This window comes from uncultured Shewanella sp. (assembly GCF_947501225.1).
Classification (GTDB): domain Bacteria; phylum Pseudomonadota; class Gammaproteobacteria; order Enterobacterales; family Shewanellaceae; genus Shewanella.
On the sequence record NZ_CANMUW010000003.1, the window covers coordinates 57,672 to 397,752 of the forward strand.

At 48.9% G+C, this 340,081-nt stretch carries 314 protein-coding genes and 2 tRNA genes (1 of these 316 running past the window's edge); 215 read left to right on the plus strand and 101 right to left on the minus strand.

The genetic code is table 11. From position 1 onward, the window contains the following. Positions 1–722 carry the 3' portion of a radical SAM protein gene (locus tag Q1B47_RS05765; protein WP_299790023.1) on the plus strand. Its footprint begins 160 nt before the window's first position, so 722 of the gene's 882 nt are visible here — the last part of the coding sequence; the start codon falls outside the window, past its left edge; its stop codon occupies positions 720–722. 4 nt (positions 723–726) lie between these two features. Here Q1B47_RS05765 and Q1B47_RS05770 read toward each other — a convergent pair whose 3' ends face one another. The 4 genes from Q1B47_RS05770 to Q1B47_RS05785 all read right to left on the minus strand — a co-directional run bounded on the left by Q1B47_RS05770 (position 727) and on the right by Q1B47_RS05785 (position 5,316). After that, positions 727–1,695, minus strand: a complete 969-nt coding sequence (locus Q1B47_RS05770) for a LysR family transcriptional regulator (RefSeq protein WP_299790026.1) — start codon at positions 1,693–1,695, stop codon at positions 727–729. Then, positions 1,692–2,633 carry a LysR family transcriptional regulator gene (locus Q1B47_RS05775; protein ID WP_299790029.1) on the minus strand — a complete coding sequence of 314 codons (942 nt, stop codon included), beginning with the start codon at positions 2,631–2,633 and terminating at the stop codon, positions 1,692–1,694. Before Q1B47_RS05775 ends, Q1B47_RS05770 begins: the two co-directional genes overlap by 4 nt. A 361-nt stretch (positions 2,634–2,994) precedes the next feature. Then, entirely contained in the window at positions 2,995–4,020 is a 1,026-nt protein-coding gene (locus tag Q1B47_RS05780) for an outer membrane beta-barrel protein (protein ID WP_299790032.1), read from the minus strand. A gap of 462 nt (positions 4,021–4,482) precedes the next feature. Next, the gene (locus Q1B47_RS05785) at positions 4,483–5,316 is read right to left on the minus strand and encodes a mechanosensitive ion channel family protein (protein WP_299790035.1); all 834 of its coding nucleotides are present in this window, start codon (positions 5,314–5,316) and stop codon (positions 4,483–4,485) included. 222 nt (positions 5,317–5,538) lie between these two features. Between Q1B47_RS05785 and Q1B47_RS05790 the strand changes: the two genes are divergently transcribed. Further along, positions 5,539–6,003 (plus strand): hypothetical protein, encoded by a 465-nt coding sequence (locus Q1B47_RS05790; protein WP_299790037.1) that lies wholly within the window; start codon positions 5,539–5,541, stop codon positions 6,001–6,003. 70 nt (positions 6,004–6,073) lie between these two features. Here the strand turns inward: Q1B47_RS05790 and Q1B47_RS05795 are convergent, their stop codons facing one another. Continuing rightward, on the minus strand, positions 6,074–6,295 hold the full coding sequence (locus Q1B47_RS05795) for a YdcH family protein (RefSeq protein ID WP_299790040.1): 222 nt from the start codon (positions 6,293–6,295) through the stop codon (positions 6,074–6,076). 421 nt (positions 6,296–6,716) lie between these two features. Here Q1B47_RS05795 and udp point away from each other — a divergent pair, with 421 nt between their 5' ends. Beyond that, positions 6,717–7,475 carry a uridine phosphorylase gene (udp, locus tag Q1B47_RS05800; RefSeq protein ID WP_299790043.1) on the plus strand — a complete coding sequence of 253 codons (759 nt, stop codon included), beginning with the start codon at positions 6,717–6,719 and terminating at the stop codon, positions 7,473–7,475. Between the two features lie 101 nt (positions 7,476–7,576). Here udp and Q1B47_RS05805 read toward each other — a convergent pair whose 3' ends face one another. Further along, entirely contained in the window at positions 7,577–8,329 is a 753-nt protein-coding gene (locus Q1B47_RS05805; protein ID WP_299790046.1) for an ion channel protein Tsx, read from the minus strand. A gap of 416 nt (positions 8,330–8,745) precedes the next feature. Here Q1B47_RS05805 and Q1B47_RS05810 point away from each other — a divergent pair, with 416 nt between their 5' ends. From Q1B47_RS05810 to Q1B47_RS05840, 7 genes are all read left to right on the plus strand, one after another. Beyond that, positions 8,746–9,207 carry an NfeD family protein gene (locus tag Q1B47_RS05810; protein WP_299790049.1) on the plus strand — a complete coding sequence of 154 codons (462 nt, stop codon included), beginning with the start codon at positions 8,746–8,748 and terminating at the stop codon, positions 9,205–9,207. Between the two features lie 90 nt (positions 9,208–9,297). Continuing rightward, a complete protein-coding gene (locus Q1B47_RS05815) occupies positions 9,298–10,260 on the plus strand; it encodes a slipin family protein (RefSeq protein ID WP_299790052.1) in 963 nt (320 codons plus the stop codon). Continuing rightward, positions 10,257–11,192, plus strand: a complete 936-nt coding sequence (locus Q1B47_RS05820) for a stomatin-like protein (RefSeq protein ID WP_299790055.1) — start codon at positions 10,257–10,259, stop codon at positions 11,190–11,192. Before Q1B47_RS05815 ends, Q1B47_RS05820 begins: the two co-directional genes overlap by 4 nt. A gap of 714 nt (positions 11,193–11,906) precedes the next feature. After that, positions 11,907–12,260 (plus strand): RidA family protein, encoded by a 354-nt coding sequence (locus tag Q1B47_RS05825; protein WP_299790058.1) that lies wholly within the window; start codon positions 11,907–11,909, stop codon positions 12,258–12,260. A gap of 121 nt (positions 12,261–12,381) precedes the next feature. Continuing rightward, complete coding sequence (gene uvrD, locus Q1B47_RS05830; protein WP_299790061.1) at positions 12,382–14,547, plus strand: DNA helicase II; 2,166 nt, start codon at positions 12,382–12,384, stop codon at positions 14,545–14,547. Positions 14,548–14,630: 83 nt separating this feature from the next. Next, positions 14,631–15,491, plus strand: a complete 861-nt coding sequence (gene ubiA, locus Q1B47_RS05835) for a 4-hydroxybenzoate octaprenyltransferase (protein ID WP_299790064.1) — start codon at positions 14,631–14,633, stop codon at positions 15,489–15,491. Positions 15,492–15,783: 292 nt separating this feature from the next. Continuing rightward, complete coding sequence (locus Q1B47_RS05840) at positions 15,784–16,902, plus strand: hypothetical protein (RefSeq protein ID WP_299790067.1); 1,119 nt, start codon at positions 15,784–15,786, stop codon at positions 16,900–16,902. A gap of 254 nt (positions 16,903–17,156) precedes the next feature. Here the strand turns inward: Q1B47_RS05840 and Q1B47_RS05845 are convergent, their stop codons facing one another. Further along, positions 17,157–17,735, minus strand: a complete 579-nt coding sequence (locus Q1B47_RS05845; RefSeq protein ID WP_299790070.1) for a nucleoside triphosphate pyrophosphohydrolase family protein — start codon at positions 17,733–17,735, stop codon at positions 17,157–17,159. A 445-nt stretch (positions 17,736–18,180) separates the two neighbouring features. Here Q1B47_RS05845 and nhaC point away from each other — a divergent pair, with 445 nt between their 5' ends. Continuing rightward, positions 18,181–19,695, plus strand: coding sequence for a Na+/H+ antiporter NhaC (nhaC, locus tag Q1B47_RS05850; RefSeq protein ID WP_299790073.1), 1,515 nt, complete (start codon positions 18,181–18,183; stop codon positions 19,693–19,695). Positions 19,696–19,743: 48 nt separating this feature from the next. Here nhaC and Q1B47_RS05855 read toward each other — a convergent pair whose 3' ends face one another. After that, positions 19,744–21,810: a S9 family peptidase gene (locus tag Q1B47_RS05855; protein ID WP_299790076.1), complete on the minus strand. Its 2,067-nt coding sequence runs from the start codon at positions 21,808–21,810 to the stop codon at positions 19,744–19,746. Positions 21,811–21,989: 179 nt separating this feature from the next. On the opposite strand from Q1B47_RS05855, the gene Q1B47_RS05860 reads away from it, so the two are divergent. Both Q1B47_RS05860 and Q1B47_RS05865 read left to right on the plus strand, forming a co-directional pair. Then, positions 21,990–22,505: a DUF2975 domain-containing protein gene (locus Q1B47_RS05860; RefSeq protein WP_299790079.1), complete on the plus strand. Its 516-nt coding sequence runs from the start codon at positions 21,990–21,992 to the stop codon at positions 22,503–22,505. Positions 22,506–22,538: 33 nt separating this feature from the next. Beyond that, positions 22,539–22,751 carry a helix-turn-helix transcriptional regulator gene (locus tag Q1B47_RS05865; protein WP_126506507.1) on the plus strand — a complete coding sequence of 71 codons (213 nt, stop codon included), beginning with the start codon at positions 22,539–22,541 and terminating at the stop codon, positions 22,749–22,751. A 133-nt stretch (positions 22,752–22,884) separates the two neighbouring features. Here Q1B47_RS05865 and Q1B47_RS05870 read toward each other — a convergent pair whose 3' ends face one another. From Q1B47_RS05870 to Q1B47_RS05880, 3 genes are read right to left on the minus strand one after another with little or no spacing between them, the layout of a single operon-like run. After that, positions 22,885–23,463, minus strand: a complete 579-nt coding sequence (locus Q1B47_RS05870; RefSeq protein WP_299790090.1) for a TlpA disulfide reductase family protein — start codon at positions 23,461–23,463, stop codon at positions 22,885–22,887. Beyond that, on the minus strand, positions 23,456–23,884 hold the full coding sequence (locus Q1B47_RS05875; protein WP_299790093.1) for a cytochrome c-type biogenesis protein: 429 nt from the start codon (positions 23,882–23,884) through the stop codon (positions 23,456–23,458). Before Q1B47_RS05875 ends, Q1B47_RS05870 begins: the two co-directional genes overlap by 8 nt. Further along, positions 23,881–25,851 carry a heme lyase CcmF/NrfE family subunit gene (locus tag Q1B47_RS05880; protein ID WP_299790096.1) on the minus strand — a complete coding sequence of 657 codons (1,971 nt, stop codon included), beginning with the start codon at positions 25,849–25,851 and terminating at the stop codon, positions 23,881–23,883. The genes Q1B47_RS05875 and Q1B47_RS05880 overlap by 4 nt, the downstream gene beginning before the upstream one ends. A gap of 547 nt (positions 25,852–26,398) precedes the next feature. On the opposite strand from Q1B47_RS05880, the gene Q1B47_RS05885 reads away from it, so the two are divergent. The 22 genes from Q1B47_RS05885 to Q1B47_RS05990 all read left to right on the plus strand — a co-directional run bounded on the left by Q1B47_RS05885 (position 26,399) and on the right by Q1B47_RS05990 (position 49,428). Then, positions 26,399–28,435: a cytochrome c3 family protein gene (locus Q1B47_RS05885; RefSeq protein ID WP_299790099.1), complete on the plus strand. Its 2,037-nt coding sequence runs from the start codon at positions 26,399–26,401 to the stop codon at positions 28,433–28,435. Between the two features lie 68 nt (positions 28,436–28,503). After that, positions 28,504–28,932: a rhodanese-like domain-containing protein gene (locus Q1B47_RS05890; protein ID WP_299790102.1), complete on the plus strand. Its 429-nt coding sequence runs from the start codon at positions 28,504–28,506 to the stop codon at positions 28,930–28,932. A 55-nt stretch (positions 28,933–28,987) separates the two neighbouring features. Beyond that, positions 28,988–29,791: an FKBP-type peptidyl-prolyl cis-trans isomerase gene (locus Q1B47_RS05895; protein ID WP_299790105.1), complete on the plus strand. Its 804-nt coding sequence runs from the start codon at positions 28,988–28,990 to the stop codon at positions 29,789–29,791. A 32-nt stretch (positions 29,792–29,823) separates the two neighbouring features. Further along, on the plus strand, positions 29,824–30,528 hold the full coding sequence (locus Q1B47_RS05900; protein ID WP_299790108.1) for a cytochrome C biosynthesis protein: 705 nt from the start codon (positions 29,824–29,826) through the stop codon (positions 30,526–30,528). 54 nt (positions 30,529–30,582) lie between these two features. After that, positions 30,583–31,287: a 4Fe-4S dicluster domain-containing protein gene (locus Q1B47_RS05905; protein WP_299790112.1), complete on the plus strand. Its 705-nt coding sequence runs from the start codon at positions 30,583–30,585 to the stop codon at positions 31,285–31,287. Between the two features lie 2 nt (positions 31,288–31,289). Then, the gene (gene nrfD, locus Q1B47_RS05910; RefSeq protein WP_299790115.1) at positions 31,290–32,237 is read left to right on the plus strand and encodes an NrfD/PsrC family molybdoenzyme membrane anchor subunit; all 948 of its coding nucleotides are present in this window, start codon (positions 31,290–31,292) and stop codon (positions 32,235–32,237) included. A gap of 327 nt (positions 32,238–32,564) precedes the next feature. Further along, a complete protein-coding gene (locus Q1B47_RS05915) occupies positions 32,565–33,053 on the plus strand; it encodes a nitrous oxide reductase accessory protein NosL (RefSeq protein ID WP_299790118.1) in 489 nt (162 codons plus the stop codon). Between the two features lie 14 nt (positions 33,054–33,067). Further along, complete coding sequence (nosD, locus tag Q1B47_RS05920) at positions 33,068–34,426, plus strand: nitrous oxide reductase family maturation protein NosD (RefSeq protein ID WP_299790121.1); 1,359 nt, start codon at positions 33,068–33,070, stop codon at positions 34,424–34,426. Beyond that, positions 34,426–35,349, plus strand: a complete 924-nt coding sequence (locus Q1B47_RS05925) for an ABC transporter ATP-binding protein (protein WP_299790124.1) — start codon at positions 34,426–34,428, stop codon at positions 35,347–35,349. The genes nosD (Q1B47_RS05920) and Q1B47_RS05925 overlap by 1 nt, the downstream gene beginning before the upstream one ends. After that, complete coding sequence (locus Q1B47_RS05930; protein ID WP_299790127.1) at positions 35,346–36,185, plus strand: ABC transporter permease subunit; 840 nt, start codon at positions 35,346–35,348, stop codon at positions 36,183–36,185. Before Q1B47_RS05925 ends, Q1B47_RS05930 begins: the two co-directional genes overlap by 4 nt. A gap of 200 nt (positions 36,186–36,385) precedes the next feature. Beyond that, a complete protein-coding gene (locus Q1B47_RS05935) occupies positions 36,386–37,666 on the plus strand; it encodes a winged helix-turn-helix domain-containing protein (protein WP_299790130.1) in 1,281 nt (426 codons plus the stop codon). Between the two features lie 584 nt (positions 37,667–38,250). After that, positions 38,251–40,281, plus strand: a complete 2,031-nt coding sequence (locus Q1B47_RS05940; protein WP_299790133.1) for a multiheme c-type cytochrome — start codon at positions 38,251–38,253, stop codon at positions 40,279–40,281. A gap of 77 nt (positions 40,282–40,358) precedes the next feature. After that, positions 40,359–40,787: a rhodanese-like domain-containing protein gene (locus Q1B47_RS05945; protein WP_299790136.1), complete on the plus strand. Its 429-nt coding sequence runs from the start codon at positions 40,359–40,361 to the stop codon at positions 40,785–40,787. A gap of 62 nt (positions 40,788–40,849) precedes the next feature. Then, positions 40,850–41,641, plus strand: coding sequence for an FKBP-type peptidyl-prolyl cis-trans isomerase (locus tag Q1B47_RS05950; protein WP_299790139.1), 792 nt, complete (start codon positions 40,850–40,852; stop codon positions 41,639–41,641). Between the two features lie 60 nt (positions 41,642–41,701). After that, positions 41,702–42,424, plus strand: a complete 723-nt coding sequence (locus Q1B47_RS05955; RefSeq protein WP_299790142.1) for a nitrite reductase — start codon at positions 41,702–41,704, stop codon at positions 42,422–42,424. A gap of 63 nt (positions 42,425–42,487) precedes the next feature. Beyond that, positions 42,488–43,198, plus strand: coding sequence for a 4Fe-4S dicluster domain-containing protein (locus tag Q1B47_RS05960; protein WP_299790145.1), 711 nt, complete (start codon positions 42,488–42,490; stop codon positions 43,196–43,198). Positions 43,199–43,200: 2 nt separating this feature from the next. Next, positions 43,201–44,148 (plus strand): NrfD/PsrC family molybdoenzyme membrane anchor subunit, encoded by a 948-nt coding sequence (gene nrfD, locus Q1B47_RS05965; RefSeq protein WP_299790148.1) that lies wholly within the window; start codon positions 43,201–43,203, stop codon positions 44,146–44,148. 174 nt (positions 44,149–44,322) lie between these two features. Next, complete coding sequence (locus Q1B47_RS05970) at positions 44,323–44,811, plus strand: nitrous oxide reductase accessory protein NosL (protein ID WP_299790151.1); 489 nt, start codon at positions 44,323–44,325, stop codon at positions 44,809–44,811. Between the two features lie 7 nt (positions 44,812–44,818). After that, on the plus strand, positions 44,819–46,108 hold the full coding sequence (gene nosD, locus Q1B47_RS05975; RefSeq protein ID WP_299790154.1) for a nitrous oxide reductase family maturation protein NosD: 1,290 nt from the start codon (positions 44,819–44,821) through the stop codon (positions 46,106–46,108). Positions 46,109–46,127: 19 nt separating this feature from the next. Beyond that, positions 46,128–47,030, plus strand: a complete 903-nt coding sequence (locus Q1B47_RS05980; protein WP_299790157.1) for an ABC transporter ATP-binding protein — start codon at positions 46,128–46,130, stop codon at positions 47,028–47,030. A gap of 1 nt (position 47,031) precedes the next feature. After that, positions 47,032–47,862 (plus strand): ABC transporter permease subunit, encoded by an 831-nt coding sequence (locus Q1B47_RS05985; protein ID WP_299790160.1) that lies wholly within the window; start codon positions 47,032–47,034, stop codon positions 47,860–47,862. Between the two features lie 282 nt (positions 47,863–48,144). Beyond that, positions 48,145–49,428 (plus strand): winged helix-turn-helix domain-containing protein, encoded by a 1,284-nt coding sequence (locus Q1B47_RS05990; protein ID WP_299790163.1) that lies wholly within the window; start codon positions 48,145–48,147, stop codon positions 49,426–49,428. A 121-nt stretch (positions 49,429–49,549) separates the two neighbouring features. Here the strand turns inward: Q1B47_RS05990 and fre are convergent, their stop codons facing one another. Beyond that, a complete protein-coding gene (gene fre / locus Q1B47_RS05995; RefSeq protein ID WP_299790167.1) occupies positions 49,550–50,260 on the minus strand; it encodes an NAD(P)H-flavin reductase in 711 nt (236 codons plus the stop codon). Between the two features lie 52 nt (positions 50,261–50,312). After that, a complete protein-coding gene (gene ubiD, locus Q1B47_RS06000) occupies positions 50,313–51,794 on the minus strand; it encodes a 4-hydroxy-3-polyprenylbenzoate decarboxylase (RefSeq protein WP_299790170.1) in 1,482 nt (493 codons plus the stop codon). Positions 51,795–51,987: 193 nt separating this feature from the next. Here ubiD and Q1B47_RS06005 point away from each other — a divergent pair, with 193 nt between their 5' ends. From Q1B47_RS06005 to Q1B47_RS06020, 4 genes are all read left to right on the plus strand, one after another. After that, a complete protein-coding gene (locus Q1B47_RS06005; RefSeq protein WP_299790172.1) occupies positions 51,988–52,515 on the plus strand; it encodes a hypothetical protein in 528 nt (175 codons plus the stop codon). Between the two features lie 414 nt (positions 52,516–52,929). Then, positions 52,930–53,187 (plus strand): hypothetical protein, encoded by a 258-nt coding sequence (locus Q1B47_RS06010; protein ID WP_299790175.1) that lies wholly within the window; start codon positions 52,930–52,932, stop codon positions 53,185–53,187. Positions 53,188–53,505: 318 nt separating this feature from the next. Next, positions 53,506–53,811: a hypothetical protein gene (locus Q1B47_RS06015; RefSeq protein WP_299790178.1), complete on the plus strand. Its 306-nt coding sequence runs from the start codon at positions 53,506–53,508 to the stop codon at positions 53,809–53,811. A gap of 228 nt (positions 53,812–54,039) precedes the next feature. Next, on the plus strand, positions 54,040–55,020 hold the full coding sequence (locus Q1B47_RS06020) for a chemotaxis protein (RefSeq protein WP_299790181.1): 981 nt from the start codon (positions 54,040–54,042) through the stop codon (positions 55,018–55,020). A gap of 39 nt (positions 55,021–55,059) precedes the next feature. Here the strand turns inward: Q1B47_RS06020 and Q1B47_RS06025 are convergent, their stop codons facing one another. After that, positions 55,060–55,641, minus strand: a complete 582-nt coding sequence (locus Q1B47_RS06025; protein WP_299790184.1) for a GNAT family protein — start codon at positions 55,639–55,641, stop codon at positions 55,060–55,062. Beyond that, positions 55,641–56,171 (minus strand): GNAT family N-acetyltransferase, encoded by a 531-nt coding sequence (locus Q1B47_RS06030; RefSeq protein ID WP_299790187.1) that lies wholly within the window; start codon positions 56,169–56,171, stop codon positions 55,641–55,643. Before Q1B47_RS06030 ends, Q1B47_RS06025 begins: the two co-directional genes overlap by 1 nt. 120 nt (positions 56,172–56,291) lie before the next feature. On the opposite strand from Q1B47_RS06030, the gene Q1B47_RS06035 reads away from it, so the two are divergent. Continuing rightward, a complete protein-coding gene (locus Q1B47_RS06035; RefSeq protein WP_299790190.1) occupies positions 56,292–57,785 on the plus strand; it encodes a PLP-dependent aminotransferase family protein in 1,494 nt (497 codons plus the stop codon). Positions 57,786–57,810: 25 nt separating this feature from the next. Further along, positions 57,811–58,035 carry a hypothetical protein gene (locus Q1B47_RS06040; protein ID WP_299790193.1) on the plus strand — a complete coding sequence of 75 codons (225 nt, stop codon included), beginning with the start codon at positions 57,811–57,813 and terminating at the stop codon, positions 58,033–58,035. Positions 58,036–58,067: 32 nt separating this feature from the next. Here the strand turns inward: Q1B47_RS06040 and Q1B47_RS06045 are convergent, their stop codons facing one another. After that, positions 58,068–58,568 carry a TlpA disulfide reductase family protein gene (locus tag Q1B47_RS06045; protein ID WP_299790196.1) on the minus strand — a complete coding sequence of 167 codons (501 nt, stop codon included), beginning with the start codon at positions 58,566–58,568 and terminating at the stop codon, positions 58,068–58,070. A gap of 364 nt (positions 58,569–58,932) precedes the next feature. On the opposite strand from Q1B47_RS06045, the gene Q1B47_RS06050 reads away from it, so the two are divergent. Both Q1B47_RS06050 and Q1B47_RS06055 read left to right on the plus strand, forming a co-directional pair. Continuing rightward, entirely contained in the window at positions 58,933–60,135 is a 1,203-nt protein-coding gene (locus Q1B47_RS06050) for an aromatic amino acid transport family protein (RefSeq protein ID WP_299790199.1), read from the plus strand. A gap of 180 nt (positions 60,136–60,315) precedes the next feature. Continuing rightward, positions 60,316–60,406, plus strand: a tRNA-Ser gene (locus Q1B47_RS06055). Between the two features lie 531 nt (positions 60,407–60,937). On the opposite strand, the gene Q1B47_RS06060 is transcribed toward Q1B47_RS06055, so the two are convergent. Both Q1B47_RS06060 and Q1B47_RS06065 read right to left on the minus strand, forming a co-directional pair. Further along, the gene (locus Q1B47_RS06060; protein WP_299790203.1) at positions 60,938–61,432 is read right to left on the minus strand and encodes an acyloxyacyl hydrolase; all 495 of its coding nucleotides are present in this window, start codon (positions 61,430–61,432) and stop codon (positions 60,938–60,940) included. A gap of 304 nt (positions 61,433–61,736) precedes the next feature. Further along, a complete protein-coding gene (locus tag Q1B47_RS06065; protein ID WP_299790206.1) occupies positions 61,737–62,213 on the minus strand; it encodes a DUF3859 domain-containing protein in 477 nt (158 codons plus the stop codon). Positions 62,214–62,333: 120 nt separating this feature from the next. Here Q1B47_RS06065 and Q1B47_RS06070 point away from each other — a divergent pair, with 120 nt between their 5' ends. Further along, the gene (locus Q1B47_RS06070) at positions 62,334–62,504 is read left to right on the plus strand and encodes a hypothetical protein (protein WP_299790208.1); all 171 of its coding nucleotides are present in this window, start codon (positions 62,334–62,336) and stop codon (positions 62,502–62,504) included. 129 nt (positions 62,505–62,633) lie between these two features. After that, on the plus strand, positions 62,634–63,575 hold the full coding sequence (locus tag Q1B47_RS06075; RefSeq protein WP_366873181.1) for a carbon-nitrogen hydrolase family protein: 942 nt from the start codon (positions 62,634–62,636) through the stop codon (positions 63,573–63,575). A gap of 35 nt (positions 63,576–63,610) precedes the next feature. Here the strand turns inward: Q1B47_RS06075 and Q1B47_RS06080 are convergent, their stop codons facing one another. The 8 genes from Q1B47_RS06080 to priA all read right to left on the minus strand — a co-directional run bounded on the left by Q1B47_RS06080 (position 63,611) and on the right by priA (position 74,104). Further along, a complete protein-coding gene (locus Q1B47_RS06080) occupies positions 63,611–64,414 on the minus strand; it encodes a helix-turn-helix transcriptional regulator (RefSeq protein ID WP_299790210.1) in 804 nt (267 codons plus the stop codon). Positions 64,415–64,470: 56 nt separating this feature from the next. Further along, positions 64,471–66,327, minus strand: coding sequence for a cytochrome c3 family protein (locus Q1B47_RS06085; protein ID WP_299790212.1), 1,857 nt, complete (start codon positions 66,325–66,327; stop codon positions 64,471–64,473). Positions 66,328–66,638: 311 nt separating this feature from the next. Continuing rightward, a complete protein-coding gene (locus Q1B47_RS06090; RefSeq protein ID WP_299790214.1) occupies positions 66,639–67,040 on the minus strand; it encodes a DUF971 domain-containing protein in 402 nt (133 codons plus the stop codon). Between the two features lie 104 nt (positions 67,041–67,144). Then, positions 67,145–68,470 carry an ATP-dependent protease ATPase subunit HslU gene (gene hslU / locus Q1B47_RS06095; RefSeq protein ID WP_299790217.1) on the minus strand — a complete coding sequence of 442 codons (1,326 nt, stop codon included), beginning with the start codon at positions 68,468–68,470 and terminating at the stop codon, positions 67,145–67,147. A 73-nt stretch (positions 68,471–68,543) separates the two neighbouring features. Beyond that, positions 68,544–69,068, minus strand: coding sequence for an ATP-dependent protease subunit HslV (gene hslV / locus Q1B47_RS06100; protein ID WP_299790220.1), 525 nt, complete (start codon positions 69,066–69,068; stop codon positions 68,544–68,546). Positions 69,069–69,331: 263 nt separating this feature from the next. Next, a complete protein-coding gene (locus tag Q1B47_RS06105) occupies positions 69,332–69,898 on the minus strand; it encodes an SPOR domain-containing protein (protein WP_299790223.1) in 567 nt (188 codons plus the stop codon). A gap of 96 nt (positions 69,899–69,994) precedes the next feature. Then, on the minus strand, positions 69,995–71,740 hold the full coding sequence (gene argS, locus Q1B47_RS06110) for an arginine--tRNA ligase (RefSeq protein ID WP_299790226.1): 1,746 nt from the start codon (positions 71,738–71,740) through the stop codon (positions 69,995–69,997). A gap of 168 nt (positions 71,741–71,908) precedes the next feature. Continuing rightward, positions 71,909–74,104 (minus strand): primosomal protein N', encoded by a 2,196-nt coding sequence (gene priA / locus Q1B47_RS06115; protein ID WP_299790975.1) that lies wholly within the window; start codon positions 74,102–74,104, stop codon positions 71,909–71,911. 87 nt (positions 74,105–74,191) lie between these two features. Between priA and Q1B47_RS06120 the strand changes: the two genes are divergently transcribed. The 36 genes from Q1B47_RS06120 (at position 74,192) to Q1B47_RS06295 (ending at position 118,916) form a co-directional block, all read left to right on the plus strand. Further along, positions 74,192–74,977, plus strand: coding sequence for a hypothetical protein (locus Q1B47_RS06120; protein WP_299790229.1), 786 nt, complete (start codon positions 74,192–74,194; stop codon positions 74,975–74,977). Positions 74,978–75,199: 222 nt separating this feature from the next. Further along, the gene (gene rpmE, locus Q1B47_RS06125) at positions 75,200–75,412 is read left to right on the plus strand and encodes a 50S ribosomal protein L31 (protein ID WP_299790232.1); all 213 of its coding nucleotides are present in this window, start codon (positions 75,200–75,202) and stop codon (positions 75,410–75,412) included. Positions 75,413–75,563: 151 nt separating this feature from the next. Continuing rightward, positions 75,564–76,424 carry a thermonuclease family protein gene (locus Q1B47_RS06130; RefSeq protein WP_299790235.1) on the plus strand — a complete coding sequence of 287 codons (861 nt, stop codon included), beginning with the start codon at positions 75,564–75,566 and terminating at the stop codon, positions 76,422–76,424. A 169-nt stretch (positions 76,425–76,593) separates the two neighbouring features. Next, positions 76,594–77,841, plus strand: a complete 1,248-nt coding sequence (locus tag Q1B47_RS06135; protein ID WP_299790237.1) for a malic enzyme-like NAD(P)-binding protein — start codon at positions 76,594–76,596, stop codon at positions 77,839–77,841. 347 nt (positions 77,842–78,188) lie between these two features. Continuing rightward, the gene (gene csrD, locus Q1B47_RS06140) at positions 78,189–80,099 is read left to right on the plus strand and encodes an RNase E specificity factor CsrD (protein ID WP_299790239.1); all 1,911 of its coding nucleotides are present in this window, start codon (positions 78,189–78,191) and stop codon (positions 80,097–80,099) included. A gap of 332 nt (positions 80,100–80,431) precedes the next feature. Further along, a complete protein-coding gene (locus Q1B47_RS06145) occupies positions 80,432–81,346 on the plus strand; it encodes an MSHA biogenesis protein MshI (protein ID WP_299790241.1) in 915 nt (304 codons plus the stop codon). After that, positions 81,343–81,954 carry a PilN domain-containing protein gene (locus tag Q1B47_RS06150; protein ID WP_299790243.1) on the plus strand — a complete coding sequence of 204 codons (612 nt, stop codon included), beginning with the start codon at positions 81,343–81,345 and terminating at the stop codon, positions 81,952–81,954. The genes Q1B47_RS06145 and Q1B47_RS06150 overlap by 4 nt, the downstream gene beginning before the upstream one ends. Next, on the plus strand, positions 81,951–82,601 hold the full coding sequence (gene pilO, locus Q1B47_RS06155; protein WP_299790245.1) for a type 4a pilus biogenesis protein PilO: 651 nt from the start codon (positions 81,951–81,953) through the stop codon (positions 82,599–82,601). Before Q1B47_RS06150 ends, pilO begins: the two co-directional genes overlap by 4 nt. Next, on the plus strand, positions 82,588–82,950 hold the full coding sequence (locus Q1B47_RS06160) for an MSHA biogenesis protein MshK (RefSeq protein WP_299790247.1): 363 nt from the start codon (positions 82,588–82,590) through the stop codon (positions 82,948–82,950). Before pilO ends, Q1B47_RS06160 begins: the two co-directional genes overlap by 14 nt. Beyond that, positions 82,947–84,632 carry a pilus (MSHA type) biogenesis protein MshL gene (mshL, locus tag Q1B47_RS06165; RefSeq protein WP_299790249.1) on the plus strand — a complete coding sequence of 562 codons (1,686 nt, stop codon included), beginning with the start codon at positions 82,947–82,949 and terminating at the stop codon, positions 84,630–84,632. Before Q1B47_RS06160 ends, mshL begins: the two co-directional genes overlap by 4 nt. 3 nt (positions 84,633–84,635) lie before the next feature. Continuing rightward, the gene (locus Q1B47_RS06170; protein ID WP_299790251.1) at positions 84,636–85,544 is read left to right on the plus strand and encodes an AAA family ATPase; all 909 of its coding nucleotides are present in this window, start codon (positions 84,636–84,638) and stop codon (positions 85,542–85,544) included. After that, entirely contained in the window at positions 85,541–86,770 is a 1,230-nt protein-coding gene (locus tag Q1B47_RS06175) for an MSHA biogenesis protein MshN (protein ID WP_299790253.1), read from the plus strand. Before Q1B47_RS06170 ends, Q1B47_RS06175 begins: the two co-directional genes overlap by 4 nt. Further along, positions 86,767–88,521, plus strand: coding sequence for a type II/IV secretion system protein (locus Q1B47_RS06180; protein WP_299790255.1), 1,755 nt, complete (start codon positions 86,767–86,769; stop codon positions 88,519–88,521). The genes Q1B47_RS06175 and Q1B47_RS06180 overlap by 4 nt, the downstream gene beginning before the upstream one ends. A gap of 98 nt (positions 88,522–88,619) precedes the next feature. Then, a complete protein-coding gene (locus Q1B47_RS06185; protein ID WP_299790257.1) occupies positions 88,620–89,840 on the plus strand; it encodes a type II secretion system F family protein in 1,221 nt (406 codons plus the stop codon). A gap of 2 nt (positions 89,841–89,842) precedes the next feature. Further along, entirely contained in the window at positions 89,843–90,349 is a 507-nt protein-coding gene (locus Q1B47_RS06190; RefSeq protein ID WP_299790259.1) for a hypothetical protein, read from the plus strand. Positions 90,350–90,450: 101 nt separating this feature from the next. Next, positions 90,451–91,053 (plus strand): type II secretion system protein, encoded by a 603-nt coding sequence (locus tag Q1B47_RS06195; protein ID WP_299790978.1) that lies wholly within the window; start codon positions 90,451–90,453, stop codon positions 91,051–91,053. A 108-nt stretch (positions 91,054–91,161) separates the two neighbouring features. Next, positions 91,162–91,683 (plus strand): type II secretion system protein, encoded by a 522-nt coding sequence (locus tag Q1B47_RS06200; RefSeq protein ID WP_299790261.1) that lies wholly within the window; start codon positions 91,162–91,164, stop codon positions 91,681–91,683. Between the two features lie 45 nt (positions 91,684–91,728). After that, on the plus strand, positions 91,729–92,214 hold the full coding sequence (locus tag Q1B47_RS06205; RefSeq protein WP_299790263.1) for a type II secretion system protein: 486 nt from the start codon (positions 91,729–91,731) through the stop codon (positions 92,212–92,214). 375 nt (positions 92,215–92,589) lie between these two features. Continuing rightward, positions 92,590–93,072: a type II secretion system protein gene (locus Q1B47_RS06210; RefSeq protein WP_299790265.1), complete on the plus strand. Its 483-nt coding sequence runs from the start codon at positions 92,590–92,592 to the stop codon at positions 93,070–93,072. After that, positions 93,062–93,643, plus strand: coding sequence for a prepilin-type N-terminal cleavage/methylation domain-containing protein (locus Q1B47_RS06215; RefSeq protein WP_299790267.1), 582 nt, complete (start codon positions 93,062–93,064; stop codon positions 93,641–93,643). Before Q1B47_RS06210 ends, Q1B47_RS06215 begins: the two co-directional genes overlap by 11 nt. Further along, the gene (locus tag Q1B47_RS06220) at positions 93,643–94,473 is read left to right on the plus strand and encodes a type II secretion system protein (RefSeq protein ID WP_299790269.1); all 831 of its coding nucleotides are present in this window, start codon (positions 93,643–93,645) and stop codon (positions 94,471–94,473) included. The genes Q1B47_RS06215 and Q1B47_RS06220 overlap by 1 nt, the downstream gene beginning before the upstream one ends. After that, positions 94,463–94,978, plus strand: a complete 516-nt coding sequence (locus Q1B47_RS06225; protein ID WP_299790271.1) for an MSHA biogenesis protein MshP — start codon at positions 94,463–94,465, stop codon at positions 94,976–94,978. Before Q1B47_RS06220 ends, Q1B47_RS06225 begins: the two co-directional genes overlap by 11 nt. A gap of 28 nt (positions 94,979–95,006) precedes the next feature. Next, positions 95,007–97,880, plus strand: coding sequence for a DUF6701 domain-containing protein (locus tag Q1B47_RS06230; protein ID WP_299790273.1), 2,874 nt, complete (start codon positions 95,007–95,009; stop codon positions 97,878–97,880). A gap of 651 nt (positions 97,881–98,531) precedes the next feature. Continuing rightward, the gene (locus Q1B47_RS06235) at positions 98,532–102,518 is read left to right on the plus strand and encodes a DUF6701 domain-containing protein (RefSeq protein ID WP_299790275.1); all 3,987 of its coding nucleotides are present in this window, start codon (positions 98,532–98,534) and stop codon (positions 102,516–102,518) included. Between the two features lie 236 nt (positions 102,519–102,754). Then, entirely contained in the window at positions 102,755–103,804 is a 1,050-nt protein-coding gene (locus tag Q1B47_RS06240; protein ID WP_126506432.1) for a rod shape-determining protein, read from the plus strand. Between the two features lie 138 nt (positions 103,805–103,942). Further along, the gene (mreC, locus tag Q1B47_RS06245) at positions 103,943–104,854 is read left to right on the plus strand and encodes a rod shape-determining protein MreC (RefSeq protein ID WP_299790281.1); all 912 of its coding nucleotides are present in this window, start codon (positions 103,943–103,945) and stop codon (positions 104,852–104,854) included. Continuing rightward, the gene (gene mreD, locus Q1B47_RS06250; protein WP_299790283.1) at positions 104,851–105,339 is read left to right on the plus strand and encodes a rod shape-determining protein MreD; all 489 of its coding nucleotides are present in this window, start codon (positions 104,851–104,853) and stop codon (positions 105,337–105,339) included. Before mreC ends, mreD begins: the two co-directional genes overlap by 4 nt. A gap of 2 nt (positions 105,340–105,341) precedes the next feature. Then, the gene (locus Q1B47_RS06255; RefSeq protein ID WP_299790286.1) at positions 105,342–105,938 is read left to right on the plus strand and encodes a Maf family protein; all 597 of its coding nucleotides are present in this window, start codon (positions 105,342–105,344) and stop codon (positions 105,936–105,938) included. Positions 105,939–105,994: 56 nt separating this feature from the next. After that, positions 105,995–107,497 (plus strand): ribonuclease G, encoded by a 1,503-nt coding sequence (gene rng / locus Q1B47_RS06260; protein ID WP_299790289.1) that lies wholly within the window; start codon positions 105,995–105,997, stop codon positions 107,495–107,497. Next, complete coding sequence (locus Q1B47_RS06265; protein WP_299790292.1) at positions 107,497–111,768, plus strand: YhdP family protein; 4,272 nt, start codon at positions 107,497–107,499, stop codon at positions 111,766–111,768. The genes rng and Q1B47_RS06265 overlap by 1 nt, the downstream gene beginning before the upstream one ends. Beyond that, positions 111,692–112,537 carry a carbon-nitrogen hydrolase family protein gene (locus tag Q1B47_RS06270; protein ID WP_299790295.1) on the plus strand — a complete coding sequence of 282 codons (846 nt, stop codon included), beginning with the start codon at positions 111,692–111,694 and terminating at the stop codon, positions 112,535–112,537. Before Q1B47_RS06265 ends, Q1B47_RS06270 begins: the two co-directional genes overlap by 77 nt. A gap of 83 nt (positions 112,538–112,620) precedes the next feature. Then, entirely contained in the window at positions 112,621–114,069 is a 1,449-nt protein-coding gene (gene tldD / locus Q1B47_RS06275) for a metalloprotease TldD (RefSeq protein WP_299790297.1), read from the plus strand. A 137-nt stretch (positions 114,070–114,206) separates the two neighbouring features. Next, positions 114,207–115,628, plus strand: a complete 1,422-nt coding sequence (locus Q1B47_RS06280) for a TolC family protein (RefSeq protein ID WP_299790300.1) — start codon at positions 114,207–114,209, stop codon at positions 115,626–115,628. After that, positions 115,618–116,589: a biotin/lipoyl-binding protein gene (locus Q1B47_RS06285; protein WP_299790303.1), complete on the plus strand. Its 972-nt coding sequence runs from the start codon at positions 115,618–115,620 to the stop codon at positions 116,587–116,589. The genes Q1B47_RS06280 and Q1B47_RS06285 overlap by 11 nt, the downstream gene beginning before the upstream one ends. Before the next feature lie 18 nt (positions 116,590–116,607). Further along, on the plus strand, positions 116,608–117,771 hold the full coding sequence (locus Q1B47_RS06290; protein ID WP_299790306.1) for an ABC transporter permease: 1,164 nt from the start codon (positions 116,608–116,610) through the stop codon (positions 117,769–117,771). Then, on the plus strand, positions 117,768–118,916 hold the full coding sequence (locus Q1B47_RS06295; protein ID WP_299790309.1) for an ABC transporter permease: 1,149 nt from the start codon (positions 117,768–117,770) through the stop codon (positions 118,914–118,916). Before Q1B47_RS06290 ends, Q1B47_RS06295 begins: the two co-directional genes overlap by 4 nt. Positions 118,917–119,157: 241 nt before the next feature. Here the strand turns inward: Q1B47_RS06295 and Q1B47_RS06300 are convergent, their stop codons facing one another. Next, entirely contained in the window at positions 119,158–121,725 is a 2,568-nt protein-coding gene (locus Q1B47_RS06300; RefSeq protein WP_299790312.1) for an Ig-like domain-containing protein, read from the minus strand. Positions 121,726–121,808: 83 nt separating this feature from the next. Further along, positions 121,809–122,348, minus strand: coding sequence for a ribosome biogenesis factor YjgA (yjgA, locus tag Q1B47_RS06305; protein ID WP_299790315.1), 540 nt, complete (start codon positions 122,346–122,348; stop codon positions 121,809–121,811). Between the two features lie 230 nt (positions 122,349–122,578). Here yjgA and pmbA point away from each other — a divergent pair, with 230 nt between their 5' ends. The 9 genes from pmbA (at position 122,579) to Q1B47_RS06350 (ending at position 130,511) form a co-directional block, all read left to right on the plus strand. After that, on the plus strand, positions 122,579–123,919 hold the full coding sequence (gene pmbA / locus Q1B47_RS06310) for a metalloprotease PmbA (RefSeq protein WP_299790318.1): 1,341 nt from the start codon (positions 122,579–122,581) through the stop codon (positions 123,917–123,919). Between the two features lie 152 nt (positions 123,920–124,071). Further along, positions 124,072–124,572: a type II secretion system protein gene (locus tag Q1B47_RS06315; RefSeq protein ID WP_299790321.1), complete on the plus strand. Its 501-nt coding sequence runs from the start codon at positions 124,072–124,074 to the stop codon at positions 124,570–124,572. Between the two features lie 241 nt (positions 124,573–124,813). After that, complete coding sequence (locus tag Q1B47_RS06320) at positions 124,814–125,158, plus strand: metalloregulator ArsR/SmtB family transcription factor (protein ID WP_299790324.1); 345 nt, start codon at positions 124,814–124,816, stop codon at positions 125,156–125,158. A gap of 153 nt (positions 125,159–125,311) precedes the next feature. Next, positions 125,312–126,358 (plus strand): ACR3 family arsenite efflux transporter, encoded by a 1,047-nt coding sequence (gene arsB / locus Q1B47_RS06325; protein ID WP_299790327.1) that lies wholly within the window; start codon positions 125,312–125,314, stop codon positions 126,356–126,358. Positions 126,359–126,454: 96 nt separating this feature from the next. After that, positions 126,455–127,465 (plus strand): ArsJ-associated glyceraldehyde-3-phosphate dehydrogenase, encoded by a 1,011-nt coding sequence (locus tag Q1B47_RS06330; RefSeq protein WP_299790329.1) that lies wholly within the window; start codon positions 126,455–126,457, stop codon positions 127,463–127,465. A gap of 225 nt (positions 127,466–127,690) precedes the next feature. Next, positions 127,691–128,917 carry an organoarsenical effux MFS transporter ArsJ gene (arsJ, locus tag Q1B47_RS06335; protein WP_299790332.1) on the plus strand — a complete coding sequence of 409 codons (1,227 nt, stop codon included), beginning with the start codon at positions 127,691–127,693 and terminating at the stop codon, positions 128,915–128,917. Positions 128,918–129,330: 413 nt separating this feature from the next. After that, positions 129,331–129,561, plus strand: coding sequence for a hypothetical protein (locus Q1B47_RS06340; RefSeq protein ID WP_299790335.1), 231 nt, complete (start codon positions 129,331–129,333; stop codon positions 129,559–129,561). A gap of 104 nt (positions 129,562–129,665) precedes the next feature. Beyond that, positions 129,666–130,148 carry a GNAT family N-acetyltransferase gene (locus tag Q1B47_RS06345; protein WP_299790338.1) on the plus strand — a complete coding sequence of 161 codons (483 nt, stop codon included), beginning with the start codon at positions 129,666–129,668 and terminating at the stop codon, positions 130,146–130,148. 240 nt (positions 130,149–130,388) lie between these two features. Continuing rightward, positions 130,389–130,511 (plus strand): hypothetical protein, encoded by a 123-nt coding sequence (locus Q1B47_RS06350; RefSeq protein WP_299790341.1) that lies wholly within the window; start codon positions 130,389–130,391, stop codon positions 130,509–130,511. Positions 130,512–130,725: 214 nt separating this feature from the next. Here the strand turns inward: Q1B47_RS06350 and Q1B47_RS06355 are convergent, their stop codons facing one another. Next, the gene (locus tag Q1B47_RS06355; protein ID WP_299790344.1) at positions 130,726–130,869 is read right to left on the minus strand and encodes a hypothetical protein; all 144 of its coding nucleotides are present in this window, start codon (positions 130,867–130,869) and stop codon (positions 130,726–130,728) included. 262 nt (positions 130,870–131,131) lie between these two features. On the opposite strand from Q1B47_RS06355, the gene Q1B47_RS06360 reads away from it, so the two are divergent. The 6 genes from Q1B47_RS06360 (at position 131,132) to Q1B47_RS06385 (ending at position 138,673) form a co-directional block, all read left to right on the plus strand. Further along, positions 131,132–132,517, plus strand: coding sequence for a sodium:alanine symporter family protein (locus Q1B47_RS06360; protein ID WP_299790347.1), 1,386 nt, complete (start codon positions 131,132–131,134; stop codon positions 132,515–132,517). Positions 132,518–133,250: 733 nt separating this feature from the next. Continuing rightward, complete coding sequence (locus Q1B47_RS06365) at positions 133,251–134,159, plus strand: hypothetical protein (RefSeq protein WP_299790350.1); 909 nt, start codon at positions 133,251–133,253, stop codon at positions 134,157–134,159. A 68-nt stretch (positions 134,160–134,227) separates the two neighbouring features. Continuing rightward, positions 134,228–135,406, plus strand: coding sequence for a DUF5692 family protein (locus Q1B47_RS06370; RefSeq protein ID WP_299790353.1), 1,179 nt, complete (start codon positions 134,228–134,230; stop codon positions 135,404–135,406). 133 nt (positions 135,407–135,539) lie between these two features. Then, positions 135,540–136,397: a hypothetical protein gene (locus Q1B47_RS06375; RefSeq protein WP_299790356.1), complete on the plus strand. Its 858-nt coding sequence runs from the start codon at positions 135,540–135,542 to the stop codon at positions 136,395–136,397. Positions 136,398–136,498: 101 nt separating this feature from the next. After that, positions 136,499–137,062: a chalcone isomerase family protein gene (locus Q1B47_RS06380; protein WP_299790359.1), complete on the plus strand. Its 564-nt coding sequence runs from the start codon at positions 136,499–136,501 to the stop codon at positions 137,060–137,062. 150 nt (positions 137,063–137,212) lie between these two features. Continuing rightward, positions 137,213–138,673 carry a methyl-accepting chemotaxis protein gene (locus Q1B47_RS06385; protein WP_299790363.1) on the plus strand — a complete coding sequence of 487 codons (1,461 nt, stop codon included), beginning with the start codon at positions 137,213–137,215 and terminating at the stop codon, positions 138,671–138,673. A gap of 66 nt (positions 138,674–138,739) precedes the next feature. On the opposite strand, the gene Q1B47_RS06390 is transcribed toward Q1B47_RS06385, so the two are convergent. Continuing rightward, entirely contained in the window at positions 138,740–139,834 is a 1,095-nt protein-coding gene (locus Q1B47_RS06390) for an AraC family transcriptional regulator (RefSeq protein WP_299790366.1), read from the minus strand. Positions 139,835–139,916: 82 nt separating this feature from the next. Between Q1B47_RS06390 and Q1B47_RS06395 the strand changes: the two genes are divergently transcribed. The 4 genes from Q1B47_RS06395 (at position 139,917) to Q1B47_RS06410 (ending at position 145,161) form a co-directional block, all read left to right on the plus strand. Continuing rightward, entirely contained in the window at positions 139,917–141,578 is a 1,662-nt protein-coding gene (locus Q1B47_RS06395; RefSeq protein ID WP_299790369.1) for an FAD-binding oxidoreductase, read from the plus strand. Further along, positions 141,575–143,236 (plus strand): glycerol-3-phosphate dehydrogenase/oxidase, encoded by a 1,662-nt coding sequence (locus Q1B47_RS06400; RefSeq protein WP_299790372.1) that lies wholly within the window; start codon positions 141,575–141,577, stop codon positions 143,234–143,236. The genes Q1B47_RS06395 and Q1B47_RS06400 overlap by 4 nt, the downstream gene beginning before the upstream one ends. Then, entirely contained in the window at positions 143,233–144,798 is a 1,566-nt protein-coding gene (locus Q1B47_RS06405; protein WP_299790375.1) for an FGGY-family carbohydrate kinase, read from the plus strand. The genes Q1B47_RS06400 and Q1B47_RS06405 overlap by 4 nt, the downstream gene beginning before the upstream one ends. Before the next feature lie 99 nt (positions 144,799–144,897). Continuing rightward, on the plus strand, positions 144,898–145,161 hold the full coding sequence (locus tag Q1B47_RS06410) for a hypothetical protein (RefSeq protein WP_299790379.1): 264 nt from the start codon (positions 144,898–144,900) through the stop codon (positions 145,159–145,161). An 88-nt stretch (positions 145,162–145,249) separates the two neighbouring features. Here the strand turns inward: Q1B47_RS06410 and Q1B47_RS06415 are convergent, their stop codons facing one another. Continuing rightward, a complete protein-coding gene (locus tag Q1B47_RS06415; protein WP_299790382.1) occupies positions 145,250–146,083 on the minus strand; it encodes a LysR family transcriptional regulator in 834 nt (277 codons plus the stop codon). A gap of 274 nt (positions 146,084–146,357) precedes the next feature. Between Q1B47_RS06415 and Q1B47_RS06420 the strand changes: the two genes are divergently transcribed. From Q1B47_RS06420 to Q1B47_RS06445, 6 genes are all read left to right on the plus strand, one after another. Beyond that, entirely contained in the window at positions 146,358–148,043 is a 1,686-nt protein-coding gene (locus Q1B47_RS06420; RefSeq protein ID WP_299790385.1) for an aromatic amino acid lyase, read from the plus strand. Positions 148,044–148,099: 56 nt separating this feature from the next. Then, positions 148,100–149,605 (plus strand): flavocytochrome c, encoded by a 1,506-nt coding sequence (locus Q1B47_RS06425; protein ID WP_299790388.1) that lies wholly within the window; start codon positions 148,100–148,102, stop codon positions 149,603–149,605. Then, positions 149,605–149,940, plus strand: coding sequence for a cytochrome c3 family protein (locus tag Q1B47_RS06430; RefSeq protein WP_299790391.1), 336 nt, complete (start codon positions 149,605–149,607; stop codon positions 149,938–149,940). Before Q1B47_RS06425 ends, Q1B47_RS06430 begins: the two co-directional genes overlap by 1 nt. A 14-nt stretch (positions 149,941–149,954) precedes the next feature. Continuing rightward, positions 149,955–151,061, plus strand: a complete 1,107-nt coding sequence (locus Q1B47_RS06435; protein WP_299790394.1) for a hypothetical protein — start codon at positions 149,955–149,957, stop codon at positions 151,059–151,061. Between the two features lie 352 nt (positions 151,062–151,413). Continuing rightward, positions 151,414–154,407: a PAS domain S-box protein gene (locus Q1B47_RS06440; RefSeq protein ID WP_299790397.1), complete on the plus strand. Its 2,994-nt coding sequence runs from the start codon at positions 151,414–151,416 to the stop codon at positions 154,405–154,407. Beyond that, a complete protein-coding gene (locus Q1B47_RS06445) occupies positions 154,404–155,396 on the plus strand; it encodes an HD domain-containing phosphohydrolase (protein ID WP_299790400.1) in 993 nt (330 codons plus the stop codon). Before Q1B47_RS06440 ends, Q1B47_RS06445 begins: the two co-directional genes overlap by 4 nt. A gap of 137 nt (positions 155,397–155,533) precedes the next feature. Here Q1B47_RS06445 and Q1B47_RS06450 read toward each other — a convergent pair whose 3' ends face one another. The 5 genes from Q1B47_RS06450 to Q1B47_RS06470 form a co-directional block, all read right to left on the minus strand. Beyond that, on the minus strand, positions 155,534–155,707 hold the full coding sequence (locus Q1B47_RS06450) for a hypothetical protein (RefSeq protein ID WP_299790403.1): 174 nt from the start codon (positions 155,705–155,707) through the stop codon (positions 155,534–155,536). 439 nt (positions 155,708–156,146) lie between these two features. After that, positions 156,147–156,839, minus strand: coding sequence for a TorF family putative porin (locus Q1B47_RS06455; protein WP_299790406.1), 693 nt, complete (start codon positions 156,837–156,839; stop codon positions 156,147–156,149). A 281-nt stretch (positions 156,840–157,120) separates the two neighbouring features. After that, positions 157,121–157,393, minus strand: coding sequence for an HU family DNA-binding protein (locus tag Q1B47_RS06460; protein ID WP_012140949.1), 273 nt, complete (start codon positions 157,391–157,393; stop codon positions 157,121–157,123). 258 nt (positions 157,394–157,651) lie between these two features. After that, on the minus strand, positions 157,652–158,449 hold the full coding sequence (locus tag Q1B47_RS06465) for a response regulator (protein WP_299790416.1): 798 nt from the start codon (positions 158,447–158,449) through the stop codon (positions 157,652–157,654). A 94-nt stretch (positions 158,450–158,543) separates the two neighbouring features. Next, positions 158,544–158,936: a hypothetical protein gene (locus Q1B47_RS06470; RefSeq protein WP_299790419.1), complete on the minus strand. Its 393-nt coding sequence runs from the start codon at positions 158,934–158,936 to the stop codon at positions 158,544–158,546. Between the two features lie 125 nt (positions 158,937–159,061). Here Q1B47_RS06470 and Q1B47_RS06475 point away from each other — a divergent pair, with 125 nt between their 5' ends. Next, positions 159,062–159,571: a DUF4240 domain-containing protein gene (locus Q1B47_RS06475; RefSeq protein ID WP_299790422.1), complete on the plus strand. Its 510-nt coding sequence runs from the start codon at positions 159,062–159,064 to the stop codon at positions 159,569–159,571. 77 nt (positions 159,572–159,648) lie between these two features. On the opposite strand, the gene Q1B47_RS06480 is transcribed toward Q1B47_RS06475, so the two are convergent. The 3 genes from Q1B47_RS06480 to Q1B47_RS06490 form a co-directional block, all read right to left on the minus strand. Further along, positions 159,649–159,960 (minus strand): hypothetical protein, encoded by a 312-nt coding sequence (locus tag Q1B47_RS06480; protein ID WP_299790425.1) that lies wholly within the window; start codon positions 159,958–159,960, stop codon positions 159,649–159,651. Between the two features lie 306 nt (positions 159,961–160,266). After that, complete coding sequence (locus Q1B47_RS06485) at positions 160,267–160,551, minus strand: hypothetical protein (RefSeq protein ID WP_299790429.1); 285 nt, start codon at positions 160,549–160,551, stop codon at positions 160,267–160,269. Positions 160,552–160,778: 227 nt separating this feature from the next. After that, positions 160,779–161,084, minus strand: a complete 306-nt coding sequence (locus Q1B47_RS06490) for a hypothetical protein (protein WP_299790432.1) — start codon at positions 161,082–161,084, stop codon at positions 160,779–160,781. Between the two features lie 379 nt (positions 161,085–161,463). Here Q1B47_RS06490 and Q1B47_RS06495 point away from each other — a divergent pair, with 379 nt between their 5' ends. Further along, a complete protein-coding gene (locus Q1B47_RS06495) occupies positions 161,464–161,988 on the plus strand; it encodes a DUF3016 domain-containing protein (RefSeq protein ID WP_299790435.1) in 525 nt (174 codons plus the stop codon). Between the two features lie 8 nt (positions 161,989–161,996). On the opposite strand, the gene Q1B47_RS06500 is transcribed toward Q1B47_RS06495, so the two are convergent. Both Q1B47_RS06500 and Q1B47_RS06505 read right to left on the minus strand, forming a co-directional pair. Continuing rightward, positions 161,997–163,739, minus strand: a complete 1,743-nt coding sequence (locus Q1B47_RS06500) for a GGDEF domain-containing protein (RefSeq protein ID WP_299790438.1) — start codon at positions 163,737–163,739, stop codon at positions 161,997–161,999. A gap of 83 nt (positions 163,740–163,822) precedes the next feature. Beyond that, complete coding sequence (locus tag Q1B47_RS06505; RefSeq protein WP_299790441.1) at positions 163,823–164,137, minus strand: prephenate dehydrogenase; 315 nt, start codon at positions 164,135–164,137, stop codon at positions 163,823–163,825. 56 nt (positions 164,138–164,193) lie between these two features. Between Q1B47_RS06505 and Q1B47_RS06510 the strand changes: the two genes are divergently transcribed. The 4 genes from Q1B47_RS06510 to Q1B47_RS06525 all read left to right on the plus strand — a co-directional run bounded on the left by Q1B47_RS06510 (position 164,194) and on the right by Q1B47_RS06525 (position 168,909). Then, positions 164,194–165,081 (plus strand): TraB/GumN family protein, encoded by an 888-nt coding sequence (locus tag Q1B47_RS06510; RefSeq protein WP_299790444.1) that lies wholly within the window; start codon positions 164,194–164,196, stop codon positions 165,079–165,081. Between the two features lie 144 nt (positions 165,082–165,225). Next, positions 165,226–165,855, plus strand: a complete 630-nt coding sequence (locus Q1B47_RS06515; RefSeq protein ID WP_299790447.1) for a chemoreceptor glutamine deamidase CheD — start codon at positions 165,226–165,228, stop codon at positions 165,853–165,855. Positions 165,856–166,102: 247 nt separating this feature from the next. Then, positions 166,103–166,936: a MaoC/PaaZ C-terminal domain-containing protein gene (locus Q1B47_RS06520; protein WP_299790981.1), complete on the plus strand. Its 834-nt coding sequence runs from the start codon at positions 166,103–166,105 to the stop codon at positions 166,934–166,936. 260 nt (positions 166,937–167,196) lie between these two features. Then, complete coding sequence (locus Q1B47_RS06525; protein ID WP_299790450.1) at positions 167,197–168,909, plus strand: formate--tetrahydrofolate ligase; 1,713 nt, start codon at positions 167,197–167,199, stop codon at positions 168,907–168,909. A 266-nt stretch (positions 168,910–169,175) separates the two neighbouring features. Here Q1B47_RS06525 and Q1B47_RS06530 read toward each other — a convergent pair whose 3' ends face one another. Continuing rightward, the gene (locus tag Q1B47_RS06530) at positions 169,176–170,807 is read right to left on the minus strand and encodes a mechanosensitive ion channel family protein (protein WP_299790453.1); all 1,632 of its coding nucleotides are present in this window, start codon (positions 170,805–170,807) and stop codon (positions 169,176–169,178) included. Between the two features lie 192 nt (positions 170,808–170,999). Here Q1B47_RS06530 and Q1B47_RS06535 point away from each other — a divergent pair, with 192 nt between their 5' ends. Further along, positions 171,000–171,335, plus strand: coding sequence for a hypothetical protein (locus Q1B47_RS06535; protein WP_299790456.1), 336 nt, complete (start codon positions 171,000–171,002; stop codon positions 171,333–171,335). Between the two features lie 181 nt (positions 171,336–171,516). Here the strand turns inward: Q1B47_RS06535 and Q1B47_RS06540 are convergent, their stop codons facing one another. Beyond that, complete coding sequence (locus Q1B47_RS06540; protein WP_299790458.1) at positions 171,517–171,642, minus strand: hypothetical protein; 126 nt, start codon at positions 171,640–171,642, stop codon at positions 171,517–171,519. A 278-nt stretch (positions 171,643–171,920) separates the two neighbouring features. On the opposite strand from Q1B47_RS06540, the gene Q1B47_RS06545 reads away from it, so the two are divergent. The 6 genes from Q1B47_RS06545 to rraB all read left to right on the plus strand — a co-directional run bounded on the left by Q1B47_RS06545 (position 171,921) and on the right by rraB (position 176,745). Continuing rightward, the gene (locus tag Q1B47_RS06545; RefSeq protein ID WP_299790460.1) at positions 171,921–172,235 is read left to right on the plus strand and encodes an ABC-type zinc uptake system zinc chaperone; all 315 of its coding nucleotides are present in this window, start codon (positions 171,921–171,923) and stop codon (positions 172,233–172,235) included. Positions 172,236–172,332: 97 nt separating this feature from the next. After that, positions 172,333–173,529 carry a hypothetical protein gene (locus Q1B47_RS06550; RefSeq protein ID WP_299790463.1) on the plus strand — a complete coding sequence of 399 codons (1,197 nt, stop codon included), beginning with the start codon at positions 172,333–172,335 and terminating at the stop codon, positions 173,527–173,529. After that, the gene (locus Q1B47_RS06555) at positions 173,513–174,427 is read left to right on the plus strand and encodes a zinc ABC transporter substrate-binding protein (RefSeq protein WP_299790466.1); all 915 of its coding nucleotides are present in this window, start codon (positions 173,513–173,515) and stop codon (positions 174,425–174,427) included. The genes Q1B47_RS06550 and Q1B47_RS06555 overlap by 17 nt, the downstream gene beginning before the upstream one ends. Positions 174,428–174,524: 97 nt before the next feature. Beyond that, complete coding sequence (locus tag Q1B47_RS06560; RefSeq protein ID WP_299790470.1) at positions 174,525–175,313, plus strand: metal ABC transporter permease; 789 nt, start codon at positions 174,525–174,527, stop codon at positions 175,311–175,313. 223 nt (positions 175,314–175,536) lie between these two features. Beyond that, a complete protein-coding gene (locus tag Q1B47_RS06565; RefSeq protein ID WP_299790473.1) occupies positions 175,537–176,259 on the plus strand; it encodes a 1-acylglycerol-3-phosphate O-acyltransferase in 723 nt (240 codons plus the stop codon). 78 nt (positions 176,260–176,337) lie between these two features. Beyond that, positions 176,338–176,745 carry a ribonuclease E inhibitor RraB gene (gene rraB, locus Q1B47_RS06570; protein WP_299790476.1) on the plus strand — a complete coding sequence of 136 codons (408 nt, stop codon included), beginning with the start codon at positions 176,338–176,340 and terminating at the stop codon, positions 176,743–176,745. A gap of 102 nt (positions 176,746–176,847) precedes the next feature. Here the strand turns inward: rraB and Q1B47_RS06575 are convergent, their stop codons facing one another. Continuing rightward, entirely contained in the window at positions 176,848–177,825 is a 978-nt protein-coding gene (locus tag Q1B47_RS06575; protein ID WP_299790478.1) for a sensor domain-containing diguanylate cyclase, read from the minus strand. 14 nt (positions 177,826–177,839) lie between these two features. Next, a complete protein-coding gene (locus Q1B47_RS06580; RefSeq protein WP_299790482.1) occupies positions 177,840–178,835 on the minus strand; it encodes a response regulator in 996 nt (331 codons plus the stop codon). A 409-nt stretch (positions 178,836–179,244) separates the two neighbouring features. Here Q1B47_RS06580 and Q1B47_RS06585 point away from each other — a divergent pair, with 409 nt between their 5' ends. Together Q1B47_RS06585 and Q1B47_RS06590 are read left to right on the plus strand one after the other, a co-directional pair. Further along, positions 179,245–180,108, plus strand: coding sequence for a crotonase/enoyl-CoA hydratase family protein (locus Q1B47_RS06585; RefSeq protein WP_299790485.1), 864 nt, complete (start codon positions 179,245–179,247; stop codon positions 180,106–180,108). Between the two features lie 180 nt (positions 180,109–180,288). Beyond that, on the plus strand, positions 180,289–180,786 hold the full coding sequence (locus Q1B47_RS06590; RefSeq protein ID WP_299790488.1) for a YqhA family protein: 498 nt from the start codon (positions 180,289–180,291) through the stop codon (positions 180,784–180,786). 184 nt (positions 180,787–180,970) lie between these two features. Here the strand turns inward: Q1B47_RS06590 and Q1B47_RS06595 are convergent, their stop codons facing one another. Then, complete coding sequence (locus Q1B47_RS06595) at positions 180,971–181,852, minus strand: DUF3530 family protein (RefSeq protein ID WP_299790491.1); 882 nt, start codon at positions 181,850–181,852, stop codon at positions 180,971–180,973. A 123-nt stretch (positions 181,853–181,975) separates the two neighbouring features. After that, positions 181,976–184,882 (minus strand): RNA polymerase-associated protein RapA, encoded by a 2,907-nt coding sequence (gene rapA, locus Q1B47_RS06600; protein ID WP_299790494.1) that lies wholly within the window; start codon positions 184,880–184,882, stop codon positions 181,976–181,978. 550 nt (positions 184,883–185,432) lie between these two features. Here rapA and Q1B47_RS06605 point away from each other — a divergent pair. From Q1B47_RS06605 to Q1B47_RS06615, 3 genes are all read left to right on the plus strand, one after another. Beyond that, the gene (locus Q1B47_RS06605; RefSeq protein ID WP_299790497.1) at positions 185,433–186,827 is read left to right on the plus strand and encodes a PhoH family protein; all 1,395 of its coding nucleotides are present in this window, start codon (positions 185,433–185,435) and stop codon (positions 186,825–186,827) included. A gap of 452 nt (positions 186,828–187,279) precedes the next feature. Then, a complete protein-coding gene (locus Q1B47_RS06610; RefSeq protein ID WP_299790500.1) occupies positions 187,280–190,975 on the plus strand; it encodes a response regulator in 3,696 nt (1,231 codons plus the stop codon). Between the two features lie 224 nt (positions 190,976–191,199). After that, entirely contained in the window at positions 191,200–193,608 is a 2,409-nt protein-coding gene (locus Q1B47_RS06615) for a zinc-dependent metalloprotease (protein ID WP_299790503.1), read from the plus strand. A gap of 281 nt (positions 193,609–193,889) precedes the next feature. Here Q1B47_RS06615 and Q1B47_RS06620 read toward each other — a convergent pair whose 3' ends face one another. Further along, positions 193,890–196,967 (minus strand): efflux RND transporter permease subunit, encoded by a 3,078-nt coding sequence (locus tag Q1B47_RS06620; protein WP_299790506.1) that lies wholly within the window; start codon positions 196,965–196,967, stop codon positions 193,890–193,892. Positions 196,968–197,049: 82 nt separating this feature from the next. Beyond that, entirely contained in the window at positions 197,050–198,129 is a 1,080-nt protein-coding gene (locus tag Q1B47_RS06625) for an efflux RND transporter periplasmic adaptor subunit (RefSeq protein WP_299790509.1), read from the minus strand. A 227-nt stretch (positions 198,130–198,356) separates the two neighbouring features. Here Q1B47_RS06625 and Q1B47_RS06630 point away from each other — a divergent pair, with 227 nt between their 5' ends. Next, positions 198,357–199,307 (plus strand): LysR family transcriptional regulator, encoded by a 951-nt coding sequence (locus Q1B47_RS06630; protein ID WP_299790512.1) that lies wholly within the window; start codon positions 198,357–198,359, stop codon positions 199,305–199,307. 19 nt (positions 199,308–199,326) lie between these two features. Here Q1B47_RS06630 and Q1B47_RS06635 read toward each other — a convergent pair whose 3' ends face one another. Beyond that, positions 199,327–199,872 (minus strand): helix-turn-helix domain-containing protein, encoded by a 546-nt coding sequence (locus tag Q1B47_RS06635; protein ID WP_299790515.1) that lies wholly within the window; start codon positions 199,870–199,872, stop codon positions 199,327–199,329. 266 nt (positions 199,873–200,138) lie between these two features. On the opposite strand from Q1B47_RS06635, the gene Q1B47_RS06640 reads away from it, so the two are divergent. From Q1B47_RS06640 to Q1B47_RS06650, 3 genes are all read left to right on the plus strand, one after another. Further along, positions 200,139–200,306: a hypothetical protein gene (locus Q1B47_RS06640; protein WP_299790518.1), complete on the plus strand. Its 168-nt coding sequence runs from the start codon at positions 200,139–200,141 to the stop codon at positions 200,304–200,306. Positions 200,307–200,531: 225 nt separating this feature from the next. Continuing rightward, positions 200,532–200,909, plus strand: a complete 378-nt coding sequence (locus Q1B47_RS06645) for a hypothetical protein (RefSeq protein WP_299790521.1) — start codon at positions 200,532–200,534, stop codon at positions 200,907–200,909. A gap of 192 nt (positions 200,910–201,101) precedes the next feature. Next, positions 201,102–201,392 carry a hypothetical protein gene (locus tag Q1B47_RS06650; protein ID WP_299790524.1) on the plus strand — a complete coding sequence of 97 codons (291 nt, stop codon included), beginning with the start codon at positions 201,102–201,104 and terminating at the stop codon, positions 201,390–201,392. 97 nt (positions 201,393–201,489) lie between these two features. Here Q1B47_RS06650 and Q1B47_RS06655 read toward each other — a convergent pair whose 3' ends face one another. The 5 genes from Q1B47_RS06655 to Q1B47_RS06675 all read right to left on the minus strand — a co-directional run bounded on the left by Q1B47_RS06655 (position 201,490) and on the right by Q1B47_RS06675 (position 205,442). After that, positions 201,490–201,855, minus strand: coding sequence for a DUF6677 family protein (locus tag Q1B47_RS06655; RefSeq protein WP_299790527.1), 366 nt, complete (start codon positions 201,853–201,855; stop codon positions 201,490–201,492). 60 nt (positions 201,856–201,915) lie between these two features. Then, positions 201,916–202,338 carry a hypothetical protein gene (locus Q1B47_RS06660; RefSeq protein WP_299790530.1) on the minus strand — a complete coding sequence of 141 codons (423 nt, stop codon included), beginning with the start codon at positions 202,336–202,338 and terminating at the stop codon, positions 201,916–201,918. Between the two features lie 214 nt (positions 202,339–202,552). Next, entirely contained in the window at positions 202,553–202,951 is a 399-nt protein-coding gene (locus Q1B47_RS06665) for a c-type cytochrome domain-containing protein (protein WP_299790532.1), read from the minus strand. A gap of 252 nt (positions 202,952–203,203) precedes the next feature. After that, positions 203,204–203,860, minus strand: a complete 657-nt coding sequence (locus tag Q1B47_RS06670; RefSeq protein WP_299790541.1) for a Qnr family pentapeptide repeat protein — start codon at positions 203,858–203,860, stop codon at positions 203,204–203,206. A 226-nt stretch (positions 203,861–204,086) separates the two neighbouring features. Next, entirely contained in the window at positions 204,087–205,442 is a 1,356-nt protein-coding gene (locus Q1B47_RS06675) for an MATE family efflux transporter (protein ID WP_299790544.1), read from the minus strand. 230 nt (positions 205,443–205,672) lie between these two features. Here Q1B47_RS06675 and Q1B47_RS06680 point away from each other — a divergent pair, with 230 nt between their 5' ends. The 4 genes from Q1B47_RS06680 to Q1B47_RS06695 all read left to right on the plus strand — a co-directional run bounded on the left by Q1B47_RS06680 (position 205,673) and on the right by Q1B47_RS06695 (position 210,952). Further along, entirely contained in the window at positions 205,673–205,963 is a 291-nt protein-coding gene (locus Q1B47_RS06680; protein WP_012140990.1) for a co-chaperone GroES, read from the plus strand. 83 nt (positions 205,964–206,046) lie between these two features. Continuing rightward, positions 206,047–207,699: a chaperonin GroEL gene (gene groL, locus Q1B47_RS06685; RefSeq protein ID WP_299790603.1), complete on the plus strand. Its 1,653-nt coding sequence runs from the start codon at positions 206,047–206,049 to the stop codon at positions 207,697–207,699. Between the two features lie 1,128 nt (positions 207,700–208,827). Further along, the gene (gene ltrA / locus Q1B47_RS06690) at positions 208,828–210,477 is read left to right on the plus strand and encodes a group II intron reverse transcriptase/maturase (protein ID WP_299790606.1); all 1,650 of its coding nucleotides are present in this window, start codon (positions 208,828–208,830) and stop codon (positions 210,475–210,477) included. Between the two features lie 148 nt (positions 210,478–210,625). After that, complete coding sequence (locus Q1B47_RS06695) at positions 210,626–210,952, plus strand: hypothetical protein (protein WP_299790609.1); 327 nt, start codon at positions 210,626–210,628, stop codon at positions 210,950–210,952. A 556-nt stretch (positions 210,953–211,508) separates the two neighbouring features. Here the strand turns inward: Q1B47_RS06695 and Q1B47_RS06700 are convergent. Together Q1B47_RS06700 and Q1B47_RS06705 are read right to left on the minus strand one after the other, a co-directional pair. Then, positions 211,509–213,068 (minus strand): hypothetical protein, encoded by a 1,560-nt coding sequence (locus Q1B47_RS06700; RefSeq protein ID WP_299790612.1) that lies wholly within the window; start codon positions 213,066–213,068, stop codon positions 211,509–211,511. A 97-nt stretch (positions 213,069–213,165) separates the two neighbouring features. Continuing rightward, positions 213,166–214,155, minus strand: coding sequence for a nuclease-related domain-containing protein (locus tag Q1B47_RS06705; RefSeq protein WP_299790615.1), 990 nt, complete (start codon positions 214,153–214,155; stop codon positions 213,166–213,168). 319 nt (positions 214,156–214,474) lie between these two features. On the opposite strand from Q1B47_RS06705, the gene Q1B47_RS06710 reads away from it, so the two are divergent. Together Q1B47_RS06710 and Q1B47_RS06715 are read left to right on the plus strand one after the other, a co-directional pair. Further along, a complete protein-coding gene (locus tag Q1B47_RS06710) occupies positions 214,475–215,503 on the plus strand; it encodes a lipid A deacylase LpxR family protein (protein WP_299790618.1) in 1,029 nt (342 codons plus the stop codon). Between the two features lie 327 nt (positions 215,504–215,830). Further along, entirely contained in the window at positions 215,831–216,235 is a 405-nt protein-coding gene (locus tag Q1B47_RS06715) for a hypothetical protein (protein WP_299790620.1), read from the plus strand. A 55-nt stretch (positions 216,236–216,290) separates the two neighbouring features. Here the strand turns inward: Q1B47_RS06715 and Q1B47_RS06720 are convergent, their stop codons facing one another. Continuing rightward, entirely contained in the window at positions 216,291–216,869 is a 579-nt protein-coding gene (locus Q1B47_RS06720; protein WP_299790622.1) for a TetR/AcrR family transcriptional regulator, read from the minus strand. A gap of 290 nt (positions 216,870–217,159) precedes the next feature. On the opposite strand from Q1B47_RS06720, the gene Q1B47_RS06725 reads away from it, so the two are divergent. The 4 genes from Q1B47_RS06725 (at position 217,160) to Q1B47_RS06740 (ending at position 221,056) form a co-directional block, all read left to right on the plus strand. Further along, the gene (locus Q1B47_RS06725; protein ID WP_299790624.1) at positions 217,160–217,876 is read left to right on the plus strand and encodes a DJ-1/PfpI family protein; all 717 of its coding nucleotides are present in this window, start codon (positions 217,160–217,162) and stop codon (positions 217,874–217,876) included. Positions 217,877–218,192: 316 nt separating this feature from the next. Then, a complete protein-coding gene (locus tag Q1B47_RS06730; protein ID WP_299790626.1) occupies positions 218,193–219,359 on the plus strand; it encodes a BamA/TamA family outer membrane protein in 1,167 nt (388 codons plus the stop codon). Then, entirely contained in the window at positions 219,359–220,117 is a 759-nt protein-coding gene (locus Q1B47_RS06735) for a hypothetical protein (RefSeq protein WP_299790628.1), read from the plus strand. Before Q1B47_RS06730 ends, Q1B47_RS06735 begins: the two co-directional genes overlap by 1 nt. A gap of 312 nt (positions 220,118–220,429) precedes the next feature. Further along, positions 220,430–221,056, plus strand: coding sequence for a CatB-related O-acetyltransferase (locus tag Q1B47_RS06740; protein WP_299790630.1), 627 nt, complete (start codon positions 220,430–220,432; stop codon positions 221,054–221,056). Positions 221,057–221,103: 47 nt separating this feature from the next. Here Q1B47_RS06740 and Q1B47_RS06745 read toward each other — a convergent pair whose 3' ends face one another. Both Q1B47_RS06745 and Q1B47_RS06750 read right to left on the minus strand, forming a co-directional pair. Further along, complete coding sequence (locus Q1B47_RS06745; RefSeq protein ID WP_299790632.1) at positions 221,104–221,802, minus strand: NAD(P)H-binding protein; 699 nt, start codon at positions 221,800–221,802, stop codon at positions 221,104–221,106. Positions 221,803–222,017: 215 nt separating this feature from the next. Further along, positions 222,018–222,269 (minus strand): DUF2999 family protein, encoded by a 252-nt coding sequence (locus tag Q1B47_RS06750; protein ID WP_299790634.1) that lies wholly within the window; start codon positions 222,267–222,269, stop codon positions 222,018–222,020. Between the two features lie 165 nt (positions 222,270–222,434). Here Q1B47_RS06750 and Q1B47_RS06755 point away from each other — a divergent pair, with 165 nt between their 5' ends. Beyond that, positions 222,435–222,848 carry a hypothetical protein gene (locus tag Q1B47_RS06755; protein ID WP_299790637.1) on the plus strand — a complete coding sequence of 138 codons (414 nt, stop codon included), beginning with the start codon at positions 222,435–222,437 and terminating at the stop codon, positions 222,846–222,848. Positions 222,849–222,924: 76 nt separating this feature from the next. Here Q1B47_RS06755 and Q1B47_RS06760 read toward each other — a convergent pair whose 3' ends face one another. The 3 genes from Q1B47_RS06760 to Q1B47_RS06770 form a co-directional block, all read right to left on the minus strand. Continuing rightward, entirely contained in the window at positions 222,925–223,479 is a 555-nt protein-coding gene (locus tag Q1B47_RS06760) for a DUF2799 domain-containing protein (protein ID WP_299790640.1), read from the minus strand. Between the two features lie 279 nt (positions 223,480–223,758). Then, entirely contained in the window at positions 223,759–224,130 is a 372-nt protein-coding gene (locus Q1B47_RS06765; protein WP_299790643.1) for a hypothetical protein, read from the minus strand. A 71-nt stretch (positions 224,131–224,201) separates the two neighbouring features. Further along, positions 224,202–225,215, minus strand: coding sequence for a substrate-binding domain-containing protein (locus tag Q1B47_RS06770; RefSeq protein ID WP_299790646.1), 1,014 nt, complete (start codon positions 225,213–225,215; stop codon positions 224,202–224,204). Between the two features lie 271 nt (positions 225,216–225,486). Here Q1B47_RS06770 and Q1B47_RS06775 point away from each other — a divergent pair, with 271 nt between their 5' ends. After that, positions 225,487–226,587: a cysteine synthase A gene (locus tag Q1B47_RS06775; protein WP_299790649.1), complete on the plus strand. Its 1,101-nt coding sequence runs from the start codon at positions 225,487–225,489 to the stop codon at positions 226,585–226,587. 31 nt (positions 226,588–226,618) lie between these two features. Here Q1B47_RS06775 and Q1B47_RS06780 read toward each other — a convergent pair whose 3' ends face one another. Further along, entirely contained in the window at positions 226,619–227,527 is a 909-nt protein-coding gene (locus Q1B47_RS06780; protein ID WP_299790652.1) for a LysR family transcriptional regulator, read from the minus strand. Positions 227,528–227,672: 145 nt separating this feature from the next. On the opposite strand from Q1B47_RS06780, the gene Q1B47_RS06785 reads away from it, so the two are divergent. Beyond that, on the plus strand, positions 227,673–228,203 hold the full coding sequence (locus Q1B47_RS06785; RefSeq protein ID WP_299790655.1) for a lactoylglutathione lyase family protein: 531 nt from the start codon (positions 227,673–227,675) through the stop codon (positions 228,201–228,203). A gap of 63 nt (positions 228,204–228,266) precedes the next feature. Here Q1B47_RS06785 and nhaD read toward each other — a convergent pair whose 3' ends face one another. Then, the gene (nhaD, locus tag Q1B47_RS06790; protein WP_299790658.1) at positions 228,267–229,745 is read right to left on the minus strand and encodes a sodium:proton antiporter NhaD; all 1,479 of its coding nucleotides are present in this window, start codon (positions 229,743–229,745) and stop codon (positions 228,267–228,269) included. A 326-nt stretch (positions 229,746–230,071) separates the two neighbouring features. Between nhaD and Q1B47_RS06795 the strand changes: the two genes are divergently transcribed. Then, a complete protein-coding gene (locus Q1B47_RS06795; protein ID WP_299790661.1) occupies positions 230,072–230,566 on the plus strand; it encodes a peptidylprolyl isomerase in 495 nt (164 codons plus the stop codon). Positions 230,567–230,664: 98 nt separating this feature from the next. On the opposite strand, the gene Q1B47_RS06800 is transcribed toward Q1B47_RS06795, so the two are convergent. Both Q1B47_RS06800 and Q1B47_RS06805 read right to left on the minus strand, forming a co-directional pair. Beyond that, positions 230,665–231,534, minus strand: coding sequence for a phospholipase A (locus Q1B47_RS06800; RefSeq protein WP_299790984.1), 870 nt, complete (start codon positions 231,532–231,534; stop codon positions 230,665–230,667). Between the two features lie 732 nt (positions 231,535–232,266). Then, entirely contained in the window at positions 232,267–233,166 is a 900-nt protein-coding gene (locus tag Q1B47_RS06805; RefSeq protein WP_299790664.1) for an EamA family transporter, read from the minus strand. A 165-nt stretch (positions 233,167–233,331) separates the two neighbouring features. On the opposite strand from Q1B47_RS06805, the gene Q1B47_RS06810 reads away from it, so the two are divergent. From Q1B47_RS06810 to Q1B47_RS06835, 6 genes are all read left to right on the plus strand, one after another. Next, positions 233,332–233,841, plus strand: coding sequence for a MarR family transcriptional regulator (locus Q1B47_RS06810; protein ID WP_299790666.1), 510 nt, complete (start codon positions 233,332–233,334; stop codon positions 233,839–233,841). A gap of 228 nt (positions 233,842–234,069) precedes the next feature. Beyond that, positions 234,070–235,134 carry an FUSC family protein gene (locus Q1B47_RS06815; RefSeq protein WP_299790669.1) on the plus strand — a complete coding sequence of 355 codons (1,065 nt, stop codon included), beginning with the start codon at positions 234,070–234,072 and terminating at the stop codon, positions 235,132–235,134. A 268-nt stretch (positions 235,135–235,402) separates the two neighbouring features. After that, a complete protein-coding gene (locus Q1B47_RS06820; RefSeq protein ID WP_299790672.1) occupies positions 235,403–235,864 on the plus strand; it encodes an Hsp20/alpha crystallin family protein in 462 nt (153 codons plus the stop codon). Positions 235,865–236,205: 341 nt separating this feature from the next. Then, complete coding sequence (locus Q1B47_RS06825; RefSeq protein WP_299790675.1) at positions 236,206–237,417, plus strand: NnrS family protein; 1,212 nt, start codon at positions 236,206–236,208, stop codon at positions 237,415–237,417. A gap of 195 nt (positions 237,418–237,612) precedes the next feature. Beyond that, positions 237,613–238,887 carry an ammonia-forming cytochrome c nitrite reductase subunit c552 gene (locus Q1B47_RS06830; protein ID WP_299790987.1) on the plus strand — a complete coding sequence of 425 codons (1,275 nt, stop codon included), beginning with the start codon at positions 237,613–237,615 and terminating at the stop codon, positions 238,885–238,887. Between the two features lie 343 nt (positions 238,888–239,230). Continuing rightward, positions 239,231–241,141, plus strand: a complete 1,911-nt coding sequence (locus Q1B47_RS06835; protein WP_299790678.1) for a methyl-accepting chemotaxis protein — start codon at positions 239,231–239,233, stop codon at positions 241,139–241,141. A 98-nt stretch (positions 241,142–241,239) separates the two neighbouring features. Here the strand turns inward: Q1B47_RS06835 and Q1B47_RS06840 are convergent, their stop codons facing one another. Then, positions 241,240–242,409 (minus strand): MFS transporter, encoded by a 1,170-nt coding sequence (locus tag Q1B47_RS06840; protein WP_299790681.1) that lies wholly within the window; start codon positions 242,407–242,409, stop codon positions 241,240–241,242. Positions 242,410–243,300: 891 nt separating this feature from the next. Between Q1B47_RS06840 and Q1B47_RS06845 the strand changes: the two genes are divergently transcribed. The 6 genes from Q1B47_RS06845 (at position 243,301) to Q1B47_RS06870 (ending at position 250,060) form a co-directional block, all read left to right on the plus strand. Further along, entirely contained in the window at positions 243,301–244,059 is a 759-nt protein-coding gene (locus Q1B47_RS06845; protein ID WP_299790684.1) for a response regulator transcription factor, read from the plus strand. 3 nt (positions 244,060–244,062) lie between these two features. Next, on the plus strand, positions 244,063–244,737 hold the full coding sequence (locus Q1B47_RS06850) for a response regulator transcription factor (RefSeq protein WP_299790687.1): 675 nt from the start codon (positions 244,063–244,065) through the stop codon (positions 244,735–244,737). Continuing rightward, a complete protein-coding gene (locus Q1B47_RS06855; protein ID WP_299790690.1) occupies positions 244,727–245,941 on the plus strand; it encodes a HAMP domain-containing sensor histidine kinase in 1,215 nt (404 codons plus the stop codon). The genes Q1B47_RS06850 and Q1B47_RS06855 overlap by 11 nt, the downstream gene beginning before the upstream one ends. Positions 245,942–246,420: 479 nt before the next feature. Further along, positions 246,421–247,167: an outer membrane protein OmpK gene (locus Q1B47_RS06860; RefSeq protein WP_299790693.1), complete on the plus strand. Its 747-nt coding sequence runs from the start codon at positions 246,421–246,423 to the stop codon at positions 247,165–247,167. A gap of 29 nt (positions 247,168–247,196) precedes the next feature. Next, entirely contained in the window at positions 247,197–248,951 is a 1,755-nt protein-coding gene (locus Q1B47_RS06865) for a flavocytochrome c (RefSeq protein WP_299790696.1), read from the plus strand. A gap of 98 nt (positions 248,952–249,049) precedes the next feature. Then, entirely contained in the window at positions 249,050–250,060 is a 1,011-nt protein-coding gene (locus Q1B47_RS06870; RefSeq protein WP_299790699.1) for an FAD:protein FMN transferase, read from the plus strand. 221 nt (positions 250,061–250,281) lie between these two features. Here Q1B47_RS06870 and Q1B47_RS06875 read toward each other — a convergent pair whose 3' ends face one another. Beyond that, a complete protein-coding gene (locus Q1B47_RS06875) occupies positions 250,282–250,545 on the minus strand; it encodes a hypothetical protein (RefSeq protein ID WP_299790702.1) in 264 nt (87 codons plus the stop codon). 280 nt (positions 250,546–250,825) lie between these two features. Between Q1B47_RS06875 and Q1B47_RS06880 the strand changes: the two genes are divergently transcribed. The 6 genes from Q1B47_RS06880 (at position 250,826) to Q1B47_RS06905 (ending at position 254,800) form a co-directional block, all read left to right on the plus strand. Further along, positions 250,826–251,056 (plus strand): hypothetical protein, encoded by a 231-nt coding sequence (locus Q1B47_RS06880; protein ID WP_299790705.1) that lies wholly within the window; start codon positions 250,826–250,828, stop codon positions 251,054–251,056. Positions 251,057–251,104: 48 nt separating this feature from the next. Further along, complete coding sequence (locus Q1B47_RS06885; RefSeq protein ID WP_299790708.1) at positions 251,105–251,944, plus strand: phosphate ABC transporter substrate-binding protein; 840 nt, start codon at positions 251,105–251,107, stop codon at positions 251,942–251,944. Between the two features lie 19 nt (positions 251,945–251,963). After that, entirely contained in the window at positions 251,964–252,842 is an 879-nt protein-coding gene (locus Q1B47_RS06890) for an ABC transporter permease subunit (protein ID WP_299790710.1), read from the plus strand. Continuing rightward, a complete protein-coding gene (locus Q1B47_RS06895) occupies positions 252,839–253,738 on the plus strand; it encodes an ABC transporter permease subunit (RefSeq protein WP_299790713.1) in 900 nt (299 codons plus the stop codon). Before Q1B47_RS06890 ends, Q1B47_RS06895 begins: the two co-directional genes overlap by 4 nt. Then, on the plus strand, positions 253,728–254,453 hold the full coding sequence (locus Q1B47_RS06900; protein WP_299790716.1) for a phosphate ABC transporter ATP-binding protein: 726 nt from the start codon (positions 253,728–253,730) through the stop codon (positions 254,451–254,453). The genes Q1B47_RS06895 and Q1B47_RS06900 overlap by 11 nt, the downstream gene beginning before the upstream one ends. 215 nt (positions 254,454–254,668) lie before the next feature. After that, complete coding sequence (locus tag Q1B47_RS06905; RefSeq protein ID WP_299790990.1) at positions 254,669–254,800, plus strand: alkyl sulfatase C-terminal domain-containing protein; 132 nt, start codon at positions 254,669–254,671, stop codon at positions 254,798–254,800. 81 nt (positions 254,801–254,881) lie between these two features. On the opposite strand, the gene Q1B47_RS06910 is transcribed toward Q1B47_RS06905, so the two are convergent. Next, entirely contained in the window at positions 254,882–255,889 is a 1,008-nt protein-coding gene (locus tag Q1B47_RS06910; RefSeq protein ID WP_299790719.1) for a class I SAM-dependent methyltransferase, read from the minus strand. A 186-nt stretch (positions 255,890–256,075) separates the two neighbouring features. Between Q1B47_RS06910 and Q1B47_RS06915 the strand changes: the two genes are divergently transcribed. Beyond that, positions 256,076–256,654, plus strand: coding sequence for a lipase (locus Q1B47_RS06915; RefSeq protein WP_299790722.1), 579 nt, complete (start codon positions 256,076–256,078; stop codon positions 256,652–256,654). A gap of 58 nt (positions 256,655–256,712) precedes the next feature. On the opposite strand, the gene rarD is transcribed toward Q1B47_RS06915, so the two are convergent. Beyond that, complete coding sequence (gene rarD / locus Q1B47_RS06920; RefSeq protein ID WP_299790725.1) at positions 256,713–257,636, minus strand: EamA family transporter RarD; 924 nt, start codon at positions 257,634–257,636, stop codon at positions 256,713–256,715. Positions 257,637–257,985: 349 nt separating this feature from the next. Here rarD and Q1B47_RS06925 point away from each other — a divergent pair, with 349 nt between their 5' ends. Both Q1B47_RS06925 and Q1B47_RS06930 read left to right on the plus strand, forming a co-directional pair. Beyond that, positions 257,986–259,536: a VCBS repeat-containing protein gene (locus Q1B47_RS06925; protein ID WP_299790729.1), complete on the plus strand. Its 1,551-nt coding sequence runs from the start codon at positions 257,986–257,988 to the stop codon at positions 259,534–259,536. Positions 259,537–259,799: 263 nt separating this feature from the next. Continuing rightward, positions 259,800–261,170, plus strand: a complete 1,371-nt coding sequence (locus Q1B47_RS06930; RefSeq protein ID WP_299790732.1) for a hypothetical protein — start codon at positions 259,800–259,802, stop codon at positions 261,168–261,170. Between the two features lie 63 nt (positions 261,171–261,233). On the opposite strand, the gene Q1B47_RS06935 is transcribed toward Q1B47_RS06930, so the two are convergent. Then, the gene (locus Q1B47_RS06935; RefSeq protein WP_299790735.1) at positions 261,234–262,199 is read right to left on the minus strand and encodes a helix-turn-helix transcriptional regulator; all 966 of its coding nucleotides are present in this window, start codon (positions 262,197–262,199) and stop codon (positions 261,234–261,236) included. 156 nt (positions 262,200–262,355) lie between these two features. Between Q1B47_RS06935 and Q1B47_RS06940 the strand changes: the two genes are divergently transcribed. Next, complete coding sequence (locus Q1B47_RS06940) at positions 262,356–263,162, plus strand: glycine zipper domain-containing protein (protein ID WP_299790738.1); 807 nt, start codon at positions 262,356–262,358, stop codon at positions 263,160–263,162. A gap of 64 nt (positions 263,163–263,226) precedes the next feature. Here Q1B47_RS06940 and Q1B47_RS06945 read toward each other — a convergent pair whose 3' ends face one another. Together Q1B47_RS06945 and Q1B47_RS06950 are read right to left on the minus strand one after the other, a co-directional pair. After that, on the minus strand, positions 263,227–264,492 hold the full coding sequence (locus Q1B47_RS06945) for a HAMP domain-containing sensor histidine kinase (protein WP_299790741.1): 1,266 nt from the start codon (positions 264,490–264,492) through the stop codon (positions 263,227–263,229). After that, on the minus strand, positions 264,492–265,178 hold the full coding sequence (locus tag Q1B47_RS06950) for a response regulator transcription factor (RefSeq protein ID WP_299790744.1): 687 nt from the start codon (positions 265,176–265,178) through the stop codon (positions 264,492–264,494). The genes Q1B47_RS06945 and Q1B47_RS06950 overlap by 1 nt, the downstream gene beginning before the upstream one ends. A gap of 126 nt (positions 265,179–265,304) precedes the next feature. On the opposite strand from Q1B47_RS06950, the gene Q1B47_RS06955 reads away from it, so the two are divergent. From Q1B47_RS06955 to Q1B47_RS06980, 6 genes are all read left to right on the plus strand, one after another. After that, a complete protein-coding gene (locus Q1B47_RS06955) occupies positions 265,305–266,348 on the plus strand; it encodes a glycosyltransferase family 2 protein (protein ID WP_299790747.1) in 1,044 nt (347 codons plus the stop codon). Next, the gene (locus tag Q1B47_RS06960; protein WP_299790750.1) at positions 266,345–267,739 is read left to right on the plus strand and encodes a glycosyltransferase family 39 protein; all 1,395 of its coding nucleotides are present in this window, start codon (positions 266,345–266,347) and stop codon (positions 267,737–267,739) included. The genes Q1B47_RS06955 and Q1B47_RS06960 overlap by 4 nt, the downstream gene beginning before the upstream one ends. Beyond that, entirely contained in the window at positions 267,727–268,155 is a 429-nt protein-coding gene (locus Q1B47_RS06965; RefSeq protein ID WP_299790753.1) for a GtrA family protein, read from the plus strand. Before Q1B47_RS06960 ends, Q1B47_RS06965 begins: the two co-directional genes overlap by 13 nt. Before the next feature lie 142 nt (positions 268,156–268,297). Then, complete coding sequence (locus Q1B47_RS06970) at positions 268,298–268,978, plus strand: OmpA family protein (protein ID WP_299790757.1); 681 nt, start codon at positions 268,298–268,300, stop codon at positions 268,976–268,978. A 587-nt stretch (positions 268,979–269,565) separates the two neighbouring features. Then, complete coding sequence (locus Q1B47_RS06975; RefSeq protein WP_299790760.1) at positions 269,566–269,904, plus strand: cytosolic protein; 339 nt, start codon at positions 269,566–269,568, stop codon at positions 269,902–269,904. A gap of 614 nt (positions 269,905–270,518) precedes the next feature. After that, on the plus strand, positions 270,519–271,310 hold the full coding sequence (locus tag Q1B47_RS06980) for a molybdate ABC transporter substrate-binding protein (protein ID WP_299790993.1): 792 nt from the start codon (positions 270,519–270,521) through the stop codon (positions 271,308–271,310). Positions 271,311–271,385: 75 nt separating this feature from the next. On the opposite strand, the gene mgtE is transcribed toward Q1B47_RS06980, so the two are convergent. The 12 genes from mgtE to Q1B47_RS07040 all read right to left on the minus strand — a co-directional run bounded on the left by mgtE (position 271,386) and on the right by Q1B47_RS07040 (position 280,892). Then, positions 271,386–272,750 carry a magnesium transporter gene (gene mgtE / locus Q1B47_RS06985; RefSeq protein WP_299790763.1) on the minus strand — a complete coding sequence of 455 codons (1,365 nt, stop codon included), beginning with the start codon at positions 272,748–272,750 and terminating at the stop codon, positions 271,386–271,388. Positions 272,751–272,861: 111 nt separating this feature from the next. Beyond that, positions 272,862–273,137 carry an HPr family phosphocarrier protein gene (locus Q1B47_RS06990; protein WP_299790766.1) on the minus strand — a complete coding sequence of 92 codons (276 nt, stop codon included), beginning with the start codon at positions 273,135–273,137 and terminating at the stop codon, positions 272,862–272,864. Beyond that, entirely contained in the window at positions 273,130–273,978 is an 849-nt protein-coding gene (gene rapZ / locus Q1B47_RS06995) for an RNase adapter RapZ (RefSeq protein ID WP_299790769.1), read from the minus strand. The genes Q1B47_RS06990 and rapZ overlap by 8 nt, the downstream gene beginning before the upstream one ends. Next, a complete protein-coding gene (gene ptsN, locus Q1B47_RS07000; protein ID WP_299790772.1) occupies positions 273,975–274,418 on the minus strand; it encodes a PTS IIA-like nitrogen regulatory protein PtsN in 444 nt (147 codons plus the stop codon). Before ptsN ends, rapZ begins: the two co-directional genes overlap by 4 nt. Positions 274,419–274,420: 2 nt before the next feature. Next, a complete protein-coding gene (gene hpf, locus Q1B47_RS07005) occupies positions 274,421–274,708 on the minus strand; it encodes a ribosome hibernation promoting factor (protein ID WP_299790775.1) in 288 nt (95 codons plus the stop codon). A 65-nt stretch (positions 274,709–274,773) separates the two neighbouring features. After that, the gene (locus Q1B47_RS07010) at positions 274,774–276,267 is read right to left on the minus strand and encodes an RNA polymerase factor sigma-54 (RefSeq protein WP_299790778.1); all 1,494 of its coding nucleotides are present in this window, start codon (positions 276,265–276,267) and stop codon (positions 274,774–274,776) included. A 141-nt stretch (positions 276,268–276,408) separates the two neighbouring features. Continuing rightward, the gene (lptB, locus tag Q1B47_RS07015) at positions 276,409–277,140 is read right to left on the minus strand and encodes an LPS export ABC transporter ATP-binding protein (RefSeq protein WP_299790781.1); all 732 of its coding nucleotides are present in this window, start codon (positions 277,138–277,140) and stop codon (positions 276,409–276,411) included. Then, positions 277,137–277,736, minus strand: a complete 600-nt coding sequence (gene lptA, locus Q1B47_RS07020; RefSeq protein ID WP_299790783.1) for a lipopolysaccharide transport periplasmic protein LptA — start codon at positions 277,734–277,736, stop codon at positions 277,137–277,139. Before lptA ends, lptB begins: the two co-directional genes overlap by 4 nt. Then, positions 277,723–278,280, minus strand: coding sequence for an LPS export ABC transporter periplasmic protein LptC (gene lptC / locus Q1B47_RS07025; RefSeq protein WP_299790786.1), 558 nt, complete (start codon positions 278,278–278,280; stop codon positions 277,723–277,725). Before lptC ends, lptA begins: the two co-directional genes overlap by 14 nt. Beyond that, complete coding sequence (gene kdsC, locus Q1B47_RS07030; RefSeq protein ID WP_299790790.1) at positions 278,277–278,828, minus strand: 3-deoxy-manno-octulosonate-8-phosphatase KdsC; 552 nt, start codon at positions 278,826–278,828, stop codon at positions 278,277–278,279. Before kdsC ends, lptC begins: the two co-directional genes overlap by 4 nt. A gap of 87 nt (positions 278,829–278,915) precedes the next feature. Next, complete coding sequence (locus Q1B47_RS07035; RefSeq protein ID WP_299790793.1) at positions 278,916–279,893, minus strand: KpsF/GutQ family sugar-phosphate isomerase; 978 nt, start codon at positions 279,891–279,893, stop codon at positions 278,916–278,918. A gap of 39 nt (positions 279,894–279,932) precedes the next feature. Further along, positions 279,933–280,892, minus strand: coding sequence for a calcium/sodium antiporter (locus Q1B47_RS07040; RefSeq protein ID WP_299790796.1), 960 nt, complete (start codon positions 280,890–280,892; stop codon positions 279,933–279,935). Between the two features lie 268 nt (positions 280,893–281,160). Here Q1B47_RS07040 and Q1B47_RS07045 point away from each other — a divergent pair, with 268 nt between their 5' ends. From Q1B47_RS07045 to Q1B47_RS07095, 11 genes are all read left to right on the plus strand, one after another. After that, a complete protein-coding gene (locus tag Q1B47_RS07045; protein ID WP_299790799.1) occupies positions 281,161–281,976 on the plus strand; it encodes an ATP-binding cassette domain-containing protein in 816 nt (271 codons plus the stop codon). A gap of 52 nt (positions 281,977–282,028) precedes the next feature. Next, the gene (gene mlaE / locus Q1B47_RS07050; protein ID WP_299790802.1) at positions 282,029–282,811 is read left to right on the plus strand and encodes a lipid asymmetry maintenance ABC transporter permease subunit MlaE; all 783 of its coding nucleotides are present in this window, start codon (positions 282,029–282,031) and stop codon (positions 282,809–282,811) included. A gap of 52 nt (positions 282,812–282,863) precedes the next feature. Continuing rightward, the gene (gene mlaD, locus Q1B47_RS07055) at positions 282,864–283,334 is read left to right on the plus strand and encodes an outer membrane lipid asymmetry maintenance protein MlaD (RefSeq protein ID WP_299790805.1); all 471 of its coding nucleotides are present in this window, start codon (positions 282,864–282,866) and stop codon (positions 283,332–283,334) included. Positions 283,335–283,343: 9 nt separating this feature from the next. After that, complete coding sequence (locus Q1B47_RS07060; protein WP_299790996.1) at positions 283,344–284,000, plus strand: phospholipid-binding protein MlaC; 657 nt, start codon at positions 283,344–283,346, stop codon at positions 283,998–284,000. Beyond that, positions 284,001–284,303, plus strand: coding sequence for an STAS domain-containing protein (locus Q1B47_RS07065; protein ID WP_299790808.1), 303 nt, complete (start codon positions 284,001–284,003; stop codon positions 284,301–284,303). It begins immediately after the preceding gene. A 4-nt stretch (positions 284,304–284,307) separates the two neighbouring features. Then, positions 284,308–284,559 (plus strand): BolA family protein, encoded by a 252-nt coding sequence (locus tag Q1B47_RS07070; RefSeq protein WP_299790811.1) that lies wholly within the window; start codon positions 284,308–284,310, stop codon positions 284,557–284,559. Between the two features lie 13 nt (positions 284,560–284,572). Further along, positions 284,573–285,832 (plus strand): UDP-N-acetylglucosamine 1-carboxyvinyltransferase, encoded by a 1,260-nt coding sequence (murA, locus tag Q1B47_RS07075; RefSeq protein WP_299790814.1) that lies wholly within the window; start codon positions 284,573–284,575, stop codon positions 285,830–285,832. A gap of 136 nt (positions 285,833–285,968) precedes the next feature. Continuing rightward, positions 285,969–287,360: a HAMP domain-containing sensor histidine kinase gene (locus Q1B47_RS07080; RefSeq protein ID WP_299790817.1), complete on the plus strand. Its 1,392-nt coding sequence runs from the start codon at positions 285,969–285,971 to the stop codon at positions 287,358–287,360. A 183-nt stretch (positions 287,361–287,543) separates the two neighbouring features. After that, positions 287,544–288,176, plus strand: a complete 633-nt coding sequence (locus Q1B47_RS07085; RefSeq protein ID WP_299790819.1) for a response regulator — start codon at positions 287,544–287,546, stop codon at positions 288,174–288,176. A 196-nt stretch (positions 288,177–288,372) separates the two neighbouring features. Beyond that, a complete protein-coding gene (locus Q1B47_RS07090; protein WP_299790821.1) occupies positions 288,373–290,043 on the plus strand; it encodes an Ig-like domain-containing protein in 1,671 nt (556 codons plus the stop codon). A gap of 266 nt (positions 290,044–290,309) precedes the next feature. Continuing rightward, complete coding sequence (locus Q1B47_RS07095) at positions 290,310–290,477, plus strand: hypothetical protein (protein ID WP_299790824.1); 168 nt, start codon at positions 290,310–290,312, stop codon at positions 290,475–290,477. Positions 290,478–290,607: 130 nt separating this feature from the next. On the opposite strand, the gene degS is transcribed toward Q1B47_RS07095, so the two are convergent. The 3 genes from degS to Q1B47_RS07110 form a co-directional block, all read right to left on the minus strand. Continuing rightward, complete coding sequence (degS, locus tag Q1B47_RS07100; RefSeq protein ID WP_299790827.1) at positions 290,608–291,693, minus strand: outer membrane-stress sensor serine endopeptidase DegS; 1,086 nt, start codon at positions 291,691–291,693, stop codon at positions 290,608–290,610. Between the two features lie 139 nt (positions 291,694–291,832). Continuing rightward, the gene (gene degQ / locus Q1B47_RS07105) at positions 291,833–293,185 is read right to left on the minus strand and encodes a Do family serine endopeptidase DegQ (protein ID WP_299790830.1); all 1,353 of its coding nucleotides are present in this window, start codon (positions 293,183–293,185) and stop codon (positions 291,833–291,835) included. A 137-nt stretch (positions 293,186–293,322) separates the two neighbouring features. Next, the gene (locus Q1B47_RS07110; RefSeq protein WP_299790833.1) at positions 293,323–293,697 is read right to left on the minus strand and encodes a DUF1043 family protein; all 375 of its coding nucleotides are present in this window, start codon (positions 293,695–293,697) and stop codon (positions 293,323–293,325) included. Between the two features lie 317 nt (positions 293,698–294,014). Here Q1B47_RS07110 and zapE point away from each other — a divergent pair, with 317 nt between their 5' ends. The 10 genes from zapE to Q1B47_RS07160 all read left to right on the plus strand — a co-directional run bounded on the left by zapE (position 294,015) and on the right by Q1B47_RS07160 (position 303,693). Continuing rightward, positions 294,015–295,121, plus strand: coding sequence for a cell division protein ZapE (gene zapE, locus Q1B47_RS07115; RefSeq protein ID WP_299790836.1), 1,107 nt, complete (start codon positions 294,015–294,017; stop codon positions 295,119–295,121). 378 nt (positions 295,122–295,499) lie between these two features. Further along, positions 295,500–295,931, plus strand: coding sequence for a 50S ribosomal protein L13 (gene rplM, locus Q1B47_RS07120; protein ID WP_012326805.1), 432 nt, complete (start codon positions 295,500–295,502; stop codon positions 295,929–295,931). A gap of 14 nt (positions 295,932–295,945) precedes the next feature. After that, the gene (gene rpsI, locus Q1B47_RS07125) at positions 295,946–296,338 is read left to right on the plus strand and encodes a 30S ribosomal protein S9 (RefSeq protein ID WP_076415846.1); all 393 of its coding nucleotides are present in this window, start codon (positions 295,946–295,948) and stop codon (positions 296,336–296,338) included. A gap of 162 nt (positions 296,339–296,500) precedes the next feature. Further along, entirely contained in the window at positions 296,501–296,689 is a 189-nt protein-coding gene (locus Q1B47_RS07130; RefSeq protein ID WP_126508167.1) for a DUF2065 domain-containing protein, read from the plus strand. A gap of 66 nt (positions 296,690–296,755) precedes the next feature. Beyond that, a complete protein-coding gene (locus Q1B47_RS07135; RefSeq protein ID WP_299790858.1) occupies positions 296,756–298,051 on the plus strand; it encodes an adenylosuccinate synthase in 1,296 nt (431 codons plus the stop codon). Between the two features lie 199 nt (positions 298,052–298,250). Further along, positions 298,251–298,910: a tetratricopeptide repeat protein gene (locus Q1B47_RS07140; protein WP_299790860.1), complete on the plus strand. Its 660-nt coding sequence runs from the start codon at positions 298,251–298,253 to the stop codon at positions 298,908–298,910. A gap of 64 nt (positions 298,911–298,974) precedes the next feature. Next, positions 298,975–301,458, plus strand: a complete 2,484-nt coding sequence (rnr, locus tag Q1B47_RS07145) for a ribonuclease R (RefSeq protein ID WP_299790863.1) — start codon at positions 298,975–298,977, stop codon at positions 301,456–301,458. A gap of 3 nt (positions 301,459–301,461) precedes the next feature. Continuing rightward, positions 301,462–302,202 carry a 23S rRNA (guanosine(2251)-2'-O)-methyltransferase RlmB gene (gene rlmB / locus Q1B47_RS07150; protein WP_299790866.1) on the plus strand — a complete coding sequence of 247 codons (741 nt, stop codon included), beginning with the start codon at positions 301,462–301,464 and terminating at the stop codon, positions 302,200–302,202. 784 nt (positions 302,203–302,986) lie between these two features. After that, positions 302,987–303,238, plus strand: a complete 252-nt coding sequence (locus Q1B47_RS07155; protein WP_299790869.1) for a hypothetical protein — start codon at positions 302,987–302,989, stop codon at positions 303,236–303,238. A gap of 107 nt (positions 303,239–303,345) precedes the next feature. Then, complete coding sequence (locus tag Q1B47_RS07160; protein ID WP_299790872.1) at positions 303,346–303,693, plus strand: hypothetical protein; 348 nt, start codon at positions 303,346–303,348, stop codon at positions 303,691–303,693. 579 nt (positions 303,694–304,272) lie between these two features. Here the strand turns inward: Q1B47_RS07160 and Q1B47_RS07165 are convergent. Beyond that, positions 304,273–305,034, minus strand: coding sequence for a YdiY family protein (locus Q1B47_RS07165; protein ID WP_299790999.1), 762 nt, complete (start codon positions 305,032–305,034; stop codon positions 304,273–304,275). Positions 305,035–305,262: 228 nt separating this feature from the next. Between Q1B47_RS07165 and rpsF the strand changes: the two genes are divergently transcribed. Genes rpsF through rplI form a run of 4 tightly spaced genes read left to right on the plus strand, consistent with a single transcriptional unit; the run spans position 305,263 to position 306,703 of the window. Next, positions 305,263–305,670, plus strand: a complete 408-nt coding sequence (rpsF, locus tag Q1B47_RS07170) for a 30S ribosomal protein S6 (RefSeq protein ID WP_126504669.1) — start codon at positions 305,263–305,265, stop codon at positions 305,668–305,670. Positions 305,671–305,678: 8 nt separating this feature from the next. Further along, entirely contained in the window at positions 305,679–305,984 is a 306-nt protein-coding gene (gene priB / locus Q1B47_RS07175) for a primosomal replication protein N (RefSeq protein ID WP_299790877.1), read from the plus strand. A gap of 11 nt (positions 305,985–305,995) precedes the next feature. Continuing rightward, on the plus strand, positions 305,996–306,223 hold the full coding sequence (gene rpsR / locus Q1B47_RS07180; protein ID WP_005497284.1) for a 30S ribosomal protein S18: 228 nt from the start codon (positions 305,996–305,998) through the stop codon (positions 306,221–306,223). 27 nt (positions 306,224–306,250) lie between these two features. Then, positions 306,251–306,703: a 50S ribosomal protein L9 gene (rplI, locus tag Q1B47_RS07185; protein ID WP_299790880.1), complete on the plus strand. Its 453-nt coding sequence runs from the start codon at positions 306,251–306,253 to the stop codon at positions 306,701–306,703. A 404-nt stretch (positions 306,704–307,107) separates the two neighbouring features. On the opposite strand, the gene Q1B47_RS07190 is transcribed toward rplI, so the two are convergent. After that, complete coding sequence (locus Q1B47_RS07190; protein WP_299790883.1) at positions 307,108–309,330, minus strand: S46 family peptidase; 2,223 nt, start codon at positions 309,328–309,330, stop codon at positions 307,108–307,110. 106 nt (positions 309,331–309,436) lie between these two features. Here Q1B47_RS07190 and dnaB point away from each other — a divergent pair, with 106 nt between their 5' ends. The 3 genes from dnaB to Q1B47_RS07205 all read left to right on the plus strand — a co-directional run bounded on the left by dnaB (position 309,437) and on the right by Q1B47_RS07205 (position 313,512). Beyond that, positions 309,437–310,843, plus strand: coding sequence for a replicative DNA helicase (gene dnaB / locus Q1B47_RS07195; protein WP_299790886.1), 1,407 nt, complete (start codon positions 309,437–309,439; stop codon positions 310,841–310,843). 185 nt (positions 310,844–311,028) lie between these two features. Then, a complete protein-coding gene (gene alr / locus Q1B47_RS07200; RefSeq protein ID WP_299790889.1) occupies positions 311,029–312,105 on the plus strand; it encodes an alanine racemase in 1,077 nt (358 codons plus the stop codon). A gap of 84 nt (positions 312,106–312,189) precedes the next feature. Next, entirely contained in the window at positions 312,190–313,512 is a 1,323-nt protein-coding gene (locus Q1B47_RS07205) for a hypothetical protein (RefSeq protein WP_299790892.1), read from the plus strand. 74 nt (positions 313,513–313,586) lie between these two features. Here Q1B47_RS07205 and Q1B47_RS07210 read toward each other — a convergent pair whose 3' ends face one another. Beyond that, a complete protein-coding gene (locus Q1B47_RS07210; protein WP_299790895.1) occupies positions 313,587–314,051 on the minus strand; it encodes a chemotaxis protein CheX in 465 nt (154 codons plus the stop codon). Between the two features lie 566 nt (positions 314,052–314,617). Here Q1B47_RS07210 and dusA point away from each other — a divergent pair. The 4 genes from dusA to Q1B47_RS07230 all read left to right on the plus strand — a co-directional run bounded on the left by dusA (position 314,618) and on the right by Q1B47_RS07230 (position 316,919). Continuing rightward, on the plus strand, positions 314,618–315,601 hold the full coding sequence (dusA, locus tag Q1B47_RS07215; RefSeq protein WP_299790897.1) for a tRNA dihydrouridine(20/20a) synthase DusA: 984 nt from the start codon (positions 314,618–314,620) through the stop codon (positions 315,599–315,601). A gap of 284 nt (positions 315,602–315,885) precedes the next feature. Next, positions 315,886–316,182, plus strand: coding sequence for a hypothetical protein (locus tag Q1B47_RS07220; protein ID WP_299790899.1), 297 nt, complete (start codon positions 315,886–315,888; stop codon positions 316,180–316,182). 144 nt (positions 316,183–316,326) lie between these two features. After that, entirely contained in the window at positions 316,327–316,545 is a 219-nt protein-coding gene (locus Q1B47_RS07225) for a PspC domain-containing protein (protein ID WP_299790902.1), read from the plus strand. A gap of 20 nt (positions 316,546–316,565) precedes the next feature. Further along, the gene (locus Q1B47_RS07230; protein WP_299790905.1) at positions 316,566–316,919 is read left to right on the plus strand and encodes a hypothetical protein; all 354 of its coding nucleotides are present in this window, start codon (positions 316,566–316,568) and stop codon (positions 316,917–316,919) included. An 81-nt stretch (positions 316,920–317,000) separates the two neighbouring features. Here Q1B47_RS07230 and Q1B47_RS07235 read toward each other — a convergent pair whose 3' ends face one another. After that, complete coding sequence (locus tag Q1B47_RS07235) at positions 317,001–317,741, minus strand: enoyl-CoA hydratase-related protein (RefSeq protein WP_299790908.1); 741 nt, start codon at positions 317,739–317,741, stop codon at positions 317,001–317,003. A 31-nt stretch (positions 317,742–317,772) separates the two neighbouring features. Between Q1B47_RS07235 and Q1B47_RS07240 the strand changes: the two genes are divergently transcribed. From Q1B47_RS07240 to Q1B47_RS07250, 3 genes are read left to right on the plus strand one after another with little or no spacing between them, the layout of a single operon-like run. Continuing rightward, on the plus strand, positions 317,773–318,249 hold the full coding sequence (locus tag Q1B47_RS07240; protein WP_299790911.1) for a copper chaperone PCu(A)C: 477 nt from the start codon (positions 317,773–317,775) through the stop codon (positions 318,247–318,249). A gap of 28 nt (positions 318,250–318,277) precedes the next feature. After that, complete coding sequence (locus Q1B47_RS07245) at positions 318,278–319,249, plus strand: DUF2333 family protein (RefSeq protein WP_299790914.1); 972 nt, start codon at positions 318,278–318,280, stop codon at positions 319,247–319,249. A 3-nt stretch (positions 319,250–319,252) separates the two neighbouring features. Then, the gene (locus Q1B47_RS07250; RefSeq protein ID WP_299790917.1) at positions 319,253–320,017 is read left to right on the plus strand and encodes a TIGR04219 family outer membrane beta-barrel protein; all 765 of its coding nucleotides are present in this window, start codon (positions 319,253–319,255) and stop codon (positions 320,015–320,017) included. A 109-nt stretch (positions 320,018–320,126) separates the two neighbouring features. Here the strand turns inward: Q1B47_RS07250 and tolC are convergent, their stop codons facing one another. After that, positions 320,127–321,452: an outer membrane channel protein TolC gene (gene tolC, locus Q1B47_RS07255; RefSeq protein WP_299790920.1), complete on the minus strand. Its 1,326-nt coding sequence runs from the start codon at positions 321,450–321,452 to the stop codon at positions 320,127–320,129. 312 nt (positions 321,453–321,764) lie between these two features. Between tolC and nudF the strand changes: the two genes are divergently transcribed. From nudF to parC, 7 genes are all read left to right on the plus strand, one after another. Beyond that, entirely contained in the window at positions 321,765–322,367 is a 603-nt protein-coding gene (gene nudF / locus Q1B47_RS07260; protein ID WP_299790923.1) for an ADP-ribose diphosphatase, read from the plus strand. 42 nt (positions 322,368–322,409) lie between these two features. Further along, positions 322,410–322,865, plus strand: a complete 456-nt coding sequence (locus Q1B47_RS07265) for a DUF1249 domain-containing protein (RefSeq protein ID WP_299790926.1) — start codon at positions 322,410–322,412, stop codon at positions 322,863–322,865. A 9-nt stretch (positions 322,866–322,874) separates the two neighbouring features. Then, positions 322,875–323,714, plus strand: coding sequence for a 3',5'-cyclic-AMP phosphodiesterase (gene cpdA, locus Q1B47_RS07270; RefSeq protein WP_299790929.1), 840 nt, complete (start codon positions 322,875–322,877; stop codon positions 323,712–323,714). Between the two features lie 242 nt (positions 323,715–323,956). Continuing rightward, the gene (locus tag Q1B47_RS07275; RefSeq protein ID WP_299790932.1) at positions 323,957–324,535 is read left to right on the plus strand and encodes a YqiA/YcfP family alpha/beta fold hydrolase; all 579 of its coding nucleotides are present in this window, start codon (positions 323,957–323,959) and stop codon (positions 324,533–324,535) included. A 48-nt stretch (positions 324,536–324,583) separates the two neighbouring features. Continuing rightward, positions 324,584–326,470 (plus strand): DNA topoisomerase IV subunit B, encoded by a 1,887-nt coding sequence (parE, locus tag Q1B47_RS07280; protein WP_299790935.1) that lies wholly within the window; start codon positions 324,584–324,586, stop codon positions 326,468–326,470. A gap of 146 nt (positions 326,471–326,616) precedes the next feature. Next, on the plus strand, positions 326,617–327,681 hold the full coding sequence (locus Q1B47_RS07285) for a PQQ-dependent sugar dehydrogenase (protein ID WP_299791002.1): 1,065 nt from the start codon (positions 326,617–326,619) through the stop codon (positions 327,679–327,681). Next, the gene (gene parC / locus Q1B47_RS07290) at positions 327,678–329,951 is read left to right on the plus strand and encodes a DNA topoisomerase IV subunit A (protein ID WP_299790939.1); all 2,274 of its coding nucleotides are present in this window, start codon (positions 327,678–327,680) and stop codon (positions 329,949–329,951) included. Before Q1B47_RS07285 ends, parC begins: the two co-directional genes overlap by 4 nt. A gap of 105 nt (positions 329,952–330,056) precedes the next feature. Here parC and Q1B47_RS07295 read toward each other — a convergent pair whose 3' ends face one another. Together Q1B47_RS07295 and Q1B47_RS07300 are read right to left on the minus strand one after the other, a co-directional pair. Then, positions 330,057–330,248, minus strand: coding sequence for a bacterioferritin-associated ferredoxin (locus tag Q1B47_RS07295; RefSeq protein ID WP_299790942.1), 192 nt, complete (start codon positions 330,246–330,248; stop codon positions 330,057–330,059). A 269-nt stretch (positions 330,249–330,517) separates the two neighbouring features. Further along, positions 330,518–331,444: a D-2-hydroxyacid dehydrogenase gene (locus tag Q1B47_RS07300; RefSeq protein ID WP_299790945.1), complete on the minus strand. Its 927-nt coding sequence runs from the start codon at positions 331,442–331,444 to the stop codon at positions 330,518–330,520. A 46-nt stretch (positions 331,445–331,490) separates the two neighbouring features. Here Q1B47_RS07300 and Q1B47_RS07305 point away from each other — a divergent pair, with 46 nt between their 5' ends. Continuing rightward, positions 331,491–331,823, plus strand: a complete 333-nt coding sequence (locus Q1B47_RS07305; protein ID WP_299790948.1) for a DUF3392 domain-containing protein — start codon at positions 331,491–331,493, stop codon at positions 331,821–331,823. Between the two features lie 146 nt (positions 331,824–331,969). On the opposite strand, the gene Q1B47_RS07310 is transcribed toward Q1B47_RS07305, so the two are convergent. The 5 genes from Q1B47_RS07310 to rsgA form a co-directional block, all read right to left on the minus strand. Further along, positions 331,970–332,665 (minus strand): glycerophosphodiester phosphodiesterase family protein, encoded by a 696-nt coding sequence (locus Q1B47_RS07310; RefSeq protein ID WP_299790951.1) that lies wholly within the window; start codon positions 332,663–332,665, stop codon positions 331,970–331,972. Between the two features lie 270 nt (positions 332,666–332,935). Next, a complete protein-coding gene (locus tag Q1B47_RS07315) occupies positions 332,936–336,136 on the minus strand; it encodes a mechanosensitive ion channel domain-containing protein (RefSeq protein WP_299790954.1) in 3,201 nt (1,066 codons plus the stop codon). Positions 336,137–336,309: 173 nt separating this feature from the next. After that, the gene (locus tag Q1B47_RS07320) at positions 336,310–337,194 is read right to left on the minus strand and encodes a DMT family transporter (RefSeq protein WP_299790957.1); all 885 of its coding nucleotides are present in this window, start codon (positions 337,192–337,194) and stop codon (positions 336,310–336,312) included. After that, entirely contained in the window at positions 337,194–338,057 is an 864-nt protein-coding gene (gene asd, locus Q1B47_RS07325) for an archaetidylserine decarboxylase (RefSeq protein ID WP_299790960.1), read from the minus strand. Before asd ends, Q1B47_RS07320 begins: the two co-directional genes overlap by 1 nt. Positions 338,058–338,092: 35 nt before the next feature. After that, positions 338,093–339,151 (minus strand): small ribosomal subunit biogenesis GTPase RsgA, encoded by a 1,059-nt coding sequence (gene rsgA / locus Q1B47_RS07330; protein ID WP_299790963.1) that lies wholly within the window; start codon positions 339,149–339,151, stop codon positions 338,093–338,095. Positions 339,152–339,264: 113 nt separating this feature from the next. On the opposite strand from rsgA, the gene orn reads away from it, so the two are divergent. Together orn and Q1B47_RS07340 are read left to right on the plus strand one after the other, a co-directional pair. Beyond that, positions 339,265–339,810: an oligoribonuclease gene (orn, locus tag Q1B47_RS07335; protein WP_299790966.1), complete on the plus strand. Its 546-nt coding sequence runs from the start codon at positions 339,265–339,267 to the stop codon at positions 339,808–339,810. Between the two features lie 195 nt (positions 339,811–340,005). Continuing rightward, a tRNA-Gly gene (locus Q1B47_RS07340) sits at positions 340,006–340,081 on the plus strand.

Below are 340,081 nucleotides of genomic sequence, written 5' to 3' on the forward strand. Positions count from 1 at the left end.
ATATTATGAGTGTTGCCAACAGTGGCCGCTCGGTTCATCGGATGTTTCTTGCCGATGGTGATGCGATGAGCCTCCCCTTCGACAGGCTCGAGGCTATCTGCTTGCTTATCCGTGAGCACCTGCCAGAAGTTACCCGCATCAGTAGTTATTGTCTGCCGAGAAATCTTAGAAATAAGAGTGCTGAGCAGTTGTCAAGGCTCAGAGAACTCGGATTATCCCTGCTCTACATCGGTTGCGAAAGTGGTGATGATGAGGTGCTGAAACGGATAGAAAAGGGTGAAACCTTCGAGTCGTCGCTCGCCGCGTTGAAAAAGATAAAAAGGGCAGGAATTAAATCTTCGGTGATGATCTTAAATGGGCTCGGTGGCACCGAACTGTCACAACAGCATGCCATCAACTCGGCTAAGTTAATGAATGCCGCTCAGCCCGAGTACCTCTCTACTCTGGTGGTCACACTGCCATTAGGGAGTGAGCGTATGGATGCCAGCTTCGACGGCCGGTTTCAGCTACCGGACCAACATGGCTTATTCGTCGAAATGCATACTCTCTTGACGCATCTGAAACTGAATAAAACGGTTTTTCGTTCGGATCATGCTTCAAACTATCTGGTTCTCAAAGGGAACTTAGGAAAAGACAAGCAGCGCCTGCTAGCCGAAGTGGAGCAGGCCATGACTCAGCCGCATTCAAGCGGCTTAAGGCTGGAGTGGCAGCGCGGGCTTTAATCTTTTATCGGGGCTTACTTTTTATCGGACCGGGCTTGATAAGTGTCCCTTCATCTTTGAGTGAACTTGTGATGCCAAGACAGTGCTCCTTGAACCACTGGATTAATGGATCTCTGTGCACTCGTGCGTGCCAATATAGCGTACTCTCTAAAGGGGGGAACGGATCAATAGAGACGCCGACGAGCTTTCCACGCCATTGAGGATACTCAAGTGCCCTCTGGGGGATAAAACCGACATGTTTTCCGGCCATGAGCCCATGTAACATCACCTCCATCGAGCTGGCGATAAAGCTTGTTTTTCGCTGTAGCTGCTGAGCTTGCACTAAGCGGTTAATCTCAACCTCCACTAAGTTTGAAGAGGAGTACTCAGCCGTTTCGTAGGAGAAGATTTGCGCTAAGGTCGGGTTCTCAATTTGGGCGAGTGGATGGCTTCTGGTGAAGGCCGCGCAATATTGATCTTCATTAAGGCGACGTCCATAGATGTTGGCGGGCGGAGATTCGGTGCCTCCGGCAGCTAGGTCGAGTTCACCGGACTCAAGCAGAGAGAACATATCTTTAGGTTTATCAATGAACTCCAGTTCAACATTTGGCGCTTCTTTGGTTATTTTATCTAGCATCTTAGGGATCATGAGTTGAGTCAGATCGTCCATAAAGGCGATGCGGATAACGCCATGGCTCTCAGAGGGTTCGAATGGCTCTTTCAAAATGAGCCGACTACTCATCTGTAACCATTCACGTAGATCGGGCAGTAGAGCCAGTGCTCTATCTGTGGCCTTGATACCCTGTCCATGCCTGATAAAAAGCGGATCGTCGAACAGGCTTCGCAGCTTCTTTAAGTTTTGACTCATGGCGGGTTGTGAGATATCGAGCCGTTCGGCGCTCTTTGACACGCTTTGCTCTTCGATCAATACCGCCAGGTTGAGCAGTAAATTGAGGTCGCAACCCTGGATTGTTTTCAGAACTGCTGGATTCAAAGGGAGTTCCTCGCCATTTTCAGTTGTGTTGCTATTATCTCTGCCAGCTCTTTTCTGAACCAGTGATGCAGCTCGGCGTTGTGAACATGTTCATTCCAGCATACTTTAAGCTCCAATTCGATTGGATCACCTAACCAATTAAAATCCCTTGCGTCGAACTCTGGTAATATGCTTGTCGAAAAGTGTGGGATCAAGGTGGCAGTATCTCTCGTTCGAAGAGCCTGTATCATAGTGCTTAGAGAGCCCGACGTGAGGGCGTAGGAGGCCTCTTCAGCATTAATCTTCTTCAGAGCGTTAATTACATGTATCTGATTATGCTCTTGATATTGATATCTGAGTAATTTTATTGAGCTGCTATCCAGCCCATTGGCCATCTGCTTATCTGCATCTTGGTGCAACGAGACAAGCTGCCATGATGCACTCGTTATGGTGTTACTACAAAGTGGCTTTGGCACCGTGTCATAAAAACCGATAACCAGATCAACCTGACCCCTTCGCAGAAGCTTAAATGCATCTCTTTGTTGTGAGATATATTCAATTTCCAGATGGGGAGCAACCTCTTGCATGCGTAATATCAGCGGAGTGATGCACATCTGTGCCATCACATCGTTCATAATAAAGCGTAATCTTCCCTGTGCCGTCTTAGGGTTAAACTCATCTCCCTCTAATAGTTCGACGGCTCGGTAAAGCAGTGGCTTCAACTCTTGCTCGATAGATAGTGCCTTATTGGTCAGCGTCATCCCGTTATGTCCCTTGACGAGCAGAGGGTCTTCAAATAGCAGCCTCAGACGTTTTAGCACCTGACTCATTGCCGATTGAGATAAGCCTAACGCTTTTGCCGCCTTGGTGACATGAGCCTCTTTTAACAATACGGATAGTGCGATCAACAGATTAAGATCGCAATCTTTGAGTTGGTCGAAGCTTTTTTTTGATGGCATAGTGCAGCTCAAGAGGCAGTTTGTCAGTAACTATCTGACTATAAACGAATTGGGTGGTTACATCTATAGAAGGATTGGTGGAAAAAAGGCCATCCTTGGCCTCAGGGGTCACAAACTTTGTTTTAATCAGGTAGTCCGATTAAGCAGATAAATGAGTGTTCCGTACTCCTTGCTTGAGCGCTTCCTTGTCTGAATCCTTTCTCCGCTCCATGACTAATTTTCCATGTCTTACTTTTCTGTGTCGACGATTCGATGTCACCTGCCCATTCCCTGAGCCTGCCGGGTCCTTAAAGTTGACATCTCATGCGCCGGCACTTGTAGGGCCATCCATAGCCCTACAAGTAACCACTTAAATTGGAGATTAAGAGGCAATCACTTGTGTTTCACTGGTAAGAGTGATGATCACTCGACGTTCCAAAGCCCGCTCCTTAAGAGAGTTGGCATGGGCGTTCTGCTCACCCGATGCTTGTTTCTCCAGTTTCTTCACTTCCAGGCCGTGAGAAACCAGATAATTTTCAACGTGCTGAACACGTGACTCTGATAATTTTTGGTTGTATGCAGAATCGCCTTGGTTGTCGGACTGCCCCTTTAGCATGATGACATCACTATCATTCTTATGGGAAATACGAATGACCTCATCCAGCTTCGCTTTTGCTGTCTGACTCAACTCTGAAGAGTCGAATCCAAATAATACGGCAACGCTGCTCTTCTCCACCTTAGTCTCATAAACAGGCTCAGGACAAGGAGCTGGCTTAGTCTCTTTGATAACAGCGGGGAGTATGACTGCCGTTTGGGTTGGTTTAACCCCAAAACGGTAAGTCAGTTGAATGCCAACAGTTTGTGCATCCATGTTTGCGGTATTCCATGCCGATTCATCGATATCGATAAAGCGGCGGTACTTAGCCGAAACCGCGAGTGAATCGGTAATGTTATAACCTATACCGACTCCCATATAGCCTGCGGTGTCGGTAGCACTGACATATTTATTGGCGCTCATTTGGTGGGCCAAGTGATATTGATAGGCGCCCGCTTCACCGGTAAGGAACCATTTTTCGTTGAGTGGTAACGTCCCTACCAGGCCAAGAGTGAAGCCATCTATATCTATCTCTTCACCGTGGGTAACACCTTCGCCATATCGCATATGAAGATCATCGTTAGTTCCCAGATCTTGCCAGCCAGCTTCGATAGCGAAGTATTTGTTAAGCTGGTAACCAATAACCGCATTCCAGGCAAAGTCGCTGTCATCACCCAGATTGCTTACAGAATCGACAGACTCGAAGTTGCTCTGGCCTGCACCCGCGCCTATGTACCAGGTGTTGTCTATGTCAGCTGCATTTGCGTATGAGAAACAGCTCATTAATGCGATGGCTAGAATAGATTTTTTCATTTTTTGTGCTCCCTAATGAAAATTTAAAAATCATTTATGTTTTTGATGGGGGCATTTTGAAGAGATTTTGATAATTGAGCGATAGAGCATCGCTTATAACGATTATTCGTTTGGCTTATGTTTTTCGGTGTTAATTGTATATATTAAGCTTAAATTAAGATTGAGAGTGAAGTAGGTTTGTAGATTAGAGCGAGTAGTTTCTCCCGGTGTGACAGTTGTCTAGGTAGCTAAGTTGTTTTTTTCAAAGGCTTAACTTCTATTCTTAACCACTTTTGACCTGTTTACGTTTTTGCCCTTAGTTCATGACCTATGCTATCGCTACCATAGAGGATATATATTTCATTTGTTTGGTGAATATTGCTGATTCATTGCAGGGGGGAAGGTTTAAGTGTGGCGGCTTCGTACGGCTATTACTCCTGAGCTCTTATTAACTGCTCAGGAGTAGTGTCATAGGTAAGCAGGCTATCTCTCTATATGGACCTCTCTCACAGGACAAGGGATCTCGATTCCTGCTGTGTGCAGCGCCTTATAAATGGCCAGATTTGTTTGGTATTTATTTTGATAATAGCTTCGGGTGGGGACCCAATAGCGAACACCAATCTCGATACCTACGTTGTTAAAGCCATTGATACCTATATGGGGTGGCTTGTCCTGACTCACATTTGGGCTATCTGCCAACACCTGATTCGCCAGCGTAACCACCTCCTCAGGATCCGATTGATAGTTAATATTAAACTTGGTCTCTACCAATTTATTGGCAAAGGAGTTATGTAGTATCTCTCCGACAATATGCTTGTTGGGGATACTGATCTTCTCCCCCTCTTCATTCGTCAGTACTGTCATGCCCAGATGGATATCCTGCACAACACCTGTAACCTCTTTAACAGTGATGGTATTGCCGATAATGAAAGGGCGGGTCACTATGATGGTTATGCCGGCGGCGTAGTTAGAGAGCATTCCCTGAATCGCGAGACCTGCTCCCAATGAGGCCGCACCGATGGCGGCGATCATAGGTGTGACACTGATCCCCAATTTCCCCAGAGCAATGATGGCGACCATGGCAATGATTAGGATGCGAACTAAGTTGCTGACAAAGTTGCTTAGGGTGATGTCGATATCATGTTTTTCAAACTGCCTTGTTACCAGTTTCGCGACCTTGGAGGCGAGCCACAGCCCGATAAGAAAGATCAGTAATGCACCGACCAGGCGAAAACTGTATTGAACAAGAAACTCGGTGATCAAGGTGTAGACATTTTGCAGTTGCTGCAGCTCTTGCGCGAGTTGATCTTCCTTCATGGTATCTACCTTTAAATAACATCACTTGAATAGTGAGTAGCTTACTGAATTTTAGTTACTTTGGTAGCAAAACTGTTGAATTTTCTGAGAAGATTTTTATGTTTATTTGTCGACGTCGATTCTGCGTGAAGAGGATCATGAATTATCCATATTTTTAATGTGGTTTTAAGCGGAGTAAGTTACTGTGCTGATTGAACTCAAGACCCAGCTAGGAATGAAAGCATGCGAACCCTGTTATTTGTTATCTGTACCTTGTTGACCAGCTTTGCTCAGGCATCATCTTATGTTGAGGGAGATCTGATCTCTCAAATACAACTTCAGGATCAGTTTGAAAATGAGATCACTGTTTCAGAAGGTACCCGGACACTGCTTTTTAGCCGCAACATGAAAGGCGGAGATATCATTAAGGAGGCGTTGGAAACGCTCACGGCAGAGCAGAAACAAGCTAACGATTCGCTGGTTTACGTCGCAGACATCAGTGGTATGCCCTCACTGATTGCTAAGTTTGTCGCTATTCCTCAAATGAAAGACCTTCCTTTTTCCATGGGGCTGGATAGAGAGGGAGAAACGACTCGCTTGTTGCCTTCTGCAAAGGATCAGGCAACCCTTATCACATTAGATCACCTTAAGGTGGTGAATGTGAGTACCTTCGACTCCAGTGCCGCACTCATAAAGGCCTTGAGGTAGAGGGAAACTATCTTGTCACATAAAAAATGGGCTTAATTGCCCATTTTTATATCTAGTATTGTTTTCGCAGTTAAATATGTTGTGGTGAATTCTTTAAAATCGTGTGTATCTCCTCCTTAAGGTGAAGCTTCTTTATCTTGAGCTCATGGATCTCATTGGTAAAGCCACTGGAGCTATGTTGCTCTAACTCCTTAATTTCATCATCCAAGGCATTGTGCTTATTAAATGTCTTTAGAAAGTGTGCATCTTCGCTTTTTAGTTTGGTGATGAGCGCTCTGTATTCCGGAAACATAGTTGCGATCTCCCTCCTTTTTTATTTTGTTTATCTCTAAAGTAGCGTGCTTTGAATCCATCAAATGTGATGGAGCTCAATAATTAATCATCTATGAAAAATATCTGCGAGATGTGGAGCCTGCAGTGAACAATTAACTCAGATAAGTCGGGGGGAAGATAAAGTTATACAGGTATAACTCCTTATTTTTCAAAGCCACCTATACTGGTACTGAGTCAATATCTGTATGTGTGAGTGATCAAGGCGTTTTTGAGCGGCGCAGTTTGTTAATGCAGATGAACTGTTTTAGTAACTGCATTACATCAAAACATTTACCTGCCGCCCAATAAAGTGTGATCCATCTAACCTTTTTGCCTTCGATACTAGGTTAAAGTCGCAAACAGAAGAATTTTTTTTATCAAAATTGAAAGGGGTTTTCATAATGTCAGATGTATTTCACTTGGGGTTGACCAAAGAGATGTTGGATGGGGCGAACCTGGCGATTGTGCCTGGTGATCCTGAGCGTGTTAAGCGAATTGCTGAGTTGATGGAAGGGGCTAAGTTCCTGGCCAGCCATCGTGAATATACAAGCTACCTTGCCTATATCGACGGTAAGCCTGTAGTTGTATGCTCTACCGGTATTGGCGGACCTTCTACCTCTATCGCGGTTGAAGAGCTGGCTCAACTGGGTGTCACTACCTTCCTGCGTGTCGGTACAACCGGCGCTATCCAGCCTCAAGTGAATGTGGGTGATGTTATTGTAACTCAGGCTTCTGTTCGTCTCGATGGTGCAAGCCTGCACTTCGCCCCTATGGAGTACCCGGCCGTTGCTAACTTCGAATGTACTACGGCTATGGTTGAAGCAACCCGTGAAGCTGGTCTGGAGCCACATATCGGTATCACAGCCTCTTCAGATACCTTCTACCCTGGTCAAGACCGTTACGATACCGTTTCCGGTCGTGTAACGCGCCAATACCGCGGCATGATGCAAGAGTGGCAGGATCTTGGTGTGCTTAACTACGAGATGGAATCTTCGACGCTATTTACCATGTGTGCATCGCAAGGTTGGCGCGCGGCATGTGTTGCGGGTGTGATTGTAAACCGTACACAGCAAGAGATCCCTGATGAAGCTACGATGAAGAAGACTGAAGTGAGCGCCGTATCTATCGTCGTCGCTGCAGCGAAGAAACTTCTGGCTTAACCCAAAAGATATCAGTTATTAAAAAGGCGCCTGAGGCGCCTTTTTTTGATCTGATTTGTCAATCAGGAAAACGGGATAAAACTATTTACCCATTAACTCGTTTAGAAGTGATACTTAGCGATAACCGAGTAGGTGTTTTGGTCTACCCCTTTCACACCGTATTTGTTTTTCCAGTAATCGTATTCGACACCGACAAGGAATTTGTTTTTCTTGTGGCTACCGAAGATAACTGCGCCCAGATCATATTTCAGCTGAGGGTTGAAGTGAAAGTTCTCTTCATAGCCCTGCTCATCGGCGGAGAATACCCAGTCAAAGAAACCATCGAATACTATGTTCGAATTGCCCACGGGAAAGTCCATTCTAAAGGCGGGAGTTAACTGCCAACCATCACTGATATTGCCGCTGCTGATGGCATGACGGCGATAGGTGTTCAGCTGAAAGTAGCTAAAGTAAGGGATAGCCAGGTCCATGCCCAGACCGTAGAGGAAGCTCTTGACCGGTCCTTCACCCTCTTCGAAAGTCATGGCCAGAGACAGATCCGTTACGGGACCGAAGCCGATCTCTTTGCCGGAAATTTTACCGGCACTGAAGCGAGTCGAGATCTCACCGTAGGTGGTGCTGTCACTGCTGACGTCGGAACCGTTGAAATAGATCAGATCCTGAAATGCAAACCAGTCACCGTATTTCCACCCGCCGGCTGTTTCGAAGGTGAAAGTGGTTTGTTTATCGGACGGTGCCAGGTCGTAATTTTCACCATAGAGTGCGGTCACGCTGGCATCCCACCAGTGAATCATATTGTCGGCCATCGCCTGTGGTGTGGCGAGAAGCGCGAGTAAAAGCCATTTCTTGTTCATCTCATTACCTTTTTATTAATGCGGCCAACGGGCCGCTATCTATTACACTCTTTGCAATCTATGTTGCATATATCGTTTCGGAGTAGGGTGGAGCTTAATTGAGCATCAGGCTCATAGGGCGGAGAATATATTCATAAAGCTACTATTATTCAAAGGGTTTGTTGCCGTTTTGAGATAAATTGGCAGAAATCCGGCTTAAATCGGTTATTTCGTTATTAACAGGGAGAAGTTCCTGAAGAGGGCGGTATCGAAAAAGTGACCAAACATTGAGAAATAGGCGTTTTCGAAAAGGTAATAACTATCTGCTTCGATTGAGTTTTATAATATACAGGAAACGATTTGTGACATATTATGTCGCAGAGGCGAGCAACAACTGATATAGTGGGTTGACGGATACTCACATTTCAGGGGGAAATATGGAGCTATCAAATCCCATCATTATCTGGGGTTGTATCGGAGTGGCATTGATGCTGGCGGAGATCATTATTCCGGGGGGAATCGTTATCTTGCTCGGTGCTGCCAGCCTTGTTGTCGCCTCCGCACTGGCTATCGGATTAGTCGAAGGAGTCGTGCAGAGTCTGACTCTCTGGTTCATCGTTTCTATCGTCCTGCTTTTAAGTTTCAGGCAGCTTACGCAAAAATTGGTTGGCGGAGACTCTCACGTGGATAATACCGATGAGCAATTGGATATCTACAATCAAATCGCCGTCGTTAAAGAGACCATAGGTCCTGCGCAACATCAGGGGCGGATAGAGTTTCAGGGGACCGAATGGTCGGCGCTCGGTGATGGTAGCGAAATTGCGGCAGGAACCCGCGTTCGTATCATCTGCCGGGATAATATTGCTCTGGTTGTTGAGCCCTGTATCGATCAAACCTGATTCACATCGTTTCATTAAGTAAATAAAAAGTAGCCTGGTTTTCAGTCAGGCTAAGTTAGTGCTGGTAAGTTTAAGTTAAGGAAGGAATCTATGTTTGTATTTACAATCTTTGTCCTGTTTGTCTTTTTTATTCTCTATAAGCTGTTATTAATCGTGCCTATGCGTGAGGTCAATGTGATCGAACGTTTAGGGAAATTTCGGGTCGTGTTGCAACCCGGGTTTCACTTCCTCATCCCCTTCTTCGACCGCGTGGCCTATAAACATGAGATCCGCGAGCAGGTATTAGATGTGCCGCCACAAAGCTGTATCTCGAAAGATAACACTCAGCTTGAGGTCGATGGCTTAGTCTATCTCAAGGTGATGGATGGCAAGCTGGCGAGTTACGGAATTGAAGATTACCGTCTCGCGGCGGTAAATCTGGCTCAAACGACGATGCGTTCCGAGATAGGTAAGCTGTCATTGAGTCAGACCTTTTCCGAGCGGGAGACACTCAATGAATCTATCGTTCGTGAGATCGATAAAGCCTCAGATCCCTGGGGAATTAAGGTACTGCGTTATGAGATAAAGAATATTACGCCGTCCCGGAAGGTGATACACACACTCGAGAAGCAGATGGAAGCCGAGCGGAGTAAGCGCGCGGAGATCACCTTAGCGAATGCAGAAAAGGCCGCGATGATTAACCTCTCAGAGGGTGAACGCCAGGAGGCGATCAACATCTCCGAAGGACAGAAGCAGAAGCGGATCAACGAGGCTAAAGGTACGGCACAGGAGATCAGTATTATCGCTAAGGCGAAAGCCGAGGGGATGGAGATGGTTTCTACCGCACTGGCACTCGATGGAGGTAATGAGGCGATGAATATGCAGCTTAAGGAGCAGTTTATCGGTCAGGTAGGAAAGATACTCAACGAAGCGGATGTGTCCGTCGTTCCTGCCGAGATGGCAAAGCTGGAGGGCTTCTTCGAAGGCATGGAGCAGGTGACTCATGCCGTGAGTAGCGGCTCTACAAGTTCAAACCCACTTAGTTCAAAGCAAGTGAAAGGAGGTCGCTCATGATCGCGGGAATTAATACAGATCTAATCGTACTAGGTATCTGGGGGCTTATCTTTGCCATATTTATTATTAAACTGTTTCAATCGATTCGTTTGGTACCGACTAAATCTGCCTATATCGTAGAACGTCTCGGTAAATACCACTCTACCCTGGATGCGGGCTTTCACGCCTTAGTGCCCTTTGTAGACAAGGTCTCGTATATTCACGACCTTAAAGAGGAGACTATCGATGTGCCTCCTCAGGAGTGCTTCTCCAGCGATGAGGTGAATGTTGAGGTCGATGGGGTTATCTATATCTCGGTCGTAGATCCGGTTAAGGCCAGCTATGGGGTTACAGATTATCGCTATGCAGCGATACAACTGGCTCAGACGACCACCCGCTCCGTGATAGGAACCCTGGATCTGGATCGTACCTTCGAAGAGCGTGACGTGATCAGTGCCAAGGTGGTAGAGGTGCTCGACCAGGCGGGTGCCATGTGGGGCATCCGCGTACATCGCTATGAGATTAAAAATATCACCCCACCGGAAACGGTGAAAAATGCCATGGAGATGCAGGTGAATGCAGAGCGTGAGCGCCGTGCATTGCTGGCGAAGAGTGAAGGTGATAAGCAGAGTAAGATCAACCGCTCCGAAGGGGTTAAAGCCGAGATGATTAATCTCTCCGAGGGTGAGATGCAAAAGCGCATCAACGAAGCCGAAGGTAAAGGCGAGGAGATCTTAACCATTGCCAAGGCCACCGCCGAGTCCATAGAGCGGATGGCTACCGTTATCGCGGCGCCCGGTGGTAAGAATGTGGTCCGTATGCAGCTCGGTGCGCAATACCTTAAGCAACTCGATGGCTTGAGCAGCGGCGGTAGCAGAGTGGTGCTACCGGGCAACATGATGGACTTCGCTCACTGGATGGACAGCATAGGTCTTGAAGAGAGTAAGTCCTAAGCTGGCACATAGGTTGAGAGCAGGCCAATCTATTTTAGTAATAGTATTAAACCTGGTATCTAAGGATAGTATTTAAGGATAGCTGGCCTGCTTACGAAATGGAGTTCATCGATGAAAATTAGCCAAACGCCCTTTCAGTATGGGTGGTACTGGGTAAGCCAGAACCTTTATTTTGCATTGTGTGCAATAGTCGGCGCGAGGCTTGTCAGCGGTGAAGCAACAAATATCCATGCAGTAAAAGTGGCTGTAGGAAGCGCTATTGGTATCTTCTGTTTTGAGCTCATCTCACTGGTTTACCTTAGGTTGCGGTGTCGCCCCTGGCGACATGAACTTGAGGTGGACTATGTTGGGGTAAAGTATCAGGCCAGTGGAAAGCGACGAGAACTGAGCTGGCAACAAATTACCAAAGTGAAAATGCCCAGGTTTACACACTTTCCGTTGAGGCACTTATGCTTCCATGGCGGTGACAATAACAAGATATCGTGTGATTTGCGGTGTTTCTCACCGGACGACAGAGAGAGAATTGTCGATAGGATTAAGCTATATCAACCCCACTGAGTATATTCAAGAAGGGATGGCGTATGCTGAGCAAGATCTTTATACAAAGTTCTTGCTTACTTCACTTTAGCGATTAAGCAAACTCACTCGCTTAAAACGCCGTTGGGCGTTACTATGCCTTCCATCGAATTCCCCCAAAAATGAATTGAGACAAGAATGACAATAGAACGTATTGAAACCGGTACGCGTATGAGCCGCATCGTAAAGCATAACGGCACCATCTACCTGTGCGGTCAGGTCTGTAAAGATGCCGAGCAGGGGATCACAGAGCAGACTCAAACCATGCTCGACAAGGTGGACGCCCTACTTGAACAGGCGGGTAGCGACAGAGAGCACATCTTATCGGCAACCATCTACGTCAAAGATATGTCCTACTTTGCCGAGATGAACGCGGTATGGGATGCCTGGGTATCCGATGGCCACGCTCCGGCGCGTGCCTGCGTCGCGGCTAAGATGGCAAGAGAAGCCCTGTTAGTTGAGATCTCTGTGGTGGCGGCTGAGAAAAGTTAAAGCAGATTTTAGATTCTGGAACCTAGCCCCTGGAACCTCGTACCTTGGTTCCAGGCTCTAGGATCTAGGATCTCATCCCCCGCACCTGCTATACTGCCTCCTCGATTTTTTGGAGGCAAGAATGGACGTATCTTCTTTACTAGACGGCCTGAATGATAAGCAGCGTGAAGCTGTAGCGGCACCGCAATCCAGCATGTTGGTTTTGGCGGGCGCCGGCAGTGGCAAGACTCGGGTGCTAACCCACAGAATTGCCTGGTTAATGCAGGTTGAACAGCAGAGTCCATATTCAATTTTAGCGGTGACTTTTACCAACAAAGCGGCCGCCGAAATGCGTGAACGTGTGGAAAAAGTCAGCGGCAGCAACATGGGACGCATGTGGATAGGCACCTTCCACGGCCTGGCTCATCGTCTGCTGCGAACCCACTACCAAGATGCTAACTTGCCTCAAACCTTTCAGATCATCGACTCTGATGACCAATTGCGCCTGATTAAGCGGATCCTCAAGAGTCTTAATCTCGACGAGAAGCAGTATCCCCCCCGTCAGGCTCAGGGATATATCAATGGTAAGAAAGATCAGGGGTTACGCCCTAAGCATATCGATGCCGGTGGTTTTCCTATCGAGCAAAATTTGCTGCAGATCTATCAGATCTATCAGGAGTCATGTGATCGGGCTGGCTTAGTCGATTTCGCCGAGCTCTTACTGCGTGCCCATGAACTCTGGCTCAATAAGCCGCATGTGCTGCAGCACTATCAGGAGAGGTTTAAAAATATTCTCGTCGACGAGTTTCAGGATACCAACGCCATTCAGTATGCCTGGATCCGTGTACTCGCCGGTGATAGTGCCAACGTGATGATAGTCGGTGATGATGATCAGTCCATCTATGGCTGGCGCGGGGCACAGGTAGAGAATCTGCATAAGTTCCTCGAAGACTTCCCTAAGGCTGAGACCATACGCCTGGAGCAAAACTATCGTTCGACGGGCCATATCCTCAAAGCCTCCAACGAGCTCATTGCCAACAACCCTGAACGTTTGGGCAAGAAGCTCTGGACCGAAGATAAAGATGGTGAGCAGATCTCTGTCTATTGTGCATTCAATGAGATGGATGAGGCACGATTCATCGTCGGCAGAATCAACGATTGGCACGATATGGGCGGAGATCTCAGTAGTTGTGCGATCCTCTACCGCTCTAATGCTCAGTCTCGGGTACTCGAAGAGGCTCTGTTGCATAAGGGGTTAGCGTATCGAATCTATGGTGGCCTGCGCTTCTTCGAGCGCCAGGAGATTAAAGATGCGATGAGTTATCTGCGTCTCATCAATAACAAAGACGATGATGCCGCGTTCGAGCGTGTGGTCAACACACCTACGCGCGGCATAGGTGGTAGAACGCTGGATATCCTGCGTTCAACGGCTCGTCAGCAGGAGCTAACCCTTTGGCAGACCTGCTTGCGTGCGCTAGAGGAGAAGTTACTGAGTGGCCGCGCCGCTAACGCGGTACGTGGCTTTATGGATCTTATCGTCGAGATGCAACAAGACACAGATGAGATGACACTGCACCGCGCTACAGATCATGTGATCAGGGAGTCGGGTCTCAAGGCGATGTATGAAGCGGAGAAGGGGGAGAAGGCTCGCTCACGTGTCGAAAACCTGGATGAACTGGTAACCGCCGCACGCACCTTCATCATGCCTGAAGACAGCGAGGATATGGGGGAACTCAGTGCCTTCCTGTCCCATGCCGCACTCGAGGCGGGAGAGGGGCAGGCCGATGCCTTTACCGATGCCGTTCAGCTGATGACACTGCATTCAGCCAAGGGGCTGGAGTTTCCAGTGGTATTTATGTCCGGTGTCGAAGAGGGGATCTTCCCGAGTCAGATGGCGATGGATGAGGGTGACAGACTCGATGAGGAGCGACGCCTGTGTTACGTGGGAATGACCCGCGCGATGGAGAAGCTCTATATTACCTACGCCGAAACCCGTCGGATCTACGGTCGGGAGAACTTTGCCAGACCTTCACGTTTTATCAAGGAGATCCCAACCGATCATGTCGAGGAGATCCGTCTTAAGACACAGGTGACGGCTCCCCAAAGGGCAACGACCTCATTCTCACAAAGCGCGGTCGCTAATGACTCAGGTTTTAAGATTGGTCAGGCTGTGATGCACCCTAAGTTTGGTGAGGGCAGGGTTACCGGTACCGAAGGCAGTGGTGCACAGGCCAGAGTACAGGTAAATTTTCTCGATGTCGGAAGTAAATGGCTGGTGGTTGCCTATGCCAGACTCGAGACCTGTTAGAAACCATTTGAATGCTGGTGAACGTCAGTCATAATGGAGTGATAATTGATTAAAGGCCAGAGCGGTATTAGGAGAGCCTCGAAATGAGTTTAAGGGATAAGTTAGACACTTATTTGCGTTTGGCCCGTATGGATCGCCCTATAGGCACGTTACTGCTGCTATGGCCATGTTTGATGGCCTTGTTGTTAGCCGCCGGTGGCATGCCGGATTTGAAGGTGTTGACCATCTTTATCTTCGGCGTGGTAGTGATGCGTGCATGTGGCTGTATTATCAATGATTATGCAGACCGCGACCTTGACGCGCATGTGGAGCGGACTAAGTCCAGACCGCTTGCCAGTGGAGAGGTAACAGTAAGGGAGGCGTTGATCCTCTTTACCGTTCTGGGGCTGTTTGCCTTCGGCCTGGTGCTGATGTTAAATCCGCTGGTGGTCAAGCTCTCCTTCGTCGGCATCATCTTGACCATCATCTACCCCTTCACCAAACGCTTTACTAACATGCCGCAGATGTTTCTCGGTGTCGTGTGGAGCTGGTCTATTCCCATGGCCTATGCAGCCCAAACAGGTGAGGTCCCGGCCGAAGCCTGGTGGCTGTTTGCTGCTAATTGGTGCTGGACGGTGGCCTACGACACCATGTATGCCATGGTGGACAGGGATGATGATCTCAAGGTCGGCATTAAGTCGACGGCTATCCTGTTTGGAAGATATGACAGGCAGATCATCGGTCTGTTTCAGTTAGCGGCGCTGGCTTGCTTCGTTACTGCGGGTTGGGCGGCGGATCGCGGCCTGGTCTATGGATTAGGTATCATCACCTTCGTCGGCTTCAGCATGTATCAACAGAAGCTGATCCATGAACGTGAGCGTGCCCCCTGTTTTAAGGCATTTCTCAATAATAACTGGGCCGGTTTAACCCTGTTTGTCGCCCTCGGTATTGATTACCTTATTTAATAATTTCATTTATTATTAGTTTGTTATTTAAATTTTTACCGCGATGGGCCCGTTTGTCTTTCTCCTCTGCCTCGATTGTGAACTCGCCTGTGTGAATTGAGAGAAGCCTGAAGGCAAGGCTTCTTTTTCTCACCTTCGGCTCATGTTATCCGTAATACTTTTATCTGTAACTGAACTCTTCAGTAAGTTAGCCTATACTTTGTTCGATATTTAATCTAAATCTGCTTGGGTAATCCGACAGAATCGGATATTGTATTGCAACATAAATACAACATTTCACAGGGAGCCTTTTATGAGGCAGGTCGTGAAGTTAAGATTGCTATTCTTTAGCGTCGCTATTATTTGTTACGCTTCAGGTTTTCAATTTTTACCAGAGACACTGAAGGTCTCAGACGGACAGTTGATATCCACCGCGTTTGCTGCCCTCTATTTTATCTTTCTGCCTCTGCTCTATTGGCTGTGCATCATTAAGCTGGGTGGGCAGAAGTTGTGGAAGTTACTGTTGATCTTCAGTCTTAGCTTGCTGATGGCGCGACTGAGTTTTCCCATCGAAATTGCCGAACACTTCGAGTTTATTCTCTGGTTAAGGTTCCCCATTATCGCAGTATTACTGGGGCTGGAGCTTTTTCTGATGGTGAGCATCATCAAAGCCTTGTGGCAGGCCCGAAGCTTGTCCGGTGATCCCAGAATCAACATTCTTAAACAGTTCGGACATGAGGATGAACGTAAGCGCTCATTGGCGTTAGCGCTGGCCATGGAGCCCGCAAGTTGGTTCTATGCCATCCCACGCTTCTCTCGTAACCATGCCCCCTCGATTGCACATATCAACTTGTTATCATCTTCGCGCTGGCATTGGCTACTGCTTACTGTCGCGACTGTGTTGCTGGCCGGTGGGAGTTATCTTGCCATTCAGCCCTGGAGTGAAATAACGGCGATAATAGTATCCAGCTTTGTCATCTACGGGCTGATACTCATTGCTGCCAATCATAGAGTTTCCAGACACTTCTCAGTTTACCGTCAGGAAGATCAGCTGATAATCAACAATGGTGTATGGGGATTCAGCGTCGTTAAATTCGAGGAGATCCAAAGGGTCATCGTCAGTCCGCCGCCATGTGAGAATCGTACCGGTGTCATTCACTTTGGTCAGGGGGAGAGCAGTAATATTCTACTCAAGTTTAATCGGCCTTTGACCTACTTCGGAGGACTGGGCTGGCTGTGTGAGGAGGTCAGAGCCATAGGCATGGTTGTCGATAAGCCTGAAACCTTAGCGGATCTCATTTTCGATATCTCCGATGAGAGAGACCTGATGATTAACAGACCCGAGTATAACCTTGCGAATATCGAGAGTATCAGGCGCGGTGTATCAGATGATAAGCAGGATAGTGAACTGGAGGTTAAGTTAACGTCCTGAGCTAGGAGCGCCGAGCTACGATCTACGAGCAGCGAGTTTTCAGGTTAGACGGTTAAGCCGGACGTTGTAGAAGTTAAGCTCTGATGTTTGCAAATTAGCGTACCGCAGGCAATAAGTACCGATGAAGAATTGGTTTTCAACTCAGTACCCAAACACGAGTATCGTAAAAAATGAAAACAAAAAAGCACTTTATTTGAAGTGCTTTTTTACGTTTTGATTAGCTGACTCAGGTAAATCAGAAATGAATGAACAACTTAAGCTTTCACTAGCTTAGCCAAGTCTGCTGGACGATAGTAAACCGATTTCAGAACCTTGCCCTGGCGCACCACTTTTCCTGCCATCTCTACATCCTTGGCGCACTTGGCGATGATTAAGTCACCCTTCTTACTGCCGACGATCTCGACGCCCTGTTTGGCATAGAACTCGATGGTTTCTGTTAACTCCTGCTCGTTGCGACACACCTTACTCATGTTGCTGGAGTGAACTTCATCCCAACAGGTTACAAAATCGATTTCGCGGTTCTTGGCGACATGCAACAGCAGATCGATGACGTAGCTTATCTCCACGCGATCACTCACCTTAGTTGCGCCAAGATGAACTAAGCGCCCCATCAGAACATAGACAGAATCGACAATGGCATCGGCCTGTTCGATTCGGCTGTCGGCTTCGGCCAGTTCGGTCAGCTCTTCGATAGCCAATGAGGTGTGCAGTGTGTCGGCCTTATCATCCAATGTGCTTTCATCTTCGCTGGGGAGATCGAAAGTCGAGCGAAACTGGAAGATGTCACGATAGAGATGATCGTAAAGTGGCTGAGTGAGTGCGGTGAGTTTCATTGAATATGCCTTGAAGTCTGAGCTTTCGATATCTGTTAATTTGAGTGGCGCAATTTTAAGTGACTCGACGTATAAATGAAAGGGGAAACCGAACAGGCGATTTGTTGGCCCCTCCTGCCCTCTATACCTGACGGTGACTGCCATAAAGAGGCAATTAACTCGTAGTTCAGTAAAAAAATTGTCTTATCTACTTAACTATCTTTGATGATTTCACCCTGTTTATCTGCATGTTTAGTCAATATTTTAGCCGTTGGATGCGTTTTTATTCTTTGGTGGCTTAAAACCGTGACAAGCTGTCGAAACGGAAATGTAACGAATATGGACGTTGTTGTTAATTTTGTGTAAACATGTGTTCAGCAAAAGGGAGAAAAACCACCCCAAGAGTGGCGCCCAGGGCATCAAGAATATGGCCCGTCCAGATAAAAACAATAATAAGGAATTCGTGATGACTTCATCCAATGAGTCTCAACAATCGCCATCCGATGTATCGGAAAAACCATCTCAACATAAAAGTGCGACTCTACTCGACGCGTTAACTCCCATTATGGCCCTGATTGTCATGTTAACGACGGCCGTGTATCTCTTCTCATCCGATAGCTCTTCGGGCGCTAACCAGATAGCCCTTATCATGGCGGCCTGCATCGCCCTGGTCATTGGTGCTAAGAATGGTTACAGCTGGAAAGAGATGGAGGCGGGGATAGTGCACAGCGTCTCTATGGCAACGGGCGCGTTACTGATCTTATTCTCGGTAGGTTCATTAATCGGAACCTGGATCTTAGCCGGAACTGTACCTACGATGATCTTCTACGGGATGAAGGTACTGAACCCCGAATACTTCTATGCTGCATCCTGCTTATTGTGCGCCGTGGTGGCGATCAGTATAGGGAGTTCATGGACTGTAGCGGGTACCTTAGGTATCGCCTTGATCGGTATTGCAGGGGCTATGGGGCTGAGTGTAGAAATTACTGCCGGCGCCATCATTAGTGGTGCCTACTTTGGCGATAAGATGTCACCCATGTCGGATACCACTAATCTGGCACCGGCTGTGGCGGGGACAGATCTGTTCAGCCATATCAGACACATGGTATGGACCACGACGCCGAGTATTCTCATCGCCCTGATAGGCTTCGTTATCCTGGGCTTTAGTTCACATGGCGCCTCAACAGCAACCGATCTCGAAGTGACCCTGAGTATTTTACAATCTCAATATCAGCCGGGAGTGCATCTGCTCCTGCCTCTGCTGGTGGTATTGGTTCTGGCCTATAAGAAGCTGCCGGCATTTCCCACCGTGATCTTGGGTACCTTTGCCGGAGCCGCCTGTGCTGCCGCTTTTCAGTATGACAATATTATTGAATTTGTCGGCGACGAGAGTTTAATGCCTGCAGTTGCGTTAATTAAAGGGATCTGGATTGCCATGTTCGACGGTTATACGGCGAATACCGGCGATAGTGTGCTCGATAGTCTACTCAGTCGTGGCGGCATGAGCAGCATGGTTAATACCGTATGGTTGATTCTCTGTGCCATGGCTTTTGGCGGTGTCATGGAGCGTACAGGACTGCTGAAACGCATTTTGCAGAGCATTCTGGGAGTGGTGACCTCGAGTGGTAGCCTAATCTTCACGACGCTCGCCAGCTGTATCGGAGCCAACTTGATCACCGGCGATCAGTTTATTGCCATCTTACTACCCGGTCGTATGCTCAAGGTGGAGTATACCAAGCGAGGCCTGGCTCCCGTTAACTTGAGTCGTGCCCTGGAAGATTCGGCGACAATTACCAGTCCTCTGGTTCCCTGGAATACCTGTGGTGCCTATATGGCCAGCACCTTAGGGGTGGCGACCATTGCCTATCTGCCTTATGCCTTCTTTAATCTGGTCTGCCCCTTGATCAGCGCAAGTTATGCCTACTTCAACTTCAAGATCGAGAAATTAGAGGAGAGTGAGGCGCAGGAGGTGGCTGCGTAAGAGAAGGTTCCCGGAACCTAAGGAGCTAGGTTCCGGGAACTTGCAAAATTACAGTCGGCTTACATCAACCTTCAGAGTATCCAGGTGGCTCGTGAGAGTGGGGGGCACCGCGTTATCGACCCGGCCGCCAAGATGTTCGCCGAAGAACTGCTCCATAGCCACAATGTAAGCTAATTTATTATCCCGCTTACGGAAGCCATGCCCCTCATCTTTTGCCAGAATGTATTCAACCGGTAGTTGGCGGTTATACATCACCTTAGCGATATTATCCGATTCAATTTGAGTCACTCTGGGGTCATTGGCCCCTTGGATTAACATCAGGGGAGCCTTAATGTTATCTACGAAATTGATGGGGGAGCGAGCCTTCATATCTACTCTGTCGCTATCGATCTCTGGATCGCCGACCGCACTGTAAAATTGTCCCAGATAGGGGCGGAAGTGAGGCGGGAATGATTCCAGTAATGTAATAAGACTCGATGGACCCACATAGGAGATCACTGCCTGATACAGATCGGGAGTGAAGGTCGCACCAGCAAGGGCCGCATAGCCACCATAAGATGCGCCCATGATCCCTAAGCGCTGTTTATCGGCTATCCCCTGCTCGATGAGATAATGCGCGCCGTCGGTCAGATCGTCCTGCATGCTGCCCGTGCCCCAGTTTTTGTTTCCTGCATTGAGGAAGTCTTTACCAAAGCCGGTCGACGCACGAAAGTTAGGCTGTAATACCGCATAGCCGCGGTTTGCCAATAGTTGGGCAATCGGATTGAAGTAGCCTGAGCTTAAGGTCCAATAGTCTCTGGCCCAGGGGCCTCCATGGGGAAGAATGACAGTCGGTAGGTTTTGTGTTTGACCCTTAGGTAGGGTCAAATAGGCCTGAATGGTCACGCCATCCCTGGCTTTATAGGAGATAGATTGACGCTTAGAGAGAAGTTCGGGGGCGATAATCGGGTTCTGTTTAAGCAGTAAAATCACTTCACCTGTTTTGGCTACATATTGATAGTCGCTGCCCATGTCGACATCGCTGGCCACATGTAGCTGCCATAGGCCTGTTTTTTCATTTCTGTCACTGATAGTGATCTCGACATCTCGTGCGAAGTGACGATTTATCTTTTGCCAATGCCTGGCAAAAGTGTCGGTAAGCGGGTAGGTACGCAGGCGCCCGCCGTAGTATGAAACGGCTAAGGGAGCACCTTCGTCGTTGAAGAGCACGTCATAGACATCTGATTCATCGAGAGGGTCTTTGTGTAGAGTGACAAGTTTCCCCGTTATCATATTCAGGCTTAAGAGCTCTAGTTTGTCTCTGCCATCAATATTGGCCCTGATATAGGCCAGCTGCTTGTCTTCATCGTAGCTGAGGATATCGATATCTTCACCAAACTCAGTTTTAATCAGGCTGGTCCACTCTCCATCTAGCCTGACATAGAGATCTGAGGTGTTATCAGGGTTGCTGCTTATGCCAATCACAGGTTCGCCCTGCTTATTCATTTCAACACCGGAGAAACCATAGGTGTTAGAAAAAATATTGCTTATCTGACTGGAAGTAATGTCGAGACGATAAAGGTCCATTTGCTGGCGGTTATCCTGATTAGACATCAAGACTAAGGTATCGGGATTATCTTTGGGCTGGGTTAACAGGTCATATCTCACCTCATCATCATTGGTTAGCGCCGTGATTTGAACCTGAGGTTTTATCTGATTACCTTGCAGGGTGAGGCGATATACCTGAGTGTTTTCATTGCCGCCGCTATCTTTCAGGTAGAAGATCTCATTGGCATCGGTCGACCAGCGGAAACTGTTTATCGGCTCTTTCGACTGAGTTATCGGATAGGCTTCGTCGAGGTTGGAACCGGCTGCCATAAGGTAGATATTTCTTGCTCCCTGATACTCTTTGAAAAAGGCCAACCATTTGCCGTCGCTGGAGGTCGTGAGCTGGCTGATATCTTGTTCGTTGAAGAAAGACTCAATCGGGATCAGGGGAACCTGTTGAACCTGTTGAACCTGTTGAACCTGTTCGTTCGCTCTGGCTGTAACTTGAGTCTGTGAGCAGCCGCTAAGCAATAAGCTACCGGCAATGGCTGGCCACAGAAGTGTGGGTAATATTTTCTTGGTGATCATAATGGCATCCTTTCTACGGCAACTCATAGCCGATGGGCTTAAAGTTATTTGGTTTCGAACTGGTAATTAGCTTATTGTATAAAATAATTATTGTAAAACGATAATTTGATATTATTTTACGAATAAATGTTTCTGTATGGTATAATCGCTGCAATTCATGGGATAGGAAAGCAGAAACAATGAATGTCAATATGCAGAAGCTGATGAAGATCAGTGGCTTTTTTAGATTATTGGTCTTGATCGCGACAGCAATCGTGATGATGTATCTGGGATACAGTTTCTTTGTCAATGGCGAGATTCGCTTTGGGACCAGCCACCTGTTTCATGAACTCTGGCAGGATGAGCGGGCGAGCAGAGGCGTGCTTTTAGGGATCCAATCCCCCCTGTTTATCATGTTATTCGTTGGAGTTTACTGGTTACAAAAATTGCTAAGTCACTATCAAAAAGGACAATTCTTCGGACATGAGGCGATGCGCTGTTATCTGTGGCTGGTGTGGATTAAGGTGTTCGACTTTGGATTGGAGATTGTTCAACATCTGGGGACGGGTTATTACCATAAACAATTTTTTGAACACACCAGCATAGAGCTGACAATCGACTTTGGTGATATCACTACGATTTTATTGATGCTATTAATCGTATACCTGCTTAAAGCGGCAAGAGAGCTTGAAGCCGAGAACAGAGAGTTTATCTAGGTCGTGGAAATTTAGGGCGTGGAAGTTTAAACCATGGAAATTATTGTAAATTTAGATGTCATGATGGCGGTTCGTAAGGTCAGCTCCAAGGAATTGGCCAAGGCGATTGGAATCACCGAGGCTAATCTCTCTTTGCTTAAACGCGGTAAGGTCAAGGGGGTTCGTTTCGAGACTTTGGCGAGTATCTGTGACTATCTGGAGTGCCAGCCCGGAGATATTCTGGAGTATCGAAAAGCTTCTGAGTGAGCAGAACTGCAGGATGCGACTAAATATCAATAAAAAGATCCGTCCGGTAAAAAATAGGGGAAACAAGCCGGACGGGAGCAATGAAATCTATATAACGCTTATATCGGGTAGATATCTCTGTTCTCTTCTCGCTCTAGCGTTTGGCGTACTTGGCGATAAGCTTCTCCAGATAGGGCTGCACATCTTCATCCCCCCAATCTAAATATCCCCGAAGAAAACCGATGAGATTGCCTGAGCCGTCGAATACATAGGTCGCAGGGACAACATCAGCCGGCATGACCTGATCGATATCCTTGTTGGGATCAAGCCAGGTCTTATAGTGGGCCAGTCCGTGACTGGCCAGGAAAGGTTTTACCTTTTCACTCTCCTCATCGATGGAGATCGGCAGAACCACCAGATCATTGTCGATATTGGTCTGACGAATATTCTCCATCTGCGGGATCTCTTTAATGCAGGGGGCGCACCAGGTGGCCCACAGGTTAACCATTACCACCTTGCCCTTGTACTGCTTGAGGTTTACCTTTCCGCCTTCGGTATCGGTAAAGGTGACATCCGGTACCTCTCTTGCCGATTGCATCTCAATGAAACGAGACATGATCATAGGCTTATTGATCGGCTCGCCGGTGCTGTAGACTTTATTGGACTTTGCATCGGCAGGCATGAATACAGAGGAGAAGGCCAGCAGGCAGGTTAGTATGAGTGTCTTATTCATAGGATTTACCATTATTTCTTTGATGTTTATGTTGCTCACGGATAAGCATTGTGGCGGTGGCAATAATAGTCAGTAGAAGAAAAATAGGGCCGAGCCAGAGAATAGCCGTTGCTGTGGAGAAACTGGGTTGATACTTAATCTTTTCCCCGTAACGCTGAACAAGGAATTCGATAATGGCCTGTTTAGATTCGCCCTGCTCTAACATAAGGAAAATTTGGGCCTTTAATTCATGTGCTATGGGAGCCTGTGAGTCAAAAAGATTCTGGTTTACCGACATGGGACAGCGCAGTTCATGGGAGATTTCAAAGCCAAGATCCCGGATCTGATCTTGGGTGTAGCTGTTTTTACCCGTCGAAGTGCCAGCGGCCACAGCGCTCATGCTCAGGCTGAGTAATAGCAACAAGATCATGGTACGCATCATGCGACTCCCTCTATTGTGACGGCAAGGGAGCCGCAACTCGAAGAGGCGCTATTTTGCACCCGTAAGCGATTGAAACAGCTGAGTGCAGCTATGGCGCCACCAAGCATCATCAATAGCCCGCCAATCCAGATCCAACAGGCAAGCGGCTTATAGCTGATACGGATGAGGTATTCTGTATCGCTGAGCTGTAGGCCACTGGATACATAAAGGTCTCTGAATAGGTTACGCATTATGCCGGCCTTGGACACCTCCATGGCATTGCTTTTGAAAGTCTGGCGCTGAGGCGTGATGTAGCCGATAAACTCATCATCGGCGTCTGTTACACGGATATTGGCCTGAATAGCGGTATAGCTCTTCTCATCTACCTTGATGGTATCTTCATACACGAAGGTGTAGCCGGCGACGACCTTGCCTTGTCCCGGGCCCATTCTCAGCAGCTCCTGCTGCTCGAAATTTGAAACCGATGTTGCACCAATTATGCTGATAGCGACTCCCAGGTGGGCGATGAACATCGCCGATTTTCTGACAACGCCTGCTACTCCCCTGTCACGTAAATGAAATACCAGATAGCTTAAGCAGATGAGCAACCAGGTAGCCGATGTGGTGCCAAGTAGTAGCCAGAGGTTAAACCCGGAGCCGGTCAGCATACTCAGGGCTTCGGCGATAGCGAGGGAGATGATAAAGAGTACGATCAAGGGGCGCAGTGCCGAGAACTTCTCTCTTTGCCATGAGATTAACGGTGCCGCTCCCATCAACAGCACGGCTATGAAAGTGAGGGGGATGAAGATGCTGTTAAAGTAGGGGGCTCCGACTGAGAGGGTGCCGATATCGAGCAGCTCAAACAGCAGTGGATAGAAGGTGCCGAGCAGTACAGATATGGCGGCGACCACTAGGACAATGTTTCCCAGTAATATCACACTATCTCTCGAGATCAGTGTGAAATTAAGCTCTGATTTGATCTGATTAGCTTTCAGCGCGAAAAGGGTTAAGGCACCACATACAAATACGCCGAGCAGGAACAGAATCGACATCCCTCGGGTGGGATCCGATGCGAAGGCATGCACCGACTGCACGATTCCGGAGCGCACAAGGAAAGTGCCCAGCAGGCTTAGAGAGAAGGCCAGCAGGCATAGGAGCAGAGTCGTCACCTTAAAACTGTCTCGCCTGTGGCTCAAGACCACAGAGTGCAGTAGTGCAGTTGCGACCAGCCAAGGAATGAAAGAGGCATTTTCAACCGGATCCCAGAACCACCAACCACCCCAGCCCAGTTCGTTATATGCCCACCATGAACCGAAGGCGTTACCCCCTGTCAGGAATACCCATGCCAGCAAAACCCAGGGGCGCAGGTAGCTTGCATGAGTGCGAGTTAGCCTGCCACCTAGCAGAGCCGCAATGGCGGCGGCGAAGGTCACAGTCAGACCCACATAGCCTAAAAACAGTAGTGGTGGGTGAAAGATTAATCCTATGTCCTGCAGTATGGGATTAAGGTCGCGCCCCTCTATCGGAAAGTTTGGCAGTAACCTGGCAAAAGGGTTGGAGGTAAACAGCATAAACAGGTTAAACCCGGCAATTACCGAGGCTAATATTGCGATCAACCGACCTGTAAATAAGCGATCCTGGTATTTGGAAGAGAAAACTATGGCGCAGCCCCAGATGGCGATGGCGACAACCCAAAACAGCATCGAGCCTTCGTGGCTTCCCCAGACTGCGGCGACCTTATAGAGCAGCGCCAGTTGTGTATTGGAGTGGTTGGCAACATAGGCAACGGAGAAGTCATCGGTAATAAACGAAACAAGCAGGCAAAAGATAGAGGCCGTTATTGTAAAAGTCATTAATCCGGTTATTGTTTTTACGTAGCTGAACAGATAATGGTTATTTGTCTTTATGGCTGCGAGAGGAATAACTGCAAGTAGTATGGCAGATATAGTACTGATAATTAGAAATATAAGTCCGAGTTCTGGGATCATCTTAATTAACTCTCTTTTCCCGATAGACTTTATGTATAGAATCTATCCTGTTAGCAAAAAATAATATTAGTTTCTCAACGTTGTTTTATGTTAATGAAATTAGTTCCCCAGAAATCGGTCAGCATATAAATCAGTGACAATAAACAGCTTAGGTATATAGCAGTCATACTAAATCTGCGTTAAGGGTAGGGTATATTAGTCATAGTTTTTGTGACCTCGTCAGCCTTTATTGAACTGAATAAGTCATCTCACCTTTTTTCACATCTGAGTGGGACTTTTTTAGATCCTTTTAGATCTCAAAGCTGGCTAAAATAGCTGAAAAACAGTGGGCCACTCTTGGTGTAGGTCGTTGTTTTTATGTTGTTTTCACGTTTTTTTTACTGTCTGTATTTTCCCGTGTCTCATTTCTTGCTGTCACTCGTATTTTTTGCCAAACAATTATGGAAAATAGCCTCAACTCAATTGTTTTAGTTGTTCGGCTAAACAAGTGAGCTGCTTAGTTGAGTGATTATAAAACGATGAAAACTAGGAGAGAGTAGGAGAGATGATGAAAAACTGGAAACTAAAAGCAGCCACAGGTTTGCTGTTTTGTTTCACCGTGTCGGCTAATGTTAATGCAGCTGGTGGTAAATATAACAGTGTACCTGAGATGGGTGAGTCGGCAAAAGCTGCAATTGCCAATTATCAAGGAACAGAAGAAACAAAAGGTGTTAAATCACTTCACGATTATGTTGTTCAAGAAAGTGAGTTGTTTGATTTTTTATTCCAAAACCACCCTATGTTTAAATATCACGAAGAGGGCAACCTCATAGGTGAATATCATATTAGTGACCGTGGTGAAGAGTATTTTGATACGGGCAACTCACCTAAATATAGTGAACGTGTAGGACGCCCGAGTGCGGTGCAATATCGTCTGGGGGCAAAATCGACTCTTGATTTTCCTAATAACTTTGTTGGTCCGGAGAAGTGTGGTGAGTGTCATGCGGTTCAGTATGAGAAGTGGCAGCGTTCCCGCCACGCTAACGTGGTTCGCTTCCCAAGTGAAATTACCGACAAAGAGGTGCCAAATGGTGATCTAAGCGCGCGCCTCTACGGTAGTGAAGCCGGGATGTTACCGGATGGAATTCAGCCAGATGATGTTTATGCAATTATTGGTACACCGCGTACTAAATACGGTCTACTCGATAACTACTTAGTGCGTGGCACTTACCATATACGTGATGGCTTGCTTTCTGAAGGCACGGGTAAGATGGTTGCCGGTGCTAATCAGTTCTCACGTGGTTGGGCCGAGTGGCTAACTCCTGAGATGGCTAAGAAGATCAACAAGGTCATCCCTGAGTTTCCAACAAAGATTGAAGATTTTGGTGGGTCAGGTTCTCACCAGTGGGGCATGAGCTCTTACGGTGCTAAGTACGAAAAGGAGATGCTGTTTCAACCTGGTAGCTCATATTGTGAAATGTGTCATACCTACAAGTTCGACTTCCAATCTAAGCAGGAGTTCTTCGACGCGCTAGGTGATAGCAAGAAGCTTCAGGAGCACACAATCTCCAAAGGTATCTCTTGTGAGGAGTGTCATGGCGCGGGTGGTCACCTCGATGGTGGCACCGGTGGTATGCAGTCTAACTGTGAACGTTGTCACCAGCGTTTCAACTTCGTCGATGAGTTAGCCGACACCGAGAAAGGCCAGGAGAAGATGGAATATGCCTTTGGTGTGAAGATGAAGTCTGCCTGTCCATCTTGTGGTACCGAAGGTTCACAGATGTTTGCTTCTGCTCACTATGAGAAGGGGATGCGTTGTACGACTTGTCACGATCCACATGAAGTTACCGATGGAAACTTCCTCTCTGGTTTCACTAAGCCAAAACTGAAGAAAGATTGTGTTGATTGTCACGAGGCGCAGGCGACTATCGCTGCGAACACTGATACTCACAGCAATCAAACCTGTCAGAGCTGTCACATGCCTGCCATGGGTAGCTGTGAAAACTTCACAGCGGTTCAGTTCCCTGATATGGCCGGTTTCGATGCTGTTCGTAAATCCCATATGTGGAAAATTGATGTTCATCCGGAGCGAAAGACACTTAACCCGCCTGAAGGTAAGCCACGCGACTCAGCTGTAAAAGGCTGGACTGTAGCTAAGAACGAAGAAGACCGTAACTATCTGGATCTTATGTGGTCATGTGCCCGTACTTCAGTATCTGATCATGACAACGTTGAGAATAAAGGCTGTCACAGCCCATTCCAGTCAGAGCTTGAAACTGGCATGCACTACGATGATCAGATGGAGATCTACGGTGAAGTGATGAAGTGGCAGACACCGGTTAAAGAGGTATATGCACAAGTTGAGCAAGCACTTGTTCGTATCGATCAGCTTCTTGAGGTCACTAAGCTACCAACAGAAGAGAAGACTCAGGTGTTGATGTTAGCTGAGAAGGCGCAAGAGACGGTCGATCTCATTAAGAAAGACGGTTCCTGGGGAGTACACGGTTTCCGTTACAGCCAGAAGCGTCTGGATGCAGCACTGACTTATGTTACGCAAGCTCAGAAGATACTGGATGGTAATGGTTACACAGCCAAAGCTAACTAATCACTGAGTTGTTACCCGCTTCGAGCATCTCTATGAATGAGATGTTCGAAGCAAATATGAGAATTATTATGAATAAAGTACTTGGAATAATATTTTTAACTCTCTTTTTAACTGCATTATCTCCAACCAGTTCTGCTGGAGGAGGTTCGGAAATGGCTCCAGCTAAATATCATGAGTTCCAATTAAACACCATCACCATGATGGAAGCTGAAACATTGGTCGGAAAGAAAGGTGTTTACTTTTTCGATGTCAACACATTGGAACTGTGGGCAGAAGGATATATTCCAGGCGCTGTCTATTTTAATGTTAGAGATTGGAAGAAATTACTGCCAGAAAATAAAGATGCAGAGATGATCTTTTATTGTGCAAATCGATTGTGCAATGCAAGTGAAATAGCGGCGAGAGCTGTAATGAAACTGGGCTATACCGGTGTTAGACAGATGCCCGATGGTATTTATGGTTGGAGGTTGTCTAATCGACAAACTGAGCGACCATAAAATTAGTTGTTACATCATCGAGTAAAGTTAACCCTTAATTAATATAGAGTGATTTATGAAAGTGTTTAAAAAAAGTATCCTTGCAATCTCATGTTTACCACTATTTTTATCTGTGCAATGTATAGCAGAGACTGAATTGTCAGCCGATAACAATAAAGAGTCATATAGTATCGGTGCATCTTTTGGTAATTATATTTCGAGTCAACTGTATAGTCAGACACAGTTAGGCGCAGAGGTCGATGTCGATATCGTCGTTGAAGGCCTGCTCGACGCATTGAAAGGGAAATCAAAGCTATCAGATGAGGATATTCTCTCTTATCTCAATATTAGAGTCGAGAAATTAAATGCGGCTAAGGAAGAGAAGGATAAAGACCTTGCACTTAAAAACTTAGTTGCCGGTGAGAAGTTTTTAGCCGATAACAAAAAAAGTGCCGATGTGAGAGTGACCGAGTCTGGTCTGCAGTATGAAATCATTAGTCAAGGTAGTGGCGCAATGCCACAAGCGAATGATGTCGTAACTGTTCACTATAAAGGTTACCTCATTGATGGAACCGAATTTGATAACTCTTACTCCCGTGATGAACCCAATCGCTTCTCACTTGTTACTGTGATTGAAGGTTGGCAAGAGGGCCTGCAACTGATGAAGGAGGGAGCCAAATATAAGTTTAATATCCCTTCAGAACTTGCTTATGGCGAGCGTCAGGTTGGGGTGATCTCACCCAACTCAGCTTTAGTATTTGAAGTTGAATTAGTCAAGGTTGAAGCGCCGGGTGAAAATTCTCATGGCATGGGGCTTTCTCTTTCAAGCATGGGCGGGATGGGCATGGGTGGCATGATGGGTGCCAATCCTCATAAATAAGCACCAAGTTCGCAGTTAAAGAGAAATCCATTATGACTATATTACTAATTAGCATTGTTATTATTTGTATATTGCTGCTGATGACATTGTTTGGTCATCATACATTATATGGAATTAAACATACTTCATTTTTTAGTAATGATAATGAGTTTGACTCTAATCGAATTAAGTGTAAGGGCTCTTGCTTCGTATTTGTAGTGTTATTAAATATTACTGTAGTCGTCAGTATTCTTATTACCTACTCCTATTTAGGACGTTACAAGGATATTGATTTTGCCAGAGCCGATACTAATGTCGATTATCTACTCGCTGCGGAAATAAATAGAGCGAGAAAGCAGGCTGATGAGTATCCGAACGATAAATCTATGCTCATGAGCTTAGCCAGAGTATCAATGGATGGAGGTTTATACCTTGAAGCTGTTGAGGCTTTAGATGAACTGCTGGAATATATGGGTGATGATGCCGAAGTTTTCGGATTAAAAGCGACGGCATTATATTATAAGAACAATCGTTCTATGACTGATGAGGTTAAATTGTTGACTGAAAGTGCGCTAGCTTTATATCAACATGAGTTCAATGCCAGAGTGTTGTTAGCTAACGATGCTTATATTAATCATGATTATCAAACAGCCATAAATCACTGGCAAAATTTGTTAAATAATACTAAGCAGTCATTTAATCGTAGTGCAATTGAGTTTGCGATTAATAATGCACAGAACAATTTAGTCGCTAGATAGTGATTCAAATTAATAAAAATATAGTTCGCCTGATGGTGAATATCGGAGGATGCTGTGAGTGAAAATTTAGAGAGGCGGAGGTTTCTTAAGTGCTTAGGAGCCAGCTCTTTGATTATTGCACCGCTAGGGTGTAGCTCTGTCAAAGAGGAGGGGGAGAGTAATAAACCCCACTACACTATGGTGTTCGACCAGAATAAGTGTACCGGATGCGGTGAGTGTAAGCTTGCCTGTACCACCGCCAATAATTTACCTGAAGGTAAATCCCGACTCCTGCTTGAGCAGCAGTCCGGTGGTGTTGCAGGTGAGAAGTGTCCCCATTGTGGAAAGCTTGAATGTGGTTGTGAACGTAAATACGTTCGGGTTTCTTGCCAGCAGTGTAAGAACGCTCCCTGTGTCACTGTGTGCCCAACGGGTGCCGCTCACCGGGATGAGAAAACTGGCATAGTGACCATGGATGCGGATAAATGTGCCGGTTGTAAATACTGTATCGGTGCTTGTCCATATGATGCTCGCTTTATCAACAAAGAGACAGATGTTGCTGATAACTGTGATTTCTGTTTGAACTCAAAACTGTCTATAGGTGAGCTGCCTGCCTGTGTTCAGGCTTGTCGCTATGACGCACTGATTTTTGGTGATCTCAATGATCCAAACTCCTATGTAAGCAAGCTGCTTCGAGTGAAAGATGCTGTTCGAATGAAGCCTGGTTTCGGAACTGAACCGAGCCTGCGCTACATACCCATAGTTAAGTTAGGAGTCTAATAATGGACGGTAGTATTGAATTTTCAATGGGGCTATCTCAAGGGATTGCCTGGCCGTGGCCGATTGCTGTTTACCTGTTTTTTGCCGGGATCTCGGGTGGTGCGCTCTCTGTTGCACTGTTTATCCGCTTCTATAAGCAGCAAACTGAAAATACGGCATTTCTCAAAGCGGCATCACTGATGTCTCTGGTTACCATATCTCTGGGTATGTTATGCCTGGTGTTAGATCTGACCAATCCGTTGTTTTTCTGGCGAATTCTTGTCTTTTATAATTTGAACTCCGTCATGTCTATCGGTGTGATTGCCCTGTCGGCTTATATACCCTTAGTTGCTCTGGTGACGCTGTTTGCACTGGAAGATGAGATCAGAACATTCCCGGCATTACGCTTCCTGTTACCTGTCATCGCTAAGTTACGGTCAATACGTGCACCGTCAGAGAAGCTGGTATTCCTGTTAGCCCTGTCTGTGTGCGCCTATACCGGCTTTTTGATTTCGGCGTTGATTCGATTCCCGATTATTAACACCTCAGTCTTACCTGCGCTTTTTGTCGCATCGGGTCTTTCTGCCGGTGCTGCAGCCGCAAAGATGTTGGCTGTTGGCCTGTTTAAAGAGGACCTTCACAGCGGTGATATGAAGATTTTGCATGGTATTGAGTGGCCGATTATGGCAGCCGAAATCCTGTTCATCTTTATGCTGGCCATGTCTTTGTTTACAGGTAATGCGGGTATGCAGAGCGCCTTTGCAGCTTTTCATACCGGTACCTGGGCGAGTGTGTTCTGGATAGGCATTGTCGGAATAGGTTTTGCCGCCCCACTGCTGTTGAACTTTGCAACGACTAAGGCATTTAGCCATTCGGCTAAGGCGCTATATATGTCCGGCATGTGTGCGGTTGTCGGCATGATGTGTCTGCGTCTGTTTATCATCTATGCCGGTCAAAATCATGGTATCTAGTGAGCAGTACATCTGAAGTTAGCATGTAGCTGCTGTCGGTGAGTCGTTCCCTTCCCGTGTATCTCCAGCATGGTTATACACAGGGGATGGGGCGAAAACAAAAACTGAACTACGGTGTTTTGTCGGTCAATATTAATTGAAATTGGTTGTGATAGTGAGTTTGCCATCGGTGTGCGTCCCCCTAAGCGCATGTTCCGATGTGGATAATCCCATTTTGCCTCAACTGTGATCGATTAAATAGGCTGGCTGTGAGTAAGCCGGCTCCTGTTAAATCGCCCCTGCAAGGTTGTAACAGGGGCATGGCCTGAAAGCACCTTTGGAGAAAGTATGAAAAAGTTAATCAGCTTAATGTTTCTTATCCCTGCGCTCTTCGCCTGTAGTCAGGGGGCAATAGATGCTCCACAAGCTGAGGCTAGAGCAATTGAAAAGCATGAACGATGTCATCTCTGCGGCATGATGATCACTAAATATCCGGGGCCTAAGGGGCAGGTTCATCTGAAGGGACAGTCGAAAGTGCCGAAGTTTTGCTCTACCCGCGATATGTTTAACTTCGCACTTCAAGCTGAAAACAGACGACAAATTTCTGCGTTATTTGTCCATGATATGGGAGCGACAGATTGGGACCATCCGGGTGATGAAGCCTTTGTCGATGCCAGAACAGCTTGGTATGTATATGGCACCAGTAAGAAAGCGGTCATGGGACCCGCTGTTGCCAGCTTTAAGACTCAGTCTCAGGCTGTGGAGTTTGCCCGCGAGTTCGGTGGTGCCGTTTTGCCGTTTGAGCAGGTCGATCTTGCACTGTTATCCGGCGAGTAGCAGTTAGCAGTGAGATGATGATTTTCTTGAAAAATGCTCTTTTGCGTCAAATGCTCAGACACAGGTGTCACTGTCATGGTTTCAAGTTCCTGTTTGCGCTTGTGAATCTATTCTTACTTGGGTTGATAGCACTTCTTTTCTCTTCGCTGAGTTTTGCCACGACCTATAGCGTCAGCGACTCCGGAGAACTTAAGGCTGGACTGGCTCAGTCCAGTGCGGGGGATTTAATCTTGCTGCGGGCGGGAGTCTATTCCGGCCAGTTTGAGATCCACCAAGGGATCACGTTAACGGGAGAGAGGGGCGCAGTCATCGATGCTATGGGCCAAGGCAGTGCCGTTACCATCTTTGCTTCAGATGTGACGGTTAATCATCTTGAGATCCAGAACTGGGGAGCAGATCTTTATGAGCGAAACTCCGGCATCCTGGTTCAGGACCATGCCCATAGAGTCAGGATTGAATCGAACCGCTTAACAGGTAGTGGTTTCGGTGTTTGTGCCGAAAACTCGGCTGATATTATCGTCTCTGACAACATCATCTCCGGCGATCCCGAACGTTTTAAGCTGGACAGAGGGGATGGTATCTATCTCAAGCGGGTCGAGTCGCCACTGATCAGAGGTAACAAGATCTTTCATGTCAGAGATGGCGTATATATAGAAGCCGGAAAGCATAGTCTGATATCTGATAATCACTTTTCCGAACAGCAATATGGTATTCACTATATGTATTCGAAACATGATGAGGCCTATGGCAATGAGGCGGTAGGCGTCGATGGTGGTTATGCCCTGATGAGCTCAGAAAATATCAAGCTTTACCGCAATCGTGTCAGAGGTGCCAGAGAGTTCGGAGTGTTACTCAACATGACTCACAACTCGATCGTATCCGGGAACCGGGTTTTTGAAGGCCATAATCCACAAGGAAAGGCCGCGCTCGGAAACGAAGCAAAGGGGATCTTTGTCTATGGCGCCTTAGATAATGAGATCAAACATAACCTTTTTTCAACCAGTGATATAGGTATCTATATGGCAATGGGGGGCGAGGGTAACCTTGTCTATGGTAACCAGTTTGTGAATAACAGAACTCAAGTTAAATATGTCGGAGAGCAGCTCCTGGAGTGGAGTCATAACAAGAGGGGAAACTTCTGGAGTAGTCAGCTGGGATGGGACAGCAATAAAGATGGTATTACCGACAAACCCTATCGGCCAAACGACAATTTAGACAAGCTTTTCTGGCTTTATCCCGAAGCCGGTTTCTTGATGAATAGTCCAGTGGTAGCCCTGCTTAGATGGGTTCAGAGTCAGTTCGAGTTCACATCGGCCGCAGGCATTGTCGATAGCTTCCCTCTGAGCTCTGCCGATATGGAGTCGCGCCTCTGATGAACAGATATATTCCGATAAAGCTGAATGATGTCAGCCTTAAATATGGTGACTTTACAGCCTTAGACAAGGTCTCTTTTGGGGTTAAACCTGGGCAGATGATGGCACTGCTAGGTCATAACGGTGCAGGAAAGTCCAGTATAATCAAACTTATATTGGGATTGGTTGCACCAAGCTCAGGCTCTGTAACCATCATGGGAGAGAGTGCGCAATCACCTCGCCATAAGCATAAAACCAATTTAGGTTATCTGCCCGAAGATGTGAGCTTTTACGACAAGTTGACCGGTAGGGAGGTGCTGAACTACTTTTCTGCTCTTAAGCGGGTACGCCCGGCTCGTGTAACCGAACTTATCGAAGAGTTCGGGCTGGGTTATGCTCAGGACAGACAGCTTAAGACCTATTCGAAAGGGATGAAACAACGCTTGGGCGTCGCGCAGGCCATACTGTCAGATCCTGAAATTCTGCTGCTCGATGAGCCCACCGTCGGACTCGATCCCCAGGCCTCTCAATTTCTATACGGAAAAATCAATCAGTTAAAACAGCAGGGATGTACGGTTGTGGTGAGCACTCACGAACTCTCCCTCGTCGAATCTCATATGGACACCGCCTTGATCATGTCTAAGGGGAGGCTGCTGGCCATGGGGCCGAGTTCAGAGATGAGTGCAAGGAGTTCCCTCAAGACCGGGATTGAATTTGGCGAATTGGCTGGGTTGGTCGAGCGTGATCACTACCTGAAACGTTTCTTTATCGATGGTCGGTTACAGGTCGCACCGGCTCAGAAGCAGCAGATGATTAAGTATTTAGTATCCCGGTGGCAGATCTTCGACTTCACCTTAACTGAACCCAAGCTCGAAGATATTTATCACGACCTGATGCAGCATCCAATTTTGAGTCAACTTGAGCAGTCAATAGAGTTTATATGAACAGACCAGCGTCCCCCGTATTGATCATCGCCGCTAAAGAGATCCGTGACAGCTCCCGAAATCATTGGTTTGGTTTCATGGCGGGTATCTTCCTGCTGCTCTCTTTGAGTGTAACCTTTGCCGGCAGTGCAGCAGGTGGCAGCCTCCACCTTCCAACGCTCGTCAGCTTGATGAGTAGCCTGTCGACCCTGTCGGTTTTTATCATCCCATTAGCGGCGATCTTACTCAGTTACGACAGTTTCGTCGGTGAAGATGAGTCCGGCACCTTGCTCCTGTTGCTCTCCTATCCTCTGAGCCGAACGCAGATCTTAGGTGGCAAACTACTCGGACATATGGCGGTGATGTTGTTGGCGACCAGCTTTTCATTTGGGCTGACGGCTATGCTGCTACTGCTGATTGGTGAGCAGTATCAAGTCGTCGGTTTAATCGGTGCATTTGCTCAGTTTCTGCTGAGCAGTAATTTGTTGGCGTTGATCTTTATTTTATTCAGTTACATCGTCAGCCTTAAATGCACAGAGAAAGCTAAGGCGGTAGGTTGTCTGCTGCTGGTATGGTTCCTGTTTGTACTCATCTATGATCTACTGTTACTGGCTATCCTGGTTTCAGACCTCTCCTTTGTAAATCAATATATTGTGAATGCTTTGATCGCTTTTAATCCGACAGATCTTTACCGGGCTATCAACTTGATGGCTGTCGAAGGTGGAGATGCCGGCGGGAGCCTTGCGGTGATAGCTCAGAGTGATTGGGGGGGATCGGGGATGTATCTGCTGATGTTGTTATGGATCGCGCTGTTAAGTTGGATCTCCCATAGAATTTTTCAGCGTAAACACCTATGAGTTTAGGCGTTTTTTACCCTTTCTTAACCCTGAATATCATTAAATCCTAAATATGTGAACATTACCTTCATACAGGAGAGGGAACACTCTAAATTATGAGCGAATTATCACATTCTCCTTTATTGCTTAATTGTAAAATTTAGAGTCTTGATAAAGTGATAAATCACGCAATAAACATAGAAAATTAGTAGGGGTAAATGGTGTTGAAAATCACTCCTTATCTGGAGTTAGATACAGAAGCCAATCATTTAATTGATCACGTGAATGGCAAGAATATCAGCCTGACTTTCTCAGAGTCTGCGGTGTTGAGTCGCCTGCTTACCTCTTCCAACTCTGTATGTTCTAAAGATGAGCTGCTCAGTGCCGGCTGGCCCGATCGTGTCGTTGCAACAACATCATTAACTCAGTGTATCAGTACCTTGCGTAAGAAGCTCGACCCCTATCGAGAGGTGCAACTGAAAACGGTTGCCCGCCGTGGCTATCAGTTGCATGTATCGACCCAGTCCCATGTGAAGATGTTGGCAGTGAATGATGCCGAGTCTATGCGCGCAGCCATTGTCAATGTTTCACTGATGGTCAAAGTTTCAGGTATTGTATTTGCGGTATTTTTGCTGTTACTCGCCTGGTACTTTAGTGATTATCACAAGGTGAGCCAGAACTTGTCTCGCTGGAGCAGCGATAAACAGGTTGAGCTTAAAATTGGCGGAGTAACCGGTGAGGCGCAACTACTCTATAAAGATAATGCGCCCCATCTACACCCATCTATGTGGGAAAAGCATCTCGACTCCGACGGTGATTACCTCACCTCCTATGGGGGATTCAATGCCTTTGTGGCCACCGATGGTACAAATTACTCGATGGCCATCTGTCCGGGCGATGATAAGCAGTGCTCAGGAAACGGGCTGATTAACATCACTTCGGTCGACTCCGAACCCGCCGGTTTAAATATGAAAGATTTTGCCGAGCTGTCTAAAAAGATGGAGCAGCGGATCCGCTACAATCGCATCATGCTGCCTGAGAGTGAAGAGGGCGTCGGAGCCTTGATTGAGCACCACTACCATGCAGATGTCTACTTTCCTGTGAAGGGGGAGTTGCTGATCAGATCCGATATCAGTATGTCCCTCATCTATGACTCGGACACTACGGGTGAGTTTCACTCCTCGACCTGTATTACCGACGAGGACTGCCTGACTACGCCGATTAAGTACAAGATTCGAGGAAAGTTTAAGCAATACAGTGAGACCATTGATGATCTGAGAGTCGATGCATTTCAGGTGAGCGTACAACAGAAAGACCTGATTAAACCCGAGCGACTCAATGCTTCGGCGGTTCCCTTCTATCGTGATCTGAGAAAGCGTGATATCAAGGATGAAGAGCTCTATTTCTTCCGCATATACCAGGATGATAAGACGGCGGTATGGATAACGCCCCTCTTTGGTCAGGTTACGGCCTGGTATAAATATGACAAGGTTGATATCTGATACCTATCGGTTAGTATCCACTTTTGTTGATGGGGCCCGTATTTATTACGGGCTTTTTTGTCTCTGTCTGCAGCGCCTTTATGGTCGCTGATAGCCTGTAACCGCTGCGTGTGTTAATCATCTTAATCTCCTTCCTAAGCCAATGAGCGGCAATGTATGACCTGATATCGGGGAGAGCATTAAAATGCCTTCCCGGCAGCGCTAAAGGCCGCTCCTCGCCCTTGGCTGACTCTCCCGTTAACGGTTTAATCTCCTGACACTGCTTAGATTCACTTCCGCTTCGGTTTTCTGTTTCATCACTTTTGACCCTGATCAGAACTAAAAGATCGGCTTTTATTTCTAAAATGATATTTTTTGAGATGTTTAAGTTGTTGAAAATTAGTGTAAATGTTGGTTTTACATCTGATTGAATCTGATGTTTTTTTTAGTGTGCTTTGCAGCAAATTTTTACTGTTTTTTATATGGAGAATAGCTGTTGCTCAGTTGTTTAGGTCAATCGGTGAACGGTTAGATTTCAAAAAAAGCATGTTTATAAGACATGCCAAAAACATGAAAAATAAAACAATGATAAGTAGGAGTGAATGATGAGACGATGGAAACACAAGGTAGCATTAAGTGTGCTGTTTTGTTTTGGTGCCATTGCCAATGCGAACGCTGCCGGGAAGTATGACAGCATACCTCAGATGGGAAAAACGGCTAAGGAGTCGATTGCAAATTACCAGGGAACAGAGAAGATCAATGGCGTGAAAACGCTGCATGACTATATTGTGCAAGAGGAGGAGTTGTTCGATTTCCTCTTCGAAAATCACCCGATGTTTAAGTATCAGGAGTCGGGCAACCTGGTCGGTGATTACCATATCAGTGACCGTGGTGAGGAGTATCTCGATACCGGTCACAGCCCTAAATACTCTAAGCGCGTAGGTACTCCGCGTGCTGTTCAGTATCGCTTAGGTGCTAAATCAATCCTTGATTACCCAAACAACTTCGTAGGTCCTGAGAAGTGTGCCGAATGTCATGCGACTCAGTATGAGAAGTGGCAGCGTTCACGTCATGCAAAGACAATTCGTTTCCCTGGCGAGCATCCAGAGGTCAACAACGACCTTGAACAGACCATGTACGGCACTAAAGACACCTCTATCCTGCCAGACGGTATTACCCCCGATGCTATCTATGCAACGGTAGGTACGCCTCGTACTAAGTATGGCTTCATCGATGCGTGGATGGTTCGTGGTACTTACCACATCGAAGGCGGTCTACTTAAAGATGGCACAGGTAAGATGGTTGCCGGTGCTAACCAGTTCTCCCGTGGCTGGGCCGAGTGGTTGACGCCTGAGATGGCGAAGAAGATCAACGATGTTATCCCTGATTTCCCGACAACACTTGAAGCCTTCGGTGCTTCAGGTTCACACCAGAAAGGGATGAGCTCTTACGGCGCTAAGTACCGTGAAGCCATGTTGTTCCAACCGGCAAGTTCTTACTGTGAAGTTTGCCATACCTTCAAGTTTGATTTCCAAAGCAAGCAGGAGTACTTCGATGCTCTGGGGGATCCGGAGAAGCTACGTAAGCATACCATCAGTAAAGGTATTGCCTGTGAAGAGTGTCATGGCGCAGGCGGTCACTTAGATGGTGGTACCGGCGGCATGCAGTCTAACTGCGAACGTTGTCACCAGCGCTTCCAGTACGACGATACCCTGGCCGATACGCCTCAGGCACAAGAGAAAGGGGAATACGCTTTCGGTGTGAAGATGAAGTCACTATGTCCATCTTGTGGTACCGAAGGTTCACAGATGTACAACTCTGAGCACTATGAAAACGGCATGCGCTGTACTACCTGTCACGATCCCCATGAAGTAACCGATGGCGATTGGAAGTCAGGTTTTACTAAGCCAAAGCTTAAGAAAGACTGTCAGGACTGTCACGAAGCTCAAACCTTAATCGCGAGCAATACAGATACTCATAGCGAGCAAACCTGTCAAAGCTGTCACATGCCTAACATGGGTAGCTGTGAGAACTTCAAGGCGATGCAGTTCCCTGATCAAGCTGGTTTCGACGCCGTTCGTAAGTCACACATGTGGAAGATCGATGTCGACCCAGAGCGCAAGACACTTAACCCGCCAGAAGGACAACCACGTACCGGTGGACCCGATGGCGTTAAAGGTTGGACTGTTGCTAAGAACGAAGAGGGTCGTAACTACTTGGATCTAATGTGGTCTTGTGCACGTACCGCTATCTCAGATCACGATGTGGTTGAGAACAAAGGTTGTCACAGCCAGTTCCAGTCAGAACTCGAAGTGGGGCTGCACTACGAAGACCAGAAAGAGATCTATGGTGAAGTGATGAAGTGGCAAACACCTGTTAAAGAGGTCTATGCCAAGGTTGAGCAGGCGCTTGAGCGTATCGACCAGCTACTCGAAGTCACTAAGCTGTCTGTTGAAGACAAGACTCAGGTTCTGATGCTTGCAGAGAAAGCGGAAGAGACTGTCAATCTGATTAAGAAAGATGGCTCTTGGGGTGTGCACGGGTTCCGTTATACCCAGAAGCGTCTCGATGCTGCGCTTACTTATGTAACACAGGCGCAAAATATCCTGGACGGAACGGGTTACGCGGCTAAATAAGGCCTGCTGACTCATTAGCAAAACCTATCCCGGTATCTCAGAGGTTTGAGGTACCGGGATAAACAAGAGAATTAATTATGAAGAAAGCACTGGGTCAAATTGTCGTTTCACTCACTTTACTGTTAAGTGCTGCAACATGTTATGCCGGAGGCGGTTCGGATATGGCACCGGCTCCCCACCATGATGTTCAGTTAAACCCGATCTCAATGATAGAAGCCGAAACATTGGTGGGTAAAGAGGGGGTCTACTTTTTTGATGTTAATACGCTTGAGCTATGGGCTGAAGGGTTTATTCCAGGTGCTATCTATTTCAACGTTAAAGACTGGAAAAAGCTACTTCCAGAGAACAAAGATACCGTGATGGTTTTTTACTGTGCCAACCGCTTGTGTAACGCCAGTGAAATAGCGGCAAGAGCCGTGATGAAGCTGGGCTATACCGGTGTACGACATATGTATGACGGAATATATGGGTGGCGCTTATCAAACCGGGTGACGGAAAAACCATAACAGATGGATCTGCAGTAAAAGCACAATATATAGATGTTTGATTAATTTAAGAGAAAATCGATATGAAAAAATTTACCAAAAGTTCCCTTGCTGTGATCACTGGTCTCTCTCTGTTTGTATCCGGTTATAGCATCGCCGCGGATGATACCGCCACCGATGTGCAAAAACAGTCATACAGCATAGGTGCTTCATTGGGTAAGTATGTTTCCAGTCAGATATATGGCCAAACACAGCTAGGTGCCGAGGTCGATGTCGACTTGGTGGTGAAAGGTGTAGTTGACGCGCTTACGGGACAGCAAAAATACACAGATGAAGAGATATTGACCTTTCTTAATCAGCGCGCCGAGCAGTTAAATGCAGCACGCGAGGCCGAAGAGGAGCGCATCGCACTTAAGAATATGACTGAGGGTAGTGCATACCTTGCCAATAACAAGAAGAGTGACACGGTGACGGTCACCGACTCCGGTCTGCAATACGAAGTCATTACCATGGGGGAGGGGCGTAAAGCGAATCCTGAAGATGTGGTAACGGTTCACTATAAAGGGCAGTTAATCGACGGTACCGAATTTGATAACTCCTATGAACGAGATGAGCCAAACCGTTTCGCCTTAATGAGTGTGATCGAAGGCTGGCAGGAGGGGATCACTCTCATGCCAGAGGGGTCAACATTTAAGTTCACCATCCCTTCTGAGCTTGCCTATGGCAAACAGCAGGTAGGCATCATCCCACCCAGTTCTACCTTAATTTTTGAAGTCGAGTTAGTCAAAGTCGAAGAGCCTGGCGAGAACTCTCACGGTATGGGACTGAGCGGAATGGGGATGGGAGGAATGATGGGGATGGGTAAGGCCCACTAACAATAACAGGATTTCAATAACAGAAATTCGGCACGTTTAATTCGTTTTCAGAGAGTCACTATGAATAGTCTTGCTATCGGTATCGGGGTCACACTTTGTGCTTTTATAGCGCTGATCTGGCGTCATCATCTCCGGTGTCTCAATCAAGGGGTCATTCATATTGCAGAGCAGCACACTGCATGCGATAGCGAAGTGGTTCCCCCCGCTTTAGCTCTCAAGATACCTCTGCTGCTATCCATAGTGCTCCTTTTTTCGAGCGTATCGCTTTACTCGCAACTGGGTCACTTCAGTGACTGGGATAAAGGGAGCGTAGATGAACATATTGATTACCTGATCACCGCAGATATCAATAGAAATGCAAAAACAGTTAATGAGCAACCAAACAATGAAATTGCATTATTAAATTTGGCTCAATCTTATGCCGATGGTGGGCTCTATTCAGATTCAGTGAAAACCTTCGATGAACTACTCCAGTTGACGGGCGATGATGCCGGCATTTTGGGCATGAAAGCCAATGCCATGTATTACCGCGACAACCGGGTGATGAGTCTGGATATCGATCTCGTTATTGCCAGGGCGCTGGCTATAGATACATACGAGTTTCAGTCCAGATTATTGCTGGCCACTCACGCATACCTGAATGGAAACTTCGAAGAAGCCATTAAGCAGTGGGAGTTACTACTCAAGAGTGATAGCCAAAACTTTAATAGGGACTCAATTAATAATGCAATTTTTAGAGCCGAGCAAAAAATAGCTAATCGTTCAGTGACTGCATCTGAGTAGAGTCACGTAAAACCGAATAAATATAAAACAGATCAGCAAAATAGCTGATAGATGGAGGATGCTGTGAGTGAAAATATAGAGAGACGGAGGTTCCTTAAATGCTTAGGGGCCAGCTCTTTGATAATAGCGCCCTTAGGGTGTAGTTCGGTCAAAGAGAAGGAGTCAGATGCAAACAAGCCCCATTATGCGATGGTGTTTGATCAAAATAAATGTACTGGCTGTGGTGAGTGTAAAGAGGCCTGTAATTTGGCTAACAACTTACCGGCTGGTAAGTCCAGATTGTTGTTGGAGCAGCATTCTGGAGGGCTGGAGGGACAGCCTTGTCCACACTGCGGTAAGACAACAGAGTGTGGGTGTGAACGTAAGTTCGTTCGTGTTTCCTGTCAGCAATGTAAAAACGCTCCATGTGTCACCGTATGCCCCACCGGGGCGGCTCACCGGGATGAGAAAACCGGTATCGTGACCATGGATGCGAGTAAGTGTGCCGGTTGTAAGTATTGCATCGGTGCTTGTCCTTACGATGCTCGTTTCATCAATAAAGAGACCGATGTTGCCGATAACTGTGATTTTTGTCTTAACAGCAAACTGGCGATTGGGGAACTGCCGGCCTGTGTTCAGAAGTGTCGCTATGACGCATTGATCTTTGGTGATATCAACGACCCGACATCCTACGTCAGTAAGTTGCTAAGGGTAAAAGACTCTGTGCGGATGAAGCCTGGATTTGGTACTGAACCAAGTCTTAGATACATACCTATTGTTAAGCTGGGGGTATAGAGATGGACGGTTCAATGGAATTCACTATGGGGCTATCCGATGGCATCGCCTGGCCCTGGCCAATTGCGGTATACCTGTTTTTTGCGGGGATATCCGGTGGTGCGATAGCTACAGCAATATTTATTCGTTTCTACAAAGGCCAGTCTGAGAATACGCCTTTCTATAAAGCGGCAGCACTTATTTCGTTTGTGACCATCTGCTTAGGAATGCTGTGTCTGGTTTTAGACCTGACCAATCCACTGTTTTTCTGGCGGATACTGGTTTACTACAACCTTAACTCTGTGATGTCTATCGGTGTTATTGCGCTGTCGGCGTATATCCCGCTGGTTGGCTTAATCATGTTGCTGGCTTTCGAAGAGGAGATCCGTGGTATCCCGGCATTGCGCGTGTTACTGCCGGTGATCGAGAAGCTAAAAGGCGTGCGTCGTCCATGTGAGATCGCTGTACTGATTCTGGCCATGGCTGTGTGTGCCTATACCGGTTTCCTTATCTCCGCGCTTATCCGTTTCCCTATCATTAATACCTCGGTATTGCCGGCGCTGTTTATCGCCTCGGGGATATCGGCGGGGGCGGCGTCTGCCAAAATGCTGGCTGTCTCAATGTTTAAGGAAGATCTACACAGCCAGGACATGAAGCTGCTTCACGGGGCTGAGTGGCCAATAATGGCAGCCGAAATCCTGTTTATCTTTATGATTGCTATGTCTCTGTTTACCGGTAATGCAGGTATGCAAAGTGCGTTTTCAGCTTTTCATATAGGTGACTGGGCTGGTGTGTTTTGGCTTGGGGTAGTAGGGATAGGCTTTTGTGGGCCATTACTACTTAACTTCGCAACGGGTAAGAGATTCAGCCATTCGGCTAAAGCATTCTACCTGTCGGGTGTTTGTGTTGTCAGTGGCATGATGTGCCTGCGATTATTCATCATCTATGCCGGACAGAACTTTGCGATTTAGCCAGTAACAGAAACTGTAATTGCTCCCTACTCCCGAAACGCCGCCCTGCAAGGTTTAATCGGGAGTCGGGTAAACAATTACTGCTATACCGACTCACACCTTATCGTTTTTCCCTGCAAGGTATCGATAAGGTGCTGAGTTCACCCCATCACTTCTTGTCGAGTTGGAAAATGTATGAAAAAACTTATCCTCATCTTGTTGGTTATGCCGGTTCTTTTTGCATGTGGCCGAGGTGATGCCGTTACTCAGTCTGTAGAGGCTCAAGCTATTCACGATCATGAACGTTGTCACCTGTGTGGCATGATGATAAAGAAATATCCGGGCCCCAAGGGCCAGTTACACCTGAAGGGACAAGAGATTGTGCCTAAGTTTTGCTCCACCAGAGATATGTTCAACTTTGCTCTGCAGGCTGAAAATCAGCGTCAAATCACCGCACTCATGGTCCATGATATGTCTGCAACCGAGTGGGCACACCCACAAGATAAGCACTTTATCGATGCGACTAAGGCCTGGTATGTATATGGGACCAGCAGAAAAGCAGTGATGGGGCCCGCCGTTGCCTCATTTGCCACCGAAGAGGGGGCGATTCAATTTGCCAAAGAGTTTGGCGGAGCCGTATTAGGCTATGAGCAGATAACCCTAGAGCTATTGGCCGGCGAGTAATTCAGCTATGACCCGCATCTGTATATTGGCAGCCATTTTTAGTTTTTCCGGTCTCACTCAGGCCGGAAGCATCACAGTGTTCGATGCCGATAGCCTTAGATTTGAGCTGGAGAATGCCAGGCCAGGCGATCACATCATACTCAAGCCGGGTCTATATGAAGGCCGTTTTGATATACACAGACCCGTCTCTGTTTCCAGCCGGGGTGATAGTGTCATCGATGCGCAGGGGGAGGGAAGTGCAATCACAGTTCACGCCTCCGGTGTAGAGGTTTCGGGTCTTACCATTCAAAACTGGGGAAATGATCAATACGAGCGCGACGCCGGCATCCTGGTGATGGCGGGGAGCGACGATGTCAGCATCAATAACAATACACTGACCGGTGATGGTTTCGGGATCAGAGCCGATGAGGTAAAACGAATCAAGATTAATGACAATGTTGTCACAGGCAATGCTTCACTCTTTAAACTCGATCGGGGCGATGGGATCCACCTGGACCATGTTGTCGAGGCTCAGGTGTGGGGGAATGTGATCTCTCAAGTCAGAGATGGTGTCTACATAGAATCTGGAAGTCACAGCAAGGTATCCGGTAATCGATTCTTCGATCAACAGTACGGCATCCACTACATGTATTCCAGCATGGATGAGGCATTTAATAATCAGAGTTACCGTGTGGATGGGGGGTATGCGCTGATGAGTTCCAAGCAGATCCATCTACACGACAATCAGGTCTGGGAAGCCATCGATTTTGGCATTCTGCTTAATATGAGCCGGGACTCACTCATCGAGGGTAACCGGGTCGAGCAGGTTACCAACCCTGCCGAGAATCCGGTTCAGGGTAAAGAGGGAAAGGGGATCTTCATCTATGGGGCCCGAGATAATAGGGTTGCAGGAAACCGCTTTGCTTATTGCGATATCGGTTTCTATATGGCCATGGGCGGTGAGGGCAATCAGGTATATGAAAATCAATTTATCGATAACTTCAGTCAGGTTAAATATGTAGGCGATAAGCTACTGGAGTGGAGTAAAGATGGCCGTGGAAACTACTGGAGCGGATACCTGGGGTGGGATCACAGCTCTGATGGTATTGGTAATAGCCCATATCGGCCGAACGATAATATCGACAGACTATTCTGGCTCTACCCGGAAGCCAATTTTTTAATGGGAAGCCCTATAGTGGTGGTGCTGAGGTGGGTACAGAGGCAGTTTGAGATCGGTGAGCCCAGCGGCATCATAGATAGCCACCCACTGCTTGATATCACTCCCCCACTCGATTTTGAATTTGGCGTTCCATATTGACACTTATTCAGGAGATAAGATGAATACAGCCGTTTCAGCCAGAAAAGTCAGCCACAGTTTCGGTACAGGTGTTGCGCTCGATGATGTGAGTTTCGAGATGAAACAGGGGCAAACGATGGCACTGCTCGGTCATAACGGTGCGGGTAAGTCGACCCTGATAAAGATCCTTCTCGGCTTGATCACTCCAGCAGGCGGAGAGATCGAGATCTTAGGGGTAAACATCAGGAAAAATCGCTGTCACTCGAATTTGAGAATTGGTTATCTCCCCGAAAATGTCAGCTTTTACGATAAGTTAACCGGCGAGGAAATTCTAACTTACTTCGCGGAATTGAAAGGAGTAGGGAAAAGCAGGGTCAGTGAATTGATTGAGGAGTTTGGCCTGGGATATGCGAAAGACAGGGCGCTGAAAACCTACTCTAAAGGGATGAAGCAGAGGTTAGGCTTTGCCCAGGCTATTCTCAGTGAGCCTGAGTTGCTGCTGCTCGATGAGCCTACCGTCGGGCTCGACCCCGTCGCCTCTCAATTTCTCTATGGCAAGATCGATGAACTCAAGCAGCTTGGATGTGCGGTTATTGTCTGTACCCATGAACTGTCACTCATCGAAAACAATATCGATACCGCTCTCATCTTAGGTCGGGGGCGTTGTCTGGCATCCGGAGCGATAGATGAACTCAGATATGAGAGCCGTTTAAAAACCAGATTAACTTCTCCTTCGCTTGCTGCGCTGGTTAACGATAGTGAACGATTGGCCTCACTCTACAGTGATGATGCCTTGTTGCTGGACAGGGAGAATAAACAAGACGTGGTTCAGTTTTTAACGTCTGAATATGGTCTGTTTGACTTTGCTCTTAAAGAGCCGGGATTAGCCGAGATCTACCACTTTCATATGGGGAGAACTGCTCAATTGGAGGCCGTTAGTTAATATGTATTTACACTCACCTGTTTTAGTTATCGCAAAAAAAGAGATCCGGGATAGCCTGAGAAATCGCTGGGTAGCCTTTGTTTCCCTAATTTTTTTGCTTCTCTCTCTTAGTGTCACGTTTGCCGGCAGTGCGGTTGTGGGTCAACTGGCTTTCCCCGAGCTGGATACCTTGATATCGAGTCTGTCTACAATCTCAGTATTTATCATTCCTTTAGCGGCGATGCTAGTCAGTTACGATGCCTTTGTTGGTGAGGACGAGTCCGGGACTTTGCTGCTATTGCTCTCCTATCCACTGTCCCGGTTTCAAATTCTAACGGGTAAGCTTATCGGGCATGGCGTGATAATGGCCGTCACTATCGGCTTTGCTTTTGGACTGACAGCACTGCTTCTGCTGATGTTCGGTGAAAACTATGATGTTGCCGTTACATTCGCTCAATTCAGCCAGTTTATTTTGACCAGCATATTACTCGCGTTAATTTTTATTCTGTTGGGTTATATTGTGAGCTTAAAGGCAACGGAAAAGGCTAAGGCGGTTGCGACGGTACTGTTTGTTTGGTTCCTGTTCGTGCTTATCTATGATCTTTTGCTTTTGACACTGCTGGTCGCCGATATCGCTTTTGTCGACCAGTACGTCATTAACCTCTTAATTGCATTGAACCCTACGGATCTCTACCGTGCAATAAATCTCATAGGTACCGATCTGCAGAGAGGGAGTCTGGTAATGTTCTCAGCATCAGAGTGGGGTAAAGCCGCGCTCGGTTTTGTGATGCTTTTGTGGGTTGCGGGTTTAATTTTTGTTGCTAACGCTGTCTTTAAACGTAGGCAGTTATAACAGTTATTCTTGTTAGATTAACAGGTGTAAAAAAGAGGGGGAGGGCTCTACAACCTTGGCTTTGGTAAAGGCCATCTTTTTAAGGGAGGAAAGGGGATTCAGCTTTGCTTTGTTGTCTTTATGTAAATAGTAAAATGCTATATATGTGAGCGTAAACACCCTGATATAGAACATCTGATTTGATTTTGGGTGACAATCACGTTTTTCATATGTTTTATTGAGTAAACTGTCAATAAGATCATTGCTAACTCATTGATGTTAATTGATTCATAGAGGTTCAAGGTGCTAAAAGTTACTCCTTATTTGGAGTTAGATGAAGAAGCTAAGCAATTAGTTGATCATGCTAATAATTTGACCGTTACATTGACTGTATCGGAATCTGCTGTCCTACATCTGTTGTTACTCTCTTCCGGCTCCCTATGTACTAAAGAAGACCTTCTCGCCGCAGGCTGGCCCGATCGTGTGGTTGCTGCAACTTCTCTGACCCAGTGTGTCAGTACGTTAAGAAAGAAGCTTGAACCTTATCCGGAAGTGATGCTGCGGACGATTGCCGGACGTGGTTACCAGTTAAATATCTCAACCCGATCCCATATCAAGATGCTTGCGGTAAACGATCCTGAATCGGTACGAGCCGCCATAGTAGATGTCTCTCTGCTGGTTAAGCTCAGTGGCATACTCATAGCACTGATGATTGGTCTGTCTGTTTGGTATTTCAGTGATTACCATGGAGTCGTAAAAGATGCGGCAAGCTGGAATGCGGATCAGTCAATAGAACTGAATGTCGGTGGCGTCAAGCAAGATGTTCAGTTGTTATATAAAGATAATGTCGCACATTTACACCCCTCCATGTGGCAGAAGCATTTAGCGCCTGAGGTGAACCACTTAACTAACCTGAATACTTTCAAAGGGTTCGCGCTTACCGATGGTAACTACTACTCTATGGCCGTGTGTCCCGAGGCCGATGCAATACGCTGCTCAGGTAAGGGATTGATCAACATTACAGCGATCGATCCGACCCCGGCGGGGTTAAACATGAAAAACTTTGCCGCTTTAACCAAAAAGATGGAGCAAAGAATCCGTTATAACAGAGTGATCATTCCAGAGACTGATGCAGGTACGGGCGGCTTTATTGAGCATCACTATCATGCCGATGTTTATTATCCTGTTCAGGGAAACATGTTGGTACGCTCCGATATCAGCCTGTCACTCATCTATGAGGGGAAAGACTCGGGTAAGTTCTATTCCGCGGCTTGTATTACAGATGAAGAGTGTGCAACGACACCGATAAAATACAAGATAAAGGGGAAATTTAAGCAGTACCAGAAGCAGATTAATGGCCTGGATGTCGATGTTTTTCATGTTAAGGTTGGCCAGAAAGAGCTGATAAAGCCAGACAAGGTTAGCTCGTCTGCAATGCATTTTTATCGTGAGATAAGAAAGCATGAGATAGTGGAAGAGGATCTCTACTTCTATCGGGTCTATAAAGATGTCGATACGGCAGTATGGATTGTACCTATTCTGGGAAATCTGGTTGCCTGGTATGAGTATGATAAGGTTAAGCTGTAAAGAAGGAAAAGCAGCTTCCAGGCTCTAGCAAGAGAAGACAAGCATAAAGTAGAAGGCAAGACACTGGTTGTTTTGCCTTCTATTTTTTAGCACCTAGCACCTAGCACCTAGCACCTAACACCTACTTTATAAACGCGAATGCATCGCCGTAGAGGTGATCTTCCTCCACTCCCATTGTACGGAACAACTCCCGCGCCGTACCCACCATATCGAAACGTCCGGCGATATAGATGTCATAGCCTTCGAGACTGTCAAAGTCAGATCTTATCTGATCCAAAAGATTTGCCTGTTTTCCCTTCCAGTCGTCATCGGCCTGCTCGACCACGGGAACAAAATGCATCCACGGATGCGCATCATGCCACTCCCGTGCGATAGTTTCATAATACATGGCATCCTGAGTTCGACAGCCCCAGTAGAATGTGGTTTTCACCTGCAGATCTAACGCTATCTGATGTTCAACGATACTCTTGATATAGGAGAAACCGGTACCGCCGGCGATCATGAGGCGTGGACGGTTACTTTCATGGCGCAGGTGTGCATCGCCCCCTGGCACCTCAATCTCAATTGAGCTGTTGTTTTCCAGGCACTCCTTGATACGGTCTACGACCTGCATCGGATAGCTTTCACTCACGGCTGCGCCGATATGAAGCTCAATATGCTCGGCATCGGGCGCCGAAGCAATTGAGAAAGGACGTTTGTCTTTTTCACCCATAACGACACAAAGGTATTGGCCAGCCTTAAAATCAAATCTTGTTTCAGGCTTCAAAATGATCTGATATACCGCATCATTAAACGGGGTAACTTGTTCTATCTTACAGCGAATCGTTTTCATCTAACGTCCTTTTAGCGCCCCTCTCTGGAGGCTTGTAATAACTGTTCAATCTTTACAGGGTTGGGGCTTCGTCTATCCCCAGGTCATCCCATATAGCATCGATTTTTTGTTTCACGGCTTCATCCATCACGATTGGGGTTCCCCATTCACGATCGGTTTCACCTTCCCACTTGTTAGTGGCATCCATCCCCATCTTGGAGCCCAGACCTGCAACAGGAGAAGCAAAGTCGAGATAATCGATAGGCGTGTTATCTATCATGACGGTATCGCGCTTGGGGTCCATACGCGTGGTGATGGCCCAGATAACATCGTTCCAGTCACGGCAGTTAACATCTTCGTCGACGATAATAATAAACTTGGTATACATAAACTGACGCAGGAATGACCAGGCTCCCATCATCACCCGCTTAGCGTGGCCCGGGTACTGTTTACGTATCGAGATCACCGCCATACGGTACGAGCAGCCTTCCGGCGGTAGGTAGAAGTCGATGATCTCAGGATACTGCTTACGCAGAATCGGCACGAAGACCTCATTCAATGCTACGCCTAACATCGCCGGCTCATCAGGTGGACGGCCGGTGTAGGTACTATGATAGATAGCGTCTTTTCTGTTAGTAATATGGGTCACGGTAAAGACGGGGAAAGAGTCGGTCTCGTTGTAGTAACCCGTGTGGTCACCATAGGGGCCCTCTTCGGCCATCTCGTCGGGATCGATATAACCCTCTAAGATGATCTCGCTGGTGGCAGGAACCTCCAGATCACAGCTCACGGCCTTACAGACATCGGTGCGCTCGCCACGCAAAAGCCCCGCGAAAGCATATTCACTCATGGAGTCGGGAACCGGGGTCACGGCGCCTAAGATGGTCACGGGATCGCTGCCCAGCGCGACGACGACCGGGTAACGTTCGCCGGGAAACTTCTCTTTAAAATCTTTAAAGTCGAGCGCGCCGCCACGGTGATCGAGCCAACGCATGATAAGTTTATTCTTACCGAGTAGTTGCTGACGGTAGATCCCCAAATTTTGTCGTTTCTGGCGTGGTCCCTTAGTGATGGTCAGTCCCCAGGTTACCAGAGGCGCCACATCACCCGGCCAGCAGTGCTGAATAGGCAGACTGGTTAGGTCGACATCTTCGCCGGTTTTTACCACCTCCTGACAAGGGGCATTTCGAACCGTTTTCGGCGGCATATTCAAGGCCTGCTTGAACATAGGGATTTTTGAAATTGCGTCTTTAAAGCCGCGTGGAGGCTCGGGCTCCTTCAGGAAGGCCAGCAGTTCCCCCACCTCTCTGAGCGCGAGCGGATCCTCTTTACCCAGTGCCATGGCGACGCGTTTGGGGGTGCCAAATAAGTTTGCCAATACCGGCATCTCGTTGCCAACCGGGTTTTCAAACAGCAGAGCCGGGCCCTTGGCGCGCAACACGCGATCGGCGATCTCTGTCATCTCGAGATGGGGATCGACCGGGTGGCTGATACGTTTTAGCTCACCATTCGCTTCCAGGTGGCTTATAAAACTGCGTAAATCCTTAAAACTCATGTGGAATTACTCGCTGCTATAAAAATGTGATATGGCGCGCACTATACCATTTTTAGTACACATGTTTAACTTTAATGAGGAGACAATAAATAGATAAGATAGAGGTAAATTACTTCTTGCTGTAAATAGGAGTAATATAGGGGATAGAGTCCAGTTTGACCCTGATGTTAAAGTCAATGTGGCGGGAGGCAAAATGAGCAGATATTCTGGTGTTGGTCAGGCAATTATCCTGTCTGGTTTGCTGTCTCTTTTCAGCCTGAATCTACAGGCCTCAGATCGCTTCAACTGGAGCAGTAATGTCTGGGTACAACCTAGCTGGAGTAGCAGTTGGGGTCATTACTATCCGGGCTATGACAGTGGTTGGCGCTGGGGTGTAGGAATTAGCACCGGCTCACCCTACTGGAACAACCATGGCATTTTTTGGAATAATAGTTGGAATAGCAGCTGGAACAGGCCCTATTGGAACAACCACTATCGTCCTTACTGGCGTAACAGCTGGAATTATCCATATCGCTATGAACGCCGGGAGTATAAGCGTCCCGAGCCTAAGGTCATAGCACCACCTCAGCGTGTGACCACCGATGTCCAATACGCATCTGGCCTGAAGAGCCTGCCCGCCAATGCCCGCGTCATTCAAAGAGATGGCCGTACCATCTATGAATGGCAGGGAGTCGAGTATCAGTTCGATTGGAGCAGTCAGACCTACCGAGAGTTGAAGTAGAACAGTATTAGAGGTTCGGTAGTGTTTACTCACACTTTTAATCTATATTTTAATTCAGATTAATATAACTTTTATTTAAATTTTAGCGTGTCGATATTCAATATGAATCTATAGGTGTTGATTAATATAAAGATTGAAAATAAGTTTATTTCATCTGTTATCTTTAAGTATTTCAGGTTTTTATAAGCTGTACACCTGTTTGGCTTTCAATGATTGGCGTTTTAAAATTTCATCTTGTTATCTGTTTTGTATTTGTATCCGGAAATTGTTTTTATTCATTTTGTGTTGTTAAATTGATGTTTGTGATTTATGTTTTAATCTCAGCTTTGGTAGTGTGTGTTTGTCAGCTTTTAATGATTTCTTTTTTATTGTCAGGACGACAGTTTAATTCATTTTAAGTTAAAGGGAGTTGTTATGACAGGGATGTTTAGAAAGCAAGCGGTTGATGCTAAAAAAAATAAGTTGCATGGTGATATATCACTTGCACAACCCCTCTCTATTTACTGCGTAGTGACTACATTGGTCATTGTAGTAGCAATAGTTTATATCTTTTTGTCCTTTTCTAATTATACTCGTAAGGAAACCGTCAGAGGTTATATTGTCCCTGACAAAGGTGTAATAAAAGCCTATGCAAACCGAAGCGGAAGTATTGAAAAAATTCATGTGAATTAGATCGTTGTCAGCTGCTTGGAGATTCTGTGGGATTGAACCTGGTGCAGTATGGGTTGTAAAGCTGTTTAAGTTAGGGAGAAGGTATGATTAAGTTATGCGTTGAATATCCACAGTTTACAGCATTTTTATTGGGTTCGATATTCGGAGCTTTATTAGTTTTTCTTGCATATTGGATTGGTTAAAAATTTTTACTAAATTCAGAGAGGGCATTAAATCAGTAACCATGAACTTTATGGACTCCCTCTTTGTTTTTGTAATTGATATATTTAAATGTTTTGTTACCTCATTGTCTTAATGGTTGTAAGTGTAGGTCTTGCCATGAAAGAGTTAAATAGAGTTGTAATTGCTATTGCTAAAAATGAAAAAGGAATAAGCTTGAAGTCACTTTCAAGAGAGACTGAGGTCGGGAGAGATAAGTTAAAAGCTATTGTTGAGGATAAAGAATTTTTTATAATGCTGCCAGATACCAATAGGTATGTAATAAATCGTTTTCATAAGAATTATAAAAGTGATAGTGATGTTGCTGATAAGATACTTTTAAAGTTAGCTCGTAAAAAAGATCGAATTAAAGCCTCTGTTTTCATCATCATATTGTCAGTGTTTATAGTATTGATATCTAGATGACTCTTTCCACTAAGATTGAGTCCGTGCCTGAAATATGGCTTGAAGTCAATTGTTCAATTAAGTTGATAAGGAGGGGAGATGCGAGTGCAGCTGATGCATGATATATAAATTCTAAGCATCTCACACTGAGTGTAACCAAGGGGGTGAGAACGGATAAAGCGGCATTTCTTTCCTATACTCATAATTGTCCCTCTATTTTCATGGCTGCTGTTTGCCCGAGTGCCTCTTATGAATGACATCAAAAAATCTGAGATCCTTACCGAGAGTGGAACTAACGAGCTGGAGATAATCGAGTTTCACCTGCATAAGTTGCTTCCCGATGGCGGCTATAAGGTTTGTCATTACGGGATTAATGTGGCTAAGGTGCGTGAGGTTATTTTGGTGCCCACCACCTCGGATTATCCTAATGCTCAACCACACATGGTAGGGGTGTTCTCACTGAGAGATATCCTGATCCCACTGGTGGATCTCGCCGGCTGGCTTGGGATCCCTACTCAAGATGATTTGAGCAATAAGGTCGTTATCGTCACCGACTTTAATAAGATGATTAATGGTTTTTTAATCGATAGTGTTCGCAGTATTCATCGGGTGTCATGGGAGCAGGTCGAGTCTCCCAGTCAGTTTTTAGAGGCCGGGGAGCATGACTGTGTCGTGGCCGTGGTCAGACGGGAGGGGCACCTGATCATGGTGTTGGATTTCGAGAAGATCATCGCAGATATCAACCCCGAGTTGAGTATGGACAAGTATGATGTGCTGCAGGATAAGAGCGTCATTATCAACGATACCATGCTGGCCAAACGCGAGGCTAAGACCATATTGGTCGTCGATGACTCTGCATTTATCCGTAAGATGATAGAAAACACGTTGAGATCGGCCGGGTATAATATTATTACTGCCAAAGATGGTGGCGATGCACTCGAGATGTTGCTGGAGTATGAGCGTTTGGCCGCTGATGAGGGGGCCCTGGTTAGTGACTTCGTCAGTGCCATCATTACCGATGTGGAGATGCCCCGTATGGATGGTATGCACCTGTTGAAACGCCTGCGTGATACCGGCGCCTATCGGGATATGCCTATCATAATGTTCTCATCTCTGATGAGTGAGGATAACCGCAGTAAGGCACTGCAACTCGGGGCGAACGACACCATCACAAAACCTGAGATCGGTCGCATGGTCGGCATGATGGATGGGTACGTGCTCGGTGATTGAGCCGTCAGGCTGCGGCCTTTTATCATTTTCACTACCTATTTATCTCGGTTCAGCTTGAGTGATATGGTCTTTTTTCAATAATGAAAACAGTGTCAAATCATGATACCTGCCTTTCCAATAGCTATGTTCCCGCAGCACTCCTTCGACTCTGAAACCGAGCTTGAGCAGTAGAGACTCGGAGGCCAGGTTTCCCATCATGGTATAGGCCTCGATACGATTAACTTTCGACGGACAAGCGTTTGAAAAGAGAAACCCGATAACGGAGGTTATCGCCTCCGTTGCGTAACCCTTTCCCCAATATGCCCGGCAGAACTCATAGCCTATGACGGCAACATGGCGCTCCGGCTCAAAACGATTGATGCCGCAGCCACCTATATAGTTCCCTATATTGCCCTCCGATGTTTTTTCGCGTACTGCCCACCTCAGCATCCTGTTGTCTAAGGTCTTCTTAGCGTCGCTCTCGATTAAATCCAATGCCTGCTTGATAGAATCGAACACCTCAAGATCATAATATTCGGTAACTTGTTTATCTGAAAACAGCTCGAACACGGCCTGAGCATCGTCTGTAGTGGTCTCATTCAGCAGCAGTCTTGCCGTGTTTAATGTCGGAAAGTCATTCATCAGGAATTGTCATTACTCTTCAGGAACATATGATATCGATTGACGGTAAATTCATCTTCCTGGTACTGCTTGTCGAAGGTCATCCCCAGCTTGATTAGCACATTGATCGATGCTCGGTTTTCGGCTACGGCATCACCGACTATCCGATCGAGATCCATCTCTCTTTTCGCATAATCGATGCATGCCATATTCGATTCCGTAGCGTAACCTTTGCCCCAGTGTTCCGGGTGAAAACGGTAACCTATGTCGACCGCGCCGATACGAGTCTCGTTCTTAAACCCGCAGAAACCTATTACCCTGCCGGTTTCCTTTAATACCACCGCCCAGCGACCATAGCCAAACTTGTCATACTCGACTAACCAGATATCACGGATGATCGTCATCGCATCTTGCAGGCTTTCACACATGCCGGCATCGCCCGTGTAACGGTTGACCTCCTCTGGAGTGTTAAAATGCAGTACGGCGGCGGCATCGTCGAGATTAAACTCCCGGATAATGAGACGCTCGCTCTCGGTAATTATTCTGCTCATCTTACTCCTTTTCTCCGACTGGTCTTTGTATTGGTTTTTACTTTAACTGGATAGAGAAAACCAAAACAGATACAGTTTGGATAGATAAAACCCAATACAGTTAGCAAGAGTGTTCACCTGATGGCCGAGTTCAAGTACCGCAAGATAGTAGACGAAGTGATTCGAGCCATTGAGCTCGGCGTCATCTCGGCTCAGGAGGGAGATAAACTGCATTCGGTGCGTGAATACGCCAAAATAAAAGGAGTGGGCGTCTCTACCGTTATTCAGGCTTATTATGAGCTTGAGAGGTTGGGGTGGATCTATGCCAAGCCTAAGCGAGGTTACTTTGTCAGCCCCAGAAAAGCCCTCGAGCAGCCCGATTATGGCCGTAGTGTCAATCGGGTTCATGCCGGGCAGACGTTGGCGACTGCGGTGCAGTACTCATTCAATGACCCCGATATTTTACCGCTTTCCTGTACCGCGCCCAGCACAGTTATCGACAATGAGTTGATACTGAATCGCCTGCACCGGCAGGTGTTAAAGTACCGTCCCTATAAATTGCTGATGCAGGATCCTATCGAAGGGATTGCAGAGTTGAGAGAGGAGATCTGTCGTCACCTGTTGCGAAGTGGTCAGGTGTTTTCAAAGCAACAGGTACTGGTAACAAATGGCCGACAGGAGGGGCTATTGTTAGCCTTGACTGCGGCGCGGGCGATAGGAAAAACCGTTGCGGTAGAGTCTCCGGTCTCTTTCTATTTTCAGGCCACTTTGAAGCAGTTCAATGCAGACGTGATAGAGGTGCCTATGCAGTCGAACTACGAGGATGAGCTCGCACTACTCTCCCAGGCACACCAAACTCAGCCATTCGATACCTATCTGGTCAACCCAAGTTTTGCCGATCCTACGGGGCGAGTGTTATCGGTAGCGGAGAAACTTGCGCTTATCGACTGGGCAGCGGCTCATGATGTTACCTTGGTCGAATATGATCGCGGCGAGCTCTATTTCGGTGGCGTACGCCCCCCTACTATTGCCAGTTTGCTGGGGGAGCAGGGGCGCTGTAAGGTGATCAGCATAGGGGATTTCTACGATACTATCTCGCCCTCCATCAGTTTAGGGTATCTCCTGTGTGTTAATACATTCGATGCTTGTCAGTTTGCTAAACAAACGGTGGCCGAGGAGCCGGGCATAGCACTTCAACATATGGTCTCAACACTACTCGGTTCGGGGGAGTATCACAAGTTACTCTTCAGGCTCAGAGAGCAGACTCGCAGCAACTATCAAAGGACTATGGGGTTACTAACAGCTGTGTTGGCAGACTCCATCTATATTAGCCGGCCCGATGGCGGTCCCTGCTTGTGGCTTAAGCTGCCAGATGGCCTCTCCAGTGAAGCTTTATGGACTAAGGTTATCGAATCCAAACTCTCTATCGCACCGGGGGCGATGTTTTCATTCAACCATAGCTATGATGACTATTTCAGGATCACCTATGCCTTGCCCTGGGATGAGCGGATGGAGTCAGGCATCACCCGCCTCGCAAAGGTCCTTCGAGATTTTATTAGAATTAATGCCAATCGGCATAAGTGCTTGTTAAGTGGAGGTTCAGCTGGCGATGATAGAGTGGGTCATATGAAGTGATTCCCTGACCTGTAGGAAAGTGCGAATGATAAAAAAATTGATCAGCAGCTCTGCTGTTTTAGTCGGCAGCCTTATTCTATTAACAAGCTCAGCTCTTGCATCTCCTCAAACGGCCGTAACCGCGCAGCTGATAAAGTCAGAAACCGAAGGTACGGTACTCATCTGTCAGTATAGAACCATGAAGCAGGTACATTTCAAGGTGCTATTTGCTAATCAGAGCTGCCCGACGGCGATACAGGTTGCCCATTAATCTTTTATGCTTCCATCTATCAGGAACGGGAGTTACCACCGAACCTGAGCTAAGGGATTGCCGTCTTCGGCTATGATAGCCTTGACGATGTTATTCTCACCATCGAGCAGGATGAAGCGCGGCACCCCGGCATTGGCAAATTTGGCATAGATGCTTCGGTCACTATCGGCGACTAATGGGAAGTTGAGCTGATATTCGTCGGCAAACTTATCCAGAGACGCTTTACTCTCTTCGCGGCCGATCCCTATGATATCTATGTTGGGGTCTACAATAAGATCCGATGCCTGCAGTGCCTTAATTGCCCTTTGAGAGTCGGGACACCAGGTCGCAAACAGGACCAGTAACTTGGCATTGTGTGACTCGGTGAGATCTATGCTATTTCCCTGAGAATCGGTGAAATCTTTAACCGGAACGGGTTGTCCGGCGCTGACATAGGTGAGGTATTCAACTTTCTCCGTTTTAGAAACAGAGCTTGCACAGCCTGAAATTGTTAGGGCCATTGTGAACATAAATACTGCTGTCAGCTGCTTCATCGGATATCCATTCGTTTAAAAGTAGGTAATATTAATCGGTATAAGCTATCAAAATTCTACTTTCATGTATAAACAATTGTTCACGGTTGACAGATCTGTGAGGAAAAACTAAGGTGGAGACTCTACATTCCCTCTCTGTTTCTTAACTTGTTGATTAACAGTGAATATCAAGGAAAATAACGTGCTGTTAACACTCGTCAATACTTACTACTATCTATAGCCACAATGGCGTAGATAGAGGCAATTTTTAATCCCCCCCTCATTTTTAGATCACACCATTGTGGCAATTCCATCTACTGTTCGGAAGTTGGCCATAATACTGCGCCTGTTCCGTATGCAATCTCTCTATTTTGGAACACCATAAATGAATAAAAGTAAAATATTCGGCAGCATGCTCATCATTGCTGGCACGACCATAGGGGCAGGTATGTTAGCCTTGCCTCTTGCCTCCTCGGGACTGGGTTTCGGTATGGCTAGCGTCATCATGTTTCTCATCTGGTCGCTTATGAGCTATACCGCCTTATTGATGATCGAAGTGCACCAGTTTGCTCCCGCCGATGCGACTCTGCACACGCTGGCGTATAAGCTGCTAGGCCGAAAAGGGCAGCTTCTTGCCAGCTTCTCGATGATGTTTCTGTTTTATGCACTGTGTGCGGCCTATATCGCCGGTGGTGGAGAGCAGATCCACAGCAAGCTCACGAGTTGGTTTGAACTCGATATCCCGATGCAGCTGGGAGCGATACTCTTCACTGCGTTAATCGGCACTGTGGTGGCAATTGGTACCCGCTCGGTCGACATGATTAACCGTAGCTTATTTTCACTGAAGCTAATTGCCTTAGTCGCTATGCTGTTCCTGCTGTTGCCTAACGTGTCTGTCGATAACTTAGTGGCGTTGCCGGTACATCAGGGGCTGGTTTTTGCCTCGCTCCCGGTGATTTTTACCTCCTTTGGTTTCCATGGCTCTATCCCCTCTATCGTGCGCTACTTAGGAAAGGATACTAAGGCATTGAGGTGGATCATTGTGGTGGGATCGGCGTTGCCTCTGATGGTCTATCTCTTATGGATGCTGGCCAGTCAGGGAGTGCTGACGCAGTCTGAGCTGATGGGAAGTCAAAGTCTGAATGGATTCATAGGTTCACTGAGCCGTTTACTGCAGGACCCTATGATTGCGAATACGGTATCGATCTTTGCCGATCTCGCACTGGCGACCTCATTTCTTGGGGTGAGTTTGGGTCTGTATGATTTTATTTCAGATCTGTTGAAGCGAAGTGCAAAGCCTGGCCACAGAGTTCAGGTGGCTCTGGTGACGTTTATGCCGCCACTGGGGTTTGCGATGTTTTATCCACAAGGGTTCATTGCTGCCTTAGGCTATGCGGCATTTGCGTTAGTGGTACTGGCAATATTCCTGCCTGTGGCTATGGTAGCGACACAGCGTCGGCAGGTCGGGCTGGGAGGCTACCGGGTTAAAGGGGGAGCACCTGGACTCGCCTTGGTGACCTTGGCCGGTATTTTAATCATGGCGGTGCAAGTGTTGCAGATGTTCGATGCTCTGCCGGCAGTGGCTTGATGCTCTGCCTGTGGTGAGCCGGTTTACTGACAGCTTGATAAAGTTATGCTGTTTTGCAGGGATTATTGACTGAAAAATAGCTGATTGAGTACTTATTTACGTTAACGGACTGTTTTTTAGTCATTTGGTTCATATTGGGCTTTACATTGAACTCAAGTATCCCTATTATCAGCGGCGTTCGGAGGGATGGCAGAGTGGTCGAATGCACCGGTCTTGAAAACCGGCATGGGTTTGTAGCCCATCTAGGGTTCAAATCCCTATCCCTCCGCCACATTTAGATGAAGGGCTACTCGAAAGAGTAGCCCTTTTTCGTATGCACAAAACTAAAGAATTGGGTTTGTAGCGTAAACTCAATATAAAGGGTTCAAATCCCTATCCCTCCGCCATATTTAGATGAAGCCCCAAGCAGCAATGCTTGGGGCTTTTTCGTATGTTCAATTCAGAACCCTAGGGTTCCTATTGTTTGAAGTCAGCTATCTATCCCTCCGCCATATTCAGATGAAGGGCTACTCGAAAGAGTAGCCCTTTTTCGTTTCAGGATATGAGTTTGAACCTAGGGTTCCTCCCTGCTTGTGATAGTAGAGAGTAAAGCCAGCTATCCCAGCACCATTCAGATGAAGCCCCAAGCACTTCTTATAACAAAGAGTGCTTGGGGCTTTTTCGTATATTCAATAAGAACCCCAGGGGTTCTGCTTGCTTGTGATAGTAGATAACCCTCCGCCCCGGTTTCTCATAGAGAGCCAGATGAAGCCCTTTGCTATTTGAAGAGGATTATCTCTCTGCTCTGAGCCCAGCCTGCCTTCTATGCCGGGGTTCTAAAAACTCCAGCCGTAAGACAGGACAACATTTTCAGAACCCGGGTTTTGTCACTAAACCCTGCGTTGGAGATATGTCCGACTTCGAGGGTCATAAACTGCTCTTTAGCTAGCTCATAGTTCAATATTGCCCGGGAATAGAACTCCAGGTTATAGCCTAAGTTTTCAGTCTTATTGACATAGCCTGATGAAAAACCGATGCCGAATGAGAGCTGCGGTGTGATCTCGAAGTACTTGGCTGCACCTATGGCGAAGTAACTGTGACTCTGTTCTCCGAGCATGACAATGACCGTGGGCTTTATGCCATAGAGTTGGCTGAGTTCATGGTGTTCATAGTTCAGCACCAGGCTGTGTAATCTAGCTGCGTCCAGAACTCCCCAGGTCGATATCCCGGCGCTTAGAGAAGGTTTCTCTGTTGCGTTGACATTGAGTGAGGTGAATAGGATAAACGTGATTGCGAAGTGTATTGCGTTGCGTAACATAATGGCTGGTTTACCTGAAATATTGAACTGATCATGGGGGCCTCCACGGCTTTAACCTGAAAGTAGCGTGATTTTTTGCAGAGAGGATTAAGCTGAATCGCTAAACCAATCGAGTCTAACTTGTTGAGTTTCGAGTTGGTGCCTTGGAGTCAGGGCATTGTTAAGGGCAGCAATGATAGCAGGAGTTTCACCGGGGCAATATAAGCCCGGATGAAACTGTCAGTCTCAATTAATGCAACCAATTCCCCCCGAGAGGGGAGTCAATCGTTGGGGGGGGACTGGGTTTAAGTTAATGGCTTAATGGTTAACAGCCTCTTCTTTTCCAAAATGATGCAATCTTTTCAGCGTCATCATCCATTCGTATACTCTTACCTGTGTGCTGCAAATGCTCGTCGTCGAGATACACCTTGAAGGTCTTTTCGGCAATGATTTTCCCCTTCAGTTCTAACGTCATGCGCCACTTGCCGACCTTGTTATGTTCGGGGGCCCAGATGGTATCACCCAGATAAAATTTCCAGTCATTCTCTTTGACATAGACCTCACCATCGAAGGGGGGCCTGACGGCACCGTTTTCATCCGGGATATCGGGGTGATAGATGCAATATCTGAGTTTTTGATTCTTAGCCTTCTTGATCTGTGTGATAAAACCAAACTCTACATCTACTTCGGCGGGAACGTGGACGGTGGACTTGATTAATCTTGGCAGATTATCACTCTGCTCGTTCCACTTGGTGAAAATTCCGCTATGGATAATTTTAACGTCAGGTTTGAGTTTGGACATAGTAATACCAATCAGTAAAAGCAGCCTAAGGGGCGATAGCATGCTAGTGTAGCAAAGTGGCGGCAGAACTACTTGAGCTAATGCCGGTCGGCATAAGTACCAAAAATAAGTGAGAGAGATATGACAAAGAAAACCGTTAAATTTGAGTATGAGAAAGAGACTAAAAACAGCGTGCGATATCAGGAGCTCCCCGAGCCGGGTCAGGCGCCTGTTATGGGGACCATCTATGTGCAAAAGTGGTTTGCTGGCAACAGTAAGATTTTAGAGGTAACCATAGAGAAGAAAGATTAATAAGGATCTACCTACCCGTACCTGATTCCACTATTTTGGCCATCTACTCCTGAAGTATTGCGTTATCTCTGTCTTCAACTAATTTTTAAAGAACACTTGTTGATTGATATTGCTCTATAAAGGGATGGAATGAAGATGCCTAAAGTTGCCATAGTTCAAGAGTCCCCCATATTGTTGGATCGTGATGCCACCATAGCCAAAGCGGTGGCATTGATTGAGGATGCGGCATCGGCTGGCGCCGAATTAGTAGTATTTCCCGAGGCTTATATCGCCGGTTACCCAGCCTGGATATGGCGCCTGCGTCCCGGCGGTGATTGGGGGATCAGTGAGGCCCTGCATGCCCGGCTGTTAGACAGCGCCGTGGATATCGAAGCCGGGGAACTAACCCCGCTTTGCAATGCCGCGCAGACGAATAAGGTTACGGTTATCTGCGGCATGAACGAACGTGACGGGCTGCAGAGTAGGGCGACCCTCTATAATACCGTAGTGATTATCAATAATGACGGCAGGCTGCTTAATCGCCATAGAAAGCTGATGCCGACCAACCCTGAGCGCATGGTGTGGGGATTCGGAGATGGCTCCAGTCTGAAAGTGGTTGAAACGTCACTCGGCAGGGTTTCGACACTGCTTTGCTGGGAAAACTATATGCCTCTGGCCAGGTATGCCATCTATTCCCAGGGGGTTGAAGTTTATGTGGCGCCTACCTATGACAGTGGTGATGGCTGGATAGGAACCATGCAGCATATTGCGAGGGAGGGGCGCTGCTGGGTCGTATGTAGCGGGGTCGCGCTTGAGCATAGCGATCTGCCCGATGATTTTCCCGAAAAAGAGCGGCTATACCCGGATAGTGGTGAATGGATCAACCCCGGTGACTCGCTTGTGGTCGCTCCTGGCGGTGAAATTGTTGCTGGCCCGATGCGAAGAGAGAAGGGAATACTATACGCCGAAGTCGATGCAGGGGCGGTAGCTACAGCGAAGAGGGCGCTCGATGTGGCGGGGCACTACTCCAGACCCGATATCTTTACTCTGGAGGTGAATACTCAAGTTCAGCACTCAATTAGGTTGAAATGATATGTTCCGGACCTACAGGCTATGAGGAGGCGCAGCTATAACAACCCGCTCTGATAAGCCTTGCTGACCAGATTTGTCCGATTTTTGGCTGTTAAAATTGCTCGTGCTCTGTCCAGATGATAGTTGACTCCGCGCTCGCTCATATAGAGCTGCTTGCCAACCTCTTCACTCGAACAGCCCTGAGCCACTAACGAAAGTATCTCCACACAGGTCGGGGATAGGACTCTGAAATTTGAGATGGGGTTGATGGTCTTAAATGCCAGGGCGTTGAAGGTTTCGGCGAATTCCCTGAGAAGCGTCTCCAGTTCACCCGATGCCCATGACATGTTAGCGATAACCTCTTCACGCCCCTTGGATGAGAAGAGGTTGCAGAAGCCTATCCAGCCTTTTTTATCTTTTACCGGGTGATAGAAGCTGATTCGGGTGTTGATGTTATATAGATTTAGTAGTTGTTCGAAACTCTTTTTTCGCCGTTCCGGCATGCTGTTTTGCGGCCATACATAGGGGTTATGCCGTTTCCTGATTGCGGGGCCGGACAGTTGGTACCCCTCATCGTTTCTGGCAAAACGATGTAGGAACTCCTCCCTGAATTTCAATATTTCAGGATCTGAGGCGACGGCGAAACGCATCTTCTTCAGATCGATCATCTTGGCAACGTGTAACTCTTCCGGACTATCGCCGGTATGAACATTTGCCTGTTCATCGGGAACGATGCAAACATTGGATAACTCATCAGGAATGATGCAGTAGTAGAATCGATCAATGCCGAAGGGTTGTAGTTTCTCCAGGAAGTTCTCGATGATCCTGTCACAGACCAGATCACTTTGTTGTGCAGACATATCAACTCCTCTTTTATCGAGAGGAAGGGGTTACCTTCCTCTGGTTGAGATATAACTTACTGAGTGTCTTCCTGTTTTTCTACATGGCAAGTCAAGCAGCTTTCAGGTTCTTTAAAGTTGGTTTGCTCACTGTAGTAATCATCCTTGGTAGAGTAGGCATCACCGTGTTTCGCTAAGGTTTTCGCATGACAGAAACCACAGGTCAGTAACTCCCCGTGACTATCTGGCGCGCCGTTATTTCCATGACATTCCGCACACTCCCAAGGGGCCATATCCTGAGTCACATGGCTGTTGGCGGCATTGTGACAGGTTGTACAGTCCGGTATTTTCCAACCGAAGTGAGACGGTGTTAACGGTGCTCTCGCCTGGCTGATATCCTTGATCCTGGTAGGATCGATCTCCGGAGCCTCGGCATCACAACCGGAAGTCGACTCCTGATTACCGTAACCATTGCCGAAGGCGGCGCCGATATAGTTGATATATTCGGGGCCATAGATGATCATGGCATCACCGGTCAGGTGTGGGTCGTTACCGCCAAACGGCAGGCCAAACTTCATATAACCACGCCCCTTAGGGTTATGGTTTTCATACTGCTCACCTTCACCATAGTGACGGGCACGATATCCTAAAATTCCGGGGATCTTCCCATAACAGGCTTTGCGGTACTCATCGCCGCCCATGTCGGTTCTGGCGGAGCACATTACCCACTGGTAGAGACCGTTTTGGGCCCCTGAGTCCATGTAGTTTTCCCACTCACCCGTGTGGTGAACGAAGCCGCAAGAGCCGTTGTTAGTATATCGTTCGTTAACAATGTTGCCCACATCGTCACGGCCGTTAAAGCTGATCGCCGTCGCAACATAGCCCTGAACATTTGAATTGGTACTCAAACGTGGCCAGTAGGACCACTCTATCTTCAGATCGGGGCGCTGTTCCACCAGAGATAACCAGGCATCAAACTCTGTAATCACTCCCTCTTTGTAGATGTCAGTCCTGAGGTTATGTGGAGTCACCTCGATATTCTTAAACACCGCACGCTGATTCGGTACTAAAACCTCGCCGGTTTCGGTGGTTTTGGCAGGTTTAAAGTCGATGACGATCTCCGGAATGATCACCTTGCCGCCGTTTTCGGCCAAGCGGTCCATCTCTTTCCGGTATTTTTTCTTACGAATCTCCATCTCACCAGGCTGCGCGGCAACCAGAACGATACTCATCTCGTTCTTAAGTGGGTGGTGATCCATGCGGAAATAGATCTCCTCCTCCTTGTAGTAATAGTGATCGGTTTCGTAACTGCCCTCTTTCTTCGCTTCCCAAATGCTCGGGCCTACCAGGTATTTCCACCCTTGTCCCTCTGTCTTGCCCAGATTATCCTGATCCACCGCCTCCGGCAGGCCGGTGATCCCTTCGATCGAGGTGATGAAGTGGGTCTTCAGGCTCTCATCCTTTTCGTACTGAACGTCCAGGTTGTATTTTTTAGCAGCCCAAAGCAGAAGGTCCATCACAGAGCCATGACCATCCTGAAACAGATCAGGGCGAATAGAGTCAATCTTCACGCCGGACATGTTGATGGCAGTTGGTGGCAGAATGTAATCAACCTTGAGCCCCAGCTTAGCTGCGTCTGCAACCATCTTCGATTCGAGTACGCCCTCTATCTCATTGCCACTTGAGTAGCTCTTTGATTTGCTCGCCTTACCTGCCTCAGGCTCTTCGAGGGGACTGAAGCCCTTTACGATGGCAAATTGAATCACCTTGTTGAGTTTCTGTTCATCTTCAGATGGGCCGCCAAATACATAGTCAGGCTTTACGATAGGTGGCTCAGGTGGAATTGGAGGCTCTGGAGTGGGGGAGTCATCGCTGCCACAGCCACCGAGGGCAAAACTGAGTGCTAACACCGCTATAATCGAGTTGCGTTTCATCATCTATTCCTTGTTGTTCTAATAAGCCCGATAAGAATAGGAGGTGTATCTGGTCGTCATCACTAGTAGAAATGACAGTGTCGAAACTCGCTGTGATTGAGATCCCTTTAGTGGCGTTTTTTCATCTCTTTTTTGCCATATGTGTATGGCGAGTTTGTAGGGGGGAGATGAAAGCTTTGAACCGGAGTAGGAACTGGTTATTGGTAAATAAAAAGAGAATTGGGTACGGAGGGATGGCTGTAGCCGGCTTTAGTTATAAGGCTCTGTATAGCTTCAGCAACAGAGCCTTATCAGTTCAGTCGTAGCCTTTACTACTTATAGTACTTCACCGCCATATCGATTAACGGCTCGCGGCTGGCCTTAGCCGCGCGCAACCTGGCGAGATAATTCTCCCACAAGCTGACCTGGTTAGTGGCTAGATCGTGCAGTACCTTCCATGAGAACAATCCGGTGTCATGACCATCGTCGAAGGTAATTTTTACAGCATAGTTACCTACAGGCGTCAGTGACTTGATGTTGACATTTTTCTTGTGGGTGACCAATACCGGATTACCATGTCCATGAACTTCGGCTGAGGGGGAGTAGACACGCAGCATCTCACAACTGAGTTGGTAAGTTTCCCCTGTATCGAAGGTGATCTCGAGTTGACGAGACTTACGCTTAAGCTTGAGGGCGGTAACCATAGGTGATTCAGAGTTTGCAGTAGCTGTCATAGTAAGTCTGCCAAAATTGATATGGGTGATGCAGAGCTGCGAGCAGCGAGCTTGGCTCGTGACTCGCAGCTGTCTCTACGATTTCTTAATACTTGAAACCATTATTATAGGATAAAGCGGCTTAGATCTTCGTCCTGAACCAGGTTATCCAGATGCTTGCCGACATATTCGGCATCGATCACGAAAGTGCTGCCAGACTTGTCAGACGCATCATATGACAGCTCCTCCATCAGACGCTCCATCACTGTATGGAGGCGACGGGCACCGATATTTTCGGTACGCTCGTTTACCTGCCATGCGGCTTGGGCGATGCTTTCGATGCCATCTTCGGTGAACTCAATTTTCACATCTTCGGTACCCATCATAGCGACGTGTTGCTCTGTCAGTGAAGCATGGGGCTCGGTTAAGATGCGCTTGAAGTCATCGGCAGTCAGCGCACTGAGTTCAACACGGATAGGCAGACGACCCTGTAATTCAGGGATGAGATCTGATGGCTTAGACATCTGGAAAGCCCCTGAGGCGATAAACAAGATGTGGTCAGTTTTGACCATGCCATGCTTGGTATTGACCGTACAGCCTTCGACTAAAGGCAGTAGATCACGCTGTACGCCCTCGCGGGATACATCGGGACCGGAAGACTCACCACGCTTACAGATCTTATCGATCTCATCTAAGAAGACGATACCGTGCTGTTCAACCAGTTCGATAGCCTGCTCTTTCAGATCATCCTGATTGACCAGTTTAGCGGCTTCCTCTTCAATCATAAGCTTGTAAGCTTCTTTGATTGGCATCTTACGGCGCTTGCTGTCGCCGGGGCCCATGTTTTGGAACATGCTCTGAAGTTGATTGGTCATCTCCTCCATGCCCGGAGGTGACATGATCTCTATGCCGACCTGAGGTGCCGCGATATCGATCTCAATCTCTTTATCGTCGAGCTGACCTTCACGAAGTTTTTTGCGGAAGATCTGGCGAGTCGATGAATCATCGGGCTTTTCGTTGTCCCAGTCCTCTTTAGGCTTAGGCAGAAGAGCATCGAGAATGCGCTCTTCAGCGGCTTCTTCGGCTCTGAATTTACACTTCTTCATCTGCTCTTCACGGGTCATCTTAATCGCAGAGTCGGTTAGATCGCGAATGATCTGTTCAACCTCTTTGCCCACATAGCCCACTTCGGTGAACTTAGTGGCTTCGACCTTGATAAACGGTGCCTTTGCCAGCTTAGCCAGGCGGCGGGCTATCTCCGTCTTACCTACACCTGTGGGGCCTATCATTAAGATATTCTTTGGGGTCACTTCCTGACGAAACTCGGCATCGAGCTGCATACGACGCCAGCGGTTACGCAGGGCGATAGCGACAGAACGTTTAGCATCATGTTGGCCGATAATGTGAGTGTCCAGCTCATGAACGATCTCACGTGGGGTCATTTCAGACATATTCTTTCCTCATGCATTAGCATCAGTATTGAAGGGGCGCCGCTGCCTGGAGTTCAAGTCAGGCGGCACTCGATCAGTAATTTAATTCTTCGATAGTTTTGAACTGGTTGGTGAACACGCAGATATCACCGGCAATAGTTAGTGACTTTTCAGCAATCTCTAACGCGCTCAGTTCAGTATTTTCGAGCAGGGCCGTGGCCGCCGCTTGGGCAAAGTTGCCCCCGGATCCGATGGCGATAAGTTCATTTTCCGGCTGTACGACATCTCCGTTACCGGTAATGATTAACGAACAGGTGTCGTCGGCAACGGCAAGTAGTGCTTCAAGCTTGCGCAGCACCTTGTCGCTACGCCAGTCTTTAGCCATCTCTACGGCGGCCTTCATCAGGTGTCCCTGATGCATCTCTAATTTTGCTTCGAATCGTTCGAATAGGGTAAAAGCATCGGCTGTGCCGCCTGCAAAACCAGCCAGAACCTTATTGTGATATAGGCGGCGAACTTTCCTGGCATTACCTTTCATCACTGTGTTACCCAGTGATACTTGGCCATCTCCAGCGATAACGACTTGGTTATTACGGCGAACTGATACGATTGTGGTCACGATGTTTCCTCTTCTCAAACTGCCGAGTCGATGCTCGTCAGTGGGTGATAGAAGATATATGGGGAGTCGTTAGTTAAATATCAAGGAGCAAGAGTGTAAAAGAGGGAAAACAACGTGTTTTTTTGTAGGCGGCTTATATGAGTAGAAAGTTACCTCAGGGAAGCGTAGCGTCAGTCAGGGCTTATACCCCTTCGTCGGCTACGCATTACAGCTACAGTGTTCTATATGACCCCAGAGAGTCAAAGTTACAGGGCCGCTTGGGCTTACCCCTCCCAATAGAGGATGATACAGCCATTGATACCGGCACCCTGTAAGATGTGACGGTGTTTTTCAGCCAGACGCTTACGATCGTAGGGGCCTAAGCTGACTTTATACCAGTCGCCCGTTGTGCCTTTTACCTTACGCACATTGGCGGATAACCCCTGAAAGGCGATAACGGCCTTCATCTCTTCCGCCTGGGATTGAGTTCTGAAAGAGCCGCACTGCATCTGATAAGGTCGGGTCGGTGCGGTTTTTTCAGGTATATCGACTTCGACTTTCTTATTTTCCAGCTCCTGCTGATAGGTCCACTCCTCTTTAGGCTTAGGAGGAAGAGCGTTAGGATCCTTTTTTACTACAGGCTTCTTTGGCTGCTCAACCACGACGGGGCTGACAGTTTCAGCGCTGTCATTGATGCTCCACAGGAAGTAACCAAACCCACCGAGCAGGCCGACAGTAATCAGCAGCAAGAGAACCGGAAAACGTCTGGGTGCAGGCGCTTTCTTGTTTCTTCGTGCTGTTTTACCTTTAGCTCTGGCCGGCTTTCTATTGGCGTAGTCGCGATTTGTCATTGAGTTGTAATACCGTTTTCTCTGATCTGTTTTTTAGCTTCAATGCCGGGATTCTGGTATGGCGTTCCCGGCACAGATTAGGCGATAAAAGTTAGATTACATGCGCTCCAGCGTTTCGATACCAAGCAGATCTAAGCCCTGCTTGAGTGTCTTCGCCGTAAGCTGAGACAGGAGTAAGCGGCTCTTCTTTTGCTCTTCTGATTCGGCCGCTAGTACAGGACAAGCCTCATAGAAGCTGGAGAATGCGCCAGCTAATTCAAACAGGTAGCCACATAGTGCGTGGGGCTGACCTTTAGCGATCATGCGAGAGAGGACTTCACCGAACTGAGCCAGCTTGTTGCCCAGCTCCTTCTCTTTATCGTGATCCAGCTGCATCGTTGCATCGCTGAGGTCGATGTCTGTGGCACGCTTGAAGATGCCAGCGACACGTGTGTAAGCATACAACAGGTATGGTGCCGTGTTGCCCTCGAAGCTCAGCATCTGCTCGAAGCTGAAGATGTAATCGCTGGCGCGGTTCTTAGACAGGTCGGCGTATTTAACCGAGCTGATACCCACCACTTTGGCGATCCTTTCCAGCTCCTCCTGATCCATATCCGGGTTCTTGCTACGTACCAGCTCGAGTGCACGGGTTTCGGCTTCGGTCAGCAGGTCGACTAACTTAACCACGCCACCGGAACGGGTTTTAAACGGACGGCCATCATCGCCGTTCATGGTGCCGAAGCCCATATGTTCCAGGCTCATATCCGGATTAATAAACTCGGCGGTTCGTGCAAGCTTAAATACCTGTTGGAAGTGAAGTGCCTGACGAAGATCGACAAAATAGAGTGCACGATCGGCTTTCAGCACATTTGAGCGATAACGCATCGCAGCAAGATCACTGGTGGCGTATAGGTAGCCACCGTCTGCTTTTTGGATGATGACGGGCAGAGGCTCACCATCTTTGGTTTTGAACTCATCCTGGAATACGACCTTGGCACCGTCACTCTCAGATAACAGGCCTTTGGCATCGAGGTCGTTAACGACTTGCTCAAGATCGTCGTTATAGGTACTTTCACCACGAACATCTTTACGTGTCAGGCTAACCCCTAAGCGCTCATAGACTTCATGGCAGTGGCTGAGTGAAATATCGTTGAATTCACGCCAGAGCTTGTTGCAGTACTCATCACCCGATTGTAGTGATACAACCAGCTTACGGGCGCGGGTAGCGAACTCTTCAGACTCATCGAAGCGAACTTTCGCCGCACGGTAGAAGGTTTCAAGATCAGATAGCTCCATCTGTGCCTGCTCACCATTTTGAGCGCGAAGCTCCTCCATGTAGGCCAGCAACATACCAAATTGAGTACCCCAGTCGCCCACGTGATTTTGGCGAATAACCTTGTGCCCCTGAAATTCGAGCGCACGTACCACACTGTCACCGATAATCGTTGAGCGCAGGTGGCCCACGTGCATCTCTTTGGCTAGGTTTGGTGAAGAGTAGTCGACAACTACGGTTTGTGGTTCTGGTAGCTGAACACCTAAACGGTCATCGTTCAATGCAGTCATTAACTGGGTCGTAAGGGCGTTTTCATCGATGAAAAAGTTAATAAAGCCGGGGCCGGCGATCTCAACTTTTGCCACCTGACTGTCTTGTGGCAGGGCATCGATGAGCTGCTGTGCGATCTCTCTCGGATTCTTACGGGCAACTTTAGTAAGCATCATCGCCAGGTTAGTTGCGAAATCACCGTGAGTCTTATCTTTAGTTCGGTCCACCTGAACGCGAGCTTCAAAATCAGTTGGGATAACACCCTGTTGTTTAAGGGCGTCTAGGGCTTGTATGAGTAAAGATTGAATATGTGATTTCATTGGCGTTAATTGGCACTTACTAATGATAAAAAGATTTAGGGATAACCGCACATTTTAGCCGCTAGTGGTGGTCAATTGCCATCCTCGAAATCACTTTTATGGCTTTTTTTTCCTAAAAGTGACAGATTCCCCCTCAACAGTTAAATAAAAAGCCTGGTTCGGAGTCGGTCAGAGCAGATCTTGCGGATCTCTGTCCAGACTCCAGCGGCAACGTTTGGCCAGTGGCAGAGCCTCTATCTGTGGCAAGGCGTGCTCGAAAGCGTGTTGTAGCTGATTGCGCGACTTGGTCTGGAAAATGAGGTGCCTGCGGTATTTTCCCGCTTTCTTATCCATAGGTGCAGGCATTGGACCAATCACTTCGCTCTCTTCGCCTTGTGGTAACAGCTCGGCTATCTGAGATAAAAAGTTATCGGCATCTATGGCTTGATGTGCTTCGGCGCGGATAAGCAGCATATGCCAGACCGGTGGCAGCAAGGCTTGTCTGCGCTCATCGAGCTGACCACGGGCAAACTCACCATAGCCTTTATGCATCAACTCACGTAAAACGGGGTTATCGGCTTGGTGAGTCTGCATCAGCACGGTCCCCGGTTTTCTGGCTCTTCCTGCCCGTCCCGATACCTGAGTATAGAGTTGGCCGAAGCGCTCCGGCGCCCTGAAATCGGCACTGAAAAGAGCTCCGTCGACATCTAATAGTCCTACCAGAGTAACATCGGGGAAATGGTGTCCCTTAGCCAGCATCTGTGTGCCGACGAGTATCTTATATTCGCCCTTATGGATGGCATTGAGATGTGTTTCCAGGGAGCCTTTTCTGCTGGTAGTATCGCGATCGATTCGAACCACAGGATATTTCGGGAACTCCTTTTCCAACACGCTTGCCAGCTGCTCTGTGCCCACTCCCTGCCCCATCAACATGGTGCTGCCACAGTTATGACACTGTCTTGGAATGGCATATTGGTTTCCGCAGTGATGACAACGGATCTCTCCCAGTGATTGATGCACGGTGAAGAAGGCGTCACAACGGTCGCACTCATGCAGGTGGCCACACTCGTGGCACAGCAGCGCCGGAGCGAAGCCCCGTCGGTTAAGAAATAACAGCACCTGGTTACCTGCATCGAGGTGGATACGCATCTCGTTGAGCAGCGCATGGGAAAGGCCGCTGTTGAGGGGCTGATTGCTGATATCAATTATCCCCTGACGTACTTTCTCAGCATTACCCGCTCTCTGGCCCAGTTGCAGATGTTTGTAACGGCCGCTGAGTGCATTTTGCAGGCTTTCGAGGGAGGGGGTTGCCGTTCCCAGCAGTACCGGAATATCTTCGAGGTGCCCACGCATCACCGCCAGATCCCGGGCATGATAGCCGACCCCCTCCTGCTGTTTAAAGCTGGAGTCATGCTCCTCGTCAAGGATGATGACTCCGGGGAAGGCCATCGGGGTAAACAGCGCCGAGCGTGTACCTATGATGATCGCCGCCTCTCCGGATTTCGCCTGCTGCCAGGCCGTCAGCCTCTGGTTGTCGGTTAAGCCTGAATGAATAACGGCAACCTGTACCTTGAAGCGGCTCTTGAAGCGGCTGATCGTTTGTGGTGTTAAACCTATCTCCGGAACCAAGATCAGCGCCTGCTTGCCGCGCTCGAGCACCGACTCAAGCAGGGCCAGGTAGACCTCGGTTTTCCCCGAGCCTGTTATACCTTCGAGTAGGGTACAGTGGTAGCTCGTTTGTTGGTTGAGTGTAGCGACGGCAATGGCCTGCTCAGGATTGAGTGTCAAAGGGGCTTCGCCTAGCTCGAGTCGCTTCCGCCAGGAGAGATCGATAGTGTTGATTCTCTCATCCCGGCCTATCCACTGTTTCTCTTCTAGCGCTTTCAGTGCCGACTTACTCAGGGCTAAGCTGTTAATCTCATCTTGAGTCAGCTCACCCTTAAGCAGTAGCTCCATCACTTTCTTCTGTGCGGGCGCTCGCTTCAAGGTGTCGAGTGACGCAGATTTACCGGACTGGGTCAGGTGCCAGAATGTAGTGGTTTCAGATGAAAGCTCTGCCCCCTTACGCAGGGCTACCGGAATAGCCTGGGACAACATCTGCCCTAAGCTGCAGAAGTAATACCTTGCGGCCCAAGCGGTTAGTTTATAAAGTGAATCAGGTAACAGAGGTTCGTCATCTAACAGAGATATAATAGATTTTATCTGCTGAGGTGCTAAGTTACAGGTATCGGAAATTCCCGTGACTAAACCGATTAATTGTTGGCGGCCGAAGGGGACTTTTACTCTCATCCCTTTTTGGGGAGGGAATGAAATTGAATCCGGTACTTTATAACTGAAGGCTTGCCGCATAGGCACAGGCAAGGCAACCTCGACAAACAAGGGCATAGGGAGACAAGATTTATCAATGGATAGTTGCAAGTGTACCCAGCCTGCCGGTCAAGGGCTAGCCTTATCTAAAAACGGAGAGATCTAATGACACGAATAATTCAAATAAGCTTGTTTTCATTTCTCTTGCTCTGTGCTCAGTTGTTGGGGAGTAGCCATGCTTACGCCCAAATTACCCATGTCAGTATTAATCAGCAGATGTTTGGCTTAGGTGATTACCCTAAGTTAAGGGTCAATATCGTCTCCGGATATGAAAATTTCGATAAGATGCAGTTTATTGTCCGCCAGAGTAGTGGCGATGAGCGTTTGATGGTTAAGCCTATCAATAACTTTATGTTGCTTCTGACCGGCGTCGACGATGTGCTCGATCCTTCGGCGAGATTAATCGTGAAAGAGTATCGGATCAATCAGTGGCAGCTGGTCAAAACTATCGCGCTGTTCAGTGATGAGCAGATTGCAAAGGGGTTTAGGGTTAAACCAGAGGCGAAGCGGCAACAGATTCAGCCCAAAACCGAGCTTAAAACAGAGCTGGCCGTTAGCGCTATTAAGAAACCGGCAAAGCCGGCTTCTGCCGCGTTACTGGCTGCAAAGACAGGTCAAGGGGCAACATCTGTCTCTCTTACCGAGGACGACTGCGTGCTCGACTACGACGGTAAGCAGACCCTGTGGCGAATAGGTAGCCAATATAGCAAGGAGTGGGAAGTTGGAACCTATGGCGCCATTCTTGCGATTTTCGAGGCTAATCCAAAGGCGTTTAATAAAGGTGAGATCGGTGGCCTGAGAGCCGATAGCGTATTGCTGTGCCCATCTCTGTCGTTGAGAGAAAAATACCGGGACAGCGTGGCGGCAAAAAGGATCTATGAGCAGTTATAGGCCGCATACACTCTTTTAGGCAGATAGTTTTACAGGGGGAAGCGGTTATCGAGATTAAGTTTTATTCTAAGGTTCTTTCAGGCTGAGGATTTGAGTTGTTTTTTCTCTTGTATCTGGCTCTCGCATCCTGTATTATCTCGCGCCTAAATATTTTATTAACTTCATGTGGTGTCCGACTTCGGGTTGGAAGAGCGACATGGCCTTCAATTAGAGGTAATCCCAATGAAACCAGGCGTTCATCCTGAATACGCAGAAATCACTGCAACTTGTACTTGTGGTAACGTAATTAAAGTAAACTCAACTGCAGGTAAAGATCTGCACTTGGACGTATGTGGTGCATGTCACCCATTCTACACTGGTACACAGAAAGTTGTTGATACCGGCGGACGTATCGACAAGTTCAACAAGCGCTTCGGTGCACTTGGTAAGAAATAACTTTTACTTTAAAAGTATTTCTACAATGAATATTGAAAAGGCGCCTTTATGGCGCCTTTTTGTTATGCTCGTTTTAAAGTTTATCCAAAGTAGATGCTTAGGCTCTGATATCAGTTGCACTAAATATCCGATCTGAAGAAAGGGAGGTCACATGAATACAGTTCAATTGCTCTCTTCTCTAAAATCACTGCTCGGTGTGTTCTTTCTGCTCCTCCCACTAAGCTTCTCATCTACGACTCAAGCAGCACAGACAGAGAAACCTCTGCGAGAGTTCAAAGTGCAAAATAACGGGAGCGCCCCCGCCCTGTGTGCCCCCACGCATTTTGATGAAGAGGTTGAACTTCAATATGTTAATGATGGCGATACGATAACCTTGAAAGATGGACGTCTGGTGCGTCTGATTGGTATCGACTCTCCGGAGATCGACTTTCAATACCCGGAGCTGTCACAGGCATATGCTGAAGAGGCGCGGCACTTTTTACGGCAATACCTCAAACCCGGTCAGCTCCTGAACCTCTCATTCGATAAGAGGAGACTGGACCCCTATGGCCGCACTCTGGCCTATGTTTATACTCGAAATGGAGAGCACCTACAGGAGGTTTTGTTGAGGCAGGGCTTCGCCAAGACTCGGGTGTACCAAAATGACTATTTTTGGCAATGTCTTAACCGGGTCGAGTTAATTGCCCGGGATAAAAAGTTGGGTCTATGGTCCCATCCGGATTATCGCGCCAGGACGGTTGAGGAGTTAGTACGTGAAGATCGTAACCGCTGGAGAGAGGTAAAGGGAGTTGTTACCGGTTATGAAAGAAAAGGCCAATATTTGTGGCTGATTTTGGATGAAAAGCTCTATGTCGGCATACCTAGAGCCGAATCTGGTAAATTTAGCAATATTTTAAACCTGGACTTGCTTGAAACCCCAGTAATTGTCCGTGGTTCGTTGTATTATTCCTACAAAAAATGGCAGTTGATCAGCAGCCATCCTTCACAGATAAGTTTACAAAATAGACCTTAGAGCAATAATCTCTAACTTCTTCTGAATTTTCCTAATCTTATGTTTAAAAAGTGTGTCATTTCGAGTATCTTAGCCCAACCAATCCCCTTCATCTTTTAATGCCCAAAGAGTCGGGAGATTGCAGACCTCTATGAAAAGTTAACTTGTCGCATTTTCAGGATTATAAAAAATGTCAGATCTTCGTCAACAAGCCCTCGATTATCATGAATTCCCAGTAGCAGGTAAAACCGCTGTTTGCCTGACAAAGCCAGCAGAAACGAGCATGGACCTGGCCCTTGCATATAGCCCAGGTGTCGCAGAGCCTGTTCGTGAAATCGCTGCAAATCCTGATGATGCTTATCGTTATACGGCGAAGGGAAATACGGTAGCCGTTATCTCAAATGGTACTGCAATTTTGGGGCTTGGTAACCTGGGACCATTAGCCTCTAAACCAGTTATGGAAGGCAAGGCATTACTCTTCAAGCACTTTGCTAACATTGATGCGACAGATATCGAAGTTAAACACCGCACCGCAGAGGAGTTTATCAATACGGTAGAGGCTATCGCCGATACGTTCGGTGGTATTAACCTGGAAGACATCAAAGCCCCTGAGTGCTTCGAAATTGAGAAGGCACTTATCGAACGTTGCAGTGTGCCGGTATTCCATGATGACCAGCACGGTACGGCTATTGTTACCGCAGCAGGTATGATCAATGCGCTTGAGATCCAGGGTAAAGAGATAGATAAGGCTATCTTTGTCTGTATGGGAGCCGGTGCCGCCGCGATCGCCTGTATGACAATGCTGGTTAAGTGTGGTGTGCAGCGTGAAAATGTCTACATGTTGGATCGTAAAGGCGTGATCCATACCCGTCGTGAAGATATCAACGAGTATAAGGCCCTGTTTGCCAACAATACCGATAAGCGCACTCTGCAGGAAGTGATTAAAGGCGCTGATGCTTTCTTAGGCCTGTCCGGACCGGATGTACTCACAGCCGAAGATGTTGCCTTGATGGCGGATAAGCCGGTTATTTTTGCCTGTTCAAATCCGGATCCTGAGATCAGACCTGAGATCGCTCACGATGCACGTAAAGATCTGATCATGGGAACGGGTCGCAGTGACTATCCTAATCAGGTAAATAACGTACTCTGTTTCCCGTTCATCTTCCGTGGTGCGCTGGATGTTCGTGCTTCGAAAATCAATGATGAGATGAAGATTGCAGCTGTAAATGCTATTGCGGCGCTCGCTAAAGAGGAGGTGCCCGCCTCAGTATTAGCGGCTTACCCGGATGTCAGCGAGTTGGCCTTCGGTCCTGATTATGTGATCCCTAAGCCGATGGACCCGCGTTTGCTATCTAATGTGGCTAAGGCTGTTGCTCAGGCGGCGATCGATTCGGGTGTGGCGGCAATCGATTCACTGCCCGACAACTACATGCTTTAATTTTACGCTTTGAGACCACAAGGGGCCTTTATGGCCCCTTTTGTTTTGTTGCCAAGATGTAAGTGGCTGATAATAAATCCGATTTTTGTGTTTTACCACTATTCTTCCCTGAACTTGTCCAGAGTCGTGTTCTACTTGATACACAATTATCGTTGTGAAGAGTGGAATTTGTTTGTATTGTGGGATTTTAGCTGTTAACTAAAACTTAACACTTAGGCCTTATACCAATCGGTATAAAGGTGTGGTCACTCAGCGAGAGTTGAGCACTTTCTTATACAGATTGGTATTTGACCGCTGAATCCAGATTTCTGAAATTAATAATAATAAATTCTGCGGGAAAGCGGATAATGAAATTAACACGACTTTTAACGAGAAGACTCACCGGCTTTTGGTTACTTTCACTCGCCGCCGTTGCCTTTCTGTTTCTGCTCACCGCCCTGGTGAGTTTTGCTCAACTGACCTATAAGTTCCAGCAGCAAAAAGTCTCAGAGCTGGAGTCCATGCTGGTTCATCACTATGAACATGATAGTGACAGCGAGCTATCCTCATGGCTTCCTTCAATTCTATCTGCCTATAACGCATCCGGGTTTGAACTGCGTGAGAGTGGCAGACTCGTCTACAATTTTCAAACGGACGATATTCAAAAGGGCCATGTGACCTATGAGAGCGTACTGATTAAGGAGCCTCAGTTGAAGCTGGTTATGACCCTTCCTCAGCCTTTTACTATGTACGATCTGAGTTGGTTTGAACTGCTTATTCTCTTCAGTGGGGTAGTCGCCGTTGCTGTGTTCGTGCGCTTTGGTCACAGGTGGCTTTCGACACAACTCGTGGGGATCGAAGATCTGGCGGCCCGAAGTAAGCTTATTTTGAACAATGAGTATGAGCAGGCTTTAGCCGAGAAGGGGCATGGTCAGCCAAGGATGATCAACCGTGCTCTGACCCATATGCTGCTTGAATTAGATGATGCCCAGAAGCAGAGGGCGAGATTCGACCAATTCATCCGCTCAAATACATTTCTCGATCCGGAAACCGGCATCGGCAATCGCTTATTTTTGAAGAACCGTTTAGACGCATTGAGCAACGATCGCGGCATGATGGCTCCCGGGGTGATGTTTCTGCTGGAGATGGAAGATCTCGACCTGTTACAGCAGGAGTTAGCCGACGAGTCGGTCGATGCCCTGCTGCTGCAGACCATCAATGATATTAATCAGATATTAGATACTCAGGCAAACAGTATCTTCGCTCGTCGTTCATACAATCAATTTGCTATCGTTGTCCCGCAGATATCTTTAAAAGATGCCGAAAAGTTAGCCGCAAAATTACTTAAGGTCTGCTTGAGCCAGGAGCTGCCGGATACGCAGAACAGTGATGATTTTTACCATATCGGTGTTGCTTACTTTAAGGTGGGTGAGAGTAAGGAGCAGCTGCTCGATGAGTCAGAGCGGGCGTTAAGGGCCGCTCAGTTTCAGGGGAGCAGTGGCTGGTTTATGTATGATAAGGGGGCTGTGGACGAAGAGTTCGCTAAAGGCTCGGTTCGCTGGCGTAGTTTTTTGGAGTATGCCCTGGTTAACCGGCGATTGGTGATCTTCTCACAGCCTGTGGTCGATAGTGACATGGAGACCCACCATTTCGAAATTTCGAGTCGGATACGTGATAATCAAAATAACCTGATAAGAGCAACGCTCTATATTCCTATGGCTATCAAGTGTGGACTCACCCCTCAGTTTGAGAGGCAGGTGATTGAAAACGTCCTGTTTGACCTTCTCAGTGATCGCAATGATACGACCACAAAGTATAGCGTTAACCTGAGCCTGGACACCCTATTGAGCCGAGCCTTTATCCGTTGGCTGAAAACCACCTTGCTCGAATACCGTCATCTGACCTCCAGACTGATATTCGAAGTTAATGAGGATATCGTCGTTCACCATAGGGAGCAGTTAGAAGATCGACTGGATATGATCAGAAAGATGGGGGCAAGCCTCTGTGTCGACCGGGTAGGGCAAGAGGTTGTGAGCACACAATATATCAAGGAGTGTCACTTCGATCTGATTAAGCTCCATCGCTCTATCGTTCGGCAGATCCATCTGAGACAGGAGAACCAGCTGTTTGTCCGTAGTCTTATCGGTGGGCTATATCGCAGTGATGTGCAGGTTTTTGCCGATGGTGTTGAGTCTTTCGAGGAGTGGCAAACCCTGAAAATCTTAGGTGTCAGTGCGGGGCAGGGAAGTATCTTCAGTGATCCTGTCGAAGAGGTGTAAGGCTTCTTCTCTCAAATACTGCATTATTTATGCGTTAACCGGATCGCTTTTTTGGTGCTGTTTTCGTTACTTTCAGGTTTATTGTATGTACATGGCTTGTAAGCTTGGGATAACAAGCCTACCTTAAATCTATGTCGCAGTTAATCTGCCTGTGTTTTTTCTATAAAATTATAAGATTAGTCGTTACAATGAGCGTAAGAAAATTGACGCTCGCCTGGTATGTTCTATACAAGGGGGGTTACTTGTGTAGGTAATTCGTTGCAGTTGTTCTGGTGCGATAGCTACCTGAAACACATTAGCTATACGGGTAAAGGGATAATAGGCATTCTTTGATGGGAACGAGTCTTTTTAATAGGTTGGCCTTCTGGCAGAGATCTAATTCAAAAATCAAACTAGGCGTCTACGTCTGCCCTGATAAGCTTGTGGTTTATCAGGCTGGTGATGATAACGTTACTCCTCAAGAACCAGAAAACAGCTGTGAATTTGCATTCGATGGCGTCGATTGGGGGAGAGCTTTTGCACTGATAGCAAAACAGTTTGAACCGGCTCAGATTCAGGTGACCCTATCCTCCTCCTTCTATCAGCTGTTGTTAGTCGATAAGCCCAACGTTGAAGCCGAAGAGATGATGCAGGCGCTTCAGTGGTCAATCAAAGATATGGTCACCCAGGCTGTTGCCGATATTCATTTTGACTACTTTGAGCCGCCGTTATCGGGAAGTGCCAAGTTGAATGTAGTCGTTGTGGAGAAGGCCGGTTTAGCGGCCTTAGTGTTAGCGGCGAAAGAGCATGATATGGAGGTCATTGGTATTAATATCGAAGAGATGGCAGTGACCAACCTCTTTATTGACGATCCACAGGCGAGGCTGGTACTGAGCCATCTTCCGGGACAGGAACTTCTGCTGACTGTTGTCAGACAGGGTGAACTATACATGCAGCGCCGGGTGAGAGGGTTTAATCAGCTTGATACCGTGAGTGCAGAGGAGCTGGCATTTGGGCTGGCCGATAACTTAAGCTTGGAGCTGCAACGTTCCATGGACTATTTTGAGAGCCAGTTGCGTCAGGCTCCGGTGGCATCGATTGAGTTGTTGATCAATGGTCAGTTGGAGAAACTCGCCGAATTGGTTAGTGCTAACTTCAATCAAAAGGTGAACACGATTGAGACTAGCTCTGCCGAGAAAAAGATGGCGGCGTTGGCTCTGTGCGAGCTTAACCGGGATAGCTCGTCTCAAAGAGGTATCGACTCATGACAATGAAGACCAGGGTTAACCTCTATTCGGATTCACTGTTTCCGCCTGAGCTCAGGCTATCATTTAAGAACCTTAGCAGGTTGCTGCTGCTTATCATTGCGCTGTTTACCATTGCATCCGGGGTGAGCTACACCCTGGTGAACGGCCTGGAAAGTGATAAGGCACAGCTGAATTCACAAAAGCACTCTTTAGATAACCAAAAGCAGGAGCTTGAAGCTGCATTGGCCAGTCGGGCACCGGACGCTTCACTTGTCGATAAGGTAGATCTTCTCTCGCAGCAGGTGGAACTGAAGCGCATGCTATTGGGAGAGCTCAGTCAGAGAGAGGAGCTGACCAGCCATGGTTATTCGCCGCTGATGAAAGATCTGGCTCGGGTCTCAAATAGTAATATTTGGCTTAGCCGAATTCAGGTCGATGAGAACAACTTTATTTTTGAAGGCTTTAGCTCAGCACCTCACAGCGTGCCGCTTTGGGTGGAGCGCCTGAAATTAACAGACACCCTCAAGGGGCATGCATTTGCTTCTATGACGATGAATCGTGGTGACAATCAGCCACTGGCATTTACCTTGACCAGCAAAGCGGGTGAGAGTGTGGAGAGTAGTCAATGAAGCAGAGATGGCAGGAACTGGGTGAGCGCTTTAATCTGCTGACTCAGCGGGAACGAGTCATGGTTGCAACCGCGGCAGTTGTCGTTATCGGCATGCTCTGCTATCTGCCGCTCGAGTCGTTGCTGTTAAAATACAGCTCTCTGTCTAAACAGATAAGTGTACTTAATGCGGAAAACAAGATCTCGCTGCAGCAGATCGAGCTTTACCAGCAACGTCTGGCTCAAGATCCCAACGATGAATACAATAACCGTCTTCAGGTTTTGCAGCAGCAGAGTACGGATCTCGATGAGCAGCTTTCGTTTCAGATGGTCGATATGATCCCGGCGGATCATATGCCAACGCTATTGAGTGAGTTGCTGGGCAAGGTTACAGGAATAAAGCTGCAGGAGTTTCAGTCTATTGCACCAACGCCATTACTGGCCCTGGAAGATGATAAGAAAACCAATCTATACAGTCATGGTATCCGTCTTACATTGCAGGGGGATTACTTCTCCCTGTTAAAATTTATCGAAGCTGTTGAAGATATGCCTAATAAGCTTTATTGGAAACGAATGGACTACAAGGTGGGGCAATATCCCACGGCCGATGTCGTCCTGGAGCTTTATACCTTAAGCATTAATAAGGATTTTATCAGTGTTGCAAATTAAGGCGAGTTCACACTTTTCAGTACTCAAGTCACTGCTGGTGTCACTGCTGGTCTTACTGACGAGCACTGTCCATGCTGAAACATTACGTGATCCGACGCGCCCCGGAAGAGGGGCTGCCATCGTCGACGCCGGTTCATCCGGGACCGGCAGTGCTTTGGTGCTCAATAGCATAGTCAAGGCCGAGTCGGCCTCCCATGCCGTGATCAATAATAAGATCTTTGTTGTTGGTGATCGGGTTCAGGGGGTGAAAATAGTTAGAATAGACACAGGTTCGGTGTCATTGGCCGACGGACGTAAATTGAAGATGTACCAAGCAATAACAGAGACAAAGGGAAATAAATTCAAATGAGAGCGATTCAAATAATTACGCCTCTGATAGCGCTTTTTTTGGTAGCCTGTCAAACCACCGACAGACCACATCCTGTGGAGTCCAAAGATGCTTTGTCTGATTCGCTGCAAACTGAGCAGAGTAGAGCCACGACTCCGCCGCCGGCCGTTATGCCGGATGCCATTCAAAAAGAGTTAGCGTCTCAAGAGCTGCTTAGTGGGATCTCTCCGGTATTGAGAACCGAGCGCCGCTTCGATGTATCGGCCAACGATGTCGATGCAAAAGTCTTTTTCCCAAGCCTGGTGCAGGGTTCGCCTCTGAGTGTGGCCGTACATCCGGCCGTCTCCGGGACCATCTCACTCTCACTCAAGGGAGTGACGCTCAGTGAGGCGCTTCGGGTCGTAGAGGATATCTATGGTTATGAAGTCAGCCGTGAAGGCCGGATCTTACGGGTTTTTCCATCGGGTATGCGCACCGAGACTTTTCCGCTGAACTACCTGTATATGGAGCGTCAGGGGCTGTCATTGACCTCAGTTAATTCGGGTCGTATCTCAGATAATAACAACTCAAATTCCAACAATAATAACAATAACAACAATAACAATAACTCTTCGAATAATGACTCCAATTCGAACGGTAACAACAGTAACGATACGACCAACGGCACCTTTATCCGCTCTAAGACAAAGACCGACTTCTGGGGAGAGTTAGAGAAGACGCTGATCTCCATCATAGGCAGCACAGGTGAAGGGCGTCAGGTAGTTGTGACTCCACAAGCCGGCTTAGTGACCGTTCGCGCTTACCCCAATGAACTAAGGCAGGTGCGTACCTTCCTGCAAACCGCCGAAACACACCTGCAACGTCAGGTGATCCTGGAAGCCAAAATATTGGAGGTGACCCTGTCAGATGGTTATCAGCAGGGGATCCACTGGGATAACGTTCTCGGTCATGTGGGTAATACCGATATAACCTTCGGCACCAGCAAGAATACCGAAGGAGTGGGTGATGCGATCAGCAATGCCATCGGTGGTGTGACATCGTTAAACATCAAGGGCTCTAACTTCAGCACCATGATAAACCTGCTCGATACCCAAGGTGATGTCGATGTGCTTTCAAGCCCAAGGGTAACTGCGTCTAACAACCAAAAAGCGGTGATTAAAGTCGGTAAAGATGAGTATTTCGTCACCGATGTGTCATCGACAACAGTTGCCGGTACCACTCCTGTCACGACACCCGAGGTCGAGCTTACCCCATTCTTCTCTGGTATCGCATTAGATGTCACCCCACAGATCGATGGTGAGGGTAGTATCCTGTTGCATATCCACCCATCGGTAATCGACATTAAGGAGCAGACTAAGGTCGTTAAGGTCTCGGAAAACTCGCTGGAGCTGCCGCTGGCTCAGAGTGATATCCGGGAATCAGACACAGTGATCAAGGCCAAAACCGGTGATGTGGTGGTGATAGGCGGTCTGATGAAGAGTGAGAATATCGAGGTAGAATCTAAGGTGCCACTGCTTGGCGATATTCCACTGGTTGGCGAGCTGTTTTCCAACAAGTCAAAGTCACTCAAGAAGACGGAGTTGGTTATCCTGCTTAAGCCGACCGTTGTCGGTGCAGATACCTGGAGAAAAGAGTTACAAAGATCCAAGGCATTGTTGGATCGTTGGTATCCGGAAGAAGATGAAAGCGGGCAAGGGCAGTAAATTTTGTATCTGCAACACTTCGGACTGGCGGAAACCCCGTTTTCGCTCACTCCTAACACAGAGTTTTTCTTTGGCTTAGCGCCTCATGTAGAGGCGCTACAGGTTCTTCAAACAGCACTGCAGACAGGCGAGGGGTTCATTAAAGTCACCGGCGAAGTCGGTACGGGCAAGACGCTCATCTGCAGAAAGCTTATCAATGAGCTCCCTAAGCGATTTCATTGTGCCTATCTGCCTAACCCCTATCTCTCTCCCGCCGAGCTCAGATGGGCGGTCGCCCTCGAGTTAGGGCTGAAGTACTCTGCCGATATCGATCAGATGCAGTTGACCGGGCTGATACAGCAGCAGCTGCTGGCGCTTTGTGCTCACGGCCACTCCATCGTCCTGGTCCTCGATGAGGCGCAGGCTCTGCCGGATGAGAGTCTGGAGGCCTTGCGTCTGTTTACTAACCTGGAGACCGAGAGTCGTAAGTTATTGCAGGTGGTACTGTTTGCGCAGCCTGAGCTAGATCAACGTTTGACTCAGCATAACTTTCGCCAGTTACGGCAAAGAATTACCTTCAGTTACTCGCTCAGGCCTTTGACTGTAGATGAAGCCGGCGCCTATGTGCAGCACCGACTGTCGGTCGCGGGGAGGGAAGGCAAGCCACTGTTTAGTCTCTCTGACACTCGCCTGCTGGCAAAGGCTTCTAAAGGAATCCCCAGATTGATCAATATTTTGGCTCATAAAGCACTGTTGCTGAGCTTCGGAGAGGGTGCCGATCGCGTCGAGTACCGACACGTGAAGGCGGCAATTATAGATACAGATGATACCAGGCTGGTCTTTCGTACCCGGTGGTTTTGGTTTATGGGATTTGGCGTGATATCTGTGATTGCTGGCGCGGCCATTCACCTTATGATTGGAGGCCTGGCATGAGTGTAATAAATACTATGCTGAAAGATCTGGATAAGCGTGCGCAGCCCCATGAGTTGGAGAATTTACATGTAGCACCTGTACAGTATCAAACAGCTCCTCCCTCCAGATTGCCTTGGTATTTACTGGCGGTCGTGACTCTGGCTCTGGTGGCCGTAGCCGTTTTCGGCTGGGAGCGGTTAACCACCAAGAACATAGATAAGGTAGAGAGTAGTCCTGTCGGAGCCTTAGAAACAGAGAGTATCGCTGCCGATAACGTCGCTGAGCAACCTTCTCTCCCGGTTGCGGTATCGGCAGGTGTTAATGATGGTAAGCCTGTGTCATCACAGGGCAAGGTTGAACATATTGCCTCAGATAATGGGCCCTTGGTTACAAAAAACGATAAACAGGCGCAGGCGGTTAAGGCTGCGGCTCCTGTCGAACCGGTTAAAACTGAGCCAGAGCTGAAAGCAACGCCTGAACTCACAACTGATGATGAGGCGCTTTCGGCCTCTGTTACCCCTGAGGGGGCAGTAGGGAGCGGTGGAAAAGCAGGTAACCCGGCACCGGCATCATCACAAGGCGTTAAGGCTAAAACAGTGGAGTCTGGCTCCGGCAACAGTGGCTCTATGGCCGTGACCGAGGTGAAGCTATCCGATGAGCAGTTGGCGCAGAAGAGATTCATTGTCGCGAGCGAGGCCGAGAGGAAAGGTCTGCTGGAGGACGCCATCGTCTATTACAGTGAGGCTCTGGTATTTAACCCGAAACTGCATCAGGCGAGGAAGCAACTTGCGGCACTCTACTATGGTAAAGGCAGGCTGGATCTTGCCATCGAGCTATTGAGGCAAGGCGTTGCACTATTCCCCGGCGAGTATGACTATCTGTTGTTGACTGCCCGGGTACAACAGGCATCGGGTGAAAAGCAGCAGGCGTTGACGACGCTTAGCCGGATCCCCGACAGCAGCTCACTGGTTAAACAGAAGTGGCTCGAACTCAGCACTCTGGCGCAGGAGTTAAAAGATTTTGTCTTAGCCGAGCGGGGTTACCGCCAGCTACTCTCTATGGAGACAAATCAGGCAAGATGGTGGATGGGTTTAGCTTATTCGCTGGATGCACAGGGTAAGTATGGTGCCGCTAAGGAAGCCTATAATCAGGCTATAGTGTACAAATCGGTGCCTCAAAAGGGATTGTCGGCTCAGGCAGCAGACTATATTGAAAACAGATTGGCGCAGTTAGGAGAGATCGAGTGAAACCAAAGTTAAAGATGCGTCTGGGTGATCTCCTCGTTCAGGAGCAGATCATCAGCGAGCCTCAATTAATGGAGGCTTTGAGCGAACAGAAAACTACCGGTAAGAAGCTTGGGCGTACACTGATCGATCTCAACAGTATCTCCGAAGAGCAGCTGCTCAGGTTCCTGTCTCAACAGCTGCATATTCCGTTTATCGATATCAGTAGGAGGCCTATTCCTCCTGAGGTCGTAAACCTGCTACCCGAAGTTCAGGCACGCCGTTTTCGTGCGCTGGTGGTGGAGGACAATGGCGACAGCGTATTGGTGGCCATGAGCGACCCGGCCGATCTTCAGGCGATGGATAATCTCGAGGTGCTGTTGACGCCTAAAAGGCTGGAGATAGCGGTTGTTACCGAGAGTCAGCTGCTGGATGCTTTCGATAACATCTACCGCAGAACAGATGAAATTGCTCAGATTGCGGGAAAACTTGAGGAGGAGTACGCCGCCGATGATCAGTTCGATCTCGCGAGTTTGACCGACAGTGACAGTGACAATGAGACCACAGTTGTAAAGTTACTGCAGTCGATATTCGAGGATGCGGTACAGATGCGTGCATCGGATATCCATATCGAACCCGGCGATAAAGTGCTGCGTATCAGACAGCGTATCGATGGCCAGCTACATGAAAACATACTACCGGAGGCGAGTATTGCAGCCGCCCTGGTGTTGAGACTGAAGTTGATGGCGGGTCTGGATATCTCTGAGAAACGTATGCCTCAGGATGGTCGATTTCATATGGAAGTGAAAGGCCATCAGATAGACGTGCGTATGTCGACCATGCCGATCTACCATGGTGAGTCCGTGGTGATGCGTCTGCTGGATCAATCGGCAGGCCTGTTGACGTTGAATGAAACCGGGATGCCGCCTGAGATCCTGGAGAGGGTGCGTAAACAGATCAAGCGTCCCCATGGCATGCTACTGGTAACCGGACCGACGGGTAGTGGTAAAACCACGACCCTCTATGGTGTCTTGAGTGAGCTCAATACCGCAGATCGTAAAATTATCACGGTCGAAGATCCGGTGGAGTACCAACTGCCGCGTATTAATCAGGTGCAGGTTAACCATAAGATAGGTTTAGACTTCTCCAATGTTCTCAGAACGACCCTGCGTCAGGACCCCGATATCATCATGGTCGGTGAGATGCGTGATCAGGAGACCGTAGAGATTGGACTTCGAGGTGCCTTGACCGGTCACTTCGTACTGTCGACCCTGCATACCAACGATGCGGTAACCAGCGCGCTGCGTCTGCTGGATATGGGAGCGGCGAGTTATCTGGTTGCCAGTGCCTTGAGGGTCATCATTGCCCAGCGTCTGGTGAGGCGGGTATGTCAAAACTGCGCCAGGGAGTATGAGCTGACCGCGCAGGATAGAGTATGGCTCAACAGCACCAGTCAACAGGATTTCTCCGGGGCCAGGTTCAGAATCGGCTCCGGTTGTCAAAGTTGTAACGGCAGCGGCTACAGGGGGCGTATCGGTGTGTTTGAGATCCTCGAACTCGATGAGGCGATGATCGATGCCATGCGCACGGGAAATCCACAGGACTTTGCCCGCGCCGCGTACCTGAGCCCTAACTTCACCCCACTGGCCGTGTCAGCCTTTAAGTATTTAGCCGATGGCATGACGACCATAGAGGAGGTGGCCAAGTTGATCGAGGATGTCAACGAGACCGAGTCTCCGCTATCGGCAGGTCAGCCTCAGGGAACCGAGTTGTAATACCAAGCTGTTTCAGCGCCGTTAAAGGCAAGCTGGATTTATGATTATTTAAGCTGTGAATGAGTGTAACAGAGACAAATTGAAGATGGGAAAAGCTAATGGCGACCTATAAATATCGTGGAAGGGATGCACAGGGGCAGCAGGTGACCGGCATGGTCGATGCTACCTCTGAGAGTGCGGCTGCCGATCAGCTGATGTCCCGCGCGGTGATCCCATTAGAGCTCAATGAGGCCAAGGAGAAGCGAGAGTTTTCTCTGGCCTCGCTGTTCAAGGGAAAAGTTTCACTCGATGAGTTGCAGATCTTCTCCAGGCAGATGTACTCACTCACCCGTTCGGGAATCCCCATCCTCAGGGCTATTGCCGGACTCTCGGAAACCACCCACTCACAGCGAATGCGCGATGCGTTGAATGATATCTCCGAGCAGCTCACCGCGGGCAGACCACTCTCATCGGCGATGAATCATCATCCCGATGTATTCGATGCCTTATTTGTCTCTATGGTTCACGTAGGTGAGAACACAGGTAAACTGGAAGATGCCTTTATTCAGCTTTCAATGTACATAGAACGTGAGCAGGAGACCCGCCGACGGATCAAGGCGGCGATGCGTTACCCCATCTTCGTACTGATTGCCATCGCTCTGGCCATGGTGATCCTCAACATAATGGTGATCCCTAAGTTTGCCGAGATGTTCTCCCGCTTCGGAGCCGATCTGCCCTGGGCGACCAAGGTGCTGATTGGTACCTCCAACTTTTTTGTTAACTATTGGCCCGGCATGCTGGTTGGCTTAGCCGCTACATTTATCGGTATCAGATATTGGCACAGCACCGAGAAAGGCGAGAAGCAGTGGGACAGCTGGAAGCTGCATATACCCGCAGTTGGCAGCATCATCGAGCGCTCGACCCTGTCACGTTATTGCCGAAGCTTCTCCATGATGCTGAGCGCAGGCGTGCCGATGACACAGGCACTCAGTCTGGTTGCCGATGCGGTCGATAACGCCTATATGCACGACAGAATCGTTAAGATGCGCCGCGGCATCGAGTCCGGTGACTCCATGCTCAGGGTATCGAATCAGAGCCAGCTGTTTACCCCATTGGTGCTGCAGATGGTTGCCGTGGGCGAAGAGACAGGGCAGATAGATCAGTTGCTCAACGACGCCGCCGATTTCTATGAAGGGGAGGTCGATTATGACCTGAAAAACCTCACCGCCAAGCTGGAACCTATCCTGATCGGATTTGTGGCAGGGATCGTGCTTATATTAGCACTGGGCATATATCTACCCATGTGGGATATGCTCAACGTCGTCAAAGGCGGGAGCTAGCTATGCAGAGTCAACAGCAGGCGGATGGCGAGCTGCTGCAGATGTTTGGCAAGGTGATTGCTATTGTTCTGCTACTCACATTGCTTGGCATATTGGGAGTTCGCTATTTTTCCTCTGTCGACAAGCTAGGTGCCCAGGGGCTAAGGGTCGATCACAACAAGATGCTTAATGTTCTGGCCATGGTCAAGGCGCAGTGGTTAGCAAAGGGGCGCCCCGCTGAGATGAGACTGGAGTGGGATGATTTAGCCTTTGATAGGCAAGAGTCTGTCGAACCGGCGGGTCAAACCCTGGTTAAGATGAGCTCCGGTGGTTGGCCTATTCCTGATACCGACGATCTGGCGGGTTGTAAGCAACTTTGGCGGCAGTTGTTGGGACGAGAGCCTGGTACGCAACAGGTTGTAACGGAACTAGGGTCTGGGGGAGATGTTTGTAGTTTTATTGCTAATAATTCAGATCGATTAAGTTATCAGCTATCCACGGGGCGCGTTATTTTTTTGACGAATGAGTAAATATAACAAATTCATGGGTTTCTAAAATTTGGCGAACTGTTAGAATTGTAAAATTAGATTTGGGGTGACATATGCGGGTGAATAATCAGATGCAGAATAGAATAAATCGTAAACAGCAAGGTTTCTCATTAATTGAGCTTGTGATCGTTATTGTGATCCTGGGCCTGTTAGCCGCGACTGCCATTCCGCGCTTTCTCAATGTCACTGATGATGCCGAAGATGCCAGCCTAGAAGGTGTTACCGGTGGTCTGGCCACGGCCGTAGGCTTCGTAAGAGCCCAGTGGGAAGTGGATGGACGTAGCAATAGCACAGTGATTTTGGACGGAACCAGTGTCTCCTTAGACACTCGTTTTGGTTACCCAACGGGTACTGGTCCGAATGGTACCGATGTCACAGCGATGAATGACAACCGTTGTCAGCAGGTATTTAACGCTGTGTTGCAGAGTGCTCCGCGAAATGTTCAATATACAGATGATGCCCGTAACCAACGTTATACCGTGAGAATGCTTGCTGGTGTAGGTGGAACGGCAACTGATTTAAATGGCCAGACTGTGACTGGTATCGATCTGTGCGTCTACCATCAGGTTGCTTCGTTGGCATTAGATCCTAATACAGGTATTCCTACTCCAACTCCTGATTTAAATGTGGGTAAGGGAATCACATACAACCCAGGTACAGGTACAGTTGTTAGTTTTACCAACTAATTGATTCCATGCTGCAAAGCAGCTGAAATGCTTTTTGAATTAAATCGTTATTTGAATTGAACAGTAGCAAGCATCGCTACTGAACTTGAAAACAGAAAGGTCAAGACTGTGAAAAAACAAAATGGTTTTACGCTAATCGAATTAGTGGTCGTTATTATCATCTTAGGTATCTTAGCCGTCACGGCAGCACCTAAATTTATCAACCTGCAGAGCGATGCTAGAGTTTCGACTTTGGAAGGCATGAAGGCTTCTCTTCAAGGTGCAAACTCACTGGTTTACTCAAAAGCGGCCATAGCCGGAGATGAGAAAAAAGCTAAAGGCGATTGGACTGGTGATAATGGAGTTGATATTGGAACTGGAACCAAGGCAAAAACTAATTATGGTTACCTACAGGGGTTACAGGCTGAATTAGAGAACGCGGTAGATGTGAAGTTTAACGTTGGTACTTCTGCCACTGACCCAACAATAAAGACAGACAACAATGCTGATTGGGTTATTTTTGTTGATTCTGGCGTTGCTACAATTTGGCAAACAGGTGCACCAGCGGCGTGTAAGTTAACTTACACAGAGTCAGCTAGTGAAGGTAAAACGCCTACGTTTTCAACTATGCCAACAGCTTCAAGCTGTTAATATTGTTATAATAATTTTATTTTAAATAGTTCTGGATATATGTAAATGAATAAGCAAAGCGGTTTTACCCTAATCGAATTAGTGGTCGTTATCATCATACTGGGTATTCTGGCAGTAACTGCCGCGCCTAAGTTTATCAACCTTCAAAGTGATGCCCGTGTATCTACACTTCAGGGAATGAAAGCGGCTATCCAAGGGGCTAACTCACTCTATTATTCGAAAGCAGCAATAGCCTCTGACGAGAAGAAAGACTCTGCAACAGTTGAAGGTGTGGGTGTTTCTTATGGTTATCTTCAGGCTACTAAAGCAAATATGCTTTTAGCGCTTGAGATCACTGAAAGTGAGTGGACAATTGTTGATACCACAACTCGAGTCGCTGGTACAGGTACTCCACCATCAACAACTACACCTGGTGTGATAACGATTTCACAGACCGATGCGCCCTCTACCTGTAAATTTACTTATACTGAAGCAAAGTCTGCTACAGACACTCCAAGTTTCTCAGAAATGCCTGACGCGGATAAGTGCTAAGTCTTACGACATCTAATTTAAAGGCCTGCCTAGCAGGCCTTTTTTGTATCTAAACATCTAAATTTTTTATTTATTTGCCATACTTATTAAGTTGTTGGACACTAGGGCTTAGTTCTGTTTCATATCATTTATGATTAGTTGAGCGTTCCCCGGTAATTGGGTGGTCGTCATCCCGGAATCGAGGAACGAGATATCCGGGATCCAGCTGCTCAAAAGAGCGGTGGATTCCGTACAAGTTCGTCCCTCACTTTACGGAATGACGAACTTATAGAAGCCTGAGTGACTTAAAACTTAAAACTTAAAACTTAAAACTTAAAACTTAAAACTTAAAACTTAAAACTTAAAACTTAAAACTAAGAGTTTCCCGGACACTGAATGCGAAGAGCCTTGCCACAACGCGGTTTTACCTTGGTAGAGCTGGTCACCACCATCATGTTGATTGCCATTCTCTCTGTGGTGGTCTTGCCGCGCCTGATGACCAGCTCCAGCTATAGTGCCTTTACCCTCCGGGACGAGTTTATATCTGAGCTGCGCAAGGCACAGCTGCTGGCGATGAATAATCAAGACTACTGCTATCGTATCTCCGTAGACACAACAGGTTATCAACTGCAGGGATATGATAATACGACCTGCACAGGGAGTGCTAAGCTGAGCGAAACCAAGCAGAAGTTTGAAGGGGGAGCCGCTCTTGAGTTAATCAGCGGCAGCAAGAAAAGTTTCAATGTTCGTTTCGACAGGCAAGGAGTGGTTACCACAAACGGCACCAGCACTGTCTGCAGCGGAAATTGCATCAAGGTGATCGCCGACGAGACCTTGACCATCAATATCGAGAGTCAGGGGTATATTCATGGCCGTTAACTCTAATAGGGCTCATAACCTGGGGCTCGTTGCAAAGGGCGGTGCGAAAGGCTTCACCCTGGTAGAGCTGGTGGTTGGCATGGTGGTGCTGAGTATCGCTCTGGTCATGTTGACCAGCATGCTGTTCCCTCAGGCCGATAGCGCCGCCGAGACCCTGCATCGGGTACGCTCCGCCGAGCTGGCTCACTCGGTGATGAATGAGATCTGGGGCAAGCGTTACGATCAAAACACCAACCCCAACGGTGGGGTTCCGGCCTGTGGCGCTGCAGCAAGACCCGATCTGGGGTTACCTGCTGGAGCAGCTTGTACCGCCCCGGGAAATCTTGGCCCCGATGGAGAGGCCAGAAACAATTATAACGATGTCGATGACTATGACGGGCTTAATCAGAATAGCCTGATGTTGAATGGTGGAGCCGGTGATACCTACGCCAGTCGCTACCCCAATTATCTGTTGGCGGTTACCGTGACCTATCCAGATACCTCAGATCTGAACCGTAAGCTGATAACGGTTACCGTGACGACCCCAAGTGGTGAGCGGATCGTCTACAATGCGGTAAGGAGTAACTACTGATGTCGGCGCCGAGACAGCCACGCAAGAGCGGAGGCTTTACCCTGGTAGAGATGGTGATGGTGATCATCATCTTAGGGGTGTTAGTGCTGGGGGTCAGCAGCTTCGTTATCATGGGTACCCGCATCTTTGTCGAGTCGACTTCGGTGGATCAGGTGCTCGGCCAGAGCCGCTTCGCCATCGAGCGTATGACTCGCGAAATACGAAATGCGGTGCCAAATAGCCTGCGAGTGAGCAATACAGCAACAGCTCAATGCATCGAATTTGTGCCGATCCAGAGTAGTGCCTCCTATATCACACTACCTATCGCCCCGGAGGTGGCTAGTAAGACCGGCATCATAAATACACCGGCACTGGGGATCAACACTGCCCATCGTATGCTGGTCTACCCTCTGACACCTGCCCACATCTTCTCGGCGTCACCCACAGCAACCGAAGGTAGGCTTTTAAGCATTAAGGAGTATGACGCGGCAACAAACACCGTGACGTTTGGTTCAACGACTCAGGAGTTGGCTATGCGCTTCAGCGAAGCATCTCCGAAGAATCGTTTCTTTATGATAAACGACGCCGTGAGCTACTGCTTCTTTACTAATGGGGATGTCAGACGTTATCAAGGCTATAGTATGTTTAATGCGACGCAGCCCACTCCTGGGGATATGGGCAATGGGGTGTTGATGGCTGAAGGTGTGGTTACCGGCACAGGCACTTGGCCGATCAACTATACTCCGGGCAGCTTGACTAATAACGCCGTGGTACAGTTAACGCCGAAATTTATGGTCAATGGTCAGGAGTTTCAATATCAGCACCAGGTGCAGGTGGTCAATGTCCCCTAGCTATTATAGAAGTAATCATAGAGCGAATAGAAAGACTCATAACGCTAACAGGCCATTTAGCGGCTTCGCTTGCAGTCAGACCAGGCAGCGTGGCAGCGCGCTGGTGATAGGTATCTTTGTCATCACTGTGATGTTCCTGATGTCGGCGGCGCTTATCAATGTACTGGAAGATGCCGATGAGCAGGTGAGTCTCGAGGTGTGGGGTACCCGTGCCCTGTTTGCCGCCAACTCAGGCGCCGATAGCGCCCTGGCTCAGCTGTTCCCGTTAACGGCCACCGATGCTAACGCTGCTTCTTGTACCAACGTGTCGGTAAGCTGGGCTCCGCCGAGCGTGCCGGGCTTTCATGGCTGCAGCGTTGCCTTGACCTGTGTGACCAGTACCGTGAGTGGTGTAAATAGTTACCGGATCACCAGTACGGCGACCTGCGAGACGGGAGATTGCGAAGGCGATGACAGCAGCTGCCTGCGTGTCAACCGCCGGGTGGAGGTGGAAGCCCGTGATTAGATGCTTTTTTACCAAGATACCTATATCAATGACTCTAGCTGTCATTGTTGCCCTGCTTGTCTTCATTTTTGTCTCACCAGTTAAGGCAACTGATTGGAGTCCGGTATTTATCGAGGGAGTTAACTCCCATCATGCTGAGGGGGAGATCGATTTCAGCAAGGGAGCCCATTTAGAGCATGCTCCTGCCGACGGGGTACTCCCCGCCCATGAGGTGGATGATGAGGACAAAAATGCCTGTTGGACATCAGGCGGTCGAAATGAGTGTACTGCCTCAGGAGTGCCATCCTCATTTCCCGATGACCGTCTCGACTTTAAACTCTGTGAGTCGAGCAGTAATGTGAGTGTCGGGCCCCCACCGATCAATAATGTACCACTCGATGTCCCGGCCGGAGAATATGCAGATATTTATTTAAGCGGGAAGAAGCGCATTCTCAGGTTCACCACTTCCGGTGGTATCTATAAGATTAAAAACTTAACCGCAACCAGCGGCACATTAGAGTTTGCACCAGGTCAGTATTGGATCGAAAGCTTAGTGATTAACAAGAATGTTAATGTGCTCTATCCCTCGAGCGGTAGTGTCAGTTGGTTTATTAAGAATGATTACAGCCACAAGAACAGCAGCTTAGCTTATAGTGCAGAACAACTTTTAATTCATAATTACGGCAACTTTCAACTTGAAGGCAATAACTATCTCAGAGCCTATGTGTTCGCAGAGAAAGATATCACCATAACCGGTAACTCATCGGTAGAGGGGGCAATTGCCGGAGGTGAAGATGTCGAACTTGACTCGAATAGCCGGGTAATTTTCAAAAATACCTCTCACAAAATTAATGTCACGCCAGACTGTGGAGTCGCGCCTCCTGCAACCAATCACTATCGTATCGAGTTTTCATCCGATGCCCTAAGCTGTACGGCTAAGACTGTTACCATCAAGTCATGCGCCAACGATGATTGTTCCAGCCTCTCAGCTATAGCATCCAGCGTCGAACTTATCAAAGATGGTGTGAAATATAGCGATCTCACCTTTACCGGTGAAACCGACAGTGAGATTTGGCATGGTGAAGGTGGGCTGACGACGATAGGGCTAGGCGGTACATCGCCTTCGGGACCATATCGCTGTTATATAGATGGCAACTTAGTCGACAACAGCGCCTGCTCACTGAGTTTTGCTGAGGCGGGTTTTATCGTCAGCATAGATAACTACCTCTCTAACAAGCCCCAGGAAAATATTGAGATCTCCGCGGTCAGAAAAAGTGATAACTCGCTTCAATGCGTTCCGGCATTTGCAGATACCACTAAGGTGGTTAACTTCTGGAGTGAATATATAAGCCCGGCGCCCGCTGCGATAGTCACAGCAAGTCCGGCATCGGTTAACGGCTCCAATATAGGCACAAGTGTCTTAAATTCCACGCCAATCTCGTTAACTTTCAACGGTGAGGGGAAAGCCGAGTTCGAGTTGAACTACCCTGATGCGGGTAAGATTGCCATTCATGCCAGATATACGGCCCCAACCGGTGAAGAGGATGAGGGCCTGATTATGGAGGGCTCAGACAGTACTGTGCGTTATCCAGTCGGGCTATGTATTAAACCGGAAACGGTATGCTCTGCAGGTGACGATACCTGTCCCAAGTTTAAGGTGGCCGGTGAAAGCTTCAACGTCTCAATACAGGCCATGGCATGGCAGCTGGACAGCGACACAGATTATTGCGATAACACGCCAACGCCAAACTATGTTCAGAGCGGTATCGCCCTTGGACATACTCTTAAACAACCTGTGAACGGCGCCTTAGGCGAGCTTGGCCTAAGCTCATACGACCATGTCGCTAAGGCAGATAGTCTGAACGGGTTTGAGCAGTCCATCGGTGAGGTGGGGGTATTTAGTTTAACCGCCACCCCGCCAAATGGTTATCTTGGGGAGAGCATCACTATCCCCACGGCGGAAAGTGAGCCTGTGGGTCGCTTCTATCCCAATGATTTTGAACTCTATGAAGAGAGCATGCTCGCGGCATGCGGCACCGGAGTGACAGCATTTACCTATATGGATGAGCCAACTCCATTAATGATGAAAATCAGGGCGAGGAATCTTGATGGGGTCACGACACGAAACTACTTCAAAGATGAGACCGTGGATTTCGCATCCGGCGCAGCACTGTTAGTCGCCGAAAACAGCAGTGAAGGCGTCGATCATCAAGCCCGCCTTACCGGATTGGCGGAGTTGAAATGGGAAAAAGACGATCAAGGCGTTCAGACCGTAGAGAGCGATATTCAATTCACCCGCTTGCTTGATAGTAACCTCGATGGCCCCTATGTCTCGATGGCGGTCGGTCTGCAGATGAGTGATAAAGATGGTGTGCTGATAGCCTCACCGGATATGAATGCGGGGACAACGGATGACTGCGCTATCTCAGATAGCTGTAACGCTAAACAGATATCTACCCAGCATTATCGGCACGGTCGTATCGTGTTGGAGAACGCCTATGGCCCCGAAACGGATACCATAAGAATGCCTGTGACGGCTCAGTATTGGGATGGCACCCGGTGGGTGGTCAATACCCTAGACAGCTGTACCGATATCGCTTCTGCGGCGCTTCCGGCAACGGATGTGACATATAACCCGGCACTGGTACCTCCTCAGTCGGTGACCCGGGTGGCAGGGACAAACACAGTGCCGGACAGCGACTTCTCAATGGGAAGGTTTGAGCTGCTGTGGCAATCTCTTGTCGCAACGCCCAATCGCTACCGTGGTCAGGTCACCGCGCCGCTTGTCGTGCCGGTTTGGTTACAGTGGTATTGGAATTATGATGGCGATCAACCTAACGAGCTGTATGACCCAAGGGCCAGCGCCTTCTTCGGCACTTACAGAGGCCATGATCGTGTCATCCAATGGCGAGAGGTTAATTAATTCCTCTATCTCTATGAGTTAGTTAGTATTAACAATCTCAACCCCGTTCAAATTCGGAGCGGCGACCACCGCAAAAAGTTAGCTTACTCAGCCAAATAACCCCTGTTTTTGTGATCCAGCTAACAAATTGAGTCTATGCTCGAACTTTAGTCTTACATTTGTGAACCTTAGGTAACGCGAGGTGATAATATTCGCCGAAATCTTATTCTCTCGGGGTTGTCACTGGTGTTCTGCTATCTGTCAGCAATTTATTCTGATTGCTTTACGCTATTCAGTCTGAGCTATTGTGCTGAACTCCTTAGCTACCTTCAGTTCCCCGGGCCATGAGGCTCTCTGTCGCCAAGCTTTCTGTTCTCTGGCTTACTTTTACCGTGAGCTTATAACCTTTCCACCCTTGTATCTAAGTCTGTAATGCCAAATTTTTATCTTAAAGAACCAAGTCTTATCAGCTGTTCTAAACGGATCTGTATCGCAATTTTTCTGTGTTTTTTTTGGTGTTCCGGCGTAGCGTATGCGGTGCCCCAATGTAAGGATATTTTTACCGATCCGCCTACCGGAGATCACTATCCATATGGGTTAACTCCCCCTGATGATATTGGTCCTGATTTAGGAAATTTAATTTGTAAAAAAAGAAGGGGACGACCTACATGCTTGCCTGAGTTTTATAATTTTTATTCTGGTGACTACAACTTCAGTTACGGTGAGTTTAAAGGTGGCAGCTATGTCAGCACTCATGGCACGACGACTCGCCTTTACTTCGATAATTTAACAATGAGCAATGCTTATTTAAATTGGGGTGGAAAAACTGAAGATCTGATCATCTATGTCAGGGGAAATTTATCGGTAGCAGGTCAGAACTACATCAATGGCATCGTTTACGTCGCCGGTTCGGTGAGTTTAACAGGCAATGCCAGAATAGATGGGGCTCTGGCCTCTGGCGGTAGTCTCAGCATTAATGGTAACGGCTACGTAGACTTCGATGAAGCTGCGGTAGACAATGCCGACTTTGGTGGCATGTGCAGTAACAAGCCTCTCCCGGTCGTTCCCGCCCAGTGCCCTGCAGAGCAGGCTAATGTTCCGGGGATAACCTATCGAACCTATGATGCGACCAGCTGGAAGCCGGGGGTAGAGACGAGCCCAGCTAATCACGAAGAGTTTAATAGTCTCATTGCTACGGTTAAAAACACCCAAGAGCAGCTGGGTGAGTCGATAGTTGCAAGAGTGGAAGGTGATGGAGCCAGTATTAACCCTCACTCCACTCAAGGGGACTATTATACCGGTATCTTCGAGGGCTATATCGATGTCCCTGAGAGCGGGAGGTATACTTTTGGCATAGATGGTGATGATGCCATCGAACTGCTTATAGATGATCAGGTCGTCGCAGGCTTCTATGGCCGACATCCTCAGTGTGGCTGGCCATGTGAGAGCGGAAAAATCTCACTGGAGCGGGGCACCCATAAGATTGAGGTGCGCTTTCATGAAGCAACCGGGGGAGAGGGTTATCACCTCTATTGGCAGAAACCATCATCATCGAGCCTGTCTAAGGTGCCAGAGAGCGCTTTCCTCACCTGTCCCTTCCCTCAGTTCGAATATGGGCGGGTGGCGTTGAGCGATACCGGCAGTACATCGATCATCTTCGATAACAGTTATGCCAGTCCACCGGTGATCATGGTGATGCCAACCATAGATGGCAGCGATGCGAACAGTGATGGTCCATCCACACTCAGGGTCTCATCGGTTTCGGGTAGCGGGGCGAGTATTGTGTTCGATAAACCGCAGGGCAATAAGACAGCTCCTAAGGCGATGCCTGAGTTCGATTACTTGGTGATGGAGCCGGGCTACCTTTTTCTTGAGAGGGGAAAGGCGCTGCAGGCGGGCAAGGTGTCGACCAGAAAGTATCAGGGAAAACGCTTCCCTGCCTCGGGAAGGGGCTATGAGGGGGTGACATTTGAACACAGTTTCGGTGCTAAACCTGCCATGCTGGGACAGATGCTGTCGAAAGTAAACAACCCCTTTATCACAACCGTGATAGATGATGTCGACGAGAGTGGTAGTGGGTTCAATATCGCAATCGAGGGCTCAGAGCAAAAAGGCTCAATTTACAGCGATGAAACCCTTGGCTATGTAGCAGGCCTGGGCTCCGGGGTGATGACCATAGATGGAGAGCAGAAAAAGTATGAATTTGGCTATGCTAAAAACAGCAATATCACCGGTAACCCGTCACAGCAGTGTAAATACACCAATGGACTGCAAAACAGCTATCCGAGTCTGCCCTATACCATAGCGAATAAGAACAGCCGTGAAGGTGGCGATGGTGGCTGGTTGAGACGCTGTCGATTCGACAAGTTTAATAACACCCTGAGCTTCGCCGTCGATGAGGATCAGCAATTCGATGATGAGCGTACTCATATGGCTGAAGATGTAGGGTATTTTGCCTTCGAAGCGCCACCTGAGCCTGCGACAACCAATCACTATCGTATAGAGTTTACCTCAGGTGCACATAGCTGTGTGGCGAAAGATGTTCTTATTCGTGCTTGTGCCGATAAAAATTGCACTACGGAAACTTCAGTTTTATCGAGTGTTGATTTGACTAAAGACGGTAGTAAATACAAAACGGTTAGCTTCACAGGACATACGGTCCCTCCTGCCAAGTTATGGCATGTGGACGGCGGAACCGTTGCCATCGGTCTGGGAGCGACTGCTCCTGAGGGAGCCGTTCGCTGCTTTATCGACGGTAAAGAGAAAACAGATCTCAGTGAGTGCAAGCTTACCTTCGCAGATACTGGTCTCTATTTCGATGTGCCCGATACTCAGTCCTGTAAAACCACCGCCGAGTTTGAGATCTATGCGGGCAGTAAAGATGCGGTGACTCAGGAGTGTAAACCACTTTTCGCAGGAGAGTCCCGCTCGATAGATTTCAGCATGGCCTACGATACTCCCAATAACGATGATGTGAATAACAGGGAATCACTTACCCTGAAGAGCCTGAACGCTAAACCAAGCTCAGTTGTGATCGAGGGGGGTGAGAGTAAGGTTCTCAGTGTGACATTCGATGCCGATGGTAAGGGCAGGTTATCGGCAACTTATCGAGAGGCCGGCAAGATAAAGCTGGAAGCTAATTTAACCTATAACTTTACCCCACCGGGTGCAGAAACCCAGGAGCTGGTGTTAACTCACTCCGATACATTTGTCGCCACGCCGGCGGGTTTTCATTTCTCTAATCCAGAGAAGAGTCAACGCTGCAACAGCGGTGACCCCCATGACAATAAGTGTCAGGTATTAGCCGCAGCGGGGGACAGCTTTAGCATGCAGGTTAAGGCGGTATGTTGGGATTCTGACGGCGACAAGGATTTCAGTAATAACAAGGCGTTGCAAAACTTTACTTATTCAGAACTACCGATTCACTCTGTGATAGAGCAACCCGCCGGGGGGGCGGCGGGTAAACTGGGCGTCGATAAGGTTAACTTCTCCCTGGGTAAAAATGACACTGTAAAACTAGAAGAAAATCAGACATGGAGTGAAGTCGGTACCATGAAGGTGGGACTCAGCGGTAACTTGACCTACCAGGGGGTGACTATTGCAGCGGATAACTCCAGCAGCGAAATCTTTGGCCGCTTTACCCCCGCTTATTTAGGTATTACGGGTAATAAGCCGACCATCAGCCATAGCTGTGGCAGTTTTACCTATATGGATCAGCCCTTCGGTTTCGTTGGTGGAGCTCAGCCATGGATTCAGGTAAAGGGCTATGCAAAGGATGGCGTGGACAGTGAGGGCAAGCCAGCTATACACGAAACCGTGAACTACCAGAAAGATGTATGGTGGCGGTATATGCATAAGAAGCTAGACGATCGTAACCAGTGGAGTCAGCGGGTCTATACATCAACTGCCGGCAGTATTATTGATAGCGGCGGGACTAAGAAGTCTGGTGTGGTTAAGTATTATAGCTCGCCAACTAACAGGGCCGTGTTGGAGGGGGCGCAGGTGCAATATGCCAGAGCGGTGACCCCGGTTGCGCCATTTAACGCCGACTTTAACTTAGTGCTGCACAAAGATGATGTGACCGATGAAGATGGTATCTGCTTTAAGAGCGGATCTTCCGGCGAGTGCTTAAGCTTTACCTTCGAAGATATCAATAGAGATGAAGACAGTCAGCCGTTTCAGTTAAGGTACGGCCGACTACAGTTGGATAACGGTTATAGTCCGCAGTCAGAAACTTTGCGTCTGCCGCTGCGGACCGAATATGTCAGTGCGGTAACTGCCGATGGCCCTAGCTGGGTAACCAACGGTGCTGATAGCTGTTCTGTGTATAATACGGTTACCTCGACGGATAGCACAGAGGCAGTGACAACTGGGATGAATATGGCTTCGCCAGCAGGTTTCCCGCCGATTACGGCCCATAGTGATTCAAAACTCATATTGCAAAGCGGAACTATCTTGCTGGGTGTTAAGCAGATCTACTTCACCGCTCCTGACGCACCCGGTGAAGTTAGACTCAAGCAACATGTCGAGCCTTGGCTCAAATGGTATTGGAACTTCGATGGCGACAAAGCTAACGCTCTCTACGATCCCAGAGCCTCGGCCTTCTTCGGCACCTATCGTGGCCATGACAAGGTGATCTACTGGCATGAAGTTAATTAGTTCCTAGATCCTAGATCCTAGATCTTAGAACTTAGAACCTAGGTTCTGGGATCACATATCTGCTTTTGGGGCGCGATTTCGTCAAACAGAGTGATTAAATCTCCCCTTTGGCATGATAATTAAAAAAAAACCGCTTCATTAGCAAATGTTAACCTCATCGCCCTTGTGTCATCAGGGTGTCATTGATAGAGTTACCTGATTTTCTTTTTCCGACTCCACAGAGACAGGCTGGTTACATGTTCAAGAAGCTGCGTGGCATTTTTTCTAACGATCTTTCGATCGATTTGGGTACGGCAAACACATTAATTTACGTGCGTGAAGAGGGGATCGTACTTAACGAACCTTCGGTTGTCGCAATTCGTGGCGAGCGGGGAAGTGGCGGACAGAAGTCCGTGGCAGCTGTCGGTACAGAAGCTAAGCAGATGTTGGGTCGTACTCCGGGCAATATCCAGGCTATCCGTCCGATGAAAGACGGCGTCATCGCCGACTTCTACGTGACTGAGAAGATGCTGCAGCACTTCATCAAGCAGGTGCATAACAACAGTGTGTTCCGACCAAGCCCAAGAGTATTGGTTTGTGTACCTGTAGGCGCTACTCAGGTAGAGCGTCGTGCAATTCGTGAATCGGCCATGGGCGCCGGTGCTCGCGAAGTTTACCTCATCGAAGAGCCGATGGCGGCCGCGATTGGTGCGGGTCTGCCAGTATCTGAGGCGACAGGCTCTATGGTTGTCGATATCGGTGGCGGTACTACCGAAGTGGCAATTATCTCACTCAACGGCGTGGTGTACTCATCTTCCGTTCGCATCGGTGGTGATAAGTTCGATGATGCGATCATCAACTATGTGCGCCGTAACTACGGCAGCCTGATTGGTGAAGCGACCGCCGAACGTATTAAACACACTATCGGTACCGCTTATCCGGGTGATGAAGTACTCGAGATCGAAGTACGCGGCCGTAACTTAGCCGAAGGTGTTCCTCGCAGCTTCACTCTTAACAGCAACGAGATCCTGGAAGCGCTGCAAGAGCCGTTATCGGGGATCGTCAGCGCCGTTATGGTGGCTCTGGAGCAATCTCCGCCTGAACTGGCGTCAGACATCTCAGAACGCGGTATGGTACTGACCGGTGGTGGTGCATTAATTCGTGATCTGGACCGTCTGTTGATGCAAGAGACGGGCATTCCTGTGATGGTTGCTGATGATCCATTAACCTGTGTTGCTCGTGGCGGCGGTAAGGCGCTGGAGATGATCGACATGCATGGTGGTGACCTCTTCTCCGAAGAAAACTAACTTTAGTATGAACAAGGCGGTGTTTAACCGCCTTGTTTTTTTCTGCTCCTCACTTTCGTTGCAGGTTGTAAATACCTGATATTATTTTATGACCCCTTGGAATGCTGAATAGTATTTCGAACCATTTTATAGTTTTTTATGAAGCCTATTTTTGCACGTGGTATCTCTAACCAATTCAGGCTGACACTGGCAATTATCTTGTCGGTGATCCTTATCGTGGCTAACAACCGACTCGATCCCGTACGTAAATCCGTCTCTTCTGTTCTGAGTCCTCTTCAATATGTGGCTAATGTTCCCGGTGCACTATTAGATTGGTCGGCTGAGAGTCTCGCGACCCGAAATATGCTGGCTAAGCAGAATAAGGAGCTGCTGAGGCAGCAGCTTCTTATGAGCGAGCGGCTACAGCGCTTCGAGCATCTCAGGCAGGAAAATGATCGCTTACGCGCACTGCTGGGATCTCCCGTTCATATGGACTCGAAGAAGGTGGTCGCCGAAGTGATGGAGGTGGCCAGTGATCCCTACCATCAATACGTGGTACTCAATCACGGCGCCATGAGTGGCGTGTATGTCGGTCAGCCGGTAGTCGATGCACAGGGCGTGGTAGGTCAGGTGGTACAGGTCAGCGAGTTAACCAGTAGGGTGCTGCTGATCTCCGATGCAACTCATGGGATTCCGGTGAGAGTCACCCGCAACGATGTGCGTCTGGTTGCCAAAGGGACGGGAGTCCTGGATGAACTCGAACTCAGTTATGTCTCTAAGAGTACCGATATCAGGGTCGGCGATCTCCTGGTCTCCTCCGGGCTTGGAAATCGCTTTCCCGAAGGTTACCCTGTTGCCCGTGTGATGAATGTGGTCAAAGATGACGGACAGAGCTATGCCAATGTGGTGGCTCAGCCGTTAGCCGCGCTCGACAGAATCCGTTATCTGTTGTTGATCTGGCCCGACGGATCGCTTCCCGATGAGCAGGATGAAAGTTTGAGTAAAGATGAGCTTTTGAACATTGAAAATGCCTCAGCATCAACAAAATCAACTTCTGAGGTGAGCCAATGAGTATGCATGTTGCTAACGGCCGCTGGGTAGTATGGCTGAGTTTTCTTGTTGCCATGCTATTTCAGATCATGCCATTGCCGGATCTGTTTGAGCCGTGGCGACCCGATTGGTTGCTGCTGGTCATCATCTATTGGGCCATGGCTCTGCCGCACAGATATAATATTTTGTCAGCATGGCTCTTAGGCGTGCTGCTCGACATCATGTTGGGAGCACATCTGGGGATTCGGGCTTTATCGATCTCTCTGGTGGTTTATGTTGTCGTGCTCCATTTTCAGCGCCTTAGGAACTTCCCTATGTGGCAGCAGGCGCTGATGATCTCCAGTCTGATCTGTTTACATCACCTGGTCGTTTTCTGGGTTCAGTTTGTTGTAGAAACGGCCACATTCGATGTGCGTCTGTTTTTGCCTGCTATCTCAAGCCTCATTATCTGGCCTTGGGTATTTTGGATCTTACGTCGTGTCAGGCGTCAATATAAGGTGAGATAAATATGAGTGTTTCAGCCAAATTGGTACTAGCTTCAGGCTCTCCGCGTCGTAAAGAGATACTGGCGCAACTCGGTTTTTCCGTTCCCGGATTCAGCTTCGATACCCTGTCTGCGGATATCGATGAAACGCACCAGTCTGGGGAATCGCCGCATCTGTTTGTCTCTCGCCTTGCGGTAGAGAAAGCCGAGGCCGGTTTAAGCCTGTGTGATAATCAGACAAGCCCGGTGGTATTAGGTTCTGATACTATAGTGGTATTGGATGAGCAGATATTGGGTAAGCCTGTAGATGAGGCCGATGCTCTGAGAATGTTAACAGAGTTGTCGGGACAGTCTCATAGTGTGATGACGGCGGTGGCCTTAACCGACGGTAAAACAACACTAACCCGTCTGGTTGAGACTAAAGTTAAGTTTTGTGAGATCGACGAACAGGATATCTTGGCCTATATCGCCACCGGCGAACCTATGGATAAGGCCGGAGCATATGGAATCCAGGCTCTGGGAGGCAGCTTTGTCGAACGTATCGAGGGCAGCTACTCGGCCGTTGTAGGCTTGCCGATGGTTGAGACCCGTGAGCTGCTCAAAGAGATGAAAATTTTATAAAGTTTTCCGGGCCCCGGAACCCGGAAACTGGAAATCTACTAAAAGTGAGTATAAATATGAGCCGCGTCGTCAGAAACAGAGTACAGCGAAAGATTGGTTCTGAGCTATTGATCAATGTAACGCCGACCGAAGCTCGCGTCGCCTTGGTAGAGCATGGTGTTTTGCAGGAAGTCCATATAGAAAGACGGATGAAACGGGGCTTAGTCGGTAATATCTATAAGGGGAAGGTGAGCAGAGTACTGCCCGGTATGCAGGCAGCATTTGTCGATATCGGTCTGGATAAGGCGGCATTTCTGCACGCCTCTGACATAGTACCCCATACCGAATGTGTCGCGGATGTTGAAAAAGGTAACTTTGTCGTTCGTGACATCAATGAGTTAGTTCGTCAGGGACAAGATATCATGGTGCAGGTGGTCAAAGATCCTCTGGGTACAAAAGGGGCACGCTTGACGACCGATATCACTCTTCCCTCTCGCTACCTGGTCTTTATGCCGGGTTCCAGCCATGTTGGTGTGTCTCAGCGCATCGAGTCTGAAGAGGTGCGTTCACGTCTTAAGAAGTTAACCGAGCCTTTCGTCGATGAGGATGGTGGCTTTATTATCCGTACCGCCGCAGAGAGCGCCGGCGAGCAGGAGTTGGTTCAGGATGCCGCATTCCTGCGTCGTGTCTGGGGAAAGGTGAGTGAGCGCCGTAAGCGCAGGGGTGTCTCCCTGCTATATCAGGATCTGGCGCTACCGGTCCGTATCGTGCGTGACTTTGTCGGCACTGAACTGGATCAGATCCAGGTGGATTCGAATCAGACATTCGAGGAGCTACAGGCCTTCTCCGAAGAGTTTATGCCTGAGATCGCCGATAAGATAGAGCACTACAACGGCCCGGTTCCCATCTTCGATCTCTATGACGTTGAGAATGAAGTTCAACGTGCGCTGGGTCGTAAGGTGGAGCTTAAGTCCGGTGGCTACCTCATCATAGACCAAACAGAAGCGATGACGACGGTCGATATCAACACAGGTGCATTCGTTGGTCACAGAAACCTCGAAGAGACCATCTTCAATACCAATCTGGAGGCGACACACGCCATCGCCCGCCAACTCAGGTTGCGCAACCTGGGCGGCATCATCATCATCGACTTCATCGATATGCTGAAATCCGAACACCAGAAGCGTGTGCTTGCCAGCCTTGAGCTCGCGCTCGCTGCCGACAGGGTTAAGACCAATATCAGTGGCTTCTCCGGCCTGGGCTTAGTTGAGATGACCCGTAAAAGAACCCGTGAAAGTTTAGAGCACGTTTTATGTGGAGAGTGTCCGGCCTGCTATGGCACCGGCAGCCTGAAAACCGTTGAAACCGTTTCTTATGAAATTTTCAGAGAGATCATCCGATTAGATCGTAGTTACGATGCCGATGAGTTCCTGGTCTACTGCTCGCCCGGTGTCTTTAACAGCCTTACGGGCGAGGAGGGGCATCTGGTTGCTGAGTTGGGTGTGTATATAGGAAAACGGGTCCGTTTTCAGAATGAACCTATGTATGCGCAAAACAAGTTCGATGTGGTAATAATGTAGTGCCTCGTCAATTCTGTCCCCGCAAGTTCAGCCGTTACTGCTGGCAAACATTAGCCGTTATCTTGGTGCTGTTTGCCCTGGCGGTGAGCCTGTTTCGGGGACTTCTGCCCCAGCTCACCGAGGTGAGACAGGATCTGGTTAACTATATCGAAGATGAGTATCAGGTCCAGGTTAGCGTAGGAGAGCTCAACGCCGAGTGGCAGGCCTTCGGTCCGGCCCTGACGGTGAAGGAGTTAGTCCTGCCGCCTCAGGAGCGTCTGCCTTTTACCCTGGTTATTCGTGGTGTCCATGTCAAACTCGACTTCTGGGAGAGCTTGATGACGACCAGTCCCCAGATTGAGAATGTCATTTTCGAGGGTGTTGAGGTCGGGCTCGATCTCGATAAGCTCAATCAGGTGGAGAGCCGGACTAACTCGGCCGAAATCGATACCGACTGGCTCTATAGCCTGCTTTTGGAGCAGTTAGAGCACTTTTCGATATCAGAAGGCAGCTTGCAGCTACTCAGCAAGCATCATGACTTCAGCCCTATCTATGTCAAAGATCTGCGGTGGCAAAACAGCAGTGGTAAGCATCAGGGGCAGGGAAAACTCTATCTCGATGAGAAAGCCTCCGAGGTCGAACAGTTATCACTGTCGCTGCAGGTTAACGGCAGCGGCTTCAGGCCCGATAATCTTACGGGACAGATCTACCTGGCTGCCAGTTCGCTGGATCTCGGTGAGTGGGCCTCCAGACAAAAGAACCCATACGATAACAAGAGTAAGTTACCCCTCGAAGGTGTGGTCAACCTGCAAGCCTGGTTGAGCCTCAGCGAGCGTAGCATCGAGTCGGGCCTGATACAGTTCGAGCCGAGCTGGCTGGAATGGCAGTTGAGCGGCCAGGAGCAGCATTTTGAGATCAAGGGGGGTCAGCTGGAGTGGCTACCCACCGAAAGTGGCTGGCAGCTAAGCAGCCGAAATCTTGAATTTGAAACTAATGAGCGGCCATGGCCTGAGCTTAATTTTATTGCAGAACAAAGAGGCTCACGCCTGTCAGCGTATCTGAACAGGCTGGATACGAGTAGCCTGTTACCTCTGTTGCCACTGGTGCCGGCAGTCGATCTACATCTGCTGAAGACCTGGCAGTCGGTAGCTCCCCAAGGTTATCTGGATAATATTAAACTCTCTGTGGATGATGAACGCCAGCCTCAACTCTCTGTCGATGTTGCTCAGTTACAATGGCAAAGGTTTGACGGGATCCCGGGGAGCTCGCCATTGGATCTGAAGGTCGCCTGGTATGATGACGCCCTCTACTTCAGTGCACCTCAGCAGGACTATACCTTAGACTTTGGCGCGGCTTTCAAGGCGCCGATAACCTTAAGCGGTGCGGCTTTCGATGCTAAGTTTAATACCGAAACTAGTGAGCTGACACTTCCTCACCTTAAGTTGGCTAATAAGGATATTGGTCTGGACGCCTCCATGAAGATGGGCTTTGCAGGTAACACTCATCTTGCGCTGCTTGCGGATGTGAAGATAAGTGATGTCGCCAATGCGGGTAACTATTTCCCGCTACAGGGAATGGATGCCGAATTGGTCGAATACCTTGAGGCTGGGCTCGTCGCGGGTAATACCCAGGATGCCAGAGTCGTTTGGCACGGCTTCTTAAACCGATATCCATACAAAGATCACTCGGGGATCTTTCAGGCGGCCTTCACCCTAAGTGATGCCGAATTTGAATTTCAGCCGGATTGGCCCCCGGTGAGATCGCTGGAGCTATCAGCCCTGTTTGAGAACGCGGCCATGTACCTCACTATCGACAATGGCGATCTTTTGGATGTCGTGGTCGATGGGGCCAGAATAAATATTCCCGAGTTGGGCGCTCGCTCGCTTTTGGAGATCGATGCCGAACTTGCTACCAAAGGCGCTGCGGCTACCGAGGTTATTCAGGCCTCGCCATTGGCCGATTCTGTCGGTTCGACCCTTGAGGTGGTTCAGATTCAGGGAGATGTCACCGCCTCACTGGATCTTTCAATTCCTCTCTACGATGGAGAGGAGGAGCAGATCCGTGGCCGGGTCAATTTCGATCAGACACCGGTATATATCAGTGAGCCCGGAGTTCAGCTCGATGGCGTGACCGGTCAGGTGAGTTTCGTCAACGAGGTAGTGAAGGGCAAAGATATCAAGGCCTTGCTTTATCAGCAGCCGGTCTCATTGAGTTTCGATACCGAGCAGGTGCGTGATAACTATGGTCTGAACCTGGATCTTAATGGCGTCTGGCAACTCGACGCTCTTCCGCCCGAGCTTGATAATCCATTGATGGAGTTCTACTCCGGCGAGGTGAGCTGGGATGGTGCCATGACGCTTATTTTCGACCAGACCGGCTACCGTATTCAGGCCCAGGTTAACAGCGATCTACTTGGCACCGAATTGATGCTTCCCGCGCCTTTCACTAAGGCTGCCGGTGAGAAGAGAAGGCTGTCGGCCGAGTTGATCGGTGATAATAAGCAGTCGTCGCTCGGGATAAAACTGGGTAAGCAGATGGAGTTTTGGGGCGGGTTCGATATCGAATCGGGTGATCAGTTACATCATTTCGATCTCCTTCTGGGCAGGCTGTTTAAGCCGGGAGATCAGCTGAAAAGAGATAATGGGCACCTGCAGCTCGATATTGCGCAAACAGAGTTCTCTCCCTGGCTACCCGTTATCACCAGCTTTATCGCATCCGGGGAGACTGGGGGCGAAACTGAAGCAGGGGCTGGTGTCGAGAGTGATTCACAGCTAGAGGGCGAGCAGGCCAGAGGCTTCTTTCCTCCTCTTGTCAGTATCGATGCGCAGATCGCCGATCTGAATCTTATGGGCCAACAGCTGTCTGAATTGACCATTGCTGCAAAACCTAATGAGCAGGCATGGCGGTTTGAGGCTATGTCGAACGAGTTTGATGGCAGGATTGACTTTTATCCGGACTGGTCGACTCAGGGGCTGAAGATGGTTGCGAGTAAGTTTTATATCGCACCCAGCTTGAAAGAGGAGTCTCAGGCCGACTTTAAATCAGATACCGTGCTCAATAACCTGCCGCCACTTGCACTGGATGTGGATGATTTTCGTCTCTATGGCAAGCCGTTGGGTCACCTGGTACTGCAGGGAACGCCTCAGGAGGGTCACTACCAGATACAGACTCTCTCACTCACGACACCCGATGTGAAGCTCAGTGGCACTGGCGCATGGAAAAACAGCGCAGGGGAGAATCTTACCGAGTTTAATGTGAAGTTAGAGGCAACAAAATTTGATGCTATATCTTCGATTCTCGATATGGATCCCGGGCTTAAGGATGCTCCGGTTGAGCTGGACGCCACTATCTCCTGGCAGGGAGCACCCTATGCCTTCTCACTGGAGTCGCTCAACGGCAACATTAATTTCGAGCTGGGTAAGGGGCATCTGTCAGAGGTGAGTGACAAAGGAGCCAGAATCTTCTCGCTGTTCAGCTTGGACTCCCTGCTCAGAAAGTTATCTCTGGACTTCTCAGATGTCTTTGGTAAAGGGCTCTACTTTAACTCCTTCACCGGCACCCTGAAGATAGATAACGGCGTCATCAAGACCCGCGATACCGAGATGGATGCCGTCGCGGGAAATATGAAGGTCAGGGGCTATACAGACTTAGTCACCGAGAGCCTGAACTACGATATCCGTTTCGTGCCGCAACTGGCTTCCAGTGTACCGACCGTGGTATTGCTCACCACAGGCGGTTGGACACTGGGCATAGGCGCATTCGCCCTGACTAAAGTGCTTGAGCCCGTTATCGAGGTGATCACCGAGCTCAGATTCAGATTAACCGGAACCATGTCCGAGCCTAAGTTAGAAGAGCTGGAGCGTAAGAGTAAAGAGATAGAGATCCCCGAGTCTGCACTGCCCCGCAAAGGTGAGGAGCAGGCCGATAAACAGCCGGCAGATTCTAGCCCGGTTAAACAGCAGGGAGTCGAGACGCCCGAATCAGAGATTCGCAAGCCGGAACCTGAGCAACCCCTTAATGAGGGCCAGCAAGAGGGGGAAGAAGAGAAGCAGCAGTCTGGCGCTCCGGTAAAGATGACCGAATCGGGAGTTGAAATTCTTGCACCAAGAGTGATTGAGGTGCCAGACTTTAAGGAGGCTCAAGCGCCATTTCCTCCTGCGAGCAATGAAGGCAGAGAAGATAAAAGCGAGAGTCGAATAGAGAGGGAAGCCATAGATGCAGATCAGTCTGTTACAGTGCCAAAGCAGTCGAGACGTAGCGCAAAACCTACAGTTTATCGAGTCGCAGCTTGACCTTCTGCCCAGAGTGGCGGGAGAGGAGCAGCTGGTTGTGTTGCCCGAATGCTGTTTGCTGTTTGGTGGCCACGAGAGCCAGCAGGGTGAGTATCTGCTTAACTGTGGCTCAGAAGAGAGCCCCCTTAAATCGGCGATGTCAGATCTGGCAAAAAAGTTTAATGTCTACCTTGTCGCCGGGACCATCCCGGTTCTGGCGGAGGATAAAAGGGTTTATAGCCGTACTTATCTGTTTGACAGTGCAGGTAAAGTTTTAGGTAATTACGATAAGCTTCACCTGTTCGATGTCGATGTTTCCGATGGCACCAAAGAGTATCGCGAGAGTGATACCTTCTGTCCCGGTGATAAAATTAGTGTAATTGACACCCCCTTTGGTAAGTTAGGTCTAGCGATATGTTACGATCTGCGGTTTCCTGACCTGTTCAGGGCGATGAGGGAAGCCGGTGCCGAGCTGATCGCACTGCCTGCGGCCTTTACTAAGGTAACCGGAGCCGCACACTGGCAACCCTTGATTCAGGCCAGGGCGATAGAGACACAATGTTTCATTCTTGCTGCGGCTCAATGGGGGCAGCATAACCGCGGCAGCCGGGAGACCTGGGGACAGAGCATGATCGTAGACCCCTGGGGAAGGGTTATGGCTGAGAAGATGTCAGGCTGTGGCTGGGTTCAGGCGACGCTGGACAGGAGTGAACTGGAGCTGATCCGGCAACAGATGCCGGTATCGGAACATAATCGCTTTGCTCCGCCGCAGTTACAAAAAATTAGATAAGAGTCTGGGTTCTTGTTTCCCGGGCTCTTCTTACAGAGATTAAGCGTGATTAAGCTCAAGTGAGCAAAAAGAGAGAACTATTAATGCCATTTTTAACTCAAGTAGAAGCAAGCTTACTGCAAGATGGACAGTCACTGAATGATCTACAGGGCTACCTCAACTCCATTCATCAGCACAATGTCGATTTTTCAGATCTCTACTTTCAGGGAAGCCGCCATGAGTCTTGGGTATTAGAAGATGGCATAGTAAAAGAGGGCAGTTTCCATATCGAACGTGGGGTGGGTGTGCGTGCGATTACCGGTGAGAAGACCGGATTTGCCTATGCCGATGAGATCACGCCTGCGGCGCTCAAAGCCTCGGCAGAAGCCGCCCGCAGTATTGCCGTTGCCGGTAAAAATAAAACCGTGCAGGCATGGAAGAAGCAGGAGGTGAAAGCCCTCTACCAGAGTGCCGATCCGATTGCTGCCATGGAAGAGGTGAAAAAAATAGCCCTCTTGAAACAGGCCGATGCATATATCCGTAGTCTCGATGACCGTATCATTCAAGTCGTGGTCAGCCTTTCAGGCGTACACGAAGAGATATTAGTTGCCGCCAGCGATGGCACTCTTGCCGCCGATATTCGCCCTCTGGTGCGATTCAACTGTAGTGTGATTTTAGAGGAGGAGGGTAAACGTGAGCGTGGCGCCAGTGGCGGCGGTGGGCGTCATGGTTATGATGTGTTGATGAGTAATGATGATGCGGGCCTGCCTGCCTGCTTCTCCTTCGCCCGTGAGGCGGTTCGTCAGGCATCGGTAAACCTTAATGCCATCGATGCCCCGGCCGGGCAGATGCCTGTCGTTCTCGGTGCGGGTTGGCCCGGTGTCTTGCTTCATGAAGCTGTCGGTCATGGGCTGGAGGGAGACTTTAACCGCAAGGGAAGCAGTGCATTCAGCGGTATGGTAGGCCAGCAGGTCGCTTCTGAGCTGGTCACCGTGGTCGATGATGGCACCATAGCGAATCGTCGCGGTTCTCTGAGTATCGATGATGAAGGTGTCGCAACCCAGAAAACGGTTCTGATTGAAGACGGGATCTTAAAGGGCTATATGCAGGATAAACTCAATGCCCGCCTGATGGGGGGATCATCGACAGGTAACGGACGCCGCGAATCCTATGCGCATCTGCCTATGCCGAGAATGACCAACACTTATATGGAGGCGGGTGACAGCGATCCTCAGGAGATGATCAAGTCGGTAGAGAAGGGGATCTACGCACCTAACTTCGGTGGTGGCCAGGTCGATATCACCTCGGGTAAGTTTGTCTTCTCAGCTTCAGAAGCCTATCTGATCGAGAAGGGTGAGATCACCCGGGCAATCAAGGGGGCTACCCTGATAGGCAACGGCCCCGAGGCTATGGGGCAGATCTCCATGGTGGGTAACGATCTCGAACTGGATAAAGGTGTCGGCGTCTGTGGTAAGGATGGCCAGAGTGTGCCTGTCGGAGTGGGCCAGCCATCATTGAAACTCGACAGTCTGACAGTGGGTGGAACCGCTTAATTTCTCTCGTGATCTAATAAAGTAGGTGCCCGGATTTAGCTTTTAGGATCTGGCTCCTACTCTTGCCGGTTAAAAAATGTTAGCATTCGCCAAGGAATTTAGAGTAAACACTCTAGGTCGAATGCAGAGGAAAGGGGATGAAGTTTTCACATATAGCCTTATTGTCGCTGGCGGCACTAGGGCCTTTCACGGCTGGGGCGAAAGAGATGGGGTTCTCTCAAGCCTGGCAACAGCTGCTGACGGTAAGCGATAAGCTGCAGGCCGGTGCCCAGGAGGTTAATCGCGCCGAGGCCGAGCATGAAGCCGGAAAAGATCTCTATCTTCCCTCAATCAGCCTCAACGGCAGCTATACCCGACTAGAGAAACCGATAGAGTTGGATCTTAAGGATCTTAATCCACTCGCCTCTATGGATCCCGCTACGCTGCCACCGTCAATCGGTGGTGCTCTTGCCGGTATTCCAGGATCCATGTTTGTCACTCAGTTTACCGAACAGGATATCTTCCGCTCCAGCCTGCAGGCCATGTGGCCCATCTATACGGGAGGCAAGATCACTGCGGCTCAGGCGATCCATGCCGCTCACGTGATAGAGAAAGAGCAGCAGTTACAACTCTCTACCAGAGAGCTCTTCACTCAGTTGGTGGATCGCTACTATGGCGTCGCCGTGACTCAAGCGCTCGTGACAACCCGTGGTGAACTGGTCTCCTCCCTCGAGAAGCATGCCAGTCATGCGCTTAAACTCGAAGAGCAGGGACAGATAGCGAAGGTCGAACGGCTCAATGCGCAGGTTGCATTGGAAAATGCCCGGGTTAATTACACCAGTGCTCAGCGTCAGGCCGAGATGGCGGTTATCGCCCTGTCACGTATGTTGCACGAGCAGGAGGTCGATACCAGCTCCACCCTCTTCATGCTCACCGACGCGCCCTCACTGCCACAGCTGAGCCGGTTAACTATGGTTCAGCATCCGGCCCTAAAGCTGCTTGAGGCCAAGGAGGAGCAGGCCAACGGATTGATCGATCTGGAGAAAGGTAAGTATCACCCCACGGTATTCCTCTATGGTAATTACACCCTATATGAAGACGACAGCCTGTTTTCTAAGATGGAGCCCGACTGGATGCTTGGCGTGGGAGTGAAAGTGCCCCTGTTGAGCCGTGACGGACGCAGCGGTAAGGTGCAGGCGGCTAAGAGTGCGCTGCTACAGGCCAGATATACCAAGGCTCAGACACGCCAGGACCTCAGTCTGCTGCTGGATCAGAGTTATCGTCAGCTGCTCCAGGCACAGGAGGAGGTGCAGTCACTGGAGACATCTATTGCACTGGCACAGGAAAATAAGCGTTTAAGGGATCTGGCTTTTCGTCAGGGACTTTCGACCTCGATCGATAAGGTTGATGCTGAGTTAAAGCTTACTGCGGTCGAAACACAGCAGCTAGGTGCTAAATATCGTTATATTCAGGCATATGCCAGACTCATGGCCATCAGCGGTCAATTGGAAGAATTTTTAGGTCGCAGCGTCGGTCACAGGGCCAAAGTTGCGATGCAGGAGAGTAACAATGCAGGCTAATCGTATTATTGGGGTCGTGGCACTTATTGGTCTGGTCGGTGCATTAGGCTACGGCTTAAAACTGGCCTATACACCTCAGGATGAACGCATACAGGGGCAGGTTGAGGCGAGAGAGTACAACATCTCCTCCAAGGTGCCGGGTCGGGTCGAACAGGTGTTAGTGCGTCGTGGTGATAGAGTCGAAGCCGGCGATCTCCTGTTTGCTATCGATAGCCCCGAGCTGAATGCCAAACTGATGCAGGCAGAGGGGGGCAGAGATGCGGCCCAGGCGATGCAGCTGGAAGCCGACACAGGTGCGCGAAAGCAGCAGGTGATGGCGTCCAGAGAGCAGTGGCTGAAGGCGCAGGCGGCGGCCACGCTGGCCAAGACCACCTATGACAGAGTCGAGGTTCTGTTTGTCGAGGGGGTACTGGCAAGGCAGAAACGCGATGAGGCGTTCACTCAATGGCAGGCCGCCAAGTATACCGAGCAGGCCGCCCTGGCCATGTATGAGATGGCGGCAGAAGGGGCCCGTGAAGAGACAAAGGCTGCCGCCGCCGGTAACGCCCGCATGGCGGAAGGTGCGGTAAATGAGGTGAGTGCGATACTGGCGGACAGCCAGATGCGTGCGCCCAAGTCCGGTGAGATCAGCGAAGTACTACTGCAGCCCGGTGAACTTGCCCCGAGTGGATTCCCTGTGGTGAGTGTCATCGATATGGATGATGCCTGGGCCGTGTTTCAGGTACGTGAAGATCAGTTGAAAGACTTCAAGATGGGTCAGAAGCACCTCATCTTCATTCCGGCTCTGGGGGGAGAATATGAGTTCTCGGTGACCCATATCAGCGTGATGGGAGAGTTCGCCACCTGGCGGGCCACCGAGAGCGGCCATGACTTCGATATGCGTACCTTCGAGATGGAGCTTCGGCCCGTTAACACGATTCCCGATCTCAGAGTCGGCATGACAGCCTTGATGGCGCAATAACTCAAAGTGCAAACTTCAATGAAGAGCCTGATAGGGCGTGAACTGAAGGCGCTATGGAACGATCCATGGCAGTTCGCGCTCGTTACCTATATCCCTATTCTGGGTATCATCTCCCTGTGGTGGCTGTTCAGTGCGGGTATGCCAAGACAGCTGCCGGTGGCGATCGTGGATCATGATCAGAGCCAGGTAAGCCGCATGCTGACCAGGCGCATTCAGGCGAATCCTGCGGCAAAGACGATAGGTTATCAGGATATCGCCGGCGCGAAGCGGGCGATGACAGAAGGTGAGGTATATGCCCTGGTGGTGCTGCCACACCGTTTGAACCGGGATCTGCTCACCGGTCATAGCCCGACCATAGAGATACGCTATAACAGCCAGTTCCTCTTGGTGGGTAAACTGCTTTCGAGTCAGATCCAGCTCAGCCTCTCCGATGGCCTGCTGCATGCAGCAAACAGGAAGCAGCTGGCCCTTGGTGTACCTAAGGCGCAGGCTGAGATCAACCTTCGTCCGGTGACAAGCCAGACGACAGCACTGTATAACTCCAACAGCAACTACATAGGCTTCTTGGTGCCGCCTGTACTGCTTGCGCTGGGACAACTGCTGGCCATGTTGGTATTTGCCAACAGCCTTAATCGTGAGTTACGACTCAATACCATGAGTGAGTGGTTCACTCTCGGCACCCGGCGTGTGCTGTTTGCCAAGATGCTTGTATACACCCCCTTGATCGTACTGCAGGGACGCTTCATTCTCGCCGTCCTGTATCAGTTCCTGAATCTTCCTCTGGCGGGGGATTTCGGCTTGTTGCTGGTGGCTCAGGTAGCCATGTTATTGGCCGTCTGGTTGCTGGTGCTGGTGATCTTCTTCCTGCTGCAGGATTGCGCCAGGGTGATAAGTTTCTGCACCGCACTCTTCGCACCGGCTTTTCCCTTTATGGGGATCACCTTTCCCACCCTGGATATGCCGATTCTGGCACAACTTTGGCGCAAGCTGATGCCTTCGAGTCACTATATCGATACCCATGTCGGCGTGGTCAGCTATGGACAGGGTTGGGATACGCTAGCCGATCAATTGATTAACTATTGGGGATTTCTGTTTCTTATCCCTGTGATTGTCTTCCTGGCGACCGGAGTCAAGCGTGCACATATGGCGGACAAATCCCTGTCACCGGAGGCCACCAGATGACGTTTTGGCAATTTTTATTGGCGGATCTGCGCGCTATTGTCACCGATAAGGCTATCGCCATCACCCTGTTCGGCGGTGTGCTCTTCTACTCTGTGCTCTATCCTCTTCCCTACCTGAACCAGGTACCTACCGAGCAGAAGCTGGTGGTCATCGATCATGACGGCTCCTCCCTGAGCCGCCGTCTGATAAGACATGCAGATGCCAGCCCCAAAATTACCGTGACCGGCCAGGTGAGCAGTATCGACATGGCTCAGGGCTGGATTGAGTCCGGCAGGGCCAACGGCTTACTGGTGATCCCCCATGGTTTCAGGAAAGATCTTATGCTGGGACGAGGGGCGACCTTAAGCTATGGCGGCGATGCCAACTACTTCCTCATCTATTCCGCCGTGGTAGAGGGCTTGGTATCCGTTGGTCTGGATGCGGGAAAATATGTACAGCTCGTGAGCCTGCTCGCCCATGGACAGCATGCCAAGGCCGCAGAACGCAGCTTGAACGCGGTGAAGCTCAACAGTGTGCCCGCCTTCAACCCGAGCCTGGGGTATACCCCCTATGTGGTGCCTGGAGTACTGCTTTTGGTACTCCACCAGACTCTCTTGATAGGCACCGGCATATTGGGGGCCGGACAGTGGCAAAATCAGGGCTACTGGCGCAGGGTCTCCCCCTTGATGCTGATTTGCGGACGCATCAGTGTATTCTGCTTAATCTATGCCCTGTTCACCAGCTTGTATGTGGGGCACTGCTATTACTGGTATGGGGTCAGCGTACAGGCGACTCTGGGGCAGGTGGCGCTGTTTTTGCTCCCATTTTTGCTGTCGACCGCCGTTACCGGCATAGCGTTCAGCTGCCTGTTCACCAGACGGGATCTCCCGACTCAGGTACTGCTGCTGGTCTCCATGCCGATCCTGTTTCTGTCAGGTTTTGTATGGCCAGTGGAGTTGATCCCCGAGCCTCTTATCTGGATCTCTACTATCATTCCGGCGATCCCGGCGATTACTGGTATGCTGCAGCTCAACCAGATGGGTGCCTCGTGGCCAAGTATCATGCCGCTGTGGCTGCACCTGTGGGGGCTGTTTGCACTCTTCTTTATGCTGGCCCTCTATGGGGTCAATAAGCGGCTCAAGCGGGAACCGAACGGCGAGTCGTAAGCTGCGAGCTACGAGCCGAGAGGTGTAGGAGCGGCTTTAGCCGCGAAGCTTCGAGAAGCGGATAGTGATAAGCCGTAAGTAAAAGCCATTAATCCGATCGCTCCAGACACAAGAAAGCCCACTCAGGTTAACAGCCTGAGTGGGCTTTTTAGTGGAGCTTGCTCCCGGACATCTTGTTTCTCGATTCTGGGGTGACTCGGTTAAAGCCGGTGGTCGTTAATCACCAGCTTACAGCCATATCTTAAGTTCCCGATAGGGTGATGCTTAAGCCTGCACCCGATTTCACGTTCTTAGGTGTTGTCAGGTTAATGCTGACGTTGCTTAGTTTTGCAGGCTCTCCCGTGCTGGCGGGATCGATATCGTTAGTGATGATAAAGCCTGTAGTGGTGCCGCCGCGGCGAGTCGTGTTGGCGACCTCAAACGCATCGAATATAAGTTCTCCGGCAGAGGCTTCGACCGCTACCTGAGTGTTGGCTGGCATGATCTGGTAGGCACTGTCATAGAACTGCACCGTAAAGCTCGATGACTGTCCCGGTGCTATCGCCGTCAACGGCACAATAGGCGCCGTCTCCAGGCCGAAATCATCGCGGATCAGGTTGTTGCCCTGCCAGATGGTGAAGCCTGCAGTCGAGCCGGACATGGTCATCACCAACGCCTTGCGGATATAGGTATTAGCTTCGCAACCAACCAGTGTCGACTGACATTGAGGGCCGTTGAACTTGCCATCTGCACTCTGGTACTCGCCATTGCTTTCGATGTTGAAGTACTTCTCACCGGGTGTATAGGAGAAGCTCTCGTCATCGTCGCGGAAGGCATCGCCGAGGTCGCTGAAACCGCTCGGCAGGTAGGCTTCGATATCCATACCGTTGCCTGAGCAGAGAACGGCCACACCGTCACTGTTTAAACATGCCTTGTCTACGACAGGTTTACCATCGGCATCTACAGTGACATCTTTATCATCGAAGATGTTGTTACCGTTAGTATCGAAGAAGGTTTCGTGTCCCAGCGCATAGGCCAGAACAGTGATGCGGTGATCCGGTACTCTGGGGTTTGCCGATGTCCACTCGACGCTACAGCTGCCGTTAACGGTCAGACAGCTGGGAGCTATCTGGCCGCCCTCGCTGGTGAAGTTGATGGTGGTGTCATCGGGCGCCGGGTTACCGAAGCTGTCTGAGGCGAAGGCGGTAAGGGTTACCTTCTCACCGTTAAAATCACCGGCTTCCGGATTAAACATGGTGGTCGAGATACTGAAGCCAAGCTGTTGCGGCAGGCCGGTGTTGACCGTGAGCTGCTCCGATTGGCTGGTGATGGTCTCACCTGTGTCGCCATCGGTAGCCGAGGCGAGTACACGGACCGGTGTTGGCATGGTGCCGGCCAGCACGCGAACGCTGGCAACACCCTGTGAGTTGGTCAGGCTCTCTGCAGTAGCTGCGCCGTTGGAGAAGCTTAAGCCGCCCACGACAGTGTCCAGAGCGAACTTAACCGTCTGTTGCGCCGCAGGCTGGCCGTTGGCACCGGTGACCTTAAAGGTGACCAGAGATGACTCCGTGCTGCCGGTGCCTCCAGCGCCCTTGATACGGATATTCTTTGGCTCGGCCGAGACGAAGCTCAGACTCGCCAGAGTTTGACGCTCAAGGGTGAAGGGCAGGCTTGCCGTGAGGGTTTGATTGCCCGCCTGAGTCGTCGCAACTATCTGGTCGTCACGTTCACTGTTGCCGCTACAGCTTGTGTCCTGGAAGGTCGAGCTCGCACTGCCTGACAGTGTGGTGACCGGCGTATCCAGGCTGGCATTATTGCCGCTGACACAATCAGAGCTGAAGCTGATGGATGAGGGGGTCTGTACCCGGGTAATGGTGCCATCGTCGGCCGCACTGACCAGGGTTGCGGTTATGCCGAAGCTGCCGCCGGCGCTGATGCGATATTTGCCATCGACGGGGATGAGTGTGCTGCCCAGCTCATTTTCGATAAACTCTTCATTACCATCTGCATCGGCAGTAAAGTGCCCCAGTTTGAGTACGCCGTCGTCGCCGATCGCATTGGCCGGCAGCACCTCATAGAGGCTGGTGTTCTGATATGTTTGCCCCTGGTAGCTTAAAGATACATTCAGGCTGGCCGCACCCAGTTCACTCTCCGATGGGGTGTAACTAACCTGCGCTATCCCCTGCTCGTTGGTGAGCGCCGTATTCGGGTTAAGTGTTGAACTTCCCGCGCTGAAGGTGACAATCTGCTGAGCTATCCCCTGGCTCGAACCGTCCAGGAACTGTGCCTGAAGCTGTACCGTCTCATCGACCTTAAACTGAGTGACTGTAGCCGCACCGATAATGATGCTGGCGCTGATCTTTGGCGTATCTTCATCGGGAGTACCGTTGTCGATAAACTCATAGTTACGACTGACAGCGAGGATATTGTTCTCTGCCGCCTTGGTATCAAATTGTGCCGTGAGTGTTCCGGCGCCCGGTGAGGCCTGAGCATTGCTGAGGATCACTTCGGCAACGCCCTGACTGTCAGTCAGTTTAGTTGCAGGAGTAAGCTCACCTAAGGTTGCACTGAAACTGATTAAACCACCGTTACTGTTACTCCCGCCCTGAGTAAGTTTGGCGACCGCACAGATACTGGCGTTGCTGGCAAAACTCAAGTCGTTGGTTGCTTCGGCGCACTTGCCGTCGACAACCGTTTTATAGCTCAGTGAGAGGGCGTATTCGCCGGTATTCTCTCCGCCGCTATCATCGGAGGCGCCATTACATCCACCCAGTGAGGCCAGAGCCAGGAGTGAAAGGGGCAGAGCAAAAGCAGTTTTCATCAGTCGCATAAGCAACATCCTTGTGACACAAAAACAAAAAAGGAAGTACAGATAGAATCTGTTTTATTGAGTAACATTACCCGGGAAGTGAGTTATTCTGATATCTCACTTCGCAAGTACTTTACTAATTCTATTGAAGATTTAGAAGCTTCATCGGGTTTCTTAGCCAGCTCTTTCTTAGACTGACGGATAAGTTGGCGTAACTTCTGTCTCTCTAGCTGAGGGTGCTTCTCAATCAGTGCCTGAACCGCACTATCGCCTTCATTGAGTAACTGCTCTTTCAGTTTTTCGGCAACATTTTGCTTAGCGCTTTCGTTGCTGTTCTGATTCAAAACATTCTTGATATCCAGTTGCAGTGCTTCGATATCGACATTACGCATCAGTTTGCCGATAAACTGTAACTGACGACGATAGGCTTCTGTGTTTATCTTTATCGTCTTAGTTTTCATTACATTATCAAATAAAAGCTCATCCAGATCTAACTTCTTAATTTGGCTTTTACTTAATGCAACCAGCTTGATACCAAGCTCCTGGTATACCGCTATTTCACGTTTTATATCAGCCCTGCTGACATAATCTTCATCGTGGTCAAAGGGTTGTTTAAAGTGTTCTGAGTCGCCGACTATTTTCATTTAACAAAATCTCTTACATAAACTGAGTTAATAATACCATTTCAAGAGAAAATCGCCTATCTCTTCCTATCTGTGGCCAGAAGGAGAGGAGATTATTGCTCCCGGTCGAGTGAGCTTCACCTTATTCATCTATAGCACTTAATGTCAGCCAGGCTTTGTCAGTTATTTAATGTGATTGGGAATCGGGTTTGTTATGCTTAAGGTAATCGAGACAACAAAAGAGCAGATTTGTGACTACACCTAGCACTGACACCGAGTTAAATTCATTAAAAGACGCCGTATCTGTAGCCCTTGAGTATGCGAAAGAGTTAGGAACATCGGCAGCTGAGGTTGCCATCAGTAAACAACAAGGCTTATCGGTCTCCACCCGACTCAAAGAGGTGGAAACGGTTGAGTTTAATAAAGACGGTGCGCTAGGTATTACCCTGTTTCGTGATGGTTGTAAGGGCAGCTCCTCAACTTCCGATCTGAGCCCGGATGCCATTAAGCTGGCGGTAAAGGCCGCCGACGATATTGCTAAGTTCACCTCATCGGATCCCAATAACGGGTTGGCCGATGCCGACCTGATGGCGACCGAGTTTCCGGATCTGGAACTATACCATCCTGAAGATATCTCAGCCGATCACCTGACCGAGTTAGCGGCCCGCTCCGAAGAGGCGGCGTTGAATGTCGACAGCAGAATCACAAACTCAGATGGTGCCAGTGCCAATGCACATACCGGACTTAAGGTTTACGGTAATAGTCATGGCTTCCTTCATGGTTACTCCAGCTCCCGTTACAGTCTGAGCTGTGTGGTTATCGGTGAGACCGACGGCAATATGCAACGGGACTATGATTACACCATTTCAAGAAAGTTTGGCGATCTGTTATCGCCTGAAGAGGTTGGAATAAAGGCTTCCGAGAAGACCCTGAGCCGTCTGGGCAGCAGAAAAATTGCCACCACTGAGCTCCCCGTATTGTTGGCACCGGAGATCGCCACCGGTTTGATCAGTCATCTTGTTGGTGCTATCAGTGGCAGCAGCCTATACAGAAAGTCGAGTTTCCTGCTCGACGCCATCGATACTCAGGTGTTTCCGGATTGGTTCAGTATCGAGGAGCAGCCTCACCTGAAAGCGGGGCTCGCCAGCGCACTCTATGACAGTGAAGGGGTTGCGACCCGGGACAGACATATTATCGATAAGGGTATCTTGTCGAGTTACCTGTTAACCAGTTATTCGGCCCGAAAGTTAGGCCTTAAGAATACCGGTCATGCGGGCGGTATCTATAACTGGACTCTGTCACATACGGGGCAGACGTTTGACGAGCTGGTCAAAGAGATGGGAACCGGCCTGATTGTGACTGAGGTGATGGGCCAAGGCGTGAATGCGGTTACCGGTGATTACTCTCGCGGTGCTGCCGGTTTCTACGTCGAAAATGGCGTCATTCTCTATCCTGTCGAGGAGATCACCATAGCCGGTAACCTTAAAGGTATGTACCGTAACATTGTCGGCGTGAGTAAAGATAGGGATCTGCGCTCATCGATTCGTACGGGTGGAATTTTATTGAGTGATATGAAGATCGCCGGTAATTAATCGATCTTAACTATCTCCGGGAGGCAGGACTCTTCGAGCCGAGGGCGCTTCACGACATGGTACTTGATATCCTCTATCCATCAGGTGGGAGCCTCGCTTGAGAGAGATGAGGACCGAAATGGTCCTCAGTCTGGTTTATGTAAGGAGTCAATATGAACAGGTATTCGGGTTTTACCCTTATAGAGCTGGTGGTGGTTATCATCATCCTGGGCATACTCGCGGTGACTGCGGCGCCTAAGTTTATTAACTTACAGAATGATGCGCGTATTTCGACGTTGCAGGGGATGAAAGCCGCAGTGGCCTCCGAAGTGCTGCTGACTCATTCCAAGGCCTTGATACAGGGGATAGAGCAGGGAAGTGAAGTCGACCTCGATCTGGGTAACGTGACGGTAAAAAGTGTCTATGGTTACCCCAAGGCCGAGTTCAGCTCTACCTGGTCGAAGTTGCTCGAAAGCGAGTTTGGTGAGGCCGGTTATGTTGACCCCGCAGAGTATGACTGGATCTGGCGTAATCGAACCAGCGGCAGCAACATTGGCCTCTATTTTATGCCCAGAGGCTACTCTAACGATAATCAAAATTGCTGGGTAAGGTACCAGCAGCCGACTGAAGTGGGCGGCGAATACCAGTTAACCATAGAGACCAGTGGTTGCTAGCTCTCCTAACCAACAGTCGCTTAAGCCTGTCTCTCTTCCCCCTTTCTGAGAGTCACTTTCTGTTATAACCCGACCTTTTAAAATTCTGATTAGAAATCCACAATCTTAACTTGAATATATGGATGAGCACATATATGCTTATCCGTATGTCCATGTCTCTTCGTGAGATAGTTTCCCCTGGGATACTTGTCAGAGTTTTGTCTCTGGTATTAGTTTTCCGGTATTAGTTTTGAGATTTATTATGACCGCATTAGATCTATTTAAAGCACTGAGCGATGAAACCCGCTTGCGTAGCCTGCTTCTTATCCAGGCAGAGGAGGAACTCTGCGTCTGTGAGTTGATGCAGGCACTTGAGGAGAGTCAGCCAAAAATTTCCCGGCATCTGGCTCAACTGAGAAAGTTTGGCCTGCTCACCGACAGGCGCCAGGGGCAGTGGGTCTTCTATCGTTTGAACCCGGCACTCCCGACATGGATCAACCGGGTCATCGACGAAACCTGTTCGGCTAATCGAGCCTTGATAGAGCAGGAACTGTCACGACTTAACAAGATGGGTGACAGGCCCGAGCGAGTGAAGAGCTGCTGTTAGCGATAATAGCTGTGAGCTACGAGGTGTAGGAGCGGCTTTAGCCGCGAAGCTTCCTGAAGCAGATAGCGATGAGCCGTAAGCAATATATAAGAACCTGCTGACAAGGGTGTCGCGAGATTAGATACAAGATTAAAAGATAGAGAGAAAAGAATTATGGGGCTGTTTGAGCGTTATCTGAGTGTTTGGGTTGGACTGGCCATTGTCCTTGGGGTGATCTTAGGTAACCTTTGGCCGGATCTGTTCGCCCTGGTTGCCGCGGTTGAATACGCGCACGTTAACTTAGTCATAGCCGTGCTTATCTGGGTGATGATCTACCCTATGATGGTGCAGATAGACTTTGCCGCCGTCAAGGATGTGAGAAAAAGCCCTAAGGGGCTGGTATTGACGCTGGTGGTTAACTGGTTAATTAAACCCTTTACCATGGCAATGTTGGGCTGGTTGTTTTTCAAGGTGCTGTTTGTCGAGTGGGTCGATCCGCAGACGGCGACGGAATATATCGCGGGTATGATCCTGCTCGGTGTCGCCCCCTGTACCGCTATGGTGTTTGTCTGGAGTCAGCTCACTAAGGGCGATCCTAATTACACTCTGGTTCAGGTCTCGGTTAATGACCTTATCATGGTGGTGGCCTTCGCTCCTATTTGTGCCTTCCTGCTCGGAGTCAGCGATATTCAGGTGCCCTGGGAGACCCTGCTCTCGTCGGTATTTCTCTATGTGGTTCTGCCGCTGGTGGCCGGTGTGTTGACGCGACGAAAGCTGGAGTCCGATGGTGACCCGGCGTCCCTTGCCCGGTTTGTGGGGAACCTGAAGCCCTGGTCTATCGTCGGCTTGCTGGCGACTGTCGTCCTGCTGTTTGGATTTCAGGCGGGAACCATACTCGAACAGCCACAAAACATCATGCTGATCGCCATTCCTCTGCTCATTCAGACCTATGGCATATTTTTCATCGCTTACTATGCGGCCAAAAAACTGAAACTGTCTCATAAGGTGGCGGCTCCGGCTTGCATGATCGCCACCTCGAACTTTTTCGAGCTCGCGGTGGCAGTCGCTATCTCACTGTTTGGACTACACTCAGGGGCAGCACTGGCTACCGTTGTCGGGGTATTGGTAGAGGTGCCTGTGATGCTGTCACTGGTGGCATTTGTTAATCGGCATAAAACGCAATTTGAAGATGATACCGGTGAACATCCTGCGGTGTCATAAGTAGAGGCTCCAAGGTTGGCTAGTCTGCTCGATAAGGGCTTGGCTTAAAAGATCACATCACGCTCTGGAAGTGATGATAAATTTGAAGGGTTTAATATGAGTATCAAGATAGGTATCAATGGGTTTGGCCGTATGGGGCGCTTAGCACTTCGAGCCGCCTGGGAATGGGATGATGTTGAGTTTGTGCAGATCAATGACCCGGCAGGAGATGCCGCAACGCTTGCACATCTGCTGACATTCGACTCGGTCCATGGTCGCTGGAACCACGAGGCAACTGCCGAGGGAAGCGATATCCTTATTGATGATAAACGCATCGCCACGACCCAGGATTCGCATATCGGCGATACCGACTGGTCGGGATGCGATCTGGTTATCGAAGCGTCCGGCGTCATGAAGAGCAAGGCGCTGCTCCAGGCTTACCTCGATCAGGGGGTTAAGCGGGTGGTGGTGACCGCTCCTGTTAAGGAGGAGGGAGTGTTGAACGTGGTGATGGGGGTAAATCATCACCTCTATGACAAGGAGCTCCATCCTATTGTGACGGCGGCGTCCTGCACCACCAACTGTCTGGCACCTGTGGTTAAGGTGATACATGAAACTATCGGTATCAAGCATGGTTCTATGACCACTATCCATGACATTACCAATACTCAGACGATTCTCGACGCGCCCCATAAAGACCTGCGTCGAGCACGGGCATGTGGCCTGAGCCTTATTCCAACGACTACCGGGTCGGCGACCGCCATCACCCATATCTTCCCTAAGCTTAAGGGCAAGCTAAACGGCCATGCGGTGCGGGTACCACTGGCGAATGCGTCGATAACCGATTGTGTATTCGAGTTGGAGCATGCTACCACGGAGGAGGAGATAAACTCGCTGCTTAAGCGAGCCGCCGAGGGCGAGCTGAAAGGGATCCTGGGTTACGAGGAGCGCCCTCTGGTTTCGGTGGATTATAAGACAGATCCAAGATCCAGCATCATAGATGCTCCATCGACCATGGTAGTTAACGGCACTCAGGTTAAGCTCTATGTCTGGTATGACAATGAGTGGGGATACGCCAACCGCACCGCGGAACTTGCTCGTATGGTCGGGCTGTCGGATAAAAGCTAAGAAGCTATAAGCCGTAAGTTTTAAGCTGTAAGCTCAAGATAGGGCAAAGATAGCCTCGAGCTACGGGTCACGAGTTAAGGCGAAGATTATTATAAGAATCGATTCGTCGATTGTAGTTCTGCGCATTTAATATTTTGCTCGAAGCTCGAAGCTCGAAGCTCGAAGCTCGAAGCTCGAAGCTCGAAGCTCGAGGCCAGGCTCTCGAAACTCATTATCAGGATATCTATGTTAGCCAGTATCAAGGCGTTGCCGGAGCAGGTCAGACAATACCTTATCGTGACCGGTAACTATTGGGTGTTTACCCTCACCGACGGTGCGCTGCGCATGCTGGTGGTGTTGCACTTTCATCAGCTCGGTTATTCGCCGCTTGCGATCGCCATGTTGTTTCTCTTCTATGAGATCTTCGGTGTGGTCACTAATCTGGTCGGCGGCTACCTTGGGGCGCGGCTCGGGCTGAATCGCACCATGAATCTGGGTCTTGGCATGCAGGTGATCGCCCTGGCTATGCTGCTTGTGCCCACCACTATGTTGACCATTGCCTGGGTCATGGCCGCACAGGGCCTGTCCGGTATAGCCAAAGATCTCAACAAGATGAGCGCCAAGAGCTCTATCAAGTTGCTGGTGGCCGATGGTGAGCAGGAGAAGCTCTACGTATGGGTGGCAAGGCTCACCGGCTCCAAGAATGCCCTCAAGGGCGCGGGCTTTTTCCTGGGGGGGGCACTACTGTCTCTGTTTGGTTTTACAGGCGCCATCGGGAGCATGGCCGGCATCCTTATTCTGGTCTGGCTCTTTAGCATGGTGAAACTTAAGAAAGATCTGGGCAAAGCCAAGAGCAAACCTAAGTTCAGCGAGATCTTCTCCAAGAGCCGTAGCATCAATATTCTATCTGCAGCCAGACTGTTTCTGTTTGCGGCCAGAGATGTCTGGTTTGTGGTGGCCTTGCCGGTATATCTGGCCAGCCAATTCGGCTGGGATCACTACTATGTGGGCGGTTTTCTTGCCCTTTGGGTGATCGCCTATGGCTGGATCCAGACGCTGGCCCCCCGAATTACCGGCGCTCGTAGCGCTAAGGTACCCGATGGTCGTTCGGCGCTGCTCTGGGCCAGCCTGTTAACCGCTATCCCGGCAGCGATCGCGCTGTTTATGAGTGTTTCACCCTCGCCCCAGTTAGTCCTGATGTCGGGTTTACTGCTCTTCGGCGCCCTGTTTGCGATCAACTCCTCCCTGCACAGTTACCTGATTGTCAGTTATGCCAGCGACGATGGCGTGTCGCTCGATGTGGGTTTCTACTACATGGCCAACGCCATGGGGCGCCTGCTGGGCACTGTGTTATCGGGCTGGGTCTATCAGGTAGCGGGGCTGGAGGCCTGTTTGTGGATCTCATCGGCTTTCCTGGCCATGACCGCGGTGATTAGTGTTTACTTACCCAAGAGGGGGGCGGTCTTGGAATGAAGGCCGACTACATTTTCTATGTTGAGTGTTGGTATTGGGAAATGTGTTTGAAACTTGTATTTTCATAGTCATCTATCGCCTCCCCGGCGTGGGATGTGCAGATACTTCTTTGAGGCGCCGTGAACACTTCCGTGTGGGCTCTACCAAAACATCCCTGTTTTGGAAGCTCAAAGCTGCATCTACACCTGATAATTTTAAAGAAGGTTATCTCTTCGATTAATAAAACTTATTTTCTTCAGACAAAATGGTCATTGCTTCACTTAAAGTGTACTGATAACTTATTAAAATAGTTGAGATTATAATTTCTTTGGATTGTGTGGGTTCACCGTCCGGGTAGTGCTTCTTGGAGTGGTTAAATATTCCGACTTTATTAGGTGTAAAGTGTCTAAAGCCAAAATTTTGAAGAGGTGAAGATGAAACCGTTAGGGCTTAAAGAAACAGTATATGGAATTTTAGTCGCGCTATTTCTTGGTCTGTTATTAATTTTTCCTGACACTGAAATTGTTAGCGAAATGGAAGAACTATTTTCTATTAAGCTAACCTCTACATTTGTTGAAATTACTTATGTTTTTCTTCTTTTACTTATATGCAAATATCTATTTAAAAAATTGGATAAGAGAAAAACTAAAGAAAGTGATGGGTAATAGTATTGCCTGAGAGGTTTTGCCATTTAACAAGACTCTTAATCAAGATTCACTATTGCTGTTAGAGTGGGCTTCAGGGGTAATATCGAGCATAAGGTGGTTGGATGATTGTGATCAGGAAGGCGGTTGAGGGGGATGCTCAGGCTATTTATGACTTGAGAAGCCGGGCTATCCTCGAAGCGTGCTCGGGATATTATAGTGCGGAGCAACTATCGCTTTGGACCCAAGGTGGCGTGTCTGAGAGTTTGATTAAGGATATCGTAAACTCTTTTTATGTGTCCGAGAGTGATGGGCAAGTTATCGGCAGTGGCAAGCTGACGATTGAAACCGGGATGCTGGACGCGATCTTCGTCGAGCCTCAATTTTTCGGCAAGGGCGCCGCCAGATTGATGCTTGCCTTCCTCGAAGAGCTGGCTACGGTGCATGGTCTTACTTCAATAAAACTCGAGTCTACCCTGAATGCTGCTCCATTCTACCGCCGATGCGGATTTGTAGGTGATGAGATATCCACCTATCACTCACCGAGAGGCATCAGCTTAAAATGTGTGCCCATGCAAAAGTCACTGGAAAAGAGAGCTCGGCTATGAGTGTGAACCAATGCTTAATCGGCTATAGATTATTCAAGTCTAGGGACTGTCTTGTTTAGGTTTATCTGGTCTATGAGCTTCATGGGGCGGGGTGTCGTATGGTGTTAAAATATTATTGTGAAGCGATAGTGTTGTAAGGTGATGCTGTTGAAAAAATAGTATCGCAGGAAGATCGACAAGGTGTCAGGGTTTTACCTGATTGGCCCGGTTAAGGCACCCAAGGATTCACAGGAGCAAGATATGAGTAAAGGTAAAAATATCCGTAAAGAAGGCAAGAAACAGCCACAGAAAACGGCCAAAGAAAAGCGCATGGCAAAACGTGTGAAAAAGAGTTCCCCTGGCCTGTTGGATAACGTTAAGTAATCCTCTTTCCTGTGTCTCGATATTCGCTAATCTCCTAGTGAGGAGCTAGCGAAGGGGCTCTGTTGCTGCCAGCTAACACTGACCATGGAAACATGGCAAAGCTAGAAAATTGAGTAGGGCTAACCTGGGGTTAGCCCTAGTGTAATATGTTGCACTCTCTCCAAATCAATCCTCCTAAGCTAAAGCAATAGACTTCACTTTCTCAAAAATTGAGTTAACCGTTACGCCAAAACGCCAATCTAAGAGTAAAAAACTCAAGTGTTTGCACATTCAGGTCGTTTATTGACATCTGACCCATAGGGGATATGGGAAATGTCATGATGATGTCGGGAACATCATTGACCTGCCACCGTGACATTTGTGCATCCCTACACGGCACGCAGGCTATAAGTACTAATGGACCTGAGACCTCCAAGATATGTACAAATCCCCATACAAAGTACGAGCCCCTCAATAACTTGTGAATCAGCCACAACCATTTGCTACAAAAAGTGGCTGAGAAATACTACTGCTTTCATTTTGTACACTTTTCGTTGTACTCTGGGATGCAATCAACAAATTCCGGGCATTAGATCACGGAATGAATATAACAATAATGATAATGCGTCGGTGAGGTTTGAATGGAAGGAATAACTGAATTTGTAAGTATGATCAATGGCTTTGTCTGGGGTACTCCTATGCTGGTCATGATCCTGGGGGTGGGCCTGTTCCTCTCGGTTGGCTTGAAACTGATGCCAATTTTGAAGTTGGGAACCGGCTTTAAGCTGCTCTGGTCGGGCAGGATCCCCGATAAAGATAAGACTAAGGAGGGGGAGATCAGCCCCTTTAACGCCCTGATGACTTCGCTCTCGGCCACTATCGGTACCGGTAATATTGCCGGTGTGGCAACGGCGATCTTTATTGGTGGACCGGGGGCGCTGTTTTGGATGTGGTGTACGGCGCTGGTTGGCATGGCAACAAAGTTTGCCGAGGCCGTGTTGGCGGTGAAGTATCGTGAAGTCGATGATAATGGCGACCATATCGGTGGTCCCATGTACTATATCAAGAATGGCCTCGGCAGTAAGTGGGCCTGGCTGGGTACCGCGTTTGCGCTGTTTGGATCCTTTGCCGGTTTCGGTATCGGTAATACGGTGCAGTCGAACTCGGTTGCCGATGCCCTGAGCAGTAACTTCGGTGTACCGAGCTGGGTAACGGGTGTGGTGCTGATGGTGCTGGTGGGGGCGGTGCTGGTCGGCGGTATCAAGCGTATCGCCGATGTGGCCGGTAAGCTGGTTCCTCTGATGACGCTGTTCTATATCACTGCCGGCCTGGCCGTGTTGGTTGTCAATGCCGCAGCGATTCCCGATGCCATTGCTATGATAGTGCATAGCGCATTTAACCCGGTTGCGGCACAGGGCGGTTTCGCCGGTGCTGCGGTTTGGGCAGCTATCCGCTTCGGTGTGGCGCGTGGCGTGTTCTCAAACGAAGCGGGCCTGGGGAGTGCACCGATCGCTCACGCCTCTGCACAGACCAATAACCCGGTAGCTCAAGGTCTGGTTGCCATGTTGGGTACCTTCATCGATACCCTGATTGTCTGTAGCATCACAGGTCTGGCGATTATTGTATCCGGTGCCTGGACATCGGGCGAGAACGGCGCCGCGTTGACTTCGTTTGCTTTTTCGACCGCGCTGCCGGTGGGTAATTATATCGTCGCCCTGGCCTTGTCGGTGTTTGCCTTCACGACTATTCTGGGCTGGAGCGTCTACAGCGAAAAGTGCGTCCAGTATCTGTTTGGTGTTAAAGCCGTTAAGCCTTTCAGAGTTCTATGGATACTGGTAGTACCGCTGGGTGCCGTGAGTTCACTGGACTTCATCTGGTTACTGGCCGATACCCTGAACGCCATGATGGCGATCCCTAATCTTATCGCCCTTGCGCTGCTTAGCCCTGTGGTATTCAGTCTGACCCGCGAATACTTCATCAAGAAGCGAGAGGATGAAGCCAAGGCTAAGGCGAATGTCGAGATCTAGTGGCTAATTGTCAGCAGCTCCTATAGAGAGTAAAAGCGCCGCAAGGCGCTTTTTTTATGCCTCCTCTGGTGAGTAAACAAGTTATCAGGCACTCCCTTTGTTGGCAAAATGTAAAATTCACTACCCTTTCTACTCATTTTCCTCTACCGGAGGGTAGGCATATCCGGTCATGGGTTAAGGATAGGGTGCCAGGTTTGTAAGATAACCCTTGCATGTAAGCAGGCTGAAGAGAAAGATGAGCTCTGGTGGTGGCTGTATACTCATAACTTCCCCGAGATCTTTGTCTTATGGCATTGCTGAAATGGTTATTTTCTTTTATATCAATATGATGTCTATTTGCTTGCCGATGGAACACTCATTTCAAGCGGGTAATTCAGGATGTTATAAGCTGTTCCCCATCACCTCCTTCCTTATTTAATTGCAACTAGCGTACCACTTAATCGTCTTTTTTATCGGCAATCTGCGATTTACTAAATCTTGATATCTCCATCACATTCGCGTTTGAAATCACACCTGCGGATAACTGAAACGCAACATTTAAATGATCTAGATCAAAACTATCGCCTAACTTCGGATCTAGAGTAAAGACTCTAATTTAGAGTAAATGCTCTAAGTTAGAGTTAAAACTCTAACATGGTTTAAGGGTTTGTTTAAAAAGATATTTTAACTGAATGTTTGCGCTGCTGATGGGTAAACGTTCTGAATCGATGGATAACATGTACCTGGAGGCATTATGGACATTCCTGTCTGGCAATATGTCGTTTCGATGACTGGATATATTGTGTTTTTGCTCGTTTTGGTGGAAGGCATGCGCCGCGCACCAAGAATTACGGCGGCATTTTGGCTGCTGTCCCTTTTTACTGCGCCTCTATGGGCAGACAATCTCGATGGTTGGTTCCGCTGGGCTAAGACGGTCAGCGTACTTATCCCAACTGCAATTATCGTCGGTGGTGCCAGAATCGCCTGGCTTTATCATGACAACCCCAATAAATTCCTCGCTTTCTTCCGAGGTGACTGGGTATTGAAGGTGCTCTATGCGGTACTGTTTATCAATATCGCAGAAGCGACGGCGAAAGATTTTGCCACTGCAAACTACTTCAATGCTATCTGTGGTGTCATCTTATGTATCACCATTCCGTTCCCGCGTTATAAGAATGGTAAGCGTCTGTACTGGGTGATTGGCCGAGATAAGCCAAATGACCTGCTGTTCTACTCTACTGCGGCATGGAACTTCCTCTATACCACATGGAACCTGGCATTCGTGTTTGGCGAGAACCCAGGCTATTTCGCCAGCTCATTCTGTATCCTGATTGCTGCAGAGCTTTATCCAATCATCAAGGGGCGCCCCGAGCTTTACATCATAGCTCGAGTCTACACTCTGGCATTCCACATTCTGGTGCGGGCCAACGGCGATATCTTCACTCCGGTTATGGACTCCTCTAGTTGGGCCAGCGACGCGGTGGTTTACTACTGGGGTGCAATTAACCTGGCTATGCATATTCCATTCGTTATCTGGTACTTCAAGTCTAAGAAGGACAGTGAAACCAATGAACCTCCATTTGGAGAGAAGTCTCCACCACCACTCGTCTCAGATTATTCAGACACCAAGTTGAATGACCAGAGCAAATTAACCACAGCCTGATCGAAAGGTCACATCGGATACCTAATGGGTAGGTATCCGATACCACATCCACAGAGAGAGTAGTTGATATGAAACTCAGGGCGAGAAGGATCTATACCGCGATGTTGGCGTTATTGATGATGTGTTGGGGGTCAGTTGCCATGGCCGAACCCACGCAGATTCAAGATGGCGGTGTCGATAAGCTTCAGGGCGAGGTATGGCAAGGTACCCGCGATGGTAAACCCGGCGAAGGTAGTCTGTTTTACCGATTGGAGTTCAACGCAGATAACAATGTTGAGGTAACCAAGCAGTCCGGTGGCTTTAACAAGACAGAGACTCAGAAATGGAGCCTCCATGGCGACTCGGTCATTATCGAGAGCCTTAATGGCGCCGAGATCACCGACTTCGATGGTGCTTCCATTAAATTTGTCGACAGCGAGGAGATGCGTTTTTCTCTCGATGGCGATGGCTTCAATATCCACAAGTGGTACAAGTACCGTGCATTCGCTCATGTACTGTTTGTACTCATCGCCTTGATGGCACTGAACGAGCTCTGTCGCCACTTCAAGTGGAGTAACTATATCTTATGGTTCGCTCTGCCGATTGTCTTGATTCCACTGTGGTCCAGCTATGAGATCTCTTACTGGTTCAAGTGGGTCAAACTCTACTCTGTTGTGGGTGCGGCGGCCCTGTTTACCCTGATACGTTTCACTAAGGTTGGGGATATGAAGTGGGCCAAATTTGGTGCCGCAGCCTTCCTTGCTATCAATATCTCCGAAGCGGTGATGCAAGATTTCAGTATGGGGAACCTGGCTAATATTCTTAACGCTATCGGTGGCGTGCTCTCGATTATCACTCTGTCCGGCTGGGCAATGATCCACGCCGATAAGAGTAAACAGAAAGATATGATCTGGCCTGCGATGACCACCTTCTGGATTATCGCCTATGACGTCTGGAACATCGTCTTCGTTTATCTGAACTTCCCGGGATCTGCGACCGCTCAGATGATGGTTCTGATCGCGGCAACCCTACCTTCACTCTTTATTAAGAAAGGTACCTGGTTACAGGCACGTGCATTTACCCTGGCGGGTTCATTTATGTACTACTTCAGTTGTCCGTTTATGTACGAGAGCAACGTAGTGCCTATGCCACGTAACGACGAGCTGATGTTAGCGGCAGGTGCAGCCAGCTTCATCATAAACAGTGTCTATGCCTACATCTTCTTCAGCAAGAAATTCAGACAGCGCCAGGTGGTAGCCAGCGCATAAAGGTTAACCACAGTGCCATCGGCAGACCAACCGATGGCACACAGAGGGGCAACCCTCACAGTAAACCCGTTTGGACGATACAAAGTAATTATTAATAATTTATCAAAAATATTATAAATATGATGGAGTTACTATGAAAAAGCGTATTCTTAGCATTGCTATTCTTGCTTCAATGACATCTGGTTTAACCTATGCAGCCGATGACGCCGATATCGATATGTCTAACCCAACCGACGTATACACCTCTATCGGTGCTTCATACGGTAGTGAAGGTGCCAACATCAAAGGGCAGTTGATGCTGTCTGAAAAGACTGCAAATTCAGGGCAGAAGAGTGGCGTAATTTTCGAAGCCAAGAACATCTTAAACGAAGGGGATAAGACGCCTAAGTTTACCGGTATGGTACAGCACCCGGAATATGGCATGGTGCCAACCTTCAACGATGAAACCAGCAAGCGTTCATATCGTCTTCGTTACGGTACCATCAATACCACTAATGGTACCGGCTGGTCTATCGATGCGATTCTGGCGGACCACCCTTTCTACGGCAGCATGGCTGTAGTACAAGCCGGTCCCGTGATGACTATTCCGGTAACCGATAACTTCTATATCTGGCCAATCCTGTATGCCGGTGCCGTTGTTGTCGAAGATAACATGTCACAAATTCTTCCACCTGATATGGCGGGTGCTACGGCGGTATCGAGCAGTGGTATCGACGCTCCTTCACTAATTCTTACCGGTATGGTTTATGCGCGTTATGCCTTCAGCGATCACTGGTGGACTCTGGTGAGTGCCTCATACACTGAGGAGATGCAGGGTAAGTCATGGAGTGATGACATCATGGATGGTGGTTTACAGATGGCGAGTTTCTCCGGAGAGATCTCGGTGGCCTACCAGATGAACAAGCGCCAAAACGTACGTGTTAACTATAAAACTGATAACAGCGACAGCACAGATGATAGCTACTGGATTGAGTATAACCACGCGTTCTAAATACTCATCGCTCAGTTTTGATACTGCCGATGCATTGCCTGCATCCATGCATTGGCAGTTATATCTATTGTTAATTATCAATACTTTATCAGGAGTCTTACATGATTAAACGTGCACTCGTACTCGGTACTATGTTTTTTGCCTGCGGCAATGCAGTGGCAGGCAGCGAGATCTCCGGCGTAAACCTGCCCGACAGCATCACCCTGCAGGAAAAGGTACTTAGCCTTAACGGTGCTGGCGTTCGCAGCAAGTTTTTTATCGACCTGTATGTGGGGTCGCTGTTTACAGTAGGTCAGGTAGATCAGGCCTCTAAGGTGATCGACAGCGATCAACCGGCGGCTATTCGCCTGAATATTACCTCAGGCATTATCACATCGGAGAAGATGACCGAGGCCATGAATGAGGGCTTCGATCGTGCAACCGGTGGCGATCCCGCGCCTATTGAGGCGAGCATCAAGGAGTTTATCGCGACCTTTGCCGAGCCCATCAAGGAGGGAGATCAATTTACCCTGTTGAGTGTCCCCGGTGAAGGGATCATAAGCTACAAGAATGGCAAGCAGTTATCGGTGACCCGAGGTGAAACCTTCCGTAAGGCCGTGATGGCAATCTGGTTAGGTAAGAACCCGACAGACGAAGACCTTAAAGAGGATATGCTGGAAGGTTAAGTTATTGAGAGGCCACCTTGTTCAGGGTTGAAAAGGTGTTTCATGGCGATGGGGAGTTCTGTGTCCCCACCTGCCCATCAGCCATGAAAATCTCTTAATAACAAAGTTTTGTATGCTCCTCACGGGGCACCCCCCGCAGGAGATGATGATATGACGCCACTGGCAATCTGGCGGGCGATGTTTATGCCCCAACTCCATCAATGGCGGCCGGAGCAGCTACGCTTCGTCGACACCTTGATGTTCTTTACCTTGCTCTCTCTCTTCACCGGCTTCTATAGTCTCTTCAAGTGGCTGCAACACGATCACACGCTGCTCATCTATACCTCATCTCTTCTTATCGGTGCCGAGCTGTTAGCCGGGGCGATAGTGCGTTTTGCCCGTATGCCGGTTCTGGCCCTCAATGTCGGATTTTTAGGCATGGTTGTGCATGCGCTGAATATGATCTATCAGGGGGGAGGCGTACTGAGCTCGACTCAGAGCCTGTGGATCCCGGTATTGATCATCTCTTTTTTCCTGACTGCCAACCTCTTGATGGCTACGCTCTGGAGCCTTGCCGTTATCCTTATCTCATCCTGGATGGTGGCTACTGCACTCAATGGCATACCTATGCCGCAGATGGTGTTTTCCTCCTCGGCGCTGGCAGCCGAGACCTGGTCTGGATTAATCGTCCCCCTGCTGGTGATTGTCGTCGCTCAGGGCTTCACCGCAAAGCAGCGCAACAGGGCGATGAACGCCGCGGAGAAGGCACAGTCTGACACCTTAGCCACGGCGGAAAAGGCCAAGCAGGGAGAGCGGCAGTTATCCGAGGTGTTAGACAGGGCGGGGGATAATGCCGGACAACTCTCAGTGGTGGCTAATGAGCTCGAGAGTCAGTCGTTGGATCTGCATCAACAGGTCAATAACCTTAATCAAAATTGTGAATCTCAGGCCAGTGCGGCAGAACAGATGAGCCAGCAGCTTCTGAGAATGACATCGGACATGGAGCAGTCTGAGCGTTTCGTGACAGAGATGCGAGCGCGCAGCGAGGTGATAAACCGCCAGGCTCAGAGTAGCGCCGAATCTCTGGCGGCGTCGACCAATGCGATAGATAAGATTCTGGTAAGCAATGAAAAAATCATGTCGGTAGCAGGCTTGATCACCTCGGTGGCAGAGCAGACCAACCTGCTGGCGCTCAATGCGGCTATTGAAGCGGCCAGGGCCGGGGAGCATGGACGAGGATTTGCGGTTGTCGCCGAACAGGTGCGTGAGCTGTCGGCTAAGAGTAATGCCTCGGCGATTGAGATACGTGCCCTGCTGGATCTCAGCAAGCAGGAGGTCAACCACGGACAGGTGGTGATACAGGCGACAGCTACCGAGTTGTCCGGCATCATAGAGAAGGTGGGCGAGACGGTCACGGATGTCAATCAGCTGGCCGATACCATGGTGCATCAGGTGCAGGCGGTCCAGGAGTTGAACTCGGCCAGCACCGAGGTAGCAAACAGTGTGGTGCAGACCAACCAGGTATCCGAGTCGGTCGCGACTCAGGGCAAGCAGCTGACGCTGCAGGTAGATACTCTGAAATCCCTTGCCGAGGATCTCAGGCTGGCAATGCTTTCCAATAGCGCGGCATAGGTGGAATAGAGGTAGCTGATTTACTTAATCCCACAGTGTAAAGTGAGGAGCGAATATGTCCGGAATCTAAGGTTTGCTAGTGGCTGCGGACTCCGTATACTCGCTCCTCGCTTCCGGGATCTTTGCTAGTCCTCCCTTTCGGGTTAGCCCCGGCGTGTGACCTGTCCAGAGTTTGTAGGCGCGAAAGAATACCCTGGCATCGTTGAAGCCCAGTTGCACTGCGATCTCTTCCATGGACAGTTCGCTGCAGGTGAGCCAATAATCCGCCATCTCATGGCGGATCTGATCTAATAATGCCTGATAACTGCTGCCCTGTTTGATTAAGTGTCTCTGCAGGCTCCTGCCTGCCATATGCAGATGGGCGCCGACCTGTTCCCGCTGTATTTTCCCCTGAGGCAGGAGTTGACGTATCACCCTGGCAGCCTTCAGTTGCAACTTATCGGCATCACCGATATGAGTCAGCCTCAAGCCGGCACTGATCTTAAGCTGCTGCAGTCGCTGCAAGTTGCCTGAGGGCAGAGGACGGCTCAACAGTGCCTTGTCTATTATGATGGCGTTATCACTCTGGCCGAACTGCACCGGGCAACCGAAGAGCTGCTCATACTGTTTCACTTCGGCCGATGATGGCTTATCTCTTTGCAGTTGAAGGGCCCTTGGTTTTGCCTGATTGTCCTGGAGCAGGAAGCGGGCGAAGTTGACCCAGGAGGCGAGCACATTATCTATGAGGTGGGGGATCACCAACGGGTGGCTGTATTGGCAGTGCCAGATCATCCTGATGCCATCATGATGTTCCCGTATTTCGGTGACGCCCATGTCTCCGACCAACTTCTCCAATGGCATAGCCTCTTTCAGCGCCTGTGATAGATCCGTCGAGTGCAGGCCTATCTGGCCTAAGATGTAGAAGCGATCCGGTTGAATAAAACGTGCACTGTAGAGGCCAAACAGAGGATGTTTCGAATGCCCGATAAGGTAATGGAGCAGATGTTGAAACTGCTCGCCACTGAGTCTGCCATCGACTCTGTATAGATCCGCCAGCTCGATGTCGGCATGTTCTAATGCACAGGATACGTCAATCTTACAATGGCGGCCCGCCTGTAAAAACTGCTGTACCGGTGGAATAGAGGTCGTTCCCAACGACTGCCTATTCTGATTCTTTATCATACAGGTTGTCCATATTTGTCACTGACAAGGCGTGGTGACATTGTAGGATAAACTAATATTGATGCAAGTGGATCGGTGAAACATGGACAAGTCACAGCAAGATAATAGAAATTGGAATGGTTGGGGCGACAGAGAGAAACGAATGGCACTCTCAGAAGATGGTGCGGCATTTATCAGCGAAAAGCTGGGAAAGGTTAAGCCACTGGGCGTGTCGACACTGGCGCGGGTGCTCGCCAAGGTGCCCGACTCCAGGCTCAATGACAGTGAGCTATATTCGACCGATGCCGAGATACGGCTACGCCACGCCCGGGGGCAGAGCCTTCCCGATTGGCTGGCCATGAAGAGTGGTGAATTTGGTGTCTTTCCCGATGCCGTAGCGTTTCCGACATCCGGCGAAGATATCCGTATCTTGATGGTGGAGGCGAAAGCAAATGGCTGGCAACTTATTCCCTACGGTGGCGGAACATCTGTTGTTGGCCATATTACGCCATGTCCGTCAGATAAACCCGTTGTTACCGTCTCTTTGACTAAGATGAACCGACTCCTCGAGCTGGACAGGGTCGATCAGATAGCCACCTTCGGCGCCGGGGTCAAGGGGCCCTTCCTCGAGGCTCAGCTGCAGGCTCATGGCTATACTCTGGGCCACTTTCCTCAATCCTTCGAGTTGTCGACACTGGGTGGTTGGGTGGTCACGCGCTCCAGCGGTCAGCAATCCCTGGGTTATGGTCGTATCGAGAACCTGTTTGCGGGAGGGGTGATAGAAACCTTCAATGGTACTGTGGATATCCCGACACTGCCGGCGTCATCGGCGGGACCGGACTGGCGTCAGATGGTACTCGGTTCCGAGGGGCATCTGGGGATCCTGACCGAAGCAAAGGTGAGGGTTTCCCGCGTCGCCGAAGAGGAGTTTTTTGGTGTCGCCTTTATGCCGGACTGGCAGAGTGGAATCGACTGTGCCCGGGAGATCATTCAGCAAAAGCTGCCGCTATCGATGCTTAGGGTCAGCAACGGTGAGGAGACCCATACCCAGCTGTTTCTTTCGGCGACTCAGACTCAGCGAAGTTGGCTGGATCGCCTGCTCTCACTCAAGGGAGTAGGTAAAGGGAAGTGCATGCTGGTTTACGGCGTCACCGGAGACAGGGAGGCCAACAGGCAGAGCTATAAACGACTCAAAAAGGTGTTACGTCGCTTCAGGGGCGTTAACACCGGGCAGCGCCTGGGGAAGAAGTGGGCTCACAAGCGGTTTACCTTCCCCTACCTGAGGGAGACGCTGTGGCAGATGGGTTATGCGATAGATACCCTTGAGACCGCGACTAACTGGTCTAATATCGAGCCGCTGACAGAGAAGATAGAGCAGAGTCTGCGAGATGGATTAATCGAGTTTGACTCTAAGGTGCATGTATTTTCGCACCTGTCTCATCTTTATGGCGACGGTGCCAGCATCTACACCACATACCTCTTTCCCGTCGCAGATAGTTATGATGAAACCTACCGTCGCTGGCAGAAACTTAAGTCTGCGACATCTGAGATGATCGTGGAAAATAACGGTACCATCAGTCATCAGCATGGCGTCGGCAGCGATCATGCTCCCTATCTCAGCAAAGAGAAAGGCGAGCATGTGATGGCGTCGCTACAGAGCTGTTTCGATTACTTTGATCCGGATAAACAGTTGAACCCGGGGAAGTTATTTAAATCCGGACAGAGCGACGATGAAGCGGTTATCGCAACAGAGAAAGCGCAATGAATACCCTGAGTCAGGCGTCAGCTCTTGCTCGTCATAGGATCGCCGCTGAGCAGGTCTGCGAGTACGATCTTGTGGTGGTCGGTGGCGGGATCACCGGGGCGGGAATATTTCATCTGGCCGCGAGTCAGGGGCTGAAGGTGTTGCTTGTAGAGCAAAAAGATTTTGCCTGGGGTACATCGAGCCGCTCATCTAAGATGGTCCATGGCGGCTTACGTTATCTGGCTGCAGGTCAGTGGCGCATGACGCGGGATACGGCCAGACAGAGGGAGGCGCTGCTTGCCGAGCTGCCGGGGCTGGTCGAATTGATGCCCTATATGATGCTGCACCGGCAAGGTGATTTCCCTTCGGCGGCGCTGTTCAAGCGGGTACTGTCACTCTACGATAAACTCGCCGGATGTGATTACCAAAAGCCTCTCACGCTCGAGAAAGCTAAGACCTGGTTGACGGAGCTCTCATTTGATGGGGTCACAGGAGTGAATCTGTTTGCCGATGGGGTCACCGATGATGCTCGGTTGGTGCTGCGTCTGTTACAAGATGGCGTGCTTGCAGGGGGCGAGGCGCTTAATTACGCCAAAGTCACCGGACTTATCGAATCAGAGAGTGAGATCTCCGGGATCGAACTCGAGCTGGACGGGCGAAAGCATCAGGTAGATGCGAGATGTGTCATCAATGCAACCGGAAGCTGGGCATCACAGCTTCACCCACTTGAGAAAGGGCTGCTAAGGCCCTTGAGGGGGAGCCATCTGGTGCTGCCTTTCGAGCGACTTCCTGTTTCTGCTTGCATCACCTTTTTCCACCCCACAGATAAGCGGCCTGTCTATATCTACCCGTGGCAGGGATGCACAGTGATCGGCACGACCGATCTGGATCATGATAATGGGATCGAGACTGAGCCGGGAATATCCCAGGGTGAGGTGGATTATCTGCTGCAGCTTGCCCGGCACTATTTCCCGGATAAGGGCCTGGACGAACAGGATGTGATAAGTTGCTGGAGTGGCATCAGACCGATATTGAGTTCATCGGCAGAGACCGAGCCTTCCAAGGAGTCCCGAGAACATCTCATCTGGTCGAAGCCCGGCCTTATCTCGGTCACAGGGGGCAAGTTGACCGGTTTTCATAAGATGGCTGAGGAGGTGCTCGAGAGCATCAAGGCTCAGTTTCCAGCCATGATGAAGCAGATAAAACAGGCTGAGTTTAGTCGGCCAGCTAAGGGCTATGCCGATAAACGCCTCAGCGGCTATTTTGGTCATTTTGCGCCCCGTATCTCTGATATGGAAAACAGTTGCGAGATCGGCTTTAGTCGGTGCCAGTGGCGGGAGCTGGAGTGGTCGCTGACCCATGAGAGCGTGGTTCACCTAGACGATCTCCTGCTGCGACGTACCCGTTTGGGCTTATTGTTGGGAGATGGCATTATCAGGTATCGGGAGCGGCTTCTCGACCTGTGCCGCCAATCTCTGAACTGGTCTGAGTCGATGGCTGAGCAGGAGTGGTTGAGATATGTGCAGATTTTTTCGAAATACTACTCTCTGCCAAACCCAGACAGGCCGGCCAGTGCCTACAGCCAGTCGAGTGCCTACAGCCAGTCAAGAGCCGACAGCCAATCGACTACCGGCAGCATACAAAATACCGACGGATTATTAAGTACAGACAGTCTATGATAAATGAAAAAAATAGCGACTACCTACTGGCTATCGATAACGGCACTCAGAGTGTCCGGGCGTTGATCTTCGATCTACAGGGTCAGCTGGTGGCCAAGTCTCAGGTGAAGCTCATCCCCTATCTGTCACCCGAGTCAGGTTGGTGTGAGCAAAGTGGCGAATATTACTGGGATAAGTTGTGCCAGGCCTGCCAGTCACTCTGGGCTCAAGGTATCGATAGGACAAGAATCAAAGGGATGTCTGTGACCACGCAGCGCGGCACCATGCTGCCACTGGACAGCGACGGCAATCCGTTGCATGACGCCATATTATGGTTAGATCAGCGTAAAGCCGAGCCCGAAAAGAGTCTGGGAGGTTTCTGGGATCCGCTGTTTAAGGTGATGGGGCTCGAGGAAACCATCAACACCTTCCGCAGTCGGGCTCAGCCTAACTGGCTCTATCAGGCCCGGCGGGATGTGTGGGACAAAACCTATAAATTTACCTTCCTCTCGGGCTTTTTTCACCACAGGCTGACCGGCGAGTGGGTCGATTCATCGGGCTCTCAGGTGGGCTACCTCCCATTCGATTACAGAAAACACAGATGGGCGAAAAAGTGGGACTGGAAGTGGCGGGCACTGAATGTGAGAGAAGATCAGCTGCTGCCTCTGGTCGATCCCGGCGATCGGATAGGTGAGATCACGGCTCAGGCAAGCGCACTGACCGGGATCCCCGAGGGATTGCCTGTGATAGCCGCCGCAGCTGATAAAGCATGTGAGGTTCTGGGCTCCGGCGGTCAGCACCCGGATGTGGGCTGCCTGAGCTTCGGTACTACCGCAACCATCAATGTCACCATGGAACGTTATGTCGAGGCGGTGCGCTTTCTTCCTCCCTATCCGTCGGCCATTGCCGGTTCCTACTGCAGCGAAGTGATGTTGTACCGGGGCTTCTGGATGGTGAGCTGGTTCAAGGAGCAGTTTGCTCATATCGAGAAGGCAAGGGCGGATGAGGCGGGGATTGAGGCCGAAGCCCTGTTCGATGAGCTGGTCAATACTGTCCCCCCCGGTTCCATGGGCTTGATGCTTCAGCCCTACTGGGGCCCCGGTGTGAAGCAACCCGGTCCGGAAGCGAAAGGTGCCGTGATAGGTTTCGGCGATATTCATACCCGGGCGCACCTGTATCGTGCCATTCTGGAGGGGTTGGCATTCGGCCTGAAGGAGGGACTTGAGGCGATCGAAAAACGCAGTGGCTGCAAGATAAAGGAGCTTAGAGTCTCCGGCGGTGGGGCCCAGAGTGATGCGGCCATGCAGATCGCCGCCGATATATTCGGCTTAACTACGGTAAGGGCTCATACGGTCGAGACCTCAGGGCTGGGCGCCGCCATCGATGCCGCGGTCGGGCTGGGGTTATACCAAGATTTCGACAGCGCAATTAAGGCCATGGTGCATAAGGGCAAACGCTTCGAGCCCGATGATGAGCATTATAAGATGTATCAGCGGCTCTATAGGGAGGTCTATCTCAACATCTATAAGAAGCTGCAGCCTCTTTACTCTAAGATCAGGGATATTACGGGTTACCCTGAATAAGCCCGGTCGAAAGTTCGGGCTATATTTATTGTAGGTCTGTTAGGTTATCTTGGGTAAATCTAAGGGATAAATGGAAGTGAAAAATTGAAACTCCCGGATATGAAATATAGCTTTTGCTCCTTCGGCTTGTTGATAGGGGCTATCGTCTCCGTTTTGGTGACACTAATTATTCTTGTCTGGGAGTGGGTCGAGAACCCGGGCGGTATCTTCCGCGATCAAAATGGTACCAATTGGAGTTTTGTTTTTGATACGGCTTCGAGCTGGTTTGTGCCCACATTTCTCTATACCGCGCTCATTGTCGCACTGCTCTATCTTGTGCTCTATACCATGCAGTGGATTAAGCAAGTGAGGCATAAGCAATAAGTGTTACTTATTGATAAGGTAGAACAATTTTTATCTGTCATGCAGTTTTTAACTGCACTCTACCTGTACGGTAAAGTGCAATAAATCTCTACGACATGATCCGGTTGACGATATCGCACTCGTCCAGCTCGGCGGCTTTATCCCTGTTTATGTATACCGCGATCGGGCCGTCGACAGTTCCTGAAGTCGGGCCCTCACATTTTTCCAAATTTTCATTTTTCAATATCATCTGCTCGGGGAGCAGGCCGATCCCTATGCCTCTCTGGATAAGCTTTGAGGAAAAATCAGGGGTGTCTATGATCATTATCTGCTTATAATCTGCGCCCTCTGGCATGCACTGGCTCAGATCGTGCCAATGGTTCCAGATATCTGAATGCACGAAGGTGGGTATGGGGGGAGTGAACTCTGTGTTTGTTTTCTTTGCCCAGTAAAACTTAAGGTTATCTAACTCGACTGCGTATTCGAAGACAGGGTGGTCGTTGAATATGCCTTCGGTTATCACGACATCGACCTCGCCTGAATCCATCCAATTTTTAATGGTTGTCAACTCTCCGGTACTGATCTGCATGAAGAACTCGGAGAGGAACTCTTTAGTTAACTTAGGTTCGAGGTATTTTTCATAAAGTCTCGGCTGAGTGGCTATCTTAATTAAGGCCTTTCCCTTGATCCTTTTTATGCCTAACTCAATATTTTCAAATGACTTTATTGCCTTCTCCACTTCGCCGTACAGGACCGCGCCTTTCTTGGTGAGGTGGACGCCATGCTTGTCACGCTCGAACAGCTTGATCCCGATCTCTTTTTCCAGTGCGATGATTTTCGAGCTTACGCTGGGCTGAGAAACCTGCATAAATTCAGCGGCCTTAGAGAAAGATGAATACTTCGCGGCGTAATAGAAATAGTGGATTTTCGTGTTCTTTAGCATCTGATTGTATTTCTTATGTCATTGTTTTGTTAAAAGCGTGAGTTCCATCAAAATACCAATGGAATCATCAATTGGCTTGAAATAGTGATTATGACTCGAACAGCCAGCTATTATGCTGACCAGCTTCATACTTCTGCCACCTCATCAGGTATAAGAAAAACTTATACGTCGGCATACCTGACTTTCATCACATAAACTTACCCTTGCTACAAATATTATTCCCGCCAGAAATAACGGGAAGTAAAAATAGGGTTAGATGATGATAAAGAGTAAATTGATTACACGCACATTACCTGTACTGATTGGCGCAGTACTCACGGCTCCGGCAAGCTATGCCGAGACATTTACCTTGGATGGTAAGAGTCTGACTGTTGAGACTCTGAGGGAGGCAGCACAGCCCGGGAACGATGTTCGAATATCTAAAGCCGGCTGGAGTCGTATTAAGAAATCATATGACATATCTATCGATGCCACTAAACATGGCAAAACGGTTTATGGACTTAACGTAAACTTCGGTGAACTCAAGGATCAACAGATAGTTAACGGTGACGTCACTAAAGAGCCGATGAGAAGCGCATCTATCGCTTTCAATGAACGTCAAATGCGTATTCAGGCGGCTGGCGTTGGTCCATTCCTGCCTAACGATATCGTTAAGATGTCGATGATTATCCGTTTGAACCAGATGGCTGCCGGGCTTACAGGCATGACAACCGATGCAGCCGATGCATTTTTAAAGTTGGTGAATAACGATGCTAACCCGCTAATCCCCAGCCGTGGCTCTATGGGATTAAACGATTTAGCCTGGCCGACCCATATTGGCCTGGCACTCATGGGGGAGTGGGACATTAACTATAAGGGAAAGCGAAGAGACTCGAAGGAGGTCTTGAAAGCCCTTGGGATGAAGAAGTTTCGTCCTTTCGGCCTGGATGGGATCTCTATCCTGTCGAATGCTAACGTATCTATGGCCATCTTGGTCGACGCGATGCAAAAGGCCGATAAGATTATTAACTATTCACCTTACCTGATAGCAGCGGGTCTTGAGACACTCAATGGTAATGTCAGCCCATTCCTGTGGCACTCTGTCGAGGGAAAGGGAATGCCTAAGGGGCATGAGGCCGCTGAGGCGATACTGTTATCGTTGAAGGGCTCTTACCTGTGGGAGATGAATGAGCAGCGCGGGTTACAGGATGCACTATCATTTCGTAGCGCTCACTGGACACTGGCGACAGCATTGAATGAGATGGATCGTCTTAAGCAGCTGGTCAATATTCAAATTAACCATACGTCAGATAACCCTCTGGTGACGATTGCCGGTAAGAGTGACCTTTGGTATTCAGATACCCCGGTTGTTAAGCATTATGCTGTCGATCCCAGTGGGACAAGTCGTGATTACATCAACTCCAACTCAGCTTTTGACTTCACTCAGATAGCCTTGCAGACAGAAAGTACCATAAAGGCGGTGGCGCACCTGTTACATGGCTCCGGATGGCGAATCATGCAGGTCGATGATTCTCGTCGTACCCACATGAGTAAGTATCTTTCAGCCAAGTCTAATGTGACTAATGGTGTCCATGGTGACGGTTTCGCTAACATAGGTCAGCCTATGGTAGGCCTCTATGCCGAAGCCATGTCCCTTACGAACAATGTAACGCTATACGGCATGCCCACTTCAGGTGGTATCGAGGAGATGTACAGCAATGTCAACCTGACTGCGGACCGCTTACGTCAGATGGCAAACGTGGGCGCTGAGATCCTCTCTTTTGAAACCTTGCATATGACTCAGGGGGCTCAGATGCGAAGAGATGAGCAGGGGTATGAGCTTGGAGAGGGGACCGAGCGTCTGCTTAAAGCTTACCGCAAAGTTGTTCCGTTTGTAGATAAAGACAGAGCCTACACCAAAGATATCAACAACGGCGTCCAGTTCATCAAGAACGTTCAGCTGGAATCACTATACGAGTAATCGTGCTTTAGCCCCCTCAACTTCATTGAGGGGGATTTTCCCAAGAGAAAAAGATAATGAAACGTAGAGACTTATTAAAGGCTGCGGCGATTTTGCCTGTGGCAACGTTAGGCACGGTGCATGCCTCCGGCACCGATAAAAAAGAGAAGGTGTTATTCGATCAAGAGTACGACCTGATAATCGTTGGTAGTGGCTTCGCAGGATTATCGGCCGCCTATTCGGCCAATAAAGCCGGACTGAAGAAGATCTTAATCCTGGAGAAGATGGTTGCCTACGGCGGCGCATCAGCTATCTGTGGTGGCATCGTCTGTATGCCGGGTACCAGGTTGCAGGAGAAGCATGGCATTGAAGATTCGCCTGAGCTGTTGGTGAAAGACATGGTTAAAGTTGGCCGTGGCTTCAATCACCCGGAGTTGGCAATGACTATGGCAACTCAGGCCAGCACTGCTTACGACATGATGATGGAGTGTGGTGTCGAGTTTAAAGATAAGCTGCTTCGCCTGGGTAGCCACAGCGCACCAAGGGGGCACATACCATCGAACGCATCGGGTGGCGGAATTGTTGTACCTATGCATAAGTATCTGCTTGAGAAAGGCATTCAGTTCCAGAACCGCACAAACGTGTCGGCGATCATCAATGACGGCAGCAGCGTCAGCGGTGTTGCAGTTCAAACGAACTTCGACTCTAAGACCGGAAGGTTTGATAAAGAGTTAAGCTACAGATCACGCCACGGCGTAGTGGTCGCATCCGGTGGCTGGGGCAGCGATAAACAGTTCGTCAAGACTACTATGCCGGTTTATGCAGGCTTAAGATCTACCGCTCAGTCGGGGGCCACGGCTGACATGATAAAGTCGTTACTGGCAGCCGGGTCGCTACCGGTCATGTTAGACATGTACCAGTTAGGGCCATGGGGGTCACCGGATGAGCGTCCGGCTGGTCCCGGGTCTTTCTTCTCAGATTATGCCTTCAGTGAAGGGATCGCCGTAGACCCTAAGACGGGTAGGCGTTTTGTGAATGAGCTTGCATCTCGTCGTACCCGTTCCGAAGCCGAATTGGTTGTGATGCAGAAAGGCACCAAAGAAACACCAAACTACCCATTTACCTTCTGCAGCGAAGAGACAACCAAACATGCAGAAGGGTTTAAAGCTGCCTATCGCGACGGTGCGGTGAAGAAGTCTGACTCAATAGCCGAGCTTGCGGAGCGCCATGGCGTTGACGAAGCAACGTTGACCCAGACTATTGCAGATTGGAACAAGATCGTAGACGGCGCGCCAGATCCATTCAACAAACCACTGGATGTAAGAACCGAGCTCAAGGCGCCGTTCTATTCATTTCGCTTGTCTCCCGTATTGCATTACTGCATGGGTGGTGTCGCGATCACTCCGGATGCAGAGGTCATCGATGCTACGACATGTGAGCCGATCAGGGGCTTATTCGCTGCGGGCGAGATTGCCGGCGGTGTTCACGGTATGGATCGACTGGGCGGCTGTTCATCAATTGATGGATTAGTGTTTGGACAGATCGCAGGTCGTACTGCGGCAAAATATAAGGCGAATGCATAATGAGAACTTTTCTGGTCGCAGCCACGGTTACGCTGCTGTTGTCATTCAGCGCTACAGCTGCCAACAAGATGAAACCTCACCACGAGGATGCGTTAGATTGCCGCACCTGCCACACAACCAAAGGCAAGTTTCAGCGCCCCGAGGCTGAAACCTGTATTGAATGTCATGGTGGGATGAGTGAGATCCCGACACAGCCAAACCGCTGGGATAAAAAACCTCATGGGTCACACCACTACGAAGATCTGCTTGAGTGTACGGCCTGTCACTCCGAGCACAAAGCCTCGGAAGCGATCTGCACTGAATGCCATGTGGTTGAATTTACAAATTTAAAATAAAAACAGGTAATACAATGAGAAAACTTACTGCGATTGCTGCGTCTCTGCTGGCAGCACTCGCAGTCCCTGCGGGGGCTGCGGAAATAAATGAAAACCTCAACATTGGCGGTTCTGTACGTGTTAATTACAGCTATATCGACTACAGCGAATCATCAAAAGATAAGTTGGGCGATATTGCGTTCGACACGCTGTCGCTGACGGCAAGCGGAAGTAGCGGTAACTGGGGCTTCGCCTCGGAATACCGACTCAACAAGAGTAATGACTATATCATCCTGGGTTACGCAACTTATGAGATGTCGACGGAGTTGCAGATTCAGGCTGGTATCACTCATGTGCCATTCGGTAATCACGGTTATATCTCTAACTCCTGGTGGATGGGCTTACCCTATTACCTTGGTTTTGAAGATGACCGGGATGTCGGCGTAAAAGCTGTCTATAAGAGTGGTGGAATGCAGACGGACGTCGCTTTCTTCAAGAGCCCCGAATATGGTGCGAGTAACAATGCCCGTTATGCTGCAGACCTCTATACGGGGACAATCAACGGAACTGAATATAACAATGAAGAAACTAATCAGTTCAACCTACGCCACACCCAGACCTTCGGCGCGGTTACGATCGGGGCTTCGGGGCAGTATGGTCAGATATATAACAGCGGGACTGGCAATACAGGCGACCGCTTTGCTCTTGCTGCTCACTTAGATGGAACTTTTGGTGGTTGGAATATCCAGGCACAGGCGATGCATTATGAGTTTGACGCAGCAGATTCTGCCGATGAGAACAAGATTGGTGTCTCTGTCGTCGGTTGGCAGTATGAAGTCGCATCGAAAGGGCAGATCTATAATTTTAACCTGGCAAAAACCATAGCTACAGATTGGGGAAGCGTTAAGGTCTATAACGACTTTGGGGTACTCACTCCCGATGTTGAAGATGACTCTTACGATAATAGTTTCCAGAACGTCACGGGCATGGCTATCGCGGCCGGGCCTACTTATACCATGGTTGATCTCATTGCGGGTAAGAACATGACCTTCTCGACCGCGAACAACGATCATATCGGTCTGCCTGAGGTCGGTGATGATTGGGATTACCGGGTTAATATTAACTTCGGTTACTACTTTTAAATCTGCTTAACTGCTTCTTGAATCGAGCCTCGTCTGAAATCTCCTTCATCTCTCTCAGACGGGGCTGGAAAATAAAGTGAATTTAAGAATTCTAAAAAACCGCTTTAACCATCCCACCAGATAAACCTAAATCGTTCAGATACTCACCTAATTGTAAAACCGTTTAATGGCTTCATTACCCGTACCATAAACAATCAAAGGGAGAACTCCTGTCAACTTTCAGAAATAACCTATAATAATAGTCGGGTATTATTTTGCGGAACGATACACCACTTTCCGCGTAGCCTCTTTCATTGGAACTCCTTAAGGGAGCTTTAAAAAGTGATTTGCGGCAAAGGTATCGGAGCTGAGTATGGGGTATGAACCACAACAAAGTACCGCTGTCGGCGGCATTACAATTAATCCATCCGGCATCATTCAATCTTTTGATGCGGTAGCTGAAAGTATATTTGGTTATTCAGCCGGTGAAGTTGTTGGTCGAAATGTCTCCATGCTGATGCCTGAACCCTATCACTCGATGCATGATGCATATCTGTCTCGTTATCAATGTGAAGGTGACGCACATATCATCGGCAAGGGGCGCGAACTGCCTGGTTTACGAAAGGATGGAACAAGTTTTCCACTCTGGCTGGCGGTGAATCAGGTGCAACTAGGTGAAGCAAGAGTATTTATTGGGTCGGTTCTGGATTTAAGCGCGCAGAAGGAGGCTAAGCGTTCGCTGGATCGCAGCGAGGAGCTGAATAGGGCCATATTTGAAACCGCGGTGAATCCTATTATTACTATTGATTCTAATGGACTGATTCAATCATTCAATTCGGCAGCTGAACGTCTTTTAGGCTACTCCGCGACTGAGGTTATTGATCGCAATGTCAAGATATTGATGCCAGACCCCTATCACTCTGAACATGATAGTTATCTGAATCGTTATGTTAATGGCGGAACGCCTCGTATCATCGGCTCGGGTCGCGAGGTGATTGCTCAATGTAAGGACGGCACTCTTGTTCCCATACATTTGTCAGTCGGCGAGATGGAGTTAAGCGATGGCAAAATGTTTGTCGGCATAATGACGGATCTCTCCAAACAGAAAGCTGTCGAGAAAGAGCTTGTTCAGCATCGTGAACATCTGGAAAAGTTGGTAGCTATGGCCACTGCCGAAGTTAAGGCGATAGTTCAAACCGCCGCAAGTGGTGTCATCACAATTGATGAGCTAGGTATAGTGCATGAATTTAATCCCTCTGCAACCGAGTTATTTGGTTGGAAGAGGGAGGATGTAGTTGGTCGCAATGTCTCTATGTTGATGGGTGAACCGATGAGTTCTGAGCACGATAACTACTTAAGTCAATATATTAAGAGCGGTGAGACTCATGTGATTGGCCGTGGTCGGGAGGTGATAGCGAAGCGTAAAGATAATAGTACCTTCCCGGCTTTTTTATCGGTAGGCCACAGGGATTTGGGAGAAGGCCATCACCTTTTTGTGGCATTTATCAGTGATATTACTCGGCAAAAAAAGATTGAGGGGGATTTACAACTGGCTAAGGAGTCTGCCGAATCTGGTACTCGTGCCAAATCGGCATTCCTTGCCAATATGAGTCATGAAATAAGAACGCCGATGAATTCCATAATAGGTTTTGCTGAGGTAGTGCTTCAGGCTCCGGAATTGACTGCTGAGACTGCGGGCCATGTTGAGACCATAGTGACATCCTCTAAAGCGTTATTGGGATTGATTAACGATATTTTGGATATCTCAAAGCTGGAGAGCGGTAAGTTCACTCTCGATACCGTCTGTTTTCATTTACCCAATGCTCTTGCAATTGCAATGAGAATATTGGAGCAGAAGGCGGTGGAAAAGGGATTAGAGTTAAAAACTGAATACGATGCAAAGTTGCCAACTCATTTTGTGGGAGACCCCTCCAGGCTACAGCAGGTAATGTTGAACCTGGTAGGTAATGCCATCAAGTTTACGGATAAGGGGGAGGTGAAGATTTGTGTATTACCGGGCGAGGAAGCAGGACAGTTGCATTTTAATATCAGCGATACTGGTATCGGCATGAGCCCGGAACAGCTGGATAAAGTATTTGACTCATTTGTTCAGGCCGATAGCTCCACCAGTCGTCGATTTGGTGGTACTGGGTTGGGCACCACCATTTCAAAACAGATAGTAGAGCTGATGGGGGGGGAGTTATGGGCAGAGAGTGAGGCCGGGAAGGGATCGAGCTTCCACTTTACCGCTCATATGCCTGAATCGACCAGCATGGATGCTTGTCTCTATGAAGAGCTTTCCAGGGTTGAAGATGACTATGTTTCTCCACGCTTGTTTCGCATCCTTTTGGCCGAAGATATCACTGAAAACGCCACGCTTGTTATGTTGCGGTTCAAGCAGCAGGGACACGATGTATTTTGGGCAAAGAATGGTTATGAGGTTGTCGAAGCGTTTAGGCAAGGTTCATATGACTTGATTTTAATGGATGTGATGATGCCTGAAATGGATGGTCTGGAGGCTTGTCGTAGGATACGCAGGCTTGAGAAACCCACAGGTAATCATATTCCAATTTTAGCGTTAACTGCCAGTGTGATGCGTGAGGACCACCAAAAATGTTTGAAAGCCGGTATGGATAGTGTCGAAGCAAAGCCTATTGATTTTAATAGTCTGTTTGCTGCAATAGAACAGCATGTTACCAGTGGTATAGGTACTGAGAATACGAGTCGAAAAATTAGTCCAAACCATCGGGATGAGTTTGATCTTTCTCCCGTACAGCAAGTAGCGGATATTTCGAAAGCGATGGAGGTTTGGCGGGATCCTATTGTTTATGCCAAGGCATTGCTCTCTTTTTCTCATGAGCATGCAGGTGATGCCGTATTAGTTGAGGATTTATTGAGGGGGGCTACAGATGACTTTGAACGAGCCAGAAAGTTAACTCATGCATTGAAAGGGGTGGCTGGGAACTTGATGTTGGATCGGGTTGCGCTGTTAGCTGTCGATGTCAATGCAGCCTTGAAAGCCGGTGTGAAAAATGAACTCCCCCAAATGATTGGTGAGTTAAAAAGCTCACTTGCTAAAGCCGTTGCAGCAATCGACACACTAGAGTTGCCTGAGGTTGAAGCCTTGCCAACGAAGGAGTTCGATGCCGCAGTTGTAAGTGGCTTGGCAGATGAGCTCCTTCTCGCCTTGGACAAGTTAAACCCTGATGATGTTGAGCCTGTGCTGACCCGACTTACAGAGTATGTTGGGGGAGCCGATTTGGTCCCACTTCACCGTGAAGTTGATGACTTTGACTTTGATGCGGCGAAAGATATTGCAAATGTCCTAATTGAAAAATGGGGCTTGAAACAGGGAGAAAACAGATGAAGAAAAAAATACTTCTTGTTGATGATGAACCTAATAACCTCAATGTATTGAAGCAGGTATTGAAGGATCAATATCAGCTTATTTTTGCCACAAATGGAGATAAAACACTCGAGGTGGCGGTTAAACATGAACCCGATCTGATTTTACTGGATATTATGATGCCGGGTATGAATGGTTATGAAGTGTGTGAGAGATTAAAGGCCTACCCGGCTACAGATAAGATTCCGGTCATTTTTGTTACCGCTATGAATGAAGTGGAAGATGAGGCAAAAGGTTTTGATGTTGGTGCCGTAGATTACATTCAAAAACCGATATCAGCCCCAATTGTGTTGAGGCGGGTGCAGACTCACCTTTCACTGGTGCGAGTTAATGAGCTGGAAGAAAATCAGAAGGCCGCAATATTCATGCTCGGTGAGGCGGGGCACTATAATGATACCGATACCGGTGTACATATATGGCGAATGTCGGCTTATGCCAAAGTTATTGCGGAGGCTGCCGGGTGGAGTAGTGAGCTTGCTGGGCGCCTTGAATTGAGCGCGTCGATGCATGACACCGGTAAGATTGGTATACCCGATACAATTTTGAAGGCACCGCGCAAACTGACTGCTGATGAATGGGAGGTAATGAAGAGCCACACTGAAATAGGTAACCGTATTCTGGGCATGAGTCATAATCCTATTTTTAGTATGGCCGCAGAGATAGCCCTGTATCATCATGAAAAGTGGGATGGTAGTGGTTATCCGATGGGGCTTGCAGGAGAGTCTATCCCTGAGAGTGCCAGAATCGTTGCCATTGCCGATGTTTTCGATGCATTAACTATGAACCGCCCCTACAAAGAGGCATGGTCGATTGAGGATTCCATTGCAGAGATCAGAAGTGGTTCCGGAAGCCATTTTGAGCCCAGACTGGTTGAATTCTTTTGTGGTGCTATTGAGGAGATAATTAGAATAAAAGAAAGATGGGATAAACAGGAGGTAAAAGGGAAGTAGTATCTAGTTTATAGCCAGTAAAACTGAGTCATAATCTTAACCTACTTGCCAATAGGAGAGTGTTTTAAGCCGATTTGGCGGGTAAGCAATTATACTCGAATCCAGGGGGAGAATCCTGGATTCAAGTAGATAGGGGATTAGTAAAAATCTCCGCCAATGGCTCGCTGAAGTGCGGCTTCTGCCAGTCGCTCTTCCAAGCGTTTTTTTACTTCACGTCTGTGTTTTAGATCATCGGCAGCCCGTTTATTTTTTGGGGCTGTCATCGCTTCTATCTCTGCATCGTTGGGCACAAGGTCAATAATCTGAGCCATAACCAACTCCTCTCTTGTGAAATACTTATGGCATTTTAATAGTTGCCATCGATTAGAAAATGACACCTTCAGGGTGTCAGAAAGTTAAGGTAAAGAGCAAAAACAAGCGCTATAACCTAAGACGTTAACTCGGATGAGTCGGAAACATTAGTAAGCGCTGATGAGAAAGATATCAGGCTCTTATGAGGAAAAGTGAGATCGATTTAACATTATCTATTGATGAGTTAAAAAGCCACTTTTTGCCTTTTTAATAATCAGGCTGGGTAAAATAAACTTTAATATCAGTTGTTTGCAGTCTGTGGTTAGATGCGTTATCGCTATTTTAGTGATAACACATCTAGCTTGAGATCACAAATTGAAACTCTGCTATTTTCTTAAGGCATAATTTCCAATCAGGGTTATTCGCTGTGCCAAACGGGAGTTAACACTCTCTCAGAAGCTAGAGTCCGAAACTATAGCTGTATCCCAGGATCACTTTAGGATCGTCCTGCTCCAGATCCGTATCGCTCACCATAAATGAGACTGTGCCAAGGTCGGTATCTTTATTGAGAGAGAGTGAGTAGTCGGTATAGCTGTCGACATCAAACCAGGCGGTACTCACGTCGCCGGATGAGTAGCCGTAATGTAGATCTAAGCTCAATGTGTCCGAGAAAGGGAGGGAGAAGCCAGCCTGGATATAGGAGAGATCTTTCTCATCCAGTGGATCTGCGGCTACATCACTCCCGGCATTGACTATCTTTGAGTAACTGACCGAAAACCACTTCCAACTTAATGCAGCCGTAATCTCACCAAAGTCGACACTGGAGTCGCTGTCGGGGTAGGCGTAATAGAGATAACTGATATCGTAGCCAAACTCTTCACCAACAGATCCTGAGTAACCTGCATAGAAATCAATTTCATAGCTGGTTGTATCACCAAAGTCTACATTCGAGCCCCATGTGCCAAGGTAGAGTCCGCTATCATGCTCATAATCTATGCCGGCCTGAACGGCGACGGCATCCTGGGTCTGGGTGACCCCTCTCCATAGGTAGTTAGAACTGGCGCCAATATTCCCCGTAACGCTGGCGTTAGCGCAAAAGGCCATTAAAAAAGCCGAGGCCATGATAGAGCTAGAGCTGAGTGCTTGTTTCATATTCATTCCCTTTCATTAATGAGCGAGTGTATCTTTATAGTTATTACTGCCAGAGAAAGGGCTGCTAATCTTGTGCCACAGTTAGTTTTGATTAATATCAATTGGTTACGGTGTTGTATTCTATAGCGGCGGGGGAGAGTGACTATTAATGGAGCAGAAAATGCACTCCAGTAGTGCAAGGTGTGATGATGCCGAGGTACCACCTGAGTCCTGATTCGATATGCGGATACAAAAAAACCTCCTTAAGGAGGTTTTTATTTATAAGCAATGAAAAAGCGTGATTAGTTAACGCTGTCTTTCAGAGTCTTACCGGCTTTAAATTTTGGAACAGTAGCTGCCGGGATTTGGATCTCTTTACCCGTTTGAGGGTTGCGGCCAGTACGTGCAGCACGATTAGAAGTTTCGAAAGAACCAAAACCAACGATTGAGATCTTATCACCATTTTTCATCGCTTCGGTGACAGTCTCTTCAAAAGATTTCAGTGCGCGTGCAGCTTCTGCTTTAGTCAGTTCCGCATTCTCAGCTATTTTTGCAACAAGTTCAGTCTTATTCATTTGAATAGTCTCTTCTTTCCGTAGATTTAATTATACCAATCACATTAATTACTTAGTAATCGCTGGACCTAACATGCCATAAGCCATGGCATATTAAAAGTGCTTTAGCGCTCAGAATTGCCCTTTGAGGACAATATTTGTCTAAAAATGGATCAATTTCACCTGTCGGCTTAATGAACAGGCTTGCTATCGGGCTCCTTGGCTGTCTGCATCGCGGTTAAGGTGCCGGATCTTTCTCCATAAATTGATATTTAAAGCTTATTCATCGAGTAGTTGGTAGAGGAGCTGCTTAACGAGCTGAGGCTCGAAGGGCTTATCACAGAGGGCATTGACACCGGCCAGGGAAACATTGCTGAGATGGGTGTCATTAGCCTCCGATGAGACCATAAGGATAGGGATATGAGACTGTTGGCTGTCATTACGAATAAACTGGGTCAGCGCTAAGCCATCGACGCTGGGCATATTGTAATCGGTGATCACCAGATCAAACATATTTTGCTTCATAATTTCTATGGCTTGCTCACCGTCCGTGGCCTCGGTGATCAGCTGCAGCCCTAAATTTGAGATCGTACGTCTGATGATATTTCTTGCCATCTTACTGTCATCGACAACCAGAACTCTCAAGTTATGTACATCGAAGTGGGCAAGATCGAGTTCATCTTGACTCAGAAGGTCTATGGTCGCATTGAGAGCCTTGCCTAAGTGTTCAGAAGAGAAGGGCTTGGGAAGAATGGAGACCACACCGGATTGTCTGAATACCTCAAGTTGTTCCCGGCGGCATTCACTGGAGACCAACATGAATTGAATATCGCGGTATTCATCGGCCTGTTTTAACTGCTTGAGCAGGTCCAGTGCAGTTCCATCGTCGAAATGCATGGCACTGGCCACCAGATCGGGCTGGTGGCGAGCTATGATCTCCATAGCTTCGCTGATGCTTTTAGCCGCTTGTATGTTGCAGATCCCTTCGTGGGTCAGTCTGCTGGAGATAATTTTTCTCTGTGTATCGGAAGGCTCTACAAGCAGGATTGAAAGTTCACCGGGTGATAGTGTGTGCATTGGATCAGTTCTTATTATTAGTATGTGCGGCTAAATTACCCTAAGGACAACATCTTAGCAACACGCTACCCGGCTGATTAGGCGGTGTTTTTCCCTAATGAGTCTCATCGTTACGCAGGTATGCGTTTGTCTTTTTAGAGAAGGCGACCCAAAACTGAAACCCTAGCAGAGTGACGCCGAGCAGGGCGATGAGTGGTACCGGGATCTCCTGGTTATTGATAACCACTTTCACATCGTCAGGCGTTACCTGATAGGCGATGATGGCGGTGCCTGCAAGCGCTGCGAGCCCCAGAGTCTGAATGAACAGATAGACTTTGAATGCGATGCCGGCCCAGCTGGTCCGCATGGCTAAACCTACGAGAACCGGGATAACCCCTAACGAAAAGAGATCGACGGACTGTGTGCTTACCGCTCGGTAAATCGCTACTATAGCTAATATGGAGTAGAGGAACATGATGATAAAGAGGGCAGGGCTTGGTCTTTTCATTGGAGGTCTCTTGGGTAGCGCATTAGTAGAGTTAATGAGCGGCGAGTGTAAAAAAATCAGAGTTAAGAGTCAAAATCAAAGTGATATAGATTAGAATGGCGGGAGGAAAACAGAGTGAGATTTTTATGACCGAAACAGAATTTTGGCAGCTGGTAACGAGAACGACGCCGGATCAAGACCAGATTAGCTTAGCCGATAATTTAAAGAGTAAACTTGAAGCGCTGAGTGACGATCAGCTTGTGGAATTTGATAAGTTCTTTGGACAACAGATGCGTCGGTCATACTCATGGTCGGTATGGGGAGCTGCTTATATTATTACCGGCTGTGATTCAGAGTATGCCTTTGCTGAGTTTCGCTGTTTTCTTATCTCATTGGGTAAAGAGTGGTACGACAAAGTCGTACTCAACCCGGATGACCTGGGCCAACTTACGCAGTGGCCGGAAAAGGATGGCTATGCTTATCCGTTTTTGGATGAGTACGACCTGATAGCCGGACAGATTTTTGAAGAGAGGACTGATGGGGAGTTGCCTTTCGTTCCTTCGGGGATGGCGACACCTCAGGGTAAGAAGTTCTCGACAAAGAAGAAACACCTAAAGGCGAACTACCCGCAGTTGAGCGAGGCATTTCCGTTTTAATCTCTTAGCTGGTCTCAGATAGAAAAAGCGAGGAGAGCCTCGCTTTTTTTCTGTCGGTAACCGAGGCGGCGCTGCGATCATTCGTAACAGACTTCGGCATTACTGTCATAATGCAGGCCGTTGTCATCACAGGTCTTGTCCATAAACAGTTCTTCGGCCGTCGATAGTTTCAGCTCGAACTCATCTTGTTGGCTCTCAATCAAAGCGTTTTCAGACTCACTCTGGTGAGTGGCTAAAATTTCGAAGTGTTGATTCACCGCAGCCTTTTCAGATGGCGTTAACTCATCGGCTTTGACCTGCCCGATAACAGCGGTTGCGATGAGTAAGCCGGCAATGAGGGCGACCTTTCCTGAAAATGCTACCTTGGTTTGAGTGATTGAGTGGCTCATAAATAATCTCCGGATCTGCAGTTGTGACCATAAAGGAACCGTTGGCTCTTAACCCTATCTCTTTCGGCAGATATGGATAAGAGGTGTCATCCTGGTGTATTAGTCTCGATTAATTAATGCGTATCCTATCCGGTAAAAGATGTACCGGAGCTGAATGAAAAGTGCACAGTAAAAATTCGGCGACTCGAGGGGGGGGATAACTGTTGCCGGAGTCAGCGACGAGCCTTTGTAGGAGTGGCTTTAGCCGCGAATGGTGCTTTGCTAAAAAGAGAGAGGCTTTTTAGCCTCTCAACTCGAATGGTATCTTTACTGCGCTACACAGACTTCATCGCCCGTATTCAGGTCGATCATGTATTCGCTGCAGATAGGCTGTAACAGATCGAGATCTTCGCTGTTCAGCTGTTTTTCGACAGCCTCCAGTTGCCTGTCGGCGCTCATATCTTCGGTCATAGCCTCATATTGCGAAAGTAGCTCATGGGCCGTTGTTGTGCTCTCGTCGATACTGATGAGTTCGCTTGCATTAGCATTGACACCTATGAATGTTAAGCTGAACAAGCTGATAAGTAAGGTGTTTTTAATGCTAGATGTCATAGTGTCGCTCCTATACACAAGTTGTGGGGTCTCGAAATATTGGAGTGGGATATTAGCACGGGAAACTTGAACATCGGCTGAATTGGCAGTGAGGATAACGCCTGCTCCCCCCTTCGCAATTGCAATACTGAGGGCTGGCTGGTCGATGAGCTGGTGGCATCGGTTATCGAAGGGGGGGGGGAAATAGCTTCAGCGCTACCTTGTCCAGTGAGCCATTTGGGTCACAACTACTCGTTGTTCATCGTTTCACACTGAAATCCCTGACGGCTCGAGTCGAAACGGCATCGCAATCCACACTCCCAGGGGGCTTGATCATACTGTGCCGACTTTTCTAACGAATAGCTTCGACAGGAGGGGTAATCATCAAAATCATCGACCTTCTTATATCTGCCCGAGTTATAGCCATTGGTATAGACAAATGAAGACCAGGTCTCCGGCTCACTCCTCGTTTCAGAGCGGTTGATCAGATACAGGGTTACCCCCAGGGTAATGAAAAGCGTAATGACGAAGATAACGGGCTGAGCATTTTTCATTGATGAGTGAACCCACTGGAGAGAGAGTCGGTATTTTATACTTAAATCATTGACTAATGCGAGCCTCAAGGCGATCTCCTGCATGGAACTGCTTGCGATTGAGTAAGTGGCCTCCTTAACAGTTCCCATGCAACCGGGTCAGATATTTACCGATACAGTTTTTACCAACTATGATGTAATTGATTGTCGATTGTAACGGTCTTATTTAGATAATGTACTATACAACTGGCTAGCCATTAATTTCTTTGCATTAAGCATATATACAGGTTAGGTTCTGTACATTAATTGTTCGCCAGTCCAGATACCTTCTCTATGTCGATATCTTTTTAATAGTGGCTGCTTGGTAATCAATATCAGCGTTTAGCCTCAGGAGGCCCATATGAAGTTAACCTATTTACTATTTGCGGGAGTTTTAACTTCCGGCGCGGTTGTTGCTGCAGACGAAGCTGTTGAAAATCCGACGACAGAACAGGGAGTGGTTAAAATTCAATGGCAAGATCCTAAGAGCTTTCGCGATGTGAAAGCGGTGAGCGATATTCAATCCCGCTATGAACAGAGAACGTTTGAGGCTCTGACTAAGAACCTCAACAAAGCGGCGGGTAAGACCCTGAAGCCGGATCAGAAACTTGAGATGCTGGTGACTGATCTCGATCTTGCCGGTGATGTCAGACCTACATTTGGTGCTACCATGAATGATATTCGGCTGATCGAAGAGATATATCCCCCCCGTATCACCTTCAGCTATAAGGTGTTGGAGGGAGATAAGGTGATTATGGCCGGGGACGAGAAGTTGACCGATATGGGCTTCATGCAGAGCGTCGGACGCATGAACGACAAGCCCTACAGATATGAATCAAAGCTATTGGCCGATTGGTTGAACAAAACGGTTGCTCCTAAGCTCTGATTGACCTTTTAAGCGACTCTGTCGTCTGAATCTTTAAACAGGCTAAATGAGCTTTTCGCTTGTTTAGCCTGTTTTTTTGCCCTGGCACTATAGGTGGATAGTTGATGTTCGGTGCATTGTGATGTCACCGATGGTGGCAGCACTCCGACGCATAAGCCGATCAGTTCATGTTCGCAAGCCTCTCCTTTACGATCTTCTCCCCCCATCTTCTGAGCCTGCCAATGAATGTCGGAATAGAAGAGTCTTCTTCTTTTTGAAAAGTTGACCAGAACCTGACGACAAAGAATCTCTATGCTCTCCCCGGTACTGATGATAACGAAGTCATCGCCGCCCACATGGCCGATAAAATTATCGTTATCATGATGTTGCTCCAACAAGTCTGCCACCTCCTGGATCACTTCATCACCGCGACAAAAGCCGTAGATATCGTTATAAGGCTTAAAGTTGTTGAGATCGAAATAGGCGAGATAAAAGGGCTTGCTTTGTAGCCTTAGGCGCTTTATCTCCTCCTGGATCGGAATATTTCCCGGCAGCCCGGTCAACGGGTTTGCGTGACGAGCCATTTTAATTCTCTGCTCTGTGAGTTGTTGCAGTAACTCTTTGGTGTGGCCTATTCCCAGGAGTTCGTTGTTTCGCATCACGATGAACTGCTGAGACATGACATGGTTGGCATCAGAAGTCAGTGACTGGCTGACTTGGGACAGTGGTGTGGTCGCGTCGACTGTGAGTACCTGTGGGTCCATTATCTCTGCGGCACTTCTGTTTTCATGCAGAGCCCGGCCATAGGGGGTTATAAACAACTCCATCAACTGAGTACGGTTGATGAGACCAAGTGGGGAATTACCCTTAATGACGGCGACAGCCTGTAGATCCGGTTGAGAGCTGAACATCTCGATAAGGGTTTTAAGCTTAGTATCCTGGCTGGTGGTGATTGCGCTATGGGTGAGACTCTCTGCAGTTTCGGTATAGCGTAGCTGTCTTCTCACCGGCTCTTGCGGAATATGAGCCTTCAGTTCCTGGTTGGGCTGTTCTGCAGGCCGACCTAGGAGGTAACCCTGACAATAGATGATGCCTAACTGTTTGAGTATGGCCAACTCTGAATCGGTTTCAATGCCTTCGGCTATGACCTTACAGGAGAGGTTCTGGCAGAGCTCTATGATTGAGCGGACGAACTCCTGTTTCACCGGCGATTGATCTATCCGGTGAATGAAGTGGCGATCGATCTTGACATAATCCGGTGCCAGTTCTGACCAGAGTCTGAGTCCGGAGTAACCTGTGCCAAGATCATCGATAGCGGTAAGAAAACCCTGGCTTCGATAGTAGCTGAGACAAGATTTAAGCAGGTCGATATCATCGGCCGGATACTGTTCGGAAAGTTCAATCACGACCTGAGAAGGTGACAGCCCCAACTCCTGAACTAAACTAAGCGTTATCCCTTTGGCATGATTGGGTTCGAGCAATACCTTAGGTGAGATATTGATGAACAGCTTTCCACCGAGGCGTTTTTCCTTGAAATGTGTGATGGAGGTGTTTCGGCATAAGCTTTCCAGCTCACTGAGGCGTCCTTCATAGGATGCAGTCTTAAACAGCGGAACCGGCGAGAAAAGAGGGCTGTGTTGAGGCCCCCTACTCAAGGCTTCATAACCATGTAGGCTATGGTTATTGATATTAAAAATGGGTTGAAAGAGAGCATTTATCTGCTTTCTGTCAATGACCTTACCGAGTTCTTTTCCTAGATCTATCGCCGACATCTTTATCACCTTTCTCTATATTGAGAAGAGCTTACGATGTTAAAGTGACGCCTGGATGACAGAGTGGCCGATGGCAGATATTTTTACTCTTTGGTCTGCTCTTTGAAAGCTTGCAGGGTTTGCAGTAATACCCCAAGCTTACGGACAAATTTCTCTAAGGCTGCGGGCAGGGACTCCGCATCGGTTGGCATCTTATCGAGTTCATCCGCCAGTTCCTGAACATAAGGGCGGAAGCGATTGCTGCTGGTGCTGAAACCCTCTTCATGGGTGAAGATAGTATTGAACTTACCATGGCCGGCTTTTTTTAATTCATCCAGCTTGGCATCGGCATCGATCGATTTACGATAGGCTGTTTGTAAATTTTCTCTTAGTTGTTCAATAACACGTGTGTGTGGCATAACAGCCTCTCATTTACATAAATATTTAATTGTCGGGATTATAAGGGGCGAAGTAGATGGCAACAAGTCAAGTTAAACGATTAGTTGTAATGATATGGGCGTTTGTGTCTATGGGCCTTGCGAGTGTCCAGGCTGCACCATTGGACACCCCTCCTTTTTATAAAATTGAATATAAAGGGAAAGTCTCATACCTGCTTGGTTCTATACATGTAGGTAAGGCAGACTTTTATCCTATGGCGGCTCAGATTGAGTCAATCTTTGACTCTGCCGCTTCCCTGGCCGTCGAAGCCGATGCTGCCAGCGAAGATATCCCCTCTCTCATCAGAAAATATGGCATAGGCCAGGCACCTATCGATGCCGAAACTCAGGCCATTCTTGATGGTTACTGCAAGAAAAGGCTTAACGAGTGCGCCGCGTTGCGGGGGTATGCGCCTTGGCTACAGTCGATGCAACTGGGTATGGCCAGGTTTGAAGCCTTGGGTTACAGCGCGGTATATGGTGTCGAGCAGGTGTTGATCTCAAAAAACAGAGGCAGGCCCTTGCTGGAACTGGAAAGTACCGAATTTCAGTTTCGCCTCATGGCTTCCTTCGACAGCGATACTCAATGGAGTATGGTTAAAGAGGCGATAGAGGGACCCGATGAGGATATGCATGGACTGATAAGTTCGTGGCGAACCGGAGATGAACAGCACCTTGCCGAGCTGATGGAGGGGCAGATGTCAGATGGTGACGATACAGAGTTATTGGAGAAGATACTGTGGCAAAGAAATGTAGACATGGCACAGAGGATCCGGGAGTTGATGCTCGACCCAGATACGCCTCAGCCTATGTTCATCGCGGTAGGAGCCGGACATGTTGTTGGTGAGAGAAGCATGGTGCTTGAGATGCAAAAACATGGTGCCAGGACGACAAACTGCTGGAAGCATCAGTGCAGCCCGAGATAAGTGAACTTTCGTAAAGCTTGCACAGCTGTAAATAACGGGCAGCTTGACGCGGTGCTGACTATACTCTGAAAGCTGGCCTGTTTGTGTAAACTCCGTTTTTGGGTTCAGCAGTTGTTCCAACCCGTTCTACAGCAGGGAGGCTGAATGCAAACTGTCGCACTAACTCCGCCACGAACCGGCTTCGAGGGGATCCCCAGAAATTGGGACGATAGACACAGAAAGGTGATCGCCAGAGTCGATCCCGGTGCCTTCTATATTACCTCCCAGGATGAATATATCTTTACCCGTTTGGGGTCCTGTGTCGCAGCTTGCATCTGGGATCCACTGTTGGGAATTGGTGGGCTAAATCATTTTCTTCTTCCCGAGAGAGAGCTGCATGAAGATTGGCACCAGTTAACCAGTTACTCCTGTCGTTACGGTAACTTAGCTATGGAGCAGTTGATCAACGGCATCCTGGCTGCCGGAGGGCAGCGTCACCGCTTAAAGGCTAAAGTTTTTGGTGGTGCCCAGATGACGAAGGGCTCGGTGCTGAATGTCGGTCAGTCTAATATTGAGTTTGTGAAAAACTATCTGGCGCTTGAGGAGATAGTGATAGAGAAAGAGGATCTAGGCGGCCCCTGGCCAAGGAAAGTCCTCTTTCATCCCAATAGCGGTAAAGTACTATTGAAGCGTATGTCTCCGGAGCGAATCACTCAGATGATGCAGGAGGAGAAGGTCTATCTCAAAGGGATTGTCTCTGAGCAGGAGGACAATCAGGTCGAACTATTCGATTAGCAGCCTGGCTCAGCTAGCCAGGTTCGTGGCCTGATACCCTAAGCCGAGTAACTAAGTTGTTTCGTTTCTTGTTCCATACTTTTTGCACATCTGTTAGCGATTGATTATCAGGGCCCCTTTGTTGGTTACAACTAAGGACAAACTCGCTCGCTTTGGGTATAATCGCGCGCTTGATATCGATTTGGTGGTTTGAAATTTGAAAGGTTCGGTAGGCGTGGAAAAAGATTATTCGATTGAATTAAAGGCGATGCCTTCGCTGTTCTCCTTGTATCGCAAGATCTTCTTTGGTCGTAAGCCGGGTTGGAATGAGCAGGCCTTACCTAAGATCCGGGTCAGTAGTGGCAATATCGCTTTATCAAGAGATAAAGTTGAGCAATACGCCTCTGTCTGTGGTTTCGATTTCGATGGTAAAACACTCCCCCTGACCTATCTCTATGTGATGGCATTTCGCCTGCACGCGGTGATTTTCACCCACCAGGCTATCACCTTCCCTCTGTTGGGGATGATACATCTGAGAAATAGCATCACCCGTCACCGAAGCGTAGGTGTCGATGAGAAGTTCGATATAGAGTGTGAATTAACCGGCAGCCAGGTGACTGATTCCGGGCTGGAGTTCGATCTGGTCTCCCGGGCTTTCGTCGATGGCCAGTTGGTATGGGAGTCACTGTCGACCTACCTTTATCGTATTGAAAGTGCCTCGCGACGTGTTCGTCCGCCAAAGGGTAATGGAATGGCGTGGGATACACCGCAAGTGTGGTCTCTGTCCGATGATCTCGGCCGCCGTTATGCTAAAGCGTCCGGCGACTATAACCTGATTCACCTGCATCCGCTGCTCTCTAAGCGTTTTGGTTTCGATAGAGTGCTTGCTCATGGAATGTGGTCTAAAGCCCGTTGCATAGCCCAGATGATGCCGCAAATTGGCGATCGCCCCTGTACAGTGGATGTCGCATTTAAGTTGCCGCTCTTCATGCCTGCGGATGTGAGCTTTGCCTCTGAAGATGGTGAGGAGAGTCTCGTGTTTGAGTTGAGAGACTCCCGCGGTCGTCGCCCGCACCTATCCGGTGAGCTTAGATTTATATAGCTCTGAGCATCTTACTCAGTTTTCCATTCGATTGAATAGTAAAAGGCGCTCGATACGCCTTTTACTTTTTATCTATATCGCTGAAACAAGTCGTTAACGGCTAAGACCATGTTTTTTGATTTAGATTCATAAAAGCTTAAATAAGTCTGACATTTGATGGTTAACTATTTAGCTCACGTCGTAGATCCCCTATATTCGGGGCGCACATTTTATTCCACCTGAATCTATCCTACATATTATTAAAAAAGGGGAACATTAGAATGCTGACCGATATTGAGATCTCACGTCAAAGTAAGCATCGCCCTATCAGCCAAATCGCAGAGAAATTTGGCATTGCCCCATCTGAACTCTCTCCTTTTGGAGACACTAAGGCCAAAGTTAACCTCTCCATCCTTGATCGAGTAGAAGATAATCTGGATGGGAAGCTAGTGGTCGTCACTGCCGTGACGCCAACTCCCTTCGGTGAAGGGAAAACCGTTACCAGCATTGGGTTGACCCAAGGGTTAAATGCCATCGGTAAGAAAACCTGTGCCTGTATTCGCCAACCCAGCATGGGGCCGGTATTTGGTATCAAGGGAGGGGCAGCCGGTGGTGGTTACTCTCAGGTTGTCCCGATGGAGGAGCTCAACCTGCACCTTACCGGTGATATTCATGCCGTGAGCAGTGCTCACAATCTTGCTGCTGCCGCTATCGATGCCAGATTATTTCATGAGTCCCGAATGACGGCCGATGAGTTCCGGGAACAGTCCGGACAAGATCCCCTTGATATCGATCCGCAGCAGATCCTGTGGCGCAGGGTAGTCGACCATAATGAGCGCAGCCTGAGAAATATAACTGTAGGGTTGGGAGCTAATAACGGCCCCGTTCACGACTCGGGTTTTGATATCACCGCCGCGTCTGAATTGATGGCAATCTTGGCTTTGAGCCTGGATTTGAAAGATATGCGCAAGCGTATCGGCCAGTTAGTGCTGGCACTGGACACCCGGGGAAGCGCTATCACTGCGGAGCAGCTGGGTGTTGCCGGGGCGATGACGGTTATCATGACCGATGCAATAGAGCCAACCCTGATGCAGACATTAACCGGAGACCCCTGCCTCATCCACGCCGGCCCCTTCGCCAATATCGCCCATGGGAACTCATCGATTATCGCCGACAGGATAGCCTTAAAGCTTGCCGACTTCGTGGTGACTGAGGGTGGGTTTGGTTCCGACATGGGGTTTGAGAAGTTCTGTAACATCAAGGCTCGGGTATCGGGCAAAGCCCCCGATGCTGCCGTTGTGGTCGTGACGTTGAAGGCGCTGAAAGCCAACTCCGGAATCGATTCTCAAAGGGATATCAACCAGCCCGATATGACACGCCTTCAAGCCGGTTTTGCCAATCTTAAGTGGCATATCGATAATGTGAGCCAGTATGGAGCGCCTGTCGTTGTAGCGATAAATCGTTTTCCTACCGATACCGATGAGGAGCTGGCATGGCTTAAGGCGCAGGTAGCGCAAACACAGGCCTTTGGCTGTGAGGTGTGTGATGGATTCGCGCAGGGGGCGAAAGGCGCAGAGGCGCTCGCTAGAACCGTTGTTACTGCAACGGAGCAGGAGTCAGACTTCAGCTTTCTCTATCGGCTCGACTCGGATATTGAGTCGAAACTGCTCACTATCGCCGAGGCGGGTTACGGTGCCAAGGGGGTAAGCTTGTCAAACGATGCCAGACGTCAGCTGCAGGAGATTAAATCCATGGGGTTAGATAAGCTGGCGTTGTGCGTGGCCAAGACGCCGCTATCGATAAGTCATGAGCCCAAAGTTAAGGGGGTTCCAACAGGGTTTGAGCTTCCTGTCACCCAACTGAAAGTCAATGCCGGAGCGGGCTTTATCACAGCCTTAGTCGGTAAGGTGATGACAATGCCGGGGCTGGGTATTAAGCCGGGATATCTGAATGTGGATATCAATGAGGACGACGAGATAGTCGGGTTGGCGTAACTTTAAGCCTGAAAGGGCTGAGACGACGGCCTTTGGCCTATCGCTTTGCGGACGGTGAAACCTATTCGACGAGCTAGGCTCAAAAAGGGAAAACAAGGCGACAAATCATTGAAGCCCTGTTTTCCTGTTAGCCAGAAATACCTGTGTTATATCGATTGATATTAGTCAGCTCGTAGTGAGCATCGTCTTAGCTTGTACAGTCAGCTCTGCTGGCGCCGGTTAGGGCGTGCCCGTCAATTAGCTCACTTGGTGAGCGTCTTGCTGTTTCACTCTGATTGATAAATATGCACATCCCGCTGCGGGAATGGAATACTGATATTTTCCTCATCGAAACGCATCTTAACGGTGCGGGTCACATCCCAATATACATCCCAATAATCTTCGGGTCTGGCCCAAGGGCGCACAACGAAATCTACCGAAGACTCACCTAAGGTATGCAACTTGACGATGGGCTCAGGGTTTTTTAGTACCTTAGGGTGTTCCTGTAATATGGCATTCATGACGCGTTCGGCTTTCTCTATGTCATCGCTATAGCCTATGCCAAAAGTCATATCCACACGTCTTTGATGTTCAACTGTGATGTTGTTGATGGTATCACCCCAGATCTTATTATTCGGGATGATCAATCTCTGGTTATCCAGGGTCTTAATGGTGGTTGATACTAAGCTCATATGACTGACCTTACCCGTCACTCCGGCGGCATTGATCAGATCGCCGACATCATAGGGGCGATAGATAAGAATCATCATGCCCGATGCGAAGTTTGATAGCGTGTCCTGAAGTGCAAAACCGATAATCACACCGGCAACACCGAAACCAGCTAACAGCGGGCCGAGCTCAATTCCTAACTGAGAGAGGGCTATGAGAACACCTAAGGTGAATACGGCCTTACCCGATAGCGAGATAAAGAACTCCTGCAACAGAAGGCTGAACTGTAACTTGGAGTTGCTGACCGTTTTCTTAACGATTTTCTGAGCCAGTTTGCCGGCCAGATTGGCAATAAACAGAATTAAGACGAAGATAAAAAGTTTAAATATGACTCCGGGTCCGTTATCTATGGCTTGGGTCTTAGCCGCGCTGAACCATTGCTCTATCAGGCTAGAGGCGACATCAATATTCAGTACATCCTGAGTGATATCCCCTGAGGTACTGAACAGGGTCTGTTTCAATTCGGCGGTATCCTGACCTACAGCGTCAAGCAGACTTATTGCAACGGCCAGGCTGGAGCTGCTCTGCGCCAGTCTTTCGTTGAGTTGAGTGACGAGCAGAGTCTGCTCTGAGGTGACATCGCTGCCGGCAAGGCTGGCCTCATCCACAGCATTTTGTAGCTTCTCCTGGGTGTATTGAACCAGGCTATTGAGCTCATCGGCGCGTTTAACCAATGTTTGGCTGAGGAGTTCGGCCTGATCTCCTGTATCGATTGTTAACTTTTTTGCCCACTCCAGGGTGTCGAGTTTGGCTTCCAGTTGCTCGTCACGCTCTCTCTCGGTGAGTGAGAGCTGCATCATGATCATGGCATCACTATCTTTACCGAGTTTACTCTTTAGCTGCTTGATCTCGTTGGCGTAATAGCTATCCACCTGGTTGATGAAATCCAGGTGCTCTTTGACCAGTGGACGCAACAGCTCGATATTAAGCGGTGTCTCATCCATCAACTCCTTGAGTTTAAGGTGGAGCTGCTGGGCATTCTTTTTAATCCGGTATTCGGTGAAGCTGGTTAGCTCCCCTTTCGTCTGCTTGAGGCGCTGGACATCTTGAGTGATCGAATTCTGCAGTGAGGAGAGTTCACCGAACTCAGCGGGGGCTTCTATCGAACTTTCTACCTTGGTTTCTGCATGAGAAGGCATGCCACTTAGCCCAACTATTGTGAGCAACACCAGAGAGAGTATGCGATACATAGGTCAATTCCTTTTACTTTGGTCGGTGCCTATAATATTACTTTGGTAAGGTTACTGTAAATTGAGAAAGCTGATTTTCATTATTCGGTATTTTAATGAATGGTGATAACGGCGGGCAGGAAACCGTATTTTTGACTCAGATTCTGTTAGACTCACGCATCGAAATTTTTGTAAGACGTAGAGGCTCAACACGTGTTGTGTACCCACTGTAGTCAGTCTTTTGGTGTAAACCAGGTTCTGAACCAAAGAGGCAAAGGCTTAAACTCGCAGATCCAGTGCCCACACTGTGAGGCTTGGTTAGGCAAGAGTCCAACTCTATCCCGCTTAAAAATATTGGGTTTTTATATCGGTGTTGCCGCCTTGGTCTACGGCTACTTCACGCCCGAGCTTCGCAACATTACTACAGCGGTCGCGATATTTTCGGCCATGATCTTGCTCGTCAGCCATATGATGGATCACCTGAAGGTCACCCAGGCACCCGAGCAACCCCAGATCGATGATAGCGAGCATAGACGCAAGTATCGCTAGGGGAGCGTTTATTGTCAGTGCTATTGTTTAACTGGCGAGACAGCGAAAGGGGCAATGGTTGGGGCACTTGATGAAAGGATTGCTTAAGCAGGCAGCTTTTTACTCGCTGTCGATCGCGGGAACATAGGCATTCCCGCAGTCATCTGAATAATCGGGTCATAGAGATAAGCCGGGTGTTGAATTAATCGATCACCTGAACCTGTGCTTCTAAGGCTGTTTCGACATAGTAGATCCCACCGCCAACAGCAATGAAAAAGATTGCGGTCCAAAGGATCATTTTAAAGTTTTCACGAAAGAATTCTAGCATGGTCGTATACTCCCCCGGTGGGTATAATTTCGAACAATAAAATTAATGTATCTGATGCAATATTAGTCTGTACAGCTTAAGTCAGTATTAATTATTTGGCGAAATTTATCGATCGGGATCACCCTGGGGGGAAGTGTGACTTACGGTTTCTTACATTTATTGTATCAATCGTTGCCATTTATAGCCGAATCGTAACTTGACTTAACCTTCTGTTTGCATAAACTTGACCGCGATTTGTTGGTATTAGTTTTTCAAAACACTATCTATGGTGCCTTTTTATGGTGAAAAGTAGCGTAAGACGAGGAGTTGCAATTTGGCTGTCTGCCATATTGATCTGCCTGTCGTTTGCCGCTTCTGCCCATAGTGTTGAGCATATCGATGATGGAGCACAGGGACACTGTACTCTCTGTTTTCATCAGCATCAGTTAAACAAGTTACTGCCAACTCATCAGTTTCAGCTTCCCGTCTCACTTCCTGTCTATGAGGTCGTTAACTATCGAGCTCGTGTGCATCACGCGGTTCACGTTAATCGTTTTCGTAGCCGAGCTCCTCCAATTTCAGCGCAAGATCGAATTCACACCATAGAAGTTTAACGTCTCAGATAATCATTTTATTGATTATGAAGCGTGTTTGATTTTGTCCACCTGCCCTAAAAAAGGGTGGGGGTTAAGCTGTATTTTGGAGAAATATATGACTGTTTTAAATAATCGCATCACTTGTGTAGCCGCCGCGTGCGCCCTGTTTTCGACCTCTGCTTTTGCACAGGACCCATCACTGACTAATCCGGCTATCAGTGCGGTACTCGATGGCTATTACCAAAACACCGAACGCCCTATGGCGGAGCGTGTAGAAGGCTTCGGTTTAGGGCACACCGAGTTGGCGATGAGTGCCAATATCGATGATATGTTTTATGGCAAGTTGACCGCCGTGGTAGAGATGCACGACGGGGAAACTGAATTGGGGCTCGAGGAAGCCTTCATCCAAACCCTGGCCATGCCGGGAGGCTTCTCTGTTCGTGCGGGTCGCTTCCTTTCTGATGTGGGTTACCTCAACAACCAGCATGTACATACCGATGCATTCTCAGATCGCCCCGCTGCCTACCGTGCCTTCCTTGGCAGCCACTATTTTGATGATGGTGTTCGTCTTACTTACGTCGCGCCGACGGATATCTATTGGGCGATGGGTATCGAAGCCTTTAAGGGTGATAGCATGCGCGCGGCGGATGAACACGGAGAGCGTGAGTTCGAAGAGTTGGGTATCTACACGGCCTATACCAAGTTTGGTGGAGATATCGGTGCCAATGGTTCCTGGCAGGCGGGGCTTAGTTATATGCGCAACGAAAATGGCCGCCTGACCGCCGATGAGCATGAGGAGCATGATGAGCACGAAGAGGCCGGTGGTGACGACCATGGTCATGAACACAGCCACAGTGCTAACTACACGGGAGAGAATACCTATATTGCCGACTTCGTCTATAAATGGGCACCAAATGGTAACTATAAATATCAGCACCTTACAGTCAGTGGTGAATACTTTAAGGTGACTGACTTTGCTCCGGCGCTTCATGCAGATGAACATGAGAGTGAACATAGTGTCGATGATCAACAGGGTTGGTACCTCAGCGGTGTATACCAGTTCTCTCCTAAATGGTCTGCGGGGCTGCGTTATGGCGAAGTGGATACTCAGGAGATGCATGGCGATCACTTCGACAGTCAGAAACTGAAAGAGAGCGAGATAAGTCTGGCCTGGCATCATAGTCACTTCTCTACCGTGCGTCTGCAGTATACTAATCAGAAGGGAACAAATTTCGATGGTATAGAAGATGACAACGTCATCACTCTGCAATATGTCATGACTCTGGGGGCTCACGGTGCGCATCAATTCTAATCTGACTAAAATAGCCGCGCTCGCCTTGATGGCGAGCTACTCCTGCGTCGCAAATGCCGGGCTGAATATTTTTGCCTGTGAGCCTGAATATGCCGCCCTCGCTAAAGAGTTAGCGCCGGATGCTAAGATCTATTCTGCGACGACGGCTATGCAAGATCCACATCAGGTGCAAGCCAGGCCCAGCCTTATCGCCAAGATGCGCCAGGCAGACCTGTCGGTCTGTGCCGGTGCCGATCTCGAGGTGGGTTGGCTACCTATGTTGCAGATGAAGTCAGCTAATGCCAGGGTGCGATCGACCGACCGAGGGCTATTCTTTGCCGCGGATCAGGTGGAGACATTAGATCAGCTTGAGTCTGTCGATCGAAGCATGGGAGATGTTCATGCTCAGGGTAACCCGCATCTGCACTTCTCCCCACAGAAGGTGCTGAAGGTTGCTGAGGCCTTAACGGATAAGCTGGTGCAGCTGGACCCTGATTCTAGTGCCGACTATCGAAAGGCGTTGGGTGACTTCAGTAAGAGGTGGGAAGATGCGATTCCTGTCTGGGAAGCGAAGGCTGCACCCTTACAAGGCAAGAATGTGATCGCCTATCACTCAAGTTTTCGATATCTGTTCGACTGGATAGGGATAGAGCAGGTTGCCGATCTGGAGCCTAAACCCGGGCTGCCGCCGAGCAGCAGCCATCTGGCCAGCTTGCTGAAACGCACCGAAGCCGGTGACGTTATGGCGATTATCGTCGCATCTTATCAGGATGAGCGTGGTGCGAACTGGTTAGGCGACAGAGCGAACCTGCCGGTTCAGGTCTTACCTATGTCGGTGGGGGGGAATGAGCAGAGCCAGGATCTGTTTAGCCTCTATGACAGCGTGTTAGATCTGTTGTTAGGGCTAAGTAGCAAGTAAACGGACTTGCCTGCTCATCTTATCGACGCCTTGGCAGTTACCGCCAGGCGTCGGTATCTCTCTTATATGAGTTACTTCAATCAAAGAGTTCCACTATATGTTTGATCTCGATCTGCTCTCGATTCTATTACCGGCATTTGCAGCCGGTATATTGGTTTTATCTACCCATGTTGTCCTTGGGCGGCAGGTACTGAAGCGTGGCATCATATTTATCGATCTGGCTATCGCACAGGTTGCGGCGCTGGGGGCGATTGTCGCCCACCTTAATCACGATATTGAACATATCCCGTTTTCACATGTCTGGATGCCGGCGCTCTTTGCCCTTGCCGGTGCGGCTTTTATTGCCTGGTTGTCTAAGCGGATGGCTGATGAACTCGAAGCGATAATCGGCTGCTTCTATGTGCTCGCCGCTGTTGCAGCTATGCTGATGTTGTCTAACGACCCACATGGTGCCGAGATGCTTAAGCAGTTGATGTCTGGTCAGATCCTCTGGGTTAACTGGTCTCAACTGATACTTCCCGCTTCCGTCTCGGCATTAGTGTTGGCAGCGATATACTTAAGGCCGCAACTGCTCGATGGCAGTGGCTTCTATATCATGTTTGCCCTGGTTATCACCCTGTCTGTCGAACTGGTCGGGGTTTATCTTGTGTTCAGTACCCTTATACTACCAGCGCTGGCGGTTAATAAGTTTAAGGCTGAGCACAGTTTAGTGGTCGCCTATTTGGTCGGTTTAATCGGATATATCCTGGGGTTAGTACTATCGGCTAGCTTCGATCTGCCTAGTGGCGCCGCAATTGTTGCGACATTGGCAGTGAGTGCAATCCTGTTCAGGGGGCTGTTAGCTCTGCTGAAAACAGGACGTGGCGAGGGGGCGGTGAGCGCTTAATTAAGTTCGCGCCGTTAAAACCTGGTTAAGCTTGAGCTTATATACTTCCGCTGTGTTTAATCTGTATTAAAGTTAATTCTTCAATGGTGGGATAGGCTTACCGATTAATTCTCGGAATACTCGGTTATAAAACTGTTGGTCTCAGTCTACAAATGTAAACAATATATTGAGTCGCAACACCTTGCTGGCTATACTGTCACCACTGATATCAAGGGAGTTAGTTGTGCTTTTAATCCTCAGATCGTTGATTTTAGCAGTCATGTTACTGCTATCATTTGTTTTTGGTGGCCTTTTCTGTTTGTTGAGACCGCGCCATCGCGACAATGTACACATGTTCGCTAAAATATTTTCCTTTGCTGCCCCTGTATTAGGTATCAAGGTTATTGTACGTAAGCCGGAGGTGGAGTCCGCCGAGCCTTGCGTCTTTCTTGCTAATCACCAAAATAATTTCGATATGTTTACTCATACTGCGGCTGTACCGAAAGGAACGGTAAGTCTGGGTAAGAAGAGTTTAGCTTGGGTGCCTTTCTTCGGTCAGATCTATTGGCTATCCGGTAATATTTTGATCGACAGAAAGAATCGCAGCAGAGCCTTCGAGACTATGGCTCAAGCGGCTAAGAAGATTAAAGAGAAGTACTTGTCTATCTGGATCTTTCCTGAAGGTACACGCTCTCGCGGCAAAGGCTTACTGCCATTTAAGTCGGGGGCCTTTCATACCGCAATCGAAGCCGGTGTGTCCATGGTACCTGTGCTGGCCTCTAATCAAGGACATATCAAACTCAATCGTTGGAATAACGGCGTAGTGATCATCGAGATGATGGAGCCTATCGAGACCAAAGGGTTAGCTAAGTCTCAGGTGAAAGAGCTTTCAACGAGAATCCACTCGATGATGTCAACCAGATTGGCACAACTCAATCTGGAAGCCTCGGCCTTAATGGCTAAGTAGTCCGACAGGGATAAGTGTACCTCGCATTTTCGATTGTGTTGAGTATAATCACACCAGAATTTTTATTGGGAGTTATCCATGTCAATTGATCGTTTACTTAAGGCTCAGAAACAGGAAAACCAGGAGATAGTCAACGCTATTCTGGATGATGGTTCTAAGCCTGATGCTGAGTACACTATCGAGCACCATTTCTCATCGAGCAGCTTCGATCGTCTGGAGAAGGCTGCGGTCGATGCCTTCAAAGCCGGCTTTGAGGTCAATGATGCCGAAGAGATGGAGTTGGAAGATGGAAGTGTTATCTACTGTTTCGATGCCATCGCCCACCATAAGCTTGATGTAGAGATGCTGGATAAAGCGTGTGAAGCCCTCCTCGTATTGGCCGCTAAGCAGAAGGTGGATTACGATGGCTGGGGAACCTACTTCATCGATGAAAACGGTGAAGAGTATATTGATGATGAAGAGTTTGAAGAGAAACCACATCATTGATAGATAGCGAAGCCGAATACATATAGTATAAAAATGCCCATCTTAGATGGGCATTTTTTTTGAAGAGTGTTATTTCGAAGCCGCAGGTTATACCTGCTGGTATCATGTTTCGCTACCCGTTTCCACGTCGTAGATGGTGCAGTTATTTCGGCCCGACTGCTTGGCGGTATACAAGGCCTGATCGGCGCATGCCAACCATTGACCGCTGTTTTCCAGCTGATCATTAATATCGCTGATCCCCATGCTCACGGTTACCTTTATCGGCTTGCCTTCGAAGATAAGCTCTGACTTTTCAATTTTTTCCCTTAATCGGTTTGCAAAATGAAGGGCATCTTCGGCGCAGGTGTTAGCCAGCACCACAGAGAACTCCTCGCCACCGTATCTTCCTGCGCAATCTGTTTCACGCAGAGATTGTTTCAGCAGGTGAGAAATATGTTGAATCACCTTATCACCCGCCAGATGACCGAAGTTATCGTTGATCTTCTTAAAGTGATCGATATCGAACATGACCAGGCTGGTTTTATCGCCGTAACGTGTGTGTCGGTCGAACTCTCTCTGCATACAGAGCTGCCAGTGACGTCGGTTATGCAGCTGAGTTAAGCCGTCGGTCTGGCTCAGATGTTCTAAGCGCTCGTTGGCGGCTTTCAGCTGCAGCTTATTGATGGCGACATCGCTTACGTCATAGATGATCAGGCTGATGTGGGTGATCTGCCCGGTCAGTGAAGAGAGCGGAAGCAGGGTGACATTCTGATACATGAAGTCGGCCCTGCCCGTGATGGGACGGTAGTTTTTAAACTTAAACACATAGGGACGTTGCTCCCAGCTGATAAAGGCCCGGTTCTTTAACAGGAAAACCGACTCCATCTTCTGCTTAAGCCAGGTGGCAGGCAGGTAGTCAAACTGTTCGAAAAGGTTGCAGCCCTTAATGGAGTTAGGGGAGACACCACTGTGGTTCTCCATAAAGCCGTTCCAAAGCTGAATATCATAATTTCTATCTAATACCACTAAGCCGACTTCGATGGTTTGAACCATATCGATCAACCAGTGAAGTTCGTTCATTGCGCTTTGGTCATATGACATATGAGTGGTCCAACTTATTCAAACAGGTAACCGAGCTTAAAATTAAGCGTCGGTAATGAGTCTTCGGTGAATAACAACAGAAGATCGCACTGAATATCATGATCTTCGATGCGGTAGTTAATCTCCATTGCCAGAGTTCGAGACCACTTTTCAGAGTTATCGTGGATGAGGTCATTGACTGTGCAGTGGCGTCCCAGTACCACAGGATGACTCTGACTGAACTTCATATGAAGCTGTTCAGATATACCATTGAGAAAGGCGCCAATAAGCACATTACCGGTATCGATCATCACCTCAACTTCGGTATTTCTGTCTTCCGGGTTCGCCAGCCCCATCAACTTCGCCATATCTTTAAAGGATGAGTCATGAAATAACAGCAGGGCCTCACCCGCAACCCCTGCGCCGATAAAGCCCTGACACAGTGCCGATACCGTACTGCGCTCCTCAGTGGCCTTGAGAGTCATGGTGAGTTCACTGACCTCGAGCACATTCACATTTGGAATAGGCAGGAGCACAAATACATCGAGGAGCTTGGCAAGCAGATCTGCCGCACGCCCCATGGCGACATTGGCCACCTCCTGGCAGGCGTCTCTGAGATCGACCTTGATCATAGGTGATTCTATCGCCTCTTCGCCCAGAGCTATGGTGAGAATGCCATACTCCTGCAGTATGTTACTTATAGCGTCGGCGCTGACCGGTTTTTGGATAAAGTCCAGTGCTCCCAATGCCTTCACCCGTTCATGGGCCTTTATTTGAATATCGCCTGATACTACTATGACCAGTGCCGGTAGATCTTCCTGCTGTATGGTCTGTAGTACCTCGTAACCATCCATCACCGGCATGTTGAGGTCGAGAAATACCACCTCTCCCTTACCGGCGCGAATCGCTTCGATACCTTCGGCTCCGTTATTAGCAAAGGTTATTTCGACATCCCACTCTTTAGGGAGTGTTCTTGCCATCTGCTTTCTGGCGAGTGCGGAGTCATCACATATGAGTACAGGGATCGGCATTATTCTTCTAACATCCTATTTTGCTCATATATTCAAGATAACACTTATTATTGAACTCGGTCGTTCAAATGATGAATTATGCTGCAGTAATTGTTTTATTTTATTGAGACACAACTCGTCTCGAACTTATGCAATGGGCTGAGTTCGGCTAGGGTAGTGCTATCTATTATCGCTCAAGCCAGCAAAAATCCTGAGTAGATCTCTATGAGGCCTTGAATTTACCGGATTTTATCGGCCTACGATGAGTATATAGAGGCATTGTCTATCACTGTTAGCCCAAATAGTAAATCAAGGTGTCATTTTTTTGACTGAGGTCAAATTTTTCCCTGTATGTTATCGCTATTAGTTAAATATTCCAAATATGTTAACCTGTTGTTCTGGACAGACCAGTTAGGCTTGAGAGGATGAGATGGCAGGCAAGTATATTAAGTTAGATGTAGATGATGCAGGCGTGGCTCGGGTGGTAATAGATAGGCCGGAGAAATACAACGCACTTAACTTCACTATGTTCAAAGAGTTAGATAACGTTATTCGAGAGTTGAGAAAGGATCTCCGGGTTAAGGTGGTGATCTTATCGGGTGCGGCAGGCAATTTCAGTTCCGGCCTGGATGTTAAGAGTGTCGTCGAGTCACCGATTCAACCGATAAAGCTACTTTTCAAGTGGTTACCCGGAAATGCTAATCTGGCTCAAAGAGTCTCCTTTGGTTGGCGAAACCTACCTATCCCTGTGATAGCCGTTTTAGAGGGCTGCTGTTTTGGCGGTGGGATGCAGATAGCACTCGGTGCCGATATTCGTATCGCCGGTGAGGACGCCAGAATATCTATTATGGAGGCTAAGTGGGGCCTGGTACCGGATATGGCCGGCTTAGTGTCACTCAGAGAGCTGGTTGGAAAAGATCAGGCCATGCTGTTAACCATGACGGCTAAAATATTGTCGGCTCAGGAGTCTCTGGACAGAGGCTTAGTCACAGAGGTGAGTGACTCTCCCATGCAAAGAGCTTTGAGCCTCGCCTCTGAGTTAGCCAACACATCACCCGATGCCAATGCGGCGATTAAGATGAGCATTAATCGCAGCTGGGGCGCCAGTATCCGGAGCCTGCTGTCCCGTGAGTCACTCAGTCAGATAAGATTGCTTTTGGGAAGAAACCGGATCATTGCGGCAAAGAGACAGAGCCAAAAAGCCAAGGCAAAAAGCGGTAACCGGGCAACGGGTGAGCATGTTGGTAATATCGACTATAAACATGAGTATAAACAACGACAAGCCTGGTGGTAGAGCAGAGTAAAGGCCTAAATAGTGCGTTAAAAGCAGATCCCATACGGATTCGCCCCTCCTATAATAACGGGGCCTCTCTTGATGTGAATTCGATCACACTCTGTTGAGGCGAGTGTGGTTTTGTCGGCAGGAGACTCTAGAATCCGTCTCCAATTTCCCTTTAGATATTTGGACTTACGGATGAGAAACATCTTTGAGCGTATTTTGTGGAGCAGCAGACTCTCCGTCATGCTGGGTGTGCTGGCATGTATCGTTGCTGCATTTGTGATCTTCGTTATGGGGGTCAAAGATGTGATTCATATGTTGGATCTGATCTGGAGTTACCTGTTGAGCGGTAGCCATGATGTGCGCAATGATCTGGTTATGGTTGTGGTAGAGATCCTGGACACCTTCCTGCTGGGAGCGGTGCTGCTCATCTTTGCATTTGGCCTGTATGAGCTCTTCATCAGTAATCTGGAGGCCGCCGAAGAGAGTGAAGCAAGCGGCAAGATACTGATTATCAGTAGTATCGATTCACTCAAGAGTAAGCTGGGTAAGGTGATCCTGATGATGTTGATCATCAAGGTGTTCTCCTATTTCAGCGAGATGAAGCCAACTTCGATGCTGGAGTTGCTCTATATGGGGGTCATAGTGGTGCTGGTTGCGCTTGCTCTGATGCTGACCAAAGATAAGAAGTAGTCGGCTCTGGTACTGGTGCTACTAAGGCCCGCTATTCGTGGGGATTTGAGTATCCAGTCTCCAGAGTATGCCTTGTTGATTCGTTGCGCGAAGCTTTCAATCAGTGCCGGGCAGGTTTCCCCGGATGGTCTCTTGAGGTTTTGATTGAGTGAGCTCAGTTGCTGGCTGATTTTGTTCGATGGCTTTAAGGGTATGCCTTGTTAATTCGTTGCGCGAAACCTTCAATCAGTTCCAGGCAGACTTGCCATGCGGTCTCTTGATTTAAGTTTAGGGACATCAGTTGCTGGCTGTATCGGTAGGGGGAGTTATGGGGGGACAGCTCTCGCCTTCTCTCCACCGTATTCAGTGAGGCTCTGTGACCATCTCTTGATTGTATATCCAGTACCGGCAGATCCAGCTCGGCAAGTAGCTTAGGCAGGGCCTGGTTCTCATCTATTTGACGCATATATGGATTGATGATGACTAAGATATCAGGCTTAGGCAGCTTATTCTTACTGAGCAGGGAGATGGTCAATCCGGCCCCCTGAGCCGTGGTGATGAGGATGCGCTTGCCCGGAAATGGCTTGCCTATGGCGTCGAGTTGATCCATAGATTGAACGACAAACAACTCCTGCTTTTCACGAATTTTTTTCCAGGTTTCATCACTGAACTGTTGGGTGGGCTCGCTACTCTTTTGGATCTCTTTTCCCTCTCCTGCCTTGGCAACCTCTTCGGGGCTGGTCGCGAAATTCGGGGTTACCACGCTGTTTGGCGGTGTTATAGAGATGGTTGCCCAGCCGGTGTGTGTCAGGTTCCGTCTCAGAAATGCCTGCAGGCCGGCCGAATCAGCATCCATCCCCGTATTGGCAAACATGATGGCCGCTCCTAACTTCTTCTTACCAATCCATGGTCGAATAAGCACTTCAGATTTTTGTTCACCCACATCGATAGCGATAACTTCATCGCTGGGGAGATAATCATACTTAGAGACTTTTTCAGCGGTTTCGGCCCATGCAAGCCAAGGTTGAGCGGAAACTACGAAAGAGATAAGTATAAAGCGAAAGGAAAACAGGCGGATAAGACTCATAGAGACCGAACTGAATGTTAATCTTGAATAGGGCAAGTATAACAGGTTGGAAAAGAAGGTCCTAGAATTCGGGGTAAGGATACCAGGTCCTAGATTCTAGAACCTAGGACCTGGTACCTGAGCTTACGCGTGGCTTACAAGGACTAAACGAATGGCATCCAGCTGTAGCTGACAGCCGTCGAGGTATCCGTTGAGCTCATTCATCTGCTCGCGTATATGCTCCAGCTCCTCATCACGGATATTCGGATTCACCGCCTTCAGTGCTTCGAGACGCTCAAGCTCGAGAGTGAGCTGGGATGTCATCTTGGCTCTGGCGCTCTCGGCTAAGAGGTTAAGCTCACTCTCGGCAAACTCTTCAGCCTTGGCAAACAGCGGATGCAGTATGCTCTGCGAAGCGTTGACTAACTTACTGGCGATATGACGATTGACCGCACTCAGCTGCTTGTTGAAGCTATCATAGCTGACATTGTCAGACAGGTTATTCCCGTTTTTATCCAGCAAGATACGTACCGGCGTTGGTGGCAGGTAGCGGTATAACTGACTGGATTTAGGCGCCGAAGCATCTGCCATATAGATCAGCTCGAGGAAGATGGTGCCAGCTGGTAGTGCCTTGTTCTTGAGCACTGCCACACTCGTGGTACCGGTCTCCGATGAGGTGATCAGGTCTAAACCTGTCTGTACTATCGGGTGCTCCTGGGTGATGAGCGCAATATCGTCCCGCGATAGTGCCATCTCCCTGTCGAAGGTGACCGTGATGCCATCTTCGGGAAGTCCAGGATAGGTCGGGTACATCATATGTTCGCTCGGGCGCAGGACGATGGCATTTTCGCCGCTGTCTTCCTGCTCCACACCGATAACATCCCACAGGCGTATGACAGAGCCGATAAGCTGGGTATCTTCATCACGCTCAGCTAAGCTTTGTACCAGCTTATTAGCACGCTCGCCGCCATGAGAGTTGATCTCAAGCAGTTTATCCCTGCCTTGCTCCATCACCACTTTCAGCTCTTTGTATCGAGTCTGGGTGTGGTTGAGTAACTCGGTGAGAGAGTCATCATCCTGATTAATCAGTACATCCAACAGGGGCTCTGAAAACTCATTGAACAGAATATGCCCGCTGGGACAGGTCTGCTCAAATGCGTTGAGTCCTTTGTGGTACCACTGCATCAGGCACTCTTGGGCAGTTTTCTCGAGATATGGGACGTGGATCTCGACATCACTGTTCTGCCCGATACGATCCAGACGACCGATACGCTGTTCGAGCAGATCCGGGTTCAGCGGCAGATCGAACAGAACCAGCTGGCTGGCAAACTGGAAGTTACGTCCCTCTGAGCCGATCTCAGAGCAGATCAATGCCTGAGCTCCACCCGTCTCCTGTGCGAAGTAAGCCCCCGCTTTATCACGCTCAATGATAGACATACCTTCGTGGAATACGGTCGCCTGAATACCTTCACGGGTACGTAGCGCCTCTTCGAGACTGAGGGCGGTCTCTGCCTGGCTGGCAATGATCAGGACTTTCTTTCTGCGGTTCTCTTTAAGGAAGCCGATGAGCCAGTCGACTCTCGGATCAAACTTCCACCAACTGGCGCTGCTGCTGTCGAAGTCCTGATAGATTTTTTCCGGGCTCAATGCCTGCCTTACTTTTCCCTGGGTATCCAGGTGGCCATTCATCATGGCACCCACGCGTGCGGCTGTGACATATTGAGATGGCATCGCCTGCGGGTAGGCGTTGAAGATACGGGTCGGGAAGCCTTTAACCGATGCCCGGCTGTTGCGGTACAGCACACGGCCGGTGCCGTGTCTGTCCAGTAACTCCTGCAGCAGCTCGCTACGGGCTTCCTGTTGAAGATCGGGATCGATATCCGTCGCCTGAATCACATTGATGCTGGGAGTGATATCCTTTTCGGACAGCAGCTCTGTCAGGCTGTTGATGGCATCATCGGGCAGTTTATTTCCGCTGGCCAGCGCATCGGCAGCACTGGCGACATCCTTATAGCTGCTCTCCTCCTTAAGGAAAGCCTCATAATCATAGAATCTGTCCGGATCCAGCAGGCGTAGACGGGCAAAGTGACTCTGATGACCCAGCTGATCCGGGGTTGCGGTCAACAGGAGCACACCCGGGACAACTTCACTGAGTGCCTCTACGACGCGGTAAGCGCGGCTGGGGGCATCTTCGGTCCACTCAAGGTGATGAGCTTCATCGACAACCATCAGATCCCAATCGGCATCTAAGGCTTGCTCTAATCGTTTCTTCTTACGCAGCAACTCCAGTGAACAGATCACCAGTTGTTCCGTGTAGAAAGGGTTGTCGTTATCGGCATACGCCTCGACACATCTGTCTTCATCGAAGACAGAAAACTTGAGGTTGAAACGACGAAGCATTTCGACCAGCCATTGGTGGCGCAATGTATCGGGGACTATGACCAGGATACGTTCGGCGCGTCCGGTCAGCAGTTGCTGGTGAATGATCAGACCGGCTTCGATGGTCTTACCCAGCCCCACCTCATCGGCAAGCAATACCCGGGGAGCGAAACGTTGGCCAACTTCATGGGCGATCCATTGTTGGTGAGGGATCAGACCGACTCTGGGACCCTGTAAACCCAGTAGATCTGAGGTTGCTAATTTGTGGCGTAATAGCTGGCACTGATAGCGAACGCCGAAACGTTCCATTCGATCTATCTGTCCGGCAAAGAGTCTATCCTGAGGCTTGTTGAAACGAATGTTATGGTTAAGCAGCGTCTCTCTCAGGCTCGTTTGTTCACCGGTTTCGTTGTGGGTGCCATGGTAGATCATGAGGTTGTTTTTCTCTTCCACCTCACTGACGGTCAGGCTCCAGCCTTCGTGGCTCTCTACTTTGTCGCCCGGGTTAAAAATAACACGGGTCAGGGGAGCATCGGTGCGTGAAAACAATCTGTTCTCATCAGTTGCCGGAAACATCAGGGTGACCATGCGGCCTTCCATTGCTACTACTGTACCTAAACCAAGTTCAGATTCGGTATCACTTATCCAGCGTTGACCTAAGGAAAAGGGCATTACTTATTTCTCATCTACAGGGTGAATCTCGAAGGGCGCGTATTTTTACCCAAACTCCCCTAAAGTGCAAGGCTCGCAGCTTAGGTTCTCTCATCGAATCCGGGCACCTTTTTCACGCTGATGCAGCTCATATCCCGGCAGGCTCTTTTTGGTTGAGAAAGCTAAGATAAAGCGAGTCGTGCATGCTCCCGCAGGGCGAGGGGAGATGCTGAAGTAAGTGTAGCAACTTTTTTGTACTTATTGTTTGATTTAACGCCTTCAATGGGTGGGGCATCCCGCCATCTGCTGCCGATTCCGGTCATGAATGTAACTCGTTTGGCGAGAATTATTGAGCCGAAAAACAGCTAATATCCGGGTATAACCAATTCGATCTCAATTATAGAAAGTTCTAAGTAAGTGATTGATGCGTTACTGTATTGGTGTCAGTATGGATTCAGGTGGTAGCAATTTTTATTGCTTCATTGACTGACAGTTTATAAATATCCCGGCCTATAAAAAGGAGCAGTAGCAAAGATCTCAGCATCAGACCGATAGAAATTTTGGAGGCGCCATGGAACAAGACGACAAAAAGTTGTTTGTACTGGATACCAATGTATTACTGCATGAACCCTTAGCTATCTATTCATTTAAAGAGCATGATGTAGTGGTCCCGATGACAGTTCTGGAAGAACTGGATCAGATTAAAGACAGAAAACGAGATGTAAGCAGAGATGCCCGGGTGGCTATCAGAGCCCTCGAGGATATTCTTGGCGATAAAACGACCCCCGAGGAGATAGTCCAGGGCGTAAAACTCCCCCGGCGAGAAGATCATGGAGATGTCAGCGGGACACTCGCTATCTTCCCCGATCATCAACTCGAGCAGACCGAGTCAACGCTTCCCCTGAACAATAACGATAACCGTATTATCAACACGGCGTTACACCTGCAAAAACTTCATCACCCCCGCACTGTCGTTCTGGTAACGAAAGATATCAATATGCGCCTGAAAGCCAAAGGGGCGGGTATCATATTGGTTGAAGATTATCGTACCGATCAGCTGATCGATGATATTCGCTTCCTGACTAAGGGGTTTCATCAGTTCAGTGGCGACTTTTGGCAGAGAAAGGAGCACGTCTCTACCGAAACCCATGGCCGGCATACCTACCATACGGTGCCGGTTGCCGAGGTGGGAGAGGAGAACTTCTATAGTAACCAGTACCTTATAGATGAAGACTCAAACTTCTGTGGCCGGGTCATTGAGCGTGATGACACAAACTTAAGGTTGATGGATCTCGGCAGAGACAGGCTGTTGAGCCTCGATGCCTGGGGGATCCGGCCTAAGAACATCTATCAGGGAATGGCGCTACAGGCGCTGTTGGATCCCGAGATCGATCTGGTGATCCTTACGGGCCCGGCGGGTTGCGGTAAGACACTGTTGGCGATGGCCGCGGCGCTGGAGCTGGTGGTGGAGCGGGGAATGTATGAAAAGGTTATCGTCACCCGTAATACCCCGGAGATTGCCGAGTCCATAGGCTTCCTGCCGGGCACAGAGGAGGAGAAGATGGCTCCCTGGCTGGCGGCGATCACCGACACTCTGGAGGTGCTGCACAAGAACGATGTTAACCCCAGTGGCAGCATGAACTACATCATGGATAAGGCGAATATTCAGTTTAAATCCATCAACTTCATGCGGGGGCGTTCGATTCAGAACTCGGTGGTCCTGCTCGATGAGTGTCAAAACCTGACCGCCTCCCAGATCAAAACCATGATCACCCGTATGGGAGAGGGCACTAAGCTCATCTGTAGCGGTAACCTGGCTCAGATCGATACCAACTACCTCTCCGCAGTCACATCGGGATTGACCTATATCGTCGAGCGGTTTAAAGACTTCGAAGGCAGCGCCAATGTCTACCTCAATGGTGTGGTGCGCTCTCGTCTGGCCGAGTTTGCCGAGGAGAATCTGTAGTACTGAGTGACAACTTTTACTCTGGAGTTGCTCAATCTGTCGTAACTTCAATGAGGCCCGGTATCATCCGGGCCTCATCGCTATTCTGTACCGCTGTTTTCTGGCTACAGATATTGAGCTAAACCTCACCAGAAAGCAGGAGACGTCAGGAAAAGTTTATAAATCAAAGCGCTGGGTGATGAGTGCTCGAAAGAGCTGCGGAGCGGCAGCCAATAACAATTGTTAATCAGGATGTTGAACACTTAGATCTCATGTCGTTAAAACTCTAAACACCTCTGTATCAAACTGTATGCACAGGTTTGATTAAAAGTAGTTTATCTCACGTTAGTCAACTTTTTATACTAAGATAATGTATTCCTATCAGCTATCTTCCTGATACTATACCGTTAATGAATTCATATAGCCTTGGCAGGGAGACGCCGGGGAGATATCGCGTTATTCAAGGGTCACGAATGAAACCGACTGAGCAGGATCTGCAACTAAAGTCGCCGATACAGAAAAACTATAATCGTGCTGTTTTCTATACCTATATTGGTGTCATCATCATGGCGCTGATCACCGCATGGTTTTTCTTCGAGCGACAGAAAACCCATCTTATGGAGCAAAGAGAGGAGCAGGTTGAACGTCACGTACTTCAAATAGATCTGCTGCTCGAGTCCAGCATACGCGCGGTGAAGAGTCTGAGAAACGTGGCTGTGGATCATCTGCGCCTGGGCGAGCTGGTGCGTACCGACAGACTGCCTCAGTATGAAAAATTCAACGAGAGTGGCCAGTTTTTCACTCTGGAACCCAGCTATGCCAAGACAGGCGAGCCCTTTACCAACATGGGGCGGATAACGGGTACCGGTTCCCTTAACGGTCGCAGCGACAAGTTCTATCAAGAGCTGGAGATGCTGTTCGAGCTGTCACTCTCCTTCCCGGTTGCAACAGAGGCGGCGCCTAAGGCCTCCTCTATCTACTACATCTCTAAGCGCCGCATCATGTCCTATTACCCCTGGCCGTCTGATGAGCAGCGGTTCAGGGAGGAGTTACTCAATAAGAATCAGTTCCAGCTGGCGACCCCGGCGATGAACCCCCAGCGCAGCGTGTTCTGGAGTCCGGCCTATGTCGATCCGACCGATAAGGGGCTGCTGACGACTCTGGGTGTGCCCATCTATCTGCAAGATGAGTTTATCGGCTCTATTAACCTGGATATGACGTTGGCGTCGCTGTCGAAACAGATACGCCTCTACTTTAAGATGCCGGGCACGGTAATCCTGCTGGATCAGAACAACAATATTCTCTCCCATAATGGCAGCGATGCGACCAATATCAGCCGGGTGTTTCATATCAGCCAGAAGATCCCGTCCGAACTGCACTCGATTCCGGAATCTGAGCTGTTCGATGCCCATGAGGGGATAATCCGTAACGGTTACTACATCCACTCGGTGGCATTGCAAAACGCTCCATGGCGCTTGCTCTACCTGCAGGATGAAGACGATCTCTTCATGGACTCCTGGGAGAAGTTAGAGCTGACCTTTATCCTGGTGGTGCTGGCACTGTCGGTACTGGTGACCATAGTTCACTGGCAGACCCGCCGCTCCTTCGTCAACCCGGCCTCGCGTCTGTTGACCCATCTCGAAGGTTGCTCTCAGGAGCCGAGAAAACCGCCGGAGACCATCACACCCGGCTGGGAGCCCTGGTTCCAGCTGGTGAGTCGTATTTTCGAGGAGAATCAGCAGTACACCAGACACCTGGCGGAGCAGAATCGTCGTCTGGATAAGCTGGTTGCACGCCGCACCGAGCGCCTCAAAGAGACCACGGAGCGTCGTGAGCGGGAATACGCCCTGCTTCGTTCCCTGCTCGACTCCATCCCCGAAGCGATTGTCTTCAAAGACAGGGAGGGGAAATACTTAGGGTGTAACAAGTCCGCCGAGCGTATGCTGGGCTACACCGAGAGTGAGATGATAGGTCAGGAGAGCATCAGGCTCACCACAGATGAGCAATCGGTGAGGATCAAGAAGGAGGATGAGCGGGTCCTGTCTGAAAGGACACCGCTGCGCTATCAGGAGAAGGTGGAGCTGGCAGGTAAGCCGGTGCTGCTCGATACCCTCAAGCTGCCTTTCTATAATCGTCGTGGTGAACTGCTGGGTCTGATTGCCGTGTGGCGTGACGTGACCCGTGAATATGAATCCGCCGAACAGCTCAGGCTATCTGAGGAGCGTTACCATCTGGCGATGGATGCGGTAGAGGATGGCCTGTGGGATTGGTATCTGGATTCAGAGCAGATCATCTGTAATCCGGCCTACTACTCCATGCTGGGCTACAAGAGCAACGAGTTCCCGGCGCTGGTTTCAACTCTGGATGAGCTGATCCATCCCGACGATCGTATTCGTGTCGAGGAGTACCGTGAACAGTATCTGGCGGATCCCATCGGCGCCTACGATATCGAGTTCAGAATGCGCGGCAAGAGTGGCCAGTATCACTGGGTGCTCTCCAGGGGCCGGGTGGTCGAATTTACCGTAGACAGTCAGCCTAAACGTATGGTGGGAACCCATAAAGATATTACCCGCCATAAGAGCAACGAAGTGGCCATGCTCGAAGCCAAGCAGGACGCCGAATCGGCTAACCTCTATAAGAGTGAATTTTTGGCGAACATGAGCCATGAAATCCGTACGCCGATGAATGCGATTATCGGCATGCTGCAGCTCGCTCAGCGTACTTCACTGACGCCGCAGCAGGAGGACTACCTGGATAAGGCGGGGTTCTCGGCTCAGTCTTTGTTGCGGATCATCAACGATATCCTCGACTTCTCAAAAATTGAAGCGGGTAAGTTAGAGCTGGAGAGAGTCTCGTTTCCGCTGGATAAGGTGCTGGATCATGCACTCGATCTCAACGCCCTGAAGGCGCAGGAGAAGGGTGTCGAACTGCTTCTCTACGCCCCTGTTACTGCCGGACTGATCCTGGAGGGCGATCCTCTGCGTCTGGGTCAGGTCTTGATCAACATGCTCTCTAACGCGGTTAAGTTTACTCAAAGTGGTGAGATTGAACTTGGTTGTGAAGATGTGGGCGAACGCGACCATAGAATTACCCTCAAGTTCTGGGTTCGTGATACCGGCATAGGGATCAGCAAAGAGCAGCAGGCCAGCCTGTTCGATGCCTTTGCACAGGCCGATGGCTCGACCACCAGAAAGTATGGTGGCACGGGGCTGGGGCTCTCTATCAGTAAACACCTGGTCTCTATGATGGGGGGCAAGATGCAGGTTCAAAGTGAGATGGGGGTCGGTAGTACCTTCAGCTTCACCATCAGCTTCGAGATCGCCGAAGAGGCCGAGGTTAAGCCAATGATCGTACCTGAGAAGTTGGGCAGCCTTAAGACTCTGGTGGTGGACGATAACCCGACCGCACTGCAGATCTACTCTTCGGTGATGCAGGACTTCCACTTCGATGTGGATACGGCTGCCAGTGGCTCAGAGGCGATCTACAAGCTTGGAAAGTCTTCGGTTGACCTGTTACTGCTCGACTGGATGATGCCGGAGATGGACGGTATTGCGGTGATCGAGGAGCTGGATCGTATGGTCGCCGACGGCAGACTGGATAAGCGCCCGGTTATCATCATGATGACGGCTTATGCGGCCGAACCGCTGCAAAAAGATGTCGAGAAATCCAATATCTTCGCCATGCTGCAGAAACCGTTTAAGGCATCGGCGTTATTCGATGAGATCATCTCGGCCTTCGCCGATGAGCCTAAACTCAACCCGGTACAGGAGTTGACCGAAGAGAAGGTAGAGCAGGAAGCGGGTAAGGTGCTGCTGGTGGAGGATAACTTCATCAACCAGCAGGTTGCGACCGAGCTGCTTAAGAGTGCAGGTTATGAGGTGGATGTGGCCGAGAATGGTCAGATCGCTATCGATATGATCGAACAGAAGCAGTTCGATGCCGTGCTGATGGATATTCAGATGCCGGTGATGGATGGACTGACGGCCACCAAAGAGCTGCGTAAACGTTATAGCACCGCAGAGTTGCCTATTATCGCGATGACGGCACACGCCATGTCCGGTGACAGAGAGAAGAGTCTGTCTGCCGGAATGAATGCGCACATCACCAAGCCCATAGTACTTAATGAGTTATTTGACACCTTAAGTCATTGGATTAACAAGAAAGAGTGATTAATCGATTCGTATCCGAAAAGGAAAATTCTTGCCCGAATCGAGTGATTTATCCGCCGATGGAGATAGTGTTATCTCCATCGGCGGTAGTCATTGAATTATTTGCACTTGAGACTCTCTCTTGAGCAGTTTAAGCTCGTTTTACTCGTGAACATTTCATCGATGCAGCCAACAACAAAAACCAATAAGTGATTACGCTGCAGTCCCCCTTTCAAGGAGAGCAAATGAAGCCCTATAACATCGCCCTGGCGGTAGCACTGATCTCTATCCCGGCCGCCAACGTAATAGCCGCGCCGACAAATACCGCCACCATCATAAAGAAGAGTCAGCCAGCCAAAGGTTTCATCAATCTCTTTTACTCAAAAAGTGATGGTGAGTTGTATCTCGAAGCCAACAAGCTCAATCAACCCTTTCTGCTGCTGACCAGCCTACCCCATGGTGTGGGGTCTAACGATATCGGCCTGGATCGTGGTCAGTTAGGTTACACGCGTATGGTGCAGTTTGAGCGTCAGGGCCCCTACCTTCTTCTTAAGCAACTTAATACGAACTACCGGGCGGGTACTGACAGCAGTGCCGAACTCAGGGCGGTGAAAGAGGCATTTGCAGAGTCGGTGCTGTGGCGTGGCAAGGTGATCGACGGTAAGCGGGATCTGGTATCGATCAATGAGTTGGTGGTAAGCGATCTCCACGGAATCGCCTCGACGCTGGAACGGGCAAAGCAGGGGAGTTACCGACTGGACAAGACGCGCTCGGTCATCCTGCCTGAAGGGGTCAAGTCCTTCGAGCGTAACAGCGATGTCGATGTGTTGCTCTCATTTAACAGCGAAAAACCCGGTGACTATGTCTCACAGGTGACACCCGATGGTAAACATATGTCGGTGCGTCTGCGTTACTCATTTATTGCGCTGCCCGAAGAGGGCTATAACGCCCGCGATTACCACCCCATGAGTGGTTACCTCTCGGATCAATATTTAGATTATGGCACCCGGGTTGATCAGGATATTAAACGGCGCCACCTTCTGCGTCACAGGCTGCAGAAGGTGACACCGGGAGCAGCGCCCAGTGAAGTGGTTAAACCTATCACCTACTACCTGGATCCCGGTGTGCCGGAGCCGATACGCAGTGCGCTGTTGGAAGGTGCCTCCTGGTGGGAAGAGGCATTTACCCAGGCCGGGTTTATCGATGGATTCAAAGTTGAACTGCTGCCTGAGGATGCCGATCCTCAGGATATCCGCTATAACGTGATTCAGTGGGTACACAGGGCCACCCGAGGCTGGTCCTACGGTTCGGCGGTGACCGATCCCAGAACCGGTGAGATCATCAAGGGGCATGTGACCCTGGGGAGTCAGAGAGTCAGGCAAGATCACCTTATCGCCCGTGGTCTGACCGCGGGATGGGAAAACAGGGCACAGGCCGCTGAAGCGGCCAAGGCACTCTCTCTGGCCCGGATCCGCCAGCTGGCGGCCCACGAGGTGGGGCATACGCTCGGATTCGATCATAATTTTGCTGCCTCGGGTAACGGTAACGCCTCGGTGATGGATTACCCCCATCCCCGGGTAACCCTAAAGGGCGATAAGATCGACATCTCTGCGCCCTATGGCACCGGACTAGGCGCCTGGGATAAATTTATGGTCGAGTATGGCTATGGTGAATATGGTGACGAGCTTCAGCAGTCTACCCGGCTCTCAGAGCTCATCAGCAAGGTACAGCTGGACGGCCTGCGTTATATCGGTGAGGCCGATTCACGGGCCCGGGGAGCAAGCCATGCCTACGCGAGCCTATGGGACAACGGCAGCGATCCCGTCGCCGAACTTATTCGACTCGGTAAGGTGCGAACCCGGGCGATCGAGGATTTCTCAAGCCGGGCACTTTTGGATAAGCAGCCGATGGGGGAGCTCAGTGACGCCTTCGTGCCGGTCTATCTGTTGACCCGCTATCAGATCACGGCCGCGGCTAAGTTTATCGGCGGTACCGATTACAGCTATAACACAGGTATCGATGGTGAGTCCTGGCACTACCTCGCCCCACAGCTACAGAAGACGGCGCTTGATGCGCTGCTGCAAACACTCAAGCCATCGGCGCTGACGATATCCCAGCAACTGCAGGAAGCCCTGGTACCTAAGTCCGGTAACTATAGTCGCAGCCGCGAGAGTTTCGATTCAGCTCTGGGCGTGGTGAGCGACCCACTGGGGATGGCCGAAGTGTTGAGCCGCCATACCGTAGAGCAGCTTCTGACACCCGAGCGGTTAAACCGGGTCAATCAGGCTTACCTGAACGACAGGGAGGAGCAGCTCTCGGTTCCCGCTATCGTGGACAAGCTGCTTGGCAGCACCCTGTACGCGGATATTCCAACAGGGAGTCAGCTGGGAGTCTGGATGCGCGTCAACAGTGTCATCATAGATGAGCTGTTAACTGCATACCATGATGAGCGGACTCGCCCCGAGGTGAAGGCACAACTTGCAGAACGATTGCGCTATACCCTTAAGCAACTTAAACGCAAAGTTAAACGTGCCAGCGCCTATGAGGCGGCACACTTTGCCTGGCTAGCCGATGGGGTGGAGAGAGGGATTAAAGATGTGAAAATCAGGCTGATCCCTAAGCCACTTAAGATGCCACCGGGCTCGCCGATCTAACTATTTTTTCCGGCCTCGCAATTTCATGGGGCCGATCCCCATGTCATGATTAGCTGGTGGGGTGGAAAGCGGGGTAAAGATGTGGAAGTGAAGCTGATCTCTATGCCTGATAGAGCCACTTAAGATGCCACCGGGCTCGCCTATCTAACAGCTCTCTCAGCCAGTGGTGAAATGAAAAATCCCGACCCGCGTGAGCGGATCGGGAGTGCCGGGAAGCAATTTTTTATCAATGTATCAAGCTATCAATTCATTAAGCTTTTTTCTCAATTAATCAGACCGCATTAACCTCCTCTACGTGGATAGGGAATTCTGAATGCCAGGGTGTAGGTCACCGGCAGTACGATAAGGGTCAATACCGAAGCAAAGCCCAGGCCGAAGATGATGGTGATCGCCATGGAGCCGAAGAAGGCATCGCTCAGTAGCGGTAACATACCCAGCATGGTTGTGATAGCCGCCATCAACACGGGGCGCACACGGCTGACCGATGAGTCGATGACCGCAAGGTAAGCCTCCTTGCCCTGACTCAGCTCCAGGTTTATCTGATCCACCAGTACTATGCCATTTTTGATGATCATACCGGTCAGACTCAGCAGACCCAGCAGCGCCATAAAGCTGAAGGGGGCATCGAACAGCAGTAGCCCGGATACCACACCTATGAGTGACAGTGGTACGGTGAACCAGATAACCAGAGGCTGGCGTACCGAGTTAAACAGCAGCACGGTGATGAGGAACATGGCCAGATAACCCATAGGAATTGAGCTGAATACCGACACCTGCGCCTCGCCGGCGGTTTCAAACTCTCCGCCCCACTCGAGCTCATAACCACTGGGAAGCTCGATGGCTTCGATGTCGGCCCTGATCTTTCTAAATACCGAGTCGGCCGTCTCGTCGGTGCCGTTAATCGGGTCGGCATAGACTGCCAGCATACGTTTCCTGTCACGGCGCATGATGAGCGGATTTTCCCACTCGGTGCTGAACTCGGAAACCACTTGAGTCGCCGGTACGAACAGATTGTTTTCGCTGCTCCAGACCTGCAGCTTCCACAGGCTGTCCGCATCTAAACGCTCTTCGGCCGGAGCCCGGGCTATGATAGGCAACAGGTGGCTGTTTTCACGGTAGACCCCCACCTGCTTGCCACTGAAGTTAACCAGCAGGGAGTTATCGAGATCTTGCTTGCTGATCCCGGTCTCACGTGCCTGAGCCAGAGCGAGTTGCGGACGGATCAGGGTCACCTGATTGCGCCAGCTATGTCTCACGCCTACGGCTGTCGGCTCTGCATCTAATATTGCTTCTGCCTGGGTCGCCAGCTGACGCAGCACCTTTGGATCTTCACCATAGAAGCGCGCCTCTATCTTAGCGGCCGGGCTCGGACCATTCTCCATATATTTGAAGCGATACTCAGCTTCCGGATACTTGAGGCTTAGCTCCCGCTCAAGGGTACGCATATATTGATTCAAGGTGGTGAGATCTGTCATCTCGATCAACAGCTGGCCGTAAGCGTTATAGCCCTTCTCCGGTGCATATGAGAGCACAAATCGCTGCGCCCCCTGGCCAGTCACGCTGGTGAGATTGACCAGACCGATATCATGCACCTCCTGCTGCTGCATCAGGTCCTTCCCGATTCGTCCGAGCAGGTGCTCGGTTGCCTTGATGTCGGTACCCTCAGGCATCCATACATCGACAAAGAACATCGGCGTGTTCGAGGCCGGGAAGAAGACATTTTTCACGTGTCCGAATCCCATCACCGAGGAGATCAGCGCGGCGACAACGATAAGTATGGTGATGGCGCGAAAACGCATCGCCAGATTGAGCACGCCTCGGTACAGGTTGAATATCCAACCCTTGTATGGGTCATCATCTTCATCACTGCTGACTTCGCCGTCTTTGAACATCAGGTGACAGAAGAAGGGGGTCAGGGTCATGGCGGTGATCCAGCTGATAAACAGTGAGATCAGCAGCACCTGGAACAGGGATACACAGAACTCGCCGGTTGCCGTATCAGACAGGCCGATCGGTGCAAAGGCTAGAATGGCGATGACTGTGGCGCCCAGCAGTGGCCACTGAGTCTGGGACACCACCTCTTTGGCGGTTTCCAGCCTGGACTGGCCGCGTTTTATGCCGATAAGGATCCCTTCGGTCACCACGATGGCGTTATCCACCAACATACCCAGGGCTATGATCAGCGCCCCCAGTGAGATGATCTGCAGCTCGATATTGAGCACATTCATCATGATAAAGGTACCCAATATGGTCAGCAGCAGTACCAGCCCCATCAGCAGGCCCGCCCGCACTCCCATAAATATCAGCAGTACGCCGATCACGATGGCGATAGATTCGGCCAGATTGACCAGAAAGCCCGAGACAGTTTGGTCAACCATCTTACTCTGGTCGTAGACCTTAACGAGCTCCAGACCAATAGGACGCTGATCGTCAAGCTCGGCAAGCCTCTGGTTAATGGCTGCACCCACATCGACCACGTTCACGCCGCCGGAAAATGCGATACCTACCGATAACGCCGCCTCGCCATTGCCGTGATAGATCTCTGTTGGGGTTTCATCGTTATCTTTATAGATCTCGGCGATATCGCCAAGGTAGATAAGCTTAGTGCTGCCGGGGGCGCTGATAAGCAGGCGCTCCATCTGCTTAACCTGGTTAAATTCGCCGGTTGGGTGAATACGGATACGGTTATCGCCGACCCGGATGCTGCCCGCATTGGAGACGACGTTCTGGCTGTTGATCAGGCTATAGATATAGTCCTGATCCAGGCCTAAGGCGTTGAGCTTCTGCTGTGATATTTCGACAACCACCTGCTCGGTAATTTTACCGGCTATGTTGACCTTTTTAACCCCATCGACCAGTACCAGTTCACGCCTGAGGAAGTCGGCATAGTTCTGCAGTTCCCGGTTTGAGTAACCATCACCTGTGATGTTAAGCAAGATGCCGTAGACATCACCGAAATCGTCGATAACGCTGGGTGTCATCACCCCCGGTGGCAGCTCACCTGTCTTGTCACTGACCTTACGGCGAAGCTCATCCCATACCTGGGGCAGCTCTGTGGCATCGTAATGGTCCTCTACCTCAACCTCTATCTGAGACAGGCCGGCACTGTTGACCGAGGTGATATGTTTGACGGCATCGAGCTGCTGAATCGCATCTTCCAGCGCAAGGGTGACCTCCTCCTCTACCTGTTCGGGTGAGGCGCCGGGATATGCGGTGACTACGAGTGCCTGTTTGAGCGTGAACTCGGGGAATTCGAGCTGACCCAGGCCAAGAAAAGAGATACTGCCCCCAACGAGCAGTAGCAGGGCAAACATCCAGCTGACAACTTTATGTTCGATTGAGTATTGAGCGAAATTCACAGGTTAAATCCTTGCAGGCGAAAGCGGTTAATTAATTAATACCGATTGGTATAAGAGCGGCTGGAGGCAATACCGGAAGGTATTACACCCCACGTTGCCAGCGAAGTGGTTTAACGTGTTGTTCGGCCGACAGGTACTGCACGCCGGCAACCACGAATTGATCGCCCAAGCTTAGCCCTTGTAGAATTTCGACCCCCTCAGTGGTTACACGGCCCAGGGTGACGATTTGAGGCATCACCTTGCCGGTCTCGCTGTGGTAGAGCCAGACGATATTCTCACCATCGAGATCTCGCTTCATCACGGCACTGGCCGGAACCACAGTTTTGCTTGGCTCATTGCCTGAAGAGAGGTCCAGTGTCAGCTCAGCACTCATACCCGGAAGTACGTTAAACTGTGTGGGTCTTGGCAGTGTATATACCACTTCATAGCTCTGAGTGCCTGGAGTGACCTGGGTTGCGTACTCTTTCAGGCTGACCGTGTAGCTGAACTCCGGCTGAGTGCTGAAACGAACCTGAGGTTGAAACTTTGCATCCGGATTAAAGGTGATGGCGCGGCTGGCCATAGATTCAGGAACCTGAATGACGACATCGATATTACGGTCTCTCTGTAAGACTAAGACAGATTGATTGGCCTGAACCATCTGGAAGTTATCCATGGAGATCTTTGCGACTGTGCCGTCATAGGGGGCTGTCAAACGGGTGTAGCTTAACTGGTCGCGGGCGTTGGCAAGGGCTGCGGTGGCAGACTTTAGCTGGGCCTTGGCCAGATCATAATCGGCTTGAGAGATCAGTTCGCGGCGCAGGAGTTCTCCCTTACGTTTATAGTCGGCAGTTGCCAGTTCATGATCGGCTTCGCGGTTAAGCAGGGTGTTACGGGCATCTCTGTCATCTAAGCGGGCTAAAGTCGCGCCTTTTTTCACCTGCTGTCCCTCGACCAGAGTAAAGTCAATGAGCTGGCCGGGTACCCTAAAGGCCAGATCGGCCTGTTTCGTGGCGGCAATTTTCGCCGGAAACGCCCGGATAGAAGCGGCATTAACATCTGTAACCTCTAACAACTTCACCGGTCTTATCGGTTGCGGGGCAACTTCAGTAGACTCTGCGCTGCAGCCGGCCAAAATGGCCGTGGTCATTAGAAAGATGAGTGTTTTCGATAGATGCTTCATAGAGCGGGTTTCCATATTTGCGACAAACTGTATCAATTGCCGCTAAGATAGCAGTATCTAATATTGAATAAAATGGGAATGTTTGGAACCATCGGTTCCAAAAAATGAAACTATTTATTCTTGATTGTCGAATAGACTCTGTGCATGATAACTCTGGGTAAAGGGTTCCCGCTTAGATTATTAATCTGGTGAGAAGCACTAGAGTGGTTGTTGAGTGAGAGTGAGTTATGAAAACCGAAGATATTTCCCTGTTTCATCGCATCGTTGAAACTGGCAGCCTGGTGGACGCGGCAGACCTGCTGAACCTCCCCAAATCGACAGTGAGTCGCCGCCTGCAAACCTTAGAAGACGATCTGAAGGTGAAGCTCTTTCATCGTCAGAGTCGCTCCATGACATTAACCGCTTCGGGAAGCCACTTCTACGATAAGACTCAGTCTATTCTCGGGGATCTCGAACAGACCATAGTGGAGCTCACCGATACCGAGGCCGAGGTTGGCGGGCACCTGCGTATCCTTATCTTCCCAGTGCCCCAGCTACCGGATATTGTTACCGGTATCTTCGAATTTATGGATCACAACCCGGATCTCACCGTCGAGCTGATTGTCAGCACCGAGCCTCAGGATATGATCCGTAATAAGATCGATCTTGCCTTCATGGTTGAGGACTCCTTCAACGAAAATGAGATGGTGGCAAGGGAGATGCTCAGTGAGGTGCTCTATTTTGTTGCCAGTCCTGAGTATCTGGCCAAGGCGGGTACTCCAAGGCTCCCGGAAGAGCTTGCGAATCATAACTCAATCCTGTTCCGTTACCCTAACGGGCGTATCTTCAATGATGTACCGTTCGGCAACGACAGGACTATAGGGGTGAAGGGGAACTTGTGCCTCAACAGCATAGAGCTCTGTTTGCAGGCGACCTTAAGCGGAAGGGGAATCGCCTTTCTGCCTATTGAGCTGACCCATGAGTATATAGAGCGGGGCGAGCTCAACATACTGTTTGAAGATGTTGAGCCCTATATCGGCAAGTGTTATCTGGTCTACCCCTCCAGACGCTTTATCAGCTTAGCGAGCCAGCGATTCATCGATCATATGATGGCAGCCCTCGAGCGGTGTAACTCAGGTAGAGGCTGTGCCCGGGAGGAGAGATTGAAGGGATCCATCAAGTCCTGGCACTCATCATAAGTATTAGGGCATGCGCTGGTTATTTTTGCATAAATACTACCACTACGGCATGAACCGGTTTAAGGCTGGGGTTGCCGTATCTGTGGGGCAGGTGACCCTTAAAGTAGGTGAGGTTGCCCGCCTCTATCTCAAACATCTCCCCCTGAACCTCTAAAGTGGCGGTCCCTTCCAGACAGAGGAAGAGTTCATGGCTGCCCTCTGGGTGTGGCACGCCCTTGGTGTTGCAGCCGGGCATCATGATCACATCATTGATCTGCAGATTTTGGGTGCTGATGGGACTGGTGCGGGTGCTGATAAACTTGCCGTCATGCTGGTGGGAGACCGGCATATCTTTTCTTTCCACCTTAGTGACATGTACAGATTGTCTGCGGGTTATCAAGTCATCCACCGTCACCCCCAATGCCTGAGCGACCTTCATCACCACGTTGATGCTGGGGTTACTGTTCGCGCCCTCCATATTGGCCAGGGTAGCCCGGGGGATCCCGGCCATCTCGGCCAGCTCTATCTGAGTCAGCTTATGCTGGGCGCGAAGACGCTTGATACCTTCGTTGATCGGATTGGACATGGTGATTCCTTGTGTTCAGGTGCTAGGTGCTGTTCCAGGTTTTAAGTTTTATCCTCGAACCTCACAACTCGACCTCGTGACTAATATCTCGCAACTTGCGACCCATAGCCAAGATATCAACATCATCTCGAGCATAATTCTAATATTAAAACATATTTCTGATAATTTATCATTTTCACTCCGTCAGGGCTTGTGTCACGTTATTCTGCGATGATATTTTAGCGCCAACTTTTATATATCATCATTTCATATTTCGGAGTTATACCATGAACGTAGATCAGCATTTGAAAGTAGCACAGTGGCACATCGAGCAGGCTCGTCTGCACGCAACAAGTGACCACGCTTGTGGCTGCCCGGCTAACGCTCACGATCAAAAAGCGATCGATGCCGTTGAAGCGGGTCTGATTCAAGAAGAGAAGACCTGCGATCTGTAAGTCTATGCTCCCTGCCGAACGCTTTTCGGCAAGTTGAAATAACAAGACGCCTCACTCTCTGCAGTGAGGCGTTTTTTTATCTCTGATGGCTGCTACTGCATGAGCATCATCAGATATCGGCAATATATATTGCCATGGCTGCAACTAATTACGCTTGTGTGGGTCTAGAGTTATACCGGTTGGCATTAAGCCGCTAAATGAGTTGTAAGGACTGAGAGCTCCACTTTGATTCAACGTATCGTGCAAGTCGTGTTATTGATAACTTTAATTGGGCAGAGCCTTCTCTCTCCTGCTTTGGCGACCCACGACCTGATGCACTCATTGTCCCCAGTGGTGGAAGAGGCGCAACCTATTTCATTTGGCACCTCTTCAGATGCAGTAGGCAGTTCAACCCCTTCAAATATCAGCGTCTTTAACTGCGCCGATGCCTGTACCATGTTAGCGAGCGGGCACTGTGTCAGCCATTGTGTGTCCATGACGGGCATTTTTATCGAGCCCTCTTTAACAAAATATCGCCCCACCAGGAGCCCGCAAAATAGTGCCGCGCTCTGGTCTGCCCAAACGACAGATCCCTTGCCGATTAATCGCCCCCCAATAGCTTAACGCCAATCCAACTCGAGGTTAGTCACTGTTTTATAAGCGTTAAAAAAACAGTGTTCCCTCTCGAGCTGTATACCTGACTATCATAAAGGTATGTATCAATTTGCATAATATTTGATTCATTTGTTCACTGATGATGTAATTTAATTTAAGCTATATGTTAATCATTTGTGGTCAAAAAGATTGGAGTTCTATATGAAGATGTTAACCAGCGTGACCTTATCTGCCCTGCTCATGTTTGCTTCACAGCCTGCCATGGCCGAGAAACCCGATTTCTCGAAGACGAATGCGGCCAAGGCAAGTTATGATTTTTCTCAAAACAGGTCTGCGACCGGCAACCAATTGCAACCCGGATCGACGCAACATGATTTCTCTAAGACCCTGGCGGCGACAGCGGAGTATGATTTCTCTGTGAACCAGCCCGCCACCGAGACTGAGCCTAAGCCATCGACACAGCACGACTTCTCTAAAACAGCGGCACTGTGAGAGCAGAGCTAGCCGCTAACTATTTATGCATGGTCGAAATTAAGAGGTAGCGGTGATCGATTGAGCCCTATCGATAAACCCGTAACAGATGAAGCAGTCAGGAGTCATGAATTCCTGACTGCTTTTTTTCTATCCCATGACCCAGGCGATAGGAGTCTATCACTCCGACAAACCAGGCGATGAAAAACACAGAGGTGGCGAGGTTGATCATACTCGCCTGAGCAGGGTCGGGGGCTTGGGTGATCAGCCCATAGATGACGTTGAGATCCGGAGCGAGTTCACCACTGAGTATCCTGTCCGTTATCTGATGCGCCCGCTCCACGGCCCGGTCGAGCAGATACAGCAAGCCCCCAAGCATAGTCACTGAGAGCAGTGTGCCCCTGGTGTACTGTTTCAGATAGAAGTGCCCGCCGCCGGGGCAGACAAAGGCCGAGATGAGTGCGGCCTTAACGGCTTTGTTCATGCGTAATACTCTTGTTTATAAGCTAAAAGCTGTAAGTTTGAAGTGGCTCCTGAAGGCAGATCATTCAAGATCGATACGGCGGATGGCCTTTGATAACAGGGCTACTCTTTCAATAAGCTGCTCTTTGGCTTTATCGTTACGATTGGCGTCGAGTTGACTCTGCACCCCGGACAGCTCCTGGACTAACCATCCCCGGATCATCACATAGTAACGTGAGTCTGTACCATAGCGGGTAATGATCTCCAGTGACTCCGGCTCGGCGGGTGAGGTGATGGCTGCGGAAAGCGCCTTTACCATGACACCTATCCTGTACTCTTCACTCTTTTGCTCTTCACTCAGAGATGTGCTCTTCGATGTGGTGAAGACAGGCTCCTGAGCCGACAGATAGGAGGTAATTGAGACTGCGGCAAGGGTCTGTAACGGCAGCAGGCAGGCGATGGGTAATAAAAAAGCGGTAACTGTTTTGGCTGAGGCTCTGATCATGAGTCGGGTCCTCTTTTAGTGGGAAGATCATCAACAGAGAAATAATGTAACTCAGGCACAGCGCCGCTGACAAGTTCCCATAGAATGTCGTGGTGACCACGAATATAGTTAATGTGGCCACTGATAAGCTGCCCGGGCGTGAAACAGTAACCCCGGGAGGTTAAACCGGCGGCACTCAAGCCTAAACTATTAACCGATGCTCCCCGGGAGCTGGCTAGTTGTTCTTCGCACCTTCGTCTATCCAGCGCTTTATCGTCGCTATCTCATCGCTGCTCAGGGGCTCACCCTCTCCCTGAGGGAATTTATCATCATGGTGAGGCGGCATCTGAATCTTGGTATCCACCTTATGATCTATCACCAGATACAGGGTGCTGGATGCGGCGCTTCCGGGGACGACAATAGCGCCCAACCTGGTGCCCTGCATGACCTGGGCATAACTGGTAAGGTTCAGTTCGGTTAGCTGCGCTCCCTCACCGGAACCCGAGTGACAACTGACACATGAGGCCTGCAGAATAGGCATTACCTGATCATTAAAGCTGACGGCGCGTTCGCAACCGGCTAACAGCACTGGCAGGATAAGTGCGGACAGGATATAGCCTTTGTGAATAGACATTTTCGCCTCCTTCATACCAACTCCGTAAAATCACATACTGCTGTTGTGATGAACCTATCTATCAGTATAGTTGGCGATATCTGTATTATCTGTCGGGGTTTAACAATTGTCCCTAATATAGGGCAAATGAGAAATCGAGTGGCAAGAGAAGGTTACATATCAGGTGGGAGAACCGAGGGGCTAGGGGAGAAGGGTTTACCTCTCTTTTCTTAGTGCTTACTTTTTATCGCTCAAGGCTGTTTACGACTCCTTTTAATCCGGCGTCACGATAAGGCCCAGCGGGCTGAGCAGTTGCTCCTGCTGCCACTGGTTTATCATTACCCCTTCGAGTTTAACGTTGCGGGGATCCAGCCCCTCGAGCTCAACCCGGCACAGGTTACAACCTTCGAGTTCGAACGTGCCCCACTGTGAGGGGGAAAACTCGCCGCCACTGAGATCTGAGCCCTTCATCGAGGCGCCGATAAGCGTTGCACCTAGCCAGCGGTTATCAAACAGCTCACACTTCTCCAGTAGTGCACTCTCGAGGTTGGCATAGGCCAGATTACAGCCGGTGATGTAGGCGGAGCAGAAGAAGGTCTTGTGAGTGATATGGTTGGCAAAGCTGGCACGGGCAAAATCGGCCCCCTGCAGGTTGCATTCCCTGAGTTCGATACCGAAGCATTTGGCACCGGTGAACAGCGCCATGCTCAGGTTGCATTGCCTGAAGCTGGCGTTAGTGAGCGTGGCGTAATCGAAGCGGCAGCCATCGCTGTCGCCCTGTTCGATAAATTTGCAGTCGATGAAGCTGGCGTCGGTGAGATCGGCGCGGCTGAAGTCACAGCGGTAAAATAGACAACGTTCAAAAATCGCATCCTGCAGCTCATCTTCACGAAAGTTGCTGTCGATGAATGTTTGTTCTGTGGCCTGCATCTTTTGTCCTACTCAGTTATGAGCCGCTGAGGGCTCTATGTTTTTCTCTTTACGAGCGGCTATACCAGCCGCTGATGGCTCTTTATTAAAACCGCAGAAGGCTGTTGTCTCTACTCTTTACCAGTCGCTGATGGCTCTGCGCTGAAGGCTCTCTATTAAAACCGCTGAGGGCTCTTTATTTGCGTGCCGCTGAGGGCTCTTTATTTGCGTGCCGCTGATGGCTCTTCTAATCAAGGTGATGAGGGTGCTTTTCGGGTTCCGAGACCTTAGTCGCCAGAATATAGCAGGCGATTCCCATGAGGGTGTTGGTTATCGGCAGGGCCAGAAGCAGGCCCTCCACCCCATTGAGATAGGAGCCCAGTGCGGCTAACGGCAGCATGATGAGGAAGAGTCGACACACATTGAGGATCAGCGAATACATGGGTCTGTGATAGGCGTTGAGTGAGGTCGCCATCAAGATGACGATACCCAGCGGACCGTAGGCGGCCGGCAACATCAGGATATAGAAGGTCAACCACTCTATCACCTGGGCATCGTTACTGAAAAGCTGTGCGATGGGCTCGGCAAAAAACCATAAAGGCAGGTATAGCAAGGTTTGAAACACAAGCACAAATCTTAGCGATAGTAATAGTGCTTCACGGGCGCGCTCGGTCTGTCCGGCTCCCAGGTTTTGAGCGATAAAGGGGACCAGGCTCGACGAAAGCGCCATCACGACGATCAACAGGACCGACTCCAATCTGGTACCGGCACCGAAGGCGGCAACCGCACCATGGTCGATGCGCGCCAGCATGGCCATGATCATGGCGTTTGCCAGCGGGTTAAGCAGGTTCATCAGGGCTGCGGGTTGAGCGATATGGGCCAGCTGTTTCCAGTTGCACCTGAGTCGCTGCATATTCAGCGGGGCAAACTCCACCAGATGGCGCTTAAATATCAACAGGTGGCTCGACAGCGACAGCGCCACGACCCAGGAGATCACGCTGGCAATGGCTGCCCCCTGTATCTCTAACCGCGGAAAGGGACCGATGCCGAATATCAACAGAGGATCTAAGATCAGGTTTATCACCGCCGCCAGCATCATTATCTGCGCCGGTGAGTGAGTATCACCGGTGGCGCGAAGCCCCTGATTACCGACCATAAGTAACACCAGCAGAGGGACCCCCAGATACCAGATCAACATGTAGTCGCGGATCAGCGGTAAGCTGGCTTCGTTGGCACCGAGCAGGGTGAACAGCGGGCCGATACAGAGGCTGCCAATCAGGGAGATAAAGGCGATTAAACCGAATGTGAGCAGCAGAGTGTCATGGAGAAACACCTTAGCCTTCGGCGCCTGTCCGCTGCCGATAAGTCGGCCCAGATTGGTGGATACACCCGCACCTATGCCGATGGCGATGCTGGTTATTACTAAGGTCACCGGGAAGGTAAAACTGATCGCAGCCAGAGACTCAGTGCCTAACTGACTGATGAAAAAAGTGTCGACGAGGCTGAACCCCAGAATGGTTAAGATACCAATCAGGTTTGGGAGGCTCATATTTAGCAGTACACGACCAATTGGCTGTGTAAGCAGCCCGTGTCTGTCTCTCATGGGGAAGTCTTGCCTAGTCAACTGAAGGAGGGCAATTCTATCAGGATTGAGTCTGCATTTATAAACCGGAGTTAAAAAAAATGAGATTTTTTTTGTAAAGGCCTTGGATCTGAATTAGATGACCCCCATATATCGAACATCAAGCGGTAATAATTTCAGCGTAAATTGTTGTCGAACTTATTAAAATGCCAACCTTTGTTGGGCTAAAAAATCATTAGGAGCATCCATAGATGAATATTCGTCCATTACATGACCGCGTAATCGTTAAGCGTTCAGAAGTTGAATCTAAGTCAGCTGGTGGCATCGTGCTTACAGGTAGTGCAGCCGAGCAATCATCACGCGGTGAAGTGCTTGCTGTAGGCAATGGCCGAATTCTTGAAAATGGCAGCGTGCAGCCATTGGACGTTAAAGTGGGTGATATCGTTATCTTCAACGAAGGTTACGGCGTAAAGAAAGAAAAAATTGATGGTGAAGAGGTTCTGATCCTTTCAGAATCTGACCTAATGGCTGTAGTGAGCTAAATCACTTCGTTCAGATATTTTCCAATTCCTGTGACTCTCTATGAGTCGCAGGTGATTAAAAAGAATTTAAAGGGTAAATAAAGATGGCAGCTAAAGAAGTATTATTTGGTAATGACGCACGTGTAAAAATGCTCTCGGGCGTAAACATTCTTGCTAATGCAGTTAAAGTAACGCTTGGCCCTAAGGGTCGTAACGTGGTTCTGGACAAGAGCTTCGGTGCCCCGCTTATCACTAAAGATGGTGTTTCAGTAGCGAAAGAGATCGAACTTGAAGAGAAGTTCGAAAACATGGGCGCGCAGATGGTGAAAGAAGTTGCTTCTAAAGCCAACGACGCAGCCGGTGACGGTACCACTACCGCTACCGTACTTGCACAGGCGATCGTAACCGAAGGCCTTAAAGCCGTTGCCGCCGGCATGAACCCGATGGATCTTAAGCGTGGTATCGATAAGGCGGTTGTTGCAGCCGTTGCCGAGCTTAAGAACCTGTCTCAGGAGTGCAGCGACACTAAGGCTATCGCTCAGGTTGGTACCATCTCGGCTAACTCAGACGAGACTATCGGTGAAATCATCGCAACAGCGATGGAGCGTGTAGGTAAAGAGGGTGTGATCACCGTTGAGGAAGGTCAGGCGCTAGAGAACGAGCTGGACGTGGTTGAAGGTATGCAGTTCGACCGTGGTTACCTCTCTCCATACTTCATCAACAAGCCGGAAACCGGCAGTGTTGAGCTGGAAACGCCATACATCCTGCTTGTCGACAAGAAAGTATCTAACATCCGTGAACTACTGCCTATCCTTGAAGGTCTGGCTAAGACAGGTAAGCCGCTGCTTATCGTTGCAGAAGACGTAGAAGGCGAAGCACTGGCGACACTGGTTGTGAACAACATGCGCGGTATCGTTAAAGTGGCAGCCGTTAAGGCACCTGGTTTCGGTGACCGTCGTAAGGCGATGCTGCAGGATATCGCTATCCTGACCGGTGGTACAGTTATCGCCGAAGAGATTGGCCTTGAGCTTGAAAAAGCGACCCTGGAAGACCTGGGTACGGCTAAGCGCGTCGTTATCACTAAAGATGACACCACTATCATCGACGGTACCGGTGAGCAGGAGCAGATCTCTGCACGTGTTGCTCAGATCAAGATCCAGGCTGAAGAGTCTACCTCAGATTACGACAAAGAGAAGCTTCAAGAGCGTATGGCTAAGCTGGCCGGCGGTGTTGCAGTGATCAAAGTCGGTGCAGCTACCGAAGTTGAGATGAAAGAGAAGAAGGCTCGCGTAGAAGATGCACTACACGCGACCCGCGCCGCTGTTGAAGAGGGTGTGGTTGCCGGTGGTGGTGTTGCCCTGGTACGCGTTGCCAGCAAGATTGGTGAAGTTGAAGTAATCAACGAAGACCAGAAGCACGGTGTGACAATCGCACTGCGCGCCATGGAAGCACCACTGCGTCAAATCGCGACCAACGCCGGTGAAGAGGGTTCAGTTGTTGCTAACAACGTGAAGAACGGCTCAGGTAACTACGGCTACAACGCGGGTAACGACACTTACGGTGACATGCTTGAGATGGGTATCCTTGACCCGACTAAGGTAACCCGTAGCGCGCTACAGTTTGCCTCATCGATTGCCGGTCTGATGATCACCACCGAAGCTATGGTTGGTGAGATCCCACAAGAAGCGGCCGGTGCCCCTGATATGGGTGGCATGGGTGGTATGGGTGGTATGGGCGGTATGGGCGGCATGATGTAGTGCGACGAGAGTCGTGTAGGTCACTAACCTAGCAGGCTACACCGTAAGCAAGTACTAACAAGTGCTTGCTTCCATACCTGCAAAATTAGTAGTCGACACCGGTAATCGGTATGCATAAACCGATTGCCGGAATCTTCCTTGAAGATGTCGCGCAATTGTGTTTATATACAATTGGTTAAAGAAAAACGGCGACGCAAGTCTGCCGGCAAAACGTAATAGACAACTACAAACTTTAGTCGATCAGTTATGCGATCGGGAAAAAGAAGGGCGATTTGTATCTGCCCGCAAGGCGTCCCGCCCCCCTCGTAGTGTGTCTTCCCAATGAAAAACAATTCAATGAATACTCTAGCGGGTCTAATTAACCTGCCTGCGTACCTATGATTGTTTTGTTCGATTACCAGTTTCATGTGTCAATTGACTACTGGAGTGATCTTCCGGTGTCAGCTGTTGAAGTTATTGTCTCAGCTTGTTCCATTAAACAAGTGAGTGAGACCTAACATACGACTGTTAGTAGCCTAGGGATAGTGCGATGTTGGTAACGACATGGTGCGAAGCTTCCTGACAATGTACCTCTGCGTGAGCAGTGCTTTACTCGTGAGAGTGGGTATAGCTCGTTAACAATAAACGAGTTGAGGGCTAGGCTGGGCAATAAGGTTAATGTAAGTAAACTGCTGTTAAACACCGTCAACCGCAAAGAGCGAAAGATTGTTGATACGCTCTAACCAAAAGGTATGCGGCTGGTTATTCCTTTTACATCTGGGAATACGTCGTCACAAGGCCGTCGGTGGATAGGCAGAACCTAAGTTGCTCATGTAACTTCAATGGAACTCGGTAAGCCCGATTATTTGCCATTTTATTTTATAGGAGTGGCAGGCAAACCGTAAGGCGAGCTGTTAAATAAGTGGGTATAGGAGGTTAGAAAAAGCGAATGCCAAATTGTAATGATTTGGATAGAGGTGAAATGCCTTAACCGGAAACGGTGCCCACTTCTAACTGGTCTTTAATCGTGTGAAAGACGTGTAAAGCTGTCTTATAAACTGATCCTAATGGGAATAAAATAACTCTTCCCATTAGGGGAGGGTTGTATTTTTTTTCTGTTAGATCAATTAATAACAGGAGAAAAGCAAGGTGAGTACAGCATTAGTTGTACCTGCGTTCTCCCACCCAGCGAGCAGCTGGCACACCATTGATTGGTATGCCGCTGAACGTCAGGTGCGGGAGCTACAAGTACGGATCGCGAAGGCGACTAAGCAACAACAATGGCGCAAGGTTAAGGCTTTGCAACGTATGTTGGTGCGCTCGTTTGCTGGCAAAGTAATGGCGGTCAAACGAGTAACTGAGAACCGTGGCAAAAGGACGCCCGGTGTCGATGGGGAGTTATGGAGTACACCTGAAACTAAGTGGCAGGCTGTATTTCGATTGAAACGGCAAGGCTATAAGCCACGACCGTTAAGGCGGATTTTTATCCCAAAGGCTAACGGTAAACGTCGGCCTCTAGGAATTCCAACCATGCTCGACAGGGCTATGCAGGCGTTATACCTGCTAGCTTTGGAGCCTGTGTCGGAAACAACCGCCGATCGAAATAGCTACGGATTTCGTCCGATGCGTTCAACCCACGACGCGATTGAGCAGTGTTTTGTCAATCTGAGTCGTAAAAGCTCTTCGGAGTGGGTGCTTGAGGGCGATATCAAAGGGTGCTTCGATAACATCAGCCATGACTGGTTACTTGCCAATATTCCTTTGGATAAACAAGTGCTCAGACGATGGTTGAAAGCAGGTTTTATGGAGTCCGGTAAGTTAAACCCAACGGATGCGGGTACACCTCAAGGAGGAATTATTTCTCCTGTATTGGCCAATATGGCGCTTGATGGTTTGGAAGCGGTGCTTGAATCCCACTTTGGGAAGAAGAACACCAAAGCCAGCTACAGGACTAAGGTCAATTATGTGCGCTATGCGGATGACTTTATTATCACTGGTATCTCGAAAGAGCTGCTGGTTAATGAAGTTAAACCTGTAGTAGAGGCCTTTATGGCTGAACGCGGGTTGACGCTATCGCCAGAGAAAACGGTGTTGACGCATATTGACGAAGGGTTTGATTTCCTGGGGCAAAATATACGTAAATACAATGGCAAATTGCTGATAAAGCCGAGCCGTAAGAACTTGCGTAACATGCTTCAGAAGGTTCGCGATATTGTTAAAAGTAATAAGACGGTAAAGGCGGCAACGCTGATAAGCCTGCTTAATCCTGTCCTTCGGGGATGGGCCAACTACCATAGCCACATTGTGGCGAAGGAGACTTTTAACTATGTGGATTATCGGGTTTGGAAACTACTCTGGCAGTGGTGCCGCAGACGACATCAAAATCGTCAGAAACGCTGGATTAAAGCTAAATACTTTAAAACAGCGGGGCCACGAAATTGGGTGTTTTCAGGTATGACAGTCGATGGTTTTAATAAACGACTGGTATACATCAGTGACACTGCGATAAAGCGACACACTAAGATTAAAGGAGAAGCGAACCCTTATGACTTGGCATTTGAGGAATACTTCGAGAAGCGCTTAGAGCGGGCTTGGCGTGACTCAATGCAAGGTCAACGGAGATTGCTGATCCTTTGGTTCAGACAACAGAAATGTTGTCCTATTTGCCGCCATAAGATCACCAAAGAAACAGGATGGAATGTTCATCATATTGTGGAAAGGGTGAAAGGTGGCAGCGATGAAATGGATAATTTAGTATTGTTGCACCCCAATTGTCACAGGCAATTGCATGCGAAGTAAAAAAAAAAATTCACATTGTGTTTATTTACTTCTGTTATGTTTAATTTCTTTGTGCTAAAATTAGATTTACTAAATTTGTGCGTAATTTGCGTGCGCAGACTTGCTATGGTATTATCCTTGTTGTCAAAACTAACAAGGATACCTACTCATGGCTTTAGATTTTTCTAATTTATTGTTACACATTAAGAAGTTGAACGACTCGGGTGAGTTTGGATTTTTCCAAGATGAGGATATACGCCAAATGCCGTTGTTACTAGATGCTGGTTTTATAACAGCGCAACGCAATGGACATGATCATGGTGAAATATACTCCAAGGTTAGAATCACACTCAAAGGAATGGAATATCTAGAAAATCAGAAATCAATTTCTACGGCAACAGTAACAGCTACAGAAGTATTGAAAACCTGGAACGAGTTGGGTGTTCTAACTTTTCTAGGAATTTTGGTAAGTATAGGTATTTTTATTCTAAGCTAGAAAGTCGCTGGTCTGTACTCAGGTACTGACTTATAAAGGCTTGAGCCGTATGCGGGGAAACTCGCACGTACGGTTCTTAGGGGAGGGGGAGCTAGTAATAGCTTCTCCTTACCCGACATTTTACTGGTTTAAATCGGTGATTACTGCGTTGCTGTTCGCTCGTGTAGGCGTACTACACGTCGCTCACAGCGCCTTGTACTAACACGATTTATCCTGCGTAAAATACGTTTGTTGGTCTATAGCCTAACAGCTAAAGCCAAATTTCTTGTAAAAGAATAAGTAAAGCTCTGACATCTAGCGATGTCGGAGCTTTTTTCTTTAAGGCGAGCGAGTGCTCTGCGTTACTTCACCACTCTGATTGGTTGAGAGCAGAAAGCTAAACGTCGTGGCAAGAAGCCTTGCTCTAAAGCGATTTTTCCTGCGTTAGATGGTTATGTTGGTCTGAAGCTTAGAAGCCTAAAGCCAAACTTCTTGAAAAGGAATGATAAAAGCCCCGATACCTAACGGTATCGGGGCTTTTTGTGGTTATCGCTTATGTGTACTCTTAGCCAATGTTTTAGAATAAAACTTTCTGTCCTGAGTAATCTTCTAATTGGTTCATATAGATATTTAGTTTTCTTAATACATAGTCTGCTATCTCACCAGGTACATCTTTATCAGTATAATGAAACTCAAGACAAATTTGCTTCCCTTCAGTTTCGATAAAAATATCGGGTCTAACAGATTTAATCCAAGGGTGTGGTTGCTCTGAAACAGCATTCATATCTAAACAGTCATTGATGCAGTCTGAAATGGCTTTGTTTAGATGGGAATCTGACAGCTGCCTTGTACTAATTAGGTTGTTTAACCTTTTAAAGGGGAGATCTGCTTTATTGAGTGCCTCTTGAGTTTGACTTCCTTTTTTCTTCCCTATGGGGTGCTCTTTGTTTGCCAACAACCTTATTAGTGGAGTTCTGCTTAAAGTTTCTTGAGCTTTGTTTTTAAGCCCCCAATTTCGATTTAGGTTAAACTCTTCGAGGCTTTTTCTAATTGTTTTGTTATCACTATATGAGTTGATGGCCATAATAAGTGCATTCGTAGACATGAAAAGTATTCTAGTTTTTAATGCACCATTAATAGCAAGTTGAAGCCTTTGGGAATCCCATATACTTTTCCTTTGGTCATTAGTTCTTATGTACTCATATAGCTTTTCATGTGTTGCCATCCAAGCATTTTCTGAATGCTCACTTTGCCTAGCAAACTGTTTCACGACATCTTCAGCATTTTTATATGTGAAGATAAACCACACCTCATTGGGTTTAGGCATTTTGTCTTTTATCTTTTTGAAGTAATTGTTTTTTGATTCCCAGTGCTCCTTTACCATATCAAGGTACACTCTTATAGTTTGGTCTATTTTTGCTAGGCGACTGAATCTCTTTAAAACATCCTCTAAGTCATTGGTATTTAAATTGAAATCGGCTATTTGCTTGTCATTGATGGCTTCAATAGTTCTTGTCGCAATATCGCAGAAATACTCTTTATTAGGGCCTGAAAAGTCTAGTTGCTCGAACCCTTTTTGAAACAGTGTGCCTGATACAGCTTTTGAGTAAGAAAGCATTGTTTTAACATCTGATTCTTCGGTTAGTGGCCAAAGAACCAGAAACGGTGCTCGGCGTAAAATTCCATTTAAATCTCTAAAGAAACCTTTAATGACATCTTGATCGAGTCCGCTAAGGTTTTCTAAGTAATTTATAACAATGCATGCAGGGCCTTTATCCTTCCTAGCTCTTGCTTCATCACTGAGCTGGTTTAGGAATTCAGATAGCTTATAGAGCTTCTCAGTTCCTATATAACCTTGCGCATCAAAATACTGCAAGGAAGATATGTTTATGTGTTTTCTCCAGCTAAGAGATTGAAAAAAAGTTGATTTACCTACTCCTGGCCTACCAACTATGAAACTTAACTTTCCTGAATTTCTGATTCTAGTACTTAACTCAGTTATAGACTCTTCTGTTTTAGTTACTGGAATGAAGAAGTCCATCATTGCTTCGTTGATTGTTCTGCTATTTAGTTCACTTACAACTTCTTCATAAGAGGAGGGGAGGATTAACTCTGATGTTACGTTATGATTTTCCATGTATTTTACCGAAATCCTTTTTACTTTAATAATTTTCTTGAAGAGTGGTTTGAAATACTTAGCATGTAAGTCTGCTTATTGAACAATAACTATTTACTTACATTATGTAGTTGCTATCACCACACTCCTGACACTTCAGCGTGTAGGTCTCTCTGCGTTTCTGCACTTTGGTGTTCTTACTTTGGCACTGAGGACAGGCTTGTTTCATGGGCGTGTTCTTAGTGCATGTATTGCATTTGATGTAGTACCCAAACTTGCCATACATTGGGGTGTAATTGTTTGATTCACCACAATGTTTGCAGTGTAAGTAACTCTGAGTCGTTGATGTTTTTTGTGCTTCTGTCTGATACACGGCGGTGGGTACCTGTATCTGTTGTGGGTCGCTTGGTGCTGCTGTATGGGCTGTCGGGATTGCTGCTATAGGCTCTATCTGCGGGCTTTCTATGTTCTGTTTGAGCAGGAATGAGGCTATAGAATCTAACTCTTCTTCAGAGAAACATGGCCGGGTGTCGTTAAAATTAACGACTCTCATAAACTTATTCTTGATGTTCATGACTTTATTGAGCTTATCGACCAGAAACTCAGATTTTACAAGCTTGTCTGAGATTGCTGTTGGGATTGTTTTTCTGTCGATGACAGCATCGCTGGATATGGCGCAGAGATGATCCCAGCAGCGCATGCTGAAGCCTTGCTGCTTGATACCCAATAACTTACCTAAGATTTCGCTACGATGATGCATTAATAGCTCTTTAAGCAGAGCTTGCTGTAGTTCTACCTGCTTGATGGGTGACGCCATTCCTTGCCACTTGCTTTGATGGCTGCGGGTCCACTCTTCCTGTTTGTTCACTTTTACATGGCCTTTGATGCTCTTGGACTCGATGAGTACGAAACCGTATGGATAGATAATCAGGTGATCGATCTGCGCCGTTTCGTCATTAAAGGTAAACTTGAAGTCGTTGATGACCAGTACTTGCTTATGATCTTTGAATGCCCGGCGCAGAAAGAAGGCTACGTTCTGCTCCTGCTTTTGACCCGCAACGGCTTGAGGCGACTTTGTGTTCTGAAGTGATTTAGTTTTGAGAATCATTTATCAATAGCATCCATTCACTGCTCGACAACAAGCAGTTTGATAATAATCGGACGTATAATATCAATCCTTAGAACAAAAAATCTACTGCGGAAGTGGGTACTGAATAAATGGGGTCAAAGCTAAATGTCGTGGTAAAGCGCCTTGTTCTAAGTCGGTGATAGCTGCGTTCCTTTACCGCTCGTTTAAGAAATACTAGATGTCGTTGTGCGAAATAGCGGGCTGCGCTCCTTTTTTCGCGTGGCTATGATGTTTCACATTCCGCCTTGAATAATAGTCACATATAATACGCTTACTTCCCATTTAGTCCGTATAACTTGTGCTGAAAATTATTCGCCTGATCTTCGTTGTCATTCTTCCGTTTATAACATCTGTTGCTGTTGCTGCGGAAGCTCCTCTTCGCCAAAATAGTTGGGGACAGTTCACCTTTGAAAATGATGCTTTTGGTGTACTGGAACCCACCGATGACGGCTATACCAACGGTGTTGCTTACACGTGGGGAAAGACATCAATGGCGAGTTTTGATGAGATCGAGATGCCAAATTGGGTCAGAGCGATGAGTGATTGGACCTATATTAACCAAGCCGATAAAGGTCACTACTCCCTAAGCTACGGCATTGTGCAAGCCATTTTTACGCCATCTGATTTGGAAGAGGAGGCGTTAATTTCTGACGACAGGCCATATGCCGGGGTGCTAATTTGGCAGGTTAAATTACGTCAGTTTGAAGATGATATTGCGTCGAGTCTAAAGCTTGATCTTGGTGTGGTTGGCCCTGCTTCATTAGCAGAGCAAACACAAAGCATTATCCATGGTGTTATTGCCGCCAGAGATCCTCAAGGTTGGGATAACCAACTTGAGAACGAACCGGTATTCCGTGTTGAGTCTGAGTATCTATATCGCTTTGCTCAGCTGGCGTTATCCGATCAAGTTGCAACCGACATCAGCTTTTACAGTCAGGCGGGGATTGGGAATTTGCGAAGTGATGCAGGCTTTGGAGTAACATTCAGAGTCGGTAGTGGTCTGGATGAAACCTATGCCAGCATCAATCCGACCGCATCTCATAGCGCCAATCCATACGCATATCTGTCTGATACCGGATTTAACTGGATGTTTTATATCTCTGCATATGGCAGCTATGTCCTCAATGACATCACTATCGACGGCAACACTTTTAAAGATAGTCATTCGGTGGATCTTATCCATGAACAAGGCCAGTTTAATTTGGGATTTGCTATGCGCTGGGGCAGTTGGGGGATTTTATTCTCGAGTGTGCGTGGCAGTAATCAATTTGAGGGGCAAGTGTCAGATACTAACTACGGTGCGGCCAGCATTAGTTATCATTATTAGTGCAAACCGGCAGACAACAGTAAAACAAGTCGGGTCGGAACAAGTCAGGTCAGAGTTAAGTTTACTGGCTTAAAACTTAAAACTTAAAACTTAAAACTTAAAACTTACAACTTACAACTTACAACTTAAAACTTACAGCTTATAACTCCCAAGCTCTTTTCCTTCGCTGCTTGCCTGACGGGTGTCATCAATGACTATTCTGCTTCCGTCTGTCCCCTGTTTTCTCAGCTAATTCTTTTAGAGAGTTTTAAGCTAGGCCTCAGGTAGCTTGATTACAATCGGTGACTTGATTATCTAATTCAATCGTTAAAAGAGGGATCTGTCATCATGGATAAACAGAATTCAAACGCGACTCGTCGCATGCCTTGGGTTGCTATCGGTGTCACTGCATCGGTAGTGGTATTGTTTGGGCTGTTGGTAATGATGATGCCCAAAGGGTTTAAGGCGACGCACGAGGAGATAGGCACAGGTAAGCCAGCGCTGGTGTTTGTCTATGACCCTAATCTTTCGGTGAGTAACAGCCAGACTGAGCAGATGAATGAGGCTCGTGCGCATCTTGGTGATGAGGTGCTATTTCTCCTCGCCAGAGTGGGCACGCCGGAGGGGCAACATCTTATCGCTAAACACCGCGCCGGCTCAGCTGAACTCCTACTGTTCGATCCATCCGGTAGCCTGATTAAACGCCAGTTTGCCGTGAAAGGGGCCAACGAGCTGATCCAGTGGCTTAAGTAGAGAAGGCCGCGTCCGGGCTCATCTTTTCTCAGTTTTTCTGTGATTAATGGCTTCTTTAATCTGCGATAGCCGCTCTCAGGTTGGCTTGAGTTAATCGCTGTAATGAGGCCGCTCTCTCCTCTACTGACGAAGCTAAAGCGTCATTGAAAAGCTGGGTGATATAATCCAGATATATGGCTGCCAGAGTACTGGCTAAACTGGGGAGCGGTATGATGAAATCATCGCTGCTAAATGCCGATGTCAGCCGCTGTTCGATGAGTGACGTCAGGTTGAGTTTCAGTTGGCGATGCGCCTGTGGCGCATCACTGCCCAGCCGATAAGCGATAGAGCGACGGAAACTACTCTGCTCGCTGATTCTGCTCAGCATAGCGATAACCGATGGACGGGGGCTTAGACTGAACCAATCCTCGCGAACGGTTAAGTCCTGTAAAAGTGCATCGAAGAATGCATCGTGCATCGCCAGAAATACATCCAGCTTACGCTCATAGTGGCGATAGAAGGTGGTCTTCCCTACATCTGCTTTTTCAATCAACTCGGCTACCGTTATATCGCAGTAGTCTTTATCTTTTAGCAGTTCTGCCAGTGCCTGCTGTACACGCTTGCGACTGCGGTTGACTTTGGTTGACCGGGACATGGCTCGCCTCAGATATCGATGACATTACAAAAGTAAAAGGAGCTACTCAGTATAGGGGCTGATACTGCTTAGGCAAGCTTCGTGGGAGTCAAACCGAGCAAACGGAACCATTAGCTTAAATCGTTCCACTTGGCACTTATCTGCAACTTTGTTCCTGTCTAACGATGATTTGAGAAGCCATTATGGGGCCATCAATACCCGGTACTGGAATCTTCCACGTGAGTCGTCGCAGTTTTGTTAGATGCTGTCAGATAGCGGCCTGTAGTACCTACTTTTTAGGAGCAAGTGCAATGAGTAAATCAAGTGAGCTAACCCCTCCCGTCATCCCGGCTTTAGAGCCTGAAAAGCTGAATGTCGGCATTTTTCTTTTTCCCGGGATGACCATGTTAGATGCATACGGCCCTTTGCAGGTGTTGGCGGTTAGTCGGTTGTTTAATACCTTCACCTTTGCAAAATCTGCAGAGCCTGTACCCTGTGATGCCAATGTGGCTCTGTTGCCAAACTATGGTTTCTCCGACTGCCCACGGCTCGATGTGCTAATTGTTCCGGGTGGCGCTAATCCGATTGAGCAAATAGAAGATGAGCAGGTTATCAGCTTCTTACGCGCAGCGGGCGAGCAGGCTAAGTACGTGACCTCTGTTTGTACCGGAGCCCTTATCCTGGCAGAAACGGGCCTGTTAGATGGCTATCAATCTACGGTGCACTGGGCTTATGCGGAGTCCCTCAAGCGTTATCAGGGAATCAGTTATGTCAATCAACGTATCGTTAAAGACCGCAATCGGATCAGTGGCGGAGGTATCACCGCAGGTCTGGACTTTGCTTTAACCTTGATCGCAGAGATCGCGGGAGAGCAGCAGGCAAGGAGCATGGAGTTGATACTGGAATATGCTCCTCAGCCCCCCTTTAATAGCGGCGACCACAACCTGGTTGATGCGCCATTAAAGCAACAGGTTCAAGGAATGGTCCATCAAATTGGCAAAGAGCTGTTTCTGCCCCAGTCTAAGTAGATGAACCACTCATGAATGGGGCTGAGTATTTTCATCAGCCCCTTTTTCGTGAGAGCCGATTGCTTACTCTTAATAGTTAGGTCGAGTACAGCTTATTCATTGCAATACAGCGCGTGCCACCTTTCTTCACACAACCACTAAGGCATATGTGATCGATTAATCCTTAGGCAAAAAAGTCATTGTTGAATGCTGTTGTAGTGATAGAATGCCCGCTCGGCGAGCCCTATGGTTTTGTTTAAGCCTTTTTAAACGCGATTGATAACACTGATAGTGCCTCCTGAATTCCCATTATTTTTCATTACTGATCTGAGTATTTATGAAACGGTTTGTATTCTTGACCCTGTGCGCTTTTTCCAATCTGGCTGTCGCTGTTGAGCCTCTGATTGACACCCCAGAGAACATGGAACCGACATTCGTCGATGACATTCTGTCGGTGTTTGGTGCCGACGGTGAGTTCGATCAAAGTAAAGCGATCGATATGAGTTATCTGCCAACGGCGTATTACACGCCGGAGAAGAAGTTCGGTGTCGGCCTGTTGATGGTTGGGCTATACAAGACTGACGGTGCATCGAGTGATGAGCAGCCCTCCTCCCTGGTGCTCAACTCGTTTGTGTCGATGAACAACTCCTATGGCGTCGAAGTTGAAAATATGACCTTCTTCAACGGCGGCAAGCAGCGGTTACTGCTGGGGTTGGAGCTACATAACGAAGCCGCGGTCTATTATGGACAGGGTATCGACCAGGGCAACCAAGACAGCAATCATCACGAGTTCGAAGAGCAGGTATACAGTTTCAAGCCTCGCTGGATGACCGAGGTCGCCGACAACTACTTTCTCGGCGTCGGTGCCGATTTTACCTACGCCAGCGCTGAGAAGCTGGAGCTAGTCGAAACAGGTATGCCCGTGGATTCCGCCGATATCTTGCCGAATAACTTCAGCTCGGGCGTGGTGGTGACCAGTATCTATGATTCGCGCGATTATCGATTAAATGCCACTGAAGGCTGGTTATTTCAGATCGATGCCGGCCTGTATCAAAACAGCGAGTACTCGTCATTTTCGACCTATGATCTCGAACTGGCTAACTATATCGACCTGAGCTCTACATCACTCATGAGTTCGATGCCCGGGCTTATCGCCTGGCAGGTGCAGGGGCACTTTACCCATGGTGATGTGCCCTGGAACTTGTTGCCGGATCTGGGTGGCTCAGATGCGATGCGCGGCTATATCAAGGGGCGCTATCGTGATAAGCAGATGATGATGGGGCAGGTTGAATATCGCTTACCCATATTCCAACGTTATGGCATGGTGTTCTGGGGCGGAGTCGGCAGCGTAGCCTCTAAGGTGAGTGACCTCAATGAGGAACTTATGACCTCCTATGGCACAGGTTTCCGCTTTAAAATAAAAGACAATATCAACCTGCGCCTCGATATCGGTGTGGGCGAGAACGAAACTAACTTCTACCTCAATGTGAATGAAGTGTTTTGATGATTCACTTATCTTCCCGTGTGACCAGCGGTGTGCTGGCGTTGATCTTACTGCTTACTCATAGCGCCGTCGCGAGTGAGCAGGCAGCGCCGCCTGAAGCTATAGAGAAGTGCAGCCGCAGTTCAGATTACGATATCTACCTCAGTGGCATACATACCGGCACGATGAGCAGAAAGGAGAGTTGGCAGGGAAAAGCCGCTGTGGTGACCTCGAAGAGTGAGGCCAGCATCTTAGGTATCGGAACCCAATATCAGCAAAGGGCCGAGCTATCCTGGTCCGATGAAACCAATGAGTGGTTAACCGAAAAGTTTCATCAAAAGGTCACCGGCTTTCGTGCCAGAGACATGCTGGCGACCTTCAGCAATAACGGTCGTGAGTCCCGGGTCGATGTTGATGGCGATGTAGAAAATTATCGCTCTGGCGATATTCCGCTGCGGGATGTCGACACTCTGGCGATTCAGATTCGCCACTACCTGCTTCAAGGCCGCAGCCAGTTTGCCCTGATCAGACAGGCTTCCGATGCCATAGAGCGTTATCAGCTCTATGTTCGGGAATCGCTGACAATGAACGTGGCGCCCTGGGGTGAGTTAAGCCTTATCCCCGTTGAGCAGACCGGTGCCGAAGAGGTGACTTACTATTTTGCTCCCGCGCTGGATTACCAGCTGATAAAGGCCCGCTATCACGGCATCATATTTCAAGGGCTTATCGAACTTAATCGCTACAGTTCCTCATGCGGGGAGAAACCCGCTCAAGGCTAATGGGGGCGCAGCCAGTTTTTAACCCCTCCTTTCAGTCGTTACTATCAGCGGCGTTGTATTTCGTTACGACGCCGGTGTGGTACACAGTGAAGAAACTTTCTTCTGTTTACACTCATTCATTGGTTTTTTATCAGCCGGCTGGAGCAATCTCTGGTCAACTGGTGACAATAATGTTACAAAATATTTTCACTTACTCCTGTTTGTCCCGTGTTGCTGAATATGTATAAGAAACTGATTGTTGGCTATCGAGTTCGTAAAATACTTTCCCGATTGAGTATCAAAATACCTAGGGCTATTTTTTATTGGAAAAGGGTGAAGCTGGATCCTGCCATAAAAATTGAGCCAAATACCGCGTTTATCAAGGGTAAGGTTTTGCACTCCATGGGCGCCTACTCCTACAGCCGCAGCAGTCTGCCGAGAAATACCCTTGTCGGCCGTTACTGCTCCATTGCCCGCAATGTTTCCAGCATGGGGTTGCAGCATCCACTGGAACGATTTACCACCAGTGATGTTACCTTTTGTAATAGGGATCTCGGGCTTCCCTCACTTCCCGAAGGGTTACTTAAGCCGTTCGGCGAGCCTGAACTGCCGCCAATCAAGATCATGAATGATGTCTGGATTGGCAATAACGTGGTGTTAAAGCCCGGGGTAACAGTTGGTAACGGTGCCGTGGTTGCCACAAACGCGGTTGTGACTAAAGATGTGCCTGATTATGCCATCGTGGGTGGGGTTCCGGCCAAAATTATCCGCTACCGTTTTGAGCCGGAAACTATCACGGCACTGCTGGCACTGCAGTGGTGGAACTATGATTTTCTAGCCTTTGAAGATATTCCACTGGATTCCGATATTGATAGCTTTATCGAGAAGCTGAGCCATAAGATTGAAACTAAAGCTATTGAGAAGTATGAACCTCAATGCTTTAGTTTTGACAGCATGTAAGCATGAGATGATATCTGGGCTAGATGTCTGACCCTATGTATATATGCTTAATCAAACAGCTCGTCGAGTCGGTAGTAACGGACCTTGCTATTCATCGCAGCGCGACTCTCTTGAGAGCTTTCAACGGACGAAGCCTGAAGTGCGATGTTACACATCTTAGCGGCGACCTGCTTGCCAGTGATGGGGCGGTATCGCTTTAATCCCGGCAGTCTGCATAGCGGTGGTAGCAGGAGACTCGCCACTTTTTCACCGAGGCGAAACTCTTTTCGCTCACCTAACAGCAGCGAGGGTTGAATGATGCTGATGTTTGGAAAGTTAAGGGCTTTTACCTTCTCCTCCAGCTCGCCCTTCATCTTCAGGTAGGCGCTGCTGCTGTCGGGGTTGGCTCCACTCGATGAGACCAGCATGTAGTGAGTCACCCCATTGTCTGAGGCGAGCTTAGCGGTGCGGTATTGATAGTCCAGATCGACAAGGCGCTGCCTTTCGATTGTGCCGGCGAGTTTCAATGTAGTGCCTAAGCAGGAGCAGAGAATATCTGCGTTAAAAGCATTGGCATATGCCTCCAGGTTATCAAAGTTAACCAAATGATTGGTTATCTTATCTGATCCCACCTTGTTGCTGTCGATGACCATTGGCCTGCGGGTTATGGTGATCACCTCATCTATCTGAGGGGCCTGACATAGCTGTTCAACCAGCTCTCGGCCCACTACGCCGGTGGCGCCCACTACTACTGCTCTTTGTCCCATAGTTGATTCTGTCGCTGCTTCTGATTGCCGGTTGTTTTCATCATACGCCTTTATGATAAAACTGGTTACTCTCTTATGACTCTGCTGGCGCAGTTTGGGCCCGTGTCACTGGCAGGTGAAGGAGAAAACGGGAGTTTGATGTGAGGGGGGAAGAAAGACTCAACCCGGGGCCGGGTGGCCCCGGGTTTTGTATCTAATGTATAGATAAATACAGCTTACTGTTGTAACTGAGCCTTGGCCGCTTCGATCTTAGAGAAATCCAGGCCCAGCTCAGTGACCGCTTCCTTTATCAGGGCCGGGTTCTGCATGACCAGTGCCATCAACTGCTGTAGCTTCTCCGGAGCGATGCCCAACTGGCCGATTGTGCCCATCGCCATTAACGGGTTCTCGGTCAGGGTCTGGAACAGCTCATTAATTTGTGTGTCACTGACATTGTGTTCTTTTAAGATCGCAAGAATTGGGTTCACTGCAGTACCTTGTATGGTTTGTAAGTTAAACAGGCGGTGATTCTATCACACATCTGAAATGGCGGTGGATAGGGGAGTGCGGATCGTCTTTGCAATAATTGGTCGATTTTATGTAGGGATATCGGCTATGATTTTTGAGTCTGCTACTCTCAACCGGAGATAACTATGAGCGAACAATTCAGGTGCTGGCATTGTGGTGAACTGCTTCAGGCGGTGATTCTGCCTATGTCACGGCGCGAGGAGTGTGGGACTTGTGGCGCGGATCAACATGTGTGCAAGATGTGTGTCTTCTTCAATGACTCAGGAAGGGGCGACTGCAGGGAGGAGCGGGCCGAGTGGGTATCGGATCGTGAGCGAGCCAATTTTTGTGACTATTTTAAGCCTTCTGAGCAGGGGGCGGGGTCAGATTCTGATCCCCGTAGTGCTAACGAGAAAGCGCTGGCCGAGTTAGCCGAACTGTTTGGCGATACGCCCGCGCCGTCAGAATCGAGTGAGGCGGAGGATAGTGCAAAAGAGAGAGACAGAGAGATGACCCCGGCCGAGATTGCCGAGAAACAGCTGCGGGATCTGCTCGGCTGATGAGATGCTTCAAGGCTCAGGTTTTATCTCTGGTTCTGTCTCTGATTTTAGTTCTGACTTAGTTCAATAGAGTACGTCAGAAGAGAAGCTGGATGGGGAGGATGTCGGCGGCACCGATACGCAGCAGCATCAGCTCCTTTTCCAGATCATGCCTTTCGTTCTTAAGGCTTTTTTTATCCTCTTTATTACTCGCCACATCCTGTTTGGCAAGAATTTTCTTATTGACTTCAGTAAGTTCTCGTTCGATCTCTTTGAGCCGGGATTGAATTTTCGCGATCTTATTTTTAATCTCGAACTGACGATGGCCTTCGTTGTAGCGTTTAACGAATTCGTTATTTGAGCACACTCCGTTGTAGTAAGAGCCCTGCAAGCCAAGTTTATAGCCATTTTCAGGTTGGCAGTAGTTCTCAAGCCCCGCCCGGTAACCGGCTGTCCACTGCGCGCTATCCACCCCCAGACCAAACTCACTGCAGTCTTCTATGTATCCGTTCAGGGTCGCAGAGGTCGCTCCATTGTTACCGTCGCTCATGCCCAGAGCGTACCAGTCGGAGTGTTGACACTGTTCCTGATTTAAACTTGTACATTGAGTCAGGCTCAGGGCCGCTATCGCGGTAAATATTTTAAATTTCATCACATCTCCCCATAGAGTTGAAGGCGAGCAATCTATCAAAGATAGGGAGCTTAAGTCTGATGTTTTTAAAACTATTTACACTTGCATCGTTTTTTGGTGTCAGTTCGGATAAATGCTTTAATAACTATGTGATTATGTTTTAATTTTGAGTGTTGGTGGTTTGTTTTTTGTGTGGTTTAAGTTTCGACTTTGCCCTCGGTTATGGGCGGGGTTGCAGAGGGGGAGCGGGGCCTTAGCTCCGCATCGAGCATCTGCAATGCGGTGGGCTGTTTTCCCCCCTTACACTTGCTTAGCCTGAGTGCCCCTGTCTTTGAAATAGCAGATATCACCTATGGCGATGCTCAAGGCAAGCCAGAGGAAGCTGTCGATGGCTCCGGAGCTGTAGGCGATAAGCATGATTATCATGGGCAGGTTGGCCTGAAAGTTCAATGTACCAAATTTGCAGAGAGCAAAAAAACGGTCTGCAGCCTGACCTGGTTTTATCTTGTAGATAAGGCTTGAGTATAGGGTGCCACATATGACGTATAGGGTTAAGAAAGCCAGGCCCGACACAGAGCCGTAAACCTGGCTAAACCGGTAGACGCCATCGAGGTGATCTGCGCCTAAACCTAAGGTAAAGCTGAACAGAATGGTGGCTATCAATCTATACATGTCGTTTCTCTTCAATTTGCTAACTAGGGTCATTTGATTTTTTGCTTTTCTGATTAAGAAACAACGTCCTGCTAATCATGGCTGATACAGCTTTGAGCGTTCTGCCGGGTGCAGTAGTGGAAGTCAAGGTAGTTAAGCTGCTGCTCGGGGAGCTTATTCTCCTTGATATATTCATAGAGCATCTGTGTGCTCAGTCGACCCATCTCGAATGGTCGCTGGCCGATATTGACCGTCGATAAACCGGCATTGAGTGCATCAAGCTGAACCTGCTCGGTATCGGCCGAGATGATGACAGTTGATTGACTGTTTATCTGAGGCTTGTAGGGCGATATTCGCTTGATATAGTCCGGTGAGAACTGGGCGAAGCCGGCTACTGCGATATAGACGGGCACCTGCTTATTCAATAGCAGCTCCAGCTGCCTCAGGGCCATCTCACGCTTACCTAAGGTATAGAAAGGGCAGCGGTAGTACTCAACCCAGCCATTTTCGCCTGCTAATCTGCTGTTGTCGGCTTTACCCGAGAGGGCAAAGCGCACGCCGCGGATGCGTTCATTCAGGTTGGGGGTGCTGGTGTGGCCGGATTGGATGCATATCTGAGTATTACCCTCTCTCTTGAACCGTTCGGCATACTCACCCAGCGCAACACCGAACTCGAAGTTGTTGGTGCCCACATAGGCCAGTCGGTACTCCTGATGCTCAGGCAGGAGATCTGAATCGAAGGTGATAACCGGAATGCCTTTTTTTCTGGCCAGTACCAGGGCATTTTGAGTTAAATATTTTGAGTCGGTGGTGGAGACGATAATTCCGTCTACTCCCCTTTCGATCATCGCCTTGGTGGCAATTACCTGCTCTCTGATATCCTGAAACAGTTCGGGGCCATCATAGAGACACTTCACGTCGCTCTTACTGTTGGCGAATGCCTCACAGCCAGCGAAGGATTGTTCATAAAAGCTGTCATGCTTCGTTTTGCCGATAACGGCTATGGTCAATGGCTCAGACGCACCGGGCAGGTGTTGAGCAATCCCCGAAGTCGGTGGTAACAGAAAAGCGATAAGGAGAGCTATCGCCCTGGCGAGAAAAACCATTAATGCATAAACCCTATAATCTTAAAATACAGCAGCGGATACCTATCGGCTGGCAACAGAATGCTTACAATGTAACCCGATATTGCGAAACGGCGCGCTAACAATAGCATAACGCCAAACGTTAATCTCCCCGGAGTTCACGTTACAGCGATGAGCATTACAAAACAGTGACCAGAGTGCGGGCGGTTTCTCTATTCATATTTTAAGCAACTTGCTTTAATACTATCCCCGCCTAGTATTAAGTTATTACTGACAATGGAATCATAAGCTTATGGAGTCTTCACGAGTTTATAATGCATCTTCTCAAGAGCATTCTGCCTCGCTATCGCCTGTTCTTGGCAATGTTACTCAGCTTATCGGTAACACAGATCTGCTGCGTATCAACAGTCTCTCTGAGCTTAGCGGCTGTGAGATATTGTTGAAGTGTGAGCAGCAGAATCCAGGCGGTTCGATTAAAGATCGGGCGTCACTGCAGATGGTTAAGGACGCCATCGCCAGCGGAAAACTCAGGCCGGGTATGACCATAGTGGAGGGCACGGCGGGGAATACCGGCATCGGATTGGCGTTGGTGGCTAAGGCGATGGGCTTTAAGATGTTGGTGGTCATGCCCAAAGGCCAGGCGCCGGAAAAGGAGCTGATGATCACCTTATATGGTGCTGAGCTTAAGCTGGTGGATGCTTGTCCCTTCGCCAACCCTAATCATTTCTACCATACGGCTAAACGCATTGCCGAAGGAGACGATAACTACTGGTGGGCCGATCAGTTTGAAAACATCAGTAACAGCAAGGCTCACTTTGAAAATACCGGCCCTGAGATCTGGCAGCAGACTCAGGGCAGAATAGATGCACTCGTCTCTGTGGCCGGTACCGGAGGCACGATTGGCGGATGCTCCCGCTATCTGTCGAAAGTACGACCGGGTATACAGACCTGGCTGGTGGATCCCGATGGATCCGGGATCTACTCCTACCTTAAAACCGGCAAATATCACGCCAGCGGCAGCTCCTTCACAGAGGGGATAGGCATCATGCGCAGCGTCGAAAACTTCCGTCAGGCAAAGGTGGATAAGGCCATTACGCTGCCCGATAGTGATCTTATCGCTGTTGCGCGCCACGTCAGGGAGCGAGACGGCATAGTACTGGGCAGTAGCTCTGCGCTCAATGTGGCGGGGGCGTTGTACGCCGCGGCAAAGATGGGGCCGGGTAATACCATAGTGACCTTCTGTTGCGATCTTGCCGAACGCTCCTCCTCCAAGCTCTACAACAGGGAGTTTCTGGCCGAAAAGGGATATTCAGAGGTGAGTGAACCACTCGAAGATATGTTTGAGCGCTATAAAAATGAACCCGCTGATCTGGTCGTCGAGATTCTGCGTTAAGCCGGTATTGCCAAATCCAAGCCTTGGCTTATCAAGAAACAGCTACGCCGGGAGGCTGGATAAAAGTATGCAGCAGCCGGCTCACTGTTTGATAGCGCTCAGGTAGGTTGCGCTGCCGCTTCTGCACCAGATATAGGGTCTCTTTTACCTGTTTGGCTGTTTGCAAAATATGGAGCTCCTCTCTTTGGGGGAAGTTGTTGACCGCGCTTTCGGGCAATACGGTAAAGCCGAGACCTTTTGCAACGGGGAGTAAGATCTGGTTGACCTGATTGATATAGCCGGACCTTGGCAGAGTATCCGGGCTCATCCCGGACAATGCCTTATCTCCGCACCGTTCGAAATAGAGTGACAGGTAATGAGCCGCATCCGGATGCTCGATCAAACCACAGTCCATTAGCTCTTGTGGGCCGATATCCCTGTTCTCATAACGTCGTGGCAGCACTATACATAGCGGCTCTTCACCTATGACACTGCATAGATAGAGGCTGCTCTGCGGTATGTGGGTCACAATTCCTAAGTCGACCTTGCCGGACTGCAGATCCTGCAGAATCTTCTGATTTGGCGCGGCTTCGAGTCGAATAACCAATTCGGGGTGCTGTTGCTGCAGTGACAGCAGTGCCGGATACAGCTGCAAGGCCAGAGAGCCCGAACAGGAGAGCTTACACTCTCCCGAGTAGGGGTTATCGAAGCCGAGGGTCTCAATCAGGCTGGCTTCATCGTCGACAAGCTTGAGTGCATATTCATACACTAACCTTCCCTGTTCGGTAAGCTCGAAACTCCTCTTCTCCCGCTTGATGAGTGAGTAGCCACAGGCGTTTTCCAGTTTCTGAATCTGCTGACTGACACCGGGTTGTGTCATGTGAAGTTTCTCAGCCGTTCGTGTGAAGTGGCCAAGGTCGACCAGGGTCTTGAATGTGTTGAGCCAGAGGGGATTGAGCATGATGACCTCACCATTTGACTAAACTTTGATAACAAAAAATTATAGTAATGAGAAATATTGATAATTTCAAATGTGAAATTTGGTGACGTACTCTGGTTTCAGCGAAAGGAGTGACCCTTTCACCCACTAAACTACTGAGGTATCTATGTCTATACTCACGCCAGCGCCACACTCAAGCCCCTATCCAAGAACCTTCTCTCATATCGGTATCTCGGTGCCCGATCTGGAGTCGGCCGTTAAGTTTTATACTGAGGTTCTGGGTTGGTACCTGATCATGGAACCGACGGAAGTTATCGAAGATGATAGCGCCATCGGTGAGATGTGTACCGATGTCTTCGGTGCCGGCTGGGAGCGTTTTCGCATCGCTCACCTGTCGACGGGGGACCGTATCGGAGTCGAGCTGTTTGAGTTTAAAAATCAGGAGAATCCCGAAGATAACTTCGAATACTGGAAGACGGGGATTTTTCATTTCTGTGTTCAGGACCCCAACGTCGAAGAGCTGGCGGAGAAAATTGTGGCCGCTGGCGGTAAGAGGCGCATGAAAGCCCCCCGTTATTACTATCCCGGAGAGAAGCCTTACCGCATGATCTATATGGAAGATCCATTCGGTAATATCCTCGAGATCTACAGCCACAGCTATGAACTGCATTACTCAAGCGGTGCCTACAGTGGCTAAACTTAACTAAAAGAGGTCCCGCAAGGTGCGAAACCTGCGGGATTACCACTCATGTAAGCTGTATTAAAACAGGGATGCGTTGAGCCAGAGGTGCACCAGAATGCTCGCCACATAACCCAGTGCGATGACCGGTGTCCACTTCAGGTGCGCCGCGAAGGTATAGATACCGCGGGCTTGTCCCATCAGGGCAACCCCCGCCGCGCTGCCTATTGAGAGTAAGCTGCCTCCAACCCCGGCGGTTAAGGTGACCAGTAGCCACTGTCCCAGTCCCATATCCGGATTCATGGTCAACACGGCAAACATCACCGGAATGTTATCTACTATGGCCGACAGGACGCCGACAGCGATGTTGGCATAGGTGACATCCCAATGGCTATACATGGCCTCAGATACCAGGCTCAGGTAGCCCATGAAGCCCAGCCCTCCGACGCATAACACTACGCCGTAGAAGAATAGCAGGGTATCCCATTCGGCTCTGGCTATGCGGGTGAAAACATCGAAAGGTACCACCTGTCCCAGGTAGGAAAGACGTTTCTTATCCTGAGCTATCTCGGCCTGCTTTCGTTTTTTGGCCACCGACTTATCGAAGGTCATACGCAGGAAGTAACCGAAACACTGCAGGAAGCCGAGCCCCGTCATCATGCCCAGCACCGGCGGCAGCCCCAGAAAGGTATGGGTGCACACAGCGGTGGCTATGGTGAGTAAAAACAGGCCAACGATCCGTTTTGCACCTCGCTTCACAATGACCTCATCCTCTTGTACCAGCTGGGTACGGTTAACAATGAACAGACTCATTATTGTTGCCGGTATCAGATAATTCACCAGTGAGGGGATGAAGAGATCGATAAACTGGGCGAAATGTACGACCCCTTTTTGCCATACCATCAGGGTGGTGATGTCGCCGAAGGGGCTAAACGCACCGCCGGCGTTGGCGGCGATGACAATATTGATGCAGGACAGGGAGATAAATTTATGGTTGATACCGCCAACCTTCATCACCACGGCGCACATAAGCAGGGCCGTGGTCAGGTTATCGGCGATGGGGGAGATAAAAAAAGCCATAAATCCGGTTAACCAAAACACCGTTCTGAAGCTAAAGCCTCGCCCAACCATCCAGGCTCTCAGAGCATCAAACAGTCGTCGCTCCTCCATGGCATTGATATAGGTCATGGCAACCAGCAGGAAGAGAAACAGCTCAGCATACTCCAGCAGGTTATGTTTAAAGGCGGCCTCTGAGAGCTCTGACATACCATGTTGTACATAGATAAAACCGATAATGCCCCAGATAAGTCCGGCAGCGACCAGCACAGGCTTAGACTTACGCAGGTGGATAACCTCCTCCCCCATCACCAACAGATAGGCCAGCACGAATATCATTATCGAAATATAACCTGCCGAGGTAGCGGTAAGGTCGAGTATCTGCCCGGAGTTCGCCGGTGAGACGGCGAATACGGATGGGGAAAACAGGACTGCTAAAAAAAGAAGCAACTTGGATAACGGTGTGGCAAGGCTTCTGCCTTCGATTGGCCGGATGGATTTCATTAACTCTTCTCTATGTCAGATAAGAGAGCAAAATTACCACACCTGCCCCCTATGAAATGTTGATGGTCCTCAAGGTTTACCGCATTAACGTTACCTTAATCACGAACTGGTATCAATTTGTCGGCTTTTACGTATCAGAGCCGTTACAACTGAATGACACCTAGATGATAGAACATAAATTTCGGCTGGATATCAGTATATTGAAAGCGAGCCCGTAATTAAGCTTGGTGATACAGGCTCAAAGCCGTTAAAGTTTGAATTCATCACTCCCACTTCAAACGGGCTCATAGCATGAGCCCGATGATTAACGATAAACGGCAACTGATATGATTATTTTTACCACCAACTTAGGCGACATCAACATAGAGCTGGATGTTGAGCACGCTCCGGTCAGTGCGAAGAACTTCCTGAGGTATTGCGAGGAGGGCTTCTTTGAGGGGACTATCTTTCATCGGGTCATCAAGGGCTTCATGGTGCAAGGCGGTGGCCTGACAGCCGATATGGTTGAGAAGCCGACCCGCGCCGCCATCGTTAACGAGGCCAACCGAGGCTTGAAGAATGTGGTGGGCTCCATCGCCATGGCCCGCACCGATGCGCCGCACTCAGCCACCGGACAGTTTTTTATTAATCTGGCTGACAACAGCTTTCTGGACCATACCGCGACCACTAATGCGGGTTGGGGTTATGCCGTGTTTGGCAAGGTCTGCGCCGGAATGGATGTCGTCAGGAAGATAGAGAGAGTCAAAACCACCAGTGTTGCGGGTCACGACGATGTGCCACGAGAGCCAATCATTGTTGAGAAGGTTACCCTTGTCGGGTAATTGCAGACTTTTTCGTTAGCTTATCGATTCAATAGGTGGTTCTGGACGCCGAGACACCATTGTGTGATCTCCCGGCTCTGACCTCTAAGAGGGGGGGGCTAGAGAATATCGTTAATCGATACGCCTATGCCGATGCGTTGGGTGTGGGCGTTGTAATCGATGAGGCTCTCACCATAACCATTGAAGTATTGAGTATAGAATCTCAAGTTACCGATTATCGGATAGCTCCATGTCAGCTCTATCGCTCCGTAGTTCGGGGATGAAAGGTTATTGCGCAGCATCATGGTAAACCTGTGATCGTCCAGGCCATATACGCCTGAGAGTTCGAAGTTACCCATGTAGTCGCCGATATCCGGGTTATCGTCACCGCGGGGATCCTCCGGATATTCCTTCTCATCTTCAGGAATACGCCACCACACCTTGCCAGCAAGGGCGAAGGGGCCACCATCGAACACCATGGTGCCATAGATGCGATTCCAACTGCGTGAGCGCCCCTGAGGCTGGCCATTAGATTGATGTACGGCACCGACGCCCCAGAATGAGTTGGTCATGCCGGCTATCTCCCAGTCGTTATTGAACAACATGAAGATTTCCGGCTCATGGTTGGTTTCACGAAAGGGTGAGGAGATCTCTTTGTTATAGACCTGCCAGTATGACTGGTTAGTATAGGCGACAAACAGGTGGCCGTTGTCACCGAAGACGTTGTACATCAGTGGAAATTTAAAGCTAATCTGAAACTTGGCCTCGACGTTATCGATAACAGGGTCAATGCCTAGATGTTCGGACTCATTCAGAAAGGGGTCTATGTTCGGGTTGTCATTATAGGTGGCAAACAGAATATAGTTCACCTTATGGGGGGTGATAACGAAGGGAAGCTCCGAGGTTAAGAGTTCATCTTTCAACCTGTTTTCTATCAGGGAATCCTCGGCGTGCACCGTGAGGCTGGTGACGGCCAGGATAACTAGCATGATGCAGCTGCGGTATATCGTCATTATTGTATCCAACATCTGAGTAACTGTGGGTTTGTTCTGCGTTGATTTGTCACAGACTCGCTTCATTCTTTATAAAAAACAAAGCTTATTATTCAACTTTTTAAAAACAAAGGCGGATTATACCCTGTTTAACTAATGTTGGTAGTAAGTATCTTCGGAACTCAGGGTTTCAGAAACATCAACGTTTGTCGTTATACCAATCAGTATAAGAAAGTGATCTACTCAGCGTGTTTTTTGGCAACTATGTTCTTCACTCGTTGCGAACAACATGGTCTTGTATGTTCCCGACATACTTAAGACTACCCCTCCACTGACCCATAGGGCCTGTGATATTCCTGATATCATTCAGGCATTTCCCACGTCCGTGTGGGTCAGATGGGAAATGTCTTTAAAGCGTATGGAACGCTTAAGACCATGGAGGTCAGATGTTGCAAATGTCCTTTATGCACGACTATATGGACATAGGAGGTAGAGTAACGCATTGAGCAGTTATCGAGGAGCAATAAAGGGCCTTGCCTCAAAAGCGCTAAACTCTCGCTGAGCGATCACACCTTTATACTGATTGGTATTAGATCCGGGTTGGACCTTGTATAGAATACAGGAAAAAGCGCAGTGGCTTGCAGGGGAAGAGCTGAGTTAATAAAGCCGCCCAGCTGTTAATTGAGCTTGATCTGTGTGATGAAGGCGAAAAGTTCTCGACCGGATATTCTATGAGGTCTTGATGGCGTTAGCTTCCCGGATCCTGTTTCGAATTAATTGAATTATCTGTGGCATCAGTGAGGTCAAGATCATGCTCGCCATAAGCAGATACTGATGGGGAGTGAAGGATTCGTTGAGCAACACCATACCTGAGACTATGCCCGCGATCGGGTTGGCGATACCACCAAAGGTGAAATCGACCACAGTCATTTTCTGTAACAGCCAAACATACATGATGTAACCCAATGCCGTATTGAGTCCGGTTATCCATAGCAGGCCAGCACCATTGGTAGGGCTAAAACCCTGCATCGCGTCGAGATATGCATCCGGTGATAAGAGTGCATGTACCGCTGCAGCAATGGCCAGCAGTACGCCACCTATGATCAGCTGCCAGCACAATATACTCCACCAATGAATGCGATCGGCAAGAGACTTGGTGATCGAGCTGCCGATGACAATACATAAAATGGCGGCGAGCATGGCCACTAATCCAACGGGGCTTAAACTGATAGATCCGGGATCGAACAACAGCCAGGCCAGTGCAATTAATACCAGGCCGAAGAAAGCCTGTACTCCGCCAGGGCGGCGCTTGTTGATAAGCCAGTGATAGAGCATGGCGAAGACGGGCACCGAGATCATACCAACACCTGAGATGGCCGATGGCAGAGTTAAGGCCATCACGAAGATCAAGCTGAAAAACGCCGCGATATTGATCAGTCCTAGTCTGAATAGTACTCCCCACTCAGACTGTTTAGGCATATTCGGTTTGATAGCCAGAAGCAGCAGCCCTGCAGGCAGGGCTCTCAACGCGCCCAGCAGAAGTGGCGGCCAGTCGGGGAGAGTATATTGAGTCACAGCATAGGTGGTTCCCCAGAAAAAGGCTGGGATCATGGCCAGTAGAATATTCATGCTGTGTGTCTCAGTTGTGGCTGATAAGTATCTTTACGTTAAGATATTATTCTGCGCTCAAGGTTTGACTTTGTAAAGTGTCTTTACGTAGAGATACTTTGTGTTAAGTTATATTTGTGATGTTAGGAACTAAAGCTGAGATTGAAAACTGAAGGTGTTGACCGAATGAATGGAACTGACGGCATAGACGGCATAGACAGACTCGTCGCTCAGTGGAGCCGAGAGAAACCCGAACTTGATACGCTGCCGATGGCGTTGATAGGCAGGCTGATGCGCATAGGTAAACATCTTGAAACCCAGATTGCCGCGTGCCATAAGCGTTACGGTTTGACACTGGGTGAGTTCGATGTGCTGGCGACATTGAGACGGGCCGGGGGGGAACACTGTTTAACTCCTTCTGAGTTGATTGCCACCATGATGCTGACCTCCGGGGCCATGACTAACCGCCTGGATCGTCTGGAGAGTAAAGGCTTTATTGTCAGAGTGCACAGCCAGGAGGACAGACGAAGTGTGTCGGTAGCCTTAACCGGAGAGGGGTTAACGCTTATCGATGAGCTGATAGTCGAGCATGTGAAGGTTCAGCAGGGGCTTATGGCATCGCTTAGTGACGCCGAGAAACCTCTGCTAAATGGACTGCTGAAAACCTGGCTAGCTGAATTCGAGTCGCAGGAGTAAAGCGAAAACCTTTATCAATCGGCTCTATGGAAAAGCTGCTGGGCCGGTTTAAGGAGCGGGAGAAATAGCCTCTCTTTCCGGATGGAAAAGTGACTTAGATACGGCTCTGTTTCGGCTGTCACGACCGAAGTTCTCAGTTTCACACTATTTCATTTCCTCCTACCCACATAGCTTAATATATCTGCAATAATTCCGGTCGGAAGTCAGTTTAACCCCGGTTATCTCATCATGTCAGTTTTCTCTCCTGCTACACCCTTTGCCAGCTACATCTATCGTCATTTTCGCTCCATTCATGCCTTGAAGCTGGCCTTAGCTCTACTCATTGCAGTCATTATCAATGCGTTCTGGTCTCAGCCACACTTCGTCTGGAGTATGGTGACCATAGTGATCATCATGATGAGCTTACCTCAGGTCGGTGGTGCGATTGAAAAGTCGATGCAGAGGGCGGTGGGGACATGCATAGGTTCGGCCTATGGCGTCATGCTGGTACTTAGTTTTCACAACTACTGGCTGATCATGGGCCTGTTGATACTTGGGGTGAGCCTGATCTGTTTTATGTCGGCGGGCCGATACAGTTATGCCTATCTGGTGGCGGGCTTTACCATCATCATCGTGATTGGCGATGCGAATCACGATACCTATGAGGCGCTCTGGCGCACGGCAAATATTCTGCTGGGCTGCTTTATCGCCGTGTTGGTTTCCCTGTTTGTGTTTCCGATAAAGGCTAAGCAGGATTGGCGTTGCCAGCTGGCTCAATCGACGAATATTTTAGCCGTCATTCTGGATAAGCATTTTACGGCCTCGATGAGAGAACCTTTCGATGCCCGGCCCGAGCTGGAAACTGCAATGAAGGCGGTGCTGACCCAGAAGAAGCTTTTCTTCTCTCTGGAGTGGGAGAGTAAGACACTTAAGCAATATAAGTCTGTATTGACTCAGCTGGTGAATAAGCAGATCAGGGTGATCACCTTGATGGAGTTGCTGCTTCAGACACGCTGGACCGATGAAGATAGTGCCTCCTATGCAAAGATTAACCAAATTGCTTCGATATTGCAGAGCAGCTTATCGGAGTTGTCAGAGTTCCTCATCGGTCGTCGCGCCGATTTTCCAGCATTGCCGGAAAGAATGGCGATAAATCTTCACCAACAACTGTTGGCATCACTGGACAGGGATGAGCAGCTGGAGTTCGCGCTGACCGGGTATAGTTGGCTTATCTATCAGTTGGCGAAAACCATTGAGTCTATCTATGAAGAGGTCGATGTTATTCGTCAGGCGTATGAGAGGAGAGGGCGCTAACCTGCCCCTCTACAGGCCCGGCGGTGAGTAAGTATAATTCAGAGCATGTTTTATCGTTCGGTATCAGCCTCAGGCTAGTTTTTACTACAGCTTTTCTGCCCCTTTTGTTCTACTTTGACTGCGCCTTTTTGTGGTTGAGCTAAACTTTAAATGAGATATCCGAAAGCGTGAGCGATCGGATTCTCGTGGTGAATTTAAATTGTATTAACTCAGGACGATGTTGAGCTAGATGTAGAGCTAATATTTGAACTAACAGAAGGAGGTTGTTATGAAATCATTTTTCCCATCTATTTTTCATAGGGACGATCCCAGATCGGCAATAGATAATATCTTCAATGACTTTTCCAGGGAGTGGTTATCGAATTGGCCAAATTCCAGGTTGGATAAGCATCATGTTATCCCGGCCATCGATGTGAAAGAGTACGGTGAATACTTCGAGATAAAGGCCGAGTTACCGGATATGAGTGAGAAAGACATTGAAGTCGATATCCAGGGCACCTATCTGAGTATCCGTGGTGAAAAGAAATATGAGCAGGAGAGTGATGAAAAAGGTTATCACCTGAGAGAGCGCGCATTTGGGACTTTCCATAGACAGATCCCTCTGGGGTTCAGTGTCGATGTAGAACAGGTTACCGCTAAATACGCGAAAGGCGTGTTATCCATACATGTGCCTAAGCCCATTGAGATGCAACATGATGTGAAGAAGATAAAGGTAAAATTTGAAGAGTAGCTAGCCGGAAAGCTATGAAGATAAGAGCAAAAAAATGGCGCCCGTGTGGCGCCTTTTTTTTTGCCCCGCGAAGCAGGCAAACCTTCGACACCAATCGGTGCAAGCTCTTCACATTGAGTGACTGCTTTTTATACTGGGGTAAAATTCGGATTGGAAACAAAGAGGTATTTAAATCAGCCGGATAGGTTATTTTTAATGCTCAGCTCACAGAATTTATATTTCCGGAGTTTAGCAATTGTTATGGGGATAGTTCATCTATAAACTAAGGTAAATTATAAAGTGGTATTTCATATACCTGTTTTACCGCTTATGCCGATAGTTGAGAGCAGGAGCCTGCCAGCATGTTAAATATCGATGATCCCGCCGCAGTAGAGAAGACACCGGCAATATGGCGATTGGGTTTTCGTCCCTTTTTTCTCGGTGGTGCCTGCATTGCCATGCTCTATATCCCGTTATGGCTGGTGACCTGGTTTCTGCCGCAATATAGTCTGTTCCAGAGTGATTTTTGGGTAAAAGTTGTCCCCTTATGGTGGCACCCGCATGAGATGTTGTTTGGTTTCGCGCTTGCGATTGTGTGTGGCTTTCTGTTGACTTCGGTACAGACCTGGACCAATCAGCCCGGCATGAAGGGGGGGCCCCTTGCTATCACCTTCGGTTGTTGGTTATCTGCGCGAATACTGCTGCTCGCTCCCTTCGAGATCCCCTTGTGGTTGCCGGCTCTATTCGAATCTCTCTTTCTCGGCTTTACCGCTATTAAGCTATGGCGTTGCATCTATAAGGTTAAGCAGTGGCATAATATCGGTTTTCCTATCATGCTGGCGGTTGTGGTCGGGATTAACCTGCTGAGTTACTATGCGCTGAGCGAGCGTAATTTTACCTTAAGCAATCATATCTGGCAGGCCATGTTATGGTGGTTAGGCCTGTTGATCACCATAGTTGGTGGACGTGTGATCCCCTTCTTTACCGCGATCAGGATAAAGCAGACTAAACCCACGCCCATTGCACTTATCGAGCGCTCTCTGATTATTTTAATGGTGCTGCTGGTGGTTCAGGCTATTACCAAGGTGATGCCCTCTTCGCTTGAGCAGGCTATATTGATTGGCGCGGGAGCGCTTCACCTTGTTCGTTGGCTGCGATGGTTTCCCCATAAGACATTGAAAGAGCCTATGTTATGGTCGCTTCACTCGGCCTATATCTTCTTACCGATCACCCTGTTAGCACTCGCCTGGAATATCAATGATATCAATGCCTATCGACACCTGTTGCACCTGTTTGCCATAGGCACGCTGGCCGGGATCTGCCTCTCGATGATCTCCCGAGTGTCGCTTGGGCATACCAGCCGTAATATCTATGAGGGGCCTAAGATGGCGCTGGCCTTCATCTGTCTGCCTGTTGCGGCGTTGTTCAGGGCGATCATCCCGCTGTTTTTCCCGGAGCAGTCCTGGTTGTGGTTATGGTTGGCCGGCTGCTTCTGGTCGCTGGCGTTTGGGATGTTTATCTGGCACTACGCGGCCATACTCTCCCGACCCAGGCTCGATGGACGTCCGGGATGATGCACGTTATCTGGTTTCACTGCAGTCGATAAAGACTGACCATTTATCTGTTTTTTTGAAAACGTTGGATTTTAGATGATCTCTATACAAGAAAATAAAGTGAAGACACTATCGGCTATGAGTCTCTGCTTCTCACTCTTTGCGGTTAGCCTGCCGGTATCGCCAGGTACTGTCGATACCAAGCTAGACAATACGATGCAGCAAGAGTTTCCGAATCAATATAAGAGTTGGTTGGCGACATCGGAGCAGACGGAGCGACAAGATATGCTGGCGAGTTATCCCGCTGCCATTATCTTGTGGGCGGGTTCCTCTTTTGCTAAAGAGTACCATAGCCCCCGAGGTCATCACTTCGCTGTGGCCGATGTTACCCATACCCTTCGTACCGGAGTACCGCCGGAAGAGGGGAAGAAGGGGTTATCTGCCAGCTGCTGGACCTGCAAATCGCCGGATGCCCCCCGTTTAATCGATGAGCTCGGTGTCGAAGGGTTCTCGGGGAAGAACTTTACCGATCTGGGCACCGACATTCAGAGTGTGGTCTACTGTACCGATTGTCATGTGAAAGGCGCTGCCAAGTTGGCACTGCCGCGTCCACATGCCCAAGATGCCATGGCTAAGGTCCACCTGCCGTTCGACAAGCAAGGTATCAATATGCAGGGGGCGCAGGTGTGCGGGCAATGCCATGTGACCTACTACTTCCAGCCTGAACGCAGTAACAAGGTGAATATTCCCTGGATATTTGGCAACAGTGCCGACGATATCGAAAAGTATTACGACACCAGACGTTTCTATGAGTGGCTGCATCCTATCTCTAAAACCCCTATTCTCAAGGCGCGACACCCTGAGTTCGAGCACTGGAGTCGCAGCGAACATGCCAAGCAGGGCGTTACCTGTATCACCTGCCATATGCCTGCAAGTATTGATGATAAGGGTGAACAATTTACCAGTCATCAGGTCAGTAAGGCGTTAGATCACTATGCTCAGGTGTGTCAGGAGTGTCACGGTGATAGGGATGCATTAATACAGAAGATGGAAACGGGTAAACATGAGATAGAAGCTAAGGCCAGAGAGGTCGAGGGGCTGCTGGTTAAGGCCCACTATGAGGCTGGTGCGGCATGGGATGCCGGTGCCAGCTGGTCTATCATCAATGATGCCTTGATGGCTATCCGTCATTCACAATGGCGCTGGGACTTCGCCATGGCATCCCATGGATTATATGCCCACAACCCGAGTGAGGCCCATGAGCTGTTAGATACCGCGATTGAACAGGCAAAATATGCTCGCAGCGCACTGGCGGAGATCTTAGCCATGCTGGGCGTGAAAGAGGTGAATTATCCGGATATCAGCACCAAGGAGAGTGCCCATAAGGCGGTTGGTATATCTCTGGATAACTTAACTGAGCAGAAGAAAGCATTTCTCGAGCAGGAGGTGGATAAGCACTGGCCTGAAGTGACCCGTCATGGCTATCAGTAACGTATAAGTCACTGACTTTGCTGGTGGCTGGCCGGAGCGAAGCGCTTTTGCACTTTGCTTCGGCCAGCGACTGTGAGTCTCAGTTCGAAGAGATAGGCGTCACTCATCTATCTGGCATTGAAAGTGCCTTTCGGGGAGCGAGGTCTCAAGCGGCAACTCCAGCCCTCTAGCTATTTACTACTGAGTATCCTCAACTTTCTGTACCCCGTTTTAAATAAAAATCCTGAGCAAACCCGATTTGTTTATGTCAGCCCCCGGTTTGGAATTGATTCTTTCCGTATAAGTGCCTCGTCTGTGTGTTTTGTCAACACATCAAGTGCTTATTAAAAGGAACTGCTCGGATATGAAGTCTATAGGACTCAAAAAAAGCATCACCATTGCCATTATTTTATTGGTTACATCTTGTCTGTTGATTTCCAATTGGTTGGCTTATCGAGAGTTAAAAGCCACAACTATTACCAATATTCAGAATCAATCACAGTTTATCGTTCGAGCTGAGGCCGACGCTATAGCCAGATGGTTTGAAGCTAAGGCAACCGCTATCGACACGATCGCCCGCCAATATCGACATAATCGCTTTTCCGGGAAGTTTGTCGATATTGCCCGTTTAGGCAAGGAGAGTAATGGGCTCTACTCAATATTTTTTGGTTTCGATGATGGTAGTGCTTACGCCAGCGTCACCGATGACAGTATTTGGCGTGATGGGATCGCCGATCCTAAACAATATGATCCCAGACCCAGAGGTTGGTATCGGCAGGCCAAGCAAGGTCACGGGGCTGTCTTAACTGATATCTATACTGATCTTGTAACAAAGCAGCCAGTCATCTCTATCGTTACCGATATCGGTGATGGGGTGCTCTCCGGTGATATTGGATTGGAGATCTTGGGTCAAACGGTTAAAGGCATTGAGTTCCCGGGAGCGATGACGGCTATTGTGGATCAATCCGGGAAAGTGCTGGCCACTAACTCAAATATATTGAAAGTGGGTAGCACCATGACCGATATGGGGTTGGGGGAAGTGGGACAAGAAATTACCTCCCGGGACCAATATAGTGGTGAGTACCGTGTCTCAGGAGTAGATAAACTTGCCTTCAGCCGGGCGATTCCATTAATCGGTGATCAGCAGTGGTATCTGTTTATTGGCATCGAAAAATCGAAAGCTTATGCCAGTGTCGATGCGGCCTTAACCAGTGCGATCATAACTTCAGTGGTGATGTTAGCCGTGAGTTTAGTGTTAGCGATTGCCATTCTTCACTGGTTATATCAGCCGATTATCAATCTGAAGCAGATAGTTACCGCTCTGTCTCAGGGGCAGGCCGATCTGACCCGCAGATTGCCGGTAAGCAGCAATGATGAGCTTGGAGAGATAGCTCAAGGCATCAACCTCTTTATTTCAAATTTGCAAGGTTTGGTCAACGAGGTATATCAGAGTTCTCTGGAGATAGGTCAAAGCATAGTAAATCTCAGGCAGCAAAATGAGGCCAACTCGCTCGTGCTGCAAAATCATGTTCAGGAGACGGAACAGGTGGTGGCGGCGGTGGAGGAGATGAGCGCCACGGCGAATGATGTCGCTACTAATACTTCTCAGGCGTCTCAGGTCTCCCTGGCTACAAATACTCAGGTTGCCAACACCAATGACATAGTACTAAACACCAGAGGCACCGTTGAACAGTTGACCCGTGATGTCGAGCAGACTGCCGATAACATAGCCGCTATCGTTCATGATACCTCCAGCATCACTAAAGTCCTTCAGGTTATCGGCGAGATAGCGGATCAAACCAATCTGTTGGCCCTTAATGCTGCAATAGAAGCTGCTCGTGCAGGTGAACAGGGTAGAGGTTTTGCTGTGGTTGCCGATGAAGTGCGGGCGCTCGCTGCCAGAACACAGACGAGTACGGCTGAAATTGAGCAGACACTGGCAAATTTGCAGCAGGGGACAGAAGCGGCGATAAAGGCGATGCAGGTGACCAAGCGGACTTGTGAGCAAACCAGTGAAGCGACAAACAGTGTTACCGCTAATTTAGACCAGGTTGTACAATCTGTTGGTGAGGTTACTGATTTAAATACACAAATTGCTACCGCTGCCGAGGAGCAAAGTGCTGTGTCGGAAGAGGTCAGCCGTAATATGGCGACCATACGCGACATGGTTTCAGAGCTTGATGCCAATGGGCAGGCGAGCGGTAATGAAACCGGTACGTTGGAGAGGGCTAATGAGTTGCTTATCTCTGTGGTTAATAAGTTTACCCTGAAATAGTGCCCTCCTGAACTTGTGGTCGAAATTCCAATCGGGTCTTAACCTCCCGATTGGAATGGATGAATAGAACAGCTTTGAATCGAAATCAATGCCACCCGTCACAGAGGCTGCGGTCGCTGCTCGGTGTGTGCGTTGTGCATGCTTTTTATCAGCATGTAGATGCAGGTGCTGATGAGGCAGGCTCCAAGATAAAAGATGAGCCCATCGGGGGAATCAGACAGATTCGCCGCGAACAATGGCCCCAATACCGATCCCACGCTGTAGCTCAGTAACATTATCTCCGTTGCGGAGACAATTTTTGCCACCGGTAGTGCATCACAGGCCAGTGTGATAGCAATAGGGTATAAGGCAAAGCTACAGGCGCCCAGAATAAGATAGCTGGTTGCGATAATCACAAAGCTTTTCGCCTCGAGAATACCCATCACCCCCAAGGTACCGAACAGGCAGAAAAGGGCCATCAACAGGCTCTTACTGACCCGGGTAGAGAGGTGACTGACTAAGGGCTGCACTAACATTCCGCCTAAAATGATCACCGCCATCAGCATCCCTGTCTGATCGGCATTTTGAACCTGATTGCTGATGTAAACTGGCATCAGACCATATATCGGGCCCAACAATAAACCAGATACTAGACATCCCAATATGGCTGGGCGGCTGAGCCTCTTTAGTTCACTGAGCTTCATGTTCTGGTGTTGCTCGTTATTCGGCTGACCCTTCTTTATTAGTAGTGGTGGCAAGATGGCCAGCATCAACAGACAGATAACAGTGAGATACGGTGCGATACCTGTGATACCTATAGGAGTAATAGCCAGTTGTCCCAAAGCGCTGCCACCGTAGAGTGATGTCATATATAACCCCAAACGCTTAGCTCGCTGCTTATTGCTATTGGCCATCAATAACCAGGATTCGACCACCACGAATATCCCGGCAACGGCAAAGCCGGCCATGAATCTTGCTATCAACCACACTCTTGCGTCCGGCAGTATCAGCATGGCGGTAATCGTCAGGATCAGCGCGCTGAGAAAGATGAGCAGCGCGATTCTATGCCCTGTTTTAGAGACCAGGCGCTGGATACTGGTCGCACCGATGAGTATGCCCAAATAGAAAATACTGGCCAACCAGGGGACCAGTGACTCACTGAGTCCAAATGAGGCTAATGAGAGTGGGATCAGACTCATTAAAAAACCGGAAGCAACAGCAAAAAACGATAGGCAGGTAACAGGTACCAAGGTGCCGTTATTTTGGTGTTTAATGGTCGGTAAATCCACTTTATTTTCCTTTTAACTCTATTTTATTGGTCTTTGGGTTATATCTGTGTCGAAATGGCTTTAAATTGGTGTAAGCCAGATTTGCGCGAATTTTAATCTCTTTTTTAAGGAAGTAAAGAAGAATTTGTCATTGAGCAAAGAAATTTGAGTGTGACAGTTGCTTTTTGGTTTTAATGCTTTTTAATCAGCTTGTTATAAGTTGTTTGTTTTTGTTTTATCTTGGCGTCATCAATTGGTTTTCGGGTGTGAAGATCATTTTTTTCCGGTTTTCTCTACATGTGGATAAAATTTGGTTTTAACTTATTGTTAAGCTTTTTGGTTGTATTTGTGTTTTTTATTGTGTCTGGTGTGTTGTTCGTTGTGTTTTGGCTGTGTGTCCGGTTTAAGTCGTGGTTATCTTTTTTTGCTTTTGTTTTCTTAAGGAGCGGTGCGCACCGATTTATGATTGAATCAGGTCGATTTTATGGAAAGCGGACTTGACCGTGTATCTACTGGCACAGAATGGATTATTGAAGATAGATAGTATTGGCTATTGGGCATACCGTTATCAAACAGGTGGAGGAGCAAGGTGGGATTGTTACTACAAATAATGGTTATATAGATGTATTAAACTGTCTTTTCTCTATATACCAGTCAGAACGGCGGGATGTTTAGACAATGGAGAGATAAGTATAAATTAAGGTGTGTCAAAATTGCGTCAAAACAGGAGGTGGAAAATTTAAATTTTGTGTTTTTGTTGTGTAGTTAGAAGATCCCCGTTAAGAGCATTTATTGGTTTCGGCGATTTGAGTAAGGTTGTGGCTACGAGTTTATCAAATTGTAACTCTTGCTCGTGATTCGAAATTGACAGCGACTGCAGATAGCGCTGGTTGGGTGTGAGATGGTGGTGAAATGGACAAATTAACACTGTTATCGGAGGGGCAGACTGCCAGGAGCAGGCCTCTGGCCGAGAGTATTCTCAATAATATAAAGCTTCCTATAGCCGAACATGGGTTTGGTGGTTTCTGGTTTCAGGGCGTTGCCAATAGCGCCCATCGGGACTACCTGCAGAACAGTCGAAAGAGCCTGCTGACGAGAAGAGTGCTACGAAGCCGTGGTGGTGTGTTTGCTTCTTCACCTAAGGTTAAGCAGTTACACGAACAATACGTGACACGTGTCGCGCCCACAGATATTAACTTTGGTGAAGCCTTGCGGCTCGAGTCTCCCTATTGCTATGTTCTGTGCGAAAATGGCCAGCCGAATAAGGCCAAAAAACTGTTTAATCGTCATGGGGTCAATACCGTCTTGAGTTGGCCGTTAAAACACTTTGCATCGGAAGCCTGGAGCGGGCGTTTTACCCTGTTGTCTAAATATCCGCAGAGTGAATTAAAGCTGATCGGTTTAGAGGAGACTCTGAAACAGGCTCAGATGAGCCTGTTTGAACATTTTCATAATGAGATAAATCCATATCGTCAAAATAACCTGTTTAATCAAACCGCGATCAAGGCACTGAAAATGGCGGCGACAGGGCTACACAACCATGAGATCTCACAGGAGCTTCATATCACTGTTCGGGGGGTAGAATATCACCTCGAGTCCATGAGAAATAAGTTGTCGGCCAGTAACAGGGCTAATTTGGTCCATATTGCACATCAGTTGGAAATTATATAGCGCATGTTAGTTCTCCTCGTCGAAGATAATCGCCTGTTGGCCAAGAATATTATTCACTATCTGGAGTTAAATGAGATCGAGTGTGATTATGCCGAGACTCTCGCTCAGGCCGAGCAGGCAATATTCAGTCGTACCTTCGATGCGATAATTCTCGATCTGAACCTGCCGGATGGCGATGGCATCAGTGCATGTAAAAAGTGGAAAGAGCAGTGCATTATCTCACCCATCATCATGCTGACGGCGCGGAGTAACCTGCAGGATAGGCTATCCGGCTTCGAGGTCGGGGCCGATGATTATCTGGTGAAACCCTTTGCCATGGCTGAGTTGGTTGCGCGTCTCAGGGTGGTATCTCAGCGGCGCCCGTCTCCCAAATTACTCTCAATCGGGGAACTCGAGTTAGACTTTGCCGGACATCATGCACACAGGCAGGGTCAGCCGTTGACGCTGTCCCGCACCGGTTGGCAGATCCTCTCTCTGCTGGCACGTAGGAGTCCTGAGATCGTCGAGCGGGAGGAGATCGAACGCCTGTTATGGCCCGATAGTTTGCCCGATAGCGATAGCCTGCGCAGCCATATTCACCTGCTGCGCAGAGTGGTCGATAAACCATTCGGGCAGAAGCTTATCCATACTATCCGGGGAGTAGGCTTATGCCTGAAGGTAGATACCGATGAAGCCTAAGCTCAGTTTAAAGCGTGTCTATCAGGTCTATGGTCTCTGCTTTCTGGCGATAACCTTGATCATCAATAGCTTCATTCCGCTGTGCATGATGTGTACCGGCATGTTCAGCATGCATGAAATTACCATGCGTAATGCGGCTCAGGCGGCAGAGCTCTATACCAGCCCGAGAAATAATGCATTTCAAACAGACAATATCACGGTATTCACCAGTTGGGATTCGGTGCCGGATCGAGTGAAGGCGATTAACGGCGGCGTAGCTCCCGGTGAGCCGCAAAACGTGAAGCATCAGCATACAAACGGTAAGTTTATCGATGCCCTGATGTTGCATCAGGGGAAAGATGGTCAACAGAGCTATGTGTGGCTACATTACAATGCCACACACGACCTTGAGTTTGCACCGAAAAACATGGCTGCCATCTGCCTGCTGGTGATCATGACATTTACCGTGAATGCCATTCTGGCCTGGTATCTACAGAGCCGGGTGATCTCGCCGGTTCACCAAATCAGCCGGGCGATAAAACAGCATGACTGGCAGAAGATGCAGCAGCTTCGTTTTCCTAAGCAGTGCTATGCCGAACTGCAGTCGATAGTCGATGCGCTGGACAGCTCCATTAAACAGCTCAAGGAGGCGCAGCAGCGTGAGCTCTCCTTCCTGCGATTTGCCAGTCATGAGCTCAGGACGCCAATCGCCATATGTCAGTCCTCATTCGATATTCTGACCCTGGAACAGGGGCACCTGACTGGGCCAACTCTACATGCCAGCCAGGCAACGACTCAGATGAAGTCGATCACCGAGACGCTGCTTTGGCTGATGAGTTCTGATTGTAGTCCGATGGATAGCAGTAATGTGAAGCTGTCTAACCTGCTGAACCGTATCGTCTACGATCAGAAATATGCCCAGGGGAGTGATGTACCGGTCGAGCTAAAGTGCGATGAGACTGAGTTGTTCGTGCTCAAGGAGCCGCTGACCATAGTGCTGAATAACTTAGTGCGTAACAGCTTAGAGCATGGCGCTAAAGGCATCTCCATAGTGCAGTCAGGTAACAGGATCGATATCGTCAACCCGCTGTCCAAGCATAACTCCAGTGGCTTCGGGCTGGGCTTGATGTTGGTCGAAAGGCTGGCTAAGCAGCTTAATTGGCACTATTCAATCAGTAATGACCACGACTCCTTCAGGGCTACGCTTATCATACGGCCCACATGAGTTGCGGCATATCTTGATTTTAACAGTTTGCATGCGGGCAGGGAGTGCCCGCTATGGTGAAAAATGGATGCTTATATCCTTGCCGGCACTCTCCTTTCGGCTACTCTTTTTAGTGGCTGCCTCGCTTTTCATAAACCGACTGATTTCATCGGGAGCGCATTAATTCGCTCTGTTAACGCAAATTACTGTCAAAATATAGCTATTTTCTCAGTGGGTGATTTATTTGTTTTATTCTTAACTTTATGGTTATTTATATTTTGACGTTATTTTCACAATGCTGTTTTTAATATATTTTTATTTTTGACGTTATTTTCACATTGATAGTGTTTGTGGGGTGTATGTTATTAAGTTTTATGACCATTTTACTTCTCTAATCCACACACTTTGAATTACCTGAAATTATTACAGGAGCTGGCTCACAAAGAATGTTTTTTATTTCTTTATCCTATATTGGAATCTTGAAATTAAGGAATACTTTAATGAAAAAGCAACTTGTCACAGCATTGGCCGCCTTAGTGGTGGCACCTGCAATGTCTGCAACCTCGGTCGACTTGGGATACAAGGCCCATACCTCGGATACTAAGTCTGATAACGGCGGGGCATATGACCAACCTTTTCTTAAATTAACACATTTCAATAAAGCCGATTGGGGCACACTGCTGGCTTATGTAAAGCTTGAAAACCCGGGTGAGGTGAAAGAGGCTCAACATGGTAAAGACGGCAAGCTTACAGTTAAGTCACTGCTTATCGTCGATAAGCAGATTGGTGATACAAGCTATAACCTGTGGGGACAGAACTTCCTCGTCTCAAACCGTACAGTTATGGAAGACAACCTGTATCTGGGGGTGACCACCAACCGTAAGTATGGCGATCTCTTCATTAACGCCGGTGTAGGTCTGAACTACTCTGCAGCTCATTTCGATCCAACCGGTGCCAGCTTTGACGGCATCAGTGGTTATGCAGCGGTGATCAACGCCCGCTACCCCTTCTCGGCACTGGGACTTAAGCACTCTCTGTCTGTCAACTATGAGGGGCAGATCGACCGTGATGAAGACCATATGAGCACCCTAGGTTATGACAACTATGGTCACCAGATCATCACTACGTTAAAGACAAGTATGACTGACTCTTTCTACACCAAGTTGCATATGACTCATTTCGATAGCTGGGGCGCGGCGCCTAATGATGGCATCGAGTACGGCGTTGCAGTCGGTTTTACTTTCTAATATCAGATTGAGCTAACAGGAATAACAAAGTGATTAAAAAGACAATTATTGCCAGCGCAATCGTGGCACTGGTCATGGGCTGCTCGGTAAAAGAGGCGGAGCAGATAACCAAGAGCGAAGGTTCTGCATTCGGTAAACATGGAGAGATTCAAGTTCAAACCGAGACTAAAAATGGTCAGCTGGTCGATATCAGCGTTCTGAAGCAGAATGAAAACAAGGTGTTGGCGGCATCGGTATTTACCGAGATGAAAGATGCGATGATCGCCAATAACAGTACCGAGGTCGATGGTATCAGTGGTGCGACAATTACCAGTGGCGCATTTAAAGAGGCGGTTGAGAGCTCTCTTGCTGCGGCGGGTGTGACCTTAGTTGCCGGGATGGCCAAGAGCAGTGATAAGTCCAAAGATCTGCTTGCCACTGAACAGAACTTCGATGTGGTGGTCATAGGTTCAGGTGGTGCAGGTTTCAGCGCCGCTATCACGGCTAAAAATGCCGGTGCCAATGTCGTCATTATCGAGAAGATGCCGACAGTCGGCGGTAACAGCCTGATCACCGGTGGTCAGATGAACGTGCCGGGTAACTGGGTTCAGAAGAAGATGGGCATCGAAGACGATATCGATCTGTTTGTTAAAGATACCCTTAAGGGGGGCGACTATCTGGGCGATCCAGAGATGGTACAGATCCTGGCAGAGCAGGCACTGCCGGCCGCTGAGTGGCTGAGGGACTATATCAAGGTCGATTTTTATAAAGATCAGCTATTTCAGTTCGGTGGTCACAGCGTTAAACGTGCTTTGATCCCACGTAACCATACCGGTGCCGAGTGGATCAGCAAGTTTATGGCAAAAACCGATGAGCTACAGATCCCTATTCACACCCGCACTACCGCAACGGCGCTGATTAAAGATCAGAATGGGCGCGTGATCGGTGTCGAAGCGGAGAAGAATGGCCGGAAGATCATCTATAACGCCGAGCGTGGTGTGATCATGGCAACCGGCGGTTTCGGTGCTAACGTGGCGATGCGTACCAAGTATGTACCTGAGCTGGATAGTCGCTATGGTACCACTAACGCTCGCGGTATCATGGGTGATGGCATCGTGATGGCTGAGAAGCTAAACGCCAAGACCCATAACATGGAGTCTATTCAGACCTATCCTATCTGTCATATCGATACCGGTGTGATCTCTCTGATTGCCGACTCCCGTTTCTTCGGAGCCATCGTTGTCAACAAGGAAGGTCATCGTTTCGTCGAAGAGCTTGAGCGTCGTGACGTTATCAGTCGGGCAATTCTGGCTCAGACCGATCAGCAGGCTTATGTACTTTGGGGTGGTGAGATTGAAGATGTTGCCGGTGTTGTCGGTGTTCATAAGGATGAGTTCGGCGAGCTTAACCGTAAGGGCATGATGTACAAGGCTGATTCAATAGAAGAGTTGGCGGGTAAGTTTGGTATCGATGAGAAGGCATTGATGGCTCAGGTTGGCCGCGTCAATCAGTTCGCTAAAGCGGGTGATGATAAAGAGTTTAATCATCGTGGCGGGCTGAAGACTATCATGAAGCCTCCATTCTATATGCTGGTTGCCAAGCCATCTGTTCACCACACTATGGGTGGCCTGATGACAGATACCCATACCCGTGTATTGGATACTGAAGGTAAGGTGATTGCCGGTCTGTACGCCGCAGGTGAAGTTACCGGTATGACCCATGGCTCTAACCGCCTGGGCGGTAACGCTATCACAGACATTACCGTGTTTGGCCGAATCGCAGGTAAAGAAGCCGCGGCACAGTAACTGTTAGTGTGTGCTAAAGGATATTATGCCGATCACTGAGGTGATCGGCATTTTTATCTGTGATGAGACTCGTTTTGAACTTGCTTAAGAGCTTCACTATGAAACTTCTGATGTTCTGTTTAATGCCGTTTCTGTTTGCTTCCCAGGCATGGGCGCATATCAATATCGAGCAGATAACCGGTAATACGATGGGCACCACCTACACCATACAGCTGCGCCTGCAAGATACGCCTGCGACCAAGCAGGAGATTAAGGCACAGGTGGAGCAGGAGCTGGAGAGTGTGAACGCCTCCCTGTCGGTTTACCGTAAAGATTCCGAAATATCCGAATTTAACTTAAACGATACAGGCAGGGCTATTGCGGTATCTGAGCGTCTTTGGGATGTGCTGCAGGTCTCTAAGCGGGTATCGAGACAAACCTATGGTGCGCTGGATGTGACCCTGGGGCCGGTGATCGAATTTTGGGGTTTTGGTGTTAAGCCCAGAGCGTTGCAGGGCAAAGATCGTGGTCAGCTGGAACTGGCTCGGTCGAAAACGGGCATGGATGGATTCACCCTGGACTCGCAAGCGGTCACAAAGGTGATTAGGGGACTGGAGATCAATCCTTCGGCCGTGGCGAAAGGCTATGGTGTAGATCGCGTCGCTGAGGTGCTCGATGGCGCGGGTGTGGTTAATTATCTGGTAGAGATTGGCGGGGAGGTGCGGACTCGCGGAGTCGGTGTCAGGGGCAGGGATTGGAGAGTTGCCGTGACCAGGCCACAGAAATTCAGCCTTGAGATACAGGAGCTTATTAATCTTAAAGGGATCTCCATGGCCACCTCGGGTAACTATGTGAACTATATCCGCAGCGATGACAGACGACTGAGCCACATCATCGACCCTGAAACGGGGATACCGGTCGAAAATAGTGTGCTATCGGCGACCGTGCTTCATCCTCGATGTGCCGTAGCCGATGGTTTTGCTACCGCCATGATGGTCTTAAGTGTGGAGCGCTCTATGCAGGTTGCCGATGAACTCGGGCTGGCGGTCATGTTGATCGAGCAGACATCATCGGGCCTGAAGACCCACTTCAGTGACGCCATCTTCCCGTATCTTATTAACGGTGAGTGAGCACTTACAATAGCTGTTTATGAGGAGAGGTTAGATGGAGTTTGAGAGAACAATGCGCATGATAGTTGCCCTGAGCGCGCTCGTGCTCTTGGTATGCAGTTTGACTTTGGCTCTGCTTACGATATGAATGCCGGTAACAAGACAGAGGCTGGTAGCTCGGCATAGAGCCTTTCTCTCAAGGCTCTTTATGGTCATGGTGCCGGCTTATCATGAGTCTATAGCTATCTCTTGCGCCAATGGCGCAGTTTGGACATTTTAGTACGCAGCTCTCGATCGGTGATATGTTCTAATTCATCCCAGCCGCGCCTGGCTATCGCCTCAAGTTGTAACTTGGCACCCAGGTGGATATCACTTATTCCGACCTGTATCTCTGTTTGGCCGGTGGAGAGGCGGTTGCCTGTTGCCGAGGATATTTGATAAATCTCTTTCGCCTCTTTACCTTTTACTTCCAGATTCCTGATGATTTTATCTTCACCTCTCGGCATGAACATCGACTCCATTGATGGTAAATATATTTGCTATGTAATTTGAGATAAAACCTTGTGACATTATTTAGAATGCTTTAAATATAAATGTTTAATCTATATTTGGAGTTTTATCTTAAGATCGCTGTATGCAATCTGATAGATTAATAAACGTGGTTGAGCTTGCTTATTACTCTTGATTATATATCAGATGGGCAAGGTTAGGTATTTTATAGGTGTTAGTATTTCTAATAAGGTTATTAAGCTCAGCTTATAATTTGATATTTATTGTCCGCTTTAAATGATTAAAAAGTCTTGTCACTTTTTTCTGGAGGAGTGCAGGAGGGAGCACTCTACTATCGCCCTCTATCGTTCCCGTCTCAGTGCTACCATCAACTTGTTATTAACTCTTGGTCAATTTGGTCCATGTCGACGATCTATCCTGGAAACTTGGCGACAGATGTGGCAAAAAACAGATAAACCACTTGCCCCCGAGGTGTTAATCGCAATAATTGCCCGTCTTGCCGGATAATCTTCTGTCATCGCTTATTGTGTATCACACTAACTGTCGGGAATTTTTATGATATTAAAAATCAGCTTTGTTCGCTTAATGGCGATCCTTACCTTGCTTATGTCGGGTCCACTTATTGCCGATGATCTTTCAACTTTCGATGGGATGAGTGGTCAGTTGAGCATTGCCGGCGGTACCGCGCATATTCCGGTGATGAAGAGGGCTGCACGTAAGATCATGGGGCATAACTCAAATATTCGCATCACCATCGCAGGTGGGGGCTCAGGCGTCGGCGTACAGCAGGTGGCCAAGGAGCTGGTGGATATAGGTAATACCGGACGCGCCTTAAAAAACAAGGAGATGAGCTTAGGATTGAAGTCATACCCCTTCGCTATCGATGGTGTCGCCGTGATCCTGCATCCGGAGAACCCGGTCGATGATCTCAGTCAGCAGCAGATCATCGATATTTACCAGGGAAAAATCACCAACTGGCGCGAGCTGGGCGGGCAAGACAGACAGATACATCTGTTTAGCCGTGACGAGGCGAGCGGTACCCGCTCTGTGTTCACCAAGAAGCTACTAAATGGTGCGCAGCTTGCTGCAAGCGCTAATATAGTGCCATCCAATGGTGCGATGAAAACAGCTGTGTCTCAGGACTTTGGTGCAATAGGCTATAGTAGTGTCGGGTATATCGATGAGATGGTAAAAGCGCCGGCTTACAATCATATTTTGCCCAGCCAGGAGGCTTGTGCTTCAGGGGAGTACCCAGTGGTACGCCGCTTATATATGAATACAAAAGGAACGCCTAACAGTCTGACCCAGGCATTTATCGATTATATCTATAGCAAGCAAGGGGCAGAACATATTCAGGCATCGGGTTATATTGCACTGCAGGGAGCTGTTCACTGATCTCCTGAGCTCGCCCTCGATGCAAAATCTTAGCCATACGCTCAAGCAAAACAGCTGGATGCAGGGCTTGCTGATGATCTTAGTCGTCATCAGTGGCTTGCTGCTGCTTTCGGTTTTCTGTTTCCTGATCTGGTTCTCTCTACCAATATTCTTAACTGAAACCAGCGGGGTCTTCAATTTGCGCTGGCAACCGGAACAGGGGCATTTCGGCATATTGGCCATGGTCTGCGGCACTCTGTTACTGGCCCTTATTTCAGCTGCTGTCGCCTTTGTTATCGCCATTGGGCTCAATAGCTTCTGCCTGTTATCCCGTCGGCGCTACCTGGTTGCGATAGTGCAATCCCTGCTTAAGTTTATGGCCGCGATACCGACCGTGGTTTATGGATTAGCGGCGCTTTTTCTACTCCTGCCCCTGCTGCGTAACGGCTTGCAGCTGGGCTCAGGGTACAGCCTGTTTGCCGCTATCTGCATGTTGGTGCTGCTTATTCTACCCGTTATCTGTGTCATGTTGGATAACATTACCGCGCCGTTATGGCAGCAATATGCACTGGGCGCTCAGGCGCTGGGGGTTAGCCCCGAGCAAACTTATGTGCATGTGATTTTACCCCGTTGCAGGGTCAACATCTGTGGCGCGGCGTTGCTCGGGTTTAACCGGGCTATCGGAGATACTATGCTGCCTTTGATGCTGGCAGGTAATGCCACGCAGTTGCCTTCAGGCGTTTTCGATGCGATTCGAAGCCTGACCGCGCATATCGCCTTGGTGATCGCGACCGATCAAGGTAGTGAAGTCTATAACTCACTGTTTGCCGCCGGCATGCTGCTGTTAATATGTAGTGCTTGTATCTGCTTGCTATCACGTCATCTTGTGGGGCGACACCAGTTGGTGCAGTCGAGATGAGCCGTCTTATAGGTTATTGGGGCAAGCTGTGTGCCCTTGCGTTAATGAGTGTCATGATGACTCTGATAGGTTTCATCATGTTCAAGGCTCTGCCGACGTTAGAGCTTCGACTCTTCTTCGGTGATACGCCGCCACTTGCCGCAGTGCTTGGCCGACAACCCGTATGGGAGGGAATATGGCCCGCCTGTGTAGGTACGCTTACCGTGGTTTTTTCTGCGGTAACTCTGGCTTCGTTGCCAGGAGTTGCCAGCGGTATCTGGCTCGCTGGTGCGCCGGACAAGCCCGCTCAGAAACTGTTTAGCCTGGCCGTCGATATTCTGGCCGGGATCCCATCCATCCTGATGGGCTTGTTTGGCTTTAGCCTGATTTTAATTCTGCGCAGCAGCTTCTTTCCCGAGGCTAATGCGAGCCTGCTGCTTGCGGCGAGCTGTCTGGCTCTGCTGATCCTCCCCTATATTGCCTGCGCGACGCAAAACGCCTTGATCAGCTTGCCAAAGCAGCTGACTGTCACGGGAGCCGCCTTAGGGATGACCCAGTGGCAAATCACTTATCGTCTGCTGCTGCCGCAAGCGGGGAGGGGAATAATGAGTGGACTCATGCTGGCGATAGGCAGGGCGGCTGAAGATACCGCCGTGATAATGTTAACCGGCGCCGTTGCAAATGCGGGATTACCCGCTGGATTACTGCAGCGATTCGAAGCCCTGCCATTCACCATTTTTTACTACAGTGCCCAGTATCAATCTAAGCAGGAACTCAGCATGGCTTTCGGCGCAGCATTAGTCCTGCTTACGCTGACCAGCGTTATCTTTACCCTGCTCGCCGCACTTGTGAGGCGCCCTAACCTTAGTATGTTTAGAGTGGCCAGTGGCCATTTAAGGAGTGTAAGTGTCAGATGATGTGAGAGATCCGCAAGGTGATCTAATTGGACACATGCGGGGAGTCACTATTCGTTTTGCCGCTAAAACCGTACTCAGGGATGTGAATATACGGTTGCACAAGGGACAGTTACATATGTTGAGCGGTCCCTCAGGCTGTGGCAAGACGACCCTGTTGCGGGCATTGAACAGGCTTAACGACTGTTTCGACAAGCATGAGGTGAACGGCAATATCTGTCTGAAGTTGTCAGCAGGTGAGATCGATGTCAATCAGCTTGCCGATAAACAGCTGCCTCTGCTGCGCCGCAAGGTCGGCATGGTATTTCAAAACCCTAACCTGTTACCGGGTAGCATCATAGAGAACCTGACATTGCCGCTTAAGGTCGTGGCGGGATTAGATTCGACTCGAGCCATGGCACGCTGTGAGGAGGTGTTGATGCAGGTGAGGTTATGGGATGAGGTCAAGGAGAGACTCAATGCCGATGCCACCTCGCTATCCGGCGGCCAGCAGCAAAGGTTATGCCTGGCCAGAACCTTAGTACTTGAGCCTGAGATACTGCTGCTGGATGAACCTACCGCTTCTCTCGATCCATATAATACCGAGGTGATAGAGCAGTTGTTGGCGTCATTGAAGCAGCAGTACACCATGGTGATGGTGTCACACTGTCCCGCCCAGACTAAGCGGCTGGCGGATAAGAGCTTCAAGCTGGAGCGGCAGCAGGTTATCAGTGAGTAGTTTCCTCCTCTCAAGCCAACATCTGCAATTAAGCTTATCCAATAGGTTTACCACCGAAACAATTAACCATCAGTGATCGTGTATCATAGGTGGTTTTTTATTATCTGAAGTACGCTTTCTGAAGTATATGATTGTCGCCTGATTAAGTAACACAAATTGCCCTGTCCGCCGATGCGACACTTAACATCAGTCACGAACTCTTTATCGAGCTCGTCATAGGTAGTGCCGGGTTATCGGACCTGCTGTTTTCCGGTGAGATGAGTATTGAGGGAAGTAAGCTCGGGCTGGTAAATTTTCTTACCTTGCTGGATAAGCCTGAAGGTGTGTTTAATATCGTGACGCCCTAGCTTCACATCGATGAGCCCATCATCTACCGGGCTCATCTTGTTCATTTAACCCTCTACTCTTTAACCATTAACCTTTGATTCTTAATCGATCTTAAGGGCAACGATCTTAAGTGGGTGGTTACCGTCAAAGGAGGGGAAGTCTTCATGGCAATTAATCCAGCTATGGCCGGTTACCGTTCGTCCCTGTTTTTCGACGCAACGAACCAGTGCATTAAACCAGCTTTCGCGTTCGACCTTAGCCACATTGTTGCAACAGACTATGGTGCCCCCCCTCTTAGTGGTTAACAGCGCCGGCTTGAACAGGCTCTGATAATCGTTGATCAGATCCACTATCCCGAATGGGCTCTTGGCAAAACGTGGTGGATCGAGAAAGACCAGATCGAATTGGGTCGCCGGAAGCTTAGGGTAGGCGGGAAGCTTCTGGTTACGTCGTCCACCGACTTTGAGGCCGGCGAGTTGGCGTAGTGCCGGGAATGCATCGCTCTGAATGAACTCACAGACCTGGCTGACACCGTTGAGCTCGGCGTTTTTCCTGCCCGCTGCCAGTGCGAATGAGGAGAAGTCTACGTTGACGACTCGCTTGGCGCCGCCGACTGCCGCCGCTGTACCTATGCCGCAGGTATATGAGAATAGGTTGAGTACCGTCTTGTCCCTGCTGTTAGCCTTAACAAATTCACGACCGACTCGCATATCCAGAAACAGCAGCGGGTCTTGCCCTTCGTGGCGCAGTTTAGTGGTGAACTTGATGCCGTTTTCCTGCATCACCTGATCCGATTGGGCGAAGCTCTCTGTTTCAGCATCCAGGCTATTGAGCACGCGAGAGTTTTTGTTCGAGCGATCGTTATAGACGATTGGCAGTTCGGCTAACTGCAAGAGTGAGGTTCGGAGCTGCTTGAGCTCATCTTCGCTCAGTGTTTGATGAAAGGTCTGAATCAGCCAAGCATCGCCATACCTGTCGATATTTAAGCCATTAACCCCCTCGACCGTACCATGGAATACCCGGAAGCAGTCGGTATTGTCAGCCTTAAATCGGGCTAAGAGGTCTTGACGCTTTTCTAAAGCGTTGGCGAGTAGTGATGGAATCGACATGGTCATAATGCTCGTATTAACTGCCGAAGATAGCCGGCAAGTACTAAATTTGCGCGCATGATAGCAAACATCAGACGATAAATAACCTAGACTCGTTATCGGGGGCTAATTCCCCTCACCTTTTTGACAGCTTACCGTGCTTAGGCCGTTTAGCAGTGAGCACAGAGAATATGAAGAGTAGACCGGATGAAAATAGTACTGGTACATGGGATCTTCAATACAGGCAGTGTGCTTTACTGGATGAAACGCCAGTTAGAAGCGCAGGGGTATGAGTGTTTCACGCCGACTATTGCACCGCTCGATGGTCGCCACGGCATCGAATATGCCAGTGCGAGCCTCAAGCAGCAGATAGAGGCGCGCTTCGGTGATAAGGAGCCGATCAGCCTGGTAGGTTTCAGTATGGGAGGGATCGTCGTTCGCCACTACCTGCAGATGCTCGGCGGCGCCGGGCGCACGGTAAACTTTTTTACCCTGTCGACACCCCATAGAGGCAGCTACTGGGCCTATCTTCCCTATCCGTCGAAGGGGATGAGGCAGCTCAGGCCCGGGAGCAAGCTGTTGCGAACTCTCGATGCCAACGATGCCAGCCTGGAGGGGGTCAATGTGTTTTCATACTGGACGCCGATAGATTTCACCATAGTGCCCAGCTCCAGCTCTTTCTGGCCGGTTGCTGAGAATAAAAAATTCTTTATCCTGCTGCACCTGTCGGTCATCTTCAGCCGAAAAATCGTTAACGAGATCCTGGGGCAACTCAATCAGAGTTAAATGCCGTTAACCATAGCTGGCAAGAGCAACTTTCTCCAGCCATTACCTCCTCCAGCCATTAGTTGTGCCGTCTGTGGGTAAATACCCTCAGGCTGGGCAAGGCCTCCAGCGAGCAGAGAAGTAGTCCTGTCCAGATCAGCGCAAAACTTATCGCCTTTACCTGATCGAAGTGCTCATTGAACAGGAGTACGGCTAACAGGAAGTGCATGCTGGGTTCGATATATTGCATCAGGCCTATCATAGACAGGCTGGTGCGGCTGATGGCTAAGGCGAAGAAGATTAGCGGTAACAGGGTAACCGGCGCCGTCCCCATATAGAGCAGCAGTTGTGACAGTTCACCATTGATCGCAACGCTCTGATCTGAACTCCATAACCAAATGATGTAGAGCGCCGCAAACGGCATTAACAGCATGGCTTCTAAGGTCACCGATGTCAGCGAGTCGAAACGGATAAACTTCTTACACAGCCCATATAGGGCAAAAAATCCCCCCATGCTAAGCGCCAGCCAGGGCAGCTCACCATAGCTGTATACCATGTAGCCGATACCAGCCACCCCCAGCATGACGGCCGCTTTCTGAGCCGGGGTGAGCCTATCTTTGAGAAAGAGTACGCCTAGTCCGATGGCGAAGAGGGGGTTGATAAAGAAGCCCAAACTTGCCGCTAACACCTGGCCGTGGGTGATAGCCCAGGTGAAACTATACCAGGAGACGCACATGATAAGTGTTGCCAACCCGCACAGCGCGAGGGAGCGTTTATCGGATAACACCTGCTTCAGTGTCGGCATTTTGCGACGCAACAGCACAAAGACCAATGCCATAAAGGGCACGGAGAAGAGAATGCGAAATGCCAGCATCTCATTGATAACTGCGCCGGGGATGAATTGATAGTAGAGCGGCATCAAGCCCCATAGAAGGAATGAAAGAGCCGCGAGGGAGTTACCCTGAACAGATGAGTGAACTTGACCGATAGGAGTAGATTGCATATGCCAGCTGTTTGAGATGAATTAAGGTCGTAAAACGCGGCAATTCTCTCATTGAATCGAGCGAGGGGATGTGAGGCAGATCACTCAAATATATCGACTCTTTCCGGAAACCTGTTTATTTAATTGCAGTGTAAACAGTGTGTTGGTGAGATTTGGGGAGAAGGTTACCCAAAGGTTTACCCCCTGTGGTGATATTATCTGCATCATCGAAAGCCTATTGGGGCCCGCTTAGTTTGTAACAGTCCGTTAACCGAGCTTCCATTTCTCTTCAGAGTCGATAGATTATACCGATTGGTATTAGTCGTTAGTTATATTTCTATATTCATGATTGAAAGGGAGTCGGCAATTAATGGGAAGTATGGGAAAAGGATTTACAGAGCGGGCTCTGGTGATTGCGGTGGGTCTGACCTCTCTGCTGAGTTCTCTGGGGGCTATTGCCGCCGATGGAGATGAGCCGGTCACTATTGAGGAGCATGCCATTCAGGCGCCGTTTAAACTGACTCACCCTGTGCTTCCGGTCGACCTTCTTGCCGAAGAGGGGAAGGAGCTTGTCACCTTTGGCGTGGATGATAATCGACAAAAGTGGTTAGGGATATACAGATTAAACACAGAGAATCAACGTTATAGCCTATATCAGAAGTTACTGCTGCCACCTTCGTTTTACTCTTTCGATATCAGCGATGAGAGTGACGATAGCCGGAAGAAACAGGCTCTCTACTTTCTCTCGAGTGAGCATCTGGTTCAGTATGTGCCGGAAAACAGTGCCGCCCCCTTCAAAGTCATCGCTCAGATCCGCTCAATTACCTTGAAAAAACGCCCGGATTTCATCAGTCGTGGAGAGTTTGTACGGGACCTTAATGGCGATAAACGTGCCGATATTCTGATCAGCGATTTTACTCAGGTCAGGCTGCTTATCGCCAGAGAGGGAGGCGAATTTGAAGATCAGACCCTGCCTATCACCCCGCAGGTTAATGTGGACAACCGTGGCGCAGAATATATCGAATCTACCCTCTATGTCAGCGATGCCGATTTCGATGGACGTGAGGATATCATCAAGATTGCCGAAGGTGAGTTAGAGGTATATTCACAGGATGATACCGGTATGTTTAACCCCGTGCCCGGCTATATCCCCGTCAGGCAAGCTATCAGTGGTGTCGATTGGTGGAACAAGCGTGATGCCTTCGGTGAGCCGTTAGATCAAAGCTCACTGGTATACAGGAAGGTGGAGGAGGTCAGGGATGTTAACAGGGACGGTATTACCGATCTTGTCCTCAGGTACACCAAGAGCTCGGGGGTACTCGACAGGGTCAACGATTATGAGCTGTTTCTCGGTGAAAACCGGCAGGGTAAGCTGGTATTTCCGGCTAAGGCGAGCAGTGTTGTGCGCGCCGAGGGGACGTTGACGGATCTTGAGTTTATCGATATCGATAATGATGACAAGCTCGAGGTGATGGTGGCAGGTTTCGATATCGGGTTATCACAGATCATCGGCGCGCTGGTATCGGGGAGTATCGATCAGGATGTCCATCTGTTTAAGATGGACAGTAACAATCACTTCCCCGCCAAACCCAATGTAACCCAGGAGGTCGAGCTCAGCTTTAGCCTGACCTCGGGTCAGAGTGGCAGTCCTGTCGTTGAGCTTGCCGATATCAACGGTGATGAGTTACAGGACCTCCTGCTCTCAGACGGTACAGACAGATTAAAGATATTTCTGGGGGCTCGAGACGGCAAACTGTTTGAGAGTCGCAGCGAGCAGTTTGATACCCTATTGCCACAGGAGGGAGGCATGCTGTCCAGTGATGATCTCAATGGCGATGGTAAAGACGACCTCTTGATTAAGTTCGGACGTCAGGACGACGATAAGTTATTAAACCAATTTAAGGTACTCATCTCCCGTTAGCGGATATGTAAAGGGCTTTGGTCACTGACTGTTGAGCCCTTTAGACTGCGGTGCAGGACAAGAAACAGAACCGTCGGGTTAACAAATAGCAGCGCCGTGAGGCGCTGTTTCAGCCCGGATTTACTTTTCCATTCTCTTTATCACAAATCTATAAGTTTCATTACCCTCTATTACTCTCCCTTACAGTTCTTGACGCTCGTTATTGGTCATAAGTAACAACCAGGTAAATGGTTATAACAATTGGTGAACAGAGGGAGTTTATTTTGAAAACATCTTTTTTATGGCAGACACTCATCCTATCAGGTGCGTTGCTGGGGATGACAGGGTGTAGCAGTGATGATGAGGACACTACGTCAGATGCGAGCTATATTCAGTTTTATAACGCTTCGCCTAACAGCACGGCGGCCCGGCTTTCGATGGATGAATATGAGTATACCGGTGTGGATTTCGCCGACTCCATGGCGAGGTACTCCTACACTACGGGAAGTGTGGAGTTGGCCATTATCGGAAATGATGAGCACGGGGATGATCTGACCATCTATGAACAGAGTCTGGAGATGGTAGATGGTGAAGAGCACCTGTTCATGCTGGTGGGTGATTACCACTCTCCCGAGTTTTGGGATATTAGTTATCAAAGAGGGGAGATGGATGAACTGAACAGCGATGAGGATGAGGATTACAGCAAGATGCAACTCCTGGTTGCCCATGCAGCGATGAATAGTGCGGGGTTCGATGTCTATATCGGCATAGAAGGGAGAGAGTTTATCGATGCAACCTTGCTGGGCGAGGTGAACTATAAGGAGTACTCCGACTCTGTGATATTCGACACGGGAGACTATACCCTCTACCTGACTGAGCCCGGCTCCAGAGAACCGATTTACACGACGGCGAATATGTCTCTATCGACTAATACCGTCTATAAGTTAATTATCCGGGAGAGCTTCGGGCCCGGAACTCCCGGCATCACCATAGACAGTGTCGACTCAACCTCGACGCCTGTAAACTACGCCAATATCGATGCCCATGCCGAGTTCAGGGTGTTTAACGGCCTGAGTGAGCAGGGGAGTATCGACGTAGAGATGACGAGTCATTCAAGTGCCATTGAGCTTGCTGGTATCGCAGTGGGTCAGGTCTCAGAGTTCAGAGAGATAGCGTTCGATGATTACGGGGTGAGTATTGAGGCTAGCGACTCGGCAGAGGTGCTCGCGAATAACCTTCTGGTGACCTTTAATCAGGATGAAAGTCGCTCCATCTTTGTCTATCAGGATGAGGAGGGAGGGGTGAAAGGGATGACCTTTACCCAAGATCTCAGACCCAGGGCATTCGAGTATCAGATGAACTTCGCAAACCTGGTGCACGAGTTCGAGGATCTTACCGTATATTTCGTCCGCTCCAGTGAAACCATAGAGTCGGCTGAGTATAAGCTGGATGATGTCGACTTCGCCGAGTTGAATGCGCTGACCATACCGTCAGGGGAGTATGAGATAAGTGTCGTTCAGCAAGATGACAGTGATAACCTGACCCTGCTCTACCAGTCCGAGCTGCTCACGCTGGAGGGAGGAGGGCATTACTCTATGGCCCTGATCAAGGATAGTACTATGTCGTTAGGATATAAGCTGTCTCTGTTTCAATAGGGATTAGAAGCCGTCGCTGCTGAGGCAGAGTATTTGCTCTGCTTTTTTGTTGCCCCCTTACTCTTAAACTTTTTCCGCCTCAGTGGAGTTACGCATCAGGTTGAGCAGCAGGGGGCTGGCGAGCAGGTCTTGCCTCTGCAAAGAGAAGGAGACGTAAGCATACCGTTTGCCGTTATATCTGGCACCATCTAGTCTGTCGGTGAGTCGCTCTCCGGTGGCAATCTGAACACCGGTCAGAAAGTCCATCAGCTTGATCCCTATGTCAGATCTTGCCCGGTAACCTAAGCCCAGAGTCAGCGGGTTCTCTATCAGGCTCAGCAACAGGTGTGTAAGGTAGTCCTCGGCAATGTGTCGTCCTCCAAGGTAAGCGCTGAGTATGTAACTCGAAGCCGCCTGCTTGCTATCGACCAGGTATGCAGGTGTGAGCTCAGTATCTTCCATCTGACCCGTAAGCAACGAGTTTAAGGTTTCAGGACTGACCCTTACCATTATGATATGACCGATGAGCACGCCGTCGACCTGATAGAAGGTCACCTCGGTAGAGGGGTGTTCGACCAGCTCAGTGATAAAGCCCGGCTGCCAGCATTCACGCTGGCGAGTGAGGTTACTATGGTAGTGAGTGACCCAGCGTATCATCTGCGCGGCATTATCGGCGTGCTTGTTGACCTTATCGAAGCTGAAATTGTCGCTGGAGATGTAGGGGTGTGCCCCCATCACATGGTTGTAACTGGTTTGCTGATCCAGCATCTTCTGAAAAGCCGAGATAGAGGGGAGCTGTTTTAACTCAAATTCTGGATTAGATAGCAGCAGATGAGGTTCATCTGCAAAATATTCCATCAAGGCTATCTGACGCCGTATGTTGGGACTGACCTTGCCTCGCTCCCAGCGGCTGATCGCCAGAGAATCGATATCGGCGAACAGCTCGCCATAGGCCTGTAACTCGAGTGCCAACCCCTCTTGTGAGAGCCCTCTTTGAGTTCGTCTATTTATGAGGTAATCATCTATTCCTGAAAATTGATCCCTGCTCATATCTCTTCCTTGTTTTTCACATCAGAAACCGCTGCCGCTACTAGGCATGAGCTAATTTTTTTTTCGCTGTCATGCCCTGATACAAATTTAATCAATCTGATTAAATAGCCTTACTGACTCACTGATAATGTACCGCTTTTTACTGAGGAACACACTATGAAAAACATGAGAAAAACCTTACTTGCAGCCCTGTGCGTTTCACTCCTGAGTGGCTGTGCGAGTACCAATGACGGTGAGCAGGATCGCAATCGTGGATTGAAAACAGGTGCAGCCGGTGGTGCCATCTTAGGGTTAGCCTTAGGCGCTGCAGCAGGTGATGCCAGCCTGGCTGCTAAGGGGGCTATGGTTGGTGCTGCGGCTGGTGGTGCAGCAGGTGCCGCGGCGGATTATCAAAATGACAGGGAAGATCACCGCAATGCAAACGGCAGCAAGAACATCAACATTAATGGCTTAGGGAATGGCACAACGCCAAATGCGCCACAGCTGAGCGGTGTGCCACAGAGCTGGGACAGACTGAATGACTTTTCCGGAGATTGGCAGATCAATGTCTGGGCATTGCTTGATGACGGAAACCGCATCGAGGCCACCGGCATGGCGAAGGGAAGTCTGGCTAAGACCACAGTGGCTCAGCTGCAGTTTGAGCAGCTCAATGTCGATGGCGTTGCCCATGAGCTAACCGGCCAGATCCAACTTGGCTATACTCCGGCAGGCGGCTATAGCCTGGAGACAGATTTCAGCAACAATGAAATGATGCGCTTCTCCGGTGAATTTCAGGGCAGTAGTCAAAGATACAGTTACTACCCGGTCGGTGTAGAGGGGCAGACCCTTTCCGGTGATGAGCGTAACAATATGCGAGTCGAGCTACGCTTTGCCGGCAAAGATGTGTTCCTTGTCGATACCTATACTCAGGTAAAGGGCACCGAAGTGCAGATACAATCTTACCGTTTTACCCGTCAGGGATAAGAGCCGGATGGCGTCTGTCGATACCGAAGAGAAACGAGCCCATTGACTCGTTTCTCTCTTTCCGCTATTGGTTAAATTCGAGTGTTGCGATACATCCCGTGTGCGCAGCCGGTGATAGTGTAAACTGCCAGTCGTAGCGCTGACACAGGGCATCGATGATCAGCAGGCCCAGTCCGTGTCCCTTGGTGGACTGCTCTGACTCGTTGAGCCCGCTGCCATGATCGGTGACCTTGATCTGGTCATGGGCCACATCTATGACTATCACGCCGGATTCGCTGGCATTGATGGCGTTGTTGAGCAGGTTAATCAGCAGCATTCGCAGTACCGACTCACTCGGCTGTATCTTAGGCTCACACTGCATATTCAGGGTTATTGTCAGGCCTTTGCTGTCTGCCAGGGGGTGTACATACTCAATGATATGTTCAATCTCAGCTCTGGTTATCACCCTCAACCCCGCATCCTCTTTGGCTTGCTCCTGTTTTACAAGACTCAGCAGTGCCTCAATCGTATGCTGCATATCTGTCGCAGCCTTGGCTATCCTTTCTCTCTGCCGTGACTGATATTCGGGATCAGTTTTCTGTTTGAGTAACCAGGTCGCACCCCGGATGACGGTTAGTGGCGTTCTCAACTCGTGGCTGGCATATCGGGCGAAGGCCTGCTCCTGGCGAATCAATTTCTCATTTTGTTGACGATAACTGTTCAGGCTATCCGCCAACTCGTTAAACTCAGTGGCTGAATCACGGGGGACAGAGAAGTGGGCATTGGGATCTGTGGATTTCAGCTGCTGACTCAATTGGGTTACCGGCGTTATCAGCCTGCGGGTGACCTTGATAATGGCGAAGCCGAACAGTAAAAAAAGCACCAACATGACGACAAGCGATATCAGGTTTATGTTGCGCCACTCCGTGGGAGATAGCTCCACATGTTCGGCATTCATGATGAGCAGCAGAGGGAAGCGTTTACCCTCATGGGTGTACTCGGTGCGGTAAAGGAAGAGATCTTCGAAGCCGCCATCGTGGATCTCATCGAGAAAGCCTAAGGGGTATTGAGTTAATGCCAAATATTTATTGGGTAGATCTTCGATTCGATTGTATGCGCGGATGGTGGTTGTGATGATCAAGGGGGAGCTGGCTCCATGCTTAAACTGCACTATGGCCGTTCCGGCACTATTTTGTAGTGTCCTGCTATTTAGCTCATCTTCCAGCCAGTAGAGCATCGCCTGACTAAATACAAAGAGGGTGGCACCGACGACAACAGCAATAGAAGCAAAGTAGATACTAAGCTTACTGGTCATGGTGTTGACGGGACTTTTTTTTCCGGGCTTTCTCATCAGTTATTCGTTAGCTCAAGTTTAAAACCAATTTTCGGCACAGTGATGAGAATCGGGGTGTCGAAGGGTTTATCGAGTTGATTGCGCAGTTGATACATATGGCTGCGTAAAATGTCATTACCCGGTGGAGTGTCGCCCCAAAGCTCCTCGATAAGCTCCTCGCGTTTAACGATATTGGGGGCCCTATGCATGAGGTAGTGCAGAATTTGGTAGCAGGCCGGGGTGAGTGCGAGTTTTTTACCATCGCGATAAACCAGGTGTTTAGCGGTATCGAGCTCCAGAGAACCAAACTTGAGCACCCCCTGAGCGACCTTTCCCTGATGTCGGTTAATTAAGGCTGTGACCCTGGCATTGAGCACGTCCAGATCGAAGGGTTTGGCCAGGTAGTCGTCGGCGCCTGAGGCAAAGCCATTTAGCAGATCTTGTTTATCATCCAGTGCCGTTAACATGAGGATCGGTGTCGTGCAGCCCACATGCCTGAGTTGCCTGGCGACGGTTAATCCATCCATCTTAGGTAACATCAGATCCAGAATTATCAGGTCGAAGTTCCCTTCGAGTGCCAGCTTATAGCCGAGCTCACCATTCGCTGCGAAATCGACGTCGGCGCCCTGAGCCTCAAAAAAGTCGGCCAGTATGCCTGCCACATCCGGGCTGTCTTCGACGATGAGTAGTTGTGTTAAAGCCATCTGCTTCTCTGGTTCACTGTAGGAGTTAATTATTACACAAATTTGTAGAAGAAATGTCGATGATAATTAATTCACAGGGTTAGCTGTATGTTTGCCTCAGTTTTTGTTTATTGAAGGTTTCTAACTATGGCAAAACCAGAGTCCAACCAGCGCGGTGATGGTCAGATCTGTCTCTCTATTCTTATTCCTGTTTACAATGAGGCCGAGGTGCTTCGGCCACTGATCTCCCGTTTAAGTAAGGTGTTATCGGCCATCCCCGAGTCCAGTGAAATCGTGTTTATCGATGATGGCAGTTGCGATAATACCTGGGAGTTGCTGCAGCGGTTACCCGTCACATCCAGTGAGCATCAATGTATTCGTCTGAGCAGAAACTTTGGCAAAGAGGCGGCGATGACGGCGGGGTTAGAGCAGGCTAGAGGCTTGGCGGTTATCTTGCTCGATGCCGATCTTCAGGACCCGCCGGAGCTGATCCCACAGATGCTTGAGGCTTGGAGAGAGGGATTCGATGTCGTCAATATGAAACGAAGAAAACGTTTGGGGGAGTCATGGTTCAAGCGTTTCTCCGCCGCGGCGTTTTACCGGGTCATTAACGCTATGGCTGAGTCTCCGGTGCCGGAGAATGTCGGAGACTTCAGGCTGATAAGCCGTCAGGTTGTAGACAGCATCAATGCCCTGCCCGAAAGAAATCGGTTTATGAAAGGGATATTAAGCTGGCCGGGCTTTGCTCAGACCGAGATCCTGTTCGATCGTGACCCCCGCCACCTGGGAGAGACTAAATGGAACTACAGTAAGCTCATCGGCTTGGCTATGGATGGCATCACCTCTTTCAGTATAAAGCCTCTGCGTCTGGCGACATGGGCCGGGTTGCTCACCGCCCTGTCGGCTTTTTCCTATGGAGGCTGGGTCTTTTTGAAGACGGTTCTATGGGGAGAGACAGTGGCGGGATACCCCTCACTGATGATAGTTCAGGTCGCTCTCGCCGGTGTTCAGCTGCTGGCGCTGGGATTGATAGGTGAGTATTTAGGTAGGGTATTCATGGAGGTCAAGCAGAGGCCTGTCTATCTGATCAGCGAGGTGGAGCAGCAACACAGCAGCCGTCATGGTGTAAACCTTGGATTGAGCCTCAGTGAGTCGGGCGAGAACATTCGTTACCTGGAGCCGACACGATGATCGATAGATTGAAGTCCCTATCCCCAGCAGAGTACTCACTGGGAGTGTTAATCGCAGTATTATCTGTACGCCTGGTATCACTTGCCCTATATCCGCTGATGGATACCACAGAGGCGAGGTATGGTGAGATGGCCAGATTGATGGTGGAAACCGGCAACTGGCTTACGCCATTGTTTGATTACGGAGTACCTTTCTGGGGCAAACCGCCCCTGCATACCTGGATGAGCGCGGCCGGCATCGAACTATTCGGTATATCGGAGTTTGCGGTGCGCTTCCCCCACTGGTTGGCCGCCGTCGGGGTTTTAGCCCTGGCAGGATATTTTGCTAAACAGCTTCGGATGTCGGCGGTGCAGTTGGCTATTTTGCTCGCTACCACCTCTGTCTTCTATGTCAGCGCCGGTGCGGTTATGACCGATATGGCGCTCACCTTAGGCATGACGCTGGCCATGGTTGGTTTCTACCTCTGCTGGATGGGGCGGGGCGTTTGGGGTTATGCAGGCTTTGTTGGCTTAACCATCGGGCTGCTGGCAAAGGGGCCCGTAGTGCTGGTTCTGATGGGATTGGCCGTAGGCCCTTGGTTGCTATGGCAATATGGCCCGGTAAAGCCGTGGAAGTTACTCTGTCACAGAGTTCCTCTGTTATCCGGAGTCGCACTTATGTTGCTGCTCAGTCTGCCCTGGTACTTGATGGCCGAGCAGGCAACGCCGGGCTTCTTGCAGTACTTTATTGTCGGGGAGCATTGGCTGAGGTTTGTCGATAGCGGATGGCAGGGGGACCTGTATGGCTCGGCTCATGACGAAGTCAGGGGGACTATCTGGTTGTTCTTTGCCGTATCGGCCCTGCCTTGGTCTCTGTTTATTCCCAGGGCACTATGGCGTCTGTGGCAACCGGGATCGGGTTTCGATAAGCCGACTAAATTCTTTATCTGTTGGATGTTATCGCCGCTTATCCTGTTTACCTTCGCCGGAAATATCTTGCCAGCCTATGTATTGCCCGGCATCCCCGGCATGGGGCTGCTGTTAGCCTATGCATGGCGCGGTGAGAGGATACCTAAGCTCGAGCCCATAGCGCTTACTGTCAGCGTGTTAATACTGGTGGCCGTTGTCGTGATCAATCTCGGGCCGGTCAGGGAGAAGAGTGATAAGTGGTTGCTCGCTCAAAGAGCTCCGGCTCTTGCGACCTATTACTGGAAAGATAACCGTTTCTCATCGAGATTCTACAGCCTGGGAAAAGCCGGGCTGCTCGAGAGCGAGGAGGAGCTGAATAAGGCCGCAGCAGCGCCGTTTTACCTGGTCGTAAGAGATAAGAACCGGGACGACCTGAAACGCTTCTCTGAATGTATCGATACCGCTAAAACCGATGAAAAGAGTCTGCTTCTATGCGGCAGATAGCGCTTGTACTAAACAGAGTCAGTTCGCACCTGACTCTGACTCAGCTTAAGTTTTTAATGGTAGGAGGGGGGAGCTTTGTGGTCGATATGCTGCTGTTCCTCTACCTTTCTCAGCACCTGGCGTGGCCGATGGTGCAGGCCAGAGTGATGGCTTTTTTTGTGGCGCTGACACTGACCTGGATGGGAAACAGATTATTTACCTTCTCTGACCGAAAGAGGCGCCCCAAAGGAGAGCAGTTTGTGATGGCTGTTATTCTCGCCTGCGGTGCAGCCTCTGTTAATCTCGGCGTTTTTTATCTGCTGAGTGAACTGAGCAGGCCCACAGAAGTTACCGCCCCGATCTATCTGGCATCAGGCGTGTTGTCTGGGTTGGTGGTTAACTGGCTGGGGTCAAATTATCTGGTGTTTAGCAATTAAAATGGTATTGCTGGCAATAGCGCGTCGATATGAGACAATGATGTTTTAGCTTTTAGAGTCAAGGTGGGGAGCTTTATGGCCTTCACTCTATTTATGCTTTTTGATAACCTGATTTTTTTTGTTGGGCAGGCTTGGAGTAGACATGCTTATTTCTAAAAATTCTTTTGTTGTGAAGGCTGTTTTGGGGTGTTCATTAATGGTTTTAGCCGGTTGTCAAACGACTAACCCCTATAGCAATGAGAGTCAAAATGCCAAGGCTACCAATGGTGCCCTGATAGGGGCCATTGCCGGTGCCGCTATCGGTGTTGCCTCATCGAGCCGCAGCGATCGTGGCAAGGGCGCGTTAATTGGCGCCGCATCGGGTGCCGCACTCGGTGGTGGTATCGGCTATTACATGGATACTCAGGAGGCTGAACTGAGAAAGCAGCTTCAGTCGACCGGTGTCAGTGTGACCCGAAATGGTGACAACATCGTGTTGAATATGCCCAATGAGGTGACCTTTGGCGTGGATCAGACCGACCTCAGTCCAGGCGCTAAAAATGTGCTGAACAGCGTCGCCTTGGTAGCGAAAGAGTACGACCAAACCCAGTTGAACGTGCTTGGTTATACCGACAGTTCAGGGGCTGAGTCATATAACTTAAGACTATCGAAAATTCGTGCTATCGAAGTGGCTAACTACTTAGTGGCGCAGAAGATCGAATACGCCAGAGTGAAATCTGAAGGGCTTGGTGAGTCAGGCCCCATCGCGACCAATGCAACGGCCGAAGGCCGGGCACAAAACCGCAGAGTCGAAATTGTGCTAAGCCCGCTGCCACAGAGCTAAGTCTTCAGCTGAGAGATATGAGAGATAAAAAATATCAGGCTGCCAATTGGCAGCCTTTTTTTACTTGTCCGATAACAAGTTTCAAATATCTTTTTAGATTGGGTTCATCAACCTAGTTTGGTCTTGGATTTACTCCTAGGAAACCATAGCCATACTTGTACCAATTGCTTGCAGCAGGCTAATGTGCAAACACTTCAGTGACACGCCACAAGCACAGTCTGACCGCCATGGATGGTGAGAATGCCGTAAAATGTAGGGAACATTTTCGGCCCTGTGGGCTCTGCGACATCAAGCTGCCTCCGTGCTTAAATGCCAGTTCGGTATCCCTACCTCTCGCTCAGTGAGTTTCACAATGTGAAACTTCGCCCTGATGCCGAAGGTCACTGCCGCGTTTGCACCTGAGTGTTCATCTCTTCGACTTTGGGTGGCTGGTACTTTGTAACTCACTTGTGGACAAAAACGTGTTTCAAGTTGGCCTAGTGAATGTCTGGAAATGGCACAGAATTACCGCCTTTAGCAACTAAATCTCTACTACGTTCTCCCCTGATAGTGATAAAATCTCCGCATCAGAATTACCGAGAAACTCTATGTTTATCCATCATGTTAACGGCATCGACTGGCTGGTGATTACAGCTTTTGAAGAACTGAAAACTATATTTATCGAAGAAGCCGGTGCGATCCCCTTTTGCTTCTCTACCGCCAGCGAATTGAACCTGATTGATCAAGCCAAGCGCACTTATGGATATTTGCCTACACTCAGCGGCGTAATCACCGATACCGGCACTTTTCAAAGCCAGGGTAACGAAGAAGATTTGAACCCACAGCTTGCCTGCCTAGTTGAGGGGCGTGGTCGGGTGTTTATCTATCACGGCGGCTTTGTGGCTTTTGTGGATGACGAGCAAACCTTTATTACCCGAATGGACTGAAAATTATTCAGTAAGTTGAAATCAGCGAATTGGCATCCCTAGCCGTTCATCCGCAAGCGTTTCGTTTATTAACAGGGTGCGAATTGAATGGAGCCGGATCCTAGCTTCAATAAGAAAAGCAATGCTGCGGTTAACTGGCGAGCTATACCCCTAGCAAGGAATGGGGCAGTAGTGAGTTACGAAGCCTAGCAATAAAACCTTAATCGAAGAGACAAAATCCCCCAGTGTAGATGCGGCTGTGACCGTCCGTGACAGGGATATCACGGCCGAGACTATAGGGATATACTCGTGTCGTGTCACAGAAGTATCTGCACATAAGCGAGCCGCAGGCTATTAGTCCATATGAAGGTAAAACCTTCACAAAAACTCTCCAATACCTACTCAGCCAGAAGCTAAACCAGAAAATGTATTCAGCCTTCATTCGAAGGCTAACAAACTTCGTCACAGACCGATCCCCCTAAGCCCTGGATGGACATTTTGTCGCGCACTGGCGTCAGACCGGAGAGCTGACTCTCAGTTCGAAGAGGTCAGCGTAACCGGCTATTGATACACACTTTACCCTGTGGCCTGATAGCGTTTTGGGTTTTAAACGAACAGTGATGATGAAAATTAAAATGAATAAGTGGATAGCAACCACACTGCTATTGACGCCATTGATGGTGAACGGTGCGCCGTTAGAGTTTAGGGCAGCGGGGAGTCTGAAGGCTGCGATGACAGAGCTGATTGGCGAGTATCAGAAGGCGACACCACTCGAGGTCGAGGCTCAATTTGCCCCATCCGGGTTATTGAGAAAGCGTATCGAGCAGGGAGAGCATGTGGATGTGTATGCTTCGGCCAACATGAAGCATCCCTTAGCCTTGAGAGAGGCGGGCAGAGGTGGCCCGGTCGTCATGTTTGCCCGCAACAAACTGTGTGCCATCGCGCAGCCTGAGGTCGCTGTCGATAGCGAGACGCTGCTGGACAGATTGCTTGATCCGAAAGTCAGGGTAGGTACCTCAACTCCCAAAGCCGATCCGGCCGGAGATTACGCGTGGAAGCTGTTCGATAAGGCTGACAAACTCTCACCTGGCGCGACGTCCTTGCTGCAGACAAAAGCACTGCAGCTTACCGGCGGACCGGATAGTGCTAAGGCGCCCAAAGGAAGAAACCCCTATGGCTGGGTGATGGAAAACAAACGCGCCGATATCTTTCTGACCTACTGCACCAATGCCGTGTTAGCACGCAAAGAGGTGCCGGGTCTGCAGATCATCTCTGTGCCTGAGGCGCTATCCGTTGGCGCTAACTACGGTCTGATGGTGCTGAATAAAGAGATGAGCGAAGCGCCGGACTTGGCGATGTATATTCTCTCTGAACAGGGGCAGCAGATCCTGGCAAGCTATGGTTTCGATGTGCCCTTACAGCCTTAAGCCGATGGGCTAGTCTATCTTAGCGGAGTCGAGCCCTGAAGTGTCACTTCAGGGCTCGGGTTTGGGGAGTAATGGTTAATTCAGCAGGAAGAAGGTCGCCAGCCCCAGGAAAGCGAACAGACCGATGACGTCCGTTACTGTGGTGAGCACCATTCCCCCCGCGAGAGCCGGATCTATGTTCATCTTCTTCAGCAGCAGGGGAATACTGGCTCCCGCAAAGCCCGCCACCGTCATGTTAATCAGCATGGCACCACCGATGAGCGCACCGAGCGCGATATCATCTTTCCAGAGCCATATTGCCGCAAAGACTAAGACAGACCAGAGCAGGCCATTGAGGAAGCCGATGGCGAGTTCTTTACCGATCAACCAACGAGAGTTACTCTGACCAACCTGACCCAGCGCTATACCGCGGATCACCAGGGCTAATGTCTGATTTCCGGCTACCCCGCCCATACTAGGCACGATCGTCATCAGAATCGCTATCGTAGCAAACTGCTCCAGTGTGCCCTCGAACATGTTACTCACCGAGGCCGCCAACAGTGCGGCAAAGAGGTTGATGGTCAACCATAGTGACCGCTGCAGTGTACTCTTTACGACCGGGCCGAAGGTATCGACGTCATCATCCATACCCGCCATCCCCATCATGGAGTGCTCGGCATCTTCCCTGATGACGTCGACGACGTCATCGATGGTGATACGGCCGAGCAGGCGATTATCTTCACCGATAACCGGCGCCGAGACCCAGTCATGGCGCTCAAACAGCTGTGCCACTTCGCTGTCAGACATGCCTACCGGTATCCCCTCCAGCTCCGATGCCATGATGTCACGGACCGAGGCGTTGGGATCGCAGGTGAGCAGATCGGCGATTCTGACACCGCCGAGTAAACGGTCGTGTTTGTCGACCACATAGAGGGTATCGGTTGCCTCCGGCAGCTCACCCCTTATTCTCAGGTAGCGCAGGATAACATCTATGTTCACATCGGGGCGCAGGGTGACGGTATCTGTGTTCATGATACTGCCGGCTGTATCATCAGGATATGAGAGCGCCTGTTCGACCCGGGCCCTGTCCTGAATGGTCATCGACTGCAGTACCTGGTTAAATACGCTGTCAGGAAGGCTTCGCAGGATATAGGCGAGATCGTCGGTATCCATGCCAGCCGCCGCCTTTGCGACTCGCTCAGGACTCATCTGCTTGATGAGGCTGTCTTTAAGCTCTTCACCCAGTTCATCGAGGATCTCACCGGTATGATCCTGATCTATGAGTTGCCACAAGACTTGACGGGTTCTGGGCGGAGAAGACTCTAGGATTAGAGCGACGTCAGAGGCGGCCATATCATGAAGCATATTTCTTACATGAACGAACATACCGCTGCCAAGGGCTTGGGTCAGCTGGTTTAAACGTTGGTCTGTTAGTTCGTTGTCGAGTACTTCAATCGGCATCGCTTATCCCCCCTCAGAGTGTGAAATTGGTAGTTTGTTGTTTGTGAACAGGAGAGTAAGTCAGATGCTTAGTCAGTTCTGCTTGTTGTAGAGCCGAGTATACTCAGCTTATTAACTCACCTCATCAAATTTTGCATTAATGAGGGCGCAGATGGCATTGAGTGCCGCATCTGCATCTTTACCTTCCGCGAGAAGGGTGATGGTTTTCCCCATGCCGGTTTCCAGCATGAGTAATCCTAGCACACTTGCTGCTGAGGCTTTTTTATCACCTTGTATTATCGTGACCTGAGCATCGAACTCAGATGCAAGAATGGCAAGCTTTGTGGCTGCCCGGGCGTGTAAGCCTAACTTGTTACAGATGGTGACCCGACGTTCCAGTTTAGGCATTGCTCAATTCACGATGGCGAGCCTTAACCATATGCTTGCTGTTACCGAATAGTTTCGCTAACTGGTCGGTGACATAGACAGATCTATGCTGGCCACCGGTACAACCTATGGCGATAGTCAGGTAGCTGCGGTTGTTGCGTTCCAGGTGGGGCAGCCAGGTTTCCAACAGGTTTTCAATCTGCCAGATAAATTTGTTAACCAATGGCTGCTGGCTCAAAAACAGCTGTACCGGCTCATCGAGGCCCGTCATGGGTCTGAGATCCGGCTCCCAATGAGGGTTGGGCAGGAAGCGAACATCGAACATGAAGTCGGCTTCGGCAGGCATGCCGTATTTGAAGCCGAAAGACTCGAAATTAATCACAAGCTCTTTATCGACCGTACCCAACAGGATTTCTCGGACCTTATTACTCAGGTCATAGATATTGAGGTTCGAGGTGTCGATATAGTGATCTACCAACTTAGAAACAGGTTCCAGCAGTAGCCTTTCATGTTCGATCGCCTCCTTCAACGAGGTCTTGCTTCGCGATAACGGGTGGAGACGACGGGTCTCGCTGTAGCGTTTAAGCAGGACTTCATCGGTGGAGTTGAGGAAGAAACTTAGCAGCTCAGTATCGGCAGGCAGGTTAGATAGCTGCTTCTCCAGCTCCTTCTCCTGCTCGGGCATGTTGCGCACATCCACACTGATCGCGACAAGTTCATTACTCCCCTTAAGCTGGTCGAGCAATGAGTCCATGAGCGGCAGAGGCAGGTTATCGACACAATAGTATCCAAGGTCCTCTAGAACCCTAAGGGCGACAGATTTTCCTGATCCGGAACGACCGGATACCATAACCAATTTCATTGAGTAATTACCTGATAGAGTTCTGATTCATCATGTGTTTTTCGTAACTGCTTTACTATCTGTTTATCATTGAGTTTCTCTGCCATTGATGACAGGGTGCTCAAATGTTGCTCGCATTGATCTGCAGGCACTAACAGGGCAAATAGTATATCTACCGGTTGCTTATCGATGGCGTCGAAGGATATGGGAGCCTCGCACTTAATCAGTACGGCAACTGGTTGAGTTATATTGGTCAGTCTTCCATGAGGAATTGCTATACCGTTACCTATTCCCGTGCTGCCCATCTTCTCTCTGGCCAAGAGGCTTTCAAATATCTCTTGAGAGGTAAGGGTTGGGTACTGGACAGCGGCGAGATCGCTGATGAGTTCCAGTACCTTTTTCTTACTGCCCGGAGTGGCGCAGGTTGTGCACTCCGGCTGCAGGATCTTACTTAGTTCCATCGTTAGTGTTTTGTCAGCTTCTCTTTATGTTTAATTACCTGACGATCCAGCTTGTCTATCAGGGAGTCAATTGCGGCATACATGTCCGCATTTTCAGAAGTTGCAAAGACCTCACCACCGGAAAGATGGAGCTTCGCTTCCGCTTTTTGCTGCATTTTCTGAACATTTAAAATAACGTGCACATTATTGATCTGATCGAAATGCCGTTCAAGTTTAGTAAACTTTTCTTCAACGTATCGACGCAGCGATGTTGTAATTTCAATGTGGTGCCCAGTTAGGTTTATTTGCATAGAAATACTCCTCCGTTTCCGATTGTGTTATGTAAACTTAATTTAGCTTTGATCTCAATAACGTTTTATAAGCTCTTACGTTGGTTCGATGGGGGGATAAGCATGGCTTCACGATATTTGGCAATAGTACGCCTCGCGACCTTGATCCCCTGTTCACCCAGTAGAGTCGCCATCTTGCTATCGCTCAAGGGCTTCTTCTGGTTCTCTGCTGCAACCAGCTTCTTAATGAAAGCGCGTATCGCTGTCGACGAACACTCCCCTCCATCGTCGGTACCGACATGGCTGGAGAAGAAATACTTCAACTCAAATATCCCTCTGGGAGTATGCATATATTTCTGTGTAGTGACGCGGGAGATGGTCGACTCATGCATCTCAACTGCTTCGGCGATATCATTGAGCACCATAGGTTTCATCGCCTCTTCACCATATTCAAAGAAGCCTTGCTGAAACTTGACTATGCAGTTGGATACCTTGAGCAGGGTTTCGTTGCGGCTCTCCAGACTCTTGATAAACCACTTAGCTTCCTGCAGGTGACCACGAATGTATTGTCCGTCGGCCTGATTCTTGGTGCTTTTAGCCATAGATGCATAGTGCTGATTAACATTGATCTTGGGCATGTAATCCGGGTTTAATTCGACGACCCATCTGCCTTTCTGCTTTGTCACCGTCACATCCGGAATAACATACTCATCGCGACCCGGGGTAATAGCCAGGCCCGGACGAGGGTTGAGAGTCTGGATCAGTGCGATCGCCTCTCTGAGATCATCCTCTTTTAACTTCGTCTTGCGCATCAACAGGCGGAAGTCACGTCCGGCGATGAGATCCAGATGCTCCTTGATCAACAGTCGTGCATTGTCGATATGTGGCGTTGTATCGGCGTATTGAGCGAGCTGAATAGAGAGGCACTCACTGAGATCTCTGGCGGCAATGCCGATAGGATCGAAGTGCTGCACTCGCTTGAGTACGGCCTCAATCTCATCGAGCTCAATTTCCGGATCGCCCATGGCCTCCAGAATGTCATCGACGCTCTGAGTCAGGTATCCACGTTCGTCGATGGCATCGATGATCGCTGTGGCTATTGCAAGGTCATTATCGGAGAAGGGGGTGAGATTTTTTTGCCATTCAAGGTGTTCATACAGGCCTTCACTTGTTTCTCCCTGAAAAGGCATGTCATCGTCGCGCATAGCCCCGGAGCTGGAGTTAGGGGTCGCCGTGTAGACCTCATCCCAGGTGGTGTCCACGGGAAGCTCTTCCGGCATGGAGTCCTGGGTAAGCGCGTCCGATGTTTCTATAGCTGAGTTATCCTGAGCGGTTTCTGTTTCGCTATCAGTGTCGGCCGTGGCGCTGTATTCAGGCTCATCATTGGTTTTGCTATCATTGCTGACGGGCTCTGCATCGACTTGCTCTTCATCCAGCTCCAGTAATGGATTGGAATCTAATGCTTGTTGGATCTCTTGTTGCAGTTCCAGCGACGAAAGCTGCAGTAGGCGTATTGCCTGTTGCAGCTGTGGTGTCATGGTTAACTGCTGACCCATTTTGAGCTGGAGTGACGCTTTCATTTACCGCTATTCCCTTCTTTTGTAATTATAAAATGAGAAAGCCTGCTAAATATTTTTTGGGGATTTCTCTGATCCCTTAACTCATCACCTTTAAGGGAGTATTGACTGAACAACGACTCGAAAAGTGATCCCATAGATTAACTATAGCTTGAATTGTTCACCTAAGTACACAGCACGCACTTGTTGATTGTCTAAGATTTCAGCCGGGGTGCCTTCGGCGATTAAGTTTCCGTGACTCACAATATAGGCATGCTCACAAACGTCTAATGTTTCCCGTACGTTGTGGTCTGTGATCAATACACCCAGGCCCCGACTCTTGAGTTGCAGGATGATCTTCTTAATATCGATAACCGAAATCGGGTCAACACCCGCAAAGGGTTCATCGAGCAGGATAAATTTGGGGTTGGCTGCTAATGCCCGGGCTATCTCCACACGCCGGCGCTCACCACCTGATAACGCCATCCCCTGACTGTCACGGATATGGGTGATATGAAACTCTTCCAGCAGATGTTCGAGCTGCTCTTCTCGCTCATTGTTACTCATCTCTGAGCGGGTCTGTAACACTGCCATTATGTTATCTCTGACCGAGAGCTTGCGGAAAATGCTGGCCTCCTGCGGCAGGTAGCCTATCCCTTTTCGGGCGCGCAGGTGCATTGGGTCCAGGGTCAGGTCATCTTCATCGATAAAGATACGCCCCTTATCACTCTGCACTAAGCCTACTACCATATAGAAGGTGGTTGTCTTGCCGGCACCATTGGGGCCCAAAAGACCGACAATTTGACCGGTTTTGACCGAGAGACTGACATCCTGTACTACGGCACGACTCTTATAACTCTTGGCAAGGTTAACGGCCTTTAGCGTCATCTCGCTCATTTTTGCTCCTGCTTAGTTGCCGGTTGCGTTGCTTGAATCTCTTCATTGACCTTGGTCTCATCGACCGGAGGCTCAGGTTCAGGCTGTGGTTCAGGTTTTGTCTCTTCCTGATAGTTTTCAGGCTGGATGATGGTGATCACTCTGTCACTGCCGGTACTTTCTGCTATCAACTGCTGCTTAGCTATGTTGTAGCGGATCTGATTACCCGTTACCTGACTGCCGTCTTGCTCCAGTGTGGCCTCGCCTATGAGGGTCAGGGTTCGGCTGGAGAGTTCGTAGCGGATCTCTTTGGCACTGGCGGATGCCGGGCGGCCATCTTCCATGATTTGTGAATAGGTGGCTGGGCTCCCTGTGGCTACCAATATCTTTCCGCCACCCTCCTCTTTAGTGAAAGCCCTGAGCTCGTCGGCCAGGATCTTAACCGAGCCCTGGGTGACCTCTACCGGGCCATTGAAGATGATCTGGTTGTTTTTAATATCCGCTTCCTGGCTCGCGGCTGTAATTTTCACTTCCTGTTTCAGGTCGTCCAGCTTGGCCATACCACTAAAACTGATCAGTGATAATAAAACGATGATGGCTAGATTATTTTGCTTCATATATTCCTTCAACCTGACTGGTTAATTGCACGCTCTGAGCATTAAGGTCTGCGTAGAGCCCAACGCCTTTAATCATAAAGTCGTTGCCTGTGACGTAGATGTCACGGTCTGATGTCATGATCATGGTATTGAGATCTAACTCCAGGTAAGTTGTTTTGATTGTCTGTACTGGCTCTTCCGGGCTGATAGAGTCAATAATAACATCCTTCTCGAGAATCACTTTACCCGAATTTTTGTTTAGTGTTCCCTGAGACGACTGGAGGCGCCATTGAGCCTGCCCATTATCAGGGTAGACCAGATATATTGGCTGAGTGAAGTAGGTCATATTGGCCTCTTCAAAGTGCTCCATATGGGTCGCAGTTACCCGGCTGTTGACCAAGCCTAACTCATTATACTCTACGCTTCGCAGATTATCGGCGACATAGTCCGGCTTGAGTGTGGCGTCTATCGCCACCTCTTCATCGCCTCTTTTAGATTGCACCTGCCAGTAAAGCAGCAGAGCAGTGCCAAAGAAGGCAATAATGGCCAAGGTCACTCTATTCATATACTCATTCCATGAGCGGTTTCAAACTTATCCTGACTGAGCAACAGCAGGTCTGTCAATTCGCGCAGGGCACCATGGCCGCCACGAATATGGGTGGTGAAGTCGACATGCTGCTTAACATATGGATGGCCATCGGCGACACAAACAGATAAGCCAACCTGCTTCATAACCGGAAGGTCGACCATATCATCACCTATGTAGGCGACCTGTTGTGGTGTCACATTATAAAGAGACAGTAGCTCCCTGTAAGGCACCATCTTGTCATCTACACCCTGGTAGATATGGGTGACGCCCAGCGCCGTCATACGATCTTCGACTATCTGGGATTTACGTCCGGTGATGATGGCGACAGGAATATCGCTGGTTAACAGGGATCTCACACCGTACCCGTCTCGGGTGTGAAAGGTTTTTAACTCTTCACCGCCGTTGCTCATATAAACCAGTCCATCGGAGAAGACACCATCAACATCACAGATGAGTAACTTGATTTTTTTTGCTTTTTGCCAAACATCATCACTGATGGGACCGTAAAAACCTTGATGTGACATGTTAAGCGCCTCCCGCTTTAAATGTGCCTGAATTTTTAAACCTGCAGTAATACAGTGTTTGACGTACCAAACCTAGCGCAGCCACGGCTAGATCACTCCCGCTTTCACCATATCAAGCATATTCAATGCACCGATCGGCTGTTGCTGTTCATCGATCACAATTAATCCGTTAATGTCTTTCTCTTCCATCACCTTCAATGCCTGGGCGGCTAAGATGTTGTCTGATACCGTGACACAGCCCCGGCTCATCACATCACTTATCGAGGTCTTTCTGAGATTCACTTCCGCGTCGATAACCCTGCGCAGATCGCCATCGGTAAAGATGCCGACCAATTTACTCTTCTCATCGACTACGGCCGTCATTCCCAGCCCCTTCTTTGAGATCTCATAGAGTGCATCTGTGATACAGATATTATGGCTGACCAGAGGAAGCTCGGAACCTTTATGCATAACATCGCTGACTTTTAGCAGCAGTTTTCGTCCCAGGCTGCCACCGGGATGGGAGAGGGCGAAGTCATCTTTGGTGAACCCGCGGGCTTGTAGCAGTGCGACGGCCAGTGCGTCTCCCATGACCAAGGTGGCTGTGGTGCTGGAGGTCGGTGCCAGCCCTAAGGGACAGGCCTCCTCCGGCACTTCGATGCACAGGTGAACGATGGATAACTTGGCCATATTCGATTCGGGTTTACCGGTAACGGCAATGACAGGAAGCCCCATACGTTTGATCACCGGCATCAGGGTCAGAATTTCGCTGGCTTCTCCCGAATTCGAGATAGCTAAGATGATATCATTTTCACTCAAAACGCCCAGATCGCCATGGCTCGCTTCACCCGGATGGACGAAGAAAGCGGGGGTGCCTGTGCTGGCCAGGGTGGCCGAGATCTTGTTACCGATATGACCGGACTTACCCATTCCCATCACTATGACCTTGCCGGTACACTCGAGAATTAACTGGCACGCATGGGCAAACTCGGTCGAATCCACATATTGATATAAGTTGTCGAGGGCATTTCTCTCGATATCGATAACATTTCTGCCCCATTGGCGTAATTGAGCTTTTTCTACCATTTTGATCTCTCTGTTTATTCAGCTTAACCCCTTTCGGGGTTATGCAAGAAAAAGGACTAACTGGTACACAATAAAAGTACTAAGTAAAACAACACCATGCCAAGGTTTTAGCTGGCGAACACGCCCGCTAAGTAGTATGAGAATGGCCAAAGCGCTGCTGGTTGCGAGTACCATATAAAAATCACGTGTGCTGGCGGCGGTATCGACCTCTCCCGGTGCGATCATGCCGGGTAATGCCAGTACGGCGAGGATGTTGAATAGGTTTGAGCCTACGATATTACCTATGGCAAGATCGTCCTCTTTCTTGAGTACTCCGGCCACACAGGCTGCAAGCTCAGGCAAACTGGTGCCGATAGCGATAATTGTCAGGCCTATAACAAGATCCGAAAGTTGATAGGCTTTGGCTATTCCGACGGCCCCCTGAACCATCCAGTCTGCCGAAAGAGGCAGTAAAACGATACCTACGATCAGCCAGAGCACAGCTTTATATGTCGGAACGCCTTTAGGGATCTCGTCGTCGGCCTCATCTTCCAGAGGATCATGGTTTTTATTGGTTAATCCATGCCAGATAAGATATCCCATGAGGGTCAGAAACAGTCCCATCAGCATGAAGCCTTCGACACGACTGAGAAAACCGTCATGGAGGAAGTAACCGACGATAACGGTCGCGCCCAGCATCATAGGAATTTCACGCAGCAGGGTTTGCGAGCTGACAGAGATAGCCCCCAACAGTGCCGTAACACCTAAAATAAGCGTGATATTGGCGATATTAGACCCCAATACATTGCCTATCGCTGTGTCTGTCATCCCCTCCAGGGATGCCGTTGCAGCAACAAACATCTCAGGGGCTGAACTGCCCATCGCGACTATGGTTAACCCTATGAGCATAGGGGGGAGTCCGAGATTTCTGGCGAAGGCTGCTGCACCATAGACAAACTTGTCAGCACTCCACACCAGGGCACCCAATCCAGCGATAAGCATGAAAATATTAAATAACATCAAATTATATTCTAAAGATAGTCTGACGCGCATTTTCGCCGGAAATGAGCAAAATTGAAAGTATTGAGGCAAGATAGTGTCGATTCAGTTGTGCCGAATAGGGCAATTACGTACAATTTGTCTCTTTTCTCTCGCCGGACTTTTCAATTTTATGGAGTGCGCGCGATATGGGGTCATAAAGTCGATATCAGCGAAGCCGCTTGGGTTTCTCTGCCTGTCGTCTGTCTGACGCGTCGTCTTCTCACCCGTTGTTATTGATGGAAGTGAAATGAATCAAAAGGTGTCAATTGAGCCGAAATCATTAGTCGAGATCCGGAATCTTAATTTTAGCCGGGGCGAACATCTGATTTTTGATGATATCAGCCTGTCGATTCCCAAGGGCAAGGTTACCGCGATCATGGGACCCAGTGGGATAGGCAAAACGACACTGTTGAAATTGATGGGGGGGCAGCTGATACCTGACTCCGGAACTGTGTTATTCGATGGCGAAGATGTGCATTTATGTCCCAGGGAACGGTTATTTTCGATACGCAAACGAATGAGCATGTTGTTTCAAAGCGGCGCCCTCTTTACCGACATGAATGTGTTCGACAATGTGGCATTTGCCTTGAGAGAGCACTCGGGCTTATCTGAAAAAATTATCAGACGAATAGTGCTGATGAAGCTTGAGGCAGTTGGACTCAGGGGCACCGCATCTATGATGCCCAGTGAACTCTCCGGAGGAATGCAACGCAGGGCGGCCTTGGCAAGAGCGATAGCGCTTGAACCTGAGATGGTGATGTATGATGAACCCTTTGCCGGGCAGGATCCTGTATCTATGGGGGTGTTGGTTAAGTTGATTCGGGAACTGTCAGATGCACTTGCGCTCACCTCCGTGGTGATATCTCATGATGTGCAGGAGGTCCTGAGCATCGCCGATTATGTCTATGTGATGGCCGATAAACGGATCATCGCACATGGGACTCCCGCAGAGTTAAAAGTTGCAGAAAACCCAAAGCTTAAGCAATTTATAGGTGGAGAGCCGGATGGACCTGTGCCATTCCATTATCCTGCCAGAGATTATCAGAAGGAGTTGTTGGGATAGATATGATGGAGTTAATCCTGTGTGCGGCATCTATCACTCGAGGTCGTGGTATATGACTATGATTAATCAATTAGCGGCCCTTGGTCGCTACACCATAGATTTTGTTATCGGCTTGGGGCGCGCCGGCTTAATGCTATGGGGGGCGATAGCACGTAAACCCAGGCTAAAAGGCTTTCCCCTGTTTGTCAGACAGTTATACATTGTCGGCGTGCAATCTATGGTGCTGATTTTTGTCTCCGGCCTGTTTATCGGCATGGTGTTAGCGCTTCAGGGCTATAACATCTTAGTCGGTTTTGGTACCGAGGAGAGCCTGGGACCTATGGTGGCCCTGAGTCTGCTCAGAGAGCTTGGCCCTGTGGTTACGGCGCTGCTGTTTGCCGGCCGGGCCGGTTCGGCGCTCACAGCCGAAATCGGGCTGATGAAGAGCACCGAGCAGTTATCCAGCCTGGAGATGATGGCCATCGATCCTTTGAGGCAGATAATTGCACCCAGGTTTTGGGCCGGTGTGGTGAGTCTGCCTCTGCTTGCCCTGATCTTTACCGCAGTGGGGATCTATGGCGGGCATATGGTCGGCGTTGAGTGGAAAGGGATAGATAGCGGCAGTTTCTGGTCGATTCTTCAGGCGTCTGTCGAATGGAGAGAGGATATCGTTAACTGCCTGATTAAGAGTCTGGTGTTTGCCGTTGTAGTGACCTGGATCGCCCTGTATCGGGGCTATCAAGTGATCCCTAATCCGGAGGGGATCAGTAAGGCAACAACGCAAACTGTTGTTCAGTCCAGTCTGGCCGTGTTGGCGCTGGACTTCCTGCTGACAGCGCTGATGTTTGGTCGTTAATGGATGAGCATGGATATCGGACGATATCCAAACATAGAGTGGAAGTGAGAGTATGTTAACTCGTAGAATTGAAGTTTTAGTGGGGCTGTTCCTGATATCGGGATTCGCCGCATTTTTAGTATTGGTGTTTAATGTTGCTAATGTTGAAGTAAAGACGGGTAATAGTAGCTATACCCTCTATGCCAAATTCAGCAATATTGGAGGCTTGAAGGTTCGCTCACCGGTTAAAGTCGGTGGTGTGGTTGTAGGAAGGGTGAGTGCCATCACACTCGATTCGTCAGAGCTGGTGCCGGTCGTCGAACTCTCTATGGATAAGGAGTTTAACCAATTTCCTGAGACCAGTAGCTTGTCTATCTTGACCTCAGGCTTGTTGGGTGAGCAGTTTTTGGGGCTGACGCCCGGTTTCGTGGATGAGGATATTGCCATGCTGGCCGACGGTGATCGTATCGATGATACGCATTCGGCACTGGTATTGGAGGATTTGATCGGTCAGTTCCTCTATAGCACCTCCTCAAAGGATTAAGAGATGAGAATGTATAAGCATATTATTAAATTCGGAGCCTCAGTTTTGCTGCTGATTTCTAGTGTCGGCGCCCATAGTGAAGCTGTCGAAGTGAACACCATGGATCCCTATGATATGGTGGAAACTGTTGCAAATAATACTTTTGACAGATTTCATCATGATATTGACATAATTAAGTCCAATCCTGACCACCTTAAGGTGATAGTCTCGGATGAGTTGATGCCTTATATCGATTATAAGTATGCTTCTTATAAGGTTATGGGCTCTTACTTAAAGAAGACTACAAAAGATCAGAGGGAGCGTTTCGTCACGGCGTTTCAGGGGTATTTAATCTCTACCTATGCCCAAGCGTTTACTGAGTATACAGATCAGAAGGTCAGGTTTGCTCCTCCTTCGGATTTCACCCATGAAAAGATGGTGAATGTGAATGTGCAGATAATTGAGCCGGGACGTCCTCCTATCAAGCTGCAGTTCAGGGTTCGCCGTCTCAAAGATGATAGCTGGAAGGCGTTCGATCTTGTGGCTGAAGGTGTGAGTCTGTTGGCATCGAAGAGCTCTGAAATTTCAAACCTGATTCGTCAGAAGGGGATAGATAGTGTGATTCTCGATCTGGAGGAACGCACTAAGGGGCATATTATTCGTGACCCTAAAGGGAAAAAGGTCTAAGTGGCAGATTTTATTGAAGATGGCGCAGTGTGCCGGGTAAGCGGTCGCCTGTCTCAAACTGAAGTTTTGCAACTTTGGAGTGAGAGAAGCACCCTGTTGAGCAAAGGTGTTCAAGTTATTGACCTGTCGGCACTCTCTTATAGCGATAGTGCCGGCGTCGCCTTTCTTCTGGAGCTGGTTAGCCTGGCTCGGGCTGATAACAGGAAGCTTGTGCTGAGCTCGCCATCGACTCAATTATTAAAATTGATCGGTTTATATGATTTAGAACTCTTCTTCCGCGAAGAGGCAGAACAAGGTAGATAGAACCATGGATTGCAAAGAGATAGAACAAACTTTATTAGACGCACTTTCTCTGGATGAAGTGCATGTTACCCAGGATGGGACTCATTACAAGATTGTTGCCGTCGGCGAGTGTTTCGATGGTATGGGCAGGGTGAAGCAACAACAAACCATATACGGGCCTCTGATGGAGCGTATTACCAGTGGTGAGCTTCATGCTTTGACTATTAATGCTTTTACGCCGACTCAATGGAAGCGTGAAAAAGTATTCAACATGTAAACTGAGATATAAAGTGGATAAATTAAAAATTCAGGCAAGTGAAGCACTTGCCGGTAATGTTGTTATATCTGGTGCAAAGAATGCCGCATTGCCGATTTTAATGGCCGGAGTGCTGGCTGAGACTGACTTTGTGGTCAGCAATGTACCTAATCTCAGAGATGTGAATACCAGTTGTGAGTTGCTTCGTTGTCTGGGCGCCGAAGTGACCCGCCTCGATAACAGCGAGATCCGTATCTCTACCCAATCCCTCAACGAGTTTTGTGCCCCTTATGATCTGGTTAAAACCATGAGGGCATCGATTCTGATCCTTGGGCCACTGCTTGCACGTTTCGGTACCGCCGATGTCTCATTGCCCGGCGGCTGTGCGATCGGTGCACGCCCTGTAAATCTTCATCTACATGGTTTAGAGCAGATGGGGGCGAAGATCGAGGTTGAAGAGGGTTACATCAAGGCTCGTGTCGACGGTCGGTTAAAGGGTGCGCATATCTTCATGGATATGATCAGTGTCGGCGCAACCGAAAACCTGTTGATGGCTGCGGCGCTTGCCGAAGGTGAGACGATTATTGAAAATGCCGCCCGCGAGCCTGAAGTCATTGACTTAGCGAACTGTTTGATTGCCATGGGGGCGAACATCGAAGGCGCAGGTACCGACTCGATACGGATCCAGGGTGTCGAATCTCTTAAAGGCTGTCACTATCGTGTCATGCCGGATCGTATCGAAACCGGTAGCTTTCTTGTCGCTGCCGCCGTGACCCGTGGCCGCATTCGTTGCGTTAATGCCGATCCCTCTACCTTAGAGGCCGTACTGGCTAAGCTGGAAGATGCCGGGGCTCAGGTAACCACAGGTAGTGATTGGATTGAGCTGGATATGCAGGGTAAAAGGCCGAAAGCCGTTAATATCAAGACGGTACCTTACCCGGGGTTCCCGACCGATATGCAGGCTCAGTTCTGTCTGTTGAACGTGTTGGCCGAAGGGACTTCGACCATAACCGAAACGATTTTTGAGAACCGCTTCATGCATGTTCCGGAACTTATCCGAATGGGCGCTAACATGGAGCTGGAAGGCAACACCTGTATCATACAGGGCATCGAAAGGCTCAACGGCGCGCAGGTGATGGCGACCGATCTCAGGGCTTCTGCCAGCCTGGTCATCGCCGGACTCGTTGCCGATGGTACGACGATAGTTGACCGTATCTATCATCTGGATCGTGGCTACGAACATATCGAAGATAAGTTCAAGGGCCTGGGCGGCCATGTAGAGCGCACCCAATAGTCCTGCGGCCATCTTGATATGAAGCCACCGATGATCTCATCGGTGGCTTTTTTTTGCCTGTACCACCCGGTCACATCTTTATCGTGATGGGTATCAGATCACTATGAATGTTAGCTGTTTGTGGTAAGTTCGGTTTATGCCGACATTTATTACCTTTAATATCTATCTGTTTTACGGCCTGGTATTTTTTTCGATAGGCTGTGTGGTTGTATTTCGAAACTTCAAATACAGTCAACTGAAAATCGCCCCCATCCTGTGGGCGCTGGCGCTGTTTGGCTTTTCCCATGCTTTTCATGAATGGTCGGAGTTATACCTGCTGGTATTCAGCGATGATATACCCGGCAAGTTTCAGATAATGGCCGAGTGGCTCAGGCTGTTGAAGTTGTTTCTCTCCTACGCTTTCTTGATGGTGTTTGCCTGGCTGCTATTCGGTATCGGCTCCAGGTGGGTCGCTAAGGTTGGACACAGTGTGGTTACAGCGACGCTTCTGGCTTACTTAGGCACCGTTATCTACTTTTCCCATGCTATCTATCTCGCCGAAGATACTTTCAGAGAAGCCACCTTCTATACCCGTCTCTTCTTAGGTTTCGGCAGTGCCCTTCTGGCTGCAATCGGCATCGCTCTCTATGGCTATAAGCTGATGCGGGAGCAGCATCAGTATGGCAGTTACTTCATAGCAACCGGGGTTGGCTTGCTCTGCTACGGGGTGATGTCGGGTTTAGTACCGACCGATCTGCATCACAGCATTCCTGTGTTCAGAACCTTAGCCGGGGCTTTGATTCTCGTGACGCTGTTTAAGGCATTAAAAGTGTTCGATATCGAGAAAGAGTTAGCCACAGAGGCTAAGCTTAAACGCGCTATCGAAGCCGATAAGTATAAAGCCATTGGTCATCTGGCCATGGGGATGGCTCATGAGATCAACAATCCTCTGGCTTCATCTACCTTAGCCCTTGATATATTTCAGCGAAAGTCTCCGGATTTGGATGAGCAGCAACTGGAATATATTAAGCGGATCGGTCTTGGGATCGAGCGTGCCTCGGAGATCAGTAAGGAGCTACTCGCCTACGCTCGCCCGGCAAAGGGGGACACCTCTGTCGTGTCTCTTTGTGAGGTCATCAGCGCCTCCATTCACCTCCTGTCCCATAAGCATCACAGCCACAGGATCAATATCCAATGCGATGAAGGTATCACCATGATAGGGCAGAAGGTTAAGCTGGAGGAGTTGCTGATCAATCTGCTCACCAACTCCATGGATGCCTCTCAGTCTGGCAGCGAGATAGCCATTAGGGTCGGTGAGTGCGACAGATATGTTAAGTTGACTGTTGAGGATTGGGGCGCAGGGATGGATGCTGAGAGCCTGTTAAGGGCTACAGAGCTGTTTTACTCTACCAAGCCGATAGGCCAGGGCACCGGACTTGGTCTTGCTATATGCGAGCAGATAGTGGCGCTTCACAGGGGAGTGATGAATATCACGAGTGAGCAAGGTCAGGGGACACGGATCGAGATCTCCTTCCCGAAGTCGGATTGATACGAGAAAGAGGGGGGAGTCAGGCCTCCCTTTTCCGGCTCTGACATTGGCCGGAGAGGTAAACGACCCTGTTTGCCCCAAGTTTGGTACCCGTTCAATAACCAGTGGTTGGACAGGACGTTATCTCAATAATTTGATATGGTTTTGCATCATAATTGCTGTTGCTTTTTAAGGGAGTGGTGAATGACATGTGTGTTGATTGCGGAAGATGATACGGATCTTCGCACGAATATGGTCGATATTTTAGAGCTCGACGGCTTCGAGGTGGTAGCGGTCCCCAGCGCCGAGGAAGCCATTCTGGCCTGTAAGACTCACTCTTTCGATATCGCCTTGATGGATCTTGTGATGTCGGGGATGACAGGTGTAGAGGCCATCTCTAATCTGAGGCAGGAAAATCCCTTCATGGCCGTAGTCATTGTCACAGCCTATGCCACCGTTGATACGGCGGTGGATGCAATGAAGAAGGGGGCCGACAGTGTGCTGACAAAGCCATTTAAGAGTGCCGATCTTATTATGACGATACGGCGCAGCATAGCCGAAAAGCAGCTGCTTAAATCCAATTCAGACATAGACTCAGACAGTGTCTACTCTGCGCTGGCTAATCCGCTGCGTCGTGAGACATTAAAATCGTTGGGCTGCCATAAAGAGCTGAAATTTATGGATCTGTGTCGTCTGGTTGGCGTGGAAGATCATACTAAGTTTAACTTCCATCTGCGTCAGCTTAAGAAAGCCGGCCTGGTGATGCAAAACGAGAGGAAGATCTATATTTTGACAAATACAGGTCAATTTGTGTTACAACATCATAACCTTTCCTAGTGCGTCAAATCCTTTTAAAACAATGTCCTACCTAAATCATGATAACTATAGTTCACAACTTTAATCAGGTTGTGAACTCCCCTTATCTATCCCTTTAGGGGTAACTCCTCAATACTGGATACATGTCCAGAGAGACATATTAATCGCCCTCCCTGCAATGTTGGCGATATCAAAAAAGCCAAGTGAGGATGAACTTATGAACGCACATATTCCATATAAAAAATTAATACTCGCCAGTATGATAACCATGTTGGTTGCTTGCGGTAGTGACAACGATAATGGTGAAACACCGCTACCGGTAAATAATGCCCCGGTGGCAGTAGGTGACGCCGCTACGGTCACCGTATCTGAAGTTGTGACCATAGATGTATTGGCCAATGATACCGATGCCGATGGCGATAGCTTATCTCTGGTATCCGTCGACTCAGATAGTGCGGTTATCAACAATGGGAAAATTGACTTCACTGCAGGTGAAACGGCAGGCGAAGTTAAGTTTAACTACACCATCACCGACGGTACCGATGAGGCGACGGGTGAAGTTACCGTAACGGTCGAAGCCCTGCCTGAGCCTGAAGTTCTCGCTTATGTCGGCTCTGCAGCCTGTGCAACCTGTCACAGTGGTAAGCATGAAACATTCTCTAAAACGGGTCACAACTTTAAGATCCTTAAAAATTCAGGCAATGAGCAGCCTGCATTCCCTTACACTCCGGAAGCAACCATTACCGGCGCTATCGATCTCTTGGTCGACTCAACACCTAACAACGATCTGGGTGCACCAACAAGTTACGATGAGGTCTCCTATACTGTCGGTGGATACCATTGGAAGATGCGTTGGTTAGATGCCGACGGTTACATCGTTACCGGTAACAATGTTCAGTATAATATTCGCAATGCGGCCGGTGAGTTAAATATTCCGGATAACCATCCGGGCGATGCCGATGTTATGGGCGATTACAAGAGCAGTGAGTTTAATTATAAATATAGCTGTGGTAACTGCCATACAACCGGTTGGAAGCGTACGACCGATGTAGCCGGTGGCGATACACGTAATCCGGATCGTCAGGACGGTCTTCCAGGCATGAACGGTACTTTTGCAGAGCAGGGCGTTCAGTGTGAATCTTGTCATGGTGCGGGTAGTTTCCATGTCAAAGCACCGTCTAAAGACAATATCACCAAGATTGCAGTTGCACGTACTACCGATGATTTCTTAGCCGAAGATATGGCTTACGGTAAGGCGGTAACCTGTGCCGAGTGTCATACCCGTGACGGTGAGAAAGATTATCCATCATTTGTCAGCGCTTATAACGGTGCCTTCCCCAACGGCAGTAAAGTGGGTGGCCGCATCATCTCAAGTGGCGGACTATCAAAGCATCACCAAACCGCCGATGAGATGTTAGGTGTTGTTCCTGAAGACCATGGTACTTATAAAGCCGGTGATGAAATTGGTCCTAAGAGTGACTGGTCATGTACTACTTGTCATGATTCTCACAAGTCTACCGTGAATAAAGATAGTGCCGATGGCCTTCACACCGGAGCAGTTAAAGCCTGTACAGACTGTCATACTGATAAAGAGTTTGCTCAGAATACACATGCTGAAACTTTCCATGCAGCGGCCGAATGTACAGACTGTCATATGCCGAAACTGGCTAAGAGTGCTATTAAGACCGCACCAAGACAGGGTGGAGCAGCAGTAGTCTTCGGTGATGTGAAGTCTCACCTGTTCACTATCGACCTGGACCCAACTGCTAAGCAGTTCACAGAAGATGGTAAGTACCAGATGCCTTGGGCAACTGCCGAGTTCACTTGTGGTAACTGTCATGCTGACTATAACGAGAGAGCCGTGGCTCTGCCTAAGATTCACAAGTAATTACTATAACTATAATCGTCTGTTAATTTAGTTCCTTTCCCAACAAGCCACCCCATATTGCAGGGGGTGGCTTTTTTTTATTTCCTGTCTTGTCCCGGAATGAAGCTAGCCAGGAGCTACTATATTCCTCATGTAGGAGCGGCTTTAGCCGCGAATGTTTGAGGAGCTAGGAACCAGGGGCTCGGACTCACCATGAAACTTTATTAATTATTTTACCGGCCTGATTCGGCTAATCTATAGAGACAAACGTTGAGATGGAGTTATCTATGAATATATGGTTGAGGGTGGGGGTATTAGTTGTGCTGCTTGTCGGTGCACTACTCTGCTATGGGGCGAGTTTCTCGACCGGGGCGATAGTTTTCATTGTGTTGGGAGTAGTGTTTGAGCTTGCATTCTGGGTTGGGCTGTTTAAAACGACGACGCACAACTCTTAACTGTATTCTTGTGCAAGCTTGAGTTCTGAGCGGGGTGGGCGCTGAGCTGAGAAAGCGGCTCGAGGAGGAAGGAAAAAGCTGCCACCCGATGATGAGCGGCAGCCCGTATGGCTAACTAATATTGCAGGGCTTACTGCTCTGCTGCTGAGATATTCTCACCTATGATGACCGGGACTTCGTAGTACTTGCCCTTACGGATAATCGTCATCGTTACCTGTTTACCCGGTGTCGTTTCGGCAATTCTATCCATCAGCATCTCAACGCCGGGTACGATTTCGCCCTCATACTTAGTGATCACATCTCTCGGTGCCAGCTGAGCCAGAGCCGCCGGTCCCTTGGGATCTACGCCAGTTATCATGACACCGGTCAGATCGGGAAGGTTGAGTATCTGAGCCATCATGGAGCTGATGGGTTCACCGGTAATACCTAAGGCACCACGTATCACACGGCCATCTTTGATAAGCTTCCCCATAATGCTATGGGCCAGCTTTATAGGGATGGCGAAGTTGATGCCATGTCCACCGCCCTCTCCACCGATCTGGAATGCCGCCGTGTTGATGCCGATAAGCTGGCCGCTGGTATCGATCAACGCCCCTCCTGAGTTACCCGCATTAATTGCCGCATCGGTTTGCAGGAAGTCGAGATAGCCGGAGCTCAAGCCGTTACGTCCCGTAGCGCTGATGATGCCCTGGGTGATGGTTTGCCCAAGGTTATAGGGATTACCTATGGCCAGCACGACGTCACCGACCTGGGCCGGTACATCCAGGTTAATCGGGACGATTGGCAGATTTCCCCCCTCAATCTTCAGTACCGCGAGATCTGTGATGGAGTCAGAGCCAACCACCTCCGATGTGAACTTTCGGCCATCCTGAAGGGCGACAACGATCTCGTCGGCCTTCTTTATCACATGGTAGTTGGTGAGAATATAGCCCTCATTACTCATGATAACGCCGGAGCCAAGGCCCTGTAGCGAACCCGAGTTCAGAGGTCGGTTACGGTTAACACTCAGGCTGTAGATATTGACCACCGCCGGTGCGGCCCGGCGAACGGCATTGGAAAAAGAGAGCTCGAAGCCATTATCGCCACGTTTCTGGAAAAAAAGATTCGATGTGTCCTTATTGCTCAACATCGGGGTAACAAACAGAAAGACAGCAGCCATTATCAGGCCAAAGATAACCGCCTTGCCGACATATAATAGTGTGTCTTTTAGAGCCATATTGGGAAGATGCAGATAAAATTTGAGCTAGATTAACATGTTTAGTGCTAATAAGCATAAAGGATAAGCATGAAGGGGGCTCCCTCATGCTTATCGACTAAGTTAAAGCCGGGGGCTATGCCCCCGGTTCAGGTCGTTATCACCTTAGTACCAGATAGAGGCTGCTCTTGCCGCGCTTTAGCTTAAGGGCAACAGCGCCCTGCTGCTCTTTGAGCGCTGCCTTGAGAGACTTGAGATCGTCGATAGAGGAGCGGTTAACACCGACTATGATATCCCCCTTTTGTAAACCGCTGGCTGCGGCAGGTGAGTTTTGAGCCACATCGGTTATCTCTACACCACCATCTTTATTCTCTAAGCTGGCACCCGCGAGCATAGGATGAACGGCACCGGCAGCAGTTTCAGTCGTCTGACTGGCTTCGCCCAAAATAGCCGTAACTGTCTTTTCATCCCCATCTCTGATCAAGCCGAATTTTACCTTCGCGCCGGCGCCCATGGTTGCGACCTTGGCCCTGAGCTCCTGGAAGCTCTTTATCTTACGTTCATTGACGCTGGTGATGATATCACCGGCCTTGATCCCCGCCTTATCAGCGGCACTATCAGCCATAACCTGATCGACAAAACCACCATGCTGGGTATCTAAACCGAATGCCTGTGCCAGTTCGCTGGTCAGATCCCTACCCGATACTCCCAGTACGCCACGACGGACCTCACCATGTTCGATGATCTGATCGACTAAGTTATTGACCATATTGGCGGGTATGGCGAAGCCTATACCCACATTGCCGCCGCCAGGGGCCACAATCGCTGTGTTGATCCCGATGAGATCGCCATTTAAGTTAACCAGGGCCCCACCTGAGTTACCGCTGTTGATGGCCGCATCTGTTTGAATGAAGTTTTCAAGCATCTCGATACCGAGTCCGGAGCGACCCATAGCACTGACAATGCCCGAGGTTACAGTTTGGCCCAGGCCAAAGGGGTTACCGATCGCGACCGCAAAGTCACCGACTCTGAGTTCATCCGAGTCGGCACGTTTGACGGCAACCAGATTGTCGGCTTTTATCTGTATGAGAGCGATATCGGATTCGGCATCGGATCCGATCAATTCAGCTTCGATCTCCCGTCCGTCATGCAGACCGATGAGTATCTCATCGGCACCCTCGATGACATGGTTGTTGGTAACGATATAACCTTTATCGGCGTCGATGATCACCCCTGAGCCTAAACCACGGAAGGGGCGCTCCTGAACTTGCTCTCTTGGAGCGTTAGGGCCGAAAAAGTAGCGGAACGCATCGGGGATCTTTTTCTTGGAAACATGGGTTCCGGATACGGCGACCGCAACTACTGCCGGAGTGGTGCGTTCGAGCATAGGTGCCAGACTAGGTACGCTCTGTCCATTTACGGCCATTGGAATCGCGGCCTGGGATGTTGCAGGCATCATGGTCAGCGATGCTGTAAGAATGGCTGCGGAAAGTAAGCTTAATTTTGTTTTCATCTATTCATGGCTCCAATATCAGAAATGGAATTATGATCTCTTGTTTATAACATTGTCATTTCAAGAGATATTAAAGGTCAATTGTTACTGATTCCGACTCTAAGCATAGGATGAAAGTTCATGTTTATTAACAAAGGTTAATTATTTTGATTTATGATGATGACATTGTCGCCATCAAGCTGCTCATCGGCCTCGCTCAATGGTGCATCCGATGGCTCTGCAGCGCTAAAAGTCGGCAAAGGTTTTGCCTTGTTTTTTGGGGCTAGGGTATTTGCCGCCTCATTCCACTGCTTATTGACCTTGTTTAACTGCTCTGTGAGTTCGGCAAGTTGTTTATAGTGTCCCTCAAAATGGTCGGTGACCTCCTGCTTATGCTGGCTCAGCTCCAGACGTGTCTGCTCCAGTGCCTTTCCCTTACTGGTGGACTCATGATTACGGGCAACTATGGTTCTGCCTACATAGCCTAACACTATGCCTAACACAAAAGTTGCAATGACTAACGGCCATTCCATATAACACTCCTCTGTGATGCAGTTATGAACATCACTAATAAAATATCACTTACAAAACTAAGTACATTGGCGAATCTTGCCATGATACCATATATAGTTACAGCCTATCGGTAGCGTGAGGTTCCCCGAGCGGAGCCTCAATGGCATACCGTTTTAAATAAGAATAATGAGTCCTGCAATTTATGTTGCCCAATAGATGGCGCCAATGCAGGAGCGATTAACCACTCTGAGCGCAGTTACCTCTGACGGGCTGGATCCGGCGTGTTGCTGTTGGTTAAAGATAGTAGTGAACTCAGGGATAAAAGAGAATATTTTACGTGTCCGATTTAACACCATGGCAGCATTACCAGCAAGACTTAAGCCGAGATGACTTCTCTCACGACAGCGCTCAGGAGCAGGCGGTCAGAAGCTTGCAACGTGTATATGATGAGTTGCAGCTCCTCAATGCCAAGCCCGGTGTATTTGGTCGGTTAACCTCACTGCTGGGGACCAAGCCTCAGGCGGTTCAGGGACTCTATCTGTGGGGAGGCGTTGGGCGCGGTAAAACCTATCTTATGGACACCTTCTACGACTCTCTTCCCGGTAACAGGAAGCTAAGGGCCCATTTTCATCGCTTCATGCACCAAATTCATAGTGAGCTTGATGGGTTGAAAGGGCAGAGAGATCCCTTGCTGATCATTGCCAAGCGGATGTCTGAGCGATATCAGGTCATCTGTTTCGATGAGTTTTTTGTGTCAGATATTACCGATGCCATGTTGCTCGGCACCCTGTTTCAGGCCCTGTTTAAAGAGGGGGTAGCACTGGTTGCAACCTCAAACATCATCCCCGATGAACTCTATCGAAACGGCTTACAGAGGGCGCGCTTTCTGCCAGCTATCGCATTGATTAACAAACATTGTCAGGTCCTTAATGTTGACTCAGGGATCGATTATCGCTTACGTACCCTGGAGCAGGCTGAGATCTATCACTTTCCACTCGACGCCCAGGCCGATGATAACCTTCTTACCTATTTCGACAAGCTGGCTCCGGAATCTGAGGTGTCTGATGCGGATATCGATGTCGACGGCAGAAGTATCAGTATCCGAAAGCAGGCGCAAGGGGTGCTGCTCGCCGGTTTCAGGGAGCTTTGTGATGGCCCCAGAAGCCAGAGAGACTATATGGAGATCGCCTGTCTCTACCATACCGTGTTGCTCAGTGGTGTAGAGCAGATGGGGGATAAGCAGACCGGTGACGATATTGCGCGCCGTTTCTTAGCCATGGTCGACGAGTTTTATGAACGTAACGTAAAGTTGATCATCTCGGCAGAGGTGTCGTTGGAGGAGATCTACAGCGATGGTCTGCTCAGTTTTGAGTTCAGGCGTTGTCGTTCGCGTTTGACCGAGATGCAATCTCATGATTATCTGGCTTTAGAGCACTTACCCTAAGCGAAATAGCTATTTATCTGAGTTTGCCTGGCCGCCTCCTGGCGGGAGAAGCGGATTTTATTGCGTTGTCGAGATTGTTAAAGCCGAAGCAAGCCGATGATTACACGGCCATAGCGCCATACTCCCGATAATCTTTTAAGCCTATTTTGAGCATATTGGGTGTGTAGACGAACAATGCAGATAATTTTAGTAAAAATTAGGTGATTTTTAGCTCAGCTTTGACTATAATCCGCCACCTGCCCTCGTTACTCCATCGATATGATGGAATTGTAAAGCCTAATTCTTTGCTCGAAGGGGCGGGGAATGGCACTATTTGTGTTTTTGCCAATATTGGCAATGACATGTGAGACAGAATTTTTAACATTGGGTTTTTGTAAAATGAAGACTACTTTTACTGCTACACCAGAGACAGTCACTCGCGAGTGGTTTGTCGTCGACGCCGAAGGTAAAACTTTGGGTCGTATCGCTACTGAAATTGCTACACGTCTACGTGGTAAGCATAAGCCAGAGTATACGCCTCATGTCGATACCGGCGACTACATCATCGTTATCAACGCTGAGAAAGTTGCTGTAACTGGTAATAAAGCAAAAGGCAAAGTGTACTACTCGCATTCGGGTTTCATCGGTGGCATCAAGCAGATCACCTTTGAAAAGCTGCAGGATCATAAGCCTGAAATGATTATCGAGAAAGCAGTTAAGGGTATGTTACCTAAAGGTCCTTTAGGACGTGCCATGTTCCGTAAGCTTAAAGTTTACGCTGGTACAGAACATAACCACGCTGCACAACAACCTCAAGTTCTTGATATCTAAACGGGATTAAGCTAATGGCTGCAACTCAGTACTACGGCACAGGCCGTCGCAAAACATCTACAGCTCGCGTATTCGCTAAAGCTGGTAGTGGCAACATCGTTGTTAATCAACTTCCACTAGATCAGTATTTTGGTCGTGAAACTGCTCGTATGGTTGTTCGTCAACCACTAGAGCTAGTTGAAATGACTGAAAAACTAGACATCTATGTAACTGTAAAGGGCGGTGGTATCACTGGCCAAGCAGGTGCAATCCGTCACGGTATCACCCGTGCACTGATGGAGCTTGATGAAGCTCTACGTCCATCTCTACGTGCCGCTGGTTTCGTTACCCGTGATGCTCGTAAAGTTGAGCGTAAGAAAGTTGGTCTACGTAAAGCACGTCGTAAGCCACAGTTCTCAAAGCGTTAATATTTACGCTACCGAGAGTTCAAAAAACCCAGCTTTTGCTGGGTTTTTTATTGCCTGAAATTTACAACTGCAACTCTTCTCTGTTTTTCCCTGCCTATTTTGTTACTCTAAACTCATACCGATTGGTATTCGTCGATCGTTCTGGATTGGAAACACTTAATTATGTCTTTGCAGCTAATCATGATTGCCCTGGGAATTGTGCTGATTATCGAAGGAATCGGACCTCTTTTATTTCCTAATCGATGGAGAGCCTATTTAAAAGAGATTTCCAATCAAAATCAGCAACTTCTGCAACGTTTGGGTGGTGGATTAGTAACCGCAGGCATTGTTTTGTTGATTATTTTTTCATAAAAAACTTGCCTATGGCCCCTAAAGATCTGCTAAAATCCCGTTTTAACCACTACCGTACAGCAAATAATGGGCAAAAACGTCGTAGTTCTCGGCACCCAATGGGGTGACGAAGGAAAGGGTAAGATAGTCGACCTACTTACCGAACAGGCAAAATATGTCGTTCGATACCAAGGTGGCCACAATGCGGGTCATACTCTGGTAATCGATGGTGACAAAACCGTTCTTCATCTTATTCCATCAGGGATCTTACGTGATAATGTGAAATGCATTATCGGTAATGGCGTGGTACTTGCACCTGACGCCCTGATGAAAGAGATAAACATGCTTAAAGAGCGTGGTGTTCCTGTAGAGGAGCGTCTGCTTATCTCTGAAGCGTGTCCACTCATCCTTCCATTCCATTGTGCTCTGGATGTTGCCCGCGAGAAAGCGCGTGGCAATAATGCTATTGGTACAACGGGTCGTGGTATCGGTCCTGCGTACGAAGATAAGGTTTCACGCCGTGGTCTTCGTGTTGGTGATCTGTTTGATGCAGAGCTATTTGCAGAAAAGCTGAAAGAGGTGATGGCTTATCACAACTTTATGCTGACCGAATACTATAAGTGCGAAGCGGTGTCTTACGAAGAGACATTGAAAGATGCGCTTGCAATCGCCGACTACCTTAAGAGTATGTGCGTCGACGTGACTGAGCTTCTGGATCAGGCGCGTAAAGCGGATGAACCTATTCTGTTTGAAGGTGCACAGGGTACATTGCTCGATATCGACCATGGTACTTATCCGTTTGTAACCTCTTCTAACACGACCGCCGGTGGTGTTGCGACAGGTTCCGGATTCGGCCCACGTCACCTCGACTATGTCCTGGGTATCATGAAGGCTTACACCACTCGTGTCGGTGCCGGTCCTTTCCCGACTGAGCTCGATAACGAGATCGGTGAATACCTGGGGACTAAAGGTCATGAGTTCGGTGCGACTACCGGTCGTAAGCGTCGTCCGGGTTGGTTAGATGTGGTTGCGATGAAACGTGCCGTTCAGATCAACAGCGTAAGCGGTTTCTGCCTGACTAAGCTCGATGTCCTCGATGGTCTGGAAGAGGTTAAGATCTGTGTCGGTTATCAGTACCCCGATGGCAGCATTGCCACCGTGACACCGCTTGCGGCCGAAGGCTATGAGCAGGTAACACCGGTACTGGAAACTATGCCTGGTTGGAGTGAGAACACCTTCGGTGCGACCTCGATAGATCAACTGCCTCAAGCGGCTTTGAACTATATCAAGCGTCTGGAAGAGCTGTTAGAAACACCAATCGATATTATCTCAACGGGTCCCGACAGAAACGAGACCATGATTCTTGTGAATCCGTTCAGTTAATAGTTAGAGGCCGCATAAAGCGGCCTTTTTATTGCGCTTTAGCTACGGCGTAAACCGGCGTGCCAAATTCAGGTAGGGCTCAAGAAATGCGTTATACTGCCGATGAGATCAAGTATCGATGAGACAGAATACTTAAGATAGTTCAGAGTATCCTGTCTGATCACTACTTATATGAATGAATTTGTTGTTGAGAGAATCCATGATAAGAGAAGTGCTAAAGGGTTCGATTGGAACCGTACAGCGGTATCTGCTGGTTGCGATACTTTCGTTATCGCCACTGCTTAGCTGGGCCGAAACTAAGGCGTTAGATATCTATAGTCAGGAGCAGCTGATCGAGCTTATTCGTACGAAGCAGTATCTCACCCGGGTACAGGGTGATGATTGTCAGCTGGTTCAGGATATTGAAGCCAGAGCCGAAGTACTGAAACTACCGCTCTATCAGTACTTATGGGCAGAGATGCTCAATTATGGGATCTGTGTAAAGGCGAACCCACCCAGAGGGATCTCCCTGCTGCGAAATTCTGCAGAGCAGGGCAGTGCCGAAGCGATGGTGAGAATTGCCGAGTATTACCATGACGGTAAATTTGTGATCCAGGATAAAGAGCGTGCGATTCATTATGTTTTGCCCGCAGCAGCCAATGGCGATCTGCCGGCCCGTATGATGTTAGTCAGGTTGTTTGGTGAAGGCTATGGTAGTCCCAGAGACTACGAGATGGCTTATCACTGGCTGTATAACGATGTATTTAGTGATGTGGCGACCAAGAATGAAGCCATTGAATTATTGAAGGTGCTCGAAGAGAAGATGCCGCCCAGCTCAGTAGCCAGGGCAAAACAGGAGCACCTGAGATCCCGTAAATAGTGCCAATTACAGATAGCTGATTGGTGTGTTCCAGAATGTTCTGGACAAAAATTTGAGATATTGAATGATCAAAGATCCGCATTTGAAGCGTGAACAAGAAAATTACGAAAACCCCATTCCCAGCCGCGAGTATATTTTAGAGTACTTGCGCTCCGAAAAGTCACCCCTGAATCGTGAACGTATAGCGACAGCGCTTAAGCTCGAAGGCGAAGAGCAGCTTGAAGCGCTGCGAAGACGCCTGCGCGCCATGGAGCGAGACGGCCAGTTGGTGTTTACCCGTGGTCAGTCCTACGGATTACCCGAGAGAATGGATCTGTTAAGTGGCACCGTTATTGGCCACAGGGATGGCTTTGGCTTCCTTAAGCTCGATGAAGGCGGTGATGACCTCTTCATTAATAACCGTGATATGTTGATGTATTTCCACGGTGACAAGGTGCTGGCGCAGAAGGCCGGTGTCGATCGTAAGGGGCGCCGTGAAGCCAGGTTAGTGCGTCTGGTACAACAGAGAACCGCCGCATTGGTTGGCCGATTCCACCTCGACTCGGGCATGGCCTTTGTCATTGCCGATGACCGCCGGATCACTCAGGAGATCCTCATCCCAGATGAGGACCGTAACGGTGCCCGTCAAGGCGACGTGGTCGTGATAGAGCTCACCCGCAGACCGGGACGTTATGTTAAGGCCGCCGGTAAAGTTACCGAAGTGCTGGGTAAGCAGATGGCGCCGGGGATGGAGATCGAAATTGCGCTACGCAACTACGATCTGCCTCACACCTGGTCGGGTCTGATAGAGAAGAAGCTGAGAGCGATACCCGATGAAGTGCCGGAGAAGGATAAAGAGGGGCGGATAGACCTACGCCATCTGCCTCTGGTGACTATCGATGGTGAAGATGCCCGCGATTTCGATGATGCCGTATATGCCGAGACGAAAAAAAGCGGTGGCTGGCGTCTGTGGGTTGCCATTGCCGATGTGAGTCACTATGTGCGGACAGAGTCGGCGCTCGACAGAGAGGCACGTAGCCGGGGTAACTCGGTTTATTTCCCCTCCCAGGTGATCCCTATGCTGCCGGAGAAGATCTCAAACGGATTATGCTCCCTGATGCCAGAGGTCGATCGCTTGTGTATGGTTGCCGAGATGACAATATCGGCTGCGGGTAAACTGTCGGGTTACAAGTTCTATCCTGCCGTGATGCATTCTCATGCCCGTCTTACCTATACCCAGGTGGCGGACATGCTCGAAGGTGGCGAGGTGAGTGATAAACTCAAGCCTATCTTCCCGCATCTTCAGACGCTGCAGTCGCTCTACCTGACACTGGATGAGACCCGCGCCGCTCGAGGTGCCATCGCATTCGAGACGACTGAGACTCAGTTCATTTTTAATGATGACAGAAAGATAGACAGCATAGTGCCAAGGAGCCGCAACCAGGCCCATAAGATCATCGAAGAGTGTATGATCTTAGCCAACGTCGCCTCGGCTAAGTTTGTCAAGAAACATAAGGGTGAAGTGCTCTATCGTGTGCACGAAGCGCCGTCGGAGCAGAAGCTCACTAACTTCAAGGATTTCCTTAAAGAGCGCGGTCTGACGCTCAATGGTGGTCTGGAGCCTGAGCCCGCCGATTACCAAGCTCTGATGGAGCAGGTCGCCGACAGACCCGATGCCGAGCTTATTCAGGTGATGCTGCTTCGCTCTATGCGTCAGGCAACCTATACGCCGGACAATGATGGTCACTTCGGTTTAGCCCTTGAAGCTTACTCTCACTTTACCTCACCGATTCGTCGCTATCCGGACCTGATATTGCATCGTGTCATCCGTTATCTGTTAGCGAAGGAGCGTGGAGAGGCGAAAGATAAGTGGACCCCCGATGGCGGGTACAACTATCAGATCGAAGATCTGGACCTGTTAGGCGAAGAGTGTTCGACCACGGAAAGGCGTGCCGATGAAGCCACACGCGATGTGAGTGACTGGCTCAAGTGTGAGTTTATGCAGGACCATGTGGGTGACACATTCGAGGCTGTCATCGCCTCCGTGACCCATTTCGGCATGTTTGTTCGCTTAGATAAGCTGTTTATCGATGGCTTAGTTCATATCTCCAGTCTGGGCAGCGATTACTATCAGTATGATAATATGCGCCAGCGTCTGGTGGGTGAAGCCTCCGGTCAGGTGTATCAGCTCGGCGATGCGGTAACGGTTAAGGTTGCCGGAGTTAACCTCGATGATCGTCAGATAGATCTCATGATGGAGGCCGATGCCTCCCGTAAGCCTCGCTCCCGTCGGGGGAAGAAACCTATGACGGCCAGAGAGAGAGCCAATATCGAAGGGGCTAAGCTGTCTGCCGACAGAGATAAGGGTGACAAGCCTAAGGGTAAGCGACGCGGCTCGGGTAAGGATAGTAAAGCCGGCTCGAGCAAGGCTAAGTCCGGCTCGGCGAAGCGATCCGGCAGAAAGAGTACGGCAAAGAAAACATCAGTTAAGAAGGGGGCAGTAAAGAAAACTGGCCCTAAATCGACTTCTAAAAAGAAGAGTTCAGCTAAGCGTAAGGCGAGTAAGTAACAGATGAAAAAACAAGATATCACCTTTGGTATTCACGCTGTCGAAGCGGTACTAAAACACAGCCCCGAGCGTGTCATCGAGCTTTGGATACTCCAGGGCCGTGATGATCAGCGTCTGACCCCGATCCTGGAGATCGCGGCGCAGTATGGTGTATCGGTACAGCAGGCGTCACGAAAAGTGTTAGATGATAAGTCGGGCAGTGGCCAGCACCAAGGTGTGTTAGCACGCGTCAAAGCTGTCAAGCAACTTAATGATAATGATCTGGCCGCATTGGTAGAGAAGACGCAGACGCCTTTCCTGCTGATCTTAGATGGGGTAACAGACCCGCATAACCTGGGTGCCTGTCTGCGTAATGCCGATGCCGCCGGCGTGCATGGTGTCATCGTTCCACGTGATAACTCTGTAGGCCTGACACCAACGGTCAGCAAGGTTGCCTGCGGCGCCGCAGAAGTGGTGCCACTGTTTCAGGTGACAAACCTGGCGCGCACCATGAAGAGTCTGCAGGAGAAGGGCGTATGGATTGTCGGTGCCGCCGGTGAAGCCGAGCACGATCTCTATAAGGCCGATCTTAAAGGCTCTCTGGCGATTGCCATGGGAGCCGAAGACAAGGGACTACGCCGTTTGACCCGCGAGAGCTGCGATTCACTGGCCTCGATTCCTATGTCAGGCTCTGTGTCCAGTCTGAACGTCTCGGTCGCAACCGGTATCTGCCTGTTTGAGGCTGTACGACAAAGAATAGGATAAGTTTCTGAAAACTTAACTATCGTCATTTTGGGGCTTGTACTCCATAATGTATCTAATGCCGATGTGGTCGATGCCCCATCGGCATTTTTGTGTCTGGAACACTTATGCCAATTTCCCATGGAAGGAGAGAAATTGGCTTTGTTTCGGCCTCATGGGCCGTGATTACTTTTAGGGATTTTTTAGCGTTAACCTTTATGGTTATGAATAGCCTGCGGCTCGCTTATGTGCAGATGCTTCTTCGGGACGGTGAATAGAAACCAGAGGTTTCTGTGCTTATGAACGAGAGGGCGAATATGGTGAAAACCATTTGCTATGAACGTGAGACAAGGATGTTGAGCTGGCATTTATGCAGGAAGCAATTGGATGCCGAACTGGCTTTTAGATATGTATATCGTTGTGGACCCTTCCTTGGGCGCTCTGCGATTTCAAACTACCTCCCTGTTTAACTGCCAGTTCGATATCCCTATCTCTCGGTCGGAGAGTTTCACCTTGTGAAACCTCGCCATGCCATCAACGTCCGTGGCCGCATCTACACCTAGATATTCAAAAGAAGAGTTCCTATCTTCGATTTAGCTTTATTCATTTCTTAGTTAAGCCTTATGCAGACCTCATAAACCCCGATGCATATTTTTATCGGACAGTTCTGAGTGTTTTTATTAACGAAATGAAAAATAACTTTTTTGCAGCAATGAGTTGTAGATGATAGCTTTACCTAACTGAAAACGCGGCCAAGAGTATTATCGTGCTGCTATTGAATAAGCCGTTATTCGTCTAGGAGGCATCGGTGTTTTTTGAAATCTTTATGTTGGCTTATTTTCCAATAGGTACATTTTGCTTGAACAAGTGGCGAAAGCGCATCTATACATCAAGTCGTGAACGAAGAGGTTTGTATCTATTAGTTTCGATTATCATGGCTGCAGTGCCATTTATTTACGTTAGTAGTATTCAAGTAGAACGTACCGCTTTAGGTGTTGTACTTGTAGGTATTGGCTTGTTCTGGTTTGCTATTGTAGGTTCTCGTAGTTCAGTCACATAACAAGATAATAAGTAAGGATAAAAAGGAGTTGGCTGTTTTCGTTTCTTAATATTCTAGCTAACAATTTTTTGCCCATTATTAGAGCTTATAAACCATAGGGAAGTGTCGTGAAAAAATTTTTTATTAGTGCAATACTCGTACTTAGTTCTAGCGTATCAGCCAACGCATATAAGAGTGAATTTGTTGATGTTTCCATTCAAATTCAAGAAGGTAAAGAAAGTTTCAGGCTCGTTTGTCAACCCAAAGTGCCTGTAGGGGAGCTACCCAAAAATTGGGTTAGCTCTTGTAATGATATTGGCAAGAAGCTTTTGGAGTTAGCTGTCGACAAAGGAATGAAAGTAGCATTAATTGACAAAGTATTTGGTATGGCTGGTGATTTTGCTCAAAAAGCTTCTAGTGAGCTACCAAAGAATATAGTCCCCAAACAAATTGTTAGCCGGGAGTTTGGAGGTTAACGGTTTATAACAAGGCAATTAAATAGCGGACTCGTAACAGTAAGATCGATTCCGTTTCGCTTCACATCTTAACCAACTATTACTGCGGAGTTACCGGATATTCGATTGCCATATTTTTCCTAATCTAAATCTCACGGGCTAGAGGAAAAGCTCTAACGTAGGTTTGTCCCAAAATGAGTTGTAACAGAAGACTTTAAATCTAAAAGACAAACACTTAGATATAAACGCGGCTGTGACTACTCATCGTATTGATACATCCTTTTGCAGTCTCTGCTATGTCACCTACTGGTGAACATGGCATCTGTAGCTATTTAGATGCTGCCAAATCGAAGAGGTAGAATATCGAGTGTAAGTGGACTCGAGGACTTCGATTTCAGGGATGAAATCGTAGAGCGCCCATGGAAGGGTTTACAGCGTGACGAGAGGGCACTTACACATAACCCCGCTGGAGGCGATTGATATCAAAGAGGTTCGGCTACCAATATCAGAGTAAACGTCAAAGTTAGCCAGATGAACCCACGGTAGATATTTCAGCAACTTGAAATCCGACAAGTCACTCATCGACAAGAAACTATCAACTTACTGGAATGTGTAGAGTAAGTTGAAGGTGGTTATCGTGTCTGTCTGCTTGGTGCCTTCGGGAACCACATCTGTGTACTTGACGTTGACCCCTATCTTGAAGGCCCAGTCCTGGAACAGGGTGTTCTTGTAGTTCATGTCTAAGGTGAGGGTGCTGTTGTCTTCACCGGCTTCGGCGGTGAGGTCGGCATTGAGACTGGTGTACTCCTGAAGCTTCTGCTCGAACTTTATCGCGGTACGTAGGATCACGTCTCTGTTGGCTTCGGGATCGGGTTCGGCGTCTGTCTCTATCGGCATGTTATAGCGGTAACCGGGGCCGACTTCCAGACTGAGTTTGGTGCTGTGATCGGATATGGCATCGAAACCATAACCGGTCGATACGGTCGATATCTGAGTGTAACTACCGAAGCGATCTATGGTGAAGTCGCCGCGACCGAAGACATAACCTCCCCCCAAGTAGGCGGTATCATTGTCGAGCTTGTAACTGGACTGGATCTGAATGTCGTACTTCTCTGAGGTGGTTTTTTCATCATCTGCCGCAAAGTAGGCCTTTACCGTCCCCTCCTGCTTCATCTTCTTCGTATCGTAGACGAGTTTAGTTCTGCCATTAAAGCTTGTGGAGTCGGTGTTACCGGTATTGAGTTGAAAGCCCGCTTCTACTTCGGCGGTAAAGTCACTTGGTGGCTCTTGATAATCCGGTGGAACTAAGGCCTGGGCCGACATAGGGAGTGTTAAAAAAAGTGCTGCTATGGCTCTAAACATCATTTTCTTACTATTATTTTTTAATGCGGTGAGGTTCTACTTTGGCGAGCCAATATCATACCTATATTGCCAGGCATCGGCAAAGTGAATATTGCCAGAAAACGGTTGAATTAATGCTTCGCTTTGTGTAATATTCCGCGGCTTAAATCAGTCACTTTATTTAGTTCCTTGCCTCTATTTGGTCTGACTGAGCCAACAACGAGGCTAGATAACCGTAAGGAGCAAAAAATGCGTCATTATGAAATCGTATTTTTGGTTCACCCTGATCAGAGTGAACAAGTACCTGGTATGATTGAGCGTTACACGGGTATTCTTACCCAAGCTGGCGGTCAGATCCACCGTTTAGAAGATTGGGGCCGTCGTCAACTGGCTTACCCAATTATCGAACTGCACAAGGCTCACTATGTTCTTATGAACGTAGAAGCAACTGCGGAGTCGGTTGAAGAGCTAGAAACAGCTTTCCGTTTCAACGACGCTGTTCTGCGTAGCATGGTTATGCGTACTAAAGCTGCCATCACTGAAGCATCTCCAATGGCTAAAGCGAAAGACGAGCGTGATTCACGTCGTTCTAGCGAAGGCGAGCGTCGTAGTGCGCCTGCTGAAGCAACTGAAGAAGTTAAAGAATCAGCTGAGTAAGTTTTTCTGTGGCCACAAACCATTTGGTGTTATCGGGAACGATTACTCGTTCCAGAAGCTTTAAAAGCCCGGCAGGAATCGCACATAGTGTCATCATGTTGGAACACAAGTCGCAGTGTTATGAAGCAGAGATGCTTCGAAACGTATACTGTCAGATGCAAGTGATTTTTAGTGGCGAACGCTTTCAAAGCGTTACAGAACAACTGAAAACCGGTGTGGATATCGAGGTTCAAGGCTTCATCGCTCTTCAACAGAGCCGAAATGGTCAGAATCGCTTGGTATTACACGCTGAAAATGTCGAATTGAAAAATTAGGAGACTGTCACATGGCACGTTATTTCCGTCGTCGCAAGTTCTGCCGTTTCACTGCAGAAGGTGTTACAGAGATCGATTACAAAGATATCGTAACTTTGAAGAACTATATCACTGAAAGTGGTAAAATTGTTCCTAGTCGTATCACTGGTACAAATGCTAAATATCAACGTCAACTAGCTCGCGCTATCAAGCGTGCTCGTTATCTTTCTCTACTGCCGTACACTGATCTTCATCAGTAATACCGCATAAATTTAGAGGAATTAATAATGAACGTTATTTTACTTGATAAAATCGCTAACCTAGGAAACCTAGGTGACCAAGTTGCAGTTAAAGCTGGTTACGCACGTAACTACCTTCTGCCACAAGGTAAAGCTGTTGTTGCTAACGCTGCTAACACTGAAGTTTTTGAAGCACGTCGTGCTGAATTAGAAGCTAAGTTAGCTGCTGACCTGGCTGCTGCTAACGAGCGCGCTGAGAAGATCAACGCACTTGAAACTATCGTTATCGCTTCTAAAGCTGGTGACGAAGGTAAGCTGTTCGGTTCAATTGGTAACCGTGACATCGCTGACGCAGTTACAGCTGCTGGTGCTGAACTTGCTAAGAGCGAAGTTCGTCTTCCACTGGGTGCTATCCGCACTACTGGTGAATTCGAAGTTGAAGTTCAGGTTCACACTGAAGTTAAAGCTATTGTTAAGCTTTCTGTTATTGCAGAAGACTAATACATTAGTTTAAAGCTAAAGGACTTATATGCTCAGGCATTGAGTTTGCAGCTTTAAAAGAAAACACCGCACTAATCTGATTAGGCGGTGTTTTTTTATGGCTGGAATATACTGAGCTACGAGCTACGACATTTCCCGTGTAGGAGCGGCTTTAGCCGCGAATGATTCAGGGACTAGATACAGGAGTGGGTAACGTTAGGCTGATAGGGCCGCGTCGGTTCCTGTTCCCGACATAAGCGACATTCCCACCATTCATGGTGGTCAGATGGCTTTATCTTTCCTGTTAGAGCGAAGCTCATCTAATAGGCGAAGCCGTCCGCGGAGCGATAGGCCAAAGGCCGTCATCTCTGTTTTTATATCTGTTTCTGGAAAGTTCAGGGCCTGGGAGTCAGGCCCCTCCAATCTTAATTTCTGACCAGCTCCAACTCCTGGAGCAGGTTATCTGCGTGGTCGACCTCATCCATCATCCATAGGATGTAGCGGAAGTCTACATGTACGGCACGGGTAATGGTTGGGTTGAAGAACCAGTCTTTAGTGATCGCTTCATAGGTGGAGTCGAAGTTCAGCCCCACCAGTTCGCCCTTGCCGTTAAATACCGGCGAGCCTGAGTTGCCGCCCGTGGTATCGACACTGGAGAGGAAGTTAACCGGTACCGAGTTAAACTCTTGTGGCTTATCCTGGCATGAAAACAGCCTGCATATCCAGGAACTTGGATCTTTGATCACAGAGTCTACCTTATGAGTTCCATAGCGCTGCTCAGCGATGGCATCGAGTACCTTCTTCGGTGCGTTGAAGGGTTCAACACCTGTGTGCTTAGCGGCGATCCCCTCAAGGCGTGTGAAAGGCTGCTTATAAAGTGCATCACGGGACTGATAGCCGTCAACCATGCCGTAGGTGATGCGCAACGTGCCGTTTGCATCCGGGTATACCGGCCAGCCATTGGCTTTGTTGTAGGCGATGACAGCCTTCATATAACCGGGTCTTGCCTGAGAAAGCTCACCAAGCAGGGTCTTCTTCTGCTTCTCCTGTGCCATATTGCTGTCATAGAGGGCGACAGCCAGGCGTATGAAGGGGTCAGAGCTTGTTTCAAATGCCTCGGCATCTGCCTGCATCCAGGCGAGACGTTTATCTTGATCCGTCAGTGAGGTAAGGGAGTAGAGACCATCGAGCTTATCAGACAGGCTTACGGTTTTGTCGTCAAAGTTGAGCATGGCGTCGAATGCGTCAACGCGGTTCTTCTGCTCCATGTAGGCATTAAGATCTTGTAACCATAATCTCTTATCTACCGAGATATCGAAGCTGGAATCGATACGTTTAAGGCGTGCCTTAAACATCTTCATGTCCCGCTCCTGATAACCCTCTTCACGCTCGCTGTCGGGCTTGGTTTTCTCTTTTGCCAAACGGTAGAGCTTATTGGCAACGCCGAGCAGGGCACTGGACTGGGCATTTTCGAAGTAGTAACGAGACTGCATGCCGGTGCGTTTTTTATCTAACAGAGATTCAAGTTGCTCGAACTGGGTTTGATAGGAACGGTAGGTGGCATCGCCTGCAAGCCATTGCAGGAACGCATCTTCACGACTCTGCTTGATGCCGGTAATATCTGTGGCTCTGAATCCGTCGAGCAGGCCGTTATACTTCTTCATGCGGTTAGCCATAGAAGCCAAGGTTCCCGCATACTTAATTGCCACATCCGGATCGGCATCGCCCATAGACGCTATGGTATCGATGCGAAGCTGGTAGCGTGAGGCGAGGGTGGGGTATAGCCAGTCACTGGCAAACTGCAGCTCACTGGTTAAACGGTAACGACTGGTGGAGCCCGGGTAGCCGGCTACGAAGACACCATCACCGGCTTTTACGCCATCGGCATTAATCTTCAGGTAACTCTTGGGGGTATAGGGGATATTGTCTTCGGAATAAGCGGCGGGTTGACCGTCTTTACCCACATAGGCGCGCAGGAAGGTGAAGTCACCCGAATGACGCGGGTACTCATAGTTATCGATATCGCCGCCATAGGAGCCCACGCTCTTTGGTGGTGCATAGACCAGGCGTACATCTCTGATGATCAGCTGTTTGATCAGGTAGTATTCGAGCCCGTTGTGGAAGCTGCGAACCGAGCAGCGGTAGTTCTCATCGCTCTCACACTCTTTGATAAGCGATTTTCTGTTGGATTGGATCTCTTCGTAACGTATCAGAGGGTCCTGGCTCAGGTTTTTTGTGACCAGGCCGGATACATCGGTTACCGCTTCTGTTATGTAGAGACGTTCGTTCGGACCCGCCGATGGCTCGGCACTTTTACTCTTCGCCAGAAAGCCATCGGCAATGTAATTGTGCTCTTTTTTACTATTATATTGAATGGCTCGGTAGGCGCAGTGATGGTTTGTGACAACTAAGCCTTGGGGTGACACGAAACTGGCGGTACAATACCCCAGCCCTACAACCGCATTCATTGGATATTGAGTGAGATCGGCAAGTTGTTTTGCTGGTATCTCAATGCCTCTTTCGTTAAGTTTCTTTGCGATAGAGGGCATTTGATAAGGTTGCCATTGGCCCTCATCTGCATGTGCGTCGATAGATGCCAATACGACACCAGATGACAGCACCACTGCTGAGATCAATGCATTGCGCATGTTCGTTCCTTGTTTCTGTTGTATGGAGAGGAACTCATGGGTTCCGTTTTTGTTTGATCACGTTTTATACCATATTTTGCTTTACTGTTGGGAGTTTGGAAATTTAATGTCACAACAAGGTGCCTTCAAGGCTAAAAAGAAGCCCACAGATATCCAGATGGATGCACTCAAGTTACCCCCGCACTCCCTTGAGGCGGAGCAGTCGGTACTCGGCGGCTTGATGCTGGATTCTGATGCATGGGATCGAGTGGCTGAATCCGTTGTGGCGGACGATTTCTATTCACGCTCACATCGCATGATATTTACCGCGATGGAGACTCTGGTCGCTGCAGGTCAGCCAATAGATCTGATCACCGTTTCTGAACAGTTAGAAGTTGAAGACCAGCTGGAGGAGGCTGGTGGCTTCGCCTATTTGGGGGAGATAGCCAAGAATACCCCGAGTGCGGGTAATATTCTCTCCTATGGTGAGATTGTCCGTGAGCGTGCAATCGTGCGCGAGATGATTAAGGTTGCCAATGAGATCGCCGATGCCGGTTTCAACCCTGAGGGGCGTAACTCAGGCGATCTGCTGGATCTGGCTGAGACAAAAGTCTTTAAGATTGCCGAATCCCGAGCTAATGCCAACGAAGGTCCGGAGGGGATCAAGGTGATCCTCGAAAAGACGGTCGATAAGATCGAAGAGCTCTATAACAACCCAACCAGTGGTGTGACCGGGGTTTCCAGTGGCTTTGGCGACCTCGATAAGATGACTGCGGGTTTTCAGTCCGGCGACCTGATTATCGTGGCGGCGCGTCCATCTATGGGTAAAACAACCTTCGCGATGAACCTGTGTGAGGCGGCTGCGCTAAACGAAGATAAGCCGGTACTCATCTTCAGTCTCGAGATGCCCTCGGAACAGATCATGATGCGTATGCTGGCATCCCTGGGCCGGGTCGATCAGACCAAGATCCGTACCGGTCAGCTGGACGATGATGATTGGGCTCGCGTCTCTTCGACCATGGGGATCATGCTTGAGCAGGGTAAGATGTATATCGATGATGGTTCGGGTCTGACACCGACGGAAGTGCGAAGTCGAGCCCGTCGTATTGCCCGTGAATATGGTGGTCTGTCGATGATCATGATCGATTACCTTCAGTTGATGCAGGTGCCGGCCCTCAAGGATAACCGTACCCTGGAGATCTCAGAGATCTCACGCTCGCTCAAGGCGTTGGCCAAAGAGCTTGAGATCCCGGTTATTGCACTTTCGCAGCTTAACCGTTCATTGGAGCAACGTGCCGATAAACGCCCGGTTAACTCAGACCTTCGTGAATCGGGAGCGATTGAGCAAGATGCGGATTTGATCATGTTTATCTATCGTGATGAAGTGTATAACGATGACACCGAAGATAAAGGTACCGCAGAGATCATTATCGGTAAGCAACGTAACGGTCCTATCGGGCGGGTACGCCTGACATTCCAGGGCCAGTTCTCCCGTTTCGACAACTATGCCGGTCCGCAGTTCGAAGAGGATTAATCGCGAGCTATTGTTGGTTTATCGACGGCAATAGTTGATGGTTACTCCGTCTAAAATTAAACTTGATTCACTTAGTTATCCCTCGATTGATAACTAAGTGAACTCATTGTAGAGTCGACACTCATATCAGTTTTACAAGCCGGTACAAGCGTTGAGACTTGTTACTAACAGATTAAGGTTATCGTTTGAAACCCTTTCCCCGTGCAGAGATCAGCAGTAGAGCACTGAAGAACAACTTAGTGCGCCTTCGAGAAATAGCCCCCGAGAGTAAAGTCATGGCAGTCGTAAAGGCCAATGGCTATGGTCACGGCTTATTAAATGTCGCCAATTGTCTGAATGATGCGGACGGGTTCGGGCTCGCGCGTTTAGAGGAGGCGCTGGCGTTAAGAGAGGGCGGGGTTAAGTCAAAGCTGCTCCTGTTGGAGGGCTTCTTCAGGCAGGCCGATTTAACCACTCTGGTTGAACACGATATCGATACCGTTATTCATAACGAAGTTCAACTCGAGATGCTGGAGAGTGCCAGCCTGTCAAAGCCGGTAACCGTATGGTTGAAAATAGACTCAGGAATGCATCGGTTAGGTTTCACTCCCGAGCAATTTGAATCTGTCTACTCCCGCCTTAAGGCCTGTCCACAAGTTGCTAAGCCTATAAACCTGATGTCTCATTTCGCCTGTGCCGATGAGCCTGATAACGATTCGACAAAGATTCAGATGAATCTCTTCAATGAGCTTATCAAAGGTCTGCCCGGTGACCGGAGTCTGGCGAACTCGGCCGGTACCCTCTATTGGCCTGCCAGTCAGGCCGATTGGATAAGACCCGGTATCGCCCTGTATGGCGTCTCTCCCGTGACAGGGGATCTTGGGGGCAATCATGGCCTGATGCCGGCTATGGATCTGGTCTCGGAGCTTATCGCCGTTCGCGATCATAAGGCCGGTGAGCCTGTGGGTTATGGCAGCTATTGGTGTGCCAAAGAAGATACTAAGCTGGGCGTTGTGGCTATCGGTTATGGCGATGGCTATCCGCGAAACGCCCCCGAGGGCACACCCGTTTGGATCAATGGCCGGCTGGTGCCGATCGTAGGTCGGGTCTCTATGGATATGTTGACCGTAGATCTGGGGCTTAATGCCAGCGACCGTATCGGAGATGACGCCATTTTATGGGGAAAAGCACTACCGGTAGAGGAGGTGGCGGAACACATAGGTACCATCGCTTATGAGCTCGTGACCAAGTTAACCCCTCGCGTTGCCGTATGCTTAGATTAAGCATATAGAATAATCTCCTTTGTAGTATCGTAAGGTGGCGGGGATGCCCCGAGCGATAGCTGTCTATATAAGGTATTGTTTTCATTGAATATTAAGTCGTTATGCAAGAGTGCACTATTCATTTTCGCTGCCGCTACATCCCAGCTTACCCTGGCGGGTGAGACCCGGGAAGCCGTCGCCGCCGGTCACGAAACCTTAACCTCTCAAGCTGTAAAAGGCGGGCGTAATGATTACGACGCCGACTTCGTCGCAGTGCCATTTGTCTTCTCCACTGAAACTCTGAGTACGACTGTGGGGGGCGCCGGTGTTATTAAGCATGCCGGTCAGCCTCAAGCTTCAGTTTTCGGCATCGGCCTCTACAGTAGTAATGAAAGTTGGATCACCTATTTAGGGCTCAATAACTATCAGCTGCCCCATATGGAGCAGTGGCTCTTCTCCGGTGAATTTAGCCGTGCCAGTTATAAGGAGGGGATCTATTTCGTACCTGAAGGTGCCAACCGGGCGAGCAGAGGTGCCAATAGTGCAGATGCGATTGCGACCAACCGGGTTATTACGGTGGGCGATGAGTTTTATGCCAAGCTGCACCTTAAGTATGTACTTCCATGGGGAAAGGGAGCTAAGGGCGCCGCACGAAGTTTGATGCCCTCTCTGGCAACAGATCCTGTCACCTGGGACCCCAGAGAATCCGGTGTAACCAGTGTGCAGCTAACCCCCTTTATTCAAACACAGGAGCTGTTGGGCTATGAGTCACTGCCGACTAAGGCACAGGGGCTAAAATTGAAGTTTGACTGGGATAACCGGGATAATGGAAAGAACAGCACCAAGGGAGGTCGCACAAGCCTGACCCTTAGTCGCGACTTTGGGGCCAATGGCGGTGGCAGTGATGAGAGGCAGAGCTGGACCACCTGGGAGTTTGAACAGAGTGCCTTCCTCTCTATGGGAGAGAGTGATTGGTTTTCCCAGCAGGTATTGGCTCTGAATGTGTATCTCGCAGATACCCCCACCTGGAATGACTATGACTCAGGTTCACAGGCGTATCAGCGTCCCCCCTCTTTTGCCGGTATATCTCTGGGTGGGTTCGATCACTTAAGGGGCTACTCCAGCAAACAGTTTTATGGTCGCAGCGCGCTTCTCTATTCGGCCGAGTACAGGGTACAGCCCCGCTGGCAGCCACTGCAAAGCTTACCCGTGTTCAATCTTTATGATATCCCCTGGTGGCAATGGGTCGTCTTTGCCGAAACGGGACAGGTGGCCGATGAATTCAGCGCCAGTGAACTGCATGAAGATATGAAGTGGACCTTAGGTGTCGGTGCAAGGTTTGAAGTTGAAAATGTGATCGTAAGAACTGAGTTTGCCTACGCAGAGGAGTCGACACAGTTCTGGATAATGGTTAACCAGCCCTTTTAAGGCGGGTTGAGCCGGGGAGATGTATGCAGGGAGGTGCCCTACATACAAGTTGGCTGCGCCATGCTATGGGGTAGTTAAGTTTCGAAGCAAATTTCGATATAGGCAGTACCATAAGGGCTGGCGAAAGGCATGATTATCTTCTTACCGTTGGCTTTATGCGATATGCGGTGACCCAAGCCGGATACGACTACCGGGGTGGCCATCTCAAATTCATAGCCTTTATCGCCGAGAATATTCTTCGCGCCACCTGTGACCATGTTGGTGATCTCACCCACGAGATCGGTGATCTCTTCGTTGATCTCCCCCGGGTTCTCTCCCAACATGTTCTGCATTATCTCCAGGATAAGCCCCTGCTCGAAGGTGATCGAAAGCGAACCTTTAGTTTGCGGCCCCACCATGCCTATCAGACCCGATACATCGCCTTTTGCCAGGTTGTCAGTTTTGATTTTTGGCTTACCGGGGGTGAGTTTCATATTTGCCATCGTCGAGACGACATTGAGCAGTGATTCGAGAAACGGGTTAATGAAATTAACATTCATATTGGATTATCCATAGTCTTAAATATTTTATGACGATAATTGCTGTCATTTTGAAGCTTGCCGGGCAAGCTTAAGTATGAAATTCACTGTTCGGCACATGCTTTTAAAAGGTACCCGAGACTCTGGTATTGCAAACGACAAACAGAGGTGAGCCGTCGATTCGATGCTACGGCTTTTTAAAGCCGGTCAGTCATACCTCTTTATAAAGCTTAGGCTATTTTTGCATTGCCTTCAGCATTTTCTCCCCTGCATGGTACCGCTGTTGAGGCTGTTTCTATTGATGCCATTCAGATATAGCTATTCATTATTCCATGGGTTATGGAGACCGTTCTGTGACTTCACTCCTAAAAGCCATCGATAACAGAGGTGATGGTTCGCATTATTAAGTTCTGAACCGGGAATGGTGGGATATTTGATTGGATTGAGACAAACTTGTGTCAGCGGTGGCGTAATCCCCGGTGCATTTCATCTTCGGTCAGTGTAGAATGCGCGGCCACGCTCGTTTTATACTCAGAGCCGTATTAGTTTCATTAAAACTGTCACCGCAAAGCAGGCCAACATAAATTATGTCATCGACTAAGCCATCAAGGATTAACCGTACCTTCTCTATCGCGCCCATGCTGGATTGGACGGATCGTCACTACCGTTATATGGCGCGCCTGATGTCAACAGAGTTACTCCTCTATACTGAGATGGTTACCACCGGAGCGATAATCCATGGAAAGGGTGACTACCTTGCCTATAACAGCGAGGAGCATCCTCTGGCGCTTCAACTTGGCGGTTCTAATGCTCATGATCTTGCGACCTGTGCCAAGCTCGCGGCAGAAAGGGGCTATGATGAGATAAACCTCAATGTTGGCTGCCCCTCTGACAGAGTGCAAAATGGTCGTTTCGGTGCATGCCTGATGGCTGAGCCTAAGCTTGTTGCCGAGTGCGTGACGGCGATGCGGGAGGTGGTGGATATTCCGGTAACGGTAAAAACCCGTATCGGAATCGATGAACAGGATAGCTATTCATTTCTTACCGAGTTTGTCGAGACTGTGCGTGATGCCGGTTGCGATACATTTATCGTGCACGCCAGAAAAGCCTGGTTACAAGGGTTGAGTCCCAAAGAGAATAGGGAGATACCGCCACTGGATTACGATCGTGTATATCAACTTAAGCAAGACTACCCTGAGTTGAGCATCTCGATTAATGGTGGTGTAAAGTCACTCGATGAGTGTCGTGCTCACCTGGAAAGGTTAGATGGTGTCATGGTCGGGCGTGAAGCCTATCAAAACCCCTATATGTTAGCCGAAGTGGATCAGCAACTGTGCGGAAGTGACAGGCCCGTTTTGAGTCGGGATGCTGTTTTAGAGAAATTTATTCCCTATATAGAGAAACATCTTCAATCGGGTGGACGCCTGAATCATATCAGTCGTCATATGACCGGCTTGTTCCAGGGGGAGCCGGGGTCCCGCGCCTGGAGGCGTTATATTAGCGAAAATGCTCATAAGCCAAGGGCAGGTGTGGAAGTCATTGAGCAAGCAAGAAAAAATATGAGTCAGTAGTTTGTCACTTCGTAATAAAAACCGCCTTTATGGCGGTTTTTTTGTTATATCTTGGCGGTTCTCATCGCAATATGGCTCCTGTTGGTAAATTTAACCAGCCCATGGTGAAATTTGCTAAAAGCGTATCAACTCCTTCGTCTGAATTGTTCTTCAAATGTTAATGAGAGTGTAAAAAACCTTCTGTATTAGTGTGTTACTTTGTTTGTGAAAAGTTGGCACGCTACTCGCAATACCTTATGTGTAAATAGACTAGGTCATAAGACATCACAGAAAAGGAAGGCAACATGATTAATTCAACGTTAACCCGAATAGCTAAAGTATCACTAGCCGTGGCAGTACTTATGGGAGCGAGTGTCAGTGCTCAAGCCGATACGCTTATTCCTACCGATCTAACCAGTAATATCGAGCAGAATATCTCGGCACAGATGCAAGATATGATGCAGGTCGCTCAAAGAGAGTTGAGTATGTCACTGCAGGCACAGCTGTCAGATGTCATGTTTGAAGCCACTGCCGAAGACGATACTCAGTTGGCACAAGAGGCGACTGAGCAAGCCATAACAAGCGCGATGGTAAAGGAGTAATTATGTGGTTTACCTCTGAAATCGCGGCTTTGTTATTGACCCCTGTATTTGGTTTTACCTTGTGTGCCGTACTTATCTGTACATTCAGGTGGGATAGGGTTCAAGACTGAATGCAGAGCGGCAGAATAGTTTACTGGGGGAAGTATGAGTGGTTTTAGTTCTTTAGATAAGATGGTATCAAGGTTGAAGCAACCAGAGCGTTTAGTTTGTGGCGTGGCGGCCAAGGTCGCGAACAAGTTTAACTGGTCATGCTTGTGGACACGAGTGGTGTGGGCTGCGCTGGTATTGATGAATCCGGCTATGGGGTTACTCATCTACTTTGTTCTGGCAATAGTTTTGCCGAAGTGGGAAAGAGACTTTTGAATACCCGAAGAAGAGTAAAAATGAAAAAAATTTTGGATCTCTTTATTGGGATCGGTATCGCCATTTTGGCAAGTGCGCTTTTAATTGCGGCGGTACAAACCTGGGGGACCACTCAGTTTCTGACCGGAACCTTATTGAGCATAGAACCTATCTTCTCGATGGAGATGAATGTGTGGCTTGTGCTCCTTAGCTCCGTAGTGGTGTTAATCCTCTTATTCTGGCTAACATTGGCCTTTAGTTTTCTGGCATTGGTGTCCGGGCTATGCATAACCTGCGCCTTTATCATGGTATTTGCCGGATTCTCACTCTTTTGGCCTGTATTACTGCTTATTCTGGCTGCGTGGGGCGTCGGACAAGCTAGCCAGGCTGACTAGCTGCTCTCTCTACCCTAAGCCCTTTACTGTCTTAACCTCAATGGCCTTAGTAAAAAGGTATGGGTTGAATGATTCACAGATTTACTCTCTGTTAAGAAATGCCTTGAAGCGGCTTTTGGCCTCATCACTTTGCAATCTGATTGAAAACTGGCCCAGTTCACGTTCCATCTGTTTTCTAACTTCATCTTTGTGTGGACGCAGCAGTTCACGGGTTGCCTGTAACGCCTGGGGAGGTTGTTGGGCCAGCTTTATTGCTCTGGATAGTGCGTAGTCAAATAGCTCATTCGCTGCAACAACTTCATTGACTATGTTAAAAGAGTTGGCGGCATTGGCATCGAAATCTTCACCCAGTAACAAGAGCTCTGCGGCTTTCTGGGGACCGACAAGTTGCGGTAGTAATAAACTTGCGCCGGCTTCAGGAACTAAGGCTAAGTTAACAAAGGGTAGCTGAAACTTTGCACTCGGTGCGGCATAGACCAGGTCACAATGTAGCAGCATAGTGGTGCCTATTCCTACCGCAGCGCCCGTCACTGCCGCAACCAGTGGTTTTTTGAGTTCCAATAGGCTGAACAGGAAACGAAAAGCGGGGTGTTTCGCGTCTAAGTTACTATTTTTTAAAAAGTCTGCTACATCGTTGCCAGAGGTAAAACAGTCTGGCTGTCCTTTGATTAAAAAGGCGTGAATAGCGCTGTCGGACTCACCTTGGATAAGGTATTCTGTGAGGCTAGTATACATGTCGAGGCTGAGCGCATTGCGTTTTTCGGGTCTGTTGATTGTAATGATTCTGACGCCTTGCTCATCCTGAACCTGAATTGTACTCATTACGTTTTTCCTTTTAGACGAATGGGGTTAAATGGAGTTTAATACATTGAAACGAATATTCAAACAAGCGTTTAATTTCTTGCTGCTCTCATCTGCATCCTTCACAGCTTTTGCCAATGTGGCACTAGTTGAGGGGTATGTCAGAGCCATGCCTGCCAGCGTGCCCAATACTGCGGCTTACTTTACTCTTGAAAATCATGGTCCAAAGCGTCAACTCGTTGCAGTAAAAGCCGATTTCGTGAAGGAGGCGCAGCTTCACACCATTATCGAAGAAGATGGGATGGTCAAAATGCGTCAGGTTGAGAGTTTTAGTATTCCGCAACATGGACAGTTGACCCTGGTTGAATCGGGTGAGCACGTCATGCTAATGGGGCTGAAGAAGCCGTTGGTCTCCGGAGAGTCGGTCGAGTTAACGCTTGAGTTTGATGACGGCAGTGAGCTGCCGATTAGCTTGACGGTGAGTAAGCAAGATATGGCTAAGATGAAAGGTCACGCACACCACCATTAATGAAATTGGCATAACAGGAGTGTAACAGATGCAAATGACATGGAAAAAAGGCGCCGGGATTGCTGCCCTGATAATTTTTATTGGTTATCTCATCAGTGTTTGGTGGAGTATCGAGCCCGATGTGTTGAGTGAGCAGGAGTTAAAAGCAGACAGTGGCAGTCAGGTTGTAGGGTATGCGACGACCAGCTCACTGATACTGACCATGGAAAAGTTACTCGATAAGAGCGGTGGTTGGCTCTCCAATGATGTGATGCCTCCATCGGTATTTATGGATAATATGCCGGCATTTGAATTTGGTGCACTCGAACAGGCCAGAGATCTGGCGTTGATCATGAGAAAGGAGTTTAGCCGCTCTCAATCTCAATCCGCCGCCGATAAAGATCTGTTGGCTGCTCACTCAAAGCTCAACATCGAACATACCAGTTGGCTGGTTCCCAGCGCCGAGGGTGAGTACAGAGATGCGGTGAAGCTATTGAAGGTGTATCGCGCCAAAATCTCAGATACCGCCAATCAAGACGCCCAGTTCTATGCGCGCGCAGATAATCTGAACGAATGGCTCAAAGAGGTGCAGAAACGTCTGGGTAGCATGTCCCAGCGTCTGTCGGCTAGCGTAGGCCAGGAGCGCTTGAATACCGACCTTGCCGGTGACAGCGAGGCAAGCCAGTCGACACCTAACAGTGCGAGTATGCAGATAAAGACCAGTTGGTGGAAAATTGATGACGTTTTTTATGAAACTCGTGGTGCGACATGGGCACTGCTGAACTTTATGAAGGCGATAGAGGTCGATTTTGCCGACGTGTTGAAAAAGAAGAATGCTGAAGTCAGTTTGCAGCAGATTATTCGCGAACTGGAAGAGACACAACAATCTGTCTGGAGCCCGATTATCTTAAATGGTTCGGGGTTCGGCGTTGTCGCCAATCACTCCCTGGTGATGGCGAACTATATTTCCCGCGCTAATGCGGCTGTTATCGATCTAACTAACTTATTGACTCAAGGTTAAATAATGAAAAAAACATTAGTTGCATGTGCCCTGTTTGCTTCTCTGGCTGCCGGCTCTGTTCAGGCTGCTTCACTGGTAGGATTTAAAGTCGGTGGTGATTACTGGAAGGCGGATACAAGTGGCACCTTTGCTGAGAATGGTCAACCGCAGCAAGATTTTAACTATAGCTCCGATGCTCAGGGTAGTGTCTGGGTGGCCGTCGAGCATGGTATCCCACTCATTCCTAACTTTAAGATCAGAGAAAATAGTTTGGATGCGGGCGGTAATGCAACTCTGGCAAGCGGGAGCTCCATGAGTTTCGGTGGTAAGGAGTTCAGCGGAGATATCTCTTCAAATAGCGATCTCAGCAATACCGATTTTGTACTCTACTATGAGTTACTGGATAACGATATGGTAGCCCTCGACTTAGGTGCTGCCTATAAGAAGATGCATGGATCTTTTCGTGTGAACCAGTTGGATACCAATGGTGTGTCGCGTCAGAACTCAGAGGTGGAACTCGATAGCGGTATCGTGATGGCCTATGCCGATGCGCAGGTTGGTGTGCCGGGACTGGGTCTGTATGGTTTTGCGGAAGTGATGCTGGGTGTCGATGAGACCAATGTCTATGATTATAGCCTGGGTCTGGGTTGGCAGTTTGATGGTACTGCGTTAGACACTAAGGTACGCGTGGGTTACCGTGACTTTAACTTCGATGTGAATGACTTCGATGGTGTGAGCACTAACACCCAGTTTAAAGGTTACTTTGCCGGGGTAGAACTGGTGTTCTAATATCGCAAGATGCTTAGATAGTTGAGCATTAAAAAACCGCCACTAACTCAGTTAGTGGCGGTTTTTTTGTATCGGGAGCAGGCTTTAACCTGCTCAGATAATGGCTCGGTTATGGCGTCACAGTTGCAGCAGTCAGGCCGTTGTTTATCGCGATAACGTCGTCTTCATTCAAGGTTCCGGCAGCTTGTTTAAGTGCAAGAATCGAGTTGATATAACCGTAACGGGCATCAGATAACTGACGTTTAGAGTCATACAGATCGCGAGTTCGGTTCAGTACATCGACGATGGTACGGGTACCCACTTCGAAGCCGGCTTGAGTCGCCTTCAATGCACTCTCAGAGGAGAGTACCGACTGCTCGTAAGCACGAATCGAGCTGATCGATGCGCCAACGTTGTTGAAGTTGTTGCGAACATCTTTAACCACCTTACGGTAGGTTTGTTCCAGCTTCTCGCTTGCATCGACAAACTGATATTGAGCCTGTTTGACTTTCGATGTGACTTTAAAGCCTTCGAAGATAGGCACGCTCAGTGTCAGACCAACGTTGGCATTGTCGAAGTCACTCTTACTGCCTTCGTGGCTCTTCTGCTCAAGGTTAGTGGTATAGCCCGCATTTAAATTCAGCGAAGGCATGTGTCCCGCCTTATAGAGGCTGATGGTCTCTTGAGCGATATCTTTACCGATACGTCTGGTCACAAGATCGACGCTGTTTGTTTCAGCCATCTTCAACCACTCATTAGGCTGAGCCGGAGATGGAGTAACCGCGGTGAAACGAGTCGTGTCCAGAATATTGATAGACTTATGATCGACCCCCGTAATTTCACGCAGTGCTTCGTAACTGTTGATAAGCTGGTTCTCTGATAAAATTTCAGAGGCTCTGGCAAGGTCATACTGAGCCTGTGCCTCGTGTACGTCGGTAATGGCTGTCAGGCCTACTGCAAATCTTTGCTTAGTCTGTTCCAGTTGACGTTCGATGGCACGCTTTTCTGAACCTTTAAATTCGAAGTTATCTTTAGCCGATAATACGTCGAAATAGGCTCCGGTTACACGGATGATCAGCTTCTGCAGTTCCGAGGCGTATGCGGCATCGGCCTGAGAGGCGGCAAGCTCGGCTAAGCTTAGTCCAACCCATGCGCTGTGATCATAGATAACCTGTTTCAGGCTGACACCGGCATTGAGGCCGCTGTTATATTCGCTATCGGAGACATTGCTCCAACTTTTAGCATAACCTACGCTAGCGCTGATGCTAGGTAGTAAGGGGGCACGGTTTTCTTCAATCTGTTCGTACAGTGCATCTCGCTGTGCCTTTGCCTGTAAGGCGACAGGATCACTTGTCAGCGCTTGTTGATATATCTGTAATAAATCATCGGCCTGAACGGAAGAGGTGGTAGCTGCAAGCGTTAAAGCTGCGCATATCGATCGGATCTTGAATTTCATTAGTTGTCCTTTTAGACAAAATCCTCCACTGGAGGAGCCATTTAACTTTTATAGCTAAGTTATACCTCACAAAAAAGCTGTAAGGCGGTTTGCGCTTCCCGACGCTTCCCGACACATCTAAACTCAATGACTATCTCATTTAAGGGATAGATATTAAGAAATTACTTGTTTTTAAGTCAACTATGAATTGTAACAGTTTTTGATTTTAATTATGCTTTTTCTGTCGATTTTATCTGCATCATTTGTTTGCAGCCGCTTTTGGTAACGGCGGATGGTTTCTTACTGCAAAAAAGATCCAATATCGAGGTTTAAATGAAACAAAAATATAGTCATAAAGATGTCGAGTTGTTGGAGAAGAGAACCCTCTTTAAAGGATTCTTTACTTTAGATGAATATCGATTCAAACACAGGTTATTCGATGGTGGCTGGAGTGGTGAGGTTGTCAGGGAGGTGTTTGAGAGAGGCAATGCCGTTGTTGTGCTTCCCTACGATCCGATAACCGATCAGGTGATCTTGATTGAGCAGATACGGATCCCGGCATTACAATCGTCCAAGACCCCCTGGCTACTGGAGTTGGTTGCCGGGATGGTTGAAGCCGGTGAGTCCTCTGCGGAGGTGGCTGTCAGAGAACTTAAAGAGGAAGCGGGAGTAGAGGCTGGCAAGATTGAGGAGATCGCTTCCTATTTCTCGAGCCCTGGTGGTTCCAGCGAGAGGTATGATTTTTTCTGGGCCGCAGTCGATGCGAGTCAGGCTGAGGGAATACATGGCCTAAGCGAAGAGCACGAAGATATCAAGGTACACGTTTTAGGGCGTGAGCAAGCCTTTGCTTTAGTGAAAGATGGTATAATCAATAATGCGTCGACGGTTATCGGGTTACAGTGGCTCGAGTTGAACTATCAAACATTGACAGTCTAATGGGAAAATCCCTAAGCAAAACCAAATACTATCTGAAGAGAGATGCCCGTGAGTAAGAGTGCAACAAGCCTGAACCCTAAGAGATATCAGCCTGATGTAAACAGGTTTCTGGCTCTGTGTGGGCGAAATTATTTCCATATTTTACGCTGGTTGCCTTTCGAGGGCGGGCAGGGGGATTATTGGCAGGTTGAAGGGGAGTTTGGCAGGCTGGATGTGCGCATCCTGGAGAATACTAAATATACCCAGTTGATCGAAATATCGAGAGCGCTGAGCCAATCTGATTATATCGACACTCCCCAGATGTGTGTCAGAGTTTATCATGATGCTAAATTAGCAGAAGTGTTAACTAGTCGACAGATTTATCAATTGCGTCCGGTATATGATTATCCAAATATACGTATGCACCATCGTGATGAAAAGTATCAGGTCAATGCTTTTCTGGAAGAGTTATTAAAGATTGATAGCCACATGAGTGCGGTTTGTTTATCAGAATCTTAGGGTTTAATTGTGCTAAAAGAGGCTATCTCTTACTCCATCGATGAAGAAGCAAGTGTCAGAGTCGTACAGGTTACGGATCCACACCTGTTCGCCGATCCCGGTGCTCAGCTACTGGGAGTGAATACGGCTCAGAGTCTGGAAGCGGTACTCAATACGATTAATGCGGTGCATTACCCTGCTCATTTCATGTTGGCTACCGGTGATATCAGTCAAGACTACTCCGGCGAGTCCTATCATAACTTCGTTCGGGCCATTGCCCCTCTCGAGCTGCCATGCCATTACCTTCCCGGCAATCATGATGATCCCCGGATCATGCATCTTAATATGCAGGGACCCAATATCTATGGTCAGAGACGAATCCTGGCCGGGAACTGGCAGATTATCATGCTGGACTCTACCGTTCGCGGAAAGCCTGGCGGACATATGGCTGATAGTGAAATGGATATCATCAAGAGTGCCGTGGCCGATCAACCCGAACGTCACACCTTACTTGTGATGCACCACAACCCGATTCTGGTTAATTGTGCCTGGCTCGATCAGCACTGTATGGACAACGGAACTGACTTCATTGAGCAGGTTGCCGAGATACCGCAGGTCAAAGGCTTGTTGTGGGGACACGTCCACCAGAAGCTGGATCAGGAACACAGTGGGAAGCATGGCACAATGCACCTGATGGCAACACCATCGACCTGTATCCAATTTAAGCCAAAATCTTCCTATTTTGCCTTGGATGCTTTGCAACCCGGTTATCGCTTACTGGAGCTCAAAGCTGATGGCACTATTTTGACTAATGTGTACCGGGTGCCCGGTGATAACTTCTCACCGGATAGAGAGGCTAGCGGTTACTAATCCGAGCCCGGTGATTACAGTATTTCACCGGAGGCATCAGTAGATCCCCTATCCTATCTGCCGATGTTTCTAAAATGTTAGAAATTCAGAGCCCGTTGCGCACTTATTAGACTCCGATACTTGGTAGAAACTCCGGCAAGTGTTAGCATTCTATCGATTATCTATTGTAAATTTTTCGATTACTCTCCTATTTGACCCCTGGTGGTTATTCGATAACAGGAATAATCAAAGAATGAGGAAATATGCTGCTCTATATTCACGGGTTCAATAGTTCTCCTTTATCAGAAAAAGGGATAGTTACTGCGCGGTTTATCGCTGAGCATTATCCGCAGCTCCGGTTCTTGCAACCCCAACTCCCCTCCAGTCCGAAAGAAGCGATGGCTCTGCTGAGTGGGCTGGTTGAGTCCGCATTGAGTGATGGTGAGGAGTTGACCTTTATCGGTTCCTCTCTCGGTGGGTATTTTGCGAGTTACCTGACGGAGAAATATGGTGGTCGTGCAGCGGTGATTAATCCGGCCGTGACGCCATTCGAGTTGTTCGATGAGTTTATCGGCCCTCAACATAACCCTTATACCGATGAACATTATCAGGTTATACCTGAGCATAAATGTGACGTAGCAGAGTTTAATACCCAAGTAATTTTTAACCCGGATCGTTTCTTTGTATTATTGCAGTCGGGTGATGAAGTTCTAGATTATCGACAAGCCGTTCAGAAATACCACTGTTGTAAGCTGTTAGTTGAAGCCGGTGGTGATCATAGTTTTATAGGCTATGAAAAGCAGTTACATTCAATCTGCCAATTTCTGTTTCTTGACAAATAGCCATGTAGGGCCTCAACATGGCCTGAATAACAATATATTGTGTGTGCCATGACAAACCAATACACCTCAGATGCCATTGAAGTCTTAAACGGACTCGATCCAGTAAAACGTCGTCCTGGTATGTATACCGATACCACACGTCCTAACCACTTGGGACAAGAGGTTATCGATAACAGTGTCGATGAAGCGTTAGCGGGACATGCGACTAAGATAGATGTCATCCTGCATAAAGACAATTCTCTCGAAGTTATCGATGATGGCCGGGGAATGCCTGTGGATATTCACCCTGAAGAGGGGATCCCCGGCGTCGAGTTGATCTTAACCAAGCTACATGCCGGTGGTAAGTTTTCCAATGATAACTACCAGTTTTCCGGTGGTCTGCATGGTGTCGGGATATCAGTCGTCAACGCCCTGTCCAGTCGTGTCGAAATCACGGTTCGCCGAAATGGCACCGTCTATGAGATGGCGTTCGAGCACGGTGAAAAGGTTGAAGACCTTACCGAGACCGGCACCTGTGGCCGAAGAAATTCCGGAACCCGTGTACACTTCTGGCCGACGCCAAGCTATTTCGATTCTGCCAACTTCTCTATCCCTAAACTTGTGTATCTGTTACGGGCCAAAGCGGTGTTATGTCCCGGGCTTAAGATTAAGTTCGTTAACAAACAAACCGGCGATATAGAGGAGTGGTTCTACGAGAGTGGATTAACCGATTACCTTATCTCATCGGTTAAAGATGCGGTTAGGCTGCCCCAGGAACCGTTTGTGGGTAATTTGAAGGGTAATCTTGAGGCTGTGGATTGGGCGATAACCTGGTTGCCTGATGGGGGAGAGTATCTTAACGAGAGTTACGTGAACCTGATCCCTACGCCACTCGGCGGTACCCACGTAAATGGCTTCAGGCAGGGACTGCTGGATTCCATGCGCGAGTTTTGTGAGTTTCGTAACCTTATCCCCAGAGGGATAAAGCTGACCCCGGAAGATATCTGGGATCGCAGTAGTTTTATCCTGTCGGTCAAGATGCAGGACCCTCAATTTGCCGGTCAGACGAAGGAGAAGCTTTCTAGCCGTCAAAGTGCGGCATTTGTGTCGGGCATCGTCAGGGACGCGTTTAGCCTCTGGCTCAATACCCATACAGATCAGGCCGAAGCGCTCGCAGAGATGTGCATCAATAATGCTCAGAAGCGTTTGAAGTCTGCAAAGAAGGTTGCGCGTAAGAAGGTGACCTCCGGCCCGGCCCTCCCTGGAAAGTTAACCGACTGTAGTGGTCAGGACCCTATGCGAGGGGAGCTGTTCTTGGTGGAGGGTGACTCGGCGGGTGGTAGTGCTAAACAGGCCAGGGATCGTGAGTTTCAGGCCATCATGCCCCTGAGGGGAAAAATCCTTAATACCTGGGAGGTGGATGCGACACAGGTTCTGGCGTCTCAGGAGGTACACGATATCTCTGTCGCGATTGGATGTGATCCGGATAGTGATGATATCTCTGAGTTGAGATACGGCAAAATATGTATATTAGCCGACGCGGACTCCGATGGTCTGCACATTGCGACCTTACTCTGCGCACTGTTTATGAAGCATTATAAAGTGCTGGTGGAACAGGGACATATCTATGTGGCCATGCCTCCTCTGTTTCGTGTAGATGTGGGGAAAGAGGTTTTTTACGCCCTGGACGAGGCGGAAAAAGAGGGGATACTGGATAGAATCGCGGCCGAGAAGAAGAAAGGTAAAATTCAGGTTACCCGATTTAAAGGTTTGGGTGAGATGAACCCGCTGCAGCTGAGGGAGACGACTATGGATCCCAATACTCGCAGGCTGGTTCAACTAACGGTTGATGATGCTGAAGCGACAACCTTGTTGATGGATATGTTACTTGCCAAGAAGCGTTCGGGCGATCGCAAGACTTGGTTAGAGACTAAGGGTGACTTAGCTGATCTATAGCTTCCATGTCACGCCGGTAATCAGATAATTAGGCGAAAATAATAATAATGTTGTTTAATCAGTCGAAAATTCATAGAGGGCTCTGGTTGTTCTGGCTCAGTGCGCTCACCCTGTTCTGTCAGGGAGTGCAAGCCGGTTCGCAACCTATGATGATCACCGTAACTAAAGGGTTCGGGTTAACCCTGTATGCTTCCGATATGGGGGATGCTAAACAGTTAGCTTTGGGTGATAAAGGGACATTGTTTGTCGGTTCACGTAAGAAGGGAACCATACAGGCTTTGGTAGACAGTAATGCCGACGGAAGGGTGGATAAGCGTTATGTCATTGCCAAAGGCTTGGAAAACCCTGAGGCGATAGCCTTCCATAGGGGCGATCTTTACGCCGCTGTCGATGACAGAATTATCCGTTTTGTCGATATTGAAAATAGATTGAGACGTCCCGGACGGGGTAAAGAGGTCTATGACCGATTGCCGGGCAAAACGAGTAAGAGTCGAAGAGCACTGCATTTTGGTCCCGATGGTCGTTTATATGTGGCAATAGGTGCTCCCTGCAATGTTTGCGAGGCAGTAGCCCCCTTCGGTAGCATTATTGCTATAGATATCGATTCAGGAAGCAGTGAGCAGATAGCCACGGGTATTCGTAATGTGACCGGTTTTGACTGGTCACCTGTCGATAACAAGCTCTGGTTTGCCGATCTGGGGCGTGACTGGATGGGGGACAGGCTACCGCCCGATGAGATCAATCGCGTCGATCGCAGTGGGTTGCATTATGGCTTTCCCTATGTTCATGCAAAGTCTGTGATAGAGCCGGCCTATGAAAAGCCTAAGAATTTAAAGATCACCCAGCCGAACTATGAACTTCCGGCACATGTCGCTCCCATGGGGCTTCACTTCTATCGTGGTCAACAATTTCCTGCTAAATACCATAACCAGATGTTTGTTGCCGAAAACGGATCCTGGAATCGCTCCAGTAAAATTGGTTATCAGATAGTGATGCTGGAGGTCGAAGATCAACAAGTGGTGAAGCGTAGTACCCTTGTCAGCTTTCTTGACGGGGAGTTTCCCGTAGCAAGACCTTACGCTTTATTAACGGCGCCCGATGGTGCCATGTATATCTCCGATGATCTTAAAGGCAATATCTACCGTCTGTTTTATAAAGATATTATTAAAGAAGAGATTGAACCTGCTCAAAAATTGGATACTGAACAATGAGTGATGCGATAGATTTAAGTCTTGATGGCGTAGAACAGATGCCCTTGCGGCGCTTCACGGAAGATGCCTACCTGAACTACTCCATGTACGTCATTATGGACCGTGCCTTGCCTCATATCGGTGATGGTTTGAAGCCTGTACAACGTCGTATTATCTATGCGATGAGCGAGCTGGGTTTAACGGCTCTGTCGAAGCATAAAAAATCTGCACGTACCGTAGGTGATGTGCTGGGTAAGTATCATCCACATGGCGATAGTGCTTGTTATGAAGCCATGGTGTTGATGGCACAGCCATTTTCCTACAGGTATCCACTTGTTGACGGGCAGGGTAACTGGGGGGCACCGGATGACCCTAAATCTTTCGCCGCGATGCGTTACACCGAAGCACGTTTATCAAAGTTTTCTGATGTTCTGCTGAGTGAATTAGGGCAGGGGACTGTCGATTGGGGAGTGAATTTCGATGGTACGATGAAGGAGCCAATGGTGCTGCCATCCCGTCTGCCCCATATTCTCCTCAATGGCATTACCGGCATTGCCGTAGGCATGGCGACCGACGTCCCCCCTCATAATGCACGCGAGTTAGTTGCAGCTTGTGTTGAGCTGCTCGATAACCCGAAGGCCGATTTGGCGCGTTTAATGGAGCTTGTTCCCGGCCCGGATTACCCAACTGAAGCCGAGATCATCACTCCCAGCCGTGATATCAGTAAGATCTATAGCACGGGACGCGGTTCGATAAAGGCACGAGCCGTCTATAAGATAGAGAACGGTGAGGTGGTGATAACCGCACTGCCCCATCAGGCCAGTGGCGGCAAGATTCTGGAGCAGATAGCGTCTCAGATGCAGGCTAAAAAGCTTCCGATGGTTGCCGATCTCAGAGATGAATCCGATCATGAGAGTCCGGTTCGAATCATAGTGGTACCCAGATCCAACCGGGTCGATTGCGAGCAGCTGATGGCACATCTGTTTGCCACCACAGATTTAGAGAAATCATTCCGTGTGAACCTCAACATCCTGGGTCTCAACGGGCGTCCGCAAGTGAAGGGCTTGAAGCAGATCCTGACCGAATGGTTAGAGTACCGTTTCCAGACGGTTACCCGTCGCGTTAAGTTCAGGCTCGATAAGATTTTAGCCAGACTACATATACTTGAGGCCTTGATGACGGCTTTCCTCAATGTCGATGAGGTCATTGAGATCATCCGTCATGAAGACAATCCTAAAGCCGAATTGATGTCCAGGTTTAACCTGAGTGACATTCAGGCTGACGCCATCCTCGATCTTAAGTTACGCCATCTGGCTAAACTCGAAGAGTTCAAGATTAAGGGTGAGCAGAGTGAACTGGAAGCCGAGCGGGACAAGCTTCAGTTGCTGTTGAGTTCAGACAGACGCATGAAGACCCTGATCAAGAAAGAGCTTAAGCAAGATGGGGAAACCTATGGCGATGACAGACGTTCGCCTCTGGTAGAGCGTGGTGAGTCTAAGGCATTGACCGAGCAGCAGTTGGCACCGGTCGAGGCGGTTACTGTCGTGTTGTCGGAAAAAGGTTGGGTGCGCTGTGCTAAGGGGCATGATATCGATGCTAAGGCATTGAATTATAAGTCCGGCGATAGCTTCCTTTGCTCGGCTGCGGGTCGCAGCAATCAACCCAGTGTATTCATAGGTTCAACGGGACGCGCCTTTGCGACAGAGACTCACACCCTGCCATCGGCGAGAAGCCAGGGAGAACCGATCACGACGCGCTTTAACCTGTCGCCGGGAGAGGCGATGGAACATGTGCTGTTGGGTGATGATGATAAATATTACCTACTTGCGTCTGATGCAGGTTATGGCTTTGTCGGTTCCTACAAGGATATGGTATCCCGTAACAAGGCGGGTAAGGCTCTGTTGACTCTGCCTGCTAACGCTAAGGTGATAGCGCCCCGGGAGGTCGATAAGTCCAGGGTTGAATCGATACTGGCTATCACGAATGAAGGCCGTATGTTGTTATTCTCTCTTGAAGCTCTGCCTCAGCTTTCCAAGGGTAAGGGGAACAAGATTATCGGTATCCCGAGTGAGCGAGCCAAGAGCCGGGAGGAGTTGTTAGCACATCTGCATGTTGTCCCTGAAGATACCCCGGTCACCCTCTGGGCTGGTAAGCGAAAGTTAACCTTAAAACCAAGCGATCTTGAACATTACCGGGGCGAGCGAGGCCGTCGCGGGGCTAAGTTACCTCGTGGCTTACAGCGTGTCGATAGTGTCGAGATTGGTGACGGCTCTTCAGGAACCACAGAGTAAGGTCTTTAACGGCCTTATACCGATTGGTATTACAGAACTAAAAAAGCTGCCATTGGCAGCTTTTTTATTGGGAGTTTGCTTTGAGAGCACTTTGCTTCGAGTGCTTTAGGCAACTTCATAGTAGTTAGGTTCAATATCCAGTTGCCTTTGAATGATCTGGCCTGCCATCTTGGTACATTTTCCACATTGACTGCCTACACCCAGGCGCTTCTTTACATCAGCAAGAGAGATATCTCCCTGACTGACGGCTTCCTTGATCTGTGTATCAGTAATTGCGTGACAAAGACAAACGTACATTAATGAGCCCCCCGAATAAGATGATAAGATTATAAATGAAAATAATTCTCAATGCTAATAGCTGGTGGTTATAGTTTACTGCTAAAAATCCTGATGAGCGTTATTAAAAAGTGTGACAGATCTTCGTTTTCGGCAGAAAAGCGGGATGGGCCGGGAATATCAGCCCATGAGTGTCGGCTGTCTGGATTTTATTGAAAAGCTGGCCGAGGCTTAAGTGTCCGGCTGAGGTGCCGGCGCTGTGTTACGCGTCTCTCCGTGGGCCAAAGAACTCAATAACCCCGTTGAAAGTTAACCTCATGGGATAGACGCTCACCCTTAAGTAGTTTGTGGTAGTTTACAGAAAAGATCTCTACGACCTGCTCGGGAAAGCTGGGAGCGGCAATATGGGGAGTGATAATAACATTCGATAGTGTCCAGATGGGGTGCTCCTGAGGGAGAGGCTCTTGATTAAACACATCCAGAATTGCATTTTGCTGCGGGTGATTAACTAACTGTTGGTAGAGCGCGTCCAGGTCCAGTACATCGCCGCGGCCGAGGTTAAAGAAAATGGCTTCAGGTTTCATCAGAGAAAGCATCTGTGCATTCAGCGCACCTCTCGTTTCTGCAGTGCTGGGTAAGATACTTGCTATGGCATCGGCCTGGGCAAGGTATTGAGGCAGCTGTGCTAAGGTATCGACCGTATCGAAGCCCTTAGTCGGTTTTGCGCCACGATTGATGCCTGTGACCTGCATGCCAAAATGCTTAGCCGTTTGGGCGAGATGCTTAGCGATATTCCCCGTTCCCAGAAGTAGCAAGTGTTGTCCCTGAAGTGTCTTGAAGCTGCCTGGGCGCCAGATCTTTTCAGCCTGTTGCGATTTATACTTCTGATGTTCCCGCTGATGAGCCAGCAAGTAACCAAACAGATACTCGCTCATTAGTGGTCCGAATATGCCCCTCACATTGGTCAGTAGGTAATCTTTTCTCTGACGAGGTTTAACTAAGGCATCGACGCCTGCCATAGTTGATTGCATCCAGGTCAGTTTGCGGCCATGGGGCAGGATAGGCGCGGCGAGGGCGGGCTCGGCAAGCCAGATGTCGGCCTCGACGATGTTTTGCGGATCATCGTCGAGCAGAGTGAGGTCGGGAAGATGGCATGAGGTCAGTAGTTCCCGGTAGCGATCATTATCATGGGTCAGCAATAGTAACTTGTGTCTCATACATTCTCCCTTTATTCTAAAGCCGACTTTTTTTATGGACCGTACAATGGAACAAATTATTTCAATATTTCATCAAGTTGGAGCCTTGCTATACCCCTGGCTTAACGAGATAGCCACCGCCATCGTTGCATGCTCGCTGGTAGTGTTCGGTGCCGATATCAATCGTTTCTTGAGACGAAAACTTATTTCTCGCTCATTTGTATTAAGAACACTGGTTTTTGTGTTGGTTAACGCATTCGGCTATGGTTTGTTGATTATATCTGTCAGCCCGATTCTTGCCCGGAATATGGCTAGTTTACCCGCTCACTGGTTACTGCTTTTAGTCACTCTTATCTTTTTTGTTATCGGAGCCTGGGCTCAGGCTAACCGTCAGGTTTAGCGCCTCAATGAGATCGCTTTAACCCAAGTTTAGATTGGAATGAGCTGATTGCGCTAACATTTTTTCCTTAAAGCTGTTTGGCCAAGAGTTGATGCCTTGATAAAGATACCGGGCTTTTCAGTTTTTAGGTTAAATAATATCGGTAGCTAAGCTTCTGCCAGCACTTGTGCCGCCCTATCCGGGTAGTTGGAAAATATTCCATCGACCCCCATTTTTTGTAACTGACGAATATCTTCGGGGTGATCGACGGTATACACAAACACTTTCAGCCCCTTCGAATGGGCCGCTTCGACTAACTCGGAGGTAATAAAGTTTAAGCTTAAGTGGATTGAGTAGGCATCAAGCCGGGTCGCAATATCGGTGTGGCTGAGGGGGATCCCTTCCAGGAGCGGGGCGATGAATGCCTGCGGGTATGTGCGGCGAAATTCTTGCAAGAAACCGTGGTGGAAGGATGAGATCAGTAAGTGGCTCTCCTTAAAACCCAACTCTTCGATGAGTTTTGGGTACATGGCGATAAAGGGAGCGAGGCATGTCATTCCCTTTAACTCGATATTGACGATACAGTTATATCGACTTAAGTAACTCATTACCTCCCAAAGTGTCGGGATTGGCTCACCCTCAACCTTGATGCTCTTGAGATACTCACGACTGACATCACTAATGAGCCCGCTGCCATTACTCTTATGATCCAGCCTTCTGTCATGATAGACATAGAGCTCTCCCTCAACGCTGTGAATATCGAGCTCAACCGCTTTTGCACCGAGCTGAACGGCTTTTTTCATCGCTGCGAGTGTATTTTCAGGGGCGTAGCCACTTGCTCCCCGGTGAGCAAAAATAATCATTAGGTTCTAGGGCCTGTTTATCTTTCGAGCTTGAATTTTGCTCAATTTCAATGGGTTTAGTGCAAGGCTTCGAGCTATGACGCTTAACGGGTTAAGCGAAATGCTCGTAACACAGCAATATGCCCATTAAGATGAGCCTGTAGGGCAGTGTTTGTTGGCCCCTATTTTTTTACAAGAATTATTAGGTTGTCGATACACAAACTCCGCCTAACTTACATAGAGAAGGAGTAAGTGCCAACACCTAGTTGCAAAAACAACCATGAAAGGTCATCAGGTTCTGATAACTCCTTGAGCGTCTTTGCTCTGATTATTGTTAATATGTACTTCCAACTGAGGGTAAGCTAATACCAGATCGTTTTCATTGAGCTTTTTGCTGATCCGTTTATGTAACTTATGACGTAGCGGCCAGCGTGAGTTCATATCCTTGGCATATGCTCTGACTTCGAAATCCTGAGTGTGTTTGCCAAAACCTGCAAACCAGACCTCAGGCTCGGGCGTATCTAATGCGTCATCACACTCCTTCACCGCTTGGTACAGTGCGGCTTCGACGCGTGCCGGATCTGAGTCTCGTGCGACAGAGACGTATACAATGACACGGGTGATAGGATCCGATAGTGACCAGTTAATCAGCTGTTCGGTGATAAATGCCTTGTTAGGTACAATGATCTCCTTCCTGTCCCAGTCGATGATGGTCGTTGCCCTGATCTGGATCTTACTGACTGTGCCGGTGAGATCCCTGATGGTAACGGTATCGCCGATCCGAACCGGCTTTTCAAACAGAATGATCAGGCCTGATATGAAGTTTGCGAAGATCTCCTGCAGGCCGAAGCCTAAACCAACCGACAGGGCGGCGACGAGCCACTGTAGCTTAGACCACTCCATCCCCAGTGTAGAGAATCCGCTGAGCAGGCCGAAGAAAACCACCAGGTAACGACTGACGGTGGTGATAGCAAAACCTGTTCCCTGGGTTAAGTCGAGCCTTTGTAAGATCATCAGTTCCAGCAGGCCCGGTAAATTTGTGGCAATCATCAGCGAGAATCCGACAATGATAAGGCCTAACAGCAAGGACTTTAACGTGATTGGCAGCTGCTGCTCTATGCCATTGATGACAGAGTTACTGGTCCACAGGGTTATACCGTCCAGCAGAGAGAACAGAGCGGTATGAGTCTGGGTCCAGAGGCCGATTAAACTGGCGAGGAAGGCCAGTAATAGCAGAGAGCGCACTAACCCCAGCGACTGACTGGATATGGTCTCTAAGTCAACCACAGGTTCTTCGTAGGTATCGAGAGTGTCATTGGTGTTTTGTGGATCTTCACCTCGTTCACGCTGGGAGAGGATTTCGGCTCTTCGGGCCTTTGCCCGGTCGAATGCGATTCTGCGCCTCTCAATCAACATCCAGCGCTTTATCAACTGATAGAGCAACATGAAGCCTAATGAGAGCAGCAGAGACAGCTGTAACTGTAATAACATCTGAAAGGCTGTGTAGTAGTAACCTCTGAATGCCAGCACCGCACAAACAGGGGGAACTAATATCAGTATGGCCCATAAGATACGTTGAATAAGCTTCTTATTCTTACCATCCTGATGATAATGATGCTCTTTCTTAGAAAGTGCCAGAATATCTTTATAAAACCAAAACAACATGATACAGAAGATTATAAATGCGCCTCTGCCTATGCTGTTTCTCAGTACTGAGTTATCGATAAACTCGGTAAAACCCATGATACCGAAGAAAGGGATAGCCATCAGAGTGAAGGCCTTGAACCTGAGCTGACCCTCTCTGATGATCTCTTTTTCACCTTTGAAGTGGCTGATCAACAGGCCTCGATCCAGTGCCAGCAGGTAAGTAAAACGGTAGAGCAGATAAAGCAGACCAATGGCCAGTACTCCCATACCAATGGCTGAGACCAGGTTTTGACTGGAGTAGAACATGATTAAACCGGCGGTGATGACGGGAAGGGGTTTAATAATGCTGTAGGCAAGTGAGTTGATAAGTGCCCTGTAGGTATAGACAAATTTATCCTGGGTCACATTGCCTACGAATGTCACATCCTGTGCCATGGCGGATTTAAATTTAGGCGTCAGAATATCCTGGGCGACCAGGCAGAGGACTAAAAGTATCAGCCACCAGGACCAGAACCCGCTGCGCTCACTGAAGGAGTTGGCAAGGTCAATTGTGGGAGCCTGATGGATCAGCCATTGTACACTCTGGTAAAACTCGGTGAACCAGAGTTGTCCGATTGAGTTCGCATTGGGGACCCAAAAGAGGTGTTCATTGAGGGTATTTTTCAGGGTTGAGTGCTGTTGATTCAGCTGTTCAAAGATGACCCTGAGATCACCCAATTCACTCAGGTACAGATCATAGCTCTGCAATAACTGGGTGATCAGCGCATGTTGAGAGTCGAGTAATTTATTCTGTATGCCGGTGAATGTCTCTTGAGTGAGTAGCTGCTGTCCATTGATAGTTTGATCTTGTTCGAGCTGATATCTCGCCATTCTGGCATTAGCAATCTTATTCTGGACCTTCTCCGGGTTTGGCGGATTGGGTAGCGTTTGCAGTATCTGGAGAAAGCGTTCCCCAAATGCCGAGTTGAGTTTAATCCAGCCAATCTGTTGTTGGATATTTGCCAGCTGCTTGGCCTGCTGCTGGTATTGGTTTTCAGCGTCCTCCTGCTGCTTAACCACCAGGTTTGTCTGTTCGGTTAAACTCTTTAATTCGGAGGCGTACCTTTGATTTATCGCGCTTAACTCCCGGGTGAGAGGATCTGTCTCTGCCGAAGTCTCAATCAGGCTTCGAGCTATCGTCGCATCGGTTCTCTTTTGCCGCTGTAGCGCCACGGCACTATTGAGCTCTTCAATCAAGTTCTCTTGTTGTGCTAACTGCTTTCTTACCAGCAACATCTGCTTCTGGTTGAGGTCAATACGTTTCTGACTGCTTGCCAACTCAGCTTCCAGGGTCGCCAGGGTCTGGATATAGAGCTGGCGCTGCGCAAGAACGACCTGCTCCTCGCCGCTGGCTGGTTCCAAAACTTTATGTTTCTGGTTTAACGACAGTGTCTGCCTCGCAGAACTTATCTTATTTGGCAGCTGGTTATGCTGTTTGATTAAGTCTCTGATCTTGATGTTGAGATTAGCCTCAGTCTCCTTGAGTTCTGACAGCCTCAGGTAGGCGAGAGATGCCTGCTGAGTTAACCCCTGATTTTCAGAGCGGGATAGAGGCTTTTGAGCATCAAGAAGTTGATGTTCGATACTGAGTTTATGAGCCGGATAGTTATCTATTGATGCTAGATAGTTCTGTTCTAATAGTGCCTGCTCTTCGGTCGCCCGGGTTAAATGTGCCAGTTTCTCTTCGACAGAAAGGTTTTTTACCGTGGTTTGATTGATGCCCAGTCGTTGATCGAGCCCGAGGGGAGAACTGGCATTGGCTGACGGGATGAAGGCATATAATAAAATGAGTAAAAATAGTCGCATAGTCTGATGCTGGCCGGGGAAAGAGACAAGGGTATATTACCAATTTATTTTCAGAATAGTATCGCTGTTCAGACTCTTTTTTTTCAATTTTAGACGCATGTTTCAGACCATGTTGACATTGACCATAGGTGGCCCGGTGGCGTTAGCCGAATCTTACTCTCGAAGAGTCTGGATTAGTCATTTTTTTGTGACGCTTTGCGGCTCTGTTGAGTCTCAAATATGGCTGTCGTGACGACTAAAAAACCGCCTATTATAGTTTTAAGTTCGAGGTTTTCTCCCAGCAGAAGTAGGGCAAGCATTGCGCCATAAAAGGGTTGCAGACATGAGACCAGGCCGACGGTTTTTGCGCTTAAATGTCTTAATGCCGACGTAAACAACGCATGGGGGGCGGCGGTGAATACAACGCCTAGCAGGAGGATCAAGGCCCATACATTTTGCTCTATCGTGCTTATCTCGACGCTATGCAGAGGGGCGAGGAAGATAACGGCCACCGCGGTTTGATAAAACATAGCCTGTGGACCGGAGTAAGTGGAGAAATACCTCTTATGAAGCAAGTTTCTGGCGGTGAAAAGTGCCGCAGACAAGATGCCAAGGGCGATTCCAAGCGTAACATCATTACCTAAGTTGGCTTCGGGGATCAGTAAAATAACTCCTATCAGCACAGTGAAACCACTGATGATATCGACCCTTTGAATCTTATCGCCGGTAATGAACGGCTCAACCAGTACCGTCATAACAGGGTAAGTGAAGAAAGCTATCATACCTATTGCGATGGATGACAGTTGCATGGAGGCAAAGTAGGTCACCCAGTGCAGGCTGACAACGATGCCCAACCCTAAGGCGATTAGGTAATCGCTTCCATTATGTAACAGGAGTTTATCCTTACTCGCCTTGACAATAAGTGCGAGTACGAATGCCGCGACGAAGCAGCGTAACAGGGTAATATCTAAGGCATCCAGGGGAATGAGCTTTGAGAAGAGTGCAGTGCCGCCAAATAGCAGCACTGCAAGGTGGAGTTCTAATAAACCTGAGGGTTTCAGACTTGTTGTTTGGCTCATTAGTCCTCTATTTTTGCAAACGGCTGTCCCATTCGAGTGACAGCACCAGGTTCGACAGCTTCTGCGAACTCATCCAGTGCATCTTTAGCAAATAACATGACCACAGTGCTTCCTAGCTTGAATCGGCCCATCTCATCTCCCTTATCGAGAGTCAGAGCATCCGGTCCCTCGGTAGGGTAATCCCAGGTAAAGACCTTCTTACCTGTCGGTGGTGTTACAGTTCCAGCCCAGACCGTTTCGATACTTGCCACGATTGTCGCGCCGACAAGCACCATTGCCATCGGGCCTATCTCTGTTTCGAACAGGGCTACGACACGTTCATTTCTGGCAAATAGACCGGGAACATTTTCAGCCGTCAGCGGATTAACAGAAAACAGATCTCCGGGAACATAGGTCATTTTAGACAGCGTACCCTTAATTGGCATATGGATTCGGTGATAATCTTTTGGTGCCAAATAGATGGTCGCAAAGTCTCCCTCTTCGAAACGTTTTGCATCATCGACTTGATTACCCAATAGTGCAAGTGATGAATATTCATGTCCCTTTGCCTGAAAGATCTGTCCATCCTTGATTGGGCCACATTGGCTTACGGCACCATCTACCGGGTGGACTATATACTCTTTGTCATCACACAGAGGGCGTATGCCCGGCTTAAGAGGACGTGTAAAAAAGTCGTTAAAGGTCTTGTAGGCTTCGGCTTCACTCTGAGCCGCTTCGCTCATATCGATTTTATACTGCTTAATAAACCACTTAATGCCGGCCGTTGTGATACTGCCTAGTTCTGCCGCAGCGAACTTGCCCACGAGGCGAGAGATCAAATGTTTTGGCATCATGTATTGCAGTGCAATTTTAATTTTGTCCACGTTTTACTTCCCTTAAATTGATATGAGTTGCACTCTTATTCGTCAGAACCGGCTCTGAAATGGCGAGCATGGCGCTGTTCATCTAAGCTGGCGATTATTCGATGATAGTTGTTATATCTGTCTTGTGAGATTTTTCCATCATTAAACGCCGCAGTGATCGCACACCCAGGATCATTCTTATGTTTACAGTCTCTGAATTTGCAGGTTCCAAGGTAGTCCCGAAACTCTACAAAACACCATCCTACACGTTCGGCAGGAAGATGCCATAAAGCAAATTCGCGTACACCGGGTGAATCAACCAAGTCGCCGCCACTTGCGAAGTGAAGTAACTTGGCGGTTGTGGTTGTATGTTGGCCTAAACCGGAGTTTTCCGATACATCACCTACCTGTAGCTCGGCATTGGGCATCATGGCGTTTATTAATGAAGATTTGCCTACCCCCGATTGGCCGACAAAAACGCTGACTTTCTCATTGAGTAGCTCTTTTATCGCATCGACGCCTAGCCCTGATTTACTGCTGACTCTATATACAGGGTAGCCTATCTCTTTATAGCGCTCGAGAGCCGCTTCAACTTCTGGCCTCTCCTCGTCGGTAAGGAGATCTATCTTGTTGAGGATGATGACAGGTGAAATTCCTGTGTCTTCGGCCGCGACGAGATAACGATCGATAATCTGAGTCGTGAAAGTAGGCACAACTGAAGAGACAATCAATATTTGATCGATATTGGCGGCAATGATCTTTATGCCATCATAGATATCGGGACGAGAAAGCGATGAGTGGCGCGGGTGAACGGCTTCAACCACTCCGGCTATTCCTGTTTCAGTATCTGTCGCCAACCTGGCAACAACTTTATCGCCGGTGACCAGGCTTTGAATATTTCTGCGGATATTACAGCGAACCAATTGGCCCGATTCTGTTTCGATGTCTGCATGTTGACCAAAACGAGATATGACGGTTCCGAGCTGTTCCGGCCCAAGTGAACTATCCTGTAATTCAGGAGCATTACTGCCCGATTCTTTCCGTTGCAGTCTTTTCTCTTGATTGGCCCGCATACGGCGGCGTTGGCCTTGACTTAGGGGTTTCTTTTTACTCACAGATTTGCCATCGTAAAATAAGGTGATTTTGTGTTGCTTAAAAAAGCAGTATGATACACGGTCTAAAACAAAAAAGCCTGAATTTAGGCAAACAGGAACAATAAGGCAGATCTATGGCTGCAGATGCAAACAATCTCATATGGGTAGATTTAGAGATGACAGGGCTGGATCCTAGTGTCGATAGAGTCATTGAGATTGCAACAATAGTGACAGATAAAGAGTTAAATATTCTCGCAGAGGGGCCTGTCATCGCCATTCACCAATCGGAAGAGCAGCTAGCCAAGATGGATGACTGGAACCTGAAACACCATGGTGAGTCAGGTTTAATCGACAGGGTTCGTTCGAGTAAATATAGTGAAGCGCAGGCCGTCGAAATGACTATCGCGTTTCTTTCTAAACACGCTACCAAAGGCGACTCACCTATGTGTGGGAACAGCATAGGCCAGGATAGGCGCTTTATGAATAGGTATATGCCGGAGTTGGAGGATTACTTCCATTACCGGAATATTGATGTTAGCTCAATAAAAGAGCTGGTTCGTCGCTGGAAGCCTGAGTTGATGAATGGCTTTAAAAAGCAGGGAACCCATCAGGCATTGGTAGATATTCAGGAATCTATTGCCGAACTTCAGTATTATCGGGAAAAAGTATTTAAAATTTGACCGATCAGCCAGTTTATTTTCAAGAAGGGGTTGCAGAGAGATGAAATTCTCATATAATGCGGCCTCAACTTTACGGCTTCCCGGTTTAAGGGAGTGATATAAGAGTAAAGTTTTGCGACATCAGCTCAGTTGTCAGAGGTAAAGAACGATACCTCAGGTAATGATTACAGCAGGTGTCGTACGAAAGAACAATTTGCGACATTAGCTCAGTTGGTAGAGCGATACCTTGCCAAGGTATAGGTCATCGGTTCGAACCCGATATGTCGCTCCA

Bases quoted from the DNA above. Each gene is read 5' to 3' on its own strand.
- Q1B47_RS05820 (WP_299790055.1), top strand. From the start codon at position 10,257: ATGATCGCGGGAATTAATACAGATCTAATCGTACTAGGTATCTGGGGG.
- Q1B47_RS06735 (WP_299790628.1), top strand. From the start codon at position 219,359: ATGATTCACTTATCTTCCCGTGTGACCAGCGGTGTGCTGGCGTTGATC.
- rpsI (WP_076415846.1), top strand. From the start codon at position 295,946: ATGGCTGCAACTCAGTACTACGGCACAGGCCGTCGCAAAACATCTACA.
- Q1B47_RS06775 (WP_299790649.1), top strand. From the start codon at position 225,487: ATGGAGTCTTCACGAGTTTATAATGCATCTTCTCAAGAGCATTCTGCC.
- Q1B47_RS07095 (WP_299790824.1), top strand. From the start codon at position 290,310: ATGAATATATGGTTGAGGGTGGGGGTATTAGTTGTGCTGCTTGTCGGT.
- Q1B47_RS06025 (WP_299790184.1), bottom strand. From the start codon at position 55,641: ATGAATGACTTTCCGACATTAAACACGGCAAGACTGCTGCTGAATGAG.
- Q1B47_RS05825 (WP_299790058.1), top strand. From the start codon at position 11,907: ATGACAATAGAACGTATTGAAACCGGTACGCGTATGAGCCGCATCGTA.
- Q1B47_RS06040 (WP_299790193.1), top strand. From the start codon at position 57,811: ATGATAAAAAAATTGATCAGCAGCTCTGCTGTTTTAGTCGGCAGCCTT.
- Q1B47_RS06315 (WP_299790321.1), top strand. From the start codon at position 124,072: ATGAACAGGTATTCGGGTTTTACCCTTATAGAGCTGGTGGTGGTTATC.
- Q1B47_RS05985 (WP_299790160.1), top strand. From the start codon at position 47,032: ATGTATTTACACTCACCTGTTTTAGTTATCGCAAAAAAAGAGATCCGG.
- Q1B47_RS06065 (WP_299790206.1), bottom strand. From the start codon at position 62,213: ATGTCCAAACTCAAACCTGACGTTAAAATTATCCATAGCGGAATTTTC.
- Q1B47_RS06855 (WP_299790690.1), top strand. From the start codon at position 244,727: ATGAAGCCTAAGCTCAGTTTAAAGCGTGTCTATCAGGTCTATGGTCTC.
- ubiD (WP_299790170.1), bottom strand. From the start codon at position 51,794: ATGAGTTTTAAGGATTTACGCAGTTTTATAAGCCACCTGGAAGCGAAT.
- Q1B47_RS06580 (WP_299790482.1), bottom strand. From the start codon at position 178,835: ATGCCGATCCCTGTACTCATATGTGATGACTCCGCACTCGCCAGAAAG.
- Q1B47_RS05810 (WP_299790049.1), top strand. From the start codon at position 8,746: ATGGAGCTATCAAATCCCATCATTATCTGGGGTTGTATCGGAGTGGCA.
- Q1B47_RS06450 (WP_299790403.1), bottom strand. From the start codon at position 155,707: ATGGCTCAGATTATTGACCTTGTGCCCAACGATGCAGAGATAGAAGCG.
- Q1B47_RS06575 (WP_299790478.1), bottom strand. From the start codon at position 177,825: ATGTCATATGACCAAAGCGCAATGAACGAACTTCACTGGTTGATCGAT.
- Q1B47_RS06395 (WP_299790369.1), top strand. From the start codon at position 139,917: ATGGACAAGTCACAGCAAGATAATAGAAATTGGAATGGTTGGGGCGAC.
- Q1B47_RS06715 (WP_299790620.1), top strand. From the start codon at position 215,831: ATGGATAAACAGAATTCAAACGCGACTCGTCGCATGCCTTGGGTTGCT.
- Q1B47_RS06295 (WP_299790309.1), top strand. From the start codon at position 117,768: ATGACGTTTTGGCAATTTTTATTGGCGGATCTGCGCGCTATTGTCACC.
- degS (WP_299790827.1), bottom strand. From the start codon at position 291,693: ATGGCTCTAAAAGACACACTATTATATGTCGGCAAGGCGGTTATCTTT.
- Q1B47_RS06290 (WP_299790306.1), top strand. From the start codon at position 116,608: ATGAAGAGCCTGATAGGGCGTGAACTGAAGGCGCTATGGAACGATCCA.
- Q1B47_RS06070 (WP_299790208.1), top strand. From the start codon at position 62,334: ATGACAAAGAAAACCGTTAAATTTGAGTATGAGAAAGAGACTAAAAAC.
- Q1B47_RS06725 (WP_299790624.1), top strand. From the start codon at position 217,160: ATGAGTAAATCAAGTGAGCTAACCCCTCCCGTCATCCCGGCTTTAGAG.
- Q1B47_RS06365 (WP_299790350.1), top strand. From the start codon at position 133,251: ATGGACATTCCTGTCTGGCAATATGTCGTTTCGATGACTGGATATATT.
- lptC (WP_299790786.1), bottom strand. From the start codon at position 278,280: ATGAATAGAGTGACCTTGGCCATTATTGCCTTCTTTGGCACTGCTCTG.
- Q1B47_RS06015 (WP_299790178.1), top strand. From the start codon at position 53,506: ATGAAAGAGTTAAATAGAGTTGTAATTGCTATTGCTAAAAATGAAAAA.
- Q1B47_RS06505 (WP_299790441.1), bottom strand. From the start codon at position 164,137: ATGCCACACACACGTGTTATTGAACAACTAAGAGAAAATTTACAAACA.
- Q1B47_RS07085 (WP_299790819.1), top strand. From the start codon at position 287,544: ATGACATGTGTGTTGATTGCGGAAGATGATACGGATCTTCGCACGAAT.
- Q1B47_RS06435 (WP_299790394.1), top strand. From the start codon at position 149,955: ATGAGAAAACTTACTGCGATTGCTGCGTCTCTGCTGGCAGCACTCGCA.
- Q1B47_RS06585 (WP_299790485.1), top strand. From the start codon at position 179,245: ATGGCAGGCAAGTATATTAAGTTAGATGTAGATGATGCAGGCGTGGCT.
- groL (WP_299790603.1), top strand. From the start codon at position 206,047: ATGGCAGCTAAAGAAGTATTATTTGGTAATGACGCACGTGTAAAAATG.
- Q1B47_RS06990 (WP_299790766.1), bottom strand. From the start codon at position 273,137: ATGCCTAAACTGGAACGTCGGGTCACCATCTGTAACAAGTTAGGCTTA.
- mreC (WP_299790281.1), top strand. From the start codon at position 103,943: ATGAAGCCTATTTTTGCACGTGGTATCTCTAACCAATTCAGGCTGACA.
- Q1B47_RS06695 (WP_299790609.1), top strand. From the start codon at position 210,626: ATGGCTTTAGATTTTTCTAATTTATTGTTACACATTAAGAAGTTGAAC.
- rpsR (WP_005497284.1), top strand. From the start codon at position 305,996: ATGGCACGTTATTTCCGTCGTCGCAAGTTCTGCCGTTTCACTGCAGAA.
- Q1B47_RS07070 (WP_299790811.1), top strand. From the start codon at position 284,308: ATGGATTGCAAAGAGATAGAACAAACTTTATTAGACGCACTTTCTCTG.
- Q1B47_RS06605 (WP_299790497.1), top strand. From the start codon at position 185,433: ATGGAACAAGACGACAAAAAGTTGTTTGTACTGGATACCAATGTATTA.
- Q1B47_RS06490 (WP_299790432.1), bottom strand. From the start codon at position 161,084: ATGAAAAATGCTCAGCCCGTTATCTTCGTCATTACGCTTTTCATTACC.
- rplM (WP_012326805.1), top strand. From the start codon at position 295,500: ATGAAGACTACTTTTACTGCTACACCAGAGACAGTCACTCGCGAGTGG.
- Q1B47_RS06940 (WP_299790738.1), top strand. From the start codon at position 262,356: ATGAAAAACATGAGAAAAACCTTACTTGCAGCCCTGTGCGTTTCACTC.
- Q1B47_RS06595 (WP_299790491.1), bottom strand. From the start codon at position 181,852: ATGAGTCTTATCCGCCTGTTTTCCTTTCGCTTTATACTTATCTCTTTC.
- Q1B47_RS06615 (WP_299790503.1), top strand. From the start codon at position 191,200: ATGAAGCCCTATAACATCGCCCTGGCGGTAGCACTGATCTCTATCCCG.
- orn (WP_299790966.1), top strand. From the start codon at position 339,265: ATGGCTGCAGATGCAAACAATCTCATATGGGTAGATTTAGAGATGACA.
- Q1B47_RS06975 (WP_299790760.1), top strand. From the start codon at position 269,566: ATGTTTATCCATCATGTTAACGGCATCGACTGGCTGGTGATTACAGCT.
- Q1B47_RS05775 (WP_299790029.1), bottom strand. From the start codon at position 2,633: ATGCCATCAAAAAAAAGCTTCGACCAACTCAAAGATTGCGATCTTAAT.
- Q1B47_RS06210 (WP_299790265.1), top strand. From the start codon at position 92,590: ATGCGAAGAGCCTTGCCACAACGCGGTTTTACCTTGGTAGAGCTGGTC.
- parE (WP_299790935.1), top strand. From the start codon at position 324,584: ATGACAAACCAATACACCTCAGATGCCATTGAAGTCTTAAACGGACTC.
- Q1B47_RS07225 (WP_299790902.1), top strand. From the start codon at position 316,327: ATGAGTGGTTTTAGTTCTTTAGATAAGATGGTATCAAGGTTGAAGCAA.
- Q1B47_RS06805 (WP_299790664.1), bottom strand. From the start codon at position 233,166: ATGAATATTCTACTGGCCATGATCCCAGCCTTTTTCTGGGGAACCACC.
- Q1B47_RS06680 (WP_012140990.1), top strand. From the start codon at position 205,673: ATGAATATTCGTCCATTACATGACCGCGTAATCGTTAAGCGTTCAGAA.
- Q1B47_RS06425 (WP_299790388.1), top strand. From the start codon at position 148,100: ATGAAACGTAGAGACTTATTAAAGGCTGCGGCGATTTTGCCTGTGGCA.
- Q1B47_RS06240 (WP_126506432.1), top strand. From the start codon at position 102,755: ATGTTCAAGAAGCTGCGTGGCATTTTTTCTAACGATCTTTCGATCGAT.
- Q1B47_RS06385 (WP_299790363.1), top strand. From the start codon at position 137,213: ATGACGCCACTGGCAATCTGGCGGGCGATGTTTATGCCCCAACTCCAT.
- Q1B47_RS06460 (WP_012140949.1), bottom strand. From the start codon at position 157,393: ATGAATAAGACTGAACTTGTTGCAAAAATAGCTGAGAATGCGGAACTG.
- Q1B47_RS06440 (WP_299790397.1), top strand. From the start codon at position 151,414: ATGGGGTATGAACCACAACAAAGTACCGCTGTCGGCGGCATTACAATT.
- mlaE (WP_299790802.1), top strand. From the start codon at position 282,029: ATGACTATGATTAATCAATTAGCGGCCCTTGGTCGCTACACCATAGAT.
- Q1B47_RS06755 (WP_299790637.1), top strand. From the start codon at position 222,435: ATGAGCGAACAATTCAGGTGCTGGCATTGTGGTGAACTGCTTCAGGCG.
- Q1B47_RS07240 (WP_299790911.1), top strand. From the start codon at position 317,773: ATGGAGTTTAATACATTGAAACGAATATTCAAACAAGCGTTTAATTTC.
- Q1B47_RS06640 (WP_299790518.1), top strand. From the start codon at position 200,139: ATGAACGTAGATCAGCATTTGAAAGTAGCACAGTGGCACATCGAGCAG.
- yjgA (WP_299790315.1), bottom strand. From the start codon at position 122,348: ATGAAAATAGTCGGCGACTCAGAACACTTTAAACAACCCTTTGACCAC.
- Q1B47_RS06785 (WP_299790655.1), top strand. From the start codon at position 227,673: ATGTCTATACTCACGCCAGCGCCACACTCAAGCCCCTATCCAAGAACC.
- Q1B47_RS06185 (WP_299790257.1), top strand. From the start codon at position 88,620: ATGGCGACCTATAAATATCGTGGAAGGGATGCACAGGGGCAGCAGGTG.
- Q1B47_RS06860 (WP_299790693.1), top strand. From the start codon at position 246,421: ATGAAAAAGCAACTTGTCACAGCATTGGCCGCCTTAGTGGTGGCACCT.
- Q1B47_RS07010 (WP_299790778.1), bottom strand. From the start codon at position 276,267: ATGAAAGCGTCACTCCAGCTCAAAATGGGTCAGCAGTTAACCATGACA.
- Q1B47_RS06910 (WP_299790719.1), bottom strand. From the start codon at position 255,889: ATGTCGATTCCATCACTACTCGCCAACGCTTTAGAAAAGCGTCAAGAC.
- Q1B47_RS06970 (WP_299790757.1), top strand. From the start codon at position 268,298: ATGCTTATTTCTAAAAATTCTTTTGTTGTGAAGGCTGTTTTGGGGTGT.
- Q1B47_RS06835 (WP_299790678.1), top strand. From the start codon at position 239,231: ATGAAGTCTATAGGACTCAAAAAAAGCATCACCATTGCCATTATTTTA.
- hpf (WP_299790775.1), bottom strand. From the start codon at position 274,708: ATGCAAATAAACCTAACTGGGCACCACATTGAAATTACAACATCGCTG.
- Q1B47_RS07300 (WP_299790945.1), bottom strand. From the start codon at position 331,444: ATGAGACACAAGTTACTATTGCTGACCCATGATAATGATCGCTACCGG.
- Q1B47_RS05795 (WP_299790040.1), bottom strand. From the start codon at position 6,295: ATGTTTCCGGAATACAGAGCGCTCATCACCAAACTAAAAAGCGAAGAT.
- Q1B47_RS06800 (WP_299790984.1), bottom strand. From the start codon at position 231,534: ATGCTAGTTATCCTGGCCGTCACCAGCCTCACGGTGCACGCCGAGGAT.
- udp (WP_299790043.1), top strand. From the start codon at position 6,717: ATGTCAGATGTATTTCACTTGGGGTTGACCAAAGAGATGTTGGATGGG.
- Q1B47_RS06410 (WP_299790379.1), top strand. From the start codon at position 144,898: ATGAAATATAGCTTTTGCTCCTTCGGCTTGTTGATAGGGGCTATCGTC.
- Q1B47_RS07035 (WP_299790793.1), bottom strand. From the start codon at position 279,893: ATGGTAGAAAAAGCTCAATTACGCCAATGGGGCAGAAATGTTATCGAT.
- Q1B47_RS06915 (WP_299790722.1), top strand. From the start codon at position 256,076: ATGAAAATAGTACTGGTACATGGGATCTTCAATACAGGCAGTGTGCTT.
- Q1B47_RS06475 (WP_299790422.1), top strand. From the start codon at position 159,062: ATGACCGAAACAGAATTTTGGCAGCTGGTAACGAGAACGACGCCGGAT.
- dusA (WP_299790897.1), top strand. From the start codon at position 314,618: ATGTCATCGACTAAGCCATCAAGGATTAACCGTACCTTCTCTATCGCG.
- nhaD (WP_299790658.1), bottom strand. From the start codon at position 229,745: ATGAAATCCATCCGGCCAATCGAAGGCAGAAGCCTTGCCACACCGTTA.
- nosD (WP_299790121.1), top strand. From the start codon at position 33,068: ATGATGATTTTCTTGAAAAATGCTCTTTTGCGTCAAATGCTCAGACAC.
- Q1B47_RS06720 (WP_299790622.1), bottom strand. From the start codon at position 216,869: ATGTCCCGGTCAACCAAAGTCAACCGCAGTCGCAAGCGTGTACAGCAG.
- Q1B47_RS06630 (WP_299790512.1), top strand. From the start codon at position 198,357: ATGAAAACCGAAGATATTTCCCTGTTTCATCGCATCGTTGAAACTGGC.
- Q1B47_RS05840 (WP_299790067.1), top strand. From the start codon at position 15,784: ATGAGGCAGGTCGTGAAGTTAAGATTGCTATTCTTTAGCGTCGCTATT.
- kdsC (WP_299790790.1), bottom strand. From the start codon at position 278,828: ATGTCACATCAAGGTTTTTACGGTCCCATCAGTGATGATGTTTGGCAA.
- Q1B47_RS06045 (WP_299790196.1), bottom strand. From the start codon at position 58,568: ATGAAGCAGCTGACAGCAGTATTTATGTTCACAATGGCCCTAACAATT.
- Q1B47_RS06950 (WP_299790744.1), bottom strand. From the start codon at position 265,178: ATGGCTTTAACACAACTACTCATCGTCGAAGACAGCCCGGATGTGGCA.
- csrD (WP_299790239.1), top strand. From the start codon at position 78,189: ATGAAATTAACACGACTTTTAACGAGAAGACTCACCGGCTTTTGGTTA.
- Q1B47_RS07305 (WP_299790948.1), top strand. From the start codon at position 331,491: ATGGAACAAATTATTTCAATATTTCATCAAGTTGGAGCCTTGCTATAC.
- mshL (WP_299790249.1), top strand. From the start codon at position 82,947: ATGAGAGCGATTCAAATAATTACGCCTCTGATAGCGCTTTTTTTGGTA.
- argS (WP_299790226.1), bottom strand. From the start codon at position 71,740: ATGAAATCACATATTCAATCTTTACTCATACAAGCCCTAGACGCCCTT.
- Q1B47_RS06090 (WP_299790214.1), bottom strand. From the start codon at position 67,040: ATGACAGCTACTGCAAACTCTGAATCACCTATGGTTACCGCCCTCAAG.
- Q1B47_RS06400 (WP_299790372.1), top strand. From the start codon at position 141,575: ATGAATACCCTGAGTCAGGCGTCAGCTCTTGCTCGTCATAGGATCGCC.
- Q1B47_RS06635 (WP_299790515.1), bottom strand. From the start codon at position 199,872: ATGTCCAATCCGATCAACGAAGGTATCAAGCGTCTTCGCGCCCAGCAT.
- rng (WP_299790289.1), top strand. From the start codon at position 105,995: ATGAGCCGCGTCGTCAGAAACAGAGTACAGCGAAAGATTGGTTCTGAG.
- mreD (WP_299790283.1), top strand. From the start codon at position 104,851: ATGAGTATGCATGTTGCTAACGGCCGCTGGGTAGTATGGCTGAGTTTT.
- Q1B47_RS07190 (WP_299790883.1), bottom strand. From the start codon at position 309,330: ATGCGCAATGCATTGATCTCAGCAGTGGTGCTGTCATCTGGTGTCGTA.
- Q1B47_RS06780 (WP_299790652.1), bottom strand. From the start codon at position 227,527: ATGCTCAATCCCCTCTGGCTCAACACATTCAAGACCCTGGTCGACCTT.
- Q1B47_RS05890 (WP_299790102.1), top strand. From the start codon at position 28,504: ATGAATAAAGTACTTGGAATAATATTTTTAACTCTCTTTTTAACTGCA.
- dnaB (WP_299790886.1), top strand. From the start codon at position 309,437: ATGTCACAACAAGGTGCCTTCAAGGCTAAAAAGAAGCCCACAGATATC.
- Q1B47_RS05980 (WP_299790157.1), top strand. From the start codon at position 46,128: ATGAATACAGCCGTTTCAGCCAGAAAAGTCAGCCACAGTTTCGGTACA.
- Q1B47_RS07230 (WP_299790905.1), top strand. From the start codon at position 316,566: ATGAAAAAAATTTTGGATCTCTTTATTGGGATCGGTATCGCCATTTTG.
- Q1B47_RS06540 (WP_299790458.1), bottom strand. From the start codon at position 171,642: ATGCTAGAATTCTTTCGTGAAAACTTTAAAATGATCCTTTGGACCGCA.
- nhaC (WP_299790073.1), top strand. From the start codon at position 18,181: ATGACTTCATCCAATGAGTCTCAACAATCGCCATCCGATGTATCGGAA.
- mgtE (WP_299790763.1), bottom strand. From the start codon at position 272,750: ATGCCGATTGAAGTACTCGACAACGAACTAACAGACCAACGTTTAAAC.
- Q1B47_RS07140 (WP_299790860.1), top strand. From the start codon at position 298,251: ATGATAAGAGAAGTGCTAAAGGGTTCGATTGGAACCGTACAGCGGTAT.
- Q1B47_RS06675 (WP_299790544.1), bottom strand. From the start codon at position 205,442: ATGAGAGACAGACACGGGCTGCTTACACAGCCAATTGGTCGTGTACTG.
- Q1B47_RS06500 (WP_299790438.1), bottom strand. From the start codon at position 163,739: ATGTCGGCGATAGATCTAGGAAAAGAACTCGGTAAGGTCATTGACAGA.
- Q1B47_RS06845 (WP_299790684.1), top strand. From the start codon at position 243,301: ATGGACAAATTAACACTGTTATCGGAGGGGCAGACTGCCAGGAGCAGG.
- Q1B47_RS06745 (WP_299790632.1), bottom strand. From the start codon at position 221,802: ATGGGACAAAGAGCAGTAGTAGTGGGCGCCACCGGCGTAGTGGGCCGA.
- Q1B47_RS06005 (WP_299790172.1), top strand. From the start codon at position 51,988: ATGAGCAGATATTCTGGTGTTGGTCAGGCAATTATCCTGTCTGGTTTG.
- Q1B47_RS06795 (WP_299790661.1), top strand. From the start codon at position 230,072: ATGATTATTTTTACCACCAACTTAGGCGACATCAACATAGAGCTGGAT.
- Q1B47_RS06670 (WP_299790541.1), bottom strand. From the start codon at position 203,860: ATGCAGGCCACAGAACAAACATTCATCGACAGCAACTTTCGTGAAGAT.
- Q1B47_RS06650 (WP_299790524.1), top strand. From the start codon at position 201,102: ATGAAGATGTTAACCAGCGTGACCTTATCTGCCCTGCTCATGTTTGCT.
- Q1B47_RS05955 (WP_299790142.1), top strand. From the start codon at position 41,702: ATGAATAGTCTTGCTATCGGTATCGGGGTCACACTTTGTGCTTTTATA.
- Q1B47_RS06285 (WP_299790303.1), top strand. From the start codon at position 115,618: ATGCAGGCTAATCGTATTATTGGGGTCGTGGCACTTATTGGTCTGGTC.
- Q1B47_RS06520 (WP_299790981.1), top strand. From the start codon at position 166,103: ATGCCTTCGCTGTTCTCCTTGTATCGCAAGATCTTCTTTGGTCGTAAG.
- rraB (WP_299790476.1), top strand. From the start codon at position 176,338: ATGTCAATTGATCGTTTACTTAAGGCTCAGAAACAGGAAAACCAGGAG.
- Q1B47_RS06415 (WP_299790382.1), bottom strand. From the start codon at position 146,083: ATGCTAAAGAACACGAAAATCCACTATTTCTATTACGCCGCGAAGTAT.
- Q1B47_RS06255 (WP_299790286.1), top strand. From the start codon at position 105,342: ATGAGTGTTTCAGCCAAATTGGTACTAGCTTCAGGCTCTCCGCGTCGT.
- Q1B47_RS06080 (WP_299790210.1), bottom strand. From the start codon at position 64,414: ATGTCTGCACAACAAAGTGATCTGGTCTGTGACAGGATCATCGAGAAC.
- Q1B47_RS07310 (WP_299790951.1), bottom strand. From the start codon at position 332,665: ATGATTATTTTTGCTCACCGGGGAGCAAGTGGCTACGCCCCTGAAAAT.
- Q1B47_RS05950 (WP_299790139.1), top strand. From the start codon at position 40,850: ATGAAAAAATTTACCAAAAGTTCCCTTGCTGTGATCACTGGTCTCTCT.
- Q1B47_RS06060 (WP_299790203.1), bottom strand. From the start codon at position 61,432: ATGTTACGCAACGCAATACACTTCGCAATCACGTTTATCCTATTCACC.
- Q1B47_RS05885 (WP_299790099.1), top strand. From the start codon at position 26,399: ATGAAAAACTGGAAACTAAAAGCAGCCACAGGTTTGCTGTTTTGTTTC.
- Q1B47_RS06810 (WP_299790666.1), top strand. From the start codon at position 233,332: ATGAATGGAACTGACGGCATAGACGGCATAGACAGACTCGTCGCTCAG.
- Q1B47_RS06300 (WP_299790312.1), bottom strand. From the start codon at position 121,725: ATGCGACTGATGAAAACTGCTTTTGCTCTGCCCCTTTCACTCCTGGCT.
- Q1B47_RS06880 (WP_299790705.1), top strand. From the start codon at position 250,826: ATGATTAAAAAGTCTTGTCACTTTTTTCTGGAGGAGTGCAGGAGGGAG.
- Q1B47_RS07210 (WP_299790895.1), bottom strand. From the start codon at position 314,051: ATGAATGTTAATTTCATTAACCCGTTTCTCGAATCACTGCTCAATGTC.
- Q1B47_RS06470 (WP_299790419.1), bottom strand. From the start codon at position 158,936: ATGAAAAGACCAAGCCCTGCCCTCTTTATCATCATGTTCCTCTACTCC.
- Q1B47_RS05915 (WP_299790118.1), top strand. From the start codon at position 32,565: ATGAAAAAGTTAATCAGCTTAATGTTTCTTATCCCTGCGCTCTTCGCC.
- Q1B47_RS06320 (WP_299790324.1), top strand. From the start codon at position 124,814: ATGACCGCATTAGATCTATTTAAAGCACTGAGCGATGAAACCCGCTTG.
- Q1B47_RS06850 (WP_299790687.1), top strand. From the start codon at position 244,063: ATGTTAGTTCTCCTCGTCGAAGATAATCGCCTGTTGGCCAAGAATATT.
- Q1B47_RS06330 (WP_299790329.1), top strand. From the start codon at position 126,455: ATGAGTATCAAGATAGGTATCAATGGGTTTGGCCGTATGGGGCGCTTA.
- Q1B47_RS07295 (WP_299790942.1), bottom strand. From the start codon at position 330,248: ATGTACGTTTGTCTTTGTCACGCAATTACTGATACACAGATCAAGGAA.
- Q1B47_RS06890 (WP_299790710.1), top strand. From the start codon at position 251,964: ATGCAAAATCTTAGCCATACGCTCAAGCAAAACAGCTGGATGCAGGGC.
- Q1B47_RS06770 (WP_299790646.1), bottom strand. From the start codon at position 225,215: ATGGTTTTTCTCGCCAGGGCGATAGCTCTCCTTATCGCTTTTCTGTTA.
- Q1B47_RS06035 (WP_299790190.1), top strand. From the start codon at position 56,292: ATGGCCGAGTTCAAGTACCGCAAGATAGTAGACGAAGTGATTCGAGCC.
- Q1B47_RS06145 (WP_299790241.1), top strand. From the start codon at position 80,432: ATGGGAACGAGTCTTTTTAATAGGTTGGCCTTCTGGCAGAGATCTAAT.
- Q1B47_RS05780 (WP_299790032.1), bottom strand. From the start codon at position 4,020: ATGAAAAAATCTATTCTAGCCATCGCATTAATGAGCTGTTTCTCATAC.
- nrfD (WP_299790115.1), top strand. From the start codon at position 31,290: ATGGACGGTAGTATTGAATTTTCAATGGGGCTATCTCAAGGGATTGCC.
- Q1B47_RS05895 (WP_299790105.1), top strand. From the start codon at position 28,988: ATGAAAGTGTTTAAAAAAAGTATCCTTGCAATCTCATGTTTACCACTA.
- Q1B47_RS07135 (WP_299790858.1), top strand. From the start codon at position 296,756: ATGGGCAAAAACGTCGTAGTTCTCGGCACCCAATGGGGTGACGAAGGA.
- Q1B47_RS06360 (WP_299790347.1), top strand. From the start codon at position 131,132: ATGGAAGGAATAACTGAATTTGTAAGTATGATCAATGGCTTTGTCTGG.
- Q1B47_RS06935 (WP_299790735.1), bottom strand. From the start codon at position 262,199: ATGAGCAGGGATCAATTTTCAGGAATAGATGATTACCTCATAAATAGA.
- tolC (WP_299790920.1), bottom strand. From the start codon at position 321,452: ATGAAATTCAAGATCCGATCGATATGCGCAGCTTTAACGCTTGCAGCT.
- hslU (WP_299790217.1), bottom strand. From the start codon at position 68,470: ATGTCTGAAATGACCCCACGTGAGATCGTTCATGAGCTGGACACTCAC.
- Q1B47_RS06030 (WP_299790187.1), bottom strand. From the start codon at position 56,171: ATGAGCAGAATAATTACCGAGAGCGAGCGTCTCATTATCCGGGAGTTT.
- Q1B47_RS06465 (WP_299790416.1), bottom strand. From the start codon at position 158,449: ATGCACACACTATCACCCGGTGAACTTTCAATCCTGCTTGTAGAGCCT.
- Q1B47_RS06870 (WP_299790699.1), top strand. From the start codon at position 249,050: ATGAAACTTCTGATGTTCTGTTTAATGCCGTTTCTGTTTGCTTCCCAG.
- Q1B47_RS06485 (WP_299790429.1), bottom strand. From the start codon at position 160,551: ATGACATCTAGCATTAAAAACACCTTACTTATCAGCTTGTTCAGCTTA.
- Q1B47_RS06660 (WP_299790530.1), bottom strand. From the start codon at position 202,338: ATGATCAGAGCCTCAGCCAAAACAGTTACCGCTTTTTTATTACCCATC.
- Q1B47_RS07320 (WP_299790957.1), bottom strand. From the start codon at position 337,194: ATGAGCCAAACAACAAGTCTGAAACCCTCAGGTTTATTAGAACTCCAC.
- degQ (WP_299790830.1), bottom strand. From the start codon at position 293,185: ATGAAAACAAAATTAAGCTTACTTTCCGCAGCCATTCTTACAGCATCG.
- Q1B47_RS05790 (WP_299790037.1), top strand. From the start codon at position 5,539: ATGCGAACCCTGTTATTTGTTATCTGTACCTTGTTGACCAGCTTTGCT.
- rplI (WP_299790880.1), top strand. From the start codon at position 306,251: ATGAACGTTATTTTACTTGATAAAATCGCTAACCTAGGAAACCTAGGT.
- Q1B47_RS06815 (WP_299790669.1), top strand. From the start codon at position 234,070: ATGTCAGTTTTCTCTCCTGCTACACCCTTTGCCAGCTACATCTATCGT.
- Q1B47_RS06350 (WP_299790341.1), top strand. From the start codon at position 130,389: ATGAGTAAAGGTAAAAATATCCGTAAAGAAGGCAAGAAACAGCCACAG.
- Q1B47_RS06085 (WP_299790212.1), bottom strand. From the start codon at position 66,327: ATGAAACGCAACTCGATTATAGCGGTGTTAGCACTCAGTTTTGCCCTC.
- Q1B47_RS05865 (WP_126506507.1), top strand. From the start codon at position 22,539: ATGGAAATTATTGTAAATTTAGATGTCATGATGGCGGTTCGTAAGGTC.
- ptsN (WP_299790772.1), bottom strand. From the start codon at position 274,418: ATGGAACTAAGTAAGATCCTGCAGCCGGAGTGCACAACCTGCGCCACT.
- Q1B47_RS07220 (WP_299790899.1), top strand. From the start codon at position 315,886: ATGATTAATTCAACGTTAACCCGAATAGCTAAAGTATCACTAGCCGTG.
- Q1B47_RS05875 (WP_299790093.1), bottom strand. From the start codon at position 23,884: ATGATGCGTACCATGATCTTGTTGCTATTACTCAGCCTGAGCATGAGC.
- Q1B47_RS06405 (WP_299790375.1), top strand. From the start codon at position 143,233: ATGATAAATGAAAAAAATAGCGACTACCTACTGGCTATCGATAACGGC.
- rapA (WP_299790494.1), bottom strand. From the start codon at position 184,882: ATGCCCTTTTCCTTAGGTCAACGCTGGATAAGTGATACCGAATCTGAA.
- Q1B47_RS06960 (WP_299790750.1), top strand. From the start codon at position 266,345: ATGATCGATAGATTGAAGTCCCTATCCCCAGCAGAGTACTCACTGGGA.
- Q1B47_RS06205 (WP_299790263.1), top strand. From the start codon at position 91,729: ATGAATAAGCAAAGCGGTTTTACCCTAATCGAATTAGTGGTCGTTATC.
- Q1B47_RS06150 (WP_299790243.1), top strand. From the start codon at position 81,343: ATGACAATGAAGACCAGGGTTAACCTCTATTCGGATTCACTGTTTCCG.
- nudF (WP_299790923.1), top strand. From the start codon at position 321,765: ATGAAACAAAAATATAGTCATAAAGATGTCGAGTTGTTGGAGAAGAGA.
- Q1B47_RS06590 (WP_299790488.1), top strand. From the start codon at position 180,289: ATGAGAAACATCTTTGAGCGTATTTTGTGGAGCAGCAGACTCTCCGTC.
- Q1B47_RS06765 (WP_299790643.1), bottom strand. From the start codon at position 224,130: ATGTATAGATTGATAGCCACCATTCTGTTCAGCTTTACCTTAGGTTTA.
- fre (WP_299790167.1), bottom strand. From the start codon at position 50,260: ATGAAAACGATTCGCTGTAAGATAGAACAAGTTACCCCGTTTAATGAT.
- Q1B47_RS06760 (WP_299790640.1), bottom strand. From the start codon at position 223,479: ATGAAATTTAAAATATTTACCGCGATAGCGGCCCTGAGCCTGACTCAA.
- Q1B47_RS06700 (WP_299790612.1), bottom strand. From the start codon at position 213,068: ATGGAAAATCATAACGTAACATCAGAGTTAATCCTCCCCTCCTCTTAT.
- Q1B47_RS07080 (WP_299790817.1), top strand. From the start codon at position 285,969: ATGCCGACATTTATTACCTTTAATATCTATCTGTTTTACGGCCTGGTA.
- tldD (WP_299790297.1), top strand. From the start codon at position 112,621: ATGCCATTTTTAACTCAAGTAGAAGCAAGCTTACTGCAAGATGGACAG.
- Q1B47_RS07040 (WP_299790796.1), bottom strand. From the start codon at position 280,892: ATGTTATTTAATATTTTCATGCTTATCGCTGGATTGGGTGCCCTGGTG.
- rnr (WP_299790863.1), top strand. From the start codon at position 298,975: ATGATCAAAGATCCGCATTTGAAGCGTGAACAAGAAAATTACGAAAAC.
- Q1B47_RS05815 (WP_299790052.1), top strand. From the start codon at position 9,298: ATGTTTGTATTTACAATCTTTGTCCTGTTTGTCTTTTTTATTCTCTAT.
- Q1B47_RS06075 (WP_366873181.1), top strand. From the start codon at position 62,634: ATGAAGATGCCTAAAGTTGCCATAGTTCAAGAGTCCCCCATATTGTTG.
- Q1B47_RS06955 (WP_299790747.1), top strand. From the start codon at position 265,305: ATGGCAAAACCAGAGTCCAACCAGCGCGGTGATGGTCAGATCTGTCTC.
- uvrD (WP_299790061.1), top strand. From the start codon at position 12,382: ATGGACGTATCTTCTTTACTAGACGGCCTGAATGATAAGCAGCGTGAA.
- Q1B47_RS06105 (WP_299790223.1), bottom strand. From the start codon at position 69,898: ATGACAAATCGCGACTACGCCAATAGAAAGCCGGCCAGAGCTAAAGGT.
- Q1B47_RS06375 (WP_299790356.1), top strand. From the start codon at position 135,540: ATGAAAAAGCGTATTCTTAGCATTGCTATTCTTGCTTCAATGACATCT.
- Q1B47_RS07250 (WP_299790917.1), top strand. From the start codon at position 319,253: ATGAAAAAAACATTAGTTGCATGTGCCCTGTTTGCTTCTCTGGCTGCC.
- rarD (WP_299790725.1), bottom strand. From the start codon at position 257,636: ATGCAATCTACTCCTATCGGTCAAGTTCACTCATCTGTTCAGGGTAAC.
- Q1B47_RS06445 (WP_299790400.1), top strand. From the start codon at position 154,404: ATGAAGAAAAAAATACTTCTTGTTGATGATGAACCTAATAACCTCAAT.
- Q1B47_RS06010 (WP_299790175.1), top strand. From the start codon at position 52,930: ATGACAGGGATGTTTAGAAAGCAAGCGGTTGATGCTAAAAAAAATAAG.
- Q1B47_RS06510 (WP_299790444.1), top strand. From the start codon at position 164,194: ATGGCAACAAGTCAAGTTAAACGATTAGTTGTAATGATATGGGCGTTT.
- Q1B47_RS06895 (WP_299790713.1), top strand. From the start codon at position 252,839: ATGAGCCGTCTTATAGGTTATTGGGGCAAGCTGTGTGCCCTTGCGTTA.
- Q1B47_RS07265 (WP_299790926.1), top strand. From the start codon at position 322,410: ATGCCCGTGAGTAAGAGTGCAACAAGCCTGAACCCTAAGAGATATCAG.
- Q1B47_RS06945 (WP_299790741.1), bottom strand. From the start codon at position 264,492: ATGAGAAAGCCCGGAAAAAAAAGTCCCGTCAACACCATGACCAGTAAG.
- Q1B47_RS06665 (WP_299790532.1), bottom strand. From the start codon at position 202,951: ATGTCTATTCACAAAGGCTATATCCTGTCCGCACTTATCCTGCCAGTG.
- Q1B47_RS05970 (WP_299790151.1), top strand. From the start codon at position 44,323: ATGAAAAAACTTATCCTCATCTTGTTGGTTATGCCGGTTCTTTTTGCA.
- Q1B47_RS06925 (WP_299790729.1), top strand. From the start codon at position 257,986: ATGGGAAGTATGGGAAAAGGATTTACAGAGCGGGCTCTGGTGATTGCG.
- Q1B47_RS06885 (WP_299790708.1), top strand. From the start codon at position 251,105: ATGATATTAAAAATCAGCTTTGTTCGCTTAATGGCGATCCTTACCTTG.
- Q1B47_RS06175 (WP_299790253.1), top strand. From the start codon at position 85,541: ATGAGTGTAATAAATACTATGCTGAAAGATCTGGATAAGCGTGCGCAG.
- Q1B47_RS07130 (WP_126508167.1), top strand. From the start codon at position 296,501: ATGTCTTTGCAGCTAATCATGATTGCCCTGGGAATTGTGCTGATTATC.
- Q1B47_RS05880 (WP_299790096.1), bottom strand. From the start codon at position 25,851: ATGATCCCAGAACTCGGACTTATATTTCTAATTATCAGTACTATATCT.
- parC (WP_299790939.1), top strand. From the start codon at position 327,678: ATGAGTGATGCGATAGATTTAAGTCTTGATGGCGTAGAACAGATGCCC.
- lptB (WP_299790781.1), bottom strand. From the start codon at position 277,140: ATGAGCGAGATGACGCTAAAGGCCGTTAACCTTGCCAAGAGTTATAAG.
- Q1B47_RS06220 (WP_299790269.1), top strand. From the start codon at position 93,643: ATGTCGGCGCCGAGACAGCCACGCAAGAGCGGAGGCTTTACCCTGGTA.
- nosD (WP_299790154.1), top strand. From the start codon at position 44,819: ATGACCCGCATCTGTATATTGGCAGCCATTTTTAGTTTTTCCGGTCTC.
- Q1B47_RS06225 (WP_299790271.1), top strand. From the start codon at position 94,463: ATGTCCCCTAGCTATTATAGAAGTAATCATAGAGCGAATAGAAAGACT.
- Q1B47_RS06455 (WP_299790406.1), bottom strand. From the start codon at position 156,839: ATGAAACAAGCACTCAGCTCTAGCTCTATCATGGCCTCGGCTTTTTTA.
- Q1B47_RS06705 (WP_299790615.1), bottom strand. From the start codon at position 214,155: ATGATTCTCAAAACTAAATCACTTCAGAACACAAAGTCGCCTCAAGCC.
- Q1B47_RS06980 (WP_299790993.1), top strand. From the start codon at position 270,519: ATGAATAAGTGGATAGCAACCACACTGCTATTGACGCCATTGATGGTG.
- Q1B47_RS07245 (WP_299790914.1), top strand. From the start codon at position 318,278: ATGCAAATGACATGGAAAAAAGGCGCCGGGATTGCTGCCCTGATAATT.
- Q1B47_RS06120 (WP_299790229.1), top strand. From the start codon at position 74,192: ATGACACGAATAATTCAAATAAGCTTGTTTTCATTTCTCTTGCTCTGT.
- Q1B47_RS07060 (WP_299790996.1), top strand. From the start codon at position 283,344: ATGTATAAGCATATTATTAAATTCGGAGCCTCAGTTTTGCTGCTGATT.
- Q1B47_RS07275 (WP_299790932.1), top strand. From the start codon at position 323,957: ATGCTGCTCTATATTCACGGGTTCAATAGTTCTCCTTTATCAGAAAAA.
- Q1B47_RS06340 (WP_299790335.1), top strand. From the start codon at position 129,331: ATGAAACCGTTAGGGCTTAAAGAAACAGTATATGGAATTTTAGTCGCG.
- priA (WP_299790975.1), bottom strand. From the start codon at position 74,104: ATGCCCTTGTTTGTCGAGGTTGCCTTGCCTGTGCCTATGCGGCAAGCC.
- Q1B47_RS06230 (WP_299790273.1), top strand. From the start codon at position 95,007: ATGACTCTAGCTGTCATTGTTGCCCTGCTTGTCTTCATTTTTGTCTCA.
- Q1B47_RS06430 (WP_299790391.1), top strand. From the start codon at position 149,605: ATGAGAACTTTTCTGGTCGCAGCCACGGTTACGCTGCTGTTGTCATTC.
- Q1B47_RS06820 (WP_299790672.1), top strand. From the start codon at position 235,403: ATGAAATCATTTTTCCCATCTATTTTTCATAGGGACGATCCCAGATCG.
- Q1B47_RS06190 (WP_299790259.1), top strand. From the start codon at position 89,843: ATGCAGAGTCAACAGCAGGCGGATGGCGAGCTGCTGCAGATGTTTGGC.
- Q1B47_RS06825 (WP_299790675.1), top strand. From the start codon at position 236,206: ATGTTAAATATCGATGATCCCGCCGCAGTAGAGAAGACACCGGCAATA.
- Q1B47_RS05940 (WP_299790133.1), top strand. From the start codon at position 38,251: ATGAGACGATGGAAACACAAGGTAGCATTAAGTGTGCTGTTTTGTTTT.
- Q1B47_RS05945 (WP_299790136.1), top strand. From the start codon at position 40,359: ATGAAGAAAGCACTGGGTCAAATTGTCGTTTCACTCACTTTACTGTTA.
- nrfD (WP_299790148.1), top strand. From the start codon at position 43,201: ATGGACGGTTCAATGGAATTCACTATGGGGCTATCCGATGGCATCGCC.
- Q1B47_RS06610 (WP_299790500.1), top strand. From the start codon at position 187,280: ATGAAACCGACTGAGCAGGATCTGCAACTAAAGTCGCCGATACAGAAA.
- ubiA (WP_299790064.1), top strand. From the start codon at position 14,631: ATGAGTTTAAGGGATAAGTTAGACACTTATTTGCGTTTGGCCCGTATG.
- Q1B47_RS05930 (WP_299790127.1), top strand. From the start codon at position 35,346: ATGAACAGACCAGCGTCCCCCGTATTGATCATCGCCGCTAAAGAGATC.
- rpmE (WP_299790232.1), top strand. From the start codon at position 75,200: ATGAAACCAGGCGTTCATCCTGAATACGCAGAAATCACTGCAACTTGT.
- Q1B47_RS06525 (WP_299790450.1), top strand. From the start codon at position 167,197: ATGCTGACCGATATTGAGATCTCACGTCAAAGTAAGCATCGCCCTATC.
- rpsF (WP_126504669.1), top strand. From the start codon at position 305,263: ATGCGTCATTATGAAATCGTATTTTTGGTTCACCCTGATCAGAGTGAA.
- Q1B47_RS05805 (WP_299790046.1), bottom strand. From the start codon at position 8,329: ATGAACAAGAAATGGCTTTTACTCGCGCTTCTCGCCACACCACAGGCG.
- Q1B47_RS06625 (WP_299790509.1), bottom strand. From the start codon at position 198,129: ATGAAGCATCTATCGAAAACACTCATCTTTCTAATGACCACGGCCATT.
- lptA (WP_299790783.1), bottom strand. From the start codon at position 277,736: ATGAAGCAAAATAATCTAGCCATCATCGTTTTATTATCACTGATCAGT.
- Q1B47_RS05785 (WP_299790035.1), bottom strand. From the start codon at position 5,316: ATGAAGGAAGATCAACTCGCGCAAGAGCTGCAGCAACTGCAAAATGTC.
- Q1B47_RS06730 (WP_299790626.1), top strand. From the start codon at position 218,193: ATGAAACGGTTTGTATTCTTGACCCTGTGCGCTTTTTCCAATCTGGCT.
- Q1B47_RS06875 (WP_299790702.1), bottom strand. From the start codon at position 250,545: ATGCCGAGAGGTGAAGATAAAATCATCAGGAATCTGGAAGTAAAAGGT.
- Q1B47_RS06495 (WP_299790435.1), top strand. From the start codon at position 161,464: ATGAAGTTAACCTATTTACTATTTGCGGGAGTTTTAACTTCCGGCGCG.
- Q1B47_RS06480 (WP_299790425.1), bottom strand. From the start codon at position 159,960: ATGAGCCACTCAATCACTCAAACCAAGGTAGCATTTTCAGGAAAGGTC.
- Q1B47_RS07285 (WP_299791002.1), top strand. From the start codon at position 326,617: ATGATGATCACCGTAACTAAAGGGTTCGGGTTAACCCTGTATGCTTCC.
- Q1B47_RS07090 (WP_299790821.1), top strand. From the start codon at position 288,373: ATGAACGCACATATTCCATATAAAAAATTAATACTCGCCAGTATGATA.
- Q1B47_RS06270 (WP_299790295.1), top strand. From the start codon at position 111,692: ATGCAGATCAGTCTGTTACAGTGCCAAAGCAGTCGAGACGTAGCGCAA.
- Q1B47_RS06130 (WP_299790235.1), top strand. From the start codon at position 75,564: ATGAATACAGTTCAATTGCTCTCTTCTCTAAAATCACTGCTCGGTGTG.
- Q1B47_RS06020 (WP_299790181.1), top strand. From the start codon at position 54,040: ATGAATGACATCAAAAAATCTGAGATCCTTACCGAGAGTGGAACTAAC.
- Q1B47_RS07110 (WP_299790833.1), bottom strand. From the start codon at position 293,697: ATGGAATGGCCGTTAGTCATTGCAACTTTTGTGTTAGGCATAGTGTTA.
- Q1B47_RS06280 (WP_299790300.1), top strand. From the start codon at position 114,207: ATGAAGTTTTCACATATAGCCTTATTGTCGCTGGCGGCACTAGGGCCT.
- Q1B47_RS06560 (WP_299790470.1), top strand. From the start codon at position 174,525: ATGTTTGATCTCGATCTGCTCTCGATTCTATTACCGGCATTTGCAGCC.
- Q1B47_RS06515 (WP_299790447.1), top strand. From the start codon at position 165,226: ATGCAAACTGTCGCACTAACTCCGCCACGAACCGGCTTCGAGGGGATC.
- Q1B47_RS06965 (WP_299790753.1), top strand. From the start codon at position 267,727: ATGCGGCAGATAGCGCTTGTACTAAACAGAGTCAGTTCGCACCTGACT.
- Q1B47_RS07165 (WP_299790999.1), bottom strand. From the start codon at position 305,034: ATGTTTAGAGCCATAGCAGCACTTTTTTTAACACTCCCTATGTCGGCC.
- Q1B47_RS05855 (WP_299790076.1), bottom strand. From the start codon at position 21,810: ATGATCACCAAGAAAATATTACCCACACTTCTGTGGCCAGCCATTGCC.
- Q1B47_RS06830 (WP_299790987.1), top strand. From the start codon at position 237,613: ATGCAGCAAGAGTTTCCGAATCAATATAAGAGTTGGTTGGCGACATCG.
- arsB (WP_299790327.1), top strand. From the start codon at position 125,312: ATGGGGCTGTTTGAGCGTTATCTGAGTGTTTGGGTTGGACTGGCCATT.
- Q1B47_RS06355 (WP_299790344.1), bottom strand. From the start codon at position 130,869: ATGTCACGGTGGCAGGTCAATGATGTTCCCGACATCATCATGACATTT.
- mlaD (WP_299790805.1), top strand. From the start codon at position 282,864: ATGTTAACTCGTAGAATTGAAGTTTTAGTGGGGCTGTTCCTGATATCG.
- Q1B47_RS06380 (WP_299790359.1), top strand. From the start codon at position 136,499: ATGATTAAACGTGCACTCGTACTCGGTACTATGTTTTTTGCCTGCGGC.
- Q1B47_RS06530 (WP_299790453.1), bottom strand. From the start codon at position 170,807: ATGTATCGCATACTCTCTCTGGTGTTGCTCACAATAGTTGGGCTAAGT.
- Q1B47_RS06050 (WP_299790199.1), top strand. From the start codon at position 58,933: ATGAATAAAAGTAAAATATTCGGCAGCATGCTCATCATTGCTGGCACG.
- Q1B47_RS07235 (WP_299790908.1), bottom strand. From the start codon at position 317,741: ATGAGTACAATTCAGGTTCAGGATGAGCAAGGCGTCAGAATCATTACA.
- Q1B47_RS06370 (WP_299790353.1), top strand. From the start codon at position 134,228: ATGAAACTCAGGGCGAGAAGGATCTATACCGCGATGTTGGCGTTATTG.
- rlmB (WP_299790866.1), top strand. From the start codon at position 301,462: ATGAAAAAACAAGATATCACCTTTGGTATTCACGCTGTCGAAGCGGTA.
- Q1B47_RS05870 (WP_299790090.1), bottom strand. From the start codon at position 23,463: ATGAATAAGACACTCATACTAACCTGCCTGCTGGCCTTCTCCTCTGTA.
- Q1B47_RS06215 (WP_299790267.1), top strand. From the start codon at position 93,062: ATGGCCGTTAACTCTAATAGGGCTCATAACCTGGGGCTCGTTGCAAAG.
- Q1B47_RS05860 (WP_299790079.1), top strand. From the start codon at position 21,990: ATGAATGTCAATATGCAGAAGCTGATGAAGATCAGTGGCTTTTTTAGA.
- Q1B47_RS05900 (WP_299790108.1), top strand. From the start codon at position 29,824: ATGACTATATTACTAATTAGCATTGTTATTATTTGTATATTGCTGCTG.
- Q1B47_RS06550 (WP_299790463.1), top strand. From the start codon at position 172,333: ATGACTGTTTTAAATAATCGCATCACTTGTGTAGCCGCCGCGTGCGCC.
- Q1B47_RS06345 (WP_299790338.1), top strand. From the start codon at position 129,666: ATGATTGTGATCAGGAAGGCGGTTGAGGGGGATGCTCAGGCTATTTAT.
- Q1B47_RS06655 (WP_299790527.1), bottom strand. From the start codon at position 201,855: ATGAACAAAGCCGTTAAGGCCGCACTCATCTCGGCCTTTGTCTGCCCC.
- Q1B47_RS07315 (WP_299790954.1), bottom strand. From the start codon at position 336,136: ATGCGACTATTTTTACTCATTTTATTATATGCCTTCATCCCGTCAGCC.
- pilO (WP_299790245.1), top strand. From the start codon at position 81,951: ATGAAGCAGAGATGGCAGGAACTGGGTGAGCGCTTTAATCTGCTGACT.
- Q1B47_RS07045 (WP_299790799.1), top strand. From the start codon at position 281,161: ATGAATCAAAAGGTGTCAATTGAGCCGAAATCATTAGTCGAGATCCGG.
- Q1B47_RS06545 (WP_299790460.1), top strand. From the start codon at position 171,921: ATGGTGAAAAGTAGCGTAAGACGAGGAGTTGCAATTTGGCTGTCTGCC.
- arsJ (WP_299790332.1), top strand. From the start codon at position 127,691: ATGTTAGCCAGTATCAAGGCGTTGCCGGAGCAGGTCAGACAATACCTT.
- Q1B47_RS05845 (WP_299790070.1), bottom strand. From the start codon at position 17,735: ATGAAACTCACCGCACTCACTCAGCCACTTTACGATCATCTCTATCGT.
- rapZ (WP_299790769.1), bottom strand. From the start codon at position 273,978: ATGAAATTGGTTATGGTATCCGGTCGTTCCGGATCAGGAAAATCTGTC.
- Q1B47_RS06390 (WP_299790366.1), bottom strand. From the start codon at position 139,834: ATGATAAAGAATCAGAATAGGCAGTCGTTGGGAACGACCTCTATTCCA.
- Q1B47_RS05925 (WP_299790124.1), top strand. From the start codon at position 34,426: ATGAACAGATATATTCCGATAAAGCTGAATGATGTCAGCCTTAAATAT.
- Q1B47_RS06135 (WP_299790237.1), top strand. From the start codon at position 76,594: ATGTCAGATCTTCGTCAACAAGCCCTCGATTATCATGAATTCCCAGTA.